This window comes from uncultured Litoreibacter sp. (genome assembly GCF_947501785.1).
Lineage (GTDB): Bacteria > Pseudomonadota > Alphaproteobacteria > Rhodobacterales > Rhodobacteraceae > Litoreibacter.
This window is the reverse complement of record NZ_CANMXB010000001.1, coordinates 1,632,077-2,082,986: the sequence shown is the minus strand read 5'-3', so window position 1 is coordinate 2,082,986 and position 450,910 is coordinate 1,632,077. Positions and strand designations below refer to the sequence as shown.

Genomic DNA, 450,910 nt, shown 5'->3' with positions numbered 1-450,910 from the left:
ATGATCGCACCTTCCGCGTACGCCCCACCGGAGAGACCAGTATTGCCCGACACAGGAACAATCGGAACGTCAGCGACGCTGCAGGTCTTCACTACAGCACTGACCTCTTGCGTGGTGGCCGGACGCACTACGGCCAAAGGGGTGGAAATGTATTTGCCGGTCCAGTCTTTGCCAAAGGGGGCCGCGTCGTCGCCGGTCAAAACATGCGCATCACCCACGATACGTTTGAGTGTTTCCAGCAGCTGCATTCTCGTCTCCTTTGGGGCTTGCGACTACTCTGTCGTCCCAAAGTGAAAAGGCAAGCATGTGTTACGCCAATTCCCGCTTGACCCTGCCGCCTGCTTTTCATATCTCCCGCCCATTGGCGTTATAGCTCAGTTGGTTAGAGCGAACGACTCATAATCGTTAGGTCGGTGGTTCAAGTCCACCTAACGCCACCAACAAACCCGTGGGCCTATGGCTCGCGGGTTTTTTGTTATATTGTTGTCCAGTAGACGCCCGCAGGTTGGATGGTTTGGCCATCGAAGTTCACCGGCTCCAGCCCGTAGTTAAACGCGAAGACGTGGGTGTTAGTCCGGCGGATACGAAGACCGGCCGAGACGGGTCGCGTCTGAATACCCTGTTTCTGGCATAGAGCGGACAGGATGCGCCCTAGCGCCGCTTCATCGGGCCATGCGGCGAGATATTGGATCTGATCATTGCCGATCAGAATCGGGACACCTTCAGCAGTCTGATCCAATATCGTCGCCGAGCCTTCCAAATGTTCTTGCAAATGCCTGATTGCGCCGCTGCTTTCCAGGGAGCGTTCCATGTCGGCCCGGAAGGTTTCGGTATGGGTGATGGTCGCATCAAGCCCAGGCAGGTTTGGTGGAAGCGGGGTTGGGATAGTAAGCTCTTCTGTTTTGGTGTTGCTGCGCGGGCCGATTAGCGCGACGCCATCAAAAGTATTGAGCGCACCGAGCAACGCGTCCGAAAGCGTTAGAACCCCAGGGGCCAAGACCAGCTTGTAGGGGGACAGGTCAGCGCAATCAGGCGGCAGAATGTCGATATCAAGGCCGAGTTTGCGCAACCCCCGATAATACTCGAATACAAGCCGGAAGTAGTCGAAACCGGCCCCTTGCGGCTGAACGTCCCACGCCCAAGCTGATGCGTAGTCAAAGACCAGCCCGACTTGTGCCTTGGCAGTCGACACATCCGGCAGCTGCGCTATTTCTTCGGCGACCTGGCTCGCCTCTGCCAAAGCGGGTGCAGGGGAACGGTCTGGCCTCAGAAGGCCAGCATGCATCTGTTCCTGCGCAAATGGGGCTTGCCGCCAGCGGAAATAGCACACCGCCTCAGCGCCGTGTGCAAAAGCTTCCCACGCCCAAAGGCGGCACATGCCTGGAAGGGGGGCGGGGTTGACCGGGGCCCAATTCACCGGGCCAGGTTGCTGCTCCATGATCCACCAGCGGCCGCGTCCGACGGCACGGTAGAGATCATGGTGGAAAGCCTGAAAATCAGGGTCGCCCTGCTGTGCATAAGTGCGTTTGTGGGCATCGCCGTCTTCCATGCGGTCCTCAAGGAAGCCCAGCGGGTAGCTGTCCCAAGACGCGATATCGAGGTCCGCGCCGACCGCAAAGTGATCAAAATCGGTGATCCGACCCATGTAGTTGTGCAGGATCGGGGCGTCAGAATGCGCTTTGATGATCCGCACCTGTTCAAGGTTGAAAGCCGCGACTTGATCAGAGCTAAATCGTCTGAATGCAAGCGCATGGGATGGATTGGGTTCTGTGACTGTCAGGTTGGGAAGGCCAATTTGGTCGAACGTGTCGTACTCCATCGACCAGAAGATATTGCCCCAGGCTCGGTTCAACGCATCGGTCGATTGATACTTTTGCGCAAGCCAGTCCCGAAACGCCGCCTGCGCTGCATCTGAGTATGACAGTGTGGTGTCGTGGCAGCCATATTCATTGTCGGTTTGCCACGCGGCGACATACGGGTTTGCGCCATAGCGCTGCGCCAAAATCTCGGTGATGCGCCGGCTCTCAGCCCTGTAGCCTTCGTGACTGAAACAATAATGCCTGCGCGACCCAAAGCCTCGGATATTGCCGGTCTCATCTACCGCGAACATGTCGGGATGTTTTTCAACCATCCAGCGTGGAGGCGTCGCTGTCGGTGTCCCCAAGACAACCTTCAGCCCGGCCTCACCCAGAATGGCGATACTGCGGTCCAGCCACTCAAGTTGCAGGTCGCCAGGCTCCGGTTCCATTCTGGACCAGGCAAATTCCCCGATCCGCACCCAAGTTAGGCCGGCCTTGGCCATGTCGGCGGCATCTTGTTCCCAGATATCTTCGGGCCAGTGTTCGGGGTAGTAGCAAACGCCAATGCTACGGTTCATAATTTCACCTGATACTCGGGCAGACCGTTGATGGATGTTTCGAGGGAAAATGTCTTTCCGGCATCCGGTTCTCGGGTCAATTGCGCGTCATCCATACCTTGCTGGGCGGATGTCGCAAAGAGCGTGCTGAGATTTGGTCCGCCCAATGCGGGGCAGGTTATGTGCGACGTCGGGAAGTCATATGCTTCAAGAAACGCGCCCGTTGCATCGTAGCGCGCCACGCGCGAGGCACCCCATTGGGCGTTAAGGTAGCTGCCATCCGCTGCAACAATTGACCCGTCCGGGTTAAGGTCGCCTTCCACCAAATCCAGAAAAACTGTCGGGGCCGATGTGGGCCACCCTTGTGCATCCAACGCCGTGCGGAACACTTTCTGCGCGGCCGTATCGGCCCAGTATGCGCAGCTCCGGTCAGGTGCAAACGCGATCGCGTTCGTGATGGATATGGGCGCGAACAGTTGGCGCAGTTCGCCTTCGTAGAACCGGTAAATCGCCCCGCCTGCATTTGCGGCCTCTTTGTGCATGGTGCCAATCCAGAACCCGCCCCATGGGTCGGCGCGACCATCATTGCTACGCGTTTCCGGGTCGTCTGCTTCTAAGCTGCAGATTTCGGATTTAGCCCCGGATTCGATATCAAAACGCAATAGTGCTGTTTCGCTCGCGACCAGAAATTCGGTCGCGTTTATCCAGCCAGCGGCTGACACATGTTCGTCGAATTGCCATGTTTGCCCATCGTCGCAATGCAGCCGTTTGCCATTGATATCAAACCAGAAAAGTTGGTTGCGCAAGGGATGCCACAGCGGCCCCTCGCCCAGCTCGCAGGCGCGGTTGTCGTAGATTTCGCTCAAGTGAAGGCGGCGTCATATGCCGCGACCATGTCGCGTGCGATCGGGAAAATTTCGCCTGCCGTCCGGCCCGGTTTGTAGAGTGCGGAGCCGATGCCGAAGCCGTTCGCGCCAGCTGCTTTCCACTCTGCAAAACCATCAGGGCCGACGCCGCCGACCATGTAGACTTGGGTTTCTTTTGGCAAAACGGCGCGGATGGCTTTCAGGCCTTCGATGCCCATGGCGAAGCCGGGGAAAACTTTCAGGCCATTTGCCCCGGCTTTGAGAGCCGCGAAACACTCGGTGGGTGTTAACACTCCCGGCCAGCTTTCGAGGTCTGCTGCTTTGGTGGCTTGGATCACCTCTGTATCGGCGTTTGGGGACACGATCAGCTTGCCTCCGACACGCGCGACTGCGGCCACGTCTTGGGGGCTGAGCACCGTGCCGGCGCCGATTAAGGCCTTGTCACCAAAGGCTTTTGCCATGGCACCAATGCTGTCCAGAGGGTCTGGTGAGTTGAGCGGCACTTCGATTTTGGTGATGCCTGCTTCGATTAGGGCTTCGCAGATGGGGAGGGCTTCGGCGGGGGTGATGCCGCGCAGGATGGCGATGAGGTTTCTACTCATGAAATCAGGTCCTTATAGGCAGCGGTCAGGCCTTTGACGGTGAGGTCGTCGCTGGTGTGTTGCGTCGCGTCCAGGCCTTGGGCGCGGAGGGCGGCGAGATAGATGGCATTGAGAACGGGGTCACCTACCAGCGCGATTTGTTGGCCGAGCCAGTAGGGTTTGGTTGCGGCGAGTTCTGCGCCGATCAGCAGGCCGGACAATTTCGATTTGGAAACAGATGGTTGCGTGGCTTCCAGCAAATGGGAGGCGCGAATTTGAAACATCTGGGCGGCAAGTGTTTCGGGCCGGGCGGTTGTGTTAGAAACAGCGTCGATAAACGCGTCTTCATCCCAGTCCTTGCTGTCGACGGAGTGGCGCAAGACCGAATTCTTGGACAGCAACGCAAAGAGTTCACCGGTCATAACTGTTTGGAAAGAAACAATTTCCTTGGCAGAAATGTGCACCCATTTGGTGTGGGTTCCGGGCAGGCATAGGACGCCGTCAAAGTCGGGGTTGTCGGCAAGGAAGCCAGCAATTTGGGTCTCTTCGCCCCGCATGACGTCGGGGTGTTTGTCCTGTTTCAGGCCCGGCAGAATATAGACGGAGATACGATTATCTGTTGTAGAACAAGGGCTTAATGCGCCGTGGGGCGTGGTGGGGACGGTGCGGTAGGGGGCTTCCGCCCAACCTTGCCGCGCGCCGACCATGCCACAGGCGATGACCGGTGTTTCGGTCGTGCCAAGCCATTGTTCTGTAAGGGAAATCAGGGTGGGTTCGAATTGCTCAGGGGTGAGGCTGGACATGCCTTTGTCGGAGGTGACCATGTCCTTGATGGCGCCATCAGAGGTCATGGCCCACGCGCGCAGGTTGGACGTGCCCCAATCGACTGCGATCCAGTCGGCGTATGTTTTTTCCCCTGACATCAACCGGTTACGACGACGCCGCCGTCAATGACGAGCGCTTGGCCGGTCATCATTTTGGACGTGTTGGAGGCCAGAAAGAGCACGCCGTTGATCATGTCGTCGGGGTCCAAAGTGTCCTTAAGGCATTGACGAGAAAGGTGATTTTCCAACCCTTCAGGGGTGACCCAGAGGTCTTTTTGCTTTTGGGTCAAAACCCAACCCGGGGCCAAAGCGTTAACGCGGATTTTGTCGGGGCCGAACTCCCGGGCCAGCGATCTGGTCATTCCGTTAATACCTGAATTGGCCGCCGTATAGAGCGGGTAGCCCGCATTGCCCATCATGTAGGAGATGGATGAGAAGTTGATGATCGAGCCGAAACCGGCTTTTTTCATTTGCGGAACAACGGCTTGGCAGGCGAAGAAATAGGCCTTGAGGTTGATGGCCATCATCCAGTCGAAGAATTCGCTATCAACTTCTTCCGTTGTGTGGCGCTTGTCGTTGGCGGCGTTGTTAACCAAACAGGTGATGGGACCGTTTGTGTCAGCCGATTTCTCGATGGCGGCAGTCAAAACGTCCGTATCGGTGATGTCGCCTTGGACAAATAAAGGCGCAACCCCATGTTTTTCGGTCATTTCTTCGACGAATTCAGACGCATCAGACCGCCCGATGAAGGCGACTTTTGCGCCTTGGGCCATGAAGCCATCCGTTAACGAGGCACCGATGCCGGAGCCGCCGCCGGTGATGAAGACGGATGCGCCTTCGAGGTCGTGGAATGTCGCGAATTTGTTCATGTTAACCTCTTTTCTGGCGTACACAGCGCGTACACACCCTGTACACAGCCTGTACCGACAGGGGCGGTACTGTGATAATTCGTTAACGCCGTCCCCATCATAGCCGTTCCCCTTCGAGGACCCACATGGATTCCGGGAAGGACCATGGCAGGGTCACCCCTTGGGTCATCAGCCACGCGCCGGACACCTCGATGGCTTTTTCCTTCAACACGGGCGTGCCGCGCGACAGGGTCGCGGGTGCGCCGCTTTCGCGGTTGATGAGCCGGACGCGGTAAGTGGCGTGGTGGAACAGGCGGGTCAGGCGCAGGGGGCGGGGCGCGATTTGGTCGGAGGTTTCGGCCTTGCCGGCGAAGATCACGAATTTGCTGCCGTCACGCGACAGCTGCTGTTCGGCGATGACGGCGGGGTCAGCTGAATCGAGACGCAGGATGTCTGCCGGGATCAGCCAGTCGCGGTTGTGTTTCCACCAAGAGGTGACGTCTTTCAGGACGGCTTCTTCATGTTCGTTTAGCTCGCGCGGATCCATTTCGAACCCCATGTGGCGTTGGGCGGCGACCCATGCGCGGAAGGAGATATCGAGGATGCGGCCAGAGGTGTGGCATTTGCGGGGGCCGACATGGGAGCCGGTGACGGACATGGGCAGGAACAGCGCCGCGTTATGCTGCATCTTGAGCCGTTCCAGCGCGTCGTTTGAATCCGACAGCCAGACGCGTTGCGTGCGTTTCATGATGCCGAAGTCGATGCGGCCGCCGCCCGACGCGCAGCTTTCAATTTCGACATGCGGGAAGTCTTCGCGCAGACGGTCCAAGAGCGCGTAGGAGCCACGGGTTTGATCGGCATCGGGGGCAGGGAGCACGCGGTTGTGGTCCCATTTGATGTAGTCGATCGGGTATTCGGTGAGGATCGCGGCCATGCGGTCGTAGACGAAGTCGCGGACCTCCGGCAGCCCCATGTTCAACGCCTTTTGCTGGCGGCCCAAGGTCTGGTCTTCGGAGCCCAAGGCCCAATCGGGGTGGGCGCGGTGCAGGTCGCTGTCCTCGTTGATCATCTCAGGCTCGAACCAGATGCCGAAGGTCATGCCTTCGCCGTGGACGTGGTCGATGAGAGGGCCGAGGCCGTCAGGGTACTTGCGCGGATCGACCTGCCAGTCGCTAAGCGACGTGGTGTCGTCATCGCGCTGCCCGAACCAGCCATCATCGAGGACGAAACGTTCCGCACCAAGCTTTGCGGCGCGGGTGGCGATGTCTTGCAGGATGTCGAGTTTATGGTCGAAATAGACGGCTTCCCAGCAGTTGTAATGCACGGGGCGCGGCTTGTCGTTGGCCGGCGTGATGATGCGGTCGCGCAGGTGGCGTTGGAAGGCGACGGCGCAGCCGTTGAGGCCATCATCCGAGAAGGTGAGGTAGAGCGAGGCGCTTTCGAAATGCTTGGCGGCGTTGACCTCCATCCGGGCGGCGTGACCGAACTGGATTTGGCGGCGGCCGTCGGGGAGCTCCTCGGCGATCATCTTGTGCCCGCCGGACCAGCCGTAGTGGAACGCGTAGGCGTGGCCTTGGGTGTTGGTCGCCCCGCGGCACGGCACGATGAGGCCGGGGAAATGTTCGTGCCCGGTGCGGCCCGTGCGGTTTTCGCGGTAGCGCATGCCCGGCGACCATGCGGTGCGGTTGAGCTGAAACTCACCCGTCCAGCGGCCCGCCACGTCGATCATTTCGTCGCTGAGCTGTGGGCCGGGGATGACAGGGGCGGAGAGCCAGTGCAGGTGCACGGGGTCATCGCTGTCGAGGAACGCCTTGGCGGTGATGATCCGGGTGTCGGGATCGGTCTGGAACCGGGCGGTGTAGCGCAGGTTCGTGTCGTCATCCTTGTAGTGCAAGGTGAGCGTGTCGTCGGTTTCATCGGCCCCGTCGAAGCAGAATTTCGGCAAGAGCGGGGAGCCGTCCTGGGCGCGCAGGATCAGGCCGGGCTGGCCGGGGAAGGTGCGCGATGCCTCGGGCAGGATCGACAGATCCGGGTTCTCGTCCAGCATGCCGCCGGTGACGTCCAGCGCATAGGCGTGATAGAGCGTGCCGAGGTCCTCGCCCTTGGGCAAGGGTGGGCCCCAATAGACCACTTCGGGCAGCCGTGTCCGGCGTGCGGCCAGCACCAGCGTCTGCCGCACATCGTCCAAGCGCCATGCTTGGAAAGTCTCGTCGATCATTTTACTTAACTGCTCCGAGGGTCAGGCCCGCGATGAAGTGTTTCTGCATCAGGAAGAACATGGCCACCGGGGGCAAAGCCGCAACGATGGAACCCGCACTCATCAGGTGGTAAGCCGCACGAAATTGCGCGTTGAAGGATGTGATCCCCGCCGTAACAGGCTGCGATTCAACACCCTGCGTCAACACCACGGCCCAGAAGTAGTCATTCCAGATGAAGGTGAAGATCAGCACCGCCATGGCGGCCAGCGCGGGCTTCATCAGCGGCATGATCACGAACCAGAAGATGCGGAATTCCGAGATGCCTTCGACACGGGCGGCCTCCACCAGTTCGAACGGCAGCGCGCGGATGAAGTTGCGCATGAAGAGCGTACAGAAGCCCGTCTGGAAGGCGATGTGGAACAGCACGAGGCCGGGGATGGTGTTGTAGAGCCCCATGTCTAGCGTCAGATCGCGCACCGGCACCATCAGGATCTGGAAGGGCACGAAGTTGCCCGCCACGAACATAAAGAAGACCCAGATGTTGGCCTTGAACTTGTAGATGCCCAGCGCGAAGCCGGTCATGGAACTGAGGATGATGCAGCCCAGCACCGTTGGGATCGTGATCAAGAGCGAGTTCAGCATGTAGCGCGGCATGTCGGACCCGAAAACGAGGCCGTAATTGGTGAAGCCCTCGAAGCTTGACGGGAAGCCCCAGTAGTTGCCGGTGGTGAAGTCCGCGTCGGGCTTGATGGAGAAGAGGGCGACCGCCAAGAGCGGGGCCAGCCAGACCAAGAGCGCGATGGGCAGCATGGTCTTGTACGCAATCTGGACGCCGGGGGTCGATTTCTCAATTGGAGTTGGAAACATCTTAGCGTCCCTTCTCTTCGTTATACATCGAGTAGAGGAAGTAGGTGATGAAGACGAGCATGATCAGGAACAGCACCACGGCGACGGCGGCGCCGTAGCCCATGCGGAACCCGTATTCCGAAAGCGCCACCTCGAACATGTAGAAGGAGAGCACCCGGCTGGAGCCGAACGGCCCACCATTGGTCATGATCGAGATCAGATCGAAGGAACGCAGCGCGCCGATGATGGTCACCACGAAGGCAATGAAGGTGGCGGGTTTCAGCTGCGGGACGACCACGTACCAGAGCATCTTGAGGCGCTTGGCGCCGTCGAGACGCGCAGCCTCGATCTGTTCGGGGTCCACGGCGTTGAGGCCAGTGAGGTAGAGGATCATGCAATAGGCCGTTTGCGGCCAGAGGCCCGCGGCGATGATGCCGTAGGTCACATACGCCTCGTCGCCCAGCACGTTGATCGGGCCGAGGCCGACCCAGCCAAGTGCTATGTTAAAGAGGCCAAAGGTCGGATCGTAGAACCAGCCGAAGACAAGGCCCACAACCACCTGAGAGATCACGAAGGGGAAGAAGAACAGCGACTTATAAAGCCGGATGCCCCAGACGGTCTGGTTCAACAGAAGCGCGATGAACAGGCCTGCGGGAATGGCCAGAAGGTAGAGCGCCAACCAGATGAAGTTGTTTTTCAGCGACGTATAGAAGGCGTCGTCGTCCCACAGCTCGGCATAGTTGGACAGGCCCACATTTTGCGCTTCGCCGAGGCCGTCCCAGGCGAGGGTGGAATAGTAGAAGGACTGGAAGATCGGGATGATCACATAGACCATGAAGAAGATGATGCCGGGGATCAGGAAGAGCCACGGGGTGACTGCGATCTCGTTTCGCTTGTACCAGCTGCGTTGGCTGGTGCCGGTTGAGACTGTTGCGTCTGCCATGACGGATCCTCCCACGGGATTAGTCTGTGGTCTGCTGCGTTCTTCAGCGCATGTGAAAAGGCCGGACGGGCACTTGCAGATGAGCTGTCGGAGAGGGGTGGTAAGGCGGGGTTAACCCCGCCCTACCGGTATGTTTAAAGCGAAGCGCTTATTTGTAGATACGCTCTGCGGCTTTGTCCAAACGGGCCAGGATCTTGTCTAGGTTGTCTGGCTTGACCATGAACTCTTGCAGGCCTTCCATGCCGACTTTCGCCATTTCAGCTGGTGCGTCACGGTCGAAGAACTGTGCCACGCCGCCTGGGCTGTTGGAGGAGAGCATTTCAAAGCCTTCCAGCAGGAACTTGTCGTCATCCACGGAGGATTTGGAGTTCACCGGAAGCTGACCCAGCGCGTCGCCCGCGTTGATCAGTGTTTGGTTCTCAGCCGACACAACGAACTTCAGGAACGCTTTGGCCGCGTCTTTGTTCGAGGCACCCGATGGGATGTGGAACGTGTCGGTTGGCGCGTCTTCCGCCATTGCGATACCGTCGGTGATCGCAGGGAACTGGTAGAAGTCGAGCTTGCTGTCGTCCAGACCTGCTTCGCGCAGTGGTGGCACCGCGAAGTTGCCTTTCAGGATCGCAGCGGCTTCACCCGATACGATAAAGGGCAGCGATTCCTGCCAGCTGTAGGAGGTGTGGTTGTCGATAAACGCACCCATATCCAGCAGCTCTTTCCAGTTTGCGAAAGTCGCGCGGACCTCTGGGCTGTCCCACTTCTCGTTGCCGCCCAAGAGGGAGGCGTGGAAGTCGTAGCCGTTGGTGCGCATGTTCAGGTAGTCGAACCAGCCGCCGGCAGTCCAAAGGAACTTGGTGCCGATGGTGTAGCATTTCTTGCCGGAATCGAGGATCGCCTGACAGTTGGCTTTCTCTTCTGCCCAAGAGGTTGGCTCTTTCAGGCCCAGCTCTTCATAGATGTCTTTGCGGTAGTAAACACCCCACTGGTAGTACGTATAGGGCACGCCCCACTGCTTGCCGTCGAGCGTCATCGCGCCTTTGGTCGAGGCCAGCTCTTCAGACAGAGTGCCTTCCCAAACGTCGGAGATGTCTTCGAAGAGGCCCGCATCCACGTAAGGCTTCATACGGTTGGCGGCGTACCAGTTGGCAACGTCAGGCGTGTTTGCCGTCAGGAAGTTGCGGATCTGGGTTTTGTAAGCTTCGCGATCGATGATCGTCAGCTCGATGTTCAGGTCGGGGTGCTCTGCACCGAATCGTTCGACCATGCCTTCCATCACTGCGCGCGGCGCAGGGTTGGACATGTCCGAGAAGATGACGAGGTCACCAGACAGCGCGTGGCCATCTGCATTTGCACCGGTCGCCGCAACGGCCAACGCAAGCGCCGCGGTGGACGCTTTCAAAAAGTTATGCATGTTTTCCTCCCTAGGTAAGTTCCAAATAGTGAAACTTAGTTTTGCATATTGAAAACTTAACCGCGACTCGGCTAGGGTTGTCAACAGGCAACTCGGGGAGGAGTGGCCGTGGGAGGACTGATGACTGAGCGCCCGAATGAGGCTGGTACCGTAGGTAAAGCATTGAATGTGCTGGACCAAGTTGCCGCGTTTGGCCGCCCGGTGCGCTTCTCGGAACTGCTCGAATCAAGCGACTACCCGAAGGCGACTCTGTACCGGCTTCTGCAGACATTGGTGCAGCAGGGGATGGTGTCATTCGAGGCGGAGCGCGGCGTTTACACGCTTGGCGTGCGGCTGGTGCGGCTTGCCCATCAGGCGTGGCAGACCGCATCCATTGCCCCCGTGGCGCGGCCTTACCTGGACGCCTTGTCGTTGAAAATTGGCGAGACGGTGCATTTGGCGCAGTTGGACCACGCGCAGGTTTTATATGTGGACAAGCGCAACGCCGCCGTGCCGGTGGAGATGTATAGCCAAGCCGGTAAGGTTGGCCCCGTATATTGCACCGGCGTTGGCAAAGCGATGCTGGCCTGGAGCCGGATCGACGCGCAGACCCGGATTATTGAACAGCAGAGCTACCACAAGTTTACCGACAACACCCTGACCTCGCGCCGCGCCTTGCGGGCGGAGCTGGACATTATTTGCAGCCGTGGGTTTGCATATGACAACGAAGAGCATGAGCCCGGGATTATCTGTGTGGCCTTGCCGATCCTGACGCAGTCGGGGCGGGTGCTGGGCGGTCTGTCCGTTACCTCGACCACCGCGCGCCATTCCTTGGAGAGTTTGGCCGCCTTGGTGCCGCATATGAAGACCACCGTTGGACGCATCGCCGAAGACGCCGAAAGCTGGCGCTTCCCCGACCAGATTGAAGAACACGCCTAGAGCCCCAGAAAGGGAGAAGACCCATGTCAGGTTTGACCATCAGAAACGTGATTAAGCGCTACGGCGATGTGCAGGTGATGCATGGCGTTGACCTTGACATTGGCGACGGCGAGTTCTGCGTTTTCGTAGGCCCGTCGGGCTGCGGCAAATCCACCTTGCTGCGGATGATCGCGGGGCTGGAGGAGATCACGGAAGGGTCGGTTTCCATTGGCGAACGGGACGTGACCCGCATGGACCCGTCCGAGCGCGGAGTAGCCATGGTGTTCCAGACCTACGCTTTGTACCCGCATATGACGGTGAAGGAGAATATGGGGTTCGGCCTGAAGATGAACGGGCATCCCAAGGCGGTGATCGAAGAGAAGGTGGCGGAGGCCACGCGCATTCTGAAGCTGGAAGAGTATCTGGCGCGCAAACCCGCCGCTTTGTCGGGCGGGCAGCGTCAGCGTGTGTCGATTGGGCGGGCCATTGTTCGTGGGCCTGAGGTGTTTCTGTTTGACGAGCCGCTGTCCAACCTGGATGCCGAGCTGCGTGTGGAGATGCGGGTAGAGATCGCGCGCCTGCACAAGGAAATCGGCGCGACGATGATTTACGTGACCCACGACCAGGTGGAGGCGATGACGCTCGCCGACAAGATCGTGGTGCTGCGGGCGGGCCGGATCGAGCAAGTCGGCGCACCGCTGGAGCTGTACCGCAACCCGGACAACAAGTTTGTGGCAGGCTTTATCGGGTCCCCTGCGATGAACTTCCTTGAGGGGACCGTGAAAGGCGGCAAGGTCAACGTGCCTGCGCTGCGTCAGGATTGCGCGGTGGACGTGTCCTTGCCTGCGGACGGGACGGCCGTGTCCATTGGCCTGCGGCCCGAGCATCTGGTGATTGATCCGGCGGGCGACACCCATTCCGTTGAGCTGACGGAGGCTTTGGGCGGCGTATCCTACGCCTACCTGATGAGCGACACGGGAGAGAAGATCATCGTGGAAGAGCGCGGGGACGATCGGTCTGAGGAAGGCACGCGTGTCGGGCTGACTTTGGACCTGCCACGGGCGATGGTGTTTGACGGGGCAAGCGAAGCGCGTATTCGTTAAGGCATGACCCGAGACGAGTTTAACGCGTTTTGCAAAGACATTGGCCCCACCTCCCATGTGGTGCAGTGGGGCAATGCGGATGTCTGGAAGATTGGCGGCAAGGTTTTCGCCATTGGCGGTTGGGCCGACGATCGCGACGCGTTCACCTTTAAGGTCTCAGACATGGCGTTCGAGATATTGCCTGAGATGCCCGGGTTGCGACCGGCGCCCTATCTGGCCTCGCGCGGGATGAAGTGGATACAGGATTATGCGGATCCTGGGTTGGGGGACGCAGAGCTGCGCAACCATTTGACCGCCTCCTATGATCTGGTCGCGGCGGGCCTGACCAAGAAGAAGCGGGCCGAATTGGGGATTTGATCCGTTGAATGGAGCGGCTTACGCCGCGCATGATGTTTTTGCGCTGTCGCGCAGACTTGGGGCGCTGCCCCAAACCCCTTTGGTGGGGCTCTGCCCCACACCCCGGAGTATTTTCAACCAAATGGAAACGAAAGAGCGGTGATGATGCCGCTTTCGTTTCTTTCGTTTATGTGGTTGACTGTAGAGGGGGGAGATATGCTCAGCCAGCGACAAAGAAAAATTCTGAATTTGATTGAGGCTCAATCGCGGGTGCGCGTTGAGGAATTGGCGGAGCAATTTGCGACCTCGCCCCAGACCATCCGCAAGGATCTTCAGGTTCTGGCGGAGCTGCATCACGTGGTGCGCTTTCATGGCGGCGCGACCGTGGTTGGCGGGGTGGAGTATACGGCGCCGGCGGAGCGGGCAGGCGACGCGATCTATGCCAAACAGTCCATCGGGGCGGCTGTTGCGGGCCGGATCCCGCAGACCTGCGCCGTGTTCTTGAATGCAGGAACCACAACAGCGCAAGTGGCGCGGATGCTGTCAGGGCACAGCCAGCTGCGCGTGGTGACGGACAACGTTGATCTGGCGGCTGAAATGCGTGTTTTTCCTGGGCTTGAGGTGATTGTGCCGGGCGGTGTTGTGCGCCGCGTGGATGGGGCAATTCTTGGAGCGGAAGCGGTGGATTACATCCGTCAGTTTCGAGTGGATTATGCGGTGATCGGAGCGGCGGCCCTGGCCGAAGATGGCACGTTGCTGGATTACGATCTGGCCGAGGTTCAGATTTGCCGCGCAATGATGGCCCATGCGCGCCATGTGATATTGGCGATTGATGCAGGCAAGTTCGGCAGGGCCGCCCCAGTGAAGCTGGGGCATCTGGCGGATGTGCATACTGTCGTCACTGATGGGGTGTTTGATCCTTGGGTGGGGCCGCTGTGCAAGAAGCATGAGGTTGAGCTGGTTCTCTCGGATCGATGAAATTGTGTCTTGACTCAGAGTTTCGATTTAACACTAATCGAAAGTAACGCGCGTTCAGTAGCGCGCGTTTGGGAGGATCATGGCACCGATACTTGGAGCAGCTCGATTGCTGGCGCTTATCAACAGCGCGTTGCTTGCGGTTGGCAGGCAGGTTTCCGTTGTGTTGATCGGGCTGATGGTCTTTGCGATCCTGCTGCAGGTGTTTTTCCGCTATGTTTTGAACAACGCATTGCCGTGGCCGGATGAGGCCGCGCGCTTCATGATGTTGTGGATGACCGGCTTGGTTGCGCCGACCGCGTACCGGCGCGGCGGATTTGTGGCGATTGACATGCTGGTGCTGATGTTGCCGCGCGTCGTGGCGTCGTTGCTGAACATGTTCCTGCTGATCATCGCCCTGCTGGTGCTGGTGACGGCCGTGAAAATCGGCTGGGGCGAGGTGACGGGCTTTGGCGGCAGGTTCAAAACGGCGGCGCTTTGGCTGCCAACGAATGTCTCCTTCACGGAATGGTTCCGGGTGCCACGGTCGTGGATGATGGCCTCCTTGCTGGTTGGGGTCACGTTGATGACCTCCGTGACGGTCGAGATGATCCTGCGCCAAATCGCGATCATGATGGGCCGGGAGCACGATCTGCCCATCATCCCCGAAGCCGCCACGTTGGGAGCTGACTGATGCTTGTCTGGTTCCTGCCCCTGTTCTTGTTGTTCCTGTGCATCGGCCTGCCGGTGTTCTTTGGCCTTGTTGCGGCGCCCGGGCTTTTGCTGTGGGCGAACGGGCAGGAAAAGGACATCACGCTGCTTTACCGCAACGTCTATAACGGGATGGACTCGTTTCCATTGATGGCGATCCCGTTCTTCATGCTGGCGGGCGAGATGATGAACCGGGGCGGCATCACGATGCGGCTGGTTGAGTTTTCGCAGGCCTGCGTGGGGCATTTGAAGGGCGGTTTGGCGCAAGTGAACATTCTGTCGTCCATGCTGTTTGCCGGGCTTTCGGGGTCTGCCGTGGCGGACACTTCCGCGCTGGGGTCGATGCTGATCCCGGCGATGGAGAAAGAAGGCTACACGCGGCGGTTTGCGGCGGCGATCACCGCGGCGTCTTCCGTGATTGGTCCGATTATCCCGCCATCCGGCATCATGATTATCTACGCCTATGTGATGGGCGAAAGCGTGGCCGCGCTGTTTTTGGCGGGCATCGTGCCGGGGGTTTTGGTGGGCGCAGGGTTGATGGCGATGACGTCCTACATGGCCAATTCCGCCGACTTCCCCAAATCGCGGGAGCGGGCGACGTGGTCTGAAAAAGGTCAGGCCTCGATCAAGGCCTTTTTCCCGCTGCTGACGCCGGTGATCATTTTGGGCGGCATTTTGGGGGGTGTGTTCACGCCCACCGAGGCCGCAGCCGTGGCGGTGTTCTACGCGTTCATCATTTCAATCTTCGTGCTGAAGGAGATGTCGCTGAAGGACCTGCCGGATGTGCTGATCAAGGCGGCGCTGACCTCGTCGGTGGTATTGCTGCTGGTGGGCGCGGCCATGGCGTTCAAGACGGTTGTGTCGCTGAGCCACGCGCCGGAGACGCTGGCCGCTTACATCCTGTCGCTGTCATCCAACCCGCTGATCCTGCTGTTTCTGATCAACCTGCTGCTGTTCATCGTCGGCATGTTCCTGGACGCGGGCCCGGCGATCATCATTCTGGGGCCAATCCTGGCACCGATCTTCACCTCGCTGGGCGTGGACCCGGTGCATTTCGCCATAATCATGAGCGTCAACCTGACCGTGGGGCTGGCGACGCCGCCGATGGGGCTGGTGCTGTTTGTGGCTTCATCGGTCAGCGGCGAACGGGTTGAGGCGATTGCCAAAGCGATTTTGCCTTTCCTCGCCGTCGAAATTGCGGTGATATTCTTGATAACCTACGTGCCTGCGATCTCGCTATTCGTGCCGGGGCTGTTCGGCTTTCTGTAAATAACCAAAAAGATCCAATGGGAGGATTATGATGAAACTTGGAAACACATTGAAGGCGTTGGGCCTTGCGGCCTTGATGGCCGGCACCAGCGTTGCGGCCTGGGCGGACGGTCATGCGATGACCATCCGCGCGACCGCGAACTCGAACGAGAATGACGAGGATTATGACGGCCTGGTCGTGTTCAAGAACTACGTGGAGGCGGCATCCAACGGTGCGATCACGGTTGAGCTGTTCATCGGCACGCAGCTGTGCGGCAACGGCGCAGAGTGCCTGCAGGGCGTGGGCGACGGCACGATCGACGTCTATGTGTCCACCTCGGGCGGGGTGTCGGGGATCTTCCCGTTCATCCAGGTTCTGGACCTGCCTTACCTGATGGCAGATGACCGGATTGCGGAGGCCGCCTTGGCCAACGGGTCGGGCTTCACCACCACCATGCAGGACATGGTCAAGGAAGCGTCCGGCGACAGCATCCGCCTGATGACCATCGGCAACACGGGCGGCTGGCGCAACTTTGCCAACACCAAGCGCCGCGTGGCGGAGCCGGGTGACATGGACGGGCTGAAGATCCGGACTGTTGTGGCTGACCTGCCGCAAGAGCTGGTGAAAGCGCTTGGCGCGTCGCCCACCCCGATCCCATGGCCTGAGCTGTTCACCTCGTTCCAGACGGGCGTTGTGGAAGGATCAAAGAACGGCATCACGGACATCATGAACATGAAGTTCCCTGATGCGGGCCTGAAATACGTGACCTTGGATGGCCACGCATACATGGGCGCGCTGTGGTTCATGAACAACGAAAAGTTCCAGTCGATGGATGACGGGCTGAAGCGCGTTGTTGTGGACGGGTTCTACCAGCTGCAGCAGGCCACGTTTGCCTCGCCGAAGCGCAAGTCGATCCAGGCCTACGAGGATTTCGTCGCGGCTGGCGGCGACCTTTATGTGCCAACACCGGAGCAGAAAGCGGCCTTCAAAGACGCGGCGGCCCCGGTCTATGACTGGTTCAAATCCAATGTTGACGGTGGCGGCGCGGCGTTTGACGCGCTGACGGCGGCTGTGGCCGAGGCGGAAGCAGCGGTGAATGCCGCGCGTGACGCTGATCTGAAGTAAGACCTCGGCGTAGCGGCTTTCGGGCCGCTGCGCCTTTTCGGGCGCCAAAGTCTCGAGGAGACTTTGGGTTCATTTTCTCGATGAGAAAATGGCGGCGGCGCTCAACGGAACGGATACATCCAAACTTTGTAATCGGCGATCAGCTCATGCGCATGATCAATCTGCTCTTGGGTCATCTTCTTGACCACCTCCTCCTGGGAGATAGCCGCGTCGGGGTCACCGCCGATGGCGCTAAGCGCGTACCACATGTAGGCGCGGACAAGGTCCGGGGCGGGCATGCCGATGCCTTCCTCGTAGTACCATCCAATGCCGGATTGCGCGCCGGGATGACCCTTCATCGAGCTGCGCAAATACCATTCAAACGCCCGAACCGGGTCCTTTTCGACGCCAAGGCCAAGCGCGTACATGACGCCGATCAGCTCCTCCGCGTCGGCGTTGCCGGACCGGGCCGCAGGCCAAAGGGCCTCCCGCGCCTCTTCGAATTTGTTGGCCTCCATAAGGTCGCGGGCTTTTTCGATATCGGCGGCAGCCGGAAGGGTCATCAGGGCGAGGATGGCAAGAAAGCGCATGTCGGTCTCCGTTTGTTGGGGGCAGTTTGGCTGGGCTTGGCGGGGCCTGCAATGTCTGATGCGCCCGCGGGGATGTTTGACCCGATTGACGAGGACCTGGCCGCGATAGGTCAGCTGCTGTTTTACGATCCAATCCTGTCTGGGAACCGCAACATTTCCTGCGGGACGTGCCATAACCACGATACGTTTTCCGCCGATGGTGTGAGCCTCGGAATTGGCGAGGGCGGCGTTGGAGTGGGGCCGAAACGCGTGGCCCAAGACGGGCCGAACCAGATCAAGAAGCGCATCCCACGCAATGCGCAGGCCCTGTTTAACGTGGGCGCGCTGGAGGTCTTCTTCCACGACGGGCGGCTGGGCGCGTCACCGGATTACGGCAATGGCGTGAATTCCCCGGCTGAGGAGTTCTTGCCCGACGGGCTTGAAACATTGCTCGCGACGCAGGCGCTGTTCCCGATGACTTCGCAGTTCGAAATGGCGGGCAACCCCAAGGAAAATGAGGTGGCCGGGGCCATTCATGACCGCATTGATATGGCCTGGCCTATCTTGGCCAAGCGCGTGCGCATCATCGATGAATACCGCGAGATGTTTGCGGAGGTGGGCGTGGAGGAGATCTCCATCGCGGACATAGGCAACGCGCTGGGTGCGTTTATGGACGCGGAGTGGCGGTCCTTTGATAGCGCCTATGACGTTGGATCCATGGATGCCGCGCAGATGCGGGGGCATGACTTGTTTTTTGGCGACGCGGGCTGCGCGGATTGCCATAGCGGGCCGCTCTTTACCGATCAGGACTTCCATGCCATCGGGCTGCCACCCTTTGGTCCGGGCCGCACCCGCCGGTTTGACCCGATGCCGCGCGATGTGGGGCGGATGGCGGAAAGCGACGCGTTGGAGGACGCTTACCGCTTCCGCACGCCGTCATTGCGCAACGTCGCGGTGACGGGGCCGTATGGCCATAATGGCGCTTATGCGACGTTGGAGGGGATCATCCGGCACCATCTGGACCCTTTGACCGGGCTGGATGAATGGAGGCCGGAGATGGCGCAGCTGCCGTCAGTGCCCTGGCTGCAGCAGGCCGACTTCATTATTCACGAAGACAGCCGGGAGATGGCGCGGGTCAGAGCGTCGCTTGATTTGGAGCCGCAACATTTGAGTGACGATGAGATCATGGATCTTGTGGCCTTCATGGGTGCGCTGACCGGCAAGAAATCCATTTACGGGCGTTTGGGCAAACCCAAAAGCGTCCCCAGCGGGTTGAGGGTGGATTGATGGCGCGCGTCATGGTTGCGGGCTCCGCCGCGTTGGATTTTGTCTACCAGGTCGATGTTTTGCCCCAGCGGGCCGAAAAATACGCGGCGAGGGCTGTGGATATAGTTGGGGGCGGATGTGCGGCAAACGCCGCAGTGGGCATCGCCCGACTGGGCGGAAAGTCCCAATTATTAGCAAGATTCGGCAAAGATGAAGTATCTGAGATCGTTCTTGGGGATATTTTGTCAGAAAATGTAGACACATCCGCCTGTGTCATCACCAACGGCGCGCGGTCGGCCATGTCGTCCGTCTATGTTGACGAGGCCGGCGAACGGCAAATCATGGCCTTTCGTGGCGCCGGGTTGGCGCAGGACCCCGAGTTGTCCGAGCTGAGCGCCGACGCCGTTCTGGCAGACACCCGTTGGCCAGAAGCCACGCGTCAGGTGATCGAGTTGGGCCGCGCGCTGGGGATACCGGCAGTGTTGGACGGGGAGGCCCCGGTGCCGGTGGAACTGGCGGCAGCGGCCAGCCATGTGGTGTTTTCCGAACAGGGCTTGATGGATTTTACCGGTATGGACGACGTGCACGCCGCCTACGCCGCGCTGGACCTGCCGGGCTGGTGCGCGGTGACCCTGGGCGCGGATGGCGTGTTGCACCCGGGCGGGGTGATGCCGGGTTTCAAGGTGGATGTGAAAGACACGCTCGGCGCGGGCGACATCTGGCACGGGGCGTTTGCCCTGCGGCTGGGCGAGGGCGCGGGCGAGATGGATGCGATGCGGTTTGCCCATGCGGCGGCCGCTTTGAAATGCACGGGCTTTGGGGGGCGCAAAGCCGCGCCCTCCCGGGCCGAGGTGGAACAGTTTCTGAAAGAGAGAGCATGAGATGCAGCTGACAGCAGGCAAACTATGGGGCATGCGGCGCATGGCCGACGCGAACGGGGTGTTCAAGATGACGGCGGTCGATCAGCGCCCGCCGATCAAAGGCCCGATTGCCGCGCATTACGGTGCTGCGGACGCGCCTTACGACGACGTGGCGCGGTTCAAGGCGATGCTGGTGGAGACGCTGCAAGGCGGATCAAGCGCCATGCTGCTGGACCCGCATTACGCCATCCCGGTGGGGCTGAAGCACCTGTCACCCACCAAAGGGCTGATCGTGACGCTGGAGGACTCGCTGTTTGAAGAAACCGGCATGGGGCGGCGGTCCTCTATGATCGACGACTGGGACGTGGGCAAGATCAAGCGCATGGGCGGCGACGCGGTGAAGGTGCTGGCGTGGTACCGGCCTGACGCGTCCGACGCCGTGAACCAGCACCAGAAGGACTGGACCAAGCGGATTGGGGAGGCCTGCGCCAAATACGACATCCCGTTCCTGTTTGAACTGCTGGTGCATCCGATTGACAGCGATAGCGAACAGACCAGCGAATATGTGGAGATGAACACCAAGCGGGCGGATGATGTTTTGCGCTCCGTCGAGGAATTTGCGCATGCCGACTACGGCGTGGACGTGTTCAAGCTGGAAAGCCCGGTGCCTGCCAAGGATGTGGCGGCCACCGAAGGCGTTCAGGCGCTGTTTGACGAGATGGGGCGTATCGCGGCGCGGCCTTGGGTGATGTTGTCGGCAGGAGCAGGCAAGCCTGAGTTCAAGCAGATTTTGGAGCACGCCTTTGCCGCCGGAGCCTCGGGCTTCCTGGCAGGGCGCGCGATTTGGCTGGACGCGTTTCAGGCGTTCCCCGATTGGGACGCGGTGCGCGCAGGCCTGGAAGGCGAAAGCGCGGCCTATATGGCGGAGATTTCGGCTTTGGCGGATGCGAAGGCTGTGGCGTGGGATCAGCACGTGTGTTGGGGCGCAGGTGGTGCGCAATTTGCGCCTGCGGACGCGTCGTTTAGGCATGGGTATGAGGGCCTCTGATGAAGATCGGGATATTGCCGCTGGGGCGGCCCACATTCGACGTACCCTATGCGGAAGAGAAACTGGCTGGGATGCTGGCGGATATTGATGTGCTTGCTTCGGAACAGGGCCACGAGGTCATCGGGCCGCGCGCTCTGCTGATGGAGGGGTCGCCGGAGGCATTATCGAGTGTTGCGTCGGCTGATCTGGTGTTGGTGTTGCAGGTGACATTTACCGACGCGGCGTTCGTGGTGGAGGCGTCAAAGCTGGGTGTGCCGCTGGCGATTTGGGCGGTGCCGGAGCCTCGGTTGGGCGGGCGACTGCGTTTGAACGCGTTTTGCGGGTTGAACCTTGCGGGCCACGCCTTGGGGCGCAACGGGGTTGGGTTTGGCTGGCTATACGCCGATCCGGGTGAGGCGGATTTGGCGGGGTTGTTGGCTGGCGACTATGCGGTGTCTCGGATTGACGGGGCGGCAGCTGGTGTTGCGGCATCTGATATGCCGGTGCCGGATTTGAAGATCGCGCGCATTGGGGCGCATCCCGTGGGATTTGACACCTGTGCCTACGACAAGGCGGAGCTGAAGGTGCTGACGGGGGCCACGGTCGATGAATTGGCGCTGGAGGACATGTTCGACGCGGCACGCGGCCTCGACGATGCTGCGGTTGCGCCTTACCGCGCGAAAGTGGCGGATGTGCCGAACCTGAAGGAGATGGATGCGGGAGAGCTGGACCGCTCCCTAAAGCTGGCAGGCGCGTTGGAAATGCTGCGCAGCGAAAACGGTTATGACGCCTTCGCAATCCGCTGCTGGCCGGAGACGTTTACCGAATATGGCGGGGCCGTCTGCGGGCCGGTGTCCATGATGGGCGAAGCGCGGGTGCCGTGCGCGTGCGAGGCCGATGTCTACGGTGCGGTGACGCAGGCGATCTTGCAAAAAGTGGCGGATAGCCCTGTTTTCTTGGCCGATCTCGTAGATATGGACGTAAACGACAACACCGGCGTGGTTTGGCATTGCGGGCAGGCGCCGCTGTCCATGACGGATGATGAACCGATGGCTACGGTGCATACCAACCGCAAACAGGCTTTGCTTTACGAGTTCACTTTGAAGCCGGGACGGGTGACGTTTTTCCGCCTGTCGCAGGCCTATGGTGAGCCGAAAGTGATCATAGCGGGCGGAGAAATGCTGCGCAGCGAAATGGCGTTCACGGGAACCTCCGGTGTGGTGAGATTTGACCATGCTGCGCAGAAAACACTGCGCGACGTAATGGATTGCGGGTTGGAGCATCACATGGCGATTGCCTATGGCGACCACCGCAACGCGTTGCGCGGGATCGCGGCCGGAATGGGACTGAATGTCGTGGAGTTGGGCGCGTGATTAGATACGGGATCATCGGCTCTGGCATGATGGGCCAAGAGCATATCCGCAACATCGCGCTGCTTGAAGGTGCGAAAGTATCGGCCATTGCAGAGCCAAACGACGAAATGCGGGCGCAGTCCATGCAAAGCTCTGGCGGGGCCGGATATGCCACGATGGAGGAGATGCTGGCGGCGGATGCCTGCGACGTTGTGCTGATTGCCGCGCCAAATGATACGCATGCGGGGATCATGCAGAAGCTGCTGGCGACCGATAAGCCCATTCTGGTCGAAAAGCCGTTGGCGACGACAAGCGCGGATTGCCGGGACCTGCTGAACATGTCCAAGGGGCGATTGGCCCCGGTCTGGGTGGCGATGGAATACCGCTACATGCCGCCGTTGCAACGGCTGATGCAGGCAGTTGATCAGGGTGCCGTGGGCACCCCACGCATGATGTCGATCCGGGAACACCGGTTTCCGTTTCTGCCCAAGGTGGACGATTGGAACCGGTTCAACGCACGCACCGGCGGCACTCTGACAGAGAAATGCTGCCATTTCTGGGACCTTATGCGGTTGATTTTGAAGTCTGACCCAGTGCGTGTCTATGCCTCGGGCGGGGTCGATGTGAACCACAGGGACGAGCGCTACATGGGCAAGATGCCCGACATTATCGACAACGCTTATGTTGTGGTGGATTTTGAGAATGGCGCGCGGGGCATGCTGGATTTGTGCATGTTTGCGGAAGGCTCGTTCTGGCAGGAAAGCGTCGCGGTCACTGGAGAAAAGGCGCGGGTGGAGGCGTTTGTGCCGGGACCTGCGCGGTTCTCCCCCGACGGCAAAGAGCGGGAGGCGGAGTTTGTGATGTCATTGCGGGCCTTGAAAGAAGAGGTGCGGGAGGTCGTGCATGTGCCGGAGCATATTTTGGCGGCGGGGGACCATCATGGGTCCACGTTCTTCCAGCATGAGAAGTTTCTCAACCTCGTTCGGACAGGTAAAGGTGAACCGGAGGTGTCCTTGATGGATGGCTACTGGTCCGTGTTGGTCGGTGAAGCGGCGGAGGAATCCGCGCGCTCGGGACAGGCGATTGATTTGCGAGGGAAAGGCCCATGAGTTTTGGCGTAATGCCGGACGGCGACGCAGTTGAGCGCCACACCATCGAAGGCGGCGGGCTTACGGCGCATGTCTTGTCATATGGCGCTGTCCTGCAAGACCTGCGGCTAGACGGCCATGACGCGCCGCTGGTGTTGGGGTTCGAAGAGTTTGCGCCCTATTTGACGGATTCCCCCTATTTCGGAGCCATTGCCGGGCGTTGTGCCAACCGCATTGGGGAGGGGCAGTTTTTCATTGATGGGAGGGCCTTTCAGGTCGACCGCAACTTTCAGGAGCGACACCATCTGCATGGTGGAGCCAAGGGGGTTGGCAAACGCAACTGGTCTGTTGAAACCGTCGAAGCCGACAGGATCACCCTGAGCATCGCATTGGCCGATGGCGAGATGGGCTACCCCGGCAACATGGTGGCGCGCTGCACCTATGCTTGCCTGCCCGGGGGCGTTTTTGACGTGCAGATTACGGCGGAAACGGATGCGCCGACATTGTGCAACTTTGCCCATCACAGCTATTGGAACCTTGATGGCGGCGCGACCACCGATGACCACCTGATGCAGGTGGATGCGGAGCATATGACCGTAGTTAATGACGGCTTTATCCCGACCGGTGAAAGCCGCCGCGTCGACGGCACGCGATACGATTTCCGACTGATGCGGCCGATCAAGGATGAGGTTTTCATCGACCACAACCTGTGCCTTTCGAACGGACGTGTCGATTTGCGGAAAATTGGGACTCTTGTTTCCCAAAAATCGGGTGTTTCGATGCAAATCCGCTCGACCGAGACGGGGCTGCAGGTTTATGACGGGTTCAAGTTAGATGTCGGGCCTGCGGGTCTTGGTGGGCGGCGCTACGGCAAGAACGCAGGGGTTGCGTTGGAGCCTCAGGTCTGGCCGGACGCGGTCAACCACCCGGCCTTCCCCAATGCGGTGCTGCGCCCCGGCGAAGTGTATGAACAACACACGCAATTTGCGTTTTCCAAAGGATGACTGAGCGATGAGCTACACCAAATACATGAAAGAGGCGAACCTCATTGGCGGCGCATGGGTCGCGGCTGACAGCGGCGAGACCATCGACGTGACGAACCCGGCGACGGGTGAGGTTATCGGCACAGTTCCGAATTCTGGCGATGCGGAAACACTGCGCGCGGTTGACGCGGCGGACGCGGCCTTTGACGGGCTGGCCGGCATGGGGTTGATGGAACGCGTCGGGCTTTTGATGAAGGTCCATGATGCGTTGATGGACAACCAGAAGACGCTGGCCGAGCTGTTGACCGTGGAAATGGGCAAGCCGCTGGCGGAATCCATGGGTGAGATTGGCATTGGTGCCGCCTATGTGCGCTGGTTTGCTGAAGAGGTGCGCCGCGCCAAGGGTGAGATTATCCCTGCGCCAACCAATGGCCGCCGGTTCCTCGTGTCCAAGCACCCGATTGGTGTGGTGGGCATGATCACACCCTGGAACTTCCCGTCCTCGATGCTGGCCCGCAAAGTGGCGCCCGCGCTAGCGATTGGCTGCACCGTGGTGGCCAAGCCCGCGACCGCGACGCCGTATTCCGGATTGGCATGGGGCGCGCTTGCGGAAGAGGCCGGTTTCCCGGCGGGCTCGGTCAATGTGGTGACGGGCTCGGCTCGCAAAATTGGCGGGGCGATTATGGATGACCCGCGGGTGCGCAAGGTGACATTCACCGGCTCCACCGAAGTCGGCAAAGAGCTGATCCGGCAATCGGCGGGTACCGTGAAGAAAGTGTCGATGGAGCTGGGCGGCAACGCGCCGTTCATGGTGTTTGATGACGCTGATATCGACAAGGCCGTCGCTGGCGCGATGGTGTCGAAATTCCGCAACTCCGGCCAAACCTGCGTATGCGCCAACCGCATCTACGTGCAGGCGGGCGTTTATGACGAGTTTGTCGAGAAGCTGACCAAGGCCACGGCGGCCATGAAAGTGGGCAACGGGCTGGAAGACGGCGTGGAGCAAGGCCCGATGATCGACATGGACGCGGTTGAGAAGGTGGAAGAGTTCATCGCCGACGCGACAGCCAAAGGCGGCAAGGTCGTGCATGGCGGCAACCGCCATGACAAGGGGCAAAGCTTCTTTGAACCGACCATTATTTCGGAGGCCACCCAGTCCATGATGTTCGCCAAGGAAGAGATCTTTGGCCCCATCGCGCCGGTCTTCAAGTTTGAGGACGAAGATGAAGCGATTGGTTGGGCCAATGACACTGAATTCGGGCTGGCGTCTTACGCCTACACCCGTGACGTTGGCCGTATCTTCAAGCTGACCGAAAAGCTGCAATACGGGATGATCGGGATCAACTCTGGCCTGATCACCACCGTAGAGGCGCCGTTTGGCGGGGTGAAGGAAAGCGGGCTGGGCAAAGAGGGCGGCAGCCAAGGCCTGGAGGACTACATGGAAACCAAATACACCGCGATCGACTTTTAGGCGGGCAAAACTCTTGCAAAGAGTTTTGATCAGAGTTTCGGTGAAACTCTGGCCTCCGGCGGGGATATTTTGGAACATGGGAAGGGGCGCGGCAGTGCCCCTTTTTCTTGCCTTTGCCATTTTTTGTGACAGGGTGCGGGCATGAGCGCGCCTGTCATTGATAACCTGCAATATGTGAATTGGTCGGAGAAAGCCTTCAGGCAACTCCGCGAGGGTGGTGTCGACGCAATCCATGTGACCATTGCCTATCATGAAAGTTTTCGCGAGGCGGTGTTGAACGTCTCTCAGTGGAACCGGTGGTTTGAACAATACCCTGAATTGATCATGCGCGGCACGTCTGGAGATGACGTGCGGAAGGCTGTTGAGACCGGGCGGACGGCGGTGTTTTTCGGCTTTCAAAACCCTTCGCCGATTGAAGACGACATCGGGTTGATTGAGGTGTGGCACCAGCTTGGCATCCGCTTCATGCAGCTGACCTATAACAACCAGTCATTGCTGGCGACGGGCTGCTATGAACCCGATGACACCGGGCTAACGCGGTTTGGCAAACAAGCCGTTGCGGAGATGAACCGCGTGGGGCTGGTTGTGGACATGAGCCATTCGGCGGACCGCTCGACACTTGAGGCGATTGAGCACTCGACCCGACCTATCGCGATCACGCATGCCAACCCTGATTGGTGGCATCCCGCGTTGCGCAACAAATCGGACGACGTGATCCGCGCTTTGACGGAAGCGGGGGGCATGTTGGGCTTTTCGATGTACCCACATCACCTGAAGGACGGCACTGCCTGCACCCTGAAAAGCTTTTGCGAGATGATTGCGGAGGCGGCGTCGCGGTATGGCGCGCAGCATTTGGGCATTGGGTCCGATCTGTGTCAGGACCAACCCGACAGCGTGGTGACTTGGATGCGCAACGGACGATGGTCGAAGGAAATGGATTACGGCGAAGGGTCTGCGGCGCAGGCCGGGTTCCCGGAGCAGCCAGATTGGTTTGTGGACAACCGCGACATGCCTAACTTGACCAAGGGGCTCTTGGATGCAGGATTTGACCAAGCGGAGGTCGACGGCATCATGGGCGGCAATTGGCTGCGGTTTTATGATAGCTCTTTTGGTGCCGCATGAATGCCGCGCTTCCCCCACAGGAGCCGCTGCGACCGGCCTCTGACGTGATGCGGCTGGACCGGATGGGGTCGATGTTTCCAACCCGGCTGAGCTTTCTGCGCAGCCTGATGCGGCGTTTATCGGCGGAGCAGGTGGACGTGACCCGCCCGGTTTGGGAGATGGATGCCGAGGGCTATGGCCACGCGGTGTATTCATTGGAGCTTGGCGGGTTCACTTACTCGCTGGTGGCGTTTTCAAACCGGTTGGACGCGGATCAACGAACCGACCGCGTGATTGCAGAGGCTTGGGACAGCGCATTCGTTTTGTATGACGGCGTGCCGGACGGGGATGAGATTGCCCGGCTGCACGCCAATGCGCCGTTGCAGGAGGCGGGCCGGTTCTGCGAGCGCGACCTCGTGCTGAGCCGCGCCAACAAATCTGTGCGCCTGTTTGCCCATGTCGCCGATGGCCTGCGCTCAGGCACCCTGATAGACGCGAGCATGGTCGCTCGCATTGGCTATTTGATGCGCACGACCGCCGTCTATGGGAACGGGAAATTTGGCATCGCTGACCGCCGCGTCATTGCCGACAGGCCCGGGCTGGAAGGCCCGTTCATGGCGGAGATGCTGACGGTCTGGCTGATCCGTGGCTTCACCCATGATCTGGTGGAACATGTCGGCGGGGCGGAGCTTGACCGAAATTTGAAGCGTCATATTGGGGTGGGCAACTCCACCGGGCTGGGGATGGCCCCGTTTCTGGTCAGCCACCCTGAGCTGTTGAATAACTGGATGATGGCGCGCGAAACGGCATTGGCCCGCGTGCGCGCGGTGCGGGCTTTGGATGGTGCTCAGGTGGCCCGGATAACCGAACTGGCCGCCCGCGCGACGCAGCATTTGGCACAATGGCAGGTCCCAGACCCCGCGCATCAGGCCCGGATCGAACACTTGCGCAGGGATTGGGCTGACCTGTGCGCGGAGCTGCCGGACTTGCTGGATCAACACAAGCCGTTGGATCAGCTGGTGCGGATCAGCGAGGCCTTTGGCCTTGATTGTCAGGAGCTGGTCGTCAGCCTTGTCATCGAACCGTTTGGCGACATGGTGGATGGGCTGGCTGAGTGTATGGGGATGGCGGCCGCTACGCCGCTGGACCCCCGCATGGGGGTCGCGCAACTGAAGCAACTGATCGACCAGCATTTTGGCTGGGCGCTGCCGGTGGACTTTGCCAGCAAAGAAGAAACGGCGCAGTTTTGGTATGTCTCGGAAGAGAAGCTGGAACCACGTCTTGGCCGCCGCTACGACGAGCCCGGTAGCGAACTGGAAAGCCCGTTGGATATTGCCCGGCAGGTGCAGGCAATGTCGTTTGATCTCAACGACTACCCCGGCCTGCTCGTCGATTTTTTGCGGGACCATCCCGGACACCGCAACGCCGTCAGGCGTGTGCAACGGCTGGAGCTGTTCCCTTATGCGGAAATACGCGACAACCTGATTTGCGAAAGCTGCAGACCCATCGACATGCTGCGCTGCAAACTGTCCTTCTTCGGGGCGTCGAAATTCGACCCGAAATCTGACCGCTGGACCCGTATCACACTGGCACAGGGCGCTCCGCTGTCTGACGAGCTGGCAGATGCCGATGATTGGTGGCTGCCGGTGTTTGCGGCGTGACCCAGTCTGACTGGTTCGCGCGGTTCAAGGCGCAGGGGCCGGGCTATGCCGGGCGCCGCATGTCCGTTGCCGAGGTGCAGGCGCTATTGCTGAAGGCCGGGATCGGCAGCGGCCTGCCGCTGGGGCATGCGCAGGACCTCTCGGCGCTTTCCCATCTTTTGATGAGCGACCCGCATCTATTGGGGATGGCAGCTGCCGCATTGGATGGGCCGCAACACATCCCGGTCATAGAGGGGACCGACGCCCATGTCGTGATTGAGCAGGCAAAGGTCTTGATGGCCGGCCCAATGATCATAGACCGGCTGATCGCCGGGGCGCAGCGCGTTGTGGTTCAAAATTTGGACTGGCCGCTGCTGCTATGGCCCTATTTGGTGAATGCCGAGGCGGTTTATGGCGTCAAGTTTGCATTGAACAAAGGGGATCGCGGGGTCGTCATGATCAGCTTGTCCGACCGCACGGAACTGGATCCGATTGGCGAGCCCCAACCCGTTCCTGATTTGGTGCATGACAGGCTTCAGCAGTTCGCCGCCAAAACCTATGTTCCGGCAAGCGAAGCGTCCCGCAATGCCGGTGCCGGCGCCGGATTGAGCGACAATGACTAGCGAAGGACAGTTTCGGGATTCTTGATTGTCGTGGCTTCCTGCCCGAAACTGATTGCCTCGTGCGACGTCGGCGCGGCATCTGAACCAGAGTTTGGTTTTAAAGGTGCCCTATGAAACACATCAAATCTCCCGTCGTTGACAAAGTGGCTGAAGACACCAAAACGCGCGGCTTGGTTGCCGAAATGCTGGCTACGATCCGGGAAGGTCGCGAAGATGCCGTGCGGGACTATGCCAAGAAACTTGATGGTTGGAGGGGTGACTTCGTGTTGTCACCACAGAAGCGGGATGCCTTGGTGGCCCAGGTTCCCGAGCAGGCCAAACGCGATATCGAATTTGCGCATCGCCAGATCACCCGATTTGCAGCCGCGCAGCGCGCCAGCTTGAGCGACTTTTCCATTGAGACCGAGCCGGGTGTTATGCTGGGCCAAAAATGCGTGCCAGTCGATTGCGCCGGTTGTTACGTGCCGGGGGGGCGCTATGCGCATGTCGCCTCGGCCTTGATGAGCGTGGCAACGGCGAAAGCGGCGGGTGTGCCGTTCGTGATCGCGGCCTCACCACCGCGCGGAGACGCGATTGACCCCGCAGTTTGCTATGCGATGACCTTGGCGGGCGCGGACGTCATTTTGGAGATGGGCGGCGTTCAGGCCGTGGCCTCGATGGCGTTTGGGCTATTTGGCACGCAGCCCGCTGACATTCTGGTCGGACCCGGCAATGCGTTCGTGGCTGAGGCGAAAATCCAGTTGTTCGGCGGCGTTGGGATCGACCTGTTTGCCGGGCCGACCGAAAGTGCCGTGATTGCGGATGAAACCGCCGACCCGATGACCGTTGCAATTGACTTGTTGTCGCAGGCCGAACATGGGGTGAATTCGCCGGTGTGGCTGTTTACAACCTCGTCTGACCTGGCTGAAACCGTGAACCGGATTCTGCCGCAAGTCGCGGCAGATTGGCCTACGGGCGACGTGGCAATGGTGTCCTGGCGTGACTACGGCGAAATCATTGTGTGCGAAGACAACGAACAGATGGCAGAGGTTTCTGACAAATACGCGTGCGAGCATTTGCAGGTCCAAACCAAAGATCTGGAATGGTGGCGCGACCGGTTGCGCAATTACGGGTCTTTGTTCCTTGGCGAAGGCTCGACAGTGTCACATGGCGACAAATGCTCCGGGACCAACCACATCCTGCCGACGCGGCAGGCCGCGCGATATACTGGCGGGTTGAACGTGATGAAATTTCTCAAGATCCTGACCTGGCAGGAGATTGCGACCGATGCTGACCCGGAAATGTCGGAAGTGGGGTCGCGGCTGTCTCGGTTGGAGGGCATGGACGGTCATGCGCGGGCCTGCGACTGGCGTTTGCAGAAATTCAGCGGGAAGACCGCGTTTGACTTCGAGGTGTCGCAACAGGAACGCTACGACTGACCCGGCGACGCCCCCCCCGCGCACAAATCCGCAGCGCGCCGTGGCCTGAATGAGCCTGCGGCGCGTTTTCTTTTGCGTTCTTGGGGAGGTTCCCTCCCCGCCACGCAGGCATCCCCTAGAGCATATTTCCGGCAGAAAGAAGCTTTAGCGTTGCCCGTAATAGAGGCCGACCGTGTGTTCTGCCTCCGCGAAGAACAACCAGCGCGTAGTTAGAGCGCCTGCGACATGGGCCAATAGGGCGATGACCGCCAGGACATGGCTGAACGGGAAGAACATCAAGATCGTCCATGGCAGCAGCGACAGCAGAACGACGCCGATGATGCGCAATGTGCGGGCGTGTTTGCGGCCGATGACGTGGACCATTTCCTTCATCAGGTAGTTTTTCGAGGAATGCGGGGCCTCGAACATACGGACCTTGCCGATGGCGCCGAGGCCTGTTGCGGTCTCGATGCTTGAGCCTTCCTCCGCGAAACGTTTGTCGCCAATGATCCATGCGATCACCTGCAACGCGCCAATGGTGACGAGGCCTGCGGCGGCAACGCGAACCTGACTGGTTAGAAACGCGCCACCTGTGAGGGCATAGCCTAGGAAAACCAATGGCGTGGTCCAGTGATGCCAGCGGGGAACCGTTTTGATCTGCGTGTAGATCATGGATGTGCCGAGCACCGTACAAACGCAAAGTGCCGCGCCCAACAGGCCAAGAATGCCGATGCGCGTATGAAAGAAGATGATCCCTATGGCGTAGAGGCCCATGACAATAAGGGTGGCCACGGCAAGGCAGCCTTCGCGCGACAGCCAGCTCGTTTTCCATTGTGTGAAGGCCTTTAGCGCGCGTTGCGGGTTGCCCAAGTGGAAGGTGGAGGAGATCAGGCCGCCCACGGCAAGCGCATAGGCTATGGCAAAGAAGATGAAAGCGGTGAAGCCGGAAACGTCGGGTTTGCCGAGACCGAGGAAGGCCAGCATGCCAAAGCCGAGGCCGGAGAAGACGGTGAAGAAGATAATGGAGGGTGCGGGGTGCATCAGAGTTTCTCCAACGTTTTGTCGAGCCAGCCAAGGAAGCCTTTTGGCTCAGCGGCCACGGGTTCCAACAGGGGGGCGAGGATGTCGATTTGCTCGTCCTTTGGACGAGGCGGCAGGTATTTGTTGACGGGTTTGGTGCCTTGCTCGGGCATCAGGTCGAACCCGCCGCGTTCTTTTACCAGCACGGAGACGTCAGAGGTTTCATCGCCCAGATCGCCGAAATGGCGTGCGCCCGCGGGGCAGGTGCGGACGCAGGCCGGTTGGCGGTCTTCCTCGGGCAGGTTTTCATTGTAGATGCGGTCGACGCAGAGGGTACATTTCTTCATAACACCTTCGGCTTGGTCGAGTTCCCGTGCGCCATAGGGGCAGGCCCATGCGCAGAGGCCGCACCCGATGCAGTCGCTTTCATTGACCAGCACGATGCCATCTTCGACACGTTTGTAGCTGGCGCCTGTTGGGCAGACGGTGACGCAGGGCGCGTCCTCGCAATGCAGGCAGCTCTTGGGGAAGTGGATGGTCTGTGCCGCGCCTTGTTCCGGTTGCACTTCGTAGCTGTGCACGCGGTTCAGGAAGGTGCCGGAAGGGTCCTTGCCATAGGCGTTTTGATCGCTGAGCGCCGCGCCATAGTTTTCCGTGTTCCAGCCTTTGCAGGACACCACGCAGGCATGGCAGCCGACGCAGGTGTCGAGGTCGATGACAAGGCCGAGCTTCTTCTCGGTATGGGTTGGGAGTTGGGTCATTTGCCGAGCTTCCATGTCAGGTTTTTAGGGCCTTTGCCGACGGGTGATTTCTGTGCCGGTACGTTGGGTTTGGTTTGCGGCTGTTCCGGCGTGGGGGCCTTTTCGACGCGGACCTTGAGGTCGAACCATGCGGCCTGGCCGGTGATCGGATCGGAGTTGGACCAGCGCAGGCCGTCGCCTTTCGGGGGGAGCAGCTCGTGGATCAGGTGGTTCAGCAGGAAGCCTTTGGTGGTCTCAGGCGCGTCTTCTTCCAGTGCCCATGCGCCTTTGCGTTTGCCGATCGCGTTCCATGTCCAGATGGTGTTTTCGTTCAGCGCGGCCTGATGCGCGACGGGGACGGTGATTTCCCCATGCGGGCTGGCGACCTTGGCCCAATCGCCTTCCTGGAAGTTGTTTTCTTCCCAGATTTTTGTCGGTACATAGAGCGGGTTGTGGCCGTGGATTTGTCTGAGCCATGCGTTTTGGCTGCCCCATGAATGGTACATCGCCATCGGGCGTTGGGTGAGGGCGGTGACGGGGTATTCGTCAGCCTTGTTCTCGTCTTCGTTGGAGTACCAGATTGGCAGCGGGTCCATTGTCGCTTTGATCCGCTCTCGCAAATGATCAGGCGGTTGACGCGTGCCATGGCCCTCGGCTGCGAGTTGGAAGCGGCGCATGGGTTCGACGTAGAGGTTGAACAGGTAGGGCATAGGCTTGTCGAAGAAGGATTTTTTGACGGCCCAATCCTGATAGTTCATGTTCCATGGCTTGAAGAAGGCGGCGTCCTCGGGGACGTGCTCCATCCAGAAGCCGCCATTGTCGATATATGCATCGAGTTGGCCGGGGTTGGAGTCTCCGCGCCCGTGCTCGTCGCCATTGCCTCGGAAGCCCGCCAAGGGCCCGACGCCGGGGCGGCGGATGTGGTTGGTGATGTAGTCGGCGTAGTCTTTGTATTTCTGGGAGCCGTCCTCGTTGACGAAGCCCGGCAGGCCGAGGCGCGCGCCGAGGTCGCAGAGCGCGGATTGGAAGCCTTTGACGTCGCGGTCGGGCTCGACCACGGGCCAGCGGATTGCGTCGGCGACGGCGTCGGCCTCGCAGATCGGGCGGTCCAGCAGGCTGATGCAGTCGTGGCGTTCCAGATAGGTTGTGTCGGGCAGGATCAGGTCGGCGTAGCTGACCATTTCGGAGCTGTAGGCGTCCGAATAGATGATGTTGGGGATGACGTAATTCCCGTCTTCATCCTTGTCGGTCAGCATGTCGATTACGCCGCGCGTGTTCATCGAGGAGTTCCACGACATGTTCGCCATATACATGAAGAGCGTGTCGATCTTGTAAGGAACCCCGGCATGGGCATTGGAGATGACCATGTGCATCATGCCGTGCGACGACATCGGGTTTTCCCATGTGAAGGCCTTGTCGATGCGGGCGGGGGAGCCGTCTTCCTTCAGCGCCAGATCGTCGGGGCCATGGGTGAAGCCCAGATGCGGGCCGTCAAGCGCCTCGCCCGGTGTCACCTTGCAATGCGGCTTTGGATGCGCCTCGGGCGGCTTGGGATAGGGCGGTTTGAAGCGCATGCCGCCGGGGGTCTCAACGGTGCCGAGGATGATCTGAAGCATGTGCAGGGCGCGGCAGGTCTGGAAGCCGTTGGCATGGGCGGAGATACCGCGCATGGAATGGAAGGAAACGGGGCGGCCGACAAATTTGTCATGTGTTTCGCCGCGGAAATCGGTCCAGGTTTGCTTGACCTCGATCGCTTGGTTGAAGGCCACGTCGGCAAGTTCAGCCGCGATGCGTTTGATGCGTTCGGCTGTGATGCCGGTTTTAGCAGCGACGGCCTCGGGGGCGTATTGCGGGTCGAGGTATTTCTCCGCCATGTGCTGGAAGACAGAGCGGTGGGTGACGCCTTTGACGCGTTGGGAACCTGCGAGGTCCGGCTTGACGCCTTTCTTGTCGAAAGCGGCAGGCTTGCCGGTTGCGCGGTCGATGACCATCAGCTTGTTGTTTTTGTCGCGCATAAGAAGGCCGAAGTCTTCGGACTTTTCGTCGCCGTTGACCAGCACAGGCGCGTTGGTCCATTGCGCGAGGTAGTGCAGGTCGATCTTGCCGGCTTTGAACAGCTCATGAACCAGCGACAGGATGAACAGACCGTCGGTGCCGGGGGTGATGCCAACCCATTCGTCGGCGACCGCGTTATAGCCGGACCGGATCGGGTTGACGCCGTAGACCTTCGCGCCGCGCGCTTTGACTTTACCGAGGCCCATTTTGATCGGGTTGCTATCGTGGTCTTCCGCGACGCCGAAGATCATCACCATCTTGGTGCGGTCCCAGTCGGGCTGGCCGAATTCCCAGAACGCGCCGCCCATCGTGTAGATGCCAGCGGCGGCCATGTTGACGGAACAGAAGCCGCCATGGGCAGCGTAGTTCGGGGTGCCGAAACCTTGTGCCCAGAGGGAGGTGAAGCTTTGCGATTGGTCGCGGCCTGTGAAGAAAGCCAGCTTTTCGGGGTTGTCGCGGCGCACAGGTTCCAGGATGCCGACGGCGATGTCGTAGGCCTCTTCCCACGTGATTTCTTCGAACTCGCCTGACCCGCGAGGACCGACGCGCTTCATCGGCGCTTTCAGACGGGACGGGGCGTTGTGCTGCATGATGCCCGCTGAGCCTTTGGCGCAGAGCACACCTTGGTTGACCGGGTGATCCTTGTTGCCCTCGATATAGGCGACCTTGCCCTCCTTCATGTGGACGTTGATCCCGCAGCGGCAGGCGCACATGTAGCAGGTGGTCTTGCGGACCTCGTCAGAGACCTTGGGCGACAGATTGATCACGGGTTGGTTCATGGCGAAGGCTCCTAGTTGGATACGGTGCGGATGAGGCCGAGCGAGGCGAGGCCAAGCAGCAGCGTCAGGCAGAAGGGTTTGTAGTAAGGCTCCAGGCGCGGAATGAAGAGCGCGCGGCCTGCGTAGAGGCCAAGGAGCGTTGGAATGATGAAGAACAGGCCGCGGGCAATCGCGGTTTGGTCCATAGTGCCGATGATCAGGTGCGTAGCGAGGCCAAGCACGCCCGCGCCGAGCAGATAGATTGAAAGCGTACCGCGCATGGTTCGTGCAGGCAGGTTGCGGGCGAGCATGTATAGCGCGATGAGCATACCGCCCGCACCGGCAAACCCGGTGACAATACCCGCGCCGAGGCCAGAGCCATATGTGCCTGCTGTCGTTGCAAGGAACGGCATTCTAATCTTTGCCAGCTGGCCAAAGGCCAAGACGATTAGGACTGACAGGGCGACCGCTTTGGACGTCTCTGTCGCCAATTGCATGTTGATCAATAGACCCACTGGCAAGCCGCAGGCGGAGCCGATGATTAGTCCCTTGGCAGTGGGCCGGTCCGCGTCCTTCATGCCGCCTTTGAACATGGCCAGGCTACCAGCCATCTCGAGGAACCAAAGCATCGGAATTAGCGCCAAAGGCGGCAAGATGAAGATGGCCGAGGCCATCACCACGGCAGACAGCCCAAAACCTGAAAAGCCGCGCACCATGGAGGCGACGAAGATAATGGCGCTGAGCAGCAGAACCTCTGTCGTGGTCAGATTTGTGAGATCGGCAAGCAGGTTCATTTGGATGCGTTCGCAATCGCGGCGAGGCAGATGGACGCCATACGGGCCGCGGGCGGATCGGCGCGAGACGTCAGCAAAACCGGTACCTTTGCCCCCATGACGATGCCAGCGGCACAACCGCCTGTCAGATAGACGAAGGATTTGAACAGCGAGTTGCCCGACACAATGTCTGGCACGATGATCGCATCAGCTTTGCCTGCAACGGGGTCAGCGGCTAGCTTCTTTGTGGCAACCGCAGCAGGGCTGAGGATCAGGTCCAACGCTAAGGGGCCTGAGAAGTCCGCGCCTTCAATTTCCGATTTGGCCCATGTGGCCAGCTCATCCGCTTCGACGGAGGATGGCACGGCAGGTAGCACGCTTTCGGTGGCTGACAGGAACGCCACTTTCGGGCGATCATTGCCGATCATGTGCAGCAGCTTGACCACTTCGCGGGTCGCGTCTTTGCGGGTCTCGATATTGGGGTCCACGTTAACGGCGGCGTCCGAGATGGTGATGGATGGCCCGCCATCGGGATGGCTGATGTGGAAGATATGGACGAGGCGGTTACCTGTGCGAAGCCCCGCGTCGCGGGCCAAAGCGGCGCGCATGAACGTGTCGGAGTGCAGCTGACCCTTCATCATCACGTCAGCGCGGCCGTCACCGCAGGCCATGGCAGCGGCCATGCCGCTATCAGCTTCGCCCTCTGCCTCGATCAGTTGGAATTGTGAAATGTCCCAATTTAGTTTCTCGGCCTCTGCCTCGATCATGTGACGTTCGCCAGTGAAGACCGGCTCCATGATGTTGGCCTCGGTGGCGTCGCGAGCGGCTTCCATGGGAAGCGGTGCTCCTGCGCGGGCAATGGCCACGCGGGGGGAGGTGGCGTTTTGGGCCATCTCCAGCAAATTGGGGGGGCATACGGCTTCGCGGGTGGACAGGAACGGATTTTCAGAACTCACGGTGGTCTCTCCCAATACCAAGCCTTTTCACCACGAAACCCGCCCCAATGTCTTGGGGCGGGTAAGGTCGCAGTATGGCGCGAGAATTACTCTGCGGCCATATCCGATGCAGAGACTCCAGCCACTGCGACGGGCTTTTTCATTGCGTCGCGGCGGAACGGTTCGCCCAGCTCTTTGTTCAGCAGGACTTCGATGAAGGTCGTGACGTTGCCTTCCATCTGGCCTTTGATCGCTTCGTTCAAAGCGTCGGTCAGCGCGTCCATGCTGTCGACCTGCACGCCTTTCAGGCCACAAGCGTCTGCAATTTTGGCGTAGGACACGTTTGTGTCCAGTTCGGTGCCCACGAAGTTGTCGTCGAACCACAGCGTGGTGTTACGCTTCTCCGCGCCCCACTGGTAGTTGCGGAAGATGATCATGGTCATTGCTGGCCAGTCACCGCGACCCACCGACACCATTTCGTTCATCGAAATGCCGAATGCGCCGTCGCCAGCGAAACCAACAACAGGCACGTCCGGGCAGCCGATTTTCGCGCCGACAATGGCCGGGAAGCCGTAGCCACATGGGCCGAACAGACCGGGTGCCAAATATTTGCGGCTTTCCTCGAACGAAGGGTAGGCGTTACCGATCGCGCAATTGTTGCCGATGTCGGACGAGATGATCGCGTTCTTCGGCAGGGCCGACTGGATCGCGCGCCATGCCTGGCGTGGGGACATCTTGTTTGGCTCGGCTGTGCGTGCGCGTTCGTTCCAGGTGGTGCCCGGATCGTCCTCTTCGTGGTCCAGCGAGGTCAGTTCCTGCGCCCAAGCCGATTTGGTTTGTGCGATCAGGTTCTTGCGATCTGCGCGGCCTGCGTCGCCTGCACCGTCAGACAGGTTGGCCAGAATGCCTTCGGCAACCTTCTTGGCGTCGCCCACGATGCCGACGGTGACTTTCTTGGTCAGGCCGATGCGATCTGGGTTCAGGTCCACTTGGATGATTTTAGCCTCGGTGGGCCAGTAGTCGATGCCGTAGCCGGGCAAGGTGGAGAACGGGTTGAGCCGTGTACCCAAGGCCAGAACAACGTCGGCTTTGGCGATCAGCTCCATCCCGGCTTTCGAGCCGTTATAGCCCAGCGGACCAGCGAACAGCGGGTGGTTGCCCGGGAATGCGTCATTGTGCTGATAGCCCACGCATACCGGTGCATCGAGCGTTTCGGCCAATTTGGCAGAGGCTTCGATGCCACCTGCCAGTACAACGCCCGCGCCATTCAGGATGACCGGGAATTTGGCAGAGGACAGCAGGTCGGCGGCTTTCTTGACGGCTTCTGCGCCACCAGCGGGGCGTTCAAAATCAACGGCGACCGGCAGTTCGATGTCGATGACCTGGGTCCAGAAGTCGCGCGGGATGTTGATCTGCGCGGGTGCGGAGGCGCGGTAGGCCTGCATGATCACGCGGTTCAGCGTCTCGGCGATGCGGGACGGGTCGCGGACTTCTTCCTGGTAGGCGACGCAGTCAGCGAACAGGTTCATCTGCTCCATTTCCTGGAAGCCACCTTGGCCGATGGTCTTGTTGGCAGCCTGCGGGGTGACCAGCAGCAGCGGGGTGTGGTTCCAGTAGGCGGTTTTGACGGAAGTCACGAAGTTGGTGATGCCGGGGCCGTTTTGCGCGATCATCATCGACATTTCACCAGTGGCGCGGGTGTAGCCGTCGGACATCATGCCAGCGGTCATCTCGTGGGCGCAGTCCCAGAACTTGATGCCGGAGGTTGGGAACAGGTCGGAAATCGGCATCATGGCCGAACCGATAATCCCAAAAGCGTGGCGGATGCCGTGCATTTGCAGCGTTTTGACGAAGGCTTCTTCGGTCGTCATCTTCATGGGGGTCTCTCCCTTAAACGTGAGGTGGAACGCGGGGGCAAAACGGCCCCGTATTGACGTTGGGGCTAACTTAGCGTCGCAGAACTGTCTAGGTTAGAGCCAGTTGGATGGAGGTATATATCCAAAAAATCACCAGTTGTGCCGAATTTTCTCAAAAATGGGACTTTTGTGAACCTCTTTCCAGACGTATTCGGGAGTATGTGCGTCAAAAGAGTGCGTCTCAAAGATTCAATTAATGGAAACCTAAAGTCCCATTTTAAGGCCTTAACTGCTCGATTGCCTCAGCAATTTTTGCTATGCCAGGTGCTATCTGCGCTGCAGAGATTGACGAATACGCAAGGCGATAATGGCGATACACCCGGCCTGTCCCTTCGCAAAACGGCGCGCCCGGTTCGATAAGAACGGACTGCTCCTTCAAGGCTTCGGCCAATCGCATTGTGTCCACCCCTTCGGGCGAGCGCATCCAGTAGCTTGACCCACCAAACGTACCGACACCCGCGACCTCCAATTGGTGTTCGTCAATGGCTTTATCCATCAGCCGTCGCCGGTCATGAAACGCGTTCCTGAGCCGCCGGATGAGCGCGTCGTAATGGCCAAGTGACAAGAAGTAGGCGGCAGTGCGTTGCATGTGGCCGGGGGGGTGCCTTAGCACCGCAGAACGCAGGGCGCGGGCTTCGCGGATGAAGGGGGCGGGGCCTGCTAGGTAGCCTAGGCGGAGGCCGGGGAAGAGCGATTTGGAGAAGGACCCGATGTAGATCACACGGCCGTCGTCATCCAGTGATTTCAGGGCTGGGGATGGCGGTTTGAGGAAAGACATCTCGAACTCGTAATCGTCTTCAACGATCAAAAAGTCATCCTCGCGCGCGCGGCGCAGCAGCTCGTTGCGCCGGTCCAAAGGCATGGTGGCGGTGGTCGGGCATTGGTGGCTGGGCGTGGTAAACAGAACGTCCGTTTCGGCAGGCACTGCGTCCGGCAATATGCCGCCCTGATCCACGGTGATCGGCACCCGGTGGCAGCGCGATTGCTTTAGGATGTGGCGCAGGCCCGGGTAGCACGGGTCCTCATGCGTGGCCGTCCGGCGTTGGGTCAAAAGCACCTGCGCGGTCAGCCACAAAGCGTTCTGCGCGCCGACGGTGACAAGTATCTCATCCGGGTTGGCCAGGATGCCGCGGCGGGGCAATGTGTTGCGCGCAATGAATTCCAACAGCTGGGGGTCGTCCCGGTCAACCTGATCCGCCGTCAGACTGTCAAAATCCCTTTGTCCCAAGGCTCTTATGGCGCAGAGACGCCAGTTTTGGCGATCAAAGAGAGAGGGGTCCACCTGGCCGTACAGAAATGGGTATTTGTACTTACGCCAGTCCACTGGTTTTTCGACCTGCAGCGCGCCGGAAAAGCGGTTGCCGATGGCGCGGGACCAATCCACGGTGTCCTGACTGGCGCGTCCGCTGATCTGTGGCGGCTCGGGTGCGTTCTCAGAAACGTAGTAGCCCGACCGGCCCGCAGAGGTGAGGTAGTCATCGGCCATCAACTCGTTATAGGCGAGCGTCACAGTGATGCGACTGACGTTAAGATGTTTGGCCAGTTTGCGTGACGAGGGCAGCTTCTCCCCCGGGCGGAATCGGCCCGACAATACACCCCCCGCCACCATCTGCTGGATCTGCTGCTGCAAGGTGCCTTCAAAGGCTGGGTCGAGGAAGAACGTGTCGATAGCGATGGGCATGGGTTGGCCTTATGGCGGTCTGCGTCTGGATATACCGAACCAGCACCAAAAACGGAAGCAATAACCAAGTTAAGGCCCGCAAAACCGGCGTACACAGTCTGTACACACACTGTACACAGCCTGTACCGACACGCCGTCGGCCAAGGTTTCGCGTATGAGGGGTTAATAGAGGAGGTAGTCTTTGCGCCCGGGCTTTTTTGTGGAAGCGCAGCGAAAGTCCGGTTTGAGCCCAGAGTGCCGAATGCTGCGACATGCACCAGTGTCGGCTTTGGTGACGCCTAATGCAGCAAAGGCCTTTATCTGTCTTCTTGGGGCTGTCTTGCATAGCTCGCTCGCTCTTGATCCATCGCGGAACGCCAGCGTGCACGCAATGCCAGCGCATTTTCCGGTATTGGTTGCTCTAGAGTCTCCGCTGAAATCATCCGATCCGTGCGAAAGTAACGAAAGCCACTTCGAAGTTCGCACCAAGCCGCAAGAATGCGGCCTGTGTCCCGATAACCAAGTAAGATTGGCCAGACGACACGCTCGGTGCGCACTCCTGAACCGCCATCATATACCAAGGTTATCTTTCGATGCCGACGGATGGCATTTCTAAGGGATGAGGAATCGACCACCTCAATGGCTGGAACAACAGGTGCGATACTCGTAGCGGGTTCCAACACGTGTGCCCTTAGGCGTTCAGGTACGACAACCTCGATCTTGGCTAGTAAGTTAAGGGCGGCTTTTGCCAAGTCTGGCTCGCCTCTGCTTGCAACCCAAGACGCTCCTAAAACGGCGGCATCCAGTTCATCAGACGTCAACATCAACGGCGGCATATCAAAGCCCTTTTCAAGGACATAACCGACGCCAGCTTCGCCACGGATCGGAACGTCTTGCGCCTTTAATGCTGCGATATCGCGATAGACGGACCGTTTGGATGATCCCAGCTCACCTGCGATATGCTGCGCAGAAATTGGCGCTCGCGAAAGGCGGAGAAGTTGGACAATTTCGAATAATCGCTCCGCTTTGCGCAAAAGTATAGCCTCGCGTTCAATGCTGCCATGATGCTGTCAGCATGCCATATTTATATCCCGAAGCAAACGTGAGAGTAGGGTCATTGAAAAATGAGAGGAGTGGTTATGATACAGGGAAGTTGCTGCTGCAAAGCCGTCCAATTTGAGTTAACGAATGAGCCGTCATTTGTTAGTACATGTCACTGCTCAAGGTGTCGCAAGGTTGGCGCAAGCACCATCGCATTTGTGAAACAGGAAGACCTCAGATGGATCGCAGGAAAAGACTGCGTTCAGGTTTTTGTGCCGACCGCCCCTTACAAATATGCACGATGCTTTTGCAAAGTCTGCGGTACGTCACTTGGTGAGATATTGTCACCCGAAGACAGTTTCCCAATCGCGGTAAATGCGCTTGATGGAGATATCGAACTCACGAACCAATCCCATGAGTTCGTTGGCGAAAAGCCTTCATGGTATACTATCTGTGATGATGCACCTCAAAACGACGGTCATCCAGAAATGGCGTAAGCGGACCCTCAGACTGTTCTAGCGAATTCACGCTTTGTCCCGCAAAGCGGACCTGCCTACGAACTAGAACGCCCGCGCTCGTTTTTGGCGCGCGGGCGTTTTGAATGGTGGCTGGGCTAGCCCATGACGGCTGTCAGTGCCCCGTCGACGGATGCGAGAATCTGGTCGATATCGTCCTTCGTCGCAATCAGCGCAGGCGAGAAACACAGCGTGTTGTTCAGCCCCGGCAGCGACCGGTTGGTCATGCCGATGATCACCGCGTCGTTCTTCATGCAATGACCGGTGACGGCGGCCACTGTTTTCTCGGGCAATGGTTCGCGGGTGGTGCGGTCGGCGACCAGCTCCATCCCGGTGAACAGGCCCTTGCCGCGGACCTCCCCGATGCAGGCATGCTTGTCTTGCAACGCGCGCATCTGGTCGACCATGTAATCGCCCATGGCCGCGGTGTTGTCCAAGAGGCCCTCCCGCTCGATGATCGCCATGTTTTCCAGCGCCGCCGCCGGGCCAGCCGTGCAGCCGCCGAAGGTGGAGATGTCGCGGAAGTAGTTGAGGTGATCGGAGGTGTTGTCCTTGAACATGTCAAAGACCTCCTCGGTGGTGACGCAGCACGAGATGGCGGCGTAACCCGACGCCACGCCCTTGGCCATGGTCACGATGTCGGGCTTGATGCCGTAATGCTGGTAGCCGAACCATGTGCCGGTGCGGCCGACGCCGCAGACGACCTCGTCGATATGCAGCAGGATGTCGTATTTCTTGCAAATATCCTGCACGCGGTCCCAGTAACCGGGAGGCGGGGTGATGACGCCACCACCTGCGGTGACCGGCTCAAGGCAGAGGGAACCCACGGTGTCGGCGCCTTCGCGCAGGATTACTTCCTCGATCGCGTTTGCGGCGGCGACGCCGTATTCCTCAGAGCTGAGATCGGCCATGCCTTGATCGCCCTTGCGGTACTCAAGGCAGTGCGGCACGCGGATGAAGCCGGGTGTGAAGGGGCCGTAATGCGCGTTGCGCTCGTCCTGACCGCCGCCCGACAGGCAGGCGATGGTGGTGCCGTGGTAGTCACGCTCCCGGTAGAGGATTTTGTGCTTCTTGCCGCCGTAGCGCTGATGCGCGATCTGGCGGACCATTTTGAAGCCCTTCTCATTCGCCTCGGAGCCGGAGTTGGCGTAGTAGACGCGGGACATGCCGGGCATTTTCGACAGCAGACGCTCGGAGAACATGGCCGCCGGGATCGACCCCACGGTGCCGCCGAAGAAGTTCATTTTGACCAACTGGTCGCGCACCGCGTCGGCGATGGTTTCGCGGCCGTAGCCCACATTGACGGTCCAGACCCCGCCGGAGACCGCGTCGATATGTTCGCGGCCATGCTGGTCCCAGACGCGCAGGCCCTTGCCCTCGACGATGATCTTGGGGTCGGTGCGCTCGCCCTCGGGCGCCATGTAGGGCGCGTGCTGGCTGAGGTGGTGCCAGACATGGGCGCGGTCGGCTTCGACGATGCCCGATAGATCGTTTGGTGACAGATTACCGTCCATGACGTGAACTCCCTATGGTCAATAGCTTTGCGTGCGGCAGGCTCCATTTTCGCCGGCAGACGAATCTGCGGGGTGAGGCCAATATATCCTAAGTCTAAGCAGCACAGACTTTATGTATTTCGATAGGGCCAGTTTCTTCTAAATTTAGGTCCAAAATTCTTGTATTTTAACGACACGGTTTCGGCGTTGTGGGTCAAACTTCCCACAACGCTAATGGTTTGGGCGGTTCTGCGATGTCGTTTTTGAGCGCTCTTTTTGGCGATGTAGGCGAAGCGAAATGGTTGACTCATGCCGATTTGTTCATCTGTTAGCAGCATCCGGTGGGCCGTCAGGAAAATTAGGGTTTTCGAAAGGTGGCCTACTGATGATGCCGGGCGAACGGTTTGCCTGTCGGCATTTTGCTTTGTTACCTATGCCCTCACGGCAGACAGCGTCCACAAAGGGCTCCGCTTGCACCGACCTCGACTGGAGGAAGACCAATTGTTCAACATGGGAGATGAACACCAATGAAGCTGACCACAAATTTGATGGGCATTGCCGCCGGTGTCGCGCTTCTGACTGGGGCAAATGCCGCCGTTGCTGACGGCCACCTCGAAGAGATCACCGTGGCCTACTTCCTGGAATGGCCGACAGCGAACCAGTTCGCGCAGGAAAACAAGCTGTACGAAGAAGTTATGGGCGTGAAAATCAACTGGGTGTCGTTTGACGCTGGTACTGCGATGTCCGCCGCTATGGCATCTGGCGACGTGCATATCTCTTACTCCCAAGGTATGACTCCGTTCTTGATGGCGGTTGCCGCCGGGCAGGACCTTCAGGCCATCGACATCGCTGTGTCTTACTCCGACAACGACAATTGCGTCGTGCGCAGTTCGCTGGAAATCGACAAGACCAACGCCGGCACCGAGCTGCCGGGCAAGCAAGTCGGTGTCGCGCTGGGTACCGCTGCGCATTCCGGTTTCCTGGCTCAGATGAGGCATTTCGGCGTTGCCCCGGATGCGATGACGGTCGTCGACATGGCGCCGGTGGATTCAGCTGCGGCTTTTGCCGCGGGCGAGCTGGATATGGCCTGCGGCTGGTCCGGCCCGTTGCAGCGCATGAAAGAGCACGGCAACGTACTGATCGAAGGCGCGGAAAAGGAAGCTGTCGTCGGCCGCATGTTTGACGTGGTTTCGATCCCGGCATCTTTCGGGGCTGAGAACCCAGAGCTGGTCGCCAAGTTCCTGAAGGTGAACGCCGATATGGAAAGCAGGTACCGCGAAAACCCTGATGCCATGTATCCGACCATCGCCAAAGCGGCCGGTATGGATGTAGAGGCTGTCAAAACAACTGCTGCTGCGTTTGGCTATCCAACCGCCGAAGAAAAGCTGGGTGACCGCTGGTTCGGTGGCGGTCTTGCGGAATATCTCAGTGACGTTGCCAAAACTGCGGAAGAAGATGGCCAGTACAAGTCGCTCGACGACTACGCGCCGGTGGTGAACGGCTCGTTCCTGGAAGCGGCTTCGAAAATGTAAGCTCCGAACAGTTTGTTGGATGGGCCGCCTAGTCCGCTGACGCTCAAAAAGTTGTAAATCCCCGGGCCGGACAACTGGAAGAAGACCGGCAAGACGATCACCGTGATCATAATAGTTATCATTGTCGGGTTTATCGGGTATAGTATCGACATGATTATGAGTGGCACAAAGAACAAGCGCGTCCTCTGGAAGGGCTGTAGCTAAGGTACTTATCCAGTTCCGCGGCAATCCGCTCACGGGACACGTCGCTTTTGACCCGCCGCCAGTCTGTTTAGGGCTGGCGGCGGCTTTACGTTTGGGGTCTAGGGTGGGTCCATGTTTCTGAGCATCTTTGACATCTTCAAAGTGGGTGTTGGCCCGTCTTCCTCCCACACGATGGGCCCAATGACTGCCGCCACGCGGTTTCTGGATCAACTGCGGACCGGCGAACGTGAGCCGGGGGCAGGGGATGTGGCCGCCCTAGCCGCGTCCCTACACGGATCCTTGGCGTTTACCGGCAAGGGGCACGCATCAGATCAAGCCGTGATGCTGGGGTTTCTGGGCTTCGAGCCCGCGACGCTGGACCCGGACGCAGTGAACGGGCTGGTGGCCGCCTTGAGGGCGGACAAGAAGGTGGTGGCCGACGGGTTGGGAGAGCTGCGCTTCGATCCGTCCACCGATCTGGTTTTCGATTACGACCTGACATTGGATGGCCACGCCAATGGCATGATTTTCAAGGCGTTTGATGCGGCAGGAAACCTGTTCCTGCAGGAGACATACTATTCCGTTGGCGGCGGCTTCGTGGTGACCGAGGCGGAGCTGTCCGGCGTGCATACCGACCTGCACGCTCAGAAGGAGGAGGCGGGGTTTCCCTACCCGTTTGGCTCTGCAGATGAGATGTTGGAAATGGGCGCGGCGTCCGGCAAATCCATCGCGCAAATGAAGGAAGCCAACGAGCTGTCGGCCATGACCCGCGTCGAATTGGACCGCGACTTGGAGGTGCTCCGCAAAGCGATGTTCGACTGCATCGACCGCGGTCTGCGCATGGAGGGCGAGCTGCCCGGCGGGCTGCGCGTGAAGCGCCGCGCAAAGCACATTCATGACCAGCTGAAGGCCGAACAAGGCGTTAACAGAGGGCAGCCGCACACGATCAATGATTGGATGAGCGTCTACGCCATGGCCGTAAACGAAGAAAACGCGGCGGGCGGCAAGGTGGTGACTTCTCCCACCAACGGGGCGGCGGGCGTGCTGCCTGCCGTGCTGCGCTACTACCGCGATCACTGCGTGGGGGCGTCCGAGGCGGGGATGCGGGACTTCCTGCTAACGGCTGCGGCCATTGGCGGTCTGATCAAACACAACGCGTCCATTTCGGGTGCAGAAGTGGGGTGCCAGGGCGAGGTCGGCTCCGCCTCCTCCATGGCCGCGGCCGGCCTTTGTGCCGCCTTGGGCGGCACCAACGCGCAAATCGAAAACGCGGCTGAAATCGCGCTGGAACACCATCTTGGCATGACCTGCGATCCGGTCGCGGGGTTGGTGCAGGTGCCCTGCATCGAACGCAATGGTTTGGGCGCGATCAAGGCGGTCTCCGCCGCCTCGCTGTCCTTGCGCGGTGACGGGACACATTTCATGCCGCTGGACAATTGCATCGAAGCCATGCGCCAAACGGGCATCGATATGAGCACCAAATACAAGGAGACCAGCCAGGGCGGTCTTGCGGTGAATATCCCGGAATGCTGAAGCCTGTGAGATCGGCGCAAGGCCCCCTGGCACGGCGATGCCGCAGGCAGCGCAAACCCCTTATGGATCAAGCCGCCCTGTCCGCGCTTTGACGAGCTCCCGCATCCGCGCCAAAACATCGACACCGATCTGGGCGTAGACATGGAGCAGGTCCACCAGCACCCAGTTTTCCCGGATCAACCCGTTTTCCACCCGCCAGAAGTCGAGCGAGCGCAGGGTGATGTCCTGCCCCGATGGCGCGATGCCCAGCCAGCCGTCGCCGCTAATGGTCGCTTGCATCCCGGGCCATGCGGTGAAGCCGACGTAATCGCCCTGCGCAAACAGATGACCGCCAGCGGGGTCGCCGACGCGATTTGGCATGGCTTTCAGGAAGGGGATTTGGTGCCAGTTGCGAAACCCCGCAATCCCACGGCAGGTTCCGATGCCCGAAGGGCCATACCAGCTGCATTTGGGGTGCCAGTAGCGCGGCAGGTTCATAGCCTCCACCCCACCTTCTTTGTGCATCCCAAGGCCAATCAACATGTTTTCGACGACGCTCGCGGCTGCAGTGCCGTTGCCATGTGGCCCAAACCCGTCCTGTGTGGCCGGGCCGGGCACGTGCCATTCGCGCCCGAGTGACGGGCTCATGGGCCAGACGCCCGCCTGCATCATCACCTCGGGCAGATCCCACAGCGCCTGCATCTCGACCACCAGCCCGTCTTCAATGCGGAAGAACTCGTGGAACCGCATGGCGACCTGGTGCCCTGTCGCGGGGATGCCAAGCCAGGGCTTGGCAAAGGTGCCGGTATAATAGCCGCAGCATCCAACCCAATGCCCCTGCTTTGCATCCCCCTCGATCACAATGGTTTCGCGGCGTTCCAGATCGGGCCACGCCTGTTGCAAAGGCCCAAGCGCTTCCTCGAAAAGGGCTCCCGGTCCGCCGAGGGTTTCAAATGGGTGGGCCAGCTGGATCAGGGCGTCAGCCGCGAAGGCGTTTTTGAGGGCGGACCGCACCGTGTCGGGCGCGAAATCGTACAGGGCGGCGCGGTAGGCGGACAGACTCATGGGGCTAGGTACCTGCGGGGCGAAAGACCGGATTGAAACCAGCTCACGAAGCTTTCAATTGTGAAGACCGGCAGGCCGGTGGCGGCGCGAATGTCGGCGGCATAAGGGACCATATTGGTGCATTCGAGCACGACCGCGCCCAAATCAGCGTTCGCGGCCTGAAGCTCCAACGCGGCTGCCACATTGTCCGCGCGGGCCGCCTCAACGTCGAGTTCGGCCTCGTTTTCCAGGATGGCGCGGGTGAATTCCTTGCCGCCTTCCGTCGAATGGATCGGGGTTCCGTCAGGCACGCCGGCCTTGCGCAGGTGATGTGACGTGAGCGTGGAGGCGGAAATTGTCAAAATCCCGGCGTGTTTGCCTTTGGGCAGCACCGTGTTGACCATGGCCACCTGCATCAGCGACGAGGTCGCGACGGGGACCGGTACGGCGGCGGCCAGCTCGTCCTGATACAAAGAGAGGAACCCGCAATTGGTTGTGATGCCGTCGACGCCGTCGCGGACCAGCTCCCGCGCGGCGTCAACAAAATTGTCGAGCAACCCCTCGGCCCCGCGGCGGACCACGCGGTCAGGCGACGCGTCGCGCACGATCTTGTAGTGCACCGGGAAGGGCCAAGTCAGGGCGTTGCCCATGTCGCCCGGGATACGCGGGAATTGGGCGTCCAGCATTAAGATGCCAACCGACGCGCCATAAATGGTTTTGCCGCCTTTTACCTTCATGGGGCCTCCTTTGAATTGGAATTGACACGAAGCTTCGCCCTCGCGCAACATTTCCTTCTGACAATCTGGGGGCGTCATGAAAAACGAGATGACCGGGGCGGAGGCCGCCGTGCGCATGCTGCAGGCGCATGGGGTGGATACGATGTTCGGCCTCTGCGGAGACACCACGCTGCCCTTCTATGATGCAATGGCCAAGCTGGACCACGGGATCAACCACATCCTGACACGCGACGAGCGGCATGCGGGGTACATGGCGGACGCCTATGCGCGGGTCACCGGCAAGCCGGGGGTCTGCGAGGGGCCGTCGGGGGGCGGGGCGACGTATATCTTGCCGGGGGTGGTGGAGGCGAATGAAAGCTCGGTACCGATTTTGGCGATCACCACGGATGTGGCGACCACATCTCGCGGGAAATACCCGCTGACGGAGTTGGATCAGGTGGCGCTGTTTCGTCCGGTGACCAAGTGGAACGCGTCGTTGGACGACGCCACGCGCCTGCCTGCCATGATGCGGGCCGCGTTCCGCGCGATGACCACCGGGCGGCCCGGGGCCACCCATCTGGCGCTGCCCTTTGACACGCAGAAGGCCTTTGTCGACAGCGGCGAGGTTTGGGCGGACGACCGGCATCAATCCTTTCCCTCTGAGCGTGCGGGACCGGATATGGACGCGGTGAAAGACGCCGCGACATTGCTGGCAGGGGCCAAGTCGGGGATCGCCATCTGTGGCGGCGGGCCAGTGATCTCGGGCGCGTTTGACGCGTTGAAGCAGCTGGCGGATATGTTGGATTTGCCGATTGCCACGACAGTTTCGGGCCAAGGCGCGATTGCGGAAACCGACCCGCAGGCGTTGGGCGTGGTGGGATCAAACGGCGGCAACCCCGCAACGCGGGCGGTGGTGGACGCGGCGGATGTGATCTTGTTCATCGGCTGCCGCGCGGGGTCTGTGACGACGGAACGGTGGCGGTCGCCCGCTAAAGGCAAGACCATCATCCATATCGACAGCGACCCGATGGTAATCGGGGCGAATTACCAGACCGACGTGGCGATCTGCGCCGACGCGCGGCTGGCGTTGGAGGCTTTGGTGGCTGAGTTGGAGACCCGACAAGTGGCCCTGCAAGGCGGGCGCGGACGCGCGGCGGCGGCTTGGGATAGCAAACTGGCGGAATTCAATGCGCTTGCGGCCTCTACCGAGACGCCGATCAAGCCCGAGGCGGTCATCGCCGCGTTGATGGCGCAGCTGGATGACGACGCTGTAGTGGTGGCCGACCCCGGCACGCCGTGCCCGTATTTCAGCGCTCATTACCGGTGGCGCCGGGCGGGTCGGAATTTCATCACCAATCGCGCGCATGGGGCTTTGGGATACGCGCTGGCAGCGTCGATGGGCGCGCATGTCGGGCGGCCTGACGTAAAAACGGTGGCCGTTATGGGCGACGGGTCCTTCGGCTTTTGCTGCGGGGAATTTGAAACGATTGTGCGCCACAAGATGCCGATCACCTCCATCGTGTTTTCCAACGCGACATTTGGGTGGATCAAGGCGGGCCAGGACAGCGGCTTCGGCAAGCGGTATTACAACGTTGACTTCGGGCGCACCGACCATGCCAAAGTGGCCGAGGCGTTCGGGGTTAAGGCGTGGACCGTCCGCGATCCGGCGGATCTGCCGAAGGTGTTGAAACAGGCCTTGGCGCATGGCGGACCGACATTGGTGGACGTGATATCCCAACCTTTGCACGAAGCGGCCGCACCGGTGTCGGAGTGGGTGGCTTGAGCTTGGACCAACGCATCGTTGGGTTTGACCTGTGGCATCTGGCCTTGCCGGTGAAGACGCGGCGGGACCACGGGATCGGCTCGGTGGAAGGCTCCTGCGAGATCGTGGTTCTGAGGTTGACTGCGGAGGGTGGCGAAGTCGGCTTTGGTGAGGCCTCCCCTTGGGTGGTGTTCACCGGATCGGTTGAGGCGACATACGCGGCGTTGGATCGGTACTTGCGGCCCTTGGTGATGGGCGCGCGCGTCGGGGATGCCGCTGTGATCATGGCCAAAGCCGCCCGCGCCGTGGCGCATTGCACGGAAGCCAAGGCGGCGCTGGAAAGCGCTTTGCTCGATCTTGCAGGACGGGTGTCTGGCGTGCCGGTCTGGGCGCTGTTGGGCGGCAAGTGCCGCGACACAATCGCGTTGTCGGTGTCTTTGGCCAACCCCGATTGGGCGGAAGAACAGGCGTTGTTGGAGCGGATCACGGCGGATGGCGTGGGCATTGTAAAGGTTAAGGTCGGCTTCACCGACCACGCATTTGACGTGATGCGGATGGAGGCACTGGCACGCGACTACCCTGACCTTGATGTGCGGATAGACTTTAACCAAGGGCTTGAGATTGAGGAGGCCATGGCGCGGGTAAGGGACCTTGCGGCGTTCAAACCAAGCTTCATCGAACAACCCGTAAGGGCGCATCAGTTCGACATGATGGCCCGCCTGCGCGCCGCGATTGACGTGCCGCTATTGGCCGACGAAAGCGTGTTCGGGCCAGAGGACGCGGCACGAGCCGTGCGGGAGGGGATTGCGGACGGGTTCTCGATCAAGATCATGAAGTCCGGCGGGCTCCGACGCGGGCAAGAGGTGGCGAAGATGGCAGCCGCGAACGGGTTGTCATCCTATGGCGGGGATATGTTCGAAGCTGGTTTGGCGCATCTGGCGGGCGCCCATATGATCGCGGCCACGCCAGAGATCACGTTGGGCTGCGAGTTCTATCAGGCGCAATACTACCTGCGCGAGGACATCCTTGAAGAGCCCTTCCCAAGCCAAGGTGGTGCGGTCACCGTGCCGGACGGCGCGGGGCTGGGGATCAGGCCGGATGTAGCGAAACTGGACCATTACAACGTGAGGCGTGCATGAGCAAAACGGTTGCCATCATTGGCGCAGGGATAGTCGGCGTCTCAACCGCCATTTGGCTTCTGCGTGACGGGCATAAGGTCATCTTGATCGACAAGGCAGGCCCAGCGGCGGGCACGTCATACGGCAATGGTGGGGTCCTAGCGTCATGTTCATGCGTTCCGGTGACCGGGCCGGGGCTGATCAGGAAAGCCCCCAAGATGGCAATGGACCCGACCCAGCCGTTGTTCCTGAAATGGGGGTATTTGCCAAAGCTGGCCCCCTGGCTGTGGAAATATCTCAGCCACGCCAACGAGGCCGACACCCGCCGGATTGCGTCGGCGGTGGTCAATATTGTGGGCGATAGCCTGGCGGATCATCAGGCCCTTGCCGCAGGAACCGGGGCTGATGCGTTCATCAAACCATCGGACTACCTTTTCATCTACAATGACCGCGCCCACTTTGACGCTGACGCCCTTGGTTGGGACATTCGCCGTGGCCATGGGTTTACTTGGGAGGAGCTGGAGGGCGACGCGTTCCGCGCCTATGACAACGTCTTTGCGCCCGAGCTGGGCATGGCAATCAAACTGGCCAACCACGGCCGCATCAGCGACCCGGGTGCCTATGTCAAAGCGCTTGCGGCCCATGCCGGCAGCCAAGGCGCGCGCTTTGTCAAAGCGGCGGTCGAAGATGTTGCGATAGAAAACGGCGCCGTAATAGGCGTCATCGCCGAAGGAGCAACGATTGCCTGCGATGCCTGCGTTGTGGCGACCGGCGTTTGGTCGGGGCCGCTGGCCAAGAAGCTGGGCGTCAAAGTGCCATTGGAGTCAGAGCGCGGCTACCATCTGGAACTGTGGAACCCCTCCTTCATGCCAAGATCACCGGTCATGGTCGCGTCGGGCAAGTTCGTTGCAACCCCGATGGAAGGACGCCTGCGGCTGGCGGGGGTCGTTGAATTCGGCGGGCTGGAGGCAGCGCCCTCAAAAGCGCCGCTGGACCTTTTGCGCAAGAACGCCAAAGCGGCGTTTCCGGGACTGACATGGGACCGCGAAGAGGAATGGATGGGACACCGGCCTGCGCCAGCGGATTCGATCCCTGTGATCGGGGAAGTTCCGGGGGCTAGCGGCGCTTACATGGGGTTCGGGCATCACCATATCGGCCTGACAGGTGGTCCCAAAACCGGCCGCTTGCTGGCCCAAATGATTGCTGGCAAGAAACCAAACATTGACGTGGGGGTCTATTCGCCTGCACGTTACACCTCGAATAATTAGAAACCCGCGAAGGGTCCGAAATTTTCAACTGGGAGAAAGACTTATGAAAAAACTCACAAGCCTGATGATGGCGACCGCGCTGACCGCGTCTGTTGCCGCGCCTGCGTTCGCCGATGGCCACGCGCAGAAATGGGACATGCCGATGGCGTATTCTGCTTCGAATTTTCATTCCGAAAATGGTGTGAAATTTGCGGACTGCGTACGTGAAGGCACTGGCGGCGCCATTGATATCACCGTACATCCGGGCGGCTCGCTGTTCAAAGGCGCTGACATCAAACGCGCGATCCAGACGGGGCAGGTCCCAATCGGTGAGCGCCTGCTGTCGGGCCACCAGAACGAAAACGCCGTCTTTGGCTTCGACTCCGTGCCGTTCCTTGCCACATCCTTTGACGCCTCCGGCAAGCTGTTTGAGGCGGCCAAGCCGAAGCTGGAAGAGATCCTGGCAGACCAGAACCTGACGTTGCTGTACTCTGTTCCGTGGCCGCCACAGGGGCTGTACTTCAACAAGGAAGTGAACTCCGTCGCTGACATGGAAGGTATCAAGTTCCGGTCGTACAACAACGCGACCGCGCGCCTGGCTGAACTGACAGGCATGTTGCCCGTGACCATCGAAGCAGCCGAGATTTCTCAGGCCTTCGCGACGGGTGTGGCGGAATCGATGATCTCGTCTGGTGCGACCGGCTATGACCGCAAGGTTTGGGAGTCGCTGAGCCACTTCTACGAGGTGGACGCATGGCTGCCCTACAACCACGTAATGGTGAATAACGATGCGTGGGCGGATGTCTCGGACGAGAACAAGGCCGCTGTGCAGGCATGTGCCGACACGGCTGCTGCTGCGGGTCTGGAGGCCTCCAAGGCTTACACACAATTCACGCTTGATGGCCTGAAGGCTGGCGGCATGACCGTTGGTCGGGCTGGTGACGGCCTTGTGGAGGAGCTGAAAGAGATCGGCGCAACCATGACCGCAGAGTGGCTCCAAGCCGCTGGCGACGATGGCGCGGCTATCGTTGACGCGTTCAACAATTAAGACGATCTGCGCCCCGGCCTGAACAGACCGGGGCGCTTTTCATCTTAGCGGGGGCAGGGGATGATACGTAAACTACTGGACGGGCTTTATACGGCCGCAGGTGTGCTGGCGGCGTTGTGCCTGATCATCATTCTGGTTCTGATTGTGGTGCAAATGCTGGCCCGCTGGACCGGCGAGGTGTTTCCCGGCGCGCCTGATTATGCCGGCTACGCCATGGCGGCGGCGTCTTTCCTGGCCTTTGCCAACGCGCTGAACAAAGGCAGCCATATCCGTGTGTCGATTGTTCTGAACGCGTTGGGTGAGCGCGCCCGCTACTGGCTTGAGGTCTGGTGCTTCGCCATCGGCACCGCCGTAGCGTGGTACATGAGCTATTTCATCTACCGCATGCTGGGCTTTGCCATCAAATTCAACGACGTCAGCCAAGGCCAGGACGCGACCCCGTTGTGGATACCGCAGACCCCCATGCTGATCGGCGCGGTCATTCTGGCGATTGCCCTGACTGACAACCTGATTTCTCTTTTCTTGACCGGCAAACATCGCATCATCCGCGATGTCACCGACACGCAGGCGGAGTAGCGACATGGACCAAGCATATGTCATCATCTTGTTTCTGTTTGTGCTGTTCGCGCTTTTGGGCTCCGGCGTTTGGGTCGGGCTGGCGCTGGTTGGCGTCGCCTATGTCGGGATGGAACTGTTCGCCTCCGGGCCGACGGGCGACCGAATGGCCACCACGATCTGGAGCGCCTCGTCCTCATGGACGCTGACCGCACTGCCGCTGTTCATCTGGATGGGCGAAATCCTGTTCCGAACGCGCTTGTCTCAAGACATGTTCCGCGGGCTTGCCCCTTGGATGGCGCGGTTGCCGGGCGGGTTGGTGCATACCAATATTGTGGGCTGCACGGTGTTTGCCGCCGTCTCCGGCTCGTCAGCCGCCACACTGACCACGGTGGGCAAGATGTCCATCCCGGAGCTGCGCAAACGCGAGTACCCCGAGCATATGGTCATTGGCACCCTGGCAGGCGCGGCAACGCTGGGTCTTATGATCCCGCCGTCGCTGACGCTGATCGTCTACGGTGTGTCGATCAACGAAAGCATCATCAAGCTGTTCTTCGCGGGCATCGTACCGGGGTTGGTCCTGGCGTCGATGTTCATGGCTTATGTCGGCATTTACTCCACCGTCGCGGGCGACTGGAAGCCGGTCAAAGAAGCAGCGATGAGCTTTGGCGAGAAGATGAAGAATTCGAAATTCCTTATCCCCGTTATGTGCCTAATCACGGTGGTCATCGGCTCTATGTTCTTGGGTTTCGCCACGGCGACGGAAGCAGCCGCGATTGGCGTCATTGGCGCATTGGTTTTGGCGGGCGTTCAGGGGTCTTTGAACTGGGGCACATTCGCCGAAAGCCTCATGGGCGCGACCCGAACATCGGCGATGATTGCGCTGATCCTGGCGGGGGCTGCGTTCCTGTCGCTGGCGATGGGGTTCACCGGCCTGCCACGCGGGCTGGCCGACGCTATTGCGCAATGGGAGCTGTCGCGGTTCGAGCTGCTAATGGTGCTATTGGTCTTCTACATCGTCCTTGGCTGCTTCCTCGATGGGATTTCATCCGTCGTGCTGACCATGGCCATTGTCGAGCCGATGGTGCGCGAGGCGGGCATCGACATGATCTGGTTCGGCATCTTCATCGTGGTCGTCGTCGAAATGGCGCAGATTACCCCGCCGATTGGGTTCAACCTGTTTGTGCTGCAAGGCATGACGGATCACGAGATGGGCTATATCGCCCGCGCCGCGATCCCGATGTTTTTGATTATGGTGCTGATGGTTTTCGTGCTGATCGTTTTCCCCGACATCGCCACATGGCTGCCTGAGAACGTCCGACAAGGGCCCAATGCCTAGATGATCCTGCGCTGGCTTGCAGACCAGGGGCCATGGGTTCTGGTTGCGGGCATCGTGGCGGGGCTGCTGTTGCCGTCAGTGGCGGCCGTGTTGGTGCCCTACATCCCCCATATGGTGGCGGGGCTGTTGTTTCTGTCTGCTTTGCGGATCGGGCCGCAGCGGATGCGGGCCTCGATGAAGGGCAACATGTTTGGGACGTTGCGGGTGCTTTTGCTACTGCAGCTGGCCTTCCCGCTGTTGGTCATTGCAGTGCTATACGCGTTTGGCTGGTTGGGTAGCCCGTTCGCTTTGGCCTTTGTGATCATCGCCATGGCGTCCTCGATCTCTGGCGCGCCGAATATGGTGGCGATGATGGGGTTCGAGCCGTCTACCTCGATGCGGTTTTTGCTGATCGGGACCGCTATCTTGCCGGTGACGGTGATCCCGGTTCTGTGGCTCATGCCCGCCTTGGGAGGCTTCACCGAAGTGATCCTGGCTGCTTTGCGGCTATTGGTGGTGATCGGGCTGTCCTCCGCCTTTGCGTTCTTGATCCGGGGCGTGCTGTGGAAGGAGCCGTCGGCGGACGAGCTTAAGGCAGTTGACGGGGCTTCCGCCCTGTTGCTGGCAGTGATCGTTGTGGGCCTTATGTCGGCGGTGAATGCAGCGCTGGTGAATGAACCGTCACGGTTCTGGTTGTGGCTGGGGTTCGTGCTGGCCGTAAACTTCGGGCTGCAATTCTTGGCCTTTGCGGTCCTGCGGCGGGGCCCCGACGTGGACCGCGTTGCGGCGCTGACGGTGATGGCGGGCAACCGCAACATCGCGCTGTTTCTGGTGGCCTTGCCAGAGCAGGTGATGGCACCGCTTCTTATCTTTGTGGGCTGCTACCAAATCCCGATGTATCTGACGCCTCTTGTCACAGGCCGGGTGTTGAAAACGCTGGACCGGGGCGACGCTTGAGGCCACTCTGCGGCCAAGTTTGAAAAGGAAGACCAACATGAAGAAGATCGTTTTGACCGGGGCCAACGGCAATCTGGGGCAAGAGCTGCGCGGCCTGTTGGCAGGGTTGTGTGACGAGCTGGTGTCCACCGACATTGCCGAGGGCGTTGGCGCGTTGCTGCAAAATGAGACCTTCGTGCAGGCAGACCTCTCGGAGATGGATCAGGTGCGGCCCCTGCTGGAAGGGGCCGAGATGGTCGTGCATTTCGGTGCGATTGTGGACGAGCTGCCCTTTGATCAGATGTGGGGGCCGAACTTCATGGGGTCCTACAACATCTGGGAATCCGCGCGCCAGCTTGGGGTGCGACGTGTGGTCTACGCCTCGTCGATCCACGCGATGGGGATGTATCCCAAGACCACGCGGATCGACACCGAGATGCCGCACCGGCCTGACACCTACTACGGCTTCGCCAAATGCTTCACCGAGGATCTGGGCCGGATGTATTGGGAGAAGGAGGGGATCGAGAGTGTTCACCTTCGGATCTATTCGGCCACCTCCAAGCCCGGCAACGCGCGGGCGCTGGGGTCCTGGCTGAGCTTTGATGACCTGCGGCAGCTTGTGGCGCGGTCCATTGATACGCCGGTTGTGGGGTTCACGGTGGTCTATGGGGTGTCCAATAATGACCGCTGCCCGGTGGACAATTCGGCGGCGGCTTTCCTCGGGTACCGACCCAAGGACAATGCCGAAATCTATGCCGAAGAGGTCTTCGCTAAGGAGCCTGCGGCGGACCTGTCTGATCTGGGCCAGACCTGCCATGGGGGCCCGTTTGCTTCGGCTGTTTTGGGGGTATCTCCGATGGGGCAGATGGCCATTCCGGACAAGGAAGACTGAGGTCCTGCAAGCTGGGGACAAGTAGGATTCTGAAGGCTTTACGGTTTCATATATCTTTGCATGCCAACTAGCCCCGAAATTTCCTGCAAGGGCCTCTCTGTCGGTGAAGGCTAGGCCGACCGCTGGCAATGCGAGTTGCCGGTGGTGTACATTAGCGTAGGGCCAATGTGCCTTTTGAAGGGATTCAGTAGCTGTATTCGTTCAATGTCTGAAAGGAGCCCTTGTCAGCCGACTTGAATTCTTTGCACCAGCCCGGTTAACAGGCCGTCAGGCCCCGGGCATCGCCAGACCGCCCGACAGGGCTGGCGATTTTGTTGGCCTTGGCGCATCGAATGTTCGGAAGATGACCTTGCTGCCATAAAGTGCTGCCGAATGGCTGTTGGGTCGCCATCCCGCGGTCCGGCGATGCCCTCACCAAACGGCAGCTTCGTCCCGCATAGTGGACGTTCACAGTCGGCAGAGCGATGCCGACTGACAACGTTGCCAAAGTCTGGATCGCTTTATGCGACCACGACTTCTGTTCCCCAACGCATGCATTTTTCAAGAGCACCCATTGCAGGCTGCGCGTCCGTGTAAAACCGTGTGAGGTCCTTCAGGGAAGCGATGCGGACGGGGGCGGGGCGGGTTAATTTGGTGGTGTCGGCGACCAAGAAACGCTCGCGGGAGCGGTCGATGATTGCTTGGCTGACGCCGACTTCCTGAATGTCGAAATCCAGAATGTCACCGTCCAGGTCCAAGGCGGAGCAGCCGATGACGGCATAGTCGAATTTGAAAGCCTGGATCATTTGAACTGTTAGCGGCCCCGTCAGCCCACCGTCGGAGCGACGCAGGGTGCCTCCGGCGACAATCACCTCGCAATCGGGGTTTGCGCTGAGGATTTGCGCGATGTTCATGTTGTTGGTGACGACCATGAGGTTGCGGTGGGTGAGCAGCTCGCGGGCCACGGCCTCCGTGCTGGTGCCGATGTTGAGGAAGACGGAGGCGTTGTCGGGGATGTCAGCGGCGCACCGTTTGGCGATGCGTGTTTTCGCGGCGCGGTTCAGCTCGCGGCGTTCGTCGTAACCGATATTCGTCACGCCGGAGGGCAGGATCGCGCCGCCGTGCACGCGTTTGAGTTGCCCGCTGTCAGCTAGTTCACTGAGGTCCTTGCGGATGGTTTGCACCGAGATGTTGAACCGCTCTGCCAAGTCGTCGACTGACACGCGGCCCTCGGTCTGCGCGATCTCCAGAATGTCGGTTTGTCGGAAGTTTTCGGCCATTTCAGATCCAATACGAAAGTAAAGCGAAACTAAAACTTGACGAAACGAAAGTAAACATATGTGTAGGGGCTGTAGTCAAAAAGATGAGTCGAGACATGTCCGAGCACGTAACAGACCTTTTCGTCATTGGCGGCGGCATCAACGGATGCGGCATCGCGCGGGACGCGGCAGGGAGGGGGATGAGCGTCTCCTTGGCGGAAATGAAGGATTTGGCTTGGGCCACGTCCTCGTCTTCCACCAAGCTGTTTCACGGCGGGCTGCGCTATCTGGAATACGGCGAGATCCGACTGGTGCGCGAGGCGCTGATCGAGCGGGAAACGCTGCTGAGGGCAATGCCGCACATCTCGTGGCCGATGCGGTTTGTGCTGCCCTATCACAAGGATATGCGGTTTGAGGGGGACACGCCTGCCTCCAAGCTGCTGAGTTTCTTCATGCCATGGATGAAGGGACGCAGGCCCGCATGGATGATTCGGTTTGGACTGTTTCTCTATGACAATCTTGGCGGGCGGGAGATTTTGCCGGGCACCAAGACGCTGGATTTGCTGACTGCGCCGGAGGGGGAGCCACTGGAAGACCGGTTTGAAACCGCGTTTGAATATAGCGACTGCTGGATCGAGGATTCCCGATTGGTCGTGCTGAACGCGCGGGACGCAGAAGCGCGCGGCGCGGAGGTGATGACACGCACAAAGGTGATTTCGGCCGAGGTGCGCGACGGGCTGTGGGAGATTACGCTGGAGGATTTGGCCAAGGGTGAGATCATCACCCGTCGCGCCAAGATGCTGGTCAACGCGGCAGGGCCGTGGGTGGGCGACATTATTCACAACACGGTGCGGATCAACGCGACCGAGGGCGTGCGGCTGGTCAAGGGCAGCCACATTGTGACGAAGAAGCTGTTTGACCACGAGAAATGCTACTTCTTCCAAGGCGAAGACGGTCGGATCATTTTTGCCATTCCGTATGAGACGGATTTCACCTTGATCGGCACCACGGATGCGGAACATTCAGAGCCGGATATAGAACCCGAATGTTCAGATGAGGAGCGGGACTATCTGCTGGCCTTCGCCAACCAGTATTTCAAGCAAGATATCAGCGCGGATGACATCGTGTGGACCTATTCCGGCGTGCGGCCCCTTTATGATGACGGGGCCAAATCGGCGACGGCGGCGACGCGGGACTACGTGTTGAAAGTGAATGAGCAAGCTGGCGCGCCGATGCTGAACGTGTTTGGCGGCAAGATCACGACCTATCGCAAGCTGGCAGAGCATGCGTTGGAGAAGATCAGCCCGTATCTGGACATGCGCGACAAGCCGTGGACGGCGGGTGCCCCGATGCCGGGGGGAGACTTCGCGGTTGCGGATGTGGATGGGATGATCGCCGGTCTGCGGCAGGACTTTCTGTTCTTGGATGCGTTCTGGGCAAGTCGCCTGATCCGCGCTTTCGGGACTGAAGCGCGGGACATGTTGGGTGACGCCAAAGCGGCGGAGGATTTGGGGCAAAGCTTCGGAGCCACGCTAACGGCCACGGAAATTCGCTGGCTGATGGCCAATGAATATGCGCGGGAGGCGGAGGACGTGGTGTGGCGGCGCTCCAAGCTGGGGTTGCGGATGACCGCATCCGAGATCAAAGTTCTGGACGACTTTATGCGCGCTGAGGGAGGCAAGCCATGACCCATATTCTGGCCATTGACCAAGGGACCACATCAAGCCGGGCGATCATTTTCGACGGCGACATGAAGATCGTGGCGCAGGCACAGGAAGAGTTCACACAGCATTTTCCCAAGTCGGGCTGGGTTGAGCATGAGCCGGATGATCTTTGGACCACCGTGGCAGGCACCTGCCGCGCGGCGTTGGAACGGGCCGGGTTGAAGGGCGAGGACATTGCCGCCATCGGCATCACCAACCAGCGTGAAACAACGGTGGTGTGGGACAAAGAGACCGGCAAGCCGGTGCATAACGCGATTGTCTGGCAGGACCGGCGGACCAGCGAGTATTGCAAGGAATTGCGCGACGGCGGGCACGAGCCGATGTTTACTGAACGCACGGGGCTGCTGTGCGACCCGTATTTTTCTGGCACCAAGCTGCGCTGGATTTTGGAGAATGTGGAGGGTGTCAAAGCGCGGGCCGAGGCGGGCGAGCTGCTGTTTGGTACCGTGGACAGCTACATCATCTGGAAGCTGACAGGCGGCGCGCGGCATGTGACGGACGCCACCAACGCGGCGCGGACGTTGCTGTACGATATCAAGAAGGGCCGTTGGTCCACGACCATATGCGAGATGTTTGGCATCCCTATGGGGATGCTGCCCGAGGTGCTAGATTGCGCGGCGGATTTTGGCATGGCGCGAGCGGATTTGTTTGGGGTCGAGATCCCCATTCTGGGCGTGGCTGGTGACCAACAAGCGGCGACAGTCGGGCAGGCCTGCTTTGAGCCGGGGATGTTGAAATCAACCTATGGGACGGGGTGTTTTGCGCTTCTGAACACGGGGGATGCTCCAGTGACGTCAGAGAATCGGCTGCTGACGACGATTGCGTATCAGTTTGATGGCAAGCCGACCTATGCGCTTGAGGGCTCGATCTTCATTGCAGGTGCCGTGGTGCAATGGCTGCGAGACGGGCTGAAGATCATTCGCGAAGCGTCAGAGACGCAGCCTTTGGCGGACAAGGCCGATGCCGGACAGGACGTGATCTTGGTTCCAGCCTTTACCGGCTTGGGTGCGCCCTATTGGGACGCGGACTGCCGCGGCGCGATTTACGGGCTGACGCGGGGGACGGGTCCGGAGGAGTTTGCGAAGGCTGCGCTGGAAAGCGTGGGCTATCAGACGCGGGACCTGCTGGAGGCGATGACCGCGGATTGGTCTGGATCAGATGGCGGCGAGAACGTGCTGCGGGTCGATGGTGGCATGACAGCAAGCGACTGGGCCATGCAATTCCTGAGCGACATTATCGGGGCGCAGGTGGACCGGCCGGAGGTGTTGGAGACGACGGCTTTGGGTGCCGCTTGGTTGGCCGGTATGCGGGCGGGGATTTACCCGGATCAAGCGGGCTTTGCTGCGAATTGGGCGTTGGAGCGCCGGTTCGAGCCGGGGATGGACGAGGACACCCGTTCGCGCAAATATGGGGCGTGGAAAAAGGCAGTGGCGGCGACGCTTTCGGTCTAGCAAACATCGAGGGACGGCATGGCACAAGAGACCGCGAAGTTCCTCGAAGGCAACCTGTTCAAACATATCTCGGTGATGTCGCTGACCGCGTCGGTCGGGCTGATCGCGGTGTTTGCGGTCGACTTTGTCGACATGATCTTCATTTCGATGCTGGGCAACGCGGCTTTGGCGGCGGCTGTGGGCTACGCGGGCGCGATCCTGTTTTTCACCACCTCTTTCGGGATCGGCATGGCGATCGCGGCGGGGGCGCTGGTGTCGCGCGCATTGGGCAATTCGGACGAGGCGCGGGCGCGGCAGTTGATCACCAATTCGCTGGTCTACGGGGTGGCGTTCGGCATCGCTTTCTCGGCGCTGGTGTGGATGAACCTGGGCTACCTGACATCGCTGGTGGGTGCGAGCGGGGACACGCAGGCACTGGCCATCAGCTATTTGCAGATTATCGTTCCGAGCCTTCCGTTCCTTATGATCGGCATGATGGGCGGGGCGATCCTGCGGGCCTATGGCGACGCGCGCGGCGCGATGATGGCCACCATTTACGGCGGGCTCGTAAATGCAGTGCTGGACCCCATCCTGATCTTTGGGGCGGGGCTGGATCTGCAAGGCGCCGCACTGGCCAGCGTGGTTGCGCGGGTCACGATAGCGGCGACGGCGTTGGTCCCGATCATCAAACGTCATGGCGGCATTGACGCGCCGCATATGCCCGCGCTGATAAAGGATTTCGGTGCGGTGTTCGGCATCGCACTCCCCGCCATCCTGACGCAGCTAGCCACCCCTATCGGGCAGGGATACGTCACCCGCGCCATGGCGGAATTTGGCGAAGTGGCCGTAGCGGGCATGGCCATTGTCTCCCGCATCACACCGATCTCCTTTGCGGTGATTTTCGCGCTGTCGGGTGCATTGGGGCCGATCATCGGGCAGAATTTCGGCGGAGGGCGGCATGACAGGGTCGGCAAAGCATTCAACGAGGGGCTGCTATTCATAGGCATTTACGTGGTGTTGGTCAGCGGGCTGCTGTTCTTTCTGCGCGATCCTATCGTGGCGCTGTTTCAGGCCGAAGGCATCGCGGTCGAGCTGATCTATCTGTTCTGCGGCCCGCTGGCGCTGCTGTTCTTCTTCAACGGCACGATCTTCGTGGCGAATTCGGCCTTCAACAATCTGGGTCACCCGTTCTATTCGACATGGGTGAACTGGGGGCGGCACACGTTGGGGACGATCCCGTTTGTGATGCTGTTTGCCTGGTGGCTGGGCGCGGCGGGTGTTTTGATCGGGCAGGCCGTGGGCGGCGTGTTGTTCGGGGTGCTGGCCTGGTGGTTGGGGCGGCGGGTGATTGCAGTGCAATCCGGTGCGAAACCGACCTCGGCCGACCCGTTCTCGCGCCAGGCGCGGTTGATGCACCTACTTCACATGCGCCGCTAGCATCTCATCCACGAGCAGCGTCTCCGTTGCTGTCAGCTGTTGCGCGCGCGGATAGATCGGGGCGGCACGGTCGTTTCGGATTGGGGCATCCCAACCGCTGGTGGTCTGGAAGAACTGCTGCACACCGGCCTCCCCGAATACGCGTAGATAGCCCTGTACCACCACATCGAGATAGCTGAGCAGGATCGGGTGGCGGACTGAAGGGGCTGCGTCCTGATCGGTTCGGGTCTGGTAGATTTGCACCTCCATCCGGCGCGGTGTGTCGAGCGCAATTGTTTGCGGCAGTACCGGTGTGCGGAAATAGGCGTATTCGCGTTCGTCCAGCGCCGCCCAGTCATTATCGGGCACCTGAGCGATCAACCCTTGGATGGTGCAAGCCGGGTCAGGGGCCACCGTCAAATAGGCGACCTCACGCATCTTGGTGTGACGCCACATCCGCCGCCAGCCGATGACCGTTGCAGGCAGAGGGTCGGGGTAGCTGTGGGTCGCGGCGTTGACCAGCGAGCCGTAGCCAAAGAAATGAGGGTCAGACATAGGGCCCATCAAGGGGCGTTTTGGTGTTCTGCGCAAGCGTGTTAGCGTTGGGATATGCCCGGACGTTTCTTTTTGACCAGACCAATTGCCGATGTGGGTGCCGCCTTGGGGGTGGAGGTTGGGTCGGTGCGCGAAGAGCTTGTCCGCTACAACATCGCGCCGGGGCAAGAGATCATTGTGCTGGAAAAAGGTCGCCTGACGCGCATGCGCTGGGGCATTGTGCCGGTCGGGCGCGTAAACGCGCGCGGTAGGCCGGTGATGGAGACGATCGTGAATGCGCGGTCCGAAACCGTCTTTGCGAAATCCGCCTTCGAGGGCGTGCGCCGTTGCGTCGTGCCGGTGGATGGCTGGTACGAATGGACTGGTGAAAAGCGCAAGAAAACTGCCTGGAGGATTGCACCGAAGGATGGCGGGCTGTTGCTGTTTGCTGCGATTGCCGACACCTGGAACGGACCGGGGGGCGTGGTGGTGGATCAAGTGGCCACCGTGACCTGCGAGCCGAATGGGGATGTCGGGCCCATCCATCACCGGATGGGCGTGATCCTGCCGCCTGACGCCGTGACGACTTGGCTCAACGATGACACTGACGCGGCGGCCCGGCTGATGGTTCCGTACACGGATGGTCTGCTGGACATTGCAACTGCGGGGAATATCGACTGGTCTGCACCTTGATCGCATTGGGGGCCGCGTCTTAGGGTGGCCGCCTAGTCAACAAAAGGAGCACTGCCATGTCAGTCGCACGCGTCACCGAAATTATCTCCTCCTCCTCCAAAAGCTTTGAAGATGCTGTTGAGGCCGGGGTGGAGCGCGCCTCCAAAACGCTGAAAAACGTCACCAGCGCATGGGTGCAGGACATGAAATGCACCGTCAAAGACGGCAAGATCGACGAATACCGCGTGATCCTGAAGGTCACCTTTGTCCTGAAGGACTAAGTGAGTTTCGAGGCCAGCCCTTTGCTTTGGGCTGGTCTCACCCCGGTTGGCGGAACCCCAGCTTGTGCTTGGTCAGCCGCCACAACAGTTTCGGAATGCGCTGGATTAGCGCGAAGCGGATATCGGCATACTCAGCCTCCCCCGCCAGCATTTGTAGATACTTCATCGGCAGCCAGCTGCCGCGCTTGAAGGTCCTGACGAAATAGCCATGCGTGGCTTGCGGGAACATGATCATGCGCCACAGCCGCGCCTCGCTGAGGGAGCGCTGGATCGGTCTTACGGCCTTCATGTAAAGTTTGTAGGCCTTGTGAGGCGCGCCGAGCATCAACGCCTGCGCCGCCGCATTGGCCGCATGTTCGCCGCTTTCCATCGCCAGGGCTATGCCTTCCCCGGTGATCGGGTCCACCAGGCCCGCCGCATCCCCCACCAGCAGGATATGATTGCGTCCCGGCGCCTTCTTGTAGTCACCGAAAGGCAGGTATTGGCCTTTGTATTTCAGATCGGTATCGCTGTTGGTCTGATCCACATAGGCCGCCATGTTGGCCTTCATATCGGCATTGCGAGAATTGATACCCCCCACGCCCACGGTTACGGTTTTGCGTTTCGGAAACGCCCAGCCGTAGCCCCACTGCGCCGCGTCGAAATCCACCTCGACCGCGTCATCGCGGGAGGGGACCAAAGGCGTTTCAATCTCTAGGCCGAAGCCGATGGTTTCGGGGTCGAAAGGCCGGCCGAACAGAGTGCGTGCGACGAATGAATTCACCCCGTCCGCCCCAATTAGCGTCTTGAAACCAAGGGTGGTCCCGTCGCGCAGGGTCAGGGCGGTGTCGCCCAGCTCGGTGATGGGTTGGCCGAGATAGGGCTCCGCGCCCGCGTCGACCGCGTCGCCATGAAGCATCGCGTCGAAGTCGCGGCGCATGGTCAGATGCATTGGCGGCGCGTCCTTCACGTCAGCCAGCAGGTCGCCGCTGGCATAGAACCGGATGTGGTCGCAGGTGGAGAACATGTCGTCGCTGACCTCGCGTGAGAAGATCGCGCGCATGGCTTTTTGCGACCGCCCGGTGAACAGGCCGCCGCACAGCTTGTCGCGTGGGAATGTGGCCTTGTCGACGATTGCGACCGACAGTCCGTGTTTGCACGCGGTGACGGCGGCAGCAGATCCCGCGGGGCCGGAGCCCACGACGATGAGGTCATAGTTTTTCATGACATGCGTTCTAATGCGGCGGCGGCATATGCACAATGGAGCGCCGACGACTGCATGATCGGGTGCGGCAAGGTGCCAATTTCACGGCAAACATGTGCTGCAGAGAGGGCAAAAACCGCCCAATTGGGAAGAAAATCAAAGTTCTTTTGGGCGCAGAATGCGGCAAAGCCGTTGAAAAGCCGCCACAATTGGGCGGTTTTGTATCGAATTGAGTGGAATTTGTGGCATCATTCTGGCGCAAATTGAGCAATAAAACGTCATTATCATATGGTAAGGAGAAACATACTTGCTGAAATATGTCCTACATCGTTTTATTATTGCGTAATCAGTTGCCGGAAACGGTTCAGAGTAAACCCAACACACAGGAAGGATAACGAACATGACCATTTCTCTGACAGAACGTGCCCGCAACCGTCGTCTGATTGCCCTGCAAGCCCTCCAAGTTCGCAAACTCGGCGCCGATAGTGGCGTTGTGATGATCACGACCCCAGCGCGTGACGCGGCCCCTGTCTTCTCCTCCTCCCGCGGCGCTCCGATGAACAACCTGTTCCTCGCGGCTTAAGCCACAAAGACCAGTTTCCCAGGAAGGGCGCGCACCCTCGCTACACCCCTCAGGCGCGCAAGCCACGGCAGAATGGCACCTTCCCAAAAAGAAACCGCCCAGAGCGTTAAGCTCTGGGCGGTTTTTTTGTCTCTAAACATCCCGCCGCGTCAGCAACGGAACAGGGCTAAGCCCTTACGCCAGAGCGATATTGATCGCGCTTTCGCGGCCGTCACGGCCAGCTTCGACGTCGAATGTCACTGCTTGGTTGTCTTCCAGACCTGTCAGGCCCGCACGCTCAACGGCGGAGATGTGGACGAACACGTCCTTGGAGCCGCCCTCAGGTGCGATAAAGCCGAAGCCTTTAGTGGAGTTGAACCATTTTACGGTACCATTAGCCATGGTGATCTTCCTTATTTATATGCTGCCCGCATAAGTGTGGCAGCCCGGCGTGGTCGGTCTGTAACGAGAGACTGGCAGCCGTTTAAAAGGAAGTCAGTGGTCGAAATAGGCAAACGTAGCCCGTGGGGTATCGCAGGGTTGGGGACGCAAGTAAAGGCTGTATAGAAAGCGTGTGGATTGCATATAGACACCGTATAGAGGTTTTGAGCCTTTGGAATTGCGCCGATGTCAGCGCCGGGTCAGCTTCTCCAACGCGCGGCCATTGTCCCATGTCCCGTGCAATGACCCGTCGAGCATCACCACGTAGATCACCGGCGCGGCGGCACCCCAGTTGACGGTCAAAACCCGGCCCTCCAGCTGGCCTTGGCCCGCGTAGTTCTGGCTGCCGACATTCCACGTCATCCCCACGGCGCTGCCGGTATCGGCAATCTCGACGGTGCCGGAGTAGCTGGACCCGTCGGCATTGCGGCCCTCGGCGACATAGCTGCCGGTCAGGGCTTGGGCGAATAGGGAGGTCGCCATAGTCGCGGCGGCTAGGAAGGTGGTGGCGAAGGTCTTGGTCATGGGCGGCTCCTGCGGTTGGGTCTATTTCGGGACATAGGCGGTCTTGCGACCTTTCCCTTGTTGGCGGATTGTCGCGATGTTTGGGCCGTCCACCTGGATGATGATGCAATCGCCGGGCAGCTTCTTGCCGCCAAGGGCGCGGTCAAAGCAGACATATTTGTCCTTCCACTGCCACACACCGGTCAGCTTTTCCTTGCGCGCGGCGCCGGTCAGCTTGCCGTTGCGGCGCAGCTTGAACCACGCGCCGGATTTCGGGTCGAGATAGCTTTTGCCGACCACCAGCTTTTTCAGCTGCGCCTCGGAGGTGATGGTGCTCCACCCGGCAAACGCGGGGGAGGCGGCCACAGTGGCGGCAAGAATGAGGGGAAGAATGCGCATATTAAGAACCTCGTGACTCGTGAATGGCGCAAGCCTAGCCCGAACCCCGCATTTCGCGCAAATCCCACGAAAAAAGCGCGCCCTCTCCCAAAGGCGCGCTTTCGCTATCCGGTCTTCGCGTCCGGTCAGACGACCGAGCGGCCTTTGACGGCCCGTGCGATCATCGACACGGCGAAGAGCACGAGGAAGATCACGAAGAGGATTTGTGCCACGCCTGCGGACGCGCCGGCAATGCCGCCGAAGCCAAAGATACCCGCGATGATAGCGATGACTAAAAATGTAAGAGCCCAACCGAGCATGATGTTTCTCCTTTTTGTTTCAGGGACACCCGTGTGGGGTGCCGTTGGAGAATTAACGCGGTGGGGTGGGGGATGGTTCCGATGGCCTTTGGCTCAACGATTGTAAAGGAGACGCTCCAATTTGCAGATACCCCCTCCCCCAGTTCCTGGTTCCAGTACACGGGAGGTTTTGACTTTTCTATCACCGGTCTTGGTTCCAGGAATAAATCGGTCCTTGTAGAGCGCGGTTAGAGTCCAGTTGTCCTCAATTCTACAATAGGCCCACCGGTCGCCTTGATTGTCATGAGTGGTATATCGGTGGATCTCAATTTTTCGCTTAGAGGGATCGTGTTCTTTGTAGATATCTGGGCTTATCTCCCTGCTCCCTTGGTATCGCTGTAGGACATCATCAACCATAATCTCAAAGTCCCAACTTACCACTGCACCGGTCACAAATCTTGGCTCTGATGGGACAACGAAATTAGTCGATTCTCCATCTCCATTTACAACAACCGAAAATCTGACATTCTGGTCCCGCTGAAACTCAATTGTCCTTATCGAACCGTTTGGAAATGAGGTTGGAACAGAACCAATGAGAGTCCCCCCCACCGGACTGCCAAGGGAGAAATCTGTCAAAGCACCACCAGGGTGGGTATCAAACTTAACCGAAATAGTAAGCTGAGTATCCTCAACTTGAGACAGCCAGACCTTTAGGCCTTTTCCCGAGTTTTTCAGGCAGGAAATGTAGGCCTGCTTCGCATTGTCAGAAAGGTAGGTTCGAGCAATTTCTAGAGACGAATTTCGGTTGTAATCAAAGTTGTAAGTTTCTTTGATACGTGAACGATGTTCTTCAAACTCGTTCCAGTCCATATCGCCGCCAACTGGAATGCCGCCAATTATAGCATTTCCACCACCGGCGAATTCAGACTTAAATTGGTCAAAATTTGCTTTATCTATCGAGTAGATAATAGCAAGCCTTTCCGTATCAGTTTGGGCTTTGGAATAAGTATCTTGAACTAAGGCGTGAGAACAGTCTTGGTTCGCATTAGCCTGAGAAGACAGAAAAAAAATCAATGGAATTGCTAAATGAAAGCGCATGAAAAACCTCAACTTCAACTAAACAATGAGCAAGACTCTACATCATTTTGTCAAAAAAAGCGAGGTCATTGGAAATTATTGATACGGCCAAGCATATTTCTCAGTGAACCGTGGGCTGGATGGTTTCACCCATCAGTTGCAGCCTGTGAGGTGGGTTTGGGTGCGGAACACCTAACCGACGCCGTTCAACGTGTGAATTTCTTATACTTCACCCGCTTAGGTTCTACCGCATCAGGTCCCAGCCTGCGGATTTTATCTTCCTCATAGGCCTCGAAGTTGCCTTCGAACCATTCGACATGGGCCTCGCCCTCGAAGGCGAGGATGTGGGTGCAGAGGCGGTCGAGGAAAAAGCGGTCGTGGGAGATGACGACGGCGCAGCCGGCGAAGTTTTCGATGGCGTCTTCAAGCGCTCTTAACGTTTCCACGTCCAGATCGTTGGTCGGTTCATCGAGGAGCAGCACATTGCCGCCGGATTTCAACAGTTTCGCCAGATGCACGCGGTTGCGTTCGCCGCCCGACAGCGTGCCGACCTTTTTCTGTTGATCGCCGCCCTTGAAGTTGAAGGCGGAGCAGTAGGCGCGGGAGTTCATCTGCGCGTCGCCCAGCTGGATGATTTCGCCGCCGTCTGAAATTTCTTCCCAGACATTGGCGTCGCCCTTCAGCGCGTCGCGGGATTGGTCGACATAGGACAGCTGCACCGTGTCGCCATAGGATACCTCGCCTGAGTCCGGCGTTTCCTGACCCGTCAGCATGCGAAACAGCGTGGATTTACCCGCGCCGTTGGGGCCGATCACGCCGACGATACCACCTGCGGGCAGGGAGAAGCTGAGGTCTTCGACCAGCAGCTTGTCGCCGTAAGCTTTGGTCAGGTTTTCGACCTCGATCACCTTGTTGCCGAGGCGCGGGCCGTTGGGGATGATGATCTGCGCGCGACCGACCTTTTCCTTCTCGGACTGGTTGGCCATTTCATTATAGGCGTTGATGCGGGCCTTGCCCTTGGCCTGACGGGCCTTGGCACCGGCGCGGATCCATTCCAGCTCGCGCTCCAGCGTTTTCTGCTTGGTCTTGTCCTCCTTGGCCTCGCGTTCCAGCCGTTTGGCCTTTTGTTCCAGCCATGCGGAGTAATTGCCCTCGTAGGGGATGCCGCGACCACGGTCGAGCTCTAGAATCCAGCCGGTGATATCGTCGAGGAAATACCGGTCGTGGGTGACGATCAGGATGGTGCCTTTATACTCGATCAGGTGCTTTTGCAGCCACGCGATGGTTTCGGCGTCGAGGTGGTTGGTCGGCTCGTCCAGCAGCAGCATGTCGGGGGCTTCGAGCAGCAGCTTGCACAAAGCCACGCGGCGGCGTTCCCCGCCGGACAGGTTTTCGACGGCGGCGTCATCGGGGGGGCAGCGCAGGGCCTCCATCGCGATGTCGATCTGGGCGTCGAGGTCCCAGAGGTTGGCCGCGTCAATCTCGTCCTGCAGTTTGGCCATTTCTTCGGCGGTTTCGTCGGAATAGTTCATCGCCAGCTCGTTGTAGCGGTCGAGCACGTCCTTCTTTTCCTTCACCCCCAGCATCACATTGCCGCGCACATCGAGCGTTTCATCGAGCGTGGGTTCTTGAGGCAGGTAGCCGACCTTGGCGCCTTCGGCGGCCCATGCCTCCCCGGTGAAATCCTTGTCCTGACCGGACATGATGCGCATGAGCGACGACTTACCGGTGCCGTTGACACCCACCACGCCGATTTTGACGCCGGGCAGGAAGTTGAGCTGGATGTTTTCGAACACCTTCTTGCCGCCGGGATACTGCTTGGAGACGCCGTCCATGAAGTAGACGAATTGATTGGCTGCCATGGGGATTCTCGCTCTAAAGGTGACCTTGTGCTGGTTTAGGCTACCGCACCGCCCGGTTCAATCACCCTTCGCACCGTGCCCCTTTGCAAAAATTTGTGGCCAGATTGGGGTATTTCTGACTAACCTGTGATCGTTGAAACCAAAGTGACTTTAGATATTTACGCAGGATTATTGGCGTGGCGAAGAACGACAAACCCGACGAGACCAGCATTTCCGAAATCAAGGCGGCCCTGGCTGAGGTAGTGAGAGAGCTTAAGGATGACCGCCCAGCTGCGGTCCAGGTAGGACGGACCCCTTCCGATGCCGTGACCGAAGTGACCGGCAACCTGTTTCGATTGTTGGGGCAGTGGACCACGCCCATCCTATTGCTCGTGCTGCTGGCGGTAGGCTGGTACTTCCTTCAGGCGCAAAACCAGAAAGTCGACACCGAGTACCAGGACTCGCTGGCCTTGTTGCGCCAGGAACGCGACGAAGCCTATGACCGCGTTTCGGACTTCAGCGGGCAGATGGCGACTGTCAGTGGCCAGCAGATCAAGAACCTGACAGATGCGTTCGAAAGCCTGAAAAAGATCAATACGGAGTCTGCCACCCGACAGTCAGAAGCGCTTGCCTTTCAGCAACAAGCAGAGGACGCCCGCGCCGAATTGAGTGCGACCCAGGCCAACCTCACACAGGCTAGGACAGTATTGCAGCAACAGCGCGAGGACTTGAAAGCCAGCGAGGCGCGTCTGGAAGACGCTGAAGACAAACTTGAAGATCGCGTCGAAGAGGTCGAACGCAAAGAGCGCGCATTGGGCGTGCGGGGCGGCACCATCGGCGAGCTGCAGGACACGTTGCGCGACTATCAAGGCGTTTCGACCGACTACATCGCCGCATTGCAGCAGCTCGCCCTGGCAATGGAAGAAGAGGACCGAGACGCCGTTGCCGTTGCCTCTATGGCGGCGGAAGCTGACCGGCTGGAGGATGCGTTTCAGAAAGCCACCCAGCGGGTGCGGGACACTGTAACGGATGCAAATGCTGTCTTGTCCCCATTGGCCGATTTTTCCGTCGAGATTTCTTCTGACGATGTTGCGGACCAACTGATCGGGTATTCGGCGACGCGATTCATGGAGCTTGTCGAGCCCAGCAATGGGTTCGGTTTTGACTTCTGGCGGCGCTACTTGTTCGACGGAGAGGACGTATTCTTTGGGATCGCCAGCAACCAAAACGGCCTATTCCGGGTTGTTATTCTGACCGTTGAGATTGGGCCGGATGGCAACCCCCGTATCGTTGACACAACTGCCGGCAATGCGGCTTGGCCGACAATTGGGCCTTCACTGAGTAACGGCTGGCAATCGAGCATATTCATTCCAACCTTCTACGAGCAAGGCCTAGAGATGGACGATGTTAGCTGGATGCTGGATCCTGACGTTGACTCCGTGCGGATGGTTGATTTGCTTGGGGCGGGCGGAAAGGTAAGCGAGCTAAACTTCCAGTTCGGCGCGTCAGACGAGCTGAAAGTTCTGTCCCAGGAAGAATATGATGCGCTATTGGCCGATGACAGCATACCTTCTGAGGTCCGTTCAAAGCTGAGGCTGTCGGAAGAGCTGAAGTTGGTCTTGGCCATGGCCAAAGAACGGGAAAATGGCGCTGACGCCTGGCGCCAGGCCATCAACGCGATCACCAATGACGAATTGCGGGAGCGTTCTGAGGATATCCTGACAATTGCTCAGCGCGGAATTTTGGGCGCTACGGGCCTGCGAATACCCAGCGGCGCGACGCGGGTGGAATTCGGCGAGCTGGCGGCGGTCATGTTGCAGCCTGACCTTATAGCCGAATTTGCTATCGGCGCCCGGCAATTTGAGTTCGAAAAGTTATCTCCGGGCCAGCTCTCGGAATTGCCGCGACCAACGGAAATCCCGGAAAACTGGTATCAGGATGCATCGGTGACGCTGAGGGCGGGTAACGGCGAGTACTACATAATCGAATTCACCCGAGACTCGACAAACGGAGCATGGCGCTTCGACAGGTTTTCAGCGTGGTAATCCTTTGGGCGGACTTTGATTGCATTTGACGTTCGGAGGTGTGAGCCTCAGAACTCCTGTATGAGCAAAGTTCAGCGCCCCCCGAAGGAGAAACCTGTGGACTACTGCCCCGCAGCGGACCGCTACGAGACCATGGAGTACCGCCGCTGCGGCAAGTCAGGGGTCCAGCTGCCTGCGATCAGCCTGGGGCTTTGGCATAATTTCGGCGGGGACAGCCCGCATGAGAACAAGCGTGCGATGTGCCGAACGGCGTTTGATCATGGGATCACGCATTTTGACCTAGCGAATAACTACGGGCCCCCTCCCGGATCAGCGGAGACTGCATTTGGGGAGATTTTGCGGGAGGACTTTGCAGGCTACAGGGATGAGATGATCATTTCGTCCAAGGCCGGATATTTGATGTGGCCGGGGCCGTATGGAGAGATGGGGTCGCGCAAGTATTTGGTGGCGTCTTGCGACCAGTCTCTGAAACGGTTGGGGCTGGATTATGTAGATATTTTCTACTCCCACCGCTTTGACCCCGAGACCCCGTTGGAAGAAACCATGGGCGCGCTGGATTACATCGTGCGGTCAGGCCGTGCCCTATATGCGGGCATTTCGTCCTACAATTCGCAGAAGACGCGCGAGGCGGCAGCCATCCTCAAGGAGCTGGGCACGCCGTGTTTGATCCACCAGCCCTCCTACAACATGATGAACCGCTGGACCGAGCATGACGGGCTGTGGAGCACTTTGAACGACCTGGGCATCGGCTCGATTGCGTTTACGCCGCTGGCGCAGGGCATTCTGACCAAGAAGTACCTCGGCGGCATCCCCGACGGCAGCCGCGCCACGCAAGGCAAATCCCTGCTGGACGGCATGATCAACGAGCGGTCGCTGGCCAGCGTCAAAGCGTTGAATGAGATGGCCGAGGCCCGCGGGCAAACGCTGGCGCAGATGGCTATCGCCTGGGTCTTACGGGAGGGCCGCGCGACCACCGCGTTGATCGGGGCGTCGAAACCGTCGCAAATTGTCGACTGCGTGGGGGCGGTGGAAAACCTCAAGTTTGCGGCCGACGAGCTCGCCGAGATCGACCGCATCTCGTCGGAGGAAGACATCAATCTGTGGGCCAAGTCCTCTGAAACCGACTGACATCTCTTCGGGATGGCCGCCGGCGCGGCCGGGGCAGGCGGTGGGCCTGCTTGGCGGGTCCTTTGACCCCGCGCATCAAGGCCATGCCCATATCACCCGCGAGGCGTTGAAACGCTTCGGGCTTGACCACGTATGGTGGCTGGTTTCCCCCGGCAATCCCTTGAAAGAAAACGCGCCTGCGCCGTTGGCGGACCGTTTGGCCAAGGCCCGGCAGGTGATGGACCATCCACGTGTCACCGTGACAGATGTAGAGGCCAAGCTGGGCACACGCTACACGGCGCAGACCCTCAGGGGGCTGATCCGGCGCTACCCGGGTGTGCGGTTTGTGTGGTTGATGGGAGCGGACAATCTGGCAAGCCTGCACCATTGGCAGGACTGGCGCGACATTATGGAGATGGTGCCGGTGGGCGTTCTCGCCCGCCCCGGCGACCGGATATCAGCGCGCAGATCCGTCGCGGCGCAACTATATGATGACGCAAGGCTGGTGGGGCCGGCCAGCCAGATGCTGCCACAGATGGAAGCCCCCTGCTGGTGCTACATCAACCTGCCGCTGAGCGAGGCGTCCTCCAGCGCGATCCGCGCTAAGGGCGACTGGCGGTCTTCCTGAGAAACAGCGTGGCAAAGCCGCATGCGAAGATCACGGTGATGCCTATGGCCGATAGCCCGTCGGGCCAGTTGCCGAAGAAGACCAGCCCATAGGCCGTGGCCCCGATCAGCTGCACATAGACAAAGGGCGCAAGCGTTGCCGCCCCCGCGCGGGCATAGGCGAAGACCAGAAACAAATTTCCCATCATCGAAGCGACGCCGGACCACAAGACCAGCCCCGACACGTTTGCGGTCAGCAGCGGCAGATGGAGGAGGCCCAATGGCGTCAGCATCAGCGTCCCGATGATAAGCTGGGTCAGCAACAGATGCACGGGGCGGCCCAAGGGCGCGACCCAGCGCGACGCCGTTAGAAACATGCCGTAAAAGCACCCCGAGGCCGCGGCCCAAGCCAGCCCCGGCGTCATCCCGAACCCCGGCTTGACCACCAGAAAGACCCCGCCAAGGCCGACCGCCAGCAAGATGATACGCAGCGCGCTGCCTTGCTCTTTCAGCAGCCAGACAGACAGCGCGTAGCTGACCATAGGGCCAAGGAAGAACGCGCCGAACACGTTTGCGATGGGCTCGGTTGAGAGAGCCGTCAAGATCGTGCAAATGGTAATGACCTGCACCGCGCTGCGCAGCCAGATGCGCCAATCGCGCAGCAATTTCAGCGCGTCGACATGGAATGCGAAGGGGATCAGCACCACCATCCCGATCAGGTACCGCGTCCACGCCACAAAGAAGGGATGCACCCCGGCAGAGGTCATCATCTTGCCCGCGGTGTCCCCGAAGGGGATCAACAACATGCCCAAAGACATGATCGCGGCAGCGCTGAGCAAGGAACGGTCCATCACGCTTGCGTATCAGGCTGTTTGACCGCTTGCCACCACTTGTCGGTTGGGCGAATGTCGCAGCCATGAGCTCTTCCGATTTTGGCCGGTACGGCCGCCGCACCGTCTTGTCCTTCTTGTTATATGGCGTCGCCGGATGCGCTTTGGCGAATGCGCCGGAGCGGTCTTCGCGCCCGATTGGCAAGCCATCGGACGCGGCCAAACAGGCCATGCCGGGGGCCGACCGCTTTGTGGACGCCGCCAATCTGGGCGGCAAGGTCAGCTATGTCGTGGCCGATGCGCGCACGGGGCAAGTGCTGGAAAGCCGCTCGCCCCTGTTGGGGCAGCCGCCCGCCAGCGTGACAAAGGCGATGACGGCGCTTTACGCGCTGAACACGTTGGGCGCGGGGCACCGATACCGCACGCGGCTTGTGGCCACCGGCCCGATCAGCGGCGGGGTGCTGCAAGGCGATTTGGTGCTGGTGGGCGGGGGCGATCCGACGCTGTCGACCGATGACCTGTTTGAGTTGGCGGGGCGCCTGAAGATCGCCGGTATCCGAGAGATACGCGGCAAGCTGAAAGTCTATGGCGGCGCGCTGCCCTCGATCGAGGAAATCGACGGCACGCAGCCAGTGCAGGTGGGCTACAACCCGGGCCTCAGCGGGCTGAACCTGAATTTCAACCGTGTTTATCTGGAATGGAAGCGGGCGAATGGCGGCTACAACGTCACCATGGATGCGCGGTCCGAAAAGATTAGGCCGGGCGTGGGGTTTGTACGCACGCAGGTGGCGGACCGCGGTGCGCCAATATTCACCTATTCAAACAGCGCAACGCGCGAGAACTGGACCGTCGCCCGCAAGGCGCTTGGCAAAGGTGGTGGGCGGTGGTTGCCTGTACGGCGTCCGGCCATCTATGCAGGCGACGTCTTGCAAACCGTGGCACGTAGCCATGGGATCAATCTGCCATTCCCAGAGGCCACGAATGCGTTGCCGCAAGGGACGACCGTGGCAGAGCATCTCAGCCCGGATTTGCGCAAAATTTGCCGCGACATGTTGAAGTTTTCAACCAATGTGACGGCGGAAGTCGTGGGGCTGTCAGCCAGCAAAGCCGGCACGCTCGCGGCTTCGGGTCGCGTGATGGCGGGCTGGGCGGAGGACCGTTACGGCGCGCGCAAGGCCAGTTTTGTGGATCATTCGGGCCTTGGCGACCGCACCAAGATGAGCGCGCAGGAAATGGTCAAGGCGCTGACCGCGCCGGGCGCACAGCAGCTGTTGCAGCCGATCTTGAAGACGATCGCGGTGCGCGACAGCGAAAACAAGGTGATCCAGAACAGCCCAATCCAGATTGTAGCCAAGACCGGCACGCTCAACTTCGTCAGCGGGTTGGCAGGCTACATCAGAACACCCGATGGGCGCGACTTGGCTTTCGCCATATTTGCCGCCGATCTGCCACGGCGCCGGGCCTTGTCCAAAGCCGAACGGGAAGCCCCAAGGGGCGCACGGTCCTGGAATGGGCGGGCCAAGAAGTTGCAACAGCAGTTGATCCGGCGTTGGTCTGTGGTGCACGAGGCCTAAGATCGGGCTTGGATCTGCGTCGTTTTGATGCCCCTGTCGGACCGGAAGAGTCACCAAAATCACACAACCTTGTCGGCGTTTAACGACAATTTTTGCGACCGTTTCCCCAAAATCGCCTTATTCCGCTGTCATATATGCCCTGCGCGATACACCAATTGCGCGGATTTTAACTATTTCGCCCGAGAGTTGGGAGGCAGAGAATGGAATATGAGCGTTTGAAACCGCTGAAAGGGGTTTCGGCTGCGGAGCCGACGGCCTTTACGAAGAAGACGATCAAAGAACTGCTGGCCGAAGAAGGCGCAGAAGGCAGCGAAGCTGAACTGATGCGCTCTGCTGCGCCCCAAGCCAATCCTCAACCGGCCCCTATGCCCGAACCCGCGATCCAGCGGCCCGCCCACGCGGCGCCTGCCGCGGCGCAACCGGCGCCCGCCGACGTCGCCGCTGACGCATTGTTGGGAGACGCGACCGCGAAGAAACCGCGTTCGTTCCTGAGACGTCTGATCGGCGGCTAACGCCTGATAGGACCGAAGATCTGAAAGGCCCCGGGCTCCCTCGATATCATCTTGGGCGTCGGGGCTTTTTGCTTTGGCGCTACGCCTCTTGCACATTCAGCCAGACACCGCCTTCCGGGCGCAGCGTCAGGATCAAAACCGGCTTCGGGTCCTTGCCCTCGACGCGCGTGAACTTGAAGCGCGAGAGGATGGTGGCCAGCATGATCACCGCCTCCTGTATGGCGAAGCTCGCCCCAATGCAGATGCGCGGCCCGTCGCCAAAAGGCAGGTAGGCGTAGCGGTTGATCTCCTGCTTGCCATTGAAGCGGTCGGGGTCAAACCTATGCGGATCCGGCCAAAGGGCGTGGGACCGATGCAGGGCATAGATCGGCAACGTCACCGTGTCCTTGCGCTTGATCGGCCGGTCGCACAGCGTGTCGTCCTTTTGTGCGGTGCGCGACAGGAAGGCGGCTGGCGGGTACATCCTGAGCGTCTCGTCAATCACTTGCCGCGTGTAGGGCAGGTTGGGGAGATCGTCCGCCGTGGCCGTGCGACCGGCCAGAACCGATTGTGCTTCGGTCCGCAGCGTGTCCTGAACGTCTTGGTCGAACGCGCAAAGATACAAGGCCCAGGAAAGCGTCAGCGCCGTGGTTTCGTGGCCCGCCACAATAAAGGTCAGCAGGTTGTCGCGCAGCTCGGCCGTGTTCATGGTGCGTTGGGTTTTGGGATCCTCGCCCGCCAGCAGCAGGTCCAGCAGATCGGGGATATCGCCCGGCCCCTTGTCGCGGCGATTATCAATCACCCCATCCGACATTTGTTTCATTTGCTTCATCGCCGTCGAGCCCATGATGCGCGAAGGGCGGGGCACCCAGGCGGGCGCCGCGATAATGTCGAGGATGGAGACTTTGGCCGCCTGATCAATATAGCCATCCACCGCACGGTGCACAGCTTTGCGGTCGAACTGCTCGTCGCCTGAGAATGTCACGTCCGAGATCACCTCGAAAGCGGCGGTCATCATCTCGGTGTAGAGGTCGGTGGCGCGGCCTGTGTGTTCCGCAATGCGCGCGCAAGACCGGTCGGCGGCGGCGGACATTATCGGCGCGAGATTGGCGATGTTGCGATGCGTGAAGACCGGCGCGGCGGCGCGGCGTTGCCAGCGCCAATGCGCCCCCTCGGCCACGAACAGGCTTTCGCCGATGGCGGGGCGCAGGATGTTCTTGGTGACGTCGGATTTCGGGTAATCCTCGACCTTCTCCAGCAAAATGCGCCTCAGGGCGTCGGGGTCCATCACCATGTGCCATGGACGGCCCATTTTGCCCGACACGATGGGCTGGTGCAGCGCAATCTCGGGGATCAGCTCCAGAATGTTGCGCCGTGCGGCGGCAAGCGACTGCCAGATGGACCAGACCTCGGTGACGAGCGGAACCTGCGGCGGGTACATGTCGACTGCATCTTTCATGGGACTGAGTATATGTGGCCGGGGAGCCACGGCAACCGGGTGCGCCGATTGCACGCAGGTGTGGGCGGGGATATGCAGGCAGGGTTCAACCAAAGGGGCCCGCCCATGATCCGCAACCTGATTGCCGCCGCCTGCCTTGCCGTGACAGCGGCCTGCAGCGTGCCGAATCCCGACCTTGAGGAACAGGTGGATCTGGGCAACTTCCGCCTGCAAAGCAACGTCGCGGTGACCAAGAACGCGCGAAAAATGGGGGTGTCTCGCGACGCCACGGCGGAAGAGTGGGAAACCGCCCTTGAGGCCGCGATCGACAAGCGGTTCCGCCGCTATGACGGGGACACGCCCTACACGATCAGCTACTCTTTGGACGGCTACATTCTGGCCACCAAGGGCGGGCGGCTGGCCTTGGCACCACGGTCCGCTATGAGCATGACGGTTCATATCTGGCAGACAGACCCGCTGCTGCGGCTGAAAGACCGCTCCAAGCAGCTGCTGATCCTTGAGCAGCTGGACGGCGAGTCCGTCATCGGTTCCGGCTTGTTTCGCGACGCGGATGAGCAGATGGCCAATCTGGCTGCACAATTTGCCAAGGCAGTGGAACGCTGGCTGCAGGCCAATGCCGACCTCTTTGGCGAAGACGTGTCGGATGCTGCCAAAGAGGCCGCCAAGAAGGACGACGCCGCCGAGATTGCCAAGAAAGCGGGCGCAGGCTGATCGCGGCAGCCCGGACAGGCAATTGACTGCGCCCGCAGACGCAACTCAGGCTTGATTTTTGTCCGCCATGTGAATAGGTAGCCCGCGAAGTGAAATCGGGGCTGACATTGCCCCTCCTAATCAAAGGGCGCCTGACGAGATGGCTAAGGAAAAGTTTGAACGCACGAAACCGCACGTGAACATCGGCACGATTGGTCACGTTGACCACGGCAAGACGACGCTGACTGCGGCGATCACGAAGTATTTTGGCGACTTCAAAGCGTATGACCAGATTGACGGCGCGCCTGAAGAAAAAGCGCGCGGGATCACCATCTCGACGGCGCATGTTGAGTATGAGACCGAGACCCGCCATTACGCCCACGTTGACTGCCCCGGCCACGCCGACTACGTCAAGAACATGATCACCGGTGCCGCCCAGATGGACGGCGCGATCCTGGTTGTGAACGCCGCTGACGGCCCAATGCCCCAGACCCGCGAGCACATCCTGCTGGGCCGCCAGGTTGGCATCCCGAAGATGGTCGTGTTCATGAACAAAGTGGACCAGGTTGACGACGAAGAGCTGCTGGAGCTGGTGGAAATGGAAATCCGCGAGCTGCTGTCCTCCTACGAGTATCCAGGCGACGACATCCCGATCATTGCGGGCTCCGCTCTGGCGGCGATGGAAGGCAACAACCCTGAGATCGGCGAAGAGAAGATCAAAGAGCTGATGGCCGCTGTTGACGACTACATCCCGACGCCAGAGCGCGCCGTGGATCAGCCGTTCCTGATGCCGGTTGAGGACGTGTTCTCGATCTCCGGTCGCGGCACGGTTGTGACCGGTCGTGTCGAGCGTGGCGTGATCAACGTCGGCGAAGAGATCGAAATCGTGGGCATCCGCGACACCGCGAAAACCACCTGCACGGGCGTTGAAATGTTCCGCAAACTGCTGGATCGCGGCGAAGCTGGCGACAACATCGGCGCGCTCTTGCGCGGCATCGACCGTGACGGCGTTGAGCGCGGTCAGGTTCTGTGCAAGCCGGGTTCGGTGACCCCGCACACGAAGTTCGAGGCCGAGGCCTACATCCTGACCAAGGAAGAGGGTGGCCGCCACACGCCATTCTTCGCCAACTACCGCCCGCAATTCTACTTCCGGACCACGGACGTGACCGGCACGGTTCAGCTGCCCTCGGGCACCGAGATGGTGATGCCCGGCGACAACCTGAAGTTCGACGTCGAACTGATCGCGCCGATCGCGATGGAGCAAGGCCTCCGCTTCGCGATCCGCGAAGGCGGCCGGACTGTGGGTGCTGGCGTCGTTTCGAAGATTACAGAGTAATCTACGAAACACGCCAAGTGTGCGGCAGGTGATCCTCTTCGGGATCACCGAGAGCAGCACTCGGTAGAGAAATAGAAAAGGCCGCTTCCAAAAGGAGGCGGCCTTTTCGCATAACAAATGGTCACGGATCCCAACTCACCGACGGCCGTGACCCAGCCACCTATGCCCGGCTCCGCCCCAGTAGCGCGTTGCGTAGCTTGGCGGCGGCGTATCTGACGTAGAAATAGGCCATTTTTGTCGCGTTCCACCGGTTCTGTTTCTCGCAAACATCAAACTGGGCCCAGAAGCCGGGGCTGTAGATGTCGCGCAGCACCTCGCGGAACAGCGCGACCTCGCGCTTTGACAGGGGCGGGCGTGCCGTCCATGGCATGCTCAGCGCGTTCAGCCCCATTTCTTCCAGCAGGACCGGCTCCATCGACAGGTCGATGCGGAAGATGTTCCAGCCGTTGGCAGCGCCGGCGTGGCGATGCGTCTGAGGTGTTTCGTTGAACAGCACGCGAGGGCCGATGCCGAGGAAGCGGGGGAACCGACGGAACAGCTGCAAATCGTGGTGAATAACGATACGGGCGCCGGACAGGTGCGGAGCCACTGCCAATGTGTCCAGGGTCGGCCAGGGATGGTTGTGGCTGGCGTCGACGAACACCAAGTCCCACGGCCCGTCCAGACTGGCCAGATCGAGCGAGGATTTTCCCGCCTCGATCCGGGTCCGAACCGATTGTCCGTCGTAGATGGCTGATGCGAGATAGCCCACCTTCTTGCGGTGATCCCCGAAGAACACATCTTCCGAGTCTATGGACGTCACGCTGTCGCCGCCAACCTCCTCAAGAAACCTGGCGAGAAAGCCGGTGGTCAGGCCGGATGCCGTGCCAATTTCAAGGATTTTGCGCGGCTTGTAGGTGCGGATGGTTTCCTGAATATACGCCAACTCGTCGGGGGTGGTTGTCCCAAAGTCGGCGCGGGCGTGTTGCGCGTGCAATGCCTCGATCTCAGCGAGCTCCAATGGCGCGTTCCCTCGTGACCGGATGGTTTCTTCTGGCCCGACGATAGTGCGAATAGCGGCCCTGTGCCACCGGCTATCTGGCCGGTGGTGCGCAGGGATTTGCCGTTACGCGGCGGCTGCCTCAAACGTCAGCGCGGCCCCGTTGATGCAATGCACCTGATGGCCGTCGACGGGCAGCAGGTGGCCCAGATGGCTGCCGCAGCGGCGGCAATGGACCTCGACATGCGCAATTGTGCTGTCGCCCATGGCGTTGCCGTATTCGGCCACCGGGCCGTCAATGCCGGTCAGCACCGCGTTGGTTTGCGAATGGGTGAAGAACACCCAACCCTTGTCGAGCGGCACTTTCCAGCGCGCATCATAGGCCTCCAGATCGCAGCCTTTGCAGTGGTACAGGCCATTGCGCTGCTCGTTCCACAGGGGGCTGGATTTGGGGAACTCGGTGTTGCCGCGCCGCATGATGTCGTATTCATCCTGGGTGAGCATGGCGCGCCATTCCTCGTCGCTACGGGTGACGGCGTAGTCAAAATCGTCCGTATGAGTAAGGCGCCGATGATGGGGGTCCGACGCACGGGCCTGTGTGGCCGCCCCGATCGCCAGCGCGGACAGCGCAGAACTGGCAACAAAGGCGCGTCGCGACAGGGGCAGGGTGTGGGATATAGCTTTGGTTTCGGGCATGGCTGATCTCCTTCTGGCAAGAAGGCTACCTGCGGCAGCCCGTCGCAGGCCAACCAACCCTTTGTGAGTTTTGGTGAGGTCGCGTGAAAATGGCACCGCATCTGCGCCAAAACCCAACGATAACGGAGACCTGCCCGCGCCAGGCGTGCAGGCACAGACCATGTGCATCTGCCTGCCGGCGTCACCGTGGCGTGGCTGCGTCAGATGCATCACCGCTGAGCGCGGGAATGCGGATCAACTCTTGCAAACGCCCCCCACCTTTCGTAATCACCTCTCTCAAGTGCAGGGGATTAGCTCAGTTGGTAGAGCATCGGTCTCCAAAACCGAGGGTCGTGAGTTCGAGTCTCTCATCCCCTGCCACATAAACGCCCTGAGAGGCGTGAACCGGTTGATAGGGTGAACACGGTATGGCTGCCGGATGAAGTGCGTTTCCGACATTGTCTACGACACCCAAAACGACCTCGCATTCGACCTTTACCTGCCCGACGATCTGAAGGCCTCGGCCTGCGTGATTTACGCCCATGGCGGCGGCTTCCGCAAAGGGCGGCGCGACGGCGACGAGGTGGCGCATTTTGCAACCGCGTTGACGGAGGCCGGGTTTGCCATGGCGTCCGTCACCTACCGGTTGGGCACGACTGCAGACGCGTTCACTGACAAACAGCAGGGCTATATCGAGGCCTATATGGGCCGCACCGAGAAGCTGGGGCTGACCCTGTCCCCCAATCTTTATGGCGCGGCCTTCATCGCGGCGATGGAGGATTTGTCGCGCGCCGTTGAGTATTTATGGGTGGAAGGCGAGGGGCTGGGCATCGCCCACCGCAAACTTGGCATTCTTGGGGTTTCCGCTGGCGGCATCGCCGGGCTGGCCCTGGCGTACCCGCCCACCCACTGGATGCAGCGGGTGTCCAGGCCCGATGCCGTGGTGGCCATCAGCGCCGCCATTGTCCAGCCGTGGCGGCTGGAAGAGGACGGGCCCGCCTGCCTGCTTATTCACGGGCCGCAAGACCGGGTGATCAACATCTCCAACGCGCGGGTCGGCGCCCAGCGGGCGGAGGGCGTACAGGCGCCAGTGACCTTGATCGACACCGGAGTGCCGGGCCACGCCACGCAGGTGGATGCGGTGCTGGACGGGGTTGATGCGCAAGGTCAGCCCATCATGCAAATGGTACTGGACCAGTTCGCGCGGCTGGTGGACGACTAGATTTCTTCGCCCTGCTTGAGCAGCCGGTCGATCAGTTGGCGCTGCAGCGGCACGCTGTCTCCGCCGCCAAAGGACATGGCCCCGCCGGTGTAAAGCGAGCCGTAGGTCTTGGCCAAATTCACCGCCTGCCCAAGCCCTGAGATCAACTGGTCCTTTTCCAAGGGCGACAGCGGGTGAATGAACACGCCCCAAAGACGCCCTTGCGCCACGGCGTAACGTGCGTCCAGCGCGGTGTCGAAATTGGCTTGCATGACGCGCAGAATTTCGTCGCCGGTCATGCCTTCCATGGCGCGGATTGGCACCATGGCCCGCATTCGGTCGGCCCGCCAATCGGTAATAATCAGGACCGGGACGTCTTCGATGGTCAGTTGAAACCGCGCCCCATCGGTTTGGCTGTCGGGGTCCAAGGCCGACACGATCTCGCCCAAACGTTGGACGGTCATCGCGGCCTCGGTGTCTGGGATATCAGCCTTTGGCGAAACAAGGTCGCGCGACGATGGTTCACCCTCAGGCGTCGGGGCGGTTTCGTCTACGGTTTGCGCCGCGGCGGGCAGGGCAATGGCCACCAAGGCGGCGGCGAGAACGTGTTTCATGAAAGGCCCTTTCGATATGCGTTGCCCCACGCTAATGCGCAATTGCTGCACACGCCAAGCCACCTTTTGGTGAGCGGTGCGGCGGCGCCCCCTTGCAAACCGGGCGCAACGGCCGTATCTGCCAGTGAGTTACACGCGAACCCGAAGGCGCAGCACCATGGCGATCACCAACCCGGCCCAATTCATCCAGCAAACCCGCGCGGAAGTTGCAAAGGTCGTCTGGCCGACCCGCCGTGAGGTGGTTTTGACTACGGTAATGGTGTTCATCATGGCAACGCTGACCGCGATTTTCTTCAGCCTCGTTGATCTGACCATCCGCACCGGGCTGAATTCGGTCTTCGGGCTGTTCTAGCCGCTGGCTGCGCAAGCCGCCGCCAATTCCTCTAAAATTTGGGTTAATCCTACGGTAGTAGGCGAGGGAGAAGTAACCTTCTGTTCAGGGTCGGGCCTTAGCCGTGACGCGGTAATTTCCCTCGCGTTGGATGCCCTATGACAAATACAGACATGATGATCGCCCCGCTGTTGGACGCCGCCAATGCGGATGACATCATCTCTTCATCCCTCAGCTTTGTGCGTCAGCATCTTGGGATGGAAGTGGCCTATCTTTCGGAATTCGTTGGTGATGATCTGGTGTTCCGCGCTGTCGACGCGTCGGGCTTGGAAGACATGATCGACGTGGGGCAATCCATGCCGTTGGAACAGGTCTATTGTCGCCATATTCTGGAGGGCAGATTGCCTGAAATGATCCCCAACACCGAGCTTGAGCCGCTTGCCCAGGACATCGCGTTGACCCACGCCGTCCCAATCAAAAGCCATGTCAGCGTCCCGATCCGGCGGCGCGACGGAACGCCCTATGGTATGTTTTGTTGTATGTCTCGGCAGACGCAGACCAACTTGAACGACCGCGATCTAGAGGTGATGCGAGCTTTCGCCAACCTGTCTGCGGACCAAATCAATGACACGATCAGCCTGCGCACGCAGGAAGAAGAACTGCGCGCCACCATAGTCAACATCATTGAGACCCAAAGCTTCGACATTGCCTTACAGCCGATAATGGACATTTCGGGTCGGCGACCGGTGGGCTTCGAAGCGCTCTGCCGGTTTCAGGCGGAACCGTATCGCCCGCCAAACCTGTGGTTTGACGATGCCCATACCGTCGGGCTTCAGGCCGATCTGGAACTTTGTGTGATCAAGGTGGCTTTAGAGGCACTCAATCATCTTCCCGACGATATCTATGTCTCTGTGAACGCGTCGCCCGCCACGGTGGAGACTGGCCGTATTGGGGAATTGTTCGAACCCTATGCGCCACACCGCATCGTGTTGGAGGTGACCGAGCACGCTGAAATCACCGATGCCGAGCTGCTGTTGGATCAGCTTTTGCTGATGCGCGCAGCGGGCATCCGACTGGCTGTTGACGACGCCGGCGCGGGCTATTCCGGCTTGCAGCAAATCGTGCGTTTGCAGCCCGACATTATCAAGCTCGACATTTCGCTGACCACGGGCGTCGACAGTGACGTTGTGCGCCGATCTCTGGCGGGCGCACTTGTCCGGTTCGCGACGGAAACCGGGGCCAAAATCGTTGCCGAAGGCATCGAGACAGAGGGAGAGCTGGCAACATTGCGCGAGCTGTGCGTCCCCTTGGGGCAGGGCTATCTGCTGGGCCGACCATCTGATCTTGAGAGCGCGAAAGCGTGGTTTGGCAACGCATGGCGCGAAAGCGCATAGCTGATGCAGTGCCTGTTGATCCCGAAGGTTAACGGCGTATTCGTCTAAACGCGATCTATACGCAAGGAAGACGCTTTCTAGACACATGCATTTTGGGGGCGTTAACCCCTTGATCTTAAGGGCTCGGAGCGGTAGTCAGCCCCCAACACCAAACAGATGGCGCGCATTGATTCGGGATGCGCGCTGTTTTCGTTTCGGTAAGGCTCTGATTATAAAGGCAATTCTGCAATGGCGAAACGGTGGTACTCGGTCTCTGTCCTCTCGAACTTCGAGAAGCGCATTGCTGAACAGATCCGCACCTCTGTCGAAGAAAACGGCCTGCAGGACGATTTCGGCGAAGTTCTGGTGCCGACCGAGGAAGTCATTGAAATCAGAAGAAATAAAAAGGTTACCGCCGAACGCCGCTTCATGCCCGGCTACGTGCTGGTGCATATGGAGATGTCCGACGCGGGCTACCATTTGATCAACAGCATCAACCGCGTAACCGGATTCCTGGGTCCGCAAGGCAAGCCAATGCCAATGCGCGACGCCGAGGTTCAGGCCATCCTGGGTCGCGTTGAAGAGGGTGCCGAAGCACCGCGTTCAACAATCGTCTTCGACGTGGGCGAAAATGTATCCGTCACCGACGGCCCGTTCGAAGGCTTCTCGGGCATGGTGGAAGAAGTAGACGATGAGCAGCAGCGCCTGAAGGTGACTGTCTCGATCTTTGGCCGGGCGACCCCGGTCGAGCTGGAATTTACTCAGGTCACGAAAGCGAGCTGAGAAATCTGTGGGAGAGGACCCGGGCGCGCCCGGAAAGTCGGACCACAACAATCGTAAGCTAAGGGTCGCGACCCGAGGCTGTTGTAAGAAGGAGAGGCCACATGGCCAAGAAGATCGCTGGCACGATGAAGCTGCAGGTTCCTGCAGGTCAAGCCAACCCATCCCCGCCCGTAGGCCCAGCACTGGGTCAGCGCGGCATCAACATCATGGAATTCTGCAAGGCGTTCAACGCCAAGACCGCGGACATGGAGCCAGGCGCCCCATGCCCAACCGTGATCACCTATTATCAGGACAAGTCCTTCTCGATGGACATCAAGACGCCGCCTGCGTCTTACTACCTGAAAAAGGCTGCCAAAGTTAAATCCGGCGCCAACACACCGTCGCGCGAAGTCGTCGGTTCGGTCACATCCAAGCAGCTGCGTGAAATCGCAGAAGCGAAGATGAAAGATCTGAACGCGAACGACATCGAAGGCGCAATGCTGATCATCGCGGGCTCTGCCCGCTCTATGGGCATCGAGGTGAAGTAATGGCCAAAGGTAAACGTACAATCGCAGCCCGCGAGCAATTCGCAGGCAAGCGCGACGTCACCGTCGAAGAAGCTGTGGCCCTGGTGAAGAACAACGCCAAAGCCAAGTTTGACGAAACCGTCGAAATCGCAATGAATCTCGGTGTTGATCCGCGCCACGCTGACCAAATGGTCCGCGGCGTTGTGGCTCTGCCAAACGGCACCGGCAAAGACGTCCGCGTCGCCGTGTTCGCCCGTGACGCAAAGGCTGATGAAGCCAAAGCGGCTGGCGCAGATGTTGTCGGCGCCGAGGACCTGATGGAAATCGTGCAAGGCGGCAAGATCGACTTTGACCGCTGCATCGCAACCCCTGACATGATGCCAATCGTTGGCCGTCTGGGTAAGGTGCTTGGCCCCCGCAACCTGATGCCGAACCCCAAAGTGGGCACGGTCACCATGGATGTGGAAGCCGCTGTCAAAGCTGCCAAAGGCGGCGAAGTGCAGTTCAAGGTTGAAAAAGCTGGCGTGGTTCACGCAGGCATCGGCAAAGCCTCATTCGATGAAGCCAAGCTGGTAGAAAACGTGCGCGCCTTCGTTGGTGCCGTGTCCAAGAACAAGCCTGCCGGTGCCAAAGGCACTTACATGAAGAAGATCGTCGTGTCTTCGACCATGGGCCCAAGCGTGACGATTAACGTCGAAAACGCGACCGGCAACTAAGAGATCTGGTCCCGGGCAACGGGGCCATTTAGCGGGGCGGCGACGCCCCGTTCTGTCCGAGACGGAGGGTTTGGCGAAAGCTGAATAATTCCTTCCTGAGATGGGAAACGAGACAGATACCGCAGGTTTCGACCTTCGGGTGATTTTGGCCTCGGGACCCTGAATTGGACCCGAACGCCCGTGGTAACACGGGCAAAACTGAGCCGGAGGGGCAACCCTCCACAATTGGAGTGAAACTGTGGATAGAGCACAAAAAGAGAAATTGGTCGAAGAACTCGGCCAAATCTTTGAAAGCTCTGGCGTCGTAGTGGTGAGCCACTACGAGGGTATCACGGTTGCCGAGATGCAAGACCTGCGTGCGCGTATGCGCGAAGCTGGTGGGTCTGTCCGCGTCGCCAAGAACAGGCTCGCCAAAATCGCCCTTGAGGGTCAGCCTTGCGCAAGCATCGCCGATTACCTTTCGGGTATGACCGTTCTCGCCTACTCAGAGGACCCTGTCGCCGCCGCGAAAGTGGTGAACGACTATTCCAAGGACAACGAAAAGCTCGTTATTCTTGGTGGGGCCATGGGCGAAAACGCGTTGGATGTCGCTGGTGTCAAAGCCGTGGCCGCCATGCCAAGCCGCGAGGAGCTTATTGCTTCCATCGTGGGTTGCATCGGTGCCCCTGCTTCGAACATCGCCGGCGCGATTGGCGCACCTGCTTCGAACGTCGCAAGCATTCTCAGCACCATCGAGGAGAAGGCAGCAGCCTGATCTTTGGACAGATACCCTCGTGGGCTTGAAAGCTACACGTTGGAACACAACTTAATGGAACGGAAACAGTATAATGGCTGATCTGAAAAAACTGGCGGAAGAGATTGTTGGTCTGACACTCTTGGAAGCACAAGAACTGAAAACCATCCTCAAAGACGAGTATGGCATCGAACCTGCTGCCGGTGGCGCAGTGATGATGGCTGGTGCAGCTGGCGGCGACGCTGGCGGCGCAGCTGAGGAGAAATCCGAATTTGACGTGATCTTGGTCGCCGCTGGCGCATCCAAAATCAACGTCATCAAAGAAGTCCGAGGCATCACCGGCCTGGGCCTCAAAGAAGCAAAAGACCTGGTCGAAGCCGGCGGCAAAGCTGTCAAAGAAGGCGTCGACAAAGCCGAAGCAGAAGACATCAAAGGCAAGCTGGAAGCAGCTGGCGCCGAAGTCGAGCTGAAGTAATCGGACGCAGCTTCGGCTGCGGTTCAAGAAAAGAGCTGGACCCGATGAATTTCGGGTCCGGCTTTCCGCGTCTCAGAGAGGGCCTTTCACGGCTGGACGCGATAAAGGCCTTCTCTAAGGAACGGTAAAACCGCTCGGGAGCGCATCCGTGGGAAGATGCGCAGGTATTGAGTGAACCGCCCCTTATCCAAGTGTTATGCCGCCCGGCCCCGGGGTGACATGACCGAGGAAACTGAAAGGCGACTACGAGCATGGCTCAGACATATGTTGGTCAAAAACGCATCCGCAAATATTTCGGCAAAATCCGCGAAGTGCTGGAAATGCCGAACCTTATTGAAGTTCAAAAGTCCTCCTACGACCTGTTCCTGAAATCCGGCGACCAGCTGGAGCCGATGGACGGCGAAGGCATCAAAGGTGTTTTCCAATCGGTTTTCCCGATCAAGGATTTCAACGAAACCGCCATTCTTGAGTTCGTGAAATACGAGCTGGAAGAACCCAAATACGACGTCGAGGAATGTCAGCAACGCGACATGACCTACAGCGCGCCACTGAAAGTGACGCTGCGCCTGATCGTGTTTGATATCGACGAAGACACCGGCGCCAAGTCGGTCAAAGACATCAAAGAGCAAGACGTCTTCATGGGCGACATGCCGTTGATGACGCCAAACGGGACGTTCGTTGTGAACGGCACCGAGCGTGTGATCGTTTCCCAGATGCACCGCTCCCCCGGCGTGTTCTTCGACCACGACAAAGGCAAAACCCATTCCTCCGGCAAATTGCTGTTTGCTTGCCGCATTATTCCCTATCGCGGCTCGTGGTTGGACTTCGAATTCGACGCCAAAGACGTGGTCTTTGCGCGGATCGACCGTCGTCGGAAACTGCCTGTCTCCACCCTGCTGTATGCGCTGGGTCTGGACCAAGAGCAGATCATGGACGCCTATTACGACACCGTGACCTTCAAGGCCGCGAAGAAAGGTGGCTGGTCCACCAAGTTCTTCCCTGAGCGGATCAAAGGCACCAAGCCTGCGGCTGACATCATCGACGCCAAGACCGGCGAAGTCATTGCCGAAGCTGGCAAAAAGGTCACTCCACGCGCCGTGAAGGCGATGGTCGACGGCGGCAAAATCAACGACATCCTGCTGCCGTTTGAGGGCATCATCGGGCGCTTTGTTGCGCGAGACATGATCAACGAAGAGACCGGTGAGATCTGGGTTGAAGCCGGTGACGAGCTGACATGGGAGCTGGACAAAAAGGGCGAAGAGGTTGTTGGTGGTACGCTGAAAACCCTTGTTGATAACGGCGTTAAGGAAATTCCCGTCCTCGACATCGACAACATCAACGTAGGCCCTTACATCCGCAACACAGTCGCCGTGGACAAGAACTTTGGCCGCGACACCGCGTTGATGGATATCTACCGCGTCATGCGTCCGGGCGAGCCGCCCACCGTTGAAGCGGCGTCGGCTCTGTTTGACACGCTGTTCTTCGACAGCGAGCGCTACGACCTGTCCGCTGTTGGCCGCGTGAAGATGAACATGCGCCTTGATCTGGATGCCGAAGACACCGTGCGCACGCTGCGCAAGGAAGACATCGTCGCCTGTATCAAAGCGCTGGTCGACCTGCGTGATGGCCGTGGCGACATCGACGACATTGACCATTTGGGCAACCGTCGCGTGCGCTCCGTTGGCGAGCTGATGGAAAACCAGTATCGCGTGGGCCTTCTGCGTATGGAGCGCGCGATCAAAGAGCGTATGTCTTCGGTCGAGATCGACACTGTCATGCCGCAAGACCTGATCAACGCGAAACCAGCGGCTGCTGCCGTGCGTGAATTCTTTGGCTCCTCGCAGCTGTCGCAGTTCATGGACCAAACTAACCCGTTGTCGGAAGTGACGCATAAACGTCGCCTTTCTGCGCTTGGGCCAGGTGGTCTGACACGTGAGCGTGCGGGCTTTGAGGTGCGCGACGTGCACCCAACCCACTACGGCCGCATGTGTCCGATTGAAACGCCGGAAGGGCCGAACATTGGTCTGATCAACTCGCTGGCGACCTTTGCCCGCGTGAACAAATATGGCTTCATCGAAACGCCATACCGCAAAGTGGTCGACGGCCAAGTGACTGACGAAGTGCACTACATGTCGGCGACAGAAGAGATGCGTCACACCGTGGCGCAGGCGAACGCGAACCTTGATGAGAACATGAAATTCGTCAACGATCTGGTGTCGACGCGCCAGTCGGGCGAATACATGCTGCAATCGAACGCGAATGTTGACCTGATCGACGTCTCGCCCAAGCAGTTGGTCTCGGTCGCGGCGTCGCTGATCCCGTTCCTTGAGAATGACGATGCGAACCGGGCCTTGATGGGCTCGAACATGCAACGTCAGGCGGTTCCATTGCTGCAAGCCGATGCACCGTTTGTGGGCACAGGCATTGAAGGCGTGGTTGCCACGGACTCTGGCGCTGCAATCCAGGCGAAACGCGGCGGTATCATCGACCAGGTCGATGCGCAGCGTATCGTTGTGCGGGTTACGGATGATCTGGAACCCGGCGATCCGGGCGTGGACATCTATTCCCTGCGCAAATTCCAGCGTTCGAACCAAAACACCTGCATCAACCAGCGTCCGCTGGTGAAAGTGGGCGGCGTTGTGTCTGCTGGCGAAGTGATCGCTGACGGTCCATCGACCGATATGGGTGAGCTGGCGCTCGGTAAAAACGTGCTCGTCGCGTTTATGCCTTGGAACGGCTACAACTATGAGGACTCGATCCTGATCTCCGAGCGCATCGCGCGTGACGACGTGTTTACCTCGATCCATATCGAGGAATTCGAAGTCGCCGCCCGTGACACCAAGCTTGGGCCAGAGGAAATTACCCGCGACATTCCAAACGTTGGTGAAGAAGCGCTGCGCAACCTCGACGAGGCGGGCATCGTTTACATCGGTGCGGATGTTGAGCCGGGCGACATTCTGGTCGGTAAGATCACACCAAAAGGCGAAAGCCCGATGACGCCGGAGGAGAAATTGCTTCGTGCGATCTTTGGTGAGAAAGCATCCGACGTGCGCGACACCTCGTTGCGTGTGAAACCGGGTGACTTTGGCACCGTCGTGGAAGTGCGTGTCTTCAACCGCCACGGCGTTGAGAAAGACGAGCGGACCGTTCAGATCGAGCGTGAAGAAGTTGAGCGTCTGGCGCGTGACCGTGACGACGAGATGGCCATTCTGGACCGCAACATCTACGCCCGTCTGCAAGGCATGCTGCTTGGCAAGAAGGCTGTGAAAGGTCCGAAAGGCGTGAAGCCTAATTCGGAAATCAACGCCGAATTGCTGGAAATGCTGACCCGTGGTCAGTGGTGGCAGCTTGCACTGGCAGAAGAGACGGAAGCCGCTGCGGTCGAAGCCCTCAACAGCCAGTACGAAGCGCAAAAGCGTGCTCTGGAAGCGCGTTTCGAGGATAAGGTCGAGAAAGTCCGCCGCGGGGACGACTTGCCACCGGGCGTGATGAAAATGGTCAAGGTTTTCGTGGCTGTGAAGCGCAAGCTGCAGCCCGGTGACAAAATGGCCGGCCGTCACGGCAACAAAGGGGTTATCTCCAAAGTTGTGCCGATGGAGGACATGCCGTTCCTTGAGGACGGGACCCCGGTCGATTTCTGTCTGAACCCGCTGGGTGTGCCGTCGCGTATGAACGTGGGGCAAATTCTGGAAACGCACATGGGTTGGGCCGCACGTGGTCTGGGTCTGAAAATCGACGACGCTTTGGATGATTTCAAACGCACCGGCGATAGCCAGCCCGTCCGTGACGCTCTGCAGCACGCTTATGGTGACGAAACGTATAACGACGCGTTCGGCAACATGATCGAAGCTGACATGATTGAGTCCGCTGAGGCCGTCCGCAAGGGCGTGCCGATTGCGACGCCGGTCTTTGATGGTGCGAAGGAAAGCGACGTGAACGAGGCTTTGGCGAAAGCTGGCTTCGACACATCCGGTCAGTCGGTGCTTTACGATGGCCGCACAGGCGAGCAGTTCGCCCGCCCTGTGACGGTCGGCGTGAAGTACTTGCTGAAACTGCACCACCTTGTGGACGACAAAATCCACGCGCGTTCCACTGGGCCTTACTCGCTCGTTACGCAGCAACCTCTGGGTGGTAAAGCCCAGTTCGGCGGCCAGCGTTTCGGGGAGATGGAAGTCTGGGCACTGGAAGCCTATGGCGCGGCTTACACCTTGCAAGAGATGCTGACTGTGAAGTCGGACGATGTTGCGGGTCGGACGAAAGTCTACGAGTCGATCGTCAAGGGCGAGGACAATTTCGAGGCCGGTATCCCGGAATCGTTCAACGTGCTTGTGAAAGAAGTCCGGGGCCTCGGCCTCAACATGGAACTCCTGGATGCGGAGGATGAGGAATAGGGGGCCAAAGTCTCGAAGAGACTTTGGAGGCAGAGTTTCGGTGAAACTCTGCGCCCCTCCCCACCCAAACGTCCCAATTCAAGGAATTGAAAATGAACCAGGAACTGACAACCAACCCGTTTAACCCGGTCACGCCACCGAAGACCTTTGATGAAATCAAAGTCTCCTTGGCCTCGCCAGAGCGGATCCTCTCGTGGTCCTACGGCGAAATCAAAAAGCCGGAAACCATCAACTACCGCACGTTCAAGCCAGAGCGTGACGGCCTGTTCTGCGCACGTATCTTTGGCCCGATCAAAGACTACGAATGTCTCTGCGGCAAATATAAGCGCATGAAATATCGCGGTGTTGTCTGCGAGAAATGCGGTGTCGAAGTCACGCTGCAAAAGGTCCGTCGTGAGCGTATGGGCCATATCGAATTGGCTGCTCCAGTCGCGCACATCTGGTTCCTCAAGTCGCTTCCATCCCGGATTGGCCTGATGCTGGACATGACGCTGCGCGATCTGGAACGTATTCTCTATTTCGAGAACTACGTGGTGATTGAGCCCGGCCTGACTGACCTGACCTACGGCCAATTGATGAACGAGGAAGAATTCCTCGACGCGCAAGACGCTTACGGCATGGACGCGTTCACCGCCAATATCGGTGCCGAAGCGATCCGCGAAATGCTGGCGGCGATTGATCTGGAAGCGGAAGCCGAGCAGCTGCGCGAAGACCTTGCGGAAGCCACTGGTGAGCTGAAGCCCAAGAAGATCATCAAGCGTCTGAAGCTGGTCGAGAACTTCCTTGAGTCGGGCAACCGTCCGGAATGGATGGTTCTGACTGTCGTACCAGTGATCCCGCCAGAACTGCGCCCTCTGGTGCCGCTGGATGGTGGTCGTTTCGCGACGTCCGACCTGAACGACCTTTATCGCCGTGTGATCAACCGGAACAACCGTCTCAAGCGCCTGATCGAGCTGCGTGCGCCCGATATCATCGTGCGGAACGAGAAGCGGATGCTTCAGGAATCCGTGGATGCGCTGTTTGACAACGGCCGTCGCGGCCGGACCATCACGGGTGCCAACAAGCGTCCGCTGAAATCGCTGTCCGACATGCTGAAAGGCAAGCAAGGCCGCTTCCGTCAGAACCTTTTGGGTAAGCGCGTCGACTTCTCTGGCCGTTCCGTCATTGTGACGGGGCCGGAACTGAAGCTGCACCAATGTGGCCTGCCCAAGAAGATGGCGTTGGAGCTGTTTAAGCCGTTCATCTATTCGCGTTTGGAGGCCAAAGGGCTTTCCAGCACCGTGAAACAGGCGAAGAAACTGGTCGAAAAAGAACGTCCCGAAGTATGGGATATCTTGGACGAGGTTATCCGCGAACACCCGGTCATGCTGAACCGTGCGCCGACCTTGCACCGTCTTGGCATTCAGGCGTTCGAACCTGTGCTGATCGAAGGCAAAGCCATTCAGCTGCACCCGCTGGTCTGTTCGGCCTTTAACGCTGACTTTGACGGTGACCAGATGGCGGTCCACGTACCGCTGAGCCTTGAGGCGCAGCTGGAAGCCCGCGTTCTGATGATGTCCACGAACAACGTGCTGTCGCCTGCCAACGGCGCGCCGATTATTGTGCCGTCGCAGGATATGATCCTTGGCCTCTACTACATCTCGATGGAGCGTGAGGGCATGGTTGGTGAAGGCATGGTCTTCTCTGACGTGGAAGAAGTGCAGCACGCGCTGGACTCCGGCATGGTGCATCTGCACGCCAAGATCCAGGCCCGCCTGCCGCAGATCGACGAAGAAGGCAACGAAGTGATGACCCGCTTCGAAACCACACCTGGCCGTCTGCGTCTGGGTGCATTGCTGCCTCTGAACGCGAAAGCGCCGTTTGAGCTGGTGAACCGCTTGCTTCGTAAGAAGGAAGTGCAGCAGGTGATCGACACGGTCTACCGCTACTGCGGACAGAAAGAGTCCGTCATCTTCTGTGACCAGATCATGACCATGGGCTTCCGTGAGGCGTTCAAGGCCGGTATCTCGTTCGGTAAGGACGACATGCTGATCCCTGACACCAAATGGCCCATCGTGGATGGCACGCGCGAGCAGGTTAAAGAGTTCGAGCAGCAATACATGGACGGCCTGATCACCCAAGGTGAGAAGTACAACAAGGTGATCGATGCCTGGTCGAAATGTAACGACCAAGTCACCGACGCCATGATGTCTTCGATCTCCAGCACTGGCCGCGACGAGGCTGGCGCTGAGAAAGAGCCGAACTCCGTCTACATGATGGCCCATTCCGGTGCGCGTGGCTCGGTCACCCAGATGAAACAGCTGGGCGGTATGCGTGGTCTGATGGCCAAGCCGAATGGCGAGATCATCGAGACGCCGATCATCTCGAACTTTAAGGAAGGTCTGACCGTTCTTGAGTACTTCAACTCCACCCACGGGGCCCGGAAGGGTCTGTCGGACACGGCGCTGAAGACGGCGAACTCGGGCTATCTGACCCGTCGTCTGGTTGACGTGGCGCAGGATTGCATCGTGCGTATGCATGACTGTGGTACCGAGAACTTCATCAACGCCTCTTCGGCGGTGAATGACGGCGAAGTGGTCTCCTCCATCGGGGAACGTCTGCTGGGCCGGACGGCTGCTGAGGACATTCTTGTTCCCGGCACCGACGAGGTTCTGGTGGCGCGTGACGAGCTGATTGACGAGCGGAAAGCGGATGCGATTGACGCCGCCGACATTCCAAACGCCAAGATGCGCTCGCCGTTGACCTGTGAGGCCGAAGAAGGCGTCTGCGCCATGTGTTACGGTCGTGACCTTGCACGTGGTACGCTGGTCAACACCGGTGAAGCTGTCGGCATCATCGCCGCTCAGTCCATTGGTGAGCCCGGCACGCAGCTGACGATGCGGACCTTCCACATCGGCGGCGTTGCCCAAGGTGGCCAACAGTCCTTCCTTGAAGCTAGCCAAGAGGGCAAGGTTGCGTTTGAAAACGCCTCCATCCTCGAGAATGCGGCTGGTGAAAAGGTGGTGATGGGCCGCAATATGCAGCTGACCATCACAGACGCCAACGGCACAGAACGCGCCCGCCACAAGATCGGCTACGGTTCCAAACTGCATGTCAAAGACAAAGCCAAAGTGTCTCGCGGCGACAAGCTGTTTGAATGGGATCCCTACACCCTGCCCATTATCGCGGAAAAAGACGGTAAGGCCCGTTTCGTGGATCTGATCTCCGGCATCGCCGTGAAGGACGAAACCGATGATGCGACCGGCATGACCCAGAAGATCGTGGTCGACTGGCGTGCGGCTCCGAAAGGCAATGACCTCAAGCCTGAGATCATCCTTGAGGATGAAAAGGGCGAGCCTGTGCGTCTCGACAATGACAACCCGGCGAAATACCCGATGTCTGTCGACGCCATCCTGTCCATCGAAGATGGCCAGGACGTCAAAGCTGGTGACGTGGTTGCACGTATCCCGCGTGAGGGTGCCAAAACCAAGGACATCACCGGTGGTCTGCCTCGGGTTGCGGAACTGTTTGAAGCCCGTCGTCCGAAAGACCACGCGATCATCGCCGAGATTGATGGGTATGTGCGCTTCGGCAAGGACTACAAGAACAAGCGTCGCATCGCGATTGAGTCGTCCGATGATCCGGATCACAAGGTCGAGTACATGGTGCCGAAGGGCAAGCACATCCCGGTTGCGGAAGGTGATTTTGTCCAGAAGGGCGACTACATCATGGACGGCAACCCTGCGCCGCATGACATCCTGTCCATCATGGGTGTCGAGGCCTTGGCTGACTACATGATCGACGAAGTTCAGGACGTCTACCGCCTGCAAGGTGTGAAGATCAACGACAAGCATATCGAAGTGATCGTCCGCCAGATGCTGCAGAAATGGGAGATCAGCGCGTCTGGTCAAACCACTCTGCTCAAGGGCGAGCACGTTGATAAGGCCGAGTTTGATGCCGCCAACGAGAAGGCAATCGCACGCGGGCATGAGCCTGCGCAGGGTGAGCCGATCTTGCTGGGGATCACCAAAGCGTCCTTGCAGACACGCTCGTTCATCTCGGCGGCGTCCTTCCAGGAGACCACGCGGGTTCTGACCGAGGCGTCCACGCAAGGTAAGCGTGACAAGCTGATCGGCCTGAAAGAGAACGTGATCGTGGGTCGTCTGATCCCAGCGGGCACTGGCGGGGCAACTCAACAGATGCGCAAGATTGCCGTAGATCGCGACAATGTGGTGATTGAGGCTCGGAAAGCCGAGGCTGAGGCGGCGCTTGCTTTGGCCGCTCCTGAAGAGGGTCTGGGTGACGTCAGCAGCGTCTCGGAAGATCTGCTGGTCGACACACCTGAAGAGAGCCGCGACGAGTAAGCTGCGCTCTGACACGAATTGAATGAGCCCCGCAGGTCAAACTGCGGGGCTTTTTCGTTTTCCGCCGTCGCACGGAGTATCTGACTTTGGCAAATGGTCGAATGCCAAGGAAGCAAGGCGCGCGTGGTGTCACACAAGCATCCCTGAGCGGCAGAGTGACAGAAAACCAACTAGGCGAAGCTGCGGTTGCTCAAACGTCTGAGCTGATCATTTCCCGGATTTTCACCGCCTTCTCAAAGTGATCAAGCTGATGCGTTTTGATCCACCATTCGGCGGCTTCCATCAGCAATTCCGGATCGTCGTTCTTGTTGGCGAAAAATGCATAGAACGAAAGGCCTACTTTTTCGCCCTTCTTGGCAATCTTGTCATTGCAGATATCGATTGCCTTTGCTCTGAGGGAGGATCTCATGACTGTTGTTTTGATCTTCTTTCCAAGAGGTCTGGCGAAGGCGCGAGTTGTGCTGGGCTAGGCGTCCAGGTAGTCGCGTATAACCTTGGCACCCGGGCCGCCGATGCAGGGCAAAGCGGTTACGGTGTCGTTGGCGTCCAATTCCGGGAACAGCCCCAACAACTCGGCGCGCGTTTCGCGTCCCAATGCATGCATGGCCATTTCGCCTGGGAAGAAACTTTCCGAGAGGGCGCCATTGGCTTCGATGATCTCGTGTTTTGCGAACATGAGATGGACGTAGGTAACCTGCTCGCTAGGAGCACGGGTAACGCCTTCCATCCCGACAAGATGGATGGCGGGGACCAGAACAGCCTCCTCCGAGAAGAGCAGTTCGGCCGCAGCACCCGAGATCAGCATACGGTGTTGGGGAGATACGAGCAGATCATGCGTATTTCCCAGCACGCCCTTGGCGATGCAGACGGGGGCCATCTTGTCATCCGCCGGCACAGTTGTGGAGCCTGCCCAAACGACGCGCGCGGCGGGGTTGGATTGGGTCCAGACAAGGCTGTCTTCGTCGAGATCTTCCACGGCAACCGGCCCATTTGGTGTCCGGATCATGGTGCCTGCGGCAAAGCAGGGGATAAAATCTTCGTAGTCGCTATCGCCGTTATTGGACCCAGACGTTTTGACGTATTTGACACCCGGCACAAGGAAGTCGTCGGTCGCAAAGCCCCAAACGTCCTCAAAATCGCCCCCTTTGGAAAACACGGTCAGGCGGATCGTTGGGCCGGTCTCGTTGCCGTTGGCATCAAGAGCGCGCAGAAAGATGATGGATTCCGATTCAACCTGCGTGCCGGCGGGCACCAGCCCGCCGCCGTCAATGATGGAATGGTTGTTGACGTCATCGTCTTCGAACACGTCGGGATCGCCGCCGGTGTCGTCGACAACCACGTCTTGCCTGCCAAAGCCGGACTGGAATTCGAAGATCGTGCCGTTTGGCGTGCTTGAGTTGTTGATGATCGGGCTTCCAGCAGGGCGGAAGGGGGAGTCGTCGGTAACGATCAATGCCTCGCTATCAAAGACCAACAGATTTCTAGCGACCATGGGGCAGCTCCCGGAGTAATGTCACGCGACCTCAGTAGTGAGACCGCTTTGACCCATCATATAACGTGCATTTGCCGATTGTGGCGGGGAAAAGGCAAGCGAAAGCAGCGTTTCCATATCGGAAACAGTTGGTGAAATATTTTGAAAACAATAGGTTAAGGGCCTGCGGAAACTCGCCGGTGCGGATGAGGCGATAAGAATGTCGTGATTTTGCCGCAATTCGCTTCAGAAAGAGGCATTTTTTAGACGCGATTGCCGCGCGATGCCCCCACCAAATTTTCGAAGTGGCGCAGGCTGTTGACACCCCACCCGAACCCTTCTAGTAAGCGCGCAATCAACACGGGGTACGCCCGTGATGTATTCAAAATTTAAGTGGTCAAGTTCATCGGCGCCTTTAGCCCTGAACCTCTGTAGCTCCACCGCTCGGATCCCAGGTAGGGAAACCCGTTGCGGGTCTTTGTGTTTGCGGACGCGCGAACGCCCAAACGAAAGGCTCGCAAGAGCAACCGACATAGCGGGGCGCATGCCCCAAAGAAGAAAGCAAACAAGGGGAAATCCTGAATGCCAACGATCCAACAGCTGATCCGCAAGCCGCGTCAGCCAAAGCGTAAGACCTCGAAGTCGCTGCACCTTGAGCAATGCCCACAGAAGCGTGGCGTTTGCACTCGTGTGTACACAACCACACCTAAGAAGCCGAACTCCGCTATGCGGAAAGTTGCGAAGGTTCGCCTGACCAACGGGTTCGAGGTGATTTCCTACATTGGTGGTGAAAGCCACAACCTGCAAGAGCACTCTGTTGTTCTGATCCGCGGCGGTCGTGTGAAAGACCTTCCGGGTGTCCGTTACCACATCCTGCGTGGTGTGTTGGATACCCAAGGCGTCAAAGACCGTAAGCAACGCCGTTCGAAATACGGCGCGAAGAAGCCTAAGTAAGGAAGAGATCAGATGTCACGTCGTCACGCCGCCGAGAAGCGCCAAGTTTTGCCAGACGCCAAGTTTGGTGACACTGTCCTGACCAAATTCATGAACAACCTGATGATCGACGGCAAAAAATCCGCCGCCGAGCGCATCGTCTACAACGCCTTTGACCGCGTTGAGGACAAGCTGAAGAAAGCCCCAGTGGAAGTGTTCCACGAGGCACTTGAGCTGATCAAGCCATCCGTCGAAGTGCGTTCGCGCCGCGTCGGTGGTGCGACTTATCAGGTCCCCGTTGAAGTGCGCCCCGAGCGCCGCGAAGCATTGGCCATCCGCTGGCTGATCAAAGCGGCCCGCGCCCGCAACGAAAACACGATGGAAGAACGCCTTGCAGGTGAATTGATGGATGCCGTCAACTCCCGCGGCTCGGCCGTTAAGAAACGTGAAGATACCCACAAAATGGCCGACGCGAACAAAGCGTTCAGCCACTACCGCTGGTAAGAGGAACGCAAAGCAATGGCACGCGAATATCCACTCGACCGCTATCGTAACTTCGGCATCATGGCTCACATCGATGCCGGTAAGACGACCTGTTCGGAACGCATCCTGTATTACACTGGTAAAGAGCACAACATCGGCGAAGTGCACGATGGTGCGGCGACCATGGACCACATGGAGCAAGAACAAGAGCGCGGAATTACGATCACGTCCGCTGCGACCACTACGTTCTGGGAGCGTACAGAAGATGGCGAAACGCCTGACTCTGAAAAGCACCGCATGAACATCATCGACACCCCCGGCCACGTGGACTTCACCATTGAAGTTGAGCGTTCGCTGGCGGTTCTCGATGGCGCGGTGTGCGTTCTTGACGCAAACGCTGGTGTTGAGCCACAGACCGAAACCGTTTGGCGCCAAGCCGACCGTTACAAAGTCCCACGTATGGTCTTTGTGAACAAAATGGACAAAATCGGCGCCGACTTCTTCAACTGCGTCAAGATGATTGAAGAGCGCACAGGTGCGGTTGCTGTGCCTGTTGGCATTCCAATCGGCGCTGAAACAGAGCTGGAAGGCCTGTTGGACCTCGTCACCATGGAAGAGTGGCTGTGGCAGGGTGAAGATCTGGGCGCGTCCTGGACCAAAGCTCCGATCCGCGACAGCCTGAAAGACATGGCCGACGAATGGCGCAACAAGCTGGTCGAAGCTGCTGTTGAGCAGGACGACGACGCGATGATGGAATATCTCGAAGGCAACGAGCCTGACGTTCCAACACTGCGCAAGCTGATCCGCAAGGGCACATTGGCCATGGCATTCGTGCCTGTGCTGGGTGGCTCCGCGTTCAAGAATAAAGGCGTTCAGCCTTTGCTCAACGCTGTTGTTGATTATCTGCCGTCCCCGCTGGACGTCGTTGACTACATGGGCTTCAAACCCGGCGATGAAGACGAAGTTCGCAACATTGCGCGTCGTGCAGACGACGACATGGCGTTCTCCGCTCTGGCCTTTAAAATCTGGAATGACCCGTTCGTCGGCTCGCTGACATTCACACGGATCTATTCCGGTAAGCTGGAAAAGGGCGACACGTTCCTGAACTCGACCAAAGGCAAGAAAGAGCGCGTTGGTCGCATGATGATCATGCACTCCAACGACCGTGACGAGATCACCGAAGCTTTTGCTGGTGACATCATCGCGCTGGGCGGCCTGAAGGACACCACAACCGGTGACACGCTTTGCGCCGTCAACGACCCGGTGGTTCTGGAAACGATGACCTTCCCCGATCCAGTGATCGAGATCGCGGTCGAGCCCAAAACCAAGGGCGACCAAGAGAAGATGGGCATCGCGCTGCAGCGTCTGTCGGCTGAGGATCCGTCCTTCCGGGTGGAAACTGATATCGAAAGCGGTCAGACCATCATGAAGGGCATGGGCGAATTGCACCTCGACATTCTTGTCGACCGCATGAAGCGCGAGTTCAAAGTGGAAGCCAATATCGGTGCGCCTCAGGTGGCATATCGTGAGACGATCTCCAAAGAGGTTGAGCACACATATACCCACAAGAAGCAATCCGGTGGTTCTGGTCAGTTCGGTGAGGTCAAACTCATCATCACTCCGACCGAGCCTGGCGAAGGTTATTCGTTCGAGAGCCGCATCGTTGGTGGTGCTGTTCCGAAGGAATATATCCCGGGCGTCGAAAAAGGCATCAACTCGGTCATGGACAGCGGCCCACTGGCTGGCTTCCCGGTGATCGACTTCAAGGTGGCCCTGATCGACGGTAAGTTCCACGATGTTGACTCCTCCGTCCTCGCATTCGAGATCGCTGCACGTATGTGCATGCGTGAAGGCATGCGTCTGGCTGGTGCGAAGCTGCTGGAACCGATCATGAAGGTCGAAGTGATTACACCGGAAGAATACACCGGCGGCATCATTGGCGACCTGACATCGCGTCGTGGCCAAGTTCAGGGTCAAGACACCCGCGGCAACGCCATTGCGATTGACGCTCAGGTGCCACTGGCCAACATGTTCGGCTACATCAACACCTTGCGGTCGATGTCGTCGGGGCGTGCGAACTTCACCATGCAGTTCGGCCATTACGAAGCTGTTCCGTCGAACATCTCCGAAGAAATCCAAGCGAAATTTGCTTAACGGTGTGGCGGGGTGAACCCCGCCCTACCACCCACCCCGTAGGGCGGGGTTCACCCCGCCGCCCGCACAAGAAAAAACAAGGAGGCCATCATGGCTAAGGAAAAGTTTGAACGCACGAAACCGCACGTGAACATCGGCACGATTGGTCACGTTGACCACGGCAAGACGACGCTGACTGCGGCGATCACGAAGTATTTTGGCGACTTCAAAGCGTATGACCAGATTGACGGCGCGCCTGAAGAAAAAGCGCGCGGGATCACCATCTCGACGGCGCACGTTGAGTATGAGACCGAGACCCGCCACTACGCCCACGTTGACTGCCCCGGCCACGCCGACTACGTCAAGAACATGATCACCGGTGCCGCCCAGATGGACGGCGCGATCCTGGTTGTGAACGCCGCTGACGGCCCAATGCCCCAGACCCGCGAGCACATCCTGCTGGGCCGCCAGGTTGGCATCCCGAAGATGGTCGTGTTCATGAACAAAGTGGACCAGGTTGACGACGAAGAGCTGCTTGAGCTGGTGGAAATGGAAATCCGCGAGCTGCTGTCCTCCTACGAGTATCCAGGCGACGACATCCCGATCATTGCGGGCTCCGCTCTGGCGGCGATGGAAGGCAACAACCCTGAGATCGGCGAAGAGAAGATCAAGGAACTGATGGCCGCTGTTGACGACTACATCCCGACGCCAGAGCGCGCCGTGGATCAGCCGTTCCTGATGCCTGTGGAAGATGTGTTCTCGATCTCGGGTCGCGGCACGGTTGTGACCGGTCGTGTCGAGCGTGGCGTGATCAACGTCGGCGAAGAGATCGAAATCGTGGGCATCCGCGACACCGCGAAAACCACCTGCACGGGCGTTGAAATGTTCCGCAAACTGCTGGATCGCGGCGAAGCTGGCGACAACATCGGCGCGCTCTTGCGCGGCATCGACCGTGACGGCGTTGAGCGCGGTCAGGTTCTGTGCAAGCCGGGTTCGGTGACCCCGCACACGAAGTTCGAGGCCGAGGCGTATATCCTGACCAAGGAAGAGGGTGGCCGCCACACGCCATTCTTCGCCAACTACCGCCCGCAGTTCTACTTCCGCACGACGGACGTGACCGGCACGGTTCAGCTGCCATCGGGCACCGAGATGGTGATGCCCGGCGACAACCTGAAGTTCGACGTCGAACTGATCGCGCCGATCGCCATGGAGCAAGGCCTGCGCTTCGCGATCCGCGAAGGCGGCCGGACTGTGGGTGCCGGTGTTGTGTCCAAAATCACGGAGTGATTTAGGACATCAACACCAGTGTGCGGCAGGTTGCTTTCTTCTTGGAGAAAGTGACCGAGAGCAGCACTACGGTTGAAATAGAGAAGGCCGTCTCCGAAAGGAGGCGGCCTTTTTAGCTACATATTTGATGCTGAGACTATTATGAATCTGCGGATACGAATCGTAAAATTAAGCATTTCTTGAAGAATTTATTTGGAGAACCGATGTACCCTGTCAGTCTGGGATACCCTGAAGTCGTCAAAAGACTAGATGCACTCACAAAAAATGAACACCACGCAGAGGCGTTGTTAGCTTCCGTTTTTGCGATGGAGAAAACTATGCGTCGGTCACTAAGGTTCTGCGCTCTAAATAGGGGTTTTATTTCAAAGCAGTGTGACGCGCTTCTTAAGAATAAGGGGTTTCATGACCTCGTAGCTTTATGGCCGGTTTTTGAGAGAGAGCATCGGACGCTACCCGATTTCTTAGGCAATCAGGTTTGGCAGCACATTCCAGAAGCGGTCCGTATGCGCAACAAGATGGTTCATGGTGCAAGGGTTTTTGACTTGGACGTCTGTCGCAACAAAGTGCTTGCCGTCCGTGCTGGGATAGATGGTTTGAGATCTAGATCTATTGCTGAACTAGGGTGTGACCCTTGGATCGCGTTGCCTGGAAAACGAAAGTCGGATCTGAACTGGCTAGAGTTACGACAGAACAGAGCGCACGTTATTGCCTGATGTCTCCAGACTAGAAATGGTGTAAGTTCTCCCCCAGCCCGGAACCAAGCCGAAGGCGCCGGGCATCGCTAGACCGCCCGACAGGGCTGGCGATTTGGCTACCATAAGCGCGCCATATGAATGGAAGATGTACTTGGCCTCAATAAAGCCCTGCAGAACGTCACTTAGCTCGCCACCCCGCGGTCTGGCGATGCCCGGCTGATCTCCAGCATTTATTACCCGAAAAGGTGTTGCGACTCTCTACAACCCTGTCTATACGCACCCTACGGAACAGGGGTACGCACGCGTGCCCCTCTTTATGTTCCGCCATAAGACGCGACGAGGGGCTCGGATGAGCCGATCTCCTCCAATCCGTTGAGACCTCTCTCAAGAGGGATATGTGTAATGGCACAAAGCCAAAACATTCGCATCCGCCTGAAGGCGTTTGACTACCGGGTTCTGGATGCATCTACCCAAGAGATCGTAAACACCGCAAAGCGCACCGGCGCTGACGTGCGTGGCCCGATCCCGCTTCCAAACAAGATCGAGAAATTCACCGTTCTGCGTGGCCCACACGTGGACAAGAAATCTCGTGACCAGTTCGAAATCCGCACGCATAAGCGTCTGCTGGATATCGTCGACCCAACTCCGCAGACTGTGGACGCGCTGATGAAGCTCGACCTTGCTGCCGGCGTTGACGTCGAAATTAAAGTTTAAAGGAGGGCTTACGTATGTTGCGCTCCGGTGTAATTGCGAAGAAGGTCGGCATGACCCGCCTCTTCATGGAAGACGGCAAGCAGGTTCCTGTGACCGTTCTTCAACTCGACAAGCTGGAAGTTGTCGCTCAGCGTACTGCTGAGAAAGACGGCTACACAGCGGTTCAGCTTGGTGCTGGCACAGCGAAAGCGAAACGCACATCCAAAGCGATGCGCGGTCACTTTGCAGCCGCCAAGGTTGAGCCAAAGCGTAAGGTCGCTGAATTCCGCGTTGCGGAAGAGAACCTGATCCCCGTTGGCGAAGAAATCATCGCGGCCCATTACTTTGAAGGCCAGTTTGTTGATGTTGCCGGTACGTCGATCGGTAAAGGCTTTGCCGGTGCGATGAAGCGTCACAACTTTGGGGGCCTTCGCGCGACCCACGGTGTGTCGATCTCCCACCGTTCGCACGGCTCCACCGGTCAGTGTCAGGATCCGGGCAAGGTGTTCAAAGGCAAGAAAATGGCCGGTCACATGGGTGCTGCCCGTGTTACCACGCAGAACCTGCAGGTTGTGAAGACTGACACGGCTCGTGGCCTGATCATGATCAAAGGCGCCGTTCCCGGCTCCAAAGGTGGCTGGGTCACTGTTAAAGACGCGGTGAAAAAGCCGTTGTCCGAGAACACCCTGTTCCCCGCTGGTCTGGCTTCCGCCGCCAAAGAAGCTGAGAAAGCCGCTGAAGAAGCCGCAGCAGCAGCCGCTGCTGAAGCAGAAGCCGCCGCAGCCGCAGCAGCGGAAGAGCAAGCCGCACAAGAAGCCGCCGCATTGGCTGAAGCAGAAGCGTCCATCCAGGCCGATCAGGCCGAGGGCGATGCTCCTGAAGCAGATGCAGCCCCAGAAGGAGACAAGTCCGATGAAAGCTGATGCCATCAAACTCGACGGCAAGAAGGCTGGCTCGGTTGAGCTGTCTGACGCCATCTTCGGCCTGGAGCCACGTGCGGACATTCTGCACCGTGTGGTCCGTTGGCAGCGCAACAACGCGCAGGCCGGCACCCACAAGGTGAAGACCCGTTCCGAGGTGAACTATTCCACCAAGAAGATCTATCGCCAGAAGGGCACCGGCGGCGCACGTCACGGCGCGCGGTCTGCTCCGATCTTCCGCGGTGGTGGTGTCTACAAAGGCCCGACGCCACGTAGCCACGGCCATGATCTGCCCAAGAAGGTCCGCAAGCTGGGCCTGATGCACGCGCTGTCGGCGAAAGCCAATGCGGGTGAGCTGGTGATCCTGGACAACATCGACGTCAAGGACGTAAAAACCAAGGCTCTGGCCGCTCAGGTCAAAGAGCTGGGTTGGAAGCGCGCCCTGATCATCGATGGTGCCGAAGTGAACGCGGAATTTGCGCAAGCTGCCCGCAATATCAATGGGTTGGACATTCTGCCGACGATGGGCGCGAACGTGTTCGACATCCTGAAACGCGACACTTTGGTCATCACCAAAGCCGGTCTGGAAGCATTGGAGGCTCGTCTGTCATGAGCGCTAAAGCTGAACATTACGACGTGATCCGCAAGCCGATCATCACCGAGAAAGCAACCATGGCATCGGAAGCCAACGCGGTTGTGTTCGAAGTGTCGATCGAGGCCAACAAACCACAGATCAAAGAGGCGGTTGAAAACCTCTTTGGCGTGAAGGTCAAAGCGGTCAACACCACGATTACAAAGGGTAAATCCAAGCGGTTCCGGGGCCAGCTCGGCAAACGTAAGGACGTCAAGAAGGCGTATGTGACCCTTGAAGAGGGCAACACAATCGACGTCTCGACTGGCCTTTAAGCCTCGCGGCGGGGTGAACCCCGCCCTACGGAAATTGCAAAGAACCCGGCCCGGAAATGGGTCGGGTTTTTTCGTTTCTGAAAGGTTAATCGGTGCGTACAGGGGTGTTTTGGTGGGGTAGGGGCTGGACCCATAGAAATAAGGGTTAACAGGCCGATTTCGGCTGAAAACCGGCGTACACAATGCGTACACAGGCTGTACACACCCTGTACCGACACGCGCGGGGAAGATCGTGGTTAATGGGGTGATGGATTACTGCGCGGTTAACAGCGCGTAGCGCCCGCGCATCGCCAGACCGTTACCGGCAGGGCATCGCAGATGCCCGAGAGGCGGCCCCACGGGCTGGCGATTTGGTTGGTCTTGGTGCGTCGCTGATATGGAAGATGTGCTTGGCGAGGATAAAGCTCTGCAGAACTGCCCTCAGATCGCCATCCCCCGGTCCGGCGATGCCCGGCTATTGAATTCATGTGCTGTGTGCTTAGCTGCAAGAAGACTAGATCACGGCCAATTTGCTAGGCTGAAGGAAACGCCTTTGTCAAAAATCGACTTCTCAAAGCCCATAACCTGGGGTCTAATTTATGTGTTAACAGTATTTGCGTTCGGGTTCTTGTACTACCTCCTTCAAGGACTTTCGAAACCTGTATCGTTTTGGGAGGCGCAGTACTTCAGCGTTGTGACTATCACGACCCTAGGCTACGGCGACATTTCACCCTCAAAAAGCTTAGCCATGATTTTTACTGCATCCGAAGTTTTGCTAGGAGTATTATTGCTTGGGTTGTTTTTGTTTAGGCTTACGTCTGATCTCGCCGTGGGTGTTCGACAGGAAGAACAAAAGATTGCGCTTCGACAAAAGTGGAAGCCCAAGTTTGAAGAGCATATTCGTACGAATTTTTCTGAAGAACTTAGGTCAGACGTAATCATTCGCGATGTGAAGCGCGTGGATGAATACCCAGAGTTAGAAGAAAACCAAACCGGCATTTCGCCTTGGTTTAGGCTTAGCTTGGTTGGAACTTACCATCGAGGAATCCTCGTTGGTTTTCAGTGGAATAACCTAGTCTCGTTGGACGACGGTCGCTTCCGTGTTCATGATCCACTAAAATTAGACAAAGATGATGATGAAGTGAGGGAAAACTCTGTCAAGGTGCTCAAGATTGGAAGGATCCCGTTTGAGAACATTGAAGACGTGGATTTCGGGGGCGACGAATACTACGGATATCCACATATTTATTGCCACTTCTCAAACAAGAATGAGCCTTATGAAAAAGTGAGTTTTTGTACTAGACGGCAACTTTTTCCTGACAGCTTGCCCTATTACACGGAGGTGGCAGATGCGGAGGCTGTTCGTCTGGCAAGTTTGTCGGCAGGCGTGGAGAAGCCATACGTTTGATGTCGGTCTCTGCACCAATAAATCGCCAACCTTGCCTGCGCTGTAAAGTATCGAGTTATGTCTTGACCCCACACCCCCTCCAACCTAAACACCCCCATCGGCACAGCCCCAGATTCGTCTGGGGCTTTGTTGTTGCGCGGATGGCGGGGTGAACCCCGCCCTACGGGCAAAACACATCGGGGACCTCAGGGGCCCTATACACATATAGGTTGGGATGCGTCCCGACCACTTACAACGGAAGACAGAAAGCATGGCACTTAAGTCGTATAAGCCGACGACGCCAGGCCAACGTGGGTTGGTTCTGATCGACCGTTCGGAACTTTGGAAAGGCCGTCCGGTCAAATCCCTTACCGAGGGTTTGACGAAAAGCGGTGGCCGGAACAATACCGGGCGGATCACGATGCGTCGCATTGGTGGGGGCGCGAAACGCCTTTACCGTATCGTCGATTTCAAACGCAACAAGATGGACGTTCCAGCGACCGTCGAGCGCATTGAATATGACCCGAACCGGACAGCCTTCATTGCGCTGATCAAATATGAAGATGGCGAGCAGGCCTATATCCTTGCTCCGCAACGCCTGGGCGTTGGCGACACCATCATCTCTACCGCGAAAGCCGACGTGAAGCCGGGCAACGCGATGCCGTTCTCGGGCCTTCCTATCGGGACAATCATCCACAACATCGAACTCAAGCCAGGCAAGGGCGGGCAAATCGCACGTGCCGCTGGTACGTATGCGCAGTTCGTTGGTCGTGACGGTGGTTACGCGCAAATCCGCCTTTCCTCGGGCGAGCTGCGCCTCGTGCGTCAGGAATGCATGTGCACCGTTGGTGCCGTGTCGAACCCCGACAATTCAAACCAGAACTTTGGTAAAGCGGGCCGCAACCGCCACAAGGGCATCCGCCCGTCTGTGCGTGGTGTTGTGATGAACCCGATCGACCACCCGCATGGTGGTGGTGAAGGCCGGACCTCTGGTGGTCGTCACCCGGTTACCCCTTGGGGCAAACCGACCAAAGGTGCCAAGACCCGTAACAAGAAAAAAGCATCGTCGAAGCTCATCCTGCGTTCGCGTCATGCTAAGAAGAAGGGGCGTTAGACATGTCTCGTTCAGTATGGAAAGGCCCTTTTGTCGACGCGCATGTGTTGAAAAAGGCCGAAGCGTCCAAGGAATCTGGCCGCAACGAAGTTATCAAAATCTGGTCGCGCCGCTCGACGATCCTGCCCCAGTTCGTGGGCCTGACGTTTGGCGTCTACAACGGCAAGAAACACATCCCAGTCAACGTGTCTGAAGACATGATCGGTCAGAAGTTCGGCGAATATAGCCCGACCCGCACCTATTATGGCCACGCCGCTGACAAAAAAGCGAAGAGGAAGTAAGCCATGGGTAAGGAAAAAAACGCCCGCCGCGTGGCTGATAACGAGGCAATGGCAAAGCTGCGCATGCTTCGGACCTCCCCGCAGAAACTGAACCTCGTGGCTCAGCTGATCCGTGGCAAGAAGGTGGACCGCGCTTTGGCCGACCTGACGTTTTCGAAGAAGCGCATCTCGGACGACGTGAAGAAATGCCTTCAGTCCGCGATTGCCAACGCCGAGAACAACCACAACCTGGACGTGGACGAGCTGATCGTGGCGGAAGCCTATGTCGGCAAGAACCTGACGATGAAACGCGGACGCCCCCGTGCCCGTGGCCGGTTCGGCAAGATCGTCAAGCCGTTTTCAGAACTGACAATCCTGGTGCGCCAGGTTGAGGAGCAAGCATAATGGGTAACAAAGTAAACCCGATCGGTATGCGCCTGCAGGTCAACCGCACCTGGGACAGCCGTTGGTACGCGAACTCCGCCGACTTTGGTGATCTTCTGCTGGAAGACATCAAAATGCGCGAGTTCATCAACAAAGAGTGCAAGCAAGCCGGCATCAGCCGTGTGATCATCGAGCGTCCGCACAAGAAGTGCCGCGTCACGATCCACACCGCCCGCCCGGGCGTCATCATCGGCAAAAAAGGCGCCGACATTGAAGGCCTGCGCAAGAAGCTGGCCGCGTTCACCGACAGCGAGCTGCACCTCAACATCGTTGAAGTGCGCAAGCCCGAACTGGACGCCGCATTGGTTGGCGAAAGCATTGCACAGCAGCTGGAACGCCGTGTGTCCTTCCGCCGCGCGATGAAACGTGCCGTACAAAACGCCATGCGTATGGGGGCCCTGGGTATCCGGGTGAACCTTGCGGGTCGTCTTGGCGGCGCCGAGATCGCCCGGACCGAATGGTACCGCGAAGGCCGCGTGCCTTTGCACACGCTGCGTGCCGATATCGATTACGCACATGTCGAAGCGATGACTGCCTATGGCATCATCGGGATCAAGACCTGGATCTTCAAAGGCGAGATCATGGAACACGATCCACAGGCACGTGACCGTAAAGCCCAGGAACTCCAAGACGGCCCAACACCTCGCGGTGCTGGCGGCCGCCGCTAAAGGAGGGCATTTAGATGCTACAACCAAAACGCACTAAATTCCGCAAGATGCACAAAGGTCGGATCAAAGGTCAGGCGAAGGGCGGGTCCGACCTGAACTTCGGCACCTATGGTCTGAAAGCCACCGAGCCGGAGCGCATCACCGCGCGCCAGATCGAGGCTGCCCGTCGTGCGATGACACGTCACATGAAACGCCAAGGCCGCGTGTGGATCCGGATCTTCCCGGACCTGCCCGTCACCTCGAAGCCTATCGAAGTTCGTATGGGTAAGGGTAAAGGCTCTGTCGATTTCTGGGCCTGCAAAGTCAAACCCGGCCGCATGATGTTCGAGATCGATGGCGTCAACGACGACATCGCCCGCGAAGCCCTGCGTCTGGCCGCGATGAAGCTGCCTATTAAGACGCGTGTTGTTGTACGCGAGGATTGGTAAATCCACGCGTACAGTGTGCGGCAGGTGATTTTCGCTTAGGCGAAAATCACCGAGAGCAGCACCCGGTAGAAGTTATGACCCCCTCCGTGCTAAGCGGTGGGGGTTATTTTTTATGGTGAGACAAACATTGAAAATATTTAGATCACGGTATGTGGTTATCCTATTATTGATAGTCGGTGGAGTTGCTTTTGTAACACTTCCAATTTTTGATGCGGGGGAGCGCGTTCGCGAACCATTGGAAGGAACTGCACTGGCTCTGAAAAAGGTTTCTGCTCAATGCGAAATTGAAGTCGAAGACTTTGCGAGAACAACAGGAACTGATTTTCAACTTGGTGCTGCAAGCTCCTTTTGTTTGTGCGTTTCAGCAGAACTGTTGCTTGGGTTTGGACAAGATCAAGACGCGATCAATGCTGCCGACGCATTGATTTCGAACCCCGATATTCTTCGCGCCATAATTCGGTTGGAAGATTCAGGTAATAGCTGTCGAGCGAATTGACTGCATTTTTGAAGTTGGAGTGTTTTGGGCAGGCTGGGCTCGTCATCAACCTAGGGCCGCGCCCGACCTGGGGGGCGTTTGCAACGCTCCTTCAGTGCTTCACTCCACGAAGCACTCACGTCATGCATTCCTCTTATGCCCCAACAACACGCCCTCCGGGGGGAGGTCGGGCGTGGCCCGGCGATGCCGGGCAAGAAGGTCTGTATGATCGCAACCTTGAGCCATTCCTAGTTTGCCCCCAAGCCGGGCGTCGGCGGACCGGGGGATGGCGATCTGACGCTCTTTCGACCGCGCTTTATCCCAGCCAAGCACATCTTCCGTTCATGCGCTGTGCCAAGACCAACCAAATCGCCAGCCCGTGGGGCGGTCTGACGATGCCTGGCGCCTTCGGCTTGATTCCGGGCGCATCCGGAAAATTACCCCCAAACCGAATAAATCCGCCGCCACATGCGTTACCATTATGAGACGCAAAGCTCATAGACCCAAAAACAGCCGCTTTGTGAGAGGCGGTGATTAGAAAAAGGACAGTGTACATGACCCTTAAAACCATCCTCGCCGCCGCGGCTCTTTTGGCCACGACCTCTCTGGCTCAGGCTGCAGACCACACGGTGACCATCACGGGCTTCAGTTTCCAGCCGGCCAACCTGACCATCGCCGCTGGCGATACGGTGACCTTCGTGAACAAGGACGGCGCGCCGCATACTGCCACGGCCAAGCGCGGTGGCTTTGACACCGGGAACCTGTCGCGCGGCAAAACCGCGAAGATCACCTTTGCGAGCGCGGGCAGCTTTGCCTATTTCTGCAAAATTCACCCCAGCATGACCGGATCAATCAAGGTGAATTGAGGGCGGGGCCTCTGCCCTTGCCATCCCCGCGGAAGAGGGGGCCTTGCAATCAAAAGTGCGTAAACTCTTCGTTGTTCCCGCCTTCGCGGGAATGACGGGCCGAAGCCTCTAATGGCAAACCCTGCGCTCTGACGTGACCCGTCACCAGCCTGATGTGCGACGAACTATCTTACGTCGTGGCTGCGGGGTCGGTTTGGCCACCACCTCCTCCGGTTCAGCGGCTGCTATCACCGGCTTTTGGAAACCGGAGCCGCGATTGATTTTCACACCATGGCGTGCGCCGGTTTGGTCGGCGGGCTGCGCGGTATCGGCAGAGCCCGACAGGGTCAAAATCCGAGGTCCAGCTGTGTCAGTTTCGGCAATGACGGGACCGGCCGCCAAAGCGGTGGCCAGAATGACTGCGGAGATGTGGCGTGCGGTTTCCATGCAGGGGAAGGTGACAGAAAGGCCGGTAACACAGAAATCACGTTGTCGAGGGGGCTAGGCAACTGCCCCGCGCTCAACGGGTCATGTCATGACCAATTGTAATTGAAACTTACCGACACGCGATCATGCTCTGACATATTCATCGACACCTCGTGCCTTAGCCAGCTTTCCCACAGCAGCACGTCGCCGACCTCTGGCGCGACATAGATGAACTGCCGCATCTCCTCGCGCGCGTCTTGCAGGCGGGCAGGGGCAGCCATCATCATTTGGCTGCGCGGATCCTCGAACTTGATGGCCGACGCATCAGACGGCATCGCCACATAGGTGGTGCCCGACACCACCGAATGCGGGTGGATGTGGGAGGTGTGGATGCCGCCCTCGGGGAGGATGTTGATCCAGATGTCTTCCAGCTTCAGCTTGCGCCCGTCGAGATCAAACTGCGCGTCCTTGGCGAAGGCGGCGACGTGCTTGTCGAGCACCTTCACAAGGTCCTTGAAGATCGGAAACCGCCACGGCAGGTCGGTCAGGGAGGCGTAGGAGGTGTAGCCCGGAAAGCCTTCGCGTTCGCACCAATCCTGGCCGGCCTCATCATCCTCGGCAATCGCGAGGCAGGAGTTTTCCAACTCCTCGGCGTCGATGGGTTTGCCATGCGCGGACAGCGCGGCGCGATACAGACGGGTGACGAAGAGGGAAGAGATGTGTGTCATTGCAGCCTTGGCCAGTTTGATTGCGAAAGGGGGAGGTCAGCCCGACGCCAGCCCGGGGCGGTTGGGTATGATGGTCCGGGCCAGTCCCGCGTCGGGATGGTTGGCAATGTTCCAGTAACGCGACGACGGGATGATGTAGGACGTGGCGCGGCCCATCATCTCGGGCGTGACATCCTGACCCGCCAAGGCCGCCGCCTTTAGCGGCTCAAAGATGTCGGGGAGCGCCATGGCCGGGTCGAGGCCGACAAACGGCACGTCGGCGTCGACGGCTTTGGCATGCATGACCTCCAGCGACAGGATGCGGAGCCCCGGCCAGATGACCCTGTCCACCTGATCCACCTGGTAGGTGCCCGGGTTGCGGCGGTCCCCGTCGATCAAATCGGTCTCGTACCGCCGCTGGGTGAACAGGGAGCGCGTGTCGATGTCGCCCGACAAGATGCCCTGCGCCTGCATCAGCGAGATTTCGTGCTGCGCAACGCTGATCGTTTCCGGCTGATCCAAGGGCGAGCCCCCGATGGTCCCATGCACGCCGGGCAACAGGATCTGCTCGCGGTCCCCGCCGCCCGTAGGATCAATGGAGCTGAGCGAAAAATTCTCGCGGATCTCGTGGGCGGCGACCAGGTGGACGACCTTGTCGGCCGTTTGCGGGCCTATATGGGTGGCCAGGCTGTAGAAATTGTCGTCCCATTCCTGCCACGCAATGCCGAAGGCCGCGACGGTGTCGAACAGCCCCATGAAGCTGATTTTGATGTTGGGGGCGTTGGTGATGACGCCTTCCTTGACCCGGTTGGCGAAGACCCGCGCCGTCGCGGCCCCGCGCGAGAAGCCGAACAGGTCCAGCACGACCTCCTCCGGCGGGCAGGTTGGTGACAGCCGGTCGATGGTGTCAAGGACACTGAGCGTCGCATCGACAAGCCTTTCCTCCACGGTTTCCGCCCAAAAGGCGGTTGCCCCGCTGATGGCGCTATCTGGATTGTTGTCGGACGTCGCGACCCCCCGGACATAGACCGAGGCCGTTTTGAGCGGCTTGCCGTCGACATCCCTGAGATCCGACCCGGCATATTCGTAATACACCCGCGACAGATGCGCGGGGTGCGTGACGGAGGTGTTGTAGCTGCCGCCCGCCGAGGGCAGGCCGACGGCCCGCGCCGCCATGCCGACCTCGGCATTGTTCATGTTGTTCCAGGTGCCATCAAAGAACACGCCGATGCGCAGCCGCACATCCGGGCAGGAGGCGACATTGGTGGCGGCCTCGGGGTCGTCAAAGCTGTATTGATCCACCACCGACATTACAGACCGTCCTGCCGGTTCGGGTCGCAGGGACCAAGGTCGGCCTGCGCCTGTGCGGCGATGCCCGGATCAATCAGCCTTTTGTGGCGGGTTGACGGTGGGGCTGCGAGAAAGTCGGCAAACTCCGCCTCGCGGCTTTCAAACCGGTCCCCGCAGATCCGCAACACCGGCTGCAGATCGACCAGATCAGGCTGCGCTGCCAAGCGTTCGCGTCGCGCGGCGCTTCCCGGCGCAAATTCGCGAAACCCCGCCGAGGTGACCCAGACCGATAAGCGGCCCAGCGGCCCCACGGCGATTGTCATTTCCATGCCGCCGCCTTCGTAAAGCTGGGCCACGTCGTCTTTCATGATACGCGGGGCCGCGCGATAGACCTCTCCGGTTTGGTAGTCTGACCAGATGATATCGAGGGCGACCGACGCGTCATCGGCATCCGGCACCCGCACCACGATCGCGCCGACGCCCATGACCTTGCCGTCAAATATGCCACCGAGGATCGGCTGACGTGTGATTTGCGCCCCGTTGACGTCAAGCTCGATGAAGACCGGCCAGGTGTCGGGCGTGGCGAACCGGACGCTCAAGGGCTCTGTGTCACTTGATCGTGCCCAGGACAGCCCCGCAATCGTTGCAGCGGCAACGGCGGTGGTGGTCAGCAAAATGAGGGGCAGGCGTTTGAACATGGGGCAACGTTATCAGCCCGCGCAGGGAGTTTCACCTGAAAAGGAAGGCAGTCTGGCGCGGTGGACGCGGGTAAAGCGGTGGACGGTATATCTGTCGAGGAGATTTAAATTCCAGGAGGGGCCTGACCCAATAATACACCCAAGACAGCTACTGAGTGCCGCTCTCGTCGCTTTTGTTTTCACAAAAGCAACTGCCGCGCACGCGTCGCGACCATAAAGCAAGGAAAAACCCCTTGCTTTATGGTCGCGACGGGCCTAAACGCACCACTTCTACACCCACTCCACTGGAATCAGGGTGACGTCGTCCATTCGGGATAGCGGCCCTCCAGTGTTTGAAAAAGGAACATGGCTATGAACGCCAGCGAACTGCGTGAAAAAACCGCAGATCAGCTCAATGAAGAGCTGGCCAACCTGAAAAAAGAGGCTTTCAACCTGCGCTTCCAGCAGGCCACCGGCCAACTTGAGAACACCGCACGTATGCGGTCCGTCAAACGTGACGCGGCCCGTGTGAAAACCATTCTGAACCAAAAAGCGGCCGACGCCGCCAAATCGGAGGCTTAACCCATGCCTAAGCGTATCCTGTCCGGCGTCGTGACCAGCAACCAAAACGAGCAAACGGTCACCGTTTCCGTTGAGCGCCGCTTCACACACCCGGTTCTGAAGAAAACCATCCGTTCGTCCAAGAAATACCGGGCGCATGATGAGAAGAACACATTCAACGTTGGCGACCAGGTTCGCATCCAAGAATGTGCACCAAAGTCGAAAACCAAACGCTGGGAAGTGCTCGCAAAAGCATAACCCGGTTTCATCGAAACCCTGGGGCCTTGAACACCAAGGTCCCCAAAGGTCGGGAGACATCACATGATCCAGATGCAGACCAATCTTGATGTGGCTGACAACAGCGGCGCACGCCGTGTTCAGTGCATTAAGGTTCTGGGTGGCTCCAAGCGTAAATACGCTAGCGTTGGCGACATTATTGTCGTCTCCGTCAAGGAAGCCATCCCACGTGGCCGTGTTAAGAAAGGCGACGTCCGCAAGGCCGTCGTTGTTCGCACGTCCAAAGAGGTCCGTCGCGAAGACGGCACCGCAATCCGTTTTGACCGCAACGCCGCCGTTATCCTGAATAACTCGGGCGAGCCGATTGGCACCCGTATCTTCGGGCCAGTGGTTCGCGAGCTGCGCGCCAAGAACTTCATGAAAATCATCTCGCTCGCTCCGGAGGTGCTGTAATCATGGCCGCTAAGTTGAAAAAAGGTGACGAAGTCATCGTTTTGACCGGCAAGGACAAAGGCAAGAAGGGCAACATCCTGTCCGTCAGCCCGTCGACCGGCAAAGCCATTGTGGACGGCATCAACATCGCCATCCGCCACGTCAAGCAATCGCAAAACGACCAAGGTGGTCGCCAGCCGAAGGCCATGCCTATTCAGCTGTCGAACCTCGCTCTGATCGACGCCAAAGGCAAACCAACCCGCGTTGGCTTCAAAATGGACGGCGACAAGAAGGTCCGCTACGCCAAAACAACAGGGGACGTGATCTGATGCTGGACGAAGCAAACTACACCCCCCGCCTGAAGGCGGTCTACAAAGACACGATCCGTGCCGCGATGAAGGAGGAATTCTCCTACAAAAACGACATGCAGATCCCGCGTCTGGACAAGATCGTGCTCAACATCGGTGCCGGCAAGGCCGCTGTCAAAGACAGCAAAAAGCCACAAGGTGCCGCTGACGACCTGACCGCAATCTCCGGCCAGAAGGCCATGGTGACCCGCGCCAAGAAATCCATCGCTGGCTTCCGCGTCCGCGAAGAGATGCCACTTGGCGCTAAGGTTACGTTGCGCGGCGACAAGATGTACGAATTCTTGGACCGTCTGATCACCATCGCGATGCCCCGCATCCGCGACTTCCGGGGCATTTCCGACAAAAGCTTCGACGGCCGTGGCAACTACGCCATGGGCCTGAAAGAGCATATCGTGTTCCCCGAGATCGACTTCGACAAGATCGACGAGGCCTGGGGCCTGGACATCGTCATCTGCACCACCGCACCCACCGACGCCGAAGCGCGCAGCCTGTTGAAAGCCTTCAACATGCCGTTCACCGCTTAAGCGACAGGAGAGATAGAACATGGCTAAGAAAAGCATGATCGAACGCGAGAAGAAGCGGGAGCGCCTGGTGAAGAAATACGCCGCCAAGCGTGCCGCCCTTCTGGCAATTGCCAACGACCGCGAAAAACCAATGGAAGAGCGCTTCAAGGCGCGTCTGAAACTGGCTGAGCTGCCCCGCAACTCTTCCGCTGTCCGTCTTCACAACCGTTGCCAGCTGACCGGCCGTCCGCACGCTTACTACCGTAAGCTGAAGATTTCCCGGATCGCGCTGCGCGACCTTGGCTCCGCCGGGCAGATCCCCGGTATGGTCAAGTCGAGCTGGTAAGGAGGTATATCAATGAACGATCCTATCGCAGATATGCTCACCCGTATCCGGAACTCGCAACTGCGTGGCAAGGCCACCGTTGAAACGCCAGCCTCCAAGCTGCGCGCCTGGGTTCTCGATGTCTTGGCTGACGAGGGCTACATCCGTGGCTACGAGGCAACCACCGGCAAGGACGGCCACCCGGCCTTGTCCATCGAGCTGAAATATTACGAAGGCACCCCCGTCATTCGTGAGCTTAAGCGGATCTCCAAGCCCGGTCGCCGGGTCTACATGGGCTCCAAAGACATCCCAACCGTCCGTCAGGGCCTGGGTGTGTCGATTGTCTCGACGCCAAAAGGCGTCATGTCCGATGCAAACGCGCGCAGCCAGAATGTTGGCGGCGAAGTGCTTTGCACCGTATTCTAAGGAGGGGCATTCATGTCTCGTATTGGTAAAAAACCAGTCGACCTGCCCTCCGGCGTGGAGGCCTCGGTCTCCGGCCAGACGGTGTCGGTCAAAGGCCCCAAGGGGCAGCGCGAGTTCACCGCCACGGATGATGTCACCATCACCGTGGACGGCAACGTCGTGAAAGTAGAGCCGCGCGGCAAATCCAAGCGGGCCCGCCAGCAATGGGGCATGTCGCGCACACGCGTGGCAAACCTAGTTGTCGGCGTCACCGACGGTTTCAAGAAAGAGCTTGAGATCAACGGTGTTGGCTACCGTGCCGCCATGGAAGGCAAAAACCTGAAGCTGAACCTCGGCCTGAGCCACGACGTGGTCTACGAAGTGCCCGAAGGTGTGACCGTTGCGGCCCCAAAGCCCACCGAGATCACCATCGAGGGCAATGACGAGCAGCAGGTTGGCCAGGTTGCCGCCGAAATCCGTGCTTGGCGCAAGCCGGAGCCCTACAAGGGCAAAGGCATCAAGTACAAGGATGAGTACATCTTCCGCAAAGAAGGGAAGAAGAAGTAATGGCTAACAGCAAACGTGATCTGTTCATCAAACGCCGCCTGCGCGTTCGGAACAAACTGCGCAAGGTCAATGCTGGCCGTATGCGTCTTTCGGTCCATCGTTCGTCCAAGAACATCAGCGTTCAGCTGATCGACGATGTGAACGGCACCACTTTGGCCTCCGCATCCACCCTTGAAAAAGGTCTGGGTCTGGTTGGCAAAAACAACATCGAAGCTGCGACCAAAGTGGGCGCGGAAATCGCGAAACGTGCGAAGAAGGCCGGCGTGACCGAAGCCTATTTCGACCGTGGCGGCTTCCTGTTCCACGGCAAGGTCAAAGCCTTGGCCGAAGCAGCACGCGAAGGCGGTCTGAAAATCTGAATGTGCGAAGGGCGCTTTGGCGCCCTTCCGATGATCCGGGTGCTCCGATTGCATCGGAGCGGGGGAAAATTTTTCGTCGAAAAATTTTCGCCCCTCACAGAGCACACCGCGATTGACCCAAACGGGCCAGCCCACATCAACCGGGGCCGCCCACGACATAAAGGACTGCCAACATGGCAAGAGAACCAGGACGGGGCCGCCGCGATCGCGACGAAACTCCAGAATTTCAGGATCGCTTGGTTGCAATCAACCGCGTTTCCAAAACCGTAAAAGGCGGTAAACGCTTCGGCTTCGCAGCCCTCGTCGTCGTAGGCGACCAAAAGGGTCGCGTGGGCTTCGGCAAAGGTAAAGCGAAAGAGGTCCCTGAGGCCATCCGCAAAGCCACCGAGCAAGCCAAACGCCAGATGGTCCGCGTGCCGCTGCGCGAAGGCCGCACCCTGCACCACGACACCAAGGGCCGCCACGGCGCTGGTAAAGTCGTCATGCGCACAGCGCCACAAGGTACCGGCATCATCGCCGGTGGTCCAATGCGCGCCGTGTTCGAGATGCTGGGCGTTCAAGACGTCGTCGCCAAGTCGGTCGGCTCGTCCAACCCATACAACATGATACGTGCAACGCTGAACGGCCTGACGAACGAGTCCTCGCCGCGCATGGTTGCCCAACGTCGTGGCAAGAAAGTTGCCGACATCCTGCGCACGGGCGACGAAGCCCCTGCCGCTGATGACGCAGCAGAAAAAGCGGAGGCCTAAATCATGGCGAAAACGATTGTGGTCAAACAGACCGGCTCCCCCATCCGCCGTCCCGCCAAGCAGCGCCAAACGCTGATCGGCCTCGGCCTGAACAAAATGCACCGTGTGCGTGAGCTGGAAGACACACCTTCTGTGCGCGGCATGGTGAACTCGATCTCGCATATGGTTGAGATCATTGAGGAGAAGGGCTGAATTAGCTCTCCTGTCATCCCCGCGAATGCGGGGACCTCGATGTAACGAATTGAAACGCCTCGCTGTAATGCGGGGCGTTTTTTGTTAACTTCGGATACATCGCGGGACACTGTATAAAATTGGAGTCAACTCTTGCCCCAGAAATTCACGATTGGTTTTGCGGCAGTTTTGGTTCTCTTCACAATTGTCTCCATGGCTTGGTTTCCGGTTTCGGTTACGGACATACTGAATAGTTACGGGACTGGCGCTGCATTTTGGCTCTTGGTTTCGCCACATGTGACTGGTTTTGCGGCGTTCATACTGTTCACATTTGACGCTCAGGCGTCGGCGCGAACACTTGTTCCTTTTGTGCAAGGCGCATTTCAAAGAAACGCTGGCTGGCATCAATCTTTTGTGGCGGCGCTTTTGTGTTTGGCGGTTGCAATTGGCGTTGTGGTGTATGGCGTGATGTGGGGCCAGCGATAGGCCGTGGGCTGGCGCCGCAACGCTCTTTCGATGCACTTTATGGTGGCCAAGCACATCTTCCACATGATCGGAGCACAAAGCTGTCAGAGCGCCAGTCCGTAGGGACGGCCTAGCGCTGGCCCGGCGCCTTCGGCTTGTCCCGGGCCGGTCAGCGCGTTACCCAGAGACTATGTTCAAATCTATCATTTCTGCTTTGTTGGTTTCGGTAACGCCTTTGCCAGCCTATGCAACTAGCTTGGCAGAAATGGCCGTTATCTTGGAAAATGGCACTTGGGCTTGGCCAGAGGGACAAAACACCTGCGCCAAAAACCCCCAAACAATCACCTTTTCTGATGATCTGATGACGATGAAAATAAGCTGGAAGCACACTCATGGCCCTGCCATCTACGAAATAATCAAGTCAGGTCCGAGAAATTTCACATCAAAGATCCAAGGTGAAACGCGACGCACTGAAGAAGGCAGCCTTTTCGTCTGGCAACTTCATGTTCTCAGCCCGACTTCATTTCGTTGGCAAAGAACGGATTGGCCAAGCCACGTTTTTACCAAGAGCCAAGTGAAATGCGGTATCGGTGATCTGAGTAGTTGAAAAACAACTTCTCCAGGACGCAACTTTCGGTCAGACCCAAGCGCAAATGGGGCTCACCCATCACTCACCCAATCAACGCACATCCCAACGTCTCCCTTAACGCCTCGGTCAATTCATCCACTGTCTCCGTAGACACAAATTTGCCTCCGGTCCGGTCAGACAGACATTTCGCCACCGTGTCGCCCTCGAAATAGTCCTTCTGCTCCGGGTTGTCCCAGCTGAAGAAGTCGCGGACCACTTTGAACCCGATCACATGCACCGTCAGGTCCGCCGCTTGATCCATCATCGACGTGGCCAAGGCGCAAGGCGTGCCGCCGCAGGTCTCGTTGCCGTCGGTGACCAGCACCACGATTGCGGGGTTGATGCGATAGTCCAACACCTCCGCCGCGCGTTCCACTGATGCGGCTAGGGGTGTCAGGCCCTCGGGGACCATCGCGTCGACCTCCGCTATCACGCGGTCGGCGGCGTTTGAGATGGGCGGAAAGCGCAGGTTGATGCCGGAGCACGCGGAATCGCCCGGCCCGTAGGTGATCAGCCCGATGCGGCGGAACTTTTCCACATCCGGCATGGCGCGGCGTATTGCCACCCGCGCGTCCACGATGCGGGTGGCGTCCTGGATGTCAAAGCTGATCTCGGCCATCGAAACTGAGCCGTCAAAGACCAGCATCGCATCCGCCGCACAAGACGAGGTTGCCGTGGCGGGCGTGAAGGGCAAGGCGGCCAGCCCGAGGGCCATGAAAATGCGGGTTAGCATGGTGAAACCGTTGCATGCGGCCTCTCATCAATTCAAGGCCTTGCACCAAAGGCTGCCAGCTTCTATACGCCTCCGGTGGACGCCCGCCGTCCGCAGAATCAACAAGAAACGCCGTGTTTGGTCCATTTCGCTTCGAGGACCCTTCCGGCAATAGGAGAAGCGACATGAAACTGAATGAATTGCGCGACAACCCCGGCGCCACGAAACGCAAGAAACGCGTTGGCCGTGGCCCTGGTTCCGGCACCGGTAAAATGGGTGGCCGTGGTATCAAAGGCCAAAAATCCCGCTCGGGTGTTGCCCTGAACGGTTACGAAGGCGGCCAAATGCCGTTGTACATGCGTCTGCCAAAACGTGGCTTCAACAGCCGCAACAAGAAGAATTTTGCTGTCATCAACCTTGGGTTGATCCAGAAGTTCATCGACGCCAAGACCCTGGACGCAAAGAAAGAGATCACCGAGGACCTGCTGGTTGAAACCGGCGTTGTCCGCCGCAAGCTGGACGGTGTCCGCGTGCTGGCCAAAGGTGAGATCACATCGAAGGTGAAGATCAACGTCACCGGCGCGTCCAAGTCAGCGATTGAAGCGGTCGAAAAGGCCGGCGGATCGCTCACAGTCGCGGCAGCTGCCGAATAATACCTTGTGGGGGGCCATGAGGCCTCCTACATAAGATCAAGTTTTCCAGCGCCGCGTCCGGTAACCTTAGTAGGAAACCCGTGCGCGGCGCTGTGCTGATAACAGGGAATCCGACACATGGCATCAGCCGCCGAGCAAATGGCCCAAAACATGAGCTGGTCCGCCTTTGGCAAGGCGACCGAGCTGAGGCAACGCATCCTTTTCACCATCGGCTTGCTGATCGTCTACCGGCTTGGCACCTATATCCCGGTCCCCGGCATCGACGCCGACGCGCTGCGCAACTTCGTTGAGCAGATCTCGACCGGGGTTGGCGGCATTCTGAACATGTTCACCGGCGGCGCGATTGGCCGCATGGGGCTGTTTGCGCTGGGCATCATGCCCTACATCTCCGCCTCGATCATCGTGCAGCTTATGACGGCGATGGTCCCGCAGCTGGAACAGCTGAAGAAAGAGGGCGAGCAGGGCCGCAAGAAGATCAACCAATACACCCGCTACGGCACGGTGTTCCTGGCGACGCTGCAGGCCTACGGGCTGGCCGTTGGCCTTGAATCGGGCGGGCTTGTCACCGATCCCGGCTGGTTCTTCCGCATTTCCTGCGTGATCACGCTGGTCGGCGGCACCATGTTCCTGATGTGGCTGGGTGAGCAGATCACTGCGCGCGGCATTGGCAACGGCATCTCGCTGATCATCTTCGTGGGCATCATCGCCGAGGTTCCCGCCGCCCTGGCGCAGTTCTTCGCGCAAGGCCGGTCCGGCACCATCAGCCCCGCCGTCATCATCGGCGTGTTGCTGGTGGTCGTGGCGACCATCACCTTCGTGGTGTTCATGGAGCGCGCGCTGCGCAAGATCCACATCCAATACCCGCGCCGCCAGGTTGGTATGAAAGTCTATGACGGCGGATCGTCCCACCTGCCGGTCAAGGTCAACCCGTCGGGCGTGATCCCCGCGATCTTCGCGTCCTCGCTGCTGCTGCTGCCCACCACCATGAGCACATTCTCCGGCGGGGCGACCAGCCCGGTTATGGCCACGATCCTTGCCTATTTCGGCCCCGGTCAGCCGCTCTATCTGGCGTTCTTCACGCTGATGATCGTGTTCTTCGCGTATTTCTACACCTTCAACGTGGCCTTCAAGCCCGAGGAAGTGGCAGACAACCTGAAGAACCAGAACGGGTTTATCCCCGGTATCCGCCCCGGTGCGCGCACCGCCGAATATCTGGAATACGTGGTGAACCGCGTGCTGGTGCTGGGCTCTGGCTACCTTGCCTTGGTCTGCCTTCTGCCCGAAATTCTGCGCGCGCAGTTGGCCATCCCGTTTTACTTCGGCGGCACGTCGGTACTGATCGTTGTGTCCGTGACCATGGATACGATACAACAAGTGCAGTCGCACATGCTGGCACACCAGTATGAGGGGCTGATCGAGAAATCGCAGCTTCGCGGCAAAGGCGGCAAGAAGCGCGGAAAACGGAGCCCGTCGCGTAAATGAACCTCATCCTTCTTGGACCACCCGGTGCCGGCAAAGGCACCCAAGCGCAGAAACTTGTAGATGAGCGGGGCATGATCCAGCTCTCCACCGGGGACATGCTGCGTGCCGCCAAAACATCCGGCACCGAAATGGGCAAGAAGGTCGCGGCCGTCATGGACGCGGGCGAGCTGGTGACGGATGAGATCGTCATCGGGTTGATCGAGGAAAAGCTGCAGGGCGACCATGGCGGGGGCTTCATCTTTGACGGCTTCCCCCGGACGCTGGCCCAGGCGGATGCGTTGGGCGCTTTGCTGAAAGCGTATAACACGACACTGGATGCGGTCATTGCGATGGAAGTGAATGACGAGGTGCTTGTTCAACGCATCTTGGGCCGGGCTGAGGAAGCCCGCGCCGCGGGCAAAGTGGCCCGCGCCGACGACAACGAGGAAAGCCTGAAGGTCCGCCTGATGGAGTACTACAAAAAGACCTCCCCGCTGATCGGCTACTACCACTGCATGAAGCAGCTGCAATGGGTTCCTGGCCTTGGCACAATTGACGAGGTTGCGGCCAGCATTGCGGGCGTTCTGGACAGCTAAGAATTCAACAGGATCAGGACCACTTGACGCCAAAGTTAATTGGTCCTAAACCGCCCCATCCCGCAAGGGAATCGCGCATCTGCCGACCTAGCTAGACGGCCCCGCGCATTGAGTACCTAAATCAAGCCCGTTGGTCGAAAGACCGTCGGGCTTACGTTGTGAAAAAAGGGTCTGGAACTACGGACCCGCGACCAAAGAAGGAATGCCCATTTGGCACGTATTGCTGGCGTTAACCTGCCCGACGGAAAGCGCGTCGTCATCGCTTTGACCTACATCACCGGTATCGGCAACACCTCCGCGAACGCGATTTGCGAAGCTGTCGGCATCGACCTGTCCCGCCGCATGAACGAACTGTCCGACGCGGAAGTTCTGAAGGTGCGTGAGCATATCGACGAGAACTACACCGTCGAAGGCGACCTGCGCCGTGACACCACTATGAACATCAAGCGTCTGATGGACCTTGGCTGCTACCGCGGCCTGCGCCACCGTCGCAACCTTCCTGTGCGCGGTCAGCGCACGCACACCAACGCACGTACCCGCAAAGGCCCCGCAAAGGCCATTGCCGGTAAGAAGAAGTAAGGGAGGGTTTGACCAATGGCTCGTGAAAAAGTTCGCACCAAGAAGAAGGTCCGTAAGAATATCGCCGCTGGCGTTGCTCACGTGAACTCCTCTTTCAACAACACCAAAATCCTGATCTCCGACGTTCAGGGCAACGCAATTTCGTGGTCCTCTGCCGGCACCATGGGCTTCAAGGGGTCGCGCAAGTCGACACCTTACGCGGCTCAGATGGCCGCCGAAGACGCGGGCAAGAAAGCACAAGAGCACGGCGTCAAGACGCTGGAAGTCGAAGTGCAGGGCCCCGGTTCCGGTCGTGAAAGCGCGTTGCGCGCGCTGGCCGCTGTTGGCTTCCAGATCTCGTCCATCCGCGACGTGACGCCAATGGCCCATAACGGCTGCCGCCCACCAAAGCGACGCCGCGTCTAAGACATAAGACTATCGGGTCAGGGGACCGGCTTGGCTGCCCCCTGGCTTTGACATTTCAACCTCGAGTGTTCCGCGTTTTGGACATGACACGGGACGAGCATGGAGGCGACACATGATCCATAAGAATTGGCAAGAGCTAATCAAACCCAACCAGCTTGAGATTAAGCCTGGCAACGACCCAGCACGCAAAGCAACTGTGGTTGCCGAGCCGTTGGAGCGTGGCTTTGGTCTGACCATGGGCAACGCGCTGCGCCGCGTTCTGATGTCGAGCTTGCAAGGTGCGGCGATCACATCCGTCCAGATCGACAACGTATTGCACGAGTTCTCCTCGATCTCGGGCGTGCGCGAAGACGTGACCGACGTCGTTTTGAACCTCAAAGGCGTGGCCATCCGCATGGAAGTCGAAGGCCCAAAGCGCCTGAGCATTTCCGCCAAAGGCCCGGCAGTTGTCACCGCTGGTGACATCTCTGACAGCGCTGGCATCGAGATCCTGAACCGCGACCACGTTATCTGTCACCTCGACGACGGCGCTGACTTGTTCATGGAGCTGACTGTGAACACCGGCAAAGGCTACGTCTCTGCTGAGAAGAACAAGCCGGAAGACGCCCCCATCGGCCTGATGCCGATCGACGCGATTTTCTCGCCTGTTAAGAAAGTCAGCTATGACGTCCAACCAACCCGCGAGGGCCAGGTTCTGGACTATGACAAACTGACGATGAAAATCGAAACAGACGGGTCGATCTCGCCTGACGATGCCGTGGCCTTCGCCGCGCGCATTCTGCAGGACCAGCTGGGCATCTTCGTGAACTTCGACGAGCCTGAATCGGCCCGCGCGCAGGACGACGAAGACGAGCTGGAATTCAACCCGTTGCTCTTGAAGAAAGTCGACGAGCTGGAGCTTTCCGTCCGGTCCGCCAACTGCCTGAAGAACGACAACATCGTCTACATCGGCGACCTGATCCAAAAGACCGAAGCAGAGATGCTGCGCACCCCGAACTTCGGCCGCAAATCCTTGAACGAGATCAAGGAAGTGCTCTCGGGCATGGGTCTGCACCTCGGCATGGACATCGTCGACTGGCCGCCAGAAAACATCGAAGACCTGGCCAAGAAATTCGAAGACCAGTTCTAAATTCTACCGGTAAGGCGGGGTTAACCCCGCCCTACCACCCAAATGCCGGCGCAAATGACCGGGAAAACATGGGCAATCCCGCCCCAAGGAGAGCCGGCGACACGCATCGCGGGCCAGACAAAGTCTAAAGAAGGAACGACAAAATGCGCCACGCAAGAGGCTACCGCCGCCTGAACCGCACCCACGAACACCGCAAAGCGCTGTTCATCAACATGTGCGGCTCGCTCATCGAGCATGAGCAAATCAAAACAACCCTGCCGAAAGCCAAAGAGCTTCGCCCGATCATCGAAAAAATGATCACCCTGGCGAAACGCGGCGACCTGCACGCCCGCCGTCAGGCCGCGTCCAAGCTGCGCCAGGACAAAGACGTCGCCAAATTGTTCGACGTTTTGGGCCCACGCTACAAAGACCGCCAAGGCGGCTATGTCCGCGTGCTGAAAGCGGGTTTCCGCTACGGCGACATGGCGCCCATGGCGATCATCGAATTCGTGGACCGCGATGTGTCCGCAAAAGGCGCGGCTGACAAAGCCCGCGTCGAAGCCGAAGAGGCCGCTGAATAATAGCGAGTTGGCCATGTAGGTGGCCCGACCACTCACGGTAACCAGTACAAAAGCCCCGCCCTGATCGGCGGGGCTTTTGCTTTGACGGGGAGGTGATACGGCGCGATTGCAATCCGCCGCGCTGATCCGCATATGTTAAGCATGCTCAATCCAAAGGGGGCCTCTATGCGTTTGATCCTGTCGTTGTTTGCCGCCGCCGCACTGCTGAGCGCCCCCGTGACGGCCCAGCAAGTCCCGCAAAGCCAGGCTGAGATCAGCCTCAGCTTCGCGCCCCTCGTCAAACAAGCCGCCCCCGCCGTGGTCAACATCTTTGCCAACCGCGTCGTACAACAACGCGCGACGCCTTTCATGGGCAACCCATTTTTCGAACAATTCTTCGGCGACATGCGCCAGGCCCAGCCCCGCGTGCAGAACTCGCTGGGCTCCGGCGTGATCCTGTCAGAAGATGGCATTGTGGTCTCCAACTACCACGTGGTCGGCATGGCCACCGACATCCGCGTGGTCCTGAAAGATCGGCGCGAGTTCGAGGCACGGGTGCTGCTGGCAGATGAGCAAAGCGACATCGCCATCCTCAAGATCGACAGCGACGAGGCGCTGCCTTGGCTGCCGTTCCGCAACTCCGACGACGTCGAGGTGGGGGAGCTGGCGCTGGCCATCGGCAACCCGTTCGGCATCGGGCAAACCGTATCCTCCGGCATCATCTCCGGCCTGGCCCGTTCCGGCGTCGCCACCGGCAACGCGCGCGGCTACTTCCTGCAGACCGATGCCGCGATCAACCCCGGTAACTCCGGCGGCGCGCTGATCGACGTGGCGGGGCAGCTCATTGGCGTGAACACCCGCATTCTGACCCGCTCAGGCGGGTCCAATGGGGTGGGCTTCGCGATCCCGTCCAATCTGGTGGCGCAATTCGTCAAGCAGGCCAAAAACGGAAATGACGCGTTCAAACGGCCATGGGCCGGCATCAACGGGCAAGCCGTCGACGGATCGCTGGCGGAGGGTTTCGGCCTGACCATTCCGGAGGGCGTTGTGATTTCTGCCATCCACCCGCTCAGCCCCTTCGCTGATGCCGGACTTGCCGCGGGTGACATCGTGTTGTCGGTTGATGGCCAGCCGGTGAACGCGCCGGCCGAGATGCTGCACCACATGTCGGTGCGCGGCGTGGGTGAAAGCACGGCCATCACCTACCTGTCGGGCGGTGAGACAAAGGAGGCGCAGGTCGCCTTGATCGAGGCGCCAGACACCCCGCCCTCCGACCCGCGCACCATTGACAGCGGCACACTTGCGGGCCTGTCGGTCGCCACCATCAACCCCAAGATCAGCGCCGAATACGGGTTGCCGAGCGATGCGGCTGGCGTGATTGTCACCGCCGTCTCCGGCCCGCTGGCGCGGGTTGGCTTGCGTCCGGGCAACGTCATCACGGCGATTAACCGCGAACCGATGAAAACCAGCGCCGATGTGGAAGAGATAGGCACATCTGACGCGCGCGGCTGGCGCATTGACGGGGTCAACCAAGGCCGCCGTTTCAGCTACAGGTTTCGCCTCTGATGGCGGACCTCTTCGACACTGGGGCCAAGGCCGAGCCTGCCAAGATGCAGCCCTTGGCGGACCGGTTGCGCCCCAAATCGCTGGATGAGGTCATTGGTCAGGAACAGGTGCTTGGCCCCGACAGCCCCTTGGGCGTGATGTTGGCCAACAATTCCCTGGGATCGCTGATTTTCTGGGGTCCGCCCGGGGTTGGCAAGACCACCATCGCGCGGCTTCTTGCAGGGGAAAGCGACCTGCATTTCGTGCAGATCAGCGCGATCTTTTCCGGCGTGCAGGACCTCAAGAAGGTCTTTGAAGCTGCCAAGATACGCGCCGCAAACGGGCAGGGGACCCTGTTGTTTGTGGACGAGATTCACCGCTTCAACAAGGCGCAGCAGGACGGCTTCCTGCCGCATATGGAGGACGGCACGATCCTGTTGGTGGGGGCGACCACGGAAAACCCGTCCTTTGAGCTGAACGCAGCGCTTCTGTCGCGCTCCCAAGTCCTCGTCCTTGAACGCCTCGACCTCGCTGACCTCGAACGACTCGCGCAACGTGCCGAAAAGGAGCTGGACAAACCCCTTCCTTTGACCCCCGACGCCCGCGCTGCACTGCTGGAAATGGCTGACGGCGACGGCCGCGCATTGCTCAATCTGATCGAACAAGTCAGCGCATGGAAGACTGACGAAAAGCTCGACCCAGCCGCCTTGTCCAAGCGCCTCATGCGCCGCGCGGCGCAATATGACAAATCGGGCGACGCACATTACAACCTGATCTCCGCTTTGCACAAATCAGTACGCGGGTCTGACCCGGATGCCAGCCTCTATTGGTTCGCGCGCATGCTTACGGGTGGCGAGGACCCGCGATACCTCGCCCGCCGCATCACGCGCATGGCGGTCGAAGATATCGGGCTGGCTGACACGGGCGCGCACCGCGTTTGCCTGGATGCGTGGGAAACCTATGAACGGTTGGGCTCGCCGGAAGGCGAGCTGGCCTTGGCGCAGGCCGTGATCTATTTGGCCCTCGCGCCCAAATCCAACGCAGCTTACGTGGCCTACAAGGGCGCGATGAAGGCCGCCAAACAGACCGGCTCGGAACCGCCACCCAAACATATCCTGAACGCGCCGACCTCGCTGATGAAGGATCAAGGCTACGGCGACGGCTACGCCTATGACCACGACGCCGAAGACGGGTTTTCGGGGCAGAACTATTTCCCCGAAGATATGAAACGCGGCGTCTACTACCTGCCCGTCGAACGCGGCTACGAGCGGGAACTCAAAAAACGCGTCGACTACTTCGCCAAGCTGCGCGCCAAACGCTGATCCCATCATTGTTTCAAAAATACCTCGGGGGAGGAGCGTCAGCGACGGGGGCAGAGCCCCCAAACCCCCGCCCTCATCTTGACACCACGCCCGCAAACCCACATGGGAACAGCTATGGTCATGACCACCCTCCAAGTCGCAGCCGGCGGCGCGATCGGGGCCGCTTTGCGGTTTCTCGTAGGTGTGGGCGTGTTGCGCCTGACAGGTCCCGGTTTCCCGTTGGCCATCATCAGCGTGAACATCATTGGCAGCTTCTTGATGGGCCTCTTCGTGGTCTTCGCCGCCAAAACGTCGAACACCCATCTCAGCCCTTTCGTGATGACCGGGCTCCTTGGTGGATTCACGACCTTCTCCGCCTTCTCGCTGGAGGCCTACACGCTGTTTGAACGCGGCCAAACCGCCGCTGCCGCCACCTATGTCGGCGTCTCGGTGATCCTGTCTATCGCTGGCCTCGTCGCGGGCATCATGATCGCAAGGGGGGCCTTCGCATGAGCAGTGTCCAAACCATCGAAATCCGCGACGACGAGGCCGAACAACGCCTCGACCGCTGGTTCCGCCGCCAGTTCCCGCACGTCTCCCAAGGCCGCGTCGAAAAAATGTGCCGCAAGGGCGAAATCCGCGTCGACGGGGGGCGCGTCAAATCCAACACCCGCGTCGGGCCCGGCCAAACCGTGCGCATCCCGCCGCTGCCCTCCGAAGACGAGGTCGCGCAGCAGCGCGAACAACCCTTTGTCTCCAAGGCGGACGCCAAGATGATCCAGGACTGCGTCATCCACATGGATGACGATGTGATCGTGATCAACAAACCCGCAGGGCTTGCGGTGCAGGGGGGCTCAAAAACCACCCGCCATGTCGACGGCATGACGCCCGCGCTGCAATATGACAAACGCGAGGCCCCCCGGTTGGTCCACCGGCTGGATAAGGACACGTCTGGCGTGCTGGTGCTGGCCCGCACGCAGGCCGCCGCCAGCCACCTGACCAAGGCCTTCCGCCACCACGGAACCCGCAAAATCTACTGGGCGCTCGTCGCGGGCGTGCCTTACCCCAAAATTGGCACCATCAAGTTCGGGCTGGTCAAAGCGCCGGGCCATGGTGCGAAGGGTGAGGGTGAGAAGATGCATTGCGTGCATCCCAAGGACGTTGACGCCACCTACGGAGCGAAACGTGCACATACGGATTACGCTACGCTGTGCTTTCTTGGCCAACGCGCGTCTTGGCTGGCCATGGTGCCGGTGACGGGCCGCACTCACCAGCTGCGCGCGCATATCGCCGAGATGGGGCACCCCATCGTGGGCGACGGCAAATACGGTGGCTCCGGTCAGGAAAACATGGGCGACGGCTGGGGCGCGGAGCTGGGCGAGGAGGTTTCGAAAAAGATGCACCTGCATGCCCGCAGCCTGACAATCCAGCACCCCAACGGGTCCGAGCTGCATGTCGAGGCCAAGCTGCCGCCGCATATGCAAAACACATGGAACTATTTCGGCTGGACCGAGCGGGATGTGCCAACCGATCCATTTGATGCGGAAGAAGAATGGCAGAGCTGAAGCTGGTCGTATTCGATGTCGACGGTACCTTGATCGACAGCCTCGTGCATATCAAAGGCGCGATGAAAACGGCGTTTGACGCCTGCGGCCATACCCCGCCAGACGAAGCTGCGGTTCGGTCCATTATCGGGCTGTCCTTGCCCGAGGCGATGCGCAAGCTCGACCCATCGCTGGACGACGCGGGCATCCGGCAGGTGGTCGAGGCCTACAAGGACAGCTTCAACCGCTCCGAAACCACCGAGGTCCGGCAAGACGCACCTATGTTCGCAGGCGCCCGTGCCGCGCTGGAGCAGCTTCACGCTCAAGACGAGCTGCTGCTCGGGGTGGCAACCGGCAAATCGCGCCGCGGGCTGGTCCGCATGATGGGCGTGCACGCGTTGGAAGGGTTCTTTGTCACCACCCAAGTGGCAGACGACCACCCGTCCAAGCCGCACCCGTCCATGCTGGAACAATGCCTGTTTGAAACAGGCGTTAAGGCCAAAAATGCGCTGATCGTGGGGGACACGTCCTTTGACATGGAAATGGGCCGCAACGCGGGCTTCGGCACCATCGGGGTCAAATGGGGGTATCATCCCGATGAGGCTCTGGCCCCGTTCACCGATGTGATGATTGACGATTTCGCGGCGCTGGGGGGCGCCATCTCCGACCTGTTGGGGGCAAGGCAATGAGCGATTGGGCCGCAAAGAGGTTCTGGACATCGGCCGCTGCCGTCGAGGCCGGGGACGGCTTCACGGTTGAGCTGGACGGCCGGCCCGTGCGCACGCCCGCCAAGTCGCCCCTGATCGTGCCGACGCGTGACATGGCGGCGCGGATCGCGGCGGAGTGGGACGCACAGGAAGACAAGATCAATCCGCTGAGCATGCCCTACACCCGGTCCGCGAATGCCGCGACCGACAAGGTCACCGTGCAACATGCCGAGGTTGCCGACATGTTGGCCGCTTACGGAGACAGCGACCTGATATGCTACCGCGCGGCGCATCCGCAGGAACTGGTGGAGCGCCAAAACAAGGCATGGGACCCGCTGGTGGACTGGTCCGCCACCCATCTCAAAGCGCCGTTGCAGGTTTATGTGGGCCTGATGCACGCGGCCCAACCCAAGGCCAGCCTCGACCGGCTGACGGCACGGGTGCACGCGCTGGACGCCTTCCAGTTGACCGCGTTCCACGATCTGGTCTCGCTGTCGGGCTCTTTGATTATCGGATTCGCCGCGATCGAGCGCTTCGCCACCCCGCAAGAGCTGTGGCTGACCAGCCGAATCGATGAAAATTGGCAGATTGACCAATGGGGCGAGGACGAAGAGGCCGCCGAACAGGCCGAAATAAAGCGCTCCGCTTTCATGCATGCCGAAGCTTTCTTTCGTGTTAGCGCCTAAAATGGGGCCAATTCGGACCTTCATGCGATAGTTTGTTGAACAATTGGACAAATCTCGGGGTTTTTGTCCCGAAAATCGCAGATTTCCCCTTCGTCAACCGGCTTAATATCCTTGACCTTACGTCCCGCTTTTGGCCTTATCGGCCCTCATCGGGGGGAGAAACTCTCCACGTATCGCTCTCGGTCGAAAAGACCGGACTACCACCACCCGCAAATTGGGTGGACCATCAGGAAGAGGTAAAAATGAAAAAATCAGTATTTCTTGGAGCACTGACAGTTGCTGGCATCGTTGCCGGTGGCGTGTCTGCTGCGACCATGGACGAGGTCAAAGCCCGCGGTAAACTGAACTGCGGCGTGACCACTGGTCTGGTTGGCTTTGCGGCTCCGGACGCAAACGGTAACTGGGAAGGTTTCGACGTTGGCGTATGCCGCGCGGTTGCAGCAGCTGTTCTGGGCGACGCCCAAGCTGTTGAGTTCGTTCCAACAACTGGTAAGACACGCTTCACCGCTCTGGCCTCCGGCGAGATCGACATGCTGGCGCGTAACACCACGTGGACATTCTCGCGCGACGTGGACCTGAAGTTCACCTTCGTTGGCGTGAACTACTATGACGGCCAAGGCTTCATGGTTCCAAAAGAGCTGGGCGTTTCGTCCGCAACTGAACTGGACGGCGCGACCGTTTGTATCCAGACCGGTACAACAACCGAGCTGAACCTGGCGGACTACTTCCGTTCGAACAACATCTCGTACGAGCCGGTTCCAATCGAAACCAACGCAGAAGCTCAGCAGCAGTACCTTGCTGGCGCATGTGACGTCTACACGACAGACGCATCCGGCCTGGCCGCGACACGTGCGACTTTCGAAGATCCGTCGGCTCACGTTCTGCTGCCGGAAATCGTATCCAAAGAGCCTCTGGGCCCGTTGGTACGTCACGGCGACAACGAGTGGGGCGACATCGTGCGCTGGACTCTGAACGCGCTGATCACAGCTGAAGAGCTGGGTGTGACCTCCGCCAACATCGGCGACATGTCGGCTGCTGCTGGCAACAACCCTGAAATCAACCGTCTGCTGGGTACCGAAGGTAACCTGGGCGAGATGCTGGGTCTGTCCGCTGACTGGGCGAAAAACGCGATTGCCGCTGGCGGCAACTACGGCGAACTGTTCGAAAAGAACATCGGCGAAGCCACTCCAATCGGTCTGGCCCGCGGCCTGAACGCACAGTGGACCGACGGCGGCCTGATCTACTCGCCACCGTTCCGGTAAAAACTTCTACGGCAAGGGCGCGGTTCATACCGCGCCCTTTTCCTATCTGACCTATGCTATCTGCTACCAACCAATAACTGGCACCACCCGCACGCAACGACGTGCATCTGCTTAACTGGGCCAGCCAACAACGGGGAACGTCCTAGATGACGACAATCACCGACCCTCCCAGGGAGTCGTTCCGGCTTTCTATGCTCCTTTATGATACCCGCTATCGCTCCCTGACCATTCAGGTCGTAGCGTTGATCGGATTCTTGATACTGTTCGGCTGGCTTATCGCCAACACCGCCCAGAACCTCGCAGATCTCGGCAAAGAGCCGAGCTTTGGTTTCCTCTACCAACCGGCGGGCTATGACATCAACCAGCGGTTGATTGAATACACGTCGCGGTCCTCCCACCTCAGGGCGGCCTTCGTTGGTATACTCAACACATTGGTCATTGCGGTCCTGGGCTGCATTCTGGCCACCGTCCTTGGCGTCTTGATCGGGGTGGCGCGGTTGTCCAGCAACTGGATCGTGTCGCGGATCATGGCCGTTTATGTGGAGATGTTCCGCAACGTGCCAGTGCTGCTGTGGATCCTGCTAGTCTTCGCGGTCATCACCGAAAGCCTGCCGGCGCCGCGCGCGTTCAGGGGAGAGGATGCAAGCGCGTCGATGTTCCTTGACCTCTTCGCTGTCACCAACCGGGGCGTCTACGTTCCCGCGCCGTTGCTGAATGGCGGCATTTCTCCCGGTATCAACTGGCTGATCATTTTGGTGGTGCTCGCCGTCTCTATTTGGGCGGTGATGCTGGTGCGCAAGAAGGCGACGGCGACGCAGAACGCTACCGGGGTGCGCCCGACGACGTGGTACTTGCAGCTGGGTATCATCTTTGTGCCGATGCTGGCGCTGTTCGTGATCTTCGGGCTGACATGGTCGGTGCCGGAGCTGAAGGGCTTCAACTTCCAGGGCGGGTTGCACCTGCGCAACTCGTTGATCGCGTTGTGGCTGGCGCTGTCGCTTTACACGGCGGCCTTCATCGCGGAAATCGTACGTGCCGGTATTCTGGCCATTTCCAAGGGCCAGTCGGAGGCCGCCGGCGCTTTGGGTCTGCGCCCGAACCGCATCATGAACCTAGTGGTGCTGCCGCAGGCGCTGCGGGTCATTATCCCGCCGTTGATCTCCAACTATCTCAACCTGACGAAGAACTCGTCGCTGGCGATTGCCGTTGGGTACATGGACATCACGGGCACGCTGATGGGCATCACGCTGAACCAAACCGGCCGCGAGCTGGAAACGGTGCTGCTGGGCATGCTGATCTACCTGACGATCTCGCTGCTGATCTCGGCGGTGATGAACGTCTACAACGCGCGTATGCAATTGGTGGAGCGTTAAGATGAGTGACACAAACGCAAATTCCGTCGCCTTCGTCCGCGAAACCATGTTGGAAGAGAAGGCGCCGCCTTCGACCGCCGTTGGGGTCGTGGGCTGGGCCAAGGCCAACCTGTTCTCAGGGGCCTTCAACACCATCCTGACGCTCGTGTCGCTGGCATTCGTGCTCTACATCCTGTGGGGGCTGGTGCCATGGCTCTTGTCCCCTACATGGGGCGCCCTGTCGCTGAACGAGTGCCGCGAAATCAATGGCCCTGGCCATGGTGGCGCTTGCTGGGGGGTGATCTCGGATCGGTGGCAGCAGCTGCTCTTCGGGTTCTATCCCAATGGCTCTGATGGGGCGGCTGATCTGCGCTGGCGTCCGGTGCTGGCTCTTGGCCTACTCTTCGTGGCAATTGCGCCGGTGCTGTTCGACAAGGTGCCGCGCAAGCTGTTCTACATGACTGCGGTCTACCCGTTCATGATGCCTTGGCTCTTGTGGGGCGGTTCCGTCTGGCTGCCTGTCATGGTGATGTTAGGGCTGGTCCTTGGCTACCTGATCATCAAATACGGCGCGGACAAGATCGGATCCCTCGCGGCGCTGATCGTTGGTGTGCTGGCGACGGTCCTGTTTTGGCTCTACGGGGTCAGCCCGGTCGCGGACGCCATTCACAGCGCCATCCCGTTGGGTTTAGAGCCGGTTGAGTCCCGCAAGTTCGGTGGCTTCATGCTGTCGATCACCATCGGGGTTGTGGCCATCATGTGCTCGCTGCCGATTGGCATCGTGCTGGCGCTTGGGCGTCAGTCGGACCTGTTGATCGTCAAGGCGCTATGCGTTGGGTTCATTGAATTCATCCGCGGTGTGCCGCTGATCACCTTGCTGTTCGTGGCCTCCACGCTGCTCAACATCTTCCTGCCGCCGGGCACGAACTTTGACATCATCCTGCGGGTGATGATCATGGTGACCCTGTTTGCCGCCGCCTATATGGCCGAGGTGATACGGGGTGGTCTGGCTGCGTTGCCGAAGGGCCAATATGAAGGCGCCGACTCGCTCGGCCTCGATTACTGGCAGGCGCAGCGGCTGATCATCATGCCGCAGGCGCTGAAGATTTCCATTCCGGGCATCGTGTCGACTTTCATCGGGGTGTTCAAAGACACCGTGCTGGTGTCGATCATTGGCCTGCTGGACCCGCTTGGTCTGTCGAACGCGATCCGCGCCGACGCCGACTGGAACGGCATCGTCTGGGAAATCTACGGCTTCATCGCATTGTTGTTCTTCGTCGTGTGTTTCTCGATGTCGCGCTACTCCATGTATCTTGAGCGTAAGCTCAAAACGTCTCACTAAAGGAGGTCTGAATAATGTCTGACCTGGCAACTGACCGCGAAATCGACCGCTCCAAGATGCAAGTCTCGGATGAGGTCGCGATCCAAATCACCAACATGAACAAGTGGTACGGTACGTTCCACGTGCTCAAGGATATCGACCTGACCGTGCAGCGTGGCGAACGTATCGTCATCGCCGGCCCCTCGGGGTCCGGCAAGTCGACGCTGATCCGCTGTATCAACCGGCTGGAGGAACACCAACAAGGCCAGATCATGGTGGATGGGACCGAACTGACGTCGGACCTAAAGAACATCGACAAGATCCGGTCCGAGGTTGGCATGTGCTTCCAGCACTTCAACCTCTTCCCGCATCTCACGATCCTCGAGAACTGCACGCTGGCCCCGATCTGGGTGCGCAAGACACCCAAGAAGGAAGCCGAAGAAACCGCGATGCACTTCCTCGAGAAGGTGAAAATCCCGGAACAGGCCGACAAGTACCCCGGCCAATTGTCCGGTGGTCAGCAGCAGCGTGTGGCCATTGCGCGCTCGCTGTGCATGCGCCCGCGCATCATGCTGTTTGACGAACCGACATCGGCGCTTGACCCTGAGATGATCAAAGAGGTGCTCGACACCATGATCGAGCTGGCCGAAGAAGGCATGACCATGCTCTGCGTGACCCACGAGATGGGCTTCGCCCGTCAGGTCGCCAACCGCGTGATCTTCATGGATCAGGGCCAGATTGTCGAACAGAACGAGCCGGAAGAGTTCTTCAACAACCCGAAATCCGAGCGGACCAAGCTGTTCCTCAGCCAGATCCTCGGCCACTAGGTACCGCGCGTTACATCAAAGCAAAGGCCCCGGGCGTCTCGCTACGGGGCCTTTGCTTTGATGACTGGTGTCGGTACAGGGTGTGTACGCGCTGTGTACGGGGTGTGTACGCCCTAAAGCAGCACTTTCAGGTCCCTTGGAACCACGAAGTTGATCAGCCTGGCATCCCCGAATTTCAGGTCTTTCCAGCTGTCCAGATGCACCTCCGAGATCAAGGTAGAGGTCGTCGGAAAGCTGGCAAACCGCTCATGCTTGGGCCTTGTTTCGCTGATCAAATCGGCAAAGCTGGCCATCCCGGGGTTGTGGCCCACCACCATCAAATCACCTGCCGGGGCGTTTCTGATCTTGGCCAAAATGGTGTCAGGCGTCGCGTGGTAAAGCCCTGATATGTAATCAGTAACTGGCTTGTCGGCAAATTGCTCCATCAGGATTTTCGCCGTCATTTCGGCGCGTTTTGCCGTGGAACACAGAAGCGTTTTCGGGACGTGGCCGCGATCCGCAAGCCAAGCTCCCATCCGTTCCGCGCCAGCTTCACCGCGTTCATTCAACGGGCGGTCATGGTCATCAAGCGTCAGGTCATCCCAACTGGATTTGGCGTGGCGGACAAGGATGAGTTTCAGCGGTCTTCTCCCAGAAAAATGCGCATATGATAGGCGTTTTGCTCACTCATCCTTGCATAGCTTTGCGACACCGGACAAGCCCGCCTGACGGAACAACCTAGCTGTTTGTTTTCGCGCCCTTTTTCGCTGCTGATATGGGCCTTGCAGCCCGGCACATCGTACCTGTCTGCTGTCAATGCGCGCGGGATACAGGCCGTCAGGCAAGGCTGCGGGCAGGTGTCACACGGCCTTTCCCCGGCAGGTGGTAAATCGAGCCTCTCCCGCAATGCCAGTGCGCCCCTGTAGGACACCATTAACCCTTGCGTGCTATGAACCAGCAAGTTGACCGGGCTCTGCCAAGTTTGGCCCGTTTCAAGCGCCCAGCTGAAGAACGGCTTAAACGGGGGGCCGCCAAACGGGAAGATTGCCTCCCCTTTCAGGTCTCGCGCCATGGCGTTCAGAACGCGCTCTGACCACCGGTCCATCGGGTCGGGGCGTTGGTCCAGCCACTCTGGCGAGGTCGAAAAATCGGCCCAAAAGTCGGAAGTTGGTCCCAAAAGAACAAGAGTTTCGCACCACTCAGGCAAATGTTCTTTGTTTTCAGGGTGAATGCCGCCCAAAATTAAGAGGTTGTTAACCTCCGCCAACCGCTCGATCTCTGCGTAGGTCACCTTCTCAAGAAGGGCAGGGCAAGACTCCAGCCCAACTTGGATGGTCGGTCATCTTGCCATTGAAGCCCGATTTTCATGTCGTCATGCCCCTCAGCTGGTTGCGGAATATAGGTGCGGAACATCCGGTCCCAGATCGACAGAGCGAAGCCATAATTGCTGTCATGCTCATGGCGATGCACTGAATGGTGCACGCGGTGCATGTCAGGCGTCACCATCACCCGGCGCACAATGGCGTCCAGCCACAGGGGCAGTTTGATATTGGCGTGGTTGAACATAGCGGTGCCATTCAGGATCACCTCGAACAAGATCACCGCCACAGCGGCTGGCCCCAGCAGGTAAACCAGCCCGATCTTGAGCAGCATTGACAAGGCGATTTCCAGCGGATGGAACCGGATGGCCGTGGTCACATCAATATCGACATCGGCGTGATGAACCTGATGCAGTCTCCAAAGGATCGGCACCTTATGGGTAATAAGATGCTGTAGCCAAATGAAAAAATCGAGAATTAGAATGGCCAGGATGATCTCCAGTGCCAGCGGAAGTGACACGCTGTTAAACAGACCCCAGCCCTGGTTTCCTGCGTCAATTGCCGCACCGACAGCGAGCAGGGGCAGCGCAAAGGCCATGACATTCAGCAAAACCGTGTTCGCGATCGTGATGCCCCAATTCGTCACCCACCGAGCTTGGCGGGTTTGGCTCCGCTCCCTGCGCGGCATGACCGCTTCAACCAACGCGAGAAGCGCAAATAGGCCCAGAAAGACGCCAAATCGGAGGAGAGTTTCGTTTTCCATGCGCCAAACCTACAGCCCGCCTGCTGGCAGGCAAGAGGCGCGGTGACGCAGGACCACCACGTTTGCGTGAACCTACAGCCGGATGATCGAGCCCGCGCCATGTTCGGTAAACAGCTCAAGCAGGCATGCATTGGGCGCACGCCCATCAAGTATGACCACCGCTCTGGTCCCGCCTTTGAGGGCTGACAGCGCAGTTTCGGTTTTGGGGATCATCCCCCCTGCAATCGTACCGTCAGCCGTCATTGCGTCGATGTCTTTTGCCGAAAGCTCGGTCAAAACCTCACCATCCGCCCCCTTTACGCCCGAGACGTCAGTCAGCAAAAGAAGGCGATCTGCGTCCAGCGCAGCGGCGATTGCCCCGGCTGCGGTGTCTCCGTTGATGTTGTAGGTCTCGCCGTTTTTGCCTGTCCCGAGGGGGGCTACGACGGGAATGACACCAGCCGCAAACATCTGTTTTATAAGGCCGGTATCAACCTGTGTCGGCTCACCCACCAAACCCAGCCGAGGATCGCTAGGCTCGCAGACGATCATGTTGGCGTCCTTGCCCGATAATCCAGCCGCGCGGCCGCCCTGATCGTTGATCGCTTGCACGATGCGTTTGCCCACTTGTCCAGACAGCACCATTTCAACCACTTCGACGGTCGCGGCATCCGTGACCCGTTTGCCGTCGACGAACTCGGTTTTGACGCCGAGCTTGTCGAGCATCTCATTGATCATCGGCCCGCCGCCATGCACCACCACCGGGTTGATGCCCACCTGGCGCATCAAGGTGACGTCTCGCGCGAAGCTTGCCATGCCCGCGTCGCTGCCCATGGCGTGCCCGCCGAGCTTAATGACAACAGTCGCCCCGGAATAGCGCTGCAGGTAGGGCAGTGCCTCGGACAAGGTGCGGGCTGTGGCGATCCAGTCTTGGTTCATGGATGTCTGCTTTTTCATCAGTGTTTCCAACAATATGCAGCCCCCTGTTAGCCTTTGCGCGTAGCCCTGCCAAGCCCGGCGGCCCCGCATTGTAATTCCGCGCCGTCGCGTTAGGGTTTGCGTGAAAGAGGTGCCGGCATGAGCGATGAACAGAGAATTCTTGTGCTAACCGGGGCAAGTCGCGGCATCGGCCATGCGACTGTGCGGCGTTTCAACGCTGAGGGGTGGCGCGTCATCACCTGTTCGAGACATGCTTTCCCAGAGGAATGCCCGTGGGGTGGGGGGGCCGAAAACCATGTGCAGGTTGACCTGTCCGACCCCAAAAACACGATTGAGGCCATCCAGGATATTCGCGGCAGGCTGAATGGGAAGCTACATGCTTTGGTGAATAACGCGGGCATTTCGCCGAAGGGCGAAGAGGGCGCGCGATTGAACACCCTTGATACGGACCTGCGAACCTGGGGCCATGTGTTTCATGTGAATTTCTTTGCCTCGGTCGTTCTGGCGCGCGGGATGCGGGAGGAACTGGCAAATGCGCGCGGCTCAGTCGTAAATGTCACATCCATTGCGGGAAGCCGGGTGCATCCCTTCGCTGGCGCGGCCTATGCCACGTCAAAAGCGGCCCTTACCGCACTGACACGGGAAATGGCGCATGATTTCGGGCCTTTGGGCGTCAGAGTAAACGCCATTGCGCCGGGGGAGGTTGAGACTGCGATCTTGTCGCCAGGCACTGACAAAATCGTTGACGAATTGCCCATGCGTCGGCTGGGCCAACCTGAAGAAGTCGCCGCCGCAATCCATTTCCTTTGCTCTGATGAATCGAGCTACATTTCCGGCACAGAGATCGAGGTAAACGGCGCTCAGCACGTTTAGGCTCTACTCCAACGTGGCGATGATGCTGCGCAGATTGGCGATGCCTTCGCCCTTCTCGGATGATGTCATCACGATCTCGGGGAAGGCGGCCGGATGCTTGGCCAAGGCGTCGCTGACCTGCTGGACCAGCCTATTGCGGTCTTTGTCTTTGATCTTGTCGGCTTTGGTCAGGACCACCTGAAACGTGACGGCGGACTTGTCCAGCAGGGTGAGAATGTCCTGATCGACCTTCTTGACGCCATGGCGCGCGTCAATCAGCACGAAGGCGCGGCGCAGGGTCTGGCGGCCGGACAGGTAGGATTTGAGCAGGCGTTGCCACTTTTCGACAACCGGCAGCGGGGCTTCGGCGAAGCCATAGCCGGGCAAATCGACGAGGTAGTGTTCGTCCTGCAGCGTGAAAAAGTTGATCTCTTGTGTCCGGCCAGGTGTGTTGGACGTTCGCGCAAGTGCCTTGCGGCCAGTCAATGCGTTGATCAGGCTGGATTTCCCGACATTTGACCGCCCGGCAAAGCACACCTCTTTGCGGTCAGCCTCCGGCAAGCCGCTCATGGCCACGACGCCTTTCAGAAAGTCAGTCTCGCCTGCAAAGAGCTTACGACCAAGCTCCGCGTTTGCGGGGTCCGGCTCGTCCGCGATTGTGAATGTGAAGGCCATGGTGTGATCCGATCCGCTGGGTGGCCTTGCCCTACAGCACCCGGACCGTGTCGCCAAGTTTGATTTCACCGCCCTCAATAACCTTGGCGTAAATGCCGAAGTCCTGATGGCCCCATTCCCTGAGCGCGCCGAGCGTATCGGCATCCCGTTCCCCGCTTTGCGGGTTGGCGGTGGTGGCAAGGCAACGCCCAATGCGTTCCTCGACTGCTAGTTTCACGTCGCCAATCTGAACGGTATTTCCAACCCATTCGAATTCTTCCCACGCTTCGAGCCCGTCAAGCCAGAGGTTTGCACGCCATCTGATTAGGGACAGCTCGGTTCCAACCTTGTCTGCGACCGCCGCGTTGCTGGCCAGATTAGCGATGGAAATTGAAGGGAAGTCCGAGTCGGTCATCCCGCGCCCGGCCACGCGAATGATGCGGGCTGATGCGGCCCTATTTTCCGGCATAAGCGGGCGCACCCAATCTAACAGCTGTTCGGCGTCGCGTTCTGGGTGGATCGTGACCGTCGGTTGCTCAGGGTGGGACAAGGTGAGCATCTCGGTGGTCTCATCCAGTTCAGATGCGATCGCCATCAGCTTCGGGGCTTTGGCCACGCGCGAGAAGTTGGCGCAGGGCGCCCAGGAAGAGCCGTCCGTTTTTGCAGCCTCATGCGCGATCGCCCATGTGCGATCCCATGGCATCGTCTTGCCCGCCTCTAGCGAAACCCGCTCCAGAGCCTCGCGGCCGTGGCTTTTGATCGGGTGGCGCCAAAGGTGGGCTAAGGTGATGGTCATTCTTCTACTTTCGGCTTTCGTTTGAAGCTGGATTTGATGTTGCCAAACAGATCCGGCTTATACCCCTGGCTGCGCATGATCGCGTATTGCTGCACGAAAGTGATGACGTTGTTTGCGATCCAGTACAACACCAGACCGGATGCAAAGCTGCCCAGCATGAACATGAAGACCCATGGCATCCATGCAAAGATCATCGCCTGCGTCGGATCGGTGGGCGCAGGGTTCAGTTTTTGCTGCAGCCACATCGACACGCCGAGGATCAGTGGCAGGATACCGATGAAGATCAGGGCCATGATGGACCCCGGCTCCGGTCCGGCGAAGGGCAAAATGCCCCAGAGGTTCAGCAGCGAAGAGCTGTCAGGCGCGCTGAGATCCTTGATCCAGCCTACCCACGGCGCGTGGCGCAGCTCAAGCGTGACGAAAATCACCTTATAGAGCGAGAAGAAGATCGGGATCTGCATCAGGATCGGCAAACACCCAGCAGCTGGGTTCACCTTGTTGTCTTTGTAGAGCTTCATCATGCCCTGTTGCATCTTCTGTCGGTCGTCGCCGGCGCTTTCCTTGAGCTTTTCCATCTCTGGCTGCAGCTCTTTCATCTTCGCCATGGAAACGTAGGACTTGTAGGCCAGCGGCAATAGCAGCGCCTTGATCAGCAGGGTCAGGACGATGATCGACCAACCCATGTTGCCGATGATGGTGTTCAGCCAGTGCAGCACCGCGAAAATTGGCTTGGTCAGGAAGAAGAACCAGCCCCAGTCGATGCTGTCGAGAAACTTGTAGACGCCGCCGTCACGCTGGTAGGTGCGGATGGTGTCCCATTCCTTTGCACCTGCGTAAAGCTGGGTATGCGCTTTGCCGGTTGTGCCAGCCGCGATTTCCATCACTGGCAGGCGCATTTCAGTATGATACCGATCGCTGCCCGGCACATATTTCGTGACGGATTCGAAAGACTGTTTGGCGTCTGGAATCAGGACCGACATCCAGTAGTGATCGGTGAAGCCAATCCAGCCATTGCCGGCGGAGGCCTCTTTTTCGACATGACCGCGCTCGGCCGTGTCGATGTCAAAATCCTGGACATGGTCATAGTCGATCTCGGTCAACTCCTCGCCGGATTGACGAATGATGCCCTCATGCAGGATGAAGAAATTCTTCAGGTCAGTCGGCTCGCCGTGACGCACCAACATGCTGTAGGGGTAGGCCCGAATAGGCGCATTGGTCGTGTTTTCAACGGTTTGAGTGACGTCAAACATGTAGTTTTCGTCAATTGCGATGGTCCGGCGGAAGATCAACCCTGCGCCATTGTCCCATTTCAGGGTCACGGGGGAGCCGACAGTCAGCTCCGACCCGCTTTCCAGGTTCCAGGCCGTGTTGGCGCTCGGGACCTGGTCAAAGGTCAGATTGCCACCGGGGACCCAGCCGTAAAGCGCATAGTAACCATGCGCACTGCCAACTGGTGAGAAGAGCGTCACAATGTCTGATTCTTCGTTCAGCGTTTCGCGGTAATCCTTCAGTGACAGATCGTCGATCCGGCCGCCGGTCAGGGAGATTGAGCCTTCAACCCGTGGGGTTTCAATCGTGATGCGGTCACCGGCGGCAAGCGCCGTTTCGCGCAATTCCTGCGGAGTTGTGGCCTCGATCGTGCTGCCTTCTAAGCCTGCGCTTGGCGGTAGGACCGTGCCATCTGCTGCCGGTTGGGATGTCGTCGCCTCGTTTGCGACTTGTTGGACAGGTTCTTCAGGAGGAAAGATAAAAAACCATACCATGATTACGAGAAAGCTGAGCGCTGTCGCAAGAATTAGGTTCTTGTTCTGATCGTCCATTTTTGGAGCCGCCACCTGTCAAAAGAATGTGCAGGTGGTTCAATATGCTGGGCGGGCAAAGGTCAAGCGGTTTTCCCAATAGCGGCGATGAATTCCACTATGAAAAACAGGTGTTTTAGCCCGCCCTGTTTCCTAGCATAGGCGAGGTGTTCAATGACTTTTGATGTTGCAAAATCCAGTCGACAGTTTTGTCGAAAGGCATAGGCCTGGCAATTGCAAAACCTTGCAAATGGCTGCAGCCGAGTTGTGACAGGATGGATTGCTCGCCGATATTTTCCACCCCCTCCGCCAGCGTCTCAATTCCAAGGCGTTCGCCAAGGCCGACAATGGCCGCAATCATGCGCTGCTGTTCAGGGTCGGAATCCGCGTTGACCACGAAGGAACGGTCAATCTTGATCCGGTCCACAGCGAAGCGGCGGATGTTGGACAACGAGGCATGGCCAGTCCCAAAATCATCGAGATCGATCCGGAAGCCCTGCGCCCCAAGTGCCCGAATATTTCGCGTGATGATGTCATCATCATGCTCGGATATTACGGTTTCCAATATTTCGACCGTCAGGCGCGCCGGTGCCAATTCAAACCGGTCAACGTCCCATTTGATTCGCTCAACCAGACTTGGGTTTCGCAACTCTTGCGTGGCGAAATTCACGGCAACGGATGGCACAATGGCACCTGCCTTGTCCCATTCCACCAGTGCCCTAAGCGCGTGGTTCAGTATGTTTTCACCAAGTTCCTCCATCCGGCTTGATGCTTCAAGCGCGGGAATGAAAGCCGATGGCGGCAAATTTCCCCTGGTTGGATGGTCCCATCGGGCGAGCGCTTCGAACCCAGTGATTTCACCCGTGTCTGTCGAGATTTGCGGTTGGAACCATGGATTGATTTGCCCCTCGCGCAAAGCCTCCACCACCTCACTGGAGAGGGCGCTTTTGACTGGGGCGGCCGTCTTGGGGGAAAAGGCGCGGATAGCCCGTGGAGCGTTTTGTTCTGCTTCCTTAAGTGCGGCTTGTGCAGCGCTGAGCATCGAGACCCCGTTTCTTTCGGGTGCCCTGGCGTCGATACAAAAACCCGCTGAAATCGTGAGATTGAGAATGCCGCCATCAATCTGGATGGGTTCGGCCGAAATGTCCTCTAGACGTTCGCATAGCGTGATCACCGCGCTCGTCTCCGGGGCGCGCACCGAACAGACCATGATCCCGAATGATGTATCTGAAAGCCGGACCAATTCGTCACCGGATCGCAGAATGCTGCTCATGCGTTGGGCGGTTTCGGCAACGGCCTGATCGAAAGCGGCCTTATCCCAGTTTCTTCTGAGGTCGGCAGTGTCATCGATGCTGATGGCGATACAGGCGGTTTTCTGGAAAGTCGGTTCCTGCGTCAGCTGATTGTCAAGCGAAGCGATCAGCGAATCGATCCCATCATTGCGTGACTTTGGTGCTTTGCGGGCCATTGGCTGCGCAGACACCGGGATGTAAATCAGGGTGAGACCGATCGCGAATAGCGCAATCCCCAGCAAGGCGGCGTCAGCGTTTATCACGTAAGCCGCAATTGCGCTGAGGGGCAGCAAAATACAAACGCTGTACCAGCGCAAAGTGCTGGGGCGGTTTAGCCTTGCTCTTATTCTAGTTGTAATTGTGCCTGACGCCGACATGGAACACCCCGCAGTTGAACTGCCCACGGGTCTAGCCGTCGTTTCAGGTGATATCGTTAATCCTCGCCCCGCAAATGCGGAACATTTTCGTCAAATTCAGTGGTACCTGCGGTAAGTCCCTGAAAATCAAAAAGCTTCGGGTCAAGCAGGTGGGATGGTCTAGCGTTCATCAATGCGCGAAACATCTTTTGGCGGCGGCCGGGGGCTTGTGCCTCCCAACCGTTCAGCAGCTGCTTGATGTTTTGTCGCTGCAACCCGTCTTGCGAGCCACAAAGGTCGCATGGGATGATCGGATAGTTCATCGCGGTCGCAAATTTCTCACAATCTTGCTCGGCAACATAGGCGAGAGGCCGATACAGGAACAAATCGCCCTCTTCGTTAACGAGTTTGGGTGGCATCGTGGCCAGCCGGGACCCGTGGAACAAGTTCAGAAAAAAGGTCTCCAAAATGTCGTCGCGGTGGTGGCCCAGAACAACAGCGGTGCAGCCTTCCTCCCGCGCGATGCGGTAGAGGTTTCCCCGTCTGAGCTTGGAGCAAAGCGCGCACATTGTGCGCCCGGCGGGGACTTTGTCGACGACGATTGAATACGTGTCCTGGTATTCGATGCGGTGCGGTACTTTCATCCGCTCCAGGAATTCAGGCAGCACGGTTGCAGGGAAGTTGGGCTGCCCCTGGTCGAGGTTGCAGGCCACGATCTCAACCGGCAAAAGGCCGCGCCATTGCAGCTCCGTCAGTGCGGCGAGCAGCGTATAGCTGTCCTTGCCGCCTGACAGACAGACCAGCCACTTGGCGCCGCGTTCCACCATCGCAAAGTCATCAATGGCTGCGCGGGTGTCGCGGATGATCCGCTTGCGCAGCTTCTTGAACTCGGTGGTCGAAGGCGCGCCATGAAAGAGCGGGTGAATGTCGTCGGATTGATCAAGCATACGGCGCTTATAGAGGCCGGATATTGGTGTGGGAAGGGAAGGTTGCGCTCTAATCGGGCACGTCGTCCACGCCCATCCCACCCCACGGGTGGCATCGCAGCACGCGTTTAGCCGCGAGCCAGGTGCCCTTGATGCCGCCGTGCTTTTCGAGCGCCTGCATCGCGTAGGCCGAACAGGTCGGGTCGTACCGGCAGTTGAAACCCACCCAGGAACTGAACGTCTTGCGGTAGGCGCGTACGGGCAGCGATATGATGAAGGCCAACGGGCTCATGTGTGCAGCTTACTCAAAGCGCGGCGCAGGTCGTCGGTCATCTGGGCGAAGTTGCGATCCACGGTGGCGCTTGGCCGGCCGACCAGCACATAGTCGTAGCCAGCGTGGCCCAAAGACGGCAACACCGCGCGTGCAACTTCGCGTAGGCGGCGTTTCGCGCGGTTTCGAGTGACGGCGTCGCCGACTTTCTTGGAGCAGGTGTACCCAACGCGGATTTTGGGGTCATCGTCTTTCCGGTTGTGTGCTTGCAGCAGGAAGGCGGGTTGGCCCGTGCGGTCTGCTTTCGCCGCTCTGAGAAAATCGGAGCGGTTGCGCAGAACCTCCAGACGAACGGAAACCGCCGGCGGCGTTTCCGCGACCAGGACGTTGCGTCCTGCCACGGGTGCCTCCGGCGGTTTCAAAGCGATACAGAAATCGGCGGCGCTTACGCGCTCAGCGATTTCCGGCCTTTGGCGCGGCGCGCGTTCAGGATCTTGCGGCCGGCTTTGGTTGCCATGCGTGCGCGGAACCCGTGGCGGTGTTTGCGAACCAGGTTCGACGGCTGGTATGTACGTTTGCTCATCGTGAGCCTCCTTGCGGATGCGGGCGGAAAATCGACCAGATTCGAGGCCCAAATGTATTCAGAACCCGCGTCATAGACACCGCCCGCGCGCCCGTCAACGGCAATGGCACGCCTCTTGGGCCTGTTTTTGCAACAAATCGCGCAGGAATGCACAATTGCCCTGCGCCCGTTGCGGCAATCAGTGGCTTTGCGGGATGAAAAGTGGCTGTAGTGTTCACTCCAGATCAACCCCCCGTGAGCGTGGTATCGCTTGGGGGCTGATTTCGGCATGAAGGGGCAACTTTTCGTTCCGAGGACACGACCAAATGAGTGACATGACCCAGATGCCCGACAAATCAGCGCTACAGAGGCGCCTGCCGATCATCGTAATTGGCGTTGCCGCTGTGCTGGGGGCCATTCTGCTGCGAGATTACCTGAGCTTCGACACGCTGCGCGACAACCGCGAGGCATTGATCGAATTCCGCGATGCCAACTACGTGTTGGCCGTACTGTCATTCATCACGATCTACATCCTCATCGTTGGATTTTCGCTGCCAGGTGCCGCAATCGCTACATTGACGGGTGGCTTCTTGTTCGCCACGTTTCCGGGCGCTTTGTACAACGTGATAGGCGCGACCATAGGCGCGACCGCCATTTTCACGGCTGCCCGCGTCGGGTTTGGAGACAAGCTTGCCGACAAGATGGAAACAGGCTCGGGCTTGGTCAAACAGATCAAAGACGGCATTGACGAGAACCAATGGTCCGTCCTGTTTTTGATTAGGCTGGTGCCCGCTGTCCCGTTCTTCGTCGCAAACCTTGTGCCCGCTTTGGTCGACGTGCCCTACCGGCGCTTCGTTATTTCGACCTTTCTGGGCATTATTCCGGGGTCGGTTGTCTATACCTCGGTTGGGGCAGGGCTGGGCGAGGTTTTTGAACGCGGCGAGACACCAAATCTCGGGATCATCTTTGAGCCCCACATATTGCTGCCAATCCTAGGTCTTTGCGCATTGGCCGCGTTGCCGATACTGCTGAAAGCCGTGCGCGGCAAAGAAGGTATCTGAGCGATGAGCAAGATCGAAACGGACCTGCTGGTCATTGGCGCCGGCTCCGGCGGGCTGTCCGTTGCCGCCGGAGCGGTGCAGATGGGGGCAAAGGTTGTGCTCCTGGAAGACCACAAAATGGGCGGGGACTGCCTGAACTACGGCTGCGTGCCGTCAAAGGCGCTGATCGCGGCGGGCAAGCAGGCGCATGCGCTGCGCAACGGCGCGAAGTTTGGCGTAGCCGATGTCACCCCTAAGGTGGATTACGCAGCGGCCAAGGATCATGTGCACAAGGTTATCGAGACAATTGCGCCGGTTGACAGCGTTGAGCGCTTTGAAGGTCTCGGGGTGCATGTCATCCAGGAACGCGGCCGCTTTGTTGGTGCCAACACTGTGCGGGCAGGGGATCATGAGATAACCGCCCGGCGTGTTGTCATTGCGACCGGCTCTGCGCCGTTCGTGCCGCCCATTCCGGGGTTGGACAAGGTGCCATACCTGACCAATGAAAGCCTGTGGGACCTGCGGGACCTGCCCAAACACCTGCTGATTGTAGGGGGCGGCCCGATCGGGATCGAGATGGCGCAGGCGCATCTGCGGCTGGGCTCCAAGGTCACCGTGATCGAGGGCATGAAGGCGATGGGCAAGGACGACCCCGAGCTTGCCAAGATCGTGCTCGACAGGATGCGGGAAGAGGGCATGGTGATCGAAGAGGATGCCATGGCCGAAGAAATCACCGGCAAGGCGGGTGCAATCACCGTCAAGGCCAAGGATGGCCGGGTGTTCAAAGGCACCCATCTTCTGATGGCCGTGGGCCGCGCCGCCAACACTGGCGATCTAGGGCTTGAAGAGGCGGATATCGCGTTTGACCGCAAAGGCATCAAGGTAGATGCGTCGATGAGGACCTCGAACAAAAGGGTCTATGCGATTGGCGATGTGGCGGGTCAGCTGCAGTTCACCCATGTCGCGGGCTACCATGCTGGCGTGGTGATCCGCTCCATCCTCTTTGGGTTGCCGTCAAAGGCGAAGCAAGGCCACATACCATGGGCCACCTACACCGACCCCGAACTTGCCCAAGTGGGCCTGACCGAAGCGCAGGCCCGCGAAAAGCACGGCGACGGCATGGAAGTTGCCCGCTTTGAGTTTCATGAAAACGACCGGGCTATCGCTGAGGGAAAAACCACGGGCCTGATCAAGGTCATGGTGGTGAAGGGCCGCCCCGTCGGCGCTTCAATCGTGGGCGCATCCGCGGGTGATCTGATCGGTGTCTGGGCCTTGGCAATCGCAAATAACCTCAAGATGAGCCAGGTTGCGGGCATGGTTGCGCCCTACCCGACGCTCGGAGAGGTTAACAAAAGGGCGGCAGGTGCTTATTTCTCCCCTAGACTGTTTGAAAGTGCGATGGTCAAACGGGTTGTAGGGCTAGTGCAGCGCTTTCTGCCATAGCGGCGGCGCTTGGAGGTTCATTTGATTAGGTCACTTTCTGGTCGGTTTCTGATTTTGTCCATCATCTTTGTGATGGTGGCAGAGATCCTGATCTTTGTGCCCTCTATCGCGCGGTTCCGGCAGGAATACCTGAACGCCCGGCTGGAGAAGGCGCAGATCGCGTCCCTGTCGGTTCTCGCCTCAGAGGACGCGGTCATTTCATCCGACCTCGCGCAGGAGCTGCTGGACAATGCGGGGGTCTATAACGTCGCCTTGCGCCGTGACGCGGTCAGCCAGCTGGTCCTGTCTTCACCCGTGCCCGGGCAGGTCACCACCATGGTTGATCTCCGCGACCCGTCGGCATTCTACCTGATCCGCGGCGCGATGATGCAAATCTTCATGCCCGCCGAGGGCGTCATTCGCGCCATTGGGGCTCCCACCAATTCAGCAGGTACCTTGATTGATGTGACGATGCCGCAAGCGCCGCTGCGGGCCGCAATGATCGATTACGGGCTGCGCATCTTGTGGCTTTCGCTGGTGATCTCGGTCATCTCGGCGTTACTGCTGTTTTTTGCCGTCGGCCGCTTCATGGTGAAACCGGTCAAACGGGTGGTCCGCCATATGGAGGTCTATGCCGAGGCCCCTGAGGACGCCAGCCGCATCATCACGCCCCAAGCCACGATCACGGAATTGCGGTCCGCAGAGGACGCCTTGGCGGCCATGCAAAAACAACTCACCGGGTCGCTGAAGCAAAAGGAGCGGCTTGCCCAGCTTGGCGGCGCGGTTGCCAAGATCAGCCATGACCTGCGCAACATCCTGACCACAGCGACCCTGCTGGCCGACCGCATGGAAAGCAGTGAGGACCCGGCGGTGAAACGCTCGGCCCCCAAATTGGTGAATTCTTTGAGCCGCGCGGTAAACCTGTGCGAAGGGACGCTGGCCTTTGGCCGGGTGGAGGAACCGCCCCCAAGCCTCTCAATGGTTCATCTTCCGCGATTGGTCGATGACGTGATTGAGGGCGAGCGTCTGGCCTCGGACGGCACGGTGACACTGATTGACGAGGTTGAGCCCGGCTTGATGGTGCGGGCCGATGAGGATCAACTGTTCCGGGTGCTTGGCAACCTGGTCCGCAACGCGCGGCAGGCGATCGAGGCGTCCAAAAAGGACGGCACGATCAAGATCAGCGCCGAAGAGGGCGAAACGGACTGGCGACTGCTGGTCTGCGACACCGGCCCCGGGTTGCCGCCAAAGGCGCAAGAGCATCTTTTCACGCCATTTGAAGGCGGCGTCCGAAAGGGCGGCACCGGCTTGGGTCTGGTCATCGCATCCGAACTTGTGCGGGGCCACGGAGGCGAGCTGAGCTTGTCGAGGACGGACGAGACAGGGACGGAATTCATACTTCGCCTGCCAAAGCACCCCTTGGAGATTGGGCAGGCGGCGGAATAGGCCATTAACCGCGCCGATTGCACTTGCAAACCGAATATCTGGGCGTTACATCGCCCCTACCGCGGATTGGTAGCTCAGTTGGATAGAGTACTTGACTACGAATCAAGGGGTCGGGGGTTCGAATCCTCCCCAGTCCGCCAAAAAATCACCCAAGTAATTGATTAAAAAGAAAAATCCACCGATCCCCCTGAGGATTCGGAGCCATCCCCCAACAGAGATACAAGATACTGTGGATGAACGGGTGATATGCCCCTTTACGTTGTGTGACTGGACTGGCTGTTTTCGCAAGATATTGAGAAAGGAGACGGTTTGAGATTTGAAGTTGATTCCGAAGAACGCGCTTAGCACTTCCGTGGCATCGGAAAACGACTATGACCGGATGGACGGCATCGATACCACAGCGCGGAGGCCGTTGCCTGTTGGCCTTAGCTCGAAATGACCGGTGTGGTTATCCAAAACGCGTTCTACGATGGAAAGACCGAGCCCGCTGCCCGGGCCTGCATCTGCCTGACCGAAGCGGACACGCGCCTGATCGAGTTTTTCAAGCAGGATTCCGCGGCCATCATCTTGAATGGCAATCTCGACATTTTCCCCACTGCGTCGCGCCGAGACTTCGATCCGGGACAATGTAGGCCCGCCGTGAACAAGTGCATTGGTGAGCAGGTTCAAAATGGCTTCCTGCAACATCAACGCGTCACCGAGCAGGTGAAGTCTCTCTGAAGCTGGGGCGACTATGATTTCAACATCTTTTTTCCCAACGTCCTTGTTGAGGCGGGTCAGGCAAGTGGTGATAAGCTCTGACACCTCAATCCGGTCTCGTCGAACGTCCTGAGCATCGCCGCTGGCCCGCTCGAAGGAAAGGAGTTGGTTTGTCAGATGGGTGGCGTCACGCGCCGCGGCAACCAGTTCCTTGCTCCGGGATTTCGCGGCCTTGGCATTTGGTGCACTTTCAACAGCTTCCGCCAGAGCGAGTATGCCCGCTATGGGATTGCGGAGCTGATGGGCTGCGTTGGAAATGAATTCGTCCTTTGAACTGATCCGCCGTGATACCCGGTCGAGTAGCGAGTTAAGGGTGGACACGACGCCCCTGACTTCAACGGGGACGCTACGGCGTATGGGTTCGAGCTCGCTTGGGGTGCGCTTCGCAATCGCCTCTTGCAGATCCAGAAGTGGGCGCAGGCCTAGTCCGACGCCAAACCAAACGATTGCGGCGACAGAACCCACAATCAGCGCGATAACCCCGATTGCCCTAAAGCCAACAGCTTGGACAAACGAAGCCCTGACTTGTGTTGGTTGCCAGACAGTTATGGTGAACAAACCGGTTAGCCCGTCCACGGACATCGCGTCACGAAAGCGGAGCACGCGAACCGCCTGACCCTGATACAAAGCGTCAAAATAGTATGGATCTTCCTGATCGGTAGGCAGGTTGGCCCCCAATGCGGGAGGGGTCGCGTAGCCTGTTACGAACACGCCATCCGGGGCGAAGACATGGTAGAACAGCTCTCCACCCGACGTGTCATTGACCAAACGCCGCGTTGAAGAACTGAGCGCGTCACCGCCTGACAGGGCGACATCACGTGAAATAGCCAGAGCCGCGGACAGCAGTCCGCGATCAAAGATATCCTCTGCGCGTTTCGTCGTCGTTTGTAGCTGCCAGACCGCCGCAATCCCTGCAACGAGCAGGAGGGGGATCAAGATGATGAAGATCAGCCGCAGGCGGAGGGATCGGGTGTTCATCTGCCGGGCGAGTGCTGAAGTTGGTAGCCGAGGCCGCGGGCCGACTTGATTTCGACGCCGTGGGGTTTCAGCCTTGACCGGAGGCGAGAGACATAGACCTCAATCACGCGCTCTTCGACATCGGCGCCGGTGCCGTACACATGGTCAAGAAGCGCAGATTTGGTGATGCGACGGCCATCCGCGAGGATAAGGCATTCGAAGATAGACAGCTCCCGTCGGGGGATGTCCAGCGCTGTGTCTTCTGCTGTCAGCTGGCGCGCGGCCACGTCGAATTGTAGCGGCCCGATGTTGCGCACCTGTCGGGATTTGTCCGCTCTGCGGCGGCTGAGTGCGCGGACGCGGGCCTCCAGCTCGTCCATCTCGAAGGGTTTGATGAGGTAGTCATCGGCACCCGCATCCAGACCGATCACGCGGTCCTTGATCTCGGCGCGTGCGGTCAGCAGCACGACGGGGCGTGGGTCGTCACGGGCGCGCAGCTCGCGTAGGATTTCCAGCCCGTCCTTTCCGGGCAGGTTGATATCGAGAATGATCAGGTCTGATGTGTCCGTTGCCAAAAATTCTGCGGCGTCCGTGCCGTTATGCAGAATGTCCACAGCATGACCCTCATCCTGCAACCGGTACGCTATGCCCTTGGAGAGCCCAATATTATCTTCGACCAACGTGATCCGCATCTTTTTTCGCCGCTGCAAGTTTCATGCAAGGTTCGCAGGTCAGTTTGTGAAGATCAACTGCGCGGCGTCCGCGTGGTTTTTACGTATGTATGCCACGTCTCGGGAGGGCGGGGTGACATTTCCAGGGAGGAAAACATGTCTAAATTGAAAACAACGCGTCGCGCGGCGCTTGGCCTTGTTGCCGCAGCGGCTGCGTCTTTTGGCCTGCAAGCGAATGCGGGCGGGCACGGGATTGATCTGGCGGGCAAAACCGTCGAATGGATCATTCCGTTCTCTGAAACCGGCGGCTCCGCCAAATGGGCAAATTTCTACGCGCCGCTTCTGTCTGAGGCGTTGCCTGGCCAGCCAACGGTCGTTGTGAAGTTTATGCCGGGTGCGGGCTCCACCAAGGGTGCCAACTTTTTCCAAGAGCAGTCTTATGACGACGGCACGCTGATCTTCGGGTCCTCGGGCTCTACCCAATTCCCATTCCTGCTGGGCGACCCTCGGGTGAAATACAACTACGCCGACTGGAATGTTGTGCTGGCGTCCGGCACCGGTGGCGTGGCCTACCTGCCGCCTGAGATGGCGGCCAAGATGGACGGCTTAGATGCGTCCGGTCTGCAAGGCGAAGACTTCATCTACGGCAACCAGGGTGCGACGCGTCTGGATCTTGTACCGACCCTGGCGTGGGAAATGCTGGGCCTGAACGTCGAAAGTGTCATGGGCATCAAAGGCCGCGGTGATGGTCGTTTGATGTTCGAGCGCGGCGAGGCGAATATCGACTACCAAACGTCGTCCTCATACCTGAAGGGCGTAACGCCTCTGGTCGAAGCAGGCACTGCCGTGCCGATGATGACTTGGGGCTCGCTGGATGAAGCGGGCGACATCGTCCGTGACCCCACATTCCCCGACATCCCGACCTTCAAGGAGGTATGCGATGCGACCGAAGGGTGTGAAACCTCGGGCGAAAAATGGGACGCTTGGAAGGCCTTCTTTGTCGCAGGCTTCCCTGCGCAGAAAATGGTGTTCCTGCCAAACGGGGCGTCGAACGATGCCATCGTGACCTACACCAAGGCGTTTGAGGACGTGAAAGCGCGCGCGGACTTCGCTGAGATTTCTGGCGCACGTTTGGGCAAGTACCCGCAGATGACAGGCGATAAGGCGCAAACCGCTTTGGCTAGCGCGACTCAGGTTCCAGAAGAGGCGAAGGCCTTCGTCGTGAACTGGCTGCAGGACAAGTACGGCGTTTCGCTGAAGTAAGCTTTGCTTTTTGAGCGCCCCGTCTGTGACGGGCGGGGCGCTTATACAAGCAAAGCGGGAGACGCGCCGGCATGGATATTATTGCAACCGCGCTGCCAGCACTTGGCGACGCTTGGGCCCTGATCCTGCAACCTGTCGTGCTGGGGTATCTGGTGCTAGGTGTGTTGATGGGGCTTTGCATCGGGGTGTTCCCCGGGCTGGGCGGCATTGCTGGCTTGTCACTGCTGCTTCCCTTCATGTTCGGGATGGACCCGATCCTTGGTCTTGCTTTGATGATCGGCATGGTCGCGGTGGTGCCGACTTCGGACACATTTGCGTCCGTGCTGATGGGCATTCCGGGGTCGTCGGCGTCACAGGCAACTGTGCTAGACGGCTTTCCGATGGCCAAACGTGGGCAAGCGGCCCGTGCGCTATCGGCGGCCTTTGCATCGTCGCTCTTTGGAGGGTTGGTCGGCGCGAGTTTCCTAACACTGTTCATTCTGGTTGCACGGCCAATCGTCCTAGAATTCCGCACACCGGAGCTGTTGATGATCACGCTTTTTGGTCTGTCGATGGTAGGCATCCTTGCGGGACGCGTCGCCATTAAGGGGCTGGTGGCTGCGGGGCTGGGCATGTTGATCGGCACCATCGGGGAGGGTGCCTCCTCGGGCGATCTGCGCATGTCCTCTTACGACTTCCCCTACCTCACCGACGGGTTGAAGCTGGTCATTGTCGGTCTTGGCATCTTCGCTATCCCCGAAATCATCGCGTTGCTCCGCCAAGACCGCGCGATCAGCCAAGAGCCCCAGCTGGGTGGCGGCTGGCTGGACGGGGTCAAGGACTGGTTTGCCAATGTCTGGCTCTCGGTGCGCTGCTCAATTATCGGGGTGGTGGTTGGCGTGATCCCTGGCCTTGGTGGGTCGGTCGTTGACTGGATCGCCTATGGCCACGCGGTGCAGACGACGCCGGACAAGTCCAACTTCGGCAAGGGCGAGGTGCGCGGCGTTATCGGTCCGGAAAGTTCCAACAACGCCAAAGAGGGGGGAGGGCTGGTACCGACGCTGCTGTTCGGTATTCCCGGCTCCGGCTCCATGGCGATTTTCATTGGCGCGATCGCGCTGCTGGGATCTGGGCAGATCGAGGTCGGCCCGGCGATGCTGAAAAACAACCTCGACATCACCTATTCCATCGTCTGGCTTTTGGCGTTGGCCAATGTGGTTGGCACGGTGATCTGCATCGCGGCTTCGGGCGGCATCGCCAAGCTGACCACCATCCGTTTCTCCCTGCTGGCGCCGTTCCTGTTTATGATCATCAGCTTCGCGGCGTTCCAATCTGGGCAAAACCTGATGGATCTGGTGGCACTGTTTGCGATCGGGTTCCTCGGCATCTTGATGCGCCGCTTTGACTGGTCGCGGCCGGCCTTCCTGATCGGGTTTGTGCTGTCCAACCCCGCCGAGACATATGCCAACCAAGCGCTGCAGATCGCCCAATCGAGGTTCCGCAAAGGCGTTGAAGAGGGGCTGGATTACATCTTCTCCCCCATCGTGATTGTGCTGATCGTCATCACCGTAATCTCCGTGGTCTTGGGCTTGCGACAGGCCAAGAACATCATGGCCGAGGGCGACGTGCAGTCCGGCAGCAAGCGCGCGCCGCTAGTGTTTCTGCTCTGTCTGACGGGCTACATTGGCTATGCGTTCTACGACGCGGCCTCGATTCCGTCATTCAGCCGTGACCGGACCTTCCCGATGTTTGTGGCGGGGGGCTGTCTGGTTGGATGTTTGGTGCTACTGATCCGCATGATGCTGAAACCTGAGACAGACACGATCTTTGCTGACCGCGAAAAGAACGGCGAGGATGCGGAGGCGACGCATGGGCTTTGGCCAACATTGGCGTGGTTTGCAGGGCTGCTGATCTTGACGTCTTTGCTGGGCTTCATTCTCGCTTTGGGGCTGTTTCTCTTTGCTTTCCTGAAAACCCGCGCGGCGCTCGGCAACCTTGCCGCCGCGATCTACACCGCCTGCGGCATCGTCTTCATGTGCGTTATGGCGGGCCTGCTAAATCGCGATTTCCCGCCCGGGCTGCTGCAGGAATACGCAGACCTGCCATGGCCGTTGGGCTGAGGAGAGGCCGATGTCTCAAACCGCAATTCCATATCTCTTCATGCGCGGCGGCACCTCGCGGGGCCCGTATCTGAACCGTGCGGACTTGCCCGGGGACCTTGACACCCTTGCGGAGGTGCTGCTGACGATCATTGGCTCCGGACACCCGCTCAATATCGACGGCATAGGCGGCGGGGCGGCGGTGACCACCAAGGTCGCGATGCTGTCCAAATCCGAAGACCCATGGGCCGACATTGACTATTTCTTCGCGCAGGTCAGCGTGGAGGACCGCTTGGTCGATTTCAAACCCACCTGTGGCAATATCCTATCGGGTGTCGGACCCGCAGCCATCGAAATGGGGCTCATCGAGGCCCAGGATGGCGAAACACCGGTCAACATCCGCGCGGTCAACACTGGGGCCAAGGTGGCCGCAATTGTGCAGACGCCGGGCGGGGTGGTCAGCTATGCAGGCGAGGCGGCGATAGATGGCGTGCCCGGCACCTCCGCGCCGGTGGCATTGCAATTCATGGAAACGGTGGGCGGTGTCACGGGGGCGTTTCTTCCAACAGGCAATCTGGTCGATGTGATCGACGGGATCGAGGTCACCTGCATGGATGTCGCGATGCCGATGGTGATTGCTACGGCGGCAAGCTTCGGGCTGACGGGCTATGAGACGGCGGCGGAGCTGGACGACAACCGCGATTTTTTCGCGCGAATGGAGGCTGTCCGGCTTAAGGCCGGAGTGATGATGGGGATTGGGGACGTGTCCAAATCCGTCACGCCCAAATTCGGACTGGTTGCCCCTCCGACGCTGGGCGGTACTGTGGCGGTGCGGTATTTCATGCCGTGGAAATGCCACCCTACGATGGCCGTCACCGGGGCGCAATGTTTGGCCTCCTGCGTTCTAACGCCTGGCACAGTGGCGGATGTGGCGATCCCGAACGAGACGCCCGCGCATCTGGTGCTGGAACATGCATCGGGGACCATCGATGTGGTTGTTGACTTCGCTAACACGACGTCGGGGTTTGAGGTGCGCTCCGCTGGGCTGGTGCGCACGGCACGGAAAATTGCGGCAGGGGAGGTCTTCGTTCCCGCCGACGTATGGCATGGAAATTGACTTCATGGGAAAATGGTATACTACGGTATACAATTGAGTGAGGAGATGCCAATGACCGATAGTTTTGAAGACCGCATGGTTGCTGCGCGGGCCGAGCTGACGATGGCGCAGCGGTTGATACAGCGTGAAATCACCAGCTACCCCGCGCCGATTGCCGGCTGTGACGTCCAGTTCAACAGCTTGCTGGCCGAGCGGCAGAGGATCTCCGGCGCGCTGCGCTCGCTTGAAGAGGCAGTGTTCGTCCCGACGCCCCGCACGCCGGTGCCGACCGCCGGGATCGAGAGTAGATGAAAGTCCATATTCTGGATGATTGGTTCGACACCCTGCGCGGGCTGCCATGCTTTGAGAAGCTGGCGGCCCATGAGGTCACCGTCTGGACGGACCATGAACCGGATCCGGCCTTATTAGCCAAACGGGTAGTAAATGCCGAGGCGCTGGTTCTGTTCCGTGAACGGACGAAGATAGGGGTTGATCTGCTCTCCCAATTGCCCAATCTGAAAATGATCTCCCAACGCAGCGTATACCCGCATATTGATGTTGCGGCGTGCTCAGATCACGGGGTGCTTCTGTGCTCGAACATGCATTCCGATACGCCATCCTATGCCGCCGCCGAACACACCTTGGCGCTGATCTTCGCGAGCTATCGTCAAATCCCTGAACAGGTTGCATCCATCCGCAATGGGGATTGGCAGGCGGGCGTAGGTCGTACTTTGCGCGGCAGGACGTTAGGGCTGTACGGCTATGGCCGGATTGCCAAGGCGGTTGCGGCATATGCCAAGGCGATAGGGATGCAGGTGCAATGGTGGTCGTCGGACGAGGGCAGGGCACGGGCCGAGGCCGATGGCGAAACCGTTGCCCCCTCTCGTCAGGCGTTCTTTGAAACGTCAGATATTGTCAGTGTGCATGTGCGTTTGAAACCCGCGACGCGTGGCTGCATCACCGCGGATGATTTGGCCGCCATGCCGTCCCGCGCTTTGTTTGTGAACACGTCGCGGTCGGGGCTGGTCGTGGAAGGCGCGCTGGAGGCGGAGATCGCACGGAACCGGATTTTCGCGGCTGTCGATGTGTTCGAGCAAGAACCTCTGACGGACACATCGCACCCGCTGTTGACCCACCCGAATGTCCTGCCCACGCCACATATCGGCTACGTCACTGAAGACGAGTTCGACCTGCAATTCTCCGACATCTTCGATCAGGTTAACGCGTTTGCCGAAGGCGCGCCGATACACATGATCAACCCGGACATAAGAAAGAAACCAACATGAAGCGCGTCATAATTGCCGGATCAGGCAACGCGGCTTTGAGCGCGGGGATCGCCGCGCTGGAGCAGGGGGCGTCCGTCTTGATGCTTGAGAAAGCCGACGAGGCGATGTCGGGCGGCAACACTAAGTATACTGCAGGAGCCATGCGCTTTGCCTACAATTCTGGTGACGAGCTGATGCCGCTGCTGAAAGACCCGGATGACCCGAGGCTGCCTCAGACCGACTTTGGCAGTTACACCCAAGAGAAATTCGGCGCCGATCTGCTGGGCTTCAACGACGGTCGTCCACTGAGCGAGGAGCAGGAGACGCTCGTCTCGGAAAGCTATGACACAGTGAAGTGGCTGGCGTCGCATGATGTGAAATTTCAACCGATCTATTCCCGCCAGAGTTTCGAAAAAGACGGCCGCCATGTGTTTTGGGGTGGGCTGACGCTGGCCTCGGACGATGAGGGCGTTGGGCTGTTCGACCAAGAGCTTGCGGCATTCAACCGGCTGGGTGGAGAGATCAGATATAGATGCGCGGTGACCGGGCTACTTCACCAAAACGGCACCGTGAAGGGTGTAAAGACCAGCCTTGGTGAGACGCTAGAAACTGACGCCGTGATCCTCGCCTGTGGCGGTTTCGAGGCCAGCGACAGTCTCCGTAAGAAGCATATCGGACCTAATTGGGACAAGGCCAAGGTGCGTGGCACGCCGCATAACACCGGCGACGGGCTGGTCATGGCTCAGGCTCTGGGCGCGCAGGAATACGGTCTTTTTTCTGGATGTCACGCGACGCCGATGGACCTGCATATGAAGGATTTCGGAAATCTGGATTTGCCCGCCGGTGAACGCAAGAAGTACCGCAAAATCTGCTACTTCCTCGGAGTGATGGTGAACGCCAAGGGTGAGCGGTTTGTGGATGAGGGTATCAACTTCCGAAATTACACCTACGCGCAGTTCGGGGCGGCGATCATGGACCAGCCGGAGCACTTCGCGTGGCAGATATTCGACGCGAAGGTTTTTGATTTGCTCTATGACGAATATACGTTCCAAGACGCTCACTTCGTGGAGGCGGATACGTTGCCCGCGTTGATCGCCAAGCTTGAGGGGGTGGACCAAGAGGCTGCGGCGCAAACGCTGGACGAATTTAACAAAGCTGTTCGATCTGACATCCCATTTGATCCGACTGTTTTGGACGGGAAAGGCACGGATGGTCTTGCCCTTGCAAAAAGCAATTGGGCGCAAAAGCTGGATAGCCCTCCCTTCCGTGCTTACCCAGTGACAGGAGGAATTACGTTCACCTATGGGGGGTTGAAGGTCGGCGGGGATGGCGCAGTAATGTCGAGCGGGGGCATCCCAATCCCCGGGCTATTTGCGTGTGGTGAGCTTGTCGGCGGCGTCTTCTACAACGGCTATCCCGGCGGCTCAGGGCTGACGTCAGGCGCCGTGTTTGGTCGCCGTGCGGGAATTGGTGCAGCGAAGTAAACTGTGGGAGCTGCGATCGTGGCTTTTACTAAGAGGCCAAGATAGCGCAAAGAGCCGTTCGATTGAGAATGCCAATGACTTGACTTTGCGGTTGAGGCGGATGTCAGCAACGCGTGCGATAATCGCAGCATCTACTTGGTCTGGCGGACGGCAGCATTGGGTCGTTGCGCCACAAAGGCCTGAGAATCCCGATCTTCTCGCTGAGAAACGCACGAATGTTGTTTGTAGCCCAAAGTGTCTGATGCTTGCGCTACAAATGATTGTACGCTTTTGAGACGGATCAGAGGGCAATCGCCGTAGTTGGCTGGTGAGACTTGCGCAATTCACTCCCCGGGAAGTGTGCGCCGAAATTCCTCGGCAAACCTGTCTGCCGGAACTCTCGAAAGCCAATATTGGATATCTCCGATTGGATCCGGCAGGAAAACTGTAAATGACAAGTTGGTGCCGGAGCAACTGTAGTTGATGTCAGGCGCGAACCATGGCGGCGGGCCGTCTATGAGAGGCACATCTGCGGTCCGCGTGCCATCGGTCCCCGTTGCCTCAACATGAAGGTTTCCGGAGGATGGATCGGTGCAAAACAACATTTGGGAGCCCTCAGTCCAAATCCGACCTGTGTGAGTTGCAACTGACAAGTCCAATTCGACCAGGTGGCTCGTGTCGTCGATGATGCTTTCGTAGGCAACACTCTGATGCAGCGGCAGAGTGCTGTACCAACCATCAGCTTGGATCGTGATCCCGAGAGAGGCCGGCAAGGTTGGCACTGGTACATTCTCGGCAACACTGCTTGGCATGGAGGCTATTAGGTCCTGCATCCGGTCGAGCATCGAGTTTGTCCCGATCCAGTTGCCAATAAGGCAGTTATCCGGCGCAGGTGTCGTCCCAGGGCAAGTGCCTTGCGCCTGGACCTGGGCAGACGCCGAGACTAGTGCGAAAGACAACGTTGCAATGCAGTTTCCAAATCGGGGCATTTTGGTTCTCCAGTTTCATCGCGGCCACCTCCGGTACCTTCGCAATCAACAGAGCCGGTTCTGGCCGCATGGTCGCTATTGATCCGGAAAGATGTCTGTATTTTCACTAAATATGACGCTAATCCCAGATGCATGAAGGAAGCAACTTCCCTCGGCTCTAGCTTGCTTTTAGCACGTCTCGAATGCAACTTGCTTGGCTAAGCCGTCGTTTTGCGCGCCCAAGGCAAAGTCATAGGATCCGTCACGATTGATAGCAACGGCTTTGCTGTCACCCCGCTCCAGATAGTTTTTCGCCAGCACGCGTTGACCGTTGACTGCATTGGCTGTGGCCCTGAATTCGTCGGGAAGTCGCATATGGGAGAGATCTTGCGCAGCCAATGCGCCAGCAGAAAGTAGGAAAAATGTACAACTGGAAGAACGGATCATTATTTGGGGTCCTCTGAAGTTCAGTGAACTCGTGGAGGGCCAAGATGGTCATCGGTGTACTGTCCAAGCATTTCGTACCGATATTCGGAGCATTTCTTCACCTAGAACACGGATTGCGATCTGCGCGACAAACTGAAGCCGTGACCATCAAGGTTCATGCAGCTCAGTTTGCTGCGCGTTGCTGTGCATGTGACCCCGCCCAACTCTGTCGGCTTGTTCTTTTCGAATTTGGATGTTCCTCTCCAACCATCGTTGGTCGGCTTTTCCATACAAGTCATTTCAACCGATCCGCGATCAGAGATAAAGTAACCGTGGCCCCACGTGGCGCTGCAATCGTCGGGTTTGGGCAGCGCCGGTGGGCCCGATATGCGAAACAAGACACACCACATTTCGGTCTTCCCGGGCTGATCACCCAATGTACAATGGATGTTGTTCGATCGTGTGTGAATGGACCAGATTTCCGCGGATGCCTGTGAACTGATTGCTATGGTCACGCCCACAAAAGAGAGTAAACATCGCGTTGTCCATTTCATCCTAAGTTCCTCCAGTTTTCGATCACGCGTCTCGGATCGTCGTCTTCCAGGTCATTTTTCTACCGCTTCCACATAGCCGGCTTTTTGATTTATTGTGAGAACCAAAGCACCGTCCTCACTGTCACGGTTCCAAAAGTGATACTGAGTTGAGATTGACAGTTTCAGACCATCAATTGGATCGTAATCCACCTCGGCGTTTCTCAACTTTACCTGCCCGAAATACGGCGACTCCGTTTTTGAACTATAGACCACTGAGCAGGCCTGGTAGTACCCGGCGCCTTGCAAGTCGCTTAGGCGAGGGTGCCAAACTACGACGACGACGTTGCTGGCCAGGTTTGCATCCACGTGAAGGTCTGCAACCCGGATTGCCCCATTTGCAAACTTCTCATAGGCACTGTCGTCCACATTTTGAAGGATATGACTGACCAGGCTGCCTTCACATTCCCCTACGATGGCCGCGAGGGTCGGCTGTGCGCAAAGCGCAATCGTTGATGCTGAGATAAGAGCTCTAAGCCGCATCGCAGATTTCCTCCTTTTGTAAACACCTAGCATAGATCGGTGATGGGTGCTTAGGGATTCGAAAGAAAATGGATATGCCTTTCGCACAGACGTAGCCGTGCATTGCCGTGCTCATCGAGATATTTGGGTTCAATGACATGGAAACCCGCACCTATCTCAATGCCGGGTTCGAAGCCGTAGCTTAAGGCCATCCCCGACCGAATGAATGGCCCCATACCCTAGAGTTTTGACACGAACGGGGCTTGGCGCTTACCTTAATTTGGTCTTACCCCTTTGAACTTTGAGGCTTCGGATGCGCCCGCTTTCAGTAGCTATAGCAGTCTATGCCGCCATCACTTCGGCGCACCATGCTTATGGGAAGGACCCTGCGACAAATCCCGGTCGCGCTGTTCTGACACTCGGCATTGAAATCATTGAGGTAGCTGGTGAGTGCCGCTATTCCGGCTTTGGACTATACGACACCGAAGGTGCCTATGTTTCCTTTCTTTCGATCAATCTTGTTCGCAATGAGGATGGGAACATTACAGATATACGCGGAAGTCGAGTATCCGTTGGCGGTGAAGATTGGCATATCTTTCCAAATGGGCCGGTTTTTCAGGAGGAGCTAGGCTATTCCTTCGAGGCGCAAATTCGCGACAGTTCATTGATCCTTGGCGAACCAATACCAGCGCATGTCGTCGTCACTTGTTCTCGGAGCTACGACATACCGGAGGAGCAGCCCTCCGATGGGCCTGACTGGCCGGAGACGCAGAACTGAACTGCACTCAAAATTGCGGGCAGCGGTTTTGTCTTGCGGTGTGTGAAATCGGCTGTCTGCCGATTTCGCGCCCGCAGCGAACGGCAGATTCGAAGGGCCGCACCGCAGCATCTTGGCCTATTGGTAAAGGGCAGGTAAGGGCCGTGCCCATCCGGGCGGTGCCGCTGATCCGGGGGATACGCTGCGACCGATCTATTGGCGGAGATGAGCCCACAAACTGCCGAAATTCTACCTTGCAGCTAAGGTCTGCTATTAGACACTTTCAATACAACGCTCGATTTTGAGTTGGCTATGAGATCGTTCGCCCCGACCTTGTCATTTAGAGCCGTTAACGCCGCTACGTTTGGTACTGTGCACCTGACTAGGGCATCCAACTCGCCAGACAGGGAAATCACCTCCAGCACACCTTCAAGAGATGCCATCCAGTTCAGAGCCGGATCACAGGGCCGGGCGGAAATTTTTACGAAAAGAACAGCTCGAATCATGTCATCGCGTGCTTCCGCCACCTGAACGCGATATCCACTGATTACGCCACTGGCCTCCAGCTTCGACAGCCGATCTTGAACAGCCGTTCGAGACAAACCTATCCGACGCCCTATCTCAGCAACGCTCGTTCTAGCGTTGCCTTCGAGAACCGCCAGTATTCGTCTATCCGTGTGATCCAATTCAGATTTCCTCGAAACGCAAGCCATTCACGTCGGTCCGCAAGTGTCCAACAAATCTCTCGAACTCTATTGTCCTAATAGTCAATCGACTGATCAAAAGACAGATGGAGACTGTACAATGCAGAAGATTACCGCAAAGGAGTTTACGGGGAAAAGCGCATGGGACGCCTTGGACATTGAGCGGATCAATGATGCTACCGTGCGGCTCCACTGGACTGATGCACCCTACAAGTGGCACGTGAACGACGGCCCCGAGGTGTTTGTTGTCCTTGATGGTGAAGTTGAAATGCACGTTCGCCAAGATGGCAGAGAAGAAGTTTTGCGTTTGCTTCCGGGTGACATTTTTCATGCTGAAGACGGCGACGAGCATGTCGCTCATCCTGAAGGGCCGGTTCGCGCACTAGTCATCGAAAAGGCTGGAAGCGTCTGAAGCGGCAGTTCATGTTTGTTGGGGCGAAGACCGCTTGGTCCGCAAAGCAGACCTTAAGACGCCAAGAACTACATCTGAACCCAACAGAAAACGACTTGCGCCGGCTTCAAACCCAAATTGCGAGATGCTGTATCTGTCGCTGATTGGATCCCAATGGGGGGTTGCAAGTGCAATTCAGGTCGACCGGGTTGGTGCGGCCCACAAGTGTAGCCGAGGGTCCGACCTGTTCCGGTTGTATTGCGGGCGCGTAGGGACGACGTCCCCTAGCCCTTCCTCATCCGGGCGTATTGCGGACGTTCGCAGCGGATGCGCAATACGCACCTGGTTGCGGCATAGTCGGACGGTCTCACCCAAGGACTGTGGGAGTTGGGAATAGCGTCAGATCCTGTCTGACGCCAATACTTCGTGAAAATTTTCAAAACCTCTGATCGGCTCCTATGAAAACAGCATCCCGCCATTGATGTCGATATTTGTGCCGGTCATGAATGCACTGTCGTCGCAGGCGAGAAAGAGGGCGAGGTTGGCGGCATCATCCACGTGGCCCTGCCGCTTTAGGGGGGCGTTGGCCTCGAACCCCCGGCGGCCGGCATCCGGGGTGTGGATGTTGTGGAAATCAGTGTCAATCATGCCTGGGCAAAGCGCATTGACGCGTATGTCCGGCCCAAGTTCCTTCGCAAGCCCGCGCGTCATCGTCATGACCGCGCCTTTCGACGTGGCGTAGGGCACAGCGCCAGGCCCGCCGCCGTCGCGCCCAGCCTGAGACGCGATGTTGACGATGGCGCCGCTGGTCATGTGGGCCAGACAGGCCTTGGTCATCATGAAGGTCGACGTCAGGTTCAAGGTCATGACTTGGTTCCAATGCGCCAGATCCATCTCGGCGATTGTCTTTCGCGCAACCAGCCCCCCGGCGTTGTTCACCAGCACATCGACGCCGCCATATGCCTGAGTTGCCGCCTCAACGAGCGCATCGACCCCCTCTTGCGTGTTCAAATCCGCTTGAATTGCGAGGGCATTTCCACCGGCGCCTTTGATTTCGGCCACGACCGCGTCGGCGCCCGTTGAGCTTTCAAAATAGCTGATGGCGACCGAGGCCCCTTCGCGGGCAAGCGTCTTGGCGATCGCCGCGCCTATGTCGCGTCCGCCACCGGTTACAATGGCCGTTTTTCCTGCAAGTTTCATCGTTGTTCCCCGTCCATTCTGTTATTAGAGCGTTTGATGACCTAGCGTTCGAGGGTCATGAAATAGTTGAAGATTTCGGGCACATTCCCATCCCCAAGCCCTGCATTCGCTGCCGCCTGCAGGTTGTTTGACGTGCCCTCTGCAATTATGGCCCGGGTGCCCATGTCCTCGGCCAGCTTCAGGAAATAGGACAAGTCTTTGTTGGCGTTGTTGATCGAAAATCCCAGATCGCTGACCCCGTCCACGGCGTAGTTCTTGCAAAAGGCCATCATCGGGGAATTCGAGGGACCGGCTGACATGATGTCGTAGAGCAAGCCTCGATCGATACCGGTGCGGTCTGCCATGGCGAAGGCTTGGGACATGACGCAGGCGGTCGTCATGCTCATGAAATTGTTGATCAGTTTGGTTGTATGCCCCGCTCCGAGGGTGCCCAGGTAGAAGACATTTTCGCCCTGCTGATCGAGTACGGGCTTGACCTTGTCGAAGGTCGCCTTGTCGCCTGCGGCCATGATATTGAGGAGGCCGTCCCGCGCATGGACTGGCGAGCGACCAAGGGGCGCGTCAATCATCCCGGCACCCTTTGCAGCAAGGTCCGCCCCGATTTTCCGGGTCGAAGCGGGGATGGAGGTGCCGAAATCAATCACCACCGCGCCGTCCTTGATACCCGTCAGGATGCCGTCATCGCCGTAAATCAGGGACTCGACCACGTCAGAAGTCGTCACACAAAGCATCACGATATCGCTGGCCTCGGCCACCTCGCGCGGCGTTCCGACCACTCGGGCATTGCCGCGGTCAATAACATCCGCGACGGCCTTTTGGTTGCGCCCATAGACGACCAGCTCGAACCCCCTGGTCTGCAGGTTTTCAACCATGTTGGCGCCCATAAGGCCAAGCCCGATGAATCCGATGATAGGTTTCGTCATAATATGCCCTCCCTGGAGGTGCTTTCAGACTGCCTGATCAGACAAAATCTTCGCGATGGGGGGTAAAAACGTCGAGCAGCGTGCCGGACTCAAGGCAGGTGGCGCCGTGTTCGATATTGGGTTGTTTGTAAAGCGAGTCTCCCTTGTTCACCACATAGGTCTTGTCGCCCACGGTGAACTCGAACTTGCCGGACATCACGTATGTGATCTGCTCGTGGCGGTGGTGATGCAGGGGCGCGGTTGTTCCGGCTTCGAAATGCACCTCGACCACCATCAGATTGTCGTTGTAAGCACCCATTTTGCGCGACAAACCCTCGGCCACGGGCTCCAACTCGCTGTGTTCGCTGGGAAAGTAGTTCTGAACGCTCATATCTGTCTCCGGGTCTCTCAGGTGTTGGCGAGTTTCTTCATCACGACCTTGAACGTGTTCTCGTCGGGGTCGGTAAAGTAGAGATCAGCGTCATAGCCCTGATCATCCATGAAACTGAAAATCCGTTTGGGCGCATCAAGGCGATAGGGCACCAGCAGGGTCGCAATTCGGTGTCGGGTGTTGGCTGGGTATTGGGCGGTCAAGAAGGTGCTGACGGGCAGGCCTTCGTAGTCGACCGGGTCCACATCGGGAAACTCAGTCTTTTGGGTGATCGTTGGTTTGCCGCTTTCCGACCAGACAACTTGCCCATAAAATCCGGATTGCTGTTGTGTGTTCCGGAAAGATGACTTGCCAAGCTCGTAGGGCTTGTTGGCATGCAGGAGCCATTCAACCGTCACAGGCTCCGTCGCATCGACCTTGTCGACGATCACGAAGTAGGAGTTGCGAACGAAATAGATTTCGCGCTCGGCCAGGGTGACCTCGGGCGAAAGGCTCTGATAGGCCGCCGTCGCGTCGCCGCAGATGTAGACGTGATCTTCGCGCTCCTCGGCGGCCACAATGCGTCCGGTTGCGCCAAGCGCCTTGGCCTTGTCCTTTTCCGCGTACTGGCCTTTGCCGTTGATCAGGATCGCGTTCTTGGACCGCGTCTGACGGCGCCAATTGCGGTGCATGGACGAGTTGAACGCCACGTAGTAGCCCGACTGGATCGCCAGATCTTCTCCATAGGCGGCGAGGCAAAATGCGTTTTGATCCCCATGGCTGTGACTGATCGAGCCATAGGGCGAGGACTTGAAGACAAATTGGATATGGTTGTCGGGGTCCGCCATCGCGTGCTGGACGCCAACCCAACCGACACCCTTGAAGTGACGCAAACCGCCTGGCGGGTCGGTGGCCTCGACGGTTGGCCAGTCGGTGCGGAAGGCAAGTTCATCAAACCGCGTGTCCCACCATCCCCAATTGTAAAAGTCGCCTTCGGTGCCGGGGTTCAGACGGTGGTTTTCATCGCAATACCACTGATAGGCGCCATTGCCGGTCACCCCCCCGAATTGGCGCAGGTTCATCCCGATCTTGATGCAGCTCAGGTCACCCATGGTGCTGTCGTCACCGAATGTGGCGCGCCTGGTGTTGGGGGCCTTTGTGAACAGGGGGAAGTCGGCGGTGTTCTGAAAGAACGGGCGGTCATAGATGTTGAGCCCGGTGTATGATTTCAGCCAATTGGCGGCGTCCAGCAGATAAGAGATGCCCGTCATCCAGTAATGCGGCCCCTCGGCCCATCCGCCCTGCGCGTCGCCCCAAGGCGAGTAGACGGTATATAGGAACTCGATCGAGTAGTTCAGCCACTCTTCGGCCTGGCCTGTCTCATCGTCCTGCAAAAGCGCGATGCAGGCGGGAATGATGCAGGAAGAGACCGAGCGCACCGCGTGGCTGTCATAAGGAAAGAGGTGGATCTTGGCGTTCAGGATCGCGTGCTCGGCGATTTCGCGTGTCCGCTCCATGAGCGCGGCGCGCACCTGCTTGCGTTCCACGTCGCTCAGATCATCGTAGAGCCAGTCATACCCCCACGCCAACGCGTTGCAGACCCTGTAGGCCCATTCATCGGTGTAGGCACGCGAGGTGACGCCTTTCGGGTCCCAACTGGCGGCCTCCATGAGCCACTCCTTCGCGCGCGCGGTCATCTTGGCATCGCCGGTTACCTTACCACCTATTGCAAGATGCCGGATCGCATACCAGACCTCTTGCAGGTCAATGTAGGTCTGCCGCCAGACGGGGGCGGTGCGCTGGTGATTGGGGTAGCCTGCAGGCTCCGTCATCACATCCCGGTCCATCCAGGGCAGTACGGATTTATTGTAAAAATCAGACCATGTGCAGTGGTCCGGGTCTGATGTGACGGTCTTTTTGAAATCGTCCAAACGGCCGGAGGTCATCCAAAGGCGGGGGTGGTCGGTCGCTACATCGGCCAATCGCGTTTTGCGTGGCGGCAACGGCGTTTCCGGCAGATCAGCGCCAAGTGTGAAACTCCGGGTAGAGCTCCAATCGCTGGTTGGCGCGTCGCTTGCGCTGTCCCAGGTGGCGTAGGACCAGTGATACTCACCCGGCGCCAATGCCACATCCGGTGTGAGAAAATTATGCGGAATGTCGTCGAAGACCAGAGTTTTGGCCTTCGGGAATTTTGGATCGCTCGAGACGCGCAGAACGTAGCGCGCGTCGTCGTCGAGCACTGGTATCCAAGTGAAACGGGGCGGATTTTCGACAATTTCCGTTTCGGGGGTTGGGCCATATTGGATGGTCAACCGACCCGCACTGGGTTCATCGAGAGCAAGGGGCGTGTTTGCCGACATTGAAGCAGTCATCCGCAACTAGAAGTGAATTTGGGAAAAGCGGGGGGCGACAGGATGTGCCGCCCCCCACAGCGAGTTACATTAGCCGCCATATTGGCGATCATAGGCGGATTGCATCACGCCCAAGAGTTCATCCCAGCCCATCGAGTCGATCTGGGCGATGTAGGCGTCCCAATCGGCTTCGACGTCGCCGTTGCCAAGGATCCAGCTTTGCTGCCGCTCTAGCATGTAGTCACGGATCGTGCCCCAGGTCTTGTCATAGATCTTCTGCTCGTCGGCATTGAACGCAACGCCCAGAAAATCAGGGATCAGGTAGTCGCCCGTGTCGTAGAGCGCGATGCCTTCAAGAGCGAACTCGTTGGACCACTGGATTTCATAGTTGTAATCTTGGAAGTAGCCCCGTCCCTGAAGCTGAGCACCAACCTGATAAAGCGACCGGTTCACCGGACCCGCATCGAGGAACTCCTGCTTGAAGATCGGCTTGCCGTCGATCATGTCGTAATGCATGCCTTCGACGCCAAAGTTGGCGAGGCGACGACCTTCCTCTGTGAACCAGAAGTCGAAATACTTGATGGTCTCGACTGTGTGCTCGTTGGTGTGGCCAATCGCCCAACCATCCGGCTTCACAAGAATACGACGGTGTTCCTCGATCCGGCGGCCGGAAGGTGAGGCGGGCGGCAAGAACGCCTTGAGCTCAAAGCCGTCGATCTCGGAAGACAGACGATTGTAACCCGAGGTTGAGGCGAACCAATCATGGGTTGACCCCCCAAGATTTTCCGACAGCAGGAAGTCACGCGCGGACGAGCCACGGGTGAAGACTTCGGCATCAATCAGGCCCTCGCCATACCATCGTGCCAGGTTTTTGATGCCCTCGCGATAGCCCTCTCCGACATAGCCATGACCGATCTTGCCGTCTTCGACGAGGAAGTCGTGATAGGTGTCCGAACCATGCGCCCGGCCGTCCCACAAGGTGACCATGCGGATCAGCTCAGGCCACTGGCGGAAGAATAACGGAACTTCGTCCGCCTCGCCATTGCCGTTGGGGTCTTGGGTCTTGAATGCCCGCAATACGGCTTCGTATTCATCCACCGTCTCCGGCATCTCAAGTCCGAGCTTGTTCAGCCAATCGGTGCGGATCCAATAGGCCCGACCATACTTCCCATCCGGAAGATACGGGATGTAATACATCTGGCCATCGGCAGCCTTTACCGCAGCCTCGATATCGGGCCGCGTGGCGTAGTAGGCCGCAATGTTTGGCGCGTGTTCTGCGATCAGATCATTTAGCGGTACAAATGCACCCTCTGGACCAAATTGATTTACGAAGTCTTTGATCCGGCTCGACCCGACGATATCTGGAACGTTCCCGCTCGCGAGCATCAGGTTCAGGGCCTCTGTCCGCCCGGTGTTCTCGGAGTCGGTTGTCATATTTGCGCCAACGGTGACATCCTTGAGGTGAATGTTCGTTAGCTCACGCGATTTCTGTTCAACCGGCCAGTCTTCTTCATAGACCGGGTAGGCGCGGTGGTTCATCTGAATCGACAATTCCAGCGGTTCATCAACGATTTGCAGATGGCCGTCCGCCAGGACGGGTGTCGTCAGTACACTCCCGGCCAGCAAGGTGGCCGCTAGGCTCAGTTTACGCATTTGATTTCCTCCCATTTGCGTTTTCATTCTTTGACACCCCCAAGAAGGATGCCTTTCTCAAAGTACTTTTGGATAAACGGGTAAACGATCAGCACGGGTATGATCGAACAGACGATAATTGCCGCCGTCACCGTCTCTGCGCTGAAGGCCGCGTCGGTTTGAACAATCGCGAATTCATCGTCATCGCTGAGCTTCGCAATTGTGTGCCTCAGGAAAACCTGAAGCGGAATTTTCTCTTCGCTTTGCAGCAGAACCATCGCCCAAAAGAAGCCATTCCAGCGTGACACGATGCAGAACAGCGTAATCGTGGCGATGGCAGGTTTGGAAAGGGGCACAAAAACCCGCCAAAGCACCTGAAAATCGTTCGCTCCATCCATCCTGGCGGCTTCCTCGAAGCTTTGCGGGATCGCCTCGAAGAAGTTGCGCAACAAGATGATATTGAAGGCATTGACCGCGAAGGCGAGGATGATGCCGAACATGCTGTCGAGCAGGCTCAGGTCGCGCATGTTCAGGTAGAATGGGATCAACCCAGCGTTGAACCACATTGTGAAGGCGATGAAGAGGTTAAAGAACCGGCGCCCTTTCAGTTGCCGCCGTGACAGGGCATAGGCACCGGGGATAATGAACGCGAGCGACATGATCGTGCCGCCAATGGTGTAGATGAAGGTGTTGCGGTAGCTCATCCAGAACTTGGGATCGGTGATGATGTACCCGTAGGCTTCGAGCGTGGCATCAATGGGTGTCAGCACCACCTTGCCCGCTTGCGCGGCAAAGCCAGAACTAAAGGATACCGCCGCGATATAAATGAACGGGTAAAGCGTGGCTGCTGTGAACATTCCGATCAGGACGGCCACCACGATGGCGAAGATCTTGTCGCCGTTTGAATAGAGGTTCCAATTCACCATGTACCTGACCTCCTACCAGAGCGACGTGCGCGAGAAGCGACGCGACAGAGTGTTGGCGGTCATCACAAGGACGAAGGCGACCACGGCGTTAAAGAGACCCGCGGCCGCGGCAAGGTCGTACTGGCCGGACTGAAGCCCCTGGCGATAGACCCAGGTGTTGACCACATCTGCCGTCTCATAAGTGGCCGGTTGGTAGAGCAGGATCACCAGCTCGAAGGACACTTCCATCACGTTGCCAATGCGGATGATCAACATGATCAGGATCGTCGGCAGGATAGATGGGATCGTGATTTTCCACATCATTTGCCAACGGTTTGCCCCATCCACGACCGCGCTTTCATAGAGCGACGGGTTCACGCCAGCGATGGCTGCGAGAAACACGATGGACCCAAAGCCCGCCTCTTGCCAGATCCCGGTGCCAACAAAGATCGGGCGGAACCATTCAGGCTGGGTCAGGAAGTAGATGGAGTCGAACCCCAACCATTCCAGGACCGTATTGATTACACCGACAGTCGGAGAGAAGGCGGTAATCACGATACCCGCGATGATTACCGATGAGATGAAGTGCGGCAGGTAGACGATCGTCTGGGCCGTGCGTTTGTAGGTCGCGTGCAGGATTTCGTTGAACATCAGCGCCAAAATGATTGGTGCCGGGAAGCCGAACAGCAGGTTGTAGAAACTGATTGTGACGGTGTTCTTGACCGCCCGGATGAATTGATCGTTCGAGAAGAGCGTCTGGAAATGCTCCCAGCCCACCCAAGGGCTGGCCGCGACACCGCGGAAAATCGAGTAGTCCTTGAAGGCGATCTGAAGCCCGTACATTGGCTTGTAGAGAAAGACGATGAACCAGATGATCGTCGGCAACAGCATCGCGTAAATTTGCCATTCCCGTCGGAAGTGATCGAACAACCGAACAAACGTACCGTCCCGAGCGAGGCGCTCTGCCTCCCTCGATTGAACGGTGCTCTTTTGTGCAGATAACTCCGAGGCGTTGACGTTTTCGTCGGCCATCGTTCTAGTCCTTCAGGCTCAGAGCATGGCCGGTCTCCGCGTCGAAGACTTTCACCAAATGTGCGGGAACGTGGACCTCTTCAACCCCGGAGAGATGTGCGATGTCGCCGTTCGTATCCGCCTTGAAAACCATGTCGTCTTCGCCGTAGCGGGCATGGAGCAGGGCCTCCGACCCGAGCGGTTCGACAAGGTCCAGCGCTATCGGCAAGGCCGAGGTTTCCTTGCCCGAGCGCAGGCTGACATGTTCAGGCCGAATGCCCACAATCACGTCACGACCTGCATGGCTTGCCACAGCGCCGTCTAGTTTGATTTCAGTCTTACCGATCTGCGCACCTGTTTCGGTCAAAGTGCCCTTGATCTGGTTCATGGGCGGCGAGCCAAGAAACCCTGCAACGAAGGTGTTGGCGGGGTTGTTGAACAGCTCCATCGGCGTGCCGACTTGTTCAATACGGCCGTCATTCATAACAACAATCCGGTCGGCCAGCGTCATTGCTTCGACCTGGTCATGGGTCACGTAGATCGACGTCACCCCGAGCCGGTTGTGCAACCGCTTGATCTCGGCACGCATCTGTGTGCGCAATTTGGCGTCAAGGTTAGACAGCGGCTCGTCAAACAGAAAGACCTTGGGGTGGCGGACGATGGCGCGGCCCATGGCGACACGCTGGCGTTGACCTCCCGACAGATCAGCGGGGCGGCGGTCGAGATAGGGCGTAAGTCCGAGGATCTCGGCTACATCGGTGATTGTCGTCTTGATCTGGTCCTTCGGCATTTTCCGAATGCGGAGCCCGAACGCCATGTTGTCTGCGACATTCAGATGCGGATAAAGCGCGTAGTTCTGAAACACCATCGCCACGTCTCGGTCTTTGGGAGCGATGCGGTTCATGCGGCGGCCATGGATCGCAAGCTCGCCGCTCGTGATCTCCTCAAGGCCTGCAATCATCCGAAGCGTCGTCGACTTGCCGCAACCAGAGGGGCCGACCAGCACAACGAATTCCTTTTCCGCCACAAGCAGGTCTATTCCATGAACGACCTGAACTGCACCGTAAGCCTTTACGATCTTGTCCAAACTGACGCCAGTCATGGCCCCTCCCACTCGTTTCGGACTCGGTTGCCCTTCGACAGCGAATCGACTCACGAAACTGGTATACTAGTAATAAATATTTCGAACTAGTCTGGCATACTAGTTTTTTCTGCATTAGTTTCTGCGATGGATGCGCTCGCAGGGAGAGCAGGCAATGGCAGAAGCTAAAATTATCAGTGAGCGTCGTACCAGCGTTGACGACGTCTTTGACTATTTGCAAAGACAGATTGCGACGCTGAAACTGAAGCCCGGGGATCGCATCTCGGAGGCGGAAATAGCGGCGCAGTTTGGCATATCACGTCAACCCGTTCGCGATGCCTTTAGCCGTTTGGCGAACCAGGATTTGCTTTTGATCAGGCCCCAGCGGGCCACCGAGGTCAGACGGTTTTCGTCGCGCGCCATCGAGAAGGCGCGCTTCATTCGCGCAGCGATCGAGAAGGAAGTTCTGATCCGGGCGGCCACCTATTGCGATGCCGAAGGCGCCGACCAACTGAGGAAGCAACTATCTGATCAACAGCTTGCCGTGGCTCAAAGCGATCATGAAGCTTTTGGACGGCTCGACTACGAGTTCCACAAGACCCTCTGTCAGATCGCGAGAGCAGATTACGCCTTCGACGTTATTCTCGAGGAAAAGGCGAAAATCGACCGGCTTTGCATGTTGGGGCATGACAAAGAGCAGCGGTTGCCTGTTTTGCTTGCCGACCATCGGGCTGTGGCGGAAGCCGTGATCACCTGTGATCCGACCGTCGCAGTCGAAGCTGGGATGATCCACTTGTCTCGACTGGATGAGACCTTGGAGCGGATCAAAGCGTCCAATGCAAACTACTTTGAACAGACGAGTCCCTAGTCGGATCATGGCGTTCCTGAATGGGTGCGCGCGTTCGGCTGATCAGCCATGACCATGCCCGCGGCGGTTCAGCCTGCAAATGATCAACCGGGCCATCAACTTGGTGCAAGGGCTGTCTTTTCCCTTGCATGGCCTATGACCCTGAAGGCGCTTTTTCTTCACGGGACTGTTGTTATTGATGGGTTGTTGGTCTCGCCTTTGGGGGAAGGGGCCCTGGCGGCGATGGGGCTTGCAGCCGCATTGGGCGGCATGGTTCTTGGCGTTATCTTCGCCTTTTCTCACGCGATGCAAATTCGGACCGCGCAGGCCTTTGGCAGCGGCGACCAGATTTTCCTGAAATCCGTTCTGGCGTCGGGGCTGCTGATCATCGCAAGCATCGGGGTTTTGGGCGTCATCCTTGTCAACATTGCGGCGGAGCCGCTATTGGCGCGGCTTGCTCCAAGTCCGGAAGTGGCAGGCCAGGCCCGAATTTATCTGACGATCTTTTCCATTGTCATTCTTGGGGAAGCCGTCGGCCAGTCCATCGCCAGTTATTTCAATGGCTGTGGCCAGTCGAAACTTCCGCTTTATGGCTATCTTCTGTCGGTGCCTGTCAACGTTGTGGCATCACTTGGCTTGATCCACGGGCTTTGGGGTTTGCCCGCGATGGGCGTCGCAGGAGCCGCGATTGGCAGCGCGCTTGCGATCACGGTACAGGCGGGGCTTTGGAGCTATCTTTTGTTGAAAAGGCATGGCGCATTGCGAAGGGTTGTCGGTTGGCAAAAAGGGGCGTTCGGGCCGACGATCCGCCGGCACCTGGTGTTCTCCCTCCCGATCGCCGCGACGTTCGTGAGTGCCACGATGGCGACCCATGTCTGCTCGCTGATCTACGCAAATATGTCGTTGAATGCGTTCGCGGCGATGACCCTGATCGCACCCTGGAACCTTCTTGCGGGACAGGTCTCGATGCAATGGACCCAGGCCACCGGCATTCTTGTGGCACAACTGCTCGGGCAACGCGCGGCTGGGGATGTGCTGGACCGGTTCTTGTCCAAAGCCTGGATCGGGGCGTTTATCGCTGCGACATTGGTCGCGGTATTGTTCTTGATCATGTGCGTCTCGCTGGACTGGATCTATCCCGATTTGGAGCCAGAAACTCGGGCCATCCTGTTTGGCTTTTTGCCCATCCTGATGGTCATACAATTTCCGCGCGCAACCAATGCCATCTGCGGCAACACCCTGCGGGCGGCGGGCGACACCGTCTATGTGATGCATATTTTCGTGTGGAGCCAGTGGGCCTTTCGCGTTCCCGCAACCGTCCTTTTTGTTCTGTATTTCGATCTGTCAGCGTTTTGGGTTCTCTCCCTCTTCCTTTGGGAAGAGGTTCTCAAGTTTCCGGCGTTTCACCGTCGCGTGTGGCGGGGCGACTGGAAGCTGAGGGATGTGGCGGGATGACATATTGTTGTCCCGACCCCAGAGACCTCGGCCTGTGTCACTGCCTCTGGGCGGCGTCAGTGAGCGGATGTCGCGCCTGCCAGAACCGCAAAACCAAACCGTACGTGATGGAGTCAATGCAATGAAAATTACCGATGCGAAAGTCTTTGTTGGTGGGCCCGGCAAGAACTACGTGACCCTCAAAATCATGACTGATCAAGGGGTCTATGGCCTCGGCGATGCGACGCTGAACAATCGTGAGACGCTCCCGGCCGCCTACTTGCACGACTACCTGATCCCCAACCTCATCGGTATGGACCCACGACGGAGCGAGGATATCTGGCAATTCTTCTATCGCGGCGCTTATTTTCGGCGGGGCCCGATTGCTATGGCGGCCTTCGGGGCCATCGACATGGCGCTTTGGGATATCAAGGGCAAGCTGGCCGGGATGCCGGTCTATGACCTATTGGGCGGCAAAAGTCGCGACGGCGCTCTGGTCTACGCCCATGCAACAGGCGTGGATCTTGAGGGCCTCTTTGACAGCGTCGCTGCCTATGTCGAACAGGGCTACAAGGCTGTCCGCCTGCAATGCGGAATTCCTGGCATGCCGACAGCAAGCTATGCCGTACCCGAAGGCAAATTCGCCGGGGGAGACTTCATCACCGATTTCAGCGGCATAATCCCAAAGACTGAAATCTGGGACACTGATCGATATCTGCGGTTCATGCCCGAGGCGCTGTCAAAGATACGCGAAAGGTTTGGGCCGGAGCTGAAGCTTCTGCATGATGTCCACCATCGACTGACCCCGCGTGAGGCTGCCGCATTCGCGAAAGAAGTCGAACCCGTAAGACTTTTTTGGTTGGAAGACCCGACGCCAGCCGAGGATCAGGCCGCCTTGCGGCTCCTGCGGCAGCATTCGACAACCCCGATTGCGATTGGCGAAGTGTTCAATTCAGTTTGGGAATGTAACAAATTGATTGAAGAAGAGCTGATCGATTTCATCCGGGTTGCCGTCACCTATGCGGGAGGCATCACCCATGCTCGGCGGATCGTCGATCTCGCGGGGCTGCACAATGTCCGAACCGGCTTTCACGGCGCGCCGAGCCACTCGCCGATTTCCATGGCCGCGCAAGCGCATTTGAATGCGTGGGCACCGAATTTCGGCATTCAGGAATACTTGGTGCTGGGAACGCCGGAATGCGATGCGTTGTTCCCCTCAGACCACTTCCTGAAAGAGGGGCAGTTTTTTGTCAGCGACGCGCCCGGTCTGGGCATAGATTTTGATGAGGGCGAGGCCAAGCGGTACAGCTACAAACCGGGGAGCCATCCGGTTGTGCGCCTGGAGGACGGCACGCTTTGGAACTACTGAACGGGGCAGCCCGGTGGATCGCATTTGCAACAATGCCCGGCCCTTCAAGCGGCGTTTAAGACACGACCTTATGTTGGCTGCGCATCGCATGAACCGCTAACAAGGCCAAACTGGCAAGCAATGCCGAAATCCAAATGAGCTCGGGTTTGGCCAGCAGCAGGGCCGCCAATGCCAGCCGGACGGCGATTTCCCAATATGCCAAGGGCGCGCGGTCAAACGCGGCCAAGGCGGACGAAATCAGGTACAACGCCACAGCGAGCCTGCCCAGCAAACCGGCCAAAGCGGCAAGATGGACACGTCCGTCGTAGCCCGCAAGATACGCTCCCGTAGGTGATTGCGGATCAATCACAGCATCCTGAATGAGCAAAAGCTCGGGATAGAAGGCGAAGATGAAAGGCACGACGAACATAACGATCCCAGATTTTACCGCAGAGAAGCCCGTTGCCATCGGTTCTGACTTGGTGATTGAGGCAGCAGCGAATGCTGCAAGTGCTACGGGCGGTGTTATGGCGCTGGCCACGGCAAAGTAGAAAATGAACATATGCGCTGTGAACAGCGAAAGCCCCAATCCTGCAAGAACGGGGCTCATGAGCAGCGCCGCGTTGATATAGGCCGGGACCGCCGGCATCCCCATGCCGAGAAGCACAGCCAGGATCATCGTCAGCAAGAGTGCCGCGAATTGCGAGACATAGGATCCACCGCCGCCAAGATTTAGACTGTTGAGCCAGGACAACACGTCCAGTGACAAGAAGACCGGCAACCCTGTGAACGACAGGCAAAAATCGATGATCGAGACCGCGAGGAACATCAGGTAAAGCGTCGAAATCAGCACCCCGGCCTGCGACAGCGCGTCTATGATTTTGCTCGGTGTCGCGCGGATTTGCGGGTCCAGAAACAGAAGCACCAACAGAAACATGACGGCCCACCAACCTGCCGCACCCGCAGAGCCCGAAGCGTTCTGCACGGTTTGCAGCACCCAGCTTAGGCTTTGAACCGAACATGCCCCGTTGGCGAAGTCACGCTCAGCACCCAAGATAGCGCCGAACATGCCGCAGCCGACCGCGTCCTTAGGGATCAAAAGCAGGGTCAGGATCAATAGGATTGGGCCGAAGACCATGCACAAGTTTAGGTAGTCCTGGCGGTCGAGTATCATGTCATCGGTTATTTCGCCGATGGCCGTGATGCTTTGCTTGCGGGATTGAAAGGCCGCCGACAGGAACAGGCAGAAGAAATAGGCAAGTGCCGGAATAATGGCCGCAATGATCACGCTGGAATAGGGGACGGATGTCAGCGAAGCCAAAACGAAGGCTGCTACTCCCATAACCGGTGGCATGATAGATCCGCCCGAAGATGCCGCCGCCTCGACCCCTCCGGCGAATACTTTCGAAAATCCGCGCTTCACCATCATCGGGATGGTCAAAACTCCTGTAGACAAGACATTCACAATAGGCCCGCCGGAAATCGTGCCAAACATGGCCGAGGACACAATTGCAGCATGGGCAGGCCCGCCGCGCAGGTTGCGCGTCCAGCGGAAAGCCAATTTGATAAGAGAACGCCCCCCGGCAGAGCTCCCGAACAGGGCTCCAAGAACCAGGTAGGGAAAGATCGTGTTCAGTACGATATCCATGAACCGGCCCAGAAATCCGGAAGAATTGTTCACCAGCACATCGTGAACACGAGGGCGGCCATCGGAAAGCATGCGCGGCTCACCGGCGAGTTTGGTAACGAGGTATTTGTTGATGTCGTCGGCACCGTAGAAATACCAAACCAACACGGTGAGGATCGTGTAGCTCGCCACGAGGATTGCAACGAGAACAAGAGGCAATCCCCACACCTTTATGTTGTAGGAAAGGAAAACCACGACGGCGAGCCCGACAATCAGCACAAGCCAGCCTCCTGTGGTGTTGACGCATTGAGGGTCTTCGACGGTCTTGGGAGCTGGAAGCCCGAGGCTTTCGTTGAACGCTGCTGCCGCCTCAAGGCTTTGAGCGATCAGGCGGGCCCGGTCTCCGTTCAATTGGTCGATCAGGCAGACGGATTCGATCTCGATGAGGTAGGTCAAAGAAATCGTGGCCGCCATGACAATCAGTGCGACATCAAGCGCGAAACCAAAGGCGCGCAATGATGCGGACCTGTCTCGCCAATCGCGCCAGATGGAGTGTTTGAGCACCACCACGCTCATCATCAGGGCGAAGACCAGTGGATAGAACCACTCGGTCGGGAACTTGCGCAGACGCGCCCAGTCTTGCCCCAAAAGGGTGGCCGCTAGATCGTCGTAGCCTGGAATGCCTGGTGTTGAATTCGCAAGCCCAATGACAACCAACAATAGCGACAAAGCATACAGCAGCCGGGTCCCCCTTCCGCCGCGATCGTTTTGATCAGTCGCCGTATCGGACATTATGAATGCCAAATATAGGCGAGCGAACGGGAACCTCTTCTGGCCTGCATGTCAGGTGCTTATTTTGCGCAATCGGGAAGGGTGTATCCAGCGTCTTCCCAGGCCGCGACCGCGCCCGGATGATACTTCATCGGATTGTTGCCGCACATATCTGTCAATGCGATGTCGGTCTCCCCGTGCCAGGCTGATGGCATGAAGGACGATTTGGCATGATAGATGGTTTCGATACTTTCGATGAACGCCGCTGTGAGAGCTTTGGCCGTGTCAAAGTCCATATCCACATTCACGATGTCACCACCAACGGTGCCCGGGCCTCGAAAGGTGTCATCTTCAGACACGACCGTGACATTTTCACCGTAACCCATGTCAGCCACCGGCATTGTGAAGGCGACGGTACCGGGCAGGTTGGTTACTTTCCCGAAAGCCTCGCTGTCGAACTTGTCCTTTGGCATTGAAAAAACGGTCATGTTGCCCGAAGCCAAAGCGGCCGTTACCCGGCTGTCAGGGAAGGCTTGCGGCAGGACAAAAGCGTCGGCAGAGCCGTCCTGAATGGTCTTAACCGCCTGACCCCAGTTCACTTGCACACCGGAGTAGCCGCTGCCTTCCTCAAGGCCCGTGACGGTCTTTATCAAAAGACGCGCATTGGTCAGAGCAGCCCCCCGAGGTGGGCCATTGTAGATCGTCTTCCCTTCAAGCCCGTCCCAGCCGCTGATACCGGCGCTGTCATAGGCGTACAGGCCCTGCACAGAGATACGGTATGTGTACAGCACGGCAAGATTTTTGGCCAAATCGCCACCTGCCTCAGCGCCAAGACCTGCATATGGACCCACGCCGCGCGACATCAGGAACGGGAGAATGAATGGGGCAGCCGCAATGTCCGACTTGCCTTCGGCAACATTCTGAACGGAGTTTGTCAGCGTCTGGCCGGCGGAAACCTGGATATCTGCGATTCCTGCTTTCGCGGCGGCTTCCGACAAAGAAATGATCGATATACCGGGCGTTGTGTTTGGTGCGGCGGTCTCCGCCGTCAGAATCCCTTGTGCAAACGCGCTAGTTCCCAAACACGCCGCAGCTGTGAGCGCTGCAAGTACCGTACGTGACATCAATATTCCTCCCAGATGATGCTATTTTTTGGCCGTGACAGGTTCTCTCTGACCTGTTTAGTATCTCCCTTGCGGCCAAAATATCGATTTTTTGGCTGTGATGCCATTAGTAGCCAGATCGGGAAGCCGTGCAATGCCAGAGTTGAAGCTTTTTGTTGCCCCCAATACCTGTGCGCGGGTGCCAACAATCGCCTTGGAAGAGATTGGGGCGCCTTTTGAGACCTCGCTAATCCGAACAGCCGCAAACCAGCAAAACTCTGCTGAGTTTCTCAAGGTCAATCCAAAAGGCAAGGTGCCGACGCTGCTCATTGATGGTGCGCCGCTGACCGAAAATGTTGCGATCCTCAGTTGGCTTGCTGGACAATTCCCGGAGGCCAAACTGCTGCCAGAAGTTTCAGATCCTTTGGAAAAGGTAATGCAGACAGCCGATCTGGCGTTCTTTGCCGGGACGGTTCACCCTGTAGTCACGCGGATCGCGATGCCGATGAAAATGATCCCGGATGCTCCGCTGTCCTTCGAAATCGTGCGGCCAAAGGCCGTCGAGGAGATGCGCAAGATCATGAAAATGATCAATGCACGGCTTGAGGATGGGCCATGGTGGTATGGCGATCATTGGTCCGTGGTGGATGGATATCTCTTTTGGGTCTGGGGCCGCATCACCGGAGTTGGCTTTGATGTCGAGGCCTTTCCGAACATTCAACGTCATCACGCAATGATGGAACTCCGTCCGGCCGTTCAGCGTGCAATGGCGCGTGAGGCGGAGAATATCGAGATTTTGAAACGCGAAGACCTCTACATGGCGCCCCGCTAAGGCCACGGCAGGAAAGACAAGATGAACGTACTTTGGATCATGGCGGATCAGCTTCGGTGGGACTACCTGAGCTGTTACGGAGCGAACCATATCGACACCCCCAACATCGATGCACTGGCAGCCAAAGGGGTGCGCTTTGATCGGGCCTATGTGCAATCGCCGATCTGTGGCCCCAGCCGGATGAGCTTTTATACCGGGCGTTATGTTCGCAGCCACGGGGCGACCTGGAACGGATTTCCCCTGCGTGTGGGTGAGCCCACTCTTGGTGACCATCTGCGGGAAATTGGCGTCACAAGCCATTTGGTCGGAAAAACCCACATGCGCCCCGATATAGACGGAATGAAGCGGCTTGGTATTGAACCGGAAAGCACGATTGGCGCTCTTGTAAGCGAATGCGGATTTGAGGTTTTTGTCCGCGATGACGGGACAAATGCGGCCAATGACAAGAACCGCCACGCCGAAGATTACGAGCAATATTTGCGCGATCACGGGATGGGCGGCGATACACCGTGGGAGGAATGGGCGAATACCGCGATTGGCGCGGATGGCGAGAAGAAATCAGGCTGGCTGCTTGAGACTGCGCCGCTGGCCGCGCGCGTTCCGAAGGAACATTCGGAAACAGCCTGGCTCACGACACGCGGGATCGAGTTCATCGAAAGTCGGGGAGATGCGCCATGGCTCTGCCATCTCAGCTATATTAAGCCGCATTGGCCCTACCTTGCGCCCGCGCCATATAACGACATGTATGCCGCGGATGATGTGCCCCCGGTGAACCGCCGCGAAGGCGAACACGAACACCCTTTGATGCAGGGGTGGGAGAAGACCAGAATCTGCCAGTCATTCTCACGCGACGAGGTGCGAGACACCGTTGCCCCTGTCTACATGGGGCTAATCAAGGAGCTTGACGACAACATGGGCCGGCTCTTTGCCTATCTGGAAGAGAGCGGCCGGATGGAGGACACAATGGTCGTCTTCTGCTCCGATCACGGTGACAATATGGGCGATCACTGGCTGGGCGAGAAGGACCTGTTTTATGACTGCTCCGCCCGCGTTCCGCTCATCGTCTATGATCCGCGTTCGGCGGCAGACGCGACCCGTGGAACATCGACCGATGCGCTGGTCGAAGGGATTGATCTCGCCCCGACCTTCCAGGATTTGATGGGCGGGCCAGCGAAGCCGCACATATACGAAGGCCGATCTTTGTCGCCGCTGCTCCATGGCGAAGAGGTGACTTGGCGCAGCTATTGCGTTTCGGAATATGACTATTCAACTCGCGATGCACGTAGCGCCGTCAATGTGGATGAAAGCGATGCGCGAATGGTGATGGTGTTCGACGGTCGCTGGAAATACGTGCACGTGGAAACCATGCGCCCCATGCTTTTTGATCTCGAGAATGATCCCGACGAAGTGCAAGATCTTGGTGCAAGTCCTGATCATGCCGATCAGATTAAGCGGCTCAAATCGCTGCATTTCGAGTGGGCGCGCAAGCACCATAACCGTATTACCCGCACCCCGGATGTCATCCAACGGATGTCAGAGGCGCGGGAGCCTCCGGGCATCTACATAGCCTATCTTGACGAGGAAGAGGTTGAAGGCGCAGGTCTCACCATGCCGCCACATCTCAAGGAGCCGCTTCCCTAGGTGAGCCCCAACCGAACGGTGAGCGTATCAAAGCACGCCCGTAGCGTCTCGGGTGTTGCCGCCGTCGCCGCGACGTAGAAATCAGGTCGGATGATTGCGAAGCTGGCGCCCGTCTCGGCGCTCCAGTTGGCATAGGCGCTGTCGAGCGCGATCACGTCATTGGTGGCCGCCGAAGGGCCGACAGACAACACACGCCCACCCAGTTTTGCAAACAGCACCGACTGGTCGGGACGTAGAAGGTTTTCAGTTGGCGTATTTAGCCCCAGGATGAACCATCCTTGGCCAACGGCCTGATCAAACCGGTCTTCACGGGCTTTGAAGCGGACGCGGCCTTGCGGCGACAGCTCGCCCGCGCCCTGCGCATCGTCGCACCAAAGGCCCGCCCCCAGCTTCACCAGATCGCCGGTAATCGGTTCGAAGTTGCGCGCCGCGAGGTCGGCCTTCATTCGCGCGTCCCGCTCTTTCGCCTGTTCGGCATCGGCGATGCAGATGATGTTTCCCAAGTCCTGGCTGAATTGGATGTAGTGTTTGGCGTGCGCAATTCGTTCGCTCTCGTAGCTCTGAAAAACGCCCTGTCCGAGGGGGCCTTTGAGAACCGCGTTCAGCCGCCATCCCAAGGCAACGGCATCGCGAAGCCCCGCACACATGCCTTCACCTGCAAAGGGTGGCATCAGGTGTGCCGCATCGCCTGCAATCATGCAGCGGCCAGAGATCCAATGTTCGCTCCATTTGGCTTGAAACCGGTAGACGGCACTGCGCTCCAGCTCGGAATTTTGCGGCGTCAGCCCCCAAGGCTCCATCAAACGCCAGGCCGTCTCGGGCTTTGCAATATCCTCGCTGTTTTCGTCAGGGAGAACCATGAACTCCCATCGCCGCCGCCCGGGACCGCCCGGCACGATTGTCGTCGGTCGCCTCGGGTCGCAAAGCTGCCATTGCGCGGGAGAGACAACAAAATCCTTGGGCGGGATCATGTCGAGGATCAGCCAGTCGAAGAAATAGCCCTTGTCGACCGTTTTCAGGCCAAGAGCCTCGCGGACAAAGCTGTTTGCGCCATCTGCGCCCACCAGGAACCTGGCGTCATGCTCGCGGCGGGACTGCCCCTTGGCCGTGTCTACCAGCGTCACGCGTGCGGATGTCTCGGATTGGACGAGGTCAACGGCTGTCCAGCCCCGCTCGATGCTGACGGTTGGCAACGCTTGGGCCATGTCCATAAGTCGCGCTTCAAGTTCGGGTTGGTTGAACCAATACGTGACGTGCCAGCCGCAGGGTGCGAGGCTTTCCCAATCCACGATCTGAAGATTTTCGAGGTCGGCGTTTTTCCAGTAGTAAAGCTCTTTGTGGTTTTGGAAGCCGGGGTCGTTGTCCACGTCGATCCCAAGCGTCGCGAGGATGCGGGCAACCTCTGCGTCCATGGTCACCGCACGTGGCCGATCGTAGATTTCCGGCCACTTGTCGTAGACGGTGACCGATGTTCCGGCGCGTCCGAGCAATATTGACAATAGAAGACCGACAGGTCCTGCGCCAATTATGACGACATCGGTGTCGTGGTCAGGTTTGGATTCTGCCGCCATGTCTGATCGGATGATCTCCGCGTTTGGGTGAGAACTTCAGGACAGGTCTGTCGCGTTTCAACTAAATTCGGCGGACTGCCCCGAGAGCGCAACCGAGACGTTTATGCTGCCTTCGTTTACGAGCCATTTTCTTATTTCGAAGGATCGGGCACCGGCGGAATGCATCGGATCGGCCTCAGCAAATGCCCGGGCAGCTGCCATATCGCGTGCACGATAAATCATCATGCCTTGCGCCTGCATTTCTTCCCCGGTCGCATCTGATACGGGACCAGCAAGGAACAGCACGCCCTGCGCTTCTATCTGCTTTTGGTAGGCCAAATGGTCAGGCAGCGTGGCCTTTACAAGATCCATGTCGCGACCCGGCGTACTGTGAACGACAAAGAGTTCCATGGCCAAAGCACCACGAGACTTCGCCTGCGATTTGTATTCTTCCCAAGCTGGCATACAAGATTCCTCCCTCTCTCATTCCGACCCTACTTGCGTTCGGGGACCTAACAACCCATAAAATCGATTTTATTAGACTCTGGTCGAAAATAACGATTATCTGATGCGCAGCGTGAGGGGGGCACCGCTTTGGACAAGATGGTAGAAAACGTACGAAGTGATGCGCAAAATGCGGTCCGTGATCTGCGCAAGCGGCTGACAACTTTGTCGCAGGATCAAATCGACCTCATCTTGACCGGGGCCCGGTCTCATTACGCCTGGACCGACGAACCGGTTCAGGATGATGTACTTCACCAGATTTACGACATTGCCCGCATGGGCCCGACCAGCATGAATAGCTGCCCTGCGCGCTTTGTTTTCGTGCGCTCGCGGGAGGGCAAGGATCGATTGGCAAAGGCGTTGAAGCCTGCGAATGTTCCAAAGGTTATGGGGGCGCCGGTCACGGCCATTATCGCCTACGATCTGGATTTCTGGCAGAAACTGCCGCAGCTGTTTCCGCACGAGGATCGCAGGCCGATGTTCGAGGGTAAGGCCCGCCACATCGAAGATACGGCGTTTCGGAACTCGACCCTGCAAGGCGCGTATTTCATGATAGCAGCTCGCGCTCTGGGGTTAGACGTCGGGGCCATTTCGGGCTTTGCGAATGATGTCGTGGATTCCGAGTTCTTCGCGGGCACGTCGCTCAAATCGAATTTTCTGTGCAATGTCGGATATGCTGACGAAACGGCGCTGTTCCAACGTTTGCCCCGTCTTGAGTTCGATGACTTCTGCGAGATTATCTGAGGGAGCAGGTTATGGGCATCAAGATGAAAACCACCGTCACGCTTTCGGCCAGTGCTGACTGCCCGTCACACTCGCTTTCCGAAGTCTCGGTGCGCGACTTGACGCAGATGATTGATGAACCGAATGAGCGGGGCGGCTCCAACAAGGGGTTCACGCCCACCGACACGGCGCTGTCCGCGCTGATCGGCTGCACAAATGTCATCGGCCATAAATGCGCCAAGAAATTGGGCGTGGATATCGGCCATCTGAAGATTTCGGCGCAGTGCACATTCAATCGTTTGGGTGTGACGCTGGCTGAAGAGATAGACGTACCGTTCGAGGCAATTGAGCTCACGGTTGTCGCAGACGGCCCGGCAACACAGGACGAGTTGGACAGCGTTGCCCAAGAGGTCGCGAAATATTGCCCCCTGTCGAAACTGTTTCGGCAGGCAGGCACCGAAATAAAAGAGGACTGGCGAAAAGCCGGCTAAGCACAAACCTGGGAGGACTAAAATGAAACTGACACGGCGTATCGCTCTGGCGACAGGGCTTGCAATGGGGGTCATGAGCGCACTTGGTAGCGCAGCAGTGGCTCAAGAGACGATCAAGCTGACGGCCATTGACGGCTATCCGGCACGGGCAATGTGGGTTAAGGAATTCACAGGCTTCTTTATTCCACGTGTGAACGAAGAGCTGGCAAAATCCGGCAACTACAAGATCGAGTGGATGGAGGCCTATGGCGGCCAGATCGTAAAGCCACGCGGTGTGCTGGAAGGCATCAAGCTTGGTCTTGGCGATATCGGAATTGTGACGACGATATTCCACAACTCCGCCTTGCCGTCGCAGGGCATCTCCGCGGTGACGCCTTTCGTGGCCGCCGACGCCCGTGTTGTGGCCAAAGCGGTTGACGAGATCGCCAAGGAGTTCCCGCAGATGGGCGCGGAACTCGCCGCCGAAAACCAAGTCTATCTGGCGACAGGGGTTGTTCTGGACACGTACCAGATGTTCTCGAAGACCCCGGTTAACTCGCTATCGGACCTCGAAGGGCTCAAGGTCGCTGGAGCGGGCTACAACCTGCGTTACCTGGAAGGTATCCCCGGTGCCGCGGGTGTGCGCGGCGGTTTGCCGAACTTCTACAATATGCTGCAAACGGGTGTCGTTGATGCCGCAATGCTGTGGCCGGAAGCTGCCAAGACCTTTAAGATTGCCGAGGTCGCGCCCTACATGCTGCGCGCCGATTTGGGGGCCGTGAACTCCAAGACGGTGACGGTGAACGCCGATGTCTGGGCCGGTCTGCCTGACGAGGTAAAGGACGTGCTCCAAGCCGTTGCCATCGAGTATCGCGATCATGTCGCGGGTGTCGCGATGGATCGCGCAGCTGAATCGTTGCAAGCCTACAAGGACGGCGGCGGAACGGTGGTCGAGATGACCGCTGAAGAGCGGCAAGCCTGGGCCGATGCCATGCCGAATATCGCGGTGTCCTGGGCCAAGGAAATCGACAGCGCAGGCGGTCCGGGATCGGCCATGTTGGCGGCCTATATGGACAAGCTGAAAGCAGCCGGGATGACGCCGCTCCGCGACTGGGCGGGCGAGCTGACCAACTGATCGCGTCCCGGAGGTTCATGAGCCGATGATCGCTGCATCGCTGCGCAAGATCAGGTCCTTGGTGGAGGGGGTCGCGGTTGTCGCCAATGTGAGCGGGGCATTTGTCCTGCTGGCACTGGTGGCTGTCATGAACGTGGATGTCATCGCGCGGGGCGTGTTCAACGCCCCGTTTCGCGGCGTGGTCGAGGTGGTGATATTTTCCCTCGTGCTCATCGTTTTCCTGCAACTCCCGGATGTCGTGCGCACCGGGCGACTTACCCGGTCTGATGGGTTCCCGAGTTTGATGCGTGCGCGTGCGCCACAGTTTGGTGAGGCGCTGGAGCGCGCCATTCACGCGATTTCTTGTATTTTTATGGGCATGATCGTCTGGACGGTCTGGCCGGAATTCGTCGAGGCGTTCGAAAGCTGTCATTTCTTCTCACAACCTGAGTTCGGCCCGGCGCCAACAGGTGCAATCTGGACGGATTTCATGGCCGCGCTTGCCCGATGCGATTACTTCGGCACTCCGGGCATACTGACGGTTCCTTGGTGGCCGGCGCGGCTGGCAATCGCGTTTGGCTGCGCGTGGGCCGCAATCCTGTTTTTCTTCAAGGCTGCTCTGGGCGATCCGGAACCTCGCACAGTCGATCAGGGCGAGGTCTGAGCAATGAGCCCTGTCGAAATTGGCATGATCTCTGTCGTCGCCATTGTGACGCTCGTCTATCTGGGCCTTTACATCCCAATTGCCCTGGGCCTCGTCTCATTCGTTTCGATCTGGATCATTTCCGGGAAGTCGATCCTTGCTTTCAATTTCCTCAAAGTGGCCGTCGGTGACGGTGTCACCGAATACGAATTCGCCACGATCCCGCTATTCACACTGATGGGTTTGCTCGTGTCAAAGGCCGGGCTGGGGCGAGATATCTACGAGGTGATGAACTCCGCCTTCCGCCGGGTTTTGGCGGGCATCGGCATGGCTACGGTGGGCGCGAATGCGGTATTTGCCGCGATCACCGGGTCTTCCATCGCGTCAGCCAGTGTCTTCACGAAGATCTCCGTGCCGGAGATGTTGAGCTTTCGCTACAACAAGCGTTTTGCCGTGGGCGTGGTGGCCGGGTCTTCGGTTCTGGGCATGATCATCCCGCCATCGGCTATGCTTATCATCTACGCATTCGTGGCAGAACAATCGGTCGGTCATATGTTCCTTGCGGGCATCATCCCGGGTCTGATCCTCACGGCGGCATATATCGCCGCGATTTTCGCAATGGCACGCCTTTGGCCGTCCTACATCGGGAAAGACATTCGCGCAGATGAGACTGCGGCAATGAGCTGGTCGGAGATGGCCACCAAGGCCTGGCCAATTGTCGCGCTCATCATCATGGTGTTGGGCGGCATATACACTGGCTGGCTCACTCCGGTTGAGGCGGGCGCTGCGGGGGCGTCTCTTGCATTGATCGTCGCGCTTCTGCGTCGGTCGATCAATTGGGAGGGCTTTTGGTCGACGCTGGTTGAGACCGGGCATATCACAGCCGCGATCCTGCTGCTGATCACCATGGCGTCCTTTTACAGTCGCATGCTGGGCTTCGCCGGATTGCCTAACGAGCTGAACCAGGTGCTGAACTCCTGGGAGCTTTCCTTCTTCCAGATTATGCTCATTTACGTGGTGCTGATGCTCGTGCTCGGCACACTCCTTGACACCGCCTCGATCATTTTGATCGTCGTGCCGCTCTTCATTACCTTGATCGAAGGCATGAATCTCAGCCTCATATGGTTTGGGATCGTCACGGTGATTGGTGCCGAGATTGGTTTGCTGACACCGCCGCTTGGTATTTCCTGTTTCGTCATCAAGAGCACGCTGAACCGACCTGATATCAGTCTAAAGGACGTGTTTCTTGGTGCGCTGCCATTTGCCGCGATCATGCTGTGTGTGTTGATCATTCTTATTCGCTTCCCCGTGCTGTCCACGGCACTGCTGAACTAGGAGCCTGCAGATGAAAAACGTCTCTATGGACACGATCACCCAGGCCTTTCTGGATTATTGCGGAGAGGAGACTGACCCAAGGACGCTGTTTCTTCTGACCAAAATGGTCGAACACGCTCACGCCTTTGCCAAAGAGACGCAACTCACCCATGAGGAGTGGATGCGAGGTTTGAAGTTCCTGTTTGATGCCGGTCAGATTTCAGACAACGAACGCAACGAATTTGTCCTGCTGTCAGATGTTACGGGCATGTCGTCACTGGTTGATATGATCGGGTCCCAACATGACGGCACCTCGTCGAGTGTCTTGGGGCCCTTTCACTCCGTAGGCGCACCAGAGCTGCCGGTCGGCGGGGACCTGAAGCAGGACAACGAAGGCGCAACGGTGGTGGTTGAAGGCGTGGTTCGTGGGGTCGATGGTGCGCTCGTAGAGGGTGCGAAGATCGAGCTTTGGCAAACCGCCGAAAACGGTCTCTACTATAGTCAGGACGCCAAGCAAGAAGACTTCAATCTGTGCTGTTCCATGGTGACCGGGACAGATGGTCGCTACGCCGTCACCACGGTCAAACCTGCCCCCTACAAGGTGCCCGACGATGGCCCCGTGGGCGAGCTGTTCCGCGCAACTGGGCGCACACCCTGGCGTCCGTCCCATCTTCATTTCATCGTGCAGGCTGACGGCTACCGCTCTTTGGTCACAGAGGTCTTTGCCAATGGTGATCCCTATCTCGACCGCGACGCGGTATTCGGTGTGCGAGAAGACTTGATCATGGACTACGTCCGACACGATGATCTTGATGCGCTGCCCGATGGCTTGGCTATCGAGCAGAACGCTACAATCCCCTGGTACAAGGTCGACTTCGACTTTGTGCTGGCTCCTGAAAATAGTTAACAGCTGATTCTGAAAGGAAAAGATATGCGCGAGACACATCTTGAAGACGGCAAGTGGTGGGTCAGCCCCTACAATTTCGAAGCCGACGTGCGGGGCGAATTGAACCTGCCTGAAAAGGTCGAGATCCACGACGCCACCCTGCGCGACGGGGAGCAGACCCCCGGGGTTGTGTTTTCAGTCGATGACAAGATCGAGATCGCGACGAAGCTTGACGAATTGGGCGTTGACCGGATTGAGGCAGGGATGCCCGCGGTTTCTCAGCAAGATCAGGAGGCCATCACCCAGATCTCAAATCTCGGACTGGATGCGAAGATTTTCACCTTCGCCCGTGCGATGATGAAAGATATCGATATGGCTCTGGAATGCGGCGCCGATGGCGTCGTGATCGAGGTGCCTATCGGGTATCCAAAGCTGACGACGCAGTTTGGCTGGACGTGGAGAGAGGTGGCCGAGAAATCCGCCCCCGTCATCAACTATGCCCGCGAGAACGGCTTGCACGCGCTCTTTTTCCCTTACGACACGACGCGGGCGCGGCGCGAAGATCTGACCAACCTGTGCGATTACGTGATGGAACATTCTCCGCCAGACTCCATTGGTATCGTCGATACCATGGGATGTGCGACGCCTGAGGCGATCAAGCATATGGTCCGGTGGGTGAACGGCATGACGGGTTTGCCGGTCGAAATTCACACCCACAATGATTTTGGCATGGGCGTCGCGACCGAGCTGGCGGCCGTTACTGCGGGCGCTGTCTGTGTCCATAGCTGTGCCAATGGTTTGGGCGAGCGCACCGGAAACGCCGCATTGGAAGAGCTGATGATGGGTCTGCATCTTCTTTACGGCTATGACACCAACTACAAACTCGACAAGATCCCTGAGCTCGCAACGATGATCTCCGAGAAATCGAACATCGCGATTGCCCGAAACAAGCCCGTTCTCGGGCATGGCAACTTTATCCGCGAGTCCGGCATCGGCATCAACTATGTGATGAACGACCCACTTGTGATGTTCGCCACCCATCCGGCGCTTACCGGAAAGATCGGCGAGGTCGTTTTGGGAAAGAAATCAGGTAAGGCGTCCATTATCTATAAGATGGGCGAAATGGGGCTTGGAGAGTTGGATGATGACAAGATCGCAGCGATCCTTGACGAGGTGAAGGCGACCGGGATCGCAAAGCGCGACGTGTTGTCCGATGAAGAGTTCGTCAACATCGTCACGTCGGTCAAGGCTGCCTGATCTGGAAAACGCGCATGTATCTTGGCAGTGACTCAAATAATCCTCCGTCGGAGAATTCGGCGACCCGCGTCGCCTACAATCGGCTGCGGCGGATGATTGTTACGGGCGATCTGGCACCGGGGACACGGCTCAAGATCGAGAGCCTGCGAGAAGCTTTGGGGGTGGGGGCCTCACCAATTCGCGAAGCTCTAAGCCTCCTGACCTCGGACCAGCTTGTCGTGCGTCTTGATCAGCGCGGGTTTCGGACGGCGGACACGAGCCTGGAAAACTTCGAAGAAATTCTCGAACTGCGATGCACGCTGGAAGCGAAGGCGTTGCGCCAAAGCATGGAAAAGGCCACGGAGAGTTATTCAGAAGCGCTTATCGTGGCCCATCACAGGATGACGCGGGCCGAAGACCAGGGTCGCGAAGTGTTTGAGCAGAGGCACAAAGAATTCCATCTCGCCCTGATTGGCAATTGCGGGTCCCCGCTGTTGTTGAGGTTCTGCGACCAGCTTTATGATCTGAATATACGCTACCGCTACATTGCGGGCGCCTCTTCGGACTACGATGGCCGCAATGTTTCAGAAGAACACCAAAGTATTCTGCAGGCCACTTTAGGCGGGGATATCAAAGGCGCGCGCACGCAATTGATCGACCACTACAGATCGACCGGGGCCTTTTTGTCCAAACGCATCGCCAATGCAACGGGCTCCCGTGCGGCGCCGAAGCAAGTCTTTCCGGACGACGAACAGGTTTGACAACGCCCGCTCTGCGCCACGCCTGTACCTCCCTCTAGGGTCAATTGCGATTACGTCTGACGTTAAGTTTGGAGACGCGCTGTCACACTGCGCTGTTGCCGCGCTGGTCCAATGCAATCGCCCCGACGGTACTATTCGGTCCATGGGTTTTTGCGCCTCCTGGAACGCACGCATGGCCCGGCGGAGTTCCCAACATGATGATTGACATTTTGTATGATGGTATACCATATATGTGAGTGAAAACGACCGAAGGATTTGCCTGTGCCTGCCGAGATCAGGAAGACGCTATTGCATGTTGAGAACACCCTGATCGAGGGGGGGAAGGCGGCCCAAACGCCGCTCACATTGATTGCCGCACTGGCTGTCATCACGAACCCATGGGCAGGTCAGGGGTTTGTGGAAGATCTTTCCCCCGCAATTCGCGACTGCGCCCCAGGGCTGGGCGCGCTGCTTACCGAAATGGTGCTGGACGCCGCTGGTGGGGGGGACAAGGTCGAGGGGTATGGCAAAGCCGCAATCGTCGGTCTCGGCGGTGAGGTGGAGCATGCCTCCGCCCTGATCCACACGCTGCATTTCGGGAACCACTACCGCAACGCCGTTGGCGCGAAGTCGTACCTGTCGTTTTGCAATACGCGCGGCCCGGCGAATGCGCCTCTTCTGATCCCTTTGATGGATAAACATGATGCTGGTCGGCGGTCGCATTACCTGACGGTGCAGACCTCGGTCGCAGATGCGCCGGCCGCTGATGAAATCCTGATAGCGCTAGGGGCGTCGATCGGGGGGCGTCCTCATCATCGGATAGGGGACCGCTATCAGGATCTTGAGGAGCTGGGCCATGACGCTGACAACCCTGCTGCTGTCTGACACCAACCGAAAGGTAAGCTGCCGGACCCAAGGCGCGGGCGAGCCGCTGGTGTTGATCCATGGCGTCGGAATGCAGTCTGCGGCCTGGGGGCCGCAACTTGCATATTTTGCGCCTCGTTACCGAGTGATCGCTCTGGATATGCCCGGCCATGGGAGGAGCGACCCGTTGCCGCCGGCCAGCCAACTTCCCCAATACGTGGACTGGTGTCGGGCGGCGATTGACGCGTTGGGCGTCGGGGCGGCAAACTTGGCAGGGCATTCCATGGGGGCGTTGATTGCTGGCGGCATGGCGGTCCGCCATCCGCACCTGGTGCGTCGGGTTGCCTTGCTCAACGGGGTTTTTCGGCGCGATGACGTCGCGAAGGCCGCGGTTCAAGCGCGGGCCGCAGAGATACGAAATGGCGACATTGATCTCGACACGCCGCTGGCCAGATGGTTCGGCGCGCACCACACGGATGCCCGAATGCAGGTCGCGGCGTGGCTGGGGGCGGTCGATGCGACCGGCTATGCCACGGCCTACGCCGCCTTTGCGAACGGTGATGCGGCCTATTCCGATTGCTTTTCAAAGATCGCTTGCCCGTTTCTGGCGATGACCGGCGATGACGATCCCAATTCAACCCCCGCTATGAGCCGGGCCATGGGCGCAGCCGTGCAAGACGGTCGCGCGGTCGCCATCAAGGGGCACCGGCATATGATAAACTTGACCGCCGCAGATGAGGTGAACGAGCATCTTTTGCATTGGTTGAGGACCCCGGTCAAAACGGAGGAGACGCAATGACGCCAATGGACGCTCGGGCGCTGCGCAGCGCATTTGGCACCTTCATGACTGGCGTGACGGTCGTGACGGCCGATGACGCCAATGGCGATCCGTTGGGGTTTACCGCCAATTCCTTTACGTCCGTGTCCATCGACCCGCCATTGGTATTGGTGTGCTTGTCAAATTCATCGCGGAACTTTGAAGCCTTGGTGACGGCGTCGGGGTTCGCCGTGAATATCCTGTCTGAGGCGCAGGCCGATATCTCCAACACATTTGCACGACCCGTCGAAGATCGCTTCGCGTCGGTTGCGTGGGGCAGGGGGCCGAGGGGGGCGCCAATCCTGGAAGGCGTGTCGGCCTGGTTTGATTGTTCAATGCACAAAACAGTCGAAGCGGGTGATCATGTGATCCTCATCGGTGAGGTCGCGGCATTCGGGCATACCGCGACGCCGGGGCTAGGTTACGCGCGCGGCGCCTATGTGACGCCCAGCACAGCAGCCGATGCGCTTGAGCAATCCACAAACCTCGTCGTTTCAACGCTCATTGCGCGGGATAATGACGTTTTGTTGGTGGATGACGGGCAAGGGGGGCTGGCGCTGCCGGAAGTGCTGGTAGATGGCGACGGCGTATCGGCCGCGGTGACAAAGTTGATCGCGTCCACGGGTTTGCAGGCGGAGCCGGGCTTTGTCTATTCGGTCTTTGAGGACGTGCGCCACAAACGCCAACATATCTCGTTCTTTTGCCAAACCGGCGAGGGCAGCCCCGCGCGGGGCGTTTTTGTGCCGCTTGTAAAAGGCGCTTTGGACGATGTCGCGAACCCTGCGATACTCACGATGCTGGAACGGTTTGCCGCAGAAACGAAGCTTGGCAACTACGGGATTTACTACGGCAATCAATCCAGCGGCGAAGTCCGCCCGATGACACAAGGGAGATAACACATGCGCTTTTCACTATTTGCCCATATGGAGCGTGTGTCGCCTGAACAGGATCAGAAGCGGTTGTATCAGGAGTTCATTGCGCTCGCGAAAATCGCGGATGATGGCGGTATGCATGCCGTATGGACCGGCGAGCACCATGGAATGGACTTTACCATTTCCCCAAACCCGTTCCTGAACCTCGTGGATCTGGCCCGGCAAACCTCGAACGTCCGGCTCGGCACGGGTACGATTATTGCGCCCTTCTGGCACCCCATTCGGTTGGCCGGCGAGGCCGCCATGACCGACATGATCGTTGACGGTCGTTTGGAACTGGGCATCGCACGCGGTGCCTATAGTTATGAATATGAACGGATGGTGCCGGGGATGGATGCCTGGGATGCCGGCCAACGTATGCGCGAGCTGGTCCCGGCAATGCGGCGTTTGTGGAAAGGGGACCATGCCCAGGAGGGAACGTACCACTCCTTTCCGAACTCCTCGTCTTCACCCAAGCCGGTGCAAACGGGCGGGCCCCCGATCTGGATTGCGGCGCGCGATCCAAACAGCCACGAATTCGCAATCGCGCAGGGCTGCCACGTTCAGGTGACGCCGCTATGGCAAGGCGATGACGAGATCATCAAGCTGATGGACACATTCAAGGCGTCTTGCGCAAAACTGCCGGACATCCCACGGCCGCAGATCATGTTGTTGAACCACACATACATCGCAGAAGACGCCGCCGATGCGCGGCAGGCGGCGGACGAGATCAATCGATTTTATTGCTATTTCGGCGCATGGTTCAAAAACGAACGTCCCGTGTCGCAAGGCCTGATCCAGCCGCTGACGGAGGAAGATATCGCAAACCACCCGTTTTACTCAGCCGATGCGATGATGCGTGATAAGGTCATAGCAACCCCCGCCGCCGCGGTCGACCGGATCAGGACCTATGAAAAGTTGGGTTACGACGAATATGCCTTCTGGATTGACAGCGGGATGAGCTTTGAACGCAAGAAGGCATCATTGGAACGGTTCATCAACCACGTCATGCCAGCCTTCGACTAAGGGACCAGCAATGGAAAAGTTTCAGCAATATATTGGCGGCGTGTTTTCAGATGGGTCCGCCGCATTTGAAAGCCGCGACCCGGCGACCGGGCGTGTCTGGGCGATGATGCCGGAGGCGCGCAGTCAGGACGTAAATGCCGCGGTAGACGCAGCCGCTGCGGCCTTCGCCTCTGAGGAATGGGGCGGCACAACGGCATCCGGGCGAGGCAAGCTGTTGCTGAGGTTGGCCGACCTGATCGCTGAACATGCGGGGAGGCTGGCGGAGCTTGAAACCCGCGACACCGGAAAAATTATCCGCGAAACATCCGCGCAAGTAGCCTATGTCGCCGAGTACTATCGCTATTACGCCGGGCTGGCCGACAAGATTGAGGGGGCCCATCTCCCGATTGACAAGCCGGATATGGAAGTATGGTTGCGGCGCGAACCGGTGGGCGTGGTGGCCGCAATCGTGCCCTGGAATTCGCAGCTGTTTCTTGCCGCGGTCAAGGTCGGCCCGGCCCTGGCGGCGGGGTGCACAGTCGTGCTCAAGGCGTCCGAGGACGGGCCCGCGCCGTTGCTGGAATTTGCGCGCATCTTTGATCAGGCCGGCTTTCCGAAAGGTGTTTTGAACGTCATAACCGGGTTCGGGCAGGACTGCGGCGCGGTGCTGACAAGCCATCCAGGCGTGGACCATATTGCCTTCACGGGCGGGCCTGAAACGGCCCGGCATATCGTGAGAAACTCGGCTGAAAATCTGGCCTCGACATCGCTTGAGCTTGGCGGAAAATCACCGTTCATCGTTTTTGACGACGCCGATATCGAGAGCGCTGTAAATGCGCAGGTCTCCGGCATCTTTGCTGCGACCGGCCAAAGCTGCGTTGCCGGGTCCCGCTTGATTGTTTCGAACAAAATCAAGGACGTGTTTCTCGCACGCCTCAAGGAGAAGGCGGAGGCCGCAATCATCGGCGCGCCGGATGACATGGCAACGGAAATCGGGCCTCTCTGCACCAAAGGTCAGCTAGAAGTTGCGACTGATCTGGTCGCCGCGTCCAAGACGGCAGGGGCCGGGATTGTCACCGGTGGCAGTCCGCTGGATCGCGAAGGGACCTATTTCCCGCCGACAATCATTGATTGTTCAGACGCGCCGGATGCGCCTTGCCTGACCACGGAATTCTTCGGCCCCGTTCTGTCAGTCCTGAGTTTTGACACCGAGGCTGAGGCGCTCGAGATCGCCAACGACACTGCGTTCGGGCTCGCCGCGGGGGTGTTCACCAAGGACCTTACACGGGCGCACCGGATGGTCCGCGACCTTCGGGCGGGCATTGTTTGGGTGAACACATATCGCGCCGTCAGCCCGATTGCCCCCTTCGGCGGCTCCGGGCTAAGCGGCCATGGTCGCGAAGGCGGGTTGCAGGCTGCGCTTGATTACACGAAGACAAAGGCCGTTTGGCTGCGCACCAGCGATGACCCCATTCCTGACCCGTTCGTGATGCGCTAACCCGGTGTGCTCTGGCACACTTTCCCGCGTAGAGACGATTTATTCCGACATGGTTGGCAAGACGGTGCGCCGGGCACGTGACGCTGAGGATTGATCGCGGGCGAGTGGAAAACTTTTGGAAAAAGTTTTTGCCAAGAATTTTCGATCGAAAATTCTTACACCAGCGCCCGCGGAAGCTGTTGTGCTGCGCGGTTGGGGCGGTGTCTCGCTTCTGTTGGTTTTAGAGAGGTGGCGCCACCTTGATTGGCATCATGGGTGCGGTTCCCGCCTGCCTTTTGGGGCAGACCGGCCTTGCGTGTCTCCGGAGGATGCAAGGCAGCCCGAGGTCGAACTGCCGCAATCCCTCTTTGCCTTTGCGCGACGGTTGATGGCCGTCGCTGGATCCGGGAACGGGTATAGCGCCGGGGATTTAGCGGGCGGTTAACCATGCGACCGGTGCGCCTGTGAGGGGCGCAACGGGATTGAGTATTTGAGCCAAAACGAAGCTTGTTTGGCCTAGAGCTCGGCGTAGATGGGGAATTTGGTGCATAGGGCGAGGACCTCGGCCTTGACCTTGGCCTCGACATCCGCGTTGCCCTCTTCACCGTTGGCGGCCAGCCCGTTCATCACCTCGACGATCCAGTCGGCGATCTGGCGGAACTCCGGTTCCGAGAAGCCGCGGGTGGTGCCCGCCGGCGAGCCCAGGCGCAGGCCGGAGGTGATCATCGGTTTTTCCGTGTCGAACGGGATGCCGTTCTTGTTGCAGGTGATGTGGGCGCGGCCCAGCGCGGTCTCGGCGGCGTTGCCTTTGACGCCTTTGGGGCGCAGATCGACCAGCATGACATGGGTGTCGGTGCCGCCGGTGACGATGTCGAGCCCGCCGCGGGTCAGCTGGTCGGCCATGGCTTGCGCGTTCTTGATCACTTGGCGTTGGTAGTCCTTGAAGCCCGGCTCAAGCGCCTCGCCAAAGGCCACGGCCTTGGCGGCGATGACATGCATCAAGGGCCCGCCCTGGATGCCGGGGAAGATGGCGGAGTTGAACTTCTTGGCCATCGCCTCGTCATTGGTGAGGATCATGCCGCCGCGCGGCCCGCGCAGGGTTTTGTGGGTGGTGGTCGTGGCCACGTGCACATGCGGGAAGGGCGAGGGGTAGACGCCCGCCGCGATCAGCCCCGCAAAATGCGCGACGTCGGCCAGAAGATAGGCGCCGACTTTGTCGGCAATGGCGCGGAAGCGGGCGAAATCCAGCTGGCGCGGGATGGCGGAGCCGCCGGCGATGATCATCTGCGGTTTGTGCTCCAGCGCCAGGGCTTCGAGCTGGTCATAGTCCACATCCAGCGTGTCTTCGCGCACGCCGTATTGCACCGCCTTGAACCATTTGCCGGACTGGTTGGGCTTGGCCCCGTGGGTCAGGTGGCCGCCCGCGTCGAGGGACATGCCGAGGATGGTGTCGCCGGGCTGCAGCAGCGCCTGGAACACGCCCTGGTTGGCCTGGCTGCCGGAGTTCGGCTGCACGTTGGCGAAGCCGCAATCAAACAGCTGCTTGGCGCGGTCGATGGCGAGGTTCTCGGCCACATCAACGTATTGGCAGCCGCCATAGTAGCGCCGGCCCGGGTAGCCTTCGGCGTATTTGTTGGTCATCACGCTGCCCTGGGCCTGCATCACTGCCTTGGAGACGATGTTCTCCGACGCAATCAGCTCGATCTCGTCGCGCTGACGCCCAAGCTCGGATGTGATCGAGGCGAAAAGGGCGGGGTCGCTATTTTCCAAAGAACGAGTAAAGAAGCCGTCCTCACGGTAGGTCGCATTCAAGTTCTGTCTCCCAATAGGCAAGTGAAGCTCACGCCACGCGGTCGCGCGGGGCTGAGCCTGCAAAAAAGTCGTTCAGGTTGTCGAGCACGCGGAAGCCCATGGCTTCGCGGGCCTCGCGGGTGGCGCTTCCCAGATGGGGCAACATAACGAGGTTGTCGCATTGGGCCAGCATCGGGTGCAGGCGCGGCTCCCCGTCGAAGACGTCCAGCGCGGCACCGCCGATTGTGTTGAACATCAGCGCCTGTGCCAGCGCGGTTTCGTTGATCACCTCGCCCCGGGCAGTGTTGATGAGGAAGGCGTCTTCCTTCATGAGATCCAGCCGCGCGGAGTTGATCATGTTGCGGTTTTCCGCGCCGCCCGGGCAATGCAGCGAGACGAAATCGCAAAGCGGCAGCAGCTCTTCCAAGGTCGCGATCTGGCGGGCGTTGTAGCGGGCCAGGATGGCGGGATCGACGGGCGAGCGGTTATAGACGAGGATGTGCATGCCGAACCCGTGATGCGCGCGGCGGGCCATTTCCTGACCGATGCGGCCAAAGCCCACGATGCCCAGCACCTTGCCGGACACCTTGGTGCCCATCAGATGGGTGGGGCGCCAGCCGGTCCACTGCCCTGACCGCAATTCGCGTTCGCCGTCGCCTGCGCGGCGGGCAACCATCAGCATCAAGGTCATCGCCAGATCCGCGGTGCATTCGGACAGAACGTCCGGCGTGTTGGTGATGGCGATGCCGCGCCTTGCGGCGGCGCCGACGTCGATATGGGTGAAACCGACGCCATAATTGGCGAGGATTTTGGTGCGCGCCTTTGGCACGTCCAACGCCTCCGCGCTGATCTTGTCTGTGACGGTTGGCAGGACGGCGTCGTATTTGGCGATCGCCTCCTTGAAGTCCGCAGAGGAGAGCGGGCGGTCGCTGCGGTTCAGCGCGACATTATAGTGCTCGGCCAGTTTCTGTTCGACCACGGAGGGCCAGCGGCGGGTGACGAGAACGCTCGGTTTGGCCACTATGCGGCCTCCATCACTTGGGCGATTGTGGCGCCGATCACTGCGGGGTTTTCCGCGACGGTCACGCCGGCGGCGGAGAGGATTTCGACCTTTTCCGATGCGCTTTCCCCGAAGGCGGAGATGATCGCGCCCGCATGGCCCATGGTGCGGCCCTTGGGAGCGGTGAGCCCCGCGACATAGGCGACAACCGGTTTGGTGACATGATCGCGAATGTATTCGGCGGCTTCGGCCTCTTGCGGGCCGCCGATCTCGCCGATCAATGCGATGACATGGGTGTCCTCGTCCTGCTCGAACCGTTCAAGGATGTCGCGGAAGCTGGAGCCGTTGATGGGGTCGCCGCCGATACCCACGGAGGTCGACACGCCGATGCCGCGTTCTTTCAGCTGCGCCGCCGCCTCATAGCCCAGCGTGCCGGAACGGCCGACGATGCCGACATGGCCCGGCATGTAGATATGGCCGGGCATGATGCCCAACATGGCTTTGCCGGGGCTGATCGTGCCTGCGCAGTTGGGACCCGTCAGCACCATGCGGCGGTCCTTGGGGTAGCGATACATGTAGCGTTTGACGCGGATCATGTCTTGGGCCGGGATGCCGTCGGTGATGCAAACGCAATAGCGAATCCCCGCGTCAGCCGCTTCCATGATGCCATCTGCGGCGAAGGGGGGCGGCACGAAGACCAGCGAGGCCTCCGCCCCGGTTTCGCGCACAGCCTCTTCCACCGTGTCGAAGACCGGCACGCCTTCGACCGTTTCGCCGCCCTTGCCGGGGACCACGCCGCCGACCACTTTGGTGCCGTAGTCCAACATGTCCTTGGTGTGGAACCGGGCCATTTTGCCGGTGATGCCCTGGACGATAACCTTTGTGTCGCGATCAAGTAGAATGCTCATGAGACAGCCCTCATTTTAGTGCCTTGAGAGAGGTCGTTTCGCCAAGCCCCCACTGCTCTTTCGGCTGCCTCGTTCAAGGTGGCCGCGCGGATGATGGGGAGACCGCATTGCGCCAGAATTTTCTGGCCTGCTTCGACATTGGTGCCTGCGAGACGGACGATCACGGGGACGTCCACCTGCACTTCTTTGAGCGCTTGCACGACGCCTTCGGCCACCCAGTCGCAGCGGTTGATGCCTGCGAAGATGTTCACAAGGATGGCCTGCACGTTCTTGTCCGACAGAACCAAGCGGAAGGCTTTTGCCACGCGTTCGGGCGTGGCCCCGCCGCCGATGTCGAGGAAATTGGCAGGCTCACCGCCCGCCAGCTTGATGGTGTCCATCGTGGCCATGGCCAGACCCGCACCGTTGACGATGCAGCCGATATTGCCGTCGAGCCCGACATAGCTGAGACCACGATCCGCCGCGCGGCTTTCGCGGGGGTCCTCTTGGGATTTGTCGCGCAGTTCGCTGATCTGCGGATGGCGGAACAGCGCGTTGTCGTCAAAGGTCATCTTGGCATCGAGCGCGATGACGCGGCTGTCAGACGTGATGACCAACGGGTTAATCTCGACCATCGTCGCGTCAAGTTCGGTGAAGGCGCGGTAGCAACCTTGCAGGGTGCGGACCATTTGCTGGGTCAGGCTGGGGTCGATGCCCAATTTGAACGCGATCTGGCGGCATTGGAATTCGCGAAGGCCCACAGCAGGTTCCACCGTGGCGCGCACGATGCTGTCGGGCTTTTCGGCGGAGATGTCTTCGATTTCCATCCCGCCCTCGGCGCTCGCCACGATCATGACGCGCTGGGAGGTGCGGTCGAGCACGAAGCCGAGGTAGATTTCGCGGTCGATGGGCACGGCGGCCTCAACATAGACGCGGTAGATGCCTTTGCCCTCGGGGCCGGTTTGATGCGTGACCATCTTCTGGCCAAACATGCCTTCGGTTGCTTCCTGAATTTCCACGTCGCTGTCGCAGACCTTCACGCCGCCGGCTTTGCCACGGCCACCGGCATGGATCTGCGCCTTGACCACCCAACGTTCACCGCCCAATTCGCGGGCGCGATAGGTGGCTTGCTCCGGGCTGTAGGCCAAAGCGCCGTCCGGCACGACCACCCCAAAATTGGCGAGCACTTCCTTGGCTTGGTATTCGTGGATGTCCATGTCTGCTTCTCCCTGAAGATGACGGTCTTATTCGGCGGCGATCGCCCGTCCGTAGTGGCGGTCAAGTGCGGCATCGACGGCTGCTTGATTGAACTCTGCGCCGTGGTCACGCATGGCTTTGCCGAAGCGGGCGACGATGTCCTCGATGGCCTGCTGGCTGAGCAGGTTGAGGATACCGATGCGCACCTGCACCGGCTCGGACAGGGTCGGCCAGATGCCGAAATTCTGGGCGCGGCAATACTGTACCAGCTCCATTTCGCGGCCCGCCATGTCGTAAGGCAGGTTCAGCACGATGAGGGAGGTCATGTTCGATGTGACTTCGCATCCCATGGCGGTGACGGCCTCGCGCAGCGCGGCTTCGTGGAAGGTGTAATCCTTGGCGCGCTGGGCCACAGTTTGTTGCAGCGTGATGCGCAGGGCCTCGTGGAAGGCGGCGACCGCGTAGGCGGAATGTGTGCGGTGATAGGTGCCGGTGGGGGAGTCCTTGCCGTCGATGATGCCCCAGTGGCGGGCCTCCATTACGGGGTGGTGCACGAAGGTGCGGGTGCCGGTTTTCTTTAGCTCCGCAATGTAGCGGTCGGTGAATGATACCGGCGCGTAGGTCAGCGGCAGGCAGCAAATGCCTTTCTGCGGGCAAGAGGCCCAGCCATGCACGCCGGGGTAGTCATCGATGCGGAAATCTTCGACACCGAGGGAGGAGACCGCGTCGACCAGCCCCATTGCGCCGTGCTTTTCGCAAGCGTCCGAGAAGCCTTTGATGTCGTTCACGCGACCAGATCCGGTTTCCCAATGCGCCATGGCGGCCCATTTCGGTTTGTGTTCGGCCAGCGCCTTTTCGACGACCTCGCCGGTCACCGATTGGCCGTGGGGCACGTTAACGATGGTGACGCTGGCGGGCTGTGGGTCCATGGGGTTGGCGGCAAGTTCATCAGCCGTGGCGGCCTTCATGCAGACGGTCAGCCCGTCGATGCCGGAGAAGGTGCCGTTGACGAACATCACGACCGTGTCGCCGGGCATCACCGCGCTGAACATCACGTCGAGGCCGGACCAGCCGGTGCCTGCCACGCCGAAGGTATGGATGTTCTTCGTGCCCATCACCGTGCGCAGCATTTCCTTGCATTGGACCATGCCGCGCAAAACGGCGGGGTGCATGTGGTCGGCAAGACCGGCACCCGCAAAGCGCGCCAGAACGCGGGCATCCGTGTTGCCGGGACCGGGGCCAGCGGCGATGGTCTCAGGAATGTCGAGCTGTGGGTGAATGGTCATGCTATCCTCCGGGCCGGCAATAATGTGTCGTTTCACTACGTTGAGACGGAACATAATGCGGTGGACAAAGCGAACAACGCCCCTTACTCCTGCTTTTGGGTATCTATATGGGTGGTAAAATACCCACCCATAGGTCTAAAAATACCGTTGTATACTGAAATAGTACCCACCCTAATGGGTAGTTTATTTGGAATAGCAATTATGAATCAAAGTGTTGACGGTTTCGCGCGTCCAATCGACGTTATGCTCGCAGATGGCAATCCGCTGGTTTTGTCGGCCCTGTCGGAGATCATCGATCGCGATCCGCGATTCTCGTTGGTGGCCACATCCGCGACGGCGGAAGGGTTTTTGGGCACGGTGATGCGGGTGCCGGTGCAGATCGGGATCATCGACTGGGGGTTGCCGGTGCTGGGCGGCGCCAAACTGATCGAGGTGTTGCGCGAACAGGAAAACGCGCCGCGCATCGTGGTCTATGCCGAAGATACGGGCGACCTGCCTCGGCTGGCCATGACCGCAGGGGCCGCCGCCTTCGCGCCGCGATCCAGCCACGCGGAGGCGCTGTTGGAGACCTGCGTCGACGTGGCGGCGGGCAAGATGGTGTTCCCGTTTCTGGACGTGCGGGAACTGCAATCGGACCCGATCCACCAACTGTCGCGCAAAGAGCGCGCGATACTGGAAGCGCTGTCTAAAGGGCTGACCAACCGGGAGCTGGCGAAGGAGTTGGAAATCTCCATCAATACGGTGAAATTTCATCTGTCCAATTTGTTCGAAAAACTGTCGGTCAAAAACAGGGCGCAAGCGATTGCGTTCTACTACTCCTCCCGGCTGGCGTTGGAGCGTGATGCGGCGGACGGTATACCAAGATAGACCCAAAGATTTCTTGACATAATCGGTCTTCGATCACCTTTCTGCCGCAATATTGTTACCGGCAAGAAAGGCCATTGATATGTCATTCCACCCCATCGAGCAGGCCCCCGGCCGTCTGAATCGTTCCGAGCTTGCTGTCCCCGGTAGCCAGCCGCAAATGTTTGAAAAGGCTGCGGAATCTGATGTTGACGTGATCTTCCTAGACCTGGAAGACGCCGTCGCGCCGGACGAAAAAGAGCAGGCCCGCAAGAACATCATCAAGGCCCTGAACGAGATTGATTGGGGCACCAAATCCATGTCGATTCGGATTAACGGGCTGGACACGCATTACATGTATCGCGACGTGGTCGACATTGTTGAACAGGCTGGCGAGCGGTTGGATTTGATCATGATCCCGAAGGTCGGAACGGCGGCTGACGTCTATGCGGTGGACATGATGGTGACCCAGATTGAGGACGCCAAAGGCTACAAGAAACGCATCGGGTTTGAGCATATCATCGAGACCGCTTTGGGCATGCAGAACATCACCGAAATTGCCGGGGCCTCGAAGCGCAATGAGAGCCTGCATTTTGGTGTGGCGGATTACGCCGCATCGACCCGCGCGCGGACCACGGTGATTGGGGGCGTGAACGAAAATTATGCGGTGCTGACCGACCCCGATGGTGACGGCAACCGGGAGACGCATTGGGGCGACATGTGGCATTACGCGCTTGCACGGATGGTCGTGGCTGCGCGCGCCAATGGGCTGCGCCCGATTGACGGGCCATTTGGCGATTTTCAGGATGCCGACGGCTACCGCGCTGCCGCGTATCGCGCCGCTGTGTTGGGCTGCGAAGGCAAGTGGGCGATCCACCCCAGCCAGATCGCCTTGGCCAACGAGGTGATGAGCCCGTCTGAGGCGGAAATCACCAAAGCGCAACGCATCCTGGAAGCCATGGCCGAGGCGGAAGCGGCCGGCAAAGGGGCCGTGTCCCTAGACGGTCGATTGATTGACTATGCGTCGATCCGGCAGGCCGAGGTTTTGGTGCAGAAAGCCAAACAGATTGCCGGCGGATGACGCGCTAAAAATGGCGGGCGTCGGGGATCCGGGCGCCCGTTTTTACCTTATCCGTCCAATGGTCTTTTACCCAATCCAAGGCAGGAAGACATAAGGGTGGGTAAGCCAAATATGCCAATCATGATTTAGAAACTGCCCCACGAAGATCAGTACGGCGAGGCCAACCCAAATGGAAAACAGGCAGGCAAAACGTATGCCCCTCCCGAAACGCCGGAACAGGCCGGAGCGAGGTTGGCTCAGACGCAGCAAGGCGCGGGCATAAATGCCTGCGGACCAACGCTTTAGAATGACCGAGCTTACAAAGATGTAGAGCGCCGTCATCAGGTCTATCATGCCCCTGATCTGAGCAACCTGGTCGGGGGTCATATTGGCAAGCGGGGGATAAATCCCTTCACCGAAAGCCGGCAGCCCCCGGCTGGCGAATATAGGCAGCGCGAAGAGCAGGGTTACGGCAGCCCACATGACGTAGCCCCACCCCGTCCGGGAAATGATGCGGGTGACCTGCCTCAGTTCCAGCAACGCGAAGGCGCGCCGTTCAACGGCTTGATGGGCAAGCGCGATTGGCAGGTAAACCATGATAACGGCAAAGACCGCTATTCCGATCACTCCCGCCATCGGCCCGACAAAGGCCTGTTCGTACCCTTTGTTGAACGAGTTCTCCCACCCGGCCCACCAAGCAACCAGCCAAAATGAAGCGAACGGGAAGGTTGCCACAAACAATGCGGCGCTTCCCTGTATGCCGGCGCGCGCGTTTCGGGCCAACCCGCCAAACCAACGCGACAGGCCACGGGACGTCTTGGGTCCCAACAACCAGGCGGGCTGATCGGCGTCGGCTACAGTCTGGCCGAGAACAGTCATGGCGCGTTTGCGCATCAGCGTCATAAGCCAACCCAGCAACAAAACCGCGCTCAGCGCGGTGAGGCTCAGCAGCGTTCCCAGGACAACGGACAGAAATGCAGACAGTAGCCGCCCCAAGCGTCGCGGCTTTCGGTGGGTGGGCATGTTATCCGCTGTTGTCACGCGCCGAGCTCAGACAGCACGTCACCTTCGGCCCGTTCGGCCTTGAACCCCATCAGCGCCGCGATTGTCGGGGCGAGCGCGGTTTGATCAACAGGGCGATCCAGCACCTTGTTGCGGGTGATGCCCTTGCCAAATATGAGCGCCCAAATCTCGTGGGAGGAGCGGGAGTTGAAATGGTGCTGGAACGGCAAATCCACCAGCCCGTTCGTGTCCCGCCCGCAATCTGGCACAATCACAAATACGGTGTTGTCTCGGTAAAACGGATCGGCGTCGGTTTGCTTGACGATCCGAGCGATGCCCTCGTCGATTACGGAAATCGCCCGTGTGTAATGCGACGCGTTCCCCCAATGCACGTAGTCCGGGTCCTGGTAGTTGATCATCAGCAACCGGGGCCGCAATTGCGCCAAGGCCCGCACCGCAAGCTCAGTCAGCAGCCTGTCGCCGCGGGGATTTTTGAAGCCGTCATCGCCGTAATGTGCCCGCCAGTCTGCCCAGAATGTATTCACCGCGTCGGATTGGTCAGGAACAATGTCGCGCTGATCTGCGGCCAACAGGTCCCGGTACTGGGTTTCCGCCTCTTGTTGCGCCTTGTCCGTCAGGCCGCCCTCTTCCAGTATCCTCGCCAGCTTGTAGATCTTGTAGCGGTGCAGGCTCAACATTTCTGACCGGAAGTCGATACCGTAATGGCCGTGGACCCCATAGGTGAAGAATTCTTCCTGCGGGCGGTCCTCGCCGTTGATCAGCAGCGCCTCATGCGCTGACAGGTTGAAGTTATGCCGGAGGTATTCAAACAACGTCGGCTCGGTAGGCTCCAACCGATCATCCAGCAGGCGCGAGCCCGCATCGCGGTATGCCTCGTATCGCCCCGTCAGGATGTTGAGCGTGCCCTCGGCATGGGACGTGTTCCCGCCCTTCAGCTGATCTATCTGCATGTCAGGGATCAGCACGCCGCGTGGGGTCAGCACGTTCAGCAGATACGGGGCGTAGGTGCCTTTCGGGTCAATTGTCTCTAGCCTTCGAACGCCGCCCCCAAACCGAATGATCACGACGTTGGGCCCCGCATATGCCGGAGCGGCGCGAATGGGCGAGGCTATGGACGACACCAGCCCCGTTGCCCCCAACCCAATGTTGAACATCCGTCGATCAATCATCCGCCACCCATCACCATTTCCGCGGAGAAAGTTTAGCATGACTTGCCTGCGAGGTGAAATTCGAACCGGTGCGCCGCAGTCCACCTTGGCTCTGGACAGGGCTGTCTAATGGTGCTTGAGTATTGGACAGTGATGAACATAGGGCCGATATTCGGGCGCGCGGGAGGTAGGATGAAAACGCATTATCAAGCGGTGGTGATCGGGGGCGGCGTCGTTGGCGCTTCGGTGTTGTATCATTTGGCCAAACTGGGCTGGAAAGACGTGTGTTTGCTGGAGCGCAGCGTTTTGACCGCCGGCTCCAGCTGGCACGCTGCGGGCGGCATCCATGCGCTGAACGCGGACCCCAACATTGCGGCGCTGCAAGCCTACACAATTGACTTGCTGAGCGAGATTGAAGAGGAATCCGGCCAGAATATCGGGCTGCACATGACCGGGGGCATGACGCTGGCGGGCACGCCCGACCGTTGGGAATGGCTGCAATCGGCCTACCGCACATTCCAGTCCATCGGCATTGACGACTGCCGTCTGATCACGCCCGAAGAGGCGGGTGAGCTATGCCCGATCATGTCCACTGACGGCATCCTTGGCGGCATGTGGGCCGACCGAGAGGGCTATGTCGACACGACCGGCACGGTGCATGCCTATGCGGGGGCAGCCAAGAAATATGGCGCGGAGATTGTCGAGCATAACCGGGTGCTGGAGCTGAACCAAACGGCCACCGGCTGGGAAGTGGTCACCGAGAAGGGCACCATCCAGACCGAACATGTGGTCAACGCAGCCGGGCTTTGGGCCAAGCAGGTGGGCCGCATGGCAGGGATCGAACTGCCAGTGTCGCCGCTGAACCACCATTACCTGATCTCCGACACCATCCCCCAGCTTGAAGAGCTGGATTTCGAAGTGCCGATGACGGTCGACCTGGAAGGGTTCACCTATATGCGGCAAGACCAGACGGGCATCTTGCTGGGCATCTACGAAGTCGACCACCAACATTGGATGATGGATGGCGCCCCTTGGGAATACGGGTTTGAGCTGCAGCAGGAGGACACCGACCGTATCGAACATGAACTGACCCTTGGGTTCGAGCGCTACCCCGCCTTGCAGGACGTCGGCGTCAAGACATGGGTCAACGGCGCATTTACCTTCGCGCCTGATGGCAACCCCCTGGTTGGGCCGGTGCGCGGCAAGCCGGGCTACTGGTGCGCGTGCGCCGTGATGGCGGGCTTTTTGCAGGGCGGTGGTGTCGGGAAGTCCCTGGCCGAATGGATGATCCATGGCGAGCCGGAGGCGGATGTTTACGGCATGGACGTGGCCCGCTTCGGCGACTATGCGGGCAACAAGCGGTTCATCAAGGAAACGACGGGCCAGTTTTACACCCGCCGATTTGTAATGACCTATCCCAACGAGCAATTGCCCGCCGGGCGGCCATTGAAAATGGCGCCGGCCTATTCCGACATGACGGCCGCGGGGTGCCGTTGGGGCGTGAGCGCAGGGCTGGAGGTGCCGCTTTATTTCGCGCTCGACGCTGATTTTGAAGAAACCCCGACCCTCAAACGGTCCAACGCGTTTGACATCGTTGCCGAGGAATGCCGCGCCGTGCGCGAAAAGGTTGGCTTGCTCGATATCTCGGGCTTCTCGCGGTTCGAGGTGACCGGCGACGGGGCAGAGGCCTGGTTGAACCACATAATGGCCTGCACGCTTCCAAAGCCGGGCCGCTCCAAGCTTGCGCCGATGTTGTCGGCTGAGGGAAAGCTCAAGGGGGATTTGACCCTGTTTAACTGGGGCGACGGCACCTGGTGGATTATGGGCAGCTATTACCTGCGCGACTGGCACATGCGGTGGTTCCACGACCACATGGGCAACGACGTCACGGTGCGCGACATCGCAGATGCGACGGTCGGGTTCTCCCTGTCCGGCCCCAACAGCCGCAAGGTTATTGAAAAACTTACGGATGGACCGATTGCCGATTTGCCCTTCATGGGCTGCGGGGCCTTCGACATTGGCCTGATGCGCGCCAAAGTGGGCCGGCTGTCTGTCGCAGGCGAGCTTGGCTACGAGATTCACTGCTCGGCCGCGGAACATATCGCTTTGCGCCACGCTCTGTTGGAGGCGGGGGCTGATCTGGGCATGCGGGAGGTCGGCTTCAACGCCTTGCTGAGCCTGCGGCTTGAGAAGAGCTTTGGCATTTGGTCGGCGGAATTTACCCAAGGCTACACTGCGGGGCAGACCGGCATGGACCGATGGATTGACTGGGACAAGGATTTCGTCGGTAAGTCCGCGGTCGTGGCTGAACGGGACGGCAATGGCCCCGCGCAGAAGCTGGTGACGCTTGAAGTGGACGCGGATGACGCTGACGCCACGGGGTTCGAACCGATCTGGGCGGGTGGCCAGCTGGTGGGTTTTGTCACGTCCGGGGGCTACGGCCACACCGTTGGCAAATCCATGGCCATGGCAATGCTGGACCGAGAGCATTGCGCCGAAGGGACCGAGCTGTTGGTGCATATTGTTGGCGCAGAGCGCTCAGCCCGCGTTATTGCGCCGTCGCCCTACGACCCGGCCGGCGCCGCCATGAGAGGCTGAGCCGTTGGCACCTGCATCCCCAAAAGCCCGCCGCCGCCGCAGGCGGGCTACGTCAGATGCGCCCGTTTTCGGGCGGAAGGTAGATTACCACACCCTGCACAACCCGTTCCCGATCATGTCGGTGTTCTCGGACGATCAGGTCGCCGCCATTCACAACACGGCGCTGCGCACCCTGGAGGAGCTGGGGGTGAAGGTGCTGCTGCCCGAAGCGGTCGAGATATACCGCATGGCGGGCGCCCGGGTCGTGGATGACATGGTTTTTCTTGGCCGGGACATCGTGGACGCCGCAATTGCGGCTGCCCCCAGGTCCATTCAGGGGCGGGCAGGCATCCGCGAAAAAGACCTGACGTTCGAACTTGGCCGGATGATTTTCCAACCCGGAGCGGGCGCGCCGCATGCCACCGACCTGGTGCGGGGACGCAGGCCGGGATCGGCGCAAGACTACGTCGAATACACCAAGCTCAACCAGCATTTCGACGTGCTGCAGATGCTGTCCCCATCGGTGGAGCCGCAAGACGTTCCCACCCACATCCGGCATTACTTCACGACCGAGACGCAGCTGACGCAGTCCAACAAGTTTCCGTTTGTCTTTTCTCGTGGCACACCGCAGGTGATGGATTGCTTTGAAATGCTGCGCGATTTTCGTGGCGTGTCGGACGCGACATTTGCGGCCAATCCGCATTGCTACACGATCATAAACACCAACAGTCCACGTACGCTTGATATCCCGATGGCCCAGGGGCTGATTGACTTCGCGCGCCATGGACAAATGTCCATTGTGACACCGTTCACGCTGATGGGCGCTATGGCCCCAATAACCGTTGCGGGCGCCGTGACGCTCAGCCATGCGGAGGCCCTGGCCGCGATCACGCTGGTCCAACTGGCAAAACCCGGCGCGCCTGTGTGCTACGGCACCTTCACGTCAAATGTAGACATGAGGTCCGGCGCGCCTGCATTCGGGACACCGGCCCATTTCCAAGCCTCTTTGGCTGCAGGGCAGCTTGCACGGTTGACCGGATTGCCATGGCGATCTGCGGCGGGGTCGGCGTCAAACCTGAATGATGTGCAAGCTGCGAACGAGAACCAATTGGGCCTTTGGGGATGTTTGGCGGCGGGGGCGACCGTTTTGATCCACGCGGCGGGCTGGCTTGAGGGCGGGTTGAGCGTGTCTTATGAAAAGATCATCACCGACGTTGAGGTGCTCAACATGGTCGCGGAACTGTGCGCGGGAAAGGAGGCGGGCGTGGATGAAATCGGCTTTGACAACGCCCTGTCCCATGTTGACCCAAGCGGGCACTTCTTCGCCGCTCCGCAGACGATGGAGCGCTACAACACCGAATTTTATGAGCCGCTGGTGCATGACTACGCCAATTTTGGAACGTGGACGGAGCGGGGCGGCCGGGATGCGTCGGAGCGCGCGACGGATGTCTGGCAGGAGATTATCGGGAAAGACGCGGCGGTCGAACGCGATAGCGCGCGGGTGGAGGCGCTTCAGTCCTTTATTGCCAAACGGACCGCCGAAGGCGGCGCGCTGCCCGAAAGCTAGGTTATGTCCCAACGCACAAGTCCGCTCCTTCACCGTGACGATCCTGATCAGGACCCGCTTGTTGGCCATGTAAAGGTGACGCGCCGAGATTGGTTGAACATGGCGCGTGACGTGCTGGTGACCGACGGCGCGGGAGAGATCAAGATATTGGGGCTGGCCAATCGGATGGGCGTCTCACGTTCCAGCTTTTATTGGTATTTCAAGGACCGCGCGGACCTGGAAACGTCCCTCCTCGACGAGTGGGAGGTGCGCAATTCCGCGCAGATCATCCAACATTGCCAGATGCCCGCCAGCAACATCACCGAGGGGCTATGCAATTTCTTCAGGTGCTTCGTTGATACGTCAAAATTCGACCAAGGTCTGGATTTCGCCGTGCGGGAGTGGTCCCGACGCGATCCATCCATTCGGGCCCGCGTGGACAAGGCCGATCAAAGCCGCATCAAAGGCGTGACCGCCTTGTTTGCGGAACATGGATATGAGGGCAGAGACGCCGATGCCCGCGCGCGCATCGTGTATTTCATGCAGCTCGGCTACCACGCGCTGGAAGTCCGCGAAGACATGGACACACGGATGTCGCGGCTCGAGCCCTACATTCGAGGGTTCACCGGGCAAGATCCCGACCGCGCCGCCGTGGCCGCATTTCTGCACGACATCGAAAAGATGGGGTTGGATTGACGCAACAGGCCGCGACCGCCTCTTAGGTCCGTGCCGCCCTAAACATGGAAATGGCTGAGTATACGGCCAGACAGAGCACCAGGGTCAGCGCCAACGTGCCGGGAATGCGCGGGTAGACCGCGGCTTGTGCGGTGCGGGGTGGCACGACAACCTGAAACAGGCTGCGGTTCAGGGCGGCTTCCTGGCCGGCCTCAGCCTGCGCCCTTAGGGCGGTTTGAACGGCGTCCCGTGCAAGGCTCAGTTCCAGCGTCGCGAGCTCGTACTCCATCAAAAGGGCGTTAAGCGATCCAGCGGAGCCACCATCAGGTGCCACAAGGCGGGCGCGTTCATCCGTGATTTGCTGCCGAATACGGGCTTCCAGAGCCGCAGTCTGCCGGGTCTGCTGGCTGTCGCCAATGCCCGCGATTTCGGCCTTTTGAACTTCACTGTTCAACCGTGCGGCTTCGGTCTCGAGATCCTTGATTGTGTTGTAGATGCTCTCGACACGGTTGCGCGGGTCCACTTCCTGATACTTGATTTGCAGGGCTACCAATGCCGCTTGAGCCTCGGCGACCTGATTTTCTGCGGCCAGACGGACTTCAGTTGCATGTGCCTGACGTTGGTCAAAGACCTGTTGACCTAGGGAAAGCACGCGCGACTGCGTATTGCGCAGAACGGCATGCGAGATGTCGATCGCTTGCTCGTTGTCTGGCGCTCTGACGTAGAGGGTGAGCAATCCACTTTGGATGTCCACGCTGGAATTGACGTATCGGTCGAATTGCGTGGTTTTGTTCAGCGACAATATCGGAACCGTGCGGAGGCGCTTGACCGGATCAATAGAAGAGCTGCTGAATTCCGTTATCAGTCCCAGCTCATCTTCCAGTGCATCCATCAGCGCCTGGCTTTGCACATAGGCGTGTGCCCGAAACACTTCCGACAGGTTGGACGGACCTTGCACACCACCAAGAAGACCTGAGCGGGCGGGGGCGCCACGGTCTGCGGATTTGGTGATCGCGATGACTGACCGCGCTTCATAAAGGGGCGTGGCCACGACAAGGACATAGTAGGCGACCAAAAACATCGGGACGATAACGACAGCGAAGAAGAGCCCCAAACGGCTTGCTTTTTTCACCGCCCGGCTTTGAATTTGCGGGCCTTGCGGCGCCTGGAGCGTCGGCGCATCGGTTGTTGTCGACGACAAAAGCGTGAGGGCTGCGGACTTTTTGTCCTGCTTTGCCGTTGCTGCGGTTTGGTTCATTTCTGCCTGCTTTTGACGTATGCGTTGTTCTTTGTCGGCCTCGGCAATCCGAGCCCGTTCGGCGCGCCACGCCTGAATGCGCGCTTCCTCAGCTGCGTCAGTGGGTTTTGAGTTAGACATGGTTGGCCATCTCCATATCGAGCTCTTGTGGCGTCAGTTTGGACAATTCGAGTGCCTCTTGTGCGACTGCAAGATCGGCACATGGTACCAGCCGGCGGTTCAGCAGAACAAGGAATCTGTCGCAATATGTGGCCAATTGTCGGATGTTGCGTGACAAAAACACCAGCCCGCCAATCTTCAGTCTTTCTGCCAATATGGCGTCACATGCCGCGCGATCTGCAGGCTCGCCGACCGTGATTGTTTCATCTGCGATCCATGTGGCAGGGCCGTCGATGGACAGAGAACACGCATAGGCCAGCAGGGCGCGTTGCGTGGGCGACAGGTCCTGCATCACCTTGCTTGGGGCGTATTCCAGCCCGAACACTTCGCGACAAAAGACGATCACAGCCTCCGGCTCAACACCAACTAGGCGCGCAAAGTTGTTGATGTTTTCGTGTACGGTCAGGTTGGGGTGCAGGAAACCCGCAAAGCCGATGGGCCAGCTCACGCGACCCTCGCGGCGGATGGTTCCGACGTCAGGCTGATCAATGCCCGCTAGGAGCCTTGCCAGCGAAGATTTGCCGCTGCCGGGCATGGCGTAGATGCCGACACGCTCCTTCGAGCCGAAGACAACGGACGCATTCTGGAGGATCGGCGGACGTTCCCGAAAGCCCGGTTTCAGCAAACTGACATTGTTCAGCGCAATCATAGCCTGCCCCGCATAATACGCCTCCGGGTCGCAAATCTTTCCAGCGGGATTGACGCAAGATAGAAGGCCGAGGCAACTGCCACGGGGTACCAGACAAGGGCGATCGGAGAGGCGTATCCAAGAAAATATGCCTCCCGCACGATCTCGGTTATGTGCAGGAAGGGGCTATACCACAGGATGTCCCTGACCTGCTGCGACAGGTCCGTCGCAGTATAAAAGATGCCTGAAAGCCAAAAGAGCGGGCGCAGCAGCAAAGGAACCGCACGTGCGAATGCGTCGCTCATCAAGCCAGCCGCCGCAACGAAACGTCCCACGCCGCATCCGATGCCCCAGGCAAGGGCCAGACCGAAGGCAACCCCGGGGAGGGATGCTGGCGTTTGGCTGCCGAAGATCAAGGTGACCCCGCCAAATATCAGCACGGCCGTGGTCAGCATGTTGAAGCTTTCCAACAGCATGGTGGCCGACAGGATATCGTTGTTTGACACCGGGCGCAGGTAGCGCATGTAGCGGTTGGCGGTCAGTGTGCGGCTGAGCGCGGTAACCGTCTGTCGGAAGATCAGGTAGGGCAAAATCCCCGTCGCGATGAAAATCTCGGCGCGCACATGAATGGGCGGCGTGCGTTGCAGCGCCCAGAACAGCGCCACGATCAGCGCGATCCAGACTACCGGGGTGATGTAGGCCCACAGATATCCCAGTTTCCCGCCCGCAAAGCGGGTGCGGCGCTCGCGCTCCATCAGCACGGCGATACGCGTAAACGCGTTCGGAGGGGCGATATGTGTGGCCGCGCTCATCGATTAGACCTGATAATACTCGCGGTACCATTTGACGAATTTCGAGATGCCGTCCTTGGTGGATGTATTGGGGCGGTAACCTGTCAGATGTTCCAGCAGGTCCGTGTTGGCCCAGGTGCCCGGTACGTCGCCTTTCTGCATCTCCATCATGTTCTTCTTGATCGGCTGGCCAAGGGCGTCCTCGATCTCGGAGATGAACTCCATCAGCTGCACGCGCGTGCCGTTGCCGATGTTCATCGTGCGAAACGGGGCGACGGGGCTGAGGCTGTCGCCCGGCACGGGATCAGCGCCCGCATCCGGCTTGGGCGGCACCGCGTCGATCAGCAGGCGGATGGAATGCACCAGATCGTCCACATACGTGAAGTCGCGCGCCATTTTGCCATGGTTGTAGACGTCAATCGCCTCATCGGCGAGGGCCGCGCGGACAAACTTGAACAGCGCGAGATCCGGGCGGCCGTAGGGGCCGTAGACGGTGAAGAAGCGGAACATGGTGGTGGGGATATGCCACAAATGCGCATAGGAATGCGCCATGGCCTCGTTGGCTTTTTTCGTTGCAGAATAAAGCGTTAGCGGCAATTCTGTCTTCTGCGTTTCCTCAAACGGCATCTGCGTATTGCCGCCGTAGACCGAAGAGGTCGAGGCCATAAGCAGGTGACCAATCTCATTCTCGCGCGCGGCCTCCATCAGGTTGAACGTGCCGGTCAGGTTGGTGTCGATATAGGCGCGGGGGTTTTCGAGGCTGTAGCGCACCCCGGCTTGGGCTGCGAGGTGGACGATGACGTCCGGTTTGGCCTCTGCCACAACGCGAGACAGAAGGTCATTGTCTTCCAGCATCCCGATATGCGCGCTGAAGTTCGGGTTCTTCTCCAGCATTTCGTGGCGCGTTTTCTTCAGGTTGACGTCGTAGTAATCCGTCAGTCCGTCAAAGCCCACGACCTTGAAGCCCTCGTCCAGAAGGTGGCGCGCAAGATGGAAGCCAATGAAGCCAGCGGTGCCTGTTACAAAAACGGTTCTCATGTCGTGTCCTGTCTCGATGAATTGAAAATCTCGGTTGTACGTCCGAGTATTGTTTCCACGGAAAAGCGGTCGCCCGATTGGGTCATGGCCGCGGCGCCTAGTTTGGCCAACTCGTCTTCGTCAGCCAATAGGCGTTCCAAAGTGCTGTCCAGCTCCTCTTCCGGGATAATTGTCGCCGTTGACAAGATGTGCCCGGTGATGCCGTCAAAGACCACCTCGTCGGTGCCGCCAGCCGGAGTTGCCAGAACGGGTGTCCCGGCCAACTGCGCTTCGATCAAGACGTTGGGCAGGCCTTCCATCTCGGCCAAATGCACCAGCAAATCAGCGCGGTGCATATAGAACCCAACCTTGCTGCGGATACCGGCGAGGAAAATGCGATCGGTGAGCCCCAGCTCTTCGATGAGCGCTTGGCATTCGTTGTGAAGCGCACCGCCGCCAAGCATGATGAAACGTGTATCATCGCGATTTTTGATCGAGCGAGCAGCGGCTTTGATCCACTGAATCGGTCGTTTGTTCTGGTCGAAGCGGAAAACGCCCAACACGGTCTTGGTGCACCCGGAGGAGGCTTCCAACACCTCTGACCAATACGCGTGGTCACTATCTTCGCCGTCGGGCAAAACGGCTGGAATTGCGTTGGGGACCACAATCACCTCGCCCGGCTCCAACGACAGCCATTCTTCATATGCTGTTGCGGCCTTTTGGCTGTTGGCGGTGAATGTCACGTGGGGCAGGCGGGCCAGAGCGGCATACAACACGGGCAGCTCTTCGCGGAACAGATTTGGCCGCAGGTTGGGTGGCAACCCGCGAAACGACGTGATGATGCGCGGAACGCCGGCTAAGACCGCAGCGATTGCGGATTGAACGATACCGCCGTCCTGCCAAAGATAGGCCACGTCCGTTTGGTCTTCGCAAAACATCTTGTACAGCAGGCACGTGTGGCGCAGCACGTCTGGGGCGAGCAATTCCAGCAGCGCCTTCAGTTCGTCGGTCAGGCCCTCCAAAGAGGCCAGAGGCACGTCGACCAGTTCTGCCAGAACGCTTGTTTCTACGCCCGTTTCGTTCAGAAGCGGACGGTAGAAGTCTGCACCCGTGGACGCAGTTGCGTGTTTGACCCAAACCTTTGGCGCGATCCCAAGCGGCTGCGCCTCATCAAATCTGCTTTGATAGGCGCAGGCGATCCGGGTCATTTGACGTTCTGCGCCGCCGGTCCCCAGTTGGCCGGTGAAGAAGACAACTTTCTCGGATTTGCTGTGCGCGCGAGGGGCGTCCGCCTGCGCAATGATGTCGAAGATCACCTCGGCCGCATCGGTGCGTCCGTATTTGTCCAGCAAGTTTGCGTGGCGGCTGACTGACCCAAGAAGTTCCTGAGACGCCGTGCCCATGCTGCTTTGTCCATGAACGTCCTTAGCGACATTCTTGGCATCCAAAAAGCGGGACTGCTCATGAAGCAGTTTGATGTATCTCATGCGGATTGGGCGGTCTTCCGAGTGGAGCCGCAGGATGCACGACATCACCTCGTCGATTTCACCCCACGCCTTCAATTCCGCAAGGGCGGGGATCGCCTTGTTGGCCTGATCCAAATCATGCCAACAATTCTGGAACATGTCCGCAATCAGGGCGACGCCTGCTGCCACATTCCCTTCGCGGCGGTACCAGCGCATCAACATCCGCAGCGCGGTCAGATCATCTGGGTAACGCTTGCACAGGTCATCCCAGATATCCCGCATACCCTTTTCATGGCGTTGCTTTTCGAGGAGCAGGCCACAGGCAATCGCGATTTCCTGATCGGCGCGATAGTCCTTCAGGATCGGTTGCAACTTCTTGTACACTTCCTGAGCCGTCCGCGCACACGTGATGCTCCGGCTCATTTCAAACACCTCTTCCGAAAATTCCTTGGGAAGAGCTGGCGCATCAGGCGCGAAGTTGAGGATATGGGAAAGCGGTTGCATCGCTTAAGCGCCAACCGCTTTGGCGTGCAGTACGGCCTCTGCTTCGGTCTTGAATGCTTCCGTGTCGGGGCAAGCCAGGCCAGTGACTTTACGTGCAAATTCAACAGCTTCCGCCTGAAAATTGCCCTTCTTGGCGGCCCGCATCAGCAAGACCCAGACGTTGATTTTTTCCGGCATGAACTGCGCCGCTGCCTGTCCCAGCTGCATCGCCGTGGCGTATTCGCCAAGGCCGAAGCGCAATCTGGCGCGCCATAGGTCAAGCTCTGGCAGTTCTTTGGCCAAGGCGGCGGCCTCGGTCGAGAACGCGTCCAACTGATCGATATCGCCTTCTTTGCCCGCCGCGCGGATCAGCAGCGCCAGCTCCTTGCGCAGATCGCGCATCTCGATACGGGCACGTTGGAAAAGCGGCGCGGCAAAGAGCACGGCATTCAGGCCGTGGATCCGGTCAATGCGCTCGTCAAACTGCAATGCGGTGGTGACCCAACCGTCCAGAATGGCGTTGAGACCGGCGTCTCTGATCTTGTCTGCGCCTTGCTGTTCGCGCCAGATCGCCAACACCTCGGCAGCATAGCCTATGCCATGCGTCTCGGTGAGTTTCGCAACGATGTCAGCGGCTTCTTGGGCGGTTGTTTCCGGGAATATCGCCTGGGCGAACGGCGCACCATTCAGCTCAAGCAGGTCGAGCCGGTCTGCGGCGGGGACGGTGGCGAGAAAGCTCTGCCGTTCCTGCGGGGCGAACTTGGCCAACATGTCGATGCCGTGCTCGCAGGCCATGTTCGCAAGCGCGTGGCAGGCCCTTGCAAGCCCGGTTTTCGCGGTCGCCACATAGGCCTCAGTCGCTGTGTCCAGCTCGCCGCCATGATGTGCAAGGTCGCCGATTTGCAAAAGCGTGCGCGTCGGCAGACCAGCCAGACCGCCGGGCAGGGAAGAAGCAAGGGTGAGCGCGTCGTCAAACAGGCCCAGCTCGCTGGCGCGGATGATCTGTGCAACCTGCTCGTCGGCGGTCAGATGGCTGTGATCTTCAGCCTGGAATTGCGCGCGGGCATGTTCTTGCTGGGTCTTGGTTGCCTGATGTAGCGGGCCGACGTCAACGCCGTGCGCTGCAAGGGAGGCCAGTCGCGCGTCCGCGCGCAGGAACTGGCCGGAGTCAATAGCCGCATGGATCTGCGGTTTGAGGTGATGGTCCAGAGCATGGGGCGCGCCGGCCTTGATCGTGGCGTCTGTTTTGGGCGCGATGACCTTGTGCATCCACTCATCCATCATGCCATGCGCAAAACCGTCCGTGAAATGCGCGAGCCCCGCGCTTTCGTCTTCAATGGCGGCGGTTTGGCCAAACTCATGCATCAGCTCGGTCGGGTTGTAGAATTTGTACCCAGCGGTTTTGACCTGATCGGCCACCATCTGGATGAAGTTGGAACGCGATCGGATCGGCGTGCCATCGGCCTTGCAGGCATCCACGTGGGAAACGAACAGGACGTCGGGCAACAGCTCGGTCAGCGTGTCGATGTCTTTGCGGAGCCCGGCCTCGGTGACAAAGCTCAACCGGATTTTGCCCAGCGTCGCGGTTTCGGCGCGTTGAGCATCCGTGTCGGACCAGTTGGTGTCCAGAAAGGCCGCGATGTCGGCGTCGTTGCCAGCCTCAGTGAGGGCCCAGAAGGCCTGTGCACGGTCGCGGTCGGCGAAAAAGTCGGCGAAAGTCGCGTTCAGGTAGTTCAGTTGAACTGACACGCCATCAATCGTGACCTCTTTGGCGGAGGCCAATTCGACCACATAAAGATCGGACATCGCGTGCCGGCGTGCGGATAGCGTGTTCAGGTCATGTTTGCGGGAAACGAGGGGCCAGACATCGTGGGGGATGTCGGCTTCGCCGCGCATGAAGCGCGCCATTTGCACGGCCTCGGCGGGAGAATGGCAATAGCCGTAGCACCGTTCCATGTTGAGATGGAAACCGTGTGTGGATTGGCCGCGTCGAAGCGGCGTCGTGATACGGCACGACCCAATTGGCGTAGTAGTAAACATTGTCGCGAGCCCCTTTCGCGTCGTCTTTTTATTATTTTATAGCGACCAGTATCGCAGCTCCTTGGCTTCCTCGGAGTCCCTGTAGACCCCTCTTACGTCAACCAAAATGCCATCCTCTTTGATTTTCTTCAGAAAATCGGGATTTTCGATGTACTCGTTATGAGGTGTTGCCAACACCATTGCGTCAAGATCGTCCATTTCGGCCGCCGTGCAAAGCTCGTAGCCAGCCGCGACTGCAACATCTGGCGAACAGTGTGGATCATGCACCAGTGGTGTGATGCCAAAGCCACGCAATGCGTCAACCACTTCCAAGGCTTTGGAATTGCGGATGTCTGGCACATTTTCTTTGAAGCTGATGCCGCAGACGCCGATACGCATTTCGCGAATGTCGCCCGCCTTTTTGATCAGCATGCGCAACGTGGTGTCTGCCACGTGACGAACCATGCCGTCATTGGTGCGGCGACCTGCCAGGATGACCTGCGGGTGGTGGCCCACTTGCTCTGCCAGCGAGGCGAGGTAGTAGGGGTCCACACCGATGCAGTGACCGCCTACCAGACCCGGCGTGAACTTCAGGAAGTTCCACTTGGTGCCAGCGGCTTCGATCACGTCATTGGTTTCGATGCCAACCTTGTCGCAGATTTGCGACATTTCGTTCATCAAAGCGATGTTGATGTCGCGTTGGGTGTTTTCCAGAACCTTGGAGGCCTCGGCCACCTTGATGGTGGGCGCGACATGCAGGCCGGCTTTGATTACCTTGTCATAGACGGCGATGACGCGGTCGATGGTGGCCTGGCTGTCGCCGGAGACAACCTTGATGGTGTTTTCGACAGTGTTAACCTTGTCGCCTGGGTTGATGCGCTCGGGGCTGTAGCCCAGGCCAAAGTCTTCGCCAGCCTTCAGACCAGACAGTTTTTCCAGGATCGGCGCGCAATAATCTTCGGTCACGCCGGGGTAGACGGTCGATTCAAAGACGACGATGTCGCCCTTTTTCAGATAGGGGCCAACCATGTTGCAGGCCGATTGCAGCGGCGACAGGTCTGGCTGATGCGCGTCGTTGATCGGGGTCGGCACCGTGACGATAAAGAAGGAGGCATCTGCGAGGCTGGAGGCCTCGGTGCTGGCGGTCAGGCCGGAGCCTTGCACGACTTCCTTGGTCAATTCGTTGGTCGCGTCATAACCGTTATTGATTTCTGCCACGCGTTGCTTGGAGATGTCGAAACCCGCGACGTTTTGAAATTGTTCGGCAAGGCAAACCGCGAGCGGCAGGCCCACATATCCCAACCCCACAACAGCCACATTTTCGGATGTCGCCTTGATCTTAACGTTGTCGAGGACGAAACGAATGGGTGTGTCTACCCGTTCGATCTTTTGCGCGTCCATCACGGTATTCAGCATTGCGTTCACTGTCCAAGCCCCTCTTCCAGCATGTTTCCCGACCGAAGCTATTGTTCAAATGAGGCGCAAATTTGTGCTAAATTGGGTCGATCTGAGGAAGTATGAAGGAATTGTTAATTTTCTCGTAAGTCGTTGGAATTTATAAATTAAGAGCGGGTTTGCCGTAGCAGGTTACCGTTCATTCCCTCGATGACGTAGCGTCAAATGGGGCAGTGAGCGTCCAATTGCTGTTCAGTTTATGCCAGTGGCTCGAAATGCCAGTGGCCCAAAGGCGGCTCTTTCCTATCAATCCGCTATTTGTCGGCAAATCGACCTGCCCTTATGCGCGAGATGTCGCGCTTTGGCGCAAGAATCCGGTTGATGATTTGATATCTGCGCCCAATGAGAGTGGGAATTTTCTTCGAGGATTTGGTGCGAATTCCACCTAACATCCTGAAAATTCTAAGAAAAATATCTACTAAAGTTTTAGTTTGACAGGGTTGGCATCTCCTGCCTACCGTATGGTCAGTCGGCGAATACCGGCTCATAGGAAAATCTAGGGAGGAGACAAGATGCGCAAGTATCTGCTCTCCGCGACTGCGGCTGTGGCCGTCATCGCGGGGCATGGAACTGCTTTTGCCGACGCGGCAGCAGCTCAGAAATGGATTGATTCAGAATTCCAACCATCGACCTTGTCGAAAGACGAGCAAATGTCCGAGATGCAGTGGTTCATCGACGCCGCAGCACCTTACGCGGGCATGGAGATCAACGTGCTGTCGGAAGGTATCCCGACGCATGGCTACGAGTCGGAAGTTCTGACCAAAGCCTTTGAGGAAATCACCGGCATCAAGGTCAACCACCAGATCCTCGGTGAGGGCGAAGTTGTGCAGGCTGTGCAGACACAGATGCAGACCAAGCGGAACCTCTATGATGGCTACGTGAACGACAGTGACCTGATCGGGACGCATTCGCGCCTGCAACTGGCTTACAACCTGACAGACCAAATGGCGGGTGACTGGGCGGGGACCACATCGCCCACGCTGGACCTTGAAGACTTCATGGGCATCCAGTTCACCACCGGGCCGGATGGTGACTTGTACCAACTGCCAGACCAGCAATTTGCGAACCTGTACTGGTTCCGCAAGGACTGGTTTGACGACCAAGCCAACAAGGACGCGTTCAAGGCCAAATACGGCTACGATCTGGGCGTTCCGGTCAACTGGTCGGCCTATGAGGACATTGCTGAGTTCTTCTCCAAGGATGTCAAAGAGATCGACGGCGTTGAGATCTTCGGCCACATGGATTACGGCAAACGCGCGCCGGATCTGGGCTGGCGTATGACCGATGCGTGGCTGTCCATGGCGGGCACCGGATCGAAGGGTGAGCCCAACGGCGTGCCTATCGACGAATGGGGCATCCGCATGGAAGCGGGCTCGTGTAACCCGGCTGGCGCCTCTGTCACCCGTGGTGGTGCTGCGAACGGCCCGGCTGCGGTCTACGCGATCCGCAAATGGGACGAGTGGCTGCGCAACTACGCCCCACCTGCGGCTGCGTCTTACGACTTCTACCAGTCCCTGCCGGCTTTGAGCCAAGGCAACGTGGCCCAGCAAATCTTCTGGTACACCGCCTTTACTGCCGACATGGTGAAGCCGAAGTCAGAAGGCAACAATACGGTGGATGATGACGGTAATCCGTTGTGGCGTATGGCCCCGTCCCCACATGGTCCCTATTGGGAAGAAGGTCAGAAGGTCGGCTATCAGGATGTTGGGTCCTGGACTTTCCTGAAGTCTACACCATCAGACCGGGCGCAGGCCGCGTGGCTTTACGCGCAATTCGTGACCTCGAAGACGGTCGACGTGAAGAAGTCCCATGTGGGTCTGACCTTCACGCGTGACAGCTCCGTCAACCACGAGTCGTTCACGGAACGTGCGCCAAAGCTGGGTGGTCTGGTCGAGTTCTACCGCTCGCCTGACCGCGTGGCATGGTCCCCAACCGGCATCAACGTGCCGGATTATCCGAAGCTGGCCCAGATCTGGTGGCAGCAAATCGGTGACGTGAACTCTGGCGCCTTTACGCCGCAGGAAGCGATGGACCGTCTGGCCGAGGAGATGGACATCACCATGGCCCGGATGCAGCAAGCCGATGAGGCAGCGAACGTCTATGGTGGCTGCGGCCCACGCCTGAACGAGGAAAAAGACGCCTCCGAATGGCTTGGCAAAGGTGGCGCCAAGGCGAAACTGGACAACGAAAAACCGCAAGGTGAGACCGTCAACTACGACGAGCTTGTGGCCCGCTGGAACCAGTAAACCTCCCCGTTGGTCCCTTCCTATGAAGGGGCCGACTTTGGCCGGGGATTTGGGCCAACTTTTGCCCCGGCCATAACCAATTTTCCCGCGTGACGCGGGCACCAAGGGTTACGGAATATGACACTCGAGCTGAAGGCCGCGAGCAAGGTGACGCGCGGCATCACCCATATCAAGCCGACATCGCTGGTGCTGGAGACGGGGCATTTCAACGTGCTTCTGGGCCAAACCGGATCGGGCAAGACATCGCTGATCAAGCTGATGGCGGGGTTGGACCCGCTGGCGTCGGGCCAGATTTTCATGGACGGGGTGGACGTGTCGAAGCTGTCGACGCAGAAGCGGAACATCTCATTGGTGCACCAGTTCTTTGTGAACTACCCGCAGATGAGCGTGTATGACAATATTGCCTCCCCTTTGCGGGTCGCAGGCATGGCGAAATCCGAAATTGACGACCGCGTCGCGGAGGCCGCGAAGATTTTGCAGCTGGAGCCAATGCTGAAACGCCGCCCGCAGGAGCTGTCCGGCGGGCAGCAGCAGCGCTGCGCCTTGGCGCGGGCGATTGCCAAGGAAAGCCGCGCGGTGTTTCTGGACGAGCCGCTGGCGAACTTGGATTACAAGCTGCGCGAAGAGCTGCGTGAGCAGCTGCCGGAACTGTTTGCAGGGCGCGGCGCGGTTGTGGTTTACGCCACATCTGAACCCGAAGAAGCGCTGCTTTTGGGCGGCAAGACCGCCTTAATGGATGACGGCGTGGTCACACAATTTGGCACCACGGCTGCGATTTACCGCAAGCCCGAGAACCTGACCGCGGCGCGGGTGTTTTCCGACCCGCCGATCAATTCGGCTGAGATCGTGAAGGCGGGATCCGAGGCGCGGCTGAAAACCGGCGTGAGCTGGACCATGAGCGGCGTCGCGGCGGATTTGCCGGACGGGGTTTATACGGTCGCGGTGCGCCCGCATCACGTGACCCCGGTGCAAGCGGGCCCCGGCGCAGTGGCGTTGAATGGCACGGTGCAGGTGACGGAATTGTCGGGGTCAGAATCGAGCGCGCATTTCCAGATGGGCGATGATGGCTGGGTGTCGCTGGCCCATGGCGTGCACCCTTACGAGATCGGTGAAGAGCACGCGTTCTACATGGACGCCTCGCAGTGTTTTTACTTCACCCCTGACGGAAAATTGGTGGCTTAACGTGGCGAAAATTACTTTGAAGAACCTGCGCCATTCCTACCTGCCTTCTCCGAAAGGCGCTGAGGATTATGCGCTGAAGGAAATTGATCTGGATTGGCAGGATGGCGGGGCCTATGCGCTTCTGGGGCCGTCCGGCTGCGGCAAGTCGACCTTGCTGAACATCATCTCGGGGCTGCTGACCCCATCAGAAGGGCGCATTCTTTTTGACGATGTGGATGTGACCGACCTGCCGCCGGATCAGCGCAACATTGCGCAGGTGTTCCAGTTCCCGGTGATCTACGACACGATGACCGTGCGTGACAATCTGGCCTTTCCGCTGCGCAACAGAGGCGTGGCTGAAGCGCGGATCACGGAGCGGGTGGCGGAGATTGCCGCGATGCTGGAGGTGGTTGAGCTGCTGGATATCCGTGCCTCGCATCTGTCGCCTGACAACAAGCAGAAGATTTCGATGGGGCGCGGGCTGGTGCGCGACGACGTGAACGTCGTGATGTTTGACGAGCCTTTGACGGTGATCGACCCGCATCTGAAGTGGAAGCTGCGGAGCAAGCTGAAAGAGCTGCATCAGCGGGTCAAAGCCACGATGATTTACGTGACCCATGACCAGACAGAGGCGCTGACCTTTGCCGACCAAGTGGTGGTGATGCAGGACGGAGAGATTGTGCAGATTGGCACGCCGGTTGAGCTGTTCGAGCGGCCTCAGCACACATTCGTGGGGCATTTTATCGGCTCGCCGGGAATGAATGTGCTGGACGCCACGGAGGCCGGTGGCCGTGTCAGCTTTGAAGGGCAAGAGATTGCTGTTGAAGGAAAAGTGACTGGGCAAGGCGGCTCCACGCAAGTCGGCATCAGGCCGGAATTTGTGTCGATCGGTGCAGCGGGCCTGCCTGCGCGGGTGCGCAAGGTCTCGGACATTGGCCGACATTCTGTGGTCGAGGCGATGGTAGGCGACACGCCTGTTAAGGCCGTAATTGACGGGGAGGCTCCGGGGCAAGGCGACGCTGTGCATCTGGCGTTCCGTCCAGACCAAACCCGGCTTTATCGAGACGGCTGGCTTTCAACTGAGACTGACGGGGCAGTAGCATCATGAAAACTGAAAACCAAAAGGCGTGGTTCTTTGTGCTGCCGGTGCTTTTGCTGGTCGCGTTCAACGCGTTGATCCCGATTATGACGGTGGTCAACTACTCCGTCCAGGAGACCTTTGGCGACAACCTGTTCTTCTGGGAGGGGCTCAGCTGGTTTGAACAAATCCTGCGCTCGGACCGGTTCCATGACGCGTTGGGGCGCCAGTTCCTGTTTACCTTCCTCATTCTGATCATCGAGGTGCCGCTGGGCATCATCATCGCGCTGTCCATGCCCAAGAAGGGCATCTGGGTGCCGGTCTGTCTGGTCACCATGGCGCTGCCGATGCTGATCCCGTGGAACGTAGTGGGGGCGATGTGGAACATCTTCACGCTGCCCGACATTGGCCTTTTGGGATACTTCATCAACAATACGCTGGGCATCGAATATAACATGACCCGCAGTCCCGTGGCGGCTTGGGTGACGATCATCGTCATGGATGTCTGGCATTGGACGTCGCTGGTGGTGCTGCTCAGCTACGCGGGCCTCGTGTCGATCCCGGATGCGTATTACCAAGCGGCAAAGATCGACGGGGCGAGCCCGTGGAAAGTCTTCCGCTACATCCAACTGCCGAAGATGAAGACCGTGCTGACCATCGCGATTTTGTTGCGCTTTATGGACAGCTTCAACATCTACACCGAGCCGTTTGTTCTGACAGGCGGGGGGCCGGGCAACTCGACCACGCTTCTGTCGATTGACCTCGTCAAAATCGCGCTCGGTCAGTTCGATCTGGGCCCTGCGGCGGCGATGTCGCTCATCTACTTCGCGATCACGCTGCTGGTCTCGTGGCTCTTCTATACTCTTATGACCAAGGACGACGCGAAATGAGCAAACGGTCCATCATACCGATCCTCTACATCCTGTTCCTGATGCTGCCGATTTACTGGCTGGTGGCGATGAGCTTCAAGACCACCAACGAGATACTGTCGGGCTTTTCGCTGTTCCCGCAGACCTTCACGCTGGAGAATTACAAGGTCATCTTCACCGACCCAAGCTGGTATTGGGGCTACATCAACTCGATCATCTACGTGTCGCTAAATACGGTGATTTCCATCACGGTCGCTCTGCCCGCAGCCTACGCGTTCTCCCGCTACAGCTTTCTGGGCGACAAGACACTGTTCTTCTGGCTGTTGACCAACCGCATGGCCCCGGCGGCGGTGTTCGCCTTGCCGTTCTTCCAGCTCTATTCCTCGGTCGGGCTGTTTGACACACATCTGGCCGTGGCGCTTGCGCATTGCCTCTTTAATATCCCGCTGGCCGTGTGGATTTTGGAGGGCTTCATGGGCAGTGTGCCGAAAGAGCTGGACGAGACGGCATACGTGGACGGCTACTCCTTCCCGCGCTTCTTTGTGACGATCTTCCTGCCGACGATCAAAGCGGGCGTGGGCGTGGCTGCGTTCTTCTGCTTCATGTTCTCATGGGTGGAGCTGCTCTTGGCCAAGACGCTGACCGCCGTGGCCGCAAAACCGATTGCGGCGACGATGACCAAGACGGCGTCATCGGCGGGCTATGAGTTGGGCCTTCTGGCCGCCGCCGGGACGTTGACGATCATCCCCGGCGCTATCGTGATTTACTTTGTGCGAAACTACATCGCGAAGGGCTTTGCCCTTGGTCGGGTGTAAGGTCGGGTAAGAAGAATAAGGAGAGTTTGATATGCTCAGCTGGATGGCCTGGACCTGGCCCACAGGTTTGTTTTTCATCGGGCTTTTTACGGCCATGGCGATCATCACGGTGATCGAGATCAAGAAACCCGGCACGTCAGAGCGCAAAGGCGCTTTGGGCCTGACCACGACACGTGGCGACCGGCTGTTTCTGACCATGCTGGGGTCGGCCTACATCTTCCTCGCCTGGCTTGGGATTTTTGGTGAACCGCTCTGGTGGCCGCTGGCGATCAGCCTGTGCTGGGGCGTGTTCTGCTTCTGGAAAGTGTGAGAAATCGTTTTGAAAAACGAAACTCTTAGTATTTACTCACTCGACATAAAGAGTGAGCGATAAGCGCGCGATTGGGACGGTATGAGACAGAAGAAGAAAAGCGAGTTGCTGACCGAGGTTGAGCTGGAGTTTATGACGCAGCTTTGGACCTTGGGGGAAGGGACGGTGCGTGATGTGCTGGACCAGCTGCCAGAAGAGCGCAACTTGGCCTATACGTCTGCCGCGACCATCCTGAAGATCCTTGAGACCAAGGAATTCGTGACCAGCAAGAAGGAAGGCAAGCGCCATATCTTCAAACCGACGCTGGCCAAAGACGCGTATCAAACCCGCTCACTGAAAGACCTCTCGATGAAGCTCTTTGACGACACGCCGGCCTCGTTGGTGGCGCGTCTGGTCAATGACGACGAGCTGACAGAAGAGGCGTTGGGGCAAATCCGGGCACTTGTGGATCGGAGGTTGAAAAATGATACCGGGTGACGCTGTTCTCGACGCTTTCATCAATGCCAACATTCTTTTTGTGGTCGCCTTTGTGCTTTGGCGTGCGGCCCGTTTCGCACTCGACCACGCGGGGCTGAAACACGCCTACGCCACGCAACTGAAACTGCTGAACACGGTCTTCGTTGCGATTGTTTTGTCACCATTCCTCATCCTTGGACTTACCGCGCTACAATCGGCCTTGGGGCAGGGCGTTAACGTCAACCTGTCCGACATGGTCGTTTCCTATTACCTCAATGGCGGTTTTGAGATGCGGGCGACTGAGTTCGAACGCCTCATGTCCATGCGCGATACCTTCACCGCCGATGTCATGCGCGCGGGCAGCTGGGTCGCTTGGGCCGCAATTGCCGCGTTTGTGGTTGGCCTTGCCATTGGAACCGTGCGCTTGGTTTTTTCAATGTATTGCCTGCACAAGATTGTGTCGGTCAGCTATGCGTGGCGAAAATTCGGCCGCCTTCGTATCCGCTTGTCGGACAAGACTTTGGTGCCGTTTTCCACCCGCGGGTTGCGCAACTATTACGTGGTGATACCGTCCAACATGTTGGGCAATGCGGATGAGCTGAAGGTTTCGCTGGCCCATGAGTTCCAACATTTGCGGCAGGGCGACATTGAGTGGGAAATCCTGCTTGAAGCGCTGAAGCCGTTCTTCTTCCTGAACCCGGCATACCACGCGTGGAAGCGGCAGGTCGAAGACCTGCGTGAGCTGAGTTGCGACAGCCAAGTGCTGGCATCCGGTCGGGTTGGCGTGAGGGCGTATTGCGAAACTTTGCTCTCGGTCTGCCAGCAAACCTTGCGCCGGGACCGCGTTTTCGTGGTGGCCGTTCCCAAGGTCACCTTGGTTACCGCAGACCGTTCGGCTTTGCGCGACGGGAAGATGTCTTTCCTGGAGCAGCGCATCACCACGCTGCTTGATGCCCGAAGCCTCAGCTATCCGCGGCTTGTGTATGCAGCGCTGATCCTGCCATTGCTGGCGGCGATCATGATCACCGCCATGGCGATCCAAAGCCCCGGCGACTGGAGCCATGACCGGCTGATGCTATCGACTGTCGTCAACCTAGAGCGGCTGGAAGAGATCAACCGTCTGTCCACCTTCGGACGTGTGCGCAACTAGAGGCCGGCTGCTTTTTGAGTCAGAATTCTGCTGTTGCAGACATGGCGAGTGCCCCATCGGCGCGCTTTGCCCAAAGCTTTGTTTGATCGTCTTCTGAAACGCCCTCAATCGCGAATGGCGACATCCCCGAAAGGGGGGTCAGCCCACGAAACCCGAACCTCTTTGGTGCCTTGCCCGCCTTGGAAGCGGCAAGCTTGATCAGCAATGTCGCCGTAAGCGGGCCGTGAAAAACCAGCCCGTCATACCCTTCAACGGTACGGGCATAGTCGCTGTCATAGTGAATGCGATGCCCATTGAAGGTCAGCGCAGAATAGCGAAACAGCATGACCTCCGTCGGTTCGACGACTTCGGAGAAATCGGCAGAATCCGGGGCAGAACGAGGCGCAGGGGTCGGCGCGTTGGGCTCTGGGTCGTTGCGATAGACGATGTCGTGCTCTTCGCTGAGCGCGAGTTCGTCGCTTTGAAACACCTCATGGCGGACGGTGACGAAACATAAAGGGCCGGTGAGGCCTACCTTTTCGGTCACGCAAGCGATTGTAGAGCGTTTTGTTGCCTCATGACCGATTTGTATTGGCCTATGGAAATCAAACCTGCCGCCAGCCCACATCCTGCGCGGCAACGCCACTGGAGGCAGAAACCCACCACGTTTGGGATGGGCGTCCCGTCCCAACTCCCCAGCAGGTGCTGCTTCCAGGAAGTAGAGCCAATGCCACAGCGGCGGAAGCGGATCGCCCTCGGACAGACTGGGCTTGATATCGAGTGTCGCTTGCATGAAGCGCGCGGGGGCCGCCCTGATTTGGTCAGTGCGGACCTCTTTGCGGCCGACCCAGTTTTGCAGGTTAGTCATTGCGAAAACTCTTCGCGCAATGCGCTGTTATGGGCACCAGGTGTCGGTGCGGCGGCCGGGGTCTTTGATGGCGGCGCATCCATCCATCGCACCGGGAGCGCTGGTATGCTCAACTGGTCGCCAGTGTCGGTTTCCACCACACGGCGGCGTAGTGCGGGATGCTGAGCGACGTCTTGCACTGAATTGACACCACCGTAGGCAATGCCAGCTTTTGAAAGGCGGCGCTGGAACTCCACCTGGTTCAGGGTAAGCGTTACAGACGAGATCAGGCTTTCAAGCGAGGGCCTATGGCGCACTCGGGCGTTGTTCGTGGCAAATCTTGGGTCCTTGGTGGCATTTTTCATCTGCAAAACGTCCTCGCAAAAAACCTGCCATTCCCGGTCGTTTTGGATGGAGATGAGCGTCAACTCTCCCTCTTGCGTCTCGAATGCGCCGTATGGGGCAATGGAGGGGTGTTTCAGCCCGGAACGGGGCGGCGGCCCCGCGCCGTGTTCGGTGTGGATCAATGGGACCGTCATCCAGTCGGCAGCTACATCAAACAGCGACACTGACAAGGCCGCACCATCGCCAGTCCGTTCCCGCAGGAGCACGGCTTCCAACACGGCTGAATGCGCGGTCATGCCCGCGCCAATGTCGCAGATGGAAACGCCGATGCGTCCCAATTCCGTTTCCCCGCCACTGATGCCGGTCAGCCCCGCTTCGGCTTGTATTAGCAAGTCATAAGCTTTCAGATGGCTTACCGCTTCGTCCGCCCCGTAGCCGGAAATATCCACTGTTATCAAACGTGGGTCTGCCTCCCGCAGGTCTTCCATCTTGAAGCCTGCCCGGCGCAACGCACCTGGGGCCAGATTTTGGATGAAGACATCTGCTTGCGAGATGATCCGGCCAAGCAAAGCCGCATCTTCGGGATCGTGAAAGTCGAGCGTCAAGGACTCTTTACCCTGATTGGTCCAGGTAAAGTAGGAGCTGGCCCCCTTGGCAGCCGTATCATAGCCGCGCGCAAAATCGCCCTCGGCCCGTTCGATCTTGATCACGCGCGCCCCAGCCTCGGCCAAACGCGAAGTGCAAAACGGGGCGGCGACGGCCTGTTCGACCGAAACAACAAGAATACCATCAAGTGGCTTAGCCATGAGAACCTCAATTGAGCGTTCTGGCTAAAAAGCCACGTTTCGGCGGCGAAGGGAACTTTTATGTGAGGAGCGAATGGCTGCCGTTCTCTGGCTTTAGCGTTTATCGTTCAGCAAGGTTTGAGCCGTCAATTCTGCGGCCTCAAGCGCACCTTCGAGATACCCCCCAAATCCGTTGGCGATTTCTGTGCTGCCAAAATGCAGCCGGTTGTTCCACAGACCTGACAGCGCGGACGGCAATCCATATTGCGGATGCGCGTAGACCGGGACCTGATCCAGCTCGGTCGCAGAAAACCGATCGTGGGCCCAGTCTTTGAGGTAAAGTGCGCGCGGTTTGGTTGCCGCGGGCCCAAAAAGCCGGCCTAGTTGAGAAATGATGAGCGACTTCAGCATTTTCTGGTCTTGGCGAGCATGGGCTGGCAGCCCAATGAAGCCAAATAGTGCATATGGCCCGCCCTCAGCTGGGGACGCATCGTGGATCTCGACCATTGGGCCGCGACGGCTCATCGCGTCGCCGGACAATCCGTCATCGCGCCAGAATGCTGTGTCATAGACAGCCAGGGCCTTGGCCTGACCCGCCATCCAAGTTGGAATTTGGCTCATTGCGTGAAGTGTGCTTTCGGACAGCTCGCCTCCGAATGAGATGGTTTCCTTCGCAATCCGTGGCGGCAGGGCGAGCACAACCTTTTTGGCGTCAATGTCTCTGCCGTCAGCGAAGGTGGCGGCGATGCCGTTTTGCTTTCGTTCCAGTCGTGTGACTTCCGTCCCCGTGGCCAGGCGGTTTTCCGGAATTTGGCTTGCCAATGCAGTCACCAATGCCTGAAGCCCGCCGACCAATCGGTACGATCCCTGCATGGAGGCGTATCCCCGACCACGCTGAACCTCACCCGTAGGATCTTCAAACATCAAATCGCCTGCAGCGTGCTGATCAAAACGTGACAGGCCCAACTCGGAAACCAGTGCTGCGATGCGTGGTTGACCCGGCCAGAACCATGCCGGGCCCATGTCAAAGTACCCGTTATCGAACAATTCAGTCTTGATCCGGCCGCCAAGGCGGGTGCGGGCCTCTACCAATTGATAGTCCCGCCCCGCCGCCTGAAGCAGGGATGCAAGGCTCAGCCCGGCCAAGCCGCCACCAACAATCAGCGTGTCGGTTTCCATCTATTGGGCGTCTGGCCGGTTGAGACGAGACATAGGTCAGACGGCCGGGGGCTTGGCGTGAGGCAGATGGCCCGCCTTCATCCACACCTTTGCGCCACCCGGTCCCGCAACAGCGTTCAGCGGCGCACCTTCGGGCAGACGTAGCCACGACCCTTTGCGCAGATCATCGTCCCCTTCCGTCATGGAGCCGTCAATCATCAGGACTTCCATCCCTCCCGTTTCTGACAATGACAAAGAGGCGCCGGCGTCAAGATGGCGGTACGTCACCGTTTCGAAACGATCGCGGTGCAACGTGGCCGTCGCAATGCCGTTCTTCTTTGCGCCGAGCTCGCCCGCCATGTCTTTGCGGAACTGGTTGCGGTCGTCCATCTCGAATTGCCACAGTTTAACGAAGATCACGCAGCCGGGTTCGGACCCAGGTGTGTGACTTGTGGTCGGCGGGTTGCGGACATATGTGCCGGCCGGGAAATCGCCATGTTCGTCTTGGAAGACGCCGTCCAGGACGATGAATTCCTCTCCGCCCGTGTGCGTGTGGGCGGAGAAGTGGCTATCGGGCGCATAGCGCACGATAGTTGTTGCTCGTGCGACTTCGCCGCCGATCCGATCCAGCATGCGGCGGTCAACGCCCGGCATTGGAGAAGCCTGCCAGTCCACCTGATCTGAGTGGACCACCACGCGTTGCGAAAAATCTGCGTTCAGTTCCATTGGGACAGCTCCTCCTTAGCCGGCGATCGACGGGCGTGCGGCGACTTTTTCCCGCCATGCCACCAAGTTCTTGAGAGTTGCAGGAATTTCGACCTTTGCAAAGTCGGCGAATGCCAAACCTGCAAATGCGGTTATGTCTGCCATTGTGAACTTGTTGCCTGCAATAAACGCGTTGTCAGCCAGGACGTCGTTCAGATAGCTCATGGTGCCCTCGGCCACTTCCTTTTGCTTTTGGCCCCATTCGGCGTTTTGGTAGGTTTCCAGGTCAGGGCCAAGACCGGGTGTCGCATGATGGAAATACGCGCCAACAGCGTTCAACAGTCCGCCTTCCGCCCGCAGGTTCATCATCGAGATTTGCGCCCGTTCGCGCGGGGTTTCTCCGGTCAGTGAAGGACCGTCGAAAAGGCCGTCAATGTATTCAGTGATCGCCGTGCATTGGGAGATATGGGTGCCGTCAGCCAATTCAAGGCAGGGGACGGCAGCATCAGGATTACGCGCCTTGAAGGCGTCAGACCGATGTTCGCCGCCCATAACGTCCACAGGAACGAATTCGACCTGGTCGACCGCTCCTTTTTCGGCGAGTGCAATGCGGACGCGGGCAGGGTTGGGGAAACCTTCGACATCGTAAATCTTCATGGGACAGCTCCTGATTCTAAAGTTTATATATAGCTACCTACTACTAGGTCGGTAATTTTTGCAAACTCTAATTCGGACAAATTTTTTGTCTCACGCTGTTGTGAAAAATGAGCCCGTCACCGTGGCCGGAGGAAAACTATTAACCTCGGTCGTGTTCGCGCTCGCGCCCACCTGCCGCGTAATGCTCAAGCTGTGTCGCAAGAAGTCCGACCGACTTGTGTAAGATGACGGTCATAACTGCCAAGGCAATCAGGCTGGCGAACATCAAGTCAATCTTGGCGCGGCCATTGGCCAACAGCATCAGGTAACCCAGCCCCTTGGACGCACCGACCCATTCGCCGATCACGGCACCAATCGGCGCGTAGACCGCTGCCAGCCGAAGGCCGCTTCCCAACGATGGCAGAGCCGCCGGGATCTTGATCCGTCGCATAATCTGCATGGGCGTCGCGCCCATGGTTCGGGCCAGATCCAGCAACCCACGGTCCACGCGGCTCAGCCCATCGTGAAAGGCCGATGTGACGGGGAAATAGATAATCAGCACCGCCATCACGATTTTCGAGCCGATCCCGTAACCAAACCACAGCGTTAGAACCGGGGCGAGGGCGAAGACCGGCACGGCCTGCGTAAATACCAATATCGGAAGCATCAGCCGCCTCGCTGTGCTCGACATAGCCAGCTGTATGGCGGTCAACGCTCCTAAAACGGTGCCAATGAACAGCCCCAGCAACACTTCGGTAAGGGTTACCAACGCGTTCTCGGCGATCACTTCGCGGCTGTTGAATGCGGCCTGCGCGACCCGCCATGGGCTTGGCAATATGAAATGCGGAGCGGACGTGATCCACACGATCCCCTGCCAAAGCGCCAGCCCTAACAAGAGGGCCCAAATTGCGTCCAGCCGCTTCATGGCTGCACCATCCGCAAATGCGCCATAAGATCAGCCTGACATGTCAGCGCCTCTTCGTCATTTAAGGCCCGCACCGGGTGCGACGCAGGCACTGGCCATGGCGTGGCCGCCTGAGGTGACATCAGCAATATTTGATGTCCCAACCGGCTCGCCTCTGCCGGATCATGGGTGACCAACAACACGGTTTTGCCTTGCAACACCTCCGCAGCCAGTTCCTGCATGTCGGCCCGCGTGCCTGCATCGAGAGCTGAGAAAGGTTCGTCCAGCAGGACGACCGGGCGGTCTTCCATCAAGGTGCGCGCCAAAGCTGCGCGTTGACGCATGCCGCCGGATAGGGCGCGCGGTGTCTTGGTGCGGTGTGCGTTCAGGCCCACTCGGTCCAGCAGGCGCTCCGCTCGCGCCATGTCGGGCGTCTCGCCACGTAGGCGGGCCCCGATCACCACGTTGTCGGTGACACTCAGCCAAGGCATCAGTAGGTCGGATTGCGCCATGTAGCTGACACGTTCTTGCACCGGGACGCCGTCGCTGGCGGCGATCTCACCGGAAAATGAGCCGCCTGTTTCCAGCCCGAGGATCAACCTCAAGACGGTTGATTTTCCGATGCCAGACGGTCCCAGCAAACAGGTCCATTGGCCCGGTGGCAGGGTGATATCAGTCTCAAACAGCGGTTTGCCATCCATCACATGCTGCCCCGCCAACCGTATGCCGGGTGCATTATTCACGCGCCGCGCAATCCCATGGACCAGAAACCCACCTCAAGTTCAGTTGCTGTGGTGAAGCGATCCTGCAGCACCGCCCAACGCGAAGCGTTTTCAGGGCTGTCGCCCAACCGCCGCGCAACCGCGCTGTCGAGCATTGCGCCGACGGCCTGGCAAACATCCTGATACTCGGCGTGTCTGTAGGTGTTGATCCAGTCGCGATAAGGCCCATCTGCCGTCGCCACGCCATCCAGCCGTAACCCGATCTCCCCGTAGCCAAAAACGCATGGGGCGAGCGCCGCCATCAGGTCCAAGAAGTCCCCTTGCAGCCCCGCATCCATCACGTAGCGGGTGTAGGCGAGGTTTTCGACCTCTTCGCGGGCGGCAAATAAAGTCGCTTCGTCAATGCCCTCAGCGGCGCAGGTTTTGACGTGCAACGCCATCTCGTGATTGACCAACGCGTCCACGGTGCCTGCGCAGATTTTCATCTCGTCCAGCGTTTCCGATTTTACCACGCCCAGCGACCAGGCGCGGGAGAAATGCACCAGAAACACATAGTCCTGCACTAGATAGTGCAAGAAGGCGGCGCGGGGCAGGGTGCCGTCGCCCAAGCCTTCAACAAAGGCGTGGCGGGTGTAATCCCCCCACGCCTTCGAAGCCCCTTCGCGCCAAAGCGCGAAGGTTTTGCCATAGTCGGGTGCCGTCATTTCGCGGTCACGTCGATGGTGATTTTTGAGACCTCGTTGATGGAAGGGATCAAACCGGCATCGTTCAGGAAGGCCTCGAACGCCTCGTAACGGCCCACATCCATCGCCGTCGGACGCAGCGCGAAGCGCGGCATCGTGTCGGCCCAAGCCCGCTTGTTCAGCTCGTCTTGCAGCTCTTTCGACGTGCCGGAGAATATCTCCCAGCTGTCCTGCGGGTGGTTCACGATGTACTGCGTGGCCTTTTCGGTCGCGGCCAAAAAGCGCGCGATCATGTCCTTGTCCATCGTGTCGGTGTTGGCCACGTAGATCAGCTCGTCATAGGGCGGCAGGCCTTCTTCCTCAACGAAGAAGCATTTGCCCGCGACGCCTTCGATATCCATCTGGTTCAGTTCAAAATTGCGGAAGGCGCCGATCACGGCGTCGACTTGCTTGGACATCAAAGAGGGTGACAGCGACCAGTTGACGTTAATCAGTTCGATGTCGTCCAACGTCAGCTCGTACTTCGCGAGGATCGCCGCCAAAACCGCTTCTTCAACGCCGCCGACGGAGAAGCCGACCTTCTTGCCTTTCAGGTCCGCAGGCGTCTTGATCGGTCCGTCTTCCAGCGCCAGAAGACAGTTCAGCGGGGTCGCGACCAAGGTGCCCACGCGTTGCAGCGGCAGGCCTTCGTGGATTTGCAGGTGCAACTGCGGCTGATACGAAATCGCAAGGTCCGCTTGGCCTGCGGCCACCATCTTGGGCGGGTCGGACGGGTCTGCGGGGGCGATGATTTCGACCTCAAGGTTCTGCTCGGCAAAATAGCCCTTTTCCTGCGCCACAATGACGGGGCCGTGGTCGGGGTTCACGAACCAGTCCAGCATCAGCTTCATCTGGTCTTGCGCCATCAACGGCGTCGCGGCGAGCAAAAGCGCCGCTGTGATCGAGGTCAGTCTCATGTGTTAGGCCTTTCTTCATCGGGCGCATCGCCCATTGCTATCAGTGAAATGTCGCCGTCCCAGTAGCCCTGCAGATGGCGGGCGGCTTGCCACGCGCGCAGGCCGGACCGGCATGTCAGAACCGCGCGTTGCCCTGTTGCGGGCGTCGGGCGGAGAGTTGAGAAGTCTTGGACCTCGTGACGGTGCGCCGTGGGGGTCACGGGCGTTCGAGCCTCGCTGCGCAATTCGACCACGAAGTCATGTGCGTTGATGTCTTGTGCCGCGATGAAGCCCAGCGTTTTGTCTGGCTCCGGCGCGCCGTCAAAGCGGAATCCGCCGGTGCGGTACGTCGTCAGGTCTATCGTTACCAACTGGCTAAGCGGGGAGGGAGCCAACCCCAGCAGAACCGCCAAAGCCATCTGCGCCTGCATCGCGCCGATGGTGCCCACGACCGGCCCAATGACGCCCGCCGTGGCGCAAGTGGCGGCTTGCATCGGCAGGTCGGGGAAGACGGCGCGCAGCGACGGCGCGGTGCCGCAGAAGCCGCCGACATAGCCCGTCAGGCCCAGCGCGGAGGCGGAGATCATCGGAATGCCAGCTTCGAGGCATGCGTCCGACAGAATGTAGCTCGCAGCAAAGCTGTCAGCGCAGTCGAGGACGACAGTCTGGCCGTCGATCAGCGCGTCTACGTTCGCTGGTGTGAGCGGTTGGTCGATGGCCGCAAAGGCCACGCCGCTGTTCAAAGCGTTGAGCGTCTGGACCGCTATCCGCGCCTTGCTCTCGCCGACGTCGCTTTCGCGAAACAGCACCTGCCGGTGCAGGTTGGACAATGACACAACGTCGCCGTCCACGATGGTTATCGCGCCGACGCCAGCACCCGTCAGATATTGCAGCGCGGGGCAGCCCAGCCCGCCCGCGCCGACGACCAGCACGGAGGCCTTGGCCAAGGCGGCTTGGCCGCTTTCGCCTATTTCCGGCAATATCTGTTGGCGGGCGTAGCGGGTCATCTGGTGGCCTTGATCCAGTCGCGCACGCGCCCCTCGGGGTCGGCGTTCAGCGTGATATCCGTAACGGCAGAGACGACATCTGCCCCCGCCTCATATGCGGCTGCAGCACGCTCGATGCTCATCCCGCCAATGGCGATCAGTGGTGTATCGCAGATCAGGCTCTTCCACTTGGTCAGCTTGTCGACGCCCTGTTCATGCCATTTCATCTTCTTCAAAATGGTCGGATAGACCGGCCCCAAAGCCACATAGTCCGGCGATAGCGCCATGGCGCGGTCCAGCTCGGCGCGGTCATGGGTGGACAGGCCCAGTTTGATCCCCGCTTTGCGGATTGCGGCGACATCGGTGGCGTCCAGATCTTCCTGGCCCAGATGCACCCACTCACACTTTTCCTCGATGGCGATCTGCCAATAGTCGTTCACCACCAAAGTGCAGCCCGCCTCGCGGCACAGGTCGCGGCCCAGCCGGATTTCGCGCCGCGCGGTGTCTTCGTCCACATCCTTGATGCGCAGCTGCACAAGTTTAATGCCAAGCGGCAGTAGGCGTTTCAGCCAGTCGGTGCTGTCGAAGATTGGGTAGAAGCGGTCCAAGCTCATTCCAGAAACGCCTTTCCGATGACGGGGGTGGAGGGGGCGGCCATGTCTCGCGGCTCCATCGGGTCAGCCTCGAACGCCATTTGCCCTGCGCGGATCGCTGTGGCGAAGGCTTCGGCCATCATCGCGGGGTCGCCTGCCTTGGCGACCGCGGTGTTCAACAACACGGCGTCAAAGCCCAGTTCCATCGCCTGCGCTGCCTGCGAGGGCAGTCCGAGGCCAGCGTCGATCACCAGCGGCACGTCCGGGAAATGCGCCCGCATGGCCCGCAAGCCGAAGAGGTTGTTCAGCCCCAACCCCGACCCAATCGGTGCGCCCCACGGCATCAGCACTTCGCAGCCCGCATGCAACAATTTGTCGGCCACCACCAAATCCTCGGTGGTGTAGGGGAAAACCTGAAAGCCGTCCTCGGTCAGTATCCGCGCGGCCTCGACCAAGCCGAACACGTCGGGCTGCAACGTGTCTTCTTCGCCGATGACTTCGAGCTTGATCCATTTGGTGCCGAACACCTCTCGCGCCATGTGGGCCGTTGTCACCGCTTCTTTGACCGAATGGCACCCGGCGGTGTTGGGCAGCACGTGCACGCCCAAATCGCGGATCATCGCCCAGAAATCTTGCCCCGCGCGGTCCTGCCCGCTTTCGCGGCGCAGGGAGACGGTGGCCACACCCGCGCCGGAGCGTTTGAACGCGTCCGCCAGAATTGCGGGGGAGGGGTATTGCGCCGTGCCCAGCATGAACCCGTTGGGCAGATCGGTCCCGTAAAAGCTGCGCATCGCCTAGCCCCCTTGCATCGGTGCAAGCACCTCGATCTGGTCGCCGGTCGACAACGTCAACCCCAACCGCGCAGGTGCCGCCACGAAACTGCCATTCACCGCTGTTGCCACCACCGCGTCGGCATAGCCTTGTTCTGCCAGGAAGGCGTCCAATGTCGCGGCGGCGGTTTCGACGACCTCGCCGTTAAGCTGCAATTGCATCCATCACCTCCGGCTTTGTGCCGTCAAAAATCAATTCACCGACCATCCGCGCTACGGCGGGCGCCAGCAGGAACCCATGCCGGAACAATCCGTTGGCACGGATCAGGTTCCCGTCGCGGCGGATGCGCGGCAGGTTGTCGGGGAAGGCAGGGCGGCTGTCGACGCCAATCTCCAGCACCTCTGCCTCGCCGAAGGCGGGGTTTAGCGCGTAGGCGGCGCTCAGAAGTTCTAATAGGGACCGCGCGGTCACGAACCCGCTGGCGGAGCTTTCGATCATTGTGGCGCCAAGCATGAACACCCCGTCGCCGCGCGGCACGACATATAGAGGTATGCGCGGGTGCAGCAGCCGGATGGGACGGTTCAAGCTGACATCGGGGCAGCGCAGAACCAGCATTTCGCCTTTAACGCCGCGCAAATCACTCAGCGTATCCTGTGCGGCAAAGCCGCGACAATCGACGGTCAGGCCTTTGCCGGCCTCCGCAACGGGGTCCGCCTCGGCCATTTCAAATGCCACACCATCCGCCACTAACCCGTCCCGCAACGCAGCAAGCGCGGCCCGTGGTGCAAGATGCGCCTCGTCTTGGAAGAACAATCCTTTGGAAAAGCGCCCCCCGAGGTCGGGCTCCAACGCCTCAATCTCAGCACCAGACACCTGCGCGAAATGCGAGGTTCGGCGCGCAAATCGCTTCAGGTCGCTTTGATCCCGCGCCGCTGACACCACCAACGAGCCGTTCCGCGTCACCGTCCCGGTCTTTGCGCCCCACCACTCGGCGGCCTCTTGTCCCAGTCGAACCACCGGTTCTTCCGCGCTTTCGCCTTCACAGTAGGGGGCCAGCATGCCGCCTGCCCACCACGAACACATATGCGCGCCGATCCCGTCGCCCCGCTCGATCAGGCGCACCGTGGCTCCGCGATCCAGAAGCGTCCGCGCGACGCACAGCCCGGCCACTCCGCCGCCTATGATGGTGACCTCAGTCATGCGCGGCCCAGAGTTGGTGGAAATGATGCACTGGCCCGTGGCCCGCGCCGATCTTAAGCTGGTCAGACGCCTCAATCGCGCCCTGCAAGTAGCGATGCGCCGCCCGAACCGCGTCCTCCATTGCCATCTCCGACGCCAATCGCGCCGCGATGCTGGAGGAGTAGGTGCAGCCGGTGCCATGGGTGTTGATCGTATCAATGCGCCGGGCCTCAAGGGTGCTGGTGCCTTCCGGTGTCACCAACATATCGGTGCAGGTATCGCCTGCGGCATGCCCGCCCTTCATCAGCACCGCCTTGGGGCCCATGGCCAGCAAGGCGCGGCCTTGGTGTTCCATCTCTTCCAGCGTCTTCGCGTGGTCGAGACCCAGCAGTTTGGCTGCTTCCGGCAGGTTTGGGGTCAGCAGGTCCGCGCGGGGGATCAGCGCCGAGATCATCGACTGCACGGCGGCGTCTTGCAAAAGCGCATCGCCAGACTTTGCGATCATCACAGGGTCCAGAACCACCGGCCCTTTGAAATCCGCCAACCCAGCCGCCACGGCCTCGATGATAGCGGGGGAGAATAGCATGCCTATCTTGATTGCGCCGACTGAAAGGTCCGATAACACCGCGTCCAGCTGTGCGCGGACCACTTCGGCAGGTACCTCATGTACGGCCGTTACGGCCACGGTGTTTTGCGCCGTGATCGCGGTGATGACGCTGGCGCCGTACACACCCGCCGCGGAAAATGCCTTCAGGTCCGCCTGAATACCCGCGCCGCCGCCGCTGTCGGAGCCAGCGATTGTCAGCGCAATTGGGATCGCATTTGCCATGTCGTCGCCTCGTCATAGTGCGGGCGATGAAAGCGTTGGGAGAATGGGGGCGCTATGTCTGCGCCAAGTACCCGTTCCCTACGCCGGTATTGCCCGGATCAGGTTCGACGGGTCGCTGCGTGCAGCTCTCAGCCCTGATGGGCCCCCCGACGGATGCGTAGTTGTTAGGGCAAACGCAGGTGACGCGCAATCTGATTCAAGCTTGGGCAACGTCGCATCCGATGATTCGAGCTGGACGGAGCGCGGTACTGTCCAAGGCGCCTTGGGCCTGAATATCGGCCTTTCCGTGACGCGGATCGGAAACGCGGTTCGCCTTTGCTGTCGAGAATTGGTGCGGGACCCGGTTCAAATGCACTGTTTTGGGCGTCACGCCGTGTTAATGTGCGTCATCGCGCGCAATGCAGGGTTGGAGGACAAATGGGACTGAGAGAAGCCGGGTTTCAACCCTTCGGCGCGATAGACGCTAAGCAGCCACGTGAGCCGCTCCAGAAATCCGTAGAAATCTTCGTCGGAAAGGGGTTTTGCGATCTCGAAGTCGCGTCGATTTCGCAAACCTTGGCACTGGCCAATGACATTTTGGCGCGCGACGCATTCAGTTGGCGGTTTGTGTCAGACGCTCCCGGCCTCGTCAGTGGGGCTACCGGGCTAATGGTGCGCGCAGAGCCTGCGATTGATGATCACGGCTTCTCCGACTTGATGATCGTTGTCGGCGGACGATCTGCCGGTAAGGCAACTTGGTTGCGCCGGGTCCGCGCGATGCAGCGCAAGGCGCTGCCCGCGGTTTTGCTTTCGGACGCGGCGACGGCATACATCAATTCTGTCAAACAGCCGGCCGGGAAAGTAACCACGCATTGGCGCGATATCCCGACGCTGGCGGAGACGGGGTATCATCCCAACCTGACGGCCCGTTTTTCCGAAAACAGCGACGGTGTCATAACTGCCGCCGGGGCCGGGGCCACGTCCGAGCTGGTGATCGGCCTTATCGCGCCGATTTTGGACAGCGCTCAGGTTGCAGAATTAGGAAACCGGCTGCTTCTCCATACGATCCGCAAAAGCGATTGCGAACAACCTAAAGATCTGTCCGACAACGAGGGCCTGTTTGACCTTCATGTCACGCAAGCCATCCGATTGATGGAGGACACGATTGCGGACCCCATGTCCATGGCGGATTTGACCGCCGAAGTTGGCCTGTCGACCCGCCACTTGGAACGGGTGTTTCGCAAAGTCTTCGACGACACGCCGGCCAAGTTTTACAAGCGCCTCCGCACGAAACGGGCGCGCACGATGATCGAAGAGACCCTGATGCCCATCGTGGAAGTCGCGGTCGCCACGGGTTTTGGGTCTTGCGATACTTTGTCAAAGGCCGTCAAGGACGAGTATGGGCTGACCCCATCCAAGATGCGGTCGCGCAAGAAGATAAGCTTGCTGAGCTACCACTCCGACACCAACAGCGATCCATCGGGGCCGGCCGGGTGAATTAGACGCTGTTCAGGTGGTGCTTGCGCAGCAACTCTATCAGGACATCCTTGGTTTCCGTGCGGTGAGCATGGTGCATGCGGTGCGCGGCATCCGCATCGCCGGTCCTCAGCGCCTCGTATAGTTTGCGGTGATCGGCGTTAGAGCGGGTGGGCAAAGGGCGCATATGAAGGGTTACCAGCCGGGCGCGGCGGACTTGATCGGACATCATCGATACGATGGCGCTTACCCTCGAATTGTTCCCAAGGCGGACCAGTTCCGCGTGAAACTCGTCATCGGCTTTGGCCCAACCTTCGCGATCTTCGGCGCGCAATGTGCGATCCATCTCGTCAATGCAAGATGACAGCAGGGCCAATTCACCTTGGGTGTAATGGGCATTTGCCGCGTTTCGCGCAGCCAGGCTCTCAAGCTCTGTCAAAACGTCGTAGATTTCAGCCATGTCTGCGGGCGATAGCGGTTTGATGCGCACACCCTTGCGCGGACGGACATCCACCAGCCCTTGCCCCTCAAGCACCAGCAGGGCCTCGCGAACCGGGGTGCGCGACATACCCAGAACTCCGGCAAGTTCGCTTTCAAGATGATCGGAGCCCGCGCCAAGTTTGCCGGTAAAGATCAGCGACCGCAGTTTTTCGACAGCTTGCGATGAGCTGGATGCGGACTTCATCGGGCTCTCATTCATCACTGTTAAAGCTCCACTTTTGACTGCTCTTGAGAGGACTTGTATATCGCAGCCTCGATGGCTGCGACAGTCAGGTATTCCCGCGCGGTGTTTTCAAATCCCTCTCCCTGAGTGAGCGCATTTACGACATGCGCCTGCAGGTTGTGGGTGCAGTCGCCGCCGAAATTTGGGCTGTTGTCAGGCGGCAAAATGCGGGTGGCATCAATCTCACCGAATTTGCGCAACCATACAGAGCCGTCCCCCAACAGGGTCAATGTTCCGTCGGTGCCTTCAAACAGGCCTTCGCCCATCGTGCATCGGGTGTTTTCGGCGGCATGATCGAGATTGCGATTTCCGTCAAACACCACCCGCACGCCGTCGGCATGGTCAAACAGCACATACCCTGCGTCTTCACCGGCAATCGCCGGGTTCACGCGCCGCAAATCGGAATAAACCGCCAGCGGGTCGCCAAAAAGGAAGCGGAAAGTGTCAATGTAATGCACGCCGGTCTCGTGGATCAGGAACCTTTCCATCTGTTGGAAATACGGTTGCCTTTCTAGATATGCGTCGGGCCCCTGACCATCGCCAGGGCGAAGCCGGAACGTTGCCTGCAGAGGCCGCCCGATAGCACCGTCTGATATGTGTTGCCGGATAGCGCGAAACCACGGTTGGAAGCGGAAATTTTCGTGTATGATCAGCGGGATGCCGGCGTCTTCGGCAAGGGCGGTCATTTCTTCTGCTTCCTGCAGCGAGGTGCAAAACGGCTTTTGGCAGATGATCGCCTTTAGGGGGTGGTTGATGGCCAGCCGAATGGCGTCGGCATGCCCTTGTGGTGAAACGATGACGTCCAGAATGTCTGGCCGCGCTTCGGTCAGCATGGCTTCCAACGTGTCAAATACCGGCAGACCAGTGGCCTCGGCTTTTGCGCGGTCCCGGTTGGTCACGCCGACAAGCTTGGTATCGGCGATGCGTTGCCAACCCTCAAAATGGAATTGGCTGAAGTAGCCGGCCCCAACGCAGGCGACCCTCAGCATCCTAACTTTTTCCCAACGGCTTCGGCGGCTTGCGATGTGGTGGCGTTGCCGCCCAGATCGGCGGTCACATCCGCCCGCGCCAGGACCTGGTCTTCCACAGCCTCCCTTATCCTCGCCGCGTCGGCGCACATGGCCGGCACATCGTGTTTCTGGCCCAGCCAATCCAGCATCATTGCGCCGGACAAAATCATGGCAAATGGGTTCGCCTTGCCCTGGCCTGCAATGTCGGGGGCGGAACCGTGGCACGGCTGGAACACCGCTTGCTCCAGCCCGATATCCGCGGACGGGGCCAAGCCCAGCCCACCCATAAGCCCTGCACCCAAATCAGACAAAATGTCACCGAACATGTTTTCAGTGACCAGAACGTCGAAATCCCAGGGTTTTTGCACCATCCAAAGCGCGGTTGCGTCCACATATGCATGGTCAGCCGTGAGTTCGGGGTGCTTTGCGGCTTCGGCGTCAAACATCTCGCGGAAGAAGGCGAAAGCCCGGAACACATTGGCCTTGTCCACGCAGGTTACACGTCCGGGGCCACGTCCTTGGGCTTTTCGGTCCTTGGCAAGGTTGAAGGTGAATTCGAACAACTTTTCAGATATGTCGCGGGTGATGAGCAGCGTCTCCCGCGCCTCGTCTTGGGACACCTCGCCGCGGCCTTGTGTGTAAAACAGCCCTTCGGTGCTTTCCCGGATCAAGACGAAGTCGATGCTTTTGCCCGCCGGCATTTTCAGGGGCGTTTCACCACCTGCGGCCACACGGACCGGGCGGACGCCTGCGAATAGCTTGAAGGCCTTGCGCAAATCAATCTGGGGCGAAATCTCGGTGCCATCATCATAACGCACGTCAGGAAGGCCCATGGCGGATAGCAGAATTGCGTCCGCCGCCCCGGCAGCTTCCAGCGACGCCGCTGGCAGGCTTTCACCGGTCTTGGCATAGTGAGTTGCGCCCGCATCATGGTTGGTGAAGGTCAGATCATACTCTGCGGAGGTTTCGGCCAGCTTGCTTAACAATGCCACGGTTGGTGCCGTGATTTCTGGGCCGATACCGTCTCCCCCAAAAACTGCGATATCAAATGCTGCGGCCATGAAGCGTCCTTTCTACGTCAGGATCACCACCGGCAATTGGGCGGAACCTTACGTCATTAATGTATGCGTTAATGTATGCATAGAGCGGATGGCCGAAAAGGAAAAGCCCCTGCTTCGCGCAATTTAAGGAAAGATTGTCCACATTGGGCATCAAAACAGACAAAAGAAGTTCTGACCAGCCTGCCCGCAGCCTAGTAGTCCTTCTCAAAGTATATCCCAATGGATGTGTCTCCTGACGCGGATGCTTTGCCGCGCGCCGTCAGGTTTGGGGTCAGATCGACGTTGATTGACACCTCCGCGCCGTCCGTGCCGCCGACCTGCACATCTGTGTAGACATTGTCCGAGATGTATTTGCCCGCGCGCAACGCCGCATTTCCCTCAGCGTCGGTGGTGATGTCCAGATCGTCGAGATCGAAGCTTTTGCGTAGCTTCGAGACAATGCCCTCGCCGCCACGACCAGACAGCGCGGCAACAGCATTTGCCAGCTGCAACGCCTGAAACGCCGAAAGTTGAGACGCATCACGGCCGAAGAAAATTTGCGCCAGCACTTCGTCCTGCGGGGCTTCAGGTGAGGATTCAAACCGCACCTCAGGCTCGGACGCAGGACCCTCGATGATAACGCTCGCGGTCCCAACAGAGGTGCGCGTCGTCGCCACAAAACGCAGGAACGGATCAAAGTTGCCCTGCAATTGCACGCTGCCTTCATCAAGGGTGAACCGCTTTTCCAGTATGTCCAGCCGGCCCCGGATCAATTCAAAACGCCCGGATGATACGATGTTTTCTGTGGTCCCGGTCAGACGCAGTTGGCCGCCCAGTTCAGCATCAAGGCCCCGACCGCGTACAAAAATTCTTGCTGGGGCGGAAACCAGAATATCCAGCGGATAGGCCGGGCCGGTTGCGCCATTCGCTGAGGACTTCGGATCGTTCAGGCCTGCCCGGGACTGCGTCTGGATCACAGCAGGCGCGGCCCCGACATGTACAATTTGCGGCACAATTGCGAACCCGCCGAGGCCCGAGGACGGTACACTGACATTGGTCTCTCCGACGTCAACGCGTCCGGCGATGCGCGCCCCGCCGGTCAGGTTGCCGCTGACCGATAGGGCCCCGCTTAGCACCGTGCGGTAAAGGGCCGGGTCCACTATCTGGACGTCGTCCAGAGCGATATTGAGAGTAGCAGGTACCGCACGGCTCAACGTCAGGGGTCCGCGCACACTTACCTTGCCGCCGGATGCAACCTGAGCCGCCATATCAACGTTGGCCTGTCCGCGGGCCAAACCGACGGTGGCGGCGAAGTCGGTCAACGCGATCTTCAGGTTGGGGGCAGACAGGCGGCCCTGCGTCGCGGTGATCTGACCGCTGACAGAATTCAGCGCAGCAGGGCCATCAACACGCAAATCAAATCGCGTTTGCCCCTGCAAGCTGCGCGGCGAGATGAACGGGTTTGCCAAAGCCAATGGCGCATTGCCGGCGACAGACAAGGCAAGTTGCCCATCCCCACCGACCCGCCCGACAATGTCTGCTGTGGTGCCAACCGGGCCTTCCAAGCCCGTGTCCACGAACCAATTGGCACCGTCCTGCCGTGCACTGCCGCCGATAGTCAGCGGCCCCGAGAGTTGTGGAATCACAGATGCCACATTCGGCAAGCGCGCGCTGAAGGACAGTTTCGGTGCCGCACCTGTTACGGCGCCCGATATCTGCGCGACCAGCCCATAAGGGCCCGTCGCGTCTGTTGCCACTTGCAGCCCGCTCTCTGTTTGCTGCGCGGTTCCTTTGATTGTCGCTCCGCCGGGCAGCTGGGGGACAAGCGGGCGGACATCCGGCAGGCTGGCGTTGAAGCGGATATCGGGGGTGTTTTCGCCCGTGACGCGGCCCCCGACTACGGCGGCGAGGCCATAGGGGCCTGACGCTTCCACATCGACGCTCCAGCCTCGGCCATCGTGTAGTGCGGAGCCGGACACTTGAAGCGGGCCGTCGATCTGCGGCGTGACCAAAGCCACATCATCCAGCCTTGCGTCAAACTGCACATCAGCCTGGCCGGTTTGCAGCCGGGCGTTGCCAATCATCGAAATCTGGTCATTACGCAGGTTCAGGTTTTCAATTTCGGCACCCGTTGTGTCGCGTATGGCGCGCAGGGCCAGCCTGGTTTGCCCCGCTAGAACGGCGTCCGCCTGCGCCTGCCCGATGGCCAAACCGTCGACAACCCCATCCACGGCGATGTCAAATACCCCACCCAAAGCTGCCGTTCCCTCCAGCGCGACGGCGGCTGACCCACGCAGCGCTTGGCCGGATAGAGCGGCGAAGCGCGACATGTCCTCGGCCTTCAAATTCAGGTCAAATTCAGTTTCAAAGCCGCTATCGAGGTCACCGATCGTGGCCGCGCCGGACAGGCCGTAATCGCTCCCCGCCAGGTTCAGGTCGCGCAGCCGCAGCGGCTGGCCTTCAGAATAGTCGATCTCGAGCTGGCCGGACAGGCTGGGGCCTAAGGCGTCCGCAAGGGCATCGTCGGAAAACATGATCCCGTCCGCGATGAGATCGAGGGTGGCTGTGACCTTGCCGATTGCGTTGACATCCCCGTCCAGAGTGCCGTCCGCATCTAGAGTTATCTGCTTGATTTCAATGTCGGACCGCGACAGACCGGCGATGTCAAACGTGCCGGCCCAACTATCTGCTCGCGCATTGTCGTAAAGCACGTCCAGCGTCGCTTCCTGCACGCGGGTTTCTTTGCCAGACAGGGGCAACAAAACCGGGGTGCCGTCTGCGGATACAATTTTGCCCGCCAGCTTTAAGGCCGTTGGCCAATAATCTCGGTTTAGCGTTACCTGCCCTTCAAGCCGCAACGCATCGGTGGCCAATTGCAACATATCCAGCGTCAGGCTCCCATCGCCTGAGCGGCGGCCGGTAACCTGCAAGGCGACCGCTTCGCCAAAGAAGGGGCGATACTGAGGGGCGAACAACGCGGTAACATCCCCGCCAATATTGGCCGTGAACCTGCGGACAGAGGTGATGCCCGGCGTTTTGGCCTCCTGCGCACGTAAGCTCATGTTGCCGCTGAGCCGTTCAGTACCATCGGTGGCGATGACCAACTGCATCGCAAAATCGTCAAGCGGGCCCTCGCCATTGACACGCATTGCGACAGAGGGCTGGCCCGGCAGGTCCAGCAGACGCGCGGCGACGCCATCCGCTTCCTCGGTGAGATTCAGGTCCAGCGTGATCTGCTCGCTGGAGCTGTCAAAGGCGGCCTCAAGGATTACCTGTCCCACCTTGTTGTCGCTGCGCATAGCGTTCAATTTGGCGGAGCCCTCGCCGCCCGCCAACCGGCCTGAGGCCTCCAGGCTCATGCGCAATTCCTCGCCCAGCACCGGTGCGCCCACCACAATTGTGTCTGCTTTAAGTGCGTCAATCACCACCGATACAGGTAGATCCGGCAATGCGAAGCCAGGCGCCTCAACGTCCGGCAGATCGTTGTCGGGGGCGACGGGCAAGCGGGGCAGGGTGATGGTCTCGGCCGAAAGCTCTTGTATTTCGATCCGGCCGCGCAGCAGCGCGGAGCGGTTCCAATTAATGCCCACGTCTTCAAGGCTCAGCCAAATGCCGTCCTCATCTGCGACGGTGATGCTTGCGATGCGGGCGCGGCTGCTAAGCGCGCCGCTGAACCCGTTGATCTGCACGTCTCGGCCGTCGCCGCCAAGGCTGTCTTCCAACAAATTGGTCAGGTAGCCTTTGTCATTGCTCTGCCCCAGGGCCGCGACGGGAAGCAGGGCGAGCCAGAGGCAGAGGAGCACACGCATGACCATTTAAAAGGCCTGCCCAATGCCGATGTAAACTTCGAAACCAGAATTCTCGCCCGGTCCACTGACAGGCACCGCCAGATCAACGCGGATCGGACCAATGCCGGTATCGTATCGAATGCCAAAACCGGCACCGCTGTGCCAATCGCCATCTGATCCGTTGGGAAAGGCCTGCGCTCCGACATAGCCCGCGTCCACGAACCCAACGAGGCTTAGCTTGTCGCCGGTTTTTACCCGCACTTCCCCCGACAGCCCAAGAAAGGAGCGCCCGCCGATTTCTTGGCCGCCACCCAGATCCACGCCCAAGGACTGGTAATTCTGTCCGCGCACCGTGCCGCCGCCGCCGGAGTAGAACAGAAAATCAGCTGGTGCCGTGGCCAGGGTTGGCCCGGAGACCGAACCAAGTTGGCCGCGCAGCGCGAACGTCAGGTTCTCTGCCGCCCCAACGGTCTTGTAGACACGCCCGTCAAGATAGGTGCGCACACCGCTCTCGGTGCCCTCAATTGCCACGAACGGTGTGACACTGGCGAAGACGTAATACCCGGCCTTGGCATTTAGCGGGTCGTCCCGGTAGTCAAACTCAGCTGAGGCCGGCAGCGTAAAGATTGTATAGTCCCGCACGCCGAACGCATCCTCAGTTCGCGCATGCTGCAGGCCAAGCCCGAACGTGTATTCGCGCTGGTCGGACGCGTAGCGCCTGATTCCGGCCTCAACTTTGAACCGGTCTGCGCTAAAGCTTTCCTCGTCCAGGCTCTCCAGTTCGGTCAGCGCGAAAAAATCTGTGTCCTCGTTGAACGTCGCGGGCCGGGAAAAGCGCGCGCCTATTTTGAAGTCGGCGCCCCCGGTTTGGCCGCCAATGCCTTCGATTTCGCCTTCCAGCCGGAGCCTTTCCGCCCCGCCGAACAGGTTGCGGTGCAACCAAAAGCCAGAAAGCCCCAGCCCGTCAGTTGACGAGATTTCGGCCCCAAAGCCGAACCGGCGCGGCTTTTCCTCGACAATCTGTGCATTGATGTCGAGCGTGTTGCCTGCTCCAATTTTTTCGGCCTCGCTCAGGGCAGCGACTTTGAACGCGCCAGTACGTCTCAACCGCGTGGTGGCTTTGCGTACTTCCTCAGGATCGAATTGTCTGCCGGAAGGCAGCCCGGCGATATCCCGGATCCGGCCGGTACGAACCGAGGTGTTGCCCCGCACCACAAGGTTGCCAAACGTCAGACGCGGCCCCGGTTGGAGCTGAATATTCGCATCCAACTCGCGCGCCGGATGGCGGGCAATCAGCCGTTGTTCGGCAATATCGGCCTTTGCGTGTCCAGCAGCACGCCAGCCCTCTATGCCGGCCTCGACCGCGTCGCGGATCGTTCCCGTCTTCGCAACTGCGCCACGCGAGAAATCGGCGGGCAACTCAGTGCCGCGCGCGATTGGGGCTATGGCCGTTTCGCCAAACTGGAACCGCGCCCCTGGATTGATGGTGATGGCGACTGTTTGGATTGCTCCGGGAGAGGCGAGTGGGGATATCCCTGCGGCTTCCCGTCCGTTGACGCCGATATTGATCGTGGGGGCGAAATAGCCTTCCTCATAAAGTGTGCCGATCAGTCTGCCGTAGTCCGCCTGCGCCGCCGCCAGAACGTCTTGGGGAGACGCGTCTGCCTTGTCGGCCAAAGGCGCCACCAGGGATGCCGCCAACAATTCGGCGTTCAATTCGCTGGAACCTGCGCTGGAGGCGAAACGTAATTCAAACGCCAGCAACTGGGCAGGCAAAGCCAGAAACATCAATATTGAAAGGCCTAGTTGGCGCGACATGTTGCTGTGCATCCTTTTGGACGATGCGTTGCGTGCTCGATTTACAGGAAAGGTAATGCCCTGTCTGTCTGCGGCAATACAAACCCGGGTACAATCGCAAAGCGGCTGTAGTTACGTCAAGTTGATCAGCCCCAACGAGCGTGAGAGGCCGCTGACATCGGCCTGGTTAACTGCCGTTCAGGCCAGCAATCGACCAAAGCCCGACACATGGAGCGGCGCGCCGGCCAATCGCGTAAGATGCCATGCAAGGACCTGATTGCTTGAGAGGACCGGGAGGTCGAGATCACTTTCCAGCGGGCCGATCACGTCGAATGTGCGCAGATTGGTGCAGGACAGGAACACACCGTCGATACCGCCCTGCGCCGCAAGGTTGAACGCCGCTTCCTGAACCGAGGCAGCGTCAATGCGCACCACCTTTTGTTCCTCGGCTTCCTCGAAGGAACCAAAAACCGGGGTATCTATTCCATGCTCGGCCAAGACCTGCCGGAGGCGGTTGGACACTTCTTCGATGTAGGGCGAAAGAATTGCCAGACGGGACAGGCCAAGGTGCTTGCACGCGGCAATCAGTGCGGAAACCGGCTGGCTGACCGCACCGGTAGATACGCCGCCTTGGACCAGCGAAGAAATCCTTTCAGGGCCAATCTGGGCTGTGCCGGAGGTGCAGCCGTATCCGACCGCGTCGAAATGCAGCCCGCGCGGGAACAGCCCGGCGGCGTCTGGCAGGTGTTGCTCCATTTGCTGAAGGCTGTCGCTGGTAACCTCCAATCCGCTGGTCACCCGCGAGATATGCAAGTTGATGTCCAGCGGCAGGATCCGGCGAAAATCCTGCTCGATGGTCTCATCTGATTGAAGTACAATTAGGCCAAGCGTCTTTTTGTGTAGTTCTTCCAAATCATAGCGAAACGCGGTCACGTGCGCAGTTCCAGAATGTCGGGATGGGCGGGCCTACTGAGGTATTCAGCGCCTGTTTCCGTAATGACTATGTTTTCCTCGTGAACCAACATCTTGCCCGGAAGAGTTTCAATTCCCGGCTCCAAGGTCAAGACCATGCCCGGTTGCAATGTTGTGCGGTCTGTCGGGATGATGGAGGGCCATTCCGTCAGCTGCATCCCGAGCCCATGCCCCAAGCGCCCCGCGCCGCTCCCCCCTGCGCCGCCGGTACAAATCGCGTCCATGGCGTGAAAAAGCTCTGCGGTTGTGGCGCCCGGCTTGCAAAGATCAAAGGCGGCTTCGGTGGCCTCAATCAGCCGTGAATGTGTGCCGGCCACCAGCTGGGTCGGCGGACCGACAGAAAAGTTGCGGTCAAAATCGCAGAAATAGCCGTCATGCACCAATCCGGTGTCCAGCATCAGCACGTCATTTTTGGCCAAAGGCGTTTCGGTGGCCGGCGAAATGACGTCGCCGTACCCGTCGCGCGCGGCGGCGCCTGCAAGATACGGCACCCAATCCGCGCCTTCCTCCAGGCAAAGCATCTGGAATCGGCGAAACACCTGTTCAAGCGGCACGCCCACCCGCGCGATCTCGCCGACGCGGGCGAAGGCTCGGTCGGCAATTTCGCAAGCCGTTCGGATTTTCCCGATTTCGGCGGGTGATTTCGTTAGCCGGAGGCGGCGGGTAATGTCGGCGTCCGAGGTCAGGTGCAGCGTGTCTTGCAATGCCAGAACCGTAGAGAGGGGCGCACGGACATGGCTTTCCATACCAGACGATAAACCAATGGGCCCCCTTGCAGCGACCTCGTGCAGTGTGTCGCGCAAGAGGCTGACCCCGTCATCGCCTAGATCAGGTGCGCGCCATGTGCGAATATCCCTTATCCAGGTTTGGCTCATGAGGTTTGCACCGATTGAGGGGATCACCGCAATCGGATCGCCGCTGTCGGGCAAGATTAGGAACCAAGGTCGGGTCGGGCTTTCCCAAAACCGGGTTAGAAAACCGCTGTAATAGCGCAGCTCCGGTTCCGTTGTTAGAAGCAGTGCGGCGAGACCTGCCTCAGCCATCATGTCTTGCGCGCGGTCTCGGCGGTTGTGGAATTCTGCCTCGCTGAACCCGCGCATCACGCGGGCCCTTCGCTCAAGATACACAGAACGCGGGACCTGTCCGTGAGCTGGAAAGCGCCGTTCGCCAGCATCATTGCAACCAAGCCTGCGCCGCCCGAAGGCGAGGTTGCAAACCCGGCATCTCGCAGCTTTTCCGTTTGGGCAGCGGCTTCGTCTTCGGAAATCGTGCAAAACCAGTCGGCATCCCGCGCCAGACCTTTCAGCGCAATGAATGAAGGCTCCTTGCAGTCAAGACGCCCCATATTGGATACCGGTCCCTCGCTCAACACCGGGCAGCCCGCCTCAATAGAGGCGATTAGGGCGGGGGCTGCTTCCGGCTCAACAACGGTGATGACAGGGGCGTCGCCCCATTCCTTGCGTGCAGCGGCAGCGCATGCGCCGGCCAGCCCGCCAACTCCGGCCTGCAGGAAGATATGGGTCGGGGCGTCTGGCATTTGTTCGAACACCTCCGCCATTAACGCCAAATACCCCTCCATCAGCCGGTGTGGCGGGTCGTAGTAGCCGTCCCACGAACTGTCGGACAGCAGCTGCCAGCCATTCACCTCGGCCGCCCTTTGGGCGGCGGCCATGCTGTCTTCGTAGATATTGCCTTCCCGGCGGACCTCTGCTCCTGTTTGGCGCAACCGTTCCGCGAAGCTTTCCGGGACGCTTTCGGCGATGTAGATGACCGCCGCGGCGCCAAAAACCTGCGCCCCTGTCGCAACTGACAGTCCATGGTTTCCCGCGCTCGCGGTGACATAGGTGCGGCCCTTCGCCAACCCTGCATCCGCATCACAGGCAATCACATAGGCGGCGCCGAGCGCCTTGAAGCTTCCCAGTCCCATCCGCCCGCGTTCGTCCTTGATATGAACTTCGGCAACGGAGGCCAGCCTGTCGCCCTGCAGCAGTGGCGTGGCAGCGGCGGACGGGCACCGCGCCAACAGGCGCGCCGCCGCCGTCAGGTCGTCACTGGGAAACGGGGTTTCGGGCGGCAGCGCAATCTGGTGGGTCGAATGGCGAAAGGGGTTTGCAATAACGCGCATGGGCAAGCTCCGTTGTTTGACGAAACATGCCCCCTGCCGCTGATTGCAACATTGCGGCACCCGCCGCCTTACGGTTCAGAAACGACGCTATCGCAATCCGCCGATTGCGCGGATATGGGCCAATACGGCGTCAATGCCGTCGCCATGTTTGACCTGCGCGAAGACAAACGGGCGATCGCCGCGCATCTTTCGCGCGTCTCGGTCCATCACGTCCAACGACGCCCCGACATGTGGCGCGAGATCGGTTTTGTTGATCACCAAAATGTCTGACCGGGTTATGGCCGGCCCGCCTTTGCGGGGGATTTCTTCGCCGGCGGCCACGTCGATGACGTAGATTGTCAGGTCCGCGAGTTCCGGCGAAAATGTCGCGGACAGGTTGTCGCCTCCGCTTTCGATCAGCACCGCGTCCAGATCTGGGAAATCGGCGTTCAAGCGGTCAATTGCCGCCAGGTTGATCGACGCGTCCTCGCGGATGGCGGTATGCGGGCAGCCGCCAGTTTCTACGCCGCGTATGCGGTCGGAGGGTAGGGCTTGCATGCGCACCAGCGCCTCGGCGTCTTCCTGAGTGTAGATGTCATTGGTCACGACAGCGACTGAATGCGTATCGCGCAGTGCACGGCACAAGGCGGCGGTCAACGACGTCTTGCCGGCGCCAACCGGGCCGCCAATTCCAATCCGCAAGGGTCCGTTCAAAGAGTTGCTCATGTCTGAAATATCCTCGTCCCCATGGTCTCGTGCTGCATAGAGGCCACATCAGCCCCCCACGCCGATCCGCCCAGGTCATCCAGGTCGCAATCCTCCGAGGCCGCCGCAGCCTCGGCGCAAACGGCCCCCAATCTGTCAATCATTGCCTGCGCGTCCGTTTGTCCGAGCGCGCTCAGGCGTTGTGCGCAGGCCACCAAATTTGATGCAAAAAAGGCGTGCAGGTAAACCGTAACGACCGGCGCGACCGGCATTTCCCGATGTGCAGCGGCCACACCAAGCGCGACCGGGTAGATCAGCCCCTCGATCTCCAACTGAAAAGCGCCCCGCAAGGTCCGACAAAATGCCTCGCCCTGCAATGTGGTCTCCTGCAGGCGTTCCGCAGACGGCGACATCGCACGCCCCAAACTGTCCGCGTCATCCACTTGGCCGCTATACGCGGCCCTGAGCAATATCGCGTCATTCCACCCCGCGCCGTGGCGCAACACGTCCTCGAGCCAGCTTTCGAGGTCTATCCCGTCTTGAAGCGCGAATTCCAACCCATGGGAATAGCTGAACGCCCCCACGGGGAACGCCGGCGACAGCCATTGGGTCAGTGTCATCAGCTGTTTGGGGGACAGGTCAGTGGGCATGGCTGTGGGTGCGCCCATGTCCATATGCGCCGCCTTCCGGCGTAAACGGCTCTTTCACTTCGCGCACCTTTGCGCCCAGCTTCTTCATCAGGTCGTGGATGACGTGGTCGGGTTGCACCAACACGCGGCCCTGTTCGATCTGGGCGGGGCAGTGGCGGTTGCCTATGTGCCAGACCAGCGGCAGCAGGTTGGTGGCGGTTATCTCCAGCAGCGGCTCAAGTGCCGCGCGCACGCTGATGACGGACCCATCCTCCAAAGCGAAGCCGTCGCCTTCCTCCAGGGATGTGGTGTGAGCCAGATCGACCAGAAACTGGGTGCCGTCATCGCTGGTCAGAACTTTGCGGCGCAGGAAGCGATCTTCGTAGCTCAAGGTGCAATTGCGGGTGCCCCCGGCTTTCACGATTTTTGAGGCAACCAACATTCAGCCAGCGAGCCTTTGTTCTGCCAGTGTCACCCAGTAGGAGCAGCCAAGTGGGATCACCTCGTCGTTAAAGTCGTATTCGGGGTGATGGAGACCCGCGTTGCGGCCGCCTTCGGTCTTCACGCCCAACTGAATATAGGCGCCGGGGCAGGCCTGCAGCATATAGGCGAAGTCCTCGCCGCCGGTGACGCGCGGGGCTTGCGCGTTCACCTTGCCCGACACCGTGTCAGCCGCGGCGACGCAGTGGTCTGTTTCCCGGGCATGGTTGTCCATAACGGGGTAAGGGATTTCGTCCATCGTCACCTCGGCAATGCCGCCATAGGCTTGCGCCGTGGTCTGGGCGATGTCTTTGACGCGCTGGAGCGCCACGTCGCGCAGGTCCTGGTCAAAGCTGCGCACGGTGCCCTGCAGCCGCACGTGTTCTGGGATGACGTTGAAGCTTTCGCTTTCGGTCCGGAAGCTGGTGACTGACACCACCAGCGGCTGCTGTGGGTCCGCGTTACGTGACACAATCGACTGCAGTGCCATCACAATGGCCGAGGCCACCAATGTCGTATCAACGGTGTTGTTGGGCCGGGCCGCGTGCCCGCCTTTGCCGCGCACGTTGATGGCGAAACTATCGCACGCCGCGTAAAACGGCCCTGACCGGATGGCGAACTCGCCAAAGGGCACCATGGGGGAATTGTGCATTCCGTAAATCTCTGAGATGCCAAAACGGTCGATCAACCCGTCCTGCACCATCTCTTCGGCCCCGGCGCCGCCTTCCTCGGCGGGCTGAAAGACCACGGCCACCGTCCCTTCGAAATTGCGCGTTTCCGCCAGATATTGCGCGGCTCCAAGCAACATGGCGGTGTGTCCGTCATGCCCGCAGGCATGCATCTTGCCCGGCGTTTTCGAGGCATGATCTGCGCCGGTCGCCTCCAGGATCGGCAACGCGTCCATGTCGGCGCGCAGCGCAATCACCTTGCCGCCGGAACCGCCTTTGCCATGGATCAACCCGACAACGCCGGTGCGCCCCAACCCCTCGACAACTTCGTCACACCCAAAGCCTTTGAGCTTTTCCGCGACAATCCCTGATGTGCGGTGCGTGTCGTACATTAGTTCTGGATTTTCGTGAAAATCCCGCCGCCAGGCAGTGATCTCTGGGTGCAACTCAGCAAATCGGTTTCGTATCGGCATGGTCTTTCCTTCTCGAAACGGGTCCAGCCCCATCATTGTTTCAAAAATACCTTGGGGGTTTGGGGGCAAGGCCCCCAACCGGTCGGCGCGGGCAAGGCCGCGCCGAACCGTCAGTTTAGAACATGAAGTAGCGCTGCGCCATTGGCAGCACCTCTGCAGGTTCGCAGGTCAACAACTCCCCATCTGCGCGCACTTCGTAGGTCTCGGGGTTGACCTCCACCTTGGGCAGGGCGTCGTTCAGGACAAGGTCTTTTTTCCCGATGTTGCGGGTGTTCTCAACGGCCAGACATTCCTTCGCCAGTCCGAGCCGTCCGCGCACGTCCTCTTCCATCGCGGCGGCTGAAGTGAAGATCACGGCCGACTTTTCGACCGCCCGTCCCATCGCGCCGAACATGGGCCGCGAATAAACCGGCTGCGGTGTGGGGATCGACGCGTTGGGGTCGCCCATCTGGGCGCAAACGATGGAGCCCGCCATCAGCACCATTTCAGGTTTCACCCCGAAGAACGCCGGGTTCCAGATGACGATATCCGCCCGTTTGCCTTCCTCTAGCGAGCCGATCTCGCGCGAAACCCCATGCGCAATCGCCGGGTTGATCGTGTATTTCGCGATGTAGCGCCGCACGCGGAAATTGTCATTCTCGCCGGTCTCTTCGCTCAGTCGCCCGCGCTGTTTCTTCATCTTGTCGGCGGTTTGCCAGGTGCGGATCAGAACCTCGCCCACACGCCCCATGGCCTGGCTGTCGGATGCAATGATCGAGAACGCGCCCATGTCGTGCAAAATGTCCTCGGCGGCAATCGTTTCCCGCCGGATGCGGCTTTCGGCAAAGGCCACATCTTCCGGGATGGACTTATCCAGATGATGGCAGACCATCAGCATGTCCAGATGCTCTTCCAATGTGTTCACGGTAAATGGCCGCGTCGGGTTGGTGGACGAGGGCAGCACATTCGCGTCGCCGCAGATTTTGATGATATCCGGGGCGTGCCCGCCGCCCGCGCCCTCGGTGTGGAACGCATGAATGGTGCGCCCCTTCATGGCGGCGACCGTATTTTCGACAAACCCGCTTTCGTTCAGGGTGTCCGTGTGGATCATCACCTGGACGTCCATGTCGTCGGCAACGCCAAGGCAGCAGTCAATTGCCGCCGGCGTCGTCCCCCAGTCCTCGTGCAGCTTCAACGAGCACGCGCCGCCTTTCACCATCTCAACCAGCGCATCGGGACGCGAGGCGTTGCCTTTTCCCGCGAACCCTACATTCATCGGGACGCCGTCCACAGCCTGCATCATCCGCCCAATATGCCAGGGACCGGGCGTACAGGTGGTCGCCAACGTGCCGTGCGCGGGGCCGGTGCCGCCGCCCAGCATGGTGGTCAGCCCCGAATGCAGGGCGTCCTCCATCTGTTGCGGGCAAATGAAATGGATATGGCTGTCGAAGCCCCCCGCCGTGACAATCCGGCCCTCGCCTGCAATCGCCTCAGTGCCCGGCCCGACGATAATATCCACGCCCGGCTGCGTATCCGGGTTGCCCGCCTTACCAATCTTGTGGATGCGCCCGTCTTTCAACCCAATGTCGGCTTTGTAAATGCCGGTGTGGTCCACAATCAGCGCATTGGTGATCACAGTGTCTACCGCGCCCGCCGCGCGGGTGGCCTGGGATTGTCCCATACCGTCGCGGATCACCTTGCCGCCGCCGAATTTGACCTCCTCGCCATAGGTGGTCAGGTCGCGTTCTACCTCGATAATCAGGTCGGTATCGGCCAACCGCAGCTTGTCGCCCACGGTGGGACCAAACATCGCGGCGTAGTCGCCTCTGGAGATAGTTGCAGGCATCAGAGGTCCCCCATCACTTTCTGGTTGAAGCCAAACACGCGGCGCGCGCCCGAAATGGGGATCAGGCTCACTTCGCGAGACTGGCCCGGCTCAAACCGCACGGCGGTTCCGGCGGCAATATCAAGCCGCATCCCCCGCGCGGCGTCGCGGTCGAAGTCCAACGCGAAGTTGGCCTCGCCGAAGTGGAAATGGGACCCGACCTGGATCGGGCGGTCGCCGGTATTGGCCACCAACAGTACAATCACTTCTGCGCCCACGTTCAGCTCCAAATCGCCGGCTGCGGGAAATACTTCACCTGGAATCATCTAGCGGCCTCTTCTTGTCTGCGTGCCGGGCTTCGTTTTGGTAAAAATACTCATGGCTCATCGGATCGGGTTATGAACTGTCACCAGTTTGGTGCCGTCCGGGAACGTCGCCTCGACCTGCACGTCGTGAATCATTTCCGCGACGCCCTCCATGCATTGCGCGCGGGTGATGACTTGCGCGCCGGCCTCCATCATGTCGGCAACCGACCGCCCGTCTCGTGCGCCCTCGACCACGGCGTCGGTGATAAGAGCAATCGCCTCAGGGTGGTTCAGCTTCACACCGCGCGCCAGCCGTCTGCGGGCAACTTCGGCAGCCATGGAGATAAGGAGTTTGTCTTTTTCACGAGGGGTCAGCTGCATGGGTCAAAGGGTCCAGGGTTTGGGAATGTCTGCGCCTGAGAGGCGCGCTATGATGGGAATGGCAATCTGGCGGAGCGCGTTGGAGCTTTCGGCTATCAACCGTATCACCAGCAGGTCAGGGCTTTTGAGGCTGACCCCGCCATTCGTGCCAATCATGTCGCGCATGGCAGAAAGGTGGTTGCCAGCATCACAATGCACCAAAACGATCGACGCCATGGCACGGCCGCCCCGGCAGATCGCGGCGCCTTGAAGGTGAGTTTCGACATCCCCAAGCAAACGGGTCGCGTCAGCGTGTAAAAGACGTCCGTCTCGGTAAATGCGCAATCTGTCGTTGAAATGGACCGACCGAAGATGCTCCCCCATGGCCGTGCGGCCAAAGATGAGAGGTTCGACCATCAGGTAGCTGGCATCACCCGCCAATTCGACATCCGTCCGGCGCGCAAAGCGAGATCGATCAAATAGGATGGTTTCTTGCGGCAGCCAATTGATGCGGGCCCCCGCAGCGACGCAGAGCCGGGTTCGCAGATGTGCAGTTTGTTGTCCGGTCGCACGGTATATGCGCTCTGCAGCTTGGGTCGTGAGCGTCAATGTCGCACCGGCCTCGGCTTCAGCCGCGATATCAAACCGGTCACCGCCCGTCATGCCGCCCGCGCAATTCAATGTTACCGCATTTAGCGCGGCCGCCGCGGAGCGGGGGAACAAGGCGCGCAAGGACCCGGATTGGCGCAGGTCGCCCAACGCGGACCGGCCGCCGCGCAGTTTGGCCGACAGCTTCAAACCGCCCCGCGCGCGCGGTTGTTTGCTGACGGTTGGGCTGTTGGCAAGCGTGTTGATGACGGTCTCCTTGGCGGCGGATCAAACCGCATACGCCCCGGACACACAACATTTTGGACTCGAAATAGCGGCTGCCCGACCGCCACTTGCCTAAAATTCAGGCATCTAGCCGCGTCTTGCAGCAGTCCGGCATTGGGGCGGCATCAAAATCAGCGCGGCGGCACTGCAAAAGCCTCGCCATCTGAAACGCGTTCGAGTCATTCTTAAGAAGGTGAAGAAGGTCAGCTAAGCGAGCGCGCTACGGACGTTTTTCGCGGTTAGCGCCGACACGCGCGTGTTGGATTCGACCGTCACACCCGCGATATGCGGTGTGAGGATCAGGTTGCTGAGGCCTTTGAATTTGGCTCCGTCCTCTTTTGTCAGCGGCTCGCTGGCGAAGACGTCAAGCGCGGCGCCAGCAATCTGCCCGTTGCGCAATGCCGCAGCGAGGGCCGCCTCATCGACAACGCCGCCGCGCGCGGCGTTAACAACGACCGCGCCGGGGTTCATTGCAGTCAGGATGTCTGCATTGACCATATCGCGGGTGCCGTCAGTCAGCGGCACATGCAGCGACAACACGTCAGATGCGGCCGCCAGTGATGCCAGATCTTCATGCCGCGCCACACCGTCCCATGCCGCGTCACCTTCCGGAACGAACGGGTCCATGGCGGCGATCGTCATCCCCAGCGCTCGTGCCATGCTGGCAGTTTCCCGCGCGATGGACCCAAAACCGGCCAATCCCAGCGTCTTGCCTGACAGCTCGCCCCCAGACATGTCCTGACGTGGCCATTCGCCCGCGATCATCCGGTCAAAGCCCAGATACGCGCCCCGTAGCAAAATCGCGGCCGAGGTGATCACATATTCCGCAACCGACAGGTCATTCGCGCCAGAGGCCGGATGCACCGAAATCCCCGCCGCCTTGCAGGCGTCGAGGTCAATATTATCGAGGCCGACGCCCAAGCGACCCACCGCCCGCAAGGAGGGCGCGCCTCCCAACAGCGCCCCGCGCACTTGCGTGCGGTTGCGGACAATGATCGCTTCGGCGTCGGCCAGTTCCGCCAGAAGGCGGTCGCCGTCATCCACAAGTGTCGGGTCATAGACCACGTTATGGTCAGCCCGCAGGTCCTCCACTGCGGCTTCGTCCATAAACTCGGAGATAACGACTTTCTTCATCTCAGGCGTTCCGCTCTTTGATGGTTTCCATGAAGCGGTGACGGATCACGACGGGGTCCATGGTGATCACCGGCACCTTGATGTTGCCGCTTTCGCATTTGGCCACGATGATGGTCATCTTGTCGCCCGCAAGCGCGTCCTTGACGGCTTGCACGGTGTCTTCTGCTTTGCAGGTGACAACGTTCTCACAGCCGCAGGCCTCGGCTACCTTTTCCAGCTTGGTCAGCTTGCCCGCATAGGTCGGCTGGTCGCCGGTCGATCCGTAGGACCCGTTGTCGATGATCAGAAGCACGTAGTTGTCGGCCACGTTGTTGGCGATGGTCGGCAGGGTGCCCATGTTGGTCAGAACCGACCCGTCGCCATCCACAACCAGCACTTTTTCCTTTTGTGCAAGCGCAAGGCCAAGCCCGATGGACGACGCCAGCCCCATGGTGCCCAGCATGTAGAAGTTGGACGGCTGGTCGTCGATCATGTGCATTTCCTGGCTTGGCAGGCCAATGTTCATGACAGTCAGGGTGTCTTTGATGGTCGGGGCCAGTTCTTTCAGAATGTCAGAGCGGATCATGATTAGTACCCTTTCCAGAAAGAGGCGTCGGTCAGGATGGCGACCGGTTTGTTGCACATGAAGGTGTATTCAAGGATCTTGTCGAACTCTTCGACGTCGTTTTCCTCGTGGAAGTGGTAGGTCGGGATGTTGAGCTGCGCTAGCAGTGCTTTGGTGTGCACGGCCATTTCCGCTTGGCAGGCCACGGGCTCACCCAACTCCCCGCGATAGCTGATCAGCATCGGCAGTGGCATGCGATAATACTGTGTCAGGGTGACCAGCGTGTTGATCGTCACACCGATTGCAGTGTTTTGCATGATGATGGCCGACCGCTTGCCGCCCATAAAGGCGCCTGCGCACAGGCCCATGCCCTCATCCTCTTTGTTCGAAGGGATGTGGTAGATGTCGGGATGCTCTTCGCATTTTTCGATCACGCCGCCCAGCTGCTTGCAGGGCACGGTGGTGATGAACTCGACCTTGTGGCGGGCAAACGCGTCCACGATCTTGTCATTGACGGACATGGGATGGCTCCTCGGAGGGTGAATTTGCCCTGATATCATTCAAAAGCAACGCGAAGGCAAATCAAACTGATTTTAGGTTATGTAAAGCTTTGCTTAAGTCGGGTTGCTGCCCATGCTCAATAACCTGACGGGACTGTCGGCTATCCGACAAGGTCGCGCGGAGAATCGCCCTATCGTTGCCTCGGGTAGGGTAACGAGTTGCATTTTTCCTGAGGTGGCTGAATGCTTCAGCCATGAAGCATTCGAAACGGTTCCCGCATTTATTGTCATGCGGACTGTTGGCTGGCATGTCAGATGCGGCCAGATCCAAGTTTGTGGATGACTGCAATCTGCGCACATTCGGGACCAAGACAACGATCCTAAGCCAAGGCGACATAGGATCGGGGCTGCTTTTTGTGGCCGACGGTTCTGTCGAGGTCTCCTACGTCAGCGAAGACGGGAACAAGGCGGTCGTTTACGTGTCGGTCACAGGCGATGTTCTCGGCGTGGTCGAGGCAATTGCCGAACGGCCCTATGCGGCCAGTTGCAAGGCTCTTCCAAGAACGACGCTGTTGTTCTGCTCCAAGGCCCGGCTGGATCAGCAGCTGTCTTGCCCGGCCTTTGTGCGAAATTTTGCGGGCTATATTCATGATCTTCTGGAGCGCGATAACCGCAATCAGGCTGTGCATCAGTTCTACACGGCGGAACAACGTATCTGTACCTACCTGCATGAACTGTCGGCGCGACGCTCTGACCTGCGGTTGAGCCAGTCCTATCTGGCAACCGTCGCTGGATGTTCACGCCAAACGGTAAACCGTGAGCTTGGGGTGCTGCGTGACGCCGGCTTCATCTCGATGGCAAGGGGGCAGATCAACGTGCTGGACCGCGCAGCGTTGTTGGTCAGGATCAGCTCATTTGAGACGGGGTGACAGTGGACCGGACCTTAGCTGGCCAGCGTCGGCGTGGCGACAACGCTGGCGACCTCTTCCAGCAGCCGGTCCGTCAAGCGTCGCTTGGGGCAGTCAGTCCGTGTCAGCAGACCCAATTCACGCGTAGGTGCCCCGGCCAAGGGCAGCTTACGCAGGCTTGAAAAGGTGGGGTCCGGCACGCAGATGTCCGGCACAACGGACAGCCCCAGCCCATGCGCCACCATGGAGGCGACGGCCTCCAGGGTTTCCATTTCCATCGCGATCGTGACCGTCAGCTTTTGGCGGACAATCCAGTCGTCGGCCAGCCGCCCCGCGGCCGCCCGGCGGGTGTGGCGAATGTAGGGGTGCGATGTCAGCAGAGCTTTTGGGTCATCCCCCACAATGTCGGGGGCTGAAATCAGAACCAGCGGTTCGCCTGCCACGGGTTGCCACATCATAGTGTCTCGCTGCGAGGCGAACGGTCCCAAAAGCGCGGCGTCCAACGCCCCGCGTTCGACCTGTTCCGATAGGTCATCCGACAAGCCCGGCACAACGCGAATGCGCAGCCCGGGATAGGCGGCGACCAATTGCTTTACGGCGCGCGGGACCAAGCCGCGTAAAGTTGAGGGGACGGCCCCAAGGGTCATTTCGCCAAACAGCTGCGCTTCCCCCGTCAGGTCGTCCAGCAGGCCGTCATAGGCCTGCACAACGTCGCGTGCTTTGGGGATCAGCGATTGTCCCAGTGGGTTTAGCTTCGGGGTTTTTCGGTCACGGTCGAACAAGGTGACGCCCAGACTTTCTTCCAGCCGTTTCATCTGCTGCCCCACGGCGGCTTGGCTGACATTTACCCGTGCGGATGCGGCCGCAAAGCTGCCGGTCTCTGCCACGGCAATAAGGGATCGCAGCAGCGTTATGGACATGCGCCGTTCCCTTCAGCTTAGGATGAAAAGATAGTCTCGGTCAGTTTGCGCGAGGTGGCTTGAAGAACACCAACCTTGGTTTCGGCGAGTTCAATGCTGATGCGCTGTTCCGGCGCGTGGAACGCAACAGAGGCGCAGTACCGGCCGGTGGGGTCCAATATGGGGACGGCAACAGCCACCATGCCTTCAAAATACTCGCACCGGTCCAGCGCGTATCCTTGGCGCGCGATGTCTTGCAGTTCATCGAGGAAGGTGTCCGGATCAGTGATCGTGGACTCGGTGTGTCTTTCCAAATGCATAACATGGACCAGACGACGGCGCTCAGCTTTGGGAAGGGAGGCCAGGTATGTCTTGCCCGACGCGGTGCAATGAAAGGGGACATTCGTACCAATTGGCAGCTGGATGCGGAACGGCCAGTCGGTCTCTACCCGGTCCTGATATGACATCCCGCGGTCTTCCGGCACGACGAAGTTCACGGTCTCGCCAACTTCGCGCGCCAGTTCCTGCAACACCTGATGCCGCGCGACATGGCTGGAGGAGCTGTGCACAACACCCGCACCCATCATACGTGCACGCCGACCGGGGCGCAGCCCGCGTGCGCGTTCATCTCTCATTAAGAACCCTTCTTCTAGAAGGGTGTTGCACAGTCGGTGGGTGGTTTGCTTTGGTAGTCCAATGGCCCGCCCGATCTCAGCGGGCGACATCGGTTCAGATTGAAGGCCTACCGCTTCCAGAATAAGCAGGGTGCGCAGGTTCGTCGGAATTCGGCTCCCGTCGCCCATGTTGATCCTCCCAAATCGAACGTGAACATTTTTCGCTTGTGCGACTCATAGTTCCATGATGCAGTATAAAAACGGGACTTCAAGTCCCAATTTTTAAAAATTTATCGCTTTTGGGAGGAAGTGAGTGGACTTTGACTTCATCATCGTAGGTGCAGGCTCCGCTGGTTGCGTTCTCGCAAACCGACTTTCGGCCAATGGCAAATATAAAGTAGCGGTCTTGGAGGCGGGTGGCAAAGACACCTACCCATGGATCCACATCCCGGTCGGCTACTTCAAGACCATGTCCAATCCAAACACGGACTGGATGTACGAAACCGAGGCTGACCCTGGGTTGAATGGTCGGTCGCTCAAGTGGCCGCGTGGCAAGGTTCTGGGCGGCTCATCTTCTATCAACGGGCTGCTCTATGTGCGCGGTCAGGCGCAGGACTACGATGGCTGGCGCCAGCTCGGGAATACCGGTTGGAGCTGGAGTGACGTCGCTCCGCTGTTCAAACGCTCCGAGAATTACGAAAATGGCACTCGGGTAGACGAGCTGCGTGGCGGCGACGGGCCTCTGTCCGTTTCTGATACCACTGTCACACGCCAATGCGTTGACGACTGGCTGACGGCGGCGGTGAATGCCGGGTACAAGCGGGCCAAAGACTACAACGGCGCGGATCAAGAGGGCGTGTCGCTGTTCCAGCTGACCACCCGCAATGGTCGCCGCTGTTCCTCCGCCGTAGCTTATCTGAACCCGGCCAAGTCGCGCGAGAACCTGACTGTGCTGACGCGCTGTGCGGTCGAGAAGCTGACATTTGACGGCAAGCGCTGCACGGGTCTGATCGCCAACCACAACGGCCAGCAGATCACGATGAAGGCCAACAAGGAGGTCATCCTCTCTGCGGGCGCACTGGCCTCGCCGCAGATTTTGATGGTGTCGGGCGTCGGTGCGGCGGATGAGTTGAAGCCGCTTGGCATCGAAATGGTCCATGAAAACAAGGCCGTAGGGAAAAACCTGCAGGACCATCTTCAGGCGCGGCCCGTCTACAAGACGTCCCTTCCGACGATCAACACGGAGGTGTCGAGTTACTTCAAGCAGGCGATGATCGGCCTGCAATACATCGCGACCCGTGGCGGCCCGATGGCCATGGCGGCCAGCCTTGGCACAGGCTTTCTGAAGACCCGTGAGGATCTGGAAGTGCCGGACATTCAGTTTCACATCCAGCCTTTCTCGGCCGACAAAATCGACGAGGGCGCGCATAAGTTTTCCGCGTTCACCGCATCGGTGCTGCAATTGCGCCCGGAGAGCGTCGGGCATATGGAGCTGGCCTCTGCGGATATGCGGGACTACCCGAAAATTCACCCTAACTATCTGGCAACAAAGACAGATTGCGACACTATCGTCGAAGGGGTGCGGATTACCCGAAGGATTACCGGTACCGCGCCCATCGCGCAGTACGTCACAGAAGAGCATCAGCCGGGGCCTGGCGTCAGCGACGACTACGACGAAATCCTCGAATGGGTGCGCAACACGTCAACGACGATCTACCACCCGACCGGCACATGCAAAATGGGGGTAGATGACGCTGCGGTCGTTGATCCACGCCTAAAAGTCATAGGCATCGAGGGGCTGCGCGTTGCGGATGCTTCCATAATGCCAATCATTGTGTCAGGCAACACCAACGCACCGTCGATCATGATCGGCGAGAAGGCGTCCGACCTCATCCTGGAGGACGCCGAGAAAGGCGCCGCCGCACCAACGAAAGAAATGGCCTGACCATATGGATACGATCCTCGATTTCGGCAAAATCATCATTGCCGACCTGATCCTTTCTGGCGACAACGCTTTGATCATTGGCATGGCAGCGGCGGGTCTTGCGCCGGAGCTGCGCAAAAAAGCGATCCTCTACGGCATGATCATTGCCGCCGTGCTGCGGATCCTGTTCGCCATTGTGGCAACCAGCCTTCTGGGGATCAAAGGTATCCTCTTTGTTGGGTCGATTTTGCTGTTCTGGGTGTGCTGGAGGCTCTTCGTCGAAATTCGCGAGGGTGGAGCGCATGACGATGCGGAGGAGGCCATGGAAATGGCTGATGATCCCGAACAGGGCTACACTGGCCCGCCGCGAAAAACGATGATGTCGGCGCTGATTTCCATCACCATCGCTGATGTGTCCATGTCGTTGGACAATGTTTTGGCCGTTGCGGCCATTGCGGATGGCGACACGACCATGCTGGTTTTTGGGCTGGGTCTCGCAATCGTGCTGATGGCCTTTGCGGCCACGCTTATTATGAAGTTGCTAACGAAGTACCCTTGGATATCGTGGGTCGGGTTGATCGTGCTCGTCTACGTTGCGGGGGAGATGTTCTACCGCGGCGTGGTCGATGTGAATATCGGCGTGGGCCCTTGGCTTGGACTTATGGAGGGATGGCCTACCGGAAAGGGGCATTAAGCCAATCGGAAAAGGGTACATAGGGAAAGAATTCAATTCGCTTATGGTGGGGCATCCTGCCAGAGTTGAACCATACGCCGGGCAATATGCCTTCATTGGCCGGCTTAGAACAGAAGAAGAAGGCTTGGACCTTAAGGGAGGACCTAATGTTTAACTTGAAAACTCTAACTGCCAGTGCGGTTGGCCTCGCGTTGATGGCGACTGGCGCCATGGCGGAAAAAGTGCTGCGTATCCAGTCAGTTCTGCCAAATACTGCTGACGAAGTGGTCATGCTCAATGAGTTCGGCAAAGACGTTGCTGCGCTCACAGGCGGATCGCTGACCATCGAAGTGCTGCCGGCCGGCGCTGTCGTTGGCCCACGCGACATCATGGACGCGGTTGACGCGGGCCTGGTCGAAGGTGGCTTTGCCTGGACACACTACTGGGGCGGTAAGCACGTTGCAGCCAACCTCTTCGGCGCTCCTGTTGCGGGTGCTGGTGTTGGTCTCGACAACATCGCGTTCCTGAGCTGGTTCCAGTTTGGCGGCGGCAAAGAGCTGTATGACCGTCTGTGGGATGAAATGGGCGTAAACGTCAAAGGCTTCATGCTGCAGCCGGTTGGCCCAGAGGCCCTTGGCTGGTTCCCAGAGCCGATCACATCCATGGATGACTTCCGCCAGATGCGTTTCCGGGCCCCTCCAGGCATGGTTGGCGCGGCTTACGCTGACATCGGCGTTCCTGCTGTTGCTATGGGCGGCGGCGACATCCTGCCAGCTCTGGAAAAAGGCACAATCGACGCGGCTGAATGGTGCTGCCCGAAGCCTGACTCTGTGTTTGGTTTCCAGAAAGTGCTGAAGCACTACTACCTGCAAGGCCTGCACCAGGTCACCGTGAACGCAGACATGTATGTGAACAAAGACTTCTACAACGGCCTGACCGAGCTTGAGCAAAAAGCGCTCGAAGTTGCGTCTACCGCGTCGCTGTCGAAATCGCTGTCCTACCGTATCTACGAAAACGGTAAAGCGCTGAAGGACCTCACCGAGAACCACGGTGTTATCCTTGAGGACACACCAGCTGACTACTTCACCGAGTACTCCGCTGCTGCGACCAAAGCGCTGCAAGCTGCTGCTGACGAGAACGAGTTCTTCGCAGAAGTTTGGGCGTCTCAGACAGAGTTCGCCAAGATCGCCGTTCCATTCTGGGCCGGTGCTCAGACATCGAACGCGAACCTTGGTCGCGCGTTTGCAGACACACTGAAGTAATTCAGGTCAGAGCGGGCCCTTCCGGGGGCCCGCTCGTTCTTTCTTTCCAAGCGCCCTCAGCATCGGACGTTTCGAAACTAAGAACATGGATATCAAATCCATGTCCACGGGAGGGACCGCCACATGGCAGATGAACCGAATCCAGAAGATCTGGAGATCGCGGATGAATTGATCGCCGAGCGGCGCGCTGAAGCCCCTGGCGAAACTCCGGCTGATATGACTGCGTGGCAACGCCCGATCACCGCAGCGATCGACGTGATTAACTACCGGGCCGGTCAGATCATCGCATTGATGATGGTCCCCTTGATTGCGATCGTTGTCTGGGAGGTCTTTTCGCGGAACTCCTTCATCATCCTGCAGAACGCAGGATACGAAGATTTTGCCCGCTCGATGGGCCTTGGCCCGACGTTGCAAGCTTACGATCTCAGCCGGATGATCGCCGGTGTCTTGTGGATGGCCGGCGCGGGCTACGGGCTTATGCGCGGTGTGCATATCCGCGCCGATTTTATCTATCGCTTCTGGTCGGACAAAACCCAAGCGACCGTGGACGCTGTCGCCTATCTTCTGTTCTTCATCCCGTCGATGATCTTCTTTACCGTTGTTGCGTCGCAATATTGGTTCCTGTCCTATGAGACCGGCGAACGGCTGGCGCTCGACAGTGCATGGCAACCGATCCTGTGGCCCGCGCGTCTGGCCATGCCTATCGGCGGCGTGCTGCTGTTGTTGCAAGGCCTGCCCGAAATTTTCCGGGCCTTCCATAAGATGGGCAAAGAACGGGAGAAGTGGTTTGTCCGCTTCCTCCCCGTCTATGCTGTCTTCATAATCTGGCTGTCGCTGGCGATCTTCCTGCCCGATGTCATCCCGGGCGGTGCGTGGTTCACCGAGATTATGAGCGCACGCCCGAACCTGGATAAGCCAATCATCGGGCTGATCATGCTGGGCGCGATGCTGTTCGTGATCTTCATCGGGTTCCCGATCTCCTTCACGCTGATATTCCTGGCATTCGTCTTCGGTATCTGGGGGTCGAACTTCAAGCTGACGACGCTGCTGATGACGCTCAACACCAACTCCACCATGCTGAACGACCAGCTGATGGCGGTGCCGCTCTTCGTGCTGATGGGCATCGTGATGGAAAGCGCAGGCCTGATGGAACGGCTCTTCGCCTCCATCCAGATGATCATGGCCCGCGTGCGCGGGGCGCTGTTTATCGCGGTGCTGATCGTGTCAACCATCTTCGCGGCGGCAACCGGCATCGTGGGCGCGTCGGTGACGCTGCTTGGCATCATGGCCGGGGCCACGATGAGCCGCTCTGGCTATGACGTAAAACTGGCTGCCGGTACGATCACCGCGGGTGGTACGTTGGGCATCTTGATCCCACCCTCGATCATGCTGATCGTCATGGGGCCGGTGCTTGAGGTCTCCACGCTCGATCTGTTCCGCGGCGCGTTCATCCCCGGCGCACTTCTGGCCTCACTCTACCTGATCTACACACTGGGGCGCTGCTGGTTGAACCCGAGCCTTGGTCCGATCCTGTCGGAAGAAGACCAGCCGGAAACCTCCAAGTTCTACGGGGCCGAGGTGGCGTTGATCTGCCTGGGCATCCTGACGGTCTGCCGCGTCTTTGGGCTGGGCATGGGCGGCGCGCTTGGCACGGTGGTGCCGTTTGGCGGGCTCTTTGGGCTTATCATAGCCTTGGGCCTAGTCTATGCGGCCTACCGCAAGCTCGCGGTCCTGCGGGTCATGGTGCCTGTCGCGGTTGTTTTCCACCTCTACCTGTCGCTGGTCGCAGGTGGTGGCATTTCGGTTTGGGGCATGGTCTTCAGCGCCTTCATCGTGCTACTCGCGATCCTTGGGCGGCCGATCTACAGCAAGGAGGCCGAAGGCGGCTTCTATTTCTCCGACCTGTGGGACGAGTTCTTCGCTGGCCTGATGCCGCCAACGATCCTGATCTCCTTCGCGCTGGGCTCGATCCTGTTTGGGTTCGCAACCCCGGCTGAAGCGGCGGCGATGGGGGCCTTCGGTGCCATCATCCTGGCCATTGCCTATCGTAAGTTCACGCTCCCCGGTTTCTTCGACAGCTTGATCAAAGCGCTCGAAATCACGGTTCTTATCATGTTCCTTGTCGCGGCGTCCAACTTCTTCGGTGCACAGTTTAGTGCGCTCGGCACGCCACGTATGATGACCGAGATATTGCTGGGGCTCGATATGGCGCCCTTCTTGGTCCTCCTTCTGGTGATGGCGCTGATCTTCCTTCTGGGGTGGCCGCTGGAATGGGTGCCGATCGTGCTGATCGTGGTCCCGATTCTGCTGCCAACGGTGCAGGCGCTCGATATCCATGGGCTCAGCAGCTACGACCTGATGGTCTGGTTCGGCATCCTTGTGGCGGTGAACCTGCAGACGGCCTGGCTCAGTCCGCCCGTGGCGCTGTCGGCCTACTTCCTGAAGGGGGTCGTGCCCAATTGGGATCTCAAGGACATCTACCTGGGCATGATGCAATTCATGCTGGTGCAGCTCTTTGGTCTCATCCTGCTCTTGGCATTCCCGCAACTCGTGCTTTGGCTGCCGCGGGTCATGGGCGGGGGATAACGCCGGGCGCGAACAAAAAAAAGGCCCGGCAGGGGGAAACCCGCCGGGCCTTTTTGTGTTTGATAGGGGGCGGGTTAAAGCGTCTCTTTCACCGAGGCTGCTAGCGCATCCGCGCCACGGCTTAGAATCGCGGCATCGGTGCCGCAGGCCACAAAGGTGAAGCCATCGTTAAGCAGCTTGCTGGCAAAAGGCCCGTCCACGACCAGCGTGCCCACGGGCATGCCCTTGGCAATCAGCTTGGACGCTGTCGTCCAAATCAGCTCCCACACGTCGGGGTGCATTGGTTGGCCCAACAGTCCAATATCCGCCGCAATATCGGCGGGGCCGAAAAAGATGCCAGAGACCCCGTCAACAGCGGCAATCTCCTCCGCTCGCTCAATCGCCTCGCGGGTTTCAAGCTGAATAATGACGGTCGTCTCATCCTCGACCTTGGTCGCATAATCCTTGATCCGCCCGAACCGGTTGCCGCGATGCGAGCCGCTGAACCCGCGCATCCCGCGTGGCGGGTAACGTGTCGAGGCCACGGCCAATTCGCATTCCTCAACCGTCTGCACCATCGGAAAGACCAGCCCCGGCGCGCCCAAATCCAGAAGCCGCTTTACCAGCACCGGATCGTTGGTCTGCGGCCTGACCAGCGCCGTGGCACCGCTGCGCTCAAACGCCTGCAGCTGGCCAAGCACCGATTGCATGTCATTGGGCGAATGCTCCATATCCAGCACCACCCAATCGAAATCGGATGCCGCCACGACCTCGGCCTGAAAGCCGCCCAAAAGCGTGACCCACAGACCGACTTGTTTCTGCCCCGCCGCAATGGCGTGGGTGAACGGATTTTTGCTAAGTTCCATGGCGGCACAATGACGGTGCAAAGAAGCCGCGTCCAGCGCCATGAAAACCGGAATCTGGGGAAGTTGGTGGACCCTAGCGGGATCGAACCGCTGACCTCCTGCATGCCATGCAGGCGCTCTCCCAGCTGAGCTAAGGGCCCTGAAGCGGCGATAGCCGCGAGGGGTGGTTTAGGCGGCGCGGCGGATCAGTTCAAGCAAAAAATCCGTGGCCCGCGCGGCCAAATCTTGTCTGACGAAACCACTTAGGAATCGTCGTCGTCATCCGATGCCACGTCGGCCAGCTCGTCCAGGCTGACGGTGTCGTCGTCGTCATCATCCAGAACGTCGTCACCCAGATCGACGTCATCCGCGTCATCTTCCGCGTCGTCATCCAAAACCACTTCGTCGTCATCGGTGACGGCGTCGGCATTGTCTTTGTTCTGTGCGTCGGCCTTGTCGGCCTTCATGGTGCGGGACTTGTTGCCGGTTAGGCTTTCAAGCGTCATCTCATGCGCGCAGGACGGGCAGGTCATCGGGTCGTTCTGCAGATCGTAAAACCGGACCGAGCAGTTCGGGCAAACGCGTTTTACGCCCCATTCTTCTTTGGGCATGATCGTCCTCATATGCGGTGTTTTTAAACAGGTTGGAGCCAGTTGCCACAAGGGCGCAGGCGTGTAAAGCCTTTCCCTAGTTTGCACAGGGCAAATAAGGGCCTATTATCAGATTGCAACATGTAGGAGCAGGCGTAGGTGACGCAGATCATCCAGCTTGGGCAGCCCCCGATTGACGTGAATGTAAAACGCTCCGCCCGCGCGAAGCGTTTGTCGCTGCGCATCTCGGGCGTGGACGGCAAAGTGTCGCTGACCTTGCCGCGCTTTTCATCCGCGTCCGAGGCGCAGGGGTTTCTGCGCGAAAAAGAGGGGTGGATCAGAAAGCACCTCGACAAGCAGCCTGACTTGGCAGTTGTTGAGCCCGGCGCGATGATCCCCATCGAGGGGGCCGAGCGCCAGATCGTCGAGACCGCAACCCGCGTCGTCAAACTGCATCCACATTGGGTCGAAGTGCCATATGGCGCAGACAAAACCGCGCCGCGCATAAGGGCGTTTCTGAAAAACCTCGCGCGGGACCGTTTGTCTGCAGCCTCGCAGCATTACGCCGGCCTGATCGGGCGGGAGTTTGGCAAGATTACATTGCGAGACACCCGGTCCCGCTGGGGGTCCTGCACGTCGGAGGGTAATCTGATGTATTCGTGGCGGTTGATCCTCGCCCCCGTTGAGGTGCTGGACTACGTCGCCGCGCACGAGGTCTGCCATCTGGCCGAGATGAACCATTCAGCCGCGTATTGGGCAAATGTTGCCGCCGTGATGCCGGGGTATAAAGCCCATCGCAAATGGTTGCGCGACAATGGCGGTGCGCTGCACCGGTTCCAGTTCTGAGCGCTTGACCATGGGGGCGGTTGTGATCACAAAGACCCCATGTTGATCCAATCCAAAACCTCCCAACCCACCGGCGCGGCCAATGACATGGTCTACCGCAGCCTGCGCAGTCAGATCATGTATGGCGAGGTCAAGCCGGGCAAAGCCATGACCCTGCGCGGCATCGGCAAGGAGTTCGGCGTCTCCATGACCCCGGCCCGCGAAGCGGTGCGCCGTCTGGTAGCGGAAGGGGCGCTGTCACTGTCCTCGTCGGGCCGCATCACAACGCCAGAGCTGTCCAATGAGCGGATCGAAGAACTTGCCGCCATCCGCGCGCTCTTGGAGCCCGAGCTGGCCGCCCGCGCCATCCCTCGCGCGCATTTTGCGTTGATCGAACGGCTGGAGAGCATCAACAGCACGATTGCGCAGGTCATCGCGCGCCATGATGCGCCGGGCTATATCCGGGCGAATCTCGACTTCCACCGCACGCTTTATCTGCGCGCCCAGGCCCCTGCGATGCTGGCCATGGCTGAAACCGTCTGGCTGCAAATGGGGCCCACCATGTGCGACCTGTACGGACGATTGAACCGCACCACTACGCCACAACATCACAAACGTATCGTGGCGGCGCTAAAGGCGGGCGACGAGCCCGGCGTCAGGCTGACGGTGCGCGCTGACGTTACACAAGGGTTGCGCATGCTGGCGCAGTGACCTTGGATACTTCGTAAACGAGACGTTAACGACGTCCAGAATTTCTCAACGAAATCAGTGCTTAACAACTCCTTTCCGGGTTCCCCGCGGGGAACCTTTGGGTCTGCGATCGGCCAACCATTAGAAGATTGCGCGGTGATGGGGTACAGTGCCCCCATTTGCGGCGAGGTGGCGCGATGACGGATTTTGAAGCAGCAACACAAGAATTGGATTTGGAACGGCAGCGGCTGGAGAACGAAAAGCTGCGTGCCGAGATTGAACAAGTGTCATTGTCGTGGTGGAAACGCCCCGGATATCTGGGAAGCATGACCCCGGTCCTAATTGCCCTCGCCGGCGTTTTTACCGCCTGGGTCAGCGGCTATTTCGACACGCAGCGCACGCAGCTGTCGAATGACATCGTAGCGCTGGAAGCCGACAAGATGGACCTCACGCAAGGCATCGCCGATGCGCAAAAGATCATTGATCTGGGATATCTCAGAATTCGCATGGCGGCGCAGGAAGCAAGTTATGCCCTTGGCCATTTCGGGTCGTTTTCAGAGGAATTTTCAAATTCCATTCAGACGCTGAACCGACTTTCCGACACGTTCCCTGATGAAGGCATCTCTGCGGTGAATACGCTGACAGATGCCGCAGCCAATCGGTTCAATATCGTGCAAATCACCGAAGAATCGCTGGAAGACCTGAAAGGCACGGTGCAACAGATTGAGGCTTCGCACTGGGCCAAGGAGCTACAAACCGGCCCCTTCCTTACCTCTCTGGAGCTTTTCGAGTCCGAGGACGGTTGCTATTTCGACGTTGGTCTTGGTCTGTTTCTGTCGGACGAGCAGGCCAAAGAGAAATTGGGTGACAGCCCCCTTGTCGACTTGCAAAACAGAGGCGGCAATCGCGAAGACTGCCTCCTCAGAAACCCGCAAGAGCCGGTGTTACCACAAGGTTAACTGTGGATCGGCCCGTCCCCGCAGGCGAGAGCTGCTTCGCGCACCGCTTCTGAATAGGTTGGGTGCGCATGACAGGTCCGCGCGAGATCCTCTGCGGCGGCGCCAAATTCCATCGCAACGCAAATCTCATGGATCAGGTCACCCGCCATCGGTCCGATGATATGCGCGCCCAAAATCCGATCGCTGCTCTTGTCGGCAAGAATTTTGACGAAGCCGTCACCCGCGAAATTGGCCTTGGCCCGGCCGTTTCCCATGAAGGAGAACTTGCCGACGTTATAGGCAATACCGGCCTCCTTCAGCTGCTCTTCGGTTTGACCGACAGAAGCGACTTCGGGGTGGGTGTAGATCACCCCGGGGATGACATTATAGTTCACGTGGCCCTTTTGACCGGCCAGAATTTCGGCAATCGCCATGCCTTCATCTTCGGCCTTATGGGCCAGCATCGGCCCGTCGATGCAGTCGCCGATTGCGTAGATGCCTTTGACTGTGGTGGCGTAATGGCCGTCCGTCACGATTTGCCCGCGCTTGGACATCTCGACGCCCAGCGCCTCCAATTCCAGCCCGTTGGTGTAAGGGCTTCGACCGGTGGCCACCAGCACGGTGTCGGCGTCTTCCACATGCTCGCTGTCGTCTTTGCGCAGCTTGAAGGTGACTTTGGCCTTGTTGTTCTTGACCTCGACCCCCTGAACGGCGGCCCCCATCTGGAAGGCGATGCCTTGCTTTTTGAGCGTGCGCTGGAAGGTCTTTTGAACCTCGGCATCCATGCCGGGGGTGATGGCGTCGAGAAATTCGATCACCTTCACCTCGGACCCCAAACGCTTGTAAACGCTGCCCAATTCCAGCCCGATGACGCCTGCGCCGATGACAATCAACTTCTTGGGGATCTTGCCCAGTTCCAGCGCGCCGGTGGAGGACACCACGGTCTTTTCGTCTATCTCGACGCCTGGAAGGGTCGACACTTTGGAGCCTGACGCGATGATGATGTGCTTGGCGGCATGCACATCGTCGCCGACCTTGACCTTGCCCGCCTCGGGGATCGACCCCCAGCCTTTCAACCAGTCTACCTTGTTCTTTTTGAACAGGAATTCGATGCCCTTGGTGTTCTGCCCGATTGTATCTTCCTTGTAGGACAGCATCTGCTTCCAATCGACCGACGGCGCTTTGCCTTTCAGCCCCATCGCGGCAAAGTTGTGCTCTGCCTCGTGCAGCATGTGGGAGGCGTGCAGCAGCGCTTTGGACGGGATGCATCCGACGTTCAGGCAGGTGCCGCCCAACGTCTCCCGCCCTTCGACGACGGCCGTTTTCAGGCCCAGCTGCGCGCAGCGGATGGCGCAGACATAGCCGCCGGGGCCGGAACCGATGATGATGACGTCGTAGCTGGGCATGAGGGTCTCCTTAAGGCGTTAGGCCGTTTGTATTTTTCGTGCGTTTCGCGTGTACAAGATTTTAGATTAGCGCTGCGAGTAACATAACCACTGTGGCGCAGAACCCAACCGCCCAAATGAGCGACCGCCACGGCACCCACCCGAAGGCATAGGCGGGAACATATAGGATGCGGGCTGCAAGATAGGCCCATGCGGCGGTTTGCGTCACGGCGCTAGATTGGTCCCCTAGGGTGACCACAATCACGGCGATGGTGAAGAGGGTCAGCGCCTCGAAATGGTTCATCAAGGCACGGTTAAGGCGGCCGGTTTTGACGGAGGCCTGATCCATCAGCGGGGTTTTCAGACGCTGCATATCGCGGGGGCTGAGCGTCTTGCCGACGCCTAGCTCCATGTTGGCGGGGACCGCCATCAGGACGAATTGCACCACCTGCAACAGGGCCGCGAGGGCGAGGACGGTGAGTTCTGTTGTCATAGGCTATTCCTCGATGGTGATCGTGGTGCCGTCGGGTACCAGCGACCAGATTTCGCGCATCTCGGCATTGGTGACCGCGATGCAGCCGTTGGTCCAATCCCAGTAGCCCTGTAAGGGGCCAAGGAAGCCCCAGCCGTTCAAAATGCCGTGGATCATGATATTGCCGCCGGGCGACACGCCGCGGGCCTGCGCTTGGGCTGTGTCTTCGGCGTTGGGGTAGGAGATGTGCAGCGACAGATGCGCGATGGAATTGCCGTTGCGCCAGTCGATTTCATACGCGCCGGTGGGAGTGCGCTCGTCGCCCTCCTGGGTTTTGTGGCCCTCAGGGCTCGCGCCCATGGAGATTTGGTAGGTGCGGATGGTTTCGCCGTTTCGCAGCAGCGTCAGACGTCGGTCGCTTTTGTCCACGAAGATCGCGTCCGCCTGTTGGTCCGCAGGGGCCATATCGGGCGGGGTGCCGGAGCCGACCCTGAGCATGATTTGCGCGTAGCCGACGGTGCCGATGCCCAAGGCGAGAATAACCGCTCCAAATTTGAGCAAGCGCTTCATGGGCGGCGTATCTCCCCGCGGCGGATGAGGTAGATAAAGATTGCCGCTGCTAGCCCGACGACGACCACAAGGAGCAGAGCTACACCGATGAGCAGTCCGGCTGACCCCGCGCCCAGCATGGCGGGCAGGACAGTGCTGACCATCAATACCAATTGCAATCCCAGGAGCCAAACCACCGCCCCTGACCGCAGCGCCATGGCCAAAGCGGCTACACCGAGGCTGATCGCGCCGCTTAACAGCGACAGCGTCACCGACCAATAGGTGCCGCCCGTCAGGCCTTGGTTGCTGTCCCCGAATTGCGACATCATTTCCCGGCCGTAGCGATAAGCTCCGATGATGAGGAGCCCGAGGATCAGGCGGTAGACCCAGTTGGACAGTTTGGTGCGCTTCTCGCTCATGAGCTGCGCTTTGGTTTGCGGCTTTTGCGTTTCAGCCATGTTGGCTGCATCGGCCCTATTGCTTTGACCCCGAACGGGTTTTTGGGACCACCCAGCGCGGTTGGGGTCCTGCGACGCATATCGCGCTGATGCTCGTCGCGCGTGATCGGCCCGAAGGCGGTTGCGGCGCGCTGGTTGGTCCAGACGGGGGTACCGTCATTGGGACACAGAAGCGACCCGGTTTTCTTGCCCTGCGCGTCGAGATGTTCGGTGAAAGGGCCGGGGGATTTGTAGGATTTGTAGGGGATGTCGCCCTTGCGCGACTGCGGGCCGACGCCGGTGACAACCACGAAACGGCCCTTGAAGCCGCAGGTTGGGCAGGTGCAAGTTATCGGTGGGCTGAGATAGGCCATCAGTTCTGCGCCGCGAGTTTAGTCAAGGTTGCGATATCCTTCTGCCCACAGGTGACGCAGCTGAGATAGGTTTCCCCGGCGCGGCGGGTCTGGGTCCAGCGCGGGCTGTTGAACATCATGTAGGACGACGTGTCGCTGGTTCTTCCCTGTGGCCCGACCGAGGTGTCCGCAATCACCACATCTTCATGAGCACCGCAGGCGGGGCAGGTGATGGAGGTGCGGTTGGGGATGGCCATTTTGGGTTGGGTGTCCTTTGTGGGGGGGTGAACCGCTGGCCGTTGCGCGGCACCATTCATCCTACTTTAGATCAGTGAAAGGGTCTTCTCGGCCTGGAATTTCTTTGAAGCCGTCAACTTCGATTTTGAGCTCTCCTGCTTGCCATTTCGAGATCGTCGCTTTGCAATTCAAGCAAGCCCAATTGCGGATATTCCAAGGTGAAGATGTCGTTTTGGTATTCTGCGGATCGTCACTTTCCAACTTCATCGGGTAATCGCTTCCAGGATCGTCTATGATCCACCCCAGGGTCCCTTTGCCTTCGTCATCGGCTTCGAAGAAGTTGGCCCAGCAAAATTCGCAATGGTCATGCGACCACCCTTCGCTTGGTGAAACATAGTGTGCTTTCTTGAAAGTAGGGACTGGCCTTCCATAGGAAAAACAGCCCCAACCAAGATCAAGCGTTTCGAAGAGGTGCGCCACCTCTGGACCGCCATACTCGGCAGCCAGTGGTTTGATTATTGCGACCTTTCGCATGCCTAGAGATCCATCAACAACCTGCGTGGATCCTCCAGCGCCTCTTTCACACGCACCAGGAAGGTCACGGCACCTTTGCCGTCGACGATGCGGTGGTCGTAGCTGAGGGCCAGATACATCATCGGGCGGATGACGACCTCGCCGCCCACGGCCATCGGGCGGTCCTGAATTTTGTGCATACCCAAAATGCCCGACTGCGGCGGGTTCAGGATGGGCGACGACATCAGCGAGCCGTAGACGCCGCCGTTGGAGATGGTGAAGCTGCCGCCCTGCATCTCGGCCATGGACAGCTTGCCGTCGCGGGCCTTGGCGCCCTTCTCGGCAATCGCCTTCTCGATATCGGCGAAGGACATGGCGTCTGCGTCGCGGATCACGGGGACCACAAGGCCTGTGGGCGTACCAGCGGCGATGCCCATATGGACGTAGTTTTTGTAGACCACGTCGGTGCCGTCGATCTCTGCATTGACCTCGGGGACCTCTTTCAACGCATGCACGCAGGCCTTGGTGAAGAAGGACATGAAGCCCAGCTTCACACCATGCTTCTTGAGGAACAGGTCCTTGTATTCGCTGCGCAGGTCCATGACCGCGCCCATGTCGACCTCATTGTAGGTGGTCAGCATGGCGGCGGTGTTCTGGCTGTCTTTCAGGCGGCGCGCGATGGTCTGGCGCAGGCGGGTCATTTTCACGCGTTCCTCGCGGGAGGCGTCATCTGCGGCAACCGGGGCCCGAGGTGTTTGGGCAGCGGGGGCGGGAACGCTCGTCGTAGACGGCGGGGCCACGCCTGCTGCCACGGCCTTTTGCACATCTTCCTTCATGATGCGGCCATCCTTGCCGGTGCCGGTGACCTGATCGGCTGACAGGTTGTTTTCGGCCATCAGCTTGTTGGCGGATGGCGCGTTTTCAATGTCCTTGCCCGATGCGACAGGCGCAGGAGCTGATGCAGCCTCTGCAGGTGCGGGCGCAGCCGCGCCGCCGCCGGATGTCATGGTGGCAAGCTTGCCGCCTGCCTCGACCGTGTCGCCTTCGCCAGCCAGCACCTCTTGCAGCACACCCGACGCGGGGGCGGGCACCTCGACAGACACCTTGTCGGTCTCTAACTCGCAGAGCATTTCATCGGCCTGCACGTTTTCGCCGGGCTTTTTGAACCAGGTGGACACGGTGGCCTCAGTGACGCTTTCGCCCAAGGTGGGGACCATGATGTCGACGGTTTCGCCTGACACCGGTGTCGCTTCTGGCGTGGTTTCTGACACGGCAGCAGCGGGGGCGGCCTCCGCTTTCGCGGCGGGTTTCTCGGCCTTTGGTGCCGGGGCCGCATCGCCTTCGCTGACTTGGGCCAGAAGTGCATCAACACCGACGGTCGCGCCTTCCTCGGCCACGATTTCGCTGAGCGTTCCGGCGATAGGGGACGGCACTTCGACGGTCACCTTGTCGGTTTCCAGCTCGCAGAGCATTTCATCCACGGCCACAGCGTCGCCGGGCTTTTTGAACCATGTGGCGACGGTGGCCTCGGTGACTGACTCACCCAGTGTTGGGACACGAATTTCGGTCATGGATTATTTCCCTTCCAGTGTGAGCGCATCATCCACGAGCGCCGCTTGTTCTGCTTTGTGTTTGCTGGCCAGCCCCGTCGCGGGGGAGGCGGAGGCCGCGCGGCCCACATAGGTTGGCCGTGTGTGTTTCGCACCGATACGGCTGAGCACCCATTCGATATTGGGCTCCATGAACGTCCAAGCGCCCTGGTTTTTGGGCTCTTCCTGGCACCAGACCATTTCGGCATTGGCGAAGCGTTCCAGCTCCTTCACGGCGGATTGGGCGGGGAAGGGGTAGAATTGCTCGTAACGCATCAGGTAGATGTCATCGATGCCGCGCGCGTCGCGTTCCTCCAGCAGGTCGTAGTAGACCTTGCCCGAACACATCACCACCCGCTTGATCTTGTCATCGGTCACCAGCTTTGTGTCCGAATTTCCGTGCTGGGCGTCGTCCCACATGATCCGGTGGAAAGAGCTGCCGGTTTGGAACTCCTCCGCCTTGGACACGGCCAGCTTGTGGCGCAGCAAGGATTTCGGCGTCATCATCACCAGCGGCTTGCGGTAGTCGCGGTGGATCTGACGGCGCAGGATGTGGAAGTAATTGGCGGGCGTGGTGCAGTTGGCGATGATCCAATTGTCGCCGCCACACATTTGCAGGAACCGTTCCAACCGCGCGGAGGAGTGTTCGGGGCCTTGCCCCTCAAACCCGTGGGGCAAGAGCATCACGAGGCCGGACATGCGCAACCATTTAGATTCACCTGAGGAGATGAACTGGTCGAACATGATCTGCGCGCCGTTGGCGAAGTCGCCAAATTGGGCTTCCCACAGGACCAATGCGTTGGGCTCGGCCAGCGAGTAGCCGTATTCAAAGCCCAGCACCGCGTATTCCGACAGCATCGAGTCAATGACCTCGTATTGGGCCTGCCCCTCGCGGATGTTGTTGAGCGGGTAATAGCGTTCCTCGGTTTCCTGGTTCACCAGCCCGGAATGGCGTTGGGAGAATGTGCCGCGTGTGGAGTCCTGGCCTGCAAGGCGCACGGGGTAGCCTTCTGTCAGCAGCGAGCCGAAGGCCAATGCCTCGCCGGTGGCCCAGTCGAAGCCCTCGCCGGTTTCGAACATTTTGGCCTTGGCGTCCAAAAGCCTGCCGACCGTTTTGTGCATCGGGAAGCCGTCGGGGGCCTCGGTCAGGCCCTTGCCGACATCCATCATTGTTTCAGCAGAAATAGCGGTTTTTCCGCGCTGGTATTTTCCCTTCTCGCGCTTGTCGAGATGGGACCATTTGCCGTCCAGCCAGTCGGCCTTGTTGGGCTTGTAGTCCTTGCCCGCCTCGAACTCGTCGCTGAGATAGGATTGAAACGCTTCTTTCATGTCCTCGATCTCGCCCTCGGGCAGCAGACCGTCCTTGATCAGGCGTTCGGTATAGAGGGTCAGCGTGGTCTTCTGCTTCTTGATCTTTTTGTACATCACCGGGTTGGTGAACATGGGCTCGTCGCCCTCGTTATGGCCAAAGCGGCGGTAGCAGATGATGTCGAGCACCACGTCCTTGCGGAATTTCTGACGGAATTCGGTGGCCACTTTGGCGGCGTGAACCACGGCTTCGGGGTCGTCGCCGTTCACGTGGAAAATCGGCGCCTCCACCATCAGCGCAATGTCCGTGGGGTAGGGGGAGGAGCGGCTAAAGTGCGGCGCGGTGGTAAAGCCGATCTGGTTGTTTACCACGATATGCATGGTGCCGCCGGTCTTATGGCCCTTTAGGCCGGACAGGCCGAAGCCCTCGGCCACCACGCCTTGGCCCGCGAAGGCCGCGTCGCCGTGCAGCAGGATAGGCATCACCGAAGTGCGCGCGTCATCCTTGTTCTGGTCCTGCTTGGCGCGGGCCTTGCCCAGCACCACCGGGTTCACCGCCTCAAGGTGGGACGGGTTGGCGGTCAGCGACAGGTGGACCTCGTTGCCGTCAAATTCGCGGTCGGAGGACGCGCCGAGATGGTATTTCACATCGCCAGAGCCGTCTACGTCTTCGGGCTTGAAGCTGCCGCCCTGAAACTCGTTGAAGATCGCTTTGTAGGGCTTCTGCATCACGTTGGCCAAGACCGACAGGCGGCCCCGGTGGGGCATCCCGATAATGATGTCTTTGACCCCCAGCTGGCCGCCGCGTTTGATGATCTGCTCCATCGCGGGGATCAGGCTTTCACCGCCGTCCAGACCGAAGCGCTTGGTGCCCATGTATTTGACATGCAGGAATTTCTCGAACCCCTCGGCTTCCACCAGTTTGTTGAGGATCGCCTTGCGGCCCTCCTTGGTGAAGGTGATTTCCTTGTCGTAGCCTTCGATGCGCTCTTTCAGCCAGCCTGCTTCTTCGGGGTCGGAGATGTGCATGTATTGCAGCGCGAAAGTGCCACAATAAGTACGCTTCACGATGGCCACGATTTCGCGCATCGACGCGGTTTCCAGCCCCAGCACATTGTCGATAAAGATGGGCCGGTCCATGTCGGCCTCGGTGAAGCCGTAGCTTGCCGGGTCGAGTTCCGGGTGTTTGGAATGCTCGCGCATATCGAGCGGGTCGAGATCAGCCGCCAGATGACCCCGGATCCGGTAGGCGCGAATGATCATGATCGCGCGAATGCTGTCCAGCACCGCGTGGCGGATTTGTTCTTCCGACACCTCAACCTTCATCTCGGAAGCTTTGGCCGCAATCTTTTGACCGATGGCCTTGGTTTCCTTGGCGGGCGCATCGGCGGGCCATTGTCCGTCAAGTGCTGCAGTCAGGTCGTCGGCGGGCTGTGGCGGCCAATCGGCGCGGGCCCATGATGGCCCAGCGGCTTCCGCCTGCGCCAATTCCGTGTCGCCAAGGTCCTTGAAGAACGCGCGCCATCCCTCGTCGACCGCGTTGGGATCGTTGGCGTAGCGGGCATAAAGCTGTTCAAGATATTCCGCATTGTGCCCCTGCATGAAGGAGGAGGCATGGAACTGGTCGTTGGCTGGGTGGTCGGTCATTGGGGGACCTCATTTGGGTTGGAGCGGGTATGGTTGGTGCGTCCGGTCGCAGATGTCAGTGGACAAGATAAGTTGGAAGTCATGGCTCTTCGCTCACTGTCAGGAAAGCCGCCACCAGCCGCTTGCCTTTTATCCAGCGATCCCAGACTGGGGAGATTGTGGAGCCGGACGCGAAGCGCCCGCGATTGATACGGTATTCGGTGTAGGTGCCTGCGTTGGATTTCCATTGCTTCTTTGTGCGCAGGGTGATCGGCAGGTCTGTCGCGCCGATGCCATAGGCAATCGAGCAAGCCCAATCCCCGTCTACGCGGCTGAAGGCCAGCTCTATGTTGCCGGATGCGTCGATGAATTGCTGGCTTTTGATGTCATCGCGGAACAACTCGCCCTTGCTGGCCAAGGCCCAAAAGCTGTCATAGGTCCCGCGCAGATCGGCGGGGTCGTCCTGCGTGCCATATTCCAGCTCTGCCATTGCGATATGGGTGACCTGGCCTTGCACCCAGAGCTTGCCTTCGCTTCTGATGCGCTTGAAGCCCAGTGCCTCTAACCCGGCAACGCGGGCGTTGAAGCCCGCACTTCCTTCCGTGCAGGTGGCGATCACATCTTGTAGGTCGGCAGCTTTCGCGTGCAGCGGCAACAGCGCAAGAAGGGCAATCGCCATGACTGCGGCCCCGCGAATAAGAGGCAAGCCCGTGAGCGCCATATGACCGAGGGACGGCATGTTAGCCAATCGCCTCCAACACCGCCTCGCCCAAGCCCGCGGGGCTTTCTGCCACCACGATGCCGGCGGAGCGCATGGCTTCGATCTTGTCTTCTGCGCCGCCTTTGCCGCCGGCGACAATTGCGCCCGCGTGACCCATGCGGCGACCGGGAGGGGCGGTGCGGCCTGCGATGAACCCGGCAACCGGTTTCCAGCGGCCTTTCTTCTTCTCGTCAGCCAAGAACTGCGCGGCTTCTTCCTCGGCGCTGCCGCCGATCTCGCCGATCATGATGATGGATTGGGTCTCGTCATCAGCCAGGAACATTTCCAACACGTCGATATGTTCGGTGCCCTTGATGGGGTCTCCGCCGATGCCCACGGCCGTGGATTGGCCCAGCCCGCTATCTGTTGTCTGTTTCACAGCTTCATAGGTTAGGGTGCCGGAGCGCGACACGACACCCACGCTCCCACGTTTGTGAATGTGGCCCGGCATGATGCCGATTTTGCAGGCATCGGGTGTGATCACGCCCGGGCAGTTGGGGCCGACCAGCATGGAAGACGAGCCTTCCAGCGCGCGTTTGACCCGCATCATGTCGAGCACAGGGATGCCTTCGGTGATGCAGCAGATGAACGGGATTTCCGCGTCGAGCGCTTCGAGGATCGAATCCGCCGCGAAGGGGGGCGGCACGTAGATCACCGAGGCGTTTGCGCCGGTTGTCTCGACCGCCTCGTGGCAGGAGTTGAAAACGGGTAGGTCCAGGTGCGTTTGGCCACCTTTGCCCGGCGTCACGCCGCCAACCATCTGGGTGCCATACGCAATCGCCTGCTCGGAGTGGAACGTGCCTTGGGAGCCGGTGAAGCCCTGACAGATGACTTTGGTGGTTTCGTCGATGAGAATGGCCATTTTGGTTCCTTATTGCAGTACGAGGGAGATCGCGGTGCCCTTGGAGGCGTCGCACGCGGTCTGATATCCGGGGTTGAGGTAAATCATTGTTACGGCCGCAGCCGGGCCGGTCATGGAAACGGCGTCGCAGTTGTCGATGCTTGTGTCGGAGGCGGTGCCTTCTGCCAGGGTTTGGGCAACGGCTTCGCCGGCCTGCCGCCCGTAGGCCAGCGGCAGGTTTTCTGAAATCAATGTACAAAAGCCGTCCTGCGGATCAGGCGACAGGCGGGCGGTGACGCCTTCACTGGTCAGCAAAATCTGGCCGCCACGGCCCATCCGGTCAAAGGCGAAGCCGACCTCTTGCAAGGAAGGCGCAAGCGCCGTGGGGATGTCGGCCACGATCAGACAGGCCGAAAGCCCGAGTTCAATAGCGTCCATCTTGGCCTGCTGCTCGGATGTTGGCGGGGCGAGTTGTAGCGCCGGGGGCTCGGGCGCAATGCCGGGGGCAGGTGTGACGTCGAGTGTTTGCGGGACGAGGGCCGCGTTTTGATCCGGCGCAGGCGCCGGTTCCGGTTCCGGAGCGGCGGTTGCGACCGCGCTATTCAACGACAGCACCATTTCCAGCGCATCGCGGGTTTGGACTTGGGTCAGCGCAGCTGCAGGTGGGTAGCCAGGCGTGGCGATCATCTGAACCGCGTCGCCGGCCGCATAATTGCCCGACACGATGACCTCGGTTCCAAAAAGCGCTGCGCCGTTTTCAGCGATCAACTTGCCCAGGTCGTCGTATTGGCCGGGCGTAAATCCAGTCAGCGTGAGCGCGCAGTCGGAGCTTTTGCCATCGGCAAAGGTGGTCTGCGTGTAGTTGATTTGGCCGGTCTCCCCCGCGGGTTCGCGATGGGTGATCAGGCTGCGATCCGCGGCGATCCGGGCGGAGGCTCCGGCGATGCCGGACACCGCCTTTGTCGGGTCGGCGGCAATCTGGGCGCACCGGGTGGCGAAATGCGTCAGAAGGCTGGTCGAATTGGACAGGTCCTGACCAAAGGCGGGGACCGGCGCGGCAAGGGCGAGCAACAGGGCAATGCGTTTCATGCGGCCCTCCGCAACAGCGCGTTGATGTTGTCGTCAATGGGCAGCGTCAGCGCGTTGGTGATCTGCACGGTGAACCCGGCTTGTGCCGCAACCTTGCGCAGGCTGTCTGGCGTGAAATAGTTGACGTGGTCGGGGTAGCGGAAGCCACACCATGTCTTGCCGATCACCCTGCGGTTGAGGGAAGCGAAATTCGGCACCCGCACAAACAGGGCGCCCGTGGCTTTCAGCGCCCGCGCGGCACCGTTGAGCACCTTCATGACCTCGGTCTCATGCTCAAGGTAGGAATTCATGATGACGCCGTCGAATGCGCCCTCGGGAAAGTCCCAAATGGCATCGGCCCCGGGGCCGTGGATGCAATAGCCGCCGCGCGCCTTCATATGCGCGTCCGCCGTTTCATGCATCATGTTGGACAGCTCGATCCCGTAGGGCGTCAGCGGCTCGGGGATGCGATTGCCCCAGCCGCAGCCCACATCGATGACCGCGCCGCCTTGGAACCAATCGATATACTTCGCGTTCCGGTCCCGCCCCTGCATCTTGATTGCGGACTTAATCTTGCGACCCAACGGGGAGAACCACGTGGAGCCTTTGGACGCCTCCTTCTTCTCCACATAGGTCTTTTCCCATGCGAAGTCCTCTTCCAGCGCCTCGTAGGAAGGCGGGTTACGCAGGTAGACAAAGGCGCAGCCGTCACATTCCGCCACCACCCATTCATCGCGGGAGTAGTCCACGATGGGGTTGGCCTGCGTCGAGGCGCAGGCGGGGCAGGGGCGATATGTGGGGCTTCGGAGCATTTGGTTGCTCTATTTCCAACTGACGACGGTGATACCAGGTGCCTTGAAGTTGACGCCGGATGCCTTTTTCAGGACGACGACCGCGATGTTGCCGTTGCGTTGCTGTCCCAACCATCGCTTAGACGCTCTTGCGTCCCCTACTTCGGCGGGACTGGCCCCGAGTTGCTTTGCATAGGCTGCAGCGAGTTTTTCGACCGTCTTCAATCGCGCCCCTTTTATGACCAAGCTGCAAATTCGGTCCGCGCTTGATTGAACACTGACTGCAACAACGGAGTTGCTATCAGCCGCCAAAAAACTGGAGATACCGGACGCTGTTCCTACCGGTGCGAAGCCTTTTGACCTAATTGCAGCGGTTGCTTTGCTCGTCGAATTTAGGTTGCTCAAACAGCTAGAAAAGCCTGACTGGGCTTGTGCAATTATTTCTTTGCTTTGAGCTAGTGCGGCGTGGCTAAAGCACAAAGCGCCTGCAACCACCATAATGGAGATAGATCTCATCCCTTGACCGCCTTCACGATCTTCTCGGCACCGTCTTTCAGGTCGTCAGCGGCGATCACATCCACGTCAGAGTTGTTGATGATGGCTTTGCCCTCTTCCACGTTGGTGCCTTCCAGCCGGACCACAAGTGGCACTTTCAGGCCCACTTCTTTCACCGCTGAGACCACCCCTTCGGCGATGACGTCGCAACGCATGATGCCGCCGAAGATGTTGACCAGAATGCCTTTGACCTGCGGGTCAGAGGTGATGATCTTGAACGCCTCGGTCACCTTTTCCTTGGTTGCACCGCCGCCCACGTCGAGGAAGTTGGCAGGTTCTGCGCCGTAGAGCTTGATGATGTCCATCGTGGCCATGGCAAGGCCCGCGCCGTTGACCATGCAGCCGATCTCGCCATCCAGCGCGATGTAGTTGAGGTCATATTTGGAGGCGGCGAGCTCCTTGGGGTCTTCCTCGGTCTCGTCGCGCAGTTGGGCGATGTCGTTGTGGCGGTAGACCGCGTTGCTGTCGAAGCCCATCTTGGCGTCCAGGCATTTTAGGTCGCCCGCATCGGTGACGATCAGCGGGTTGATCTCCAGCATCTCCATGTCTTTTTCCAGGAACAGCTTGTAGAGCGTGCCCATGAGCGCCACGCATTGCTTGATCTGCGCGCCTTCAAGGCCCAGCGAGAACGCGATGCGGCGGCCGTGATAGGCCTGATAACCGGTGGCCGGGTCGACGGAGAAGCTGAGAATTTTCTCAGGCGTTTCAGCGGCGACGGCTTCGATATCCATGCCGCCCTCGGTCGAGCAGACGAAGGACACGCGGCTGGTTTGGCGATCCACCAGGATCGCGAGGTACAGCTCGGTCTCGATGCCGGAGCCGTCTTCGATGTAGATGCGGTTAACCTGCTTGCCGACCGGGCCGGTCTGGTGCGTGACCAGGGTGCGGCCCAACATCTTCTTGGCCTCAGTAGCGGCTTCTTCGACCGACTTGGTCAGGCGCACGCCGCCTTTGTCGCCGGCATCGGATTCTTTGAAGGAGCCTTTGCCGCGACCGCCCGCGTGGATTTGGGCTTTTACGACCCAAAGCGGCCCATCCAATTCGCCAGCTGCGGTTTTCGCGTCTTCGGCGCGTGTGACGACGCGACCGTCTGAAACTGGCGCGCCGTAGCTGCGCAACAAGGCTTTCGCCTGATACTCGTGGATGTTCAAAGCTCTTCTCCTTGGGATGGGCTGTTACAAACATTTGACATGCCGTTTTGCCGCAGGAAAAGGGAATAATTGATTTTGACTATCAAAATCCGACATTTGTGATCACGCGATTTGTGCGTGTGATCACAAATTTTGAAAGCGAACCGAATCGTCCATTGACGTTCGGTTAAGCCGTGGTTTTTAAGGGAATTTGCGGAGCATTTGGCTCAACGCGGTATCGAGGATGCGGGCCGCCTGAGCAGCCCGCATCGGAAAGTGTCAGGCCAGCGAGCCGTCGATCTCTTGGCAGGCTTTGACCAGGCCTTTGACCGCGTCGACGGATTTGTCGAACATGGCTTGCTCTTCCTTGTTCATGTTGATCGCCACAACGCGTTCGACACCGCCTTCGCCGATCACGGTCGGGACGCCGACATAGAAGCCATCAAGACCGTATGCGCCGTCAACATAGGCCGCGCATGGCAGCACGCGTTTGAAGTCCTTGAGGTAGCTCTCGGCCATTTCAATGGCCGACGTAGCAGGTGCGTAGAAGGCCGAGCCATTGCCCAGAAGGCCTACGATCTCCGCGCCTCCGTCACGGGTGCGTTGCACGATTGCGTCCAGCTTCTCTTGTGTGGTCCAGCCCATCTCTACCAGATCGGGCAGCGGTATGCCGGCGACGGTGGAATAGCGGGTCAATGGGACCATTGTGTCGCCGTGGCCGCCCAGAACGAAAGCTGTGACGTCCTTCATGGACACGTCAAATTCATCCGCCAGGAAGTGGCGGAAGCGCGCGCTGTCCAGCACGCCTGCCATGCCGCAAACCATGTTATGCGGCAGGCCGGAGAATTCGCGCAATGCCCAGACCATGGCGTCCAGCGGGTTAGTGATGCAGATCACGAACGCGTTTGGCGCGTGGTCGCGAATGCCTTCCCCCACGGATTTCATGACTTTGAGGTTGATACCCAACAGGTCATCGCGGCTCATGCCAGGCTTGCGCGGCACACCAGCGGTGACGATGCACACATCCGCGCCCGCAATATCGGCGTAATCCGTGGTGCCTTTCATATCGGCGTCAAACGGGCCGGCTGGGCCAGCTTCGGCGATATCGAGCGACTTACCTTGAGGCGTGCCGTCGGCGATGTCGAAAAGGACGACGTCGCCCAGTTCTTTCAATGCTGCCAAGTGAGCGAGCGTGCCGCCGATTTGTCCGGCGCCGATGAGGGCAATCTTGGGTCTGGCCATTTGCAATGGTCTCCAGTCGGTTGAAGTTGGGGGAGGGGGTATCGCTTTGGTTGGCACCACGCAAGGGTGCCGCGCTGCAGCAAAGCGATTTGTGATGGTGCGCCTGCGGCGCGCATCATTCGCTTCTGCATTGAAAACAATCGTTTGACGGGGTCATCAATTACCACAAGGATGATTCAAAGTTTTTCTTGAACGGCGTTCAAATATCAGCTAGATATTTGTGAACACCGTTCAAAAAAGGAATCGTGAGATGGCCTATTTAGCGAATACCGATCAACTTTTGTCGGATGGAATTTTGAACCCCTCGCAGGTGAAAGAAATTCAGATCCGGTCGCGAGACACTATGATCACCCTGGCCATCAACCTTTTTCTCACCGGCGGCATCCTGGCGGCCACCCTAGGATTTATCTTTTGGCTGGCGGACCCACTGTCCGTTGCCGTCACGGGCGGCATAGCGCTTGTTTTGGGGCTTATGCTGCTGTTGCGCGGGGCGGACCGTTTTTCCATGTTTGGCAATGCCGCCGCGTTGATCGGTGCGGGCATGCTGCTTGGCGGGGCCACTTTCGAACTTGTCGACAACTATGAGGCAATCGCCGCCTGGGCGATGACTGGATTGGGCGGGGCGGCCATGATCGGCAGCTACGCCTTGTACCGCAAAGTCCCCGAAGGACTGGGGTTCCTGACCGGTGCGATCACCTTGATGGGGGCGGCCATTCATCTCGGGGGTGTCATAGGGTTTGAGTTTGAGGGCGTCGGTGCAATGCTGTTCTACCTTTACGCCGCGGGTTTGACCTTTGCCCTTGGGATTGCGCTGGATGTTCGGTTGGTCAGCGCTCTGGCCATCGTGCCGTTCGCGCAGGTGCTTGATACGTCTACGACCTATTGGCACGCGTCCTACGCTTTCTACTCATACGAATCCACGCTCAGCATTTTGCAGATGGGCAGCCTTGTTGCCGGCTTCACATGGCTTGCCAGCCGCATCAAGCCGCGCGTGGGGCGTCACCTCAACATAGCTGTCATGCTGGCGTTCATCGTGATGAACCTGTGCTTTCTGGTCGGCAGCTTGTGGGGCGACGAGGTGGGCCGCTACATGTGGGGGCCGCAATATCGCGACTTCGGATACCAGAATTCCGAAGCCTACCATGCAGCGCTGGACGCATTTCGCGAAACCGCGTTCACCATCAGCGAAGAGGTATATTCGGTGGTTTGGGCGCTGCTGCTGATGGGCCTGATTGCCTGGTCGGCCATGACCACGCGCCGCGGGCTGTTCAACGCGTCGCTGACCTTTTTGGGCATCCACGCCTACACGCAGATGTTTGAAAGCTTTGCGGACGAGCCGATGGCATATGCGTTGGGCGGATTGGCTGCAATCCCGGCGGCTTGGGGCCTGCTGCAGGCAAACAGCTGGATGAAGGCTAGGGAAACCCCGACGCCGGTTGCGCATTCCAAGTAATGCACTAATGGTCGCGTCATGGAGTTTGACGCGACCTTTCTAAGTGTGGCTATTCCCGCAGCCTTCATCGCGGGGGTTGCCAAGGGTGGCTTTGGCGGGGGTGCTGCTTTTGTGGCCACGGCAATGCTGGCGCTGGTCATCCCGCCTGGCATGGCCTTGGGGATCATGCTCCCGCTGCTGATGGTCGTGGACCTGGCAACGCTGCGTCCCTACTGGAAGCGGTGGGACCGTGACGCCGCCATGGCCCTGATGATCGGGGCGGTGCCCGGGATAGTGCTGGGAACGTTGCTTTACCGGGTGGCAAACGCCGATGTCCTGCGGGTTCTGATCGGCACCATTTCAGTGCTATTCGTCGCCTTCCAGGTCGCAAGAAGCCGCGGGTGGTTGTACGTGTCGCCCAAACCCCTGTCCAAACGCACCGGGCTGTTTGCCGGAGCGGTTACCGGGTTCACCAGCTTCGTCAGCCACGCCGGAGGGCCGCCATCGGCGATGTATCTGTTGAGCAAAGGGTTGGATAAGACCACTTATCAGTCCACGACCGTGCTGGCCTTCTGGTTCATCAACGCGGCAAAAGCCGTGCCTTACGCCTTTCTGGGGGTGTTCACCTGGGAGACGTTTAGGGCCGACCTGATCATGGTGGGCCCGGCGCTGGTCGGCTGCGCCGTTGGGGTCTATGCGCACCGGGCCATGCCGGAGCGCATCTTCTTTTTGATCACCTATGTCCTGCTGCTGGGCGCGGGGGGAAAGCTGATCTTGGACGGCCTGACCTAGGCCGGATCACCAAGTGAAGCGGGCAATTCTTCGTCAACCTGCTCGAACGCGGTGCCCGCGGCAACCATGCACGTCACGCCGTTTGGGTGAGTAACGGTGATGGTCCATGTGCCGGACGCCGCAGATGCAAACATTTCCACGACGGTGTTGTTGGGCGCCATCCCGATGGATTGGCGCGCCTCGCCGAATTTGCCGCTGAGCCGATCAAGAACGACCTGACGTTCCGCGCAGCGGTTATTGGATTGTGCCATAGTCATTTGCGAGGCAGCGAGGACGGCAACAAAGCCGAGCGAGAGTGCGATGAATTGCTGTTTCATTTTTTGTACCTTTGTTTGGGCGCCTTGGCGCCAGTGGGACCTGCTCCATTGATGAAACACGAGGCGTTTGGGCGGCTCATGCTGTGACAGTATTTTGCGCGGAGGGGCCCCATGGGGGTCACCGCAACTTTGTTCAGCCTGAGCCCCAATCGCCAAGTTAAGGTTAACGGTGCGACCGCAGCTTCGCGATTTCTGCACTTCATGCGGAAAATTTGATCCGTTACGTCAACCTTCTGCGATGCAGCAAAACGGGGTTGCAGCCGCGCGGCCCATGTGGTGGATAACAAAATAACAAAAAGAACGGGTAAGACTTATGGAACGTTACTCTGGGCCCTGCCGGTCGGTCCTCTACATACCGGGTTCGAATGCGCGCGCCTTGGAGAAGGCGCAAGGCCTGCCTGTGGACGCAATCATCTTTGATCTTGAGGACGCAGTCGCGCCCGACGAAAAGGAAGCTGCGCGTGACTTGCTGGCTGAGAGGTTGCGAAGCGCCGATTATGGCCCCCGTCGCCGCATCGCCCGCATTAACGGATTTGATACCGTTTGGGGGGCTGAGGATCTGCAGGTCATTGCCGCTGCCGCGCCGGACGCAATCTTGCTGCCGAAAGTAAATGGCGCTGCGGATGTGGAAGCCCTGGCTGATTTGATGGACGACATACCCGCGGCCGCGCAATCCACGATTTGGGCGATGATGGAGACCCCGCGCGGCATCCTGAATGCCTCGGAAATCGCGGCCGCCCGACGGATGGAAGGGTTTGTGCTGGGCACAAATGATCTGGCCAAGGATCTTGGCAGTGATGGACGTGCCGCGATGACCACCAGCTTGCAATTGTGCCTTCTTGCGGCCCGCGCCGAAGGGCTGCTTTGCGTCGATGGCGTCTACAACGCCTTCAAGGACGAGGACGGGCTGCGCGCGGAATGCGTCGAAGGACGGGGCTTCGGCTTTGACGGCAAAACGCTAATCCATCCTGCGCAGGTAGCCGTCGCCAACGAGATATTTGGACCCTCAGAGCAGGAGATTGATACGGCACGCCGCCAAATCGCCGCCTTCGAAGACGCTGCGTCAGCGGGGCAGGGCGTCGCGGTTCTTGATGGTAAAATCGTGGAAAACCTGCACGTAGTGACCGCGAAGCGCATCCTCGCCCAATCGGAGGCGATTGCGCAATTGGAGGGTTAGACCATGGCGTTGCTCATTTTTGGACTTTTGATTTGGGTGGCCGTACACTTGCTGCGGCGCGTGGCTCCGAACGCGCGGGACGCGATGACCGACAAGATGGGGGAGGTGTCCAAAGGCCTGATCGCGGTGCTGATTGTGGTGTCGGTCGTGTTGATGGTCATCGGCTACCGGCAGGCTGATTTCATTCCTGTCTGGGAACCTCCGTCTTTCTTCAAGGGCATCAACAATCTGCTGATGCTGCTGGCCTTCTACATTTACGGGGCGAGTGCGCGGAAGGCCGACAAGGTCTGGATCGGGACCAAGATCCGGCATCCGCAGCTGGCTGGGTTTATGGTTTGGACAGTGGCTCACCTGTTGGTAAACGGTGACATGGCGTCGGTCATCCTGTTTGGCGGGTTGCTGGTCTGGGCCGCCGTATCGATACCATTGATCAACAAGGCGGAGGGACCCTGGACCGTCCCGCCCCAAGCACCTGCCAAATCCGAGATCATCCTGGTCGTAATCGCGCTGGTGCTGTTCAGCGTGGTTGCCGGCATACACACATGGCTCGGCGTGTCGCCATTCGGAGGATAACATGAAGCTCTATCGGTTTCTGAGCGAGGAAGACACCTCGGCCTTCTGTCACAAGGTGACAGATGCGTTGAACAAAGGGTGGGAGCTTTACGGCTCCCCCACGCAAACGTGGGATCACAAAGCTGGCGTCATGCGCTGCGGTCAGTCGGTCGTCAAAGAAGTGGAGGGCACCTATTCGCCTGACACCAAACTGGGTGCGCATTGATGGCGGCGAAGACGAATGCGGGGTGGTTCTTTGAAGACTATTCCATTGGCCAGGTGATCCACCATGGTGTTCCGCGCACATTGTCCGGCGGGGAGCGGGCGATGTATCACGCGCTATATCCCGCGCGGCATGCGATCTATTCCTCCGACGCGTTTGCGCGCAACTGCGGCTTGGCCGAGGCGCCGCTTGACGACCTGATTGCGTTCCATACGGTGTTTGGCAAAACCGTGCCTGACATATCGCTGAATGCCGTTGCAAATCTGGGCTATGCCGAGGGTCGGTTCCTCAAACCGGTCCATGCGGGCGACACGCTGGTGTCTCGCTCTGAGGTGGTTGGGCTGAAGCAGAATTCCAACGGCAAAACCGGCGTGGTGTGGGTGCGCACCACAGGTGAAAACCAGTTGGGTGACGTGGTCTTGGAATATGTCCGATGGGTGATGGTGCGTAAGCGCGATGTCGATGCGCCCGCGCCGAAAACCGTGATGCCTGATCTCGCCGCAGCTCTAAATCCGGATCACCTTGTCATTCCGGAGGGCCTTGATCTCAGTGGCTATAACTATGGACAATCCGGCGAGCCGCATCGGCTGGGCGATTATGAGATTGGCGAGCGTATTGACCATGTTGATGGGGTCACCATCGAAGAGGCTGAGCATATGTTGGCCACGCGCATGTGGCAAAACACGGCCAAGGTCCATTTCGATGCAACCGCGCGGGAAGACGGACGGCGGCTGATATATGGCGGGCACATTATTTCCATGGCCCGCGCCCTCAGCTTCAACGGATTGGCCAATGCCGCAATGATTGTGGGGCTGAACGCTGGCGCGCATGCCAATCCCTGTTTCAGCGGCGATACCGTCAAAGCCTGGTCCGAGGTGCTGGACATCGCCCAAACCGTTGCCCCCGGCGTGGGGGCTATCCGGCTACGGCTGGTCGCTCAACGGGTAGGGGCAGAGATGTTCTCGCTCAAAGGAGAGGATGGGAAATACCTGCCCGATGTGCTGCTTGATCTGGACTATTGGGCGCTGATGCCGGTCTAGGATGGTGTTGTCCCGCATCGAAGCTTGGAAGCGCGCAGCGCATACCCGCATCGGCGAACAGCTGTTTCGCAAGGCCCGCGCTGATTTCGAGGCGGGCACCTTCTCAACCTTGCAACCCAGCGTGCGAGTCGCCAAGGCGCTCGCGGCGCTCATCTTGGCCACTCCAATTGCGATGCTCTTGTTAGGGCTCTACGTCGTCACGCTGGATTTTCCAAATCTGATAACATTGGTGATCGGCGGAGTGCTGACGGCGTGCGGCGTGTACGTTTTCCCGTGGTCGCGCAAGCTGCCCGAAGGAGGCTTTAGGCGCGAGGACCTGCCCGAGCTGTTCGCGCTTTGCGATGAGGTTGGCGCGCGGATCGGGGCGAAGCCGCTGACACTGATCTACATCACGGATGACATTAACGCCTTCTACACGGAGCATCGCGGCGAGCGGGCCATGGGCATCGGGCTGGGCCTTTGGGTCATTGCAACGCCGCAGGAACGGGTCAGCGTCATCGCCCATGAGATGGCACATATGGTCAACAACGATGTGGCCCGCAGTGGCATATTGAGTCTGGCGCTCTCGGCCCTGGAACGGTGGTACTACTTGTTTGGCGACAGCGAAATTTTCGACCATGAGGGCTATCTGCTACGCGAACGCGACGGCTCTGAAATGTTTGCCGATGGCATCATGGGGATACTGCGCGGCATCGTGGGGACAATTTGGTCGGTGCTGACCCGCTTGACCTTTGCCGATAGCCAGCGGTCTGAATATCTGGCTGACGCGGTCAGCACACGGGCGGGTGGTGTGGGCAGCGCGACGTCCATGTTGTCCAAGCTGGCGCTTATCCCTCTGGTCGATGCCGAGTTGCGAGGGCTGGTTCCGTCCTATGTCAAAGACGGGACCGCATTTTACGCCCGCATCACCAAGGCGGTAACTAACGTTGACTCAGCAGAGCGGGCCAAACTGACCGACAAGATGGTGGAAGAGCATCACAGCGTCGACATGAGCCACCCGCCAACATTCCAGCGGATCGCCTTTCTGTCTGATCTGGCGGAGCCTGACCAAGGGCCAATCACCTACCGGCAAGAGGTAGACGCCGAAATCGCGCCGCATATTGAACGCATCGGTGCCGAGATACTGCGGTCATTGGAAATCCAGTAATGGTTGAAGCTGACCCTGAGTCAAAATGGCATCAATCGCCGGAAATTCGCCGAACACTCTCTCATGGCGACTGGAAGTGTGGATATATGGCTCCACAAAGAGCGCGACTAAATCGTGTCGAACTGGCGGAGCAGACATATGGACGTGAGGGACGAGAAGTCACCGAAATCCTACGGCGTGGCGGTTATCCTTTGCGGGATATTTGGCACGCTCGGTATCCACCATTTCTATTTGGGCAACATCGTTCATGGCATTTTCGACCTTGGGTTGTTTTTGCTGTTTTGCGTCTTGTTTTTCGGCAACGCACCGTTGCTCGGCATCCTGGTGCTTCTGATCGATGTGGCGCACACGATCTACGTTTTTTCCATGTTGATTGTCGAGAAATGGCACGATGGGGAAGGCCGCAGGGTCACTCTTTGAATTTTTGATATTACGAGGGAACGACAATGGAAAACACAGCAGCACCAGTCAAAAAGATGGTCCCCGCGGCCCTTCTTTGCTTCTTCTTGGGCACGTTCGGCGCGCACCGCTTCTACCTGAACAAATACGGCACCGCGATCTTGATGATCGTGACGCTGGGCGGCCTTGGTATCTGGGCGTTGATCGATCTTGTGCGGATCATCGTGGGGTCGATGAAAGACTCCAACGGCAACGATCTGGAGCGCTAAGCGATCAGCGCACGCGGCCACGCAATTTTGTGACTGCTCAAATTGAAAAATTGAGGCTAGGCTCCCCCCATGCGGTGGTTGCCTAGCTTTTTTCTGTCCACGGCCCTGTCTTTGGGTGCGCTGCCTGCCGTGTCTTGCGAGGTCGCTTTGGTTTTGGCCGTTGATGTGTCGGGCTCTGTAGACGATCGTGAGTTCGAGACACAGATGCGCGGGCTTGCGGAAGCTTTGCGCGACGGCGCGATATCGGAGGCGCTGGTGCTGAAACAGGCCTCCGTGCTTGTGATGCAATGGACCGGCAATCAGCGGCAACGTGTGTCTATCCCGTGGCGGCATGTGAAGAACTTCGACGACACTGACCAACTGGCGGACGACATTGAAAACACCCCGCGCATTTGGCGCAATTTCTCGACGGCCATCGGCGAAGCCCTGATTTTCGCGCAGGCCGCGTTTGATGAGGTGCCGCAATGCAAGCGCAAGCTTATTGATGTGTCGGGCGATGGTAAATCCAACGAAGGGATCGCGCCGCGCGCCATACATGCGCAGCTGCGCGCGGCGGGCATTACCGTCAACGGCTTGGCAATTGAGCAGTCGGACAAGACATTGACCGAGTATTACCAGGACAACCTCATTGTTGGGCCCGGCTCCTTTGCTATTCGCGCCGATAACTTTCAAGACTACCCTGACCGGATCAGGCTGAAGCTGCTACGTGAAATCACCAAACAGCTTTCGGCGGTGCCGCCGCTGCAAGAATCCGGAAATTTGTGATCACGACCTGAAATTCAGTGATCACATTCCACGACTTTTGATGAAAATGCGGTACGTAAGCCCCGCAAATCTGCGTTGCAGCACGTGACTCCGCCGTCAAATGCTCTAAACATCGGGGAAGCAAATATCGTAGCCAACACGAAGGACGCAGCCATGGCAGACGTCAACCGGGGGGATCGGCCGCTTTCCCCACATCTTTCCATTTACCGGCCCCAGCTGACGTCGATGACCTCGATCCTGACCCGGATCACCGGGAATGCCCTGTTGGTCGCGGCAATCCTGATCGTCTGGTGGTTTCTGGCGGCAAGCTACGGCCCCGAATATTTCGCAACCGCCGACGCGGTGCTGACCTCGTGGTTCGGCGATTTGGTGCTGTTCCTGTCGCTCTGGGCCGTCTGGTACCATTTCTGCGCAGGCATCCGGCACCTGATCTGGGATAGCGGGCATGGCTGGGAATTGGAGACCGCGGAAAAGATGGGCTACGCCGTCATCGCGGGCTCGCTGATCCTGACCATCTTCACCGTCATCGTGATTTGAGGGGGGTAAAGCATGGCTTACTTAACAGACCGCAAACGCGCCGAAGGCATGGGCTCCGCCAAAACCGGCACCGCGCATCATTGGTCCATGATGGTCAGCTCTTTCGGGCTGGCAATTCTAATTCCGCTCTTCATCTTCACCTTTGGTCCGATTTTAGGGTCATCCCATGCCGAGGTCGTCGACTATTTCGCCCGACCTTTCCCGGCCATCGTCGCCGCGCTGACCATCGCTGCGTCAATGATGCATTTCAAAGGCGGCGTGCAGACGCTGATCGAGGACTACGTTCATGGCATGGCCAAGAAGGTGACGATCATCCTGATGATCTGCCTGAGCTACGCCATAGCCGCCACCGGCATTTTCGCAATCGCGCGCATCGCACTATAATTTCGGAGCAAACACATGGCTGCTGAATACGAATATGAAACCCATGAATATGATGTGGTGGTTGTTGGCGCCGGCGGCGCTGGTTTGCGCGCCACATTGGGCATGGCGGAACAGGGGCTTCGTACCGCCTGTGTGACCAAAGTCTTCCCGACCCGTTCCCACACCGTTGCGGCCCAAGGCGGCATTGCTGCGTCTTTGTCCAACATGGGGCCGGATAACTGGCAGTGGCATATGTATGACACGGTCAAAGGCTCGGATTGGCTGGGCGACACCGACGCCATGGAATATCTCGCACGGGAGGCCCCCAAAGCGGTCTACGAGCTGGAGCATTACGGCGTGCCGTTTTCGCGCACCGAAGAGGGCAAGATCTACCAGCGGCCCTTTGGTGGCCACACAACCGAATTTGGAGAAGGCCCCCCGGTGCAGCGCACCTGTGCGGCTGCCGACCGCACCGGCCACGCGATCCTGCATACGCTCTATGGCCAGTCGCTGAAGCAAAAGGCCGAGTTCTACATCGAATATTTCGCCATTGACCTGATCATGAGCGATGACGGCGTCTGCACCGGCGTTTTGTGCTGGAAGCTGGATGACGGAACGCTGCACCTGTTCTCTGCCAAGATGGTCGTGCTGGCGACAGGCGGCTATGGCCGCGCTTATTTCTCCGCCACCTCGGCCCACACCTGCACCGGCGACGGTGGCGGGATGGTTGCGAGGGCTGGATTGCCTCTGCAGGACATGGAGTTCGTGCAGTTCCACCCCACCGGCATCTACGGCGCGGGCTGTCTGATCACGGAAGGCGCACGTGGGGAGGGGGGCTATCTGACCAACTCCGAAGGCGAGCGGTTCATGGAACGCTATGCGCCGACCTACAAGGATTTGGCGTCCCGGGATGTGGTGTCCCGCTGCATGACCATGGAAATCCGCGAGGGTCGTGGTGTAGGCGACAAGGGGGATCACATCCACCTGCACCTCAACCACTTGCCGCCTGAGACGCTGCAGCTTCGCCTGCCAGGCATCTCGGAAAGCGCACGCATCTTTGCGGGCGTCGACCTGACGAAAGAGCCGATCCCCGTTTTGCCAACCGTGCATTACAACATGGGCGGCATCCCGACGAACTATTGGGGCGAGGTGCTTAGCCCGACCAAATCCGACCCCGACCGCGTGTCGCCCGGCCTGATGGCTGTGGGGGAAGCGGGCTGTGCGTCGGTCCACGGCGCAAACCGGCTTGGGTCGAACTCGCTGATTGACCTCGTCGTCTTTGGCCGCGCTGCCGCGATCCGTGCGGCGGAGGTGGTCAACCCGAACGAGCCTAACCCGCCGATCAACCCAATCTCCCTGCAACGCGCCTTGGACCGTTTCGACGGGCTGCGTTACGCCAAGGGCGCGATGCCAACGGCAGAGCTTCGTCTGGAAATGCAAACCACGATGCAGCAAGACGCCGCCGTGTTCCGCACGGACAAGACGCTGGCTGAGGGTGTCGAGAAGATGGACAACGTCGCGGCCAAGATGGACGATGTAGAGGTGTCAGACCGCTCGCTCGTCTGGAACTCCGACCTGATGGAGACGCTGGAACTGGCCAACCTGATGCCAAACGCCGTGGCCACCGTCGTCTCTGCCGAGGCGCGCAAGGAAAGCCGCGGCGCGCATGCGCATGAGGATTACCCCGACCGCGACGACAAGAAATGGCGCAAGCACTCGCTGACGTATTTCAAAGGCCACAAAGCCAAGCTGGACTATCGTGGCGTGCATCTGGAGCCGCTGACCTCGCATAACGAGGGTGGCATTGACCTGAAGAAAATCGCGCCCAAGGCGCGGGTCTATTGATCCGCGCCTTGGCATATTCATTGCCCCTGCTGGCACTGGCCTGCGCACCCCAACCGATGACGTTGGACCGCGCGGACAAGCTGTGCCGTGAGGACATCGGCCTTGCCGATGGTGTGCGGGGCAATGTGGGCGTCGGGGTTGGAACCGGCGGGGCCAAGGCCAAAGGCTCGATCACGGTCACCAACCGCGTGCTGAACCCGCAGTCGGACGAAGAATTTCTGCGCGAATGCATCGCACGCCGTATGAATGGCGAACCTGCGCCGGTGACCTACGGAATTACGGTCGGGGGACGGACATGAGAATAGTCGCAGCCTTGTCGGCCCTGATGGTGCTGGCCTCTTGTGGCGATGACGGCTTGGCCGATCAATTGGCGCGGGACCAAGCGCGCAAGGCGGTGAACCCGGTGCTGGCCGAACGCTTCCCGGGCGTGCCGTTAGAGCCGGCGACCAACTGCGTGATCAACAACGCCAGTGCGTCGGAAATCTTCCAGCTGGCCAAGGCTGGTGCTACGACAGTTTCGCAAACCGATGTCGAGCTGATCGTGCAAATCGCGACACGAAAAGAGACGATCAGCTGCTCGTTGGAAGACGGGATTTCGCCGCTGCTGGCCGGGGTGAGCTTGTGAAGGTTGTCCGCATCATGATGGCCGGTGCCGCGCTGACATTTGCTAGCGGTTGCGCCGTTCCGGCGTTGATCATCTATGACACCTATGTCGACAAGGCCGAAGACCTGAGCGCGCAATACTTGGCCGAATCCCGCCCCCAGATCGACCCGGTCAAGGGCACAAAATGCACCATGTTGTCGCTGACGCGCGGCGAGATCATCAAGATCGGCACCAGCGACACAACCGAATTGAAGAACAATCATCGCAACATCATCGGCCTGGCGCTGCAGCGCCCCAAGGCCGCAAATTGTCTGGTGTCGCTTGACGCCGCGACTGCTTAGGAGACCCGGACCATGGTTCAACTAACCCTTCCCAAGAATTCCCGCATCATGGGCGGCAAAACATGGCCCAAACCCGAGGGTGCGAAGAACGTTCGCAAATTCCAGATTTATCGCTGGAACCCTGATGACGGGAAGAACCCCTCGGTCGACACTTATTTTGTCGACATGGACAAATGCGGCCCGATGGTGCTGGACGCGTTGATCAAGATCAAGAACGAGATCGACCCGACCCTGACCTTCCGCCGGTCTTGCCGAGAAGGCATATGCGGGTCTTGCGCGATGAATATCGACGGGATCAACACGTTGGCCTGTATCTACGGGATGGATGAAATCAAAGGCGATGTGAAAATCTACCCGCTGCCGCATATGCCGGTGGTCAAGGATCTGATCCCGGATCTGACGCATTTCTATGCGCAGCACGCCTCGATCATGCCGTGGTTGGAGACGACGACGAACCGCCCTCAGAAGGAGTGGCGACAGTCGATCGAAGACCGCAAGAAGCTGGATGGGCTCTATGAGTGCGTGATGTGCGCGTCGTGCTCGACATCTTGCCCAAGCTATTGGTGGAACGGGGATAAATACCTCGGGCCAGCAGCTTTGCTGCATGCGTATCGCTGGATCATTGATAGCCGCGACGAGGCGACCGGCGAGCGTCTGGACCAGCTGGAAGACCCGTTCAAACTGTATCGCTGCCACACCATCATGAACTGCACCAAGACCTGCCCGAAAGGGTTGAACCCGGCCAAAGCCATTGGGGCGATCAAGAAAATGATGGTCGAACGCACCGTCTGATGCGGCCTGCGCTTGCACTGCGGTGAGCGAGCGCGCAGGTTCGGGCAATGAGCCAAATTGACTTCATTTGCCCGCCAGAGATTTTCGGAAAAATCCCCGCGCCGGAGCCTGCGGCAAAATTCTTGCCTGACTGGTTCAAGACCATGCCGCGCGAGATGGGGATGGCAGACGCCCATGGGCTTGCAGGATTGACGGTGCGCGCCTGTCTGCCGGTGGCTGACATCATGGCGCAGGGGTGGATCATACCGCTGCCCTATGATGTGTGGACCGAGGTCGACCCCGCCACAGGATGGATGGGGTTCAAATGGGACCCCGAGGCCCAGTTTGATCCGATTGCGGCGCACCATCCGGGCCAGATTGCAGCGGACAAACCGCCATTTCTTGGGGTTCAGCCGATGAAGTTCGTGAACCCCTGGACGGTCAAGCTGCCGGATGGATGGTCCGCCAATTTTTTGCACCCGATCAACCACTTCCAACTTCCGTTTACCACCTTCAACGCGACGGTGGATTGCGATGCTTTGGATATGCCTGCCAATGTGCCGTTCATCTGGCATGGAGGTACGCCGGGGGTCCGGTTGCAGGCGGGAACGCCGATGGTGCAGGTGATCCCGTTTGAACGTTCCGCCCAGCTGCGTCAGGCTGATGTTCGGGGGGAGACGGCGGAAGAAACGGCGCGGCGGATCAAAACGCATAACCGGAAACATACTGAAGTATCGGTCTATGCGCGGGAGTGGCGAAGACGGCATGAGAGGGATGGTAAGTGACAGAAAATAAAGAAGTTTTGGGTCAACAACCTGATGACGCTGCCGCGCGTCAAGCCGTTGCGCCGGTGATTTGCTACCCTGTGGAAACGCTGCCCGCGGCTGATATGACGCTGTATGGGGCTGCCCGCGAAGGGTTAACAAAGTGTGAAGAAATCCGGGTCGAGGCGCGGGATGCGGCGTGTTTCAGGGTGCCTCAGGGGCATTTCTTCCGCATCCGGTCCATCGAGGGGCCGCAAGTGGGCGATCTGAACCTGTTTAACGCGAGTGATTTGTCGGAACGGTTCTACTCGGGCAAAACCCGCGCGCTGCACGGGACCCATATCACCACGGGCGAGCGTATGTGGTCCAACTTCCCGACGCTGCGCCCAATGGCGACGGTGACCCATGACACGTTGGGGTGGTACGGCATCGACCAATTTGGCGGCTCGGTCCATGACGTGATTGGCACGCGCTGCGATCCCTATACGCATAACTTGTTAAAATCCGGTCAATACCACCATTGCTGCCATTCCAACCTGACCCGCGCCTTGGCGGCGGAGATGGGGATGACGCCCCATGAAGCGGAGCAGCATGTGCATGATGTGTTGAACGTTTTCATGTGCACCGGCTTCACCCGCGACACGGGGCAATACTTCATGAAGGCCAGCCCGGTGCGGCCCGGCGATTACATTGAATTCTTCGCCGAGATTGACCTGTTGGGCGTGCTAAGTGCTTGTCCCGGCGGGGATTGTTCGTCTGAGCATTCCAGCGACGTGGCCGCCTGTCATCCCTTGTTGGTCGAGGTCTTCGAACCTTCCGCGGGGGCATTGGATGGTTGGGTTCCGCCTGCTTTGAACGGTTATGACAGAACCCACGGGACCTAGCTGAACGCCGCTTCCAACGCGATTTCCACCATGTCGCCGAAGCTCTTTTCGCGGTCCTCGGATGGGAGGGCCTCGCCGGTTTGCAGGTGGTCTGATACGGTCAGAACGGCCATGGCGCGGCGGTTGTAGCGCAGGGCGAGGTTGTAAAGCTCGGCGGCTTCCATCTCGACCGCGAGGATGCCGTGGCGGGTCATTTGTTCATTGAGATCAGGGCGTTCGTCGTAGAACACATCGGCCGAATAAATGCCGCCGACATGGGTGGTGATGCCCTTCTTTTCGGCCGCGTGGAAGGCTTTGTGAAGCAGCCCGAAATCAGCGCTTGGGGCGAAGTTCAGCTCTTTGAAGATGCCGATGGAAGGGGTTGATATCGTTGAGGAAGTTGAGGCCAGGATGACGTCGCGGATGCCCACTTGCGGCTGCATGCCGCCGCAGGAGCCGATGCGGATCAGGGTTTTGGCGTCGTAATCCTTGATCAATTCATTGACATAAATCGACAGGGACGGCATGCCCATGCCGGAGCCTTGGATGGTGACCCGGTGGCCGTTCCACGTGCCGGTGAAGCCCAGCATCCCCCTGACTTCATTGACCAATTTGACGTCTTCAAGAAATGTCTCGGCGGCCCATTTGGCGCGGTAGGGGTCGCCGGGCAGCAGGACAGTTTCAGCAATGTCGCCGGGATTTGCGCCGATATGGATGGTCATCTGGGCCTCTTGGATTGTGGTTAATGCGTGGATTTCAGGGCAGTTTCGCCCCGAAAACCGGCGTACACAAGGCGTACACACCGCGTACACCGGCTGTACAGACGCGATTTTCGCACCAAAGCTTGCGAAACGGGTGGTTAACGTGCGCTGCGCAATTGGCGGGCCTGGCGGAAGGACAGCAGGCGGCGTTCGCCTTCATCCCACAGATGCAGCCGCGCCGTGGCGAAGCTTTCCCAGATCGTCAGGCGTTGGGCTTGCGCCAGATCACCGTGGTCGCGCAGGACCTCTGGCAGACGGTAGAACGGGATGCGGCTGTAGAGGTGATGCACATGGTGCACGCCAATATTGGCGGTCAGCCATTGCAGCACCGAGGGCATCACATAGTGGGAGCTGCCATGCAGCGCCGCGTCATGCACCTGCCACGCGTCTTTGCCGTCCCAATGGGTTTCTTCGAACTGGTGCTGGACGTAGAACAACCAGACGCCGAGCGTGGCGGCAACCAGCGTTGTGGGCACGAAGATCAGCAGGATCGGGGCAGCGCCGCCGAAGTAGAAAATGATGCCGAGGATCACCACAATGGCGGCATTGGTGCCCATGGCCGACAGCCAGTATTTGAAGCCCGCGCGCATCAGCCCGATGGGCAGACGGTTCTGCGCGAAGAACAGATATCCGGGCCCCAGCACGAACAAGGTGAATGGGCTGCGGTAAAGGCGGTAACGCGCCTTGCCAAACCAGCTGCGCGCCTCGTATTCGGCGGTGGTGAGAGTGAAGATCTCGCCCATGTCGCGCTGGTCCAGATTGCCGGAATTGGAATGGTGCACCGCATGCACCTTTTGCCACACATCATAGGGCGTCAGGGTCAGCACCCCCAGCGCGCGCCCGACCCAATCGCCGACCTTTGTGTTGCGGAAGAACGCGGAATGACCGCAGTCATGCTGGATCGCAAAGACGCGGACCAGAAAGAAGCCGTTCAGCACAGCGATTGGCAGCGTGAGCAGCCAGCTGACCGACAAGGCCCACCAGCTGAGCGCCCAGAGCGCCGCGAAGGGGATCAAGGTGACTGCCAACTCGAAAATGGAGCGGGCGTGGTTCGGATCGCGGTATTTCTTGAGCTCTCTGACCCAGTTACGTGCGGCCTCAGCCGTAGGGGATTGGGTGGGCGACGTCATGTGTTTTCCGGTGATAAGAGAGGTTGCATCTTCCTAAGGCAAGCGAAAGCCCGCGCATAGCGAATTATCTACCTGTTGCGGTTATTTCGTTAAGGACTGCGATATTTTGTGTCGGATTTTACCCAATTTGGCGGGGAGGGCCTACTCGGCGGGTGCCAATGCCTGATCGGCGCGGCGCATGGCGCGTTCGTCGGCGAAGGAGATCATGGACCGCGTATCCTCGTCCCAAAGCTGCATCCAGATGCATTTGACGGATGTCTTCAGCGTCATTTTGTAGGCGCCTTGCAGCAATGGCTCGTTCTCTAGCGCCTCTGGCAGCCGGTAGAACGGGATGCGCGCGTAGAGGTGGTGGATGTGGTGGATGCCCATGTTGGCGGTGACCCACATCAACGGCTTGGGCAGCACATATTGCGACGAGGAATGCAGCGCCTTTTGGTGGATGGTCCAGTTGGGCTGCCAGTCGAACTGCGCCTCCTCGAACTGGTGCTGCACATAGAAGGTCCAGACGCCGGCACTTGCCCCGACCCAGACCGAGGGAAACCAGACCAGCCAGATCGCGGCCCAGCCGCCATAGGCGTAGAGCGCGGCCAACACGCAGCCGATGGCCAGATTGGTGCCCATCGCGGAGCGCCAGAAGATCCAGCCGTTTTTCCACATGCCAAACGGCAGCCGGTGCTGCAGGAAGAACAGCCAAACGGGGCCAATACCGAACAGGAAGACCGGGTTGCGGTAGATTTGGTAGGCGAAGCGGTGCCAGCCGGGCAGGGCGCGGTATTCGTTGACGGTGAAGGTGTGCACCTCCCCGATGTCGCGGTCATCGAGATTGCCGAGGTTCTTGTGATGATTGGCATGCATTTTGCGCCACATGTAATAGGGCGTCAGCGTGATCACCCCCAGCACCCGGCCGAAATTGTCGTTGGCCCGCGCGGTCCTGAACAGCGCCCCGTGGCCCACATCATGCTGCAGCAGGAACATGCGGATGGTGAAGACCCCGGTGGTCAGCCCGAAAAAGAACGCCAGTGGGTAGGAAAAGGTCAGCGCCCAAAGCGCGAGCGCCCAGCTGATCGCGAAGGGGATCACCGTTTGCGCGATCTCCCACCATGTGCGGGCGGGGATCGGGTCCTTGTATTTCTTCAGCCTGCGGGCAAGCGCGCGGGCATCCTCTGCGCTGACAAACGCGTAGTCGGATTGTTTGGTCTGCGAGGAGGGTGGCATGGTGATGGTCGGCAATTCTCTGGCTTCTGAAAAGAGTTGGAAACAGGACTACATTATACGAACCAAAGCTTTTCTACCGCGTCCAACGGGGGTGCTGCAACCATTGTAAGCGCAGGGCGGGCGGCATTGATTTCAGCCCATCAGCACAATAGCATCTGTTGACAATTGATTTGAACATGAAGGGCTATGTGCCTGGCATGACTGCCAATATTGAAACCGACGCATTTAGGCAGCTGCCCCTCGATCCTGCGCAAGGGTACCCGCTGACCAACCCTTTACCCGACGAAATGCGGAAATTTTTGTGGCCGGAGGGGCAAAACTGCTTTGCATTGCTGGACGGCGCCGCGTTTCCCAACCTGCCGGAGATGTTGGAGACAAGCGGGCTGCCTCATGGGTGCCTGTTTCAGGGAGAGGCGGCCGAAGATTTGGGCGAAGTGGCGCCATGGCTAGTCACGCTCGCCGACAGCAACGCTTTAACCCGCTCGCTTTTTACCGACGGGGACGCGCCTTGGCAGCTTTGGGGCAGCGGCCCGCTGCTGTTACTACAATCGCCGCATTCCTTGCGCCAGATACGGGCCCATCTGCGCAAATTCACCCGACTAAAGGGAACGGATGGCCGGCACTATTTCTTCCGATTTTGGGAGGCGGCCTATCTTGAGGCCTTCCTGCTTGAGATGAGCCCTGTTGAGGCAGCCAAGCTGTTCGACGCTGAACTCTTTTCCGGCCTGCTCGTTGGCCAGCCTGCGGGGCTGCGCCGTTTCCGGTGGAAGACTCGGCCGGCCCGCAGCATGAGCAAAAGCCTCTTGATGACGCCCGACATGCGCACCTTGTTTGGCTATGTCGCCCAGCACGAGTTCGACAAGACCCTGCATGCTGAGCATTGCAGTCAGGGCGACATGGATGCCGGCCTTATGGCGGCCTGCCTGGAGACCGCGCGGCGAAACGGGTTTTACGCCCGCACCGTGCTGCGCGACTACATTGGGTGGTGCGCACAGGAGAATGCCAACATAATGGAGCAAAGCTGGGCTCGGGCCGAGCTGCAACAAACGCAGAAATACCGCGAAACGCTGCGCTTTGACCGGCTGCGGCTGACCGCCGAAGAAAGGGCTTAGAGACGTGGCTCAGGACAGCGCAGGCGACCCCGTAAGCCCATGCCCCGGCCCGTGCGACGTGGTGATACCGATTGTGTATCCCAACCAGCCGATCACCGTGGAATACGATGCAATTCGTGCAGAAATGTCGTTTTTCGAGCGAACGGTAATTGATGAGGAGGCTTCTGTTATTGCCACGTTCACCCGACCGGAGACTTCGCCGCCAATGTCGATCTCTCGCAGAACTAGAGTTGGGGTGAGTGTGATCGGTTTGGGCCATGCCGGGGTAGCGTTTATCAACGGGCTGACCGACGAAGTCGCTTACTACGAATATGGCCGTTATGGTGGGAGCTATGGTAAGGTCCAGCCTGCCGACAACATGGCTGGTGCAACAGTCAGCTTTGGTGAAGACCACAACCCAACGCCGGCAAGCCTAAATGCTCTGGTTGACAAACTAACCCGAACGAATGGAGGCCCCTATGGCTTTGAGGGTGTGTACATCAAACTTGCGAATGGCGCTTACGATGCGATGAAAGACTTTGCGGAGCAACGGATAACTGAAATTACCGCTAAACGGGCGGCGGCTTACGATATTAAGGGAAATCATTGTTTTACCTTTTCGCTTGAAGTGGCGCGAGCGGGAGGCGTTTCCGCGAACGTATCCTCTGCAGAGGATTTGGAAATAAGGCTGCGAACGATTACAGGTTCTGCGATGGACACCCCGCCCGGAAACGGTATCGAATTGCCGTCCCGCCAGGCGCGCTACCTTCAACGTACCTACCGCGCCTTCAACGCCAGCAGCGGCGGCACGGTGGCCAGCGATTTTGAGTACCCTGCTGGGCTGAAATCGCGATGACGCGCCGGCTGGCCATCGTCATCATCCTATTGGGGGCTGTGGCCCTTGGCTATTTTGGCCTCACATCACAACCGGGAGTTCAAATCGTGACCGAAAACCAAGCAAAACCCGACCCCGATTGGAAAACCAACGAGCCCTTCCCCGACGACATTGCCGCTGTGGAACAGGGCTGGGAGCTGACAATCCCGCAGGACTACACAATTATTGGTGGGGTCGACCGGTATGGATGGGTGTATCTGAAACCCACGGACCGGGTTGGCATCTTTGAGGGAGAATATTTTGATGTAACACTGCGCTACCGAGGCCTTTGGAGATACGAGCATCCGGACGGCAAAGCAGCGCCAAAAGACGTGTTGGGAACACATTTCATCAGTAGCTACACCCCCGGGAGCGGGCTGTTCATCCGCCCGTTGGGCGAGTTTGAGCCACCGGTTCCCTACGCCTATCTGGTGCCGGTGGTGCCCGAGGATGTGCAATCCGCCTATGATCGGGACCTGCTCAAAGAGCCCGCATCGCAATAGGCCCGACCAGCGCGCGCGCCCTTTCCGGCTTTAGTGCAGCACGTAAATCTCCCGCGCGTCATGGCCGACGATATCACCCGTCAAATGACGCCCGTCACGCAGCGTGATCGTGTCCTCTGTGCCGAAGACCGAGCCGCTGTTGGACGTGGTGAACGGGTCCATCTCGAGGTAGTGGTCATCCTCCTCTGACGCGCCGAACACGACCGACACATGCCCGGGCGTTTTGGTGTCCTCGCCCAGCGCGCGGAACATGATGATCGGGTTGTCTGCGGCTTTGAGGAGCCGTTGGATTTCCCCGATGGTCAGCTTCTTGTCGCGCTTTTTGTTGACCGGGTCAGGCTTGAGGTCGCCGAAATAGCTGTTGATGTTCAGCCCGAAGGCCCGCGCCATAAACGTCGCCGTCATCTCGCCCTTGGTGAACGCGTGTGCGGGCGGGTCGGCCTTCAGTTCTTGGCGGGGCCACAGGCGCAACCCAAGATTGCTGCGCATCACCAGACGCCTGCGGACGCTGCCGCGCCCGGGACGACCCACGGTGATCCGTTCGCCTAAGAAATGCGACGCCAGATCGATCTGATCAGGGAAGGCCAGGTTCAGATCGCGCGACAGCGACAGGCTGGTCAGCGCCGCGGCCCAGCACAGCAGGCTGGCCCGCTGCACCACCTCGACCGGCGGCTTGAACCAGACATCGGTTTTGGGCGGGATATACATCAGGGGTCTGCAGCTGCCGCCGGAGAGCGGGTCCCAAGGATCAGCCTCGTAGGCCCTGTCCGCACAGGGGAACCGGCGTGCCAGCCGGATCAGACCTTGCGGATAGAACTGCCGTTCGAACTTGTTTTTCGGCGGCCTGCGAATGCGCCAGTTATGCGGGTGGGAAACCAGCAGCTGCGACAGCCGCATGCGGGTGGAGCCGGAGCGCACCCCGTAGGCGCGCCCCGTCAGGCCCAGCACCGTGTCATTGTTCTGGGCGCGGTAGAAATGGCCCGGCGTCGGGTCAGGCATGATTGTGAACTTCATGGCCGGCCCCTCCGGTCGTGTGGGGCTAGTCCGGGCGGATGGATGGGGAGGTCTTTGTGCATAATGATCACCAATGGTTCTAAAATAGGAGTGGTTCAAATGTCGTCTTGCACGGCCAAAATAGGGCCGCGCCGCATTGTAGCACAGAATTGGCGATCCGTCGCCGTGTCGTTGGCGGGGCGGCGTTACTCCGCCGCGATGCCTGCGGGGTCCACCAGCGTCACCAGATCATTCATGATCACGTTCAGCTCGAAATCCTTGGGGGTGTAGACCAAGGCAACGGACCCGCGCGCAGACCGGCTAGACAATTGTTGTGTGACGGATAGTCTGAGGGCCGAGGATGTGAAGGACCTGTGCTGTTATGAGCGTTGTGAAAAACTATCTTGTCCCGCTTGGCGCCGGGGTTCTTGGTGCGTTGGCGACCATTGGCGTGGGTTGGATGAGCGTGTCCGAGCAGGCCCGTTTCAACGACGCCGTGCTGACCGAGGACGCGGTTGAGAAGCGGATTGCCGAGGCCGTGCAGGCCTCGGAGCTGAAAACCAACGTGGGGCAGGTGGCCGCCCGCATTGAGGCTTTGGAAAGCGTGGTCGAGGATCAGGGCCGCACCTTGCTGCAAAGCCAACCGGAGGCGAACCGCATTGCCGCGCTGGAGGCGCAGATTGCGAAGCTGGAGATTGAACTGGAAAGCGTAAAGTCGAGTTCTGGCTCCGGGCTTGGCTTCGTCACACCTGACGAGGTCGCAGCCGTGCTCGCACAGCAATATCGCGATATTATCCGCGGACCAGCCGGTCGTAGAGGGCAAATTGGTGAGCGCGGGCCAGCTGGTGAGACCGGACCACCGGGGCCTACCGGGCCACAGGGTCCCGCAGGTCAGATGGGGGCGATTGGACCGGCAGGTCAGGCTGGCGCCCCGGGCAAACAAGGGCCTGCGGGTCCGGCGGGCAAAAACCTGAACCCGTCCGAATTACTTGCCTTGCTGAAGAGCAATCCAACTGTATCGCAATCTCAAACCGAGTCTGGTGTCTCCGTCGGGCAAGGTGTTGCAGCCCCTGCTCCATCACTTGCGAAAAAGAATGTGTGTTTTGAGGCAGACATTGGCCGTCCCATTGTTGGGGTCACATTTGAGAGCGGGGCCGTTGTTTGTTTGAACGGCGTTCCGGCAATAACTGTGGGGTCATACGGATCTGGCAGCATCGAAGTTCACGCATCAGGTGGTGGAAGCGACCTTGTCTGGATTGGCGAAAGTATACCATTAAAGTCCGACCAGTCGCTTTTCTTTCAATTAACGGACGTTGATGCTGGAGCTGATACGCTGGTCGGTAGCATCGTCCCCAAGTGATTACTCCGCCGCGATGCCTTGCGGATCCACCAGCGTCACCAGATCATTCATGATCACGTTCAGCTCGAAATCCTTGGGGGTGTAGACCTTGCTGACGCCCATGGCGCGCAGGCGGTTGGCGTCTTCCTCGGGGATGATGCCGCCGACAACGACCGGGATGTGTCCGAGGCCTGCGACATTCATCTTGGCCATCAGGTCGCGGATCAGCGGGATGTGGGAGCCCGACAGGATGGATAGGCCGACGACATGGGCCTCGTCCTTTTGGGCGGCGGCGACGATTTCGTCAGGGGTCAGGCGGATGCCCTCATAGGTGATGTCCATGCCGCAGTCGCGGGCGCGGGCGGCGATTTGTTCGGCGCCGTTGGAATGGCCGTCGAGCCCCGGTTTGCCGACGAGGAATTTCAGGCGGCGGCCCAGCTTGTCGGAAACCGCGTCGACGCGTTGCCGGATCTCGTCGAGCCCTTCGGTGCGGTTAGACGGATTGCGCGAGACACCAGTTGGGCCGCGATACTGCCCGAAGGCCGTGCGGATCATGTCGCCCCATTCGCCGGTGGTGACACCTACCTTGGCGGCCTGAATGGAGGCGGGCATAATGTTGGCGCCAGACTGGGCCGCCTCCCGCAACGCTTTCAACGCGTCTTGCACCTTGGCGTCGTCGCGGTCGGCTTTCCATTGGTTGAGGCGGTTGATCTGGTCGGCTTCAGCGTCCTTGTCGGCGACCATTATGGCCTCGTCGCCTGCGGTGAGCGGGCTTTCTTCATGCTGCTGGAACTTGTTGACGCCAACCACGGTGGTGTCGCCGCCCTCGATGCCGGTGATGCGGTTGGCGTTCGCCTCCACCAGCCGGGATTTCATGTATTCGATGGCCTCATTGGCCCCGCCCATGGCGTCGATGGTGGCCAGTTCCGCGCGGGCGCCTTCTTTCAGGGCCTCGACCTTGCGGTCCACGGCTGGGTTGCCGTCGAACAGGTCGTCATATTCCAACAGGTCGGTTTCGAACGCCATGATCTGCTGCATCCTGAGCGACCATTGCTGGTCCCATGGGCGGGGCAGGCCGAGGGCCTCGTTCCAGGCGGGCAGCTGCACCGCGCGGGCGCGGGCGTTTTTCGAGAGTGTCACGGCCAGCATCTCGATAAGGATGCGGTAGACGTTGTTTTCGGGCTGCTGCTCGGTCAGCCCGAGGGAGTTGACTTGCACCCCGTAGCGGAAGCGGCGGAATTTGGGGTCCTCGACGCCATAACGCTCGCGGGTGATCTCGTCCCACAGGTCCACGAAGGCGCGCATTTTGCACATCTCGGTCACGAACCGGATGCCCGCGTTCACGAAGAAGGAGATGCGGCCGACCATGGCGGGGAAATGCTCTGCCGGGACTTTGTTTTGTAGGTCGTCCAGCACGGCCGTTGCCGTGGCCAAAGCGAAGGCCAGTTCCTGTTCCGGCGTCGCGCCCGCCTCCTGCAAATGGTAGGAACAGACGTTCATCGGGTTCCATTTGGGCAGGTGCTCGCGCGTGTAGGCGGCGACGTCGGTGATCATGCGCAAGGAGGGCTGCGGCGGGCAAATATACGTTCCGCGCGACAGGTATTCCTTGATGATGTCGTTTTGCACGGTGCCCTGCAGGGCGGAGACTTCCGCGCCCTGTTCCTCCGCCACGGCGATGTAGAGCGACAAGAGCCAAGGCGCGGTCGCGTTGATCGTCATCGACGTGTTCATCTGATCGAGCGGGATTTCACTGAATAGCGTGCGCATGTCGCCCAAATGCGCCACGGGGACGCCGACCTTGCCGACCTCGCCGCGTGAGAGTTCATGGTCGCTGTCATATCCGGTCTGGGTGGGCAGGTCGAAAGCAACGGAGAGACCGGTTTGCCCCTTAGCGAGGTTGCCCTTGTACAAAGCGTTTGACGCCTTGGCAGTGGAGTGGCCCGCATAGGTCCGAAACAGCCATGGGCGATCTTTTTTGGTCTCGGTCATAAGGCCTCCGGTGAATCGGGTCGGGTAACTTTCTTGCGTGTGAGTGTAGATACGGGGAATTTTATACCAATGTCAATTCGCTGCAATGCAGAAATTTCGGAGCCTTTAGGCCTGCTTATGGATCATCGTCGTCGCATGGCGAAAGCCGAACAGGAGGCGCAGCGGGCCAAGGTCGTGCCGTTCACCTGCGACAAACCCCTCGCGTTCATAGAGCGCGCGGGCGCGGGGGTTGGTGTCGATCACGTCGAGGCGGGTTTGGGACAGCCCGCGCGAGGCGGCCTCCGCCTTTATGGCGTTGAGCAGTCGGGTGCCGACGCCTTGGCCGCGGGCGGCCTCGGTCACGAAGATGCCGTCCATCAGCAACACATCGTCCGCAAGGTTGCGTTCGAGGATGGATAGCAGAGGCGCGCGCCACAGCGCGCCGAGGGTGCCGTAGACCGCAGTCAGGTCCGCCCAGTCGCCGCCGATGAACGCGCCCTGCGCGGTTTTGTAACCGGCGATGCCAAGCAACGTGCCGTCAAGGGCCGTCGCGCTGATGGCATGCGACGGGTCGGCCACGCGCGCGAGGAAGCGCTGCGCCTTCGCCTCTGGCCCCATGACGGGGTTCAGCTTGGCCTTGAAGGCCTGCCAGAATAGCCGGGTGGCCTCGCTGCGGTGATGCTCGGCAAAGCCTGCGGAGATGGTGACGGGTGCCATACCCCCAAAGATGGGGTTGTGGCTTGCGGAAAACAACGGCGGCCGGAATGCGCAGCCCCATTTACCCCGCCGCCGTTCCCTGCCAACGTCATGGCATGTTGCAGACCGTAGAACTGCCCGTCTGGGCACTGATCCTGATGGGGCTTTTGGCGGCGGTCACGGCGGCGTCGCATCTGCTGTTTCCGTCGGTGCGCTGGTTCTTCCGGCGCCGCGCGGAGCGGGTGGTGGCGCGGCTGAACGAGAACCTGAAGCGCCCGATCCAGCCCTTCAAGCTGGCGCGGCGCCACGACATGATCCAAAACGTGCTCTACGACCCCGACGTCATCCGTGCAGTCAATGACTATGCTGACAAGCAGGGCATCCCCGACAACGTGGCGTTCGAGACGGCAGAGCGTTACGCCCGCGAGATTGTACCATCCTTCAGCGCCACCATTTATTTTGGCTGGGGCACCAAGCTGGCCAAGTGGCTGTCGCGCGGGCTGTACCGCGTCCGCGTCGTGCGTCAGAACAAGCACGAGATCGAGGCAATCGATCCGGAGGCGACGGTGGTCTACATCATCAACCACCGCTCCAACATGGATTACGTGCTGGTGACCTATCTGGCGGCGAAGGACACTTCGCTGTCCTATGCGGTGGGGGAATGGGCCCGGGGCTGGCCGCTGCGGCCGTTGATCAAGATGATGGGCGGGTATTTCATCCGCCGCAAATCGTTGAACCCTTTGTACAGGCGCGTGCTGGCGCGGTATGTGCAGCTGTCGACCAAGGAAGGCGTGGCGCAGGCCGTGTTCCCCGAAGGCGGGCTGTCGCGCACAGGCGAGCTGGGGGACCCGAAGCTGGGGCTGATCAGCTACATCATCGACGGGTTCGATCCGGAAAAGTCGCGTGACGTTGTGTTCGTCCCCATTGGATTGAATTACGACCGGGTGCTGGAGGACCGCGTTCTGGTGGCTGCGGCCGGGGATAACCGATCCCGTTTCAAGTTCCGCATCTCCACCGTGTTCCGCTACGTGGGCCGCCATATCTGGCAGCGTGTCACTGGCAAGTTCCACCGCTTGGGCTTCGCCGCCGTGGCCTATGGCTCGCCGCTGTCGTTGCGTGACTTCTTGAGTGAGCAACATGACGACGTGGCGCAAGACCTGGGCAAAGCGCTTATGGGGCGGGTGGCGTCCTCGGTGCCGGTGCTGCCGGTGCCGCTGATCGCCTGGCATATGCAGGAAGCCGGCGGGCAGATGTCGCGGGCCAAGCTGACCGAACTGTTTGAGCTGGAGGTCGCGGCGATGACCGAAAAGCGCATCAACCTGTGCTTGCCGCAATCGGGGGCCGAGAAGGGGTTGGACGCCGCGCTGCGCCTGCTGGAGGCCCGGGGCATGCTGTTGATCGACGGTGATGTGCTGAAGCTGACCGGCAAATATGCAGAGCTGATGCCATACTATGCGGGCTCTATCGCGCATTTTCGGCCGAAACAGGCCGGCGACATAAAATTACAAAAATAAACCCAAAAGGGTTGTAATCTTACTTTTGCCTTTGTAGACCGTCCTTATTGGCGGCGCAGCATTTGATTCTGCGCGGCAGCATGAAAGAATGAGGAACCCCGGCCATGGCCTTAGATGTGCGAGACCCCGTTATGGAATATGATGCCCCCGTGAAGGACCTCTATGAGGTCGGCGAAATCCCTCCGTTGGGTCATGTGCCAAAGCAGATGTACGCCTGGGCGATCCGCCGCGAGCGCCATGGCGAGCCTGAGCAGGCCTTCCTGTCCGAGGTCGTTGACGTCAAACAGCCCGACAGCCACGAGGTTGTCGTTCTGGTGATGGCCGCCGGGGTCAACTACAACGGCGTCTGGGCGGGCCTCGGCGTGCCGCTGAGCCCGTTTGACGTACATGGCGAGCCCTACCACATCGCCGGTTCTGATGCGTCTGGCATCGTCTGGGCCGTGGGCGACAAGGTCACCCGCTGGAAGGTTGGCGACGAGGTGGTGATCCACTGCAACCAGGATGACGGCGACGACGAGCACTGCAACGGCGGCGACCCGATGTTTTCCAACTCGCAGCGGATTTGGGGCTACGAGACGCCCGACGGGTCATTCGCGCAGTTTACCACGGTGCAGAGCCAGCAGCTGATGCCACGCCCGCAGCACCTGTCGTGGGAAGAAAGCGCGTGTTACACGCTGACCTTGGCGACTGCATACCGCATGCTGTTCGGCCACCACCCGCATGAGCTGAAGCCGGGGCAGAACGTTCTGGTCTGGGGCGCGTCTGGCGGTCTGGGCTCTTACGCGATCCAACTGGCGAACACGGCCGGCGCGAATGCGATTGGCGTGATCTCGGATGAAAGCAAGCGTGACTTTGTCATGGGGCTGGGCGCCAAGGGCGTGCTGAACCGCAAGGATTTCAACTGCTGGGGGCAGATGCCCACGGTGAACTCGCCCGAGTACAAGGAATGGTTCGGCGAGGTCCGCAAGTTCGGCAAGGCCATCTGGGACATCACCGGCAAGGGCAACAACGTGGATATGGTGTTCGAGCATCCGGGCGAAAGCACCATGGCGGCGTCGGTGTTCGTCTGCAAAAAGGGCGGCATGGTCGTCATTTGCGCGGGCACCACGGGCTACAACCTGACGATGGACGCGCGCTATCTGTGGATGCACCAGAAGCGGGTGCAGGGGTCGCACTTCGCGCATCTCAAGCAAGCGTCCGCCGCCAACCAACTGATGGTGGAGCGCCGTTTGGACCCGTGCATGTCGGAAGTGTTCCCATGGAACGAAATCCCGCAGGCCCACACCAAAATGCTGCGCAACGAGCATAAGCCCGGCAACATGGCGGTGCTGGTCACGGCCCCGCGCACCGGTTTGTCCACATTTGAGGACACATTGGAGGCCAGCCGCAGCTAAAGGCGTCCTGCCTGTTGACCTCGACGTAACGTGCCCCGCGAATCACCTGATTTGCGGGGCTTTCTTTTGCGCCCAACGCGGTGGGTCCCTCATTTCAACATGTTAGAAATCGCGACCTCGCCATTTATGGTGAAGTGAAAACTGCGAATACCTTTCGGCAACATTTGGCTGATAGACTGTCGTTAACCATACATTAACTGTTCAGAGGGACACTGGCATGACGAATGATTGGATTATCGACGTACTAACAGATCTGCAGAAATTTTCAGCGACCAATTCCATGGGGAAGCTTGCAGACCGGCTTGATGATACGATTGCTCTGGCTGCCCGTGAGCTATCCGCACACCACACGCCCGAGCAAATGAGGGTAGGTGAGTTTGAACAAGCTCGTGGACATGCAAGAAGCACTTTCACAAGCGAAAACGCTTGAAGAGTTACAGACCTTCGTTGAAGGCCTCCGGGACGTCTACGACATTGAAAATCTCGTATACCACTCGGTGAACGCCAGCGGCGGGCAATACGCCGCTCTGACTTACGCGCCCGACTGGGTCGAACGCTACATCGACAAGGGTTACGAACGGATCGATCCAGTGGTCCAGGGCTGCTACAAATGTTTCACCCCGATTGACTGGAAGGCGCTGGATTGGTCGAACAAGGCCAGCCGCGACTTCATGGGCGAGGCGGTCGACGCGGGCCTTGGAAATCAGGGCTTTTCCATCCCCATCCGCGGCCCGTCCGGACAGTTTGCGCTGTTTTCAGCGAACCAGAAAGACACGGACGAGGCTTGGGCCAAATATACGGACGAGCGGGTCGGCGACCTGATCCTTATCGCCCATTACCTCAACGAAAAAGCGCTGGAGATCGAGGGCGGCCCGAGCCAGGGTCCCGTGCGCGCGTTAAGCCCCCGCGAGAAAGACACGCTGACCTTGTTGGCCTTGGGCCATAACCGCGCCGGTGTGGCCGAGGCGCTGCAAATTTCGGAAAACACCTTGCGCGTTTACATCGAGAGTGCGCGGTTCAAGCTTGGCGCCTCCAACACGGTGCATGCCGTCGCAATGGCCGTCACCTACGGGCTGATTGTCGTCTAAGTCGACGCCCCTGACGACCATTTCCTCCTCCGACAAATCCTTGACCGGCCGACCGGCCCCGTTGCCGATATCGCCCATAGTGCGAACTCATGGTTAATGGCCCGTTACCCATGACATGCGACCCCTCTTGTCCTGATCTGGACAGAGGAGCCCGCAATGATCCGCTACATCTACGGAGACGACCTGAATGCCTACCCCACCTTGAAATCCACCATGCTGCGTGACCGCGCGACACAGTTTCATGACCGCCTGAAATGGGAGGTCACGGTCGATGCGAACGGGTTTGAACATGACCAATATGACCCGCTGAACCCGCTTTATGTGATCTGGGATGACGGCGGTAAGCACGGCGGATCGATGCGGTTTCTGCCGACGACCGGCGACACGATGGTGAACGACCATTTCTCCCATCTTGCGGGCGGCGAAATTTGCGCCCCCACAGTGTGGGAGACGACGCGGTTCTGCGTTTCGCCTGATGCAGCGGATGGCGGGCGGATTGCCGCGCTTCTGATGATGGCAGGGGCGCAATTGGGCGTGGGGTTTGGCCTGAGCCATTCCATTGGCGTCTTTGACGCGCGGATGGTGCGCATCTACCGCAAGCTGGGATGGGAGCCGGATATTCTGGGCACCGAGGGCAAAGGGCGTGAGGCCATCAGCGCGGGGCTTTGGGCGTTTGACGACGCCATTCTGGGGAAGATGTGCGCTGCCGCTGGCGTCAGCCGTGACCTGTCGCAGCTTTGGTTTGGCCGCGCCTTCGGCGGCGCGATTTCGCTGGCCGCGTAAGGCGCAAAACCACTGGCGGCGGGGCCCGCGCGGGGGTAGGGTTCGGCCCATGTCAACGCCCGCGCAAATTACCTATTCGGACGATCAGGCGGAGGCGTATGACGCCGTCGCCGACCTGCTTGGGCGGGCGGGCGTGGACATCACCTCGGGCGACACGATGCCGTTGCAGGAAGACCGTGACCAGGTGATGGCGATTGTCGGCAAGGCGGGGTCGGGCAAGACGCTGCTGCTGTCAGAATTGGTGAACGCGGTCACCGCGTCAGGCGTCGATCTGGTGTCGGGCGACTATGAGGGCAAGGCCCGCAAGGACCGCCGCACGCTGGCGGTGCTGGCGCCGACCAACAAGGCGGCCAGCGTGCTGCGCAACCGCGGCGTGCCGGCCACCACCATTCACCGCATTCTTTACACGCCGCTCTATGACCCCGATTACGAGCTGATTGCCGACTGGCTGGCAGGCCAAGGCGACAGGCCCGAGGTCGAGGGGCTGGCGGATGCCGCGCTCGACCGGGCGAAGGCGTTTTACGACGCGCATAAATCCATCCCCGGCGCCTTGGCCGCGGCGGGTTTGCGTGGGTCTGACTTCATTCAGGGCTGGAAGCGGCGGGAGGACCCGCTGGATATCGGGTTCGTTGACGAAAGCTCGATGCTGGATGAGAAGCAGTTCGAGGACCTACGCGAGATTTTTCCAACGCTGGTTTTGTTCGGCGACCCCGCGCAGTTGGCCCCGGTGGGCAGCAATGGCGACATGGTGTTCGACACGTTGAAAGATGGGCGGCGGCTGGAGCTGAGCCGCGTGCACCGGCAGGACGCTGACAACCCGATCCTAGATCTGGCGCATGCGCTTGCCGACCCGTCGGTCGATTTTGGCCAATTCGAAAAACTGGTCCGCGAGGCGTCGCTGAAAGACGACCGCGTGGTTTACGCCGAACGGGTGGAGGCCGACCTGATGGCACGCTCCCCAGTGCTGGTTTGGCGCAATGCGACGCGCATCCGGCTGATCCAGGCGTGGCGCGGGGCATACGGCGCGACGGTGGACACGCTGCTACCCGGCGAGCCGTTGATTTGCGACGGGATCGAGCTGCCAGCAAAGCACCGCAAGAAGCGCATTGATCTGGAGGCGCGCGGCCTCGTGAAAGGCGCGCAGGTTGTCTATATGGGGCCGGGCAAGAAGCCCGGTTTTTCGCGGCTGCATGTCATGGGGGCGGAGGACCCGCAGGTCTCCGCCGCCTCGATCATCAAAATCGAAGCGCCCGATGAGGAAGAGCCGTTCATCCCCTTCGCCGCCCGCATGGGGGCCGCGTTTCTGCATGGGGCGGCGGTGACCATTCACAAAGCGCAAGGCTCTCAATGGGACACGGTGCAGGTCTTTGCCCCCGATCTTTACGCCGCCGCGCGCTCTGGCCGGTCGGAGGCTGGGCAACCTGTCTGGAAACGTCTGGCCTATGTCGCCATCACGCGGGCGGAGAACCGGCTGTTGTGGATCACCCGCAACCGCTTGTCGCGGCCGACGGCCGCTCTGGACACCAGTGATCTCAGCACGGTTGCGCCCGCACCGCTCACCTTGGAGGCGGAACCGGAGCCGGGGGCGTAAAATTTTTCGTCGAAAATTTTTACGCTCAGAACCGAAGATAGCGGAAGAAGGCCGATGCCAACCAGCCCGCAGTGATCGCGATCACCAAAGACAGGATGCCGTAGATCAGCGGCTGGTTATGCGCCAGATCATATATCCAACGTTCCAAACCCACTTTGCGCACGTCGATAAAGGTGGCCAGACGGGCCACGACCTCGCCCTCCCGGGTTAGAAAAATGCGGGTGGGGTAGGTGCCCTCGACCAGATTGGCGGGCATGTCGATGGTCGTTGAAAACAGCGTCTGGTCGAACAGCTGCACCGTGTTGTCGAGCTGTTGATAGAGGTTGTTGCCCTTCCGGATACGGATCAACGCCTCGGAAAAGCTGGCGGGGTCCTCGATCTCGGCAGGGGCGCCGACCGAGTAGATCGCGCGCGGGATCGAGACCTGAAACCTCACGTCGTCATTATACGACAGCGTGTCCTCCAGTTTCCCGGTCGAGGCGACGGCGTAGAAGCTGGGTGCGCGATCCACCTCGATGGATTCCGTGTTGACCCAGATGCCAAAGCGGCGGTCTTTCTTGCGGACGGTCACCGGGCCAGCAGGGCCGGATATGGCGATGATCACGTCGAGCGGGGCAAGGCCGGAGTCTTCTTTGGCACCTTTGATCGCGCCGTAAATCAGGATGTCAGACCCGTCGAAATTGGCGTTGATCTCTACGTCGCGCAGAGACAGATCGGCAACCACCTTTTCGGCCTGCGCCGCGGCGGCGGTGATCAAGATCAGCAGGGAGGCCAGCAGCGCGCGCATCAGTGCGACCCCGCCGCGCCGATGGAGTACAGCTCGGACGGCATGATCAGCAGATCAAGCGCCAGCTTGAAGCAGACCGCCAGCACCATGATCGACAGCAGGATGCGAAGTTGCTCCGCCTTCAGCCGCGCGCCGATGCGGGTGCCGATTTGCGCGCCGATCACGCCACCGACCAGCAGCAGCACCGCCAAAGCCATGTCGACCGTGTAGTTTGTGGTCGCATGCATCAGCGTGGTGAAGCCGGTCACAAAGATGATCTGGAACAGCGATGTACCAACCACCACCTTGGTGGGCATGCCCAGCAAGTAGATCATCGCAGGCACCATAATGAAGCCGCCGCCGACGCCCATAATGGCCGCCAGAATGCCCACAAAGACGCCGACCAGCACCGGCGGGATGACAGAGATATACAGCCCCGAGGTGCGGAATTTCATTTTGAGCGGCAACGCGTGGACCAACCCGTGTTTTTTGCGGGCGGGCACCGTATGCGCGCCCTTGGCGCGGCGAATGGCCTTAAGGCTTTCGAAGAACATCAACCCGCCGATAATGCCCAGAAAAACCACGTAGCAAAGCTTCACCAGCAGATCGACCTGGCCCATCTCGCGCAGGGCGGCGAACAACTGGACCCCGAGGGCCGCGCCAACCAGCCCTCCGATCAGGAGGACCGTGCCCATTCGGAGATCCACCGACTTCCGCCTGAGATGCGCCAGCACACCGGAGAATGAGGACGCCACGATCTGGTTCGCCTCGGTCGCCACGGCCACGGCGGGGGGAATGCCGATGAAGAACAACAGCGGCGTCATCAGGAAGCCGCCGCCGACGCCAAACATGCCGGACAAGATGCCCACAAGCCCGCCCAGCCCCAGCAACAGGAACGCGTTGACCGAGACCTCGGCTATGGGCAGGTAGATTTGCATATGCCTCCCTTAGACCCGTCCAGATGGTCAGGGCAATGCCAATTGATAGGTCCAGCCGCAAATACTTGCTGCAGCGCAGCGTTGACGAAAACTGGGACCGAGCTTAGCGCTCTTTGACGTAGGGTTGCCCACCGGCGCGCGGAGGAACCGCCTTGCCAACGAACCCCGCGAGAATCACCACCGTCAGTATATAGGGCAGCGCCTGCATGAATTGGCTGGGCAATGTTGCCGTCCCCGACAGACCGGATGACACAAAGACCGAGACCGCCGCCCCGATCAGCAGGGCAGCCAACCCGCCCAACACCGCCAGATCCAGACGGGACTTGCGCCCCGCGTACAGCAGCCCCGCGGCGAGCAGCACCAGGATGATGATCAGCATGGAGGCCGGGATATCGATGTTGGGGTAGCGGTTCGAGATCGCCTCGAGGAGGCCGAACAGCAGTGTCGCCCCCAGCGCCTGTACCGGCCGCCATTTGGCAAAGATCAGCGCGGCAAGCGCGATGAAGCCGCGGCCGGCGCTCATTTCCTTGACGAAGCCAGCCGCAAGCCCGGTGGCCAGATAGGCCCCCGCAATGCCGCAGAGGACCCCACAGATGATGACCGCCGTGTAGCGCAGCCGGATGACCGAGATACCGGCCGTGTCGACCGCGGCCGGGTTCTCCCCCACGGCGCGCAACCGCAGCCCGAACCGGGTGCGAAACAGCACGAACCAGCTGAGCGGCACGCAGAGCATGGCCACGTAAACCAGCATGGTGTGGCCGGACAGAAGCTCCACATAGATGGGGCCGAAAAGCGGCACGTCGCCAAGCAATCCGGAGAATGGCAGCGACACGCTTTCAAACCTTGCGCCGTCAGTGAGCGCAGGTGTGCGTCCCCCCAAGCGGAAAATTGATAGCCCGACAACGACGGTGAGACCGGAGGCCAAGAAGTTGATTGCAACACCCGAGATCAGCTGATTGCCGCGGAATGTGATGGAGGCGAGGCCATGCAATATGGACAGCATGACCGACGCACCGATGCCAGCGAGCAGGCCTATCCAGACGGAGCCGGTCAAAAACGCCACGGCGGCGGAGGCAAATGCCGCCGCGAGCATCTTGCCTTCGAGGCCGATGTCGAAGATGCCGCCTCGTTCCGAATAGAGACCTGCCAGGCAAGCCAGCAGCAGCGGGGTTGCAAGCCGCACGGTTGAGTCGAGGATTTGCAGGATTGTCAGAAAGTCCATGTGTTACGCCCCCGCCTTGCGTTTGGAGAAGAACAACCGCTGCACCGCCATGCGGATCATCTGGTCCAACGCACCCGTGAACAAGATGACCAGCGCCTGAATGACGACCACCAGCTCGCGCGGGATTTGGGTCCAAAGGCCAAGCTCGGCGCCGCCTTGATAAAGCGCGCCAAAGAGCAGCGCGGCGAAGACAATGCCAATCGGGTGAGACCGGCCCATAAGCGCGACCGCAATGCCGATGAACCCCGCGCCCTCGACCGAGTTCAGGACCAGCCGTTCAGCCTCGCCCATCACGTTGTTGATGGCCATGAGCCCTGCCAGCCCGCCCGAGATCATCATGGAGATCATGATGATCTTTGCGGGCGAAATGCCTGCATAGACCGCCGCGGACTCCGACTTGCCGAGCGACCGGATTTCGAACCCCAGCTTGCTGCGCCAGATCAGAAGGTAGACGAAGACACAGGCCAGAAGCGCTATGAGCAAGGTCACATTGGCCGGCGTGCGGGCCGCAAACGGGATGCCGACCGCGTTCAGCCAGTCGCTGAGCAGCGGCAAATGGGTGGGCTCCGGGAATTTCGCCGTGGCCGGATCCATCGCGCCGGCAGGGCGCAGCACGTTGACCAGCACGTAGTTCAAAAGCGCGGCGGCGATGAAGTTGAACATGATTGTGGTGATCACGATGTGGCTGCCGCGCCGGGCCTGCAACCATGCGGGCAGGGTGGCCCAAAGCGCGCCAAACGCCGCGCCCGCCATTGTTGCGCCCAGAAGCGCGAGGGTCCAATGCGGCCAGGGGATGAAGAGGCAGACCAGCGCGACGCCCAATCCGCCAAGGGCCGCTTGCCCCTCGCCACCGATGTTGAACATCGCGGCATGGAATGCGACGGCCACAGCGAGCCCGGTGAAGATGAAGTTGGTCGCGTAATAGAGCGTAAAGCCCCACGCGTAGGTTGACCCAACAGAGCCTTGCACCATCAAGGTCACCGCTTCCACGGGGTCATGGCCGGTGACAACGATCATCAGACCCGAGCAGATGAAGGCCATGATCAGGCCTACAACCGGCACCAACACCAGATCTGCCCATTTTGGCATTGCTTGCATATCAGGACGCCTTCTTTTCTAGGCCAGACATGCCGGCCATCATCAATCCAAGCTCTTTCTCGTCGGTCTCGGATGGGAGGCGCTCGCCCATGATTTGCCCGTCAAAGATCACGGCGATGCGGTCTGACAGCGACAGGATTTCCTCCAGCTCGACCGAGACAAGCAAGATCGCCTTGCCCGCGTCGCGCAGCTCCACGATGCGTTGGTGGATGAACTCAATTGCGCCGATGTCGACCCCGCGAGTGGGTTGGCCCACCAGCAGCAGGTCAGGGTTGCGTTCAATCTCGCGCGCCAGAACAATCTTTTGCTGGTTGCCGCCGGAAAAGTTCTTTGCCTCCAACAGCGGATTGTCAGGCCGCACATCGAAGCGTTCAAACTTGCCCGCGGCGTCTGCCTTGATGGCGGCCTGATCCATGAGCATGCCGGAGTTGTACTCCTCCTCATGGTGGTAGCCGAAGGCCACGTTTTCCCAGGCGCGGAAGTCCATGATCAGGCCCTCTCGCTGCCGGTCTTCGGGCACATGTGCGATGCCGCGCGCCCGGCGGGAGCGCCCGTCGGATTGCTTGCCGGTCAGGTCGATTTCCTGCCCATTCACGGTGATTGTGCCGGTCGCAGTTTGGATGCCACCCAGCACCTCCAGCAGTTCCGACTGGCCGTTTCCAGCAACACCCGCGATGCCCAAAATTTCGCCGGCACGGACGTTGAGCGACACACCTTTGAGCCGCTTTACCCCTTTGCCATCAGTGACTTCGAGGTTTTGCACGTCCAATACCATGTCTTTGGGCTGGGCCGGGGTTTTGTCGACGCGCAGCAGCACTTTGCGGCCGACCATCAGCTCTGCCAGTTCCGGCGGCGAGGTCTCGGACGTCTTGACGGTCGCCGTCATCTCGCCGCGCCGCATGACCGACACGGTGTCGGTCACCTCCATGATCTCGCGCAGCTTGTGGGTGATCAGGATGATCGTTTTGCCCTGCGCCTTCAGCCCTTCAAGGATGCGGAACAGGTGGTCGGCCTCGGCGGGGGTCAGCACGCCCGTCGGCTCGTCAAGGATCAGGATGTCGGCTTGGCGGTAGAGCGCTTTGAGGATTTCCACACGCTGCTGCATACCGACACCGATATTTTCGATCAGCGCGTCAGGGTCGACGTTCAATTCGTAATTTGCGGCCAGCTGGGTCAGCTCTTTGCGGGCCTGCGCCAGCGAGGGGCCAAGCAGCGCGCCGCTTTCCGCCCCGAGAACCACGTTTTCCAGCACGGTGAAGTTTTCCACCAACTTGAAGTGCTGGAACACCATCCCGATGCCTGCGGCAATGGCGGCCTGGCTATCAGGTATCGCGGTTTTCTGGCCGGAGATGAACACCTCACCCGCATCGGCCTTGTAGAAGCCATAGAGGATCGACATCAGGGTGGATTTGCCCGCGCCGTTCTCCCCGATGATGCCGTGGATGGTGCCGGGCGTTACCCGGATGGAGATGTCTTTGTTGGCCTGCACCGGCCCGAAAGCCTTGGAGATGCCTTTCAGCTCAATGGCTGGCGCTACGTCGGTCATTCAGGTGCTCCGGTGCCGACAAACCCAACCATGCGGGTGATCTGCGCGCCGTCGGTTTCAACGAAGTATTGTCCATGCTGGACCATCTCCTGGCCGTCCGGGCCCTTGCCGCCAAAGGCGACGGTGGCGCGGGTTACCCCGGCGCTGTCGTCGGATTTAACCACCTTGGCGGTCCACCCCGGAGCGCTTGCGCTGAACATATTGACATAGGCGGCAATAGTCTCTGCCCCGGTCAGGATCCCGTCGCTGCGCGGATCGGCATAGGTGCCGTCAGCGGCATACACAGAAGAGATTGCCGTAGCGCGCGCGGCGTCATCCGCCATGCCCCAAGCGTCGAAAAAGGTATCAATTGAATTGGCCATGTGCGCCCCCCGCAAAGCGAAAGGGACCACGCCCCTTTTCAGGCGTGGTCCCGATTGTCAGCTCAGCTCCTTAGAAGGACAGAGCCGGGCAGCTTTCGTCGGACATGTAGTCATGCACGGTGATCGAGCCGTCGACGATCTTGGCCGCAACCGCGTCCACAGCGCCTTTCAGCTCGTCGGAGACCAGCTCGGCGTTGTTTTCGTCCATTGCATAGCCCACGCCGTTCGACGCCAGGTTCAGAACCGAGAAGCCGCCAGGCTGCTCGGTGCCGCGCTTGAACGCGTCATAAACGGCCACGTCCACGCGCTTCATCATCGAGGTCAGAACCTTGCCCGGGTGCAGGCCGTTTTGGTTGCTGTCCACGCCGATCGACAGCGCACCACCGTCAGCGGCCGCTTGCAGAACGCCAACACCGGTGCCGCCAGCCGCTGCGTACACAACGTCCGCGCCTTGGCTGATTTGCGCTTTGGTCAGCTCGCCGCCCTTCACCGGGTCGTTCCAAGCCGCAGGCGTGGTGCCCGTCATGTTGGAAATTACCGTGGTGTCAGGGTTGGCCGCTTTCGCGCCTTGCGCGTAGCCGCATGCGAAACGACGGATCAGCGGGATATCCATGCCGCCGATGAAGCCAACGGTGTTGGTTTTCGACGTCTGCGCGGCCATGTAGCCCACAAGATAGGATCCCTCATGCTCGGTGAAGACCACCGAGGTGACGTTGGGCTGGTCCACGACCATGTCGATGATCACGAAATCCGTGTCAGGGTAGTCTGGTGCCACTTCGTCCAGCACGTTGCCAAACGCAAAGCCGGTCATCACAACAGGGTTGGAGCCAGCTTCCGACAAGCGGCGCAGGGCCTGCTCGCGCTGAGCTTCGGACTGCATCTCGATCTCTTTGAATGAGCCGCCGGTCTCATCCGCCCATTTCTTGGCGCCGTTGTAAGCTGCTTCGTTGAAGGATTTGTCGAATTTGCCGCCCAGATCGAAGATGATCGCGGGGTCGGCAAGCGCGGCGCCTGCGGTCAATGCGATGGTCGCGGCAGCGCCCATAAAGGATTTCATGAGGGTCATTATTGGTCTCCCAGATGTTTTGTTTGCCCGCTTGGTTTTGGTTCCCATGCAGGTCCGGGGCCGTCCCCCCGGTGTTTGTTTGAGCAGAGATATGTCTCAGATCATTCCGCATTAAGCGGCAGGAAGACGGGGAGGGCAACCGATTCTTGTCTGGTTTCGGCTGGCATCGACGCGTTTTCAGAGGGTTACCCGGCGGCACGCCTAGATTTTTCGCGACATGACGATCGCGTCGGTTTTCCCGTAGTAGGATTTTCGCAGCCCGGCCTGCTCGAAGCCAAAATCGAGATAGAGCTGGATGGCCGGATCATTGTCGGCAGCAACCTCCAGAAAGACAGAGGCCGCATCGCGGCAGGCATGGAGGAAGTCAGAGACCAGCGCGCGACCCTCGCCGGACCGGCGCGCAGACGGGTGCACGGCGAGCGTCAGCAATTCCGCCTCATCCGCGATGACCCGGCCCAGCAGAAAGCCGTTGTTCTTGCGCAAATCAATAACGCCGGGTGCGTGCACCAACTGTGCCAACTCCGCCTCTGACCAAGGGCGGGGGGTTGTGAAGCATAGGCGGTGCAGCGCCGCCATTTGCGTGAGGGTGAGCGCCATCAATCCAGTATCACCGGGGCCGGGTCGCGCGGCGGCGCGGCATCGGCAGGGCGCAGGTAATAGGGCGTTGGGCGCTCTTCCGGGATATCCTTCTTCGCGGCCACGTAGCGCACAATCGCCGAGGCGGGAGCATAGGTTGCCCTTTGTGCGGTGAGCCCAAGATGACCGGCCACATCATGCGACCGGTGCCCGATGCACACGCAGTTACCAGCCTTGGGCGTTGCAATGTCCTCAACGGCCATTTGTTGCGGCTCGGACCGCCAGTTGTGGTGGATTTCGCTGACATAGACATCGTTGCGTGACGCTTGCAGCGTCGCAAGGATGGGAAGGGGGGCAGCGACGGTGAGCGCATCAAACAGGGTGACGCCGGTCGCAGGAATGCCCAGCGACAGGCTCAAGCCGCGCGCGGCGGAGACCGCGACGCGAATGCCCGTATAATTCCCGGGGCCGACGCCGACACCAATTTGCGTAAGGTCGCCATAGGACAGGCCAGCATCCGCAAGCGTTCCTTCGATGAAGGGCATCAAGGCCTCGGCCTGCCCCTTCACCATGTCTTCGCTGCGTGCGGCGATCACGTCGCCGCCTGCAAACACCGCGGTGCTGCAATAGGGGCCCGACGTGTCAAACCCAAGGATCACGCGATCAGCCATCTTTGGCAGCATTCAACGTATCGCGCCCGGTCCCTGATGAGCCGGGAAGCCCGCCATCCGGGACCCACGCATGCCTGCGGTCGGCGAAGCAATGGAATGTGGGCTCCAGCCCCGATGCGTCCTCAATCACGCCCAGAGGCACCCAGGATTGGCCCGGCACATAGTCAAACCGCCCCAGTAGGGGCGAGCCGCAATCTGTGCAGTTCCAGCGGTTGACGCCTTCAGCGAATGAGCGACCTTGCCCCAATTCGGACAACCCCGACACTGCGTCATCGGCGAAGGCCGCAAACACGGGCGCCGCAGCGCCGGTCCAGCGACGGCAATCCTCGCAATGGCAATAGATGGTTTGTACGGGCTCAGCGGTGAAGGCCAGCGTGGCCGTGCCGCAATAGCACCGGGCAGCGCGTGCCATCAGGCGGCGCCTATGCAGCCACGGGACGCACTTCCAACACCTCTGGGATGTAGTGGCGCAGCAGGTTCTCGATGCCCATTTTCAGCGTCAATGTGGATGACGGGCAACCGGCGCAGGCGCCTTGCATGTGCAGGTAAACCACGCCGCGGTCAAAGCCGTGGAAGGTGATGTCGCCGCCATCTTGGGCCACGGCAGGGCGCACGCGGGTGTCCAACAGCTCTTTGATCTGGCCGACAATCTCGCCGTCCTCGCCGGTATGTTCCGCGTGGCCGGAGGAGGCTTCGCCTTCAACCGCCTTCGCCCCCGATTGGTAATGCTCCATGATCGCGCCGAGGATCGCTGGTTTGATGTGATCCCATTCGACGCCATCCGCCTTGGTGACGGTCACAAAATCCAAGCCCATGAACACCCCTGTCACGCCCTCCACAGCAAAAATGCGTGTGGCCAAAGGCGACGACCCTGCCGTGTCTGGCGTCGGGAAATCTGCGGTGCCTACCTCCAGCACTTCCTGGCCGGGCAGGAACTTCAGGGTCGCGGGGTTCGGAGTGGATTCGGTTTGAATGAACATGGCGTGGCCAACCTTTTCTGTCAGGATTTTAATATGCGCCTCGAGCGGCCATTCGTCAAGAGTTTAGAATAATTCTAAAAATCGCTAGTGGCATAAGACAACAACAGTTGCGTCTTGGATACTCTCTGGGATTCCGTTTTCCATGGAACCGAATGCCGTATGAGATGTGGGAAGAACGACATTGTTATCAGAAAGAAACTTTTGGATCGATTGCACCGAAGTAACGAAGTTCATGTTTTGAGGGATAGTTCCCGTCAATCCTAGAACGCCTATGTCATTTGCGCGAGATACAACGATACCAATGACTTCTCCTTGTTCATTAATCAATGGACCTCCACTGTTTCCCGGCTGAATTGGGGCAGAAACCATGACACGGGCGTTATCTTGCAAGGTATTCGGAAGTGCGCTTACATTGCCACCAGTCACCGATAGCCCCTGATCGTAAAGGCCCAAATACGGGAAACCAAGCGCATACACTTTCTCGCCTAGTTTTGGGGCGACTTCTTTTTGAATAGGCAACCAAACTTTCGATCTTGTTACAGCGGACAGTAGTGCGACATCCAACACCTCATTATGATTGATGAGGCGGAGCGGCGAACCGTCTTCAAGTGAGAGCCGTCCACAACCATCTACGACATGCGCCGCGGTCAAAACGTCAGTGTTATTTACGTAGAAGCCAGTGCCGCTCCCCGAACGAGAGGGGGCTTCGTCCTTTTCTTGCTCAGGAGCCGCTTGAATGACATTTACGCTTTCTCCGGTTGAGGCATTTGGCTGCTCGTCATAAAGCATTGCCTGTCGTAGCGCCCCACTTAGGGGGATTGATATAAGCCCGCCCCAACCAGCACTTAAGCTTGCTATCATGACTTGCGCGCGTGCGCGCTGAGACCTCTCGGACTGGACGAGCGCAGTCATATACACGCCATCAATGAGATATGTCTTTAGATAGACCTGTTTCCCACTTCGAAGCGTTCCATTTGAAACCCAAAACCAATCCCGTTCCACTTGATAGAACTCGGACGGGCCGACGTGCCTTTCTTTCAACCAAATGTGCATTTCTGCCGCATCGGAGGCGGTTCCGAAGATCACCCTGAAAACCAGCGAGCGTGAAGAGCTTGCAAGTGAGAAGACATCAGATGCGGAGGTCTCTCGCGCGAGCAACGCGGACGGGTATGCTACGCTTATCCCAGCCTCTGGATTAAGCACGTTCCAATTCATGCGTTCGTGTTCCATTTGCCAATTCTTAAGTAGATTGGCGAACGCATGTGTTTTCGTCTGCTGTCGCTGCGAAAGGCTTTGAGACAGAGCAGCAGCCGTACCTGCCCCCCACTTACCATCCAACCTACCGAGGTAACTTCCATCAAAGCTTAACGCGGCTTGCATTGATCTTATTTCGGCCTGCGTTAACTCAGATGCCGCCGGCACCTGTGCCGTAAGTGATGTTGGCATCCAGCCAAAGACCAGCGCGATGCAAATCAGCCGTATACAGAGAATTGAATTTTGCACAACCTGCCCTAACCACCCGCGGATAGAGTACTACGCGCACCGGAATGGTCAACTAATCGCTTCCAGCCGTTCCTTGCTCATGTCGCCGGGCACAATCGTGATCGGCATTGGCAGGGAGCCGGAGCGGCGGGTCATTTCCGTCACCAGCGGGCCGGGCCCGCTATCTGTGCCCGCGCCAAGCACCAGCACGCCCACCTCCGGGTCATCCGTGACCTGCGCCAAAATTTCGACGACGGGCTCGCCCTCGCGGATCACCAGTTCGGGGTCGATGCCCTGCTTGTCGCGCATCCATTTGGCGAAGACCTCGAAATGCGCCTCGATCCGTTCGCGGGCCTCCTGGCGCATGATGTCGCCGACGCCGATCCAGTGGTTGAATTCCTCGGGCGGGATGACGGCCAAAACCTCGACGCCGCCGCCCGTGCGCGCGGCCCGCATGGAGGCGAAGCGCATCGCGTTGAGGCACTCTCTGCTGTCATCCAGCACCACCAAAAACTTACGCATCGTTTGCCTCCCCATGATCGCGGCATCGCTGATCATGGAGCATGGCCCCGGCCCGCGCAACCGCGAACGTATCTATGCGGTCAGCCGTCTTGCATCGGCCCGCCGGCCTCTTTCCATTCGCCGATGCCGCCAATGTTAGTCACGTTGGTAAAGCCCATGTCCTGCAGGGTCTTTCCCGCCAATGCGGCCTGACCGCCCGCGCCGCAGACCAGATACAATTCGGCATCCTTTTGCAGGGCAGGGTTGTGATATTGGTTGTCGGCATCTGCCATAAATTCAAGCATCCCGCGCGGCACCCAAACAGCGCCTTCGATGGTGCCGGATTTGGCCACGGCGCTTGAATCGCGCACGTCCACGAAGACGGCACCGGTGCCATGCTTGGAAATTGCGTCAGCCCCCGGAATGCGGGTCACGGCGGCATTCGCTGCTGCCATGTAATCTTTTGCGGTTTTCATCTCTTGGGTCCTTTCGGTTGGTCTTGAGCAATAGTTAGTCAGACGCGGGGGCGGCTTCCACCCCAAGGGCTGTCACAAAGCTGCGTATGGCGGCCGCTGCAGCATCGGGTTGCGCCTGCAAAAGAAAATGCGGGCCGTCGATGTTTTGAACGCTGGCGCCAGCGGCTTCGAATGGCCTTGCGGCTGCCTTGGGCACCAACCGGTCCGAGGTCGCGCGCAAGTAAAGCATCGGGACGTCAATCGCGCCGAATGTCGCCGTTTCGTCCACCCGCAGCACCTGGTCCAGCCGCGCCGCCAAGGTCTTGGCGGGGACAGTTTTCAGCGCCGCCCAAAGCGTGGTTGTGAACTTGCGGTTGGCCCACCGGCCCATCACCGCAGGTTGCATCATCTGGCAGGCCAAACGGGATTTCATCGGCATCCATTGCAGGGCCTTAGCCGCAAAGGCCGGGGCAGGGCGCGGTGCCCGCGCGAAGCTGGCGACGAACACTATGGCGCGTAACTTGGCCGGGCGGGATGCCGCGACCTGGATGGCAAGCGGGCCGGAGAAGGATTCGGCGATGATCACGAACGGGTCTGTCGGCAAGTGCTCCGCCACATGTCGGCCGAGATCACCGTAGCGGGCCATATTTTTAGGGTAGCGCAGAGCCTCGCAGTCGAGGCCCAGCGCGCGACAGAAATCGTCATGCAACGCGCCCGTGCCGTCCAGCCCGGGCAGGAGCAGCGCCTTCACCCTAGCCCCTGCGTCTGAACGCGACGATGTAGAGGCCGACAAACAGCGCCAGCGACAATACGATCCAGAAGATCGCGCCGGTCAAAGCGCGCCCTCGGACAGGGCCCAGTCCCAATACATGTCGCGGACTTGGGACGTCACAGGCCCTTGCTGGTAGTGCGTTCCGTCAAACTCGGTCACTGGCGTGACCTTCATCATGTTGCCGGACATGAACACCTCGTCGGCGGCGCGGAAATCGTCGAAACCGAGCACCTCCTCATGCACCTTGATCCCATTGTCGCGCAGGTTCTTCATGTGCCGGGCGCGGGTGATACCTGCCAGGAAGGTGCCGTTTGGAACCGGCGTGAAAACCTCGCCGTCTTTCACCATGAAGATGTTGGCGGTTGCCGTCTCCGCCACGTTGCCCAAAGCATCCGCCACCAACGCGTTACCGTAGCCCTTGTTGCGGGCCTCGATCAGCATCCGCGCGTTGTTGGGATAGAGGCATCCCGCCTTGGCATTGACCACCGCGTCTTCCATGACGGGGCGGCGGAACCGTGTAGTGGTCAACGTCGTGGCCTTGCCTTTCGGGGCCATCGGAATTTCTTCAAGGCAGATGGTGAAGCCAGTGGCGCCGGGTTTCGGGTCCACGCCCAGGTCACCGCCATCCAACGCCCAATACATGGGCCGGATATAGACCGTCGCGTCCTTGGCATACATCTGCAGGCCTTCGCGGACGGCTTCGACAATGTCGGCGGTTTCCATAGTGGGGGTGATCATCAGCGCCTCGGCGGAGCGGTTGACGCGGGCGCAATGCGCCTCCAGATCAGGGACGACACCTTCGAAATAACGCGCGCCGTCAAAGACGGAGGTTCCAAGCCAAGCGCCGTGATCGGCGGCGTTGATGATGGGGACGTCTCCGTCATGCCAGCGGCCTTCGAAATAGGTTTTGATATTGGTGCCGGTCGCCATCACGTTCTCCCTTGAGCATGGGGCAACCCTAGGCCGCGTCGGGTCGGGCGTCCAGACGCAGACACGGGCGGGCAGGACCGGAATGCCTGGCGCGTGTCCCGTCCACCTTTATCGGTGACGGCGTGTCTCGGTGGTGTCTGTGGTCGGTGCCATTCAGGGGCACGAAGGATAGAGAAGGCGGGCCCGCCAAAGATGCGGCCCTGCACCAGCGGATGTTGCCGCCGGACCAGTATGATGCGCGAGACCGGTTGGGCGCGTCACCACCCTGCAGCCGCAATATGTTCCACAAGACCGCCCATTTCGCGAGGGCCGTGTGGGATTGGATATCCGGGGGCGGTTCTACAGGCCGTTTTGTAACAGGTGGTTAACCAATCGTGCGCAGCGGCGCGTTTTGCGCAACGGGGTCGGTCAGCTGACCATGCCCACGATCTCGTAGGTTTTCTTCAGGACGGGGGCCGCCACGTCGCGGGCGCGTTCCGCGCCACGGGCCAGGATCTTGTCGATCTCGGCCTGCTCGCCCATCAACCGCGCCATCTCGCCCGAGATGGGCGACAGCTTGGCCACGGCCAAATCCGCCAGCATCGGCTTGAATTCCGAGAATTGCTTGCCGCCCACATCCGTCAGAACCTGATCGACGGTGCTGTCATCAAGAGCTGCGTAGATGTTGACCAGATTGCGTGCCTCAGCCCGGTCTTTCAGGCCGTCAGCCTCGGAAGGCAGCGCGTCGGGGTCGGTGCGGGCCTTGCGGATTTTCTGGGCAATAGCGTCGGCATCGTCGGTCATGTTGATCCGGCTCATATCCGAGGGGTCGGACTTGGACATCTTCTTGGACCCGTCGCGCAGGCTCATCACGCGGGTGGCGGCGCCTTCAATCACCGGCTCGGTGATCGGGAAGAAATCCACGCCGTAATCGTGGTTGAACTTGGCGGCAATGTCGCGCGTCAGCTCCACATGCTGTTTCTGGTCGTCGCCGACCGGCACATGGGTGGCGTGGTAGACCAGAATGTCGGCGGCCATCAGGGCAGGGTAGGCGAACAGCCCTACGGAGGAATTCTCCCGGTTCTTGCCGGCCTTGTCCTTGAACTGCGTCATGCGGTTCAACCAGCCCATGCGGGCCACGGTGTTGAAAATCCATGCCAGCTGGGTGTGCTCGGGCACCTGGCTTTGATTGAACAAAATGGACTGTTCAGGGTCGATGCCCGACGCGATGAAGCCCGCGCACAGCTCGCGCGTGTTCTTGCGCAGATCGCCTGGGTCCTGCCAGACGGTGATCGCGTGCAGATCGACCATGCAGTAGATGGTCTCAAACTCGGCCGCCTGCATGTCCACGAAACGCTTGATCGCGCCCAGATAGTTGCCCAGCGTCAGCCCGCCGGACGGCTGGATGCCGGAAAAGACGCGCGGTGTGAATTCGGTGGCCATGTCAGGCGCTCCATCTGGATAAAAAGCGTCACTTCGCTTACCTAGGTGCAAAACCGAGGTCAACCGGAGCAGCCAGATGTACGACCCACACGCCGACGAAAGCCCGTTCAACGCCCTGCCGCCCGTCGTGGTGGTGCTGGCGCTTATCATGGGGGTCAATGAGCTGGTGCTACAGGCGGGCGACCGAGGCATGTTCGGTGTTCCGCCGCGCATCATATTCTTCGAGGACTACGCCTTCCGTCCGGCGGTTTGGGAATTCATGATCACCCGGGGGCAGTTCCCCTTGGAGCATTTGATGCGGTTCATCACCTTCCCGTTTATCCACGGCTCCTTCACCCATGCGGCCTTTGCCATTGTGATCGTGTTGGCAATCGGTAAGGCCGTTGGCGAAATATTCAGTTCTGTCGCTTTCCTGGCGGTGTTCTTCCTGTCATCGGTGTTCGGGGCCGTGGTCTATGGCACCCTTGTGTCGGTTAACGCGCCCCTCATCGGGGGCTATCCCGGCGCATATGGGCTTATCGGCGCATTCACCTTCTTGCTTTGGGTCAATCTTGCGGCGGTCGGCGCGAACTCGATGCGCGCCTTTTCCCTGATCGGGGTGTTGCTGGGAATTCAGTTGGTCTTCGGAATTTTGTTTGGTGCAGGGCTGGATTGGATCGCTGATATCGCTGCGTTTGTCGCCGGTTTCGGGTTGTCCTTCGTCCTCAGCCCCGGTGGTTGGTCCCGTGTATTGGAGAAGCTGCGGCGGGACTAACGGCGCAGCGCGGCCGTTAGTTCAGAGGGTTTGAACGCCCCTGTCAGGCGGCCAAACAGGCCGTAAGACGCCCCGCCGGCGACGAGAAGCAGTGCAAGCGCGGCGTAGCGCCATCCATCAGTGCTCAGCAGCGGCCCCAGCACCAAATGCAGCACATAGAGCACGGCCCCCATCATGAGAGACGCCGCAATGATTCTTGGCAGCCGGGTGCGGAACCGGGCGTCCAGTTCGGCGGCCGGCCCGAATTTGCGGGAGTACCGCCAAAGCAGCCACGCCATGGTCCAGCCTGCCAGCGACGTCGCCAATGCAGCGGCGATGTAGTCGAGATAGAACCACAGCCCCACGGCAATGCCCGCGTTGACCAGCATCGAAACCAGAGCGAATTTGAAGGGGCTCTTGGTGTCCTCCCGCGCAAAGTAAATTGGTTGGAATATCTTTTGCAGCACGAAGGCGGGCAGACCCAACCCATAGACCGCGACGGCAAGCGCCGTTGCGGCGGCATCTTGGGACGTGAATTGGCCGCGCTCGAACAGGACCGAAATCATCGGCAGCGGGATGACCACCAACGCGATTGCGCAAGGTATCGTCAGGATAAGTGCTACTTCCGCCGCGCGGCTGAGCGCGTCTTGCCCGCCTTTGTCATCATTCGCCTGAAGACGGCGCGACAGCTCGGGCAGCAGCACCACACCGATGGCAATGGCAACGACACCTAGCGGAAGTTGGTAGAGGCGGTCGGCATAGTTGACCCACGCAATCGCGCCCTCGGTCCAGCTGGCCACGTTGCGGCCCACCAACAGGTTGATCTGCACCACCCCGCCTGCGAGCGCGGCGGGCGCTGCGATGATGGCCAGGCGCTTCAGCTCTGGCGTCAGGCGCGGAATGGTCGGGACCAGCCTGTAGCCAGCCCGCGCCGCGGCCGACCAGACCAATGCAAGTTGCGCGATACCGGCAATGGGCACCGCCCACGCCAGCGTCAGCCCGATATCCCATCGCGCATAATACGCAAGCGTCACGGCGAGAATGAACAGCACGTTCAGCAGCACCGGCGCCGCTGCCGCTGCCACAAACCGGCCAGTGGAGTTCAGCACCCCAGAGAGCAAGGCCGCGAGCGAAATGAAAAGAATGTAGGGAAACGCAATGCGACCAAAGAGCGTGGCCAGATCCAGCCTGTCATCAGCGGCAAAGCCGGATGCCATCAGCAGCACGAGCGCGGGCATGAAGACCTGCGCTATGGCAGTGAACACAATCAGGATCGTGGCAAGGCCCGTGAACGCGTCGCGGGCAAATTCCAGCGGGCCTTCGCCCGATTCCACCTTCTTGGAGAACATCGGCACAAAAGCCATGTTGAACGCGCCTTCTGCGAAGAAACGGCGGAACATGTTGGGCAGGGAGAACGCGATCAAAAACGCTTCGGCAACCGGCCCTGACCCAAGAAAGCCGGCAATCAGAACGTCGCGGATGAACCCCAATACCCGGCTCAGCAAGGTCCAGACCCCAACCGTGGCAAAGCCCCGCATCAGGCGGTTTTGCTCGCTCATTTCTGTGCCCTTTCGACGCCTTGGCTGATCGCGGTCCGCAGCTTTCGTTCGATTCCGGCCTGTTTGGATTTGGAATGAAATTTCAGCCCGAACATATCTTTTACGTAGAACGTATCGACGACCTGCGCGCCGTAGGTCGCGATGACGGCGGAGGCGATGTAGATATTGGCGTTTGCCAGAGTGCGGGTGAGATCGAACAAAAGGCCCGGCCGGTCTCGCGTGTCGACTTCGACAATGGTGTAAATTTCCGACCCCTCATTGTCGAAGGTGATGGATGTCGGAACCCTGAATTGCGCCTCGCGCTTTTTGACCTTGTCGCGGGATTTCAGCGCGTCACGGGCGACCACCTCTCCTTTGAGGGTCTTCTCAATCATGCCCTTCAGGCGGGGCAGTTTTGCCGCCTCGTAGGGGCTGCCCTCAGAATCCTGGATCCAAAACGCGGCGGTCGCGAAGCCGTCCTTGGTGGTGTAGGTGCGCGCATCCACCACGTTGGCCCCTACGAGGGCGAGCGCCCCGCACATGCGTGAGAAAATCCCGGGATGGTCGGCCATGGCGAAACAAACGCGGGTGGCATCGCGATCCTCATCAGGCGTCAGTTCGGTGCGCACCTCGTCTGTATCTAGCCCGCGCAGCAGGATTGCAAAATCAACATGCGCAGTCACATGCAGGCCCTGCCAATAGGGGGGGTAGTGACGCGTGGTTTCGGCCCGAAGGGCCTTTGCTTCCCAATCCGGCAAGGCCGCGCGCAGGTTCTTCTTGGCTTCCGATCCGCGTTCTTCGCGGTTCAGCGCCTCCATGCCGTTCTCCAGCCCACGCCGCGTTTGGCGGTAGAGCGCGCGGATCAACGATGCTTTCCAATTGTTCCAGGTGTCGGGCCCGACCCCGCGGATATCGCAGACGGTCAGCACGCACAGCAGGTCCAGCCGCTTCACCGTCTTTACCGCCTTTGCAAAGTCGCGCACCGTTCGAGGGTCCGCGATATCGCGTTTCTGCGCCATATCAGACATCAACAGATGGTAGCGCACCAGCCACTCAACGGTTTCACATTCCTCGGAATTCAGGCCCAACCGCGGCGCGATCTGACGGGCCAATTTCGCGCCCAAGATGGAGTGGTCTTCCTTTTGGCCCTTGCCGAGATCATGCACCAGCAGCGCCACGTAGATGATGCGCCGGTTGATACCTTCCTTGAGGATGGAGGACGCAATCGGCAGCTCCTCGACCAGTTCCGCGCGCTCGATCTGCGCCAGAACCGAGATCGTCTGGATGGTGTGCTCGTCCACCGTGTAGCTGTGATACATGTTGAATTGCATCATCGCGATGATGTTGCCGAATTCGGGGATGAACGCCCCCAAAACGCCCAGCTCGTTCATCCGGCGCAGGGCGCGTTCCGGGTTGCCGTGCTTGAGCAGCGTGTCGAGGAAAATCTTGGACGCGTCTTTGTTCCAACGCGTCTTCTCATCGAGCAAATGCAGGTTTGCATCGATTAGCCGCATCAGATCCGGGTGGATCAGATAGCCGGTGCGCAGTGCCTCTTCAAAAACGCGCAGCAGGTTGAGAGGGTCCCTCAGAAAGGTTTTCTTGCCCGCAACATCCAGCCGGTTTTGCCGCAATTTGTAGCCGGGTTTCAGCTTCTTGCGCCGGGCATTGCGCAGCATGGTCACGATCGAGGGCTCTTGCTTGACGTGCTGCGCTTCCAGGTCGGTCAGGATAATGCGGGTCAGCTCGCCCACGCGGGTGGCGTGGCGGAAGTAGTCCTGCATGAAATGCTCAACCGCGCGGCGGCCGTCATGGTCGCGGTAGTTCATGCGGTCGGCCACCTCGACCTGCATGTCGAAGCTGAGCACCTCGTTGGCGCGGTTGGCGACAAGGTGCAAATGTGACCGGGCCGCCCACAGGAAGTTTTCGGCGGCGGCGAAGTCGTCGCGCTCCTCTTCGGTGAACACTTTTGCATCCACCAGCGCTGCCACGGTTTTTACCCGGCGGGTGTATTTGGCGATCCAAAACAGGGACTGCAGGTCGCGCAGCCCGCCTTTTCCTTCCTTGACGTTGGGTTCCACCAGATAGCGTTGCCCGCCATGCCGTTTGAGGCGGTCAGAGCGTTCTTCCAGCTTGGCCTCGACGAATTCGCGGGCCGTGTTTTTGAACAGCTCCTTCCAAAGCCGCGCATCCAGCTCCTCGGCGAGCGGTTGATGACCCGCGATGAACCGTTGTTCGAGCAGCGCTGTGCGAATGGTGAAATCTTCCCGCCCCAGCCGGAGGCAGTCTTTGACGGTGCGGGATGCATGTCCCACTTTCAGCTTCAGATCCCAAAGGATGTAGAGCATGGATTCGATCACGCTCTCCGCCCATGCGGTAATTTTGTAAGGCGTGAGAAAAAGGAGGTCGACGTCAGAAAACGGGGCCATCTCGCCGCGCCCATACCCACCAACTGCCAGCAGGGCCAGCCGCTCAGACTCGGTTGGCGTCGGCAGCGGATGAAGATGCGTCTTTGCAACGTATAGCGCCGCGCGGACCAGCCCGTCGGTGAGGTAGGTATAGCTCTTTGTCAGGGGGTAGGCCGCAAATGGGTCTTTGGCAAACGCGTCGGCGATGGTCGCACGCCCTGTTGCCTGTGCCGCTTTCAGCGTTTCGACGGTCGCCGCTCTGATCGCCTTTGCGTCCGCCGCCCCAGCGATCTGCGCGTCCAGCTTTGCAAAAACATCGGCGTCGTCAAAAATAAGTGACGCCGGGCAAATCAACTCGCCCGGCGTTTCGACTTCGGTCACTGCAGTCGTTGGCTTAGAAGCCGCCACGGCTGAAGGATTTTGGAGCTGGGTCAACGATCTGCACCCGTGAATTGGTCACTTGGGCGATTGCCAAAGCACGTTGGATCGTGCCGTCGCCTTTCAGGCGGAATACCCCGTTTACGCCAGCGAAACCAGAGGATTGCGTCAGATTGCCTGCCGTTGCCTTCAGGTTCTTGGCCGCCAATGCGCCAACCGCAGCCACGCCGTCATAAGCCAAGCCAGCCAATGGGTGCGGCGCTTGGCCATATGCACCTTGGTAGCGAGCGTTGAATTTTGCCGATAGCGATGGGTCAGGCAGCGCAAACCAGCCGCCCTGCAGACCGGGCAGGGCGAGCGTTTGCGGCGGAACATCCCAACGGGTCAGCCCCAGCGATTTTACCACCGAAGGGTCTACGCCGCGCTCGGGCAGAAGCTGTGCCAGAAGTGGCAGGGCCCCAGCGCTGTCATCCGTCAACATGACGGCGGTCGCGCCAGATGACGCAACTGTCTGCGCGATCACCGGAACTGCGCTAGCGATGCCTTCTTCGCTGAATTCAAAAGACCCGTCGCCCACAATTTGTACGTTGGTTCCGGCAGTGGCCTTGACCACGGCGGACCGGGCGATCTGCCCGACCGGCGTGCGCGGGTAAACCACAACCACGCGGGAGCGCCCTTGCGCGCCGGCATAGCCCATCAGTCGCGATGCAATGTTGTCGAAAGTGTTGCCCAGAACAAACAGGTTCCCACCGGCAATCGACGTGTTGTTCGAGAAGGCCAGCACGTTAACCCCGTCATCGCGCGCGGCAACCGCCGCGGCATTTGCCGCGTCTGACCGGAGCGGGCCAACAATAACCTGCGCGCCCTCTGCAATAGCCTGATCTGCGACCGCCGCCGCCGTTCCGGCCTGACCTGCGGTACGATACACCTTGATATCAACCTTGCCACCGAGATCGGCCGCCGCAAGGCGGGCCGCATTCTCAAGCGAGCGTGCCAAACCCTCGTCACCCGGCGAAGGCGACCCATATGGCACCAGCAGCGCCACGGTGACTGTGTCGCCGCTCAGCTTGTCGCCGCTGCCTGCCCCGACAGTGGGAAGCGTAACATCACAAGCGGCCAGGCCCGCCGCGAAGCCGAGCGCCACCACCATACGCGCGCCCTTGCGCGCGAATCCCAAAACGTTGAACATACAAAAAACTCCTTGCTCCCCACCGGACCAGAGGTTTTGGCCCAGCATAATTGCGGTCAAACTATTCGGTCTGGCGGGTCAAGTAAATGTGAAGGGCGGGCAATATCCCATGACGGCTGCAAACCGCGTAAAACTGGCCCCCGGGCTATATTTTCTGGCCACACCGATCGGCACGGCCCGCGACATCACGTTGAGGGCGCTGGATATTTTGGCGTCAGCGGACGTGTTGGTGGCGGAAGACACCCGTGCATTGCGACGTTTGATGGACATTCATGGAATCGCCTTGGAGGGCCGTTCGGTGGTTGCCTATCATGACCATTCCAAGGCCACGCATCGCGACCGGCTGTTGGCGCAATTGGAGGAAGGCCAGTCCATGGCCTACGCGTCCGAGGCAGGGACACCTTTGATCGCGGATCCCGGATACCAGCTCGGGCGGGCGGCCTCTGAAGCCGGTCATTTGGTTACGTCCGCGCCTGGCCCGTCGGCCGTGTTGGCCGCGTTGTCGATCAGCGGATTGCCGACGGATAGCTTCTTCTTCGCGGGGTTTGCGCCGAACAGCACGGGCCAGAGGCAAGCCTATTATCGAACGCTGGTCGATATCCCGGGCACCCTTGTGTTCTACGAGTCGCCGAACCGGACGGCCAAGGCCCTGCGCGATATGGAGGCAATCTTCGGCGGCGACCGTCAGGCGGCCATGGCGCGGGAACTGACCAAGAAGTTTGAAGAAGTGCAGCGCGGGACGGTGTCCGAATTGGCTCAGAACCTGTCTGAACAGACCATCAAAGGCGAGGTTGTGCTGCTGGTCGCGCGTGGAACGCAAGATAGCTTTGACGACGCCGATATTGAAAAGATGCTGGCAGAAGAGCTCGAAGGGGCGAGCGTTAAGGATGCAGTAGCACAAGTTGTTCAGGATACAGGCCTGCCGAGGCGGCGGATTTATCAACTGGCGTTGGAGCTAAACAAGCGAAATTGACGGGATCGGTTAGTTATCACTCGGGGCTCAGCGCGGAAGAAACCGTCGCCCGACATTATTCGGAGCGCGGCTTTCGCGTCGCGGCGCAGCGGTTTCGCACAAAGTCGGGGGAGGTGGACCTGATCGTCCAAAAGGATGACGCCTTTGTCTTCGTTGAGGTGAAGAAAAGCCGAAACGTCGCCCGCGCGGCAGAACGGGTTTCCCAGCGGCAGCTGGCCAGAATTTTTGAGACCGCATCGGAATTCCTGGCGTCACAACCAAATGGTCAGGAGACAGATTGCCGTATTGATATTGGGCTGGTGGACGGGTCCGGACGCGTTGAAATCATCGAGAATGTTCTAGCCGCCTAGGCAATTGCGCGCAGCACCTCTGCGCCGATCTACATTGCCTGTCCGGCAACTTCACGTCATGTAGAAGCTTCAACGTGCAGGAGTGACCGATATGGCCCTTAAAGTCGCAATCCAGATGGACCCGATCGACGCGATTGATATCGACGGCGACAGCAGCTTCCGCATTGCGGAGGAAGCGCAGGCGCGCGGGCATGAGCTGTTTTTCTACACCCCCGACCAATTGTCCTACCGCGAAGGCCGCGTTCTGGCGAAAGGCTGGCCGCTGACCGTGCGTCGGGAGAAGGGCAACCATTTTACGCTTGGTGAGCCTGCCGAGATTGACCTGGCCGATTGGGACGTTGTGTGGCTGCGCCAGGACCCGCCCTTTGACATGGGCTATATTACGACGACGCATATTCTGGACCGTATTCACCCCGATACGCTGGTCGTGAACGACCCAACCTGGGTGCGCAATTGGCCGGAAAAGCTGAAGGTGCTGGATTACCCCGACCTGACGCCGCCGACCGCCATTGCGCGCGACTTGGAGGCTCTGAAGTCGTTCAAAGAGGCGCATGGCGACGTGATCCTCAAGCCGCTCTACGGCAATGGTGGCGCCGGTGTTTTCAAGCTGACCAGGGAAGACCGCAATCTGAATTCCCTGCATGAGCTTTTCACCGGCATCAATCGCGAGCCGCTGATCATGCAGAAATTTCTGCCGGACGTGGCGAAGGGCGACAAGCGGGTCATCCTCATTGATGGGGAGCCGGTTGGCGGTATCAACCGCGTGCCTGCCAAAGGCGAAACCCGGTCGAATATGCATGTTGGCGGCAGGCCCGAGAAAACCGAGCTAACGGCCCGCGATTTGGAGATTTGCGCACGGATCGGCAAGGATTTGAAAGATCACGGGCAGGTCTTCGTGGGCATCGACATCATCGGCGGCTGGCTGACAGAAATCAACGTGACCTCCCCCACGGGCATTCAGGAACTGGAACGGTTTGACGGCGTAAACATCACCCAGAAAATCTGGGAAGTGATCGAAGCAAAGCGCAGCTAGGCGGCAACGCGGTAGCTGACGGCCTCGGCCACATGGTTCGCTAGGACCCGCTCCGAGCCAGCCAGATCAGCGACCGTGCGCGCGACACGTAAAATGCGGTGGTAGCTGCGCGCAGATAGCCGAAAATGTTCGGCTGCGCGTGTCAGCAGATCCGCGCCTTCCTGATCGGGGGTTGCAAAACCCTTGAGCAATTCCCCCTCCATATCGGCGTTGACGCGGATCTCGGGGTGATCCCTAAATCGTGCAGTTTGAATGTCGCGGGCCGCCGTGACCCTTTGTGATATCTCCTCGGACGTGTCGCCGCTTGCGGGCAGGTCCAGGTCGGTGAACGCGACGGGCGGGACGTCGATGCGCAGGTCGAACCGGTCCATCAACGGGCCAGATATGCGCCCCATGTAATCGTCCCCGCAACTTGGCGCGCGTGGGCAGGCCCGCCCGGGGTCGGTCATGTAGCCGCACCGGCAGGGGTTGGCCGCCGCGATCAGCATAAATTTGCAGGGATACTTCACATGGGCATTTGCGCGCGCGACCACGACGTCGCCCGTCTCGATCGGTTGGCGCAGAGTTTCCAGCACCGCGCGGGGGTATTCAGGAAATTCGTCCATGAACAGCACGCCGTTATGGGCCAACGAAATCTCGCCAGGCTTTGCCCCGCGCCCGCCGCCAACAATCGCGGCCATGGATGCGGTATGATGGGGCGTGCGGAACGGCCGGTCCCTTGAAATGCCGCCTTCATCCAGCAGGCCGGAAAGCGAGTGGATCATCGACGTTTCCAGCGCTTCCTCTGGCATCAACGGGGGCAAGATGCCGGGCAATCTGGCCGCAAGCATCGACTTTCCGGACCCCGGTGTCCCAACCAGCAACAGGTGATGGCGCCCGGCGGCGGCAATTTCCAAGGCCCGTTTCGCGCGCTCCTGACCTTTGACGTCTCGCAGGCATTTGGCGAGCGGCTTGGGCGCAACCTCGCCGGGGCGCGCGGCGGAAATCGGTGATTGCCCGGTAAAATGCTGGATGCAGGCATGCAAGGATGGTGCGCCGAGGACCTCCGTGGCATCGACCCAAGCGGCTTCCGCCCCGCAAGCTTCGGGACACAGTAGCGTGCAATTTTCTTCGGCTGCAGCGAGCGCCGCTGGCAGAGTTCCGATCACGGGGACCAGAGACCCGTCGAGCGACAATTCTCCCAACGAGACGGTGCGCTGAACCTCGTCATTTGGTAGGATATCAAGTGCGGCCAACAATGAGAGCGCAATCGGCAGGTCAAAATGCGACCCTTCCTTCGGCATGTCTGCGGGTGACAGGTTTACTGTGATCCGCTTGGAGGGCATGGCGATCGACAATGACGTCAACGCACTGCGCACCCGGTCGCGTGCCTCGGACACCGCCTTGTCCGCCAGCCCCACGATGGAGAATGACGGGAGTCCCGGCGTGACGGCGCATTGGACCTCGACCATGCGCGCGTCGATCCCTTCAAATGCGACAGTATATGTGCGCGATACCATGTCGCTCCCTCCGGCCGTAACCATGGTTAACGGCTAAGGGAGGAAGGTTTATGATTGGTAAATTGCCATGAAGGCTGGCCAAGCTTCCGCGTCGGCCACGGTTTTGTCACGGCAAAACGCGTTGCAGAAGCCAAAGATGCGGCCGTCAAATGACCCCAGATGGGTGATAGGCTTCCCGGAATACGGGCACATCTCGTTCTCTGCAGTTCCTTCGGAAACTGCAGTTGCGGTCATGGGCTCAGGTCCCGGCCATTCGGTCTGGTCAAAGTCGCGCTTGTACCACGGCAGCTCTTGCCCGGCTGCAAACCCCATCGCACGCCAGCGGCGGAATGCAGGGTCGGAGAGGTGGGCCGCCACATAAGCCTTTGCATCGGCATCTACGGCTAAGCCGTAGCCCGCAATGCGCGCAGCGACCGGGGCGTAAAACGCATCCGCGATAGAATAGTCGCCAGCAAGCCACGGGCCCCCAGGAGAGGCGGTGGCGCGTGCGTGGGACCAGATCGCTTCCAGCCGGCGCAAATCTGCCGTCACATCATCGGGAACCGCGACATTGCGATAGGCAACCCTGAGGTTCATTGGGCAAAATTCACGCAGCGGCCCGAAACCGGCATGCATTTCCGAGGCGAGATTTCGGGCGACGGCCCGACCTACGGGATCTTCGGGCCAAAGGTTCTTGCCAGGCTCGCGAGACGCCAATTCTTCCGCTAGGGCCAATGACTCAGAAACCACCGCCCCGTCGGCGCATTTGAGGGTCGGAACGGTTTTGGCCGGTGCCACCTCTGCCATTTGCGCGCCGACGCCCGCGGGATCGGCGAAATTCACAAAGTGGGATCGGACCGGGATGTCGAATTTCTCAAACAGCAGCCAGCCACGTAGCGACCAGCTGGAATAGCTGCGGTCGCCTAGGTAAAGATCATATGTCATGGCCCCAGCGTAGATGCGGCGATATCTCAGGGGAAATGCAAAAAAGTGAGAAAGTGCATCAAGGGCTGTGATTGACCACGCCAACATCCCATTTGCCGGCGTCATGGGTCAGTTGCGTCACAGATAAAGGCTCTATTGTTTGGGCCAGCACGTCATAGGCCGACTTGCCCCAGGCGCGTTGCAATTGCGTCAATATGATACCGAAATGCGCCACGACGACGATGTCACGGTGGTTGGCGTTGTTCATCCCGTCAACCACGGGGCGAACCCGGGATGCTGCGTCGTTCCAGCTTTCACCGTTGGGGGCGGTGACGTTTCCCGGTGTTTCCCAGTAGGCGCGCGACAGGTCTGCGTCTTTCTCGGCAACTTCGCTGAAATGTAGCCCGTCCCAGTCCCCGAAGTCGAATTCCCGCAATGCCTGAACATGAGGCAGCCTGACCCGGCCGCTTTGTATGGCGTCGCCCGTTTTGACGGCGCGTTGCAGGTCGGACGTGATCAGCACCGCGTCATCTGGGAGGTATGCGCTAAGCCTTTCTATCCGCGCGGTGTCTGACAGGTCTGCCGGGACGTCCCGCCAACCGGTGAACGTCTTCTGATGGGTTGGGCCATGCCGGACCCACCACCATCGGGTCATATATCGTCCCCCGGCAATGCGCCTTTCAGAACGCGTGGCAAACCGACCGTCACCTGAACCACAAGGTCGGCTTGCGCCGCCAGTTGTCGATTGAGCTGCCCTTGTTCCTGTCTGAACCTGCGCGCCAGTTTGTTGTCCGGAACGATGCCATGGCCGGTCTCGTTGCTGACAATAACAACCGGCCCGCGCACTTGCGACAATGCGGCGAGCAATTCGCCCGTCTCGACGGCAATATCGGCGCCATCCATGATCAGGTTCGTGAGCCACATGGTGGCACAGTCCAAAAGCGTGGCGGCCCCGGCTGGAAGGCTCGACAACGCCCCTTTCAGGTTGGTCGGTTCCTCAACCGTTTGCCAGCCGTCCCCGGCGCGCGCGCGTTTGTGGCGAGCAATCTTGTCAGCCATCTCGTCATCAAAGGCCTGCCCGGTCGCCAGATAAACTCGGGTCGCCCGTTCCTTGATCACAAGGTGTTCAGCAAAATCTGATTTGCCAGAGGCGGCACCGCCTATCACTAATGTCAGGGAAGGCAGCTTGCCCACGGGGAACTTCCTTTGATCCAGTTCGAGATTTCAACCGTATCAAGCACGACAACCAATAAAAGGCTACGACTTTTACAGCTCCGGGGGTGAACAAATGGCGCTAGATGGACCTTACGATCGGACCTTGTCGAGGACGGCAATGAAGGCGGAGCTGCTGGACGCTGAGACCGAACTGAAGTTGGCCTATGCCTGGCGGGACGAGCGTGACGAAGAAGCGCTTCACCGCTTGATCACCGCTTACATGCGTCTCGCCATTTCCATGGCCGCAAAATTCAAACGCTACGGCGCGCCGATGAATGACCTGATCCAAGAGGCCGGGCTGGGATTGATGAAGGCCGCAGACAAGTTTGACCCGGATCGCGGAGTGCGCTTCTCGACTTATGCGGTTTGGTGGATCAAGGCCTCCATCCAGGACCATGTGATGCGAAACTGGTCCATGGTGCGCACCGGATCCACGTCATCCCAGAAGTCGCTGTTTTTCAACATGCGCAGGGTGCAGGCGCGACTGGAACGCGAAGCTGCCTCGCGTGGTGAGCCGCTGGACCGGTACCAATTGCGCGAGATGATCGCCACCGAAGTCGGCGTCCCTCTTCACGATGTCGAAATGATGGAAGGGCGGCTGTCGGGGTCCGACTTTTCGCTCAATGCGACGCAGTCGACCGAAGACGAAGGGCGCGAATGGATTGACGCGCTCGAGGATGACGCACCGCAGGCTGCCGAGACAGTGGCGCATCAGCATGACATTGACGCGCTGCGCGGCTGGTTGGTCGACGCCATGACAAAGCTCAACGAGCGCGAGCAGTTCATCGTGCGCGAGCGCAAGATGCGCGACACCCCACGCACCTTGGAAGACCTTGGCAACGAACTTGGTCTCAGCAAGGAACGTGTCCGCCAATTGGAGGCGGCAGCGTTTGCCAAAATGCGCAAATCGCTGGAGGCCGAGGCCACCGAAATTCACGAATTTTTGGGGCATTAACCCAGGCTGATGATCCAATGAACGGCGACGCAAGGCCTGCAGGTACGGGCCCATTGTGTGCGTGCCTATGCCTTAGCTGAACAGCAAGTGATTGCCCCCGCGCGCAACACCCCCTACTTATCAAGGGGTTGAAGGGCGAAGGAGCCGAAAATGCTGGCTGGGAAGCACGTGCTGCTTATCATTGGTGGCGGGATAGCCGCATTTAAGTCGCTGGACCTGATCCGCAGGCTGCGCGAACGGGGTGCAACCGTGACCCCGGTCCTGACCAAAGCGGCCGAAGAATTTGTTACCCCGCTGAGCGCCTCTGCCTTGGCTGCACAAAAAGTCTACCGCGATCTGTTTGATCTGACGGACGAGGCGGAAATGGGTCATATCGAGCTGTCCCGCGCAGCTGATTTGGTCGTGGTCGCCCCGGCGACGGCGGACTTGATGGCCAAAATGGCGGGTGGCCATGCAAATGACCTGGCCTCCACCCTATTGATGGCAACAGATAAGCGCGTGCTTGTCGCGCCCGCCATGAATGTACGGATGTGGGAGCATCCAGCAACGCAACGCAACGCCGCCACCCTAAAGAGTGACGGCATCCTGTTCGTGGGACCAGATGAAGGCGACATGGCCTGCGGCGAGTATGGGCCTGGCCGCATGTCTGAGCCTTTGGTCATTGTTGCCGCCGTTGAAGACGCGCTGCTCGACGGGCCGCTGAAGGGGAAGCATGTTCTTGTCACATCCGGACCAACGCACGAACCCATTGACCCGGTTCGATACATCGCCAACCGGTCTTCTGGCGCGCAAGGCACTGCGATCGCCCGGTCATTGTCTGCGTTGGGCGCACGGGTGACGTTTGTCACCGGTCCGGCTGACGCGCCGCCGCCTGCAGGTGTCGATGTCGTGAAGGTTCAGACGGCCCGCGAGATGCTGGAGGCCGTGCAAAACGCGCTCCCCGCTGACGCTGCCGTATTTGCTGCTGCTGTCGCCGACTGGCGCGTTACGACCGCCTCCGACAGCAAGATCAAGAAGGGAAAAGACGGCACGCCGTCGCTGGAGTTTGCCGAAAACCCCGACATCCTTGCCACCGTGTCACAGATGAAAAAGGGTCGCCCCGGTTTGGTGGTCGGATTTGCAGCTGAAACGGATGACGTCATCGCGAACGCAACAGCCAAGCGCAAGCGCAAAGGGTGCGACTGGATCGTTGCCAACGATGTCAGCCCGTCGACAGGCATCATGGGTGGGTCCGAGAACGCCGTCACCGTGATTGAGGAAGCCGACGTTGAAGAATGGCCCAGGATGAGCAAGTCGCAGGTTGCCAGCCGCATCGCCGCGCGCATCTCTGAGGCGTTGAAGTGACGCCCGTCATCCGAATGATGTGGACCGAGGATGCGGATGCCGGGTTAGGGCTTCCTTCGTATGAGACGTCCGGCGCGGCTGGCGCGGATTTGCGGGCAAACCTGCCAGATCGCAGCTCAATAACCATTGCAGCAGGTGCGCGGGCGCTGATCCCGACCGGCCTGCGCATCGCAATCCCGGACGGGTTTGAGGCGCAAATTCGGCCACGTTCGGGCTTGGCGCTGAAACATGGCGTGTCTTTGCCGAACACGCCAGGAACCATAGACAGCGACTATCGGGGACCGCTGGGTGTAATTTTGATCAACCTAGGTGATGCCCCTTTCACGGTGGCCCACGGAGACCGCATTGCCCAGATGATCGTGGCTCCGGTCGTTCAGGCACAGTTCAAGGTGGCGCAGTCGCTGGACGATACCGACCGCGGCGCAGGTGGGTTTGGCTCCACCGGGTCCAGCTAAATGGCCGTCGTTCTTTTGGTTCTGATCGGGCTTTATTGGGCAGGCGGGTACATGCGAGTGTCGCCCCACGCCCGATTGCTGTTGCCGGGGGTCGTATTGGTCGCCGTTCTGGCCATTCAACTGACCCTTCCAGCCGGCAACACGCTGAAGGAGGCGACCGGCGGCAGCGCCGCAAACTGGTTTCTCCTGATCGGGGTAGCGGCAGTGGTGTTGGTTTACCGTCAGGGATTGATGCTCCTCAAGGCCAGGCACGACAATTCTGAGGCTCCGGCACCCGCAAAGACAGGTGCATTTTCCGATGCTGAATTGGATCGATATGCGCGTCACATCATCCTTAGAGAGGTGGGCGGTCCCGGTCAGAAGAAGTTGAAAGCCGCCAAGGTCTTGGTCGTTGGTGCAGGCGGATTGGGTGCACCCGCATTGCAATACCTCGCTGCAATGGGCGTGGGCACGATCGGCATTATTGATGACGATGTCGTCTCCGTCAGCAATCTGCAGAGGCAGGTCATCCACAGTGACAGCGATGTCGGCCGCCCGAAAGTGCAGTCTGCCGCCGATGCGATCGCAGCACAAAACCCATTTGTCACGGTCAAACCTTACAACCGCCGGTTAGAGGCGGACTTCGCGAACGATCTCGTGGCCGACTACGATCTGGTGCTTGACGGATCGGACAATTTCGAGACCCGCTATTTGGTCAATGCGGCTTGCGTGGCGGGCAAGGTGCCGCTGATCTCGGCTGCGATTACGCAGTGGGAAGGGCAGATCAGCCTTTTCGATCCGGCAACCGATGGCCCATGCTACGCCTGCGTATTTCCAAAGGCGCCCACGCGCGAGTTGGTGCCAACTTGTGCCGAGGCCGGCGTGATCGGCGCGTTGCCGGGGGTGTTGGGGGCGATGATGGCGGCAGAGGCCACAAAACACATCACCGGCGCAGGGCAGACGCTGAAAAACCGGCTTACCATCTACGACGCGCTTTACGCCGAGACGCGAACCATCAAGGTCAGTCGGCGTGCAGATTGCGAGATCTGTGGGAGCGGTGGATAACCTTCGGAATCCGGAGGTTTTATCCCGCCCGACCCACTCTGTTGTGGGTAATTCCAAATAAACTCTTTACAGACTCCGCGTTCCGGCACACCATATGTTGTAAGGGTTGACCGTAAAAAGACGACCCTTTGATTGGGACCCAGTGCTTAGCGGCGATCAACGCCTCAGGCACCAGAGCAGACAGGGGCCGCACATGTCGCAGCTGGAACATTACCTTGAAACCGAGGATCTTCACCCGATTGATTTGGTGGAAACCCTTGCTGAACATCACGAATGGGACTTCGACCGCATCGCGGAAGATCAGATAGCCATGGCGATCGAGGGGCAGTGGCGGACCTATTCCATCACGCTGGCTTGGTCCAACTACGACGAAACGCTCAGAATGGTGTCCACCTTCGAGATGGAGCCACCGGAAGAGCGTTTGCCGGCGCTTTATGATGTTCTCAACCGGGCCAATGACACCTGTTGGACAGGCGCATTCAGCTACTGGCGCGCGCAAAAATTGATGGTCTACCGCTACGGGCTGCTGCTGTCGGGCGGTGCAGGCGCGGGTGCGGATCAAATTGATCGTATGCTCAGCGCAGCGGTGCTGGCATCCGAGCGTTTCTACCCCGCTTTTCAACTTGTGTGCTGGGGCGACCGAACACCTGCCGAAGCCATGCAGGTTGCCATTGCGGAGGCCTACGGGCGCGCCTAATCTCTGCCCCTGAATATGCCGGGGGCTTTGATGGATTTGACGGACATAAACGCGCGCGGGCTGGTCTTACTGGGATGCGGCAAAATGGGCTCGGCCTTGCTTCAAGGATGGCTGGCGCAAGGCGTGTCACCAGATGCCGTTCATGTCATTGATCCGCACCCATCCGATTGGTTGAACGCGCAAGGGGTTCAGGTGAACTCGGACCTGCCGTCGTCTCCGGCCATTGCATTGATTGCAGTTAAGCCACAAATGATGGGCGACGCATTGGGAGCTTTGCAACGCCTCGCGGGAGAGACGGTTTTTCTGTCCATCGCCGCAGGCACCCCGATTTCCGCGTTTGAAGACGTTTTTGGCAAGGAGAGCCGGGTCATTCGGTCGATGCCTAACACGCCAGCTGCTATTGGTCGCGGGATCACAGCCATCATTGGTAACGCAAACGCGACCCCCGCTGATCTGGATTTGGCGGAAGCGCTGCTTGCGGCGGTTGGGCAGGTCGTCAGGCTGGAAAACGAAGATCAGATTGACGCGGTCACTGGCGTGTCGGGGTCAGGCCCGGCCTATGTGTTTCATCTGATCGAGACGTTGGCAGCCGCCGGTGAAGCGCAAGGCCTTTCCCCGGAGCTGGCAATGCAGCTTGCAAAGGCCACGGTTGGCGGCGCCGGACATCTTGCAGAGCAGGCAGAGGAAAGCCCATCGCAACTGCGCATTAACGTGACCAGCCCGAACGGGACAACACAAGCCGCGCTTGAGGTCTTGATGGACGAAGAGCGCGGGTTCCCGGATCTTTTGAAACGGGCGGTGAAGGCCGCGACGGACCGCAGCCGGGAATTGAGAGAGTAGCCATGTCAGACATAACCTTTGACGACTTCATGAAAGTCGACATCCGCGTCGGCCAAGTCGTGAGGGCGGAGCCGTTTCCTGAGGCACGCAAACCCGCGATCAAGCTTTGGGTCGATTTTGGCCCGGAGTTGGGCGAGAAAAAGAGCTCGGCGCAGATCACAAAACATTATTCGCCTGAGGGCTTGCCCGGCAAACGCGTACTGGCGGTCGTGAACTTTCCGCCGCGCCAAATCGGACCGGTGATGTCAGAGGTTTTGGTGTTGGGCGTGCCAGATGAGGACGGCGAGGTGGTGCTGCTGGTGCCGGACAAAGGCGTTCCGATTGGTGGAAGAATGTATTGATGCCTAACCTTCTGATTTCGAAGAAACTTCCAGACAGCGTATTACGTGCAGCGGCGGATCGATACGACGTCACTTTGCGCGACACCGAGGCCTCGATGACCGAGGTGGAAGTGACCTCGGCGCTTGGGGCCTATGACGCCATCCTCCCAACTTTGGGAGATCAGTTCACGGGCGATGCCATACGTGCCTGCGACGTCGTGCGATGCAAAGTGATCGCCAATTTTGGGGTCGGATATAACCACATCGACGTAGAAACGGCCAAAGCCCGTGGCATAGCGGTCAGCAACACCCCGGGCGCAGTAACAGATGCCACGGCCGACATCGCGATGACCTTGATCTTGATGACCGCCCGCCGTGCTGGCGAGGGGGAGCGCTTGGTGCGTGCCGGCAAGTGGACCGGCTGGCAGCCAACCCAGATGCTAGGCCTGCATGTCTCCGGCAAGACCGTAGGGATCATCGGCATGGGTCGCATCGGGCAAGCCATTGCCCATCGGTGCAAGGCTGGGTTTGGCTGCAAAATCGTCTTTGCCAACCGGTCCACGAAAGTGGTCAACGGTGCGCAGCAGCTTGCCAGCCCCGAGGATGTCGCGCGTATAGCCGATGTCGTTGTCGTGGCCACCCCGGGCGGGGCGCAAACTCGGCACCTGATCGACCGAAATTTCCTAACCGCGATGCAGTCCCACGCCATTTTGGTGAACATTTCGCGGGGCGATGTGATTGACGAGGCTGCGCTCGTATCCGCGCTGCAGGAGGGCCAGTTGGCGGGGGCGGGTTTGGATGTCTACGAGGAGGAACCTGTTGTTCCTCAGGCATTGATCGATATGGAACATGTCACGTTGCTGCCCCATCTGGGGACGGCTGCGCTCGATGTGCGGGAAGGCATGGGGATGATGGCGCTTGCGAATGTGAACGCCTTTTTCGACGGGAAGCAGCCGCCAAATTTGGTTTAGCGGGTCTTGCGCCTGATGGGGCCTTGGCGCGGTTTAGCCGCCAACAGCCTCACGCCAATGCTTCCGGCATAGCGACAAATAGGTCTCATTGCCGCCCACAACAACTTGGTCGCCATCGGTGACAGCCTTCCCGTCAGCCCCTTTGCGGATCACCATCGTGGCCTTGCGGCCGCAATGGCAAATGGTGCGAACCTCGCGCAAGTCATCGGCCAATGCCAGCAATGTTGCGGAGCCCGGGAACAGCTCCCCCCTGAAGTCGACGCGCAGCCCGTAGCACATGACGGGCACGCCCAGATCGTCGGCCGCGCGGGCAAGTTGCCAGACCTGATCGCTGCTCAACCATTGGGCCTCATCCACCATCACGCAGGCGATATCGCCCTTGGCCAGCCGGTTTGATATCAGCTGAAAAAGGTCGTCATCCGCGCCGTAAGTCGTTGCTTTCTTGGCAAAACCTATGCGGCTGCCGATTTTCCCTTCGCCCGACCGACTGTCGAAATCGGCAGTCAGCAGGAACGTGTCCATGCCCATTTCCTGGTAGTTATGCGCGGCCTGCAAAAGCAGGGTCGATTTGCCGGCGTTCATGGTGGAGTAGTGGAAGTAAAGCTTGGCCATGGACCCGGATTTAGCGCTCCTTCATCGGGGGTACAACCGGTGTCTGGGCTGGGTCGGGTGAGGGCGCTGGTTGGTGTGCGACTGGGGGATGCAGCTACTTCGAGGGATGCTGCGCAATCGCGAAGCGACCTCACCCGGATGACAGCAATTACGGTTTTTGTCACCTCGTCCGCGAAATAATTGCGGAACTCCCTGTATCTTATGATAAAAGTGACCTTGGGGTAGGGGAAACATTATGGGGTTTTCCCCCTGTGAAACGTCGTTAGTATTGCGTCAAAGGACCGGGGATGACAGCAAAATTCAAATATCTGAAAAAGCACACCGAGGCGCTCGTCAAAGACGTGGGCATCGAGGTGGCGTGTGAGTTGACGGGGCGTTCAAAGGCGACGTTGGGGCGGTATTATTCCGACAATCCCGAACATGCGGAACGCTATATGCCCATCGATGCGGTGGTGTCGTTGGAGGCGGTGTCAAGCTACCCGCATGTCACCACGGCCTTGGCGGAAATCAACGGTAACACGTTGGAAGCAAACGATAATGCGACCCGAAACTCGGCCAGTGTGAACGCGGATATCGTGGCGTTGGCGCAGCGATTCGCGATGCTGATGAGCGAATACAACATGTCCATCGAGGATGGGGTGATCACTGCGAACGAGGCCAAGCGGATGCTCAGCGAAACCCTTGCTTTGCAGAAGGTGCTGGTCGAGATGAAGCTGCATCTGGAAGACGAAACAGCGCATCCAACCGGCATGGGCTGAGGCGTTAACCTAACCTCAAAGTCCAGCAAAAAGCGCGTACACACCCTGTACACATCCCGTGCACCGCGCGTACCGACGGGCTGTCGTCACGGCACGTTAACCTTATTTGGGTATGGCTTCCTCTTTCCCGGGTGCATGAAAGGGGGGCCGAAATGGGCCAGAAGACCGTCCGCGCGCAGATGTCGACGCGGCAAAAAAGACACCATTATTTCCTGATCGATCTGATGCGGGAGCTGACCTACGACCTGCATCACCAGCTGGAAGCGGGCATCTTTGCGCTGCCGCCTGAATGGCAGGAAATTGCAGACCGCAAAGACAGCCCCGGCAAGGAGCGGATGACCATCCGCATCGACAGAGATGTGGCCAAGTTTTTCCGCAGCACCGGGCAGGGGTTTCAGACCCGCATGAACGACGTGCTGCGCGCCTTCATGCATGCGCGGCTGTCGGGCATGATCGAGGATGGCAGCCGGTACGAGACCTATGTCGACGGCGGCGATTACGAGCGCCGGCCCGCGGTGGGAGATTTCGAGCGCGACGTCGCGCAGGTGACGCGGCGGGAGCGGGAGTAGGCGGGATGCGCAGGGGGAGGCGGGGGGAGGCGGGGTGAACCCCGCCCAACCTTGGCTGCTACGCCTTCTCTTTTGCGGCAGCGGCGGCTTTCTTCGCGGCGGCCCGCTTCTTTTCGGCGGCGGCCTTTGCAGCGGCAGCTTTCGCGGCGGCGGCCTTCTTCTTGGCATCCGCCACGGCGTCCTTCATCTCGGGCCGTTTCGGCAGGCCGGTGGGCTTGGGCATGATATGTGGTCGCTTGAACGGCATAGGCTTCACCTTGGTCGCCGTGCGCGGCTGGTAGGCTTCCAGATTGTCACGGAAATCTTCGTAAACGGCGGAGACAAACTCCTCGCTCCCCTCGGCCTCGATGCTGCCGGCGCTCAGGTTGATGGACAAACGGGTGGTGGATGTATCGGTCATTTTCAAAAGTCCTTTTGGTCTAAAATCGAGGGTCGTCTAAATGACGATAAGCGTAGGGGGAGGGCGCACGGGGTGTCAAGGATCGGTCACCGCGTGGTGCCGGAGACGGGTTCTTGTTGGGCGCAGGAGGTGAAGGTGAGCGCGGCGAGGGGGATCAATGGGCGTAACATGGGCAAACTCCTTTGGTGGGTAATGTCGGGGAGTTGAGCATGGATTTGAGGTTTTGCGGAGGTGATTTGGGTGGACCATGCGCCACCGGCGCAGAACGATCCGCTCAACAGCCCATTCATTTGGAAGTATCTATGTACGTTGGTCGAAGAAGTCGGTTTTAGGATTGTAGTTCTTAGTACGCATTATTCGCGAGGTATCGTAATTGTTCGTCTTTCCTGACTTAGCCGTTTCAGAAAGCAAAAACTTCAGCCGATCCGGATGGCCGTAGACTCTTTCCCATGGAACGATAGAAATATTAACGTCCCATTTTCTCATATTTTCGATTATTCGCCTAGGAAGGTTCGGGAAGCGGCTTTTCCAGTCTTCTTCAGTATCGATGGAAAACCAACCAGTTGTCTTTTCTGGATAAATTAGCTCCTTTTCACCAAAGTAAGATGTATGCCAACTAAACGAATCTGATGTGGGTAAGTCTATTACCAATATCCCAGATTTTTTGTTCTTCGCCCCGTTGATCATTGTTGACTTCAGTTCCCAATCTACATGTTTTCGAAAACGCGTTTCCTTACCACAAAGAAGGACGGTTACTTCTGAGTCTCGCAAATAGTAGTCACGGATAGTTTGCCTTATTGTTTCGTTTGGTAAGGTTTCGTCAATTTCCCCAGTGTTAACTGAGTAATCGTTGATGAGACCGCACCGCGTGCCCCAAGTTACAAAATCCTCTTTGAAGTCCTGATCCAAATGATGGTGATAGCTGGTAAAAACGTTGAACATTAAATCTCTATTGTTCCAAAGGTTGATAGAATTGCTGCTAGTAAGAAGGTTGCGCCTAACAAGAAATAGCCAAGCTCAATGTAGAAGAAGACGGATCGTTCTTTTTGAGAAACGTCGGGTAGTTTATCGTCACCTATAGTCTTTCCAAATTCGCGCAGGGCGGCCCCATTTCCACGAATGGCGGAATTTACTTTTGCCAAGACGCCCCAAAGTGCGAGGTAGACAAGACCGATTAGAAAATACATCCAAGGTGGGAACGAACCGTCACCAATGTCTGTAAGAATTACGACTGCGCCAATAAAAGCAATCGAAAGCTGAATTATTTGATATCTGATTCCATCAAGGTGACGCCAAGTCGCGTAGCGTTCTGAGTATGCTTGAGATTTTGGTTCGCTTCCCATCCCTAACAATTGGGAGTAATCGACAAGCCTTTCAAGAGCCCAACGTCACCCCTGCAACGCCCTAACCTCAAATTCCCCCTCAACCCTTGCCTGCATGGCCATGGCGGCGGCTTGGGAGCCGGCGGCGGTCGTGTAGTAGGGGATTTTGTCGTAGAGCGCGATGGAGCGGATGTCGCGGCTGTCTTCGACCGCCTGGGCGCCCTCGGTGGTGTTGAAGACCAGTGAGATGAGCCCGTCCTTGAGCTGATCGACCACCGAAGGACGGCCCTCGTAGACTTTGTTTACCGTTTCTACATCCAGACCTGCTTCGGTCAGCCAGGCGGCGGTGCCGCGGGTGGCGAGCAGCTTATGGCCGAGCGCGTGAACCGTTTTCACGGCCTGCAGCATGGCGGGGGTCTTGTCCTCGTTGCGGATGGAGATGAAGACCTTGCCGGTGCCGTTTTGCGGCAATTCCGTGCCTGCGCCCATCTGCGCCTTGAGGAAGGCGCGCGCGAAGGTGGGGTCGGAGCCCATGACTTCGCCGGTGGAGCGCATTTCGGGGCCGAGGATCGTATCGACGCCGGGGAAGCGGGCGAAGGGGAGGACGGCCTCTTTCACCGCGAAGGTGTCGATCATCGGGTCGACGAGGTCGAAGTCTTTGAGCTTGGCCCCGGCCATAACTTGGGCCGCGATGGCGGCGATGGGGGAGCCGACGGCCTTGGCGACGAAGGGGACGGTTCTTGATGCACGAGGATTGACCTCGATCAGGAAGATTTCGCCTGATTTGATGGCGTATTGCACGTTCATCAGGCCCACGACGTTGAGGGCTTTTGCCAGCGCCTCGGTCTGGCGGCGGATTTCAGTGATGACGTCCGCGTCGAGGGAGTAGGGCGGCAGGGAGCAGGCTGAGTCGCCGGAATGCACGCCGGCTTCCTCGATATGCTGCATGATGCCGGAGACGTGGACCTGGGTGCCGTCACAGAGCGCGTCGACGTCAAGCTCGACCGCGCCGGAGAGGTAGCTGTCCAAGAGCACCGGGCTGTCGCCGGAGACGACGACGGCCTCGGAGATGTAGCGTTCCAGCTGGGCCTGATCGCGCACGATTTCCATGGCGCGACCGCCGAGGACGTAGGAGGGGCGGATGACGAGGGGGAAGCCGATTTCTTTTGCTTTTTCAAAGGCTTCAGCGTCGGAATGGGCGAGCGCGTTGTGGGGTTGTTTGAGGCCGAGGGATTGGACGAGCTGCTGGAAGCGCTCGCGGTCTTCGGCAAGGTCGATGGCGTCGGGGGTGGTGCCGAGGATGGGGATGCCTTCGTCTTGCAGGGCCTGGGCGATCTTCAGGGGCGTTTGACCGCCGAATTGTACGATGACGCCGTGCAGCTCGCCGCGGGATTGTTCCACGCGGAGGATTTCCATGACGTGTTCGAAGGTCAAAGGCTCGAAGTACAACCGGTCAGAGGTGTCGTAGTCGGTCGACACGGTTTCCGGGTTGCAGTTGATCATGATCGTCTCGTAGCCCGCCTTGGTCAGGGCGTAGCAGGCGTGCACGCAGCAATAGTCGAATTCGATCCCCTGGCCGATGCGGTTGGGGCCGCCGCCGAGGATGACGACCTTTTTGCGGTCGGTGGGGCGGGCCTCGCATTCGACCTCCCCCATCATCGGGGCCTCGTAGGTGGAGTACATGTAGGGGGTCTGCGCCTCGAATTCGGCGGCGCAGGTGTCTATGCGTTTGAAGCAGGCTGTGACGCCCAGGTTGTGGCGGGCCTTGCGGACGTCGTTTTCGTTGCGACCTGTGAGTTTGGCGAGGCGGGCGTCGGTGAAGCCCAGCATTTTCAGCTCACGCAGGCCGTCTTCCGTCATAGGCAACCCGTCTTTGGCAAGGGTCGCCTCGGCGGCGATGATTTCGCGGATGCGGGCAAGGAACCATGGGTCGAATTGGTTGATCTCGTTGATTTCATCGTTGCTGAACCCGAAGCGCATGGCGTGGGCGATGACGCGCAGCCGGTCCGGGGTTTGCTTGGACAGTTCGCGGGTGAGCGTCTTGTCGATGGCTTCCTGCGCGGTTGCATCCTTGCCCACCACGATGCGCGGGATGATGTCGCCTTCGGCGGCGGGGCCCCATGTGACGGCGTCAACGCCGGGCATGCCGTCGATGTCGATTTCGTCGAAACCGGTCAGGCCGGTTTCCATGGAGGCGAGCGCCTTTTGCATGCTCTCATGGATGGTGCGGCCGATGGACATGGCCTCGCCCACGGATTTCATCGCCGTTGTCAGATAGGGCTCGGAGCCCGGGAATTTCTCGAACGCGAAGCGGGGGATTTTGGTGACGACGTAGTCGATTGTCGGCTCGAACGAGGCGGGTGTGACCTTGGTGATGTCATTGTCCAGCTCGTCTAGCGTGTAGCCCACGGCGAGTTTGGCGGCGATCTTGGCAATAGGGAAACCTGTGGCCTTGGAGGCCAGCGCGGAGGAGCGGGAGACGCGCGGGTTCATCTCGATCACGACCATGCGGCCATCGGCGGGGTTCACGGCCCATTGCACGTTGGAGCCGCCGGTTTCCACCCCGATTTCGCGCAGCACGGCGATGGAGTGGTTGCGCATGATCTGGTATTCTTTGTCGGTCAGCGTCAGGGCGGGTGCGACGGTGATGGAATCGCCTGTGTGCACGCCCATCGGGTCCACATTTTCGATGGCGCAGACGATGATGGCGTTGTCGGCGTGGTCGCGAACGACCTCCATCTCATATTCTTTCCAGCCCAGAAGAGATTGATCCACAAGGATTTGTCCCACGGGGGAGGCGTCGAGGCCGGAATGGCAGATCGCTTCATAATCGTCGCGATTGTAGGCGACGCCGCCGCCGGTGCCGCCCATGGTAAAGGCAGGGCGGATGATGGCCGGCAGGCCCACTTCTTCCAGCGCGTCGAGGGCGATTTTGACGCCTTCCTTGACGTCATATTTGCCGTGCGCGTCTTTGGGCGCGGTGACGATGGTGGCTTTCGGGTTCTCAATGCCCAAGCGGTCCATGGCTTCGCGGAACAGCTTGCGATCTTCAGCCATTTCAATGGCTTCGCGGGTCGCGCCGATCATTTCCACGTTGAATTTTTCGAGCACGCCCATTTCTTCGAGCGCCAGCGAGGTGTTCAGGCCGGTCTGCCCGCCCATGGTGGGCAGAAGTGCGTCGGGGCGTTCTTTTTCGATGATCTTGGCGACGACATCTGGCGTGATCGGCTCGATGTATGTGGCATCCGCCATCTCGGGGTCGGTCATGATCGTGGCGGGGTTGGAGTTGACCAAGATGACCCGGTAGCCTTCCTCGCGCAGGGCCTTGCAGGCTTGTGCGCCGGAGTAGTCGAACTCGCAGGCCTGGCCGATAATGATGGGACCGGCGCCGATGATCATGATCGAGTTGATATCGGTTCTTTTTGGCATGATCTCAGTCCCCAAGTTCGCGCAAATTATCGTGGGTTTAAGGAGTCCGACCTAGGGGTGCAAGTCGATGTGTGGCGGGGAGTTGAGAATCTTTTTGAAGCATCTATGTGAAGGGTTCTGACTGAAAGGATACGCATGCTGCGCTGGGCCGAATTTCTTGTTTTCTTTGTGGGGGTTCCCGTGGGCATCGCGGTGCTGCTGCCGCCGTCGATGATGTTCCCGGCGCTGTTTGCGGTGACCTTTGTGGGGCTGGTTTTGCTGGGGTTTACGTCCGGTTTCCGGTGGCGGTCGCTGCTGGAAGGCTGGTCGCGCATATCGTGGGGGCTGATTTTGGGGGTCGCAATTGCGACCTTTGTGGCCAGCTACGCCGTGTTGTGGTGGTTCGCGCCGGAGCGGCTGTTCCAGTTGTTTGGCGATGGCGCGCCGCGCATGTGGGGCGGGTATTCGGTGATCTGGGTGATCGCGCTGTTCTACCCGTTTGTATCAGCCCTGCCGCAGGAGATTGTGTTCAGGCCGCTGTTTTTCCGCCGCTACGGGGCGCTGTTTTCGGGTGGCGGGCTGTGGATCAACGCGGCGATATTTTCATTGGCGCATCTGATGTATTGGAGCTGGGTCGTCGCGGTGATGACCTTTTTCGGTGGGCTGTTATTTGCGTGGAGCTATGAGCGGCGGGGGAACTTCCCGGAGGCGGTGGTGGCACATTCGGTGGCGGGCGTGGTGCTGTTTGCCGTGGGGATGGGGACGTATTTCTATTCAGGGAATGTGGTTCGTCCATTCTGAGGTGTAAGAGTTTTCGTCGAAAACTCTGCGAGAAAACTCTTCGTCGAAGAGTTTTGTGCCTCCGGCGGGAGTATTTTCACAACATGAGAAGCTACTTGCGGGGCACAAAATCCGCAGGGAAAGAGCTGTGCGGCTCCGGCGCGCCGTCGACATAGAGGTAGTCGCGGGTGATGGGCACGGTCGTTTGGTGCTTGTGCAGCTGCAGGTGGAACAGCACGTGCGGCATGTGCGACAGCGACAGCTCGGAGGCGATGAGGTAGTAGCGCCACATGCGGATGAAGCGTTCGTCGTAGCCCATGGCGCGGACCTCGTCCAAGCGGTCCTCGAACCGGATCAGCCATTCATATAGCGTGCGGTCGTAATGGGTGCGCCAGACCTCGATATCGGCTTGTTCCAGCGACGTCTTTTCGGTGACCTTCAGCACCTCTGACATGGATGGGGTGTAGCCGCCGGGGAAGATGAATTTCTGGAACCAAGGGCTGAGGTTGCCGGGCGGGCCGGTGCGGCCGATGAAATGGATCATCGCGATGCCGTCCTCTTTGAGGTTCTTCTCGATCTGCTTGAAATAGGTGGGGTATTGCGGTTGGCCCACATGTTCCAGCATGCCGACGGAGACGATGCGGTCAAACTGCTCGGTCACGTCGCGGTAGTCTTGCAGGCGGAATTCGACGAGATGGGAGACGCCAGCCTCCTCGGCGCGCAGAGTGGCGGCTTTGCGCTGTTCGTCAGACAGGGTCACGCCCACGACCTGCGCGCCGTAATCCTTGGCCAGCGTGATCGCCAGCCCGCCCCAGCCCGAGCCGATATCGAGGATCCGCATGCCGGGTTTGATCAGCAGCTTGCCGGCCAGATGGGCCTTCTTGGCCTCCTGGGCTTGTTCCAGCGTGAAGGACGGGTCCTTGAAATAGGCGCAGGTGTATTGCTTATCCTCGTCGAGGAAGAGGTAGTAGAAGGGCGTCGAGATGTCGTAGTGATGCTCGGCGTTTTGTTTGGCGGTCTTGAGCGGGATCCACTGGTCCCAGACCCGTTTGGCGATGCGCAATTGGCGGGCAATTTTCTGGGAGAGCGGCAGGTTGCCTTGCTGGAAATTGCTGACGATCAGCGTCAGAAAGCCGCGCACGTCGTCGCCTTCGATGGTCAGGCGTTCGTCCATATAGGCCTCGCCCATGGCGAGTTCTGGGTTCAAGAGCAGCTTGCGGGGCAGGGCGGCGTCATGCAGCGTGACGGTGACGGAGGGCGCGGTGCCGTCGCCTGCGTGGACCACCTCGCCCGAGGGCATGCGCAGCGTCAGATTGCCCGTTTTCAGGAGGTGGCGGAGCATCGCCACAAAAACCTTGTCCCACATATGTCGTCGTCTTCCCGTCGTAGCATTTGCCGCGCTTGACCGCGCAGTTCTTCCCAAAGAAATTGACGCGCGTTTATTTCGCGCGGCGGACAGCCTAAAATCATTAATGAAAACTTACTAAGCGGGGTCGTTCTGCGATTTTTTGAACGTCAGGTCAATTCTATCAGCGGCTGTTCGTAGAGATAACCCCGCGTGGTGGGTACAATCTCGTTGCTCTTGGACAATTGTAGCTGAAACACGACCTGATCGCCGTGGCGGAACGTCATCTCGGAGGCGAGCAAGTAGTACCGCCACATGCGCACGAACCGCGCGTCATAAAGGGCTGCGGCTGCGTCGCGGTTGGCCATGAACCGGTCCAGCCACGCCCTGAGCGTGTCGGCGTAATGCAGGCGCAGGATTTCGAGATCGGTCAGGTTCAGCCCGGTGCGTTCCACATGCGGCGCGATCTCGGAAAGGGCCGGGATATGGCCGCCGGGGAAGATGTATTTGGTGATCCAGGTGGAGGTCAGCTGCGGCGGGCCGGAGCCGCCGATCGTGTGGATCAGCGCGACCCCGTCGGGCTTCAACAGTTTGTCGACGGTTTTGAAGTATTCGCCGTAATGGGCCGGGCCCACATGTTCGAACATGCCAACGGAGACGACGCGGTCAAACTGTTCAGATACATGGCGATAGTCTTGCAGGCGGATGTCGATCTTGTCTTGCAACCTGGCCTCGGCCACCCGGTCCACGGCGATCTTGTGCTGTTCGCGGCTGAGCGTGACGCCAGTGACCTGTGCGCCGTAGTCACGCGCCAGCGTCAGCGCCATGCCGCCCCAGCCGCAGCCAATATCGAGCACGCGCATGCCTTTCTTGATGCGCAGCTTTCGGGCGATGTGATGCTTTTTGGCGGCCTGCGCGTCTTCCAGCGACTGGCCGGGATATTCGAAATAGGCGCAGGAATATTGTTTGTCAGCGTCCAGAAACAGCGCGTACAGGTCGGCCTGCAAATCGTAATGATGGGCCACGTTGTCTTGCGCCCGCCCAATCGGATTGCGCAACGTGATCTGCCGCAGGATGTGACGCAGCTTGCGCAGCTTCATGAAAAAATGTCCCTTGGCCTTGTCGCGATTGCGCACAAGCAGCGACATGAAGGCGTCCAGATCGTCATCTTGAAGGGTCATGCGGGCGTCCATGTAGCCTTCGCCCATGGCCATGTCGGCGTTGATGATGACTTCGCGGATCAGCGCATCATCGTGGAAGTGTACGTGAAATGGCGGGGCTGTCGGGTCGCCGAAGCTGTGGGTGTTGCCGTTGGCCAGCGTCAATTCCACCCTGCCGACCGTAAAAAAGCGGTTCAGAACCGCCACCAAAACGCGTTCCCACATACTCGTATTCCTGGCCAACATTCCCAGTCAATTTATCCGCGTTAACGATTTTTGCCAAAAATGCGCTGTTATGCAAAGGAAAGCGGCGATATCACCCGCAACCGGCTGTTGCCCGCCTTGACTTCCAAGGGTTGTGCATGTGTATCGGACCAAACTTATCAATCTGACGTTTTCGAGGTCGAAACATGCACGAATTCCGCACCCATACCTGTGCTGATCTGAACAAATCCAACGTGGGCGACACCGTGCGTCTGTCCGGCTGGGTGCACCGTGTGCGCGACCATGGCGGGTTGCTGTTCATCGACCTGCGCGACCATTACGGCATCACCCAAGTGATGGCCGACCCCGACAGCCCGGTGTTTGCCGAGATCGAAAAGGTGCGCAGCGAATGGTGCATTCGCATCGACGGCAACGTCATGGCGCGCGACGAGAGCCTTGTGAACCCCAAGATCCCCACCGGTGAGATCGAGGTGTTTATCCGCGATATCGAAGTGCTGGGCAGCGCGGACGAGCTGCCGTTGATGGTGTTTGGCGATCAGGAATACCCTGAAGAAACCCGGCTGAAATACCGCTTCCTGGACCTGCGCCGCGAGAAGCTGCAGCGCAACATGACGCTGCGCTCGGACGTGGTGGCGTCAATGCGTAAGCGGATGTGGGACCGTGAATTCCGCGAATTCCAGACGCCGATTATCACCGCGTCTTCGCCTGAAGGCGCGCGCGACTTTTTGGTACCCTCGCGCCTGCATCCCGGCAAATTCTACGCGCTGCCGCAGGCCCCACAGCAGTTCAAGCAGCTGTTGATGGTGTCGGGCTTTGACAAATATTTCCAGATCGCGCCGTGTTTCCGCGACGAAGACCCGCGCGCCGACCGCTCGCCCACTGACTTTTATCAGCTTGACCTAGAGATGAGCTTTGTCACCCAGCAGGACGTGTTTGACACGATCCAGCCGGTGATTTCGGGCGTGTTCGAAGAATTTGGCGGCGGCCGCAAGGTTGACGAGACGTGGGAGCAGATTTCCTACAAGGACGCAGCCCTGTGGTACGGCACCGACAAGCCGGACCTGCGCAACCCGATCAAGATGCAGGTTGTGTCAGAGCATTTTGCGGGCTCGGGCTTTGCGATCTTTGCCAAGATTCTGGAGCAGGATGGCACGGAAATTCGTGCGATCCCGGCACCGGGTGGCGGGTCGCGCAAATTCTGTGACCGGATGAACGCTTTTGCCCAGAAAGAGGGGCTGCCGGGGATGGGCTACATCTTCTGGCGCGATCAGGGCGAGGGGATGGAAGCCGCAGGGCCGCTGGCCAAAAATATCGGGCCTGAGCGGACGGAAGCGATCCGTCAGCAGCTGGGTCTTGAGGTTGGCGACGCGGCCTTCTTCCTTGGGGGCAAGCCGTCCGCCTTTGAAGGCGTCGCGGGGCGCGCGCGTGTCGAGATTGGCAATGAGCTGAAGCTGACCGATCTGGACCGGTTTGCCTTCGCATGGATCGTGGATTTCCCGATGTATGAGGCGGATGAGGAAAGCGGCAAGATCGACTTTTCGCATAACCCGTTCTCTATGCCGCAGGGCGGTATGGCGGCGCTGGAGGGCGACCCGCTGGACGTTCTGGGCTACCAATATGACCTTGCCTGCAACGGCTATGAGCTGATTTCGGGGGCCATTCGGAACCACAAGCCGGAGATCATGTTCAAGGCGTTTGAACTGGCGGGTTACGGCGAAGACGAGGTGCGCAAGCGCTTTGGCGGCATGGTGAACGCGTTCAAATACGGGGCACCTCCGCACGGCGGCTGCGCGGCCGGGATCGACCGCATCGTGATGCTGCTGGCCGACGAGGCCAACATCCGCGAGGTGATCCTGTTCCCGATGAACCAACGCGCCGAGGACCTGATGATGGACGCCCCATCCGAGCCTTTGAGCGACCAATTGATGGAATTGGGGCTGCGGGTGATCCCGCAGGACTAACTCTTTCGGCCCAGCTGGGTTATTCTGCGACGGAAAGCGGCGCGCCGCGCGTGTAACGCTTGAGACAGCAGGAGATCGGTCATGGGCTTCAGCCCCGAAGTGGCAGCAATACGGTTTGGCGAGGGGTTGTCACCCGACGTGGCGGCCCCGCGGTCGGTCGCGGCGTTGCTGGACGAGCTGACCTCGCGCGACGACGCGGCAAAAGCGCATCCCGTCCCCCATTTTGAAACATTGCGCCCCAGATTGGCCAAGGTGGACCAGCTGCGCCGCATCTACCGGCAGGCGCGGGGCACGGCGGACGCTGCAGCCACCCAGAAGGCCTATGCGGACGCGCGGGGCGCGGCACGGAAGGTGCAGGAAACGGACCTGAAACATATGCTGGCCCGCTCCATCCGGACGCAGGCCCCGTTTCGCGAGCGGCTGACCCGGTTTTGGGCGGATCATTTCACCGTCATTGGCAAGAACGCGATCATCCGCCACGCGGTGCCGCATTACATAGAAGAGGCGATCCGCCCCAACATTGCGGGGCGGTTCAGCGACCTGCTGAAAGCCGCTGTGCTGCATCCGATGATGCTGCAATACCTTGACCAAATCCAATCCTTCGGGCCGAATTCCCCGGCCGCGCGGGGGCGGCGGGGGCTGAACGAGAACCTGGCGCGGGAGCTGATCGAGCTGCACACGATGGGGGTCGGCGCGGGCTACAGCCAAACCGATGTGCGCCAGCTGTCAGAGCTGTTGACCGGGCTGACCGCCAATTTGCAACGCGGCTTCATATTTGCGCCCAAACGCGCGGAGCCGGGGGCGGAGACCATTTTGGGCAAGACCTATGGCGGCGGGAAACCGGCGATTGCCGACATCCATGCGGCCTTGGATGACTTGGCCGCCCACCCTGATACGGCGCGTCATGTGGCGCGCAAGTTGGCGGTGCATTTCACCTCCGACACGCCCGACGCGGGGCTGATCCAATCCATGACGGAGGCCTACATGGCCAATTCCGGCGCGCTGATGCCGGTCTATCAGGCGCTGCTGGAGCATCCGTTTACCTGGGATAGCTTTGGGCAGAAGGTCAAGCAACCCATTGATCTTGCTCTGTCTTCCATGCGGGTTCTGGCGGTACCGGCGAATTCTCTGCTGCAGCTGAACCGCAACCAGCTGCGCAGCTATCTGGGCCAGCCGATGGCGGCGATGGGGCAGCCCATTTTCGCGCCAAACGGCCCGGACGGTTGGCCGGAGGAGGCGGAATACTGGATCACACCGCAAGGTTTGGCAGCGCGGCTGCAATGGTCACTGTCCATGCCGTCAGTTGTGTATCGCAGCCTGCCGGACCCGCGCGACTTTGTGGGCCTTGCGCTGGGCGATATTGCAGATCAACGGGTCATTTTTGCCGCCCAAAGCGCTGAAACACGGCGGGAAGGCGTGGGGCTGGTCCTCGCGTCACCCGCATTCCAGAGGAGATGACGCCATGACCGATCTCAACAGACGCGGGTTCCTGCTGAAGGGCGGCGCGCTGGGCTGCTCGCTGGCGGCCAGCCCTTTGCTGACGCCTGTGACCTTTGCGGCGACCGGCGGCGAAAACCGGCTGGTCGTGATCATCTTGCGCGGTGCCATGGACGGGCTGGACGTGATCCGGCCCTATGGCGACCCACTTTTGGAGACTTATCGCCCCACCCTGGCGCATGGCATCGCGGATGACGGGCTGGATCTGGACGGGTTTTATGCGTTGAACCCGGCCTTGTCGGATCTGATGCCCTTGTGGCGCAAGGGCGAGCTGGGATTTGCACAAGCGGTTTCAACGCCCTACCGCGACAAACGCAGCCATTTTGACGGCCAGGACCTGCTGGAAGCAGGCACCGGCGCGGATGTGGGGGCGGTCCGGGATGGCTGGCTGAACCGGTTGTTGCAGGCCATGCCCGGCGTGACATCCGAGACCGCATTTGCCGTGGGGCGCGAAGAGATGAAGCTGCTATCAGGTCGCGCCGCTGTTTCAAGCTGGTCGCCGGATGGGCGGCTGGATATGTCCCCGCAGGCGCGTCTGCTGCTGGATGAGGTGTATCATGACGACCCACTGTTTCGGGCTGCCGGCCAAGAGGCGATAGCCATTGCCGAGAGCCTTGGCGTGGCCAGTGCAGACAGTTTCGGGGTGTCCGCGAAAGTGCTGCGCGAGCAGCTGAAAACCTCCTCGCAAGCCGGTGAGGCCGACGTTCTGGCACGGTTCGCCGCCACTCGGTTGAACGAAAATTCGCGGATCGCGGCGTTTTCCCTATCGGGCTGGGACACGCATGGCCGGCAGCGCGCGGGCATGGCGCGGGCGCTGGGCAAGTTGCAAAGCGCAATTTTGACGTTGAAGTCGGAGCTTGGCGCAAATTGGGACCGCACGGCCGTCGTCGCCGTCACCGAATTTGGCCGCACGGCACGAGAAAACGGGACATTGGGCACCGATCATGGCACTGGTGGCGCGCTGGTGATGGCCGGTGGCGCTATTCGGGGTGGAAGAGTTTTCGGGGAGTGGCCGGGGCTTGCCGAGGCCGATCTTTATGCCCGCCGTGACCTGATGCCCACGGCAGATGTGCGGGCTTATCCCGCGTGGATGATGCAAGGGCTGTTCGGCATAAGCGCCGCCACCCTGCAGACAGCCGTATTCCCGGGCTTGCAGCTGGGCCGCGATCCGGGAGTTCTGTCGTAAATCGCTTGCGCGATCAGTTTACCAGGCGGGGCCAACGCCCACTGCGGTAACCGCGTCGCTCAAATCGGCAGATGCATCTTCTGCACCGTTGGACACCTGCGCGGTAATCGCCAGGGCCAATCCGCAAAGCGCAGCCATCAACATGGTCATGTCAACCACGGATGCCCCGTCTTCGTTCGCCAGGAACGTCAGTACTGCATTTTTCATCTTCACTCTCCGCATCTTGCGTTCACAATGGGCGTTTCGTCGCCGCCCATGGGGTACTTATGGCCACGAAAGAAGGCAGGAATGTGCCGTTTTCGCGCTCGACTATGGGTGATTTCAGGCCCATTTTAGATGCAATTGAAACAATCATGGCGTGTAGTCATGGATTTTGAGGCGGGCGCACATGACGATGGACAAAAGTTTCGGGGCGGCTTTGCCCGATTGGAAGGCGCCTCCGCGGCCGGGTGGCGGGCCGCTCAAAGGACGGCTTGTGAGCCTTGAGCCGCTTCAGGCCGACACCCATGCCGCGGATTTGCACCGCGCCAACTCTGCCGATGACGCGATTTGGGATTACATGGCCTACGGGCCGTTTACATCCGCCGCCAGTTTCCACCGCTGGGTGCGCGACATCACCGCCGGGGATGACCCGTATTTCTGGGCCGTGCGCGACCTGTCCACCGGGCATTGCGGCGGCGTGGCCAGCTATTTGCGCATCACGCCTGAGGCGGGCAGCATCGAGGTGGGTCATATCAATTTTGCGCGCGAACTGCAGCGCACAGCCGGGGCGACGGAGGCCATTTATCTGATGATGGAATGGGCGTTCGAGGCGGGCTACCGTCGGTTTGAATGGAAGTGTGACGCGCTGAACGTGGCGTCGCGCCGCGCGGCGCAGCGGTTTGGGTTCAGTTATGAAGGGGTGTTCCGGCAGGCGACCGTATACAAGGGGCGCAACCGCGACACGGCGTGGTTCGCCTGCATCGACACCGAGTGGCCTGCGCTGCGCGAAGCCTACCGCGCCTGGTTTGACCCGTCGAATTTTGACCCGCAGGGCCGCCAGATCGAAAGCCTCGCATCGCTGACCCGGCTGGTGCGGGTGGCCGATGACCCCATGTTGTAAGGGCTAGACCGGTTCCTTGACTGCCAGCCGTTCGCGGATCAGATCGCGGATTTTGGCCACGGGCTTTTTCAGATCGGCGCCTTTGGAAAAGGCATCTGACAGTTTGTCGGACGCGGTTTTCAGCGCCTGATCCCCGGCGAGCCGGGCGAGGCCTTGCAAGAAAGGCGCGACATAGCCCAGCGACTCCGGCTCCGACTTCAGTAGCTCGTCGAGATGCGACAGGTCCTCGCGCAGCGACAGCGTGTCGGGTTGGATCACCTCGTCACTGAGCAGGCGGGGGCCGGTCGGGCGCATGTCTTTGGGCAGGTGCTCCAAAATGGCCTGCTGGAACGCGCTGACCGTGTCGATCGGCTTGGGCAGGAACCCGTCCGCGCCTGCCTCCAACGCGCGGGCCTGTTGATCTTCGCCATCTGCGCCGGTGGTGGCGATGATCACGGGGCGGTCATCCTTCGACGCTTTGGCCAGATCGGCGATCAGATCAATGCCCGACCCGTCGGGCAGCCCAATATCGGCGATGACCACCGACGGGCGATAGAGCTGCAAGTGGCGATGCGCCGCGGTCAGGCTGTCGGCGCGCCGGATCCGCGCGCCGGAGCGGATGCAAAGGAGCCTGACGGCCTCGGACGCGAACCGGCTGTCTTCCACGACCAGCACCGTTAACCCCAGGAGGGGGCGCATCGCGGTCGGGTGAACGTTCATTGACAGGTATCCAAGGTCTTCGGGCATAGCAGCTTCTCCTAAAAACGGCGGGGCGAGTCGCCTTCCGGGCATCAGCATTGCCTTATCTTGCCTAATAGATCGTAAATGCCGCCCCAATCGCCGGTGCCGCCAGCGGGTCCGCCCTGCGGCACCGCATCCCCTTTGCAAGCGCCGCGCGGCGTCGCATAAGGGCGCAACGCACCATCTAACAGGACGACAGAACATGATTGGACGCCTCAACCACGTGGCCATTGCCGTGCCGGACCTTGACGCCGCCGCCAACCAATACCGCAACACTTTGGGCGCCAATGTGGGCGACCCGCAGCCCGAGCCGGACCACGGCGTGACCGTGATTTTCATCGAACTGCCCAACACCAAGATCGAGCTGCTGCACCCGCTGGGCGAGGACAGCCCGATCAACGGTTTTCTGGAAAAGAACCCATCCGGCGGCATCCACCATATCTGCTACGAGGTGGACGACATTCTGGCGGCGCGCGATCAGTTGAAAGACAGCGGCGCGCGGGTGCTGGGCTCGGGCGAGCCGAAGATCGGCGCCCATGGCAAGCCGGTGCTGTTTTTGCACCCCAAGGATTTCACCGGCACATTGGTTGAGCTGGAGCAAGCGTAATGGCCATCACCTCTATGGGCGTTGTTTTCGCGGTGATCTGGTTCATGACCCTGTTCGTGGTGCTGCCGCTGGGCGCGAAGTCGCAGGGCGATACGGGCAAGGTGGAGGCCGGCACACCTGCATCCGCACCGTCGGGCTACGTAATGCGCCGCAAGTTCAAGATTACCACCATCGTGGCCATTCTGATCGCGGTGCCGGTGATCCTGGTGATCAACTACCAGTTGATCACCGTGGACCAGATCGACCTGTTCAAACGGTTTGGGCCAGATAGCTAGGCCAAAGCGTTAAGCCTGATTGAGCCTGTGGAAAAGGTGGGTGAAGCCCGCCACGCCCAGGATCGGCACCACCAGGTTCATCACCGGTATCGTCAGCGGGATCGCCATGCAGACGCCTGCGATCCAGAAAGTTGTGGAGTGGCGCTTGCGAAAGCTGCGCACCTCCTCCGGCTGCAGGCGGCGGCGGGCCACCAGCGTTGCGTATTCGCGGCCCAGCATCACCCCATTGACGCCCCAGAAAATCAGGGGCGCAAAAGGCGCAAAGATCAGCGCCAGGATCAACGCCACGATATTGACGCAGAGCAGCAGCCCCAGAAATTTCAGCGTCTCGCCAATGCTTTCGCTAAAGGGCACATGTGCGACGGGCGGCAGGCCGGGATAGTGTTTGGCCTCGACCGCGTCGGCGACCTGGTCGAGGAAGATGCCGGTGAAGGCGGAGGCCACGGGGATCATCAAAAAGATCGACGCGAAGATCATCACGGGGACCACCGCCCATGAAGCGAGATTGTCGACCCATGTGATTTCGCCGATCCAGGGCAGGGAGAAGCTGTCGGGGACAATAAGCCCCACGGTCCATGCAAAAGCGACCGTGAAGGCAAAGAGCAGCGCAATTGTCAGCCCGACACCCAGCGCCAGCACCCGCAGGAAGCGGGCATCGGTGATCTGGGCCAGCGCTTTAAGGTAGGCCGCGATAATCATTGGGCGACCCAATCGGTGATGGCGGCGATGTCGGGGCGAGGCCGGTCGGGGGGGGTTGACGTCTCGGTCCCCAGATGAATGAAGCCCGCGACAAATTCATGCTCTGCGAGGCCCAGCGCCTCCGTCAGGAAGGGGCGGTCGAAGGCGGTCCAGCCGGTCAGCCAATTGGCCCCCCACCCGGCGGCCAAAGCGGCATTGAGCAGCGCCAGACAGACCGCACCTGCGGAGAGCGTCTGTTCAATCTGCGGGATTTTGTCACTGGGTTTGGGGGCGGCAATGACGGCAACTGACAGCGGTGCATTGGCAAACATCTGGGCGATTTTGTCAATCTTGTCGGGCTCCAGCCCGAGCGCGTTGCCGCGCGTCGCGGCGGCCTCACCCAGACGTATGAGGGCCTGATCCTGCAGCACAATGAAGCGCCAGGGCTCCAGTTTCCCGTGATCCGGCGTGCGCGCTGCGGCGGTGAGCAGGGTCATCAGCGCATCAGCGTCCGGGGCGGGGGTGGTTAGCGTCTTGGCCGGGCGCGACCGGCGCGTCAGCAGAAAATCAAGCGCCGCTTGGTTGGTCTCAGGCATAAAGCTCCCTCTCGTTGCGCTTTATGTCGGGCATTCGGCGTGCGTCTTCAAGGGGCATGACCTTATTGGGGCGCGTGCCGCGCCGCTATTTCTATTTTGGTCAGCTCTTATTGTGGGCGCGCGTCAGGCAGCCCTGCGTTGGTGTGTCTGGCAGGGGCAGGGTTTTAGGTATTTGTAAAACAGTGATGCCGATGACGTCCGCGTTTGCAGGTGCTGTTTTGACCCAGAAGAGCAGGGCAACCAGACAAAAGAAGAGGCCAAAAAAGATAGCAATCGCCTTGATCATTTCTTGGCGGCGGCCTTTTTCTTGGTGGTTTTCTTCTTCGCGGGCGTTTTGCGTTTGCGCCCGCCCTTGGCGGCTTTCTCTTCGATCAGCAAAACGGCCTGATCCATGGTTAAATCATTGGGATCAATGTCTTTTGGTAACGTGGCGTTAACCTTTTCCCACTTTACATACGGGCCATAGCGACCCTCCATTATGCTGACGGGGCCGCCGCTGTCGGGGTGGTCGCCCAGTTCTTTCAGCGGTTTTGCGGCGGCTCCGCGACCTCCACGGGACGCAATCTTCTGCGCGATCAGTTCCACCGCGCGGTTCATGCCGACGGTGAACACCTCCTCGAAATTCTCAAGGTTGGCGTTGGTGCCGCCACGCTCGGACGTGGATTCCGCGTGTTTGATGTAAGGCCCATACCGGCCGATATTGGCCCAGACCGCCACGCCGTCCTCGGGGTGGTCGCCGATCTTGCGGGGCAGGGACAGAAGCTTCAGCGCATGTTCCAGGTCGATATCTTCCAGCGCGAAGCCTTCCTCCGGCCAGTCCTTGGGCACCGACTGGCGGGGCGGCTTCTTGTTGTCCTCGGTGACGTCGCCGCGCTGCACATATGGCCCGAAACGGCCTTTGTGGATCCAGATCTTGTCGTCCGCGTCCATGCCCAGCATCTTGCCCTCTGGCGGGATGCCGGTGTCCTCATCCCCGCCGGGCGGGCCGAAGGCGCGGGTGTAGCGGCATTCTGGATAGTTGGAGCAGCCGATGAAGGCCCCGCCCGCGCGTGCGGTGCGCATGCTAAGCCTGCCTTCGCCACAGTTCGGGCAAAGGCGCGGGTCGGTGCCGTCCTCGTTGGGCGGGAAGATATGCGGCGCAAGCGCGTCGTTGATTTTTTCCAGCACCTCGGTGATGGACAGGTCCATGGCTTCCGAGATGGCCACGGCGAAGTCACGCCAGAACCGGTCGAGCACGTTTTTGTAGTTGCGGTCCCCGGCGGAGACGTCGTCCAGCTCCGCCTCCAGATTGGCGGTGAATTCGTAGCCCACATATTTGCGGAAGAAATTGGTCAGGAAGACCGTGACCAACCGGCCTTTGTCCTCGGGGATCAGGCGGTTCTTCTCTTTGCGGACGTAGTCGCGGTCCTGAATGGTGGTCACGATCGAGGCATAGGTGGACGGACGCCCGATGCCCAGCTCTTCCATCTTCTTGACCAGCGTGGCCTCGGTATAGCGGGGCGGGGGCTGGGTGAAATGCTGTTCCGGCGTGACGGACTTCTTGCTTGCGTCCTCGCCCTGATTGATCTGGGGCAGGGACTTGTCGTCGTCATCGAGCACCGCGTCGTCGCGGCCTTCCTCGTAGACACGCAGGAAACCGTCGAACAGCATCACCTGGCCGGAGGCGCGCAGTTCCACCTGATCGTCGGCAGAGCCAATGATCGCGGTGGTGCGTTCCATGCGCGCCGCTTCCATCTGCGACGCGATGGTGCGTTTGTAGATCAGGTCGTAGAGCCGGTGCTGGTCCTTATCCATGATCTTCAGCTTGTCCGCGTCGGCCATCATGTCGGTGGGTCGGATACATTCGTGTGCTTCTTGCGCGTTCTTGGCTTTGTTTTTGTACATGCGCGGGCTGGAGGGGACGTAATTGTCGCCGAACTTCGCCTTGATGGCGTCGCGCGCGCCGTGCACGGCCTCTGGCGCCATGTCGATGCCGTCGGTCCGCATATAGGTGATGTGGCCCGCCTCGTAGAGCCTTTGCGCGGCGCTCATGGTCTGGCGCGCGCCCATGCCGAATTTGCGGCTGGCTTCCTGCTGCAGGGTAGACGTCATGAACGGCGCGGAGGGGTTACGGGAGGCGGGCTTCGCCTCGACCGATTTGACGGTCAGGTCGCGGGAGTTGATGGCTTGCACGGCCAGCTCGGCGGCTGTCTCGTTGGCCAGATCGAATTTGTCGAGCTTGTCGCCCGCAAGCATGGTCAGCCGTGCCTCGAATTCTTTGCCGCGCGGGGTGGTCAGCATGGCTTTGACGGACCAATATTCCTGCGCGTTGAATTTCTCGATCTCCATCTCGCGCTCGACGATGAGGCGCAGGCAGACGGACTGCACGCGGCCCGCAGATTTCGCGCCGGGCAGGCGGCGCCATAGGACGGGCGACAGCTTGAAGCCCACCAGATAGTCCAGCGCGCGGCGGGCCAGATAGGCATGCACCAACGGCTCATCCACCTGGCGCGGATTCTTCATGGCCTCGGTCACCGCGGCTTTGGTGATGGCGTTGAACACCACGCGGCTGACCGGCGTGTCCTTCTTGATGGATTTGCGTTTGCGCAGAGCTTCCTCAAGATGCCAGCTGATCGCCTCCCCCTCGCGGTCGGGGTCGGTTGCGAGGATCAGTTCGTTGTCGTCTTTCAGGGCGTCGGCAATGGCTTTGACGTGCTTTTTGCTGTCGGAGGCGACCTCCCACAGCATCTCGAACTCGTTGTCGGGGTCAACCGATCCGTCTTTTGGCGGCAGGTCGCGCACGTGCCCGTAGGACGCCAAAACGGTGTAGTTATCGCCCAAATATTTGTTGATAGTCTTGGCCTTAGCCGGGGATTCAACAACAACAACGGGCATAAATTACCTCTGATTCAACTGACTGCTCTGGCGGCGATACATGTGGCGCGACGGCAGGGGATGTCAACAGGGCGCGGCAAATGGCCTGCGGCAACGGGCGAAAAAGTGACGTAAGGTTGATCGTGTTTGGTGATGATTTCGTTACCTGTCATGCTTAGGTTCTTCTCCATGCGCTACGTGATCGCCTTCTTGCTGCTACTGCTGCCCACCACCGCCATGGCGGATTGCGTGGTGCTGCTGCATGGGTTGGCGCGCACATCGTTTTCGTTGAGCGTGATGGAAGAAAGCCTTGAGGCGAACGGCTACCAAACCGTGAACCCCGACTACCCGTCAACCAGCGACACGATTGATGATCTGGCGGCGGCCACTATTCCGGCGGCGATCGCGGAATGCGACCAGAACACGCCCATTCATTTCGTGACCCATTCCATGGGCGGCATCCTGGTGCGGGCGTGGCTGGCGGAACACGATCTGCCGACGCTGGGCCGCGTTGTGATGCTGGCCCCGCCCAACCAGGGCTCGGAACTGGTGGATGAGCTGGCGGATCTTGACCCGTTTGAATGGGTGAACGGCCCCGCCGGCTTGCAATTGGGCACAGGGCCTGACTCGGTGCCGCGGCAACTGGGGCCGGTCGACTTTGAGCTGGGCGTTTTGGCGGGCACCAAGACGTTGAACCTTGTCTATTCCACCATCATTCCGGGGGCGGATGACGGCAAAGTGTCCGTCGCCAGCACCCGTGTGGAAGGCATGGCCGATCATATGGTGTTTAACGTGACGCATACATTCATGATGAACGCCCCGCTGGTTGTCGGGCAGACCGTCAGGTTTTTGCAAAACGGTCAGTTTGACCGGACCCTGACGCTGGCCGACATCGTCACTGACGTGGCGGAGGAGGTGGGCGAGGCCGTTGGCGAGGTTGCCGAAGACGTGTCTGAGACCGTGACCGAGACCATCAACAGCGTGACCGAATAGGGGGCGTCAGCTCTTTGGCGAAACCCGGTTGAAATGCCCCATTTTGCGGCCCGGTTTGGCATCCGCCTTGCCGTAAAGGTGCAGCGCGACGTCCGCGTCGGCTGACAGGGCCGGTACGCGGTCCATGTCATCCCCGATCAGGTTCTCCATCACCGCATCGGCATGGCGTGCGCCGTCGCCCAAGGGCCAACCTGCCACGGCCCGGATATGCTGTTCGAACTGGTCGATGACGCAGCCGTTCTGCGTCCAGTGGCCGGAATTGTGCACCCGCGGCGCGATCTCGTTGACGATCAGGCCTTGCGCGGTGACAAACAGCTCGACCCCCAAAACGCCCACATAATCCAGCGCATTCAGAATGCGGGCCGCCATCAGCACCGCGTCAGTACGCTGCGCGCCGCTGAGGTTGGCGGGAACCGTGGTGGTGTGCAGGATGCCGTCGCGGTGCACATTCTCGCCGGGGTCAAAGCAGGACACCTGCCCGTCAATGCCGCGCGCGCCGATGACCGACACCTCGTGGCTGAAATCGATGAACCCTTCCAGCACGCATGGCGCGTCCTTCATCTGCGCCCAGACTGCCGCGAGGTCGTCATCGCCTTTCAGCCGAACCTGCCCCTTGCCGTCATAGCCGAGTTCTTGTGTTTTCAGGATCGAGGGAGTGCCGATTTTGGCAACGGCTGCCTTTAGGTCGGCGAGGCTTTCGACGGCGGCAAAGGGCGCAACCGTCAGGCCGAGGCCTTCAAGAAAGGTCTTCTCCGCGATGCGGTTCTGCGAGGTGGACAGCGCCAAACGGTTGGGCCGAATGGGGGCCGCACTTTCCAGCAGATCCAGTGCCGAGGTGGGCACGTTTTCGAATTCATAGGTGATGACATCGACGGAGGACGCGAAGGCTCGCAGCGCCTCCTGGTCATCATAGGGCTTTTGGAAATGGTAATTGGCCACATGGCTGGCCGGGCAGTCGCCGCCGGGCTCGAAAATGCAGGTCTTGAAGCCGAGGCGGGAGGCGGCCACCGACAGCATGCGACCAAGCTGGCCGCCGCCAAGAATGCCAATGGTCGCGCCAGTGGGAAGGGGGTTAGTCATCTGTTGGCTCATCCGGGATCGAGGCGGACAGGTCGTTGCGCCATGTATCGAGCCGCGCTGCTAACGCGTCATCCTGCAACGCCAGAATGCCCGCCGCCATCAGGCCCGCATTGGCGGCACCCGCAGCCCCGATGGCCATGGTGGCCACGGGGAAGCCGCGCGGCATCTGCAAGATGGAATAGAGACTGTCCACGCCAGACAGGGCTTTGGTTTGCACCGGCACGCCAATGACCGGCACGCGGGTTTTCGACGCCATCATGCCGGGTAGGTGGGCGGCCCCGCCTGCGCCTGCGATGATCACCTGCAGGCCACGCGACACGGCGGTTTTGCCATATTCCCACAGCCGGTCCGGCGTGCGGTGGGCGGAGACGATCTTGGTCTCATATGCCACGCCAAGCGCGTCCAGCATGTCTGCCGCCTCTTTCATGGTGGGCCAGTCGGACTGGCTGCCCATGATGATGCCCACTTTGATCTCTGCCATGGCTCTCGCGCCCCTGCCTTAAAAAGGAAGCGGCACTATAGCCACCCGCGCCCCTTACGCAATGATATCCGGCGTCAACTCGTCCTCGATGGCCTGAATGCGGTCTTTGAGGCCGAGTTTTTGCTTTTTTAGGCGCTTCAGCGTCAGCTGGTCGGGCAATATGCGCTCTTGCAGGGCGTCAATTGCCTCGTCCAGGTCGCGATGGTCTCGGCGCAAAACCTCCAATTTGACGCGCAGAACGTCCTCATGGCTCATGTTTTGCGGGTTGTTCATCGCTTGGCTTGTCCTTTTGGCGGGGCGGAGTACTCAGATTAGGCGGATTCTGTCATTCCACCAACTGTTTAGATGGCCAAAGGGTTGCACGCGGCGCCCTTTGACCCCATCTTTTGAGACAAGGCCGCCGATTTCGGGGCCGCACCTGCATAGTCGCTTAAACCATAGGGCTGCCGCATGACAAAACTGACCTTGGGATCGCACCCCTTTCTGCTGGGGTTTGACCAGCTGGAACGCCTCGTTGAACGGACCGCCAAATCCGGCAATGATGGCTACCCGCCTTTCAATATTGAGCAATCCGACCGCAACGCGTTCCGCATCACGCTGGCTGTGGCGGGCTTTGGCGAGGATGATCTGTCGATCACCGTCGAGGACCGGCAACTGGTGATCCGCGGCAAACAGGCGGAGGCGGACGAGACCCGCGTCTTCCTGCATCGCGGCATCGCCGCGCGCCAGTTCCAGAAGGCCTTTGTGCTGGCGGACGGCGTCGACGTGGCAGGGGCCACGACCGTAAACGGGTTGCTGCATATCGACCTGGAACGCGCAGTGCCGGACACCATTGTTCAAACCATCCAGATCAAGAAAGGATAATGCGATGAACACCCCATTTGACCTCAAGACCGGAATGGATGCGCGCATTGTCTATGTGCGGCCCGTCGACGTGGCCGACCTGCCCGCCGAAGTCCGCGAGGAATCGCAAGGCTTAGAGACCATCTATGCGGTGCACGCGCCCGACGGTGAACGCCTGGCGCTTGTGGCCAACCGCCGCATGGCGTTTGCCTTGGCGCGCGAAAACGACTTCGCGCCGGTCACAGTCCATTGAGCCGCAGCTTTCCCTTCGACTGGGTTGACGCCTTCACCGATACCCCATTCGGCGGGAATGGCTGCGCGGTTGTGCATGACGGCGGCGCGGTGGATGTCGAAACCTGCCTGAAATACACCCGGGAGACGGGTCTGGTGGAATGCACCTTTGTGGGCCCCTCTGATGTGGCCGATGCCAAAGTGCGGTACTTCTTCCCCACAATGGAAATTCCTTTTGCGGGGCACCCGACCATCGCGTCGGTCGCCTCGCTGCTGTCGCGCGGGGTGGTCAAAGGCCCGTCGCTGACATTGGAGACCGGGGCAGGGGTGGTTCCGATCGAGGTGTCGCCCGACGGGCTGATCACCATGACCCAAAACGCGCCGGTATTTGGGGATGAGGTGTCGCCCGGCCTTATTGCGCGGCTGTCTGGCCTGTCTGATGATGACATCATCGGCCAACCGCAGGTCGTCTCCACCGGTTTGCCCTTTTGCATTGTCGCCCTGAAGTCGCATGACGCGCTGCGCAAAGCCACGCTGGATTTGGACGTGCTGCCGGAGTTCCAGAAGGGCCTGACCGTGAACGGCGTGCAGGTGATGGAACCCTATTTCGTGGCTCTTGGCGGGGCCACTGACGCAGGCGACAGCTTCGGCAGGCTGCTTCTCGCCCCGCCCAGCCCGCCAGAGGACCCGTTCACCGGCTCCGCCACCGGCTGCGCGGCGTCGTATCTTTGGAAACACGGGTTGATCGATCGCCCGCGTTACGTGGCCCAGCAGGGCCATGATTTGGGACGCCCTGGCCAAGCGCAGGTTGAGGTGCTTGGCCCGCGGGATGCAATATCGGGGGTCAAGGTGTCAGGCCAAGGTCGGATTGTAATGGCTGGCGAGGTCCATTTCTAGGAAGGCAATGCGGACGCTGGCTGGGGCGGCATGAGCCCGCCCCGACATCTCATTCTGTGCTATCACGCCTGAGCAGCGCGGCCAATTTCTCGAGGAGAAACTGGGTTCAAATCCTCTTCGAGGATTTGGTTGCGCCTAGCCGAAAGGCAGGCGGCCCTCTTGAGAGGACCGCCTGTCAACTTCATGTCGGGACGTGTCAGGCCGAGATCAGCCCCATCGATTCCAGCTTCAGGATTACCTGATGCGCGCAGTTGTCGACTTCGACATTCTCGGTCTCCACAGACAGCTCTGGGTTTTCAGGCACGTCGTAAGGGTCTGAGATGCCGGTGAATTCCTTGATCTTGCCTTCACGTGCCAGCTTGTAGAGCCCTTTGCGGTCACGGCGTTCGCATTCCTCGATGGAGGTCGCGACATGAACTTCGCAAAACGCGCCAAAGGCCTCGATATCCTCGCGCACGGCGCGGCGCGTCGTGGCGTATGGCGCAATCGGGGCGCAAATGGCGATGCCGCCATTCTTGGTGATTTCGGAGGCCACGTAGCCAATGCGGCGGATGTTGAGGTCGCGGTGTTCCTTGGAGAAGCCCAGCTCGGAAGACAGGTTCTTGCGCACGATGTCGCCGTCCAAGAGCGTCACCGGGCGGCCGCCCATTTCCATCAGCTTGACCATCAGCGCGTTTGCTATGGTGGATTTGCCCGAGCCGGAGAAGCCGGTGAAGAACACGGTAAAGCCCTGCTGCGCGCGCGGCGGGCGGGATTTGCGTAGCTCTTCAACCACTGCGGGGAAGGAGAACCATTCGGGAATCTCCAGCCCTTCGGCCAAACGGCGGCGCAGCTCGGTGCCCGAGATATTGAGGATGGTGACATTTTCCTTATCCGCGATCTCGTCGGCGGGTTCGTATTGGGCGCGCTCCTGCACATAGACCATGTGCTTGAAGTCGACCATTTCGATGCCCATCTCGTCCTGATGCTCGCGGAACAGGTCTTGCGCGTCATAGGGCCCGTAGAAGTCTTCACCGGCGGAGTTTTGGCCGGGGCCCGCGTGGTCGCGGCCAACAATGAAATGGGTGCAGCCGTGGTTTTTGCGGATCAGGCCATGCCAGACCGCTTCGCGGGGGCCGGCCATGCGCATGGCGAGGTTCAAAAGGCTCATCGCGGTGGTTGAGGCGGGGTACTGGTCCAGCACCGCCTCGTAGCAGCGCACGCGGGTGAAGTGGTCGATATCCCCCGGCTTGGTCAAGCCCACAACGGGGTGGATCAGCAGGTTGGCCTGCGCCTCTTTGGCGGCGCGGAAGGTGAGTTCCTGATGCGCGCGGTGCAGCGGGTTGCGGGTTTGGAACGCCACGACCTTGCGCCAGCCCATTTTGCGGAAATAGGCGCGCAGCTCGTTCGGCGTGTCGCGGCGGGCGCGGAAATCGTAATGCACAGGCTGCTGGATGCCGGTCACAGGCCCGCCCAGATAGATTTTGCCCGCTTGGTTGTGCAGATAATTCACGGCGGGGTGTGCGCTGTCATCCGCGCCAAACACCCTCTCGGCCTCATGCGATTTGTTCGGCTCCCACCGGTCAGTGACGGTCATGGTGCCCAAGATCACGCCTTCCTGGTCGCGCAGCGCAATATCCTGGCCAATTTCAAGCGACTTGGCAAAGTCTTCCGACACGTCCAGCGTAATCGGCATCGGCCACAGCTCGCCGGTGGTCAGGCGCATGGTGTCGACGACAGAGTTGTAATCCGCCTCCGACAGGAAGCCTTTCAGCGGGTTGAACCCGCCATTCATCAGCAGCTCCAGATCGCAGATTTGGCGCGGGGTCAGGTCGTGGGATGTCAGCTCGGCGGCCTCAGATTTCATCTTCTGCGCGCTGTCATAAGAGACATACAGCTCCGGGATCGGGGCGAGGTTGTTTTCCATTTGTCTAATCCTGTTACTAAACGGGGTGAGGCCGGTATTTTCGCCGGTCAGTTCGGCATGAAGCGCGTCGTATTCCGCAAACTTGCGTCCTAGGAATGCGGTGGTCAGTCGGTTCTTTTCCGCCGCGCCGCGGGTGGTGAGGGAGTAGGCGAAGCGCTTGCGTTTGTCAGACCCAGCCCGTTCGCTGATTTTGACAAAGCCCGCCTCCGTCGACGCCCTGAGAAGTGCGTTGAGTTTGCCCAGCGAGACCCCCACAGCCTCCGCCGTCGCCCGCTGAGAGGCATCTGCGGCCAGATCCAACTGGCGCAGAAGACGGAAGCGCAGGTCTTCCTCCTCTTGAATGGGTTTCGGTCTTGACGTCATGACGCGCGACTCAATGTTTGTTCACGCGTGAACGCATTGCATAATCTGTCCTCGATTCAAAGAAAAAATGTCTATTTGCCGATGCTCGCGCATCTTCATGGCAAAAATGACATTCTCATTGTGCACCAGACCAAGATGGTTGCTCCCCGACAAAGAGCGTTCGCGGTGCAATCTGAGGCACGATCTCTATTTTGCGCCGGTGGCGAAACCACAAGCGATCAACAGGTCCTTCGCGAAGGACTGACGAAAGGATCGGATCGCAGAAAAGTTTCTGCCACGGGCGTGATGGGCAAAAACAACTTTGGTGGCGTCGCCATGCATAAGCCAACCAACATACCAACCTTCAAACATCCCCGAAAATTCTCCCTCGCGAACGGGTCCTGCACCGGTTTTTCCGTAAAGCGTCAAATTTCCCAGGGGTCCTGCTTCTGCCGCCTGCATCAGCCCCGCCAAATGGGCCTTATCAACCGTAAGACCGCCGGTCAGCAATCGCTGCAGGAAGCGCGTCTGTTCATTGACGGAAAGGGCCAACAGCCCGCCAAGCCAAAAGCTGTCGGACCCATTGGGAGCGCTGGCATTGCCATAGCCCCATTGCGTCAGAGTTTCGCGATATTGCGGGGCGCCAACATCCAGCGCGATGTCTTGAAAGTACCATAGGGCAGAGCGACGGAACGCACTTTCCAGTGTCTGGCCCTGCCGCCATTCGCGGGGCCAATAGGCCAAAGGTGGACGCCGCTCCCGGTCCCAATCCCTCCAGTCGTTAATGCCGGTGGCGTGCCCCGTGCCAAGCGCGATCAGCATGTTCGGGATTTTGAAGGTGGACCATGGGGCATGCCGGGTCTCTAGGTCGCTGTCGCTCAACATGCAGCGTTGATCTGATTGCAGATCAAGTGCAAGGAAGCTCGACGACTTATCGCCAATGGTGTCGGCGAAAAGATCGCGATCCAGCACCGCGTCGGCCAGCGACACGTTGCTCATTGCGGTTACGGCAGCTATCGCCCAGCCAAATCTGCGACAGGCCCGCGATAGGTTGAAGACTGCCATGGGGGTGCCCTCTCTGAAACGGTCGGATGCTTACCACAGACATATGTGCGCGTGACGTGTTCCGCAATCGCTGCACTGCGACGGGACGTTCAGAACCGGTTCATCCGGGCTGCGGCGCTTTAGTCGTCCCCCGCCAGGAACCGTTCCGCTTCCAAAGCCGCCATGCAGCCCATGCCCGCCGACGTTACCGCCTGGCGGTATTTGTGATCCGTCAAGTCGCCTGCAGCAAAAATGCCGGGGATCGACGTCTCGGTGCTGTCGGGTTTGGTCACCACGTAGCCGCCCATATGGGTTTCCAGCACGTCCTTCACCAGCTCGTTCGACGGCGCGTGGCCGATGGCGACGAACACGCCCTTGCAGGGGATTTCGGTGATCTCGTCGGTCTGCACGTTGCGGACTTTGACACCTTCGACGGAGTTGGGGTTCTCGGTGCCAATCACCTCTTCCAGCTGGTGGAACCACAAAGGTTCAATCTTGGGGTTCTTGAACAGGCGGTCTTGCAGGATCTTCTCCGCCCGCAATTCGTCGCGGCGGTGGATCAGCGTCACTTTGGAGGCGAAGTTGGTCAGAAACAGCGCTTCTTCAACAGCCGTGTTGCCGCCGCCTATCACCACGATTTCCTGGCCGCGATAGAAGAAGCCGTCGCAGGTGGCGCAGGCGGAGACGCCGAAGCCTTTGAATTTCTCTTCCGAAGGCAGGCCCAGCCATTTCGCCCGCGCGCCAGTCGCCAAGATCACCGCGTCAGCGGTATAAACCGTGCCGCTATCGGATTGGCATGTGAAGGGACGTTTCGAGGTGTCGATGCTGGAGATGATGTCGCCCACCACCTCGCAGCCCATCGCCTTGGCGTGGGCTTCCATCCGCACCATCAGGTCGGGGCCTTGCACCTCGGTGTCGCCGGGCCAGTTTTCGACTTCCGTTGTGGTGGTCAATTGCCCGCCGGGCTCGATGCCCTGCACCAAGATCGGCTCGACCATGGCACGCGCGGCGTAGACGCCGGCGGTGTAGCCCGCGGGGCCGGAGCCGATGATCAGAACTTTGGTGTGACGTGTCTCGGCCATGGTGGTCCCCTGAGGTCTATTTTGCAGCCCGACCGATATATGCCGCCCAGAGCGGAGGTGCCAGAGGGCGCTGCTCAATTCTTTGTTCTGACTTTTTATTGCTCAGGTGTGAAATAAAGTTGCGCGCAGCTGCGTCGCTTTGTAAGTTATGAGCAGCTAAGGGGACGACATGGCCATTTCGAAACTAGACGACATTGACCGCAAAATTCTGGCAGAGCTGCAGGCGGATGGTCGCATGACCAATGTGGAACTCGCCAAACGCGTCGGTATCTCCGCGCCGCCTTGCCTGCGCCGGGTGCGCACTTTGGAGGAAAGCGGCTTCATCAAAGGCTATCACGCCGAGGTCGAGGCCCGTGCGTTGGGCTTCGAGGTGCAGGTCTTTGCCATGGTCGGGCTGCAGAGCCAGGCCGAAGCCGACCTGTCCGCCTTCGAAGAGCGTTGCAACGGCTGGCCGCTGGTCCGCGAATGCCACATGCTGAACGGCGAGGTCGATTTCATCCTGAAATGCGTGGCCCCCGACCTGTCAAGCTTCCAGAGCTTCCTGACCGAAGAGCTGACATCCGCAGACAATGTGGCGAGCGTGAAGACATCATTGGTCATTCGCGGCGCGAAAGACGAGCCGGGCGTGCCGTTTGACGTGGTGGAAGAACGCCTCAGCCAGATCAGCTGAGGATCAAGCGCCCTCGCGCAGCGCGCGGACCTCAAAGGAGGTCAGGCGTTGGGTCAGCTGCGGGCCGAAACTTTCCAGGGACCGCGCCTGCGGGAAAAGGCGCAGCAGCGAATAAAGCAATTCGTCGTCCAGCAGCGTTTCCGTGAAGGGGCCGGGGTGGAAGCTTTCCACCTCCACGCCGTTGGCCAGAATGGTCGCTTGCCTGTCAAATGCGAGGTTGAACAGCGATATCGACGAAATAGGCGTGATGGACACGACCTGCACACCGTCCTCAAAGGCGCGGACCGGCGCAAAGGCCAGGTCCACGCCAAACAGCGCCTTGCAGGCAGCGTGGCGCATCAGGATATGAGACCGGGGGGCCAGCATGAGATCAGAGGCGGGCTTTGCAAGCCCAAACGCATCACTGGTCACCCGGAATAGCTTGCCGCGTTCGTTGGTTTGCGCGTCGCGCGGCGTCATGTCGTAAGAGCCGACCCATTGGAGGGGCAGGGGGCCGTATTCACTGGTTAACACGCCCATTCCGGGCGCGAGGTCTTCGACCGCAACGGGCCCTTGGGTGGTCGAAATCAGCGTGCCGCGCGCCACATTGGCGCAGGCGCTTTCGATCACCGGAACAGAGGGGGCCACTATTGTGTCGTAGGAAACCTCGCCGGCATGCGACAGCCAGGCGATGTTGTAGGGGCGCGACATCATGTGCGGCCGGGGCAGAGGACCCCGCAGAGGCGCACGCGACGATGTGGAGGGAGTGGAGCCGAAACCGGCCTTGGAGGTCATCTGCTGATCAGCGCCAAAACGCGCGGCTGGGGAGTAGGTCATGCGTCGTCCCTTTCAGGGCTTGCTGGCCTGCACGGTCCCCACCGTTATGCAGATGTGTCATCGTTACTTGCCCCAACAATGGCCACTTTCCGGCCTAAAAGTCAAAATATTCGGGGTAATGGTCGCCATCTGGTGGCCAATCAAGCCGCCGCCGACAAGATTGTTTCCCCATCGCCGGGCAGTGCTGCCACATTTCCACAAGCGCGGATTGCGAAGGCCCCGAATCGGGCGCCTCACAGCGGCGCGGCCCCGGGCCTACACGCGGTCTTGCCTGAAGGCTGGTTGCCCCTGATCCCGCGTGCTACGTCAGCAGGGCGAGCATACGACAAAAAGGCCAGGCCCGACCCCGTGTTGACCACCGAGCAAATCAAGAAACTCTACGCCAAAGCTCTTGCCGCGCAGACTGCCGGTCGGCTGGACGAGGCCGCCAAAGGCTATGCCCGGATCATCAAGGCCAACCCCAAAGTGGCGGAGGCCCATTTCAACATTGCCCGGGTCTTCGCCAAGAAACGAAACATCCCCGACGCCGCCCGCCATTTCGAGGCGGCGCTGCAGCTGCGTCCGGGCCAGCCCGAGATCTGGCTGGCCTATCTCGATATGGCGTCGCGCCATCCCAACATCGACAATCTCGCCAAGCTGCTGACCCGCGCGTCGGCGCTGCGGGGCGCGCATCCCGAGATGGATTTCTATCACGGGTTGGTCGCGGCAAGGCGCGGCGACAGCGCGGGTGCGCGTGCCGCCATCGAAAGGGCGGTTGCTGGCGGTTTGGTTTCGGCCCGCGCGCAGACCGAGCTTGGTGTGCTGCTGGCCGGGGCCGCGGAAAGCGACGCGGCGATCAGGGCTTTCGACGAAGCGCTGCGGCTCAAACCGGGCTACGACTACCCGTTGGCGCGCAAGGCTGATCTGATGCGCAACCTTGGTGACTACGACGCGGCGCTGGATTTGGCCCGTCAGGCGATCGAGGCCGCGCCAAACGTGGCGCAGCTTTATTATTCCTACGCGTCAATCCGCAAAATGCAGCCCGACGACCCGATGATCGGCAAAATGAAGGCGCTGCTGAACAAGCTGGCCGCCAAGGATCCCGGGCGGGCGCATTTGGGCCACGCGCTCGCAAAGGCGATGGAGGATACCGGCCAGCAGGGCGAGGTGTTCCGCTATCTCGACATCGCCAATCGCAGTGCCGCCAAGGCGTTTCCCTACGATCACGGCTCCGATGCCGCCGCGGTGACCGAGACGCGGCAGCGGTTCGAAGGCCTGACAGGCGCGCATTGCCCACCGGGCAGGTGCGGCGAGGGGCCAACCCCGATTTTTGTGACAGGCATGCCCCGCTCGGGCACCACGCTGGTGGAGCAAATCATCTCCTCTCATTCCCGATGCGAAGGGGCGGGGGAGCTGGGCCTGCTGAGCAAGGAGTTTCAGGCCGCCTTTCAGTCCGCCGGTGACGACATGCCCGCGCTGTGCGACGCGCTTGGCGCGGCGGGCGCACGGTATCGCGATATGCTCGCTGCGCGCTTCCCCGACGCAGCCTATGTGACGGACAAATCCATCAGCAGTTACGGCGCAATCGGGTTCATCCGGCACGCCTTGCCGGATGCGCGCATCGTCGTGGTCCGGCGTGATCCGGCCGACAACGCGCTGTCGATATACAAGAACATGTTTGCCGGCGGGCAGCACCGCTACGCCACGGATCTGCGCAACATCGCGCGGTTCTACAAGCTGTTCGAGGCGCAGGTGGTGTTTTGGGAACGGCATTGCCCCGATGCATTCGCGCAAATCCGCTACGAGGATCTGATCGCCGACCCCGAAGGCCAGAGCCGTCAACTTGTCGCGGCGGCCGGGCTGGAATGGGAAGACGCCTGCCTGTCTTTCTATGACAACAAGCGGCAGGTCGACACGTTGTCCACGACGCAGGTGCGCCAGCCGATTTACAGTTCGTCCGTGGGGGCTTGGAGACGGCACGAGGCTGCCATGGCGCCGTTCATCGAAGAATTCGCGGCAGAATAGAGAAACGCCCGCATGTGGGAGGACATGCGGGCGCTTACTAGGGTCAGTCGAGGACGGCTCAGGCCGATTTAAGCTCTGTGTTATTCAGCTCTGGTGCCTCGACCGCCAAACGGGTCTTCCAGGGGGTGCGGCGGTTGCTGCGTGTCCATGGCATAGTCGCGGCTGTGTCGGCGCTTTCTTCAAGTACCCATTTCATCCAGCGTGTGTTCTTGGCCATGGTGCCCTCCGGTTCTGTTTAAAGTGGCCCGGGTCTGCTGCCTTGGGGTGCAGCGTCTGATGACCCGAGCCGAAAAAGTCGTGTCCCGTCCTGGGACGCTCTCTTTGTCGCAATTCAATCGGGCAACAGAATGGCCGGCGATACTTTTTTTTCAGAAATGTTGGGCCCGGATTGTGGCGGGCGGCAGGCGCTACGGTGCCCCATGAATTAAGGGGTTGTTAACCATTGTCAGGCGGGGCGGCGGGCAGCTTTGGGGCAGCAATAAGATGTGCTTTGCCCAGATATTGGCACGAATGGCGAAACAATCGGCGGCTAAAGGCGGATTGTTGCGATGAGTCGCCCGTAATCGGGGTCTTTGTCATGGACCGACCGGCGGTAGGAATAAAACCGGCGCGGGTCTGCATAGGTGCAATGCCGGGTCCAGTCCGCCTGAACGCCCGCGGCGCGCAGCCGCGCCAGCCCGTAGCCCGGCAGGTCGAACTGGTATTTGTCCGCCGCCACGCCTTGGGCGAAGAAGCGCGCGTTGTCGGGGTCGTCGTCAAGGAAGCGTTCTAGATACTCTTGCCCCACCTCGTAAGACGCCTGGCTGATCGACGGCCCGATCACTGCCCTTATGTGGTCCCGGTCCGCGCCCAGCGCTTCCATCGCGTCCACCGTCGCCTCCAGCACGCCGCCCACCGCGCCGCCCCAGCCCGCATGGGCCGCGCCCACCACGCCATTCTCCGGGTCGGCAAACAGCACCGGCTGGCAATCCGCGGTCAGAATGCCCAGCGCGATGCCGGGCGTGGCGGTCACCATGGCGTCGGCCTTCGGCCGGTCCTGGCGGGCCTCGGTCAGGGCCACGACCTCGGCGGAGTGGTATTGATGCACAGACACCAGATGGTCCAAATCTACCTGCATCGCGTCGGCCACCCGCGCGCGGTTGGTGGCCACAGCGTCGGTCTGGTCCGAAGATCCGAAGCCGCAATTCAAGCCTTCAAAGATGCCAGACGACGCGCCGCCACGCCGGGTGAAGAACCCATGCCGGAACGGGGAAAGGCTGTCTGAGGTGATGATCTCAAGGGTCATGTGGGGGTCACGCTTCAAATCCGGGTGGGGGCGGCGCGCCCTTCGGATAGAGCGCCACAGCTTTGAAAAGGGTCCCCATTTCTGAGGGCTCCGTCAAGCGGCGATAGGCGGCGAGATGCTGGTTGAGCGCGTTTTGGTCGCGCGCGTCATCCAGTTTCTCCGCCAATGCTTGCGCGCGCGGGCCGATCCCCAGACCGTGCAGCAACGCGCCCTGCGTGGTCATTGCGGATGTTTCGCAAAGACTGGCATCAGTGACGGCCCTGAAATCCACATGCGCGGTCAAATCCGCGTCGCCGGGGGCCTGCATCGGGTCGCAGGGCTGATGCGCCTTCAATGCCTGAAAGGTATCGCCCAGCGAATTCCAGTCGCCGTAATCCACGATGAGGGCGGCGCCGCCATGTCGGGCGATCCTGCCTGAAATCTCGCCAATGATGGGTGGCAGGGTTGGGCATAGCTCCACAACATCCCCGTCGCCTGTGTCCTGCAACCGATGGGAGAGCGCGTCAACGGGGGTCGGCTCTGTCCGGCCAAGCCGCAACATGTCGCCCTCGGCCCCCACACGCGTTTCCGCCCAACCGCGCCCCTGGCGGGTGAATTGGCGAATGGGCAGCGCGTCAAAGAATTCGTTGGCGATGAGGAACAAGGGCGCATCTGGCAGGTCCGCCACGGTGTCGTGCCAGGTGACGCGGGCACCCATGAGCGTTGCGCGTTGAATGTCACGTAGCGCGGGGCTGGCCTCGACCAGATGCACATCAGGCGCGAAGCCCGGCACTGATTTGGTGGCCCGCAAGATATCCGCCATCAACGTGCCGCGTCCCGGCCCAAGCTCGGCCAACACGCAATCGCCGCCTCCCTGATCCAGCCATGCCTGTGCCAGGCAAAGCCCCAATAGCTCGCCAAACATCTGGCTGGTCTCAGGCGCGGTGATGAAATCGCCTTGCGCCCCCAGCGGGTCGCGGGTGGCGTAATAGCCAAATTCCGGATGCAGCAAGCAGGCCTGCATGTAATCCGCCAAAGACATCGGGCCGTCGACGGCGATCTGCCGGATCAGCTGCGCCTTCAGGCTCATGCCGCGCGGCGGCGGGCGCCCCAAATGATCAGCAAGCCCACGATGATCATCGGCGTGGACAGCAATTGCCCCATGGTCAACCCAACCTCACCAATCTGCCACGCATAGCCCAGCGGGTTTGTGGCAGAGGTGAACTGCGCATCCGGTTGGCGCACGAATTCCACAATGAAACGCGCGATGCCGTAGCCCGCCAGAAACGCACCGATCAACGCGCCAGGGGTTTTTAGCCAGCCCTTGCGGATCGCCAGATAGAACAGAACGGCGCACAGGATCAGGCCTTCCAGCAGCGCCTCGTATAGCTGCGAGGGGTGGCGCGCGCACATCTGCTCCACCGTGGCGCAGGCCTGTGCCGCGTCGCCGGGGAAGACCACGGCCCAGGGCAGGTCGGTCGGACGGCCCCACAGCTCGGCATTGATGAAGTTGGCGATGCGTCCAAGGAAGATTGCGGGTGGGGTGGCCACGACGATGGCGTCGCCCGCGCTCAAAGGCGAAAACTTGTTCTTCCAGCAAAAGATCAGCCCGGCAATCAACACACCCAATGCGCCGCCGTGAAACGACATGCCGCCGTTCCAGATCTGCAAGATCTCTCCCGGATTGGCGAAGTAATAGGCCGGCTGGTAGAACAATACGAAGCCGAAGCGCCCGCCCAGCACCACGCCCAAGATGATCCAAGTCACCAAGTCCGAGGCGTTCTCCGACGTCATGGGCGACTTGTTTTCCGGCCACAACCGCGCCCGTTTGAACAGTTGCACCGCGATAAACCAGCCGATGATGATGCCCACAATGTAGGCCATGGCGTACCAGCGCAGCGAGAACTCGCGGCCGAACAGCTCCAGCGTGAAAATGTCGGGGCCGATGTCGGGGAAGGGGAGGAGCGCTGCTAACATACCGGCATGGGTGCGACGCCCCTGCGACGATGTCAACCTTGAGAAATGCGCAAACCGTCCCCATATAGGGGTCAAGCAAGCACGAGGTACGATATGCAAACCCGCAACAAATTCTTCGACGACATGTCGCAAATGATGACCAACGCGATGGGCGTGGCCCAGGGCGCGAAGTCGGAGGCGGAAAATGCCATGAAATCCATGGTCGACCGCTGGCTGGCGGATCGCGACTTTGTGACCCGCGACGAATTCGACGCCGTGCGCGCCATGGCCCAGAAGGCCCGCGAAGAGAATGAAGCGCTGAAAGCCCGTCTCGACGCGTTGGAGGCCAAGCCCGCCAAAAAGGCGCCCGCCAAGAAAGCGGCGCCCAAGAAAAGCTAATTGGCTTTAGATCTTTGAAAGGCGCACGCCCCGGCGCGGGGACGTGCGCTTTTTTGTGCCTAGGCCAGATTGAGCAGCCGTAGCGCCAGCACGAATTGGCAGGCAAAACCCGCCACAAACAGCACCGTGCGGATGATAGGCAGCGCCAGCGTGTAGACCACGTAATGCGCCAGCCGCACGAAGAAATAGAGCATCGCCGCGGTGGCTGTTAGCGCGTCGCCCAACTCCAGCAGCCCAACCATCAGCGCGAGCGGGGCAAAAACCGCAAGGTTCTCGACCGCGTTATAATGCGCGCGCTTTGCTCTCAGCGCCCAGTCCTTGTCATGCGGATGCGCCGCCGTCGGGTCCCACGCGGCCTGGATCGGCCCAAGCTGCACAATCAGCTGCAAAATATAGGGCACCCATAGCAGCCCGGTCAGCGTCACCGTCAGGGTCAGCCAGTAAAGTTCGGGGATATTCATCGGTCGTCTCCAATCATCTGTGATGACGCCCACGCTAGACCTTCACTGAATTTCGCGTAAGTATGCACAAATAGGACCCATACTATCATATTGGATACTGCTTCATGCGAAAACAACGCCACGACCCCGAAAAGCTGGAGGCTTGCCCAATGGAGGCGACGCTCGACCTGATCGGCGGCAAGTGGAAGGGCGCGATCCTGTTCCGCCTGTCGGAACAAACCATGCGCTTCAACGAGCTGGGCCGCCTGTTTTACAAAATCACGCCCCGCAGCCTGACCAAACAATTGCGCGAGCTGGAGGCCGACGGGCTGGTGCACCGCGAAATTTACCCCGAGGTGCCGCCCAAGGTCGAATACAGCCTGACCGCCAAGGGAGAGACCCTGCGGCCCGTGCTGCATGCGCTGAAAGACTGGGGGGAAAAGGAAGTGCTGGCCCCGATGAAAGCCGCCCAAGAGGCCTAGCCGCCGAGGCTGAACCCCAGCAGCATGACAATAACGTAGGAAAAGCACAACGAGCACACGAACAATGGCCGCGCCATGTAGGTCAGTCGGCCGTAGCGGTCCACCACATCCGCCACCTCGTCGCGCGTCAGCCCAAACCGCAGGCTGCGCAAAGTCTGCTCGGATGCGTCCCGCGCGGCTTCGCCCGCGTCGCGGTTCCAGACCAGCACCGCGATCAGGTCCAGCGCGATGGACATCGGCCACAGCAGCACCCCCGAAACGGCCCCGATAAACCGCCCCGCCTTGGCCGCCGCCTTGCGCGATTTGTACTTCTCGACCAGCCCCGCGTAAGCGTAAGCCCATTCGCTGACCGCTTTCTCGACGATGCCAAACAGCAGATACATCATCGCCAGGTCCCGCATCACCGCAGGCAGCCCCACAGGCAAAGCGTTTCGGGCGTCGCGATACAGGTCAATGCACGACCCCAGCCAGCCCTTCGGCACCCAGCCAAAGCCGCTTGCCACCAGCGAGGCAAGCACCACCAGCGACAAAATCCAGCACAAAAAGACAATCACGCGCATCATGGCATTGGCCTAGCCCGCCCGCGCGCAAGAGGGAAGGGGAGCCTTGCACCCGCGCTCCTCGCCAAGCTACGCTTCGGGCAATCATTTCATTTGGAGTCTGACACATGAAACTGCTGACCACGCTATTTGCCGCCACCCTCGCCACATCCGCCATGGCCGACGGCCACCTGCCAAATCTCGACGGCAAAGAGGTCGTCTTCGTCACCGAAAACGCCTACCCGCCGCTGCAGTTCATTGAACCGGGCACCGGCAACGCCATCGGTTGGGAATATGACGCAGTGGCGGAGATCGCCAAGCGCATCAACATCACCGTGGTCTATGAAAACACCAGCTGGGACGCGATGATCCCGGCCGTGTCCAGCGGGCAATATGATGTGGGCATGACCGGCATCACGATCCGCGAGGACCGCAAAGAGCAGGTGGATTTCTCCGACAAATACATGACCTCCGAGATGGTCATGCTGGTGCGCGGCGATGAAGACCGGTTCTCCGACGCTAAATCCTTCGCCGCTGACGCGGACCTCTTGATGGCCGCCCAACCCGGCACCACGCCGTTCTATGTGGGCGTCTATGACGTGCTGGATGGTGACGAGGCCAACCCCCGCATCATCAAGTTTGAGACCTTCGGCGCGGGCGTCGCCGCGCTGCGCACGGGTGATGTGGATTTGGTGCTAACCGACGGCACCGCGGGCAACGGCTATGTCGACTCTTCGGGCGGTGCGCTGAAAATCGTCGGCGAAAAGCTGGGGACCGAGGATTTCGGCTTCATCTTCCCCAAAGGCTCTGACCTTGTGGAGCCGATCAACGCTGCCATTGCCGACATGACCAAAGACGGCACCATCGACGCGCTGAACACCAAATGGTTCCTCGACTACAAGCTGGGCGGCTGAACCAGCTTTAGCCCAGCGCCATGATGGGCCCGTCAAACCCCGATAAGGATTTCCCCTATTGGCTCGTCCTTTTGGGCGGGCTGATGGTGTGGATGTTCTATCAGGTCTGGGCCAATGATTTGTATTCCCAAGTCATGGGCACGCTGTCCAAGGGCATTCGCATCACCGTATTGGTGACGCTTATCGGCTTCTTCATGGCGTCGCTCACAGGCCTGATCCTCGCGGTCATGTCGCTGTCGCGCTCCATAATCCTTCGCCAGATCGCCCGCTTCTACATCGAAATCGTGCGCGGCATTCCCATCATTGTGCTGCTGCTTTATGTGGCCTTCGTGGTCGCCCCGGCCGTGGTCTACGCCATCAATTGGGCGCTGGAACCGCTTGGCGCGGACCCGTGGCGCACCCGCGACTTCCCGCTGCTGTGGCGCGCCACACTGGCGCTTGCAATCGGCTATTCTGCCTTTATTGCGGAGGTCTTCCGCGCGGGCATCCAATCCGTCGAACCGGGCCAGATCGAGGCAGCGGAAGCGCTGGGCCTCTCCCGCTGGCAACGCTTCCGCCACATCGTCTTCCCGCAAGCCATCCGCACCATCCTGCCGCCCCTTGGCAATGACTTCGTGGCGATGGTGAAGGACTCGTCGCTCGTGTCCGTCCTTGGCGTGTCCGACATCACGCAGCTGGGCAAGGTCACCGCAGCTGGCAATTTCCGATACTTCGAGACCTACAACATCGTGGCCCTCATCTACCTGACGCTCACGATCACCCTGTCCCTCGGGTTGCGCCGCCTGGAACGACAAATGCGTGACAAGCCGCATTGACCCGTTGCAGCCGCCGGTCCGCGCATTAGGTTGACGTGCAAAGGAGACCCCTCAATGACAAACCCGCTGCTCGCCCCCTGGAACACGCCATTCAACCTGCCGCCTTTTGGTGCTTTCACCGACGAAGATGTGGCAGAGGCATTTGAGGAAGCGCTGGTGCTAACCCGCGCGCAGCTGACCGCCATAGCCAACAACCCCGAGCCGCCGACATTTGCCAACACCATCGAGGCAATCGAGCTGATGGGGGAGAACATGGAAAAGGCGCTCGCGCCATTCTACCTGCTGGCAGCAGTGTCCTCCACGCCGAAACGCGAAGAGCTGCAGCGCGCCTTTTCCCCGAAGCTGGCTGATTTCAGTTCCGAGGTGATGATGAACCGCGCCGTCTTCGCGCGGATCGACGCTTTGTGGGCGCAGAAAGACGAGCTTGGACTGACAGCAGAGCAGGAGCGGGTGCTGTATCTCCACCGGCGCGGGTACGTGCGGGCGGGTGCGCAATTGCAAGGTGCCGACTATGACAGGTTAAAGGAGATTAAAAGCCGCCTCGCCGTGATCGGGACGTCCTTCACCCAAAACCTGCTCGCCGATGAGCGCGACTGGTTTGTACAAATTGGGGAAAACGACCTTTCAGGGTTGCCCCAATTTGTACAAAACACCGCAAAACAGGCGGCAAAAGACCGAAATATTGACGGATACGTCATCACTCTTTCGCGTTCGTTAATCGTGCCGTTCCTGCAATATTCCGACCGCCGCGACCTGCGCGAACAGGCGTATACCGCATGGGTGTCACGCGGCGCGAATGGTGGAGAGACCGATAATCGCGAGATCGCGTTGGAAACTTTGGCCCTGCGCAAAGAACGCGCCAACCTGTTGGGCCATGACACATTTGCCGATTATAAGCTTGTCACGGAAATGGCGCAAACCCCTGAAAACGTTCGCGAATTGCTGATGAAAGTCTGGGAGCCCGCCAAGGCGCAGGCCCTTCTGGATGCTGAGAAATTGCAAGAGATGATGCATGGCGACGGCATAAACGGCGCGTTGGAACCATGGGATTGGCGCTACTATTCCGAAAAACGCCGCGCCGTGGAACATGATTTGGACGAGGCGGCATTGAAGCCCTATCTGCAGCTCGACAACATGATCGAAGCGGCGTTTGATTGCGCTAACCGATTGTTTGGATTAGATTTTTCTCCACTCGACGTGGCCCTGCATCACGAAGACGCCCGCGCGTGGGAAGTGACCCGCAACGGCCAGCATGTCGCTGTTTTTATTGGAGATTACTTCGCCCGAGGCGGCAAACGCTCTGGCGCATGGTGCTCCGCCCTGCGCTCCCAACAGAAGCTAAAGGGCGACATCCGCCCCCACGTCATCAACGTGTGCAACTTCGCCAAAGGCGACCCGGCACTGTTGTCATACGACGACGCCCGCACGCTCTTCCACGAGTTCGGCCACGCGCTGCACCAGATGCTGTCGGACGTAACTTATGAAACGATTTCAGGCACTTCCGTGCCGCGCGACTTCGTGGAACTGCCCAGCCAGCTGTATGAACACTGGCTGGAAGTGCCGGAGGTTTTGCAAAAACACGCGACACATTTTGAGACCGGGGAAGCGATGCCAGCCGCCCTTCTGGACAAGATGCTGAAGGCCGCGACATACGACCAGGGCTTCGCGACGGTCGAATACGTGGCCTCTGCCTTGGTGGATCTGGAGTTTCATAACGGCCCTGTCCCAACAGACATCATGGCCCGTCAAACGGAAATCCTCGACAGCCTCGGCATGCCCGCCGCCATCCGCATGCGCCACGCCACGCCCCATTTTGCCCATGTCTTCGCGGGCGACGGATATTCCTCCGCCTACTACTCCTACATGTGGTCGGAGGTCATGGACGCCGACGCGTTTGAGGCGTTTGAGGAGGCCGGGGGTGCCTTTGACCCTGAGATGGCTAAGAGGTTGGAATCGCAGATACTTTCGACTGGCGGATCAAAGGAGGCGGCGGATTTATACATGGCGTTCCGGGGCAAGATGCCGGGCGTGGACGCCTTGCTGAAAGGGCGCGGTCTGGACAAAGTGGCCTGACCGGCCTGGGCTGGAAAAATCACCTTAGGTCAGCTTACGGGGAATGAAGGTTGTTTTTTCCCCGTAGCAGTGGTTTGACGGTTTGGGGACAAATTTAGGGACGCCTATGCTGACCGACGAACAGACCGATGCGCTGATTGAAACCGTACGCGCCGTGGCAAAGGCAGAGATATTGCCGCATTTCCGCAATCTTGGCGCGCTGGAGATCGACAGCAAGTCCGCGCCCGATGACTTGGTCACCATAGCCGACCGTGCCGCTGAATTGGCGATCTCCAAGGCGGTGCATGACATTCTGCCAGACGCTGCGATTGTCGGCGAAGAGGCTGTGTCAGCGGACAAAAGTGTCCTTGCGCGGGTCAAGGAACCGGGAACGGTCGTCATTATTGATCCGATTGACGGCACCTGGAATTATGCAAATGGTGTCGCGACTTACGGCGTAATTCTCGCTGTGATCGAGGACGGCGAGACTGTTTTCGGGCTGCTCTATGACCCCAGCTATGACGACTGGATCATGGCTCGCAAAGGGCAGGGGGCCTTGTTCTGCCGCGCCGATGGGCGGCGCGAACCAATGCAGCTTGCACCACCACCTGACGCATTGTCGGATTGCTTCGGTTTTGTGGGGATGTATCTGTTCAATGCAGAGCGGCAGGCGCAATTGGCCGCCACCTTGCCGAAGTTCCGGCGGACGCAGACGCTGCGCTGCTCGTGCCACGAATACCGCTTGCTGACACAGGGCGCGTCGCAGTTCTGCCTCAATGGGATGTTGAACGTGTGGGATCACGCCGCAGGCGTTTTGATTTATCAGGAGGCCGGAGGCGTGGCGCGCCTGCTGGACGGGCGATCCTACAGCCCGGCAATGCGTAAGGGCCATCTGCTGACCGCCGCATCAGAGCCGCTTTGGGAACAGCTTTCGGAATTGTTTGGCGACGAATAACGCGTTCTATTCGCGCTATTCGCGCGTTTCGCCTGCCATCAATCCCCAAAACGCGCTGCGTTTGATCCAGCCTTTGGAGCCTTCCACGGTGACGCGGCACCAGCCATCCACACATTTTCCCAAGCGCGCAATGACGCCAGCCTCGGCATAGGCCTGAACCGCAGATGAAGGGTCGGCAAGCTTGTGAATGGGGGCCATGTCCTCTTCGACCAGCACGGTCCGGACGCCTGACAGCAAGGTGTAGTGTACCCAGCCGCCTGCGCCGTCGCGATCCTGGACACGCCGCCAATGGCCGTGTTCGGCGATTATCTGAAGCGGCATGTTGCGGCGCTGGAAAACCCAGTCGATCCGATGGGTTAGCGAAGGCCCGCGGCGCACATTGCCCTCAGATGCTTTTAGTGAAACGAAACGCGGCATCGGCAAGTTGGTCACCGGACCACGTTCCGCCGCCATTGCTTGGCCAGACCACAAAACGGCGCAAATAGCCGCCATACCCAAAACCGATTTCATAAGCTGCCTGCCCTGACTGCTATTTTTTACTTCGGGGCTTATTCACCTTGCCCCTTCGCGGATGATCTTGTCACTATGGATTTAGATATTCCAGCGGGGAGGCGTGCTCTTGCCGAGACAAAAGCTAAGTGTTGTCGTGACGCGACGGTTGCCAGACGTCGTCGAAACCCGGATGAGCGAGCTGTTCAATGTGCGGCTGCGCGACAGCGACGACCCCATGAGCAAATCCGAACTTGCAGCAGCGATGCGGGAGACCGACGTCCTGGTGCCGACGCTGAGCGACAAGATAGATGCCGGCATGCTGGGGCAGGCAGGCGATAAGCTGAAATTGATTGCGAATTATGGCGCGGGCGTCGACCACATCGACATCGCAACGGCAAGGCAACGCGGGATTTTGGTGTCTAACACCCCAGGCGCGGTGACCGAGGACACGGCTGACATGACGCTGGCGCTGATCTTGTCGGTTACCCGTCGTATCCCCGAAGGCCTGGCAAAGATGCAAAGCGGTGACTGGGAGGGCTGGTCGCCAACCGCCTTGATGGGGGGGCGGATCGCGGGACGCAGGCTGGGCATTTTGGGAATGGGCCGCATTGGGCAGGCCGTCGCCCGGCGCGCGCGGGTTTTCGGGATGCAAATCCATTACCACAATCGCACCCCGGTGCATCAAGGTATCGCCGACGGGTTGGAGGCAACCTATTGGGAAAGCCTGGACCAGATGATTTCGCGGATGGACGTGCTGTCCATCAACTGCCCGCACACGCCTGCAACCTATCATCTTATGAACGCGCGCCGCTTGAAGTTGATGAAGCCGTCGGCGGTCATTGTGAACACCTCGCGCGGCGAGGTCATAGACGAGAACGCGCTGACGCGGATGCTCAGGGCCGGAGAGCTGGCGGGCGCAGGTCTTGACGTTTTCGAACGCGGCACTGACATCAACCCCCGATTGCGTGAGCTGCCCAATGTCGTGGCCCTGCCGCATATGGGGTCGGCGACGGAAGAAGGTCGGGTCGAGATGGGTGAGAAAGTTCTGCTCAATATCAAAACATTCGATGACGGGCACCGCCCGCCCGATCAGGTCGTTCCGGGGATGTTGTGACGTCAGTTTGACGGAGCCCCAAACTTCGGTATCGTGACAGGGTTCCTTAGAAAGGTGTTACCATGATGAAATTCAGAAAATCCCTCGCTGTCGCCTGCGTTGCCTTGCTGACGTCCACGGCGGCGTCTCATGCGTTTGAGATTAACTTCACATGGGACGGCTTGAAGCTGTGTACCACTGGCAAACCCAACCGCGTCAGCAACCCGGCATTTGCCGTTAGGAACGTGCCTGCGGGAACCAAATACATCCGGTTCAAATTGGTCGATCGGGATGTGCCGAGCTACAACCATGGCGGCGGCGTCGTGGCCTATAGCGGGCAGAAGGTGATCAAGCCCGGGGCCTTCAAATACAAAAGCCCCTGCCCGCCATCAGGCCAACACACCTACGAATGGCGTGCTACGGCTCAAAGCAAGAAGAACGGCGGCGCGATCGCCAAAACGGCGAAAGCACGCAAATACCCGTAATGCTGCTCTAGCGGTCGATCCGCGCTGCCGACAGGGCAATGGCTTGTTGGTAAACGGTCGCCGCATTCCATTCGTTCAGAACCCGGAAGTTGGCCGTGCCCTGTTGGTATGGCTGGCCAGGCTGCCAGCCTTTGGCGCGCAGGAAGTTGGCGGTAGAGGCCAAAGCGTCCGCCTGATTGTAGAAATCGGCGCGCCCGTCGCCAGTGGCATCCACACCGTATTTCAGTGCATTGCCCGGCAAGAACTGCGTGTGACCCAACTCGCCATGCGCAGCCCCCCGTTGACCCGGCGACAGGATACCACGATCCACCATCGCCAGTGCAGCCAAGGCGTGTGGGATAAAAAACGCGCTGCGGCGGCAATCATAAGCCACTGTCAGGATAGAATCCACAACCGGCGTGTTGCCCATGTTGCGGCCAAAGCCGGTTTCCATGCCATGGATTGCAAGCAAGATGCCTGCTGGGACCCCGTATTTGGCCTCCAACGACTGATAGAACCCCGGGTTGCGAGCCTTTCGTTTGCGCGCCTGCGCGGCAAACCCGTCGACGGAGCCGAGCCTGATCTTGATGAACCGGTCCAGCGAATATTTCACGCCCTTTTGGTTGCGGTCCGCGGCGATCGTGCTTTTTGAATAGCTTGCATTCGCCAGAGCCTTCAGGCCCGCGTTCTTAATGCCTGCTTGGGAAGCCTCTTTGGCGAACTGCGATTTCCATGCGGCAAACCCGCCAGAATTGTTGCCGCATTGAGCGGCGATAGCGATTGCTGGGGCAGAGGCGACGAGCGCGGCAAATACTGAGGTTCTGAAAATACGGCGTTTGATCATGACTACACATTCCATTGGCAAAGTTCGCTGATACTTTAGGGGCAAGACGCCTGCTCTGAAAGCGGTTTTGTGCCACCGGCGGGACTCGGCCAATGACTGCGCAGGCGCGCGTCCATTGCGCCAAATCGCCTTTCGGTTGCCTCATTTTGTCCGCAAAGCCCAACTATTCAACTCCGGATTACAGCTGTAATTTGGTGGTGGACATGTCAAAACTCGCAATTCTTTTACCGGTGACTTTCGGGATTATGGCCGTTGGCGCAGCGGTCGCGATTGATTTTCAGAAAAAGAGCATATTGTCGGAGGACGCGTCGTTCTCGGTCGCGGATTACGTGTCTGTGGTGAAGGAAAACTTCGGTGCGCGAACACGTGAAACCGTGGCGAACAAAGACATTGGGGACTATTTTGGTCCGGCGCCGGAGGGCTGGTCGCGACGCGACTATGTCGTGGCCGACATGGACATTCTGCGCGCCGGAGCTGAGCCTGAGACGCAGCAAACGTCTGAGATTGGGGAAATCCCCGCTGACGTCAGTGCGGCACTTGATGCCGCGTCGCAGAGGTTCATGCGCGGAACACAACTTCGCGAAAAGACATACTCGAAGGGCGAGACAATGGTTGTGGTGGGGGTTCGGTTCCTGCCAGCCCGCATCATGAAGGGAGCCGGTGCCAAGCAGCTCGGCATGATGCAGGATGTGATGGCGTTGGCGGAAAATCCCAAGAACTTTGCCATCGTCCGTGGATTGAAATTCGTAGAACCCACCGCCCTTTCGGAGGACCGTGCGTACCGGCAATTCAACGCGCGGATGGGACGTCAGGTGGAAATCAAAGTGCTGACCAACGCCAGCGAGGATCAGGATGTGTTGGAGGTTTTGGCGCAGCTTGACCTTGCGTCCATGAACACAATGATGGCCGACCCGGTGCCGGGTATGGGGGAGGCAGATGTTCTCTTGCTCGCCTCTGCAGATCAACGCGAGACCGAGGCGTCACCTTTGGAAGCCATTGCGAAACAATTGGAGCAAGAAGCGCTGGAACAGGCCAAAGCGGCACTTGCGGCGGAGCCGGATGAACCAGCGGTGCCACAATCGTTCGCTTCCAGACTGTCTGGGCTGTTTGGGTCATCATCGGCGCAAGAAGAAGATCAGGCACCAAAGCGCATGGTTTGTACCGTCCAGCAGGGCTTCAAGCGCTGCGTTTTCCCAACAGAGTAGCAACACGCGCTGCGACGTAGGTCGCAATTGTCGCACGAATGTCGACTCCCGCTTCGCAGGGCACCCAAAAAGCAGGCAATCAGGGCGCAACGCTATTTAAGGGACCGCGCCGATGAAAACTCATGTCAAAGCTTTGGTTGTCGGCGGCGGCGCCGTCGGTACGTCGATCGCCTACCATCTGGGTAAGGCCGGCTGGGACACAATGCTGCTTGAACGCGATGAGCTGACGTCGGGCTCCACGTGGCACGCCGCTGGTCTGCTGCCCTATTTCAACATGAGCTATGCCACCACGCATATTCACGACTATTCCATCAAATTCTACAAAACGCTGGAAGAAGAGACGGGCCTGAATGCAGGTTTCTCCATCTGCGGCAACCTGCGCATGGCGCAGACCAAAGAGCGGATGGATGAATATGCGCTGTACGGGGCAACGGCGGAAACCGTGGGCGTGCCTTACGAGTGGCTGACCGCGAAAGAGATCAAGGACCGCTGGCCGCTGATCCGTACCGAGGACCTGGAAGGCGCGATATACCACCCAACCGACGGCTACATTAACCCCGCCGACGTCACCATGGCCATGGCCAAAGGTGCACGCCAACATGGCGTCACGATTGAACGCAAATGGCAGGTCGACGGCTACGAGTGGACTGGGTCTGAGTGGAAGGTCACCGTCACAAAAATGGTCGAGAAGGGCGGCAATCTAGTGCCCTCCGACGAGCAAACAGTCATTACTGCCGAACATGTGGTCACCGCGACGGGCAACCATGCGCAACGCACCGCTGAGCTGTTGAAGATCAAAATTCCAGCCATCCCGGTAGAACACCAGTTCATCGTGATGGAGCAGGACCCCGCGCTGGTCGAATGGCGCAAGGACAACCCCGAACATCCGGTTATCCGCGACGCTGACGCGCAGTCTTATGTGCGTGAAGAACGCGGCGGCTGGATATTGGGCGTTTACGAAAAGAACGCGCCAGCACGGTTCGAATACGGCGTGCCCGACAGCTTCCGCGCCGACCTGTTCCAGCTCGATCTGGAGCGGATCGAAGAGCAATACATGGCCATGATCCATCGTATTCCATCGTGCGAGACCTGCGGCCTAAAAGACGACTTCAATGGCCCGATTTGCTACACGCCAGACGGCAACCCACTTGTCGGTCCCGCGCCGGGGCTGCGCAATATGTGGTTGGCCGAAGGCTTTTCGTTCGGGATCACGGCGGCTGGTGGTACGGGATACTATCTGGCTCAGATGATGGTCGAAGGCGAAGCCGAGATCGACATGGCCTCGCTTGATCCCAAACGCTACGGCTCGTGGATGACGACCGAGTTTGCGGCGCGCAAGAACGAGGAGTGCTACGACCACGTCTATATTCTGCACCATCCTGACGAGGAACGACCCGCCGCTCGCCCCCTGCGCACCTCGCCCGCCTATGACCGCCAAGCCGCCCGCGGGGCGCAATTTGGCTGGGTGAACGGCTGGGAACGGCCGAACTACTACGCACCCGCAGGGTTCAGCGACCATGACAGCCGCTCTTTCCGCCGTGGCGGTTGGTGGCAATACGCGGTCGAAGAGGCAACGGCCATCCGCGAAGGTGTGGGCCTGATCGACGCGACAGCCTTTACTAAACACATCGTCAAAGGGCCCGGTGCCGCCGCGTTCCTGGACTGGTTCACCACCAACAAGTTGCCCCGCGTGGGCCGCATCAACCTGACATATGCTTTGACCGACGCGGGCACGACCCGCACGGAATACACGATTGTGCGTTTGGCTGATGATGAATTCTATCTTGTCTCGGCGGGCGCATGGACGGCCTATGATGCTGATTACCTTAGGAAATCCATCGAAGACAAAGAAGCCGAGTTTGGCCGTATCGAGTGTCAGGATGTGACCACGCAATGGGGCGTGTTCGCCATTGCCGGGCCAAAATCGCGCGATGTTCTGAACGCGGTGATCAAGGATGCCGATCCGGCGACGGCGCTTAGCAATAAGCGCTTCCCGTGGCTCAGCGCGAAGCAGATCGAGCTGGGCATGTGCCCCGTCAACGCGATCCGCGTGGCTTACACGGGTGAACTGGGCTGGGAGCTGCACCATCCGATGGAAATGCAGAACTACCTGTTCGACCTACTCGAAAAGGCGGGCGAGCCACATGGGATGAAGCTGGTGGGCGCGCGGGCGCAAAACTGGCTGCGGCAGGAAAAGTCGTACCGCGCCTTTGGCACTGAACTTGGCCGCGATGCGACGCCGATGGAGGCTGACCTGCCGCGCTTCGTGGATCTTGAGAAGGAGTTCCGCGGTAAGGCCGCGATGCAGGCCATTGGTGTGCGCTCAAAATGCGTGACTTTGTTGATCGACGGGCCGGATGACGCGGACCCGTGGGGCCGCGAAGCGCTTTATGATGGGGACACCAAGGTTGGTCGCCTGACGTCGGGTGGGTATTCCGTGGCCTTCGGGAAATCCATCGGCATGGGCTACGTGTCGCCTGATCTGGCGACCGTTGGCACCAAGCTGAAGGTGCGGATGCAACGCCAGCTTTGGGACGCAGAAATTGTGGAAGACAGCCCGTTTGACCCGAAGAATGCAAAGATCCGGGTAGACGGCTAGCTATTTCGACTGCTTCCTTCTGGCCCGCCGTCGGCGCCAAAGATCGTAGCGGCGGCGGGTGCGGATCATGGTGTTGGACATTGGTCCGCGCAGCATCGGCAGGTCAACGGCCAGCAGCAGCAGGCCAACCGGCAGCATCCAAAGCCCCAAAAAAGGCAGAATCGACAGGATCCCCCCAGCGATAAACAACAGCGCTATGGGCAGTCTTACGATCCACCACCCCCGCGCGCGGATTGCACTTAGCGGGCGGCGCATGAGCGGAAAACGGCGCGCGATGTCATCGAACTGGCGGTCCAGCCTCCGCTCCGTCCGGTCTTTGATCTGGTCTGGATCGCTTGCCATCATGGCGCTTACATAAGAGGCGGTCCCAACCAAATCAATGGCTTGGAGAGAAACGGCTGGGGCTCAGTGCCTCAATCACATCAGCCGTCAGCTGTGGGGGTCTTCCCGCCAAAAGGTCCGCCAGTAGCTGGCTCGCAGCGGGGGCGGTTTGAAAGCCGTACCCGCCTTGCCCCGCGCACCAATAAAACGCCGGCGTGGTTGCGTCCCGCCCCAGAACCAATGCCCGGTCCGGGGCAAATGTTCTTAGCCCGGCCCAAGAAGTTTCCAGCCGGGTAACCGGCTCGGTCACCATCTGTTCATACCGGGCCAACCCCTGGGCGAGCACCATGTCGTCCGCATATGCATCAAACGGGTCCATCGGGTGCTCTTCGGAAGGCGAAACCAACCACTTCCCCGCGTCATTCTTGGCGTACCAAACCCCATCCTCGTCATGAACGCCGTGCAGGAATGGCCATTTGGTGACGTCATGCCCGCCGGGCGCCGGGATACGCGCCATCGACCTGCGCATCGGCTGAAACCCCAGCAAGGACACACCTGCCATCTGAGCGATTTGATCCGCCCATGCCCCTGCCGCGTTGATGATGATGTCGGCTTCGTAGGCCTCTTCGGCCTCAATCGACCAGACGCGCCCGCGACGGACTATGGAGTTCACTTTCGCGTTGCAGCGGATGACGGCGCCATTTTGACGCGCGACCTTGGCAAATCCCTGCAACATCTTGTCGGTATCAAGGTCAAACACGTCCTCGCGATACGCCGCGAACGCGCATGTGTCAGCGTTCAGAATAGGAACCATCTGTCTGGCTTCGTCAAAGCCAAGTTGGGTCATCCCAAGCTCTTGGCAGTCGGCCGTAAAGGCATCGAATTGGTGCGGTTTGGCCAGCAACAACATGCCGCGCGGGGACAGCAGATCGTGGGTCTCCAGATAGTTGGCAGAGGCGTAGTTCAGGGCCCGCACGGTGTCGTTGCCGTAATCCTTCAGAAAGGCGGCTGCTGACCGGCCAGTCGCGTGATACCCGATGGCGTTTTCGGATTCCAAAACCGTGACTTCTGCATCTGGCGAGATGCGTGCGGCGGCAGAGATGCCGGCAATACCCCCGCCAATGATCAAGACCCTTCGGGTCATGCCTCTTCGAGGCGATCGGTAGCGGGCGGCGGGTCCTGTGTGAGCGCCGTCATGTCAGCATAGATGTCGTCGGTCATCTCAAAACTGACCGCTGCAAGCGAAGGTTCCAGCTGCGCGACCGAACGGGCGGAGATGATCGGTGCAGCGATGCCGGGATTATGCGCCACCCACGCGACGGCGAGCGTGGCCGGGTCGGTCCCGTATTTGGCTGCGAGCCCCGGCAGCGCGGCGGCGGTGTCGTGCATCCAGCTGACATCGTAGCGTTTTGAATACATCTCGACATCTTTCAAGCGGCCCCCGGCCCCTTGCGCGTATTTGCCGGTCAGAAGCCCGCCGCCAAGGGGGGAGTAGGGAACGACAGCAACGTCCTGATCGGCACATGCTGGAATGATCTCAACCTCGGCCTGACGCTTTACTAGGTTGTACATTGGTTGTAGCACGTCGATTTTCAGATCGAACGTGGCGGCCATTTGCACGGCTTTCACCACTTGCCACGCCGCGAAATTCGAGATGCCGACATAGCGGAACTTGCCTTGCTGTTTCAATTCGGCGAGGGCTTCAAGGCTTTCTTCCAGCGGGGTGTCGTTGTCCCAGCGGTGCAGATACATCAAGTCGACGCTGTCCATCTTCAGCCGATCGAGGCTGGTTTGGGTGCTCTGGGTGATGGTCTCGCGGGTCGAGGGCGCGCCGTAGTTGATTTTGGTGGCGATCAGCACATCGTCCAACTCATGCGCGCAAAATGCGCCGAGATAGTCCTCGGAAATGCCGTCATTATAGACGTAGGCGGTGTCAAAGAAACTGATACCGGCGTCACGGCATGCAGCATAGAGGGCGGCCGAGGCAGAGTGATCGGCGTTTGATCCAAACTGCATCGTGCCGAAACAAAGGGGTGAGGCGGGGGCGCCGGAGCGAGTGAAAAGCTGGGTCATTCAGCTATGGTGGCAGATGGGCGCCCGGCCTGAAAGAGCGAATTCCCCATAGGTAGAAAAATTTGTAACACGTTGAAAATAAATACATGTTCTAAATTTTTTCACAAAACTTTGGCCGAAGTCAAGGCTGTGGCTGCCTTGCATCCACTTTGTTGTGATCCTGGCCGCGGCTCGACATCCGCACAGGGTCGGGCTAGCACACCAAGCGACACTTTTGAGGTTTTTGGGCGGAATACGATGATTGTCTCCATTCGCAATTGGCTGGCTATTGCCACGCTGGTATTGACGGTCGGCTGCTCCGCGCCCGACGCGCAGCGCCAATCGGTTGAGGCCTTGCCCGCCCAAACACCGGCCTTGCCGTCCGCGGCTCTGACGCCGAATGCAGCCGCCGACACCGAAGTTAGCCGCAACATCGCCGATCTGACCGCGGGCATTTTGGCGCTGGGGCCGGGGATTGACCCGGAAGAAGCCGCACGGGCGGCGCGGATTTCGTACAGCTATACCGCGCAGCTGCGCCAAGAATACCAGATCACCGATGCCGCGATCATCCACAACATCAAGGTCAACAACGGGACCAAGCCGCGCGGCCTGTGCTGGCACTGGGCCGAGGATATCGAGAACCGCCTCAAGGCCGAGGACTTTCAGACGCTGGACCTGCACCGCGCCATTGCGAATTACGACAATTGGCGGCTTGAGCATTCCACGGCCATCGTCAGCGCCAGAGGGGCGTCAATGTATGACGGCATGGTTCTGGATCCGTGGCGCGACGGCGGGGAGCTGACCTGGAAAACCGTGCGCGACGACAAGCGGTACAAATGGACGCCACGCCAAGAGGTGTTCGACTGGAAAAGAGAGCGCGGCCTTCTGACGGTACGTTATGTTCAGGCGGCCGGTGGGTGATCCCTCCCATTTCGTTTAAGCGGCTCACCGAAGTAGAGCCCGCCGAAATTGCCGACCACATGTCCGACCCCCGCGTGGCGGAGCATATGCCGCTGCTCACCGGCGACTGGAGCATCACCGACGCCACCGAATTTGTTGCCATGAAGGAGGCCTGTTGGGCACGAGACGGGCTTGGTCACTGGGCGATTTTGGCAGACGGGAATTACATTGGGTGGGGCGGTTTCCAGAAAGAAGCTGATGAATGGGATTTCGGTCTGGTTTTGAAGCCTGATGTTTTCGGATGGGGTAGGCGTATCGCCCTGCAGGCCATCACTTTCGCCAAAGATGACCCGCGCATTCCGTTTGTGACTTTTCTTCTGCCGCCGTCTCGCAAGAACCTGTCAGCATTGTCCCGGCTAGGCGCGCGCCACATCGGTGAGGTGGTGTATGACGGCGAAGTCTTTCTGAAATACCGTCTGGATACCGTGTAGCCCGGCATCGCTTGACGCCGTTGCCCGTCAGAGGCCCTCCAAAGCGTCGAGGATCAAAATGTCCCGCCGCACTTTCAGCAGAATTGCATTCGCAAATGCCTCGGTGTCTTTGGCGATCACCGCCGTGCCAATGACCATTGGATATTTGGCCAAGCTCGGTGCTCTGGTCGGGCGGATGTTTTCGGCAGAAACGCGATAAGAGATTTTTTCATCCGCGATATGAAAATCGTCCAATTCAACCGGGCGATCTATATTTGCAAGAATGTTGCTGCCATCCGTCAACACCGGCCCCACATCGACGCCGAAGCGATACTTCTTTGCAAGTGTCGGGGTCAGGATGCTGGACCGGTTCTCATTGGCGACTGGAAACTGACGGTTGAGCGGCAGAGTCGCCGCGCCTGACGGCGTCAGCAAGATGAAATTCATCGCCTGGCGCACTTTGCCGCCCAGCCGCATCTTGACCCGGCCATGCGATGGAAAGGCTGGTTTTTCGGTTTTCGTCGTGGCCAGCATAGGGGATGCCAGACAAACCGCACTGGCGACGGTCAAAGAAAAATCACGTCTTTTCATAAGGAGCTCCTGAAATCTGGTTCTGGTTACGCGGGCGCATAGGTGACCGTAGCCTAGAATAGTCCCCCCGCCAAACGTTGGGGTATGTGGGTGCCGCCAATGCAAAAGGGCCCGCAACGATGTGCGGGCCCTTTCAGACGTCAGATCGAGGCAGCTTAGTTTGGGATGTCCGCTGTGATGCCTTCGACGTAGAAGCTCATGCCGGCCAAACCGTCATCCCCAAAATCGGCAGCGGTTTCGCCCTCTTTCAACCAGACGGAGCCGTCCTGCTTGTTAATCGGGCCGGAAAACGCGTGGTAGGAGCCGTCTGCCAATGCGTCTTTCATCGCCAGGGCTTCGGCCTTCACGTCAGCAGGCACCGCGTCGGAGATTTCCCCGATGGCAACCATGCCTGCGCCAATGCCGTCCCATGTGTCAGAGCTTTCCCAAGTGCCGTCCATCACGGCACCAACGCGGGCGATGTAGTAGGGCGCCCAATCGTCGATAATCGAGGACACGCGCGGCAGCGGCGCGTATTCGCCCATATCGGAGGCCTGACCGAAGGTGATCACGCCTTCAGCTTTTTGGGCCGCCGCTTGTGGGGCCGTGGAGTCGGTGTGCTGCAGGATCACGTCTGCGCCTTGCTCGATCAGCGCGGTTGCGGCGTCAGCTTCCTTGGCCGGGTCGAACCATGTGTAGGCCCAGATGATGTTGAATTCGACATCCGGGTTCACCTTCTTGGCGTGGATATAGGCGGAGTTGATGCCGCGGATAACCTCGGGGATCGGGAAGGAGGCGATGTAGCCGATCTTGTTGGTCTTGGTCATCTTGCCCGCGATGTGACCTTGAATGGCGCGGCCCTCGTAGAAGCGAGCCGAGTAGGTCGACACGTTCGGCGTCTCGCGCTTGTAGCCGGTGGCGTGCTCGAACTTTACGTCCGGGAACTTGGCCGCAACCGCGTTGGTCGGGTCCATGTAGCCAAAGGAGGTGGTGAAGATGATGTCGGCGCCCTGCAGCGCCATTTGGGTGATCGCGCGTTCGGCGTCGGCACCCTCTGGCACGCTTTCCTGATAGACGGTTTCGACCTTGTCGCCGAACTCGGCCTCGACGGCGAGACGGCCTTTGTCATGCTCATAGGTCCAACCGCCGTCACCAATGGGGCCAACATAGATGAAGCCCACTTTGGTCTTCTCATGGCCGTCGGCGAAGGCGCCGCCGGTTGCAAGGGCTAGCGCGGCGACGCCGGCGGCGAGTATTGATCTGCGTTTCATTTGGTAGTCTCCCCAGTTTGAATATTAAGCAGCGTTTTGCCCCTAGGATGAGGCGTGAAAGAGTTTGCCCAGACAGGCGGGCGCGCTGAGCGCGGACTTAGCCTTTCCTGACGACATGATGACCAGCACGGCGATAGTTATCAGATAGGGCGACATGGACAAGTACTCCACCGGTATCGCGACACCAGCTGCCTGCAGGTTGAGCTGCAAAACCGTAACCCCGCCGAATAAATAGGCTCCTAACAAAACCCTAAAGGGCCGCCATGCGCCGAAGACCACGATAGCGAGCGCAATCCAGCCCGCGCCGGCGGTCATGCCCTCGGTCCATTGTGGCACGCGTACGAGCGACAGGTATGCCCCGCCAAGCCCCGCGCAGGCCCCGCCGAAGGTGATCGCCATTAGCCGGACGCGCACCACTTTGTAGCCCAGCGCGTGGGCGGCGTCGTGGTTCTCGCCCACTGCACGCAAAATCAGGCCCGCGCGGGTGAATTTCAGTACTGCCCATGTGGCCACCACAAGGGCGAGCGCGAAATAGACCACCAGATCCTGGTTGAACAGGATCGGTCCAAGCACCGGTATGTCGGAAAGCAGCGGGATATCCAGCTTCTCCGTCGCGGGAGGGCGGATGCCGATATATCCTTGCCCCATGAGCGAGCTGAGCCCGAGGCCAAATAGCGTCAGCCCAAGCCCGGTGGCCACCTGATTGGACAGGAAGAACTGCGTCAGGATGCCGAAAAGCAGCGATAGCACCGCACCGCCCAGGGCTGCAGCGAGGAACCCCAGCGCGGGGGAGCCGCTTTCGACGGCTATCGCAAAGCCGCAGATTGCGCCGGTGATCATCATTCCCTCGACGCCGAGGTTCAGGACGCCGGATTTTTCGACGACCAGCTCGCCGATAGCGGCGAGGATGATGGGGGTGGATGCGACCATGAGGGAGGCTACCAGCAGAACGGGGTTGATTGAGGTTAGGTCCATGGCAAAATCCTTGGCAAAGCAGGGTTTGGGAATTCGCCACGTATGAAGAAAAAGAACGCTAAAACAGCGACCAAGGGGACCCAGAATGCCCAATGGTACTGAATAACATCATTATCTGGTGTTCTTAAGGAAGGTATCACCTTTTCTACCTTGCTTTGGAAAATGGCACCTACTGCAAGGATCAACAGAAGCGCCGGAAGCCATAACCACCCATATCGGCCGATGAAAATTGAAATCGATATTCCAAAACACAATCCAGCCAATAAATTCAGTGCGACTTTCTTCCATGTTGGCCATGGTTTGGCCGATGAATTTTCTGCCTCCATCACGCCGCCCCCCGCTTACCGAACCGCACCCGGAAATTGGTCAGAACGTCCACCGCCAGCAGGAAGAACAACAACATCCCCTGAAACGCCTGAATGGCTGCCGCAGGCAGGCCCAGCGACGACTGCGCGGCCTCGCCGCCGATATATGTCAGCGCCAGCAGCAGACCCGCCAGCAGGATACCTACCGGATGCAGACGGCCCAGAAAGGCCACGATGATTGCGGTGAAGCCGTAGCCTACGTTGAAATCGATGCTGACCTGACCGGCGGGGCCGGAGACCTCGAACAAGCCAGCCAGCCCCGCCAATGCGCCCGACATGCCGAGACAGAACAGGACCAGCCGCGCCGGGTTCACGCCCCCAAACCGTGCGGCGCGGGGTGCTTGGCCCGCCAGTTTGATCTGGAACCCCATCTGGTGGCGGGCGAACAGGACATAGGCAAAGATCACCGCAATCATGGCAGCCACGACGCCCCAGTGAAGCCCGGTACCGGCAATGATTTCTTCATTGTAAGCAGAGGGGTAGGAGCGGAAGTTGCGAGACCCCGGAAAGCCCGCGCCATCGGGGTTTTTCAACGCGCCCAGCGCCATGGAGGCGAGGATGAACTCCGCCACGTACACCAACAGAAGCGACACCAAAATCTCGTTGGTGTTGAATTTGACCCGCAGGATGCCGGGGATCATGGCCCACAAGAAACCACCTAAAGCGCCAGCCAGGATCATCAGCGGAAAGACGATGAAGCTGTCATAGGGATAGAACGCCAGTCCCACCGCCGCGCCGCAGACCGCGCCGATGATGTATTGCCCCTCGGCCCCGATGTTCCAGATGCCCGCGCGAAACCCCATCGACAGCCCGATGGCAATCAGGATGAGCGGGCCCGCTTTGATCAGCAATTGCCCGCGATAATAGAACGCAAACTCGCCGAAAATCGGGTCCCAAAAGATGGTGCGTATGGCCTCGACCGGGTCCTTGCCCAGAACGGCAAACATCACGCCGCCCGCGATCATGGTCAGAATGACTGCAAGGGGCGGGGTCAACCAGGACCACATCCGTGACGGCTCGGGGCGTTTTTCCAGCGCGATCACGTCAACACCATCACTGTTTCACAAATACCTAAATCCCGCAGGTTACGCATGCGCCGCCTCCAGATCATGGGCACCACCCATCATCAATCCAATCTGGTCGACGGTCAGCCCCACCGCAGGCACCGGCTTGGTCAGCCGCCCTTCATTGAGCGCCGCAAACCGGTCGGAGATTTCCATCAGCTCGTCCAGGTCCTGGCTGATCACAATGATCGCGGCCCCGTCGGCGGCCAGATCCAGCAAAGCCTGCCGGATCGCCGCGGCGGCGGAGGCGTCAACCCCCCATGTCGGTTGATTGACGACCAGTACCTCGGGGCGTTGCAGAATTTCGCGGCCGATGACGAATTTCTGCAAGTTGCCACCCGACAGCGCGCGGGCGGCGGTATGCGCGCCCGGCGTGCGCACGTCAAAATCGGCGATCACGTCTTCTGCAAATTTTCGGGCCTTGCCCCAATTCAGAAAACCCTTCCTGGCCAACGACTTGCGCACGGTTCCTGTCAGTACCGCATTTTCGGTCAGGCTCATATCGGGGGCCGCAGCGTGGCCCAGCCGTTCTTCGGGCGCGGCCAAAAGCCCGATGTCGCGCCGCGCATTTGGGCCCATTGCGCCCACATCACTGCCCTTGAACATCACTTGGCTGGGGCCTGCGGGCAGTTCGCCTGACAGCGCGGCCGTCAGTTCGTCCTGCCCGTTGCCCGCGACCCCGCCAATGCCCAGCACTTCGCCGCGATGCACGCTCAGACAGACCTCTTTCAGCGAGGTGCCAAACGCGGAGGGTGCGGCGATTGACAGGTCGCGCAATTCCAATGCGACCTCGGTGGCGCGATGCGCCGCGCGTTCGGGCACATGCAACACTTCGCCCACCATCATTTCCGCCATGGCGCGGGCCGTTTCCTGTCGCGGGTTGCACGTGGCCACGTTCTTGCCCAGCCGCAAGATGGTGGCGGTGTCGCAAAGCCTGCGGATCTCCTCCAGCTTATGCGAGATATAAAGGATCGAGGTCCCCTCAGAGCGCAGCTTTTCCAGTGTTTTGAACAGAATTTCGACCTCTTGCGGGGTCAGCACGCTGGTCGGCTCGTCCATGATCAGCAACTTGGGGTTTTGCAGCAGGCAGCGGATGATCTCGACGCGTTGCCGCTCCCCTGCGGACAGGTCGCCGACCAGCCGCGACGGGTCTAAGGGAAGCCCGTAAGCATTTGACACTTCGGTAATTTTCGCCGCGAGGTCGCGCATCTTGGGCGGGTTCTCCATGCCCAGCGCGATGTTTTCGGCCACATCCAGCGCTTCAAACAACGAAAAGTGCTGGAACACCATTGCCACGCCAGCGGCGCGCGCCGCGCGGGGCTCTGCAGGGGTGAAGGGGGCGCCGCGAAACTCCATCTGGCCCGCGTCAGGCTTGACCAGCCCGTAGATCATCTTGACCAAGGTGGATTTGCCGGCCCCGTTTTCGCCCAACAACGCGTGGACCTCGCCGGGTTTGATGGTCAGCGACACGTTGTCGTTGGCAACGACGCCGGGATAAGCCTTGGTCAGCCCCTTGAGGTTGAGTAACGTGGTCATGCTGTGGCTTGGCCCCCCGTAGCGCCCATATCTTCTTCCCCCGAGCGCAGCGACATCACTAGCGCGGAGGCGACGCCCAAAGCAATAGCCTGCGGATGTTTGCCCAAGGCAGGGTCCCCGATGGGGCAGGTGATGCGATTGATGGAGTGCGGCGCGTGGCCAAGTGCCGACAGCCGGGTCTGAAAGCGCGCCCATTTGGTATTGGACCCGATCAGCCCCACGCTTGTGAACCCGTGTTGCAGCAGCTGGTGACAGAGCTCTAGATCCAATGCATGCGAATAGGTCAGGATCAGGTGCCTTGCGTGTTGCGGTGCATGGATAGCGGCGGCGGCCGGGTTGGCTACAGGAAGGATTGTGACGGTGCTGGGGGTCTCCACGGGGAACCTGTCGGCGGCGGTGTCGACCCAAGTGATGTCGAAATCGGGCAGCGGCGTCAGCGTTTGAACCAGCGCCCGCCCCACATGGCCGGCACCGTAAATCCAAAGCGGATGGGCTTCGGTGGCGATTTGCTCCGCCAGCCAGCCGCTTTGCAGCAGTAGGCGCGTCGGTCTGCCACTGCGGGCTTTGGCGGCCGCGCGGGTCACGGCCAGCGGCGCGTCCGCTTCGCCGGTGATCCGTCTGACGTATACGGGCTGCTTGGTATCCACGGCATCGAGCCTGTCTTGGGTGAAGATTTCGCTGACAACCGTCACCGCCCCGCCGCAGCATTGCCCAAGCGCGGGACCAAGCGGGACCTTGTCCAACTGCGGCTGGCCTTTGCCCAACCGCGCGCGCACTGCTTTGACCGCCTCAAACTCCAGCGCGCCGCCGCCGATGGTGCCCGATTGCCCATCGCGCCAGACCAACATCGATGTCCCGGTTTCCCGCGGGGCGGAGCCCTTGTGATCAGCGATCACGATCCGGCCTACGACCCCGTAGGCGTTAACTGCGCGTCGCAAAGCTTTGAGATCAAAACTCATTTCTTCACCTGCTGAATGGCGGCCAGCACCCGTTCGGCCGTCGCAGGCGCATGAAGGTTGGGGTACGCTGCACCGCAACTGGCTACGGCATCCGACAGCGCCATCAGCGCGGAAATGCCCAGCATCAGCGGCGGCTCCCCCACGGCTTTGGAACGGTAAATGGTCTCGGACGAGTTCTCACCATCCCAAAGGGCCACGTTGAACACCTCCGGCGCGTCGCTGGCGCAGGGGATTTTGTAGGTGGCGGGCGCGTGGGTCTTCAGCGCGCCTGAGTCGTCCCAGACCAGTTCCTCCATGGTCAGCCAGCCCGCCCCTTGCACGTAGCCGCCCTCAATCTGGCCGATGTCCAAGGCGGGGTTCAGAGACGCACCACAGTCATGCAAGATGTCAGCGCGCAGGATGCGGTTTTCGCCGGTCAGCGTGTCTATGACGACCTCCGTCACAGCGGCACCATAAGCGAAGTAGAAGAACGGGCGACCCGCCCCCTTGATCCGATCCCAGGCCACTTCAGGTGTCGCGTAAAAGCCCGTAGCCGACAGGGACACGCGGTTTTCGTAGGCGTCTTTGACGGCTTCTTCGAAGCTAAGGTCCCGTTCGCCTGTGATGACTTTGCCATCCGTAAATGTCACTTCGCCGCCCAGATGCGCGGCAATGCGGTCGCAAATGGTCTCGCAGGCCGCTTTCACAGCCATGCCATTTAGATCAGTCCCGGAGGAGGCCGCCGTGGCGGACGTATTGGGCACTTTGCCGGTATCAGTGGCCGTGATCTGCACCTTGTCCGCGCTGACACCAAAGACCGAGGCCGCAACTTGTGCTACTTTGGTGAACAGGCCTTGCCCCATCTCTGTGCCGCCGTGGTTCAGATGGATCGACCCGTCCTGATAGACATGCACCAATGCACCGGCTTGATTTAAGTGGGTCAGCGTGAAGGAGATTCCGAACTTCACCGGCGTCAGGGCTATGCCACGCTTCAAGACCGGGTTTGCTGCATTCCAATCGGACACAGCCGCGCGGCGGGCTTGATAATCGGAAGATGCCTCCAACGCGTCCGTCATCTCATGCAGGATGCTGTCGGTGACCTCCATCCCGTATGGCGTCGTGGGTTTCGTTTTGGCAGAAATACTCACAGCGGATGGGTAGTAATTCGCGCGGCGCACCTTCAGCGGATCAAGGCCAAGGTGATGCGCTACCTCGTCCATCACCCGCTCAATCCCCACCATGCCTTGCGGCCCGCCAAATCCGCGAAACGCCGTGGCGCTTTGGGTGTTGGTCTTCAATCGGTGCGATGTGATGCGGGCATGGTCCAGCAGATAGGCGTTGTCCGCATGCAGCATGGCCCGGTCGGCAACGGGCAGGGACAGGTCCTGCGCCCAGCCACAGCGGGCGTATTGCGTGAAGTCCACGCCGCTGACGCGACCCTGATCGTCAAAGCCCACGTCATAGTCGATCCGGAAGTCATGTCGCTTGCCGGTGATCACCATGTCGTCGTCGCGGTCATAGCGCATCTTGCACGGCCAGCCGGTCAGCTTGGCGGCAACCGCGCAGGCGACGCACAGGGCGTTGCCCTGACTTTCCTTACCCCCAAAGCCGCCGCCCATGCGGCGCACCTCCACGCGCACCGCGTTCATCGGTTTGCCCAGCGCTTCAGCCACCTTGTGCTGAATTTCGGTCGGGTGTTGAGAAGATGCATGCACCACCATCTCGCCGCCGTCCTGCGGCACGGCGAGGGCGGCGTGGCCTTCAAGGTAGAAATGTTCCTGCCCACCGATATCGATGGAGCCCGTCAGCCTGTGCTTGGCGCGCTCCAAAGCCGCTTGAACGTCGCCCTTGGCATAGATGCGGGGACCCTCTTCAAATCGGCTTTCCGCCTCTAACGCCTGATCAATGGTAAGTATCGGGGTTTGCTCCTCATAGCTGATCTGGCCCAGCCGCGCCGCTTTGCGCGCTGCCAAATGCGAGGTGGCCACCACCAGAAAAATGGGCTGGCCGATGTAGTTCACGGGGCCAGGGCTCAGCAGCGGTTCGTCGTGAGCGGACGGGGAGACATCGTTGTCAAAGGGCAGATCGCGCGCCGTCTGCACCGCGACGACGCCATCAGCGGCCTCTACTGGCCCGAGAGCCATCTGCTTAATCGTGCCGCGCGCGATGGTGGATTGCCCGAAGGCCAGATGCAGCGTGTTGGCCGGGGTCGGGATATCGTCGGTGTAACGCGCGGCACCGGTGACGTGCAGCGGGCCGCTATCGTGTTTTTGAGAGAGGTGAACGCTCATGCACGGACCTCCAACACGTTTGTCGCCACGCCTTGTGGTTCTTCAAAGCAGCGCTGCATCAACCCTTGCGCGACAGCCAACCGATACTCGGCGGAGGCACGCATGTCGCTCATCGGGGTGAAATCCTGCGCGAATGCGGCTTTGGCGGCATCTATCGTTGCTTGCGCCCAAGGCTGGCCTTCCAAAGCTGCCTCGACATGCGAAGCGCGTTTGGGAGTGCCGGCCATGCCGCCGAATGCGATACGCGCTGAGGCGACTTTGCCCCCATCAACCACGATGTTGAAACAGCCGCAGACCGCGGAAATGTCCTGATCGAAACGTTTGGATATCTTGTAGCAGCGCAGCGTGTCGGGTTGGCGGGGGATGGTGACGGCCTCTACGAACTCGCCCGGCGCGCGGTCCTGTTGGCCGTATTCAATGAAGAAATCCTCGATTGGCATCGACCGCCGGTCACCACCTTTGCGCAGATGCAGCTCTGCGCCCAGTGCGATCAGGGCGGGTGGACTGTCCCCGATGGGCGAGCCATTTGCAATGTTGCCGCCGATGGTCGCCGCATTGCGCACTTGCACCGAGCCATAGCGGCGCAACATTTCGGCGAAAAACGGGTGGGGGTCACGCATCGCTTCCAGCACTTGGGTGATCGTGCAGGCGGCCCCGATACGGATGCCGCTTTCGCTGAGCTCGATCTGTTGCAGATCGGCGCAACGCCCCAGAAAAGCGACTTTATTTAGGTCTCGCAGCTGTTTGGTGACCCACAGACCCACATCTGTAGCGCCGCCGATCAGCGTAGCGTCGGGGTGCTCCCGGTACCATGCGGCCAGCTCATCTGCGCTTTCGGGCAACGTGAATTCGGACGGCAGCCCGTCGATTGCGCTGACATCCTCAGCCATCCAGGTGGGCGCCTTCGCGACCTCAGCCGCCTTAGCCGCACGCAAAATGGGAACGTAGCCCGTGCAGCGGCACAGGTTGCCCGCCAGCTGGTCTTTGTGATCCGTTTCCCCGTTTTTGTGCGCGGCGGCCAAAGATGTAATAATGCCGGGCGTACAAAAGCCGCATTGCGAGCCGTGATGATCCACCATGGCTTGCTGGACGGGGTGTAAATCGCCTGTGGGCCCGGCGATGCCTTCGACAGTGCGAACGGCGCGGCCCTGCAGTTGCGGCATGAACAGGATGCAGGCATTCATGGCCCGCGCAACGCCGTCTTCGCCGGTCACAATGACCGAGCAGGCCCCGCAATCGCCCTCGTTGCAGCCCTCTTTAGTGCCCGTCAGCCCCATCCGGTCGCGCAGAAAATCCAGCAACGTGTCTGTCGGCTCGACCCGGCTTTGAACGATTTCCCCATTCAGAAGAAACGTCACCATATATGAAGTATCCTGCCGCCTTACTCCGTTGGTTGGCTCTCGTGGATGCGGCGTCGATGCGGCGTAGACGGCGCGAAAAGCTTGGTAGCATGACGATGCTATGCTGGAGCAGACCGCATTGGCAAGCATAGCGCCGAAAAGAAAAGTGAGTTTGCACAGGCTGTGCACACAAACGCCCAGAAAATGACCCATTGATTAGCGATGTATGAACGACGAACAACCAATTTCGGTGCGAGTAAAGGGTGAAAGGACGTGGGGATGCTAAAGCGGCTTCTATCGCGAGACACCAAGGAAAAGGTGGCCCAACGGGCAAAGGACGCGCTGGACGCGGCCCCGGCCGTTGCACCCGCGAGTCCCGCACCAGAGCCTGCCCTTCAACTTGCGCCTGCCGCACCGCCGCCTGTGGCACGCCGGGCCAAAAGCATGCGCGACAGCGACATCAAGGACGAATTTGGCCGCTCGGCTGAGCAGCTTGCCGCAGAAGCTGCCAAAGATTTTGACATTATGGGCCTTGCTGCCCGCGTGGCTGATATGGACGAGCGTCCGGACCGCCCCCGCAAGTCGGAGACAGTTGCGACCAGTTCCAATGGCGAATTCGGTGTCATTGGCGCGACGCCCGCCAAACCGGCTGAACCTGCGCCGGTTGCTCCCGCTCCTGCTCCTGTAGCTGCCCCAACTTCCGCGCCGGCTTCCGACAGCAAAGCAAAGCGCCTGCGCGTCCGGGATGGCCATATCGCATTGCCCGGCTCCAAGCCAAAGGCGATTGATGCCACATTGGCTGCGCGTGATGCCTATTGGGACAAGGTGGGTCGCACAGACCCGGATTATTTCGGCTACCCTGTCTGCCCAGAGCTGAAAGGCGCCCCGGCTTGGCCCACTCAGACGCAGGCCTTCCGCATAGTACGGACCGAGAACAGCCTCATCATCGCCTCCGATGGGTTGAGCGACCCTTTTGCGCCGTTCCGCGGCGAGACCATCGCCAATGGCTACGGGATGGAGATGTATATCGAGATACCGGGCTGGCAGTCCATGGATGCCGATCTGGTGCGTGACAGCTGGGCCTTCAAGAGCATAGAGCAGCTGGCACGCGTCTGCGCTTTTCAGAAAGGGCTTGGCGATCTGCTGGACGAGCATGGCGTGATGTCCGTGGATCTGCCGACACCTTGTGTGCCCAATGGGTGGGTGGTTTCCGGCTACGCTGAACCTGCGGGCGCATTGATTGACCTTCCGATCCCGTCCGGCCTTGCCCAAATTGCTGACATGCCATTGTCGCGGGTGCGCGTTGTCCCCATCACTTTGATTTTTCCTGAAGAGCTGGAAGACTGCGTTGTCGGAGGCCCATCTGAGCGCAAAGCACTGGTCAACGACCTGATGACAACCGGTCAGGGCCACAAGACTGACCCGAAACGGTCCAGCCTGCGCTAGGCCCACAAAACCATCCACAACAAAGCCGGGACGCCCCACATTTTCCCGCTTCCCCTCAGCCCGCTGCGATATAATGTGGTGCCATGGCTGACCAACCCCGATTCATCCACCTGCGCGTGCACAGCGAATACTCGCTTTTGGAAGGCGCGATCCGCCTTAAAAAGCTGGCGGGCATGTGCCAGGACGCCCAAATGCCCGCCGTGGCGATCACAGACACCAACAACATGTTCGCGGCGCTGGAATTTTCTGAATACGCGTCTGGGGCCGGGGTGCAGCCGATTGTCGGCTGTCAGGTGGACCTGGCCTATGATCAAGCCGCGCCCGGCGAAAAGGTCCGCGAACCGGCCCCGATTGTGCTGCTGGCGCAGAATGAGGCCGGCTACGAGAACCTGATGAAGCTGAACTCCTGCCTCTATCTGGATGCCGAAGGGCAGTTGCCGCAGGTGACGATGGCAGAATTGAAGGAGCACGCGGAAGGCCTGATCTGCCTGACCGGCGGCCCGGACGGCCCAATCGGGCGGCATTTGCGCGGCGGCCAGCAGCCCAAAGCGGAGGCGATGATGCGCCAATTGGCGCAGACCTATCCGGACCGCCTCTATGTCGAGTTGCAGCGCCACCCGACCGAAGATGGGCTGCCAGATGCCGAACGGCAAAGCGAGCGCGGTCATGTCGAAATGGCCTATGCCATGGGGTTGCCGCTCGTCGCGACCAATGACGTGTATTTCCCGAAGGCCGATATGTACGAAGCGCATGACGCGCTGATCTGCATCGCGGACGGCGCCTATGTTGACCAGCAAAGCGAACGCCGCAAGCTGACGCCGCAGCACTATTTCAAGTCACCGCAGGAGATGGCGGCCCTGTTTGCCGACCTTCCGGAAGCGCTTGAAAACACAGTTGAAATCGCCAAACGCTGCGCGTTTAAGACCTACAAGCGGGACCCGATCCTGCCGAAATTTGCCGATAACGAGATCGAGGAGCTGCGCCGTCAGGCCAATGAGGGGCTGCAAGCGCGGCTGGCCGTGATCCCGCATGCCGCAGAGGTTGAAGAATACCAGAAGCGGCTGGATTTTGAGCTGGGCATCATCGAGGGCATGGGTTTCCCGGGATACTTCCTAATCGTGGCGGATTTCATCCATTGGGCCAAGGATCACGACATCCCGGTAGGACCGGGGCGCGGCTCGGGCGCGGGGTCGTTGGTGGCCTATGCGCTGACGATCACCGATTTGGACCCGTTGCGCTACTCGCTTCTGTTTGAGCGGTTTTTGAACCCCGAACGGGTGTCGATGCCCGATTTCGACATCGACTTCTGCATGGACCGCCGCGAAGAGGTGATCCGCTACGTCCAAGAGAAATACGGCCGCGACAAGGTGGGGCAGATCATCACCTTTGGTGCGTTGCTGTCCAAGGCCGCGGTGCGCGACATTGGGCGGGTGCTGCAAATGCCCTATGGGCAGGTGGACCGGTTGTCGAAGATGATCCCCGTAGAGGGGGTCAAGCCGGTGTCCATTGAGAAGGCTTTGGCGGATGAGCCGAAGCTGCGCGAAGAGGCCAAGAACGAAGAGGTCGTGGCCCGCCTGCTGGACTACGGGCAGCAGGTTGAGGGGTTGTTGCGCAATGCCTCCACCCACGCGGCTGGAGTGGTGATCGGCGACCGGCCTCTGGACGCGTTGGTGCCATTGTATCAGGACCCGCGTTCCGACATGCCCGCAACCCAATTCAACATGAAATGGGTGGAACAGGCCGGGCTGGTCAAATTCGACTTTCTGGGGCTGAAGACCCTGACCGTGATCCAGAACGCCATCGACCTCTTGGACCGGCCTCTTCATATCGCGGCGGACGGGTCGCAGATTTACGAACCGCCCGCAGGGGCAGAGAACGATATCGGGGCGATCCCGCTGGATGATAAGAAGTCGTACGACCTCTATTCGTCCGCCAAAACGGTGGCCGTATTCCAGGTGGAAAGCTCGGGCATGATGGACGCGCTGCGGCGCATGAAGCCCACTTGCATTGAGGATATCGTGGCGCTGGTGGCGTTATACCGGCCGGGCCCGATGGAGAATATCCCGACTTACTGCGAGGTGAAGAACGGGCTGAAAGAGCTTGAATCCATTCACCCTTTGATCGACCACATCTTGGCCGAAACCCAAGGCATCATCGTCTACCAGGAACAGGTGATGGAGATTGCGCAGGTCATGGCGGGCTACTCGCTTGGCGGTGCTGACCTGCTGCGCCGCGCCATGGGCAAGAAGATCAAGGAAGCGATGGACGCGGAGCGGCCCAAGTTTGAAGCGGGCGCGAAGGAGAATGGCGTCGACGCGAAGAAGGCGCGCGAAGTATTTGACCTGCTTGAGAAATTTGCCAATTACGGTTTCAACAAATCGCACGCCGCCGCCTATGCTGTGGTCAGCTACCAGACAGCGTGGCTGAAGGCCAACCACCCGGTTGAGTTCATGGCCGGCGTTATGAACTGCGACCTGCATCTTACTGATAAACTTGGGGTTTATAAGGAAGAGATCACCAAGGTTCTGGACATCGAGATCGTCCCGCCTTGCGTGAACCGGTCGGCGGCGACGTTCAGCGTGGCCGATGGCAAAGTAGTTTACGCGCTAGGCGGGTTGAAAAACGTGGGCGTCGAGGCGATGCGGCTGGTGACGGACGCCCGCGTGGTGGATGGCGTCGAGAAGCCTTTTGCCACGCTCTTTGACTTTGCCCGCCGGGTTGATCTGAAACGGGTCGGTAAACGGCCGTTGGAGATGCTCGCGCGGTCCGGCGCATTTGACCAACTGGACCCCAACCGGCACCGAGTGTTCGCATCTTTGGACGGGCTGGTCAGCTACTCCGCTGCGATCCACGAGCAGCGCAGTTCGAACCAAGTGTCGCTGTTCGGGGAGGCGGGCGACGACCTGCCGGAGCCGCGCCTATCCCCCGTAGATGACTGGTTGCCGTCGGAACGTCTGGCGCAGGAGTTTACAGCTGTCGGTTTCTATCTGTCGGGCCACCCGCTGGATGACTATGTTTTGGCGCTCAAGCGCAAGGGCGTGCTGACGCTTGCCGAGATCGAAGAACGCGTTCAAGGCGGGGCCATTGTGGCCAAGCTGGCGGCGACAATTTCGGGCCGTCAGGAACGCAAATCGGCGCGCGGCAACCGCTTTGCCTTTGTGCAAGGCTCCGACCCGTCGGGCATGTTCGAAGTGACGGTGTTCTCCGACACGCTGGAAAGCTCGGGCGAGCATTTGATGACCGGCAACAACGTGGTGCTGACGGTGGAGGCCACCTACGAATCCGAGCAGTTGAAACTGCTCTGTCGCGCCGCCCAGCCGATCGACGGCGCCGTTGAAGCGGGCGCGATGGGGTTGAAGATATTTGTTGAGGATGACGCGGTGATTGCGTCCATCGCCTCGGTGCTGGAGCGTTCGGGTCAGGACAAATCCATACGCGCACGCGGTCCGGTGTCCTTGTGCCTGATGAACCCCGACTTGCCGGGGGAGGTCGAGGTGGCGCTGGGTGACAAATTCGCCGTGAACCCCAAGGTCAAGGGCGCGATCAAGTCGCTGGGCGGCGTCGTGATGGTCGAAGAGATTTAGGCAACCAGATCGAACCTGGCGGGTAAATCGCCCGCGGCTTTTGCAGCAACAATTGCGGCCTCAATGTCTTGGTCCAGCGTGTCCACCAACTGCTCGAAACTATCGATCACAAAATAGACCGGCTGGACGATGTCTATGCGGTAGGGCGTGCGCAGCACCGTCATCAGGTCGAATTCGACCATCTCCGCTTCGCCGGATGTCGCGTATTCTGCCTCCGACGGGGAAGACATGATACCCGCGCCAAAGGCTTTCAACGCGCCGCTTTCTCGGATCATCCCGAATTCGATGGTGAACCAGAACAGGCGGAACAGGTGTTTGAGGTGCTCTTTCGGCAGGTTCAGCGCCAAGGCCCCGAAGCGTTCCATGAACTGGCAAAAGGGCTCGTTCGTCAGCATGGGGGAGTGGCCGAACACTTCGTGGAAGATGTCGGGTTCTTCCAGATACTCCATATCCTCGCGCGTTCTGATGAAGGTGGCGACCGGGAATTTGCGATTGGACAGCAGGGTCGAGAACTCGTCCTGTGGGATCAACGCCGCGACGCCTTTGACGCCTGCGCCGGTCAGTTCGGCAAGCTTTGCATCGAGTGATGTGACCTGCGGGATATGCAGTGCGGACAACCCAAGCCGCGCCACGCCGTCGAGATAGGCTTGGCAGGCGTGGTCCTGCAGGTAGGCGATTTGACGGGTGAACAGGTCTTTCCAGACACCATGTTCCTCGGGGCTGTAGCTGTAGATGCCGTTCTCGTCCGGTGCTTTCGAGGTATAGTTTGGGTTCAGCGGCATGGCGATCTCCTTGGGTTGCCCAAGTTTTGACCGGCAGAGCCGAGAAATTTGGCCAAATCTCATGCAGGGGGCATTTGATTTGAGCAATAAAATCCGAAATACTGTCTCATATGAAATTATCAGATCAAGAATTGTCCATATTGCGGGAGCTGCAACGCGATGCATCGCTGTCTTTGGCAGAATTGTCCGACCGCTGCAGCATGGCGCAAAGCACGTTGTGGCGCAAATTGCAGGATTTAGAGGCGAGCGGCGTCATCAAGGCCCGCGTCGCGGTGCTGGATCCGGCCATGGTTGATGCAAAGCTTTGCGTTTTGGCCAGCGTCAGCTTGCATGACCATACCGAAGAGGCGGTCAATGCCTTCACGTCACTGGTGCAACGGCTGCCGCAGATCATGGAATGCCAGAAAGTGTCGGGGGAGGCGGATTATATGCTGAAAATCCGCACCAACGATGTGGATGCCTACGAACAGTTCATGTCCCACAATTTGCTGCGCAATCCCTATATCAGGTCGGTCACGTCCAGTTTCGTGCTGAAGGACGTCAAATCGACCACGGCGTTACCACTTTAGTAATGGGGCGGGCGTTCGTCGCCCAGAACCACATGGCCGCCGGCGTCCTGCTGACGTTCAGCCTCCCGCTCCATCAAGGTGCGGACGCGGTGAGTGAGCAGGGAAATCTCTTTCTCTTGGCGCGCGACGATGTCGGACATCTCCTCTACCGTTTTGGTGAGATGGGCCAGCTGTTCTTCAAGTTCGGTGTTCTCAGACATGGACCCCATGTGGCAGGTTGCTTGTCTTGCGTCCAGCCCTTCGCTATTGCCACCCATAAGTTTCAGATCAGGACGCGCGCCCATGGCCAAAGTGAAAAAACAGTCCCGCCCCAAGGCCGAAACCCCGAAAGGGTTCCGCGACTATTTTGGCGCAGAAGTGGCGCAGCGCAAGGCGATGCTGGACGAGATTTCCGCTGTTTACGAGCTTTATGGCTTTGACGCGCTGGAAAGCTCTGCCGTGGAAACGGTCGAGGCGCTGGGCAAGTTTCTACCCGATGTGGACCGCCCCAACGAAGGCGTGTTCGCATGGCAAGAAGACGAGGCCGACTGGCTGGCGCTGCGCTATGATTTGACCGCACCGCTGGCCCGCGTGTTTGCTCAGCACCGCAATGATTTGCCTACCCCCTATCGCCGCTTCGCGATGGGGCCGGTTTGGCGCAACGAGAAGCCCGGGCCGGGGCGGTTCCGGCAGTTTTACCAATGTGATGCGGACACGGTAGGGTCTGGCTCGGTCGCGGCGGATGCAGAGATTTGCGCGATGCTGGCGGACGTGTTGGAGCGCGTCGGCATCCCGCGCGGGGACTATCTGGTGAGGGTGAACAACCGCAAGGTGCTGAACGGCGTGTTGGAGGTCATGGGCCTTGCCGACGATCCCCGCCGCGACGACGTTTTGCGCACCATCGACAAATTCGACAAGGTGGGCGAGCGCGGCGTGCGCGAATTGCTGACTGTTGGGCGCACCGACGCCTCGGGCGCGGAAATTGACGGTGTTGGCTTGTCCGAAAGCCAGGCCGCACCGGTGCTGGCGTTTCTGACGGCGAAGCAAGAGAATGTGGAAGACACATTGGCGCGGTTGCGTGACGCCGTTGGGGACTCGGCGATTGGTCAAGACGGCATCAGCGAGTTGCGCCAGATCGCCGGGCTGCTGGATGCGCAAGGCTACGGGTCAGATCGCATTGAAATTGACCCGTCCGTCGTGCGTGGACTGGGCTATTACACCGGCCCGGTTTATGAGGCCGAACTGACCTTCGAAATCAAGGACGAAAAGGGCCGCCCCCGCCAGTTTGGTTCTGTTGCGGGCGGTGGACGCTACGACGATCTGGTGAAGCGGTTCACGGGGCAGGAAGTTCCGGCGACGGGCGTCTCAATCGGTGTAGACCGGCTGTTGGCCGCGCTGCATGCAAAGGGTCGGATGACCAAAGACACGGTCGGGCCGGTAATCGTCACGGTCATGGATCGCGACCGCATGGCCGACTATCAGGCGATGGTGGGCGAGCTGCGTGCCGAAGGCATCCGCGCGGAGGTCTATCTGGGCAACCCCAAGAACTTCGGCAACCAGCTAAAATACGCGGATAAACGCAACGCGCCAGTAGCAGTAATCGCCGGGTCGGACGAATTTGACAAAGGCGTGCTGCAGATCAAGGACCTCGTCTTGGGGGCCAAGATCGCTGAAACCGCCACCCATGAAGAATGGAAAGAGCAGCCCGCGCAATTCGAGATCAAGCGCGGCGACCTTGTGGCTGAAATCCGAAAGATACTGGAGGCCTAAGTGCCCTCGAAATCCGACATCAAGGCGGAAGCCATGCGGTTGTACGCTCTGTTTCAGGAGGCAGGGGCGCAAATTGTCGAAGCTGACCTTCTGCAGCCGTCCGACCTATTGCTTGATCTATACGGTGAAGACATCCGCGCACGGGCATATGTGACATCCGACGCCGTATTGGGGGAACAGATGCTCCGTCCGGACTTCACGGTTCCCATCGTACAAGCCCACATGGAAGACGGCGCCGAGCCTGCGCGCTACACCTACATGGGCGAAGTTTTCCGTAAGCAGGAAGCCGGCACCGGCCGGGCCAGCGAGTATACGCAAGTGGGCTACGAGGTGTTTGATCGCACAGACCCCGCAAGTGCGGATGCGGAGGTCTTTTCGCTGTTTTCGGATGTGCTGAAAGATGCGTCGTTGCAGGCGTCCATCGGCGATATCGGTATTTTGATTGCTGCCGTTCAGGGCCTGACCACCTCGGAGCGCCGCCGCGCCGCGCTGATGCGCCATATCTGGCGTCCAAAGCGGTTCCGCGCCTTGTTGGACCGGTTTGCTGGGCAGGCCGATATGCCGGATGGGCGCGCGGAATTGATTGGCGCGCTTGAGGGTCTCGACGTTGACCAGATCGTGAAGGGCGCGGGGCCAGAGATCGGCTTGCGCAGTGCCGGCGAGGTCTCGGCAAGGCTGAATGCGTTGCGCGAGGACATGCAGGTTGCCCCCATACCGCAAGAAGAATTGAATGCGGTCAGCGCGTTGTTGGCAATCTCGGCGGATGCCGCGCAAGCGGCGGGGGAATTGGCGGATATCGCGAACCAATTCCCGGCGATCAAACCGGCAGCGCAGGGCTTTGCGAAGCGGTTGAACGCGTTGAAACAGCGTGGCGTAGACGTGGAGGCTGTGGCCTACGAGGGATCCTACGGGCGCACCTCGATGGAGTATTACGATGGGTTTGTCTTTGGCTTTGCGGTCAATGGCGCTGCACCCGTGGCTTCTGGGGGGCGTTATGATGCGCTGACCCACGTGCTGGGGCAGGGGCGCGAGATACCGGCGGTGGGTGGCGTGATCCGGCCCGAATTGTTGCTGAGGGTCTCGTCATGAGTTTGAAGCTGGGTGTGCCCTCCAAGGGCCGGTTGATGGAAGACACGTTTGCCTGGTTTGGTGCGCGGGGCGTGACGCTGGAACGCACAGGTTCCGACCGCGAATATGCGGGTGCTGTCTCGGGGGTTGAAGGCGTCGAACTGATCTTGATGAGCGCGGGGGAAATTCCGCGGGAGCTGGCGGCGGGGCGGATTGACCTGGGGGTGACCGGCACCGACTTGGTGCGCGAGAAGATACCGCTTTGGTCCGAGCAGATTGAAACGCTGGTGGAACTGGGGTTCGGGTTTGCAGACCTGATTATTGCGGTGCCACGGTTTTGGGCGGATGTGTCCACGCTGGATGATCTGGATGCGGTGGCGGCGAGCTTCAGGGCCAAGCATGGATTTAGGCTGCGGATCGCGACGAAGTATCACCGGTTGGTGCGCGAGCATCTGAAAGAGGCGGGTGTGGCCGACTACCAGCTGGTCGACAGCCAGGGCGCGACCGAGGGGACGATCAAGAACGGGACGGCGGAGGCTGTGGCGGATATTACGTCGACGGGCGCGACGCTGGAGGCCAATCATTTGAAGATTTTGACTGGTGATCCGGTGCTGAAATCGCAGGCGACTTTGTTTGCGTCCAAGACCTCGGAATTGAACGCTGAAGATGCGGGCTTTCTGGCGGCTTTGAAGGCCAAATTGGCGCTGAATTGAATGGTCCCGTCCTGGCGAGCGGGTGCTATTCGCAAGCCTTTGATAAGAGCGGTCCAGCGTTTTCTCTACCAGTCGCTAGCCGGTCGTCAACGAACCCCAATGTCGGCCAGAGCGGCGCTGAGCTGTGGAGGTAGTTGTTCCTCGCGGGATCGGTGTTCGGGCAGATCTCTGGGGGCGTCCTCGGGGCGCAGGTAACGCCAGCCTTGGAAGGGACGTTTGGTCATATTCTCGACGCGGATGAGCTTGTTCTCGAAGATCAGCCCGCAACGGCGGATGCCGTCGGAGCGGATGACCTCATCCAGCCGGATGATGCGTTGGCGGGCTTGAACCACGCCCTTTATCACCCAGTAAATCGAGCCGCCGTTCAGCAATTCGGCCTCCCGTTTGGGCCACATGCGGGTGACATGACGGGGCGTGCGATCTTCGCCCGCAGGGCGGGGACGATCATGCCAGTCTTGCAGCCCTTCGACCGATTCCGTGCCGACGGATAGTTTTATCAAGTTAATGAACTTGGCCACGACTCACCCCTGCTTCAAGATATACATGATATTGCGGTGGCTTAGGGTTTCAAGGGCTATGGGTTGTGGATAACTTGGCGCGTTTTGCCTGATTTTCATTGACCCGTGGACGTGCAATTAGTAGGGTTCTAACCCTTCTTCCTAGCTGCCAGGAATTGCGACATGAGCCGTTTTGCTGCCCCCATTGCCGACCAAATCTGGGACATGAAGTACCGCTTCAAGGAAGCGGATGGTACGCCGATTGATGTAACCGTGGAAGACAGTTGGAAACGGATTGCGGGGGCATTGGCAGCGCCAGAGAAAGACCCGTCCGCGTGGGAAGGCAAGTTCTACGAGGCATTGGAAGATTTCAAATATCTACCCGCAGGCCGGATCACGGCAGGCGCGGGGACCGAGCGGTCTGTGACCTTGTTCAATTGCTTCGTGATGGGGACGATCCCGGACAGCATGGGCGGCATTTTTGACATGTTGAAAGAGGCCGCGCTGACGATGCAGCAGGGCGGCGGGATTGGGTATGATTTTTCGACCATCCGGCCCAAGGGCGCCGGTGTGAAAGGGGTGGCGGCGGATGCCTCAGGGCCGCTCAGCTTCATGGATGTGTGGGACGCGATGTGCCGCACCATCATGTCGGCGGGTTCACGTCGCGGTGCGATGATGGCCACGATGCGCTGTGACCACCCCGACATTGAAGATTTCATCACAGCCAAGCAGGATTCGGCGCGGTTGCGGATGTTCAACCTGTCGGTGCTGGTCACAGATGACTTCATGGATGCGGTGAAGGCGGAAGGGTCGTGGGATCTGGTCTTTGGTGGCGAGGTCGTGCGCACCGTCAAGGCGCTGGACCTGTGGAACCTGATCATGCGCTCCACCTATGACTTTGCGGAACCCGGCGTGATTTTCATCGACCGGATCAACAAGGCCAACAACCTAAGCTATTGCGAAACGATTGCGGCAACCAACCCGTGCGGGGAACAGCCTCTGCCGCCTTACGGTGCGTGCCTATTGGGGTCCATCAACCTTGCGCGGCTGGTGGCAGAGCCGTTTGAGCCGCATGCGGAATTGGATGTTGAGGCGTTGGACGACTTGGTGCGCACCGCTGTGCGAATGATGGACAATGTGGTGGACGCATCGAAATTCCCGTTGGAGGCGCAACGGCAGGAGGCATTGGCCAAGCGCCGGATTGGCTTGGGCGTGACCGGGTTGGCGGATGCGCTGTTGATGGTTGGGTCGCGCTATGGATCAGAGGAGGCGGCGCGTCTGACGGATCGCTGGTTGCACGCGATTGCCCGCGCCGCGTATCTGGCGTCGGTCGATTTGGCCCGCGAAAAAGGGGCTTTTCCGCTGTTCGATGCTGACGCATTCCTCGCCTCTGGGGCTATGCAGGACATGGACGCGGACGTGCGTGACGCCATTCGCGAGCATGGTATTCGTAACGCGCTGTTGACCTCGATCGCGCCGACGGGGACGATTTCCTTGTATGCGGGCAATGTATCCTCGGGGATCGAGCCGGTGTTTGCTTATGCCTATACGCGCAAGGTGTTGCAGAAAGACGGGGCTCGGACCGAGGAAGAGGTGGTCGATTACGCGGTGCAGCTGTGGCGCGAAAAGTTTGGTGATGTGGACCTGCCGGACCATTTTGTGAATGCCCAGACATTGGCCCCGCTTGATCATGTGCGGATGCAGGCGGCGGCGCAGAAATGGGTGGATTCGTCCATTTCAAAGACGATCAACTGCCCCGAGGATATCAGCTTTGACGATTTCAAGGAGGTCTACATGGCCGCCTGGGATCAGGGTTGTAAGGGCTGCACAACCTACCGGCCCAATGATGTGACAGGGTCGGTTTTGAGTATTTCCAGCCAAAACGAAGCGGAAGATGACAAACCCGTCGCTGTGCCGGAGGGCGGCGAAGTGGTGTATATGTCCGAGCCGCTGGACCGGCCCGCGGAGCTGGAAGGGCAGACCTACAAGGTGAAATGGCCCGATAGCGAGCATGCGCTGTATATCACGGTGAACGACATTGTGCTGAACGGGCACCGGCGGCCGTTTGAAGTGTTTATCAACTCCAAGAACATGGAGCATTTTGCCTGGACTGTTGCGCTGACGCGCATGATTTCAGCCGTGTTCCGGCGGGGTGGTGACGTGTCTTTTGTGGTGGAAGAGCTGAAGGCGGTGTTTGATCCACGCGGCGGGGCCTGGGTGCAAGGGAAATATATCCCCTCGATCCTGGCGGCCATCGGCGGCGTGATCGAGCAGCACATGATTGCCACCGGTTTCATCGCCGGCGAGGGGCTGGGGCTGAAGCAAGACCCCTCCGCCCAAGTTGTGGCTGTGGGTGAGCGGCGGGGCAAGGCCTGCCCCAGCTGCGGCCAGTACGATCTGCGCATGGTCGAGGGGTGCATGACCTGCGCCTCCTGCGGCCATTCCAAATGCGGCTAGCCGATTGGCCGTAAAATCGGCTACCCCTAGGGCATGAAACGCTATCTCCCCCCGTCGGTTGGCATCTGGTATGACGCGTTGCGCGCCGTGTGGTTGCAGATTGACGAGCAAAACCTGAGCCTGATTTCCGCCGGAATCGCCTTTTTCGGGATGCTGGCGATCTTTCCTGGGCTGGCGGCGATTATTGCGATTTTCGGGCTGATGGCGGACCCGGTGGTCATTCAGGACCAGATCAACCTGCTGCGCGGCATCGTGCCGGATGATATCTACACGCTGATTGACGGGCAGATCGGGCGTATCACCTCGGCGCGGGGGGAGACTTTGGGGTGGGCGACATTTGTCTCCATCTTGTTGGCCTTGTGGTCAGCGCGGGCTGGCGTGGGGGCGATGATGCGGGGGCTGAATACCATTTACCGCTCCCCCAATCGCAGCTTTTTGATGGCGTATCTGTCGGCCTTCTTGCTGACAATCACTTTGGTCGTGGTGGCGTTGGTGGCCGGCGCTGCTGTGGTTGTGACCCCGATTGTGGTGGCACTGTTGCCGCTGACGGTCGAGACCAAAAGCTGGATCGACACGGTGCGCTGGAGTTCGGCCATCTTTGTCATCACGGTGGGGATCGCGCTGATCTACCGCTACGGTCCGCGCAAACGGGACAGCAGGCGCACGCCCTGGCTGACACCCGGCGCGGTATTTGCGGTGCTGATGTGGGCCGCGGCGTCCTACGGGTTTTCCGAATACCTGTCCAATTTTGGGCGCTACAACGAGGTGTACGGGTCCATCGGGGCGGTCGTGGCGCTGCTGATGTGGCTGTATTTCAGCGCGTTTCTGGTGCTGTTGGGGGGCGCGCTGAACGCGCAGATTGAGCGACGCAAGCTGGCAGCCGACGCGTTGGAAGAACTCAAACAGAAGAGCTGCGGGATCACGTGAACGCGGTCAATCTCAAGCTTCTGCAGACCTTTTTGCTTGTGGCCGAGCATGGCAGTTTCCGTCGTGCGGCGGAGATCGCCAACCGTGCGCCGTCGGCGATTTCTATGCAGATCAGGGACCTGGAGGCCCAAGTCGGCCTGCGCCTGTTTGTCCGCAAGGCGCAGCGGATCTCGCTGTCGCCAGAGGGACGGAGGCTTTTTGATCGCACCAAAGGTGCGATGGATAACGTGCAGTCCGAGTTGTCAGAATTGTCCAACATTGCGGCGCGACGGCGCGGGCAGGTGCAGATTGGCTGTGCGCCGACCTTGGCCGCGTCCTATATGGGCGACATCCTTTACAACTTCGCGCGGCGTTACCCTGACAGCGTGGTCAGCGTACGAGAGGTCCCGCCAACCGAAGGTCTGGAACTGCTGCAGCAGCAAAAAGTGGAGTTCTACATTGGGCCCGAAGTGGCAAGAATCAAGGATTTCGAATTCGAAGCTCTGATCACCGATCAGCTGTTGGCCTGCACACCGCCGCAATTTGATACCGGAGTGAACCAAATCAGCGTCACGGATCTGGACAAAACTCCGATGATATTGCTGGATTCCAAAACGGCGTTGCGTCTGCTTGTCGATCAGGTCACGAAACGCGCCGGCATCACATTGAATGTCCGCTACGAGTTGCAGAACGCGACGACGGCGATGAACCTTGTAGAGGCAGGTCTTGGCGTAGCTATTTTGCCGGAAATCGTCGCGGCCCATGGCGACAAAAATCGGTTCCGCGCCATTCCGCTTTCCGACCCCATGACCGAGCGGATGATCGGCATTGTGACGGCCCGAGGCTACGTGAAACACAACTACTCCGAGCGTCTTTTGGCCTTCATCCGGGCGGGCTTCGGCGGGCGGGGAACGACAAATTTGGGTGAATTGGATATTTAATCTTACCAATAAGCATCAGAAAATCTGATGAACTGTTCGATTTTTTCGCAAACTTATCAGGCCGGTGAGTCAAAAATACGCGGCGGGGCTTGAAGAAAATGCAGGTCGCCACAGTTGCTCTACCCATATTTGGGTAGAAAACGGATTTGGCCGGCGAGGTTGCCAGACGACCTCGGGCCAATCAGTCTACCCAAATCTGATTCTTCGGGCATAGGATCACCAAGCTGATCGCGCGCCCAAGACTAAGGAGTAACTGGCCGCATGCCGCGGCCCAGGGAGGAACCACATGAAGAACAAAGTAATCGCAACCGCGTTTGCCGCGTCTCTGGCCGCCACCGGCGCGCAGGCGCAGCAAACCATCGAAATGACTTCGTCATTCTCCGCCAACCTGCCAATTCTCGGCACAGCGGGCGTCGACTTCACCAACCGCATCAACTCGATCTCCACAGAGGTGGAATTTGAGCATTTTGATCCCGGCAAACTGGTCCCGACCTTGGAAGCGCTAGACGCAGTGTCCAATGGCTCGGTTGACGCGGCCTATGCCACATCCGGCTACTGGCAGGGCAAGATCCCGTCTGCATCGCTGTTTGCTGCTGTGCCATTCGGCCCGGAAGCGGGCGAGTTCATGGGCTGGATCCTGTATGATGACGGGCTTGAGCTGTGGCAGGAAATGTACGACCAGGCCGGTTACAACGTGAAGGTTATGCCCTGTGGCGTGATCGCGCCAGAAACATCCGGCTGGTTCAAGAACGAGATCAACTCGGTCGCTGACCTTGAAGGTCTGAACATGCGCTTCTTCGGCCTTGGCGCCGAGGTGATGCAGCGTCTGGGCGTGTCAACATCGCTGCTGGCTGCGGGCGATATCTTCCCGGCGCTGGAGCGCGGCGCGATTGACGCGACCGAATTCTCCATGCCGCTGATTGATGCGCGTCTGGGTTTCCACAAGATCGCGAAATACAACTACTTCCCCGGCTGGCACCAGCCCTCGACCCTGTTTGAGCTGATCGTCAACGTCGACGTCTGGGAAGACCTGTCCGAGATCGCGCAGAACCAGATCCAGACCGCATGTCTGGCCAACGTCACCACCAACCTTGCGGAAGGTGAGGCGAAAAACTTTGCGGCCATGGTTGAGAACACCGAGAAGAACGGCGTGACCATCAAGCAGTGGCCGCCGGAGATGCTCGACCAGTTTGAAGCTGCATGGAACGAGGTTGCAGCCGAGCTCGCTTCCGAGGATGCGCATTTCAAAAAGACCTGGGATGACCTGCAAGAGTACCGTGCTGGTTACAAAACCTGGGTTGAGAACATTTATCTGCCCCGCGACCGGTAAGCGGATATAAAGACGCGGATGGCGGCATTCCGACCTCGGAGTGCCGCCTTCTATTTGGCCCGGTAACGGGGGCTTGGGAGGGCGCACACGGCATGTCAGATCAATCCATTCCAGACGTCGAAGAGGTGCTTGCCATCTCGGACCCCGGCGAGGTGGACCGCCACACGCACGGGTTCGCGGACCGGCTGATGATCAATGTCGGCAATGTCGTGTCGTGGATGTTTCCGATCCTGATGATCGCTATTGTCAGCCAGGTGTTCCTGCGCGGCGCGGGCAACAACCAGGCGTGGCTCGATGATGCGCAGTGGTGGATGTACGGCTTCGCTATGCTGACGGCCTTCGGCTACGCCATCACCACCAACAGCCATGTGCGGGTCGACATCCTGCACCAGAATTATTCCGACGCGAAGAAAGCGCGGATCGAGGTCTTCGCCATTGGCTGGTTGCTGCTGCCGTTCATTGCGCTGATGACGGATGTGCTGGTCCATTACAGCTGGCAATCTATCATTTCGGGCGAGGGGTCGAGCAGCCCCAACGGGCTGCACCGCGTGTACTTGTTGAAGGCCACCTTGCCGGTGCTGTTCCTGTTGGCCGCCGCTGCCGGTTGGGCGCGGTTCAAACACAACCTGAAGACATTTACCGATACGGGATTGGCAACACAGCTGCTTTGGATGCTGCCCACGGCCATCTTCGTGGGCTGGCGGCTGGTGCATTACGCGGCCTATTGGGTGATCTACTTCACGAACGCCGAGATCCGCCCCCGCCGTATCACCCGAGAACCATTCTTTGACCACACATTGTGGGTGTCTGTGGCGCTGGTCGTGGCCTTGATTGCCGTCGGTCTTCTGCGCCGCCGCCGCGGGGACAACTAAGACATGCAACTGCTTTCGCTTATTTCGTTCATGGACCTGAACCAATGGATGGTTCTGTTGATGTTCATCGTCTTCATCGTGATGCTGTTTCGTGGCATTCCGGTGGCCTATGCGTTGGTCGGTGTGTCGCTGGTCTTCATCGTGCTGGCTCAGTTCGTCCTGGACCCCGCCGCCGACGCCATCCAGAACTACATCGAATACGACGAAACCCGCATCGAATACCGCAAGATGTTCGCCAATGCGGGCCGTTTCTTCGGAGGCGTGATCCAGAACCCGGTTTTGGTGGCGCTGCCCATGTTCATCTATATGGGCTTGATGCTGGACCAGTCTGGCGTGGCGCAGCGGATGATGCAATCCATGCAGGTGCTCTTTGGCGCGTTGCGCGGCGGGCTCGCCCTGTCGGTCATGCTGATTGGCATCATTCTGGCGGCCTCTACCGGCGTCGTCGGGGCGTCGGTCGTACTGCTGGGCGTCATGGGGCTACCCACGATGATGAAGCAGGATTATTCCAAAACCATCGCCACCGGTACCATCGCCGCCTCGGGCACGTTGGGCATCCTGATCCCGCCGTCGATCATGCTGGTGATCATGTCCGACCAGCTGGCGATCAGCTTGGGTGATTTGTTCATGGGCGCGCTGTTCCCCGGTTTGCTGTTGGGCGGGCTCTATATCGTGTTCATCGTTGTCTGGGGGCTGCTGAACCCAAAGGCGATGCCGCTGCCCGAAAACCGCGAGCCGGTAACGATGAAAATCGTCTTGGACGTGCTGATCTCGGTCATCCCACCGATGTTCCTGATCCTGTTGGTGCTGGGTTCGATTTTCTTTGGCTACGCCACGCCTACCGAGGCGTCGGGCCTTGGCGCGCTGGGCGCGTTGACGCTGGCGCTGACGAACCGCCGGCTGAACGGCAAAGTGTTCAAGGACGTGATGCGCCAGACGATGAACACCTCGGGCTACATCGTGGGTATTTTCATTGCGGCCAACTTTTTCGCCTATGTGCTGCGCCTCTATGGCGGCGACGAGATCATCAAGAACCTGGTGCTGGGCTCGTTTGACAACAAGAACATGGTGGTGGTGTTCATCCTGTTCATCATCTTCCTGCTGGGCTTCCTGCTGGACTGGATCGAGATCACGTTGATCATCATGCCGCTGATGCTGCCGGTGGTGATCGGCCTGGATATCCCGGTCGACGGATACGGCGTGGTGGACAACCCATCCGTGGTCTGGTTCGCAATTCTGGTCGCGGTGACGTTGCAGACGTCCTTCCTCACCCCGCCGGTGGGGTTCTCGCTGTTCTACCTGCGCGGCGTGTGCCCGCCGGGCGTCACACTGGGGCACATTTACAAAGGCGTGATCCCGTTCGTGCTGCTGCAGCTCTTTGGGTTGTTCATAGTCTTCGAGTTCCCGTGGCTGGTGACATGGCTGCCGGCAATCGCTTACGGTAACTAAAGCCGAGACCAACCGGAGCGCGCCCCATGTCCATCTCCCTAAACGGCCTGAACCCCGCGCAATGCTTCATTAGCGGGGTGTGGTGTGATCCGGTGGCGGGCGACACGCTGGAATTGATCAACCCCTCGGACGGCTCGCATTTGTGCAATATTGCGAAGGGCGGGGTGGAAGATGTCGACCGCGCGGTCGCGGCGGCCGAAACCGCGATGCGTGGCGATTGGGGCCGGTCCACAGCTGTAGAACGCAGCCGTATTCTATACAAAACGGGCCAGCTGGTGCTGGGCCATATTGACCAGCTGGCAGAGCTTGAGGCCAAAGACGTGGGCAAACCCCTGAAGCAGGCCCGCGCCGATGTGGTCGCCTTGGCGCGCTACATGGAATTCTATGCAGGCGCCGCTGACAAAATACACGGGGCCACCATTCCGTATCTCGACGGCTATACCGTCTACACCTTGCGTCAGCCGCATGGGGTGACGGGCCATATCGTGCCTTGGAACTACCCGATGCAGATCATCGGGCGATCCGTGGGTGCGGCCTTGGCGATGGGCAACGCCTGCGTTTTGAAACCGGCGGAGGAAGCCTGCCTGACCGCTTTGTATTTTGCCGAACTGATGGCGCAGGCAGGCCTGCCGGCCGGCGCGCTCAATGTTGTGCCTGGATTGGGGGCGGAAGCGGGGGCCGCCTTGAGCGGACATGAGGGTATCCACCACATGTCCTTCACCGGCTCGGTCGGCGTCGGCAAGCTGATCCAGCAATCGGCGGGTGCAAATGTCGTGCCGGTAACGCTGGAACTTGGCGGCAAGTCCCCGCAATTGGTCTTCGACGACGCTGATATCGACGCAGCCTTGCCGTTTTTGGTTAATGCCGGGATACAGAATGCGGGCCAGACCTGCTCGGCCTCGTCGCGCATTCTGGTGCAGCGCGGCGTGTACGATCAGGTGTTGACCAAGATGGTGCAGCGCTACAGCGCGCTGCGTGCAGGTCCCGCCATGGATGATTTTGACGTGGGTCCGCTGGTCTCCAACCGCCAGAAGGACATCGTGGAGAGCTTCCTGAAACGGGGCTCAGATTTGAAAGTGGCGGCACAAGGCGCCGTGGTGGATGGTGCGCCGGAAGGCGGCGCTTACGTCGCGCCAACCTTGTTTGAAGGCGTCAGCCCCGACCACACGCTCGCCCAGGACGAGATTTTCGGCCCGGTTCAGGTGATCATCCCATTCGAGACGGAAGAGGAGGCGCTCCAGATTGCCAATGGCACCCAATACGGTCTCGTGGCCTCGGTCTGGACGGGGAATGGCGCGCGGCAGATGCGGCTGGCCAAGGCTCTGCGGGCGGGGCAGGTCTTCCTCAACAATTATGGCGCGGGTGGCGGGGTGGAGCTGCCCTTTGGCGGCACCGGGCTGTCAGGCCATGGCCGCGAAAAGGGGTTCGAGGCGCTTTATGGGTTTTCAAGCTTGAAAACCGTCGCAGCGCTGCACGGATGAAGGAGGTCTGATGACGTACAAACCGGACGGATATAACGATTTATCGCCCTATCTGATCGTGTCAGATGCGCAGGCGGTTCTGGATTTTGCCATTGCTGCCTTTGGGGCGACAACGCTGCGGGTCTTTCACCGTAACGATGGCAGCATCATGCATGCGGAGACCCGGATCGGGGACAGTGTGCTGATGATCGGACAGGCCGATGGGCCGCCTGCGCATCTGCATTTGTACATGCCTGACCCGGACGCCACGTTGGATCGCGCTGTTGAACTGGGTGCGACGCTGGTGCAGCAGATGAAAAACGACGAACACGGGGACCGTCGCGGCGGTGTCCAAACCGATGACGGCACCACATGGTGGCTGTCCAAACAGGTGAACGCATGAGGCTTGACGGAAAAATAGCGATCGTGACCGGCGGGGCGTCGGGTTTCGGTGCGGGGATCACCCGCAAGTTTTTGGCTGAGGGCGCGCGTGTCATGGTCGCCGACCTCAACATCGAAGCGGCAGCTGATTTGGGAGCGGAGGCCGTGCAAACCAATGTGGCCAGCGACACAGATGTGCAAAACATGGTGCAGGCCACGCTGGACCGGTTCGGCCGCATCGATATCCTGATCAACAACGCCGGCACCACCCATTTGCCTGCCGCGATGGAAGAGATTGGCGAAGATGATTTCGACAAGGTCTTCGCGGTGAACTGCAAGTCGGTCTATTTGACCGCCAAACACGTGGTCCCGCTGATGAAGGCGCAAGGGTCGGGCGCGATCTTGAATGTCGCCTCCACGGCCGGGGTCAGCCCGCGTCCGCGGCTGAATTGGTACAACGCCTCCAAAGGGTGGATGATCACCGCGACCAAGGCCATGGCGGTGGAACTGGCGCCTGACGGCGTGCGGGTGAACGCGATCAACCCGGTGGCGGGAGAGACGCCGCTCTTGAAATCATTCATGGGCGAGGACACACCGGAGGTCCGCGCCAAGTTTATTTCCACCATCCCCATTGGTCGCTTCTCCACGCCTGAGGATATGGGCAACGCCGCGTGCTATTTGTGCTCGGACGAGGCGTCTATGGTCACCGGCGTTTGCATGGAGGTTGACGGCGGGCGCTGCATCTAGTCAGGTCTCTTTCGGACACGACGGAGGACGACATGCAGACACCATCAAAATCAAGCTACGACGTGGTGATCGTCGGTGGCGCAATGTACGGGTCTTCCGTCGCGTGGTGGCTGTCGCGCACCCCCGATTTTGACGGCTCCATTCTGGTCGTGGAGCGTGACCCGAGCTACGAATTTTCGTCCACGGGGCACACCAACAGCTGCATTCGGCAGCAGTTTTCGAACAAGGTGAATATCCAAATTTCGCAGTTTGGGGCCGAATTCATCAATAACTTTAAGGACTTCATGGCTGATGATGATGCCCCTCACATCTTGCTGCAGAACTATGGCTACATGTATTTGGCCGATACGCCCGAATTCGCAGAGACGCTTCAGGAGTTGCAACGCATCCAGCAAAGTCTCGGGGCAGGGACCAAATACATGACCCGCGACGAGATCGCGGCGGACTACCCGTTCTACCAGCTCGACGACATCATTGGCGGCAACCATAATCTGATCAACGAAGGTTATTTCGACGGCGGCACCATCTTCGATTGGTGGAAGCGCAAGGCGCGCGCGCAGGGGGTGGAATACATCCATAATGAAGTGGTCTCGATGACCCGCAACGCGGCTGGGACCCGTGTCGAAAACGTGACGCTCGCCTTGGGAGAGACCGTTGCCTGCGGCACGGTCGCCAACTGTTCGGGACCGCGGGCAGTGCTGACTTCGCGCATGGCCGGGATCGAAGTGCCGATTGAGCCGCGCCGCCGCTATACGTTCATCTTTGACGCCGAAACCCCGCTGGACCGCGACCTGCCGCTAACGATTGACCCCTCAGGCGTGCATATGCGCAGCGACGGCAAATACTATCTGGCTGGATGCCCTCCTGATGAGGATCCGGCGGTGGATTACGAGGATTTCTACGAGGATCACGCCATCTGGCAGGACAAGGTCTGGCCCATCGTGGCCACCCGGGTGCCTGCCTTTGAGACGGTGAAGGTGATCAACTCATGGGTGGGGCATTACGCGTTCAACACGTTCGACCAGAATGCGGTAATCGGGCCGCACACGCAGGTTGAAAACTTCGTTTTCGTCAACGGCTTCTCTGGCCACGGGCTGCAGCAGTCGCCTGCTATGGGCCGGGGCGTGGCAGAGTGGATCGCATATGGCGAATACCGCAGCATCGACCTGACACCGTTTGGCTTCCACCGGATCGAAAGCGGCACCAAATTCGTTGAAAAGGCCGTCATCTAGGCTGCACAAACCAAGCAGAGAGGCTGACGCGACAAGACGCCGTCCTGGCAACTTGGCGGCTGAGCCGCAGCAAGGGATGCGATGCGCGGCCGCGGCATGCTTGGTCTGTGCGGGTAGGGCGGGTTACCGCAGTTGATTTCTGCGCAAGCAGAACCACTTACACTTGAGGTTCAGCCAATTTTACCACAAAACGGGGAAACCCGTTTCAGACCATTGATCAGGAGTTCGCGTGTCCCTCTTCCTTATCGTTGCGTTGCCCTTCCTTGGTGCATTGCTTCCTGGTCTGATGAATTCCGCTGGCCGCGCGGCCTGCGCGGGCGTGACCTTCACCATCAGCCTTGCCGCTCTGATCGGGCTCCTGACCAATCTGCCAGCCGTTCTGGCGGGCGAGCTGGTCACGGCGCGGATCGATTGGATCCCGATGCTGGGCATGAATTTCACGCTGATGCTGGATGGCTTGGGCTTCTTCTTTGCCGCGTTGATCCTCGGGATCGGGCTGCTGATCATCACCTACGCCCGCTACTACCTCGCCCGCGAGGACAATATGGGCGAGTTCTTCACCTATCTGCTGCTGTTCCAAGGCGCGATGGTGGGGATTGTGCTGTCGGACAACATCCTGCTTTTGCTGGTGTTTTGGGAGCTGACCTCGCTGTCTTCCTTCCTGCTGATCGGCTATTGGAAGCACCTGCCCGAAGGCCGCCAAGGCGCGCGCATGGCGTTGACCGTAACCGGCATGGGCGGACTGGCCATGATTGGGGGCATGCTGATCTTGGGCCAGATCGCGGGCAGCTATGATCTGAGCGTCATCCTGCAAAATCGCGAATTGATCCAGGCCGACCCGCTTTACTTGCCCGCGTTGATCCTGATCCTGATGGGTTGCTTCACCAAATCGGCGCAGTTCCCGTTCCACTTCTGGTTGCCGCACGCCATGGCTGCACCGACACCTGTATCGGCCTATCTGCACTCCGCCACCATGGTCAAAGCCGGTATCTTCCTGATGGCCCGCATGTGGCCGGTGCTGTCCGGCACGCCGGAATGGTTTGTGATCGTGACCACCGCCGGTCTGGTGACCATGGTGCTGGGTGCGGTGATCGCGCTGTTCAAGCATGACCTGAAGGCGCTGCTGGCGTTCTCGACCGTCAGCCACCTGGGCCTGATCACGATGCTGCTGGGCACTGGCACCGCATTCGGGGCCATGGCCGCGATGTTCCACATCCTCAACCACGCAACCTTCAAGGCCGCGCTTTTTATGTCGGCTGGCATCATCGACCACGAGACCCATACCCGCGACATCCGCCGCTTGGGCGGGCTGCGCCACCTGATGCCGATCACCTTCACCATTGCGACGCTGGCGGCACTGTCGATGGCGGGTATCCCGCTGCTCAATGGCTTCCTGTCGAAAGAGATGATGCTGGAGGAGGCCAATCATACGGTCCTCTTCAACTCCCCTTATCTGGTGCCGGTGCTGGCCACCGTTGGCTCGCTGTTCTCGGCGGCCTACTGTTTCCGCCTGATCGGCCACACTTTCCTTGGTCCGGTCCGCGATGACTACCCCGCTAAGCCGCATGATCCTCCTGTAGGTCTATGGGGTCCGCCGTCGCTGCTGGTGATCCTTGTGGTCGTCATTGGCGTCGCACCGTTCTTTGCTGAGCCATTCGTCAAGCTGGTCACCGCCTCTGTACTCGGGGAGGCCGCAGAGGTTCCCAAAGCCTATTTCAAGATCTGGCATGGGTTGGTGCCCGCGTTGTTCATGTCCATTGCGGCGGTCGTTGGCGGCCTGCTGATGATGGCCGTGTTCAATCCCGCGTTGCGCTTGTGGGACGCGGCCCCGCGCCCCGAGGCCAAGACCATATTCGAGGCGATCATTGCCTTCGCAGTAGGCCTCGCCCGCCGCATCATCGCGCCGCTGCATGACGGGGCGTTCTCGCGCTACGCGGCGATCATGGCGATTACCGTGGTGGCCATGGGCTATCATGCGTGGGTCACCGGCACCGTCGGCGCGCCGACCCGCACACCGCAAACAGCCAATCCGGTGCAAATCGCAGGCTGGCTGATGCTGGTCGCGGCCACGGGCGGGCTGGTGTTCCTGCATCGCAACCGGCTGCTGTCGCTGATCCTGATCGGCATCGTTGGTCTGATGGTGTCGGTCGGCTTCGTGTTCTTCAGCGCGCCCGATCTGGCGATGACCCAGCTGACGGTTGAGGTGGTGACCATCATCTTGCTGCTGCTGGCGCTGAACTTCCTGCCCAACCGCACGCCTGTCGAAAGCACCGTGCTGCGCCGCACATCAGACACTGTCGTGGCGGTCGCGGGCGGTCTGGCGGCAACCGTCTTGTCCTATCACTACTTGCTGCGCGACACGGTCGCGCCCAGCATCTCTGAGTTCCACCTCGCTAATTCCTACAAAGGCGGGGGCGGGACCAATGTGGTCAACGTGATCCTCGTCGACTTCCGGGGCTTTGATACCTATGGCGAGATCATCGTGCTGGGCATCGCCGCGCTGCTGATCTACGCGCTGACCGAAACCCTGCTGTCGGGACCCGTGCGCGCCCGCCTGCTGAACCGCAAGCCCGACCAACCCCGTGCGGGCAACATGCACCCGATGATGATGGTGGTGATGACCCGCGTCATCATGCCGGTGGTGCTGATGGTGGCCTTCTACATCTTCCTGCGGGGCCATAACGAGCCGGGCGGCGGCTTCATCGCGGGCCTTGTGGCCTCGATCGCTGTGGTGATGCAGTACATGGCCTCTGGCTTTGCCTGGACCACCGCGCGGCTGCGCTACCCTTATCACGGCGTGATCGGGTCGGGTGTGCTGATCGCCGGTTTGACCGGCATCGGGTCGTGGTTTTTCACCAAACCGTTCCTGACGTCTGACTTCACCTATGTGCGCATCCCGCCGTTTGAGAAGTTCGAGCTGGCCACAGCCGCGCTGTTTGATCTTGGCGTGTTCCTTGCTGTGGTCGGCGCGGTGATGTTGTCGCTTGAAAGCTTCTCCCGCCTCGCGCGCCGCGCGCATGTACAAGATAGCGACCACCCTATGGATATCGACCCGTCCCGCGACGACCCCAAGAAAGAGGCGGAGGCGTAATATGGAATTTCTCGTCGCTTCCGCCATTGGCATTCTCACCGCCGGGGGCCTGTATCTGGTTCTGCGCCTGCGCACCTTCCCGGTGATTCTTGGCATCTCGTTGCTGACCTACGCAGTGAACGTGTTTCTGTTCGCGTCGGGTCGTCTGACGGTCGGTGCGCCGCCGATCCTGACGGATGCCACGACATACACCGATCCGTTGCCGCAGGCCCTGGTGCTGACGGCGATTGTGATCTCTTTCGGGATGACGGCTGTCATCGTGATGATCGCGCTGGGCGCTTATCTGGGGGCCGATGATGACCGTGTCGACGATCCCAAAGGCGAGCCGGAGTTTGACACCGAGGAGGACGCCCAATGACGCATTGGTTGATCCTTCTGGTCGTTCTGCCTGCCTTCATGGCTCCGTTCATCGTGCTGGCTGCGCGGTATCACATTGTTATCCAGCGGGTGATTTCCGTTGCGGGCGTCGTGGCGCTCATCGCGATTGCCGCGGGGCTGGCCGCGCAGGCCTCTGATGGAACGGTCACGCTCTATCAGCTGGGGGATTGGGCCGCGCCATTTGGTATTGTGTTGGTTGGCGATCGGCTGTCCACGCTGATGGCGCTGCTTACAGCGGTGCTGGCGCTGTTTGTTCTGCTCTATGCCATCGGGTCAAAATGGGACACTCGGGGTTGGCATTTCCATGCTTTGTTCCAATTCCAGTTGATGGGCATCATGGGCGCGTTCCTGACGGGGGATTTGTTCAACCTGTTCGTGTTCTTCGAGGTGCTTTTGATCGCGTCTTACGGGTTGATGATCCACGCAGGCGGTACGGTGCGGCTGCGGGCAGGGGTGCAATATGTGCTGTTCAACCTTCTGGGTTCAACGCTGTTCCTGTTCGCGCTGGGCGCGATCTACGCAGAGACGGGCACGCTCAATATGGCGGACCTCGCGCAGCGGGTGCAGCTGATCGACGCGTCCGATACCGTCGGCATTCGCATCGCCGCCGTGTTGCTGCTGATGGTCTTCGCCATCAAGGCCGCCGTGGTGCCGCTGCACTTTTGGCTGCCCTCCAGTTACGCCGAGGCACCGGGTCCGGTGGCCGCACTCTTTGCGATCATGACCAAGGTGGGCGCCTATGCGATCATCCGGGTATATACGCTGATCTTCTCGCCAGAATTGGAGGTCACCGCGGGCCTGCACGGTTGGTGGCTATTGCCTGCCGCGTTGGTGTCGCTGGCGATTGGTATGGTCGGCGTGTTGGCCGCGCGCAAGCTGGACCGTCTGGTGGCGTTCTCAGTCATTGGGTCAATGGGCATGGTGATGGTGGCAATCTCGCTTTTCACACCGACGGCCACGGCGGCGGCGCTATACTACATCGTGCATTCTACGTTGGCCGCGGGTGCGTTGTTCTTGATCTCGGACCTTGTCCGCACGGGACGCCGCAACAACCTGCACCTCACCGCACAGGCCCCTATGGAGGGCGCCGCGCTGACGGCGGGGCTGTTCTTTGTGGCGGCCATTGCCATGGCGGGCCTGCCGCCGCTGTCGGGCTTTGTCGGCAAGCTGCTGGTCCTCGATGCTGGCTTTGATACGCCCTACATGGCGTGGGTCTGGGCGGTGGTGCTGGGCTCCAGCCTGGTCAGCGTGGTTGGCTTCGCCCGCGCGGGCAGCGTGCTGTTCTGGAAGGCCGAAGGGCTTGCCAAAGAGGTTTCCGACGACGGTGAAGAGGAAGCCGGTCGCCCCGAAGCGCCATCCGTCTTGTCCTATGTTGCCGTTGGTGGTCTCATTGCATTGCTGGTTGCGCACACGGTGTTTGCAGGCCCTGTGACGCGCTACACCTCAGAAATCGCGGGCCAGCTATACGCGCCAGACGGCTACATCTCGACGGTTCTGGACACGCCTGGCAAGCTGTCGGGCGACAAGGCCGTGAAGGAGGAGCACTGACATGATCACCAAAGCTGTCCGCTGGCTCTTGCCGCACCCTGCGTTGACCGTGCTCCTGGCCATCACCTGGAGCCTGCTGCAAAACTCGCTCTCTGCCGGGATGGTGGTGTTCGG

General features: G+C 59.6%; 454 protein-coding genes, 4 tRNA genes, 1 pseudogene and 1 riboswitch (2 of these 460 cut by a window edge). Of the genes and pseudogenes, 241 read left to right on the top strand and 218 right to left on the bottom strand.

Features of this window, described 5'->3' with window-relative positions; translation table 11 throughout:
• Nucleotides 1–248, bottom strand: partial view of an FAD-binding oxidoreductase gene (locus Q0899_RS10420; protein ID WP_299192678.1) — the beginning only. It extends 1,165 nt beyond the left edge of the window; only the first 248 of its 1,413 coding nucleotides appear in the window; its start codon is at nucleotides 246–248; its stop codon lies beyond the left edge, outside the window.
• A gap of 115 nt (nucleotides 249–363) precedes the next feature.
• Here Q0899_RS10420 and Q0899_RS10415 point away from each other — a divergent pair.
• Nucleotides 364–440: transfer RNA gene (locus tag Q0899_RS10415), tRNA-Met, on the top strand.
• A gap of 35 nt (nucleotides 441–475) precedes the next feature.
• Here Q0899_RS10415 and Q0899_RS10410 read toward each other — a convergent pair.
• The 9 genes from Q0899_RS10410 to Q0899_RS10370 all read right to left on the bottom strand — a co-directional run bounded on the left by Q0899_RS10410 (nucleotide 476) and on the right by Q0899_RS10370 (nucleotide 10,870).
• The gene (locus Q0899_RS10410) at nucleotides 476–2,377 is read right to left on the bottom strand and encodes a beta-galactosidase (protein WP_299192676.1); all 1,902 of its coding nucleotides are present in this window, start codon (nucleotides 2,375–2,377) and stop codon (nucleotides 476–478) included.
• Nucleotides 2,374–3,222: an SMP-30/gluconolactonase/LRE family protein gene (locus tag Q0899_RS10405; RefSeq protein ID WP_299192674.1), complete on the bottom strand. Its 849-nt coding sequence runs from the start codon at nucleotides 3,220–3,222 to the stop codon at nucleotides 2,374–2,376. Before Q0899_RS10405 ends, Q0899_RS10410 begins: the two co-directional genes overlap by 4 nt.
• Nucleotides 3,219–3,824: a 2-dehydro-3-deoxy-6-phosphogalactonate aldolase gene (locus Q0899_RS10400; protein WP_299192672.1), complete on the bottom strand. Its 606-nt coding sequence runs from the start codon at nucleotides 3,822–3,824 to the stop codon at nucleotides 3,219–3,221. The genes Q0899_RS10405 and Q0899_RS10400 overlap by 4 nt, the downstream gene beginning before the upstream one ends.
• Entirely contained in the window at nucleotides 3,821–4,726 is a 906-nt protein-coding gene (locus Q0899_RS10395) for a 2-dehydro-3-deoxygalactonokinase (RefSeq protein ID WP_299192670.1), read from the bottom strand. The genes Q0899_RS10400 and Q0899_RS10395 overlap by 4 nt, the downstream gene beginning before the upstream one ends.
• The gene (locus Q0899_RS10390; protein WP_299192668.1) at nucleotides 4,726–5,496 is read right to left on the bottom strand and encodes an SDR family oxidoreductase; all 771 of its coding nucleotides are present in this window, start codon (nucleotides 5,494–5,496) and stop codon (nucleotides 4,726–4,728) included. Before Q0899_RS10390 ends, Q0899_RS10395 begins: the two co-directional genes overlap by 1 nt.
• A gap of 97 nt (nucleotides 5,497–5,593) precedes the next feature.
• Nucleotides 5,594–7,693 (bottom strand): alpha-galactosidase, encoded by a 2,100-nt coding sequence (locus Q0899_RS10385; protein ID WP_299192666.1) that lies wholly within the window; start codon nucleotides 7,691–7,693, stop codon nucleotides 5,594–5,596.
• 1 nt (nucleotide 7,694) lies between these two features.
• Nucleotides 7,695–8,540 (bottom strand): carbohydrate ABC transporter permease, encoded by an 846-nt coding sequence (locus tag Q0899_RS10380; RefSeq protein WP_298293483.1) that lies wholly within the window; start codon nucleotides 8,538–8,540, stop codon nucleotides 7,695–7,697.
• A gap of 1 nt (nucleotide 8,541) precedes the next feature.
• Nucleotides 8,542–9,462, bottom strand: coding sequence for a carbohydrate ABC transporter permease (locus tag Q0899_RS10375; protein WP_298293482.1), 921 nt, complete (start codon nucleotides 9,460–9,462; stop codon nucleotides 8,542–8,544).
• Nucleotides 9,463–9,610: 148 nt separating this feature from the next.
• A complete protein-coding gene (locus Q0899_RS10370; RefSeq protein WP_298293481.1) occupies nucleotides 9,611–10,870 on the bottom strand; it encodes an ABC transporter substrate-binding protein in 1,260 nt (419 codons plus the stop codon).
• A 120-nt stretch (nucleotides 10,871–10,990) separates the two neighbouring features.
• Between Q0899_RS10370 and Q0899_RS10365 the strand changes: the two genes are divergently transcribed.
• From Q0899_RS10365 to dctP, 7 genes are all read left to right on the top strand, one after another.
• Nucleotides 10,991–11,788: an IclR family transcriptional regulator gene (locus Q0899_RS10365; RefSeq protein WP_298293480.1), complete on the top strand. Its 798-nt coding sequence runs from the start codon at nucleotides 10,991–10,993 to the stop codon at nucleotides 11,786–11,788.
• 23 nt (nucleotides 11,789–11,811) lie between these two features.
• The gene (ugpC, locus tag Q0899_RS10360; protein WP_298293478.1) at nucleotides 11,812–12,870 is read left to right on the top strand and encodes a sn-glycerol-3-phosphate ABC transporter ATP-binding protein UgpC; all 1,059 of its coding nucleotides are present in this window, start codon (nucleotides 11,812–11,814) and stop codon (nucleotides 12,868–12,870) included.
• A gap of 3 nt (nucleotides 12,871–12,873) precedes the next feature.
• Complete coding sequence (locus tag Q0899_RS10355) at nucleotides 12,874–13,227, top strand: MmcQ/YjbR family DNA-binding protein (RefSeq protein ID WP_298293476.1); 354 nt, start codon at nucleotides 12,874–12,876, stop codon at nucleotides 13,225–13,227.
• Nucleotides 13,228–13,422: 195 nt separating this feature from the next.
• Nucleotides 13,423–14,184 (top strand): DeoR/GlpR family DNA-binding transcription regulator, encoded by a 762-nt coding sequence (locus tag Q0899_RS10350; protein WP_298293474.1) that lies wholly within the window; start codon nucleotides 13,423–13,425, stop codon nucleotides 14,182–14,184.
• A gap of 79 nt (nucleotides 14,185–14,263) precedes the next feature.
• Complete coding sequence (locus tag Q0899_RS10345; RefSeq protein WP_299192661.1) at nucleotides 14,264–14,854, top strand: TRAP transporter small permease subunit; 591 nt, start codon at nucleotides 14,264–14,266, stop codon at nucleotides 14,852–14,854.
• Nucleotides 14,854–16,140: a TRAP transporter large permease gene (locus Q0899_RS10340; RefSeq protein ID WP_298293470.1), complete on the top strand. Its 1,287-nt coding sequence runs from the start codon at nucleotides 14,854–14,856 to the stop codon at nucleotides 16,138–16,140. The genes Q0899_RS10345 and Q0899_RS10340 overlap by 1 nt, the downstream gene beginning before the upstream one ends.
• Before the next feature lie 28 nt (nucleotides 16,141–16,168).
• Nucleotides 16,169–17,245 (top strand): TRAP transporter substrate-binding protein DctP, encoded by a 1,077-nt coding sequence (gene dctP / locus Q0899_RS10335; RefSeq protein WP_298293468.1) that lies wholly within the window; start codon nucleotides 16,169–16,171, stop codon nucleotides 17,243–17,245.
• Between the two features lie 101 nt (nucleotides 17,246–17,346).
• Here the strand turns inward: dctP and Q0899_RS10330 are convergent, their stop codons facing one another.
• Complete coding sequence (locus Q0899_RS10330; RefSeq protein WP_298293465.1) at nucleotides 17,347–17,814, bottom strand: tetratricopeptide repeat protein; 468 nt, start codon at nucleotides 17,812–17,814, stop codon at nucleotides 17,347–17,349.
• A gap of 51 nt (nucleotides 17,815–17,865) precedes the next feature.
• Between Q0899_RS10330 and Q0899_RS10325 the strand changes: the two genes are divergently transcribed.
• The 11 genes from Q0899_RS10325 to hisD all read left to right on the top strand — a co-directional run bounded on the left by Q0899_RS10325 (nucleotide 17,866) and on the right by hisD (nucleotide 30,622).
• A complete protein-coding gene (locus tag Q0899_RS10325; RefSeq protein WP_299192657.1) occupies nucleotides 17,866–19,080 on the top strand; it encodes a cytochrome c peroxidase in 1,215 nt (404 codons plus the stop codon).
• On the top strand, nucleotides 19,080–19,940 hold the full coding sequence (locus Q0899_RS10320) for a PfkB family carbohydrate kinase (protein ID WP_299192655.1): 861 nt from the start codon (nucleotides 19,080–19,082) through the stop codon (nucleotides 19,938–19,940). Before Q0899_RS10325 ends, Q0899_RS10320 begins: the two co-directional genes overlap by 1 nt.
• Before the next feature lies 1 nt (nucleotide 19,941).
• Nucleotides 19,942–20,967 (top strand): tagatose 1,6-diphosphate aldolase, encoded by a 1,026-nt coding sequence (locus Q0899_RS10315; protein WP_298293459.1) that lies wholly within the window; start codon nucleotides 19,942–19,944, stop codon nucleotides 20,965–20,967.
• Nucleotides 20,967–22,319: a hypothetical protein gene (locus Q0899_RS10310; RefSeq protein ID WP_299192653.1), complete on the top strand. Its 1,353-nt coding sequence runs from the start codon at nucleotides 20,967–20,969 to the stop codon at nucleotides 22,317–22,319. Before Q0899_RS10315 ends, Q0899_RS10310 begins: the two co-directional genes overlap by 1 nt.
• Complete coding sequence (locus Q0899_RS10305) at nucleotides 22,316–23,407, top strand: Gfo/Idh/MocA family oxidoreductase (RefSeq protein ID WP_298361698.1); 1,092 nt, start codon at nucleotides 22,316–22,318, stop codon at nucleotides 23,405–23,407. Before Q0899_RS10310 ends, Q0899_RS10305 begins: the two co-directional genes overlap by 4 nt.
• Nucleotides 23,404–24,390, top strand: coding sequence for an aldose epimerase family protein (locus tag Q0899_RS10300; protein ID WP_298293453.1), 987 nt, complete (start codon nucleotides 23,404–23,406; stop codon nucleotides 24,388–24,390). The genes Q0899_RS10305 and Q0899_RS10300 overlap by 4 nt, the downstream gene beginning before the upstream one ends.
• 7 nt (nucleotides 24,391–24,397) lie before the next feature.
• Nucleotides 24,398–25,840: an NAD-dependent succinate-semialdehyde dehydrogenase gene (locus tag Q0899_RS10295; RefSeq protein ID WP_299192650.1), complete on the top strand. Its 1,443-nt coding sequence runs from the start codon at nucleotides 24,398–24,400 to the stop codon at nucleotides 25,838–25,840.
• A gap of 141 nt (nucleotides 25,841–25,981) precedes the next feature.
• Nucleotides 25,982–26,962, top strand: a complete 981-nt coding sequence (locus Q0899_RS10290) for a membrane dipeptidase (RefSeq protein WP_299192648.1) — start codon at nucleotides 25,982–25,984, stop codon at nucleotides 26,960–26,962.
• Complete coding sequence (locus Q0899_RS10285; RefSeq protein ID WP_299192646.1) at nucleotides 26,959–28,602, top strand: hypothetical protein; 1,644 nt, start codon at nucleotides 26,959–26,961, stop codon at nucleotides 28,600–28,602. The genes Q0899_RS10290 and Q0899_RS10285 overlap by 4 nt, the downstream gene beginning before the upstream one ends.
• The gene (locus Q0899_RS10280) at nucleotides 28,599–29,204 is read left to right on the top strand and encodes a hypothetical protein (RefSeq protein WP_299192644.1); all 606 of its coding nucleotides are present in this window, start codon (nucleotides 28,599–28,601) and stop codon (nucleotides 29,202–29,204) included. Before Q0899_RS10285 ends, Q0899_RS10280 begins: the two co-directional genes overlap by 4 nt.
• 110 nt (nucleotides 29,205–29,314) lie before the next feature.
• The gene (hisD, locus tag Q0899_RS10275) at nucleotides 29,315–30,622 is read left to right on the top strand and encodes a histidinol dehydrogenase (protein WP_299192642.1); all 1,308 of its coding nucleotides are present in this window, start codon (nucleotides 29,315–29,317) and stop codon (nucleotides 30,620–30,622) included.
• A gap of 144 nt (nucleotides 30,623–30,766) precedes the next feature.
• On the opposite strand, the gene Q0899_RS10270 is transcribed toward hisD, so the two are convergent.
• The 8 genes from Q0899_RS10270 to Q0899_RS10235 form a co-directional block, all read right to left on the bottom strand.
• Complete coding sequence (locus Q0899_RS10270) at nucleotides 30,767–31,642, bottom strand: DmsC/YnfH family molybdoenzyme membrane anchor subunit (RefSeq protein WP_299192640.1); 876 nt, start codon at nucleotides 31,640–31,642, stop codon at nucleotides 30,767–30,769.
• A complete protein-coding gene (locus Q0899_RS10265) occupies nucleotides 31,642–32,382 on the bottom strand; it encodes a 4Fe-4S dicluster domain-containing protein (protein ID WP_299192638.1) in 741 nt (246 codons plus the stop codon). Before Q0899_RS10265 ends, Q0899_RS10270 begins: the two co-directional genes overlap by 1 nt.
• A complete protein-coding gene (locus tag Q0899_RS10260; protein ID WP_299192636.1) occupies nucleotides 32,379–35,195 on the bottom strand; it encodes a molybdopterin oxidoreductase family protein in 2,817 nt (938 codons plus the stop codon). The genes Q0899_RS10265 and Q0899_RS10260 overlap by 4 nt, the downstream gene beginning before the upstream one ends.
• Before the next feature lie 11 nt (nucleotides 35,196–35,206).
• The gene (locus tag Q0899_RS10255; protein WP_298361674.1) at nucleotides 35,207–35,968 is read right to left on the bottom strand and encodes a sulfite exporter TauE/SafE family protein; all 762 of its coding nucleotides are present in this window, start codon (nucleotides 35,966–35,968) and stop codon (nucleotides 35,207–35,209) included.
• On the bottom strand, nucleotides 35,965–36,903 hold the full coding sequence (locus Q0899_RS10250; RefSeq protein ID WP_299192633.1) for a phosphate acyltransferase: 939 nt from the start codon (nucleotides 36,901–36,903) through the stop codon (nucleotides 35,965–35,967). Before Q0899_RS10250 ends, Q0899_RS10255 begins: the two co-directional genes overlap by 4 nt.
• An 86-nt stretch (nucleotides 36,904–36,989) precedes the next feature.
• Nucleotides 36,990–38,759: a sulfoacetaldehyde acetyltransferase gene (gene xsc, locus Q0899_RS10245; protein WP_298293432.1), complete on the bottom strand. Its 1,770-nt coding sequence runs from the start codon at nucleotides 38,757–38,759 to the stop codon at nucleotides 36,990–36,992.
• A 256-nt stretch (nucleotides 38,760–39,015) separates the two neighbouring features.
• Complete coding sequence (locus Q0899_RS10240; protein WP_298293429.1) at nucleotides 39,016–40,479, bottom strand: PLP-dependent aminotransferase family protein; 1,464 nt, start codon at nucleotides 40,477–40,479, stop codon at nucleotides 39,016–39,018.
• Between the two features lie 296 nt (nucleotides 40,480–40,775).
• A complete protein-coding gene (locus tag Q0899_RS10235) occupies nucleotides 40,776–41,492 on the bottom strand; it encodes a YafY family protein (protein ID WP_299192631.1) in 717 nt (238 codons plus the stop codon).
• A gap of 90 nt (nucleotides 41,493–41,582) precedes the next feature.
• Here Q0899_RS10235 and Q0899_RS10230 point away from each other — a divergent pair, with 90 nt between their 5' ends.
• The gene (locus tag Q0899_RS10230) at nucleotides 41,583–41,996 is read left to right on the top strand and encodes a GFA family protein (protein ID WP_366942100.1); all 414 of its coding nucleotides are present in this window, start codon (nucleotides 41,583–41,585) and stop codon (nucleotides 41,994–41,996) included.
• Between the two features lie 116 nt (nucleotides 41,997–42,112).
• On the opposite strand, the gene Q0899_RS10225 is transcribed toward Q0899_RS10230, so the two are convergent.
• Nucleotides 42,113–43,528: an aminotransferase class III-fold pyridoxal phosphate-dependent enzyme gene (locus Q0899_RS10225; protein WP_299192626.1), complete on the bottom strand. Its 1,416-nt coding sequence runs from the start codon at nucleotides 43,526–43,528 to the stop codon at nucleotides 42,113–42,115.
• Nucleotides 43,529–44,034: 506 nt separating this feature from the next.
• On the opposite strand from Q0899_RS10225, the gene Q0899_RS10220 reads away from it, so the two are divergent.
• From Q0899_RS10220 to Q0899_RS10215, 3 genes are all read left to right on the top strand, one after another.
• A complete protein-coding gene (locus Q0899_RS10220; RefSeq protein WP_298298659.1) occupies nucleotides 44,035–45,039 on the top strand; it encodes an ABC transporter substrate-binding protein in 1,005 nt (334 codons plus the stop codon).
• A gap of 57 nt (nucleotides 45,040–45,096) precedes the next feature.
• Complete coding sequence (locus Q0899_RS19405) at nucleotides 45,097–45,243, top strand: preprotein translocase subunit SecE (RefSeq protein ID WP_366942114.1); 147 nt, start codon at nucleotides 45,097–45,099, stop codon at nucleotides 45,241–45,243.
• A 111-nt stretch (nucleotides 45,244–45,354) separates the two neighbouring features.
• The gene (locus tag Q0899_RS10215; RefSeq protein ID WP_298298662.1) at nucleotides 45,355–46,755 is read left to right on the top strand and encodes an L-serine ammonia-lyase; all 1,401 of its coding nucleotides are present in this window, start codon (nucleotides 45,355–45,357) and stop codon (nucleotides 46,753–46,755) included.
• A 60-nt stretch (nucleotides 46,756–46,815) separates the two neighbouring features.
• Here Q0899_RS10215 and Q0899_RS10210 read toward each other — a convergent pair whose 3' ends face one another.
• Both Q0899_RS10210 and Q0899_RS10205 read right to left on the bottom strand, forming a co-directional pair.
• Nucleotides 46,816–47,799: an ester cyclase gene (locus Q0899_RS10210; protein WP_298298665.1), complete on the bottom strand. Its 984-nt coding sequence runs from the start codon at nucleotides 47,797–47,799 to the stop codon at nucleotides 46,816–46,818.
• The gene (locus Q0899_RS10205) at nucleotides 47,796–48,515 is read right to left on the bottom strand and encodes an aspartate/glutamate racemase family protein (protein WP_299192622.1); all 720 of its coding nucleotides are present in this window, start codon (nucleotides 48,513–48,515) and stop codon (nucleotides 47,796–47,798) included. Before Q0899_RS10205 ends, Q0899_RS10210 begins: the two co-directional genes overlap by 4 nt.
• A 76-nt stretch (nucleotides 48,516–48,591) precedes the next feature.
• Between Q0899_RS10205 and Q0899_RS10200 the strand changes: the two genes are divergently transcribed.
• The 8 genes from Q0899_RS10200 to Q0899_RS10165 are packed head-to-tail and all read left to right on the top strand — an operon-like array spanning nucleotide 48,592 to nucleotide 57,370.
• Complete coding sequence (locus Q0899_RS10200; RefSeq protein ID WP_299192620.1) at nucleotides 48,592–50,277, top strand: thiamine pyrophosphate-binding protein; 1,686 nt, start codon at nucleotides 48,592–48,594, stop codon at nucleotides 50,275–50,277.
• Nucleotides 50,265–51,395 carry an enolase C-terminal domain-like protein gene (locus tag Q0899_RS10195; RefSeq protein ID WP_299192618.1) on the top strand — a complete coding sequence of 377 codons (1,131 nt, stop codon included), beginning with the start codon at nucleotides 50,265–50,267 and terminating at the stop codon, nucleotides 51,393–51,395. Before Q0899_RS10200 ends, Q0899_RS10195 begins: the two co-directional genes overlap by 13 nt.
• Entirely contained in the window at nucleotides 51,392–52,642 is a 1,251-nt protein-coding gene (locus Q0899_RS10190) for an FAD-binding oxidoreductase (protein WP_299192616.1), read from the top strand. The genes Q0899_RS10195 and Q0899_RS10190 overlap by 4 nt, the downstream gene beginning before the upstream one ends.
• Before the next feature lie 43 nt (nucleotides 52,643–52,685).
• Complete coding sequence (locus Q0899_RS10185) at nucleotides 52,686–53,669, top strand: TRAP transporter substrate-binding protein (protein WP_298298679.1); 984 nt, start codon at nucleotides 52,686–52,688, stop codon at nucleotides 53,667–53,669.
• Between the two features lie 60 nt (nucleotides 53,670–53,729).
• The gene (locus tag Q0899_RS10180) at nucleotides 53,730–54,245 is read left to right on the top strand and encodes a TRAP transporter small permease (RefSeq protein ID WP_298298682.1); all 516 of its coding nucleotides are present in this window, start codon (nucleotides 53,730–53,732) and stop codon (nucleotides 54,243–54,245) included.
• Between the two features lie 4 nt (nucleotides 54,246–54,249).
• Nucleotides 54,250–55,563, top strand: a complete 1,314-nt coding sequence (locus Q0899_RS10175; protein ID WP_298298685.1) for a TRAP transporter large permease subunit — start codon at nucleotides 54,250–54,252, stop codon at nucleotides 55,561–55,563.
• Complete coding sequence (locus Q0899_RS10170; RefSeq protein WP_299192613.1) at nucleotides 55,564–56,499, top strand: hypothetical protein; 936 nt, start codon at nucleotides 55,564–55,566, stop codon at nucleotides 56,497–56,499. It begins immediately after the preceding gene.
• Nucleotides 56,500–56,536: 37 nt separating this feature from the next.
• Nucleotides 56,537–57,370: an NAD(P)-dependent oxidoreductase gene (locus tag Q0899_RS10165; RefSeq protein WP_298361645.1), complete on the top strand. Its 834-nt coding sequence runs from the start codon at nucleotides 56,537–56,539 to the stop codon at nucleotides 57,368–57,370.
• Between the two features lie 500 nt (nucleotides 57,371–57,870).
• Here Q0899_RS10165 and Q0899_RS10160 read toward each other — a convergent pair whose 3' ends face one another.
• Nucleotides 57,871–58,629, bottom strand: coding sequence for a DeoR/GlpR family DNA-binding transcription regulator (locus Q0899_RS10160; protein ID WP_299192610.1), 759 nt, complete (start codon nucleotides 58,627–58,629; stop codon nucleotides 57,871–57,873).
• An 83-nt stretch (nucleotides 58,630–58,712) separates the two neighbouring features.
• Between Q0899_RS10160 and glpD the strand changes: the two genes are divergently transcribed.
• Genes glpD through Q0899_RS10145 form a run of 3 tightly spaced genes read left to right on the top strand, consistent with a single transcriptional unit; the run spans nucleotide 58,713 to nucleotide 63,199 of the window.
• Complete coding sequence (gene glpD / locus Q0899_RS10155; protein WP_299192608.1) at nucleotides 58,713–60,296, top strand: glycerol-3-phosphate dehydrogenase; 1,584 nt, start codon at nucleotides 58,713–58,715, stop codon at nucleotides 60,294–60,296.
• Nucleotides 60,293–61,783: a glycerol kinase GlpK gene (gene glpK / locus Q0899_RS10150; RefSeq protein WP_299192606.1), complete on the top strand. Its 1,491-nt coding sequence runs from the start codon at nucleotides 60,293–60,295 to the stop codon at nucleotides 61,781–61,783. The genes glpD and glpK overlap by 4 nt, the downstream gene beginning before the upstream one ends.
• Nucleotides 61,784–61,801: 18 nt before the next feature.
• Complete coding sequence (locus Q0899_RS10145) at nucleotides 61,802–63,199, top strand: MATE family efflux transporter (protein WP_299192604.1); 1,398 nt, start codon at nucleotides 61,802–61,804, stop codon at nucleotides 63,197–63,199.
• Here the strand turns inward: Q0899_RS10145 and Q0899_RS10140 are convergent.
• Nucleotides 63,179–63,733, bottom strand: coding sequence for a gamma-glutamylcyclotransferase family protein (locus tag Q0899_RS10140; RefSeq protein WP_299192602.1), 555 nt, complete (start codon nucleotides 63,731–63,733; stop codon nucleotides 63,179–63,181). The two genes, Q0899_RS10145 and Q0899_RS10140, sit on opposite strands and share 21 nt — an antisense overlap.
• A 54-nt stretch (nucleotides 63,734–63,787) precedes the next feature.
• Between Q0899_RS10140 and Q0899_RS10135 the strand changes: the two genes are divergently transcribed.
• Nucleotides 63,788–64,405, top strand: coding sequence for an SOS response-associated peptidase (locus tag Q0899_RS10135; protein ID WP_299192600.1), 618 nt, complete (start codon nucleotides 63,788–63,790; stop codon nucleotides 64,403–64,405).
• A 56-nt stretch (nucleotides 64,406–64,461) separates the two neighbouring features.
• Nucleotides 64,462–64,665, top strand: coding sequence for a dodecin family protein (locus Q0899_RS10130; RefSeq protein ID WP_298293393.1), 204 nt, complete (start codon nucleotides 64,462–64,464; stop codon nucleotides 64,663–64,665).
• A gap of 37 nt (nucleotides 64,666–64,702) precedes the next feature.
• Here Q0899_RS10130 and Q0899_RS10125 read toward each other — a convergent pair whose 3' ends face one another.
• Nucleotides 64,703–65,869 (bottom strand): geranylgeranyl reductase family protein, encoded by a 1,167-nt coding sequence (locus Q0899_RS10125; protein WP_299192597.1) that lies wholly within the window; start codon nucleotides 65,867–65,869, stop codon nucleotides 64,703–64,705.
• A 379-nt stretch (nucleotides 65,870–66,248) separates the two neighbouring features.
• On the opposite strand from Q0899_RS10125, the gene Q0899_RS10120 reads away from it, so the two are divergent.
• Nucleotides 66,249–66,431 (top strand): hypothetical protein, encoded by a 183-nt coding sequence (locus Q0899_RS10120; protein WP_299192595.1) that lies wholly within the window; start codon nucleotides 66,249–66,251, stop codon nucleotides 66,429–66,431.
• A 174-nt stretch (nucleotides 66,432–66,605) separates the two neighbouring features.
• Here the strand turns inward: Q0899_RS10120 and Q0899_RS10115 are convergent, their stop codons facing one another.
• The 6 genes from Q0899_RS10115 to ettA all read right to left on the bottom strand — a co-directional run bounded on the left by Q0899_RS10115 (nucleotide 66,606) and on the right by ettA (nucleotide 70,971).
• Nucleotides 66,606–66,812: a cold-shock protein gene (locus Q0899_RS10115; RefSeq protein WP_298293388.1), complete on the bottom strand. Its 207-nt coding sequence runs from the start codon at nucleotides 66,810–66,812 to the stop codon at nucleotides 66,606–66,608.
• A 228-nt stretch (nucleotides 66,813–67,040) separates the two neighbouring features.
• Entirely contained in the window at nucleotides 67,041–67,376 is a 336-nt protein-coding gene (locus Q0899_RS10110; protein WP_298293386.1) for a hypothetical protein, read from the bottom strand.
• Between the two features lie 21 nt (nucleotides 67,377–67,397).
• Entirely contained in the window at nucleotides 67,398–67,754 is a 357-nt protein-coding gene (locus Q0899_RS10105; RefSeq protein WP_298361614.1) for a hypothetical protein, read from the bottom strand.
• A gap of 125 nt (nucleotides 67,755–67,879) precedes the next feature.
• Nucleotides 67,880–68,053 carry a DUF1328 family protein gene (locus Q0899_RS10100; RefSeq protein WP_299192592.1) on the bottom strand — a complete coding sequence of 58 codons (174 nt, stop codon included), beginning with the start codon at nucleotides 68,051–68,053 and terminating at the stop codon, nucleotides 67,880–67,882.
• Nucleotides 68,054–68,146: 93 nt separating this feature from the next.
• Nucleotides 68,147–69,130, bottom strand: coding sequence for a hypothetical protein (locus tag Q0899_RS10095; RefSeq protein WP_299192590.1), 984 nt, complete (start codon nucleotides 69,128–69,130; stop codon nucleotides 68,147–68,149).
• 185 nt (nucleotides 69,131–69,315) lie between these two features.
• Nucleotides 69,316–70,971 carry an energy-dependent translational throttle protein EttA gene (gene ettA, locus Q0899_RS10090; protein WP_299192588.1) on the bottom strand — a complete coding sequence of 552 codons (1,656 nt, stop codon included), beginning with the start codon at nucleotides 70,969–70,971 and terminating at the stop codon, nucleotides 69,316–69,318.
• A 176-nt stretch (nucleotides 70,972–71,147) separates the two neighbouring features.
• Here ettA and Q0899_RS10085 point away from each other — a divergent pair, with 176 nt between their 5' ends.
• The 3 genes from Q0899_RS10085 to Q0899_RS10075 all read left to right on the top strand — a co-directional run bounded on the left by Q0899_RS10085 (nucleotide 71,148) and on the right by Q0899_RS10075 (nucleotide 74,730).
• Nucleotides 71,148–72,995, top strand: coding sequence for a hypothetical protein (locus Q0899_RS10085; protein WP_299192585.1), 1,848 nt, complete (start codon nucleotides 71,148–71,150; stop codon nucleotides 72,993–72,995).
• Nucleotides 72,996–73,091: 96 nt separating this feature from the next.
• Nucleotides 73,092–74,123 carry an L-glyceraldehyde 3-phosphate reductase gene (mgrA, locus tag Q0899_RS10080; protein WP_299195346.1) on the top strand — a complete coding sequence of 344 codons (1,032 nt, stop codon included), beginning with the start codon at nucleotides 73,092–73,094 and terminating at the stop codon, nucleotides 74,121–74,123.
• 1 nt (nucleotide 74,124) lies between these two features.
• On the top strand, nucleotides 74,125–74,730 hold the full coding sequence (locus tag Q0899_RS10075; protein ID WP_299195344.1) for a nicotinate-nucleotide adenylyltransferase: 606 nt from the start codon (nucleotides 74,125–74,127) through the stop codon (nucleotides 74,728–74,730).
• Here Q0899_RS10075 and Q0899_RS10070 read toward each other — a convergent pair.
• On the bottom strand, nucleotides 74,705–75,559 hold the full coding sequence (locus Q0899_RS10070; RefSeq protein ID WP_299192583.1) for a DMT family transporter: 855 nt from the start codon (nucleotides 75,557–75,559) through the stop codon (nucleotides 74,705–74,707). The genes Q0899_RS10075 and Q0899_RS10070 overlap by 26 nt on opposite strands.
• Nucleotides 75,560–75,624: 65 nt before the next feature.
• On the opposite strand from Q0899_RS10070, the gene dacB reads away from it, so the two are divergent.
• Both dacB and Q0899_RS10060 read left to right on the top strand, forming a co-directional pair.
• The gene (dacB, locus tag Q0899_RS10065; protein WP_299192581.1) at nucleotides 75,625–77,112 is read left to right on the top strand and encodes a D-alanyl-D-alanine carboxypeptidase/D-alanyl-D-alanine-endopeptidase; all 1,488 of its coding nucleotides are present in this window, start codon (nucleotides 75,625–75,627) and stop codon (nucleotides 77,110–77,112) included.
• A gap of 200 nt (nucleotides 77,113–77,312) precedes the next feature.
• Complete coding sequence (locus Q0899_RS10060) at nucleotides 77,313–77,624, top strand: hypothetical protein (protein ID WP_299192579.1); 312 nt, start codon at nucleotides 77,313–77,315, stop codon at nucleotides 77,622–77,624.
• 79 nt (nucleotides 77,625–77,703) lie between these two features.
• Here the strand turns inward: Q0899_RS10060 and Q0899_RS10055 are convergent, their stop codons facing one another.
• Nucleotides 77,704–79,062, bottom strand: a complete 1,359-nt coding sequence (locus Q0899_RS10055; RefSeq protein WP_299192576.1) for a cytochrome P450 — start codon at nucleotides 79,060–79,062, stop codon at nucleotides 77,704–77,706.
• A gap of 105 nt (nucleotides 79,063–79,167) precedes the next feature.
• On the opposite strand from Q0899_RS10055, the gene Q0899_RS10050 reads away from it, so the two are divergent.
• Nucleotides 79,168–79,773, top strand: a complete 606-nt coding sequence (locus tag Q0899_RS10050) for a hypothetical protein (protein WP_298293368.1) — start codon at nucleotides 79,168–79,170, stop codon at nucleotides 79,771–79,773.
• A 139-nt stretch (nucleotides 79,774–79,912) separates the two neighbouring features.
• Nucleotides 79,913–81,088: an elongation factor Tu gene (gene tuf, locus Q0899_RS10045; RefSeq protein WP_299192561.1), complete on the top strand. Its 1,176-nt coding sequence runs from the start codon at nucleotides 79,913–79,915 to the stop codon at nucleotides 81,086–81,088.
• A 160-nt stretch (nucleotides 81,089–81,248) separates the two neighbouring features.
• Here tuf (Q0899_RS10045) and Q0899_RS10040 read toward each other — a convergent pair whose 3' ends face one another.
• Both Q0899_RS10040 and Q0899_RS10035 read right to left on the bottom strand, forming a co-directional pair.
• Nucleotides 81,249–82,088, bottom strand: coding sequence for a class I SAM-dependent methyltransferase (locus Q0899_RS10040; protein WP_299192574.1), 840 nt, complete (start codon nucleotides 82,086–82,088; stop codon nucleotides 81,249–81,251).
• A gap of 105 nt (nucleotides 82,089–82,193) precedes the next feature.
• Complete coding sequence (locus Q0899_RS10035; RefSeq protein ID WP_299192572.1) at nucleotides 82,194–82,763, bottom strand: peptide-methionine (R)-S-oxide reductase; 570 nt, start codon at nucleotides 82,761–82,763, stop codon at nucleotides 82,194–82,196.
• 284 nt (nucleotides 82,764–83,047) lie between these two features.
• On the opposite strand from Q0899_RS10035, the gene Q0899_RS10030 reads away from it, so the two are divergent.
• Both Q0899_RS10030 and Q0899_RS10025 read left to right on the top strand, forming a co-directional pair.
• Nucleotides 83,048–83,123 (top strand) — tRNA-Trp (locus Q0899_RS10030).
• Nucleotides 83,124–83,181: 58 nt separating this feature from the next.
• Entirely contained in the window at nucleotides 83,182–83,964 is a 783-nt protein-coding gene (locus Q0899_RS10025; protein ID WP_299192570.1) for an alpha/beta hydrolase, read from the top strand.
• On the opposite strand, the gene Q0899_RS10020 is transcribed toward Q0899_RS10025, so the two are convergent.
• Nucleotides 83,961–84,557: a hypothetical protein gene (locus Q0899_RS10020; RefSeq protein WP_298299619.1), complete on the bottom strand. Its 597-nt coding sequence runs from the start codon at nucleotides 84,555–84,557 to the stop codon at nucleotides 83,961–83,963. The genes Q0899_RS10025 and Q0899_RS10020 overlap by 4 nt on opposite strands.
• A gap of 157 nt (nucleotides 84,558–84,714) precedes the next feature.
• On the opposite strand from Q0899_RS10020, the gene secE reads away from it, so the two are divergent.
• From secE to rpoC, 9 genes are all read left to right on the top strand, one after another.
• A complete protein-coding gene (gene secE / locus Q0899_RS10015) occupies nucleotides 84,715–84,909 on the top strand; it encodes a preprotein translocase subunit SecE (protein WP_298299616.1) in 195 nt (64 codons plus the stop codon).
• Between the two features lie 137 nt (nucleotides 84,910–85,046).
• Nucleotides 85,047–86,282, top strand: coding sequence for an EAL domain-containing protein (locus tag Q0899_RS10010; protein WP_299192567.1), 1,236 nt, complete (start codon nucleotides 85,047–85,049; stop codon nucleotides 86,280–86,282).
• A gap of 228 nt (nucleotides 86,283–86,510) precedes the next feature.
• Nucleotides 86,511–87,044 (top strand): transcription termination/antitermination protein NusG, encoded by a 534-nt coding sequence (gene nusG / locus Q0899_RS10005; RefSeq protein ID WP_298299610.1) that lies wholly within the window; start codon nucleotides 86,511–86,513, stop codon nucleotides 87,042–87,044.
• 101 nt (nucleotides 87,045–87,145) lie between these two features.
• Entirely contained in the window at nucleotides 87,146–87,571 is a 426-nt protein-coding gene (rplK, locus tag Q0899_RS10000; protein WP_298299608.1) for a 50S ribosomal protein L11, read from the top strand.
• Nucleotides 87,571–88,266 carry a 50S ribosomal protein L1 gene (gene rplA / locus Q0899_RS09995; protein WP_298299604.1) on the top strand — a complete coding sequence of 232 codons (696 nt, stop codon included), beginning with the start codon at nucleotides 87,571–87,573 and terminating at the stop codon, nucleotides 88,264–88,266. The genes rplK and rplA overlap by 1 nt, the downstream gene beginning before the upstream one ends.
• Nucleotides 88,267–88,504: 238 nt before the next feature.
• Nucleotides 88,505–89,020: a 50S ribosomal protein L10 gene (rplJ, locus tag Q0899_RS09990; protein WP_298299600.1), complete on the top strand. Its 516-nt coding sequence runs from the start codon at nucleotides 88,505–88,507 to the stop codon at nucleotides 89,018–89,020.
• A 73-nt stretch (nucleotides 89,021–89,093) separates the two neighbouring features.
• Entirely contained in the window at nucleotides 89,094–89,474 is a 381-nt protein-coding gene (gene rplL, locus Q0899_RS09985; RefSeq protein ID WP_298299596.1) for a 50S ribosomal protein L7/L12, read from the top strand.
• 251 nt (nucleotides 89,475–89,725) lie between these two features.
• Nucleotides 89,726–93,865 (top strand): DNA-directed RNA polymerase subunit beta, encoded by a 4,140-nt coding sequence (rpoB, locus tag Q0899_RS09980; protein ID WP_298299593.1) that lies wholly within the window; start codon nucleotides 89,726–89,728, stop codon nucleotides 93,863–93,865.
• A 92-nt stretch (nucleotides 93,866–93,957) separates the two neighbouring features.
• Nucleotides 93,958–98,208, top strand: a complete 4,251-nt coding sequence (gene rpoC, locus Q0899_RS09975; protein ID WP_298299590.1) for a DNA-directed RNA polymerase subunit beta' — start codon at nucleotides 93,958–93,960, stop codon at nucleotides 98,206–98,208.
• Nucleotides 98,209–98,398: 190 nt separating this feature from the next.
• Here the strand turns inward: rpoC and Q0899_RS09970 are convergent, their stop codons facing one another.
• Nucleotides 98,399–98,617 carry a DUF6500 family protein gene (locus Q0899_RS09970; RefSeq protein WP_298299588.1) on the bottom strand — a complete coding sequence of 73 codons (219 nt, stop codon included), beginning with the start codon at nucleotides 98,615–98,617 and terminating at the stop codon, nucleotides 98,399–98,401.
• Between the two features lie 57 nt (nucleotides 98,618–98,674).
• Nucleotides 98,675–99,700, bottom strand: coding sequence for a Hint domain-containing protein (locus Q0899_RS09965; protein ID WP_298299586.1), 1,026 nt, complete (start codon nucleotides 99,698–99,700; stop codon nucleotides 98,675–98,677).
• 561 nt (nucleotides 99,701–100,261) lie between these two features.
• Here Q0899_RS09965 and rpsL point away from each other — a divergent pair.
• The 16 genes from rpsL to Q0899_RS09885 all read left to right on the top strand — a co-directional run bounded on the left by rpsL (nucleotide 100,262) and on the right by Q0899_RS09885 (nucleotide 113,350).
• Nucleotides 100,262–100,633: a 30S ribosomal protein S12 gene (gene rpsL, locus Q0899_RS09960; RefSeq protein ID WP_298299582.1), complete on the top strand. Its 372-nt coding sequence runs from the start codon at nucleotides 100,262–100,264 to the stop codon at nucleotides 100,631–100,633.
• 12 nt (nucleotides 100,634–100,645) lie between these two features.
• A complete protein-coding gene (rpsG, locus tag Q0899_RS09955) occupies nucleotides 100,646–101,116 on the top strand; it encodes a 30S ribosomal protein S7 (protein WP_298299578.1) in 471 nt (156 codons plus the stop codon).
• 15 nt (nucleotides 101,117–101,131) lie between these two features.
• Nucleotides 101,132–103,249 (top strand): elongation factor G, encoded by a 2,118-nt coding sequence (gene fusA, locus Q0899_RS09950; protein WP_298299573.1) that lies wholly within the window; start codon nucleotides 101,132–101,134, stop codon nucleotides 103,247–103,249.
• Between the two features lie 90 nt (nucleotides 103,250–103,339).
• Complete coding sequence (gene tuf, locus Q0899_RS09945) at nucleotides 103,340–104,515, top strand: elongation factor Tu (RefSeq protein ID WP_299192561.1); 1,176 nt, start codon at nucleotides 103,340–103,342, stop codon at nucleotides 104,513–104,515.
• Between the two features lie 1,097 nt (nucleotides 104,516–105,612).
• The gene (gene rpsJ, locus Q0899_RS09940; RefSeq protein WP_298299556.1) at nucleotides 105,613–105,924 is read left to right on the top strand and encodes a 30S ribosomal protein S10; all 312 of its coding nucleotides are present in this window, start codon (nucleotides 105,613–105,615) and stop codon (nucleotides 105,922–105,924) included.
• A gap of 14 nt (nucleotides 105,925–105,938) precedes the next feature.
• Nucleotides 105,939–106,826, top strand: coding sequence for a 50S ribosomal protein L3 (gene rplC, locus Q0899_RS09935; protein ID WP_298299553.1), 888 nt, complete (start codon nucleotides 105,939–105,941; stop codon nucleotides 106,824–106,826).
• Entirely contained in the window at nucleotides 106,816–107,436 is a 621-nt protein-coding gene (gene rplD, locus Q0899_RS09930) for a 50S ribosomal protein L4 (protein WP_298299550.1), read from the top strand. The genes rplC and rplD overlap by 11 nt, the downstream gene beginning before the upstream one ends.
• Nucleotides 107,433–107,729: a 50S ribosomal protein L23 gene (locus Q0899_RS09925; protein WP_298299548.1), complete on the top strand. Its 297-nt coding sequence runs from the start codon at nucleotides 107,433–107,435 to the stop codon at nucleotides 107,727–107,729. The genes rplD and Q0899_RS09925 overlap by 4 nt, the downstream gene beginning before the upstream one ends.
• A 376-nt stretch (nucleotides 107,730–108,105) precedes the next feature.
• Nucleotides 108,106–109,116 (top strand): potassium channel family protein, encoded by a 1,011-nt coding sequence (locus Q0899_RS09920; protein ID WP_299192557.1) that lies wholly within the window; start codon nucleotides 108,106–108,108, stop codon nucleotides 109,114–109,116.
• A 250-nt stretch (nucleotides 109,117–109,366) separates the two neighbouring features.
• Entirely contained in the window at nucleotides 109,367–110,209 is an 843-nt protein-coding gene (gene rplB, locus Q0899_RS09915) for a 50S ribosomal protein L2 (protein WP_298299542.1), read from the top strand.
• A gap of 2 nt (nucleotides 110,210–110,211) precedes the next feature.
• The gene (gene rpsS / locus Q0899_RS09910) at nucleotides 110,212–110,490 is read left to right on the top strand and encodes a 30S ribosomal protein S19 (protein WP_298299539.1); all 279 of its coding nucleotides are present in this window, start codon (nucleotides 110,212–110,214) and stop codon (nucleotides 110,488–110,490) included.
• A gap of 3 nt (nucleotides 110,491–110,493) precedes the next feature.
• Nucleotides 110,494–110,874 carry a 50S ribosomal protein L22 gene (gene rplV / locus Q0899_RS09905; RefSeq protein WP_298299537.1) on the top strand — a complete coding sequence of 127 codons (381 nt, stop codon included), beginning with the start codon at nucleotides 110,494–110,496 and terminating at the stop codon, nucleotides 110,872–110,874.
• Nucleotides 110,874–111,581: a 30S ribosomal protein S3 gene (gene rpsC / locus Q0899_RS09900; RefSeq protein WP_298299534.1), complete on the top strand. Its 708-nt coding sequence runs from the start codon at nucleotides 110,874–110,876 to the stop codon at nucleotides 111,579–111,581. Before rplV ends, rpsC begins: the two co-directional genes overlap by 1 nt.
• 14 nt (nucleotides 111,582–111,595) lie before the next feature.
• Nucleotides 111,596–112,009, top strand: a complete 414-nt coding sequence (gene rplP, locus Q0899_RS09895) for a 50S ribosomal protein L16 (RefSeq protein WP_298299531.1) — start codon at nucleotides 111,596–111,598, stop codon at nucleotides 112,007–112,009.
• Nucleotides 112,010–112,121: 112 nt separating this feature from the next.
• Nucleotides 112,122–112,505: a hypothetical protein gene (locus tag Q0899_RS09890; protein WP_299192554.1), complete on the top strand. Its 384-nt coding sequence runs from the start codon at nucleotides 112,122–112,124 to the stop codon at nucleotides 112,503–112,505.
• Nucleotides 112,506–113,038: 533 nt separating this feature from the next.
• On the top strand, nucleotides 113,039–113,350 hold the full coding sequence (locus tag Q0899_RS09885; RefSeq protein WP_299192551.1) for a cupredoxin family copper-binding protein: 312 nt from the start codon (nucleotides 113,039–113,041) through the stop codon (nucleotides 113,348–113,350).
• A gap of 141 nt (nucleotides 113,351–113,491) precedes the next feature.
• On the opposite strand, the gene Q0899_RS09880 is transcribed toward Q0899_RS09885, so the two are convergent.
• The 4 genes from Q0899_RS09880 to Q0899_RS09865 all read right to left on the bottom strand — a co-directional run bounded on the left by Q0899_RS09880 (nucleotide 113,492) and on the right by Q0899_RS09865 (nucleotide 116,450).
• Complete coding sequence (locus tag Q0899_RS09880; protein ID WP_299192549.1) at nucleotides 113,492–113,776, bottom strand: hypothetical protein; 285 nt, start codon at nucleotides 113,774–113,776, stop codon at nucleotides 113,492–113,494.
• Nucleotides 113,777–113,862: 86 nt separating this feature from the next.
• Nucleotides 113,863–114,483 (bottom strand): TIGR02466 family protein, encoded by a 621-nt coding sequence (locus Q0899_RS09875; protein WP_299192547.1) that lies wholly within the window; start codon nucleotides 114,481–114,483, stop codon nucleotides 113,863–113,865.
• 36 nt (nucleotides 114,484–114,519) lie between these two features.
• Nucleotides 114,520–115,773, bottom strand: coding sequence for a DUF2235 domain-containing protein (locus Q0899_RS09870; protein WP_298362447.1), 1,254 nt, complete (start codon nucleotides 115,771–115,773; stop codon nucleotides 114,520–114,522).
• Nucleotides 115,773–116,450 carry a hypothetical protein gene (locus tag Q0899_RS09865; protein ID WP_298299507.1) on the bottom strand — a complete coding sequence of 226 codons (678 nt, stop codon included), beginning with the start codon at nucleotides 116,448–116,450 and terminating at the stop codon, nucleotides 115,773–115,775. The genes Q0899_RS09870 and Q0899_RS09865 overlap by 1 nt, the downstream gene beginning before the upstream one ends.
• 351 nt (nucleotides 116,451–116,801) lie before the next feature.
• On the opposite strand from Q0899_RS09865, the gene rpmC reads away from it, so the two are divergent.
• The 13 genes from rpmC (at nucleotide 116,802) to Q0899_RS09800 (ending at nucleotide 122,178) form a co-directional block, all read left to right on the top strand.
• A complete protein-coding gene (gene rpmC / locus Q0899_RS09860; RefSeq protein WP_298299501.1) occupies nucleotides 116,802–117,011 on the top strand; it encodes a 50S ribosomal protein L29 in 210 nt (69 codons plus the stop codon).
• A 3-nt stretch (nucleotides 117,012–117,014) separates the two neighbouring features.
• Nucleotides 117,015–117,248 (top strand): 30S ribosomal protein S17, encoded by a 234-nt coding sequence (rpsQ, locus tag Q0899_RS09855; RefSeq protein WP_298299496.1) that lies wholly within the window; start codon nucleotides 117,015–117,017, stop codon nucleotides 117,246–117,248.
• Nucleotides 117,249–117,311: 63 nt separating this feature from the next.
• Nucleotides 117,312–117,680, top strand: coding sequence for a 50S ribosomal protein L14 (gene rplN, locus Q0899_RS09850; RefSeq protein ID WP_298299491.1), 369 nt, complete (start codon nucleotides 117,312–117,314; stop codon nucleotides 117,678–117,680).
• A 2-nt stretch (nucleotides 117,681–117,682) separates the two neighbouring features.
• Nucleotides 117,683–117,988 carry a 50S ribosomal protein L24 gene (rplX, locus tag Q0899_RS09845; protein ID WP_298299487.1) on the top strand — a complete coding sequence of 102 codons (306 nt, stop codon included), beginning with the start codon at nucleotides 117,683–117,685 and terminating at the stop codon, nucleotides 117,986–117,988.
• Nucleotides 117,988–118,551, top strand: coding sequence for a 50S ribosomal protein L5 (gene rplE, locus Q0899_RS09840; RefSeq protein ID WP_298299482.1), 564 nt, complete (start codon nucleotides 117,988–117,990; stop codon nucleotides 118,549–118,551). The genes rplX and rplE overlap by 1 nt, the downstream gene beginning before the upstream one ends.
• A 19-nt stretch (nucleotides 118,552–118,570) precedes the next feature.
• The gene (gene rpsN, locus Q0899_RS09835; RefSeq protein ID WP_298299476.1) at nucleotides 118,571–118,876 is read left to right on the top strand and encodes a 30S ribosomal protein S14; all 306 of its coding nucleotides are present in this window, start codon (nucleotides 118,571–118,573) and stop codon (nucleotides 118,874–118,876) included.
• 12 nt (nucleotides 118,877–118,888) lie between these two features.
• A complete protein-coding gene (rpsH, locus tag Q0899_RS09830) occupies nucleotides 118,889–119,281 on the top strand; it encodes a 30S ribosomal protein S8 (protein WP_298299472.1) in 393 nt (130 codons plus the stop codon).
• A 12-nt stretch (nucleotides 119,282–119,293) separates the two neighbouring features.
• Entirely contained in the window at nucleotides 119,294–119,827 is a 534-nt protein-coding gene (gene rplF / locus Q0899_RS09825) for a 50S ribosomal protein L6 (RefSeq protein WP_298299465.1), read from the top strand.
• A complete protein-coding gene (gene rplR, locus Q0899_RS09820) occupies nucleotides 119,827–120,186 on the top strand; it encodes a 50S ribosomal protein L18 (RefSeq protein WP_298299461.1) in 360 nt (119 codons plus the stop codon). Before rplF ends, rplR begins: the two co-directional genes overlap by 1 nt.
• Nucleotides 120,187–120,359: 173 nt before the next feature.
• On the top strand, nucleotides 120,360–120,935 hold the full coding sequence (rpsE, locus tag Q0899_RS09815; protein ID WP_298299458.1) for a 30S ribosomal protein S5: 576 nt from the start codon (nucleotides 120,360–120,362) through the stop codon (nucleotides 120,933–120,935).
• 3 nt (nucleotides 120,936–120,938) lie between these two features.
• Nucleotides 120,939–121,127 carry a 50S ribosomal protein L30 gene (gene rpmD / locus Q0899_RS09810; protein WP_299192539.1) on the top strand — a complete coding sequence of 63 codons (189 nt, stop codon included), beginning with the start codon at nucleotides 120,939–120,941 and terminating at the stop codon, nucleotides 121,125–121,127.
• Between the two features lie 132 nt (nucleotides 121,128–121,259).
• Nucleotides 121,260–121,592: a hypothetical protein gene (locus tag Q0899_RS09805; protein WP_298299451.1), complete on the top strand. Its 333-nt coding sequence runs from the start codon at nucleotides 121,260–121,262 to the stop codon at nucleotides 121,590–121,592.
• Between the two features lie 169 nt (nucleotides 121,593–121,761).
• Nucleotides 121,762–122,178 carry a hypothetical protein gene (locus Q0899_RS09800; protein WP_299192537.1) on the top strand — a complete coding sequence of 139 codons (417 nt, stop codon included), beginning with the start codon at nucleotides 121,762–121,764 and terminating at the stop codon, nucleotides 122,176–122,178.
• A 64-nt stretch (nucleotides 122,179–122,242) separates the two neighbouring features.
• Here Q0899_RS09800 and Q0899_RS09795 read toward each other — a convergent pair whose 3' ends face one another.
• A complete protein-coding gene (locus Q0899_RS09795) occupies nucleotides 122,243–122,932 on the bottom strand; it encodes a VWA domain-containing protein (RefSeq protein ID WP_299192535.1) in 690 nt (229 codons plus the stop codon).
• 164 nt (nucleotides 122,933–123,096) lie between these two features.
• Here Q0899_RS09795 and rplO point away from each other — a divergent pair, with 164 nt between their 5' ends.
• The 17 genes from rplO (at nucleotide 123,097) to Q0899_RS09710 (ending at nucleotide 138,818) form a co-directional block, all read left to right on the top strand.
• A complete protein-coding gene (gene rplO / locus Q0899_RS09790) occupies nucleotides 123,097–123,564 on the top strand; it encodes a 50S ribosomal protein L15 (RefSeq protein WP_298362459.1) in 468 nt (155 codons plus the stop codon).
• Between the two features lie 117 nt (nucleotides 123,565–123,681).
• Complete coding sequence (gene secY, locus Q0899_RS09785; protein WP_298299438.1) at nucleotides 123,682–125,046, top strand: preprotein translocase subunit SecY; 1,365 nt, start codon at nucleotides 123,682–123,684, stop codon at nucleotides 125,044–125,046.
• On the top strand, nucleotides 125,043–125,621 hold the full coding sequence (locus tag Q0899_RS09780) for an adenylate kinase (RefSeq protein ID WP_299192532.1): 579 nt from the start codon (nucleotides 125,043–125,045) through the stop codon (nucleotides 125,619–125,621). The genes secY and Q0899_RS09780 overlap by 4 nt, the downstream gene beginning before the upstream one ends.
• Nucleotides 125,622–125,831: 210 nt before the next feature.
• Nucleotides 125,832–126,200 carry a 30S ribosomal protein S13 gene (rpsM, locus tag Q0899_RS09775; protein ID WP_298299433.1) on the top strand — a complete coding sequence of 123 codons (369 nt, stop codon included), beginning with the start codon at nucleotides 125,832–125,834 and terminating at the stop codon, nucleotides 126,198–126,200.
• A gap of 15 nt (nucleotides 126,201–126,215) precedes the next feature.
• Nucleotides 126,216–126,605: a 30S ribosomal protein S11 gene (gene rpsK, locus Q0899_RS09770; protein WP_298299429.1), complete on the top strand. Its 390-nt coding sequence runs from the start codon at nucleotides 126,216–126,218 to the stop codon at nucleotides 126,603–126,605.
• Between the two features lie 112 nt (nucleotides 126,606–126,717).
• Nucleotides 126,718–127,734: a DNA-directed RNA polymerase subunit alpha gene (locus tag Q0899_RS09765; RefSeq protein ID WP_298299426.1), complete on the top strand. Its 1,017-nt coding sequence runs from the start codon at nucleotides 126,718–126,720 to the stop codon at nucleotides 127,732–127,734.
• Between the two features lie 143 nt (nucleotides 127,735–127,877).
• On the top strand, nucleotides 127,878–128,294 hold the full coding sequence (gene rplQ / locus Q0899_RS09760) for a 50S ribosomal protein L17 (RefSeq protein WP_298299423.1): 417 nt from the start codon (nucleotides 127,878–127,880) through the stop codon (nucleotides 128,292–128,294).
• Nucleotides 128,295–128,459: 165 nt separating this feature from the next.
• Entirely contained in the window at nucleotides 128,460–129,839 is a 1,380-nt protein-coding gene (locus Q0899_RS09755; protein WP_298299420.1) for a trypsin-like peptidase domain-containing protein, read from the top strand.
• Nucleotides 129,839–131,140 carry a replication-associated recombination protein A gene (locus tag Q0899_RS09750; RefSeq protein WP_299192528.1) on the top strand — a complete coding sequence of 434 codons (1,302 nt, stop codon included), beginning with the start codon at nucleotides 129,839–129,841 and terminating at the stop codon, nucleotides 131,138–131,140. The genes Q0899_RS09755 and Q0899_RS09750 overlap by 1 nt, the downstream gene beginning before the upstream one ends.
• A gap of 114 nt (nucleotides 131,141–131,254) precedes the next feature.
• Nucleotides 131,255–131,632, top strand: coding sequence for a fluoride efflux transporter CrcB (crcB, locus tag Q0899_RS09745; protein WP_299192526.1), 378 nt, complete (start codon nucleotides 131,255–131,257; stop codon nucleotides 131,630–131,632).
• Nucleotides 131,629–132,684 (top strand): RluA family pseudouridine synthase, encoded by a 1,056-nt coding sequence (locus tag Q0899_RS09740; RefSeq protein WP_299192523.1) that lies wholly within the window; start codon nucleotides 131,629–131,631, stop codon nucleotides 132,682–132,684. Before crcB ends, Q0899_RS09740 begins: the two co-directional genes overlap by 4 nt.
• On the top strand, nucleotides 132,672–133,352 hold the full coding sequence (locus Q0899_RS09735; RefSeq protein WP_298299409.1) for an HAD-IA family hydrolase: 681 nt from the start codon (nucleotides 132,672–132,674) through the stop codon (nucleotides 133,350–133,352). Before Q0899_RS09740 ends, Q0899_RS09735 begins: the two co-directional genes overlap by 13 nt.
• The gene (locus Q0899_RS09730) at nucleotides 133,349–134,056 is read left to right on the top strand and encodes an ATP12 family chaperone protein (RefSeq protein ID WP_299192521.1); all 708 of its coding nucleotides are present in this window, start codon (nucleotides 133,349–133,351) and stop codon (nucleotides 134,054–134,056) included. Before Q0899_RS09735 ends, Q0899_RS09730 begins: the two co-directional genes overlap by 4 nt.
• Nucleotides 134,057–134,298: 242 nt before the next feature.
• A complete protein-coding gene (locus Q0899_RS09725) occupies nucleotides 134,299–135,318 on the top strand; it encodes an amino acid ABC transporter substrate-binding protein (protein WP_299192519.1) in 1,020 nt (339 codons plus the stop codon).
• Nucleotides 135,319–135,464: 146 nt separating this feature from the next.
• Nucleotides 135,465–136,691 carry an ABC transporter permease subunit gene (locus Q0899_RS09720; RefSeq protein WP_298362486.1) on the top strand — a complete coding sequence of 409 codons (1,227 nt, stop codon included), beginning with the start codon at nucleotides 135,465–135,467 and terminating at the stop codon, nucleotides 136,689–136,691.
• A gap of 1 nt (nucleotide 136,692) precedes the next feature.
• Nucleotides 136,693–138,012, top strand: coding sequence for an amino acid ABC transporter permease (locus tag Q0899_RS09715; RefSeq protein WP_299192517.1), 1,320 nt, complete (start codon nucleotides 136,693–136,695; stop codon nucleotides 138,010–138,012).
• Between the two features lie 14 nt (nucleotides 138,013–138,026).
• On the top strand, nucleotides 138,027–138,818 hold the full coding sequence (locus Q0899_RS09710) for an amino acid ABC transporter ATP-binding protein (RefSeq protein ID WP_299192515.1): 792 nt from the start codon (nucleotides 138,027–138,029) through the stop codon (nucleotides 138,816–138,818).
• A 113-nt stretch (nucleotides 138,819–138,931) separates the two neighbouring features.
• Here the strand turns inward: Q0899_RS09710 and Q0899_RS09705 are convergent, their stop codons facing one another.
• The 4 genes from Q0899_RS09705 to argB all read right to left on the bottom strand — a co-directional run bounded on the left by Q0899_RS09705 (nucleotide 138,932) and on the right by argB (nucleotide 141,797).
• Nucleotides 138,932–139,429, bottom strand: coding sequence for a histidine phosphatase family protein (locus Q0899_RS09705; protein ID WP_298299569.1), 498 nt, complete (start codon nucleotides 139,427–139,429; stop codon nucleotides 138,932–138,934).
• Nucleotides 139,430–139,434: 5 nt separating this feature from the next.
• Entirely contained in the window at nucleotides 139,435–140,088 is a 654-nt protein-coding gene (locus tag Q0899_RS09700; protein WP_298299390.1) for a ferredoxin, read from the bottom strand.
• The gene (locus tag Q0899_RS09695; RefSeq protein WP_299192513.1) at nucleotides 140,085–140,879 is read right to left on the bottom strand and encodes a sterol desaturase family protein; all 795 of its coding nucleotides are present in this window, start codon (nucleotides 140,877–140,879) and stop codon (nucleotides 140,085–140,087) included. Before Q0899_RS09695 ends, Q0899_RS09700 begins: the two co-directional genes overlap by 4 nt.
• A 72-nt stretch (nucleotides 140,880–140,951) precedes the next feature.
• Nucleotides 140,952–141,797: an acetylglutamate kinase gene (gene argB / locus Q0899_RS09690; protein WP_298362597.1), complete on the bottom strand. Its 846-nt coding sequence runs from the start codon at nucleotides 141,795–141,797 to the stop codon at nucleotides 140,952–140,954.
• Nucleotides 141,798–141,935: 138 nt separating this feature from the next.
• Here argB and Q0899_RS09685 point away from each other — a divergent pair, with 138 nt between their 5' ends.
• Entirely contained in the window at nucleotides 141,936–142,670 is a 735-nt protein-coding gene (locus Q0899_RS09685; RefSeq protein WP_299192510.1) for an SDR family oxidoreductase, read from the top strand.
• Nucleotides 142,671–142,673: 3 nt separating this feature from the next.
• Here the strand turns inward: Q0899_RS09685 and yihA are convergent, their stop codons facing one another.
• From yihA to rpmH, 8 genes are all read right to left on the bottom strand, one after another.
• Nucleotides 142,674–143,324: a ribosome biogenesis GTP-binding protein YihA/YsxC gene (yihA, locus tag Q0899_RS09680; protein ID WP_298299380.1), complete on the bottom strand. Its 651-nt coding sequence runs from the start codon at nucleotides 143,322–143,324 to the stop codon at nucleotides 142,674–142,676.
• A gap of 31 nt (nucleotides 143,325–143,355) precedes the next feature.
• Nucleotides 143,356–144,099, bottom strand: a complete 744-nt coding sequence (locus Q0899_RS09675; protein WP_299192508.1) for an MOSC N-terminal beta barrel domain-containing protein — start codon at nucleotides 144,097–144,099, stop codon at nucleotides 143,356–143,358.
• The gene (gene yidC, locus Q0899_RS09670; protein ID WP_299192506.1) at nucleotides 144,096–145,919 is read right to left on the bottom strand and encodes a membrane protein insertase YidC; all 1,824 of its coding nucleotides are present in this window, start codon (nucleotides 145,917–145,919) and stop codon (nucleotides 144,096–144,098) included. The genes Q0899_RS09675 and yidC overlap by 4 nt, the downstream gene beginning before the upstream one ends.
• 115 nt (nucleotides 145,920–146,034) lie before the next feature.
• A complete protein-coding gene (locus Q0899_RS09665; protein ID WP_299192504.1) occupies nucleotides 146,035–147,366 on the bottom strand; it encodes a bifunctional diguanylate cyclase/phosphodiesterase in 1,332 nt (443 codons plus the stop codon).
• Nucleotides 147,367–147,623: 257 nt separating this feature from the next.
• Entirely contained in the window at nucleotides 147,624–148,493 is an 870-nt protein-coding gene (ttcA, locus tag Q0899_RS09660; RefSeq protein WP_299192502.1) for a tRNA 2-thiocytidine(32) synthetase TtcA, read from the bottom strand.
• Nucleotides 148,494–148,542: 49 nt separating this feature from the next.
• Entirely contained in the window at nucleotides 148,543–148,764 is a 222-nt protein-coding gene (gene yidD / locus Q0899_RS09655; RefSeq protein ID WP_298299366.1) for a membrane protein insertion efficiency factor YidD, read from the bottom strand.
• Nucleotides 148,761–149,144 carry a ribonuclease P protein component gene (gene rnpA / locus Q0899_RS09650; protein WP_299192499.1) on the bottom strand — a complete coding sequence of 128 codons (384 nt, stop codon included), beginning with the start codon at nucleotides 149,142–149,144 and terminating at the stop codon, nucleotides 148,761–148,763. Before rnpA ends, yidD begins: the two co-directional genes overlap by 4 nt.
• Before the next feature lie 44 nt (nucleotides 149,145–149,188).
• Complete coding sequence (rpmH, locus tag Q0899_RS09645) at nucleotides 149,189–149,326, bottom strand: 50S ribosomal protein L34 (protein ID WP_298299358.1); 138 nt, start codon at nucleotides 149,324–149,326, stop codon at nucleotides 149,189–149,191.
• A 305-nt stretch (nucleotides 149,327–149,631) separates the two neighbouring features.
• Here rpmH and Q0899_RS09640 point away from each other — a divergent pair, with 305 nt between their 5' ends.
• From Q0899_RS09640 to Q0899_RS09625, 4 genes are all read left to right on the top strand, one after another.
• The gene (locus Q0899_RS09640; protein WP_298299355.1) at nucleotides 149,632–150,366 is read left to right on the top strand and encodes a TVP38/TMEM64 family protein; all 735 of its coding nucleotides are present in this window, start codon (nucleotides 149,632–149,634) and stop codon (nucleotides 150,364–150,366) included.
• A 3-nt stretch (nucleotides 150,367–150,369) separates the two neighbouring features.
• Nucleotides 150,370–151,788 (top strand): FAD-dependent oxidoreductase, encoded by a 1,419-nt coding sequence (locus Q0899_RS09635; RefSeq protein ID WP_299192495.1) that lies wholly within the window; start codon nucleotides 150,370–150,372, stop codon nucleotides 151,786–151,788.
• Between the two features lie 21 nt (nucleotides 151,789–151,809).
• Nucleotides 151,810–153,213 (top strand): HAMP domain-containing sensor histidine kinase, encoded by a 1,404-nt coding sequence (locus tag Q0899_RS09630; RefSeq protein WP_299192492.1) that lies wholly within the window; start codon nucleotides 151,810–151,812, stop codon nucleotides 153,211–153,213.
• A 63-nt stretch (nucleotides 153,214–153,276) separates the two neighbouring features.
• Nucleotides 153,277–153,353: transfer RNA gene (locus tag Q0899_RS09625), tRNA-Arg, on the top strand.
• A 229-nt stretch (nucleotides 153,354–153,582) separates the two neighbouring features.
• On the opposite strand, the gene Q0899_RS09620 is transcribed toward Q0899_RS09625, so the two are convergent.
• Together Q0899_RS09620 and Q0899_RS09615 are read right to left on the bottom strand one after the other, a co-directional pair.
• On the bottom strand, nucleotides 153,583–154,950 hold the full coding sequence (locus Q0899_RS09620; protein ID WP_298355584.1) for a sensor histidine kinase: 1,368 nt from the start codon (nucleotides 154,948–154,950) through the stop codon (nucleotides 153,583–153,585).
• On the bottom strand, nucleotides 154,947–155,621 hold the full coding sequence (locus tag Q0899_RS09615; protein WP_298355587.1) for a response regulator transcription factor: 675 nt from the start codon (nucleotides 155,619–155,621) through the stop codon (nucleotides 154,947–154,949). Before Q0899_RS09615 ends, Q0899_RS09620 begins: the two co-directional genes overlap by 4 nt.
• Nucleotides 155,622–155,756: 135 nt before the next feature.
• On the opposite strand from Q0899_RS09615, the gene Q0899_RS09610 reads away from it, so the two are divergent.
• From Q0899_RS09610 to tcuA, 6 genes are all read left to right on the top strand, one after another.
• Entirely contained in the window at nucleotides 155,757–156,863 is a 1,107-nt protein-coding gene (locus tag Q0899_RS09610) for a tricarboxylate transporter (RefSeq protein WP_298355590.1), read from the top strand.
• 71 nt (nucleotides 156,864–156,934) lie between these two features.
• Nucleotides 156,935–158,962 carry a tripartite tricarboxylate transporter permease gene (locus Q0899_RS09605; protein WP_299192487.1) on the top strand — a complete coding sequence of 676 codons (2,028 nt, stop codon included), beginning with the start codon at nucleotides 156,935–156,937 and terminating at the stop codon, nucleotides 158,960–158,962.
• A gap of 10 nt (nucleotides 158,963–158,972) precedes the next feature.
• The gene (locus Q0899_RS09600; protein ID WP_299192484.1) at nucleotides 158,973–160,058 is read left to right on the top strand and encodes a 4-oxalomesaconate tautomerase; all 1,086 of its coding nucleotides are present in this window, start codon (nucleotides 158,973–158,975) and stop codon (nucleotides 160,056–160,058) included.
• Nucleotides 160,059–160,109: 51 nt separating this feature from the next.
• Complete coding sequence (locus Q0899_RS09595) at nucleotides 160,110–160,349, top strand: hypothetical protein (protein ID WP_299192482.1); 240 nt, start codon at nucleotides 160,110–160,112, stop codon at nucleotides 160,347–160,349.
• Entirely contained in the window at nucleotides 160,346–161,323 is a 978-nt protein-coding gene (locus tag Q0899_RS09590; protein WP_299192480.1) for a D-2-hydroxyacid dehydrogenase family protein, read from the top strand. The genes Q0899_RS09595 and Q0899_RS09590 overlap by 4 nt, the downstream gene beginning before the upstream one ends.
• The gene (gene tcuA, locus Q0899_RS09585) at nucleotides 161,320–162,786 is read left to right on the top strand and encodes an FAD-dependent tricarballylate dehydrogenase TcuA (protein ID WP_299192478.1); all 1,467 of its coding nucleotides are present in this window, start codon (nucleotides 161,320–161,322) and stop codon (nucleotides 162,784–162,786) included. The genes Q0899_RS09590 and tcuA overlap by 4 nt, the downstream gene beginning before the upstream one ends.
• A gap of 323 nt (nucleotides 162,787–163,109) precedes the next feature.
• Here tcuA and Q0899_RS09580 read toward each other — a convergent pair whose 3' ends face one another.
• From Q0899_RS09580 to Q0899_RS09570, 4 genes are all read right to left on the bottom strand, one after another.
• Entirely contained in the window at nucleotides 163,110–163,610 is a 501-nt protein-coding gene (locus tag Q0899_RS09580) for a hypothetical protein (protein WP_298299235.1), read from the bottom strand.
• A 312-nt stretch (nucleotides 163,611–163,922) separates the two neighbouring features.
• On the bottom strand, nucleotides 163,923–164,180 hold the full coding sequence (locus Q0899_RS09575; protein WP_298299238.1) for a hypothetical protein: 258 nt from the start codon (nucleotides 164,178–164,180) through the stop codon (nucleotides 163,923–163,925).
• 101 nt (nucleotides 164,181–164,281) lie between these two features.
• Nucleotides 164,282–164,713, bottom strand: coding sequence for a DUF6636 domain-containing protein (locus Q0899_RS19400; protein WP_366941535.1), 432 nt, complete (start codon nucleotides 164,711–164,713; stop codon nucleotides 164,282–164,284).
• Between the two features lie 51 nt (nucleotides 164,714–164,764).
• The gene (locus Q0899_RS09570) at nucleotides 164,765–165,232 is read right to left on the bottom strand and encodes a hypothetical protein (RefSeq protein WP_298299241.1); all 468 of its coding nucleotides are present in this window, start codon (nucleotides 165,230–165,232) and stop codon (nucleotides 164,765–164,767) included.
• Nucleotides 165,233–165,524: 292 nt separating this feature from the next.
• Here Q0899_RS09570 and Q0899_RS09565 point away from each other — a divergent pair, with 292 nt between their 5' ends.
• On the top strand, nucleotides 165,525–165,989 hold the full coding sequence (locus Q0899_RS09565) for a hypothetical protein (protein ID WP_299192475.1): 465 nt from the start codon (nucleotides 165,525–165,527) through the stop codon (nucleotides 165,987–165,989).
• 239 nt (nucleotides 165,990–166,228) lie between these two features.
• Here Q0899_RS09565 and Q0899_RS09560 read toward each other — a convergent pair whose 3' ends face one another.
• Entirely contained in the window at nucleotides 166,229–166,681 is a 453-nt protein-coding gene (locus Q0899_RS09560; protein WP_299192473.1) for an Lrp/AsnC family transcriptional regulator, read from the bottom strand.
• Nucleotides 166,682–166,772: 91 nt separating this feature from the next.
• Here Q0899_RS09560 and Q0899_RS09555 point away from each other — a divergent pair, with 91 nt between their 5' ends.
• Complete coding sequence (locus Q0899_RS09555) at nucleotides 166,773–167,084, top strand: cupin domain-containing protein (RefSeq protein ID WP_299192471.1); 312 nt, start codon at nucleotides 166,773–166,775, stop codon at nucleotides 167,082–167,084.
• Nucleotides 167,085–167,519: 435 nt separating this feature from the next.
• On the opposite strand, the gene Q0899_RS09550 is transcribed toward Q0899_RS09555, so the two are convergent.
• From Q0899_RS09550 to ugpC (Q0899_RS09515), 8 genes are all read right to left on the bottom strand, one after another.
• Nucleotides 167,520–168,263, bottom strand: coding sequence for a glucose 1-dehydrogenase (locus tag Q0899_RS09550; RefSeq protein WP_299192469.1), 744 nt, complete (start codon nucleotides 168,261–168,263; stop codon nucleotides 167,520–167,522).
• Between the two features lie 41 nt (nucleotides 168,264–168,304).
• Nucleotides 168,305–169,186, bottom strand: coding sequence for an NAD(P)-dependent oxidoreductase (locus Q0899_RS09545; RefSeq protein ID WP_299192467.1), 882 nt, complete (start codon nucleotides 169,184–169,186; stop codon nucleotides 168,305–168,307).
• A gap of 37 nt (nucleotides 169,187–169,223) precedes the next feature.
• On the bottom strand, nucleotides 169,224–169,556 hold the full coding sequence (locus Q0899_RS09540; protein ID WP_298355615.1) for a cupin domain-containing protein: 333 nt from the start codon (nucleotides 169,554–169,556) through the stop codon (nucleotides 169,224–169,226).
• Nucleotides 169,557–169,573: 17 nt separating this feature from the next.
• Complete coding sequence (locus Q0899_RS09535; protein ID WP_299192464.1) at nucleotides 169,574–171,895, bottom strand: DUF4962 domain-containing protein; 2,322 nt, start codon at nucleotides 171,893–171,895, stop codon at nucleotides 169,574–169,576.
• 81 nt (nucleotides 171,896–171,976) lie between these two features.
• The gene (locus Q0899_RS09530) at nucleotides 171,977–173,539 is read right to left on the bottom strand and encodes an extracellular solute-binding protein (RefSeq protein ID WP_298355621.1); all 1,563 of its coding nucleotides are present in this window, start codon (nucleotides 173,537–173,539) and stop codon (nucleotides 171,977–171,979) included.
• Nucleotides 173,540–173,562: 23 nt separating this feature from the next.
• The gene (locus tag Q0899_RS09525; protein WP_298299269.1) at nucleotides 173,563–174,444 is read right to left on the bottom strand and encodes a carbohydrate ABC transporter permease; all 882 of its coding nucleotides are present in this window, start codon (nucleotides 174,442–174,444) and stop codon (nucleotides 173,563–173,565) included.
• Between the two features lie 12 nt (nucleotides 174,445–174,456).
• Nucleotides 174,457–175,455 carry a sugar ABC transporter permease gene (locus tag Q0899_RS09520; protein ID WP_298299272.1) on the bottom strand — a complete coding sequence of 333 codons (999 nt, stop codon included), beginning with the start codon at nucleotides 175,453–175,455 and terminating at the stop codon, nucleotides 174,457–174,459.
• Between the two features lie 4 nt (nucleotides 175,456–175,459).
• Complete coding sequence (gene ugpC, locus Q0899_RS09515; protein ID WP_298355624.1) at nucleotides 175,460–176,536, bottom strand: sn-glycerol-3-phosphate ABC transporter ATP-binding protein UgpC; 1,077 nt, start codon at nucleotides 176,534–176,536, stop codon at nucleotides 175,460–175,462.
• A gap of 154 nt (nucleotides 176,537–176,690) precedes the next feature.
• Here ugpC (Q0899_RS09515) and Q0899_RS09510 point away from each other — a divergent pair, with 154 nt between their 5' ends.
• From Q0899_RS09510 to manD, 3 genes are all read left to right on the top strand, one after another.
• Nucleotides 176,691–177,383, top strand: a complete 693-nt coding sequence (locus tag Q0899_RS09510) for a GntR family transcriptional regulator (protein ID WP_298355627.1) — start codon at nucleotides 176,691–176,693, stop codon at nucleotides 177,381–177,383.
• Between the two features lie 135 nt (nucleotides 177,384–177,518).
• Nucleotides 177,519–178,817 carry an MATE family efflux transporter gene (locus tag Q0899_RS09505; RefSeq protein WP_299192461.1) on the top strand — a complete coding sequence of 433 codons (1,299 nt, stop codon included), beginning with the start codon at nucleotides 177,519–177,521 and terminating at the stop codon, nucleotides 178,815–178,817.
• A gap of 121 nt (nucleotides 178,818–178,938) precedes the next feature.
• The gene (gene manD, locus Q0899_RS09500; protein ID WP_298355633.1) at nucleotides 178,939–180,165 is read left to right on the top strand and encodes a D-mannonate dehydratase ManD; all 1,227 of its coding nucleotides are present in this window, start codon (nucleotides 178,939–178,941) and stop codon (nucleotides 180,163–180,165) included.
• Between the two features lie 55 nt (nucleotides 180,166–180,220).
• Here the strand turns inward: manD and Q0899_RS09495 are convergent, their stop codons facing one another.
• Both Q0899_RS09495 and Q0899_RS09490 read right to left on the bottom strand, forming a co-directional pair.
• Nucleotides 180,221–182,563, bottom strand: a complete 2,343-nt coding sequence (locus Q0899_RS09495) for a TRAP transporter fused permease subunit (protein ID WP_298355636.1) — start codon at nucleotides 182,561–182,563, stop codon at nucleotides 180,221–180,223.
• 59 nt (nucleotides 182,564–182,622) lie between these two features.
• Nucleotides 182,623–183,666, bottom strand: coding sequence for a TAXI family TRAP transporter solute-binding subunit (locus Q0899_RS09490; RefSeq protein WP_298355639.1), 1,044 nt, complete (start codon nucleotides 183,664–183,666; stop codon nucleotides 182,623–182,625).
• A gap of 133 nt (nucleotides 183,667–183,799) precedes the next feature.
• Between Q0899_RS09490 and Q0899_RS09485 the strand changes: the two genes are divergently transcribed.
• Both Q0899_RS09485 and Q0899_RS09480 read left to right on the top strand, forming a co-directional pair.
• Nucleotides 183,800–184,477 carry a glutathione S-transferase family protein gene (locus Q0899_RS09485; RefSeq protein ID WP_299192458.1) on the top strand — a complete coding sequence of 226 codons (678 nt, stop codon included), beginning with the start codon at nucleotides 183,800–183,802 and terminating at the stop codon, nucleotides 184,475–184,477.
• Between the two features lie 21 nt (nucleotides 184,478–184,498).
• Nucleotides 184,499–186,118 (top strand): alkaline phosphatase family protein, encoded by a 1,620-nt coding sequence (locus Q0899_RS09480; protein ID WP_299192456.1) that lies wholly within the window; start codon nucleotides 184,499–184,501, stop codon nucleotides 186,116–186,118.
• On the opposite strand, the gene Q0899_RS09475 is transcribed toward Q0899_RS09480, so the two are convergent.
• Complete coding sequence (locus Q0899_RS09475; protein WP_299192454.1) at nucleotides 186,115–187,689, bottom strand: bifunctional 3-(3-hydroxy-phenyl)propionate/3-hydroxycinnamic acid hydroxylase; 1,575 nt, start codon at nucleotides 187,687–187,689, stop codon at nucleotides 186,115–186,117. The two genes, Q0899_RS09480 and Q0899_RS09475, sit on opposite strands and share 4 nt — an antisense overlap.
• A 57-nt stretch (nucleotides 187,690–187,746) precedes the next feature.
• The gene (locus tag Q0899_RS09470; protein ID WP_298299302.1) at nucleotides 187,747–188,079 is read right to left on the bottom strand and encodes a YciI family protein; all 333 of its coding nucleotides are present in this window, start codon (nucleotides 188,077–188,079) and stop codon (nucleotides 187,747–187,749) included.
• 192 nt (nucleotides 188,080–188,271) lie between these two features.
• On the opposite strand from Q0899_RS09470, the gene Q0899_RS09465 reads away from it, so the two are divergent.
• From Q0899_RS09465 to Q0899_RS09405, 13 genes are all read left to right on the top strand, one after another.
• Nucleotides 188,272–188,916 (top strand): malonic semialdehyde reductase, encoded by a 645-nt coding sequence (locus Q0899_RS09465; RefSeq protein ID WP_299195341.1) that lies wholly within the window; start codon nucleotides 188,272–188,274, stop codon nucleotides 188,914–188,916.
• A gap of 11 nt (nucleotides 188,917–188,927) precedes the next feature.
• On the top strand, nucleotides 188,928–189,386 hold the full coding sequence (locus Q0899_RS09460) for an OsmC family protein (RefSeq protein ID WP_298355656.1): 459 nt from the start codon (nucleotides 188,928–188,930) through the stop codon (nucleotides 189,384–189,386).
• A 22-nt stretch (nucleotides 189,387–189,408) separates the two neighbouring features.
• On the top strand, nucleotides 189,409–190,500 hold the full coding sequence (locus Q0899_RS09455; protein ID WP_298299311.1) for a C4-dicarboxylate TRAP transporter substrate-binding protein: 1,092 nt from the start codon (nucleotides 189,409–189,411) through the stop codon (nucleotides 190,498–190,500).
• A gap of 25 nt (nucleotides 190,501–190,525) precedes the next feature.
• Nucleotides 190,526–191,143, top strand: coding sequence for a TRAP transporter small permease subunit (locus Q0899_RS09450; RefSeq protein ID WP_299192452.1), 618 nt, complete (start codon nucleotides 190,526–190,528; stop codon nucleotides 191,141–191,143).
• 3 nt (nucleotides 191,144–191,146) lie between these two features.
• Entirely contained in the window at nucleotides 191,147–192,457 is a 1,311-nt protein-coding gene (locus Q0899_RS09445) for a TRAP transporter large permease (RefSeq protein ID WP_298299318.1), read from the top strand.
• A gap of 10 nt (nucleotides 192,458–192,467) precedes the next feature.
• Nucleotides 192,468–193,343, top strand: coding sequence for a dioxygenase (locus tag Q0899_RS09440; RefSeq protein ID WP_298299321.1), 876 nt, complete (start codon nucleotides 192,468–192,470; stop codon nucleotides 193,341–193,343).
• 24 nt (nucleotides 193,344–193,367) lie between these two features.
• The gene (locus Q0899_RS09435; protein WP_299192444.1) at nucleotides 193,368–194,579 is read left to right on the top strand and encodes a 2-isopropylmalate synthase; all 1,212 of its coding nucleotides are present in this window, start codon (nucleotides 193,368–193,370) and stop codon (nucleotides 194,577–194,579) included.
• 14 nt (nucleotides 194,580–194,593) lie between these two features.
• Nucleotides 194,594–195,319: a GntR family transcriptional regulator gene (locus tag Q0899_RS09430; RefSeq protein WP_299192435.1), complete on the top strand. Its 726-nt coding sequence runs from the start codon at nucleotides 194,594–194,596 to the stop codon at nucleotides 195,317–195,319.
• 261 nt (nucleotides 195,320–195,580) lie between these two features.
• On the top strand, nucleotides 195,581–196,183 hold the full coding sequence (locus tag Q0899_RS09425; RefSeq protein WP_298355662.1) for an amino acid synthesis family protein: 603 nt from the start codon (nucleotides 195,581–195,583) through the stop codon (nucleotides 196,181–196,183).
• Nucleotides 196,155–196,961, top strand: a complete 807-nt coding sequence (locus Q0899_RS09420; protein ID WP_299192420.1) for an alpha/beta hydrolase — start codon at nucleotides 196,155–196,157, stop codon at nucleotides 196,959–196,961. Before Q0899_RS09425 ends, Q0899_RS09420 begins: the two co-directional genes overlap by 29 nt.
• The gene (locus Q0899_RS09415; RefSeq protein WP_299192416.1) at nucleotides 196,958–197,875 is read left to right on the top strand and encodes a flavin reductase family protein; all 918 of its coding nucleotides are present in this window, start codon (nucleotides 196,958–196,960) and stop codon (nucleotides 197,873–197,875) included. Before Q0899_RS09420 ends, Q0899_RS09415 begins: the two co-directional genes overlap by 4 nt.
• A 3-nt stretch (nucleotides 197,876–197,878) precedes the next feature.
• A complete protein-coding gene (locus Q0899_RS09410) occupies nucleotides 197,879–198,916 on the top strand; it encodes an LLM class flavin-dependent oxidoreductase (protein ID WP_299192408.1) in 1,038 nt (345 codons plus the stop codon).
• A gap of 10 nt (nucleotides 198,917–198,926) precedes the next feature.
• Complete coding sequence (locus tag Q0899_RS09405) at nucleotides 198,927–200,393, top strand: aldehyde dehydrogenase (protein WP_299192406.1); 1,467 nt, start codon at nucleotides 198,927–198,929, stop codon at nucleotides 200,391–200,393.
• A 495-nt stretch (nucleotides 200,394–200,888) separates the two neighbouring features.
• Here the strand turns inward: Q0899_RS09405 and glyA are convergent, their stop codons facing one another.
• The 5 genes from glyA to Q0899_RS09380 are packed head-to-tail and all read right to left on the bottom strand — an operon-like array spanning nucleotide 200,889 to nucleotide 206,533.
• Nucleotides 200,889–202,184 carry a serine hydroxymethyltransferase gene (gene glyA, locus Q0899_RS09400; RefSeq protein ID WP_299192404.1) on the bottom strand — a complete coding sequence of 432 codons (1,296 nt, stop codon included), beginning with the start codon at nucleotides 202,182–202,184 and terminating at the stop codon, nucleotides 200,889–200,891.
• Nucleotides 202,185–202,212: 28 nt separating this feature from the next.
• A complete protein-coding gene (locus Q0899_RS09395; protein ID WP_299192402.1) occupies nucleotides 202,213–203,184 on the bottom strand; it encodes a D-glycerate dehydrogenase in 972 nt (323 codons plus the stop codon).
• Nucleotides 203,184–204,071, bottom strand: coding sequence for a succinate--CoA ligase subunit alpha (gene sucD, locus Q0899_RS09390; protein ID WP_298355681.1), 888 nt, complete (start codon nucleotides 204,069–204,071; stop codon nucleotides 203,184–203,186). Before sucD (Q0899_RS09390) ends, Q0899_RS09395 begins: the two co-directional genes overlap by 1 nt.
• A complete protein-coding gene (locus Q0899_RS09385) occupies nucleotides 204,068–205,267 on the bottom strand; it encodes a malate--CoA ligase subunit beta (RefSeq protein ID WP_299192400.1) in 1,200 nt (399 codons plus the stop codon). Before Q0899_RS09385 ends, sucD (Q0899_RS09390) begins: the two co-directional genes overlap by 4 nt.
• Before the next feature lie 27 nt (nucleotides 205,268–205,294).
• Entirely contained in the window at nucleotides 205,295–206,533 is a 1,239-nt protein-coding gene (locus tag Q0899_RS09380; RefSeq protein ID WP_299192398.1) for an aminotransferase class V-fold PLP-dependent enzyme, read from the bottom strand.
• Between the two features lie 201 nt (nucleotides 206,534–206,734).
• Between Q0899_RS09380 and Q0899_RS09375 the strand changes: the two genes are divergently transcribed.
• Together Q0899_RS09375 and Q0899_RS09370 are read left to right on the top strand one after the other, a co-directional pair.
• A complete protein-coding gene (locus tag Q0899_RS09375; RefSeq protein WP_298296002.1) occupies nucleotides 206,735–207,400 on the top strand; it encodes a response regulator transcription factor in 666 nt (221 codons plus the stop codon).
• 79 nt (nucleotides 207,401–207,479) lie between these two features.
• Nucleotides 207,480–208,457 carry a CoA ester lyase gene (locus Q0899_RS09370; protein ID WP_298355690.1) on the top strand — a complete coding sequence of 326 codons (978 nt, stop codon included), beginning with the start codon at nucleotides 207,480–207,482 and terminating at the stop codon, nucleotides 208,455–208,457.
• 66 nt (nucleotides 208,458–208,523) lie between these two features.
• On the opposite strand, the gene Q0899_RS09365 is transcribed toward Q0899_RS09370, so the two are convergent.
• On the bottom strand, nucleotides 208,524–209,459 hold the full coding sequence (locus Q0899_RS09365) for a hypothetical protein (protein WP_299192389.1): 936 nt from the start codon (nucleotides 209,457–209,459) through the stop codon (nucleotides 208,524–208,526).
• Nucleotides 209,460–209,473: 14 nt separating this feature from the next.
• Nucleotides 209,474–210,628 (bottom strand): hypothetical protein, encoded by a 1,155-nt coding sequence (locus Q0899_RS09360; RefSeq protein ID WP_299192387.1) that lies wholly within the window; start codon nucleotides 210,626–210,628, stop codon nucleotides 209,474–209,476.
• A gap of 171 nt (nucleotides 210,629–210,799) precedes the next feature.
• Between Q0899_RS09360 and Q0899_RS09355 the strand changes: the two genes are divergently transcribed.
• Genes Q0899_RS09355 through Q0899_RS09345 form a run of 3 tightly spaced genes read left to right on the top strand, consistent with a single transcriptional unit; the run spans nucleotide 210,800 to nucleotide 215,426 of the window.
• The gene (locus Q0899_RS09355) at nucleotides 210,800–213,205 is read left to right on the top strand and encodes an FAD-dependent oxidoreductase (protein ID WP_299192385.1); all 2,406 of its coding nucleotides are present in this window, start codon (nucleotides 210,800–210,802) and stop codon (nucleotides 213,203–213,205) included.
• Between the two features lie 4 nt (nucleotides 213,206–213,209).
• A complete protein-coding gene (locus Q0899_RS09350) occupies nucleotides 213,210–214,751 on the top strand; it encodes a trimethylamine methyltransferase family protein (RefSeq protein ID WP_299192383.1) in 1,542 nt (513 codons plus the stop codon).
• Nucleotides 214,752–214,754: 3 nt separating this feature from the next.
• On the top strand, nucleotides 214,755–215,426 hold the full coding sequence (locus tag Q0899_RS09345) for a TetR/AcrR family transcriptional regulator (RefSeq protein WP_299192381.1): 672 nt from the start codon (nucleotides 214,755–214,757) through the stop codon (nucleotides 215,424–215,426).
• Nucleotides 215,427–215,448: 22 nt separating this feature from the next.
• On the opposite strand, the gene Q0899_RS09340 is transcribed toward Q0899_RS09345, so the two are convergent.
• Genes Q0899_RS09340 through Q0899_RS09310 form a run of 7 tightly spaced genes read right to left on the bottom strand, consistent with a single transcriptional unit; the run spans nucleotide 215,449 to nucleotide 224,642 of the window.
• Nucleotides 215,449–216,783, bottom strand: a complete 1,335-nt coding sequence (locus tag Q0899_RS09340; protein ID WP_299192379.1) for a hypothetical protein — start codon at nucleotides 216,781–216,783, stop codon at nucleotides 215,449–215,451.
• Nucleotides 216,776–217,471 (bottom strand): ATP-binding cassette domain-containing protein, encoded by a 696-nt coding sequence (locus Q0899_RS09335; protein WP_298296016.1) that lies wholly within the window; start codon nucleotides 217,469–217,471, stop codon nucleotides 216,776–216,778. Before Q0899_RS09335 ends, Q0899_RS09340 begins: the two co-directional genes overlap by 8 nt.
• On the bottom strand, nucleotides 217,468–218,262 hold the full coding sequence (locus tag Q0899_RS09330) for an ABC transporter permease (protein ID WP_298296018.1): 795 nt from the start codon (nucleotides 218,260–218,262) through the stop codon (nucleotides 217,468–217,470). The genes Q0899_RS09335 and Q0899_RS09330 overlap by 4 nt, the downstream gene beginning before the upstream one ends.
• Before the next feature lie 3 nt (nucleotides 218,263–218,265).
• Nucleotides 218,266–219,279 carry an SDR family NAD(P)-dependent oxidoreductase gene (locus Q0899_RS09325; RefSeq protein ID WP_299192376.1) on the bottom strand — a complete coding sequence of 338 codons (1,014 nt, stop codon included), beginning with the start codon at nucleotides 219,277–219,279 and terminating at the stop codon, nucleotides 218,266–218,268.
• Nucleotides 219,276–221,228 carry a glycosyltransferase gene (locus Q0899_RS09320; RefSeq protein ID WP_299192374.1) on the bottom strand — a complete coding sequence of 651 codons (1,953 nt, stop codon included), beginning with the start codon at nucleotides 221,226–221,228 and terminating at the stop codon, nucleotides 219,276–219,278. Before Q0899_RS09320 ends, Q0899_RS09325 begins: the two co-directional genes overlap by 4 nt.
• Before the next feature lie 3 nt (nucleotides 221,229–221,231).
• Nucleotides 221,232–223,247 (bottom strand): hypothetical protein, encoded by a 2,016-nt coding sequence (locus tag Q0899_RS09315; RefSeq protein ID WP_299192372.1) that lies wholly within the window; start codon nucleotides 223,245–223,247, stop codon nucleotides 221,232–221,234.
• A gap of 36 nt (nucleotides 223,248–223,283) precedes the next feature.
• Nucleotides 223,284–224,642, bottom strand: a complete 1,359-nt coding sequence (locus Q0899_RS09310; RefSeq protein ID WP_299195339.1) for a nucleotide sugar dehydrogenase — start codon at nucleotides 224,640–224,642, stop codon at nucleotides 223,284–223,286.
• A 551-nt stretch (nucleotides 224,643–225,193) separates the two neighbouring features.
• On the opposite strand from Q0899_RS09310, the gene Q0899_RS09305 reads away from it, so the two are divergent.
• From Q0899_RS09305 to Q0899_RS09270, 8 genes are all read left to right on the top strand, one after another.
• The gene (locus Q0899_RS09305; protein WP_298355717.1) at nucleotides 225,194–226,927 is read left to right on the top strand and encodes an ABC transporter substrate-binding protein; all 1,734 of its coding nucleotides are present in this window, start codon (nucleotides 225,194–225,196) and stop codon (nucleotides 226,925–226,927) included.
• Between the two features lie 117 nt (nucleotides 226,928–227,044).
• Nucleotides 227,045–228,109: an ABC transporter ATP-binding protein gene (locus Q0899_RS09300; RefSeq protein WP_298296030.1), complete on the top strand. Its 1,065-nt coding sequence runs from the start codon at nucleotides 227,045–227,047 to the stop codon at nucleotides 228,107–228,109.
• Between the two features lies 1 nt (nucleotide 228,110).
• Entirely contained in the window at nucleotides 228,111–229,196 is a 1,086-nt protein-coding gene (locus Q0899_RS09295) for an ABC transporter ATP-binding protein (protein WP_298355720.1), read from the top strand.
• Nucleotides 229,193–230,056: a carbohydrate ABC transporter permease gene (locus Q0899_RS09290; protein WP_298296035.1), complete on the top strand. Its 864-nt coding sequence runs from the start codon at nucleotides 229,193–229,195 to the stop codon at nucleotides 230,054–230,056. Before Q0899_RS09295 ends, Q0899_RS09290 begins: the two co-directional genes overlap by 4 nt.
• A complete protein-coding gene (locus Q0899_RS09285; protein WP_298296037.1) occupies nucleotides 230,053–230,850 on the top strand; it encodes a carbohydrate ABC transporter permease in 798 nt (265 codons plus the stop codon). The genes Q0899_RS09290 and Q0899_RS09285 overlap by 4 nt, the downstream gene beginning before the upstream one ends.
• 31 nt (nucleotides 230,851–230,881) lie before the next feature.
• Nucleotides 230,882–231,160, top strand: a complete 279-nt coding sequence (locus Q0899_RS09280; RefSeq protein WP_298296039.1) for a DUF2160 domain-containing protein — start codon at nucleotides 230,882–230,884, stop codon at nucleotides 231,158–231,160.
• A gap of 81 nt (nucleotides 231,161–231,241) precedes the next feature.
• Nucleotides 231,242–231,637: a BlaI/MecI/CopY family transcriptional regulator gene (locus tag Q0899_RS09275; RefSeq protein ID WP_298296041.1), complete on the top strand. Its 396-nt coding sequence runs from the start codon at nucleotides 231,242–231,244 to the stop codon at nucleotides 231,635–231,637.
• Nucleotides 231,624–232,766, top strand: coding sequence for a M56 family metallopeptidase (locus Q0899_RS09270; RefSeq protein ID WP_299192368.1), 1,143 nt, complete (start codon nucleotides 231,624–231,626; stop codon nucleotides 232,764–232,766). Before Q0899_RS09275 ends, Q0899_RS09270 begins: the two co-directional genes overlap by 14 nt.
• A 19-nt stretch (nucleotides 232,767–232,785) precedes the next feature.
• Here Q0899_RS09270 and Q0899_RS09265 read toward each other — a convergent pair whose 3' ends face one another.
• The 15 genes from Q0899_RS09265 to thiD all read right to left on the bottom strand — a co-directional run bounded on the left by Q0899_RS09265 (nucleotide 232,786) and on the right by thiD (nucleotide 244,823).
• Nucleotides 232,786–233,613 carry a MaoC family dehydratase N-terminal domain-containing protein gene (locus tag Q0899_RS09265; protein WP_299192366.1) on the bottom strand — a complete coding sequence of 276 codons (828 nt, stop codon included), beginning with the start codon at nucleotides 233,611–233,613 and terminating at the stop codon, nucleotides 232,786–232,788.
• Complete coding sequence (locus tag Q0899_RS09260; protein ID WP_299192364.1) at nucleotides 233,610–234,743, bottom strand: CaiB/BaiF CoA-transferase family protein; 1,134 nt, start codon at nucleotides 234,741–234,743, stop codon at nucleotides 233,610–233,612. The genes Q0899_RS09265 and Q0899_RS09260 overlap by 4 nt, the downstream gene beginning before the upstream one ends.
• A gap of 93 nt (nucleotides 234,744–234,836) precedes the next feature.
• Nucleotides 234,837–235,901 (bottom strand): NAD(P)/FAD-dependent oxidoreductase, encoded by a 1,065-nt coding sequence (locus tag Q0899_RS09255; RefSeq protein WP_299192362.1) that lies wholly within the window; start codon nucleotides 235,899–235,901, stop codon nucleotides 234,837–234,839.
• 36 nt (nucleotides 235,902–235,937) lie between these two features.
• A complete protein-coding gene (locus Q0899_RS09250) occupies nucleotides 235,938–236,606 on the bottom strand; it encodes a cupin domain-containing protein (protein ID WP_298296051.1) in 669 nt (222 codons plus the stop codon).
• Nucleotides 236,607–236,621: 15 nt separating this feature from the next.
• A complete protein-coding gene (locus tag Q0899_RS09245; protein ID WP_298296053.1) occupies nucleotides 236,622–237,242 on the bottom strand; it encodes a glutathione S-transferase in 621 nt (206 codons plus the stop codon).
• 139 nt (nucleotides 237,243–237,381) lie between these two features.
• Complete coding sequence (locus Q0899_RS09240; protein WP_299192360.1) at nucleotides 237,382–238,146, bottom strand: ABC transporter permease; 765 nt, start codon at nucleotides 238,144–238,146, stop codon at nucleotides 237,382–237,384.
• Nucleotides 238,143–238,868, bottom strand: coding sequence for an ABC transporter ATP-binding protein (locus tag Q0899_RS09235; protein WP_299192358.1), 726 nt, complete (start codon nucleotides 238,866–238,868; stop codon nucleotides 238,143–238,145). Before Q0899_RS09235 ends, Q0899_RS09240 begins: the two co-directional genes overlap by 4 nt.
• Nucleotides 238,865–239,551: a thiaminase II gene (tenA, locus tag Q0899_RS09230; RefSeq protein ID WP_298355739.1), complete on the bottom strand. Its 687-nt coding sequence runs from the start codon at nucleotides 239,549–239,551 to the stop codon at nucleotides 238,865–238,867. Before tenA ends, Q0899_RS09235 begins: the two co-directional genes overlap by 4 nt.
• Nucleotides 239,548–240,486, bottom strand: coding sequence for an ABC transporter substrate-binding protein (locus tag Q0899_RS09225; protein ID WP_298355743.1), 939 nt, complete (start codon nucleotides 240,484–240,486; stop codon nucleotides 239,548–239,550). The genes tenA and Q0899_RS09225 overlap by 4 nt, the downstream gene beginning before the upstream one ends.
• Nucleotides 240,483–241,472: a HesA/MoeB/ThiF family protein gene (locus Q0899_RS09220; protein ID WP_299192355.1), complete on the bottom strand. Its 990-nt coding sequence runs from the start codon at nucleotides 241,470–241,472 to the stop codon at nucleotides 240,483–240,485. Before Q0899_RS09220 ends, Q0899_RS09225 begins: the two co-directional genes overlap by 4 nt.
• Entirely contained in the window at nucleotides 241,469–242,065 is a 597-nt protein-coding gene (locus Q0899_RS09215) for a thiamine phosphate synthase (protein WP_298355749.1), read from the bottom strand. Before Q0899_RS09215 ends, Q0899_RS09220 begins: the two co-directional genes overlap by 4 nt.
• Complete coding sequence (locus Q0899_RS09210) at nucleotides 242,062–242,835, bottom strand: thiazole synthase (protein WP_299192352.1); 774 nt, start codon at nucleotides 242,833–242,835, stop codon at nucleotides 242,062–242,064. The genes Q0899_RS09215 and Q0899_RS09210 overlap by 4 nt, the downstream gene beginning before the upstream one ends.
• Nucleotides 242,836–242,838: 3 nt before the next feature.
• Complete coding sequence (gene thiS, locus Q0899_RS09205; protein ID WP_298296069.1) at nucleotides 242,839–243,036, bottom strand: sulfur carrier protein ThiS; 198 nt, start codon at nucleotides 243,034–243,036, stop codon at nucleotides 242,839–242,841.
• Nucleotides 243,020–244,015: an FAD-dependent oxidoreductase gene (locus Q0899_RS09200; RefSeq protein WP_299192350.1), complete on the bottom strand. Its 996-nt coding sequence runs from the start codon at nucleotides 244,013–244,015 to the stop codon at nucleotides 243,020–243,022. Before Q0899_RS09200 ends, thiS begins: the two co-directional genes overlap by 17 nt.
• A complete protein-coding gene (thiD, locus tag Q0899_RS09195) occupies nucleotides 244,008–244,823 on the bottom strand; it encodes a bifunctional hydroxymethylpyrimidine kinase/phosphomethylpyrimidine kinase (protein ID WP_299192347.1) in 816 nt (271 codons plus the stop codon). Before thiD ends, Q0899_RS09200 begins: the two co-directional genes overlap by 8 nt.
• 58 nt (nucleotides 244,824–244,881) lie before the next feature.
• Nucleotides 244,882–244,982: riboswitch (TPP riboswitch) on the bottom strand.
• Nucleotides 244,983–245,240: 258 nt separating this feature from the next.
• Between thiD and Q0899_RS09190 the strand changes: the two genes are divergently transcribed.
• Nucleotides 245,241–246,299: a helix-turn-helix domain-containing protein gene (locus Q0899_RS09190; RefSeq protein ID WP_299192345.1), complete on the top strand. Its 1,059-nt coding sequence runs from the start codon at nucleotides 245,241–245,243 to the stop codon at nucleotides 246,297–246,299.
• A 1-nt stretch (nucleotide 246,300) separates the two neighbouring features.
• Here Q0899_RS09190 and Q0899_RS09185 read toward each other — a convergent pair whose 3' ends face one another.
• The 19 genes from Q0899_RS09185 to Q0899_RS09095 all read right to left on the bottom strand — a co-directional run bounded on the left by Q0899_RS09185 (nucleotide 246,301) and on the right by Q0899_RS09095 (nucleotide 266,209).
• Nucleotides 246,301–246,963, bottom strand: a complete 663-nt coding sequence (locus Q0899_RS09185) for a GntR family transcriptional regulator (RefSeq protein WP_298355763.1) — start codon at nucleotides 246,961–246,963, stop codon at nucleotides 246,301–246,303.
• A 20-nt stretch (nucleotides 246,964–246,983) separates the two neighbouring features.
• Nucleotides 246,984–247,991: a Gfo/Idh/MocA family oxidoreductase gene (locus Q0899_RS09180; RefSeq protein WP_298355766.1), complete on the bottom strand. Its 1,008-nt coding sequence runs from the start codon at nucleotides 247,989–247,991 to the stop codon at nucleotides 246,984–246,986.
• On the bottom strand, nucleotides 247,985–249,073 hold the full coding sequence (locus Q0899_RS09175) for an isocitrate/isopropylmalate family dehydrogenase (RefSeq protein ID WP_299192342.1): 1,089 nt from the start codon (nucleotides 249,071–249,073) through the stop codon (nucleotides 247,985–247,987). The genes Q0899_RS09180 and Q0899_RS09175 overlap by 7 nt, the downstream gene beginning before the upstream one ends.
• Before the next feature lie 191 nt (nucleotides 249,074–249,264).
• The gene (locus tag Q0899_RS09170) at nucleotides 249,265–252,861 is read right to left on the bottom strand and encodes a translocation/assembly module TamB domain-containing protein (protein WP_299192340.1); all 3,597 of its coding nucleotides are present in this window, start codon (nucleotides 252,859–252,861) and stop codon (nucleotides 249,265–249,267) included.
• Between the two features lie 6 nt (nucleotides 252,862–252,867).
• Complete coding sequence (locus tag Q0899_RS09165; protein ID WP_299192339.1) at nucleotides 252,868–254,658, bottom strand: autotransporter assembly complex family protein; 1,791 nt, start codon at nucleotides 254,656–254,658, stop codon at nucleotides 252,868–252,870.
• 177 nt (nucleotides 254,659–254,835) lie between these two features.
• Complete coding sequence (locus Q0899_RS09160) at nucleotides 254,836–255,570, bottom strand: aspartate/glutamate racemase family protein (protein ID WP_299192337.1); 735 nt, start codon at nucleotides 255,568–255,570, stop codon at nucleotides 254,836–254,838.
• The gene (locus tag Q0899_RS09155) at nucleotides 255,567–256,709 is read right to left on the bottom strand and encodes a Xaa-Pro peptidase family protein (protein ID WP_299192335.1); all 1,143 of its coding nucleotides are present in this window, start codon (nucleotides 256,707–256,709) and stop codon (nucleotides 255,567–255,569) included. The genes Q0899_RS09160 and Q0899_RS09155 overlap by 4 nt, the downstream gene beginning before the upstream one ends.
• Nucleotides 256,709–257,734 (bottom strand): pyridoxal-phosphate dependent enzyme, encoded by a 1,026-nt coding sequence (locus Q0899_RS09150; RefSeq protein WP_299192333.1) that lies wholly within the window; start codon nucleotides 257,732–257,734, stop codon nucleotides 256,709–256,711. The genes Q0899_RS09155 and Q0899_RS09150 overlap by 1 nt, the downstream gene beginning before the upstream one ends.
• Nucleotides 257,735–257,821: 87 nt before the next feature.
• Nucleotides 257,822–258,439 carry an urease accessory protein UreG gene (gene ureG, locus Q0899_RS09145; RefSeq protein WP_298296094.1) on the bottom strand — a complete coding sequence of 206 codons (618 nt, stop codon included), beginning with the start codon at nucleotides 258,437–258,439 and terminating at the stop codon, nucleotides 257,822–257,824.
• Nucleotides 258,436–259,086: an urease accessory UreF family protein gene (locus Q0899_RS09140; RefSeq protein ID WP_299192331.1), complete on the bottom strand. Its 651-nt coding sequence runs from the start codon at nucleotides 259,084–259,086 to the stop codon at nucleotides 258,436–258,438. Before Q0899_RS09140 ends, ureG begins: the two co-directional genes overlap by 4 nt.
• The gene (locus Q0899_RS09135; protein WP_298296098.1) at nucleotides 259,058–259,489 is read right to left on the bottom strand and encodes an urease accessory protein UreE; all 432 of its coding nucleotides are present in this window, start codon (nucleotides 259,487–259,489) and stop codon (nucleotides 259,058–259,060) included. The genes Q0899_RS09140 and Q0899_RS09135 overlap by 29 nt, the downstream gene beginning before the upstream one ends.
• Complete coding sequence (locus Q0899_RS09130) at nucleotides 259,490–260,668, bottom strand: M20 aminoacylase family protein (RefSeq protein ID WP_299192329.1); 1,179 nt, start codon at nucleotides 260,666–260,668, stop codon at nucleotides 259,490–259,492.
• Between the two features lie 115 nt (nucleotides 260,669–260,783).
• Nucleotides 260,784–262,493: an urease subunit alpha gene (ureC, locus tag Q0899_RS09125; RefSeq protein ID WP_299192327.1), complete on the bottom strand. Its 1,710-nt coding sequence runs from the start codon at nucleotides 262,491–262,493 to the stop codon at nucleotides 260,784–260,786.
• Nucleotides 262,493–262,798 carry an urease subunit beta gene (locus Q0899_RS09120; protein ID WP_298296104.1) on the bottom strand — a complete coding sequence of 102 codons (306 nt, stop codon included), beginning with the start codon at nucleotides 262,796–262,798 and terminating at the stop codon, nucleotides 262,493–262,495. Before Q0899_RS09120 ends, ureC begins: the two co-directional genes overlap by 1 nt.
• 57 nt (nucleotides 262,799–262,855) lie before the next feature.
• Entirely contained in the window at nucleotides 262,856–263,158 is a 303-nt protein-coding gene (locus Q0899_RS09115; protein WP_298296105.1) for an urease subunit gamma, read from the bottom strand.
• 3 nt (nucleotides 263,159–263,161) lie between these two features.
• On the bottom strand, nucleotides 263,162–263,935 hold the full coding sequence (locus tag Q0899_RS09110; protein WP_299192324.1) for an urease accessory protein UreD: 774 nt from the start codon (nucleotides 263,933–263,935) through the stop codon (nucleotides 263,162–263,164).
• A 282-nt stretch (nucleotides 263,936–264,217) separates the two neighbouring features.
• Nucleotides 264,218–265,144: a hydroxyacid dehydrogenase gene (locus tag Q0899_RS09105; RefSeq protein ID WP_298296109.1), complete on the bottom strand. Its 927-nt coding sequence runs from the start codon at nucleotides 265,142–265,144 to the stop codon at nucleotides 264,218–264,220.
• A 1-nt stretch (nucleotide 265,145) separates the two neighbouring features.
• Nucleotides 265,146–265,709 carry a sulfopyruvate decarboxylase subunit beta gene (comE, locus tag Q0899_RS09100; RefSeq protein WP_298355807.1) on the bottom strand — a complete coding sequence of 188 codons (564 nt, stop codon included), beginning with the start codon at nucleotides 265,707–265,709 and terminating at the stop codon, nucleotides 265,146–265,148.
• 2 nt (nucleotides 265,710–265,711) lie between these two features.
• Entirely contained in the window at nucleotides 265,712–266,209 is a 498-nt protein-coding gene (locus Q0899_RS09095; protein ID WP_298296113.1) for a thiamine pyrophosphate-binding protein, read from the bottom strand.
• Nucleotides 266,210–266,496: 287 nt separating this feature from the next.
• Here Q0899_RS09095 and Q0899_RS09090 point away from each other — a divergent pair, with 287 nt between their 5' ends.
• Nucleotides 266,497–267,117: a Crp/Fnr family transcriptional regulator gene (locus Q0899_RS09090; protein ID WP_299192321.1), complete on the top strand. Its 621-nt coding sequence runs from the start codon at nucleotides 266,497–266,499 to the stop codon at nucleotides 267,115–267,117.
• A 14-nt stretch (nucleotides 267,118–267,131) separates the two neighbouring features.
• Here the strand turns inward: Q0899_RS09090 and Q0899_RS09085 are convergent, their stop codons facing one another.
• The 3 genes and pseudogenes from Q0899_RS09085 to Q0899_RS09075 all read right to left on the bottom strand — a co-directional run.
• Nucleotides 267,132–268,016: a LysR family transcriptional regulator gene (locus tag Q0899_RS09085; protein ID WP_299192319.1), complete on the bottom strand. Its 885-nt coding sequence runs from the start codon at nucleotides 268,014–268,016 to the stop codon at nucleotides 267,132–267,134.
• A gap of 17 nt (nucleotides 268,017–268,033) precedes the next feature.
• On the bottom strand, nucleotides 268,034–268,630 hold the full coding sequence (locus Q0899_RS09080; protein ID WP_298297734.1) for an IclR family transcriptional regulator: 597 nt from the start codon (nucleotides 268,628–268,630) through the stop codon (nucleotides 268,034–268,036).
• A 3-nt stretch (nucleotides 268,631–268,633) separates the two neighbouring features.
• A pseudogene (locus Q0899_RS09075) lies at nucleotides 268,634–268,798 on the bottom strand (helix-turn-helix domain-containing protein); the annotation flags it as partial.
• A 124-nt stretch (nucleotides 268,799–268,922) separates the two neighbouring features.
• Between Q0899_RS09075 and Q0899_RS09070 the strand changes: the two are divergent.
• The 4 genes from Q0899_RS09070 to Q0899_RS09055 all read left to right on the top strand — a co-directional run bounded on the left by Q0899_RS09070 (nucleotide 268,923) and on the right by Q0899_RS09055 (nucleotide 275,054).
• The gene (locus tag Q0899_RS09070; RefSeq protein WP_299192317.1) at nucleotides 268,923–270,554 is read left to right on the top strand and encodes a choline dehydrogenase; all 1,632 of its coding nucleotides are present in this window, start codon (nucleotides 268,923–268,925) and stop codon (nucleotides 270,552–270,554) included.
• Between the two features lie 4 nt (nucleotides 270,555–270,558).
• The gene (locus Q0899_RS09065) at nucleotides 270,559–271,227 is read left to right on the top strand and encodes a TerC family protein (protein ID WP_298296121.1); all 669 of its coding nucleotides are present in this window, start codon (nucleotides 270,559–270,561) and stop codon (nucleotides 271,225–271,227) included.
• 146 nt (nucleotides 271,228–271,373) lie between these two features.
• Nucleotides 271,374–272,468: a TRAP transporter substrate-binding protein gene (locus Q0899_RS09060; protein ID WP_298296122.1), complete on the top strand. Its 1,095-nt coding sequence runs from the start codon at nucleotides 271,374–271,376 to the stop codon at nucleotides 272,466–272,468.
• A gap of 123 nt (nucleotides 272,469–272,591) precedes the next feature.
• Nucleotides 272,592–275,054, top strand: a complete 2,463-nt coding sequence (locus Q0899_RS09055) for a TRAP transporter large permease subunit (RefSeq protein WP_298296124.1) — start codon at nucleotides 272,592–272,594, stop codon at nucleotides 275,052–275,054.
• 74 nt (nucleotides 275,055–275,128) lie between these two features.
• Here the strand turns inward: Q0899_RS09055 and Q0899_RS09050 are convergent, their stop codons facing one another.
• From Q0899_RS09050 to Q0899_RS09040, 3 genes are all read right to left on the bottom strand, one after another.
• Nucleotides 275,129–275,899: an HpcH/HpaI aldolase/citrate lyase family protein gene (locus Q0899_RS09050; RefSeq protein ID WP_299192314.1), complete on the bottom strand. Its 771-nt coding sequence runs from the start codon at nucleotides 275,897–275,899 to the stop codon at nucleotides 275,129–275,131.
• Between the two features lie 64 nt (nucleotides 275,900–275,963).
• Nucleotides 275,964–276,039 (bottom strand) — tRNA-Ala (locus Q0899_RS09045).
• 102 nt (nucleotides 276,040–276,141) lie between these two features.
• Complete coding sequence (locus tag Q0899_RS09040; protein ID WP_298296128.1) at nucleotides 276,142–276,489, bottom strand: TIGR02300 family protein; 348 nt, start codon at nucleotides 276,487–276,489, stop codon at nucleotides 276,142–276,144.
• A 138-nt stretch (nucleotides 276,490–276,627) separates the two neighbouring features.
• Between Q0899_RS09040 and Q0899_RS09035 the strand changes: the two genes are divergently transcribed.
• The 3 genes from Q0899_RS09035 to Q0899_RS09025 all read left to right on the top strand — a co-directional run bounded on the left by Q0899_RS09035 (nucleotide 276,628) and on the right by Q0899_RS09025 (nucleotide 278,942).
• Complete coding sequence (locus Q0899_RS09035) at nucleotides 276,628–277,314, top strand: SprT family zinc-dependent metalloprotease (protein WP_298355824.1); 687 nt, start codon at nucleotides 276,628–276,630, stop codon at nucleotides 277,312–277,314.
• Nucleotides 277,315–277,353: 39 nt separating this feature from the next.
• Nucleotides 277,354–278,004, top strand: a complete 651-nt coding sequence (locus Q0899_RS09030; RefSeq protein WP_298296133.1) for a GntR family transcriptional regulator — start codon at nucleotides 277,354–277,356, stop codon at nucleotides 278,002–278,004.
• Between the two features lie 176 nt (nucleotides 278,005–278,180).
• The gene (locus tag Q0899_RS09025) at nucleotides 278,181–278,942 is read left to right on the top strand and encodes a hypothetical protein (protein WP_299192311.1); all 762 of its coding nucleotides are present in this window, start codon (nucleotides 278,181–278,183) and stop codon (nucleotides 278,940–278,942) included.
• Here the strand turns inward: Q0899_RS09025 and lpdA are convergent.
• The 16 genes from lpdA to mdh all read right to left on the bottom strand — a co-directional run bounded on the left by lpdA (nucleotide 278,939) and on the right by mdh (nucleotide 293,777).
• Entirely contained in the window at nucleotides 278,939–280,327 is a 1,389-nt protein-coding gene (gene lpdA / locus Q0899_RS09020) for a dihydrolipoyl dehydrogenase (RefSeq protein WP_298296137.1), read from the bottom strand. The two genes, Q0899_RS09025 and lpdA, sit on opposite strands and share 4 nt — an antisense overlap.
• A gap of 61 nt (nucleotides 280,328–280,388) precedes the next feature.
• Entirely contained in the window at nucleotides 280,389–280,799 is a 411-nt protein-coding gene (locus Q0899_RS09015) for an MAPEG family protein (RefSeq protein WP_298296139.1), read from the bottom strand.
• 3 nt (nucleotides 280,800–280,802) lie between these two features.
• The gene (locus Q0899_RS09010; RefSeq protein WP_299192308.1) at nucleotides 280,803–281,348 is read right to left on the bottom strand and encodes a L,D-transpeptidase family protein; all 546 of its coding nucleotides are present in this window, start codon (nucleotides 281,346–281,348) and stop codon (nucleotides 280,803–280,805) included.
• Entirely contained in the window at nucleotides 281,345–281,746 is a 402-nt protein-coding gene (locus Q0899_RS09005) for a hypothetical protein (RefSeq protein ID WP_299192306.1), read from the bottom strand. Before Q0899_RS09005 ends, Q0899_RS09010 begins: the two co-directional genes overlap by 4 nt.
• The gene (locus tag Q0899_RS09000) at nucleotides 281,743–282,138 is read right to left on the bottom strand and encodes a hypothetical protein (protein ID WP_299192304.1); all 396 of its coding nucleotides are present in this window, start codon (nucleotides 282,136–282,138) and stop codon (nucleotides 281,743–281,745) included. The genes Q0899_RS09005 and Q0899_RS09000 overlap by 4 nt, the downstream gene beginning before the upstream one ends.
• Nucleotides 282,138–282,374, bottom strand: coding sequence for a hypothetical protein (locus tag Q0899_RS08995; protein ID WP_298296147.1), 237 nt, complete (start codon nucleotides 282,372–282,374; stop codon nucleotides 282,138–282,140). Before Q0899_RS08995 ends, Q0899_RS09000 begins: the two co-directional genes overlap by 1 nt.
• A 61-nt stretch (nucleotides 282,375–282,435) precedes the next feature.
• A complete protein-coding gene (locus Q0899_RS08990) occupies nucleotides 282,436–282,888 on the bottom strand; it encodes a hypothetical protein (protein WP_299192302.1) in 453 nt (150 codons plus the stop codon).
• A 2-nt stretch (nucleotides 282,889–282,890) separates the two neighbouring features.
• Entirely contained in the window at nucleotides 282,891–284,438 is a 1,548-nt protein-coding gene (gene odhB / locus Q0899_RS08985) for a 2-oxoglutarate dehydrogenase complex dihydrolipoyllysine-residue succinyltransferase (protein ID WP_299192300.1), read from the bottom strand.
• Nucleotides 284,439–284,441: 3 nt separating this feature from the next.
• Nucleotides 284,442–287,411 carry a 2-oxoglutarate dehydrogenase E1 component gene (locus tag Q0899_RS08980; RefSeq protein ID WP_299192298.1) on the bottom strand — a complete coding sequence of 990 codons (2,970 nt, stop codon included), beginning with the start codon at nucleotides 287,409–287,411 and terminating at the stop codon, nucleotides 284,442–284,444.
• Between the two features lie 79 nt (nucleotides 287,412–287,490).
• Nucleotides 287,491–288,129: a hypothetical protein gene (locus Q0899_RS08975; protein WP_299192296.1), complete on the bottom strand. Its 639-nt coding sequence runs from the start codon at nucleotides 288,127–288,129 to the stop codon at nucleotides 287,491–287,493.
• A gap of 1 nt (nucleotide 288,130) precedes the next feature.
• Nucleotides 288,131–289,012, bottom strand: coding sequence for a succinate--CoA ligase subunit alpha (gene sucD, locus Q0899_RS08970; protein WP_298296156.1), 882 nt, complete (start codon nucleotides 289,010–289,012; stop codon nucleotides 288,131–288,133).
• 9 nt (nucleotides 289,013–289,021) lie between these two features.
• Nucleotides 289,022–290,080, bottom strand: a complete 1,059-nt coding sequence (locus Q0899_RS08965) for a hypothetical protein (RefSeq protein ID WP_299192293.1) — start codon at nucleotides 290,078–290,080, stop codon at nucleotides 289,022–289,024.
• The gene (locus tag Q0899_RS08960) at nucleotides 290,077–290,871 is read right to left on the bottom strand and encodes a class I SAM-dependent methyltransferase (protein WP_299192291.1); all 795 of its coding nucleotides are present in this window, start codon (nucleotides 290,869–290,871) and stop codon (nucleotides 290,077–290,079) included. Before Q0899_RS08960 ends, Q0899_RS08965 begins: the two co-directional genes overlap by 4 nt.
• A gap of 9 nt (nucleotides 290,872–290,880) precedes the next feature.
• Nucleotides 290,881–291,366: a hypothetical protein gene (locus Q0899_RS08955; protein WP_298355866.1), complete on the bottom strand. Its 486-nt coding sequence runs from the start codon at nucleotides 291,364–291,366 to the stop codon at nucleotides 290,881–290,883.
• Nucleotides 291,363–292,556, bottom strand: a complete 1,194-nt coding sequence (sucC, locus tag Q0899_RS08950; RefSeq protein WP_298296164.1) for an ADP-forming succinate--CoA ligase subunit beta — start codon at nucleotides 292,554–292,556, stop codon at nucleotides 291,363–291,365. The genes Q0899_RS08955 and sucC overlap by 4 nt, the downstream gene beginning before the upstream one ends.
• 258 nt (nucleotides 292,557–292,814) lie before the next feature.
• Complete coding sequence (gene mdh / locus Q0899_RS08945) at nucleotides 292,815–293,777, bottom strand: malate dehydrogenase (RefSeq protein WP_298355869.1); 963 nt, start codon at nucleotides 293,775–293,777, stop codon at nucleotides 292,815–292,817.
• Between the two features lie 250 nt (nucleotides 293,778–294,027).
• On the opposite strand from mdh, the gene Q0899_RS08940 reads away from it, so the two are divergent.
• Both Q0899_RS08940 and Q0899_RS08935 read left to right on the top strand, forming a co-directional pair.
• Nucleotides 294,028–295,230 carry a hypothetical protein gene (locus Q0899_RS08940; protein ID WP_298296168.1) on the top strand — a complete coding sequence of 401 codons (1,203 nt, stop codon included), beginning with the start codon at nucleotides 294,028–294,030 and terminating at the stop codon, nucleotides 295,228–295,230.
• Between the two features lie 18 nt (nucleotides 295,231–295,248).
• Nucleotides 295,249–296,001, top strand: coding sequence for a sulfite exporter TauE/SafE family protein (locus Q0899_RS08935; RefSeq protein ID WP_299192288.1), 753 nt, complete (start codon nucleotides 295,249–295,251; stop codon nucleotides 295,999–296,001).
• Here the strand turns inward: Q0899_RS08935 and Q0899_RS08930 are convergent.
• Nucleotides 295,998–296,318 carry a hypothetical protein gene (locus Q0899_RS08930; protein WP_298296173.1) on the bottom strand — a complete coding sequence of 107 codons (321 nt, stop codon included), beginning with the start codon at nucleotides 296,316–296,318 and terminating at the stop codon, nucleotides 295,998–296,000. The genes Q0899_RS08935 and Q0899_RS08930 overlap by 4 nt on opposite strands.
• A gap of 313 nt (nucleotides 296,319–296,631) precedes the next feature.
• Here Q0899_RS08930 and Q0899_RS08925 point away from each other — a divergent pair, with 313 nt between their 5' ends.
• From Q0899_RS08925 to Q0899_RS08845, 17 genes are all read left to right on the top strand, one after another.
• Nucleotides 296,632–297,495 carry a CoA ester lyase gene (locus Q0899_RS08925; protein WP_298296175.1) on the top strand — a complete coding sequence of 288 codons (864 nt, stop codon included), beginning with the start codon at nucleotides 296,632–296,634 and terminating at the stop codon, nucleotides 297,493–297,495.
• A gap of 3 nt (nucleotides 297,496–297,498) precedes the next feature.
• Nucleotides 297,499–298,068 carry an NnrU family protein gene (locus Q0899_RS08920; protein ID WP_298355877.1) on the top strand — a complete coding sequence of 190 codons (570 nt, stop codon included), beginning with the start codon at nucleotides 297,499–297,501 and terminating at the stop codon, nucleotides 298,066–298,068.
• 1 nt (nucleotide 298,069) lies between these two features.
• Entirely contained in the window at nucleotides 298,070–298,273 is a 204-nt protein-coding gene (locus tag Q0899_RS08915; protein ID WP_276149283.1) for a DUF1737 domain-containing protein, read from the top strand.
• Entirely contained in the window at nucleotides 298,273–299,310 is a 1,038-nt protein-coding gene (locus tag Q0899_RS08910) for a MaoC family dehydratase (RefSeq protein ID WP_299192280.1), read from the top strand. The genes Q0899_RS08915 and Q0899_RS08910 overlap by 1 nt, the downstream gene beginning before the upstream one ends.
• Before the next feature lies 1 nt (nucleotide 299,311).
• The gene (locus Q0899_RS08905) at nucleotides 299,312–300,457 is read left to right on the top strand and encodes a M48 family metallopeptidase (protein WP_299192278.1); all 1,146 of its coding nucleotides are present in this window, start codon (nucleotides 299,312–299,314) and stop codon (nucleotides 300,455–300,457) included.
• 138 nt (nucleotides 300,458–300,595) lie between these two features.
• Entirely contained in the window at nucleotides 300,596–300,877 is a 282-nt protein-coding gene (locus tag Q0899_RS08900; RefSeq protein ID WP_298296186.1) for a TM2 domain-containing protein, read from the top strand.
• A 26-nt stretch (nucleotides 300,878–300,903) separates the two neighbouring features.
• Nucleotides 300,904–301,125 carry a TM2 domain-containing protein gene (locus tag Q0899_RS08895; protein WP_298296187.1) on the top strand — a complete coding sequence of 74 codons (222 nt, stop codon included), beginning with the start codon at nucleotides 300,904–300,906 and terminating at the stop codon, nucleotides 301,123–301,125.
• Between the two features lie 69 nt (nucleotides 301,126–301,194).
• A complete protein-coding gene (locus tag Q0899_RS08890) occupies nucleotides 301,195–301,890 on the top strand; it encodes a DUF1194 domain-containing protein (RefSeq protein WP_299192275.1) in 696 nt (231 codons plus the stop codon).
• Between the two features lie 153 nt (nucleotides 301,891–302,043).
• Nucleotides 302,044–302,427 (top strand): succinate dehydrogenase, cytochrome b556 subunit, encoded by a 384-nt coding sequence (gene sdhC, locus Q0899_RS08885; protein WP_298296189.1) that lies wholly within the window; start codon nucleotides 302,044–302,046, stop codon nucleotides 302,425–302,427.
• Nucleotides 302,428–302,439: 12 nt separating this feature from the next.
• Complete coding sequence (gene sdhD / locus Q0899_RS08880) at nucleotides 302,440–302,811, top strand: succinate dehydrogenase, hydrophobic membrane anchor protein (RefSeq protein WP_299192273.1); 372 nt, start codon at nucleotides 302,440–302,442, stop codon at nucleotides 302,809–302,811.
• Between the two features lie 15 nt (nucleotides 302,812–302,826).
• Complete coding sequence (gene sdhA / locus Q0899_RS08875) at nucleotides 302,827–304,635, top strand: succinate dehydrogenase flavoprotein subunit (protein WP_298296193.1); 1,809 nt, start codon at nucleotides 302,827–302,829, stop codon at nucleotides 304,633–304,635.
• Nucleotides 304,632–304,934, top strand: a complete 303-nt coding sequence (locus tag Q0899_RS08870) for a hypothetical protein (RefSeq protein ID WP_298355893.1) — start codon at nucleotides 304,632–304,634, stop codon at nucleotides 304,932–304,934. The genes sdhA and Q0899_RS08870 overlap by 4 nt, the downstream gene beginning before the upstream one ends.
• Entirely contained in the window at nucleotides 304,931–305,260 is a 330-nt protein-coding gene (locus Q0899_RS08865) for a hypothetical protein (protein ID WP_299192270.1), read from the top strand. Before Q0899_RS08870 ends, Q0899_RS08865 begins: the two co-directional genes overlap by 4 nt.
• On the top strand, nucleotides 305,257–305,580 hold the full coding sequence (locus Q0899_RS08860) for a hypothetical protein (RefSeq protein WP_298296199.1): 324 nt from the start codon (nucleotides 305,257–305,259) through the stop codon (nucleotides 305,578–305,580). The genes Q0899_RS08865 and Q0899_RS08860 overlap by 4 nt, the downstream gene beginning before the upstream one ends.
• Before the next feature lie 12 nt (nucleotides 305,581–305,592).
• The gene (locus tag Q0899_RS08855; protein WP_298296201.1) at nucleotides 305,593–306,372 is read left to right on the top strand and encodes a succinate dehydrogenase iron-sulfur subunit; all 780 of its coding nucleotides are present in this window, start codon (nucleotides 305,593–305,595) and stop codon (nucleotides 306,370–306,372) included.
• A 47-nt stretch (nucleotides 306,373–306,419) separates the two neighbouring features.
• Entirely contained in the window at nucleotides 306,420–307,136 is a 717-nt protein-coding gene (locus tag Q0899_RS08850) for a hypothetical protein (RefSeq protein ID WP_299192267.1), read from the top strand.
• Nucleotides 307,133–307,999: a DUF1989 domain-containing protein gene (locus Q0899_RS08845; protein ID WP_299192265.1), complete on the top strand. Its 867-nt coding sequence runs from the start codon at nucleotides 307,133–307,135 to the stop codon at nucleotides 307,997–307,999. The genes Q0899_RS08850 and Q0899_RS08845 overlap by 4 nt, the downstream gene beginning before the upstream one ends.
• Here Q0899_RS08845 and deoD read toward each other — a convergent pair.
• From deoD to Q0899_RS08830, 3 genes are all read right to left on the bottom strand, one after another.
• Entirely contained in the window at nucleotides 307,996–308,700 is a 705-nt protein-coding gene (deoD, locus tag Q0899_RS08840; protein WP_299192263.1) for a purine-nucleoside phosphorylase, read from the bottom strand. The genes Q0899_RS08845 and deoD overlap by 4 nt on opposite strands.
• 137 nt (nucleotides 308,701–308,837) lie before the next feature.
• A complete protein-coding gene (locus tag Q0899_RS08835; protein WP_298296209.1) occupies nucleotides 308,838–309,869 on the bottom strand; it encodes a fatty acid desaturase in 1,032 nt (343 codons plus the stop codon).
• Nucleotides 309,870–310,010: 141 nt separating this feature from the next.
• Nucleotides 310,011–311,099, bottom strand: a complete 1,089-nt coding sequence (locus Q0899_RS08830; protein ID WP_299192261.1) for a fatty acid desaturase — start codon at nucleotides 311,097–311,099, stop codon at nucleotides 310,011–310,013.
• Nucleotides 311,100–311,281: 182 nt separating this feature from the next.
• Between Q0899_RS08830 and Q0899_RS08825 the strand changes: the two genes are divergently transcribed.
• From Q0899_RS08825 to Q0899_RS08815, 3 genes are all read left to right on the top strand, one after another.
• Nucleotides 311,282–312,196 carry a DUF4123 domain-containing protein gene (locus tag Q0899_RS08825; protein ID WP_299192259.1) on the top strand — a complete coding sequence of 305 codons (915 nt, stop codon included), beginning with the start codon at nucleotides 311,282–311,284 and terminating at the stop codon, nucleotides 312,194–312,196.
• A 58-nt stretch (nucleotides 312,197–312,254) separates the two neighbouring features.
• On the top strand, nucleotides 312,255–313,031 hold the full coding sequence (locus Q0899_RS08820) for a hypothetical protein (protein ID WP_299192257.1): 777 nt from the start codon (nucleotides 312,255–312,257) through the stop codon (nucleotides 313,029–313,031).
• Nucleotides 313,032–313,117: 86 nt separating this feature from the next.
• Complete coding sequence (locus tag Q0899_RS08815) at nucleotides 313,118–313,552, top strand: hypothetical protein (RefSeq protein ID WP_298355925.1); 435 nt, start codon at nucleotides 313,118–313,120, stop codon at nucleotides 313,550–313,552.
• Between the two features lie 30 nt (nucleotides 313,553–313,582).
• On the opposite strand, the gene Q0899_RS08810 is transcribed toward Q0899_RS08815, so the two are convergent.
• Complete coding sequence (locus tag Q0899_RS08810; protein WP_299192254.1) at nucleotides 313,583–314,566, bottom strand: hypothetical protein; 984 nt, start codon at nucleotides 314,564–314,566, stop codon at nucleotides 313,583–313,585.
• Between the two features lie 361 nt (nucleotides 314,567–314,927).
• Between Q0899_RS08810 and Q0899_RS08805 the strand changes: the two genes are divergently transcribed.
• Nucleotides 314,928–315,905, top strand: a complete 978-nt coding sequence (locus Q0899_RS08805; RefSeq protein WP_298296224.1) for a hypothetical protein — start codon at nucleotides 314,928–314,930, stop codon at nucleotides 315,903–315,905.
• Here Q0899_RS08805 and Q0899_RS08800 read toward each other — a convergent pair whose 3' ends face one another.
• Both Q0899_RS08800 and Q0899_RS08795 read right to left on the bottom strand, forming a co-directional pair.
• Nucleotides 315,906–317,924, bottom strand: a complete 2,019-nt coding sequence (locus Q0899_RS08800; RefSeq protein ID WP_299195337.1) for a protein meaA — start codon at nucleotides 317,922–317,924, stop codon at nucleotides 315,906–315,908.
• 54 nt (nucleotides 317,925–317,978) lie between these two features.
• Nucleotides 317,979–318,569, bottom strand: a complete 591-nt coding sequence (locus Q0899_RS08795) for a GNAT family N-acetyltransferase (protein WP_298355931.1) — start codon at nucleotides 318,567–318,569, stop codon at nucleotides 317,979–317,981.
• 47 nt (nucleotides 318,570–318,616) lie between these two features.
• On the opposite strand from Q0899_RS08795, the gene Q0899_RS08790 reads away from it, so the two are divergent.
• The 5 genes from Q0899_RS08790 to Q0899_RS08770 all read left to right on the top strand — a co-directional run bounded on the left by Q0899_RS08790 (nucleotide 318,617) and on the right by Q0899_RS08770 (nucleotide 324,918).
• On the top strand, nucleotides 318,617–320,062 hold the full coding sequence (locus Q0899_RS08790) for a 1-acyl-sn-glycerol-3-phosphate acyltransferase (RefSeq protein ID WP_299192252.1): 1,446 nt from the start codon (nucleotides 318,617–318,619) through the stop codon (nucleotides 320,060–320,062).
• 104 nt (nucleotides 320,063–320,166) lie between these two features.
• Complete coding sequence (gene ccrA / locus Q0899_RS08785; RefSeq protein WP_298296233.1) at nucleotides 320,167–321,456, top strand: crotonyl-CoA carboxylase/reductase; 1,290 nt, start codon at nucleotides 320,167–320,169, stop codon at nucleotides 321,454–321,456.
• Nucleotides 321,457–321,827: 371 nt separating this feature from the next.
• The gene (locus tag Q0899_RS08780; protein ID WP_299192251.1) at nucleotides 321,828–322,544 is read left to right on the top strand and encodes a LuxR family transcriptional regulator; all 717 of its coding nucleotides are present in this window, start codon (nucleotides 321,828–321,830) and stop codon (nucleotides 322,542–322,544) included.
• A 156-nt stretch (nucleotides 322,545–322,700) separates the two neighbouring features.
• Nucleotides 322,701–323,327 carry an acyl-homoserine-lactone synthase gene (locus Q0899_RS08775; protein WP_298296242.1) on the top strand — a complete coding sequence of 209 codons (627 nt, stop codon included), beginning with the start codon at nucleotides 322,701–322,703 and terminating at the stop codon, nucleotides 323,325–323,327.
• 49 nt (nucleotides 323,328–323,376) lie between these two features.
• Nucleotides 323,377–324,918 carry an AAA family ATPase gene (locus tag Q0899_RS08770; RefSeq protein WP_299192250.1) on the top strand — a complete coding sequence of 514 codons (1,542 nt, stop codon included), beginning with the start codon at nucleotides 323,377–323,379 and terminating at the stop codon, nucleotides 324,916–324,918.
• A gap of 25 nt (nucleotides 324,919–324,943) precedes the next feature.
• Here Q0899_RS08770 and Q0899_RS08765 read toward each other — a convergent pair whose 3' ends face one another.
• From Q0899_RS08765 to trpS, 17 genes are all read right to left on the bottom strand, one after another.
• On the bottom strand, nucleotides 324,944–325,705 hold the full coding sequence (locus Q0899_RS08765) for a TIGR02186 family protein (protein WP_299192249.1): 762 nt from the start codon (nucleotides 325,703–325,705) through the stop codon (nucleotides 324,944–324,946).
• Nucleotides 325,705–326,622 (bottom strand): sulfite exporter TauE/SafE family protein, encoded by a 918-nt coding sequence (locus Q0899_RS08760; RefSeq protein ID WP_298296250.1) that lies wholly within the window; start codon nucleotides 326,620–326,622, stop codon nucleotides 325,705–325,707. Before Q0899_RS08760 ends, Q0899_RS08765 begins: the two co-directional genes overlap by 1 nt.
• Before the next feature lie 103 nt (nucleotides 326,623–326,725).
• Complete coding sequence (locus Q0899_RS08755) at nucleotides 326,726–327,844, bottom strand: ABC transporter permease (protein WP_298296253.1); 1,119 nt, start codon at nucleotides 327,842–327,844, stop codon at nucleotides 326,726–326,728.
• Nucleotides 327,845–327,847: 3 nt separating this feature from the next.
• Nucleotides 327,848–328,942 carry an ABC transporter permease gene (locus Q0899_RS08750; RefSeq protein WP_299192248.1) on the bottom strand — a complete coding sequence of 365 codons (1,095 nt, stop codon included), beginning with the start codon at nucleotides 328,940–328,942 and terminating at the stop codon, nucleotides 327,848–327,850.
• Between the two features lies 1 nt (nucleotide 328,943).
• On the bottom strand, nucleotides 328,944–330,488 hold the full coding sequence (locus Q0899_RS08745) for an ABC transporter ATP-binding protein (protein ID WP_299192247.1): 1,545 nt from the start codon (nucleotides 330,486–330,488) through the stop codon (nucleotides 328,944–328,946).
• A complete protein-coding gene (locus Q0899_RS08740) occupies nucleotides 330,485–330,850 on the bottom strand; it encodes a nuclear transport factor 2 family protein (RefSeq protein ID WP_299192246.1) in 366 nt (121 codons plus the stop codon). The genes Q0899_RS08745 and Q0899_RS08740 overlap by 4 nt, the downstream gene beginning before the upstream one ends.
• 70 nt (nucleotides 330,851–330,920) lie before the next feature.
• Nucleotides 330,921–331,916 (bottom strand): BMP family ABC transporter substrate-binding protein, encoded by a 996-nt coding sequence (locus Q0899_RS08735; RefSeq protein ID WP_298355952.1) that lies wholly within the window; start codon nucleotides 331,914–331,916, stop codon nucleotides 330,921–330,923.
• A gap of 201 nt (nucleotides 331,917–332,117) precedes the next feature.
• Entirely contained in the window at nucleotides 332,118–332,513 is a 396-nt protein-coding gene (locus Q0899_RS08730) for a GNAT family N-acetyltransferase (RefSeq protein WP_299192245.1), read from the bottom strand.
• Nucleotides 332,513–333,163 carry a tRNA (adenosine(37)-N6)-threonylcarbamoyltransferase complex dimerization subunit type 1 TsaB gene (tsaB, locus tag Q0899_RS08725; protein WP_298296272.1) on the bottom strand — a complete coding sequence of 217 codons (651 nt, stop codon included), beginning with the start codon at nucleotides 333,161–333,163 and terminating at the stop codon, nucleotides 332,513–332,515. The genes Q0899_RS08730 and tsaB overlap by 1 nt, the downstream gene beginning before the upstream one ends.
• Nucleotides 333,156–333,575: a GFA family protein gene (locus Q0899_RS08720; RefSeq protein ID WP_298296275.1), complete on the bottom strand. Its 420-nt coding sequence runs from the start codon at nucleotides 333,573–333,575 to the stop codon at nucleotides 333,156–333,158. The genes tsaB and Q0899_RS08720 overlap by 8 nt, the downstream gene beginning before the upstream one ends.
• Nucleotides 333,576–333,585: 10 nt before the next feature.
• Nucleotides 333,586–334,143: a NifU family protein gene (locus Q0899_RS08715; protein ID WP_298296278.1), complete on the bottom strand. Its 558-nt coding sequence runs from the start codon at nucleotides 334,141–334,143 to the stop codon at nucleotides 333,586–333,588.
• An 84-nt stretch (nucleotides 334,144–334,227) separates the two neighbouring features.
• A complete protein-coding gene (locus Q0899_RS08710) occupies nucleotides 334,228–335,646 on the bottom strand; it encodes a serine protease (protein WP_299192244.1) in 1,419 nt (472 codons plus the stop codon).
• A 48-nt stretch (nucleotides 335,647–335,694) separates the two neighbouring features.
• Entirely contained in the window at nucleotides 335,695–336,147 is a 453-nt protein-coding gene (locus Q0899_RS08705) for a universal stress protein (RefSeq protein ID WP_298296280.1), read from the bottom strand.
• Nucleotides 336,148–336,227: 80 nt separating this feature from the next.
• Nucleotides 336,228–336,602, bottom strand: coding sequence for a rhodanese-like domain-containing protein (locus Q0899_RS08700; RefSeq protein WP_298355961.1), 375 nt, complete (start codon nucleotides 336,600–336,602; stop codon nucleotides 336,228–336,230).
• Nucleotides 336,603–336,636: 34 nt separating this feature from the next.
• Nucleotides 336,637–337,332 (bottom strand): alpha/beta hydrolase, encoded by a 696-nt coding sequence (locus Q0899_RS08695; protein WP_299192241.1) that lies wholly within the window; start codon nucleotides 337,330–337,332, stop codon nucleotides 336,637–336,639.
• 81 nt (nucleotides 337,333–337,413) lie between these two features.
• Nucleotides 337,414–338,283 carry a branched-chain amino acid aminotransferase gene (locus Q0899_RS08690; RefSeq protein ID WP_299192239.1) on the bottom strand — a complete coding sequence of 290 codons (870 nt, stop codon included), beginning with the start codon at nucleotides 338,281–338,283 and terminating at the stop codon, nucleotides 337,414–337,416.
• Nucleotides 338,284–338,691: 408 nt separating this feature from the next.
• Complete coding sequence (trpS, locus tag Q0899_RS08685) at nucleotides 338,692–339,705, bottom strand: tryptophan--tRNA ligase (protein ID WP_299192237.1); 1,014 nt, start codon at nucleotides 339,703–339,705, stop codon at nucleotides 338,692–338,694.
• Nucleotides 339,706–339,781: 76 nt separating this feature from the next.
• Here trpS and Q0899_RS08680 point away from each other — a divergent pair, with 76 nt between their 5' ends.
• The gene (locus Q0899_RS08680) at nucleotides 339,782–340,459 is read left to right on the top strand and encodes a rhomboid family intramembrane serine protease (RefSeq protein ID WP_299192235.1); all 678 of its coding nucleotides are present in this window, start codon (nucleotides 339,782–339,784) and stop codon (nucleotides 340,457–340,459) included.
• Here Q0899_RS08680 and murJ read toward each other — a convergent pair.
• From murJ to Q0899_RS08665, 3 genes are read right to left on the bottom strand one after another with little or no spacing between them, the layout of a single operon-like run.
• Nucleotides 340,456–341,997, bottom strand: a complete 1,542-nt coding sequence (murJ, locus tag Q0899_RS08675) for a murein biosynthesis integral membrane protein MurJ (protein WP_299192233.1) — start codon at nucleotides 341,995–341,997, stop codon at nucleotides 340,456–340,458. The genes Q0899_RS08680 and murJ overlap by 4 nt on opposite strands.
• Nucleotides 341,994–344,762: a [protein-PII] uridylyltransferase gene (locus Q0899_RS08670; protein WP_299192231.1), complete on the bottom strand. Its 2,769-nt coding sequence runs from the start codon at nucleotides 344,760–344,762 to the stop codon at nucleotides 341,994–341,996. The genes murJ and Q0899_RS08670 overlap by 4 nt, the downstream gene beginning before the upstream one ends.
• Before the next feature lie 13 nt (nucleotides 344,763–344,775).
• The gene (locus Q0899_RS08665; RefSeq protein ID WP_298355977.1) at nucleotides 344,776–345,948 is read right to left on the bottom strand and encodes a penicillin-binding protein activator; all 1,173 of its coding nucleotides are present in this window, start codon (nucleotides 345,946–345,948) and stop codon (nucleotides 344,776–344,778) included.
• Between the two features lie 109 nt (nucleotides 345,949–346,057).
• Here Q0899_RS08665 and rsmI point away from each other — a divergent pair, with 109 nt between their 5' ends.
• The 3 genes from rsmI (at nucleotide 346,058) to gshB (ending at nucleotide 348,304) form a co-directional block, all read left to right on the top strand.
• A complete protein-coding gene (gene rsmI / locus Q0899_RS08660; protein WP_298296301.1) occupies nucleotides 346,058–346,921 on the top strand; it encodes a 16S rRNA (cytidine(1402)-2'-O)-methyltransferase in 864 nt (287 codons plus the stop codon).
• Nucleotides 346,918–347,271: a YraN family protein gene (locus tag Q0899_RS08655; RefSeq protein ID WP_298296304.1), complete on the top strand. Its 354-nt coding sequence runs from the start codon at nucleotides 346,918–346,920 to the stop codon at nucleotides 347,269–347,271. Before rsmI ends, Q0899_RS08655 begins: the two co-directional genes overlap by 4 nt.
• Before the next feature lie 91 nt (nucleotides 347,272–347,362).
• A complete protein-coding gene (gene gshB / locus Q0899_RS08650) occupies nucleotides 347,363–348,304 on the top strand; it encodes a glutathione synthase (protein WP_299192228.1) in 942 nt (313 codons plus the stop codon).
• Here the strand turns inward: gshB and Q0899_RS08645 are convergent.
• The 4 genes from Q0899_RS08645 to cobU are packed head-to-tail and all read right to left on the bottom strand — an operon-like array spanning nucleotide 348,301 to nucleotide 351,900.
• Nucleotides 348,301–349,803: a YifB family Mg chelatase-like AAA ATPase gene (locus Q0899_RS08645; RefSeq protein ID WP_299192226.1), complete on the bottom strand. Its 1,503-nt coding sequence runs from the start codon at nucleotides 349,801–349,803 to the stop codon at nucleotides 348,301–348,303. The genes gshB and Q0899_RS08645 overlap by 4 nt on opposite strands.
• Before the next feature lie 48 nt (nucleotides 349,804–349,851).
• A complete protein-coding gene (locus Q0899_RS08640; RefSeq protein WP_299192224.1) occupies nucleotides 349,852–350,727 on the bottom strand; it encodes a glutathione S-transferase in 876 nt (291 codons plus the stop codon).
• Between the two features lie 58 nt (nucleotides 350,728–350,785).
• The gene (locus Q0899_RS08635; protein WP_299192221.1) at nucleotides 350,786–351,361 is read right to left on the bottom strand and encodes a histidine phosphatase family protein; all 576 of its coding nucleotides are present in this window, start codon (nucleotides 351,359–351,361) and stop codon (nucleotides 350,786–350,788) included.
• Complete coding sequence (cobU, locus tag Q0899_RS08630) at nucleotides 351,358–351,900, bottom strand: bifunctional adenosylcobinamide kinase/adenosylcobinamide-phosphate guanylyltransferase (RefSeq protein WP_299192219.1); 543 nt, start codon at nucleotides 351,898–351,900, stop codon at nucleotides 351,358–351,360. The genes Q0899_RS08635 and cobU overlap by 4 nt, the downstream gene beginning before the upstream one ends.
• A gap of 94 nt (nucleotides 351,901–351,994) precedes the next feature.
• Here cobU and Q0899_RS08625 point away from each other — a divergent pair, with 94 nt between their 5' ends.
• The 8 genes from Q0899_RS08625 (at nucleotide 351,995) to Q0899_RS08590 (ending at nucleotide 358,547) form a co-directional block, all read left to right on the top strand.
• Nucleotides 351,995–352,876: an RNA polymerase factor sigma-32 gene (locus Q0899_RS08625; RefSeq protein WP_298355996.1), complete on the top strand. Its 882-nt coding sequence runs from the start codon at nucleotides 351,995–351,997 to the stop codon at nucleotides 352,874–352,876.
• Nucleotides 352,877–353,026: 150 nt separating this feature from the next.
• A complete protein-coding gene (gene coaBC / locus Q0899_RS08620; RefSeq protein ID WP_299192217.1) occupies nucleotides 353,027–354,220 on the top strand; it encodes a bifunctional phosphopantothenoylcysteine decarboxylase/phosphopantothenate--cysteine ligase CoaBC in 1,194 nt (397 codons plus the stop codon).
• 17 nt (nucleotides 354,221–354,237) lie between these two features.
• A complete protein-coding gene (gene dut, locus Q0899_RS08615; protein ID WP_299195335.1) occupies nucleotides 354,238–354,675 on the top strand; it encodes a dUTP diphosphatase in 438 nt (145 codons plus the stop codon).
• Nucleotides 354,676–355,719: a molybdopterin-synthase adenylyltransferase MoeB gene (moeB, locus tag Q0899_RS08610; RefSeq protein WP_299192215.1), complete on the top strand. Its 1,044-nt coding sequence runs from the start codon at nucleotides 354,676–354,678 to the stop codon at nucleotides 355,717–355,719.
• 193 nt (nucleotides 355,720–355,912) lie between these two features.
• Nucleotides 355,913–356,416, top strand: coding sequence for a YbjN domain-containing protein (locus Q0899_RS08605; RefSeq protein ID WP_298296328.1), 504 nt, complete (start codon nucleotides 355,913–355,915; stop codon nucleotides 356,414–356,416).
• A 30-nt stretch (nucleotides 356,417–356,446) separates the two neighbouring features.
• Nucleotides 356,447–357,256: a pyrroline-5-carboxylate reductase gene (gene proC, locus Q0899_RS08600; protein WP_299192212.1), complete on the top strand. Its 810-nt coding sequence runs from the start codon at nucleotides 356,447–356,449 to the stop codon at nucleotides 357,254–357,256.
• A gap of 2 nt (nucleotides 357,257–357,258) precedes the next feature.
• A complete protein-coding gene (locus tag Q0899_RS08595; protein ID WP_298356004.1) occupies nucleotides 357,259–357,597 on the top strand; it encodes a tRNA-binding protein in 339 nt (112 codons plus the stop codon).
• Complete coding sequence (locus Q0899_RS08590; protein WP_299192210.1) at nucleotides 357,597–358,547, top strand: D-glycerate dehydrogenase; 951 nt, start codon at nucleotides 357,597–357,599, stop codon at nucleotides 358,545–358,547. The genes Q0899_RS08595 and Q0899_RS08590 overlap by 1 nt, the downstream gene beginning before the upstream one ends.
• Before the next feature lie 33 nt (nucleotides 358,548–358,580).
• Here the strand turns inward: Q0899_RS08590 and Q0899_RS08585 are convergent, their stop codons facing one another.
• The gene (locus Q0899_RS08585) at nucleotides 358,581–359,159 is read right to left on the bottom strand and encodes a thymidine kinase (RefSeq protein ID WP_299192209.1); all 579 of its coding nucleotides are present in this window, start codon (nucleotides 359,157–359,159) and stop codon (nucleotides 358,581–358,583) included.
• A 287-nt stretch (nucleotides 359,160–359,446) separates the two neighbouring features.
• On the opposite strand from Q0899_RS08585, the gene Q0899_RS08580 reads away from it, so the two are divergent.
• Nucleotides 359,447–359,917, top strand: coding sequence for a hypothetical protein (locus tag Q0899_RS08580; protein ID WP_299192207.1), 471 nt, complete (start codon nucleotides 359,447–359,449; stop codon nucleotides 359,915–359,917).
• A 152-nt stretch (nucleotides 359,918–360,069) separates the two neighbouring features.
• Nucleotides 360,070–360,486 (top strand): BrnA antitoxin family protein, encoded by a 417-nt coding sequence (locus Q0899_RS08575; protein WP_298296343.1) that lies wholly within the window; start codon nucleotides 360,070–360,072, stop codon nucleotides 360,484–360,486.
• Nucleotides 360,487–360,544: 58 nt separating this feature from the next.
• On the opposite strand, the gene Q0899_RS08570 is transcribed toward Q0899_RS08575, so the two are convergent.
• From Q0899_RS08570 to carB, 4 genes are all read right to left on the bottom strand, one after another.
• Entirely contained in the window at nucleotides 360,545–360,886 is a 342-nt protein-coding gene (locus Q0899_RS08570; protein WP_299192205.1) for a hypothetical protein, read from the bottom strand.
• Nucleotides 360,887–361,186: 300 nt separating this feature from the next.
• Nucleotides 361,187–361,828, bottom strand: a complete 642-nt coding sequence (locus Q0899_RS08565) for a TIR domain-containing protein (protein WP_299192203.1) — start codon at nucleotides 361,826–361,828, stop codon at nucleotides 361,187–361,189.
• Nucleotides 361,828–362,229 carry a hypothetical protein gene (locus tag Q0899_RS08560; RefSeq protein WP_299192201.1) on the bottom strand — a complete coding sequence of 134 codons (402 nt, stop codon included), beginning with the start codon at nucleotides 362,227–362,229 and terminating at the stop codon, nucleotides 361,828–361,830. Before Q0899_RS08560 ends, Q0899_RS08565 begins: the two co-directional genes overlap by 1 nt.
• Nucleotides 362,230–362,274: 45 nt before the next feature.
• Entirely contained in the window at nucleotides 362,275–365,637 is a 3,363-nt protein-coding gene (gene carB, locus Q0899_RS08555; protein ID WP_299192199.1) for a carbamoyl-phosphate synthase large subunit, read from the bottom strand.
• Nucleotides 365,638–365,772: 135 nt separating this feature from the next.
• Between carB and Q0899_RS08550 the strand changes: the two genes are divergently transcribed.
• Entirely contained in the window at nucleotides 365,773–366,417 is a 645-nt protein-coding gene (locus Q0899_RS08550; RefSeq protein WP_298296356.1) for a CPBP family glutamic-type intramembrane protease, read from the top strand.
• A gap of 91 nt (nucleotides 366,418–366,508) precedes the next feature.
• On the opposite strand, the gene Q0899_RS08545 is transcribed toward Q0899_RS08550, so the two are convergent.
• Nucleotides 366,509–367,762 carry a class I SAM-dependent methyltransferase gene (locus tag Q0899_RS08545; RefSeq protein ID WP_299192196.1) on the bottom strand — a complete coding sequence of 418 codons (1,254 nt, stop codon included), beginning with the start codon at nucleotides 367,760–367,762 and terminating at the stop codon, nucleotides 366,509–366,511.
• A 149-nt stretch (nucleotides 367,763–367,911) separates the two neighbouring features.
• Entirely contained in the window at nucleotides 367,912–369,126 is a 1,215-nt protein-coding gene (locus Q0899_RS08540) for a cyclopropane-fatty-acyl-phospholipid synthase family protein (RefSeq protein WP_298296362.1), read from the bottom strand.
• A 185-nt stretch (nucleotides 369,127–369,311) separates the two neighbouring features.
• On the opposite strand from Q0899_RS08540, the gene aspS reads away from it, so the two are divergent.
• From aspS to Q0899_RS08525, 3 genes are all read left to right on the top strand, one after another.
• Nucleotides 369,312–371,087 carry an aspartate--tRNA ligase gene (gene aspS, locus Q0899_RS08535; protein ID WP_299192194.1) on the top strand — a complete coding sequence of 592 codons (1,776 nt, stop codon included), beginning with the start codon at nucleotides 369,312–369,314 and terminating at the stop codon, nucleotides 371,085–371,087.
• An 81-nt stretch (nucleotides 371,088–371,168) separates the two neighbouring features.
• Nucleotides 371,169–372,545 carry a DUF1800 domain-containing protein gene (locus Q0899_RS08530; RefSeq protein WP_299192192.1) on the top strand — a complete coding sequence of 459 codons (1,377 nt, stop codon included), beginning with the start codon at nucleotides 371,169–371,171 and terminating at the stop codon, nucleotides 372,543–372,545.
• A gap of 4 nt (nucleotides 372,546–372,549) precedes the next feature.
• Nucleotides 372,550–373,770 carry a DUF1501 domain-containing protein gene (locus Q0899_RS08525; protein WP_299192190.1) on the top strand — a complete coding sequence of 407 codons (1,221 nt, stop codon included), beginning with the start codon at nucleotides 372,550–372,552 and terminating at the stop codon, nucleotides 373,768–373,770.
• An 18-nt stretch (nucleotides 373,771–373,788) separates the two neighbouring features.
• Here Q0899_RS08525 and Q0899_RS08520 read toward each other — a convergent pair whose 3' ends face one another.
• Nucleotides 373,789–373,977, bottom strand: coding sequence for a hypothetical protein (locus Q0899_RS08520; RefSeq protein WP_298296374.1), 189 nt, complete (start codon nucleotides 373,975–373,977; stop codon nucleotides 373,789–373,791).
• Nucleotides 373,978–374,158: 181 nt separating this feature from the next.
• Between Q0899_RS08520 and Q0899_RS08515 the strand changes: the two genes are divergently transcribed.
• Nucleotides 374,159–374,872, top strand: coding sequence for a GNAT family protein (locus Q0899_RS08515; protein WP_299192188.1), 714 nt, complete (start codon nucleotides 374,159–374,161; stop codon nucleotides 374,870–374,872).
• Between the two features lie 3 nt (nucleotides 374,873–374,875).
• Here Q0899_RS08515 and Q0899_RS08510 read toward each other — a convergent pair whose 3' ends face one another.
• On the bottom strand, nucleotides 374,876–375,598 hold the full coding sequence (locus Q0899_RS08510; protein WP_298296379.1) for a response regulator: 723 nt from the start codon (nucleotides 375,596–375,598) through the stop codon (nucleotides 374,876–374,878).
• Between the two features lie 196 nt (nucleotides 375,599–375,794).
• On the opposite strand from Q0899_RS08510, the gene mce reads away from it, so the two are divergent.
• Nucleotides 375,795–376,199 carry a methylmalonyl-CoA epimerase gene (mce, locus tag Q0899_RS08505; RefSeq protein WP_299192185.1) on the top strand — a complete coding sequence of 135 codons (405 nt, stop codon included), beginning with the start codon at nucleotides 375,795–375,797 and terminating at the stop codon, nucleotides 376,197–376,199.
• Nucleotides 376,199–376,474 (top strand): DUF1467 family protein, encoded by a 276-nt coding sequence (locus tag Q0899_RS08500; RefSeq protein ID WP_298296384.1) that lies wholly within the window; start codon nucleotides 376,199–376,201, stop codon nucleotides 376,472–376,474. Before mce ends, Q0899_RS08500 begins: the two co-directional genes overlap by 1 nt.
• Before the next feature lie 9 nt (nucleotides 376,475–376,483).
• Here Q0899_RS08500 and Q0899_RS08495 read toward each other — a convergent pair whose 3' ends face one another.
• The 4 genes from Q0899_RS08495 to topA form a co-directional block, all read right to left on the bottom strand.
• Nucleotides 376,484–377,173: an EI24 domain-containing protein gene (locus Q0899_RS08495; protein WP_298296387.1), complete on the bottom strand. Its 690-nt coding sequence runs from the start codon at nucleotides 377,171–377,173 to the stop codon at nucleotides 376,484–376,486.
• On the bottom strand, nucleotides 377,170–377,748 hold the full coding sequence (locus Q0899_RS08490; protein WP_298296390.1) for a nitroreductase: 579 nt from the start codon (nucleotides 377,746–377,748) through the stop codon (nucleotides 377,170–377,172). The genes Q0899_RS08495 and Q0899_RS08490 overlap by 4 nt, the downstream gene beginning before the upstream one ends.
• A 100-nt stretch (nucleotides 377,749–377,848) precedes the next feature.
• Nucleotides 377,849–378,034 (bottom strand): hypothetical protein, encoded by a 186-nt coding sequence (locus Q0899_RS08485; RefSeq protein ID WP_298296393.1) that lies wholly within the window; start codon nucleotides 378,032–378,034, stop codon nucleotides 377,849–377,851.
• Nucleotides 378,031–380,622 (bottom strand): type I DNA topoisomerase, encoded by a 2,592-nt coding sequence (gene topA, locus Q0899_RS08480; RefSeq protein WP_299192182.1) that lies wholly within the window; start codon nucleotides 380,620–380,622, stop codon nucleotides 378,031–378,033. The genes Q0899_RS08485 and topA overlap by 4 nt, the downstream gene beginning before the upstream one ends.
• Nucleotides 380,623–380,790: 168 nt before the next feature.
• Between topA and Q0899_RS08475 the strand changes: the two genes are divergently transcribed.
• The gene (locus Q0899_RS08475) at nucleotides 380,791–381,594 is read left to right on the top strand and encodes an alpha/beta fold hydrolase (protein WP_299192180.1); all 804 of its coding nucleotides are present in this window, start codon (nucleotides 380,791–380,793) and stop codon (nucleotides 381,592–381,594) included.
• 6 nt (nucleotides 381,595–381,600) lie between these two features.
• Here the strand turns inward: Q0899_RS08475 and Q0899_RS08470 are convergent, their stop codons facing one another.
• The 3 genes from Q0899_RS08470 to Q0899_RS08460 are packed head-to-tail and all read right to left on the bottom strand — an operon-like array spanning nucleotide 381,601 to nucleotide 383,428.
• A complete protein-coding gene (locus tag Q0899_RS08470; RefSeq protein WP_299192178.1) occupies nucleotides 381,601–382,674 on the bottom strand; it encodes a 5-(carboxyamino)imidazole ribonucleotide synthase in 1,074 nt (357 codons plus the stop codon).
• Nucleotides 382,667–383,155: a 5-(carboxyamino)imidazole ribonucleotide mutase gene (gene purE / locus Q0899_RS08465; protein WP_298296404.1), complete on the bottom strand. Its 489-nt coding sequence runs from the start codon at nucleotides 383,153–383,155 to the stop codon at nucleotides 382,667–382,669. Before purE ends, Q0899_RS08470 begins: the two co-directional genes overlap by 8 nt.
• A gap of 54 nt (nucleotides 383,156–383,209) precedes the next feature.
• A complete protein-coding gene (locus Q0899_RS08460) occupies nucleotides 383,210–383,428 on the bottom strand; it encodes a DUF465 domain-containing protein (RefSeq protein ID WP_298296406.1) in 219 nt (72 codons plus the stop codon).
• A gap of 177 nt (nucleotides 383,429–383,605) precedes the next feature.
• On the opposite strand from Q0899_RS08460, the gene Q0899_RS08455 reads away from it, so the two are divergent.
• The 3 genes from Q0899_RS08455 to Q0899_RS08445 are packed head-to-tail and all read left to right on the top strand — an operon-like array spanning nucleotide 383,606 to nucleotide 385,126.
• Nucleotides 383,606–384,019 carry an Hsp20 family protein gene (locus tag Q0899_RS08455; protein ID WP_298356052.1) on the top strand — a complete coding sequence of 138 codons (414 nt, stop codon included), beginning with the start codon at nucleotides 383,606–383,608 and terminating at the stop codon, nucleotides 384,017–384,019.
• Between the two features lie 4 nt (nucleotides 384,020–384,023).
• The gene (locus Q0899_RS08450; protein ID WP_298296412.1) at nucleotides 384,024–384,251 is read left to right on the top strand and encodes a DUF1150 family protein; all 228 of its coding nucleotides are present in this window, start codon (nucleotides 384,024–384,026) and stop codon (nucleotides 384,249–384,251) included.
• Nucleotides 384,248–385,126: a PhzF family phenazine biosynthesis protein gene (locus tag Q0899_RS08445; protein WP_299192174.1), complete on the top strand. Its 879-nt coding sequence runs from the start codon at nucleotides 384,248–384,250 to the stop codon at nucleotides 385,124–385,126. The genes Q0899_RS08450 and Q0899_RS08445 overlap by 4 nt, the downstream gene beginning before the upstream one ends.
• A 196-nt stretch (nucleotides 385,127–385,322) precedes the next feature.
• Here the strand turns inward: Q0899_RS08445 and Q0899_RS08440 are convergent, their stop codons facing one another.
• From Q0899_RS08440 to trxB, 3 genes are all read right to left on the bottom strand, one after another.
• Nucleotides 385,323–387,395, bottom strand: a complete 2,073-nt coding sequence (locus tag Q0899_RS08440) for a bifunctional sulfate adenylyltransferase/adenylylsulfate kinase (protein ID WP_299192172.1) — start codon at nucleotides 387,393–387,395, stop codon at nucleotides 385,323–385,325.
• Between the two features lie 186 nt (nucleotides 387,396–387,581).
• On the bottom strand, nucleotides 387,582–388,439 hold the full coding sequence (locus tag Q0899_RS08435; protein ID WP_298296422.1) for a penicillin-binding transpeptidase domain-containing protein: 858 nt from the start codon (nucleotides 388,437–388,439) through the stop codon (nucleotides 387,582–387,584).
• 119 nt (nucleotides 388,440–388,558) lie between these two features.
• Nucleotides 388,559–389,500 (bottom strand): thioredoxin-disulfide reductase, encoded by a 942-nt coding sequence (trxB, locus tag Q0899_RS08430; RefSeq protein WP_298296425.1) that lies wholly within the window; start codon nucleotides 389,498–389,500, stop codon nucleotides 388,559–388,561.
• Nucleotides 389,501–389,669: 169 nt separating this feature from the next.
• Between trxB and Q0899_RS08425 the strand changes: the two genes are divergently transcribed.
• On the top strand, nucleotides 389,670–390,170 hold the full coding sequence (locus tag Q0899_RS08425) for an Lrp/AsnC family transcriptional regulator (RefSeq protein WP_298356061.1): 501 nt from the start codon (nucleotides 389,670–389,672) through the stop codon (nucleotides 390,168–390,170).
• A gap of 3 nt (nucleotides 390,171–390,173) precedes the next feature.
• Here the strand turns inward: Q0899_RS08425 and Q0899_RS08420 are convergent, their stop codons facing one another.
• A complete protein-coding gene (locus tag Q0899_RS08420) occupies nucleotides 390,174–390,986 on the bottom strand; it encodes a Hint domain-containing protein (RefSeq protein WP_298296431.1) in 813 nt (270 codons plus the stop codon).
• Between the two features lie 348 nt (nucleotides 390,987–391,334).
• On the opposite strand from Q0899_RS08420, the gene Q0899_RS08415 reads away from it, so the two are divergent.
• Complete coding sequence (locus Q0899_RS08415) at nucleotides 391,335–392,990, top strand: tetratricopeptide repeat-containing sulfotransferase family protein (protein ID WP_298296435.1); 1,656 nt, start codon at nucleotides 391,335–391,337, stop codon at nucleotides 392,988–392,990.
• Between the two features lie 58 nt (nucleotides 392,991–393,048).
• Here the strand turns inward: Q0899_RS08415 and Q0899_RS08410 are convergent, their stop codons facing one another.
• From Q0899_RS08410 to lgt, 4 genes are all read right to left on the bottom strand, one after another.
• The gene (locus Q0899_RS08410; protein WP_298296438.1) at nucleotides 393,049–393,207 is read right to left on the bottom strand and encodes a hypothetical protein; all 159 of its coding nucleotides are present in this window, start codon (nucleotides 393,205–393,207) and stop codon (nucleotides 393,049–393,051) included.
• A gap of 312 nt (nucleotides 393,208–393,519) precedes the next feature.
• Nucleotides 393,520–394,275, bottom strand: a complete 756-nt coding sequence (gene pgeF, locus Q0899_RS08405; protein WP_298296441.1) for a peptidoglycan editing factor PgeF — start codon at nucleotides 394,273–394,275, stop codon at nucleotides 393,520–393,522.
• A 7-nt stretch (nucleotides 394,276–394,282) separates the two neighbouring features.
• Entirely contained in the window at nucleotides 394,283–395,344 is a 1,062-nt protein-coding gene (locus tag Q0899_RS08400) for an SAM-dependent methyltransferase (RefSeq protein WP_298296444.1), read from the bottom strand.
• A complete protein-coding gene (gene lgt, locus Q0899_RS08395) occupies nucleotides 395,341–396,231 on the bottom strand; it encodes a prolipoprotein diacylglyceryl transferase (RefSeq protein WP_299192167.1) in 891 nt (296 codons plus the stop codon). Before lgt ends, Q0899_RS08400 begins: the two co-directional genes overlap by 4 nt.
• A gap of 93 nt (nucleotides 396,232–396,324) precedes the next feature.
• On the opposite strand from lgt, the gene Q0899_RS08390 reads away from it, so the two are divergent.
• Nucleotides 396,325–396,609, top strand: a complete 285-nt coding sequence (locus Q0899_RS08390) for an accessory factor UbiK family protein (RefSeq protein ID WP_298296449.1) — start codon at nucleotides 396,325–396,327, stop codon at nucleotides 396,607–396,609.
• A gap of 59 nt (nucleotides 396,610–396,668) precedes the next feature.
• Here the strand turns inward: Q0899_RS08390 and Q0899_RS08385 are convergent, their stop codons facing one another.
• Nucleotides 396,669–397,070 carry an MAPEG family protein gene (locus Q0899_RS08385; protein WP_298296452.1) on the bottom strand — a complete coding sequence of 134 codons (402 nt, stop codon included), beginning with the start codon at nucleotides 397,068–397,070 and terminating at the stop codon, nucleotides 396,669–396,671.
• A gap of 104 nt (nucleotides 397,071–397,174) precedes the next feature.
• On the opposite strand from Q0899_RS08385, the gene Q0899_RS08380 reads away from it, so the two are divergent.
• Complete coding sequence (locus tag Q0899_RS08380) at nucleotides 397,175–397,531, top strand: helix-turn-helix domain-containing protein (protein WP_298296455.1); 357 nt, start codon at nucleotides 397,175–397,177, stop codon at nucleotides 397,529–397,531.
• Here Q0899_RS08380 and Q0899_RS08375 read toward each other — a convergent pair.
• Nucleotides 397,528–398,094 (bottom strand): hypothetical protein, encoded by a 567-nt coding sequence (locus tag Q0899_RS08375; RefSeq protein WP_299192163.1) that lies wholly within the window; start codon nucleotides 398,092–398,094, stop codon nucleotides 397,528–397,530. The two genes, Q0899_RS08380 and Q0899_RS08375, sit on opposite strands and share 4 nt — an antisense overlap.
• A 152-nt stretch (nucleotides 398,095–398,246) precedes the next feature.
• On the opposite strand from Q0899_RS08375, the gene Q0899_RS08370 reads away from it, so the two are divergent.
• The 4 genes from Q0899_RS08370 to Q0899_RS08355 all read left to right on the top strand — a co-directional run bounded on the left by Q0899_RS08370 (nucleotide 398,247) and on the right by Q0899_RS08355 (nucleotide 402,806).
• A complete protein-coding gene (locus Q0899_RS08370) occupies nucleotides 398,247–398,984 on the top strand; it encodes a transporter substrate-binding domain-containing protein (RefSeq protein ID WP_298297744.1) in 738 nt (245 codons plus the stop codon).
• Between the two features lie 23 nt (nucleotides 398,985–399,007).
• Entirely contained in the window at nucleotides 399,008–399,799 is a 792-nt protein-coding gene (locus tag Q0899_RS08365; protein ID WP_299195332.1) for an amino acid ABC transporter permease, read from the top strand.
• 54 nt (nucleotides 399,800–399,853) lie between these two features.
• Nucleotides 399,854–401,872, top strand: coding sequence for a M3 family metallopeptidase (locus Q0899_RS08360; RefSeq protein ID WP_299192161.1), 2,019 nt, complete (start codon nucleotides 399,854–399,856; stop codon nucleotides 401,870–401,872).
• A gap of 106 nt (nucleotides 401,873–401,978) precedes the next feature.
• Entirely contained in the window at nucleotides 401,979–402,806 is an 828-nt protein-coding gene (locus Q0899_RS08355) for an inositol monophosphatase family protein (protein WP_298296463.1), read from the top strand.
• Nucleotides 402,807–402,821: 15 nt separating this feature from the next.
• Here the strand turns inward: Q0899_RS08355 and Q0899_RS08350 are convergent, their stop codons facing one another.
• Entirely contained in the window at nucleotides 402,822–403,298 is a 477-nt protein-coding gene (locus Q0899_RS08350; protein WP_298297750.1) for an SH3 domain-containing protein, read from the bottom strand.
• A 127-nt stretch (nucleotides 403,299–403,425) separates the two neighbouring features.
• Between Q0899_RS08350 and Q0899_RS08345 the strand changes: the two genes are divergently transcribed.
• Together Q0899_RS08345 and Q0899_RS08340 are read left to right on the top strand one after the other, a co-directional pair.
• Nucleotides 403,426–404,412: a D-glycerate dehydrogenase gene (locus Q0899_RS08345; RefSeq protein WP_298296467.1), complete on the top strand. Its 987-nt coding sequence runs from the start codon at nucleotides 403,426–403,428 to the stop codon at nucleotides 404,410–404,412.
• A gap of 62 nt (nucleotides 404,413–404,474) precedes the next feature.
• Nucleotides 404,475–404,876: a hypothetical protein gene (locus Q0899_RS08340; protein WP_298296470.1), complete on the top strand. Its 402-nt coding sequence runs from the start codon at nucleotides 404,475–404,477 to the stop codon at nucleotides 404,874–404,876.
• Nucleotides 404,877–404,883: 7 nt separating this feature from the next.
• Here the strand turns inward: Q0899_RS08340 and Q0899_RS08335 are convergent, their stop codons facing one another.
• Nucleotides 404,884–405,699, bottom strand: coding sequence for a lytic transglycosylase domain-containing protein (locus tag Q0899_RS08335; RefSeq protein WP_298296473.1), 816 nt, complete (start codon nucleotides 405,697–405,699; stop codon nucleotides 404,884–404,886).
• A gap of 203 nt (nucleotides 405,700–405,902) precedes the next feature.
• Here Q0899_RS08335 and Q0899_RS08330 point away from each other — a divergent pair, with 203 nt between their 5' ends.
• Nucleotides 405,903–406,904 (top strand): hypothetical protein, encoded by a 1,002-nt coding sequence (locus Q0899_RS08330; RefSeq protein ID WP_299192157.1) that lies wholly within the window; start codon nucleotides 405,903–405,905, stop codon nucleotides 406,902–406,904.
• A gap of 112 nt (nucleotides 406,905–407,016) precedes the next feature.
• Nucleotides 407,017–409,503, top strand: a complete 2,487-nt coding sequence (locus Q0899_RS08325) for an FAD-dependent oxidoreductase (RefSeq protein ID WP_299192155.1) — start codon at nucleotides 407,017–407,019, stop codon at nucleotides 409,501–409,503.
• Here Q0899_RS08325 and Q0899_RS08320 read toward each other — a convergent pair whose 3' ends face one another.
• Genes Q0899_RS08320 through Q0899_RS08310 form a run of 3 tightly spaced genes read right to left on the bottom strand, consistent with a single transcriptional unit; the run spans nucleotide 409,504 to nucleotide 411,897 of the window.
• Nucleotides 409,504–409,848, bottom strand: coding sequence for a hypothetical protein (locus tag Q0899_RS08320; RefSeq protein ID WP_299192153.1), 345 nt, complete (start codon nucleotides 409,846–409,848; stop codon nucleotides 409,504–409,506). It abuts the gene before it with no gap.
• Between the two features lie 31 nt (nucleotides 409,849–409,879).
• Nucleotides 409,880–410,968: an FAD-binding oxidoreductase gene (locus Q0899_RS08315; RefSeq protein ID WP_299192151.1), complete on the bottom strand. Its 1,089-nt coding sequence runs from the start codon at nucleotides 410,966–410,968 to the stop codon at nucleotides 409,880–409,882.
• Complete coding sequence (locus tag Q0899_RS08310; protein WP_299192149.1) at nucleotides 410,965–411,897, bottom strand: aldo/keto reductase; 933 nt, start codon at nucleotides 411,895–411,897, stop codon at nucleotides 410,965–410,967. The genes Q0899_RS08315 and Q0899_RS08310 overlap by 4 nt, the downstream gene beginning before the upstream one ends.
• A 237-nt stretch (nucleotides 411,898–412,134) precedes the next feature.
• Between Q0899_RS08310 and Q0899_RS08305 the strand changes: the two genes are divergently transcribed.
• Nucleotides 412,135–412,797, top strand: a complete 663-nt coding sequence (locus Q0899_RS08305; RefSeq protein ID WP_299192147.1) for a hypothetical protein — start codon at nucleotides 412,135–412,137, stop codon at nucleotides 412,795–412,797.
• Nucleotides 412,794–413,267, top strand: a complete 474-nt coding sequence (locus Q0899_RS08300) for a GNAT family protein (RefSeq protein ID WP_299192145.1) — start codon at nucleotides 412,794–412,796, stop codon at nucleotides 413,265–413,267. Before Q0899_RS08305 ends, Q0899_RS08300 begins: the two co-directional genes overlap by 4 nt.
• A gap of 27 nt (nucleotides 413,268–413,294) precedes the next feature.
• Here the strand turns inward: Q0899_RS08300 and Q0899_RS08295 are convergent, their stop codons facing one another.
• The 9 genes from Q0899_RS08295 to xdhA all read right to left on the bottom strand — a co-directional run bounded on the left by Q0899_RS08295 (nucleotide 413,295) and on the right by xdhA (nucleotide 423,617).
• On the bottom strand, nucleotides 413,295–413,837 hold the full coding sequence (locus tag Q0899_RS08295) for a hypothetical protein (protein ID WP_298296497.1): 543 nt from the start codon (nucleotides 413,835–413,837) through the stop codon (nucleotides 413,295–413,297).
• A 155-nt stretch (nucleotides 413,838–413,992) separates the two neighbouring features.
• On the bottom strand, nucleotides 413,993–415,087 hold the full coding sequence (locus Q0899_RS08290) for a BMP family ABC transporter substrate-binding protein (protein WP_299192143.1): 1,095 nt from the start codon (nucleotides 415,085–415,087) through the stop codon (nucleotides 413,993–413,995).
• A 42-nt stretch (nucleotides 415,088–415,129) separates the two neighbouring features.
• A complete protein-coding gene (locus tag Q0899_RS08285; RefSeq protein ID WP_299192141.1) occupies nucleotides 415,130–416,062 on the bottom strand; it encodes an ABC transporter permease in 933 nt (310 codons plus the stop codon).
• Nucleotides 416,053–416,391, bottom strand: coding sequence for a hypothetical protein (locus Q0899_RS08280; protein WP_298296506.1), 339 nt, complete (start codon nucleotides 416,389–416,391; stop codon nucleotides 416,053–416,055). Before Q0899_RS08280 ends, Q0899_RS08285 begins: the two co-directional genes overlap by 10 nt.
• A complete protein-coding gene (locus tag Q0899_RS08275; protein ID WP_299192139.1) occupies nucleotides 416,388–417,470 on the bottom strand; it encodes an ABC transporter permease in 1,083 nt (360 codons plus the stop codon). The genes Q0899_RS08280 and Q0899_RS08275 overlap by 4 nt, the downstream gene beginning before the upstream one ends.
• 42 nt (nucleotides 417,471–417,512) lie before the next feature.
• Nucleotides 417,513–419,027 (bottom strand): ABC transporter ATP-binding protein, encoded by a 1,515-nt coding sequence (locus Q0899_RS08270; protein ID WP_298296512.1) that lies wholly within the window; start codon nucleotides 419,025–419,027, stop codon nucleotides 417,513–417,515.
• On the bottom strand, nucleotides 419,024–419,986 hold the full coding sequence (gene xdhC, locus Q0899_RS08265; RefSeq protein ID WP_299192137.1) for a xanthine dehydrogenase accessory protein XdhC: 963 nt from the start codon (nucleotides 419,984–419,986) through the stop codon (nucleotides 419,024–419,026). Before xdhC ends, Q0899_RS08270 begins: the two co-directional genes overlap by 4 nt.
• Entirely contained in the window at nucleotides 419,983–422,256 is a 2,274-nt protein-coding gene (xdhB, locus tag Q0899_RS08260) for a xanthine dehydrogenase molybdopterin binding subunit (protein ID WP_299192135.1), read from the bottom strand. The genes xdhC and xdhB overlap by 4 nt, the downstream gene beginning before the upstream one ends.
• Nucleotides 422,253–423,617 (bottom strand): xanthine dehydrogenase small subunit, encoded by a 1,365-nt coding sequence (gene xdhA / locus Q0899_RS08255; RefSeq protein ID WP_299192133.1) that lies wholly within the window; start codon nucleotides 423,615–423,617, stop codon nucleotides 422,253–422,255. The genes xdhB and xdhA overlap by 4 nt, the downstream gene beginning before the upstream one ends.
• Nucleotides 423,618–423,875: 258 nt before the next feature.
• Between xdhA and Q0899_RS08250 the strand changes: the two genes are divergently transcribed.
• Both Q0899_RS08250 and dnaE read left to right on the top strand, forming a co-directional pair.
• Nucleotides 423,876–425,042: a suppressor of fused domain protein gene (locus Q0899_RS08250; protein WP_299192131.1), complete on the top strand. Its 1,167-nt coding sequence runs from the start codon at nucleotides 423,876–423,878 to the stop codon at nucleotides 425,040–425,042.
• A gap of 83 nt (nucleotides 425,043–425,125) precedes the next feature.
• Nucleotides 425,126–428,626, top strand: coding sequence for a DNA polymerase III subunit alpha (gene dnaE, locus Q0899_RS08245; protein ID WP_299192129.1), 3,501 nt, complete (start codon nucleotides 425,126–425,128; stop codon nucleotides 428,624–428,626).
• Here the strand turns inward: dnaE and Q0899_RS08240 are convergent.
• Nucleotides 428,623–429,408 carry a phenylalanine 4-monooxygenase gene (locus Q0899_RS08240; protein WP_299192127.1) on the bottom strand — a complete coding sequence of 262 codons (786 nt, stop codon included), beginning with the start codon at nucleotides 429,406–429,408 and terminating at the stop codon, nucleotides 428,623–428,625. The two genes, dnaE and Q0899_RS08240, sit on opposite strands and share 4 nt — an antisense overlap.
• Before the next feature lie 110 nt (nucleotides 429,409–429,518).
• Between Q0899_RS08240 and Q0899_RS08235 the strand changes: the two genes are divergently transcribed.
• Complete coding sequence (locus Q0899_RS08235) at nucleotides 429,519–429,977, top strand: Lrp/AsnC family transcriptional regulator (protein ID WP_299192125.1); 459 nt, start codon at nucleotides 429,519–429,521, stop codon at nucleotides 429,975–429,977.
• Here Q0899_RS08235 and Q0899_RS08230 read toward each other — a convergent pair.
• The gene (locus Q0899_RS08230; RefSeq protein ID WP_298296534.1) at nucleotides 429,974–430,177 is read right to left on the bottom strand and encodes a SlyX family protein; all 204 of its coding nucleotides are present in this window, start codon (nucleotides 430,175–430,177) and stop codon (nucleotides 429,974–429,976) included. The genes Q0899_RS08235 and Q0899_RS08230 overlap by 4 nt on opposite strands.
• An 82-nt stretch (nucleotides 430,178–430,259) precedes the next feature.
• On the opposite strand from Q0899_RS08230, the gene hisS reads away from it, so the two are divergent.
• The 3 genes from hisS to hisG are packed head-to-tail and all read left to right on the top strand — an operon-like array spanning nucleotide 430,260 to nucleotide 433,507.
• Complete coding sequence (hisS, locus tag Q0899_RS08225) at nucleotides 430,260–431,726, top strand: histidine--tRNA ligase (protein ID WP_299192123.1); 1,467 nt, start codon at nucleotides 430,260–430,262, stop codon at nucleotides 431,724–431,726.
• A complete protein-coding gene (locus Q0899_RS08220) occupies nucleotides 431,727–432,815 on the top strand; it encodes an ATP phosphoribosyltransferase regulatory subunit (protein WP_299192121.1) in 1,089 nt (362 codons plus the stop codon). It begins immediately after the preceding gene.
• Nucleotides 432,812–433,507, top strand: coding sequence for an ATP phosphoribosyltransferase (gene hisG, locus Q0899_RS08215; protein ID WP_298296542.1), 696 nt, complete (start codon nucleotides 432,812–432,814; stop codon nucleotides 433,505–433,507). The genes Q0899_RS08220 and hisG overlap by 4 nt, the downstream gene beginning before the upstream one ends.
• Nucleotides 433,508–433,593: 86 nt before the next feature.
• Here the strand turns inward: hisG and Q0899_RS08210 are convergent, their stop codons facing one another.
• The gene (locus Q0899_RS08210) at nucleotides 433,594–434,025 is read right to left on the bottom strand and encodes a DUF1489 domain-containing protein (RefSeq protein WP_299192118.1); all 432 of its coding nucleotides are present in this window, start codon (nucleotides 434,023–434,025) and stop codon (nucleotides 433,594–433,596) included.
• A gap of 162 nt (nucleotides 434,026–434,187) precedes the next feature.
• On the opposite strand from Q0899_RS08210, the gene Q0899_RS08205 reads away from it, so the two are divergent.
• The 14 genes from Q0899_RS08205 to Q0899_RS08140 all read left to right on the top strand — a co-directional run.
• Nucleotides 434,188–436,461 (top strand): adenosylcobalamin-dependent ribonucleoside-diphosphate reductase, encoded by a 2,274-nt coding sequence (locus tag Q0899_RS08205; RefSeq protein ID WP_299192116.1) that lies wholly within the window; start codon nucleotides 434,188–434,190, stop codon nucleotides 436,459–436,461.
• 33 nt (nucleotides 436,462–436,494) lie between these two features.
• A complete protein-coding gene (locus Q0899_RS08200; protein WP_299192114.1) occupies nucleotides 436,495–437,388 on the top strand; it encodes a YihY/virulence factor BrkB family protein in 894 nt (297 codons plus the stop codon).
• Nucleotides 437,385–438,308, top strand: coding sequence for a LysR family transcriptional regulator (locus tag Q0899_RS08195; protein WP_299192081.1), 924 nt, complete (start codon nucleotides 437,385–437,387; stop codon nucleotides 438,306–438,308). Before Q0899_RS08200 ends, Q0899_RS08195 begins: the two co-directional genes overlap by 4 nt.
• Nucleotides 438,309–438,594: 286 nt before the next feature.
• A complete protein-coding gene (locus tag Q0899_RS08190; RefSeq protein WP_298296556.1) occupies nucleotides 438,595–439,638 on the top strand; it encodes a TRAP transporter substrate-binding protein in 1,044 nt (347 codons plus the stop codon).
• A 92-nt stretch (nucleotides 439,639–439,730) separates the two neighbouring features.
• A complete protein-coding gene (locus tag Q0899_RS08185; protein ID WP_298296559.1) occupies nucleotides 439,731–440,510 on the top strand; it encodes a TRAP transporter small permease subunit in 780 nt (259 codons plus the stop codon).
• Nucleotides 440,511–440,513: 3 nt separating this feature from the next.
• Complete coding sequence (locus Q0899_RS08180; protein ID WP_299192078.1) at nucleotides 440,514–441,959, top strand: TRAP transporter large permease subunit; 1,446 nt, start codon at nucleotides 440,514–440,516, stop codon at nucleotides 441,957–441,959.
• Between the two features lie 26 nt (nucleotides 441,960–441,985).
• On the top strand, nucleotides 441,986–443,440 hold the full coding sequence (locus Q0899_RS08175; RefSeq protein ID WP_299192076.1) for an aldehyde dehydrogenase family protein: 1,455 nt from the start codon (nucleotides 441,986–441,988) through the stop codon (nucleotides 443,438–443,440).
• Between the two features lie 10 nt (nucleotides 443,441–443,450).
• The gene (locus Q0899_RS08170) at nucleotides 443,451–443,822 is read left to right on the top strand and encodes a VOC family protein (RefSeq protein WP_299192074.1); all 372 of its coding nucleotides are present in this window, start codon (nucleotides 443,451–443,453) and stop codon (nucleotides 443,820–443,822) included.
• Nucleotides 443,819–444,547: an SDR family oxidoreductase gene (locus Q0899_RS08165; protein WP_299192072.1), complete on the top strand. Its 729-nt coding sequence runs from the start codon at nucleotides 443,819–443,821 to the stop codon at nucleotides 444,545–444,547. The genes Q0899_RS08170 and Q0899_RS08165 overlap by 4 nt, the downstream gene beginning before the upstream one ends.
• A gap of 32 nt (nucleotides 444,548–444,579) precedes the next feature.
• Complete coding sequence (locus tag Q0899_RS08160; protein ID WP_299192070.1) at nucleotides 444,580–445,779, top strand: FAD-binding oxidoreductase; 1,200 nt, start codon at nucleotides 444,580–444,582, stop codon at nucleotides 445,777–445,779.
• 229 nt (nucleotides 445,780–446,008) lie between these two features.
• Complete coding sequence (locus Q0899_RS08155) at nucleotides 446,009–448,870, top strand: monovalent cation/H+ antiporter subunit A (RefSeq protein WP_299192068.1); 2,862 nt, start codon at nucleotides 446,009–446,011, stop codon at nucleotides 448,868–448,870.
• 1 nt (nucleotide 448,871) lies between these two features.
• The gene (locus Q0899_RS08150) at nucleotides 448,872–449,228 is read left to right on the top strand and encodes a Na+/H+ antiporter subunit C (RefSeq protein WP_298296580.1); all 357 of its coding nucleotides are present in this window, start codon (nucleotides 448,872–448,874) and stop codon (nucleotides 449,226–449,228) included.
• Nucleotides 449,225–450,796: a monovalent cation/H+ antiporter subunit D gene (locus Q0899_RS08145; RefSeq protein ID WP_299192066.1), complete on the top strand. Its 1,572-nt coding sequence runs from the start codon at nucleotides 449,225–449,227 to the stop codon at nucleotides 450,794–450,796. The genes Q0899_RS08150 and Q0899_RS08145 overlap by 4 nt, the downstream gene beginning before the upstream one ends.
• Before the next feature lie 4 nt (nucleotides 450,797–450,800).
• Nucleotides 450,801–450,910, top strand: the 5' end (the start) of a protein-coding gene (locus tag Q0899_RS08140) for a Na+/H+ antiporter subunit E (protein ID WP_298297754.1). It continues 391 nt past the right edge of the window; 110 of the gene's 501 nt are visible here — the first part of the coding sequence; the start codon lies at nucleotides 450,801–450,803; its stop codon lies off the right edge, out of view.

Coding starts and splice junctions, on each gene's coding strand:
- Q0899_RS10410 (WP_299192676.1), bottom strand. CDS start 2,377: ATGAACCGTAGCATTGGCGTTTGCTACTACCCCGAACACTGGCCCGAA.
- Q0899_RS10400 (WP_299192672.1), bottom strand. CDS start 3,824: ATGAGTAGAAACCTCATCGCCATCCTGCGCGGCATCACCCCCGCCGAA.
- Q0899_RS10395 (WP_299192670.1), bottom strand. CDS start 4,726: ATGTCAGGGGAAAAAACATACGCCGACTGGATCGCAGTCGATTGGGGC.
- Q0899_RS10390 (WP_299192668.1), bottom strand. CDS start 5,496: ATGAACAAATTCGCGACATTCCACGACCTCGAAGGCGCATCCGTCTTC.
- Q0899_RS10385 (WP_299192666.1), bottom strand. CDS start 7,693: ATGATCGACGAGACTTTCCAAGCATGGCGCTTGGACGATGTGCGGCAG.
- Q0899_RS10380 (WP_298293483.1), bottom strand. CDS start 8,540: ATGTTTCCAACTCCAATTGAGAAATCGACCCCCGGCGTCCAGATTGCG.
- Q0899_RS10375 (WP_298293482.1), bottom strand. CDS start 9,462: ATGGCAGACGCAACAGTCTCAACCGGCACCAGCCAACGCAGCTGGTAC.
- Q0899_RS10370 (WP_298293481.1), bottom strand. CDS start 10,870: ATGCATAACTTTTTGAAAGCGTCCACCGCGGCGCTTGCGTTGGCCGTT.
- Q0899_RS10365 (WP_298293480.1), top strand. CDS start 10,991: ATGACTGAGCGCCCGAATGAGGCTGGTACCGTAGGTAAAGCATTGAAT.
- ugpC (WP_298293478.1), top strand. CDS start 11,812: ATGTCAGGTTTGACCATCAGAAACGTGATTAAGCGCTACGGCGATGTG.
- Q0899_RS10355 (WP_298293476.1), top strand. CDS start 12,874: ATGACCCGAGACGAGTTTAACGCGTTTTGCAAAGACATTGGCCCCACC.
- Q0899_RS10350 (WP_298293474.1), top strand. CDS start 13,423: ATGCTCAGCCAGCGACAAAGAAAAATTCTGAATTTGATTGAGGCTCAA.
- Q0899_RS10345 (WP_299192661.1), top strand. CDS start 14,264: ATGGCACCGATACTTGGAGCAGCTCGATTGCTGGCGCTTATCAACAGC.
- Q0899_RS10340 (WP_298293470.1), top strand. CDS start 14,854: ATGCTTGTCTGGTTCCTGCCCCTGTTCTTGTTGTTCCTGTGCATCGGC.
- dctP (WP_298293468.1), top strand. CDS start 16,169: ATGATGAAACTTGGAAACACATTGAAGGCGTTGGGCCTTGCGGCCTTG.
- Q0899_RS10330 (WP_298293465.1), bottom strand. CDS start 17,814: ATGCGCTTTCTTGCCATCCTCGCCCTGATGACCCTTCCGGCTGCCGCC.
- Q0899_RS10325 (WP_299192657.1), top strand. CDS start 17,866: ATGTCTGATGCGCCCGCGGGGATGTTTGACCCGATTGACGAGGACCTG.
- Q0899_RS10320 (WP_299192655.1), top strand. CDS start 19,080: ATGGCGCGCGTCATGGTTGCGGGCTCCGCCGCGTTGGATTTTGTCTAC.
- Q0899_RS10315 (WP_298293459.1), top strand. CDS start 19,942: ATGCAGCTGACAGCAGGCAAACTATGGGGCATGCGGCGCATGGCCGAC.
- Q0899_RS10310 (WP_299192653.1), top strand. CDS start 20,967: ATGAAGATCGGGATATTGCCGCTGGGGCGGCCCACATTCGACGTACCC.
- Q0899_RS10300 (WP_298293453.1), top strand. CDS start 23,404: ATGAGTTTTGGCGTAATGCCGGACGGCGACGCAGTTGAGCGCCACACC.
- Q0899_RS10295 (WP_299192650.1), top strand. CDS start 24,398: ATGAGCTACACCAAATACATGAAAGAGGCGAACCTCATTGGCGGCGCA.
- Q0899_RS10290 (WP_299192648.1), top strand. CDS start 25,982: ATGAGCGCGCCTGTCATTGATAACCTGCAATATGTGAATTGGTCGGAG.
- Q0899_RS10285 (WP_299192646.1), top strand. CDS start 26,959: ATGAATGCCGCGCTTCCCCCACAGGAGCCGCTGCGACCGGCCTCTGAC.
- hisD (WP_299192642.1), top strand. CDS start 29,315: ATGAAACACATCAAATCTCCCGTCGTTGACAAAGTGGCTGAAGACACC.
- Q0899_RS10270 (WP_299192640.1), bottom strand. CDS start 31,642: ATGCACCCCGCACCCTCCATTATCTTCTTCACCGTCTTCTCCGGCCTC.
- Q0899_RS10265 (WP_299192638.1), bottom strand. CDS start 32,382: ATGACCCAACTCCCAACCCATACCGAGAAGAAGCTCGGCCTTGTCATC.
- Q0899_RS10260 (WP_299192636.1), bottom strand. CDS start 35,195: ATGAACCAACCCGTGATCAATCTGTCGCCCAAGGTCTCTGACGAGGTC.
- Q0899_RS10255 (WP_298361674.1), bottom strand. CDS start 35,968: ATGAACCTGCTTGCCGATCTCACAAATCTGACCACGACAGAGGTTCTG.
- xsc (WP_298293432.1), bottom strand. CDS start 38,759: ATGAAGATGACGACCGAAGAAGCCTTCGTCAAAACGCTGCAAATGCAC.
- Q0899_RS10240 (WP_298293429.1), bottom strand. CDS start 40,479: ATGCCCATCGCTATCGACACGTTCTTCCTCGACCCAGCCTTTGAAGGC.
- Q0899_RS10230 (WP_366942100.1), top strand. CDS start 41,583: ATGAGAGGAGTGGTTATGATACAGGGAAGTTGCTGCTGCAAAGCCGTC.
- Q0899_RS10225 (WP_299192626.1), bottom strand. CDS start 43,528: ATGGACGGTAATCTGTCACCAAACGATCTATCGGGCATCGTCGAAGCC.
- Q0899_RS10220 (WP_298298659.1), top strand. CDS start 44,035: ATGAAGCTGACCACAAATTTGATGGGCATTGCCGCCGGTGTCGCGCTT.
- Q0899_RS10215 (WP_298298662.1), top strand. CDS start 45,355: ATGTTTCTGAGCATCTTTGACATCTTCAAAGTGGGTGTTGGCCCGTCT.
- Q0899_RS10210 (WP_298298665.1), bottom strand. CDS start 47,799: ATGAGTCTGTCCGCCTACCGCGCCGCCCTGTACGATTTCGCGCCCGAC.
- Q0899_RS10205 (WP_299192622.1), bottom strand. CDS start 48,515: ATGAAGGTAAAAGGCGGCAAAACCATTTATGGCGCGTCGGTTGGCATC.
- Q0899_RS10200 (WP_299192620.1), top strand. CDS start 48,592: ATGAAAAACGAGATGACCGGGGCGGAGGCCGCCGTGCGCATGCTGCAG.
- Q0899_RS10190 (WP_299192616.1), top strand. CDS start 51,392: ATGAGCAAAACGGTTGCCATCATTGGCGCAGGGATAGTCGGCGTCTCA.
- Q0899_RS10185 (WP_298298679.1), top strand. CDS start 52,686: ATGAAAAAACTCACAAGCCTGATGATGGCGACCGCGCTGACCGCGTCT.
- Q0899_RS10180 (WP_298298682.1), top strand. CDS start 53,730: ATGATACGTAAACTACTGGACGGGCTTTATACGGCCGCAGGTGTGCTG.
- Q0899_RS10175 (WP_298298685.1), top strand. CDS start 54,250: ATGGACCAAGCATATGTCATCATCTTGTTTCTGTTTGTGCTGTTCGCG.
- Q0899_RS10170 (WP_299192613.1), top strand. CDS start 55,564: ATGATCCTGCGCTGGCTTGCAGACCAGGGGCCATGGGTTCTGGTTGCG.
- Q0899_RS10165 (WP_298361645.1), top strand. CDS start 56,537: ATGAAGAAGATCGTTTTGACCGGGGCCAACGGCAATCTGGGGCAAGAG.
- Q0899_RS10160 (WP_299192610.1), bottom strand. CDS start 58,629: ATGGCCGAAAACTTCCGACAAACCGACATTCTGGAGATCGCGCAGACC.
- glpD (WP_299192608.1), top strand. CDS start 58,713: ATGAGTCGAGACATGTCCGAGCACGTAACAGACCTTTTCGTCATTGGC.
- glpK (WP_299192606.1), top strand. CDS start 60,293: ATGACCCATATTCTGGCCATTGACCAAGGGACCACATCAAGCCGGGCG.
- Q0899_RS10145 (WP_299192604.1), top strand. CDS start 61,802: ATGGCACAAGAGACCGCGAAGTTCCTCGAAGGCAACCTGTTCAAACAT.
- Q0899_RS10140 (WP_299192602.1), bottom strand. CDS start 63,733: ATGTCTGACCCTCATTTCTTTGGCTACGGCTCGCTGGTCAACGCCGCG.
- Q0899_RS10135 (WP_299192600.1), top strand. CDS start 63,788: ATGCCCGGACGTTTCTTTTTGACCAGACCAATTGCCGATGTGGGTGCC.
- Q0899_RS10130 (WP_298293393.1), top strand. CDS start 64,462: ATGTCAGTCGCACGCGTCACCGAAATTATCTCCTCCTCCTCCAAAAGC.
- Q0899_RS10125 (WP_299192597.1), bottom strand. CDS start 65,869: ATGAAAAACTATGACCTCATCGTCGTGGGCTCCGGCCCCGCGGGATCT.
- Q0899_RS10120 (WP_299192595.1), top strand. CDS start 66,249: ATGACCATTTCTCTGACAGAACGTGCCCGCAACCGTCGTCTGATTGCC.
- Q0899_RS10115 (WP_298293388.1), bottom strand. CDS start 66,812: ATGGCTAATGGTACCGTAAAATGGTTCAACTCCACTAAAGGCTTCGGC.
- Q0899_RS10110 (WP_298293386.1), bottom strand. CDS start 67,376: ATGACCAAGACCTTCGCCACCACCTTCCTAGCCGCCGCGACTATGGCG.
- Q0899_RS10105 (WP_298361614.1), bottom strand. CDS start 67,754: ATGCGCATTCTTCCCCTCATTCTTGCCGCCACTGTGGCCGCCTCCCCC.
- Q0899_RS10100 (WP_299192592.1), bottom strand. CDS start 68,053: ATGCTCGGTTGGGCTCTTACATTTTTAGTCATCGCTATCATCGCGGGT.
- Q0899_RS10095 (WP_299192590.1), bottom strand. CDS start 69,130: ATGCGCTTTCATTTAGCAATTCCATTGATTTTTTTTCTGTCTTCTCAG.
- ettA (WP_299192588.1), bottom strand. CDS start 70,971: ATGGCAGCCAATCAATTCGTCTACTTCATGGACGGCGTCTCCAAGCAG.
- Q0899_RS10070 (WP_299192583.1), bottom strand. CDS start 75,559: ATGGACCGTTCCTTGCTCAGCGCTGCCGCGATCATGTCTTTGGGCATG.
- dacB (WP_299192581.1), top strand. CDS start 75,625: ATGAGCTCTTCCGATTTTGGCCGGTACGGCCGCCGCACCGTCTTGTCC.
- Q0899_RS10060 (WP_299192579.1), top strand. CDS start 77,313: ATGGAATATGAGCGTTTGAAACCGCTGAAAGGGGTTTCGGCTGCGGAG.
- Q0899_RS10055 (WP_299192576.1), bottom strand. CDS start 79,062: ATGAAAGATGCAGTCGACATGTACCCGCCGCAGGTTCCGCTCGTCACC.
- Q0899_RS10050 (WP_298293368.1), top strand. CDS start 79,168: ATGATCCGCAACCTGATTGCCGCCGCCTGCCTTGCCGTGACAGCGGCC.
- tuf (WP_299192561.1), top strand. CDS start 79,913: ATGGCTAAGGAAAAGTTTGAACGCACGAAACCGCACGTGAACATCGGC.
- Q0899_RS10035 (WP_299192572.1), bottom strand. CDS start 82,763: ATGCCCGAAACCAAAGCTATATCCCACACCCTGCCCCTGTCGCGACGC.
- Q0899_RS10025 (WP_299192570.1), top strand. CDS start 83,182: ATGAAGTGCGTTTCCGACATTGTCTACGACACCCAAAACGACCTCGCA.
- Q0899_RS10020 (WP_298299619.1), bottom strand. CDS start 84,557: ATGAAACACGTTCTCGCCGCCGCCTTGGTGGCCATTGCCCTGCCCGCC.
- secE (WP_298299616.1), top strand. CDS start 84,715: ATGGCGATCACCAACCCGGCCCAATTCATCCAGCAAACCCGCGCGGAA.
- Q0899_RS10010 (WP_299192567.1), top strand. CDS start 85,047: ATGACAAATACAGACATGATGATCGCCCCGCTGTTGGACGCCGCCAAT.
- nusG (WP_298299610.1), top strand. CDS start 86,511: ATGGCGAAACGGTGGTACTCGGTCTCTGTCCTCTCGAACTTCGAGAAG.
- rplK (WP_298299608.1), top strand. CDS start 87,146: ATGGCCAAGAAGATCGCTGGCACGATGAAGCTGCAGGTTCCTGCAGGT.
- rplA (WP_298299604.1), top strand. CDS start 87,571: ATGGCCAAAGGTAAACGTACAATCGCAGCCCGCGAGCAATTCGCAGGC.
- rplL (WP_298299596.1), top strand. CDS start 89,094: ATGGCTGATCTGAAAAAACTGGCGGAAGAGATTGTTGGTCTGACACTC.
- rpoB (WP_298299593.1), top strand. CDS start 89,726: ATGGCTCAGACATATGTTGGTCAAAAACGCATCCGCAAATATTTCGGC.
- rpoC (WP_298299590.1), top strand. CDS start 93,958: ATGAACCAGGAACTGACAACCAACCCGTTTAACCCGGTCACGCCACCG.
- Q0899_RS09970 (WP_298299588.1), bottom strand. CDS start 98,617: ATGAGATCCTCCCTCAGAGCAAAGGCAATCGATATCTGCAATGACAAG.
- Q0899_RS09965 (WP_298299586.1), bottom strand. CDS start 99,700: ATGGTCGCTAGAAATCTGTTGGTCTTTGATAGCGAGGCATTGATCGTT.
- rpsL (WP_298299582.1), top strand. CDS start 100,262: ATGCCAACGATCCAACAGCTGATCCGCAAGCCGCGTCAGCCAAAGCGT.
- rpsG (WP_298299578.1), top strand. CDS start 100,646: ATGTCACGTCGTCACGCCGCCGAGAAGCGCCAAGTTTTGCCAGACGCC.
- fusA (WP_298299573.1), top strand. CDS start 101,132: ATGGCACGCGAATATCCACTCGACCGCTATCGTAACTTCGGCATCATG.
- tuf (WP_299192561.1), top strand. CDS start 103,340: ATGGCTAAGGAAAAGTTTGAACGCACGAAACCGCACGTGAACATCGGC.
- rpsJ (WP_298299556.1), top strand. CDS start 105,613: ATGGCACAAAGCCAAAACATTCGCATCCGCCTGAAGGCGTTTGACTAC.
- rplC (WP_298299553.1), top strand. CDS start 105,939: ATGTTGCGCTCCGGTGTAATTGCGAAGAAGGTCGGCATGACCCGCCTC.
- rplD (WP_298299550.1), top strand. CDS start 106,816: ATGAAAGCTGATGCCATCAAACTCGACGGCAAGAAGGCTGGCTCGGTT.
- Q0899_RS09925 (WP_298299548.1), top strand. CDS start 107,433: ATGAGCGCTAAAGCTGAACATTACGACGTGATCCGCAAGCCGATCATC.
- Q0899_RS09920 (WP_299192557.1), top strand. CDS start 108,106: ATGGAAGATGTGCTTGGCGAGGATAAAGCTCTGCAGAACTGCCCTCAG.
- rplB (WP_298299542.1), top strand. CDS start 109,367: ATGGCACTTAAGTCGTATAAGCCGACGACGCCAGGCCAACGTGGGTTG.
- rpsS (WP_298299539.1), top strand. CDS start 110,212: ATGTCTCGTTCAGTATGGAAAGGCCCTTTTGTCGACGCGCATGTGTTG.
- rplV (WP_298299537.1), top strand. CDS start 110,494: ATGGGTAAGGAAAAAAACGCCCGCCGCGTGGCTGATAACGAGGCAATG.
- rpsC (WP_298299534.1), top strand. CDS start 110,874: ATGGGTAACAAAGTAAACCCGATCGGTATGCGCCTGCAGGTCAACCGC.
- rplP (WP_298299531.1), top strand. CDS start 111,596: ATGCTACAACCAAAACGCACTAAATTCCGCAAGATGCACAAAGGTCGG.
- Q0899_RS09890 (WP_299192554.1), top strand. CDS start 112,122: ATGGTGAGACAAACATTGAAAATATTTAGATCACGGTATGTGGTTATC.
- Q0899_RS09885 (WP_299192551.1), top strand. CDS start 113,039: ATGACCCTTAAAACCATCCTCGCCGCCGCGGCTCTTTTGGCCACGACC.
- Q0899_RS09880 (WP_299192549.1), bottom strand. CDS start 113,776: ATGGAAACCGCACGCCACATCTCCGCAGTCATTCTGGCCACCGCTTTG.
- Q0899_RS09875 (WP_299192547.1), bottom strand. CDS start 114,483: ATGACACACATCTCTTCCCTCTTCGTCACCCGTCTGTATCGCGCCGCG.
- Q0899_RS09870 (WP_298362447.1), bottom strand. CDS start 115,773: ATGTCGGTGGTGGATCAATACAGCTTTGACGACCCCGAGGCCGCCACC.
- Q0899_RS09865 (WP_298299507.1), bottom strand. CDS start 116,450: ATGTTCAAACGCCTGCCCCTCATTTTGCTGACCACCACCGCCGTTGCC.
- rpmC (WP_298299501.1), top strand. CDS start 116,802: ATGAACGCCAGCGAACTGCGTGAAAAAACCGCAGATCAGCTCAATGAA.
- rpsQ (WP_298299496.1), top strand. CDS start 117,015: ATGCCTAAGCGTATCCTGTCCGGCGTCGTGACCAGCAACCAAAACGAG.
- rplN (WP_298299491.1), top strand. CDS start 117,312: ATGATCCAGATGCAGACCAATCTTGATGTGGCTGACAACAGCGGCGCA.
- rplX (WP_298299487.1), top strand. CDS start 117,683: ATGGCCGCTAAGTTGAAAAAAGGTGACGAAGTCATCGTTTTGACCGGC.
- rplE (WP_298299482.1), top strand. CDS start 117,988: ATGCTGGACGAAGCAAACTACACCCCCCGCCTGAAGGCGGTCTACAAA.
- rpsN (WP_298299476.1), top strand. CDS start 118,571: ATGGCTAAGAAAAGCATGATCGAACGCGAGAAGAAGCGGGAGCGCCTG.
- rpsH (WP_298299472.1), top strand. CDS start 118,889: ATGAACGATCCTATCGCAGATATGCTCACCCGTATCCGGAACTCGCAA.
- rplF (WP_298299465.1), top strand. CDS start 119,294: ATGTCTCGTATTGGTAAAAAACCAGTCGACCTGCCCTCCGGCGTGGAG.
- rplR (WP_298299461.1), top strand. CDS start 119,827: ATGGCTAACAGCAAACGTGATCTGTTCATCAAACGCCGCCTGCGCGTT.
- rpsE (WP_298299458.1), top strand. CDS start 120,360: ATGGCAAGAGAACCAGGACGGGGCCGCCGCGATCGCGACGAAACTCCA.
- rpmD (WP_299192539.1), top strand. CDS start 120,939: ATGGCGAAAACGATTGTGGTCAAACAGACCGGCTCCCCCATCCGCCGT.
- Q0899_RS09800 (WP_299192537.1), top strand. CDS start 121,762: ATGTTCAAATCTATCATTTCTGCTTTGTTGGTTTCGGTAACGCCTTTG.
- Q0899_RS09795 (WP_299192535.1), bottom strand. CDS start 122,932: ATGCTAACCCGCATTTTCATGGCCCTCGGGCTGGCCGCCTTGCCCTTC.
- rplO (WP_298362459.1), top strand. CDS start 123,097: ATGAAACTGAATGAATTGCGCGACAACCCCGGCGCCACGAAACGCAAG.
- secY (WP_298299438.1), top strand. CDS start 123,682: ATGGCATCAGCCGCCGAGCAAATGGCCCAAAACATGAGCTGGTCCGCC.
- Q0899_RS09780 (WP_299192532.1), top strand. CDS start 125,043: ATGAACCTCATCCTTCTTGGACCACCCGGTGCCGGCAAAGGCACCCAA.
- rpsK (WP_298299429.1), top strand. CDS start 126,216: ATGGCTCGTGAAAAAGTTCGCACCAAGAAGAAGGTCCGTAAGAATATC.
- Q0899_RS09765 (WP_298299426.1), top strand. CDS start 126,718: ATGATCCATAAGAATTGGCAAGAGCTAATCAAACCCAACCAGCTTGAG.
- rplQ (WP_298299423.1), top strand. CDS start 127,878: ATGCGCCACGCAAGAGGCTACCGCCGCCTGAACCGCACCCACGAACAC.
- Q0899_RS09755 (WP_298299420.1), top strand. CDS start 128,460: ATGCGTTTGATCCTGTCGTTGTTTGCCGCCGCCGCACTGCTGAGCGCC.
- Q0899_RS09750 (WP_299192528.1), top strand. CDS start 129,839: ATGGCGGACCTCTTCGACACTGGGGCCAAGGCCGAGCCTGCCAAGATG.
- crcB (WP_299192526.1), top strand. CDS start 131,255: ATGGTCATGACCACCCTCCAAGTCGCAGCCGGCGGCGCGATCGGGGCC.
- Q0899_RS09740 (WP_299192523.1), top strand. CDS start 131,629: ATGAGCAGTGTCCAAACCATCGAAATCCGCGACGACGAGGCCGAACAA.
- Q0899_RS09735 (WP_298299409.1), top strand. CDS start 132,672: ATGGCAGAGCTGAAGCTGGTCGTATTCGATGTCGACGGTACCTTGATC.
- Q0899_RS09730 (WP_299192521.1), top strand. CDS start 133,349: ATGAGCGATTGGGCCGCAAAGAGGTTCTGGACATCGGCCGCTGCCGTC.
- Q0899_RS09725 (WP_299192519.1), top strand. CDS start 134,299: ATGAAAAAATCAGTATTTCTTGGAGCACTGACAGTTGCTGGCATCGTT.
- Q0899_RS09720 (WP_298362486.1), top strand. CDS start 135,465: ATGACGACAATCACCGACCCTCCCAGGGAGTCGTTCCGGCTTTCTATG.
- Q0899_RS09715 (WP_299192517.1), top strand. CDS start 136,693: ATGAGTGACACAAACGCAAATTCCGTCGCCTTCGTCCGCGAAACCATG.
- Q0899_RS09710 (WP_299192515.1), top strand. CDS start 138,027: ATGTCTGACCTGGCAACTGACCGCGAAATCGACCGCTCCAAGATGCAA.
- Q0899_RS09695 (WP_299192513.1), bottom strand. CDS start 140,879: ATGGAAAACGAAACTCTCCTCCGATTTGGCGTCTTTCTGGGCCTATTT.
- argB (WP_298362597.1), bottom strand. CDS start 141,797: ATGAACCAAGACTGGATCGCCACAGCCCGCACCTTGTCCGAGGCACTG.
- Q0899_RS09685 (WP_299192510.1), top strand. CDS start 141,936: ATGAGCGATGAACAGAGAATTCTTGTGCTAACCGGGGCAAGTCGCGGC.
- yihA (WP_298299380.1), bottom strand. CDS start 143,324: ATGGCCTTCACATTCACAATCGCGGACGAGCCGGACCCCGCAAACGCG.
- Q0899_RS09675 (WP_299192508.1), bottom strand. CDS start 144,099: ATGACCATCACCTTAGCCCACCTTTGGCGCCACCCGATCAAAAGCCAC.
- yidC (WP_299192506.1), bottom strand. CDS start 145,919: ATGGACGATCAGAACAAGAACCTAATTCTTGCGACAGCGCTCAGCTTT.
- Q0899_RS09665 (WP_299192504.1), bottom strand. CDS start 147,366: ATGGCCCGCAAAGCACCAAAGTCACGCAATGATGGGATCGATTCGCTG.
- ttcA (WP_299192502.1), bottom strand. CDS start 148,493: ATGCTTGATCAATCCGACGACATTCACCCGCTCTTTCATGGCGCGCCT.
- yidD (WP_298299366.1), bottom strand. CDS start 148,764: ATGAGCCCGTTGGCCTTCATCATATCGCTGCCCGTACGCGCCTACCGC.
- rpmH (WP_298299358.1), bottom strand. CDS start 149,326: ATGAGCAAACGTACATACCAGCCGTCGAACCTGGTTCGCAAACACCGC.
- Q0899_RS09640 (WP_298299355.1), top strand. CDS start 149,632: ATGAGTGACATGACCCAGATGCCCGACAAATCAGCGCTACAGAGGCGC.
- Q0899_RS09635 (WP_299192495.1), top strand. CDS start 150,370: ATGAGCAAGATCGAAACGGACCTGCTGGTCATTGGCGCCGGCTCCGGC.
- Q0899_RS09620 (WP_298355584.1), bottom strand. CDS start 154,950: ATGAACACCCGATCCCTCCGCCTGCGGCTGATCTTCATCATCTTGATC.
- Q0899_RS09615 (WP_298355587.1), bottom strand. CDS start 155,621: ATGCGGATCACGTTGGTCGAAGATAATATTGGGCTCTCCAAGGGCATA.
- Q0899_RS09610 (WP_298355590.1), top strand. CDS start 155,757: ATGTCTAAATTGAAAACAACGCGTCGCGCGGCGCTTGGCCTTGTTGCC.
- Q0899_RS09605 (WP_299192487.1), top strand. CDS start 156,935: ATGGATATTATTGCAACCGCGCTGCCAGCACTTGGCGACGCTTGGGCC.
- Q0899_RS09600 (WP_299192484.1), top strand. CDS start 158,973: ATGTCTCAAACCGCAATTCCATATCTCTTCATGCGCGGCGGCACCTCG.
- Q0899_RS09595 (WP_299192482.1), top strand. CDS start 160,110: ATGACCGATAGTTTTGAAGACCGCATGGTTGCTGCGCGGGCCGAGCTG.
- Q0899_RS09590 (WP_299192480.1), top strand. CDS start 160,346: ATGAAAGTCCATATTCTGGATGATTGGTTCGACACCCTGCGCGGGCTG.
- tcuA (WP_299192478.1), top strand. CDS start 161,320: ATGAAGCGCGTCATAATTGCCGGATCAGGCAACGCGGCTTTGAGCGCG.
- Q0899_RS09580 (WP_298299235.1), bottom strand. CDS start 163,610: ATGCTCGACCGGATGCAGGACCTAATAGCCTCCATGCCAAGCAGTGTT.
- Q0899_RS09575 (WP_298299238.1), bottom strand. CDS start 164,180: ATGATCCGTTCTTCCAGTTGTACATTTTTCCTACTTTCTGCTGGCGCA.
- Q0899_RS19400 (WP_366941535.1), bottom strand. CDS start 164,713: ATGAAATGGACAACGCGATGTTTACTCTCTTTTGTGGGCGTGACCATA.
- Q0899_RS09570 (WP_298299241.1), bottom strand. CDS start 165,232: ATGCGGCTTAGAGCTCTTATCTCAGCATCAACGATTGCGCTTTGCGCA.
- Q0899_RS09565 (WP_299192475.1), top strand. CDS start 165,525: ATGCGCCCGCTTTCAGTAGCTATAGCAGTCTATGCCGCCATCACTTCG.
- Q0899_RS09560 (WP_299192473.1), bottom strand. CDS start 166,681: ATGGCTTGCGTTTCGAGGAAATCTGAATTGGATCACACGGATAGACGA.
- Q0899_RS09555 (WP_299192471.1), top strand. CDS start 166,773: ATGCAGAAGATTACCGCAAAGGAGTTTACGGGGAAAAGCGCATGGGAC.
- Q0899_RS09550 (WP_299192469.1), bottom strand. CDS start 168,263: ATGAAACTTGCAGGAAAAACGGCCATTGTAACCGGTGGCGGACGCGAC.
- Q0899_RS09545 (WP_299192467.1), bottom strand. CDS start 169,186: ATGACGAAACCTATCATCGGATTCATCGGGCTTGGCCTTATGGGCGCC.
- Q0899_RS09540 (WP_298355615.1), bottom strand. CDS start 169,556: ATGAGCGTTCAGAACTACTTTCCCAGCGAACACAGCGAGTTGGAGCCC.
- Q0899_RS09535 (WP_299192464.1), bottom strand. CDS start 171,895: ATGTCGGCAAACACGCCCCTTGCTCTCGATGAACCCAGTGCGGGTCGG.
- Q0899_RS09530 (WP_298355621.1), bottom strand. CDS start 173,539: ATGCGTAAACTGAGCCTAGCGGCCACCTTGCTGGCCGGGAGTGTACTG.
- Q0899_RS09525 (WP_298299269.1), bottom strand. CDS start 174,444: ATGGTGAATTGGAACCTCTATTCAAACGGCGACAAGATCTTCGCCATC.
- Q0899_RS09520 (WP_298299272.1), bottom strand. CDS start 175,455: ATGGCCGACGAAAACGTCAACGCCTCGGAGTTATCTGCACAAAAGAGC.
- ugpC (WP_298355624.1), bottom strand. CDS start 176,536: ATGACTGGCGTCAGTTTGGACAAGATCGTAAAGGCTTACGGTGCAGTT.
- Q0899_RS09510 (WP_298355627.1), top strand. CDS start 176,691: ATGGCAGAAGCTAAAATTATCAGTGAGCGTCGTACCAGCGTTGACGAC.
- Q0899_RS09505 (WP_299192461.1), top strand. CDS start 177,519: ATGACCCTGAAGGCGCTTTTTCTTCACGGGACTGTTGTTATTGATGGG.
- manD (WP_298355633.1), top strand. CDS start 178,939: ATGAAAATTACCGATGCGAAAGTCTTTGTTGGTGGGCCCGGCAAGAAC.
- Q0899_RS09495 (WP_298355636.1), bottom strand. CDS start 182,563: ATGTCCGATACGGCGACTGATCAAAACGATCGCGGCGGAAGGGGGACC.
- Q0899_RS09490 (WP_298355639.1), bottom strand. CDS start 183,666: ATGTCACGTACGGTACTTGCAGCGCTCACAGCTGCGGCGTGTTTGGGA.
- Q0899_RS09485 (WP_299192458.1), top strand. CDS start 183,800: ATGCCAGAGTTGAAGCTTTTTGTTGCCCCCAATACCTGTGCGCGGGTG.
- Q0899_RS09480 (WP_299192456.1), top strand. CDS start 184,499: ATGAACGTACTTTGGATCATGGCGGATCAGCTTCGGTGGGACTACCTG.
- Q0899_RS09475 (WP_299192454.1), bottom strand. CDS start 187,689: ATGGCGGCAGAATCCAAACCTGACCACGACACCGATGTCGTCATAATT.
- Q0899_RS09470 (WP_298299302.1), bottom strand. CDS start 188,079: ATGGAACTCTTTGTCGTTCACAGTACGCCGGGTCGCGACATGGATCTT.
- Q0899_RS09465 (WP_299195341.1), top strand. CDS start 188,272: ATGGTAGAAAACGTACGAAGTGATGCGCAAAATGCGGTCCGTGATCTG.
- Q0899_RS09460 (WP_298355656.1), top strand. CDS start 188,928: ATGGGCATCAAGATGAAAACCACCGTCACGCTTTCGGCCAGTGCTGAC.
- Q0899_RS09455 (WP_298299311.1), top strand. CDS start 189,409: ATGAAACTGACACGGCGTATCGCTCTGGCGACAGGGCTTGCAATGGGG.
- Q0899_RS09450 (WP_299192452.1), top strand. CDS start 190,526: ATGATCGCTGCATCGCTGCGCAAGATCAGGTCCTTGGTGGAGGGGGTC.
- Q0899_RS09445 (WP_298299318.1), top strand. CDS start 191,147: ATGAGCCCTGTCGAAATTGGCATGATCTCTGTCGTCGCCATTGTGACG.
- Q0899_RS09440 (WP_298299321.1), top strand. CDS start 192,468: ATGAAAAACGTCTCTATGGACACGATCACCCAGGCCTTTCTGGATTAT.
- Q0899_RS09435 (WP_299192444.1), top strand. CDS start 193,368: ATGCGCGAGACACATCTTGAAGACGGCAAGTGGTGGGTCAGCCCCTAC.
- Q0899_RS09430 (WP_299192435.1), top strand. CDS start 194,594: ATGTATCTTGGCAGTGACTCAAATAATCCTCCGTCGGAGAATTCGGCG.
- Q0899_RS09420 (WP_299192420.1), top strand. CDS start 196,155: ATGACGCTGACAACCCTGCTGCTGTCTGACACCAACCGAAAGGTAAGC.
- Q0899_RS09415 (WP_299192416.1), top strand. CDS start 196,958: ATGACGCCAATGGACGCTCGGGCGCTGCGCAGCGCATTTGGCACCTTC.
- Q0899_RS09410 (WP_299192408.1), top strand. CDS start 197,879: ATGCGCTTTTCACTATTTGCCCATATGGAGCGTGTGTCGCCTGAACAG.
- Q0899_RS09405 (WP_299192406.1), top strand. CDS start 198,927: ATGGAAAAGTTTCAGCAATATATTGGCGGCGTGTTTTCAGATGGGTCC.
- sucD (WP_298355681.1), bottom strand. CDS start 204,071: ATGAGCATTCTACTTGATCGCGACACAAAGGTTATCGTCCAGGGCATC.
- Q0899_RS09385 (WP_299192400.1), bottom strand. CDS start 205,267: ATGGACATCCACGAATACCAAGCCAAGGAAGTGCTCGCCAATTTTGGG.
- Q0899_RS09380 (WP_299192398.1), bottom strand. CDS start 206,533: ATGACCATTCACCCACAGCTCGACATTCCTGAGACCATCGCCGCTGGC.
- Q0899_RS09375 (WP_298296002.1), top strand. CDS start 206,735: ATGAATCAAAGTGTTGACGGTTTCGCGCGTCCAATCGACGTTATGCTC.
- Q0899_RS09370 (WP_298355690.1), top strand. CDS start 207,480: ATGTCATTCCACCCCATCGAGCAGGCCCCCGGCCGTCTGAATCGTTCC.
- Q0899_RS09365 (WP_299192389.1), bottom strand. CDS start 209,459: ATGCCCACCCACCGAAAGCCGCGACGCTTGGGGCGGCTACTGTCTGCA.
- Q0899_RS09360 (WP_299192387.1), bottom strand. CDS start 210,628: ATGATTGATCGACGGATGTTCAACATTGGGTTGGGGGCAACGGGGCTG.
- Q0899_RS09355 (WP_299192385.1), top strand. CDS start 210,800: ATGAAAACGCATTATCAAGCGGTGGTGATCGGGGGCGGCGTCGTTGGC.
- Q0899_RS09345 (WP_299192381.1), top strand. CDS start 214,755: ATGTCCCAACGCACAAGTCCGCTCCTTCACCGTGACGATCCTGATCAG.
- Q0899_RS09340 (WP_299192379.1), bottom strand. CDS start 216,783: ATGTCTAACTCAAAACCCACTGACGCAGCTGAGGAAGCGCGCATTCAG.
- Q0899_RS09335 (WP_298296016.1), bottom strand. CDS start 217,471: ATGATTGCGCTGAACAATGTCAGTTTGCTGAAACCGGGCTTTCGGGAA.
- Q0899_RS09330 (WP_298296018.1), bottom strand. CDS start 218,262: ATGAGCGCGGCCACACATATCGCCCCTCCGAACGCGTTTACGCGTATC.
- Q0899_RS09325 (WP_299192376.1), bottom strand. CDS start 219,279: ATGAGAACCGTTTTTGTAACAGGCACCGCTGGCTTCATTGGCTTCCAT.
- Q0899_RS09320 (WP_299192374.1), bottom strand. CDS start 221,228: ATGCAACCGCTTTCCCATATCCTCAACTTCGCGCCTGATGCGCCAGCT.
- Q0899_RS09315 (WP_299192372.1), bottom strand. CDS start 223,247: ATGTTTACTACTACGCCAATTGGGTCGTGCCGTATCACGACGCCGCTT.
- Q0899_RS09310 (WP_299195339.1), bottom strand. CDS start 224,642: ATGCTGAATACCGTGATGGACGCGCAAAAGATCGAACGGGTAGACACA.
- Q0899_RS09305 (WP_298355717.1), top strand. CDS start 225,194: ATGCGCAAGTATCTGCTCTCCGCGACTGCGGCTGTGGCCGTCATCGCG.
- Q0899_RS09300 (WP_298296030.1), top strand. CDS start 227,045: ATGACACTCGAGCTGAAGGCCGCGAGCAAGGTGACGCGCGGCATCACC.
- Q0899_RS09290 (WP_298296035.1), top strand. CDS start 229,193: ATGAAAACTGAAAACCAAAAGGCGTGGTTCTTTGTGCTGCCGGTGCTT.
- Q0899_RS09285 (WP_298296037.1), top strand. CDS start 230,053: ATGAGCAAACGGTCCATCATACCGATCCTCTACATCCTGTTCCTGATG.
- Q0899_RS09280 (WP_298296039.1), top strand. CDS start 230,882: ATGCTCAGCTGGATGGCCTGGACCTGGCCCACAGGTTTGTTTTTCATC.
- Q0899_RS09275 (WP_298296041.1), top strand. CDS start 231,242: ATGAGACAGAAGAAGAAAAGCGAGTTGCTGACCGAGGTTGAGCTGGAG.
- Q0899_RS09270 (WP_299192368.1), top strand. CDS start 231,624: ATGATACCGGGTGACGCTGTTCTCGACGCTTTCATCAATGCCAACATT.
- Q0899_RS09265 (WP_299192366.1), bottom strand. CDS start 233,613: ATGACTAACCTGCAAAACTGGGTCGGCCGCAAAGAGGTCCGCACTGAC.
- Q0899_RS09260 (WP_299192364.1), bottom strand. CDS start 234,743: ATGGCTAAGCCACTTGATGGTATTCTTGTTGTTTCGGTCGAACAGGCC.
- Q0899_RS09255 (WP_299192362.1), bottom strand. CDS start 235,901: ATGGAAACCGACACGCTGATTGTTGGTGGCGGCTTGGCCGGGCTGAGC.
- Q0899_RS09250 (WP_298296051.1), bottom strand. CDS start 236,606: ATGGAACTGAACGCAGATTTTTCGCAACGCGTGGTGGTCCACTCAGAT.
- Q0899_RS09245 (WP_298296053.1), bottom strand. CDS start 237,242: ATGAAGATTTACGATGTCGAAGGTTTCCCCAACCCTGCCCGCGTCCGC.
- Q0899_RS09240 (WP_299192360.1), bottom strand. CDS start 238,146: ATGAAGCGGCTGGACGCAATTTGGGCCCTCTTGTTAGGGCTGGCGCTT.
- tenA (WP_298355739.1), bottom strand. CDS start 239,551: ATGACGGCACCCGACTATGGCAAAACCTTCGCGCTTTGGCGCGAAGGG.
- Q0899_RS09225 (WP_298355743.1), bottom strand. CDS start 240,486: ATGAGACTGACCTCGATCACAGCGGCGCTTTTGCTCGCCGCGACGCCG.
- Q0899_RS09220 (WP_299192355.1), bottom strand. CDS start 241,472: ATGACCCGCTACGCCCGCCAACAGATATTGCCGGAAATAGGCGAAAGC.
- Q0899_RS09215 (WP_298355749.1), bottom strand. CDS start 242,065: ATGAGCTTGGACCGCTTCTACCCAATCTTCGACAGCACCGACTGGCTG.
- Q0899_RS09210 (WP_299192352.1), bottom strand. CDS start 242,835: ATGCGCAGCTTTTACGGGACCGATCTGCCCAACGGGTTCATGCTGGGC.
- thiS (WP_298296069.1), bottom strand. CDS start 243,036: ATGCAATTGCAGCTTAACGGCGAGGTCGTCGAAACCGCCGCCGCGACA.
- Q0899_RS09200 (WP_299192350.1), bottom strand. CDS start 244,015: ATGACTGAGGTCACCATCATAGGCGGCGGAGTGGCCGGGCTGTGCGTC.
- thiD (WP_299192347.1), bottom strand. CDS start 244,823: ATGGCAAATGCGATCCCAATTGCGCTGACAATCGCTGGCTCCGACAGC.
- Q0899_RS09190 (WP_299192345.1), top strand. CDS start 245,241: ATGGGACTGAGAGAAGCCGGGTTTCAACCCTTCGGCGCGATAGACGCT.
- Q0899_RS09185 (WP_298355763.1), bottom strand. CDS start 246,963: ATGAAGTCCGCATCCAGCTCATCGCAAGCTGTCGAAAAACTGCGGTCG.
- Q0899_RS09180 (WP_298355766.1), bottom strand. CDS start 247,991: ATGCTGAGGGTCGCCTGCGTTGGGGCCGGCTACTTCAGCCAATTCCAT.
- Q0899_RS09175 (WP_299192342.1), bottom strand. CDS start 249,073: ATGGCCGCAGCATTTGATATCGCAGTTTTTGGGGGAGACGGTATCGGC.
- Q0899_RS09170 (WP_299192340.1), bottom strand. CDS start 252,861: ATGCGTGTGCTCCTCTGCCTCTGGCTCGCCCTGCTTCCCGTCGCGGCC.
- Q0899_RS09165 (WP_299192339.1), bottom strand. CDS start 254,658: ATGTCGCGCCAACTAGGCCTTTCAATATTGATGTTTCTGGCTTTGCCT.
- Q0899_RS09155 (WP_299192335.1), bottom strand. CDS start 256,709: ATGCGCGGGTTCAGCGAGGCAGAATTCCACAACCGCCGAGACCGCGCG.
- Q0899_RS09150 (WP_299192333.1), bottom strand. CDS start 257,734: ATGCGCGTTATTGCAAACCCCTTTCGCCATTCGACCCACCAGATTGCG.
- ureG (WP_298296094.1), bottom strand. CDS start 258,439: ATGAGCAACTCTTTGAACGGACCCTTGCGGATTGGAATTGGCGGCCCG.
- Q0899_RS09140 (WP_299192331.1), bottom strand. CDS start 259,086: ATGGGCGCACCCACAGCCATGCCCACTGACCTGTCCCCCAAACAGCTG.
- Q0899_RS09135 (WP_298296098.1), bottom strand. CDS start 259,489: ATGTTGGTTGCCTCAAAAATCGTGAAAGCCGGGGGCACCCGCAATTGC.
- Q0899_RS09130 (WP_299192329.1), bottom strand. CDS start 260,668: ATGCCGATACGAAACCGATTTGCTGAGTTGCACCCAGAGATCACTGCC.
- ureC (WP_299192327.1), bottom strand. CDS start 262,493: ATGCCTGCAACTATCTCCAGAGGCGACTACGCCGCGATGTTTGGTCCC.
- Q0899_RS09120 (WP_298296104.1), bottom strand. CDS start 262,798: ATGATTCCAGGTGAAGTATTTCCCGCAGCCGGCGATTTGGAGCTGAAC.
- Q0899_RS09115 (WP_298296105.1), bottom strand. CDS start 263,158: ATGCAGCTGACCCCTCGTGAAAAAGACAAACTCCTTATCTCCATGGCT.
- Q0899_RS09105 (WP_298296109.1), bottom strand. CDS start 265,144: ATGAAGAAAGTCGTTATCTCCGAGTTTATGGACGAAGCCGCAGTGGAG.
- comE (WP_298355807.1), bottom strand. CDS start 265,709: ATGATCCGCTCTGACATTCTGAAAGAACTGGCCCCGACCATCAAAGAC.
- Q0899_RS09095 (WP_298296113.1), bottom strand. CDS start 266,209: ATGTCCGTCAATGACAAGATCGTGGACGCGTTTGCCCGCCACAAGGTC.
- Q0899_RS09090 (WP_299192321.1), top strand. CDS start 266,497: ATGTCAGATGCGGCCAGATCCAAGTTTGTGGATGACTGCAATCTGCGC.
- Q0899_RS09085 (WP_299192319.1), bottom strand. CDS start 268,016: ATGTCCATAACGCTGCTGCGATCCCTTATTGCCGTGGCAGAGACCGGC.
- Q0899_RS09080 (WP_298297734.1), bottom strand. CDS start 268,630: ATGAGAGATGAACGCGCACGCGGGCTGCGCCCCGGTCGGCGTGCACGT.
- Q0899_RS09065 (WP_298296121.1), top strand. CDS start 270,559: ATGGATACGATCCTCGATTTCGGCAAAATCATCATTGCCGACCTGATC.
- Q0899_RS09060 (WP_298296122.1), top strand. CDS start 271,374: ATGTTTAACTTGAAAACTCTAACTGCCAGTGCGGTTGGCCTCGCGTTG.
- Q0899_RS09055 (WP_298296124.1), top strand. CDS start 272,592: ATGGCAGATGAACCGAATCCAGAAGATCTGGAGATCGCGGATGAATTG.
- Q0899_RS09050 (WP_299192314.1), bottom strand. CDS start 275,899: ATGGAACTTAGCAAAAATCCGTTCACCCACGCCATTGCGGCGGGGCAG.
- Q0899_RS09040 (WP_298296128.1), bottom strand. CDS start 276,489: ATGCCCAAAGAAGAATGGGGCGTAAAACGCGTTTGCCCGAACTGCTCG.
- Q0899_RS09030 (WP_298296133.1), top strand. CDS start 277,354: ATGTTGATCCAATCCAAAACCTCCCAACCCACCGGCGCGGCCAATGAC.
- Q0899_RS09025 (WP_299192311.1), top strand. CDS start 278,181: ATGACGGATTTTGAAGCAGCAACACAAGAATTGGATTTGGAACGGCAG.
- lpdA (WP_298296137.1), bottom strand. CDS start 280,327: ATGCCCAGCTACGACGTCATCATCATCGGTTCCGGCCCCGGCGGCTAT.
- Q0899_RS09015 (WP_298296139.1), bottom strand. CDS start 280,799: ATGACAACAGAACTCACCGTCCTCGCCCTCGCGGCCCTGTTGCAGGTG.
- Q0899_RS09010 (WP_299192308.1), bottom strand. CDS start 281,348: ATGAAGCGCTTGCTCAAATTTGGAGCGGTTATTCTCGCCTTGGGCATC.
- Q0899_RS09005 (WP_299192306.1), bottom strand. CDS start 281,746: ATGAGCGAGAAGCGCACCAAACTGTCCAACTGGGTCTACCGCCTGATC.
- Q0899_RS09000 (WP_299192304.1), bottom strand. CDS start 282,138: ATGGCCTATCTCAGCCCACCGATAACTTGCACCTGCCCAACCTGCGGC.
- Q0899_RS08995 (WP_298296147.1), bottom strand. CDS start 282,374: ATGGCCATCCCCAACCGCACCTCCATCACCTGCCCCGCCTGCGGTGCT.
- Q0899_RS08990 (WP_299192302.1), bottom strand. CDS start 282,888: ATGCGAAAGGTCGCAATAATCAAACCACTGGCTGCCGAGTATGGCGGT.
- odhB (WP_299192300.1), bottom strand. CDS start 284,438: ATGACCGAAATTCGTGTCCCAACACTGGGTGAGTCAGTCACCGAGGCC.
- Q0899_RS08980 (WP_299192298.1), bottom strand. CDS start 287,411: ATGACCGACCACCCAGCCAACGACCAGTTCCATGCCTCCTCCTTCATG.
- Q0899_RS08975 (WP_299192296.1), bottom strand. CDS start 288,129: ATGCCGTCCCTCGGTCATATGGCGCTCACGGGCTTGCCTCTTATTCGC.
- sucD (WP_298296156.1), bottom strand. CDS start 289,012: ATGGCCATTCTCATCGACGAAACCACCAAAGTCATCTGTCAGGGCTTC.
- Q0899_RS08965 (WP_299192293.1), bottom strand. CDS start 290,080: ATGAAACGCATTGCCCTGTTGCTCGCCCTTGCCGCGCCGGTCCCCGCC.
- Q0899_RS08960 (WP_299192291.1), bottom strand. CDS start 290,871: ATGCTCCGAAGCCCCACATATCGCCCCTGCCCCGCCTGCGCCTCGACG.
- Q0899_RS08955 (WP_298355866.1), bottom strand. CDS start 291,366: ATGAGATCTATCTCCATTATGGTGGTTGCAGGCGCTTTGTGCTTTAGC.
- mdh (WP_298355869.1), bottom strand. CDS start 293,777: ATGGCCAGACCCAAGATTGCCCTCATCGGCGCCGGACAAATCGGCGGC.
- Q0899_RS08940 (WP_298296168.1), top strand. CDS start 294,028: ATGGCCTATTTAGCGAATACCGATCAACTTTTGTCGGATGGAATTTTG.
- Q0899_RS08935 (WP_299192288.1), top strand. CDS start 295,249: ATGGAGTTTGACGCGACCTTTCTAAGTGTGGCTATTCCCGCAGCCTTC.
- Q0899_RS08930 (WP_298296173.1), bottom strand. CDS start 296,318: ATGAAACAGCAATTCATCGCACTCTCGCTCGGCTTTGTTGCCGTCCTC.
- Q0899_RS08925 (WP_298296175.1), top strand. CDS start 296,632: ATGGAACGTTACTCTGGGCCCTGCCGGTCGGTCCTCTACATACCGGGT.
- Q0899_RS08920 (WP_298355877.1), top strand. CDS start 297,499: ATGGCGTTGCTCATTTTTGGACTTTTGATTTGGGTGGCCGTACACTTG.
- Q0899_RS08915 (WP_276149283.1), top strand. CDS start 298,070: ATGAAGCTCTATCGGTTTCTGAGCGAGGAAGACACCTCGGCCTTCTGT.
- Q0899_RS08910 (WP_299192280.1), top strand. CDS start 298,273: ATGGCGGCGAAGACGAATGCGGGGTGGTTCTTTGAAGACTATTCCATT.
- Q0899_RS08905 (WP_299192278.1), top strand. CDS start 299,312: ATGGTGTTGTCCCGCATCGAAGCTTGGAAGCGCGCAGCGCATACCCGC.
- Q0899_RS08900 (WP_298296186.1), top strand. CDS start 300,596: ATGGACGTGAGGGACGAGAAGTCACCGAAATCCTACGGCGTGGCGGTT.
- Q0899_RS08895 (WP_298296187.1), top strand. CDS start 300,904: ATGGAAAACACAGCAGCACCAGTCAAAAAGATGGTCCCCGCGGCCCTT.
- Q0899_RS08890 (WP_299192275.1), top strand. CDS start 301,195: ATGCGGTGGTTGCCTAGCTTTTTTCTGTCCACGGCCCTGTCTTTGGGT.
- sdhC (WP_298296189.1), top strand. CDS start 302,044: ATGGCAGACGTCAACCGGGGGGATCGGCCGCTTTCCCCACATCTTTCC.
- sdhD (WP_299192273.1), top strand. CDS start 302,440: ATGGCTTACTTAACAGACCGCAAACGCGCCGAAGGCATGGGCTCCGCC.
- sdhA (WP_298296193.1), top strand. CDS start 302,827: ATGGCTGCTGAATACGAATATGAAACCCATGAATATGATGTGGTGGTT.
- Q0899_RS08865 (WP_299192270.1), top strand. CDS start 304,931: ATGAGAATAGTCGCAGCCTTGTCGGCCCTGATGGTGCTGGCCTCTTGT.
- Q0899_RS08855 (WP_298296201.1), top strand. CDS start 305,593: ATGGTTCAACTAACCCTTCCCAAGAATTCCCGCATCATGGGCGGCAAA.
- Q0899_RS08850 (WP_299192267.1), top strand. CDS start 306,420: ATGAGCCAAATTGACTTCATTTGCCCGCCAGAGATTTTCGGAAAAATC.
- deoD (WP_299192263.1), bottom strand. CDS start 308,700: ATGACCATCCATATCGGCGCAAATCCCGGCGACATTGCTGAAACTGTC.
- Q0899_RS08835 (WP_298296209.1), bottom strand. CDS start 309,869: ATGACGTCGCCCACCCAATCCCCTACGGCTGAGGCCGCACGTAACTGG.
- Q0899_RS08825 (WP_299192259.1), top strand. CDS start 311,282: ATGACTGCCAATATTGAAACCGACGCATTTAGGCAGCTGCCCCTCGAT.
- Q0899_RS08810 (WP_299192254.1), bottom strand. CDS start 314,566: ATGAAGTTCACAATCATGCCTGACCCGACGCCGGGCCATTTCTACCGC.
- Q0899_RS08805 (WP_298296224.1), top strand. CDS start 314,928: ATGAGCGTTGTGAAAAACTATCTTGTCCCGCTTGGCGCCGGGGTTCTT.
- Q0899_RS08795 (WP_298355931.1), bottom strand. CDS start 318,569: ATGGCACCCGTCACCATCTCCGCAGGCTTTGCCGAGCATCACCGCAGC.
- Q0899_RS08790 (WP_299192252.1), top strand. CDS start 318,617: ATGCGCAGCCCCATTTACCCCGCCGCCGTTCCCTGCCAACGTCATGGC.
- ccrA (WP_298296233.1), top strand. CDS start 320,167: ATGGCCTTAGATGTGCGAGACCCCGTTATGGAATATGATGCCCCCGTG.
- Q0899_RS08775 (WP_298296242.1), top strand. CDS start 322,701: ATGATCCGCTACATCTACGGAGACGACCTGAATGCCTACCCCACCTTG.
- Q0899_RS08770 (WP_299192250.1), top strand. CDS start 323,377: ATGTCAACGCCCGCGCAAATTACCTATTCGGACGATCAGGCGGAGGCG.
- Q0899_RS08765 (WP_299192249.1), bottom strand. CDS start 325,705: ATGCGCGCGCTGCTGGCCTCCCTGCTGATCTTGATCACCGCCGCCGCG.
- Q0899_RS08760 (WP_298296250.1), bottom strand. CDS start 326,622: ATGCAAATCTACCTGCCCATAGCCGAGGTCTCGGTCAACGCGTTCCTG.
- Q0899_RS08755 (WP_298296253.1), bottom strand. CDS start 327,844: ATGGACTTTCTGACAATCCTGCAAATCCTCGACTCAACCGTGCGGCTT.
- Q0899_RS08750 (WP_299192248.1), bottom strand. CDS start 328,942: ATGCAAGCAATGCCAAAATGGGCAGATCTGGTGTTGGTGCCGGTTGTA.
- Q0899_RS08745 (WP_299192247.1), bottom strand. CDS start 330,488: ATGACCGACGTAGCGCCAGCCATTGAGCTGAAAGGCATCTCCAAGGCT.
- Q0899_RS08740 (WP_299192246.1), bottom strand. CDS start 330,850: ATGGCCAATTCAATTGATACCTTTTTCGACGCTTGGGGCATGGCGGAT.
- Q0899_RS08735 (WP_298355952.1), bottom strand. CDS start 331,916: ATGACCCTCATGAAATCCTTTATGGGCGCTGCCGCGACCATCGCATTG.
- Q0899_RS08730 (WP_299192245.1), bottom strand. CDS start 332,513: ATGGCGCTCACCCTCACGCAAATGGCGGCGCTGCACCGCCTATGCTTC.
- tsaB (WP_298296272.1), bottom strand. CDS start 333,163: ATGGCTGATCGCGTGATCCTTGGGTTTGACACGTCGGGCCCCTATTGC.
- Q0899_RS08720 (WP_298296275.1), bottom strand. CDS start 333,575: ATGGCACGCGCTGCCCGGTGCTATTGCGGCACGGCCACGCTGGCCTTC.
- Q0899_RS08715 (WP_298296278.1), bottom strand. CDS start 334,143: ATGTTCATTCAAACCGAATCCACTCCGAACCCCGCGACCCTGAAGTTC.
- Q0899_RS08705 (WP_298296280.1), bottom strand. CDS start 336,147: ATGCGTAAGTTTTTGGTGGTGCTGGATGACAGCAGAGAGTGCCTCAAC.
- Q0899_RS08700 (WP_298355961.1), bottom strand. CDS start 336,602: ATGAAAACCGCAAAAGATTACATGGCAGCAGCGAATGCCGCCGTGACC.
- Q0899_RS08690 (WP_299192239.1), bottom strand. CDS start 338,283: ATGGCGACCGGCACCAATATCAAAACCTATTTCGAAGGCCGCTGGCAT.
- trpS (WP_299192237.1), bottom strand. CDS start 339,705: ATGGCCACCGAATTCACACCGCGCGTCTTTTCCGGCATCCAGCCGTCC.
- Q0899_RS08680 (WP_299192235.1), top strand. CDS start 339,782: ATGTACGACCCACACGCCGACGAAAGCCCGTTCAACGCCCTGCCGCCC.
- murJ (WP_299192233.1), bottom strand. CDS start 341,997: ATGAGCGAGCAAAACCGCCTGATGCGGGGCTTTGCCACGGTTGGGGTC.
- Q0899_RS08665 (WP_298355977.1), bottom strand. CDS start 345,948: ATGTTCAACGTTTTGGGATTCGCGCGCAAGGGCGCGCGTATGGTGGTG.
- rsmI (WP_298296301.1), top strand. CDS start 346,058: ATGACGGCTGCAAACCGCGTAAAACTGGCCCCCGGGCTATATTTTCTG.
- gshB (WP_299192228.1), top strand. CDS start 347,363: ATGGCCCTTAAAGTCGCAATCCAGATGGACCCGATCGACGCGATTGAT.
- Q0899_RS08645 (WP_299192226.1), bottom strand. CDS start 349,803: ATGGTATCGCGCACATATACTGTCGCATTTGAAGGGATCGACGCGCGC.
- Q0899_RS08640 (WP_299192224.1), bottom strand. CDS start 350,727: ATGACATATGATCTTTACCTAGGCGACCGCAGCTATTCCAGCTGGTCG.
- Q0899_RS08635 (WP_299192221.1), bottom strand. CDS start 351,361: ATGACCCGATGGTGGTGGGTCCGGCATGGCCCAACCCATCAGAAGACG.
- Q0899_RS08625 (WP_298355996.1), top strand. CDS start 351,995: ATGGCGCTAGATGGACCTTACGATCGGACCTTGTCGAGGACGGCAATG.
- coaBC (WP_299192217.1), top strand. CDS start 353,027: ATGCTGGCTGGGAAGCACGTGCTGCTTATCATTGGTGGCGGGATAGCC.
- dut (WP_299195335.1), top strand. CDS start 354,238: ATGTGGACCGAGGATGCGGATGCCGGGTTAGGGCTTCCTTCGTATGAG.
- moeB (WP_299192215.1), top strand. CDS start 354,676: ATGGCCGTCGTTCTTTTGGTTCTGATCGGGCTTTATTGGGCAGGCGGG.
- Q0899_RS08605 (WP_298296328.1), top strand. CDS start 355,913: ATGTCGCAGCTGGAACATTACCTTGAAACCGAGGATCTTCACCCGATT.
- proC (WP_299192212.1), top strand. CDS start 356,447: ATGGATTTGACGGACATAAACGCGCGCGGGCTGGTCTTACTGGGATGC.
- Q0899_RS08595 (WP_298356004.1), top strand. CDS start 357,259: ATGTCAGACATAACCTTTGACGACTTCATGAAAGTCGACATCCGCGTC.
- Q0899_RS08590 (WP_299192210.1), top strand. CDS start 357,597: ATGCCTAACCTTCTGATTTCGAAGAAACTTCCAGACAGCGTATTACGT.
- Q0899_RS08585 (WP_299192209.1), bottom strand. CDS start 359,159: ATGGCCAAGCTTTACTTCCACTACTCCACCATGAACGCCGGCAAATCG.
- Q0899_RS08580 (WP_299192207.1), top strand. CDS start 359,447: ATGACAGCAAAATTCAAATATCTGAAAAAGCACACCGAGGCGCTCGTC.
- Q0899_RS08575 (WP_298296343.1), top strand. CDS start 360,070: ATGGGCCAGAAGACCGTCCGCGCGCAGATGTCGACGCGGCAAAAAAGA.
- Q0899_RS08570 (WP_299192205.1), bottom strand. CDS start 360,886: ATGACCGATACATCCACCACCCGTTTGTCCATCAACCTGAGCGCCGGC.
- Q0899_RS08565 (WP_299192203.1), bottom strand. CDS start 361,828: ATGTTCAACGTTTTTACCAGCTATCACCATCATTTGGATCAGGACTTC.
- Q0899_RS08560 (WP_299192201.1), bottom strand. CDS start 362,229: ATGGGAAGCGAACCAAAATCTCAAGCATACTCAGAACGCTACGCGACT.
- carB (WP_299192199.1), bottom strand. CDS start 365,637: ATGCCAAAAAGAACCGATATCAACTCGATCATGATCATCGGCGCCGGT.
- Q0899_RS08550 (WP_298296356.1), top strand. CDS start 365,773: ATGCTGCGCTGGGCCGAATTTCTTGTTTTCTTTGTGGGGGTTCCCGTG.
- Q0899_RS08545 (WP_299192196.1), bottom strand. CDS start 367,762: ATGTGGGACAAGGTTTTTGTGGCGATGCTCCGCCACCTCCTGAAAACG.
- Q0899_RS08540 (WP_298296362.1), bottom strand. CDS start 369,126: ATGTGGGAACGCGTTTTGGTGGCGGTTCTGAACCGCTTTTTTACGGTC.
- aspS (WP_299192194.1), top strand. CDS start 369,312: ATGCACGAATTCCGCACCCATACCTGTGCTGATCTGAACAAATCCAAC.
- Q0899_RS08530 (WP_299192192.1), top strand. CDS start 371,169: ATGGGCTTCAGCCCCGAAGTGGCAGCAATACGGTTTGGCGAGGGGTTG.
- Q0899_RS08525 (WP_299192190.1), top strand. CDS start 372,550: ATGACCGATCTCAACAGACGCGGGTTCCTGCTGAAGGGCGGCGCGCTG.
- Q0899_RS08520 (WP_298296374.1), bottom strand. CDS start 373,977: ATGAAAAATGCAGTACTGACGTTCCTGGCGAACGAAGACGGGGCATCC.
- Q0899_RS08515 (WP_299192188.1), top strand. CDS start 374,159: ATGACGATGGACAAAAGTTTCGGGGCGGCTTTGCCCGATTGGAAGGCG.
- Q0899_RS08510 (WP_298296379.1), bottom strand. CDS start 375,598: ATGCCCGAAGACCTTGGATACCTGTCAATGAACGTTCACCCGACCGCG.
- mce (WP_299192185.1), top strand. CDS start 375,795: ATGATTGGACGCCTCAACCACGTGGCCATTGCCGTGCCGGACCTTGAC.
- Q0899_RS08500 (WP_298296384.1), top strand. CDS start 376,199: ATGGCCATCACCTCTATGGGCGTTGTTTTCGCGGTGATCTGGTTCATG.
- Q0899_RS08495 (WP_298296387.1), bottom strand. CDS start 377,173: ATGATTATCGCGGCCTACCTTAAAGCGCTGGCCCAGATCACCGATGCC.
- Q0899_RS08490 (WP_298296390.1), bottom strand. CDS start 377,748: ATGCCTGAGACCAACCAAGCGGCGCTTGATTTTCTGCTGACGCGCCGG.
- Q0899_RS08485 (WP_298296393.1), bottom strand. CDS start 378,034: ATGATCAAGGCGATTGCTATCTTTTTTGGCCTCTTCTTTTGTCTGGTT.
- topA (WP_299192182.1), bottom strand. CDS start 380,622: ATGCCCGTTGTTGTTGTTGAATCCCCGGCTAAGGCCAAGACTATCAAC.
- Q0899_RS08475 (WP_299192180.1), top strand. CDS start 380,791: ATGCGCTACGTGATCGCCTTCTTGCTGCTACTGCTGCCCACCACCGCC.
- Q0899_RS08470 (WP_299192178.1), bottom strand. CDS start 382,674: ATGACTAACCCCCTTCCCACTGGCGCGACCATTGGCATTCTTGGCGGC.
- purE (WP_298296404.1), bottom strand. CDS start 383,155: ATGGCAGAGATCAAAGTGGGCATCATCATGGGCAGCCAGTCCGACTGG.
- Q0899_RS08460 (WP_298296406.1), bottom strand. CDS start 383,428: ATGAACAACCCGCAAAACATGAGCCATGAGGACGTTCTGCGCGTCAAA.
- Q0899_RS08455 (WP_298356052.1), top strand. CDS start 383,606: ATGACAAAACTGACCTTGGGATCGCACCCCTTTCTGCTGGGGTTTGAC.
- Q0899_RS08450 (WP_298296412.1), top strand. CDS start 384,024: ATGAACACCCCATTTGACCTCAAGACCGGAATGGATGCGCGCATTGTC.
- Q0899_RS08440 (WP_299192172.1), bottom strand. CDS start 387,395: ATGACGTCAAGACCGAAACCCATTCAAGAGGAGGAAGACCTGCGCTTC.
- Q0899_RS08435 (WP_298296422.1), bottom strand. CDS start 388,439: ATGGCAGTCTTCAACCTATCGCGGGCCTGTCGCAGATTTGGCTGGGCG.
- trxB (WP_298296425.1), bottom strand. CDS start 389,500: ATGGCCGAGACACGTCACACCAAAGTTCTGATCATCGGCTCCGGCCCC.
- Q0899_RS08425 (WP_298356061.1), top strand. CDS start 389,670: ATGGCCATTTCGAAACTAGACGACATTGACCGCAAAATTCTGGCAGAG.
- Q0899_RS08420 (WP_298296431.1), bottom strand. CDS start 390,986: ATGACCTACTCCCCAGCCGCGCGTTTTGGCGCTGATCAGCAGATGACC.
- Q0899_RS08410 (WP_298296438.1), bottom strand. CDS start 393,207: ATGGCCAAGAACACACGCTGGATGAAATGGGTACTTGAAGAAAGCGCC.
- pgeF (WP_298296441.1), bottom strand. CDS start 394,275: ATGACCCTTGAGATCATCACCTCAGACAGCCTTTCCCCGTTCCGGCAT.
- Q0899_RS08400 (WP_298296444.1), bottom strand. CDS start 395,344: ATGAGCCTGAAGGCGCAGCTGATCCGGCAGATCGCCGTCGACGGCCCG.
- lgt (WP_299192167.1), bottom strand. CDS start 396,231: ATGTTAGCAGCGCTCCTCCCCTTCCCCGACATCGGCCCCGACATTTTC.
- Q0899_RS08390 (WP_298296449.1), top strand. CDS start 396,325: ATGCAAACCCGCAACAAATTCTTCGACGACATGTCGCAAATGATGACC.
- Q0899_RS08385 (WP_298296452.1), bottom strand. CDS start 397,070: ATGAATATCCCCGAACTTTACTGGCTGACCCTGACGGTGACGCTGACC.
- Q0899_RS08380 (WP_298296455.1), top strand. CDS start 397,175: ATGCGAAAACAACGCCACGACCCCGAAAAGCTGGAGGCTTGCCCAATG.
- Q0899_RS08375 (WP_299192163.1), bottom strand. CDS start 398,094: ATGATGCGCGTGATTGTCTTTTTGTGCTGGATTTTGTCGCTGGTGGTG.
- Q0899_RS08370 (WP_298297744.1), top strand. CDS start 398,247: ATGGCCGACGGCCACCTGCCAAATCTCGACGGCAAAGAGGTCGTCTTC.
- Q0899_RS08365 (WP_299195332.1), top strand. CDS start 399,008: ATGGGCCCGTCAAACCCCGATAAGGATTTCCCCTATTGGCTCGTCCTT.
- Q0899_RS08360 (WP_299192161.1), top strand. CDS start 399,854: ATGACAAACCCGCTGCTCGCCCCCTGGAACACGCCATTCAACCTGCCG.
- Q0899_RS08355 (WP_298296463.1), top strand. CDS start 401,979: ATGCTGACCGACGAACAGACCGATGCGCTGATTGAAACCGTACGCGCC.
- Q0899_RS08350 (WP_298297750.1), bottom strand. CDS start 403,298: ATGGCGGCTATTTGCGCCGTTTTGTGGTCTGGCCAAGCAATGGCGGCG.
- Q0899_RS08340 (WP_298296470.1), top strand. CDS start 404,475: ATGATGAAATTCAGAAAATCCCTCGCTGTCGCCTGCGTTGCCTTGCTG.
- Q0899_RS08335 (WP_298296473.1), bottom strand. CDS start 405,699: ATGATCAAACGCCGTATTTTCAGAACCTCAGTATTTGCCGCGCTCGTC.
- Q0899_RS08330 (WP_299192157.1), top strand. CDS start 405,903: ATGTCAAAACTCGCAATTCTTTTACCGGTGACTTTCGGGATTATGGCC.
- Q0899_RS08325 (WP_299192155.1), top strand. CDS start 407,017: ATGAAAACTCATGTCAAAGCTTTGGTTGTCGGCGGCGGCGCCGTCGGT.
- Q0899_RS08320 (WP_299192153.1), bottom strand. CDS start 409,848: ATGATGGCAAGCGATCCAGACCAGATCAAAGACCGGACGGAGCGGAGG.
- Q0899_RS08315 (WP_299192151.1), bottom strand. CDS start 410,968: ATGACCCGAAGGGTCTTGATCATTGGCGGGGGTATTGCCGGCATCTCT.
- Q0899_RS08310 (WP_299192149.1), bottom strand. CDS start 411,897: ATGACCCAGCTTTTCACTCGCTCCGGCGCCCCCGCCTCACCCCTTTGT.
- Q0899_RS08305 (WP_299192147.1), top strand. CDS start 412,135: ATGATTGTCTCCATTCGCAATTGGCTGGCTATTGCCACGCTGGTATTG.
- Q0899_RS08295 (WP_298296497.1), bottom strand. CDS start 413,837: ATGAAAAGACGTGATTTTTCTTTGACCGTCGCCAGTGCGGTTTGTCTG.
- Q0899_RS08290 (WP_299192143.1), bottom strand. CDS start 415,087: ATGAAACGCAGATCAATACTCGCCGCCGGCGTCGCCGCGCTAGCCCTT.
- Q0899_RS08285 (WP_299192141.1), bottom strand. CDS start 416,062: ATGGACCTAACCTCAATCAACCCCGTTCTGCTGGTAGCCTCCCTCATG.
- Q0899_RS08270 (WP_298296512.1), bottom strand. CDS start 419,027: ATGACCACGTTACTCAACCTCAAGGGGCTGACCAAGGCTTATCCCGGC.
- xdhC (WP_299192137.1), bottom strand. CDS start 419,986: ATGAGTTTTGATCTCAAAGCTTTGCGACGCGCAGTTAACGCCTACGGG.
- xdhB (WP_299192135.1), bottom strand. CDS start 422,256: ATGAGCGTTCACCTCTCTCAAAAACACGATAGCGGCCCGCTGCACGTC.
- xdhA (WP_299192133.1), bottom strand. CDS start 423,617: ATGGTGACGTTTCTTCTGAATGGGGAAATCGTTCAAAGCCGGGTCGAG.
- Q0899_RS08250 (WP_299192131.1), top strand. CDS start 423,876: ATGCTAAAGCGGCTTCTATCGCGAGACACCAAGGAAAAGGTGGCCCAA.
- dnaE (WP_299192129.1), top strand. CDS start 425,126: ATGGCTGACCAACCCCGATTCATCCACCTGCGCGTGCACAGCGAATAC.
- Q0899_RS08240 (WP_299192127.1), bottom strand. CDS start 429,408: ATGCCGCTGAACCCAAACTATACCTCGAAAGCACCGGACGAGAACGGC.
- Q0899_RS08235 (WP_299192125.1), top strand. CDS start 429,519: ATGAAATTATCAGATCAAGAATTGTCCATATTGCGGGAGCTGCAACGC.
- Q0899_RS08230 (WP_298296534.1), bottom strand. CDS start 430,177: ATGTCTGAGAACACCGAACTTGAAGAACAGCTGGCCCATCTCACCAAA.
- hisS (WP_299192123.1), top strand. CDS start 430,260: ATGGCCAAAGTGAAAAAACAGTCCCGCCCCAAGGCCGAAACCCCGAAA.
- hisG (WP_298296542.1), top strand. CDS start 432,812: ATGAGTTTGAAGCTGGGTGTGCCCTCCAAGGGCCGGTTGATGGAAGAC.
- Q0899_RS08205 (WP_299192116.1), top strand. CDS start 434,188: ATGAGCCGTTTTGCTGCCCCCATTGCCGACCAAATCTGGGACATGAAG.
- Q0899_RS08200 (WP_299192114.1), top strand. CDS start 436,495: ATGAAACGCTATCTCCCCCCGTCGGTTGGCATCTGGTATGACGCGTTG.
- Q0899_RS08190 (WP_298296556.1), top strand. CDS start 438,595: ATGAAGAACAAAGTAATCGCAACCGCGTTTGCCGCGTCTCTGGCCGCC.
- Q0899_RS08185 (WP_298296559.1), top strand. CDS start 439,731: ATGTCAGATCAATCCATTCCAGACGTCGAAGAGGTGCTTGCCATCTCG.
- Q0899_RS08180 (WP_299192078.1), top strand. CDS start 440,514: ATGCAACTGCTTTCGCTTATTTCGTTCATGGACCTGAACCAATGGATG.
- Q0899_RS08175 (WP_299192076.1), top strand. CDS start 441,986: ATGTCCATCTCCCTAAACGGCCTGAACCCCGCGCAATGCTTCATTAGC.
- Q0899_RS08170 (WP_299192074.1), top strand. CDS start 443,451: ATGACGTACAAACCGGACGGATATAACGATTTATCGCCCTATCTGATC.
- Q0899_RS08165 (WP_299192072.1), top strand. CDS start 443,819: ATGAGGCTTGACGGAAAAATAGCGATCGTGACCGGCGGGGCGTCGGGT.
- Q0899_RS08160 (WP_299192070.1), top strand. CDS start 444,580: ATGCAGACACCATCAAAATCAAGCTACGACGTGGTGATCGTCGGTGGC.
- Q0899_RS08150 (WP_298296580.1), top strand. CDS start 448,872: ATGGAATTTCTCGTCGCTTCCGCCATTGGCATTCTCACCGCCGGGGGC.
- Q0899_RS08145 (WP_299192066.1), top strand. CDS start 449,225: ATGACGCATTGGTTGATCCTTCTGGTCGTTCTGCCTGCCTTCATGGCT.